Here is a 461373-nt window from a genome sequence, read left to right as displayed (position 1 = left end):
AAATTACCTGATGTCTTATGCGTCCGATACGTCGTTTTCAATACACTTTCGACCATATCTTTTGTCGATGTCTTACCATTGGACCCCGTAATCGCCACTACCTTTGGTGAGACGAGTTTCAAGTAACGTGTTGCAATATGTTGCAACGCGGCTAACGGGTCTTCGACTTCGAGTACGACGATGTCTGCGTCCGGAAGCGGGATTCCTTTTTTCCATAACGTCGCGATGGCTCCTTGGTCGATTGCTCCATCGATGAACGAATGTCCGTCGACGCGCGCGCCTTGTATCGGAACGTACAATCCTTCTGTCAGTTCACTTCTCGAATCCGTCGCAAAGTGGCGAAGCGATCTTTTGTCTGTCACATCTAATCCGAGCCAACTTGCGATTTCTGTTATCGTCACCATTTCATTTCCTCCACTCATTTACAGAAAAAGAGGACGAATTCAAAAGTCAACGAATGACTCCTGTTCGTCCTCGTTCTCCTGCAGAAAATTAGGGACCGCTTTTACCTTAATCGTTTGGTTCAGCGAGTTCAACCGTCAACTTTCCATTTTCTTTCACTAGTGTACCAGTTCGGGCTGATTGTTTGGTTACAAAACCTTTACCAATCACATCTAACTTCAAATCATACAAACTGACGAGCTTTTTGACATCTCGTTGCGACCAGCCAGTCAAATCAGGCATCTTGAACGTATCATCCGTTTTAAGAAGGACACGTTCACCACTGACGAATTCCTGACCACGCGACGGGATTTGCGAGACGACTTGTGCCCCGTCACCTAAAATAATCGGAACGGCACCTTGTTCCTTCGCTAAAGCCTTCGCTTCGGCAGCGGTTTTTGTAATATAGCTCGGTGTTATTTTTGCTTTGACATCGACTGACTCTTTTTGTGTTTCGGGCTGGATGCTCCGATACTGGAGTGCTGTATTCATGACGCTTTTGAAAACTGGACTCATGATACTTGGACCCGAGACCGATGATTCATTTTTCGATGGACGATCGACTGCAATGTACATGATGAGTTCAGGATCATCCTTCGGGGCCATTCCGATGAAGGAATGGATGAACTTTCCTTGGATATACTTCCCGTTCTCTGAAATTTGCGCTGTCCCTGTTTTACCGATGACGCGGTAATCATCCAACTTATACATTTGTCCCGTTCCAAGCTTACTGTTGACGACGCCATCGAGTGCTTCCCGCGTCGCCTTCGCCGCTTCAGCCGAAATCGGTTTGCCGACCACTTCCGTTTTTGCTTTGTAAGGAGCCTGATCGACGTGATCTGCCTTTTGGATGATGTGTGGTTTGACCATTTCACCATTTCCAGCGATTGCCGTCGCTCCCTGCAACAATTGCATCGGAGTCACGGCGGTCGATTGTCCCCACGACGTGATGACCGTATTTAACGGTTTTGATAAATCGGACTGACTGTTTACTTCTCCCGAGATGTCTATACCCGTCTTTTGATCAAAATGAAACTTCTTAAAGTATTCTTTATACCGCTCGATGCCTAGCTTTTCAGCTGTCAAAATCGAGAACATGACATTCGACGAGTGATAGACTCCTTCAATCATTGGAATCGTCCCCCAACCAACATCATTGTAATCCTTGATGACTGTGCCTTTATAGTTGTAGTTACCTGACTTATACGGTTCATTCGGCCGAAAGACACCGGCATCAATCGCAGCCGCCAGCGTAAAGATCTTCATCGTCGAACCCGGTTCGAACCGGGAGGAAACGGCAAAGTTCGTGAAATCTGTCATATCCCGCAAGTTCGGATTGAATGATGGTCGATCCGTCATCGCGAGTATTTCACCCGTTTTTGCATCCATGACGACACCTGTCGCATTTTTAGGTTTGTATTCGTCATACATTTTCTGCATTTGTTTTTCGAGCGCTTGTTGAATCCGGTGATCAATCGTCAAGTATAAGTTCGAGCCATCTTTCGGCTCATTTGAAATACGCGATCCACCTTGAATCAATTCACCGCCACTTCGATCTTTTTCAAAGACACGGGACCCAATTGACTCCCGTAACGCATCATCATATTGTTTTTCGATCCCCATCTGTCCTTTTAAGACGACGCGTCCGTTATCCTCCGTCATCTTTTGAACGAATCCGAGCGTATCGGATAGAAAAACACCGTTTGGATAATATCGTTTTGGTTCTTCAATCAGTCGGATTCCGGGAAGGTCGAGCTTATCAATTTTTTCTTTTTGATCAAGCGTCAAATCACTCCCTTTTTTTCCGAACTCGATTTGCGAGCGGTCTTTATTTTCAATCAAATACGTCTCAAGCTCTTTGACCGTCATACCAAGAATCGGCGCGAGCCCTGTCGCCGTCTTCTTATAGTCAACGACTGTCGCATCCGGATCTTGAACGCCGCCTAACCGGTAGACTGCGACAAGGTGGTAAGAGGGTACATTGATCGCAATCGGTGAACCAAGACGGTCAAAAATTTCCCCTCGCTCTGCCGAGAGCGTCGACTCGGCTTCCCAGCGTTTCTTTTCCGCGTAGGCAATCATATCTTCTCCGTGAAACTTTTTAGTTGTCGACAAATAAAGAAACCGGCCAATAAACACAAAAAAGAGAGCAGCAAATATCATCATGATGATGGCTACTCTCACACGGGACTTTTTAAGTGGATTCATTTAGGAATCACCTTGATGTTCCCTTTTCGCATATCAAGACCTTGTTCTTTCGCAATCTTGTAGATCCGTTCTGGAGAGCTTAAATTCGTAACTTCAAGTTGAAGACGTTCATTTTCCTTCTTCATCTCTTGCGTCACTTGATTTTCCTTCGCAAGATCTCGACTGACGTTATAAGCATCATTGTGTGCCCCAATCGTCGCGCTACCGAATAAGACGAGACCACCAATCATTGCACTGTATAAGAATTTTTCAAAGGGATACAGGCGATACTTCGGACGGACGGCGACGCGACGATTAATGTCTTCCGTTTTCGTCGGTTCTTGAACTGGGCGCTGACGAACAGGTTCTAGCGATTGGACTGGTTTACGAAGTGGTTCTGCCATCTGAATGCTCCTCTCAACTTTCCTTCATTTTTTCAACAATCCGTAACTTAGCAGAACGTGAACGACGGTTATCATCAAGCTCATCATTTCCTGCTGTAATCGGCTTACGTGTGACGAGGCGAAGTTCTGGTTCAAACTCTTTTGGAATCATCGGCAATCCTTGTGGAAGCTCAGGTAACGATGATTTTTCTTTAAATGCTAGTTTACACATGCGGTCTTCAAGTGAATGGAACGTGATGACACAAAGACGACCACCAACAGCCAGCAAATCAATCGCCTGATACACCGCTCGATCGAAGACATTCAATTCATCATTGACAGCAATCCGAATCGCTTGGAACGTCCGCTTTGCCGGATGCCCACCCTTTCGACGGGCAGGCGCTGGAATCGCGTCCTTGATGAGTTCGACCAGTTCGAACGTCGTCGTGATTGGACCTTCTTCACGTGCCTTTTCAATTTTCCGTGCAATCTGCTTCGAAAATTTTTCTTCTCCGTATGTAAAGAAAATCCGAACGAGATCATTATATGGCCAGTCGTTGACGACTTCATATGCCGATAACGATGACGTTTGATCCATTCGCATATCGAGACGCGCATCAAAGTTATAACTAAAACCACGTTCCCCTTCATCCAGCTGGGGGGAGGATACACCGAGATCAAACAAAATACCATCTACTTTAGTTACACCTAACTCATTTAGCTTTTCTTGCAAGTGAACGAAGTTACTCTTAATCAGCGTAAAGCGACCGGCATACGCTGCGAGACGTTCTTCCGCATGGGCAAGCGCGACGTCATCTTGATCAAATGCATAGAGATGACCTGTCGTCAATTGCTTCACGATTTCTTCACTGTGTCCTGCTCCACCTAATGTACAATCTACATATACTCCATCAGGTTTAATATCTAGCCCTTTAATGGACTCCCATTTTAATACCGTTTCATGTTCAAACATGCCCTGCCTCACCTTTCAGTGTCCAAGATGGACGTTACTCTTTTTCAATGTATCACATTCCTTATTTAAAACGTTACGAAAATGAGACAGTTTTCTTGATTTATTTCACTTTTAGGTATCTTTCGCTAAAAAAACAAAAAAACCTGCTCATTTCAGCAGGTTTAAAGCAAAATTTCCAATTGTTCAGCATCTGTCTGCTCATATTGTACACGCAGGTTTTGAATTAAATCTAAACCGTAGCGATTGAGCCATGGCAAGATGGAGTGCATGCGCTCTTGAGGCGCTCCATTCGGAAGAAGTTGATACTGGAGTGAGCGTTTTGTTCGCATGAGGCGATCGTAATTCCGCCGCTCTTGCGTAACGAGCGTATCGATTGCGAGTTGAATTTGTTTATTCAGCTTTTTCGTCGCTGATAAATTTTTAGAAGTTGCCCGCTCGACCTGTTCAATTTCTTGAATGAGTGCAGTACCTAAAATATGCGACGAATGCAGCTGACTATTTATCTTCGTCGCATCGAACGGTTCAATCGCTACACCATGCGATAATACTTGTTCTAGCGACAAGTCATACCGGCGAAGCAGCTTTTCGTCCCGCGCCCGTAACATGACGGCGCCCATTCGTGGAATGAGCAGCGGCATCGTCCAATCAAAGTGATGGAACAATGGCCGAAGACGTGTCCAGTAGGCAATCTCACCAGGTCCTCCGATATAGGCGAGGGTCGGGAACAGATAATCCTGCATCAACGGTCGTGTGACGACACTATTCGAAAAACGCTCAGGACTTGCATACAGCAACGCCAGTAACTCAAGTTCCGTGTAAGTCTTCCCCTGCTTCGTTACAAAGTCTTCTCCCGGGTACAATAAATCCCGTCCGATGTCCTCGACGAACAGATGCGCTGCTTCTTCATTCAAGAAGGTATCCGGTAAGTCCGTCGTTTGCTGAATCCCGATCGACAACGCTTGACGAATTTCTTTGTTGTCTTGAATCAACTGCTCAAAGAATGGAATTTCGAGTTCGCGTACTGCTTTTGCATCGGCATCAAAAAAGATGACATCATGATTCACTAATTCTCCGAGTAGCGCTGAGAAAAAACCGCCATATGTCGTTTCTTGATCAATCAACCGCTCCACCAGCAAAACAAGTTCCTTTGTATTTTGTGTTTCTTGGTCGACGCTCAAGGCTTGGCGTAAGACTTGTTTGACCGCTTTTTGATCGAGCGTCATCCGACTAACGGAACGCTGAATCGTATCTTGCGGTGAAACCGTCAATTTTCGCGGTTGATATTCTGCCGTCGGTGCATAGATATGATTGATTTCATCAAAATCATGATCTTCGGTCGCGAGCCAAAAAATCGGAACAACCGGTAACCCCAATTGATTTTCCGCTTGCTTCGCGACCTTTAGACAGGTTAACAGTTTGTAAATTGCATATAAAGGCCCCCCGAAGATACCGGTTTGCTGCCCAGTAATGACGACTTGTGCCTCACCCGTCCGTAAACGTTCGAGACGCTGTCGAATCATTCCAGTCATCTGCGGATTTTGACGAATCAACTCATCGACGAGTGGACTGAGATGAGGATACTGACGCTCTCGAAGACGTTGGCTCCGCGCTTGCATCCCTTCTTCTCCGATGTGGTCTACATATTTAGAAAAGTCTTCACCCGTCGCTCTATGCATCAACGAGTTGTCTTCATATAAGGCGTGAAATGATTGTACCTTCAAACAAAATCCCTTCTTTCTAACTTGATCAACCAATCATTAGTTGACGAATTCCAATTCCAAACAGTATGAGATGTACAGGAAGGGCAATCAAGACGATGATTCGCCAACTATGTCGAATCATTTGGACATAATCGATGTCGACTTGTCGAATCCGTTGCCATAACGCATTTAATGCAAACACTGACAATACCGCAATCAACAACCAACCCATGTAGTTATGCCCCGTCAATGCGATTAACGAAACATGAATCGCATACAATACGATGAACGTCCCGAGATCAAGCGCGACCCGGACGGCCTTGGCATGCGTCCGAAACAACAACAGGAATAATAAGTAAAGGACAATTAAACTGAACAGTGGAAAGATGATAAAAACCGTCACAACGAATCCCCCTCTTGTTCTCGATGCTTAATTTCCTGAAAGTAATAAGCTAACAACGGTGTCGGTTGCGTCGCCTGCTTTAGCACATACCCAACGATTGGATCGATTTCCGTCATTCGTCCTTGCTCCACATCCCGTAACATCGACGAGCGATTGAGACGCGTACGCTTTAAAATCTGTTCGATTTCATCATACGTAATCGGGTGGTTCGGGAAGACACTACGCACTTCTGCAAAGACGGCACGTGCTTTCGATGCATACGGTTCATCGAGTAATCGCCCATTTTCAACCCCATAATAAGCTGTCAATGGATTGATGACAGCATTCATGAATAATTTCGTCACCATGACTGCTTCAATATTCGTTACGTGCTCAAACTGCAACGCATCTCGCTTCAGCATCGACAGGACATGATTCCCATATCGAATGCGCCCTTTTCCCGTATGACAAATTTCGTAAGGACCTGTTTTCATCGCGCCATGCTCAACGACCCCGAAAATTGCTTGCGGCAGAGCACGTGCTGCATCAAGATGTCCCATTCCATTTTGTAAAAAAACGACTGGATTTTTCTCGTGTTCTAGATAAGGAATCACACTTTTTATATCATACGACTTTGTCGTAACGAACACCAAGTCTTGTGACTCGAAATGCGCAATCGGTCGAACCTTTACGGTCGGACTCCATTGATTGTCTCGTAGGATTCGCTTTGTCCCGTCATCTAACTGTCTCGTATATAACGTAATTTGATGGTGCTCTGCTAAGTAGGAAGCAAGTAATAACCCAACAGCACCGGCTCCGATGATTCCTATTCTGCTCATCGTCGAATCACTCCTTTATATATCAAAAAAACGACCTGTAAAACCGATTTTCTCGATTTTACAGGTCGTCTTTATACCGATCATTCAGCTTACTTGCTGACGATTTCTTTACCTTTGTACGAGCCACATGCTTTACAAACACGGTGTGAAAGTTTCATTTCACCACAGTTTGGGCACTCGACCATACCTGGTACACGGAGTTTGAAATGAGTACGGCGAAGACGTTTGCGTGTTTTCGACGTTCTGCGGAATGGTACTGCCATCGTTGTCCACCTCCTTGAAAAAATACACTCGTCTTTATCAAAAAATTAGGAATCCTGATCTTTTTTAAAGAACTGAGCGAGACCCGCAAGTCGCGGATCAATTTTTGGTTCAGCTTCTTCTGGAGATTCTTCTGAAAGAACCGTCCAACCTTCCCCTTGAACCAACTGATTTTCTTCATCATCCCCATGCACTTGCACTGGCACATGAAGTAAAATCAATTCTTGCACGAGTGGTCGAAGATCGACCGTATTCCCGTTCGGTAAATTGATATCGTCCGAATCAACCGGAGCAGCATCAACTTCGAGCAGGAACGACTCGATGGATTCAATCTCGAACGGGTACGCGACGTCATTTAGCGTCCGGGCATCCGGAAGCGTCATTTCGCCAGTAATCCGGAGATTGAATATTAATTGATTCGATGTAAACGATGCATTTGCACGAATGTGCACAGGTTGCACCGCCCGGATATCCGGATGGAGGGCGATGAGCTCAGGAAGCTCGATCGTCTCGTTAACCTGAAGTTGACCCAGATTGCGCAATTTATTCAATTGCATCAGGGACCATTTCATCCGAATCACCTCAATTGCAACAATATGAATTATAGAGAGGACATCTTGTTTTGTCAATGTTTTTTCTTTACACTGAAATCGCTAGAGAACGAACACTTTCGGACGTCTTCATCCATATTACCGCACTTAATTCCGTTTGCAAAGGAGAAAGTTTCATGAAGATGACAGCAATTATTTCAGAGTACAATCCGTTTCATAACGGACACCTCTATCAAGCCAAAATCGCACGCGAGGAAACCGATGCCGATTTGATCGTCGCCATCATGAGCGGAACGTTCATGCAGCGCGGGGAACCTGCTTTTAGTGACAAGTGGACACGTGCACGAGCGGCCGTCGCAAGCGGCGAAATCGACCTTGTCTTAGAACTTCCGTTTTATTTTTCCGTCCAACGCGCCGACCGTTTTGCGCAAGGAGGCGTCACGATCGCCGAAATGATCGGCGCTACGTCTTTGTCATTCGGGAGTGAATGTGGAGACATCACCCCTTTCCTTTTAGCAGCATCTGAAAAAAATGAAGAGACTCCTGCGTACCAGCGACTCGTCAAAGAAGGCTTATCAAACGGATTATCTTCCGCGATGGCAGCGAGCCAGGCATTCCGCGCATTGACGACGACGCTCGACTTGACGACGCCGAATAACACACTCGGTTATTATTATGCCCGTGCTGCATCAAACATCTTCTTACATACGACAAAGCGTATCGGAAGTGGCTACCACGACCTGTCAGTCGGCGATATCATGAGCGCGACAGCAATCCGTGCCCACTACGATGAAACGCACCAATTGACAGGACTTCCAAAAGAAAGCGCTAGCGTACTCCAAGGGGCGACTTTTGCTTCGTTTGATCTCTACTATCCCTTTATCCGGAACCGGCTTCTATCGACGCCTCTAGGCGTTCTCATGCAATTTAACGGCATTGATACGTCACTGGCACCTCGTCTCGTCGAAGGCGCCCGCTACAGCTCTACTTTCGACGACTTCATGAATTTCATCAAAACACGCCGCTATACGCGGACAAGTTTACAGCGCACACTCATTTATTTACTGACCTCGACGATGACGGAAGAAATCGATTCGGTTGCATTTGACCAAATCGATTACGTGCGACCACTTGCCTTTAATGACAAAGGACGACAAGCGCTACGGCAAATCAAGCAACACATTCGAGTCATCAGCACATTCGAGGCGCACCCTTGGCTCATAAAAGAGAGCCAAGTTACGGCAGCGTATGCCGTTCCCTTGGCTCGGTATGACCAACTAGAGGAACATCGTCGGTTTGCTCATTTTTCTGGTAACTCTTCTAAATAATCGAGTGCATCCTCAACTGTTTTGATCGGGACGAGTTTCATTTTCGTCCCGAGTTTTTTGATGGATGGTTTTGCTTCTTCATAATTCGAACCGGCTGGGACGAACATGATTTCCGCTTCCGCTTCGTCTGCTGCGACGACTTTTTGCCAAGCTCCACCAATCGGTCCTACTTTTCCACCCTCTTCAATCGTTCCAGTACCAGCAATCGTATATCCCTTCGCTAAATCACCATCTGTCAATTGATCATAAATCTCAAGCGTGAACATCATCCCGGCCGATGGTCCACCAACATTTTCTAAGTTAAACTCGACTTTCGGATCCGTCTGCACGTCTGACATCGGAAGCGGTTCATAGATACCGAGCCCGACCTGCTCTGAGTTCTTCGCTAGTTTCCCGACCTTGATCGTCGTTGTTTTCGTTTTTTTGTCCCGTTCGAATGTCACTTTCACATCTGTCCCTGCTTTTTTCGAACTAATTGTCTGCATAAAGCTGCTCATTGATTTTAACGGTGCTCCATCAACGGCAACAATCTGGTCCCCGGCACGTAACTTCCCGTCAGCAGGACCGCCAGAAATAATGCCAGAGACATAAACGCCTTCAAAGTCGACCTCGACTTCTTTATCAGCCAGTTCATATCCTTCAATCATTGCATTATGTTGCGCTTCTTCCATGTAAAGTTGTTGTCTGTTCTCGTATTGTGCGTCAGATTCACCGTCATATAAATAGTCACTTACATCCGATGTTTCAGAAAAAGGTAAAAATAAACTCTCGACTAGAAAATACGGTGTCGCCCGCCGTTGCGCAACGGTCAACATCATTAGATCGCCCGGTTCTTTTTCCGCACCCGATACGTCAATGATTTGTTCTGTCGATGTTGCGTCTCCAGGATACGAGATGAAATAGGGCAATGGAACAAAGAAGACGATCATCGCCGCGACGATGGCAGCGAGCGCAGGTTTCCATGCTTTCATTTCAATTCTCCTTTCGCATACTTTTGACGTAACGCTTCTTCGACGGGCGGTGGTACAAGCCCGGCAACGGAAGCACCATACTTTGCAGCTTCTTTGACGATTGAGGAACTGAGGAACGAATATTGGTTACTCGTCATCATGAACAAGGTTTCAATCTGGTCATTCATCTTCTTATTGATTGAGGCCACCTGCATCTCATATTCAAAGTCGGATACAGCACGTAGCCCGCGTACGATTGCCGTCGCCCCTACTTCTGCTGCATAGTCGACAAGCAGACCGTTAAAAGAATCCACTTTGATATGCGGTAAGTGCTCCGTCACCTCAGAAATCAATTCCATACGTTCTTTAACCGAAAATAAAGGTTGCTTCGACGAGTTATTTAATACCGCGACGATGATTTCGTCGAAGATGGGTGCAGCACGCTCGATGATATCAAGATGACCGTTCGTGATCGGGTCAAAGCTCCCCGGACAGATGGCGATACGTTTCATACTTCTTCCTCCAGTTCGATAATTTCATATAATGTGATTGAGATGACCGTTGAGTACCGCATCCTTTTCACAACTTCAAGGCGACCAATCCGATCAGGTAAGTCAATCTCTGACCCATGCTCACAGACGATGACGCCATTGTCCGTCAACATGTCGTGTTGCTCTATGTACGTGACGTGTTCGACGAGTCGTTCCTTGGCATAGGGTGGATCGAGAAAGATTAGTTTAAATGGCGTTTCTGATGCGAGTTCCGTCAAAGCAACGGAGACATCTTTTTTTAGGACACGACTTCTCTCAGCCAATCGAGTCGTCATCAAGTTCTCTTTAATTGTCTGAACCGCTTTAAAGTGCTGATCGACGAATACCGCTTCTTCACATCCACGTGACAATGCCTCGATTCCAAGGCCACCGCTCCCCGCGAAGAGATCAAGTGCACGTCCCCCGTTAAAATAAGGTCCGATGACATTAAATAATGATTCTTTGACCTTATCGGTCGTCGGTCGTGTATTATCCCCCGGCACCGCTTTAATTTTAGTACCTTTTCGTTCCCCAGAAATGACTCGCATGATTTTTCCTTCCCTTCAAAAAAGAGCGACGAGGATGTCCTCATCGCTCCAACGTTTATACTTCTTCTTGCAGTTTACCTTTTTTATTTGCGTATGTTTCGGTAATGAATGGTCGCTCCGAACGAAGAACGGAATCGACGAAAGGCAATGCAGCAATCGTTTCGACCGAGCGTTCATACTGTTCCAAATCAACATATAAAAAAACATATTTTTCTCGCTTCGATGTAAAATAGACGTTTCCAAATCGGCGCAATTGACGCGATGCTTTCATCGCGTTGACATAGACGATCAGTCCAATTCGATCCTTAATCACAACACCGTTCCTCCCTTGTTCGGCATTAGCCGCTACAGCTACAACTACCTCCGGTCGAACATCCACCTGCACATCCTTGATCGAAGAATGGATTACCCGTCGGAACCTTAATTTGAGGTGACACTTCCCCGGCAAGTTTCAGACTAATTTGTCCGAGTAACGCCTCTAATTGTTTTTCTGCTTTTTTAAACGTCGCGACCTCTTCTTGCAGATCGAGCGCCCGCTTGACTTCATGTACTTTTTTCGTGATCGTTTGGTAATCTGGATGATATCGACCAAAACGTTGAACAAGCTCGTACTCTTCCTTGATTCGATTAAAATCCCGAATGACGTCTTGTGCTTGTGCTGAATTTGCGCGTGCTTGTTTGGCACTTATATATGCTTGACCTGTTTCGCTATGCAAAAGAGCGGATGTCAGTTCTTCCGCAGCGTTGATGAGGTCTATCGTTTTATCAGAATAAATCACAACGAATCTCCTCCTTGACTTCACCATCATATCATAACATTTATCTCGCTCCTAGCACGCTGAATTGTGTATACTTTGTTCAGAAGGAAGGAATGAATTGTATGCAATTTTTATCATTTAATATGTTTCGGACGATCGGGATTAAAACCGATCACGCGAAGTCAGACTACCATTTTGATTCGCTCGATAAAATCGCCAAAGCGGACGTCGTCTTGTTCCCTGAATATTGGCAGATCCACTCCATCATCTACGGAATGAAAAAACCGATTTTCCCGTCCGCCGCGACATTCCATCTCGGGCACGATAAAATCGAGATGACGCGTATTTTTAAAACCGTGATTCCGGACAATATTCCTCGGACCGGTATTTACGGAAAAAATGAATTCACCGTGAAGCGTGTTTTAGATGAATTTTCGTTCCCATTCGTCGCGAAGACTGTCCGCAGTTCGATGGGCCAAGGGGTTCACCTGATTAAGGATGAAATCGACTGGAAGAAGTATACCGATCACCATGAGACGTTTTACGTCCAAGAATATATCCCGAACGAAAAAGACCTTCGTGTCGTCGTCATCGGTGATCAAGTTCTCGCTGCCTACTGGCGTGTCGGCGGTGCGCAATTTTTAAACAATGTCGCCCAGGGTGGGGTCCTTGATTTCGAGAACATCCCACAAGAAGCACTCGATTTTGTTCTCGCACTCGCGAAACGACTCGATATCGATCATGCCGGTTTTGATTTGATTTTCCGCGACGGAAAAATTTATATACTCGAGTTCAACGTCTTCTTTGGTGGAGAAGGCCTGAACCATCTAGGAATTCATGCACCGGATACGATTTTAGAATATGTCGAACGAAAATATAAGAATTCATGAATTCTTCAAATTGACTTCACAACTTTTACTTTATCGAATCATTCATTATGGTATGATAGTTTGGAAAGACTAGTATCTACTAGCAAACTGGGGTATAGGGGGATTCAAACATGAAGTTTGAGAAATACGGCATCGAAGGCAAAGAAATTAAGTTTGGTTTACTTGAGACAATCATGGACCACCACCGTTTCGTCCGTGAAGGACAATGGGATTACGAACGTGCGATGTATGACATGAAGTACGAAAAACAATCAACAGGAGAGGTCTTCTATCTCCGGATTCCAGTTTATGCAATTCAAGGTGAAATTGAAGATCGCCACGCGATCGTTCGCATGATGACACCACTTCTCGGAAAACACTACTATCCACATGGTGTTGAGTATGATGAAGAGTTCCCACCTGAAATCGTTAAAGATTGTGAGCGTCGCTTGACAGGGTTACTCGAAACACTCGAAAAATAAGTTCTATCCGACCGTTCCTGTTAAAAGGAGCGGTTTTTTTCATCTAAAAATTTTCTTCAGGCGATTCTTTGCGCTGCCGAGTCCGTGTCTGATTGCTTTTTCAAGTCGACGTGTCACGAGAGACTTCAAGGCATTCTTCACGGAACAGTCGCTAAAAAGTCTGTTACCAAAAAAATCGTGTGTTGTGTGCTGGTCCCCCTACTCCTTGTCCAGGCCTAAAAGTAAAGGCCCCTTCCGCCAGACGTGGAAGGGGCCTTTATATGTCTCATTTTGTGACCAGTTGGAGGTAGTCGACTACCCCGTCTCCGAGTTGTAAGCGGACTTGTTCTCGCAAACCCATATAGAGGGCAGGTAACTGTTGCACCGTTGCGGTAACCTTCAAGCTAAACGAAATCCCTTCCGTCGGCAAACGTTTAATCCGTGTACAAACGACACCAAATTCGATGACGGCACACAACAATAACTCTTCAATTGCTTGTACTGATACCGTCACTTCACCTTTATTCTGATATTCTTCAACCAAAATGATCACTCCTTCGCAAGTTGTTTGACGGATGTCATGACTTCCTCGAGATCGACCGGCTCGTCAGGTGTCTTCGCCATTGAAGATATCGCACGCACCTTATTGTCGCGATCGAGAATGAACATTTGTGTCCCGTGTGTGACAAGACCACTTTCTGCTTTTGAATAATAGAAGTTCAACTGGCGTGTCAGACGATCAATGACGACCTCATCCCCCGTTAAAACCTTCCAGCCTTCAGGATTCGCCTCGAAATTAGACGCATACTTCTTCAAGACCTTCGGCGTATCAACTTTAGGGTCGACCGTCACGGCGACAAGTTCGACATCGGATCCATATAGATTTTCCGCCCGTAATTTTTTCTCGAGTTTCCGGTAGTCATTTAACGTCAAAGGACAAATGTCTGGACAATTCGAGTAGAAAAACGTCAATACTTTTACTTTACCATCTTCTGAATCAAATGTTTTCCCGTTGACGGCATTCGTTAATTCAAATGGTGTCGGTTCAGCAATCACAGGTAGCTTTTCTTTCATAAAGAAATAATAATACCCCCCTGCAGCGGCGACTAAAATCAAAACGACGGCGGCTACCGTCAAATAACTATTTTTTTTCAAAGCGAACCCCCCTTAATGATTCCAAATCGCACGAAATACATTTGTTGTTTCGCCCGGCTCATACACAACGTATAACAGGCAATAGACAAGGACTCCCGTGATTGCCGTCAAAAACCAAATGACCGATGCTTTTGGACCAATTTTACGGTGACGGGCAAAGTTTTGTTTATAAGCGTAGAACAAAGCGATTAAGCCTAAGATACCACCCGATGTGGCGAGTAAAATATGAAAGATTAAAAATCCTGTGTAGTACGGTTTAACCGCATCCGGTCCCCCGAAAGCAGTATTCCCGAGTAAGATCGTCCGAAGCGCGTACATGATGAAGAACAGTAACGCGAGCGCTGCCGCAATGTTCATCACGACTTTATGCGCCCCCATATTCCGGCGTGTCTGCGCGATCAAAAACCAACCGATTGCTACAAATATTGCACTGAGAACAATCAAAGAAACACAAATCAACGGCAAATAACTCATTTTCAGACTTCCTCCATTTACTTAATCCGCTTTTGGCGTGAAGGACATGCCTTCATCGACAGCAGTACTTTTTGATCGTCTCACCCACGTGAAGAAGGTCAAACCGAAGAAGATCCCGTAGACGAGTTCTTGTCCAAGTTTCATCAAGACGCCTCCGAACCGTTGATCTTCGAGTAAATCTTTTGTTGTCCCAAATAGGCGTTCCATGTTCAAGCCGCTCACATCATTATTCGGCAGACAGTAAGCCAAGACTTTCGCGAATGTCGCTGGGTCTTGATACGCATCGTATTGGAAGCTCTGACTGAAGATCATGAACGCACAAGCTGGTGTCAACAGCACGCCGTTCGCAACGATATAGACCATCTTTTTCAAATCGGATAGACTATCCTCCTCATTGACAGGTGCGATGATTGGATACCACATCGTCATGCTGAGGAAGATTAATGTCCCGTGGAACAAACGGTGGACCGTATAGTTCGTCAAGACGTAATCAAAGATGAACGGCATATGGTAAAACGTAAACAAGGAATTGAACACGACGAGCGCAATCAATGGCAATGTGAAGAAGCGTAATGCCTTCCCTAAATACGGGACGCCGAACAATCGCTTAAATGCCCAACCCGGAATTGCTAGCATCAACAGTGGCGGCGCCACCATATAGACGAAAACCATCTGGAGCATGTGCGCAGAGAACGTAATATGCGCTAACACATCAAGCGGACTACCAAAGCCAATATAGTAGACGAATAAAGCCGCTAGCATCATGAACTTTTGAGCTAACGTCGTTTCTGCCTCGTCTGGTCGTCTGATTTTTTCAGTAATGAATGCATACAATACGTAAAGACCGATCAAGAGTAACGCGTAATACGGGCTCCACAAGACAGTCCAATCGAATTGCGATAAAGCACCCCTTAAATTGCCTAACATATTTCTCACCCCGTTCCTGTTTCCTACAAACTAAGATTACCGTTCCCCTATTTCATTGTAAAGGTTTCTCATAAAACGATTCCAAAATAAAAGACCATCCTGCTAAACGTTAGCAGAATGGTCACAATTTTTTACCAAATTAAAAGGCGAAGTGTCGCGACGATTGTTAAGGCAACGAAGATACCGAGTCCCATCATGACTTTAATCCATGTGTTCCCTTTGTTATTCATATGCATGAACATATATAACTGAAGGTAGACTTGGACGATTGCCATGATGACGAGGAATCCACCTGCAGCCCAGTGTGGCATAAGCTCTGCCATCACTGCGCCGAAAGCGATCAACGTCAAGAAAATCATCAGTCCAAAACTGATCAATTGTAGCTGCATTTCGCGGCTACGATCAGCTTTCATTTCTAATTCTAACTGGTTACGTGTAACTTGTGGTTCGTGTTTTTCCATCTTATTTCACCATCCCCATGAGGTAGACGACTGAGAAGATAAAGACCCAGACGACATCAATGAAGTGCCAGTAAAGACTTGAAACATAGTACTTCGGTGCATTGACGACTGTGATGCCGCGTTTCCAGTTACGGATGAGCAATGTCGAAATCCAGAGAAGACCGAACAAGACGTGCGCTCCATGGAACCCGACGAGTGTGTAGAACGCCGAACCGAATGCGCTTGACGTAAACGTATGACCGATGTGGTAATAGTGATTAAACTCATAAATCTCACCAGCGAGGAATGCTAGACCGAGAGCGAGCGTAATAATGAGCCACATCTTCATTTTCGCAACGTCATTCCGTTTCATCGCCATCATCCCAAGAACACTTGTCAATGAACTCGTCAGAAGAAGCATCGTCATGATGAAGACGAGTTCCATCTCAAAGATGTCGTAACTCCGTAATCCTTCTTTTGCGCCTGAGTTGTGCAATCCGATGTATGTTCCGAAGAGAGAGGCGAACAATGTCGTCTCTCCTCCAAGGAAGAACCAGAAAGCTACATATTTATTCTTACCCTCAAGTGTTGCTTTTTCAACATGATCTGGAATACCAGTCACTGGGTTATTTGGTACTGAATGATGACCCATCTTACTTCGCCTCCTTTTCAGCTTCAAGGCGTAGATCTTCTTCGATGACCGATTTCGGGATGTAGTATCCTTCATCGTCAATCCAAGAACGTAGGAACATCGCGAAGAGTGTCGTTGCAAGACCAATCAAGGCGATGACAAGACCGACAGTTCCGTAGTCAAGACGAAGAATGAATCCAAGACCTGCAAGGAACAAGCCGACTGACATGACGAATGGCAAAATCGTGTTATTCGGCATGTGGATATCGCCGACTTCTTCCGATACGGAAACTGTTTTATTTCCAGCCATTTTTTCGAGCCAGTACGTGTCGAGTCCTTTGACGAGTGGTGTTTGTGCAAAGTTGTACTCTGGAGTCGGAACAGGAAGCGTCCACTCAAGGGTACGACCGTCACCCCAAACATCGCGTTTCACATATTCTTTCGACATCAGTGCCGCTGCAATTGAAACAACAAGAACGATTGTTGATACACCCATGAAGCCTGCACCAATCGATGATAGTAAGTTCATTGTTTCCCAGCCTTGGTTTGGTAAGTACGTGAAGACACGACGTGGCATACCTGTAAGACCAAGGATGTGTTGCGGGAAAAACGTCAAGTGGAAGCCGATGAAGAACAACCAGAATTGAATCTTGCCCCAGAATTCGTTGAGCTGTTTTCCGAACATCAATGGGAACCAATAGTAAAGACCCGCAAAGAGACCGAAGACGACCCCACCAACGATAACGTAGTGGAAGTGGGCAACAACGAAGTAGCTGTCGTGATACTGATAATCGGCAGGAGCAACTGAAAGCATGACCCCTGTCATACCACCAACAAGGAATGATGGGATGAATGCGACCGAATACAGCATCGCAACCGGGAACGTCAATTTACCGCCCCAAAGTGTGAACAGCCAGTTGAAGATCTTAACACCGGTCGGAACGGCAATCGCCATCGTCGCAACAGCGAAGATTGCGTTTGCGACTGGCCCGAGACCCACTGTAAACATGTGGTGAACCCAAACCATGAAGCCGAGGAAACCGATCAACATTGTCGCAAAGACCATCGTCGTGTAACCGAAGAGACGTTTACGTGCAAATGTAGGAATGATTTCAGAGAAAATACCGAATGCCGGTAAAATCAAGATATATACTTCCGGGTGACCGAAGATCCAGAAGAGGTGTTCCCAAATAACGATGTTACCGCCGGCTGCCGGGTCGAAGAAGTGAGCTCCGAAAAGACGTTCAAACGTCAAGAGGAACAAACCGACCGTGAGCGGAGGGAATGCGAAGACGATCAAAGCTGATGCAACGAACGCCGTCCATGTGAACAAAGGCATCCGCATCAGTTTCATACCTGGTGCGCGCATGTTCAAGATCGTAACGAGGAAGTTAATCCCCCCCATAAGTGTACCGAAACCAGAAATCTGTAACCCGAGTGCATAAAAATCAACACCAAGTGATTCCGGGACTGTCGATAGTGGTGCGTAAGCTGTCCATCCTGCGTTCGGTGCTGCGCCGAAGAACCATGATAAGTTCAAGAGCACGCCACCGAAGAAGAACAACCAAAAACCAAGTGCGTTCAAAAACGGGAACGCAACGTCACGTGCTCCGATTTGAAGCGGCACAGCAGCGTTCATATAACCGATCAACATCGGCATCGCTGCCAGGAAGATCATCGTCGTACCGTGCATCGTGATCAACTGGTTAAATAACTCACCGCTGACGAAATCGTTCATCGGTTTAATCAATTGAAAACGAATCATTAAGGCTTCTACGCCACCGACCAGAAGGAAGAACAATCCGGACATGATGTAGAGAATCCCAATTTTTTTATGGTCGACTGTCGTTAGCCAGTCCATGATGCCGCTTTTTTTCTTCGGCATACCCATAGTATGTGTCCCCACTATGATTCCCCCTTAATTTTATTGGAGCTTTTTGTCCAATAGGTAGTCTGCAAGTTCACTCAATTCTTCATCGCTAATCTGATCTTCAGAGAAACCAGGCATTTTTGTCCCTTGTTTTTCTTTTTGCGGATCGCGAATCCAGTTCTCGAGGTTTTCTTTGTCGTGATCGAGGTATCCTGCGATACGTTGACGGTCACCAAAGTTCGTTAAGCTTGGCGCGACTTTCCCGCCACCGTGACAGCTGAGGCAGTTTTGAGCGTAAACTTGTTCGCCCGTCGTCCAATTTTTTTCATTTTTAGCATCGAGTTGTTTTGTTTCTGCTTCTTTTGCAGTTTTCATGTCTTTTAACCATGCATCATAATCATCTTGCTCGAGTGCGATGACTTTAAAGTCCATCAATGCGTGAGAAGGTCCGCAAAGCTCCGCACACTTACCGTAGTATGTGCCCGCTTCTTGTGCTTGTAACCACATCTCGTTATCGAGCCCTGGGTTTGTATCTGTTTTACCAGAAAGTGCCGGCACCCAGAATGAGTGAATGACGTCTTTAGAAGTCAAGTTGACAGCAACACGTTTTCCGACCGGGATGACAAGTTCTTGTCCTGTCGAAACACCTTTGTCTGGATATTCGAACTCCCACCAGTACAAGTTTGCCGTAACGTTGATTTGTTCGTTTTTCTTCGCTTCTTTCGCATCGGCTAATTCAACCGTCGTTTTGATTGTCGGTACAGCGAGAACAACCAAGAGAAGGATTGGAATAACTGTCCAAATGATTTCAAGCGTATGATTTCCTTCGACTTGTTTCGGAACTGTGTTATCTCCCGATTTACGACGGAATTTCATAAGTACGTAAACATAGATGACCGCTACAATCGCAAGGACGAACAACATCACCCATAAGCTGAGCTTGATGATCTCAAGTTGCATTTCTGCGCCTTCCCCGCGAGGCTGAAGCGCGGACAATTCCGGAATTCCACAACCTGATAACAATAATGCCATCAAACCGATCGGAAGAAGCCGGAAGAGCATTTTTCCTGATTTTTTCACAACCATCCCCACTTTCTTTTCCCCAATTTTTTTCTTGTAATGGTGTACGTGAATATGTCAAATCGTTTTAGAGAGAAACGAGTACGACCGTCACGATCCAAGCTGTGAAGTAAAAGAGCGAGAAGAAGAACATTTTCGATGCCCATTTAATTTCAGCTTGTTTTTCTTTGATTTTGAGACCTTTCAGTCCCATGTAAAGCCAGTAACCGCTTAACGCCGCCATGACAATCGTGTAGACGATACCATAGTGTGCCAAGAGTAGTGATGATGGGACTAAGACTGCAATCCACCACACAATTTGTCGTTTCGTGATGGCAAAACCATTAACGACCGGTAACATCGGAATACCTGCAGCACGGTATTCTTCCGTCCGTCTCATTGCGAGTGCAAGGAAGTGAGGCGGCTGCCAGACGAACATGATGAGGAATAAAATCCAGGCATCGATATGAAGTGCTGGAGTGACTGCCGCAAATCCAATGATCGGTGGCACTGCTCCTGAAATACCCCCTACGACCGTATTGATCGTATGCGTCCGTTTGAGCCACATCGTATAGATGACGACGTAGACGAATGATCCAATCAATCCGAACACTGCCGCGACATGGTTAACGATCAAGAGAAGCACCGTTCCCGTCGCAAGTATTCCAAGTCCTAATGCCAATATGCGCTGTCCATCCATCTTGCCGGTCACACTCGGTCTCCCCATCGTCCGTTCCATCTTGTAATCGATGTCTCGGTCAATGTAGTTGTTGAGGTAACAACTTCCGGCAATGACCAGGCCACTTCCAAGAAGTGTCCACAATAATGTCAACTTCGTCTGCCACAGGTATAACAAGACATCATCGGTTAAATACGATGCTGCCACGACATATCCTGCGAAGACGGTGATGAGATTCGCGCGAACGATTCCCATCTTTGCTAGGGTGACATAGTCCTTGAACGTCGGTTGATCCGTTTGCTCGATCATGATGTCAAGCGTCTCCCCATTTACTTTCGCCATGTTGTTTCCTCCTTCTAACCGCCTGTATCCTCTCTGCACGCATGAGACACGTATTTTCTTCACAGAAATAACACAGACACGCCACGAAACGTCCTTTTCTCTATAAAAGATACCACATATTCAGGGTCGTGACGCATGAAAATACTTTCGACATAATGAACAAAATGTGAAATCTATGTGATTAACCTCACAGTTCACCATATTTACCTAATATTAGAATAGCGTTCTTCTAAAAGATTGCAAGCGTTTCGATATTTTTTATGCGATACTATTGCTATGCGCATGACTGTATATTGTATATTTTAGAAAGGTGGTGTCCGTGTCTTGAATCGAAAGCTTTCGATTTTTTCGGCATTCGTCACATTCACGATGATGATCGTATTGTTGATGGGGGGCACAGTCACAAAGACTGATTCAGGGAACGGCTGTGGAACAGACTGGCCACTCTGTCACGGAGAGCTCATTCCGACTAACCCTAGTGTAGAAACGATGATTGAATACAGCCACCGCGCCGTAACCGGTGTCGTCGGACTATTAATCATCGCATTATGTTTATGGACACTCGTCGCTTTCAAAGAGCGTCTCGATACGAAGATTTTTGCCTTTCTTGCTTTTATCTTCATGTTGATTCAATCCATCGTTGGAGCAGGCGCTGTTGTTTGGCAACAGTCTGACCTCGTCATGGCGCTCCATTTCGGGATTTCGCTTATCTCCTTCGCTTCTTTGCTCATTTTGACGCTATTAATCATGGAACGTCCAGGACGAGAATTCAGGGAAACGGTCCCAGCATTCTTACGTAAACTCCTGTACGGCCTGCTGATTTACACGCTGATCGTCGTCTATACGGGCGCATATGTCCGTCACGTCGGCGCAACGTATGCCTGTGTCGGTTGGCCCGTCTGTTCGCAACCAACGATGACATACGAGTCATGGGTCCAGATGATTCATCGCATTATGGCTGGCTTATTATTCTTCTATACGTTATATGTGCACTTCGTCGCGATTCGCTTAAAGCATCGGACGACACAAAAAGGGATGGCGTTTGCTACGTTCTTCATCAGTTGCCAAGTTGCGACAGGTGCCTGGATCGTTTTAGGCGGACACGCGACTTACGTTCCACTTTTACACGCGTTCTTGATTACATGTTACTTTGGTGTACTGTCTTACATGACGTATCACGCGTTCCGGACAAGGCAAGATCGTTAAGCATATTAGACAAGTCAAAAAAAGATGGAGCATCATTTCACTGTGATGCTCCATCTTTTTTATGTCGGTACCGCGTTCGTAGTTTATTACTTTTTAAAGCGAGCAATCGCCCGTTTACGTGCCATATCATGCTCAACGATTGGTTTTGGGTAATCATAGTCTTCACGTTGCTGGTCTGTTGGTTCATGAATGAATTTATTCGGCAAGTCCTTAATCTCTGGTACATATCGACGAATGAAGTCACCAGACGCATCAAATTTTTTCGATTGGGTCGTCGGATTGAAGACACGGAAGTATGGTACGGCGTCTGTTCCGACAGATGCTGCCCACTGCCATCCCCCGATGTTCGAAGCCGCTTCATAGTCGACTAACTTCTTCTGAAAATATTGTTCACCCTTTTGCCAATCGACTAACAAATCTTTTGTTAAAAAGGAGGCAACAATCATCCGGAGCCGGTTATGCATCCAGCCCGTTGTGTTCAGCTGACGCATCGCCGCATCGACGATGGGATAACCTGTCTCACCTTTTTTCCACGCGTCAAACCCCGTCTCGTCGTCTTCCCATTGAATGTCATTATACTGCTCGTTTACCGGTAGACGTTTTGACTCTGGATGGTGCATCAAAATTGTATAGTAAAATTCACGCCAAATTAATTCCGTCAAATAGGTTTGTTTTCCTTTTGAAGCAGCTGCTTGCTCAACCTGCGTATAAATGGTCCGAATGCTGATTTCTCCCGTCCGCAGGTAACGTGACATCAGACTCGTTCCGTCGATTGACGGGATATCCCGATTTTCTTCGTACTGTTCGAGTCCGCTCGAGATGAACTGATGTAAACGGTTCTGCGCATTTTCTTCACCCACTTGAAAATCAACCTCGGATTGAGCCTGTTTAAAGTACTCTTCGATGAACGAGTTGTCATTTTGGTGTTTTTTATACTGGGCTTGCAGACGATCGAGATTCACTTGGACTGGTTCTGGAAGATCTTTTTTTAAGAACGCATTTTTATATGGTGTGAACACTTTATAATAGCCACCATCATTTTTCTTGACTGCATGCGGATGCAACAAGTGACGATCGAGTACACGATCCGTCTGTTGACGCTGACGCTTTTTAATAATCGCATCATCGCGCGTTTTAAACGGTTCGACGTATTCGGCGTTAAAAATTAAATGGTCTGCCATAGCTGTTTCCTCTAAGAACTTCGCTTCGTCCCCTTTAATAAAACGAATCGGCAAGCCCTTTGTTTTACAGTTATCCGAAAAGTGCTCCAGCGCTTGAAAGAAATACTGTTGTCTCGCTTCGTAAGAACCGATATAGTCCGGGTTAAGCCAAAAAACAAATTCCACGGTCGCTTGATCGTCCTGCTCGAGGTATTCTACCGCTTTCGCCAACATTTGATTATCCTGAAGTCGAAAGTCACTTCTAATCCAACAGATGATATTCATTCCTAGCTCCTCCTCCGATAATGCTGCTTAAAAAGAAAAACAGGCTAGCCGCCATGCGTCTGCCTGTTTTTCATCGATTCTATTTTAAAGTTATCGAATCACCACGCCACGAATCAGATGAATTCAATTAATAAATCTTGGCTTGCGATTGCTTCGCCTTCGTTGACATGGACAGCTTTAATTTCTCCGTCTTCCGGTGCTTGAATCGTCGTTTCCATTTTCATCGCCTCCGTGACGAGCAATTGCTCCCCTTTACGGACACGTGCTCCTGGTTCGACAAGAACTTTCAGGACACTTCCCGGCATCGATGCACCAATCTGTTTCGGGTTCGATCGGTCCGCCTTTGGACGACTGGACGAACTTTCCTTGACGCTAATGTCCTTGACTTCGACTTCACGCGGAACACCATTCATTTCGTAGTAAACGATTCGCACACCGTGATCATTCGGCTGTCCGACTTGAATCAACTTGAGGTACAACGTTTTACCACGTTCGATTTCGACTTCGATCGTTTCACCGAGTCGCATGCCGTGGAAGAATGTACTCGTATCAAGGACCGAGACGTCTCCATAACGTGCGACATATGAACTATAATCCATGAATACTTTCGGATAAAGCGCGTACGCAAGCGCATCAAATTCAGTAATCGGTCGTTCGAGCTTTTCAAACAATTCATGTTTGATGGCATCAAAGTTAAGCGGCTCCATCATTTTCCCTGGACGTTCTGTTAATGGTGCGACACCTTTGAGGATCGCATCTTGCACTTGTTTCGGGAACCCATCCGGAGGTGTGCCAAGCTCACCTTTCATCAGTTCGACGACTGAATCCGGGAAATCGAGCCCACTCGCACGATGTAAGACGTCTTCTTCTGTCAAGTGATGTTGGACCATGAACAAGGCCATATCTCCTACTACTTTAGACGACGGTGTTACTTTGACGATGTCACCAAACAACATGTTGACGCGGGCGTACATACTCTTGACTTCCGACCAACGATCTCCGAGTCCTACTGCTTTTGCCTGTTGTTGAAGATTCGAATATTGACCGCCCGGCATTTCATGGTCGTAAACGGTTGGATTCGGTGCTAACATATCGAGTTCGAACGCTTTATACAAGTGACGAACATCTTGCCAATAATCTGAAATTTGTTCGAATTTCTGTGCTGAAACAAGTGGCTGACGTGGGTGTCCACTCAGCGCATGGATTAAACTTCCTCCTGCTGGTTGACTCGTTAAGCCGGCCATACTCGAAGCAGCGACATCGACGACGTCAACACCGGCATCGACTGCACGGGCATACGTGTAGATTCCGTTCCCACTCGCATCATGTGTATGGAGGTGGATCGGTAAATCGACAGCATCTTTTAAAGCAGAGACTAACGCATACGCTGCTTCCGGCTTTAACAGCCCCGCCATATCTTTGATTGCGATGATGTGCGCGCCACTTGCTTCCAATTGTTTCGCTAACTTGACGTAATACGGTAAGTGATACTTCGGACGATTCGCATCGAACAGATCGCCTGTATAACAGACGGCTGCTTCTGCAATCTTCCCTGTCGGTAAGACCGCGTCAATTGCTAATTGGATTGATTCCGGATTGTTCAAGCTATCAAAGATTCGGAAGACATCAACGCCTGCTTGGGCCGCTTCCTTGACGAAAGCATGAATGACGTTGTCCGGATAGTTTTTATAACCGACTGCATTCGCACCACGTAATAGCATTTGAATCAAGACGTTTGGCATTTGTTCACGTAATTTCATTAAACGAGTCCAAGGATCTTCTGACAAGAAACGATATGCTACATCGAACGTCGCGCCACCCCACGCCTCGACCGAGAACAATTCCGGCAAGAGTTTTGCTTCTGCTTCTGCAATCGCTACTAAATCTTTCGTCCGCATCCGCGTCGCAAGTAACGACTGGTGTGCATCCCGGAACGTCGTGTCTGTCAATAAGACCTGTTCTTGTGCTTTCAACCAATTCGCAACACCAACCGGCCCTTCTGCATCAAGTAACGCTTTCGTGCCCGCTTGATACGTCGTTGGTAAATCTTTCGGAATCCGAACGTCACGTGCTAACGGTTTGTCGATTTTTCCGATACCAGGGAATCCATTGACAGAAACTTCGCCGATATACGTTAATAACTTTGTTCCACGGTCTTGCCGTTTCGGGAAGATGAATAATTCTTGCGTATCATCGATGAAGGACGTGTTGTAGTCACCACTGATGAATGCATGGTGTTTCAAGACGTTGCTTAGGAACGGAATGTTTGTTTTGATTCCACGGATCCGGAACTCACTTAAGTTTCGGCTCATCTTCGCGACAGCTTGATCGTACGTCAGGCCGTGCGTTGAGATTTTAACGAGCAGTGAATCATAGTATGGTGAGATTTCTGCACCGACGTATGCATTCCCTCCGTCAAGACGGACTCCGAAACCGCCGGGTGAGCGGTAAGCTTTAATTTTTCCCGTATCGGGTAAAAAGCCGTTTTCTGGATCTTCCGATGTAATCCGGCTTTGAATCGCGAAACCAAGCATCTGAATCTCTTCTTGCACCGGAATTCCAACGAGCTCACTATGAAGCGACTCACCTTCTGCCACCCGGATTTGCGTTTGTACGATGTCGACGCCTGTAATCATCTCCGTGATTGTGTGCTCGACCTGGACACGCGGGTTAACTTCGATAAAGTAGAACGATTCATCTTGCGTCACTAGGAACTCGACTGTTCCTGCATTCTCGTACCCGACGTGTTTCATTAGCGTTACTGCCGCGTCACAAATTTTCTTCCGTCCTGCATCGGAAAGCGTGACACATGGTGCCACTTCGACAACCTTTTGATGTCGACGCTGAACAGAGCAATCACGTTCGAACAAGTGAATGATATTACCATGGGCATCGCCAATGATTTGGACTTCGATATGTTTCGGTCGTTCAATTAATTTCTCAATGTATATTTCGTCTGATCCGAAAGCCTTTAATGCTTCTGATTTCGCACGCTCAATCATTTCCGGCAGCTCTTCCTCTGTCCGGACAACGCGCATACCGCGTCCCCCTCCACCAAGAGAAGCTTTAACCATCAATGGATAACCTGTTTTTTCAGCAAAAGCATAGGCTTCTTCCATCGTTGAAATCGGACCGTCCGTTCCCGGAATGACTGGTAAGCCGGCTTCGATTGCTGTCGTACGCGCTCGTACCTTGTCACCGAATTTATAAAGATGTTCTTCTTGTGGACCGATGAAGATGATGCCTTCTTCACGGCAACGTTTTGCGAGTTCAATGTTTTCAGACAGAAAACCATACCCTGGGTGAATCGCGTCACACTCTGCTTTTTTAGCAGTTGCGATGATACCTTCAATGTCTAGGTACGCTTCGATTGGTTTCTTCCCCTCACCAATCCGATATGCTTCGTCTGCTTTATAACGGTGAAGCGATCCCATGTCTTCTCTCGAATAAATCGCAACTGTCCGAATGCCTAATTCGGTTGCTGCCCGAAATACTCGGATTGCGATTTCACCACGGTTTGCTACAAGAATCTTTTTAATTTTTGTCAACTGATGCTCCCCCTTTTGTTAATGAACTCGTTGCGCTCATCGTCCGTGCATCTTGCACTTCTTTATGATACGCTATTCGATGTTTATTTTGCATGGAAATATTCGCCAGCACACCGAGCATCGTACTCATGACGAGTAACGAAGACCCCCCGTAACTGATGAATGGTAACGTGACCCCGGTTCCCGGGAACAAGCCTGACATGGCACCGATATTGATCGTTGTCTGGATGAATATGATGGAAGAAATACCAATCGCCATCATGCTTGAATACAGCGAAACACATTTTTGGGCGATTCTCGCACCTTGAAACATTAAGAAAAACAGTAATCCAAGGACGACAAGTACGCCGACAAATCCAAGTTCTTCCGAAATGATTGACATGATGTAATCGGTCTCTGGTTCAGGTAGATACCCATATTTCTGAAAACTGTTCCCTAACCCGACGCCGAACACGCCTCCATGGGCAATTGAAATGACCGAATTGATCAATTGATAGCCTTTTCCCTCCGCATCGAGGAACGGGTTAAAGATGACATGAATTCGTTTCAGCTGATTCTCTGAAAAATTATTATACGCATAGAAACCAACTAACGGTACTGCGATGAACCCTAATGTGATGTAACCACTCGGTAATCCGACAGCAAACCAAATCATTGCCGTAATCAACAACAAGATGAACAATCCCCCATCATCGGGTTGCATCCGGATGATGATTGCATAAGGTGCCAGCAAGACGAGCATCGGAATTAAAATCCAATCAGACAAACTAAGTAACATCCGCTTGCCCGCGGAAGAGGGAGAGATTTGACGGTGGATGAAGTGATGAACGATTCCGATTACGCCATTCAACGTCCCTTTTTGTTTTTGATCAAAGTAATTCGCTAACCCGACGACTAAGACGAATTTACAGAGCTCGATCGGTTGAATCAAAAAAACACCAAAGTTCAACCACGCTCGTGCCCCGTTCAACGGTTCAGAAAACAACGTCGCCATCAACATCACCCATGTGATGAGATACAAGACTAAACGAAAAATCGGACCTCGAAGCACTTCATGATTGAGATGCGCAACAAATAAAAATGCCACGATTGCCAAGCCGTCAAACATCAGTTGTTTCTCGAAAAACGAAGTGTTCGCATAATCACCACCGTTCCAAACACTAGCGCTATAAACCATCACCGTACTGATTGCCATCAGAATCAACATCGTAAAGAACAAGCGAAAGTCAAAAAATGCTCGTCTTTCTTTAAACTTCGATTGCATATGTACACGTCCCTTTTCTAGTTCTAAAAAAAAAATACCCAAACGCCGCATTTCACGTTTGAGTAGAAAATCAGCACGTCTCCGCATCATGTAAGTCAGATAGTTGCTGTTCAAGTGATTCGAGTAATTGTTTCCCTTCACTCGCATCAATCAGTTCAAGACGAACGGCAAAATCAATTTGGCGTGACAATCCGAACATTTGTGTATCCAATACTTCCTCATAAAGAGGACATTGTGGCATCGTTAAATTCGCAAGCTGGACCTCGATCAACCGGCGGATTTTATGGGCATCCGCTTCTAGTAGCTCAAGAGCGCGCTGGCGATGAACTGTCCCGATTTCAGTTGACAATCCAATCCCTCCTCATCAAATGACGCGTTCCTGTTATAGATAAACTTTACCTTACTTTCGCTAACAATTCAACGTTTCGGTATAATGGATTTGTAGCATTCACACATTTAGGGGGAATAGAGATGATTTTTCCAATCACAGGTAAGGTACGGTACACATTAACGATTGATCCAACCGTCTGGATCTTTGACGATCGTAAGATTGCGGTCGAACAAATCGGACAAGAGACAGAGCATAATGCCGCTGAAGCATACTATGCGAAAATGGGGGCTGCTTGGGACAAGGGGATTACGGAAGGGAGTCGGACCGATCACAATAAACCGATGACGCGCGAAGAAAAAGATGACGCACTCCGCGGGACGTTCGCGATGCCACTCCTTCCATTCATCACAAATGCCGAAGTACTAAACGATGCCTCACAATTACGTTTTGAAGGAATCGATACCGTCGAACTCCCACTCGAGGTACTGCCTCAACTCTACTTACAATTTTCAAAAGACGGGAAAGTCTTAACCGATGGTCCCGTTCATTTACTTTATCAAGATCAAGTCGTCCGTTCGGTCAATCGGATCACTGTCATCTAATAGCAAACTGCCCTCTTTTCCTTCTAACGTTAACGACTGAAGGAAAAGAGGGCAGTTTTATTTTTTAAAGCAAGTCGGCCGCAAGACGCGCGAGGTTCGACCGTTCCCCTTTGACGAGTTTGACGTGCCCTGTCATTTGTTCACCTTTTAACCGTTCAACTGCATAGGATAGACCATTTGAATATTCATCGAGATACGGATGGTCAATTTGTTGCGGATCCCCGACGAGAACAATTTTCGAGTTTTCCCCGACACGAGTCAAAATCGTTTTCACTTCATGTTTCGTTAAGTTTTGTGCTTCATCGATGATGATGAACTGTCCCGGCATACTCCGCCCGCGGATATAAGTTAATGCCTCAAGCTGAATCGATTTCATGCCCGCTAGGATATTTCCAAGTTCATCACCCGAACCCGTATTGAACAAATGCTCCAAATTATCATAAATCGGTTGCATCCATGGTCGAAGCTTCTCTTCCATCTCACCCGGTAAATAGCCGATGTCATTTCCCATCGGAACGACAGGACGCGCGACGACTAGTTTTTTATAACGATGTTCATCTTCGACTTGCAACAACCCGGCCGCAAGTGCGAGCAATGTTTTCCCCGTTCCTGCCTTGCCGACGAGTGTAACGAGCGGAACATCATCCCGAAGTAACAATTCGAACGCCATGCGCTGTTGAACGTTACGGGGGACGACACCCCATACTTGATTGATATCAAGCGAAAGTGCCCGGATGATAGGCAATTCCTGATCGACGACAGCGAAAGCTGAAGCTTTCGATACATTGCTTTTTAAAATGACGAATTGATTCGGATAAACTTTTTCATTCAAGATATCCACTGAGAGTCGTTTGTCTTCGTAAAAGGCATCGATGTATTCCTGGTCGACGACTGCTTCAATGAAACCCGTATATAACCCTGTCAAATCCGCAATATGATCCGTCAAGTAATCTTCTGCGACAAGTCCGTACGCATCTGCCTTTACACGAACGAGAATATCTTTTGAGACGAGAATGACGTCACGTCCACTCTGTAGTTCCTGCTGTTCCCGATGAATCGACCACGCCAACTCGAGAATCTTATTGTCATTCGATTCATGTGTGAACGGTGAGACGTCACTGATCGTGTCACCGATGTCGACACGGAGGATGCCGCCATTTCCGAGCGGTACTCCTGCATGAAGATGACCCGCTTCCCTTAATTGATCCAAAATCCGCGCGGTCTCTCGAGCATTTCGCCCGACTTCATCCATGTTTCGTTTTTTTCCGTCCAGCTCTTCTAAGACGATTGCCGGTATGACGACATCATGTTCTTGGAATTGAAATAAAGATAATGGATCGTGGAGCATGACATTAGTATCGAGCACGTATATTTTTTTCATTCCATCGTTCGCCCCTTTAGAGTCGAGTTTTGATGAATGTTACGCTTTTAGAATCGCATGCATTTGTTGATCTAGACGTAACGCTGCCGTTTCGTCATACGTTTTCTCGATACGAGGACGATTGGATACAGCGGCTCCGTAAAATAAAATATCGCGTACTTCTTCTACCATTCCTTCGTAAAATGCAAGCTTTAATGGCACTTCGGCTGCCGGATCCCAGCGCTTCACCTCCGTACACGTCAAGCTATAGGCAGATTGATCGGCAAAGAAAATCAATGTGAAAACAGGATGCTCTGCCAACGTCTTGACGATATGCGAATCGGCTTCAATCGCAAATCGGACCGTTTGTTCATCTTTTGCATAAACCCAACTGATTGCATGGGTGATGGGCCAACTTTTCGATTGATCGTGCGTGATTAAAAAAACGAGTGGTAAATCGGATAACGCTTCGAGTTGCTTTAGATTCAGACGATGTTCCATTTTATTTGCCATGGTGTCACCCCCCTATTTATCTTACTGACTTAGTTTCGAGTCATGTCATTCAATTCCCTTTTTTACATCTGAATAATCTTTTAATATGGTATACTAGTAAAAAAAGAGGAGGACCTCGAAATGCGTGTAAAATGTACTATCTGCGATAAACGCGAAACGATCGACGACTGGTCCTTCGCAGCAAAACGCTTACGTAACAAACCGGTTCGCATCTATTTGTGCGATGAATGCAATGAGCGTATCGAGCAACGGACGATTGCGCGCGAAGCAACTGGGAACTTTAACTTATATCCGACGTGGGCGTCTACTAAAAAAAGATGGTGACGGCTTACTTTCTATGCTGAAGTAACTTTGAGCTCCTGTGACATCCGGATGATGTCGAAGGAGCTTTTCATATCTTTACGGGTCGAAGCGGACAAAAACATCATCATTCTTCTCAGGATTTCCACGGCCGTCCGTATTGTTCGTAAGGAAATATAGTGCAGTTCCATCTGTCATGACGTCACGAATGCGTCCACGATCCGTTACGACTTGTTCGACTTGCTTCGTGCTCTCTTCAATCGAGCGAAGGCTCTGCCCGACCAACGTACCGAAATACAACTTCCCATCAAGTTCCGTCACCCCGCTTGGTGCAACGGAGCGATTTCCTACTTCATACCACGGTGTGACTAATCCTTGTTGTTTTTCCATCCCTTCAATCAACGGCCATCCATAATTTTTCTGTTCAATTTTATTGATTTCATCATGTCCGCTTTGACCATGTTCGGTCGCAAAAAGCTGATTTCCGACAAAAACAAGACCTTGTGGATTACGATGACCATAACTATAGACGTAACCCTCCAGATTCCCTTCAACCGGCTCTCCCGTTAAGTCCATCCGTAAAATTTTTCCGGCCAAAGAGGATAGCTTCTGTGCATTCTCGGGAACTGCAGCATCTCCTGCTGTGACGTACAGGTAACCATCCGGCCCAATCTCGATTCGACCGCCATTATGAATCGAGGACCCAGGAATGCCATCCAGTAAAATGCTTTTCTCCGTCCAGTCCCCATCCTTCCGTTCGATTGAAATGACACGATTCCGTAGCTCACCTGCTTGTTCATACGTATGGTATACATAAGCGAGCTGATTCTCTTCAAAGTCGGGATCAAGGGCCATTCCAAGTAGTCCACCTTCCCCTTCCGCCACGACTTCTTCCGTCAGACGTGGGGCTGTTCGCGAATAATCCCCTTGCGTTCCTTCGACGATTTTTCCATCTCGTTCTGTAATATAAAATGTATCCCCTGACATCTCGACATTCCAAGGTGCCTGCAGGGACTCGAAAATGATGTCGGCTCCCTCTTCAGTCTCTTGTTTAGCATCTGTTTGACTCGACTCCTCCGTCTTTGAATCAGTCGCGCAACCGACTAATAACATCGTAAGACTCAGCGGGGCGAGCCAGCTCCATTTATTCATTTTCATCACTCCTTAAAGGTTTTTCCCCTGACTTTCTCGTTTCTATTCCTTTATTTACCGATTGAACGATAAAACAAAAAGTCCGCCTTCACAAGGAAGACGGACTTTTAAACGAATCAAATGAATTTAAGATGCAGTCTGTTCTCGATCGCGTTTGACACGCCACATCCGGAAACGATAAATCCCGAGGATGGCGACCATCGCAAGCAATACTTCAGGAATCGGCCACGTCCAAAAGACGAGTGTTAAAGCCGCTGAAAAGACAGCTAATAAAAGATAGACGATCAGCGATTTCCACCAAGCTAATTCCTTTGCAAAACCTAGCTTAAACACGACGAGCGTCAAAATGACGACCGTAATCATCAATGCATTGAAACCCGCACTTAAGTTATTCGGATCACTCCCGACGCCAAGAAACCTGGCGACGGCAGGAATATCGAATTTCGAGAAATCAGAAGCAACGGCAGGTTGTGCAGACATTGCCAGTCCCCCTTACATTGTTAAGAACTCAGTCTTTTCCAAGACGACGACGTTTGTCTTGTTTTTCACGTTCGTTCTTGTTCAACACTTGTTTACGAAGACGAACTGATTCCGGTGTAATTTCACAGTACTCATCTTCATTCAAGAATGTTAATGATTCTTCAAGTGAGAAGACACGTGGACGTTTAAGAACGTTTGTCGTATCTTTCGCAGATGCACGCATGTTCGTCAATTGTTTCGCTTTAACAACGTTAACAGCGAGATCGACGTCACGGTTACATTCCCCGATAATCATTCCTTCATATACTTCAAGGCCTGGCTCGATGAAGATCGTTCCACGGTCTTCAAGAGCAGAGATTGCGTAAGCAGTCGCTTTTCCTGTTTCAATCGAAACCATAACACCACTACGACGACCACCGATGTCTGCGTTGATGAACGGACGGTACTCTTCGAATGTGTGGTTCATGATGCCGTATCCGCGTGTTGCAGATAAGAATTCGTTACGGTAACCAATCAAACCGCGTGAAGGAACGATGAATTCCATTTTCGTTTGACCGTTATCCATTGTTTGCATGTTCGTCAATTCACCTTTACGGAGACCGATCGATTCCATGACTCCACCAGTATACTCTTCAGGAGTATCGATGACGACGCGCTCAAAAGGCTCGACTTTAACGCCATCTTCAACTTTGATGATTACCTGTGGTTTCGAAACTTGAATTTCGTAACCTTCACGACGCATGTTTTCGATCAAGATACCAAGGTGAAGCTCACCACGACCTGAAACAATCCAGCGGTCAGGAGAATCTGTGTTTTCGATACGAAGCGAAACATCTGTTTCAAGTTCTTTTTCAAGACGCTCTTCGATTTTACGTGAAGTAACGAGATCCCCTTCACGACCAGCGAATGGCGAGTTGTTGACGATGAACGTCATTTGAAGTGTTGGCTCATCAATCCGAAGCAATGGAAGTGGATCGACGTGTGACGTTGGACACACTGTTTCACCGACGTTGATATCTTCCATACCTGCGATTGCGATCAAGTCTCCAGCTTTCGCCGCTTCGATCTCAACGCGTTTAAGGCCGAAGTATCCGAATAATTTCGTTACACGGAAGTTTTTGATTGATCCATCAAGTTTAGAAAGCGAAACGCTATCGCCGACTTTGATTTCTCCACGGAAAACACGACCAACTCCGATACGACCAAGGTAGTTGTCATAATCAAGCATCGTAACTTGGAACTGAAGTGGATCCATGCTGTTATCGACAGGTGCTGGTGTGTGCTCAAGAATCAAATCAAGAACGTTCGTAATTGTATCTTCTTGTTTATCAAGTTCAGGTTCAAATGAACTTGAGCCGTTGACTGCCGATGCATAAACGACTGGGAATTCGAGTTGATCTTCGTCTGCGCCAAGATCGATTAAAAGATCGACGACTTCATCGACGACTTCGAGTGGACGAACCATCGGCTTATCGATTTTGTTGACGACGACGATTGGTTGTAATCCTTGCTCGAGTGCTTTTTTCAATACGAAACGTGTTTGTGGCATACAGCCTTCACGTGCATCGACGACGAGGATAACGCCATCTACCATACGCATGATACGTTCAACTTCTCCACCGAAATCGGCGTGACCTGGTGTATCAACGATGTTGATGCGGGTATTTTTATAATCGATTGCTGTGTTTTTCGCGAGGATTGTGATTCCGCGTTCACGCTCGATATCATTTGAGTCCATTGCGCGTTCTTCAACTAGTTCATTCGCACGGAATGTCCCAGATTGTTTTAAAAGCTCATCGACGAGTGTCGTTTTACCATGGTCAACGTGGGCGATGATCGCGACGTTGCGTAAATCAGTTCTTACTAAAGTTGTCATAAGTGTGTACCTCTTTCTATTCATTTAAATAATCCAACATTACTTTCGGTCAACTTTAAGAGTATAGCACAGGTTGAGTGGCAGTTGGCAATGACTATGATTCAAGCTTATAGCGAAAGCCTTTTCATTGACCCCGTTTCACGCTAAACTAAATACGTACTCACGTAAAACGAGGGGGAAATGATATGCGGTTCGTCTTTTTATTGTTGGCAGTATTAGCAGTAGGTTCGATGGCAGCGATCGGGATTTTCATCGCTGAACAAAACATGCTGATGGTCTTCATCTCGCTACTTCTAGTATTTGTTTCGATGGGCGTCGGTTTTGTTTTGAAAGCCCGCCTTCGGAGACAGTCTTAAACGTCCTTTATGGGCGTTTCAGCGTGTAGACAAACTTATGAAGCATGAGCATGCGATATCGAGAAGCAATCCGTTCGCGCTTCCCTGTCTCGTCTCGTCTTCAAAGCGGCAATCTTCCGCGCCGCTACAGCAAAGCTGCAGGGTCACGACCGATTGCTTTTCGCTTTAAAAGCGATTCAAGACGGATTGCGCTCTAAACCGTCTGCAGGTCTGGATTTCCTTCACGGCATTACCTAAAAAAGCGTCGCGTTTGGTGACTCATACGGGAAAAAGTTCGTGTTTAACGCACTTTCAGAGGCAGGCAAGACCCTGTTTGTAGTCCGTGAAGATCAAGGAGTAACGGCTTGCGCCTCGCCCGAGGAAAGCAACGAAAAAAGACGCTGTATCTCCCGATAGCACTTTGTCTACAGTCTAAAACGTCCTTTATCAAAATCAGGCGAGAATATGCCCACTTCTAAACGATCAGGGTGAAGCCCTAGTGAAAGTGGGAGATGAATCGCCACCCTCTCTTTCAGGTATATCCGTTGTAAGGAGGTGAACATCATGTTGACTCACAAGGCCTACAAATTCAGAATCTATCCGACAAAAGAGCAGGAAATCCTGATCGCGAAGACGATCGGTTGTTCGCGCTTCGTCTTCAACCACTTCTTAGCGAAGTGGGATGAGACGTATAAAGCGACAGGGAAAGGACTGTCCTTCGGGTCTTGTTCGAAAGAACTCCCGTCGTTGAAGCAGGCGTTCGACTGGCTGAAGGAAGTCGATAGCACGTCTATGCAGACGAGCGTCAAACATCTTGCTGATGCCTTTGACCGCTTCTTCAAGAAACAGAACGAATGGCCTCGCTTCAAGTCGAAGAGCAATCCCGTTCAATCGTACAAGACGAACATTCAAGGTAAGTCTCAACTTCCTGATGTCTCGATCGTCGGCAACAAGTTAAAACTCCCGAAGTTGAAATGGGTGCGTTTCGCTAACTCGAGGCAGGTCGTCGGACGCATCTTGAACGCGACCATCCGGCGTAACGCTTCAGGAAAATACTTCGTCTCCCTGCTCGTCGAGCAGGAGAGCAACGAAATGCCGAAGACGGGCTCATCCGTCGGCGTCGATGTCGGATTGAAGCACTTCGCCGTCCTGTCGGACGGCACGGTATACAAGGTATACAAGAACGACCGTTACTTCCGTTCGCTTGAGCAAAAGCTGGCGCGCGAGCAACGCAAGCTTTCTCGTCGTCAACGGTTGGCCTTGGACAAGAAAGTAACACTTTCCGAGGCGAAGAACTACCAGAAGCAGAAGCGAAAGGTCGCCCGCATCCACGAGAAGATCGCCAACAAGCGAACCGATTTCCTGCACAAGGTGTCGACCGAGATCGTCAAAAACCACGACGTCATCGGCATCGAGACCTTGCAAGTGAAGAACATGCAGAAGAATCGCAAGTTGAGCAAGTCCATCTCTGAGGTCAGTTGGTCGGAGTTCTTCCGCATGCTCGGATACAAGGCGGCATGGTACGGAAAGACCGTCGTGAAAGTCGGCAAGACCTTCGCCTCTAGTCAACTGTGTTCCAGTTGCGGACATCAACACAAAGACGTGAAACATCTTGGCTTGCGTGAATGGACATGCCCGAGTTGCGGCATCCACCACGACCGTGATGTGAACGCAGGACTGAACCTCAAACAAGAAGCTGAACGCCTCTTAGCTTCTTCAACCGTCGGGACGACGGGGTTAGCCTGATCAGGTTTCGACCGTCAGGTCGGATCACTCAGGAATCCTCCACCTCTAAGCGAAGCGTAGGTGGAGGTAGTTCAAGGGCGTTTTATTTGTTTACATACGTCAATACGTCTGCGACAAATGTCCGACTCCCTGCAAGAACACTCGTTTGTTCTTGGAAAGTCATCGCGTCGCCTTCAATCGTCCCGACGCGCCCTCCAAGCTCCTCAATCAACAGTTGTCCAGCTGCGTAATCCCATGGCATGTTTCGCATCGTAATGTAGCCGTCAACACGCCCCGCGGCGACCCAGGCGAGTTCAAGCGAGGCGGCACCGACTGCCCGAACCCCAACAGCGTCTTTTACGAGTGGTGCTAGCAATGCTGCATCAATTCTTCGATTGGCAGTCACCCACGTTGCATTCATACAGATGATCGCATCACTAACCGGCTTCTCTTCAATTGGCGCTAATCGAATTCCATTTTCGAATGCGCCCTGTCCTTTAATGCAATGAAACATCTCATCCGCCATGACGTCATACACAAATCCATACTGAAGTTCGCCCTCTACCATGATGGCAATCGAAATCGCAAATAAGCGTTTTTGGCGAATGAAATTCATCGTGCCGTCAATCGGATCGACGAACCAAATCGTGCCACCCAATGTTTCAGGTCGCGCCGCACGCCCTTCTTCTCCATATATATGATGATCTGGATACTGATTCAGGATACCTTCAATTAATAAATCTTCGACATTTTTGTCAATCTCCGTCACTAAGTCACTTTTATTCGTTTTTTCTTCGATATGATACGCATGGTCTATCATCTGACGGATATATTTACCCGCTCGTTTCATTAAATCGATAGCATGTAACTCTATGCCTTGCATGCGCCTCACTCCTTTTATATGATTCCTGTCTTTTCCATAGTAACAAAAAAAGAAAACCAGCGAAAATTTTCGCTGGTTGATTGATTTAATTTATTTGATTTTTAGTTTATCGTTTACTGAATCATGCCTCTAATAACACCATTTCTTGGCGGTATTTTTCGAGACGCTCTTTACTGGCACCAACCGCTTCTGCATCACTTTCTACGATTGCATCGTGCAATGTTGCGAGCTCATAATCAATTTCGAGACGCAATACCGGAATGCGTTTTTCTGCATCTTTTCTCTTGTATGCTTCTATTACTTGTTTCACAGTAACCACACTCCTTCGCGAGATAAATGAACGTTTTAATTATCAGACAATTGCGACTAATTAGTGGATTGAATCTATAATAGTACGATTCAACTTAGATGTAAAGCATCTATTTTTAAAAATTACAGTTTAACGATATCGTCTTGTATGTAATATATAACCCATTTTTCTTTATTCTAAACAACTAATCGGTTTCCCTTTCAGGATATATGTAGGATGCACACTAAAAAAAGACAAGGAATTCCGAATGAAATCCTCGCCTTTCTCTCTTAATCATTCTTCATTTTTTCATTCGTAAAATCGGTTCGTCTTGTTTGATTGCTTGTTGGACCGCACGGTAACTGGAGCAACCTGTTTCTTCGAAATAGAATTGATCGAGTTGTTTTTCTTCCGACTTCGCATTCACGATTTTCTTGAAGGCTTTATATGTCCGCATAAATTCTTCACGTGACACACCTTTTTCGTAAGCTTCTTCGACGATGTTAAAAAAATCAATGACGGTGACGATTTCCTTCGTCGACCAGTCTGGGTTGATGGGATAATTAAGAGCCATCCTGACACATCCTTTCTTCACGATTCTTATTTTACAATGAAATCGAAGATAAAACAGTTGCAACGTTATGAAAACTTGTTATAGTTAGCTTGTTTGATTGTTTTTTTATTCGGTTTTAAGGGGGGAAATCTGGTGCAAACAAAAAGCTTAACACAGCTCGATACACCTTTATTCGATGCGCTACTCGCGCATGCGAAACGTCAACCAATTCAATTTCATATTCCTGGTCATAAGAATGGGCAAGGAATGGATCCTGCATTTCGATCGTTCATCGGTCAAAATGCACTCGATATCGATTTAATCAACATCGCTCCACTCGATGATTTACATCATCCGAAAACGATTATCAAAGATGCCCATCAATTGGCGGCACAAGCATTCCATGCAGATGAAACGTTTTTCTCTGTCCAAGGAACGTCAACGGCAATCATGGCAATGATCATGAGCGTCGTCGGTCCGGACGATAAAATCCTCGTTCCGCGAAATGTCCATAAATCGATCATGTCGGCTATCGTTCTTTCTGGAGCGCACCCGATTTTCATTCACCCTGAATTTGATGAAATGTTTGGAATTGCTCACGGTATCACACCAAGTGCCGTCGAACGTGCCCTCAGTCTTCATCCTGATACGAAGGCGATCCTCGTCATCAACCCGACGTACTTCGGTGTCGCAGGCGACCTTGAGAGCATCGTCAAGCTTGCTCATGGGAAAGGGATCCCTGTCCTCGTTGACGAAGCACACGGCGTCCATATCGGCTTCCACGATGATATGCCGCTATCAGCAATGCAAGCAGGGGCTGACTTAGCCGCTACGAGTGTGCACAAACTGGGTGGATCACTCACAGGAAGTTCTGTCTTGAACGTCCGCCGAGGTCTGGTCTCGCCCGATAAAGTCCAGACTGTCCTCTCGATGTTGACGACGACTTCAACATCGTATCTGTTACTCGCTTCACTCGATTGCGCACGGCGCCACCTCGCGATCAATGGTGAGGCAATGAACCGACGCGCACTTGAACTATCGACACGGATGCGGATGGGTCTCGCTAAGTTGCCTTACCTCGCCGTCTTCGGTGAATCGGACTTACATTCAAGTGCGACATTCGCGTTCGACCCGACTAAAGTATTGATTTCGGTCAAAGGACTCGGTATTTCGGGTCACCTCGTCGAAGAGTTCTTACGCGAAGAGCACCGGATTGAAGTCGAACTATCAGATTTGAATAACATCCTCTTAATTATCACTTCAGGCGACTCTGAGGAAACGATTGACGCCTTACTGACTGGAATGACTGAGCTTGTTGAGCGGTACCGTGATACAGGTGCGAAAACAACTTCACATTCTATCATGTTGCCTGACATACCTGCACTCGCATTAAGTCCACGTGATGCCTTCTACGAAGAAACGGAAACGATTCCGCTCGCGCAAGCCGTAGGACGGATTTCTGCAGAATTCATGATGGTCTATCCGCCGGGCATCCCGATCTTCATTCCTGGTGAGATGATTACGACGGATAACTTAGCGTATATTAAAGAAAATATCGAAGCGGGTCTTCCTGTCCAAGGGCTTGAGGATCATTCACTCGAAACAATTAAAGTCATTCAACAATCGAATGCCATTCGATGATTCAAACGAAAGCAGACGTTACAGCTTCTCAAAAAAGTACGGGCGCAGGATATCAAATCCTCCGCCCGTACTTTTTATTTTACCAAGACCACACCTTAGCCTCTTGCATATGATAATGAAAAAAAGCCCTTAAGCGGTCGGCTCCCCGCTTAAGGGCTTAAAGCTTATTTCATGATGTGGATTGGGCTACCGATTGCAACTTCAGCAGTTTCCATCGCGATTTCACCAAGTGAAGGGTGTGCGTGGATTGTGAGTGCGATATCTTCAGCAGTCATTCCAGACTCGATTGCGAGTCCCATCTCTGCGATCATGTCAGATGCGCCTGTACCAGCGATTTGAGCACCAATCAAGAGACCGTCTGATTTGCGTGTGATCATTTTCAAGAAGCCGTCTGGCTCGTTGAGTGCAAGGGCACGACCGTTTGCAGCATAAGGGAATTTAGAAGCGAGGTAATCAAGACCTTCTTCTTTCGCTTGTGCTTCTGTATAACCGACTGTTGCGAGTTCTGGGTCTGTGAAGACAACCGCAGGAATCGCGCTATAGTCGAGGTATGCCGGGTGTCCAGCAGCAGCTTCAGCAGCGATTTTCGCTTCAAAAGATGCTTTGTGCGCAAGTGGTGGTCCAGGAACGATGTCCCCGATTGCGTAGATGTTTTCGTTAGACGTACGGCACTGATCGTCGATTTCGACAAGTCCGCGCTCGCTAAGTTTAACTTCAGCCATCTCAAGACCGAGATCAGAAGTGTTCGGGCGACGACCGACAGTGACGAGGACGTAGTCCGCTTCAACTGTTTGTGTTTCACCTTTCACTTCGAACGTTACTTTAACGCCGTCTTCTGTCTCTTCCACACTTTGTGCAAGTGCTTCGTTGTGGATTGTGATGTTCCCTTTTTGTTTGAGCTTTTTCTTGACGACTTGTGTCATTGCCGGCTCAAAACCAGAAAGGATGTCTTTTGTTCCTTCTAAGATGACAACTTCAGTATCGAAGTTAGCATACGCTGTACCAAGCTCCATTCCGATGTATCCGCCACCGATGACGATGAGTTTTTTCGGAAGTTCAGGAAGGTTCAATGCGCCTGTAGAAGAAAGGACACGTTTAGACCATTTGAACGCTGGAAGTTCGATTGGAGTCGAACCTGTTGCAATGATACATTTTTTGAATTTGTAAGGTGTTGAAGAATCTTCGTTGATGATGCGAACTGTATCTTCAGATTGGAAGTATGCTTCCCCTACGACTGTTTCGATGTTGTTACCTTTAAGAAGGCCGCCAACACCACCCGTTAATTTGTTAACGACTGATTGTTTCCAAGATTGAACTTTCGAGAAATCGACTGCAACGTTCTCAGACGTGATCCCCATTGAGTCCGAACCTTTTGCATGTTGGAAGTTGTGTCCAGCTGTAATTAACGCTTTTGACGGGATACATCCAACGTTCAAGCAAACACCACCGACGTTTTCACGTTCGACGACTGTTACTTTAAGTCCGAGTTGTGCGCCACGGATTGCAGCGACATAACCACCAGGGCCGGCCCCGATTACGAGTAAATCTGTTTCTTGTGCGAATTCACCTACTACCATTGCTTATCCCTCCATAATGAGAAGTTGTGGGTCGTTCAACAAGCGTTTAACTAGGTTAAGCGCGTTTTGTGCTGTTGCACCATCAATGAGACGGTGGTCAAAGCTGAATGAAAGTGCAAGTACTGGTGCTGCAACGATTTCACCGTTTTTAACGACTGCTTTTTCAGCAATACGGCCGATACCGAGGATTGCAACTTCCGGGTGGTTGATGACAGGTGTGAACCATTGTCCGCCAGCAGAACCGATGTTTGTGATTGTGATCGATCCGCCTTTCATCTCTTCACCAGAAAGTTTACCATCACGTGCTTTACCAGCTAAATCATTGATATCATCAGCGAGCGAGAAGATTGATTTGCGATCTGCGTCTTTGACGACAGGTACGACAAGTCCGTTATCTGTATCCGCTGCGATACCGATGTTGAAGTAGTTTTTGTAGACGATTTCTTCGTTAGCATCATCGATTGAAGCGTTGATAGTCGGGTACTTTTTAGCAGCCGCAGTCAATGCTTTAACGACGAACGGAAGGTAAGTCAATTTCGTACCTTGTGCTGCAGCAACTTCTTTGAAGTTTTTGCGGAGTGCCACGAGGTTCGTTACATCGACTTCGTCCATAAGTGTTACGTGTGGTGCCGTATGTTTCGAGTTGACCATTGCTTTCGAAATCGCTTTACGGATACCTTTGATTTTTTCGCGTGTTTCAAGCTCAGGTTGAGCAGCAACATACGGTTTCACTTCAGCTTTAGGAGCAGATGCTTGTGCAGATGCTTTTTCTTCTGAAGCTGGTGCAGTAGAAGATTGACCACCGTTTGCAAATGCATCGATGTCTTCTTTAACGACGCGACCGTTGTCTCCAGAACCTTGAACTTCACGGATGTCGACGCCTTTTTCACGTGCATATTTACGGACAGAAGGCATCGCGATGACACGTTCTGATTTGTGGATTTGAACTTCAGTCGGCTTGTCTTCGACTTTTTGATCCGTGTCTTGGACATCTTTTGCGTTTTCTTCTGCTTTAGGTTGTTCAGGAGCTGCTTCTTCAGAAGGAGCTGAACCTTCACCTTCGACGTCGAATGAGATTAATACGTCACCAACAACAGCAACGACACCTTCGTCTACTTTTACTTCTTTGACTGTACCATCAACTGGTGACGGGATTTCAACGACCGCTTTATCGTTTTGAACTTCAAGAAGAACGTCGTCCTCTTTTACTGTGTCGCCCGCTTTTACGAACCACTTTACGATTTCGCCTTCGTGAATACCCTCACCGATATCCGGCAATTTGAATTCAAATAAACCCATTTGAATATGCCTCCTTTTATTTCACTCTTCTAGTCAATTGTTATCTTTAAAACGGAAGCAAGGAGAGAATTTCCCCTCTCCTTTTTCCGAATCACGCTTAGAAATTGTAAACTGTTTTTACTTTTTCAACGATATCTTTGTGGTCTGGAATCCAGACGTCTTCCCCTTGTGCGAATGGGAAGATTGTATCTGGAGCCGTTACACGAAGAATCGGTGCTTCAAGATCAAGAATTGCACGCTCTTGAATTTCAGTTGCGACCATTGCAGCCACACCTGCTTGTTTTTGAGCTTCTTGAACGACAACGACACGGTTCGTTTTCTTAACTGACGCAACGATTGTATCGATATCGATTGGGCTGATTGTCATCAAGTCGATGATTTCGACGCTGATGTTTTCTTTTTCAAGTTCCTCAGCTGCTTTAAGTGAAGCGTGGACCATCGCGCCGTACGTGACGATTGTAACGTCTGTACCTTCACGTTTGATGTCTGCTTTACCGAGTTCGACCGTGTAGTCCCCTTCAGGAACCTCGCCACGGAATGAACGGTAGAGTTTCATGTGCTCAAGGAAAACGACTGGGTCGTTATCGCGGATTGACGCGATCAAAAGACCTTTTGCATCGTACGGAGTTGACGGGATGACGACTTTAAGTCCTGGTGACTGAGCCATCAATCCTTCTAAGTTATCCGCGTGAAGTTCTGGTGTCTTAACGCCACCACCGAATGGTGAACGGATTGTAACTGGTGCACTGTACGTACCACCTGAACGGTAACGTAGACGCGCGAGCTGAGCTGCTACTGAATCGAACACTTCGAAAACGAAACCGAAGAATTGGATTTCCATGATTGGGCGGAAACCAGTCAAGCTGAACCCGACTGCAAGACCACCAATACCTGACTCGGCGAGTGGTGTATCGAAGACGCGGTCTTCGCCTAATTCATCTTGAAGACCTTCTGTCGCACGGAATACCCCACCGTTTTTACCGACGTCTTCACCGAACAAGAGAACTTGCTCGTCGCGTTTCATCTCGACGCGCATTGCGTCAGTGATCGCTTGGATCATCGTCATTTGTGCCATGGGTTATTTCGACTCCTTTGCTGTATACTCATCAAGCTGCTCTTGCAGGTTTTGTGGTAACTTTTCAGCCATCACGTTGATGAAGTCAGTAACTTTTTGTTTTGGTTCTTTGTCAGCTTGTGCAAGTGCTTCTTTCACATCAGCTTTTGCTTGCTCGATGACTTCGTTTTCTTTGTCTTCGTTCCAAAGACCTTTTGTTTCCATGAACGCACGGAAACGAACGAGTGGATCTTGAGCTTGATACTCATCATCCATATCTTTTGTACGGTAACGTGTCGGATCATCACCAGCGAGTGTGTGTGGTCCGTAACGGTACGTGAGTGTTTCGATCAATGTCGGTACACCGTTGAGTGCTTCGACACGTGCTTGTTTCGTTGCAGCGTAAACTGCGAGAACGTCCATACCGTCAACTTGAATACCGTTGATGCCGGCAGCGACCGCTTTTTGTGCAATTGTTTTTGCCATTGATTGTTTTTCAACCGGCGTCGAAATTGCGAAACGGTTGTTTTGAACGACGAAGATTGCAGGGGCTTTGAATGCTCCAGCAAAGTTCATTCCTTCGTAGAAATCACCTTGTGAAGAACCGCCATCACCTGTATATGTGATTGCTACTTGCTCTTTACCACTTTTCTTAAGACCGAGTGCAACACCGGCAGCTTGAACGATTTGTGCGCCGATGATGATTTGTGGCATTAAGACGTTCACACCTTCAGGAATCTTACCGCCTGTGATGTGTCCACGTGAGAACAAGAATGCTTTGTAGAGTGGGAAGCCATGGAAGACCATCTGTGGAATATCACGGTATCCAGGAAGAATCCAGTCATCCTTATCGAGTGCGAATTGTGTTCCGATCATTGACGCTTCTTGTCCTGCTACTGGAGCATAGAAACCAAGACGTCCTTGACGGTTGAGTGAGATTGCACGTTGGTCCCAGATACGTGTGTATACGAGACGACGCATTAATTCCGTTAATTCTTCATCTGAGAGATCCGGCATAGCGTCTTTGTTGACGACTTCACCTTTCTCGTCAAGAATGCGGAACGTTTCAAAGTTTTCTTCCACGTTTTTAAACATGTTTAAGTTCATCTTTTCACCTCATCCTTTCACTGTGCTCAGCGAAATATTCCTCTGACTGATTTGCCCACATACCAATAGTGTTCAAAAATCGAAGTCCCGTGTGACCTTTCTTGAACATATATCTGTGTACCTATTCAGTTGAGTAAACTGTATTAACATGACTCGACACGATTTGATGTCTTGTTCATTACGTTACAAGTATAAAACTGTAACGCCTATAAAATCAAAGGAAATGTTTTATTTTTTTTTACGACCGTCATTTGTGACACCTTTCACAAAAACCTTCTGTTTCTCCTTCTGTACTATTCAACTATTTGTAACTGTGTTAGTTATGAATTTCCCCTTTCGCTTGTGCTATAATTTTTATAGATGAAAGGGGTGTTGTTCATGATCACCATGAATGAAATCGTACGCGAAGAAGTTCCGACGCTTCACGAACGATCGGTGGAAGTTACTTTCCCACTCAGTGAGGAAGATAAAGAAACGATGCGCTTGATGCGCGAGTTTCTTGCTAACAGTCAAGATGATGAAATAGCTGAAAAGTACGATTTGCGTAGCGGGATAGGTCTTGCTGCTCCTCAAATCGGTGTCAATAAGCGGATGTTCGCGATTCGACTTCCAGACGGCGACGATCTTTTAGAGTTCGGAATCTATAATCCGAAAATCATCAGCCACTCTGTCGAACAGACGTTTTTAACTGGTGGTGAAGGCTGCCTATCCGTCGACCGTGAAGTCGAAGGTCACGTGCCACGCTATATGCGTATTACCCTTACTGGCATCGATCATAACGGAATTCCTGTAAAATTAAGATTAAAAGGTATGAAAGCCATCGTTTGCCAGCATGAATATGACCATTTAGACGGCATCATGTTTTACGATCGAATCGATAAAAAAGAACCATTCAAGGAATATGGACCTGCCACATGAGCTCTTCCACGCCTTGAAACAAAAAAGCCATTTCCTGATTCAGGAAATGGCTTTTTTCGTTAAACTTCCATAATGATCGGCATGACCATCGGATGACGTTGTGTTTTTTCAGTCAAATAAGGTGTTAATGTATCGTTGATGACTTGTTTGATATCTGTCCACTTCGTGTTTCGGTTCGTTAATGATTGTTCTAACGAACGTTTCAACAAGCGCTCGGCATCTTTAATTAAGTTGCCTGATTCACGCATGTAGACGAATCCACGAGAAATGATGTCCGGTCCAGAAACAAGACGGTTTGTTTTCGAGTCGAGTGTGACGACGACGACGACAAGTCCTTCTTCCGAAAGAATACGACGATCGCGTAACACGATGTTTCCAATATCTCCAATCCCTTTTCCATCGACGTATACCGCATTCGCCTGGATTTTACCAGTGATCGCTGCTGCATTGGCATCGAGTGCTAAGACTTCACCGTTATCCATGACGAAACAGTTCTCTTCCGGAACACCCGCATCCATCGCAAGCGACATGTGTTTTTTCAACATGCGGTATTCACCATGAATCGGCATGAAGTACTTCGGCTTAAGTAGGCGCAGCATCAAGAGTTGCTCTTGCTGACTACCGTGACCTGACGTATGGATATCGTTGAGCTTACCATACATCACGTCTGCCCCTGCTTTATACAGCTGGTTGATTGTTTTTCCGACCGAAACAACGTTTCCTGGGATCGGTGAAGATGAGAAGATGACCAAATCATCGGGAATGATTGAAATCTGACGGTGTGTCCCATTCGCGATTCGGCTTAACGCTGCCATCGGCTCTCCTTGCGAACCTGTACAAAGAATCGTAATTTCATTCGATTTATACCGTTTCATTTCATTCGGTTCGATGATTGTTCCTTTAGGTGCCTTGATGAAATCAAGCTCTTGTCCAATCATCATGACCTTGTCCATGCTTCGACCGAAGACGACGATTTTCCGTCCTGCTTCGACTGAGGCATTGACGACTTGTTGGAGACGATAAATGTTCGAGGCGAACGTCGCAAAGATGATTCGTCCATCCGCTTTCCGGAAAACATCCGAAATCGTTTCACCGACAACCCGTTCACTCATTGTAAATCCTTCAACTTCAGCATTCGTCGAGTCAGATAAGAGACAAAGTACGCCTTCTTTCCCGAGTTCTGCCATCTTCGCTAAGTCAGCAGGCTCCCCAACTGGTGTGAAGTCGAACTTAAAGTCCCCCGTATGGACGATATTGCCTTGTGGCGTTTTTACGACGACACCGAACGAATTTGGAATCGAGTGTGTCGTCCGGAAGAATGAAATACTTGTCTTCCGGAACTTGATGATCGAGTCCTCATCAATTTCATGAAGTTCCGCCGTCCGTAATAAACCATGCTCTTCTAATTTGACCTTGATTAAACCAAGGGCAATTTTCCCCGCATAAATCGGTAAGTTCACTTGTTTTAATAAGAAAGGAAGTCCGCCGATATGATCTTCGTGTCCGTGTGTAATGAACACACCTTTGACTTTATCTTTATTTTTGATTAAATACGTGTAATCTGGAATAACATAATCGATTCCGAGCAATTCATCTTCTGGGAACATGACCCCTGCATCAATGACGATGATTTCATCTTGGAATTGAACCACATATGTGTTCTTCCCGATTTCTCCTAAACCGCCGAGTGCGAATACGGCTGCTTGGTGGTTTTTGACGAACTTCATGCGAACGTCGCTACCTTGTAGTCAACACTTTGTTTTTCGTACTCAAGGAATTCTCCACTTACTTCGCGGATGAATTCAACATTAATGTCTTTGATGAGATGATCAATCGATGTTCGCACGTCACGAATGCTCTCTCCTTCAACATACATAACCTCTGTCCGTTCTCTTACTGGTGCTTCCGAACGAAGCGGTTGATAAAATACTTTAAAAATCATACTTAGCAACTCCTTATCAGTCCATTGTTTTTTGTCCTTAGATTAGTATACACGAAAACGGTTCATTTTTTCATCCTTATTCAACAACTGATATCTGCTTGAACCTAGGCGCTATGCTATACTTTCATTTGTAAACGGCTATTCAGCCAATTAAATAGAGAAGGTGAAACCATGGCAAATCAAAAAGTCGTCTTTTTCGATATCGATGGAACCTTGCTTCACGATGGTCATTTCATACCGGAATCGACAAAACAGGCAATCAAACAACTACAGGAAAACGGCGTTTACGTCGCCATCGCGACCGGGCGTGGTCCTGCAATGCTGTCAGGCGTCCGTGAGCAACTCGGCATCGATACGGTCATTGGCTACAACGGTCAAATCGTCGTTCATCAAAATGAAGTCATCTATAAACGTCCGCAACCCGTCGATGATTTGAAACATTTAACATCACGTGCAAAAGAGAATGGGCACACACTTGTTTATCTCGGCGAGAAACAAGGCTTCACGACGCGTCAAACAGACGAGACCGTCGCGACGTCACTCGGCGCGCTCGATATTCCCCTCCCTGCTTATAATGAAGAAGCTTACGAGACGCACGATATCTTCCAAACCCTCGTCTATTGCCAGGCAAAAGAAGAATCGATTTATACGCAAAACCATCAAGCATTCGATTTCATTCGCTGGCACCCACAAGCGATGGACGTCATCAATGCCGGATCGTCGAAAGCCGATGGAATTAAACAATTCCTCCGTTTAACGGATATCAAACGTGAAGATACGTTTGCTTTCGGTGACGCGCTGAACGATCTCGAGATGCTCCGCTACGTCGGAACAGGCATCGCGATGGGCAATGGATTAGACGAAACAAAAGCCGCCGCCGACTTCGTCACGAAACACATTCTTGAAGACGGCATCGCGCACGGTTTAAAAAAATTCCAATTAATTTAAAAGGGATACAAAAAAAGCTGAGGAGATCCCTCAGCTTTTTACTTTATGGATGGCTCGTTCGAGACGATCCAAATCTTCGTTTTCTCCAATAACGACAAGGTAGTCGCCCTTTTCAATGACTTCATCAGCTTGTAACGAAATCATGACATTTTCTCCCCGTTTGATGGCGACGACGTTCGCGCCGTACTTACTTCGTAAATCAAGATCAATCAATGTTTTGTTTGCCATGCGATCGCTGACCTTGATTTCAACGATTGAGAATTCTTGAGACAGGTCAAGATAATCCAAAATATTCGAACTCATCAGGCCGTTCGCAATCCTAACCCCCATGTCACGTTCCGGGTGGACAATGAAGTCAGCACCGATTTTCCGCAATACTTTTTCATGGTAATCGTTCGTCGCTTTGACAGTGATTGATTTAACACCGAGTTCCTTTAAAATCAACGTTGTCAAAATCGAAGCTTGAATGTTTTCCCCAATCGCAACGATGACGTGATCAAAGTTTCGAATTCCAAGACTTTTCAATACGTTCTCATCCGTCGTATCGGCGATGACGGAATGTGTCGCAATGCCCATGTATTCATTGACACGTTCTTCATCGGAATCAATCGCTAGAACGTCATACCCATTCTTCGATAATTCACGGACGATCGAACCACCAAAACGCCCCAAACCAATTACTGCAAACTCTCCATTCATGTTCAACTCTCCTTCAGATTTCGCTTCGTCAGTAGTAGTGTACCCGATTCCTTCTTAAAATACTATAAACGCCTTCACAGTGCGTGAAGGCGTTTAAGATCTCGCTATTTTTTTACTTTTTCGCCTCTGACATAATCGTTATCAAACAGGAACAATCGTAAAATCAGATAGAGTGCCGGAATCAATAATAATAGTCCGAAGATAAAGACTACGACAAGCGACGTCGCCATTGTTTCGTTAACGACCGCTTTATTGATATCGATGTACGGATATAAGATATACGGTAAATGAGTATAGCCGTATCCGAACCATGCAACTCCGTATTGAGCCATGACAGCGATAAAGGCAATTCCATAATTCCGCTTCAGGTAGACGAGTGCGACTGCAACACAGAAAAACACAAAACTTGCTGCGAACCACCACCAGTTACCATTCAAAATGTTTTCATAATGCCATGCAGCTTGATTCTTTAAACCAAAGAAAACAAGTCCACAGACGATGATCGTTGGAATGCTCCAAAAGAGCGCCCATTTCCGAATCAAGTCACTCGCCCCTACGTCTCGCGCCTTATCTGCGTAGAACAACAGGAACATCGCACTAATATAAAGGACAGAGACAATCGCAAGTGCTACGACTGACCAGGAATAAAAGTTCGTAAACAATTTCGTCCCTAAAAACTCAACCGTTTCATTCGTTTTACGAATAAAGCCACCTTGACTAATCGTCAACGTCGTCGACATCGCAGCCGGAATCAAGAGCCCCGTCGCACCATAGAGAAACGTATAGAACATACTATCGTTCGAACCGTAGTTCGCAAAGGCATAAAAGCTACCGCGAATCGCAATCAGAACGAGTACGATTGATGCAGGCACGAGAAGTGCCGTTCCATAGTAATAAGCTGTGTCCGGGAAAAACCCGACGAGACCAACAAAGAAGAAAACGAAGAAAACGTTCGTCACTTCCCAAACGGGCGAAAGGTAACGTAAAATCAATCGATTCGTCAAATGATCTCGTTTTGTATATTTCGAGTAAAATGCGTAAAATCCAGCACCGAAGTCAATTGAGGCAACGATGAGATATCCATAGAGGAACGTCCAAAGTACGGTTATTCCTAGTGTTTGAATGTCCAACTCGTTCCCTCCTTATTCTTTATCGTCCGCAAACATCGCTTCACCGCGAGTATGGTGATCGTCTGCGAGTTCTTTACCGACAGGATTATTCTTAAACATACGGAGCAATACGACTGTACAAATCGTACCAAGTAAGAGGTACAACATGCTGAATAGAATCAGCATCGGTCCGACTGCAGTAGATGTCGTCGCTGCGTCAGCCGTTCTCATAATACCATATAGCGTCCATGGTTGACGCCCGATTTCCGCGTACATCCAACCTGCTTCAATCGAAACGATGGCAAGTGGTCCACCAATGAAAATACCGCGCAGTAACCATTTATTATACGGGTTCAACTTCTTCAGTCGGAATGCGAGTATGAACAAGGCGGAAATCGCTGCTAAATACATCCCGATCGATACCATGATATCGAAGAAATAGTGGACGAATAACGGCGCTTGGTCTTCTTTCGCAAATTCATTTAGACCGATGACTTCTGTATCTGGTGCTCCACCTGCAAGAATTGACAAGGCGTATGGAATCTTAACCGCACCTTTGATGTCATAACTACCATCTTCTTGTTCATCCAAAATCCCACCGAAAATCAATTCTGCTTCATTTGTCGTTTCAAAATGCCACTCCGCTGCTGCTAATTTTTCAGGTTGATATTTCGCAAGATACTTTCCTGAAAAATCACCGACGAGCGCTGTCGAGAAGGCGAAAATCAATCCAGCCATGACTGTCAGACGAAGTGCCTTTTTGTGATACGCCGTCTCGGCTGCGGACAGTGTTTTCTTGCGCAATAGATGGAACGCAGCAATTGCTGCTAAGATGAACGCAACCGTCAAGTAAGCAGATACAATAACGTGTGTCGCTTTTGTTGGCGTTGCCGTATTGAACATCGCTTTTAACGGTTCGATTTGTGTTAACGTTCCGTTGACAATTTTAAAACCTTCCGGAGAATTCATGAACGAGTTAACTGTCGTGATGAAGAAGGCTGACGCCGTTGCCCCGATGACGACCGGAATCCCGATTAACCAGTGTAACCATGGATTTTTAAAGCGATCCCATGTGTACAAGTAAATCCCAAGGAAGATCGCTTCAAAGAAGAAGGCGAACGTTTCCATGAAGAGCGGCAAAGCAATCGTCTGTCCGGCTACTTGCATTAATGAAGGCCATAAGAGCGATAATTGTAATCCGATTGCCGTCCCCGTAACGACTCCGACCGCTACCGTTACGATATAACCGCGCGTCCAACGTCGTGCTAAAAGAATATAATCTGGATCTTTTCGTTTAATTCCAATGTACTCGGCTGCGAGTACCATCAACGGAACTCCTACACCAATCGTTGCAAAAATGATGTGAAATGCTAATGTGAGCCCTGTCAATAATCGACTGAGCATAACTGGATCATTGAACATGTGTGTGCCCCCCTCTTCCTAAACGTACTTCTATATATGTTTATATCCGTATCATAGAGAACATAATCATTTGTGTCTGTTCTAAATGTTTGATGTAACAAATTGTTCACATCTATTCGTGATTTTCTTCACAAAACGTTCGAAAACTAGATGATCTCGCTAAATGAAAACCCTTTACTTCGATTTGAGGCGAAGTAAAGGGCATTTCTACAGTCTTTTTACGATTCATTCAGTTTACACATATTCACGGAAGTAATGATCCAGTAAATTAATCACAAATGGGATCGCCTCTTCATCCGGATTCAACGTCGGCTGATGTAAACCGGACGTTGGATTATCGATTCCAAGCCAAAACATCATGCCTGGGACTTCTTTTAACATGAATCCAAAGTCTTCACCCGTCATCGCAGCGTCGCATTCAACATAATTTGCATTCATCTTAACGAATGAAGAAAATTTATCGACGACGTTTTGATCATTCACGACTTCGTAATAGCGGTTTCCAAATTGCAAATCAATTTTCACGCCAAATGACGCTTCAATTCCACGAACGATGTCACGTACCCGTTCTTCTAATTTTTCCATATCAGTACCGTTCAACGCACGCATCGTTCCATCTAGCACAGCTCGACCGGCAATAACATTTTCACGAATCCCCGCATCGACCTTGCCAATCGTGATGACACTACAATTCATCGGATTGATTGATCGACTGACGATTGTTTGCAACTGCATGATGAGTGCAGCCTGAGCAACGACCGTATCGACCGTCAAGTGTGGAAATGCAGCATGACCACTTTGACCATAAATCGTGATGTGAACTTCCCGCGCACTGGCAAATAATACGCCAGGACGACTCGCAATTGTCCCGACCGGATATTCAGGTGCCACATGGAGACCATACATTTCACTCGGACGATATTTTTCGAATAATGGACTTTTAATCATCGGTTCCGCTCCACCCGGACCTTCTTCTGCCGGTTGGAATAAGAAGACGACGTCATCCATGATCGGTAACTCGACAAGACGACGAAGCAGACCTAACGCAATTGACGCATGGACGTCATGCCCACAGGCGTGCATCATTCCCGGATGCTCCGAACCAAAAGGAAGACCCGTCGCTTCTTCGATCGGCAAACCATCGATATCTGCGCGGTAACCGATTGTTCGATTTCCGGTCAACCCTTTAACACGAACGAAAACACCTGTTTCAAACGTATCGTAGCTGACGCGGTCTTCAGGATAAGAGCGAATCTGATTTAAAATAAAGGCTTGCGTCTTGAACTCCTTGAATCCTAATTCAGGTATTTTATGAAGTTCTCTTCGCATTTCAATCGCGTATTCCATCTGACTGACTTCCCCCTTCTTCTTTTACGATGTCCCAAAAGGCTTGGACTTGTTTTAACTCAAGCATGGATTCCGTCGATAAAATCCATGTATCGCGTTTCAGTACTTTACCCGAAGACGTCTTCAACGGAATCTGCATCACTTCGCTCGATTCTTGAATCGTTGACTCTGGTAAAATCGCGAATCCAATGCCGTGTAACGCCATTTGTTTACAAGTTTCGATTTGGTCGACGACGAGCGTCCGCGCAGGCGGACTTGAAAAACGATCCTGCCACCACTCGAGTATTTCTTGATAGTACGTCGAATCACTTTTGAACTGAATGAATGGTCGGTCCGTCTTACGCAACTGTTCAAGCGTCGTCAACTCACTATCAACAAGATAGAGCGGGTCTGAGAACAACCGTTCCTTGACGCCCTTCCAGTCCGGATTACCTCGAATGATGCCGATATGAAAATGTTCTTCGAGCATATGCCGCATCATTTCACTCGACCACCCTGTTACGAGTTGGACGCGTACATGCGGGTAACGTTCCACGAAACGTTTCAACACGCGTGGCAACCAATATTGACCCATGATGGAGGCGACAGCAATCCGAAGGGTCCCGTAGACTGCCCCTTCTTCGGCAGTCAGTTCACTTTTCAGTTCTAATTCTTTTCGATTCATTTCTTTTGCGAGCCCAATGACTTTTTCTCCTTGGGGCGTAATGCTTAATCCACGGGAAGAACGAATGAACAACTTCGTCGCCCACCTGCGCTCAATCGCAACCAATCGTTGACTGAGTGCCGGCTGCGAGACGAAAAGACGTTCGGCTGCTCTTCGCATATTCAGCTCTTCCGATAAAGTTATCAACATTTCCATTTCCGACACTTGCAATGTAAGATTCGACTCCTCATGATATAAGATGGCATTAGTTTAACACGTTAGGAAGGAAGGTACATATGTCACGCTATCATTTTATGTTAATCGTCTCAACGATTGCGACCTTAGGAAGTCTGTACTTCAGTGAAGTTCGCGGTTTCATCCCTTGTCCACTTTGTTGGTGGCAACGCTTGTTCATGTATACGACGGCATTTTATTTAATCATTACACTCTTTCGGAATCGCCCCGTCGATGCTCTTTTCGTTCGACTATATGTTGGAATCGGTTGGGCAGTTGCTGCCTATCACGTTGTTCTCGAACGCCTCCCGGATGGCGAGGCACTCTGTACGAATGGTTGCCTGATTCAATGGGTCAACTACTTCGGTTTTTTGACAATCCCAATGATGAGTTTAATCGCCTTCACCCTCTTATTGATCCTTGCCTTTTACCCGAATAAACAAAGTGCATAAGTTGCAGATATCTGTTCAAACAAATGCGTCACGTAGAACTCACTACAAAAATTAACGCACAGGAAACCCGAGCGATTCCATTTCGATAACAGGAATGCTCGGGTTTTTCATTTCCTTCCGATGCCGATACTATGCTTGACCGTTTCACTGCCACTCCCTCGACACCGCGTAGGCACTTGAAAAAGATAATTCCGATAACTGACCTTCTCCTTCACACCAATCACCTACGAAAGCAATCGACGTATCCGCTTCCAAAAAGCAAGGCAACGGCCTTTGTCCCATCTTCCATTTGATTTCTTGAACGATTGCGCGTTTCATCGTCCGCTCTGTCACAAGGCGATCTCGCCACCCTGGATAGTGGTGATCTAATAAGTCATGGGCGTGCTGTACTTTTTCTTCAATATATGTCGCTTGACTGACCTGTTTATGATCAAGATATGCGACGACTTGTAAGACTTGTCCCTCTTTCGGAGAAATGCTTGCATCATAGTGTGACAAATCCGTGACGAAGACTTGATGGTCTCGATCGAATACATAAGAAAAAGGAGTATCAATGTAAGGACTGATTCCGACATCATAGACTAGGGCTTCGGCTGGTTCAAACTGCGCGTATGGTTCAATAAAGTGCTGGATCGATAATGGTAATGCAACTTTACGCATCTCGCGAGGAGGTATCGCGAGAATTACACGCTTAGCCGACCATTCATTTTTTTGGCGATCGCGTAATCGATAACCTCCCCTACTTTGTTCAATCGCTGTAATCTTGGTTTTCCGATGGATTTCTCCCCCGTAGTCCGTCAAAACGCGTTCGAGTTCATCAATTAAGGTTTGCCAACCTCCAGCAATATATGAAACCGGTTTGCGCGTACGAAATAGTTTCCGGTAATACGCAAAATAGACAGATGACGGAATATTTTCGGGTTCGGAAGTGAAAAAATTACTCGAAGCTAAATCGAGCATTAACCTTGAGACATCGTCTTCGACCTTTTCTTGGACCAACCAGTCCCCAATTGAAACTTCCGACTCTCCACGTTCGAGTGACAGTAGTGTTTTAACGACCGCCCATGTGAAACGCACCTTATCGGTTCCTTCCACTAGTTCTGTCTTCAACAGGCCGAGTGCATTCGCAGGAGCCGCAGTCAAATGTCCAGCAAACTCATATTTCGCCTTAGAAGAAGAAAAATCGAGCCATGTCACATTAAGCTTCAATTGTTTAATTAATGAACGGAGTGCTGATTGGTCACGCCCATAAACAGCATGCGCTCCATAATTGAACGTAAATCCTTTAAGCACTTGCGAAGTTGCCCTCCCCCCCAGTAAACCGGCATCGTACAGATGAATTTCCTTTCCTTGATCCGCGAGAAGTGCTGCCACTGATAAACCAGCTAACCCACCACCGACGACTGCAATCTTTTCCACTCGACGCACCTCCTTTTAAGCATCAATTCCCTTTTCTTGATTCTTTTCCCGATTCCAAACAAAAAAAACGACACCCCTAAAGGATGTCGTTTCAGCGTGTAGACAAACTATTAAAAAGCGTAAACATACGGTATCGAGATGCAATCCGTTCGCGCTTCCCTGTCTCGCCTCGTCTTCAAAGCGATTCGAGACGGATTGCGCTCTAAACCGTCTCCACGCCTGGCTTTTTGGTCACGGTATTAGCTAAAAAGCGTCATGTTTCGTTGACTCCTACGGGAAAAAGTGCGTTTTTAACGCACTTTCAGAGGCAGACAAGACCCTGCTCGTTGTCCGTAAGGACCAAGGAGCAACGGCTTGCGCCTCGCCCGAGGAAAGCAACGAATAAAGACGCTTTTTCTCCTGATAGCACTTTGTCTACAGTCTGAAACGAAACCCCTAAAGGATGTCGTTTTAAAAAGATACTTTGCCTCGGAGAGCAAGCATCGTCATATCATTTCCACCAGTCATCTAATGGAGAAACCGGCATATGATGTTTATGACCTACACGTTTATACTGTGTCTCTAGTTTCGTTTGACTTGCAGTTGAAATGCTTTTTCCTTCTAGATAGTCGTCAATCTCATCATACGTCATCCCTAATGCGAGTTCGTCAGGTAAACCAGGTCGGTCATCCTCTAGATCAGCTGTCGGTACTTTATCAATCAATCCGACAGGTGCATCTAAATAACGTAACAATTGTTTTCCTTGTCGTTTGTTTAAGCCAGTCAACGGTGTTAAATCACAAGCCCCGTCACCATGCTTCGTGTAGAAACCTGTGACGAATTCAGCTGCATGATCCGTTCCGACGACGAGACAACCAAAGTGCGCTCCAAGATCATATTGTACTTTCATCCGTTCACGTGCCTTCGTATTACCTTTACTGAAATCAGATAGGACTTCTCCTGTCGCGACTTCAAATGAAGCCATTGCCGCTTCTACTGCCGGCTTGATATCAACGCGTAACGAGTGATCTGGTCGAATGAATGATAAGGCAAGTTGTGCGTCCGATTCATCCTGTTGCTGTCCATAAGGAAGGCGAACCGCATAAAAATGAAAATCTCGTCCTGTTTCTGCTCTCAGTTCTTCTACAGCGAGTTGACAGAGCCGTCCGGCAAGAGACGAGTCTTGACCACCTGAAATACCAAGGATAAATCCTTTAGCACCCGTGTGTAGTAAGTATTCTTTTAAGAAACGAATCCGGTTCGCCACCTCTTCATGGGCCTCGATGACTGGCTTGACTCCTGTCGCTTGAATGATGTCTTGTTGCATTGTCACATCACACTCCTCATTCTCTATTTTTTACGAAATTTAGACGAGAATACTCCCCCCTTCTAAACGTTCAGGGTGAAGCCCTAGTCCAAGTGGGGGATGAAACGTCTTCGGACAAGGCGTGTCTTCCGACACGTCAATTGTCCGACGCGCTTCGTTTGAAGACAATTAAAATCAGGAATAATTAAAATGTCACGTTCTTTGGAAACTGAAGATATAGGGTTGTGACAGAAAGTTCGTCTGTCACGTAAAATCTTCAACGTCCACCTTGCGGATGACCGAAGTAGCGAAACCAAGCACAGTAGGCATCCGCTCAAAAGAAACGGGCAAGATTAACGTTCAACCGTCGGGACGACGGGGTTAGCCTGATAAAGTTTCGAGCATTAGATTGAATAACTCAGGAATCCTCCACCTCTTAGCGAAGCGTAAGTGGAGGTAGTTCAATAGTTTCAGTTTAGCATCATAGCTTCCCTTTAGAAATAACGGATGTCACCTTCGATGTCGAGTCACGCGCTCCCTCGAATTGTTGAACAGTCATTCCGTCGATTTCTTTTACATCGCTAGTATCTGATAATTCAATCGTCACTTCATATTCCTTTTCCTCATACGGTTTAAACTGTTCTTCTTCAATCGCTTGTGTAAAAAGATGTTCTTTCGAAAACGTGTAAATCACGTGATTTCGTCCATCACGCACCATTAATTCAAAGCGTTGTGATGAAGGATACGCAATTTTCACGTTTTGGTCATTTGGATTGTGCAACCGTACGATTGCCTCTATTGTATTCGATCCAACAGCCTGTCCTGACACGGCAATTTCAATCGGTTGATTCGACACTTTTGTTGCAAGGTCCGCTTTTTTAGTTTCTTGACTACATCCGACTAACATGAGCGCTAATCCAAGTAACAGCAACCGTGTTCGAGACCATTTCATGACGTTTCCTCCCTCTTTTCATCCATTTTATCATACAAAAAAGGAGACAAGGTTTCCCTCATCTCCCTTTCATAGTTGCTGATTAAGCAACAGGCATTTCTGTTACATCGGTTGAACCTGAGAATAATTGTTCCATCCCCGTTACGAATAACTCATCACAGATCGCATCTGTCGCTGTGACCGGTGCGACGAGTGTGATGGTCCGACTATCACCTGTCTCGATTGTAACGTACACACCAGAATCCGTTCGTTCTTTATACCCCACTGCTAAGTCTGTTTCTGCAAAAAGTATCATGTCCCCGCATCTCCTTTGTTATGTTAGATTTCAGTTAAACCAACTCACTCGGTTAATCTCGAATCCGTTATGTTGATTTCACTTTACCAAACGTCCAAAAGAGCAGGTGAATTGTCATTCGACAATTCATGTCAAAACTTTATGCCAGTTTCCTAACCCATAAAATGGATGATATAAAAAACAAATCATTTCTTTTGAAACATGCAGATTATCATCAGATTTCAAAGACATTTCAAAATCATTACAGTCTTTTCTTCTTTTTTTTGCCAGGACATAAGTCTTATAGGTAAAATATGACTAGACAAAACATGCGCGATTTTGTCGAATGATTGTGCCAAGCATGGTTTTTTCAAGTTCTTATGAACTTTCATCAATCAAACGGTTCATTTGTTGCCAGACTGTCCCTAGTGCTTCTTCCCCACTCTCGATTCGTGCTAAGGCGAGCTCGGCTTGGAGTGCGACTTCATATTCTTTATCTTGCGCTGCTTCTTTTAAGCGAGATACTGCCCGTTCCGTTCCAACATCGAATAGAAAGCGCGCGGCACGCCAACGAACAAGTTTGTTTTTATCGGTCAACGCTTCAATCATCATCGGCTCCGCTTCCGGAAGTGCCCAATCAGATACTGTATCCCCTGCGGTCCGACGAACGATTCCTGAAGGGTCATGTAAAGCATTCGTGATATATTCGAGCAATTCTTGACGATTCTCCTCAAACATGCCGAGCTTGACGATTGCTTGTCGTCTGATTTGCATTTTTTCATCCTGAAGCATCTTCGCATAAGCCGAGACCCAGCTTAAATCAATCGGTAATTCATCCAGTGCTGCAAACCGCTCTTTCCAGTCGCTCGAGCTAAGGGCTTGTCCATCAAACGTAACGTCTTCACCCGAAGCGAGTACTTTCAATCGTTCAACCCGCTCTTGAGGATAGGCGATTTCGAGCTCTTGCGCCACTTCCTCTAGACTATCGTCCAGTTCCCCATACCGTGGGGCTTGTTCAACCCAGCGTCGATCACTAATGACATTTTGGACAAAAGGTTGGACGAATAGTGCAGCATCCCGAAACCTTTCCGGTAACCCTTGTCGTTTTTCTTCTAATCCTTTGACGCCTTTGATTTGCATCGGGACACCGAGGATGAATTGAACAAAGAGATGCACAGGTTCGAATGCGGCATCTGTTTCATGATTTTCGACATCACTTAAATTCTCACCAAAAGCTCGGCGAATTTCGATGACGAGTGTTCGCCAATCGTATTTTGGAAAACGTTCGACGGCAAGAAAGTCACTCACTTGATAGACTGATTTAATTCCAGGAATGTCTAAAAGTTTCGTTACGTGCTCCGGCGCACCAAAAGCATGTTCAAAGGTCTGTCCCTTTTCAGAAAATGTTTCATCAACGATGACTTTCATGTTGTTTGGACTTGGTGTTGGTTCAATTGCTACAATTTTCATATCGATCCCTCCCCCTCCATCATTCAGAAACTTTAAAGAAATTGCAACGCAAAAGCTCTACGATTCGAACCGTAGAGCTTTGATGTTGTTTAAGCAAATACACGCTCGATAATCTCACAGAACGCATCCGGTGTTTCAAGCATCCCCATGTGACCACTGTCCGTCGATTCAAAGCTGATCCGTGAGTTATTCGGGCTAAATGCACTCTCTTTAGAGATAAGGGCATCTTTTTCACCATGAACAATCACACCAGGAACTGAAGTTTGATTCAATGCGCTCGTGACATCTCTCCGGTCGCGCATCGCACTTAGAGCGCGTATTGCACCTTCGACTGTCATCATGTAACCAATCTCTTTTGCTTCAGAAATTAGCATCGGATCTGCCCCTTCAGCAAATAAGCCGGGAATCATGCCGTCAACGAATGCCCGAACTCCAATTTCCTCGACACGACTAATGTTTTGATTCCGTTTTTGTTTCGCTTCAGTAGCGTCTGGTTTCGCCGTTGAATAGACGAGACCGAAACCAGCAATTTTATCTGCATAAGCTTCGACGATCGCAGCCGTAATATATCCGCCGAAAGAGTGACCAATGATAATCGGATTTTCGATTTCCCGGCGTTCCAAGTCCTTCATGACCCACTCTGCAAATCCTTCCACTGTGTCAGGTCCTACGTCCTCTCCTTCATGACCGGGTAGTCGCAGCGGCAAGACATCAAACGATAAGCGAAGCTTTGCTTCCACCCGATTAAAATAATCTGTTCCTCCAGCAAATCCGTGTAGCAATACGAGTGTTTGTTTCGACATTGACTAACTCATCCCTTCCATTCCGATGCAAGCATCCGGTAAATTGTCAAATCCATAAAACGTCCATGACTGTAGGCATAATCCTCAAGCAATCCTTCCGATTGAAAACCTAATTTTTGGACGAGTGCATTCGAAGCAAGATTTTCAGGTGCAACAAGGGCACTGATGCGATGGAGGGCGAAGTCTTCGAATCCATGTGTTAAAACAGCACGCGCCGCCTCAGAAGCGACACCTTGCTTCCAGTAGTCTTGACTGACCTCAAAACCGATTTCAGCACGGTGGTACTGCGCTAACCAATTATGGAAGCCGATTGTCCCGATTAATTGGTTCGTTTGCAAATCAGCGATTGCCCACCGAATCGCCTTCCCTTGTGTAAACTGTTCTTTGAAATAACTAATGACGTTTTTTGCTTCATACACAGTCGCTAACGGATCCGATCCGTAATAGTACATGACGTCCTCATCTGAAAGAATCTTAAATAAATCACGTGCATCTTTATTTTCAAGTTCCCTTAGAACAAATCGTTCCGTCGTCAACTCTGGAAATGGTTTTCGTAACCCCCACATCGTTTGATCACCTCTTTTTATGCTTCTATTCTTTATTATGCCCGTTTTCAAAAGGAATTATTCTTTTCGCTCGATTGAAGTTTTGCTACTATTGAAATAGTAAGTATTGATGAGTCAAGAAAGGAAGCAGATGGCTATGTCAAGTACAATGCTTTATTTTTATGAAGATGCAGAAAACCATCGTTTAACGATGTCTGGTGTGACATTTTCTGATTTCATGATTGCGCTAGATTTAAAACGTCCATTACTTGTCTCAGGTGCAGACTTTAAAGCCGTCAAACAATCGTTTCGTACTTCGCTCAATTACGTTGAAGCACATGAAATCGAGCAATTTTCCGCGTCGAATGATGTCGTTCGTCATCCATTGAACGCGATCGACATCCGCTCTTCACATTCCTTAGATACATTAACTGATCCTGAAGTTGCGGAGCTGTTATTCCTCATGCATATGAAGCGTGGTATGCCGAGCCCGTTCGCGTCATCGGTCGAGAACGAGTTCGCCTATTTCAGTGAACACGACGGATTTCAGGCAACAGTATATTTAAAAGATTGGTCCCGAATCGAGCAAATTCTCTCAGTCTTAATCCAGCGAAAGATTCGTCACGAGCTTCGTGGGTTATCTCCCCGTCCTTTGACGGCTGAAATCCTGATCCATATTCGTCAATTGCTCAGCGAAGGTGTGTTAATTGATTTCGCGAATATAAAACGCTCTGTTTTTACGAGACAACTCAGCATTCCTCTTTATATTGCGGGTCGTTACGAAGACATGGCCGTGCTAAAGGAAGACTTTGAGTCTGAAAAAGAGTCCATCATCGCACGTGGTGAATTCGTCCACCGCAAAAAAGCCTGGGATTTTGAGGTACGATGATCTTCAGCATCTCTATCATCAAATGATAGGATGCTTTTTTTGTATCTTATTTTTTTCTACTTTCATGTATTATTTCAAGAAATCTAATATCATACAATACCTCTCTTGAATTAATTGAATTTTCACATAAAATAATGCTAGCTTCTTTTAGAGACTTCGTTATAATGAGATTAACCTTTTGGATAAGTTAGAAGTTGCAGTTGTTTTTTTTCGTTACACGTATGATGATTGTTCGTGTTAGCTAACAAAGGAGGAACTAGTTATGGACCAGTTAAAAGTGAACGGAATCGGATCATTCGCTAAATTCGCGACGAACGGACATATCCTGAAACTGAAGGATGCGTCAATTGGCGAACTTAAATTATCACTGAATGATGCGAGCTCAATGGCAATCTCACCGATTGATGAAGAGACCGGAGTATTCACCATCCGAGGGCAGCAACAGGAACCGCTCGTCGAGCTAACGTTGCCCCGTCAATCTTGTGAAGTCGTTCACGCCTGGCTCCTCCACAAAATGAGACGACAAAAAAAGGGGCGCTTCATGGCTTCTAGTTAAACTTATGTCGCTCGTTATATCTATATTAACCATCCGGTCACTTCTTCAATGAAGGACCGGATTTTTTGTTATAATATGGTTCTTTTCGCATCTTTTTTAGTAATAATATGCATGATAACGTTCTCAATATTTTTTCTTTTGGAACAATTGTCAGAAAATATTGATTAATCATGTATCCCGTGATAATCTGAGACAAATTCAACGAGAGGAGCACCATATTATGAGCACTTTAGTTTTAACTTTGAATCACCGACTGATTATTCTGTACGCGTGGGACTGAAAACATTTCATGTGACGATGAAATAGTTTTTGGGCCCTCCTTTCGATGGATCGAATGAGGCGTCCAGTGAAACAGATGGCGCCTATCCAATCTAACGGATAGGTTTTTTAATTCCACATTGCGGTTGATCTTCTTTTACAAGTGTAGAGGTTAAAACGCGTTTGCTTCGACTCCTCGATTCTTGAATAACGAATGTTTTAAAATTTATTTATAACAGCTAATTTCTAATGGTATAGTGAGTAAGATTATGAGGAATCAGGAGGCATAATATATGTTGAACCGTAAAGATTTATTCGCTTTAGGATTTATGATTTTCGCTTTGTTTTTTGGTGCCGGTAACTTAATTTTCCCACCCGAACTCGGTGCTCTTGCCGGAACACAATTCTTACCTGCCATGCTAGGCTTCATCGTAACAGGCGTCGGTCTCCCGTTAGCGGGCTTAATCGCAGTCGCTTGGGTTGGCGGCGGAATTAGTACGCTGGCAAATCCATTGCCGAAAGCTGTTGGTGCTTTCTTGACATTCGCACTTTACGTCGCGATTGGTCCATTCTTCGGCATCCCGAGAACATCCGTCGTCACGTATGAACTTGGTATCGTTCCTTTTTTAGGAGAACCCAGCCAAACGACGTTAATCATTTCATCATTACTCTTTTTCTTGGCAACCGTGTTTCTCGTTTTAAGACCGGGTAAGTTACTTGATATCATCGGTCGCTTCATCACACCGTTATTACTGACGGCACTTATGATTCTCAGTATAAGTAGTATCGTCAATCCACTTTCTGCCGTCGAGGCACCAGCTCCTGCATACAACAGTTTTACGAACTCGTTTGTTCAAGGATTTCTTCAAGGCTATTTGACCCTCGACGCACTCGGTGCACTCGTCTTCGGGGTTATCGTCTTACACACGCTTCACACACGTGGAATTAAAGATCGTACATCACAATTAAAAAACGTGACAAAAGCCGGTTTAATTGCCGCAGTCTCATTGACTGTCGTCTATACAGGACTTGGTTTCATTGGACGAAACAGCTTCGGTGCTGTCGGTTCAGTCAGCGGTCCTGATTTGTTGCAACAATATGCTGATAGTACGTTCGGTACGGTTGGTTTAGTCATTTTAGGAACAGCGATTTTGCTTGCTTGTTTAACAACTTCCGTCGGTCTTGTGACAGCATTTTCAGAATATTTGATTTCATTGTTTAAACGATTGTCTTTCCCGGTCGCAAGTATCACGACAGCCGTATTAGGGTTCGCAATCTCGATTTTCGGATTGCAGACACTACTGTCGATTGCTGTACCTGTATTGATGTTCCTTTATCCGATTGTCATCGTCTTAATCGTCTTGACGTTCATTCGTTCAGCTATCAAGAAGCCAGCCATCGTCTATGGTGCGACATTGTTCGTAACGGCGCTTCTCTCTTTACTCAGCTCACTCATGTCGTTAAAAGTTTTACCTGCATTCGCCAGCAGTATGTATAAAGCTTTCCCGTTAGTCGACCAAAACATGGCATGGTTATTACCTGCAATCGTGACATTCATCATCAGTTCATGGATTGGACACGTTTCTCATAATTCCATCAGCCAAAAACAAGCAGGCTGATGATTCCGCTTTCATGCCTGTGGTATAATGAGAAAAATGGAATTCTACTGGAGGCGTCGTTTTAATGGATAAGATTGCTTGGATCACCGATAGTATGGCTTTTTTCCGAGAGGGAGAAGCAGAACAGATCGGAGTCCATGTGGTGCCGACCCAACTCATCATTAACGGTGAATCGTACCGTGAGTATGTCGACATTTCAATTGAACAACTAGATGAAAAAATGAAACAACATTCTTCTGCCGTCCCTACGACTTCTCAGCCTTCCTTTGGAGAGTTAGTCGAGTTGTATGAGCGTCTAAAGAGCGAAGGATATGATTACGGGTATGCCATTCATATCACGAGTGGCTTAAGCGGAACATATGCAAGCTCAGTCGCAGCTGCAGAGGCTGTTGGCTTCCCCTTGTATGCCATTGATTCTTATACAGGGGCGACCAATCAGCAAGAAATGATTAAGATTGCGATCGAGCTCGCAACTTCTGGAATGCGTCCTGAAAACGTGATGACTGTTCTCGAAAAGTTCAAACACGGTTCTCACTTTTATTTGATCATCGGGAATATGGAAACGATGCGGCGTGGGGGTCGCGTTTCAAGTAGTCAATTTTTACTTGCGAACATGCTGAATATCAAGCCGATTGTTACGTTCAATGAACTTGGGAAACTCGTTCCCTTTAAGAAGGTTCGCTCCTTGAAGAAAGCTTTTCAGGAAATGGCTACGGAGGTCGTGGCAAAAGTCCAGGCTTCTGGTCTACACCAGCAAAGACTCTACGTCGGACATACATTGGCGTTAGAAGAAGCTGAACAACTTCGTGGTCTCATTCAATCTAAACTATCTGACGTTTCCATCGAAATCACTCAATTCGGCCCATCTATTTTGTCACATGCAGGTGCCGCTACTATCGGTGTCTATTGGTTCGACCAAATTGAATACCCGTAAAAGTAAAAGAAAAAGCATCCGACGTCACTACGTCGGATGCTTTTTCTTTTACTTTAATGATTCACGTTTGATAACGATGAAATAGTTCTTCCAATAACGCTGATTCATCCTCTACGGAAGAGATTCCTTCATGGGGACGAGTCAGACGTTCCGATAAGGTCATCGCCGGATAAGCTTGCCAGTTCGTCACTTCTACTTCTTCGAGATAGATTAAAATCGACGACATCGTGGCAGGTTGCTGATGTTGTCGCAGCCAATTTTCATATCGCTTATCTGATTTCCCTTCTTTTAGCAGGGTTTTCCCGCTCTCAAGAATTGCCCACTTTGGTTTTGCGTCGATTTGAAATAATTCAAGATGTTTAAACTGATCTACCGTTCGGCTCGTCACTGGAATCACTTGATTGATTTCAACTAGACGCTTCAGGCGCAGATGCGCCCGCATCGTCATGAACTGTTTGTTTCCATCCATTCGCTCGACGAGCAATGTCGGTTTGTTCATCGTCCGCATCGTTGCTTCATCGAACAAAATGCTATTGTCAATATCAAGTAACAACATTAATTGTAAATCTCCTTTTTTCGTCTCGGTGATACGAATGCATATGATAAGCTGAGGACGAAGGCCGCGAATAAAAATCCTCCGAGGACATCAGAAAAATAATGAACGTTCAAAATAATCCGTGAAGATCCCATTGCGAGAAACATCAACGTACAAATCGTGCTGACGACAATCCGCCCCGTCCGACTTAAAAAGCGCCAAGCAAGTACGATGAATCCTCCATAAACGGCAAATGCCATCGATGAATGTCCACTTGGAAAGCTATATCCTACGCCCCCTACCAAGTCATTTAATGATGGACGTTCTCTGACGAAAATCAATTTAACGACTTGATTTAACGCCCCGACGGAGAGACAAGCAATGAAATACCAAATGCTACCGACTTTATCACGCCAAATCAGGTAACTGACGATTGCAAGAATGCTCGTAATCGTCACAGCTCCGACACCTGATCCAATCCGCGTGAACCACGAGACATAGCTACCTGGAACACGTTCTGCCATTTCATTCGATAATTGGGCATCAAACAAAAAATAACCTGTCAGGCGAATCGATAACGCAATCGTTAAAAACAATACGAGTACGATTCCTGAGACGATTAACGCCCGATGATTGGTTTTCATTAGTACGTTCCCTTTCGTTGTTCAAGTTCTTCCGCTGAATAGTCTTCTTTATCACGTAAACGGTGTGCAAGGCGTCCGGATGCGTTCGCTGCAATCGCCGCGACGATGTCATCCATGAATGTATTGACACGTCCATCATCGACTTTCGTATCGAGCTCCTTGATAATACCGATTTTGGCTTTATCTAAGTAACCGAACGTCGTGACCGCGATTGAACCATACGTATTGACCGCACCAATCGCAATCGTTTCATCGACGCCAAACAATCCTTCATCACTTCGAATGATGGATAATAATGGTTCAGACAACAGACCCTTTTCCGCAAGAATATCAAGTTCTGCCCCAACTAAAATCGCATGTTGGAGTTCCCGTTTTTCGAGTACACGTTCGACTGAGCTGAGACATGTCTCGAGTGTCAACTCCTCCGTATAAGGTGCCTGCATCTGATACACGATTTCAGAAATGGCATGAATCGTTACTCCACGTTCGTGAAGCTTTTCAATCGCTGCTTGTTTGACCTCTTTTGAATGTGCTTTTTCTTTCATGACTAAATCCACCTCTCTGACAAAGTTCTTCACAAGTATACACAGATTCCCTGACTCTTCTCAAACATCTTTGACATAGCGCCCATAATCCGTCATGATTATTTTGTAAAGCGTTATCATTTTAGGGGAAAGTAGGGGATTTTCGATGAACATCGGGGTAGTTCTGTTTCCATCGAAGCGCATACAAGATTTCGCGAATTCGTATCGAAAACGATATGATTCAAAGTATGCTTTAATCACGCCACATATTACGATGCGTGAACGCGTGAGTGTTGATGAAAGTGAGTTAGAATCGATTGTTTCTGAATTAAACAAAGTGGCTGAACAAACGAAACCACTCGCACTACATCTTCAAGGGGCACGCTCTTTCCACCCGACAAACAATGTCTTGTTCTTAAAAGTCATGCCGACGGACGAAATGGAGCAGTTGCATCGTGCTCTACATTCAAATGGACTCGAACATACACCCAAGTACGACTTTTTGCCACATATTACGATTGGCCAAGATCTTTCTGATGTCGAACTGTTCGACGTTCTAGAACGACTAAAGATGGAAGATATTCGCTTTCAAGAAGACGTCACGAAAATGGCACTTCTCTATGAATTAGAAAATGGTGCCTGGAGCGTTTATGAAACATTCCGCTTCAAACAACACTAACATTAAACTTCCCGGTCGAACTTACGGCCGGGAAGTTTTAATTCCGGTAAAACTCCATATGCATTCGCTTGTTCTTCTAATTCATAATCATGTGACTGAATCCGCTCAATCGGATTGACTCGGGCAATCGGTTCTGTTTTTCGTTCCGGTTCAACACGAACCTGCCGATTGACGTATTGAACGACTGTAAAATCAATTTGATACATATCTCTTCCCTCCTATTTCTGTAGCCGTTATTTTCCTCATCTACTTTTCTTATTCCCAAAATAGCTTTTTAGAAAACAAAAAAACCAGGGTTGCCCCCGGTTTAGAACTACAGCAAATAGGTTGAGCACTTAAAGAATGTGGAAACCACTGTCGACGTGGAGAATTTCACCTGTCACGCCACTCGACATTTGTGACAACAGGAACAAGCCACTTTGACCGATTTGTTCCGTCGAAACGTTTCGGTGCAGTGGTGCACGCTCTTCAATGCTGTCGAGAATCGAGTTGAAGTCGCCGACACCTTTTGCCGAGACCGTACGCACTGGACCAGCTGAGATTGCATTGACACGAACACCTTGTTTTCCGTATTCAGCCGCAAGGTAACGAACGCTAGCGTCGAGCGCAGCTTTCGCGACACCCATGACGTTATAGTTCGGGACCATCTTCTCACCACCGAGATATGTCAACGTGATGACTGAAGCATCTTCTGTGAAAAAGTCTTTCGCTGCTTTGACGACTGCCGTTAAGCTGAATGCAGAAATATCGAGCGCTTGCGCGAACTGTTCACGCGTTACGCCTGAAAACTCGCCGCGTAATGCTTCTTTATCGGCAAAGGCGATCGAATGGGCAATCCCCGAAATCTTTCCGTGATCCGCATGGATGCTTTGGAACACTTGCTCGATTTCTTTATCACTCGTTACGTCACATGTATAGTAAGTAGCTGGTCGCGATAATTCTTTCCCTAACTTTTCGAGTGGTGCTTTAAATCGTTCGCCTACATACGTAAACGCGAGGCTTGCACCTGCCGCGTCAAGCGCTCGGGCAATTCCCCATGCGATCGAGCGTTGATTGATGACACCCATTACGACATACGTCTTTCCCTCAAGTGAAGGATAAATATTCATTTGAACTCCCCCTAAAATTAGTACCTGGTAATAACACCTATATCTAGGTTACAAAAACGTAACGCTTCTGTCAACCACCCCTCTTGATATTGCGATTTTGATAAATTACGTTAATATAGAAAGAGATAGAAAGTAGGGATGAAATGAACCGTTTTAAATCATTTACACAACGATATGATAACACGTTACTTTTTTTACTCGGTTGCCTGATGATCATCAGTATCATCGCAATCTATACGGCGCAACCTTTTTTGCAAGGCGCGATTAGTGAAATCAATTTCATGGCGAAACAGATTCAGTGGTATATCATCGGATTTATCGCACTATCTGTCGTCATTCTCATCGATTATGAGCAACTCAAACGTTTTCATTGGTATTTATATGGAGCAGGAATCGTCTCCTTGATTGGTCTTGTCGTCTTACGTAATACACCGCTTGTTGCGAACATTAAAGGGGCGTATGGCTGGTATCAGCTTCCGGTCATCGGAACGGTCCAACCGGCAGAGTTCATGAAGTTCTTTTTGATTGTCACGTTAGCTGCCGTCATCTCTGAACATAATGCACGGTACGTTCAACACGAACGTGATTTTTTACTTCTGCTCAAAATGGTTGTTGTAACATTACTTCCACTCGCTTTAATCATCATCCAACCCGATTTAGGAATCGGCTTAATTTTATGTGTTATTCTTGCCTGTGCGATGCTCTTATCCGGCCTCAACTGGAAGTGGCTCCTGAGCATGGTGATTTTATTTACAATTTCAATCGTCGGTTTCTTTTATCTCTTTTATTTCCAGAATGATTTACTTGCGACCTTCTTCCCAGGACACGCGATGAACCGAATCATGGCGTGGTTACAACCATTTGAGTATGCCGACGATTTATCTTATCAATTGGTCCAATCGATTAATGCGATCGGCTCCGGGCAAATGTTTGGTGTCGGCTATGGAAAACTCCAGGTTTCCGTCCCGGAATTGCATACTGATTTCATTTTCACTGCGATTTCTGCCCATTACGGATTTATTGGGGCTGCCGTCGTCTTAGTCATCCTGTTTTTGTTCATCTACCGCCTGATTCAAATCGCACTTGAAACAGCCGATCCGTTTGGAACCTATATCGTGACAGGTTACGTCGCAATGTTTACGTTCCAAATCTTTCAAAACATCGGGATGACGATGGGTGTTTTACCGATCACCGGTCTCCCACTGCCTTTCATCAGCTATGGAGGTTCGACGATGATCGTCAACTTAGTAGGTCTTGGCCTTATTATGGCGATCGCTTCCCAATCACGTGTCTCGATGTTTGATGAAGATTAAAAAAAGAGTTGATTCCCTGTTGCAGGAATCAACTCTTTTTTATTGTTCTATGAACAAGTCACTCGGTAACGGCGCTTCGAACATGACCATTTCTCCCGTCCCCGGGTGAGGAAACCGTGCGCTTGCACTATGAAGCGCCTGGCGCGGAATGAGCGGTGTCCCGCGATACATCGTATCTCCGACTAACGGATGACCGAGTGCTGCGAGATGAACACGAATCTGATGTGTCCGTCCTGTTTCCAGCTTGATTTCTAACTGCGAAATCGTTCGCATGAATGCTTCAATTGCCGTACTCTTCAAGATATGGGTAACCGCCCGTTGACCATCTTTACGGACCATCCGTTCCATGAACGAATGGTCCGTCTGACCAATCGGTAAATCGATTGTTTGTGGACCGAGTTCTCCTTCGATCAATGCAATATAACGCCGGTCGAGCAGTCCATTTTGTTGCATTTTACTCAATTGATGATGAGCTAGCGCATGTTTGGCAAAAATCACAAGCCCACTTGTATCCCGGTCCAATCGATTGACGATATGAATCGCATACGGAATCTGTCGTTGTTTATAGTAACCCAACACGAAATTCGCCAAAGAACGTTCCGGGTGAAGACGCGAGGGAATCGAAGCCATCCCCGGTGGTTTATTGACAATCAACAACCACTCGTCTTCAAACAAGATATCAAGCTCTCCTTGTGTCGCAATCATGTCTTCTGCTGGGTGCTCCTCAGGGAAAGAGACATGGATTTCGTCGTCGAGATCGACACTCTCGTTAACGTTAACATGTTGTCCGTTTCGCAAAATGTCACCATGATGCTTTATCGACACGAGCATTTTTCGGGAAATTCGGAGGCGCGTCGTACAAAAATGTCCGACACTCCAGCCGACCTGTTCATGTGTCACTGTTTCTTTCAATTCAAATACCATCATCACTTACCTCTTTTACTTAACTTCTTTCTTCTGCTAAAAATGATTCTCTGACCCGCTCCCAAAACGGGAAGGAACGAAAACGGGCAAATTTTACTTTCTTATCGGAGACACGACAGCGAATCGATTTTACGTTTTGATGAACAATAGAAGCATAATGATCGTAAGTCAATTGAAAATCAATCGGATTGACCGGTCGTATTTCGACATCATGATGCTTCGGCAACAACATCGGGGAACCGATTGTTCGATATACACGATTGTTGATGGAAGCCATTTCAGTAATTTGAATCGCTTCGAGGGCCGGGTGGACAATTGCACCACCTAACGCCTTGTTGTAGGCTGTCGAACCGGATGGGGTCGAGATACATAACCCATCACCACGAAACGTCTCAAAGTAGTCTCCACGTATCGACAAGTCACATACAAGTGTCTGATTAAAACTTTTAATCGTACATTCGTTTAGCGCCAACAACTTATTATGTGAACCGTCCGCATAATCAATCGACAGCTCAAGCAATGGGTATTCGACCGTCGCCAAATTTTCATCTGCGATATGACGAATCAACTCGTCCATTTCTTCCGGGCGCCAATCTGCATAAAAACCAAGATGTCCCGTATGAATCCCAACGAGTGTGATGTCTTCGACTTGACTCAAATAAGAATGAAATGCCTGGAGCATCGTTCCATCTCCACCAATTGAAATGATGATTTCCGGAGTCGCTGCATCAAGAACACTCCCCCGAGCAATCAACTCTTGTTCCAATTGATCGCGTAGCATTCGCGAGCGTTCATCATCTCGTGCTGTAATCGCAAAGCGCATGGTCATCCTCCTACTCGCTTACTGGATTATTAGTTTGTTTTCCGTCTCGTTCATGTAGGACGAGCTGTGCGTCTTGAATCTCTACTTTCAGTTGACTCATTTCCGCATCCAATAAAAAGGCGGCTTCCGCGGCACGTCGCAGTCGTTCGCGTGTTTCCTCCGGAATGTTTCCTTGGTATTTATAATTGAGTGAGTGCTCAATCGTCGCCCAAAAGTTCATCGCAAGTGTCCGAATCTGAATCTCAACGAGCGTCGGAATCTCACCTTCAATCGTTTGGACAGGATAGGCAATAATAATATGATAGGAACGATATCCGCTCTCTTTTTTTTGTGTGATATAATTTCGCTCTTCGACCACCTTAAAGTCTCCACGTGATCGTAACAGTTCTAGTACGTGGATGATGTCGTCGACAAATTGACACATAATGCGTAAGCCGGCGATGTCTTGCATCTCTTGTTCTAACGAACTGATCGCAATCGATTTCCGCTCCGCTTTTTGGATAATACTCTTCACAGGTTTTACCCGTCCCGTGACAAATTCAATCGGTGAATGTTCCCCACGTTGTTGAAATTGTTTTCGAATGGCCTTTAGCTTTACCTTCAGTTCATCAACCGCGATTTGATACGGCGCGAGAAATAAATCCCAATTTTCTTTTGTCATCGTTTTCGTCACCACTTTTAATCTAAATTGTTGGTTCAATTCGTTCCACTACTTCATTCATGTTATCATATTTTCAAGCATTCAACTAGAAAGGCGTGAACCGGAATGAGACAAGAAATGGAAATTGAATTTAAAAACTTGTTAACAGCAGATGAATACAAGCAACTGATGCAAATTTACGGCAAACAAGACGAAACGATTTGGCAAGCAAATGATTATTTTGATACACCTACGTTTGAATTGCGTCAGCATGGCGCTGCTCTACGCATCCGTCAGAAAAAAGAGGGTCTCGTATTGACCTTAAAAGAACCGAAAGATGATGGTTTACTTGAAACACATGTTTCTCTATCGGAAGCAGAGGCAGAGGAATTATTCAAATATGGTCTGATTCAATCTGATGCGATGAATGAACAATTGAGTCGCTTCAACTTAACAGCATCGCTTGAACACTTAGGACGTTTAGAAACAACTCGTTTTGAAACAAAATTGAAAGACGGATTGCTCGTACTGGATCAAAGTCACTATTTAGGCGTAACCGACTACGAATTAGAATTCGAAGTGCAAGCCTTCGAACAAGGTCAACTTGCTTTCACGCAACTGCTCGAGAAACATCAAATTCCACGTCGTGAAACGAAAAATAAAATTGTCCGTTTCATGGAGCGTAAAGCGGTTTCACGCTAATCGTGTACAAATGTACAAGCAAAACCTTTGCTCTTTCATTTTTTTCGTTGCTAAAATAGGGTAACGATAACAACAGAAGGGGGTGAACGGATGGAACACGATCAATGTAACGGTTCTTATTGTTCATTGGACGAACCATCAATTCAACAACCGACGAAACCCCTAGAAATTTATCATTTTCTAGATGTGACGCAAACAGATGGTTTACGGTTGATACCCGTTCTCAAGAAATTAGAGTTAGAGTATGGTCATCTCTTCCGACTCAGAACGATTGCGACAATTCCTTGTGCTCCATCACGCTCTGCGTGTGATATGTCGCCATTGTTGATTTTAAAAGCAATCGAACTACAAGGTAAGACATTCGGAATGCGCTTCATGAGACGTCTCCGGATGTTGCATAATGTAGAAGGCGAAAGTGCCTATACACGTTCTTCTTTAATCCGCTTAGCCGAAGCCTTAACTGAATTCGGTCTCGACTTGGAGGAATTTCATCGCGATGTTGAATCAAATACGATTCAGCTCATGCTCGAAAAAGAAACGCAGCTCGTGACAGAATGGGACGTACGCGTCCTCCCTACCCTCGCTTTCATTGGAGATGAAGAAGCCATTAAAGCTGAAGGTGCTTATGAATACCTCATTTATGTCTCCATTTTAAATGAGTTATTGGATCAACCTGTTGAGAAGCAACCAAAGCCACCGCTCGAACATTTCTTGAAACGGTATGAAACAGCAACAACTTCAGAAATCGCTTTTATTTACGATGTATCTGAAGCGCAAATTGAACATGAGTTGAAAAAACTTGCACTTCAACAAAAATGTGTCTCACTTTCTTATTGTGACGGTAAAGTATGGCGTCACCTTAAAGACTCAGCACATGCTTAAGTTAAAAGAAAAAGGTGTTTCCGCAATTGCGGAAACACCTTTTTTGTCATTCACATGACCATTGGATGGGGGAAAAGAGAATCATCAGGGGAATGTGACCCTCTTCACATTCTTAGTATATAAGAGCCCCGGATTTTTTTCTATAACTTTGTGCAAAAATTCACAGAGTTGTCACTCTCCGAGTAATGCTTCGAATTCATCCAACACACGTTCAAATTGACGTAATGCTGCTTCCACTGGTGCTTTTGTCGTCATATCGACACCTGCTGCCTTTAAGACTTCAATCGGATAATCACTTGATCCTGCTTTAAGGAAATTATTAATGTAACGATCAACAGCAGGTTGTCCTTCTTCTAAAATTTGCGTCGTCAATGCGGCAGCGGCTGAAATACCTGTCGCATACTGGTAGACATAATAATTGTAGTAGAAGTGAGGAATCCGTGCCCACTCAAGACCGATTTCTTCATCCAATACGATTCCGTCGCCAAAATATTTTTGGTTCAACGCATAATACGTTTTCGTCAGGAATTCTGGTGTCAACGATTGACCGAGTCGAGCCGCCTCGTGAATTTCATGTTCAAATTCTGCGAACATCGTCTGGCGGAACAACGTACCACGGAATGTTTCTAATTGATTGTTTAACAAATAAAGTTTCTCTTTTTTATCTGTAACACGTTTCAGTAAGAAATCATTTAACAAAGCCTCATTTGTCGTCGAAGCTACTTCCGCTACAAAAATCGAATAATCACCATAAGCATATGGTTGTGATTGACGTGTATAGTAACTATGAACAGAATGGCCGAATTCATGTGCCAATGTAAAGAGGTTGTTGACGTTATCTTGCCAATTCATCAAGATAAACGGTTGTGTATCATATGCGCCAGAAGAATAGGCACCACTGCGCTTACCACGTGTCTCGCGAACATCGACCCATCGATCTGTCAAACCTTCTTCTAAGATATGCTTGTACTCATCTCCAAGTGGTGCCAATCCATCGACCATCAATTGTTTCGCTTCATCGTAAGAGACTTTCATTTCGACTTCGCTAACGAGCGGTGTATACATGTCATACATATGAAGCTCTTCTAATCCGAGTACACGTTTACGAAGTTCAACGTAACGATGTAACAATGGGAGATGTTCATGGACCGCTTCTACTAATCCATCATACACTTGCTCCGGAATGGCATTTCCATGTAATGCAGACTCACGCGCCGACTTGAACTGTCGCACTTCCGCATAAAAATTATCTTTTTTGACTGATCCTGCAAGTGTCGACGCGAGCGTGTTTGTATAGTTGCCGTATGTTTCGTACATCGCCTTGAACGCTGCCTCGCGGACTGAACGGTCTTTCGACTCCATGAATGTAATGAATCGACCATGTGTCAATTCCGCCTCTTGCCCGTCTTCCCCTTTGATTTTAGGGAATTTCAAGTCAGCATTATTCAACATACCGAACGTCGTTCCAGATTGCCCTAATACTTCCCCTGCTTTAGCAAGAATTGCTTCTTCAGCTTCAGTTAATACATGGTCGCGTTCTCGATTAAGTTCATCAAACGCATGACGATACATCGCAAGATCCGGATTGCGATCTAAAAATCCCGTAATCGTTTCAACTGGAATCGTCAACAGTTCTGGTGTCATGAAAGCTAGTGCAGCTCCAATCTGCGAAGCGAGCGTCCGCGCACGGTCATTCATCGCTTGATAGAAGCTATCAGCCGTATTTTCGTCATAACGCATATGCGCGTATGTATAAAGCTTATGCAGACGTCGTGAAATTTCATCACGTAACTGTAAACCTTCAAAAAGCGTTGTATCATCTTTTCCAAGTCGCCCTTTGTAATCAATCATCAAAGGTAACATCGCTTTGACAGATTCAAAATCCTCTTCCCATGCTTCATTCGTTTCATAAATTGATTCTAAGTTCCACGTTTCTTCTACCGTGACATCTTTTCGTGTCAATAGTTCTGCCATTTCAATCACTCCCTTACTTCATTTATACCTGTTTCTTTTTCGACAAACAACTGAATTGCTCCTGCTAAAACAGCGTCTTCTTTAAAACGGTTTACAGTTGTAGCAATACTAGATTGCTGACATATGCGTGCGACAGCTAGTAAATTCATCCAATCCTCTACCACACGTCGAAGCAGATTCGGCTCATGAGAAATCCGGCATGCGTCGAGACAGGAGACTAACGCATGTTCAAGTCGGATTTTCGAGTAGTTTCCTTGTAAGGATAAATAAAGTGTCATTTGAAGTTCAAAAGGATGGAGTGGAAAGGCGAGAAGTGTTTCGATGGGTAAAAAACAGTGGGCTGGAAGGTATAAAACATGCAGACCTGCTTGATAGAGTGGATTTTTGAGTAGATGATTTGGCATCGTCGAGAAGAAAGGACGTAGTCGGTATTTCCGCACAAGTTGAATCCATTTTTTCGCAGAAAATTTCCGGGGAAATGCTTGGGGGGTAGGTCTAATAAATTGTGTGAAAGAAGTTTCTAGTCGTTGACAAATCACTAAGTGTTTCGTAAAAGGGACAGCAAAACCATAGCGGTTAATTTTTCCCTGTTCGATTAAATCGAGATAACCATCCGTCAATAATGCTTGTTTCATCCACCCGTCTAACTTAATGATGCATCCGCCTGTTGGATGAAAGCCAATCCAGCGCACAGCATATGCTTTTTGTTGATCAATCGTTCGTCGTCGATTCCACTCCAACGCGGTCATCTTCGATCGTTGGATTTCTACCGCTATCCGGAGTGCAGGGATCCACAAGTCAAATCGACGTTGCCCTTGAACTTGTTCTAAAGCGACGTCATAACCTAAGCTACGAAAGTATTCCGCTAAAGTCGTTTTCCAACCTTGATGTGCACTCGACTCTCCCGTACATGCTGAGACATGAACAAAATGCGTTCGCTTTCGTCCCTGCCTGACCCGTAATCGGTTCAGGCAATAAGGACAATACAACGTCATTTGCTTTAATTGTTCGACTTGTACGAGATGGATATTGATTCGGCGACCTGTTTCATCAACGGCTTCAAACATGACAGCACCCCTTTAGAGTAAAGGTGAGAATAGACGTGAAACTGACTCAATCAAGCGTTGCGAAAAACTGCGCTGACTGAAGTAATGGCGATCAACTTGAGTCGAATGCGAAAAATCATCATAAAAATCCCGGGTCAGTTCGTGAACGGAATTTGTACCATACAAGAAGGCATTGACTTCAAAGTTTAGATGAAAACTTCTTAAATCCATATTCGCCGTTCCGATGGTTGCAATCGCATCATCGACGACAATGACTTTGGAATGCATGAATCCTTTATTGTATTCGTAGATTTTAACGCCTGCTTGGAGTAAATCGTCGAAATACGAGCGACTCGCATAAAAAACAACTTTATGATCCGGAAAACTCGGCAAGAGAATTCGAACATCGATTCCGGACATCGCTGCTGTTTTTAATGCTGTCATCAAGTCCTCGTCCGGAATCAAGTACGGTGAAGCAATGTAGACCGAACTTCGTGCTTCCGTAATCAATGCGAAGTAAAGCGACTTCATGGTCTCTTGCGGTTCGTCCGGTCCACTGGCGATGATTTGAACGCCCCCTGTTGCATCCGTGACCACTTCGAGCGGCTCCATGTAGAAAGGTGTGAACAGACGCTCTCCTGTCATGTAGTACCAATCCTGTAAAAATATCAATTGGAGCTCTGACACAGCCTCTCCACGAACGACAAGATGCGTATCTCGCCAAAATCCGAATGCTTTATCTTTCCCGATGTATTCATTTCCGACATTGATTCCGCCTGTAAATGCGACCGTTCCATCAATAACAACGATTTTACGGTGGTTTCGATAATTGGATTTGCTGGAGATGAAGGGAAGGACGACAGGGAAAAAGGCATGCACTTCAATGCCAGCCTGAATCATCTTTTTAAAGTAACTTTTGTCAGTAGAGAAACAACCGACTGCGTCATATAAGAAACGAACCTCGACCCCAGCCTCAGCACGTTCAATCAAAGCGGCTTGTAACTCGAGGGCTAACGCATCATCGCGGACAATATAGTACTCTAAGTGAATATGGTGCTCCGCTTGACGGATTTCAGCGAGCAAGAGCGGAAATTTCTCCTCTCCGTTAGTCAATATCTTCGTATGTGTATTATACGATATTGGAAGCCGGCTGATGGAATCGATAAGTTTGACAACCTTTGCATAATATCCATGTTTGAACACTCGATTGTGTATACCATGATCAAATTGGGTACGATATTTAATGTATGACTCTTCATCAAGCATCGCTTTTAAGCGAAACATTTTTTTACGGCGATAGTTCTGACCGAACGTGAAATAGACGAACACGCCTACGACGGGCAGCGCCATCATGACAAGCGCCCAGACTAAAGTCCGTTCGGGATTTCGATTTTCAAGTAAGATGATGATGAAGACACTTAAAACGATTAAGATGATGACGATTGATAACCAACCGACCATGTAGACACTCCAGTAGTAAGACAAAAACGCCAGTAAGCTACAGGTCAACAGTAACGTCATCAGCAGTTGAACACGTCGTAACATGAAATCCCCTCCTCTTTCTTTTTACTATGTATCAAGTTTTTCGACTCTATTATCAGAAGGGAAGTATTCGAATGAAAACTTACATCGTAACGGGCGCGACTGGTGGAATCGGGGAAGCGACCACCCTCCAACTTGCAAAAGAAGGACATACCGTTCTTGCCTTAGGGAGAAATACCGAAAAAGGAACGGTACTCGAACAACATGGACAAGGCAACATTCATTTCTTCCAGGTCGATCTTGCTAAACCACCAGAGATTCAGCAGTTCTTCGATGACACCGCGACTGACTTTCCAACCATCGATGGCATTTTTAACAATGCCGGAACTTTTGGAAAACCTGTCGCACCTGAACGCGTAACAGATGCCCAACAAGAAGTATTCCAAGTCAATTATCATGCACCTGAACAAATCATTCAACTCGCTGTCAAACGATTTTCCAAAGGGGCTTCAATCGTTAACAATAGCGCAATCGTCGGACATGTCAAATTCCCGGCGATGCTCTTACCTTATGCGTCTTCAAAAAGTGCTCTTATCACCCTTACGAAAACTTACGCGGCCCGGTTTCATGGAAAGTATCGTTTTAATGCGATCTGCCCCGGCCCCGTCGATACAGCATTAAGCCATTCCTTATACGGTGGGAAAGACAAGTTTGACTTGGCAATGAAACATCACCTTCGCGGGAACGCAGCACAGCCGGCTGAAATTGCAGAAGTCGTTTGTTTTTTATTGTCGGATAAAGCTAGTTATATCAATGGCCAATCATTAATCGTCGATGGTGGATATACATTGACGTGATGCTAACAAAAAAAGGACTGCTCCCTTTTTGTATAGGAGCAGTCCTTTTAACGTGACATTTGTATTTAGTTCGTAAAGTGCTTACGGACGACAGCAAAAACATCGTCGGCAATGATGGTTTTACCATACTCTGCGACCGGATGAATCGTTTGTTCGCTAAATTGCAAGTACTCGGCAATCAAACTCATCACGTTTTCTTGTTCTTCCACTTCCACTTCGTCTTTAAAATGGACGTGGAGCAAGTAGGCACCATCTTTTTGATAGAGCGCTGTTTTCAAATCTTTGAAGACCGGTGCTTCTGCATATTGGCTAAGAGCAATAACATGCTCAAAATCCGTCGTTTCAAATAATACGTCTTGGCTGAGTTCTGTTTCTTTATCTTCTGCCTCAGACATTGCTGAACGGAGTAATGAATCCAACTCTTCTTCATCCACTTGTTCGCCATCAACTGTTGTTTTAGCGATTGTAACCGTCACTTCAAGACCTTTTTCAAATGCTTGAACTTGTATCCATAGTGGACCTTCGAAGGAGATGGACTCTTTTTCATTCGCTTCATCCATCATCTGCCAGAATAACTGTTCTCCACGCTCACGGTTATACCAAATCTCGTCTCGGGCAAAGCCGCGGCGTTCGATATCCGTATACGTAATGAAGAACTTGACCGTGTTGTCATTGACGCGTTCGATTTTCAATATGTCCACTCCTTTCATCTCGCTCTTATCTAGTATACGAACGAGCACATAACATGGATTCAAAAAGAACCCCTTTTTAACCATATAGGGTATATTCCTTTGTTATCTTTATTTTAACCTTTTTTGACGGTAACAAAAAGCACACTGCTCACGGAAGCAGCGCGCTGGTTAAAATTTATTCGTTTACCAAGCGTTGCGCTTCCATCAATTGGAAAGTGCGAACTTTACGTGGTAAGAAACGGCGAATTTCATCCTCATTATATCCAACTTGGAGTCGTTTTTCGTCAATCAAAATCGGACGACGTAACAATCCAGGATATTCTTGAATTAAATCATAAAGATGTTGCAGCGACAAGTTCTCGACTGAAACGTCTAATTTAGAAAAGACTTTTGAACGTGTCGAGATAATCTCATCTGTTCCATCTTCCGTCATACGAAGAATTTGTTTGATTTCATCAAGCGACAATGGTTCCGAAAAAATATTTCGTTCCACAAATGGGATTTCATGTTCTTCAAGCCACGCGCGCGCTTTACGACAAGAAGTACAGCTTGGTGAAGTATAGAGTGTTACCATTGAAAAACATCCTCCCCCTGATTTACATCATGTCTGAACTATAAAAAGGAACGTATCCTTTTCCTAATTATTAATGATGATTCTATTACTTGACAGTTTACATTGAATTTCAAATAAAACCTAGCTATTTTTTAAGATGAAAGAACTTTTTCGTAAAAAAACTCGCTGGAGCCACGAGATGGCTTCAGCAAGCTGGCGTGTGATCAAAAGGTTGAGAAATCGTTTCTTTTGCTTTCGGGAGTTTCATTTCTTTTAATTTCTTTTCGAAAATATCCCGCAAAAGTCGTTTTTTCAACTTTTTCTTCTTATCACGTTCTTTCATAACTCCGACACCTCACTCGGTCCGAAAAAAGAACAAGCAACCAACGAAAGCTGAATTATCATCTTCTACATTAATTAGTATACCACGTTTGCCTAAATTCTATTCCTACTTCGGTTAATTAAATGTGTGAGATTGTTGCGTTCATTTAAGCAGAGAGTTGCAATTACTTGCAAATTCACGTAGAGTATATAGAAATACTTACTCGTTGAAAGGAGCATTTCAGTTATGCCAGTTACTTTAGTTACAATTATCGAACACCCGATTGCCCAAAAATATTTAGAGCGTTCTGGGCTCAATCATGCGATTTCCGTTGCGGAACGGGCATTGACGCTTGCGACACAGCGTGGTCTTGATGCTGATTCGGCGACAAAAGCAGCACTGCTTCATGACATCGGCCATTATGAATGGTATACGGATGGAACATGGAATTATGATCTTTACCGTCAAAATGATATTCATGCGATTAAAGGAGCAGAACGTGCCCATAAGTTATTAATTCGTTTAGGGGAAGAGCCGGCACGCGCAAAAGAAATCTCGCTTGCCGTCCTCTTACACACGGATTCATATCTCCCACCAGGTACAATTAACCGGACCCCACTCCAACAACTCGTCCACGATGCCGATACGTTAGAAGAGCAACCGGGTGGTTTGCATCATTATGAGAAAATCCCCTTTGATGAAGCCGTCAAACGTCTTGATGCATTAGATTCAGTTGTCCATCGCTTTAGTAACCTTCCACGAATCGCTTCCGAAAACTAAAAAAAGGCATTCCTGAACGATTCAGGAATGCTTTTTTTATTAGACGAGTTGTGCTTGATACGCTTCAAGCTCAGCATCCGTCATCGAGACGTAATGTCCCGGCTCGATTTCACGAAGTGCAGGGATACTCGAATCTTCACTCGATTTACCAACGGCTCCGCCTGTCGGGCGATCATAGACAATCCGTTTACGTGTCCGTTCGTGCTCTGGATCCGGTAGCGGGATTGCAGATAAGAGCGACTTCGTATACGCATGAACTGGGTTCTCGTACAAACGATCCGCATCACATAACTCAACAAGGTGACCTTGATACATAACACCAATCCGGTCCGAAATATATTTAACCATCGAAAGATCGTGGGCGATGAATAAATACGTCAAACTGCGATCACGTTGTAATTGTTTCATCAAGTTGACGACCTGTGCTTGGATGGAAACGTCAAGTGCCGAGATCGGCTCATCGGCAATGATGAAGTCCGGTTCTACTGCTAGTGCACGTGCGATTCCAATCCGTTGACGCTGACCACCAGAGAATTCGTGGGGGTAACGACTCGCGTGTTCTTTCGTCAAACCTACTGTTTCTAACAAGTCGTAGACACGGTTATCTCGCTCTTCTTTTGATTTCGCAAGTCCGTGGATATCAATTCCTTCTGCGATGATATCTCCGACTGTCATCCGTGGATTTAGAGATGCGTAAGGATCTTGGAAAATCATTTGCATCGCACGGTTGAACTTCAATTTTTCTTTACGTGATTTCTTCGCATGGACATTCTCACCTTTGAACAAGACTTCCCCGTCTGTCGCATCGTAAAGTCCGATAATCGAACGACCCGTCGTCGATTTGCCGCAACCTGACTCTCCAACAAGACCAAGTACTTCTCCTTCATAAATATCAAATGAAAGTCCGTCTACTGCTTTGACGACACGTCCTCGTCCAATATTGAAATGTTGCTTTAGATTTTTTACTTCAAGTAATTTATTACGGTTTTCCATTACTTAAGACCGCCTTTCAAAAGCGACTTCGCAAATGTACTATCTGGACGATATTTCAGTGCGAGGTCACGGATGGCTGCTGGTGGTTCTACGTAAGGAGCTTGTGGATGTAACAACCACGTTGCTGCTTCGTGTGTATCAGTGATACGGAAGAACGGAGGTTCTTTCTCGAAATCAATTTTCATCGCATATTGATTACGTGGTGCGAATGCATCACCTGTAGGCGGATGAAGCAAGTTCGGTGGCGTACCCGGAATCGCCGGTAAGTCCTGCGAACGGTCATCTGAAGGGCGTGGCATCGATCCGAGAAGTCCCCATGTGTACGGGTGGCGTGGTTCATAGAAAATCTCATCAACCGTACCTTTTTCAATCAATTTCCCAGCATACATAACAGCTACGCGGTCGGCCATGTTCGCCACGACACCGAGATCATGCGTGATGAAGATGATTGCTGTACCTGTTTTTTGTTGAATGTCTTTTAAGAGCTCTAAAATCTGAGCTTGAATCGTAACGTCGAGTGCTGTCGTCGGCTCATCGGCAATCAAAACTTTCGGGTTACATGCTAACGCAATCGCGATAACGATCCGTTGACGCATCCCACCTGATAATTGGTGTGGATATTGTTTTAAACGTGCTTCCGGATTCGGAATCCCTACGAGCGTCAATAATTCGAGCGTCCGTTTTTTTGCGGCATCCCCTGTCAAGCCTTGGTGACGTTTCAAACCTTCTGCAATCTGTTTGTAAATTGTCATCGTCGGGTTGAGTGATGTCATCGGATCCTGGAAGATCATTGCGATGTCACGACCACGAACTTTTTGCATTTCCTTGTCCGACAACTTGACTAAGTCACGGTCTTCGAAAATAATCTCACCATTCGTGATCTCACCAGGAGGATTCGGAATCAGTCGCATGATTGCTTTTGATGTAACCGACTTTCCTGAACCAGATTCACCAACGATTGCAAGTGTTTCACCTTTTTTTAAATCAAACGATACGCCACGGACGGCTTGTACCGTCCCGGCATACGTATGGAAAGCGACGGTTAGGTCGCGTACAGATAAAATAGTTTCCATTGTGGATGAACTCCTCTCTAATTTCCGTTAGCGGCGTAGACGTGGGTCAAACGCATCCCGTAATCCATCGGCCAACATGTTAAAGCTGATCATTAGGAGTACGATGACCGTCGATGGCACGACAAGCAAGTAAGGGAACGTCTTCAATTCTTTGTACCCTTCGTTGATCAATGTACCAAGGGACGGTTTCGGTGGAGCGAGACCAAGTCCAATGAAGCTAAGGAACGCTTCGAAGAAAATCGCACTAGGAATCGTGAACATAAGTGAGATGATAATAATTCCAAGAGTATTTGGAATCAAATGCTTAAAGATTAAACGTGAGCTAGAAGCCCCAAGCGTACGTGCTGCGAGTACAAATTCCTGATTCTTAAGTTTCAGGATTTGTCCTCGAACGAGTCGACTCATCCCAATCCATCCGGTGATGGTCATCGCCAAGATAATCGTCGTGATCCCCGGTTCAAGAATCAAGATGAACAGAATGATTAAGATTAAGTTCGGAATCCCGGTCAGGATTTCTGTAATACGTTGCATGATGTTATCAACACGACCGCCATAGTAAGCAGAAAGTCCACCATATGTGACACCGATGATGACATCGATGATTGCAGCCATGACACCAATAAAGAGTGAAACGCGTGTACCTTCCCAGACACGTGACCAAGAGTCACGTCCGAGATGATCCGTTCCGAACCAGTAGTTTTCTGTTACTTGTTTTTGCTCGTAAAAATCAATTTCTTTATCACCTAATGTTGCCATACCATCAAATCCGGCCCACTCAAGCCCTGTTACTTTTGGTGGTAGCTTCGCTTGCGTGATCGTTTGCGTGTAAGCATCGCGCCCAGAAATCATCGGTCCGAAGATTGAAAGTAACGCAATGATAAGAATGATGATGAGCGAAAGAATCGCTGCTTTATTTCGAATAAGACGCGTCCAGGCATCTTGCCAGAAATTTAAACTTTTTCCGGCGATACGCTCTCCGGCTTGTTCGTTGAACTCAACCGTTTGAAACAGTGACGAATCGAATTGTTCCGTTTTTGCATTTGAATTTTGCTCTGCCATTATTCATTACCCCCCAAACGAATCCGTGGATCAACGACACCGTACAGTAAGTCGACGATCAAAATCATAAGGATGAAGACCGCTGAGAAGAACAGTGTTGTTCCCATGATGACTGTATAGTCATTTAGCGTGATTGATGATACGAACAACTCACCAAGACCCGGTACAGCAAAGATTCTTTCAATGACGAGTGTTCCTGTGATTAAGGCAGCAGTCATCGGTCCAAGAATCGTAATTGCTGGAATCAAGGCATTACGCACCATGTGTTTCCACGTGATCGATTGTCCATCTAGTCCTTTTGCCTTAGCAAGCGTGACATAATCCTGTCCTGTTACCTCGAGCATCTCCGTTCGAACAAAACGAGCGATGGAGGCAGTAACTCCTAAGGACAAGGAAATTGTAGGCAAAATCGTATGTGCTGGGCTTTCCCAGAAGGCGACCGGCAAAATGCCCCATTTCACTCCTACGTAGTATTGAAGAAGCGAAGCAAATACGAACGACGGTATTGAAATACCGAGTACTGATGCAAACATCGCACCGTAATCAATCGCTGTGTTATGACGTAGTGCCGCAACGACACCAAGTAAAAGACCTGCAAAGACACCGAGTATAAGTGCTTGTGCTCCTAATTGAGCTGACGGTCCGATCCGTTCCATGATTAAATCTGTAACAGGACGGCTATCATATTTAAATGATACTCCTAAGTCACCTTGGAACAAGTTAACCATGTACGCTGCGTAGCGTTGTGGAAGTGGATCATTCAAGTTGTACTTATCCCGAAGGATATTCAATTGCTCAGGAGAAAGCTTTTCCTGGTTTTGGAACGGTGAACCTGGTAACAGATCCATCAAGAAGAACGTGAATGAAGCGATGAGTAAAAACGTCAGTACGCCGTAAGTAAGGCGTTGAGCTAAATAACGGCCCATAGATGGCACCCCCTATAAAGATTTTTCTGTTTTTTTCGAAAACATCAATAAAACCAGTATGACGTAAAATTGTCGGAACATTCAAGAATTTTGTTGTAAAATTTTAAATTCTTTTTTGTCCCAACCTGATATGATGCCCCCCCATGATCACTGTTTTTTCACAGTTAACCAATATTTCAGAATTTTTCGTTTGATTCCATTATACTTTGCTAACAAAGTAATTAGAACATCTTTTTTACAAATAGTTCACATTTCGTTTAGAAATGATTACACATTCAGAAAAAGTAGTATAAAACAGGAGCGTTCCCTGAACCTAATTCGGGACGCTCCAGTTTTTTTACTTCATATCAACATATTTGTATTGGAAATCCGCACCAAACAATTGGCGTTTGAAGTTTTCAACTGTCGGACGGCTCAAGTAAGCTGCACCTGCTTGATACAATGGCGCAATTGCTTGATCTTTCTCGATCAATTGGGCTTCCGCTTGCTTGAACAAGTCGAGACGTTTCGTAACATCTGCTTCTTTATTGGCAGCATTCAACAACTTATCATATGCTGATGAGTCGTAATTAACATCGTTTTGACTATTTGTTGATTCAAAGATCGACAAATTCGACATTGGATCTTGGTAATCAGGACCCCAAAGTGAATACGACATTTGGTAGTCACCTTTAGACTCTAAATCGAGTTTGTTCTTGAATGGCTGTTGTTTGATTGAAACTGTCACGTTCGGCAAGTTTCTTTCAATTTGACCTTTCATGTACTCACTTGTCTTTTTAGAGTCTTCGCTGTCGAACGATAATAGTTCAATCGTTGTTTTCTTATCGCCATTTGCTTTTTTCCAAAGATCAGCTGCTTCGTTCCCATCACGATCGAACCAGTTAATGTCACTCGTATAGTCTTTTCCAGCTTCATCTTTAATGAAGTCTTTTGGAATGAAGCTTGTTGTTGGAATCGAACCATTCGCAAGTAACGTTTCCGTGATGCCTTTAGGATCAATTGCGCGAGCGATCGCTTTGCGGGCATTGACATCTTTCATCGTCGCATCTTCGTTATTGAACTTCAAATAAGCGATCGTAGAACGTAATGCCGTATTGAATTCAGGTTTCGATTCATAAACAGCAACTTGTTCAGATGTTAAGCCAGCATAATCGATGTCATTCGATTCATACAGGTTAGTGACCGTTGACGAATCTTTAACGACACGAATCGTTACTTCGTCAAGACTGACGGCATCTTTATCCCAGTAGTTTTCATTCTTAGTCAAGACACGTTTTGAATCTGTTTTCCAAGATGTCCAAACGAATGGTCCGTTGTATAACAATTTATCCGGTTGAAGTGAAAAGTCTTTTTCGTTCTTTTTATAAAAATCTTCACTAATCGGTGTATATGTTCCAAATGACGTCAGTGACAAGAAGTACGGCGATGGACGCTCAAGTGTTACTTCAAGCGTTTTATCATCAAGTGCTTTGACTCCTAATTCATCAACTGGTTTTTTCCCTTGTGAGACAGCTGCACCATTTTTGACAGTATCAAAGATATAGGCATATCCTGAACCTGTTTCTGGATCAACTGCACGTTTCCAAGCAAATTCAAAATCTTGTGCTTTGACTGGAGAACCATCAGACCATTTCGATTCACGAAGTGTAAACGTGTACGTGAGGTTATCACTCGAGATATCTGTTTTTTCGGCTAGTGCAGGAATCGCCTTACCTTCTTTGTCTAACCGGTAGAGTCCTTCCATCGTGTTCCCAATCATATCAAATGCGACTGAATCCGTTGCTTTAGCCGGGTCGACCGTCGTAATATCGGACGTACTCGTTAAGCGCAAGTTTTTCTTGTCTGAAGAACCTGAATCTTTATCTCCGCTCGTCGAACATCCTGCAAGGACTACACTCCCTGCTAGCATGACTGATAACGCGAGACCGACAGTTTTTTTCTTCATCGGTGAGTCATCTCCTTTTCAATTTTCAAGTTGCCATAAACAGTTATGACATCAATAACGTTGGATCGAATCCACATGCATTCCCCAAAATGCATTGACCTGGTTTCGAAAATTCAAACGAAGTGATAAGTTGATTTTATGTGAGAATAACAATAACGTCAAGTGAATAGTCACACTATTTGCTGTTTTAAGATATATAACCGTAATAAATTCGTAACTTTCGGGAGCATTGCGTATAATGAATTCATAATCCATATTAAGGGGGACTACTATGCGTTTTCACTTGTTTCGTCCGATTTTAATCGCTTTAATTTTATCGATTATTTACACCATTTGGGCGAGTTTCACGGATTCAACCCATTCTTTTTTTTATCACTTTTCGGGTGGGTTATTTATCTCAGGATTCATCTTAATGGCAATCGGATTATTTTCTAACATGTCTGCAAATGGATTTTTTAGAGGACTGACTGCCGGGTTCAAAAAACAACGTGAGGCAAGATTACGAGAAATCGATGGTGAGTATCACGAGGACGAGGATGAAGAGCACGAAGTGTATGAAGAAAAGCGGAAACGTTCTTTAAACCGGACAGGGCCATACTTGTCTAGCGGCTTATTGTGCATTGTTTTCTCATTGCTTTTATCATTCGTTTAAACGAATTTTTCGTGACGCTAGACAATGGTCTATGGTAAAATCTTGTTAAGTTACATGTATAATAACACGGTGAAGAAGAGTAGTACATCGAGTCGTCACTTTAAGAGAGTCCATGGTTGGTGTGAATGGATAGTGGATGCAGATGGAATGGACTTCGGAGTGGCTGACTTGAACAGTGAAGTAGAGTCAGACGGGATTGCCCGTTACAGCAGTTTAGAGCGGCTATTATCATAGCAACTTGGGTGGCAACGCGATGACTCGTCCCTTGATTATTCAAGGGACGAGTCATCTTTTTTTATTCTATTTTCGGAGGGAAACGATTATGAAAACGATTTTTTCAGGTATTAAACCAACCGGTACAGTCACGCTAGGAAACTACATTGGGGCGATGAAGCATTTTGTCAACTTACAAGATGAGCATGATGCCTATTATTGTATCGTCGATCTCCATTCGATCACAGTCGAGATTGACCGTGTCGAGTTGATGAACAATACACGTGCCCTCGCTGCACTGTATATTGCAAGTGGTCTCGACCCAGAAAAAGCGACGATTTTCGTCCAATCAGAAGTCAAAGCACACGCGCAGCTCGGATGGATGTTAACGTGCCTAGCAGGTATGGGTGAACTTGAACGCATGACGCAATATAAAGATAAATCACAAGGAAAAGAGCGGATTGGCGCAGGTCTCTTCGTCTATCCGACGTTAATGGCCTCTGACATCCTTTTATATGATGCGGAACTCGTCCCTGTCGGTGAAGATCAAAAACAACACATCGAGTTGACACGCGACTTAGCACAACGATTCAATAGCCGGTACTATGAGACCTTTAAAATGCCTGAGCCAGTCATCGCAGAAACAGGTGCTCGTATCATGAGTTTGACGACACCAGAGAAAAAAATGTCTAAAACAGATACGAATCCAAAAGGCTACATCACGATGCTCGATGAACCAGCTAGTATCCGTAAAAAAATTAAGTCGGCCGTGACGGATTCGGAAGGAATTGTTAAGTTCGATCGGGAAAACAAACCGGGTGTCTCAAACTTACTCGAAATCTATTCACTACTCGCTAATATCTCCATCGCCGAGCTCGAAGCGAAATACGAAGGTTCAAATTATGGCGTGTTCAAAGCAGATGTTGCTGAAGCAATCATTGCCGAGCTCGAGCCGATTCAAAAGCGCTATTATGAGTTAATCGATTCAGAAGAACTCGATGTCATTTTAGATCAAGGCCGTGAAAAAGCTGACCTCGTCGCTTCTCGTAAACTTGCTAAAGTAGAAAAAGCCATGGGGCTCCAACGTAAACGTGCTAAAGTCAAAAAATAATCAATTCTTTCATTAAAAAAGGTCCCGTGCTCTTTGTGTAAAGAGTACGGGACCTTTTGTCAAAAAAGAGAGCATCTCTACACTAGAGACGCCCTCTTGACATTTTATTTACCTTCGATCGAAGCCCATTTGTAAGAGAAGTCTGCGCCGAAGTTATGCTCGACAACACCTTTTACGTATGGTTTAACGAGGAACGCACGTCCACGTTGATAAACAGGTGAGATTCCCGCAGAATCAAGAAGGATTTTCTCTGCTTCTTGAAGCTCAGACCAACGTTTTGCTGCATCCGTTTGTGTTTGTGCATCTTTGATGAGTTTGTCGTACTCTGGATCTGACCAGTCACCACGGTTATATGGTCCATCAGTCAAGAAGAGATCGAGGAACGTCATTGGATCTTGATAGTCAGGACCCCAGCCTGCGAATGAGAATTCGAAGTCGCCTTTGTTTTCAAGATCAAGTTTGTTTTTGAACGGTTGTTGCTTGATTGTGACTTTCATACCTGGAAGGTTCTTTTCAAGCTCGCCTTTCAAGAACTCACCGATTTTCTTCGCATCATCACTATCATAGTTAAGAAGCTCAAGTTCGACTGAATCTTTGCCGATTTCTTTTAAGCCCTCTTCCCAAAGTTTTTTCGCTTCATCCGCATTGAACTCGTTGAATGTTGGATACTTTTCACGGAAGTCTTTTCCGTCAGCATCTTTCGCGAAGTCTTTTGGTACAAGATAGTTTGCTGGAAGTGATCCGTTTGCAAGGATGACATCCGTGATTCCTTTTTTGTTATATCCCATGTCGATCGCACGGCGAATTTTTTCATTTTCGAGTGCTTCAACTTTCGTATTCAAGTAAAGGTAGAAGATTGTTGATTCACCTTTAGTTTCAAATTCTTTATTATCTTGATACTGAGCTACGAATTCAGATGAAAGACCTGTACGGTCGATCGTCCCTTTTTCGTAAAGGTTAACAGCAGTCGAAATTTCTTTTACGACCTTAACATTGATCGTGTCTAATTTGACGCTATCTTTATCCCAGTAGTTATCGTTTTTAACCATTTTCCAGCCTTGTTCACGTGTCCATTCTGTTAACTTGAATGGTCCATTGTAAAGTGATTTGTCAGCTGTCGTACCGAAGCCCTTACCGATTTCTTTCGAAAGTTCTTCCGATTTCGGCATGAATGGACCGAATCCAGTCAATCCGAGGAAGTAATCTGCAGGTGATTTTAATTTTACTTCGAACGTTTTATCATCAACTGCTTTAACGCCTACCGCGTCACGCTCGCCTTTTTTCGTGTTGTATTCTTCAGCACCTTCGATGTTGTAGAATACGTACGCATATTGCGATGCGTTTTCTGGGTTAAGCACTTCTTTCCAAGCGTACTCGAAGTCTTTTGCAGTGATTGGTGTACCATCAGACCAGTTAGCATCACGTAGCTTGAACGTGTACGTCAATTTGTCGTCAGAAACCGTATGGCTTTCTGCAATACCTGGTGTTGGCTGTTGCTTGTCATCCAAACGGTAAAGACCTTCCATCGTGTTGTTCAAGACGTTGAAAGAAACAGCGTCCGTAGAAGTTGTTGGGTTAAGCGTCGGGATATCCGCGCTTTCGATCAGGTTAAGCGTCTGCTCACTTGATTTTTTGTCCGAACCGTTATCGCCCGATGAATCATTTGAATCAGTCGTCGAACAAGCAGCAAGGAATGCGCTTGATACGAGCGCTACCGAGGTAGCGAGTGCAAAACTTTTCTTTTTCATGATACGATGACCCCCCTAAAATTTCCAAAGCTAGTAATCTAAAGTTTTTGTCCGAAAAAAAGTAGTACTTTTTGGCCGAACAAAACTCTCCGTTACAAATAGTTTACAATGTTCTGATAATTTTGCAAAGCTTTTATCCGATTTTTCTAAATATTTTTTCAAAAAAATAAGAAGGACATGGGTGCATCCCATGTCCTTCCTTAGTTGATTAATTCGATTTCTTTACTGTTCGAAGCAAATATTCAGGTCCATAAATTGGCACCGTCAAGCCGTTTATCCCTTCTTTTACCAACATATTTTCCGTTGTCTGATAAAGTGGAATAATGACCGCATCTTTTTCAATCAATTTTTTTTCAGCAGTTCGATAACCTACAGTTTTTTCTTTTATTGTCTTTACATTTCTTGTTTCTTTAATCAATTTGTCATATTCTTTTGAATTGTAATTTACTTTATTCAAAGGATTATCGGATACGAATTGATTTAAATATGCGAGAGGACCTGGGTAGTCAGGCATCCAGCCTGTCAGCGTCATGGAAAAATCACCAGATTGTTCAAGGCGTATTTTATCTTCGATATCTACATTTTTAGTAACAATATCGATTCCAGGCAGCTGCTTTTCAAGAATTTTTTCAATTGTTTTCCCTAGCTCCAATGCTTTTTGATCATCAAAATTCAACAATTCAACCTTCACTTTTTTCTTAGTTGCCTGTTTCCACTTTGTCGTTGTTTGCTCTTGAGGTGGAGAAATCCAGTCACTCGCCGTTACTACAAAACGATTCGTCGGTTTCCCTGATAATCCGAGCGGCAAGTTCAGTGTTTGTTGATTCATCAGTGTAGAAGAGATGGCTTGACGGGCATTTCGACTTTTAAATAATGGGTCGTTCATATTAAAGGCCAGATAAAAGACTCCGCTCCGACTTTTTTGATAAGTAGGCTCGTCCCCCATCAAAAGATTTGTATCAAATCCTTCAATTAATGGCAACATGTCTGCCTGATCATTTCGATATGCTGTCACCTGATCTGACATACTTTTAGCGGTGATACTTTTGACGGTATCGAGCTGAACCACAGTCGCTTGATGATAATGATCATTTTTTTCAAGCATGTAGGATGCCTTTTTCATCTCACGCATTTTAAATGGACCATTTTCATTCAAATCCGACCATTCGCTTACTTCAGGTTGTGGATAAAAGACAGACATGGCCAGTAATTGTGATAAATCCGAAACCGGCTGATTTAATTCAATGATTAGCGTTGATTTTCCTTCTGCTCTAACACCAAGTTTATTCGGTGGGAGTTCGCCATCATTGACTTGTCGTCCATTTTTAAAAACTTCAAATAAAAAACCATATGGTGAATTTGTCTCATTTGAAGCAACACGTTGAAAACTATCAACAAAATCTTGCGCTTCGACTGGCGTACCGTCAACGAACTTTGTTTCTTTTAGTTCAATCGTGTACGTCAAGCCGTTATCCGAAACAGTCATCGTTCGGGCGAGACCTTTTCGGACAGATGGACCGCCAGTAAACACAAATAGTCCTTCATATAATTGTGCAAGCAACGTTTGTGAACGATTATCTGTTGCCTGTGCAATATCCGGTACTCGTGGCATCGATGACTCAATGATTGTCATATGCTGTTGTTGCTTTTTTGTAGAGGCTTCCTCTGTTGTGTTTTGTTGAAACACAACGAATCCACTAATGATTACTCCGATTACTAAAAACATTAAAACAAACAGTTTAAATTGCTTAGACATATTTTTCCCCTTTTATTTTTAAAGTGACTCTATTATTCAAACAGAATTCAACCAAAAAAGCGACCTTACTGTCTTATTGACAGTAGGTCGCTCCAGGCTGTAGACAAAGTGTTATCAAGAGATAAAGCATTTTTTTCGTTGCTTTCCTCGGGCGTTGCGCAAGCTGTTGCTCCTTGGTCCTAGCGGCCAACGAGCAAGGTCTTGCCTGCCTCTGACAATGCGTTAAACACGCACTTTTCCCGTAGGAGTCAACGAAATATGACACTTTTTAGGTAATACCGTGACGGAAAACCGGGCATGCAGGCGGTTTAGAGCGCAATCCTTCAAGAATTATGCTTGCTGGTACCGCTTAAAGACGAGTGATGCATTGTGCCCACCAAAACCGAGCGAATTGCTTACTGCATACTCGACGTCCCATGCTCTGCTACCTTCACGAACGTAATCTAAATTACAGCCTTCGCTTGGTTGTTCGAGATGAATCGTCGGGTGAACCGTTTGTTCTTGCAACGACTTGATTGTTGCAATCGCCTCGACGCCACCTGCACCACCGAGTAAATGACCGATCATTGATTTCGTCGAGTTCACAGCGAGTTTCGCTGCATGTTCTCCGAAGACCGTATGAATGGCTTTCGTTTCCAGAACATCATTCATTGGCGTACTCGTACCATGCGCATTGATATATTGAACAGCAGTTGGCTCGATGTTCGCATCTTGAATCGCCATCGCCATCGCACGTGCGCCTCCATCACCATCCGGATCTGGAGCAGTAATATGATACGCATCTGCAGTCAGACCGTATCCACTGACCTCTGCGTAGATTTTTGCTCCACGAGCAATCGCGTGATCGTATTCTTCAAGGACGAGAATGCCTGCCCCTTCTCCCATGACAAATCCATCGCGTCCCTCATCGAATGGACGGCTCGCTGTATTCGGGTCATGATTTGTCGACATCGCTTTGTTCGCACAAAAACCGGCGAACGCTAAGTTCGTGATTGGTGCTTCCGCCCCACCGGCAATCATGACATCCGCATCACCACGTTCGATTACGCGTAACGCTTCACCGATTGCATTCGTACCTGAAGCACAGGCAGTGACAGAACAGTTATTTGGACCTTTCGCTCCTGTATAAATCGAAACTTGACCACTAGCCATATTCGGAATCATCATTGGAATGAAGAACGGGCTGACACGACGATGTCCGCGCTCAAAGTAGATTTTCGCTTGTTTTTCAATCGTCTCCACGCCACCAATCCCTGAACCAATCCATACGCCTGTACGTTCAGCATTCGACTTGACATCAAGTCCTGCATCTTTGACAGCTTCCATGCTTGCGACCAGTGAATAGTGAACAAATCGATCCATCTTGCGTGCTTCTTTTGCTTCGATGAATTCTGTAATATCAAACCCTTGTAACTCACCCGTCACTTTTGTTGGATACTCATCGATATCAAGTCGCTCCATCGGACGAATCCCGTTTTCACCTGCTTTTAATGCATTCCAAAATGTATCCACATCATTTCCAATCGGTGTTAGTGCACCCATACCAGTAACTACTACTCGTTTTCTCGTCATCTTATATGTTCTCCCCTTTAGTCCAAGTAATGTAAGAAGCTCCCCAAGTCAATCCGGCACCAAAGCCTGCGAGAACGAGTGTCGTTCCCGGCTGTAGTCGCCCTTGACGCCGCGCTTCTTCTAAAGCCAACGGAATCGAAGCCGCTGATGTATTTGCATGTTCATCAATCGTGACGATGACTTTCTTTTCATCGATGCCTAATCGTTCGCGTGCCGCGTCGATAATCCGTAAGTTTGCTTGGTGCGGAATCAATAAGTCAAGTGATTCCAACGATCCGTTCGCTTTTTGAATGACTTTATCGACAATCTCTGGTAATTTTCGAACGGCAAATTTAAACACTTCTCGTCCGTTCATTTCAATTGGCCCATCCAACTCTTTAAACAACAGATGCGCTCCTCGCCCATCCGTTCCGAGTTCAAACGCATTCAACCCTTGCTGTTCTGTTGGTCCGAGGACGACTGCACCCGCACCATCTCCAAATAAAATTGCTGTCGACCGGTCTGACCAGTCGACGATGCTCGACATTTTTTCTGCCCCAATGACAAGCGCATATTTAGAGTTCGTCGTCTCCATCATGCTTGATGCTGTTTGAAGAGCGAAAATGAAGCCGCTGCAGGCAGCACTAACATCAAATGCCGTCGCGCCTAGCGCCCCTAACCGTTCCTGAACGATACAGGCTGTTGAAGGAAAGGCACGTCCCGTCGCTGTTCCGACGACAATCAATCCGATATCGTCTGCTGTTAGGTCCGCATCGATCAATGCTTGTTTAGCGGCCTCTGTCGCTAAATCCGTTACATCGACTTCGTCTGTTGCAATCCGTCTTGCACCGATTCCCGTTCGTGTCCGAATCCATTCATCGCTCGTATCAAGCGTTTTCGCTAAATCATCATTTGTAATTCGACGTTCTGGTAATGACGTCCCTAGTCCTACAATCCCGATATTCATGTGGTCGCTCCTTTAGTATTAGTATCTGGTACTAATATAAAGCGTTAATCCTTTTTTGTCAAAGAAAAAAGAAGGGTCCCTTCAATCAGGGCCCTCCTCCGTCTACCTTACGCTTCAGAATCTGCTAGCGTTCGTACAACTTCCATGACCATCTTCGCAGAGTTAATCGACGCAATTTCTAAAAATTCATCAAATGAGAGTGAAGCTTCCTCATCTGCACTATCCGAGATCGAACGTGTTACGACGAAAGGAACATCGAATTGATGACAGACTTGTGCGATCGGTGCTGCTTCCATTTCAACTGCTGCGACGTCCGGGAAGTTCTTTTTAATAAGTGTCGAGCGCTCTGTATCATGAATGAAGGAATCTCCTGTCACGATTAGACCGTGAACGACATTAATCGACTCCATCCGTTCGATGACGGCTTCAGCTGTCGCGACAAGTTTTTCGTCTGCCACGTAAGCAGCTGGCATACCCGGTACTTGTCCATATTCATATCCGAATGCTGTCACGTCGACATCATGATGACGGACTTCTGTCGAGACGACGACGTCACCGACAGTCAGCCCTGCCTTAAATCCACCAGCAGAACCCGTATTGATGACGGCACTGGGTTTAAAATGATCCAGTAACAATGTCGTTCCAATCGCAGCATTCACTTTCCCGATGCCTGATTTCAAGATGACGACTGGCACACTGTTCAACAAACCTTCATAAAAATGATAGTTAGCAATCATCGTGTCTTTTCGTTCAGAAAGTTCATTCCGAAGTAAGTTGACCTCTTCTTCCATTGCTCCAATGATAGCGATTGGCATACTCATTCCTCCATCATACAGAAAGCCGGATTGCTCCGGCTTCATCGTTTTATTTATTTAATCGATGTAATTTTTACAGCGAAATCTCCACCTGGAGCCTGTACCGATACTTTCTCACCTACACTATGTCCGAGTAAGCTTTTAGCGATTGGTGATTCGTTCGAGATTTTACCTGTGAACGGATCCGCTTCTGCACTTCCGACAATCGTGTACGTTTCTTCTTCATCATCTTCAAGAATCAAGAATGTGACCGTCGTTCCGATACTAACGACCGAAATATCCTTTTCTTCTTCAGAAATAATTGCTACGTTACGTAGCATTTCCTCAAGTTGTGCAATTCGTCCTTCGACCATCGCTTGTTCTTCTTTCGCTGAATCATATTCTGCGTTCTCAGACAAGTCTCCGAAAGATCGTGCAATCTTAATATTTTCAACTACTTCTTTACGGCGGACTGACTTCAGTTCGTTTAACTCGTTCTCAATTTTCGCTTTACCGTCAAGCGTCATATAATACTGTTTTTCTGCCATTTTTGTCACGCTCCTTTTTATTCCACTAGTATAGTATATTCACATCTTTTTTGGAATCAATATCCTCTTTCATCAAGTGCTGTTCGATAATCGAGTATGGCACGAATCTTCGTTACGAGGAGATCAATCGCGACATGATTCTCTCCACCTTCCGGAACGATGATATCTGCATAGCGTTTTGTCGGCTCACAAAACTGAAGATGCATCGGACGGACGACATTCGTATACTGCTCGACGACCGAGTCGATTGATCGACCACGTTCGTTGATATCACGTTGCATCCGTCGTAAAATCCGTACGTCCGCATCTGTATCGACAAACACTTTAATATCCATCAATTCCCGTAAACGCTCATCTTCAAGCGCTAAGATTCCTTCGACGATGATAACATCACGTGGATCGAGTTTGATCGTCTCCTCCGCTCGCGTATGCGCAACGTAATCATAAACAGGTTTTTCGACCGCAATGTTTTCACGTAACGATTTGATGTGGTTAATCAGCAAATCATTATCGAATGCAAACGGATGGTCATAATTTGTTTGATATCTTTCTTCCATCGAGAGTGTACTTTGATCTTTATAGTAAGCATCTTGCTCGATCATGACGATCGATTCGCTCGGGAAAGCTGCGACGAGTGAGCGTGCGACTGTCGTCTTTCCTGATCCCGTACCTCCAGCAACGCCAATTACAACCGGTTTTTGCATTGATTTTGTTCCTCCATCATTCCGACTTGATTTTTCGACTTACGGAAACACCGTCTCCGAGTGGAAAAATCGTCGTATCGTATTGTTCTTGTTCCATCATCCAGACTGTGAATTCCTTGACGAGACGGACGAGTCGTCGTCTTCTTCGATCAAACGTTTTTGGATCTGTTTCTAAAACATCACCATGTAAAAACAGATTATCCGTGTATAAAATCCCGCCTATTGGCACAAGCCGCCCATAACCGTTGAAGAATTTTTTATACTGCCCTTTCGCCGCATCGATGAAGATTGCATCGAACTCTTGGTCAAGGGTTTCGGCTAATTCTACTGCATCTGCAAAAACGATGTCAATTCGGTCCGCGACATCTGACCGGGCGATGAATGCTTTTGCCTCTTCATACCGTTTTGCATTTCGTTCGACTGTCGTGATGCGTGCGTTCGGCAATGCACGTGCCATTCGAATCGCGCTATATCCAATTGCCGTCCCGAGTTCGAGTATCCGCTTTGGTTGTTGTAGCGTCAGCAAGGATAATAACACTTCTGACCCCGTCAATTCAATGATTGGGATGTGATGTTCCTTAGCATATGCTTCCATCTCTTCGAGTAGCGAATCACGTGGCTTAATCATTGCTTCAACATACGCTGTAAACTCATTCATTCGAACTACTCCTTCTCCGCATAAACAGGTTGACCTGGAACGAAAATACTCGTCCCAAACCAACCCGATGCTCATTGCTCTTTACTTGCTTCGTATTCAACCCATTCCGGTTTATACTTTACGACATTACGTTGATGTTCTTCATACGTCTCTTCGTAAAGAATCTGTCCTTTTGGATTTTTTTCACTCGGTGGCCGAGCAAAGAAATAAACATACTTTGTTTTATTCGGATTGAGTACGGCGAGTACGGAATCTTTACTGACTGTTGAAATCGGACCGATTGGAATCCCCTCATATTTATACGTATTGTATTTCGAGTTATTCTCTAGATCTTTCAATGTCGTTAATGCCGTGTTTTCCCCCGTACCATACCAGACTGTTGGATCCGACTGAAGTTTCATACCATCATCAAGACGATTTTTGAAAACGCCAGCGATTTCACGGCGGTCTTTCGCTGTTGCCGCTTCACGTTCAACCATCGATCCAAGACTGAGGACTTCATGGAATGTCATTCCTGATTCTTTAATCGCATCTGCATTTGCATCATAAATTTTTTCCATCTCGTCAAGCATCGTTTCAGCAATTTGATTGATGTTTTTCCCTTTATCAAATTCATACGTCGCCGGGAACAAGTAACCTTCAAGGGAGTAGAGTACTCCTTTTTGTTTCACTTCATCCGTTAACATCGGATACTTTTCAATCAAACTGTTGATGTACGTTTGATCCGTCAGTGCTTTACGAACAGCCTCTTGCTTAAAGCCCGTTGCTTTTGCAATCACGGCGATTTGCCGATCCATCGTAATCCCTTCAGGAATCGTCATCTTGACATCTGCTGCTTTCATGACTTTACCGGTTTTCAACTTATTGATGATTTCGTCCGGTGTCATCGCTTGCGTCAGCGTGTACGTTCCCGCTTGGAATGACGATTCATTCTTATAGCGAACGTAATAGCGAAAAATCGTTTCATTTGCAATCAATTCTTTGTCCTTTAGGATATTTGAAATCGTACTTGTTCCAGCACCTAACGGAATTTCGACTTTCACGGATTTTGTTGCGTCCGCGTTGACGGGTTCGAGTGAATTTTTTAAAAAGATATAGATTGCCGCACCTGCTACTAAGAAAATCGTGAATAACACTGAAAGGATGATGAGCGTAATCCGGCGTGATGTCCGGCGGCGCTTGTTTTCGATTTCAGCATTGTGCTTCCATTCGTTCTCCATCGGTTCCTCCTTTTTCTCTTAAAACAAGGTGACCTCGAAAGAGCATTGCTCCTTCGACATCACCTTATACACGAGTCGGTTATTCAAGCTCGTCTTCTAATGTATTGAAGACTTCTTCGATTTCATCCCACGTTTCCGTGTCATCTTCTTCGATCGGAACAAGATTGAAGTCATTGTCTCCGTCGCCATACTCGTCTAGTTCGTAAACGAAGATGTCGACTTCTTCCGCGTTGTCGTAGTCAGCACCGACTGGCTCGAGGAAGATATACGTTTTGTTTGAGCGTGGGCTCTCATAACGTAACCGCTCCATAAATTCGAAATCATTACCTTCACCATCTGGAATTACGTAACGTGTTGGTTCATTCTGTTGCATCATTCATCCGCTCCTTTAATGCAGTCTCGAGTTCATCCCAAGTCTGCTCATCATTTTCATCGATCAGGCTCAATTCAAAATCATCGTCGCCTTCTCCATACTCATCAATCTCACAGATGATTAAATCATCTGCGCCATCTTCTGGATTCCCTATCATTTCGAGGAACAGATACGTTTTCCCTGTTCGCTCGCTGACATAACGGTACCATTCTTCGAAAAGATGTTCGCCACCGTCTTCATCCGGAAAGAGATACTGGCGCTTTTCTTCAGACATCTCATTTCCTCCTTTACCGGTTCGCCCGATCCAAATACGATTGTAGGATCATGACTGCCGCCATCTTATCGATGACTTGTTTTCGTTTTTTTCGACTGACATCTGCGTCGATCAACATACGCTCTGCCTGCATCGTCGTGAGACGCTCATCGACGAGAACTGTTGAAAGTCCTGTCGCTGATTCGATTTCACGCGCGAACGCTTCACTTGCTTCTGCTCGCGGACCAATCGAACCGTTCATGTTTTTCGGATGTCCGATGACGATGATTTCGACACCGTACTCTTTAATGATTGCCTCTAGTCGCTTGAAGGCGACAGGATAATCGGGTTCTGTCCATTTGACGGTCTCGACGCCTTGCGCCGTCCAGCCCATCAAATCACTCACCGCGACTCCAATCGTCTTCGAACCGACATCGAGTCCGATCGCACGCTTCATTTTTTGTCTCCACTCTCCGACAGATAGGATTTGACGAGTTCTTCAAGCAATTCATCTCGTTCAATCTTACGGATTAGATTACGTGCATCATTATGACGAGGAATGTAAGCAGGATCCCCAGATAGAAGGTATCCGACGATCTGATTAATTGGATGATATCCTTTCTCTTCCAAAGCGTGATAGACCGTCAACAACACTTCCCGTGTCGCTGCTTTACTATCGTCTTCCGGAAAATTAAATTTCATCGTTTGATCCATCTGACTCACGTTAATCACCTCTTTCATTTACACTACTTTTCTATTATGCCAGTGATTGCGCATAATGTGAAGCATACGCCAACGCTTCATTTAATTTCGAAGCATCTTTCCCGCCTGCTTGGGCCATATCCGGGCGTCCACCGCCACCGCCGCCGCAACGTGTCGCAACTTCTTTAATCAATTTCCCAGCATGATAACCTTGGTCGATTAAGTCTTTCGAGACACTTGCGACGAGGTTCACTTTGTCGCCTTGCGCACTGCCGAGGACGATGATTGCTGACTCGAGTGAACCTTTCAATTCATCCATCATCCCACGTAATGCATCCATATCAGACACATCGACACGTTTCGAAAGGACTTGGACACCATTGATCAGTTCAACGTCATCTTTAAGTGATGCTGCTTCGATATTCGAAAGTTTTGCTTGGAGTGATTCGTTTGCGCGTTCTGTCTCACGTAATTGAACTTGTAACGCTTCAATTCGACTCGGAACTTCCGTCGTTTTCGTCTTCAGGACACGTGCTGCTTGTTCGAGCGTCTCAAGATGCGCATTCATGACACGATATGCACCAGCTCCTGTGACCGCTTCAATCCGACGTGTACCAGCACCGATACCTGATTCAGAAACAATTTTGAAAAGACCGATTTCCGCCGTGTTCTTGACGTGGATCCCGCCACATAATTCGATTGAATACGTTCCTGCCGATACGACGCGGACCGTTTCACCATATTTTTCACCGAACAGTGCCATTGCCCCTTTTGCTTTTGCATCGGCGATGTTCATTTCTTCGATATCGACAGCCAGCGATGCCCAGATTGCCTGATTGACATCCTGTTCAATCGTTTTCAGTTCATCTGCCGTGACTGCACCAAAGTGAGAGAAGTCAAAGCGGAGACGATCTGCTGACACGAGTGATCCTGCTTGATTGACGTGCGTGCCGAGTGTATCTTTTAGTGCTTTATGCAACAAGTGTGTTGCTGTATGGTTTTTCGTAATGGCTTTACGTGCTGCGCCTTCGACTTCTGCGATGACTGAAGCGTCCGCGAGTGCAATCCCCGTCCGAACGATGACCGTATGCAAGTTTTGACCGTTCGGTGCTTTTTGTACGTCTTTGACGTCTAAGACGAAATCTTTTCCTTCAATCGTTCCTGTATCCGCGACTTCACCACCGCTCTCAGCATAAAACGGCGTGATGTCTAAAATGACTTGTGCCTGTTCGCCTGCTGCGACTTCCGTGACATGTTCTCCATCATGAAGCAATGCGACGATCGTTGCATCCGTCTTCACATCCGTATAACCGACGAACCGGCTTGGTACCGTCAATGTCGCAAGAACTTCAGATTGCTGTTGCATCGATCCGCCATCTTCACGTGCCGCACGGGCCCGCTTACGTTGCTCATCCATCGCCCGTTTAAAGCCTTCTTCGTCAACTGCCATTTGATGATCTTCTGCATATTCGACTGTCAATTCGAGGGGGAAACCGTACGTGTCGTAAAGACGGAATGCATCTTCCCCACTAATCGTATGCTCTCCATTATTTTTAGCCGTCTGAGCGACCGTATTTAAAATCGCGAGACCATCTTGTAATGTTTCATGGAAACGTTCTTCTTCATTCTTGATGACACGTTTGATGAAGTCCGCCTTCTCTGGAACTTGTGGGTAAAAGTCAACCATGACGCCACCGACCGTATCCACGAGCTCGTACATGAACGGACGTTCGATTCCAAGCATCTTCGCATAGCGGACTGCCCGGCGAAGTAAACGACGGAGGACATACCCGCGTCCTTCGTTCGATGGCAATGCGCCGTCGCCAATCGCAAACGAAACTGTTCGGATATGATCAGCGATGACTTTGAATGCTACATCCAGCTTCGCGTCATCACGGTATTTTTTACCACTCATTTCTTCCGTCTTATGGATGATCGGCATGAACAAGTCCGTATCGAAGTTCGTCGGCACGTTTTGTAAGACACTAGCCATCCGTTCGAGACCCATTCCTGTATCAATGTTTTTGCGTGGAAGTTCTGTGTAGTTCCCGTTTCCATCATGGTTATACTGACTGAAAACGATGTTCCAGATTTCAAGATAACGTTCATTTTCGCCACCCGGGTAGAGTTCTGAATCGTTCGGGTCGTCACCGAAGTCTGGACCACGATCAAAGAAAATTTCCGTGTTCGGACCAGATGGACCTTCACCGATTTCCCAGAAGTTATCTTCGAGCGGAATGATCCGTTCAGCCGGAACACCGAGCTCAAGCCAGATTTGGCGTGCCGCATCGTCTTCCGGATGGATCGTAACAGACAAGTACTCTGGATCTAGACCGTACCACTCGTCACTCGTTAAGAGTTCCCAGCCCCATTTGATCGCATCTTCACGGAAGTAATCACCGACTGAAAAGTTACCGAGCATTTCAAAAAACGTATGGTGCCGTGCCGTTTTACCGACGTTTTCGATATCGTTCGTCCGGATCGATTTTTGTGCATTGACGATTCGTGGATTGTCTGGGATGACACGTCCATCAAAATATTTTTTTAATGTCGCGACACCTGAGTTAATCCAAAGCAATGTTGGATCTTCCACTGGTACGAGAGAAGCACTCGGTTCCACAGCGTGACCTTTCGATTGGAAAAAGTCGAGATACATCTGACGGATTTGTGCGCCAGTCAACGGTTTTAATGGTTTCATCGAAAATACCCCCAATTAATTAATAAGTTCATCCTGAACGCAAAAAAAAACGATGCATCATCCCCTAGGAAAGGGACGAAAGCATCGCTCTCGTGGTACCACCCTCGTTCGCAACATCCTCTGTTACGGATGTTACCTCGAAAAATCCAATAACGGGGATTAACCGCAAGTGTTTTCACTCGACTCAAGAAGGAGCTTCAAATGATTCATCATGGAGATGGTTGCAGCAAATCCATCTCTCTCTTCGTCATGATTGCATCACTCTACTTATCTTCTATCAACGTTTTGCGTCCATTCATCTAACGTGATTATTACCTATCCAACGTATTCCGTCAAGTCTTTGTCGCACCACCCAGACGTTCAATCAACCGCGTCCGTCGACGAGGTTCTTCTTCTTGTGATGCCTTGTGAAAGGCGCGTGGATCTCCGAACAACAACAAACTTGTTTTCGCACGGGTCACGGCCGTATAAATTAAGTTTCTCGAATGCTTAAAGGCGCCCGTAAAGAAGACCGGCATCAGAACGATCGGAAACTCCGACCCTTGGGCTTTATGGATCGTGATCGCATAGGCATGTGTGAATTGGTCCCAGTCACTGCGATTGTATTCGACTTCCGTCTGGTCGAACCGCGCGATAATTTTATCGACTTTATCGACGTTTTCTTTCGCAAAAAAGATGTTGACGATTTCGCCGATATCACCATTGTAGACATTTTCTTCCGCATTGTTGACGAGCTGAAGAATCTTATCTCCACTCCGGTACAGCCGATTCCCTTGCTTCACTTCCCGTTTTTTCGGTGCTTCCGGATTGTAGACATTTTGCAGCGCGAGATTGAGTTCATCAATCCCGACTTGTCCGCGATATGTCGGGGCGAGGACTTGGACGTCGAACTTCGAGTAACCTTTTGCTAACGCTTTTTCAGCGAAGGCGGCAATCCCGCGTAATGATTCCTGCGGAGCAAGTGAATAAAAACGACGGTCCGATAACGGTGCCAATAAATCAGCTGATGTGACCCGATTTTTCAAATCATGAGCCAATCGTAAAATCGACGAATCCTCCGCTTGACGGTGTACGACATTGAGTCGTACGACCGGAATCCCGTCCGTATCCATTAAATCAGCCAAAACTTGTCCCGGACCGACCGACGGCAGTTGATCCCGGTCACCAACGAACAAGATTTTCATCCCGTTCGGTACGGCGCGAAGGAGACTCGACAAGAGGTAGATATCAATCATCGATGATTCATCGATGATCAACACTTTTCCGGTGATTGGTTGATCTTCATTCAATTGAAAATTTGAGCCGTCGTATTTCAACAGCCGATGAATTGTCATCGCCGGAACATCGGTCGCTTCCGACAATCGTTTTGCAGCACGCCCGGTCGGTGCGACGAGAACGTACGGATACACATCACCTGATTTGACTTGACTTTTTTCGAGCGGCCAATCATGGATTTCTTGTAAGGCATGTAAGATTCCTTTGATGACCGTCGTTTTACCGGTTCCCGGTCCACCGGTCAAGACCATCAATGGTGCTTTGACGGCCAGTTCAATCGCTTCTCGTTGTTGCGTCGCATATTCCATTCCGAAACGTTCTTCGAGCTGACCGATTGCCGTTAAGATCGTCGCGACATCGACTTCTTGCTCTGCTCCATTCGCCATGACGCGTGCCAGCTCTTTTGCCGCCCTGACTTCCGCATAATAAATCGTCGGCAGATACAGACAGCCTTCTTCGAGTTTTACTTTATCTTCTGTCAACAACAACTCGATTGCCTGTTCGAGTCGTTCTCCTGGGTCTTCGCCTAGCAGGCGGGGTGCCCGCTGCAACAATGAATCAATTGTCGCAAAAGCATGTCCTTCCCCTGCCTCTTGCTCAAGTATGTACATGACGGACGCTGCAACGCGTTCCGGGTGAAGACCAATCAAGCCGAGATGGGAGGCAATTTGATCGGCCGTCTTAAAACCGATCCCGCTCACTTCGTACATCAAGGAATACGGGTTTTCACGAATCCGCGCCATCGCATCCCCTTCGTACGCCGCATAAATTTTAGCTGCAAGTTTCGGCGTGACGTCGAACGGTGCCAAAAACAACATCAATTGATCAACGCCATAGAGCGTTGCCAGTCGACTGAAGATGACGTCAGCTTGTTTTTGTTTAAGTCCAGGCACACGATCGAGGGCACGGCTATCTTTTAAGATGACATCAATCGCATCCTCGCCAAGTGCCTCGACGATATTTTTCGCTGTTTTCGGACCAATGCCGGTAAACGATCCATTCGTCAAAAAGCGGACAGCGGCATGCTTCGTCATCGGGACAGAACGGCGAATTAATTCTGCCTTTAATTGTTTACCAAACCGTGGATGGTCCACTAAACGGCCAAACGCCTGATACGTACCGCCAAGTTCAATCCCGACTCCCGTTCCCGTCACGACGAGTTCAGTTTCTTTCAATTCAAAGTTTTTTTCCTTAACAGCCACCAATACGATGGAATGCGCTTCTTCTTCGGAGGAGAAGAGCACACGTTTAACACGACCGACGACTTGATGAGGGTGCTCCATCACTCCACCTACTTTCTAAAAGACTACGATTTACTACGCTCTCATCATCATAGCACTCGTTTAATCGATTTAAAATCAGGGAAAGTGAACTTGAACTAAAAATTGAATTGGAGGAGAAGCATGTGGGACGATTACCAATTGCTGGTTTATGTGAATTAGTACTTGAAGTAGAGGATATGGAACGCGCTGTCAACTTTTGGCATGGGACGCTCGGAATACCGATTGTCGAGCAATGGGCTCCAGATGACGCGGAACCAAGTAAAGAACAAGCGACGCAAGACGGCGTTTGGGCGACATGGCTCTATATTGGCGGAAACACGCGACTTGGACTCTGGCTCAAACGAGATTTCACACTCGAGGAACGGACTGTGAAAAATCTACCGGTCACGAAGTGGGATTCGCTTTATGATGAAGGAGGGACTCACGTCCACTGCGCCTTTTACATTGAAAAAAACCGATTCGAGGACGCTCTGAACGTCTTACGGGAAGCAGATATTGCCGTTAAGATTCGAGAATGGGATGAACAAGAAACTTCGAATGATAAAGAATACTCCGCTTATTTTAAAGATACTGAACAAAATGTGATTGAGCTCTATACAAAAAATATGGACGAGGCGTACGAAGACTTTTCTGGTCCGCCGCAACGCGTCGTACGTGAAGTCGGAAACTAACGCAATCTTCAAAACGATCAGAGACGGAATGCGCTTTAAAGCGGTCGCATGACACAGGCAAGGATTAAACCCTCTTGAACAATAAGAAATTGCACAAAAATGGCCGATGGTCCCTTGAAAAGTGGGATCATCGGCCATTTGATTGTTGAAGGACGGAAACATCCGTCACACGGCTTGATGCTGGTCTGACTTATGAGTCAGACCCATTCATTGACCTTATTTCAACAAAGAATCCATTTTCGCTTTCGCATCTTGCGCAAGCGTATGATTCGGTTGATATTCAAGAACCGTCTCGAGCTCCGTATAACACGCTTCTTGCTGACCAAGAAATGCAAGGGCAATCGCATAGTTATAGCGTGCGTCCGTGTGCGTTTCTTCTAACAACAGGACTTGCTCGAAAATTTCTGCCGCTTCTTCGATCTGTTCGTTTTGTGCGAGCGCAAGGCCGTATTGGAAAGCAATTTCGACGTCCACCCCGTTCAATTCCGTCGCTTGTTTCAAGCGAGGAATTCCCCGGACAGGATCGCCGAGCTTTTGATACGTCAGACCAAGCATGAAGTGTAGATCGGCGTCATCAAGTCCATGGAGTAAGGCGAGCCGCAAGGCATCTTCTGCCTCGACCAGTTGCTCTGCCGCAAAGAACAATGCCCCTTTTGCATAGTGGGCACTGGCGAACGTCGGGTCAATTGTCAGCGCCTTTTCATAAAAGCGTAATGCCCGGTCTGCATCATCCATCGATTGAAGCAACGTTCCCAAGTTGACATATGCCGTCGGATCATTCGGGTTTTCTTCAATCGCATCGTTGAAGGCTTGCGCAGCCAGTTCGTAATTTCCCGCTTCTAAATGTCTGAATCCTACTTCGTTATAATTCATCGTGTTCTCTCCCTTATGCAAGATACGTAAGACGTTCGCCCGCTTTGTACGCTTCGTCAATCGTTGCGCCACCTAAGCAGACATCACCATCATAAAATACGACGGCTTGTCCTGGTGTAATTGCCCGTTGGCGTTCGTCAAAGGCAACATCAAGACGTCCATTTTCAAGCAAGCGGACAGTCACGCCTGAGTCTTCTTGACGGTAGCGGAACTTCGCCGTACACCGGAATGTATCGCCGACTTTAAGTGGTGCCGTCCAGCTGATGTCCGACGCATATAATCCTTCCGAGTAGAGCAGTTCATTATGGAAGCCTTGATCAACGAACAAGACGTTATCCGCAAGATTTTTTCCAACAACGAACCAAGGCTCTCCGTCTCCGCCAATCCCTAACCCATGACGCTGTCCCATCGTGTAATACATCAAACCATCGTGACGTCCCATGACTTTTCCGTCGAGTGTCCGCATTTCGCCTGGTTGTGCCGGGAGATATTGGCTGAGGAATTGTTTAAAGTTCCGTTCCCCGATAAAACAGATACCGGTCGAATCTTTTTTCTTCGCCGTCGCCAAGTTCGCTTCTTCCGCGATTTTCCGGACTTCTGACTTTTCCATGTGACCGATCGGGAACATCGCTTTCGCAATTTGGTCTTGTGAGAGTTGGTTCAAGAAGTACGTTTGGTCTTTATTCGTATCGATCCCACGGAGTAACTTGTGTTCCCCGTCTTCATAGACCGCACGCGCGTAATGACCTGTCGCGACAAAATCCGCCCCGAGACGCATGGCGTGATCAAGAAACGCTTTGAACTTGATCTCCTTGTTACACATGACATCCGGATTCGGTGTCCGACCCAGTTTATATTCATTCAAGAAATACGTGAAGACTTTGTCCCAGTATTCTTTTTCGAAGTTGACTGCATAGTACGGAATGCCGATTTGATTGGCGACCGCGATTACATCTTCATAGTCTTCCGTCGCTGTACAAAAACCGTCTTCATCCGTATCATCCCAGTTTTTCATGAAGATTCCGATGACGTTGTACCCTTGTTCTTTCAGCAAGTGTGCTGTGACGGACGAGTCGACGCCGCCAGACATTCCGACGACGACTGTCGTCTCACTTGGCGCTTTTGCTCTTGTATTCATTGCTTTCACCTCTTATTTGTTCTGAAACGATTTTACGACATCTATCAGTCCTTGTGCGAGTAGTTCGACTTGCCCGGCATCATTTCCACGGCCGAAACTAATTCGGACCGATTGCCGCGTTCGGTCATTTTCACCGTACATCGCGGACAACACGTGAGATGGTTCAATGGAACCTGCCGTACAGGCACTCCCGCTCGAGACGGCAATTCCGCGCATATCGAGCATGATTAAAAACGGTTCAATCTCGACACGCGGGAAATAGAGATTGACGATATGCGGCAGTCCTGGATGCCCATTTTGTTCATAGGAAATCGAACTAGCCTCGAGACGATTGAGTAACAGGCGACGCAAGTCTTCCGACTGGGCTTTCAGTATGTCACGTTCTGCTACGATCAATTGAACGGCTTTTGCGAAACCGACGATTCCAGCGACGTTTTCTGTTCCCGCGCGACGCTTCCGTTCTTGTTCGCCACCGTACGACTGCACTTCTAACTGGACGCCTGTTCGGACGTAGAGCATCCCGACACCTTTTGGTCCATTGATTTTATGACTTGATGCCGATAATAGGTCAATATGACATGCTTCGACGTCGAGACTCAGCTTGCCAAAGACTTGGACCGCATCCGTATGAAAGAGAATGTTTTGTTTGTTTAATAACTGGCCCATTTCCTTGATTGGTTGCAGTGTCCCGACTTCATTGTTTCCGAACATGACCGAAACAAGAATCGTATCCGGGCGAAGCGCTGCCGCGAGTGCATCGACCGTGACGATGCCCGACTCCGGCACTTCTAAATACGTCACGTCAAACCCACGTTTTTCGAGTTCTTCGAACGCACGCAGGACGGCATGGTGTTCGAAGCGTGTCGTGATGACATGCTGTCCCTTGTCTTGATGTTTCATCGCGGCACCCAAAATCGCATAGTTATCCGACTCCGTCCCCCCCGCCGTGAAGATGATTTCATTCGGTTTGGCATTCAGTTCACTCGCGATTGTCCGACGTGCCGCGTCAATCGCCGCCCGGCCGGAACGACCGAACGCATGAACGCTCGACGGATTCCCGAATTGCTCGAGCATATATGGAGTCATTGTTTGGAGTACATCAGGGTGCATCGGCGTTGTCGCCGCATGATCAAAATACATCATTTCGTCTCACCTTTCATATATAGAACATATATCCAGTATCATCGTCTTCCGCTAAATCCTTTAATGTCGTCGAATCCAGTACTTGATCGACTGCACTTTGGATTTTATCCCATAATTTTCGTTTCGTCACTTCATCAGAATTGTCCCCTTCGACAACGACGAGTGGTCCCTCAAGCAAACGAATGATATCGCCGGCCGTGATTTCTTCCGCTTTACGCCCTAACTTATAACCGCCGTAAGCGCCACGGACACTTTTGACCAGCCCGCCATTTCGGAGCGGGGCAATCAATTGTTCCAAATAATGCTCCGACAGATTATACATTTGCGCAATTTTCTTTAAGGATAACGGCTTTTGTTCGCCTCCTTTAGCGAGTGCGATCATGATTGTCAGACCATACCGGCCTTTCGTCGAGATTTTCATCATGCGAAATAACATCCTTTCTAGTATAGTAGGAGCTGAATCCACGTGGAAAGAAGGAACGCTACCTATGGCTAATTTATTTGAATCAAAATATCCTGCTGGACCGCTCGCCAACCGGATGCGTCCTCAGTCACTGGACGAAATCGTTGGCCAACGGCATTTAATTGGAGAGACGACCCTCTTACGTCGCGCTATCCTTGCCGATCGGCTCGGGACGGTCATTTTTTATGGTCCACCGGGAACAGGGAAAACGACACTCGCACGCGTCATCTCGAGTTACACGAAGTCGGCTTTTGAACAGTTGAATGCCGTCACCGCAAAACTCGATCAATTACGCGACGTCTTAAAGGCGGCGGAGTCTCGTTTACAGTTTGATGATCAAAAAACAATTCTCTTTTTAGATGAAATCCATCGTTTTAATAAAATGCAGCAAGACGCGTTGCTCCCCGCTCTTGAAGCAGGTACGATCACTTTAATCGGGGCGACGACGGAAAATCCAAGCTTCGAGGTCAACGCCGCTTTACTCTCTCGGGCGACCGTCTTTCGGTTCGAACCACCGACGGCAGACGATTTACGTGTCGTGCTTAACCGAACGTTAGCTGATAAAGACCGCGGTCTCGGAAAATATCCGATTTCGATTACAGAAGAAGCGATTGATCATTACGTTAAACTATCCGACGGCGACTATCGCGCCTTGCTAAATGCACTCGAGCTCGCCGTCTTGACGACTCCGGAAGTCGACGGTGAAATCACGATTGACCTCGCCGTCGCGGAAGAATCGATTCAGCAAAAAGCATTGAAATACGATAAAGACGGCGACCGCCATTATGATGTCATCTCGGCTTTCATTAAATCAATCCGTGGATCCGATCCCGACGCAGCATTATATTGGCTCGCCGTCATGATTGAAGCGGGCGAAAGTCCTCGCTTCATCGTCAGACGATTGTACGTCCATGCCGCAGAAGACATCGGGCTATCGGATCCACAAGCCCTGTTGATTGTCGACGCTTGTGCTCGCGCGTGTGAATACGTTGGTTTTCCGGAAGCACGGATTCCGCTCGCTGAAACCGTATTGTATTTGGCGACGGCACCTAAATCAAATACCGTCATCACAGCAATCGACAAGGCGCTCGCTCTCGTACGACGTTCGGACGGTGGACCGGTCCCACCGCATCTTCGTGACGCCCATCATCCCGGTGCAGAAGCACTCGGAAATGGTGTCGCTTATCAATACCCGCACCAGTTTCCTCATGCTTACGTGAAACAAAGCTATTGGCCGGAAAACTTAGCGCGGACGAAACCGGTCTTTTACGAGCCGAGTCCACGCGGTTTTGAGAAACAACTCCAAGCCCGACTCGAGTTTTGGAAAAAACAGCCGTAACCATTCAAGATGCGAAAAAGCGACCGAAGTGGTCGCTTTTTTTAACGGACGCGTTCAATCGTAACGCCTGCTTCGCGAACGATCTCATTGATGACGTGACTTGCTGCAATCAAACCACCGACTGACGGAACGAATGCGTTCGAACTTGGGGGCATCTTCGCTTTTCGAATAACCGCTTCGTCATTTCCGACGACTTGACGCACTTCTTCGATGATTTTGACAGGTGGTTCATCCGAGAAGACGACAGGAACCCCTTTATGGATCCCTTCCTTGCGTAAACGTGTCCGGATGACTTTCGCTAACGGATCATATGTCGTGTCTTTGATGTCAACGATCTTAATCCGTGTCGGATCCATTTTATTTGCCATCCCCATACTCGAGATGATTGGAATGTTTCGTCGTTTACACTCTTTAATTAAATGAATCTTGAACGAGACAGTATCTGATGCATCGATGACATAGTCCGGTTGTTGTTCAAAAAAGGATTCGTACGTTTCTTCATTGTAAAACATCTTCAGACGGACGATCTCAATGTCGGGATTAATCAACATCAAACGATCTGCCATCGCATCGACTTTCGGCTGTCCGACGGTCGGGAGCAAGGCATGGATTTGCCGGTTGACGTTCGTGATATCGATGTCATCTTTATCGACGAGAATCAATCGTCCGACACCACTCCGTGCCAGTGCTTCTGCTGAAAACGATCCGACGCCGCCAATTCCTAAGATAGCGACAGACTTTGATGCCAATGCTTCAAGTCCCGTCTTACCGATTGCTAATTCATTACGTGAAAATTGATGCAACATTTCTCTAACCTCACAATTCTCATACTGTTTTACTCGGAATTATATCATAAAAAAAAACGTCATGCGACGTGTCTTTTTTAAAACGTTTTTTAATTTTAATAAAAAGACGATGGGACCCGAAGTGCCGTGTCGATACCTTATTTTTGAACCTGCTGTGCAGGTGGGTGTCTTATCCGATTCCTATTCGTACGTCCTCCTGCTGTGTTACGAGGCATGTACTACTAGTTGGAACGTCAAACTCCCTATCAAAAAAGAGTGGCTCAAAGATAAAAGGCGGCTCTCGTACATCTCAGGAACCCCATCTGTTGCATTTAATATAGCATTCCCCTAACCGAATTGCAACTCAATCTGCTTCTAAAAAAATGATATTTTTTTAACGGCTCAGCGTGATGTCCAACGCTTCGTGAAGGCGCCTGTCGGATCATACATTTGCTGCTGAAAAGTAGGATTGAAGCGTGGAATTCGAGTCGCGTTTCCGACACCTGCGATATAAGCCCAGTTACCGTAATTTGAAGCGACGTCATAATCGATCAGTTGGCTTTCAAAGTATGACGCCCCGACGCGCCAGTCCTGTCCAAGCTCATGAGTCAAATAACTCGCAGTAATTTGCCGCCCACGATTCGACATCCATCCTGTTTCTCGAAATTCATGCATGAAGGCATCTACGAACGGTTGCCCGGTTCGTCCTTCGATCCACATCGAAATGATTGACTCGTCCGTCGACCAGACTTTACTCCCTTCTCCTAATCCGTGTGCAAGAAATAATCGGTTCTTTGTCTCACGCATCGTGAAATGAAAAAAGTCGCGCCAAAGTAACTCGAAATACAACCAGTATGTCGATTCATTAGCACCATGGCGTCTTTCCGCGTTTTGAAGTTCTGCCATGACCCGGCGTGGGGATAAGGAACCGTTCGCTAACCAGGCCGATAATTTGGAGGAATCATCCCGACCGAAACCATTCCGTGTTTCCTTATACGTAAAAACGGGTCCTTCCAAATACGCTTTTAATCTTGCTTTCCCCGTCATCTCGCCTCCTTCAAAGGGAAACGCAGCATCTGAGTCATAAGCGGGTAACGTAATAGCAGCCGTAGGGTATTCAAGCGCGATTGGTTGTTCAAAATGACCCGACCGCTCGACTTTCTTTCGAAAGGCCGAAAAGACATGCGCCAATTTATCGCTACCGATTTGTTCACGGCGGTACAACGTCTGTGTTTCATAGATGCGTGCCGTGAATTGTGCAAGCACTGCCTGCTCATCAATTAACTCGTAATACCCTGTCATTCGATGAAAATAAACGACGTCTCCCGGCTTCATAAACCGTCCCAACTGTTCGCTGACGTCCCCGGTTAAAATCGTTAACTCGATTCCGAGTCGTCCTAACTCTTTCTGAAGCGTCTGTAATGTTTCACGCTCAAATTTCAGTTGCGCATGTCCCCGTTCAAATCGTCTCGTATTTAACGGTTGTTGAACAAAAACAGCTTTGACCGTCGAATGTGCCTGCCGTGCCTGTGCTAAGGCTTCGTGATCATCGACACGTAAATCAGCACGGTACCATACGATTCCACTCATCATCTCGTCTCCTCTCACACTCGTCTAGTTTCATCATCTCAAGGATTTCGTGATTCGCCTACTCTGCAATATGCCGAAAAGGTTTCAGCTTTTTGTTTTCGTGGAATATAATTAATACAAAACGGTGTAAGGAGTGACAGGCAGATGGCTAAAAAAGGAAAATTAAGAACGTTAATCACGCTCGCGACGACAGTTGGACCAATCGTCTATAAGTTTTATAAACAACAACAATCTAAAAAAACGACGAACACCCCTAAATAAAACGTCAAGACGCGACGGACTTCATCGTCCCTCGCGTCTTTTTTGTTGTCATTTTTTACTGACACCAAGACTTTCCTCTTCATAAAACCGCCACGGATAGTGTGTCGCTTCACCGGCATTCGGAATCCCGACTCGTGTCGTCTCGATGATTTGTCCGGCTTGACCCGCAACGAGCCGGAACCGTTCTTGATACAAATCTTCTCCCGACTCTGCAGTCGTTAACCCGAAGGCCTGACAAAGCTTCGCCGGTCCGTTGACTAAGTTTTTGAGTTGGGCTTTTGTCAGTTCGTGATACGATCTATTAAATCGACGGTAGGCGATGATCTCATGACCTGAGATGATTTCCGCCCCACGCAGTAAAACGGCATACCCTTGTCCGACGTCTCCACAGACGAAATTTAAGCAATGATGCATGCCATAGGTGAAGTAGACATAGAGATGCCCCGCTTCACCGAACATCGGTGCCGTCCGTTTCGTCGGGCGGCCACTGTAAGAATGTGCAGCTTGATCGTACGGTCCGAGATACGCTTCGACCTCGACGATTCGCATCGTGACGTCATCAACCGTCAGCACACTTCCAATCAAGTCTTTGCCGACCTCAAGCGGCGATCGTTCAAAAAAACTCCGTTCCATTGCTGTCCCCTCCTATTCTTCCAATCACTCTTACGGAAATCAGAATCTTGAATTAGTCAAAACCAATTCAACTAAAAGAAACAGACTCCCTTCCAAAAGAGGAAGAAAGTCTGTTGTGATGATTATTGTTTGACAGCCGTCCGGATTGACAACTCATTTAATTGTGCGTCCGAGACCGGGCTCGGTGCTGCAGTCAATAAGTCGCTCGCCGACGCCGTTTTCGGGAAAGCGATCGTATCGCGTAAGTTTGTCCGTCCCGCGAGTAACATGATCAAGCGGTCAAGTCCGAGTGCAATTCCAGCATGCGGTGGTGTGCCGTATTCAAATGCTTCCATCAAGAAACCGAACTGTTCGTTCGCCTCTTCTTCCGTGAAACCAAGTAATTTGAACATCCGCTCTTGGATATCGCGCTCATAAATCCGTTGCGATCCGCCACCTAACTCATATCCGTTCAAGACAAGGTCATAGGCGACGGCAAGGACGCTGCCCGGGTCCGTTTCGAGTTTATCAAGATCTTCGCGGCGTGGCATCGTGAATGGATGGTGGTTCGCATAGAAACGACCGTCTTCTTCTTCGAATGTCACGAGCGGGAAGTCCGTCACCCACAGGAAGTTAAAGACCGTTTCGTCAATCAAACCAAGTTCTTTCGCCAGTTTTTGACGCAGTGCGCCGAGGCTGTCGGCAACGATTGACGCTTTTGCTGCGACGAAGACGAGTAAGTCGCCTGTTTCTGCTTCCGTCGCAGCGATAAGACGGGCAGCCGCTACTTCATCAAAGAATTTGGCAATTGGTCCGTTTAAGCCGTCCGGAGTCACTTTGACCCAGGCGAGACCTTTCGCGCCGTAAATGGCCGTGAACTCTTGTAATTTATCGATGTCTTTCCGCGAGAAGTTGTCTGCCGCCCCTTTGACGTTCAATGCTTTGACTTCGCCACCGGCTTCAAGTGCCATGTCGAAGACTTTAAAGCCCGCCCCTTTGACGGCTTCCGCAACATCGATCAGTTCGAGACCGAAGCGTGTATCCGGCTTGTCCGAACCGAACCGGCTCATCGCTTCTGCGTATGGCATCCGTGGGAATGGTGTCACGATGTCTTTTCCGAGTGTCTCTTTCATGACACGTGTCATCATCGACTCCATCATCGCATACAAGTCTTCCACGTCCATGAAGCTCGTTTCGATATCGACTTGTGTGAACTCCGGCTGACGGTCTGCCCGTAAGTCTTCGTCACGGAAACAACGTGCGATTTGGAAGTAGCGCTCAAAACCAGATACCATCAGTAACTGTTTAAACAACTGTGGTGATTGTGGCAAAGCATAGAATTCACCTGGGTGGACACGGCTTGGTACGAGATAGTCACGCGCGCCTTCCGGTGTCGACTTCGTCAAAATCGGTGTTTCGACTTCGAGGAAGTCCTGTTCGTCGAGGAAGTTCCGCATGATGTTCGACGCTTTCGAACGGAGGCGGAATGTCTCTTGGAGCGACGGACGACGTAAATCAAGGTAGCGATACTTCAAACGAAGATCTTCTGACGTTTGCTCTGCTTCTTCACTGATTGGGAATGGCGTCATTTTTGAAGCGTTCAAAATGACGACTTCATCCGCAACGACTTCAACGAGCCCCGTCGGCATGTTCGGGTTCGGATTTTCGCGTTGGACGACTTTCCCTTTAATATCAAGCACGTACTCGGAACGAATCGATTCTGCTAAGCGGTGTGCCTGTTCGTTTTCCGGTTGGAAGACGACTTGGACGATTCCTGTCCGGTCGCGAAGATCGAGGAAAATCAAGCCCCCGAGGTCACGTCGTTTTTGAACCCATCCTTTTAGCTGGACGGATTGTCCGATGACATCTTCCGTCACGTGTCCATTCATATGTGTGCGTCCGATCATTGTGTTGCCTCCTTTAATTTTGCGACGATCGTATCTGCGACCGCCGACAAGGGAACATCTGTCTGTTCGCCTGTCTCCATATTTTTTAACGCTGCGGCACCACGTTCAACTTCTTCATCACCGAGTATGACCGTATACCGCGCCTTCATCCGGTCTGCTGCCTTGAATTGCCCCTTAAATTTACGACCAAGATAATCACGATCTGCCGTGAGTCCTTCGAGACGCATCAATTGGAGAAGACGTGTCGCCGTTTTTTCGACTTCTTCGTTGCCTTGGGCGACGATGAAGACATCGATTGCCTCGTCGATTTCCGGCAGGACTTGTTCATTCTCAAGTGCCATCAAGAGACGCTCGATTCCGATTCCGAACCCAATCCCCGGTGTCGCAGGTCCACCGATTTGTTCGACGAGACCGTTATACCGTCCACCGCCGCAAAGCGTCGTAATCGCACCGAAACCTTCTGCCTCGGACATGATTTCAAACGACGTGTGATTGTAATAGTCAAGACCACGGACGAGTGTTGGATCGATGACATATTCAATCCCTAACGCATCGAGGTGTGACAAGACTTGATCGAAGTAATCTTTCGATGACGTGTTCAAGAAATCGAGAATCGATGGTGCCGTCGCCATACTCGGGTGGTTCCGGTCGACTTTACAGTCAAGGACACGCAACGGGTTCGCTTCTAAACGGTTTTGACAATCTTGACACAGCTCGTGTGCGACCGGCTTGAAGTGATTGACGAGTGCTTCGCGGTGCGCGGCACGACTTTCGCTATCACCAAGCGAGTTGATGACGAGTTTTAATTGTTTCAGACCGAATGACCGGTAGATGCTCATTGCGAGACTGATGACTTCTGCATCGATTGCCGGTTCTTCACTGCCGAGTGCTTCGACGCCGTACTGGTGGAGCTGACGGAAACGTCCTGCTTGCGGACGTTCATAACGGAACATCGGTCCGATGTAGAACAATTTCGTCGGCTGGTTCGGTGCTCCGTACAGTTTGTTCGTCACGAATGAACGCACGACCGCTGCCGTCCCTTCCGGACGAAGCGTAAATTGATCTTTTCCGCGTTTTTCGAGCATGAACATTTCTTTTTGAACGATGTCGGTCGTTTCTCCGACACCCCGTTTGAAGAGTTCTGTTTCTTCAAAGATTGGTGTCCGAATTTCTTTATAGTTGTATCGTTTACTGATCTCACGTAATTGATTTTCGATATACTGCCAGCGTTCAACCGTCCCTGGAAGGATATCAAACGTACCGCGTGGTAATTTCATCCTAATTCCTCCTTAAAAATGAATACAAAAAAGTCCTCGTCCGCAAAGGGACGAGAACTTGAAGATCCCGTGGTACCACCCTGGTTGCTGAAAAAATTCAGCCACTCGGTGCAGTTAACGCCTGCTTACGATTTTCCCTACTGCAGTGTTCAGGAAAATACCTCGGAAGGGTCTTTCACCCAATTCATCTGATCACCCTTTCAGCCAAGGGGCGACTCTCTAAGCAGACGAGGTCTTGGACTACTCCTCTTCGTCATCGGTTCTATAATCGTTCTATTACCATTTATATTGCATCGTTCCCGAAGTCCTGTCAAGACTTTGGTCACTTTTCTAAAATTAACGTGACCGGTCCGTCATTGATGAGGGCAATATCCATCATCGCACCGAACTGTCCCGTTTCGACCGTTACACCGTTCGAGCGAAGTCGTGTATTGAAAGCTTCATAAAGTTCATTTGCAAGATCCGGCTTCGCGGCTTCGGTAAATGCCGGACGCCGCCCTTTTTTGACGTCTCCGTATAACGTGAACTGGGAGACGGATAAAATCTTCCCGTCGACATCATCGAGTGAACGATTCATCCGTTCTTCCTCATCCTCGAACACGCGTAGCCCGGCAATTTTATCTGCTAACCAATTGACTTGATCGAGCGTGTCCTCATGCGTGACACCGACGAGCAATAAAAATCCCCGATCGATTTGACCGATGATTGATTCGTCGACCGTCACGCTCGCTTCTTTGACGCGTTGTAAAACGACTCTCATCCTATCCGCTCCTTACGTCATCATGACGCGATGGACTGCATACACGTCTGAGATTTGTTTAATCCGGTCAACGACCTTTTGTAAGTGATTGACGTTATTGATCGCGATCGTCATCGAAATCTTCGCTTGTTTGCTGTCATCGCCTTTACCGCTGACGGCAACGATGTTCGTGTTTGTTGCTGAAACAGACTGCAATACTTCATTGAGTAGACCCGCACGGTCGTACCCCGAGATTTCGATTTCGACGTTATAACTCTTGACCGTTTTTCCTTCATGCTCCCACTCGACTTCGAGCAAGCGTTCCGGATTTTGTTCATTCAAAACATTCAGGCAATCCGAACGGTGAATCGACACCCCGCGTCCACGCGTAATATAACCGACGATGTCGTCCCCGGGAACCGGGCTACAACAGCGACTCATCCGGACGAGCATATTGTCGATGCCTTTGACACGCACACCTTCTGGATTTTGTTTTTTCGGACGGTCAAATGTTTTCATCTCACTGATGGCGTCATTCAACTCAAGATTTTTAGATTCTTTATCTTTGCGTAACTTTTCCGTCAATTTGTGAGCGACTTGGGCAGCCGTCAAGCCATGGTAACCGACTGCGGCGTACATGTCTTCTTCTTGACCGAAGTTGAACTTCCGCGTGACGTCTTCGAGTGTTTTATCCGTGATGACTTCCTTCGGTTCAAAACCAAGTTTTTTAACTTCTGCTTCAATCAATTCGCGCCCTTTAAGGACATTTTCTTCGCGCTGTTGCCGTTTGAACCATTGACGGATTTTATTTTTCGCTTGACTCGAGACACAGATTTTTAACCAGTCCTTACTTGGACCGTAACTATGCTTCGACGTAACGATTTCAATGATATCGCCCGTTTTCAATTTATAATCGATTGGAACCATCCGTCCGTTGACCTTCGCACCAATCGTCCGGTGTCCGATCTCTGTATGAATACGGTAAGCATAATCGATCGGGACAGAGCCCTTCGGTAGCTCGATGACGTCGCCCTTTGGTGTAAAGACGTACAACATATCACTAAAGAAATCGACTTTGACGGATTCCATGAACTCTTCCGCGTCCGCTGTATCTTTTTGTAACTCCAGGATTTCACGGAAATGAGCAATCTTGTCTTCGAAGCCCGATTTCGCCTCTTGCTCTTTTCCTTCCTTGTACGCCCAGTGTGCGGCGATTCCGTACTCGGCGATGAAGTGCATGTCCCGTGTCCGAATTTGAACTTCGAGCGGCTCCCCTTTCGGTCCGATGACGGTCGTATGCAGCGACTGGTACATGTTCGGTTTCGGCATCGCGATGTAATCTTTGAATCGACCCGGCATCGGTTTGTATTGCGTATGAATGATACCAAGGACCGCGTAACAATCTTTGATTGAATCCACGATGATTCGGACTGCCATTAAATCATAAATTTCACTGAACTCTTTTTTCGAGTTTTGCATTTTATTATAGATCGAGTAAATGTGTTTTGGACGACCGTCGACCTCAGCAGCAATCTGTACTTCATCCAACACTTCATTGACCTCTCCGATGACGGAATTAACGAGCGCTTCACGTTCCGTTCGTTTTTGTTTCATCATCGAGACGATCCGGTAATATTGCTGTGGATTGATGTATCGGAGGCTGATGTCTTCAAGCTCCCATTTAATCGTCGAAATCCCGAGACGGTGTGCAAGCGGCGCGAAAATTTCGAGTGTTTCTTCCGCTTTTTGAACTTGCTTTTCTTTGACCATGTGTTGCAAGGTCCGCATGTTATGCAGACGGTCAGCAAGCTTAATCAAGATGACACGAATGTCTTCTGCCATCGCAATGAACATCTTCCGGTGATTCTCTGCTAACTCTTCACGTTTGGATTTATATTTAATTTTCCCGAGTTTCGTCACACCATCAACGAGCATCGCGACGTCCGGTCCAAAGCGTTCCGTCAACTCTTCAAGCGTAATGTCTGTATCTTCTACGACGTCATGAAGAAGCGCTGCGACAATCGTCGTGGCATCGAGTCCGATGTCGACAAGAATCCCGGCAACTTGTACCGGGTGAATGATATAAGGTTCACCCGATCGACGAAATTGTCCATCATGCTCGTCTTTTGCGAATTGGTAGGCACGTTCAATATCGTTCACTTCTGCCTCTGTCATGTATTCCGCACATCGAGCGAGAAGGTCTTCTACGTTTACGATTTGTTTATTTGTCATCCCTTTTCCTCACCCAGTCCCCGGGATTGCTTCCGCCTAAATCCCTAATATATACCTTCTATTATCGTGAAATCTTTATAAGATGTCAAAATAAAAAGAAATACCCCCCCGACAAGTTCGTCGGGAGAGTATTCCTGTCATTAGTCTTCGTAGCGAATCAATGACAAAATATCGTAACCTGCTAATTTTTCACGTCCACCAAGTCCATCCAATTCAATCAAGAACCCGATTCCGGCAACCGTACCACCAAGTTGTTCAATCATTTTGATCGTTGCTTCAATCGTCCCGCCTGTCGCAAGCAAATCATCCAGGATGACAACACGTTGCCCTGGTTTGATTGCATCATGGTGCATCGTCAAGACATCTTTGCCGTACTCAAGACCATACTCGACACGGACTGTCTCACGAGGGAGCTTGCCTTCTTTACGAACGGGCACAAAACCGATTTCCATCGCGTATGCCGCAGGGCAACCGACGACGAATCCACGTGCTTCCGGTCCTGCGATAACGTCTGCCCCTTGCTTGCGTGCGTAATCGACGAGTGCATCGACCGATTGTTTGTAAGCCGGACCATTTTCCATCAATGATGTGATGTCTTTAAAGCTGATTCCTTCTTTCGGCCAGTTCTCGACCTCTTTTATATGCTGTTTGAACTCCATGTCATTTCCTCCTGCTTCGCCGCTTCCACTAAAGTATCAAAACGCTCTTTCAACTGAGCGAGTGACGAATAAATGTATTGTTGCTCGAGACGTTGACGTTCTTCATGACGCTTGTACGTCGCGGCCTCCGTCAAATCTCGTTTTTCAGCGTCAGGGTTCACACCCGGTAGCCCGTCCTCCATTGTAACAAGAAAATCGAGTTCCGAAAACACTGAATGCATAAAGTTAATCGAACGTTTCGACCATTTTCTTGTTTTCGACAAACGTACGAGTCCGATTCGCAACTCTTCGCGTGGACATTTTGCGAAGTAATTAAAGTAATGCTTGAAGTCTTCACGCGACGGAATCGCCTCGAAGTAGTACCCTTCATCCTTAAACGCACAATAAATCCGCTCCGCCTGTTTCAAGTACGGTAAGAATGCTTCTTCCGTCTCCGGTAAGTCGAGGAACACAACATTTTCATGAATCGCTCCATTCAGCGGACGCTCGGCATATTTTTGTTTTGTCTCGTCCGAAAATGCAACGAGCGTCGTCTGTTCTTGGGGCAACTCAAAAATGTCCGTTAATGGTTTTTTCCCACCGCGGTAATCAAATAATTGATAATCGGCGACAGCCAAATCTTGAATCATCAATTGCGGCTTCCGAAAACCATTCCACTCATTGATGTTCAGACTCCCCATCAAGGAGACTTCAGCGAGTAGTGAAATTTCGTCTACCGCGTCACCGAAACCGAAACCAATCCCGTCTAACTCTGACGTTCCATCCGATAAGAGCGCCTTCAAATGGGTCAAATCACGGCCGATCCGTTTCATGTCCCGAATTTTAGCGTCTTCGATGACGATCCGTGGTGCCGGATTCCCCATACCGAACGGAGCTAAGCGACCAATTTCCTCAATCAATCCGATTGAAACGTCAGAGACGCATAGCCGCAAGTCGATCTCAATCGTCGCGATGAAGGCTTCATCCGGTAGTTTGGCAGCCTGTGCATTCAAGCGTTCACGTAACGTGACGACGTCATCCGACGAGAGTGTCATGCCGGCAGCTGCCGGGTGTCCACCGAAATGCGGTAAGATGTCTTCACATAGCGTCAACTCGGCAAATAAATCGAAGGCTGCAATCGAGCGACCAGACCCTTTCGCCGTCCCCTTCTCCGCATCATGACAAAGCATGATGACCGGACGGTGATATTTCTCGACGAGTCGTGAGGCGACGATGCCGACGACACCCGGGTTCCAGTTGTCCGCGTCAACAACAAGCACACGGTCTTCTAGATATTTTTCTTCGACAAGTGCTGTCGCTTCTTCCGCGATTTGTTTGACGATGTCTTGCCGTTGTTTATTTTGTTGGTCGAGCTGGTTCGCAAGTACGACGGCTTCCTCGAGTGTCTCAGCAAGTAACATCTCAAGTGCCGGCATCGCGGAATCGAGTCGACCGGCCGCATTGATCCGGGGACCGAATGCGAACCCGACCGATTCTTCCGTCAGTTCGTCTTCCGTCAAACTACAGACTTGGCGTAGTGCCAAGATGCCGGGACGCTCACTTCCATTCAACGCTTCAATTCCTTTTGTCGCAAGCAACCGGTTCTCATCGACGAGCGGTACTAAGTCGGCAATCGTTCCGAGCACGGCGAGGTCAAGCAACTCCGTCGGGACACGTTCGAGCAGTGCGTGTGCGACTTTAAAGGCAACACCTGCCCCAGCGAGTTTTGAGAACGGATAGTTGCGATCGACACCCGGGTGAATCATCGCATAGGCGTCCGGGAGAACTTCTTTCGCCTCATGGTGATCGGTGATGATGAGGTCGACACCTAACTCTTTTAAGACGGCTGCTTCCTTGATACCTGAAATCCCGCAGTCGACCGTGATGATTAATCCGAATCCTTCTTCGACCGCCCAGCGGAAGGCCGCTTCATTCGGTCCGTAGCCTTCCGTGAACCGGTTCGGGATATAACATTCTGCCATTGCCCCGATTTCAGTTAACGCATGCCACAAAATCGCAGCCGAACTGACACCATCGACATCATAATCCCCATAAATTAAAATCATTTCACCTTGATCGGCAGCTTCTTTAATCCGTGCGACGACTTTTTCCATATCCTGAAACAGGAATGGATCGTGGAACGGCATTTGTCCTGCTTCTAAAAAGGCCGTTGCCTGAGCCGGCGTCTCGAGACCACGCTGGACTAGCAGACGGGCTACGTTCGGTGAGACGGACGCTTGCGCGACCAGCTCGTCTATTTTTAGCGGATCGACTGCTTTGTCGAGCCATGTTTTTTTTGAATGATACATCCAATCCCTCCAATCAACTTCCCCATTATAAGACAAAACCCGCGTCAGGGATACCCAACGCGGATTGTCTTCATGAAGCTTGTTTTGGTTGTTTTAATGTGCGTTTTTTCATGACGAGCCAAAGTTGCGCAGCGATGAAGATCGATGAATACATCCCCATGAACAAACCGACAAGCAAGGCAAGACTGAAACCACGAATCGCTTCACTTCCGAAAATATAGAGGGCGGCAGCCGTCATGATGACGGTCACGACCGTATTGATTGAACGGATGATCGTTTGCTGAATCGATTCGTTGACGACGTCGCATAATTCATCAAACGAAACGGTTCTGCCGCCTTTTTCAGCACGCCCTAAATTTTCACGCACCCTGTCGAACGTCACGATCGTATCATTGACCGAGTACCCGATAATCGTCAGGACGGCGGCGATGAAGTACAGGTTGACTTCGATTTGGAAGAGTGAGAAGAACGCGATGATCATCAAGGCATCATGGAGCAAAGCAAGCACTGTCGCGATTCCATACGTCGGTTGGAAACGGAACGAGACATAGATGACAATTCCGATTGAAGCGAGCAAGACAGCGTACATCGCATTTCGGGCGATCTCACGACCCACTTGTGGGGAGACCGTTGAAATACTTGGTGCTTTATCATATTTCGCTTCAATCGTTTTGTTCATTTCCGCGACTTGTTCTTGACTGAACTCACCGACGAACGTGACGTTCGCGAGCGTACCGCCTTGCGCGAACTGAATCCCGTCGATTTCTTTTGCGTCGATTCCCGCTTCTTCAATGACGGACCGGACTTCACTTTCCTCGATTTGATTTTCCGAAGAAATTTCGACACGTGTCCCTTCCGTGAAGTCAATCCCGAGATTCAAGCCTCGGAATGAAAGCAACAGAACCGACAGGAGAACTAAAGCGATTGTGATCGTGAAGTAGACTTTGCGATGTTTTACATAATCGAATTTCGTAGGATTAAAGTTCACGAATTTCACTCTCCTTTACGCCAAACCATGATTTTTTCTTATCAAACCAACGGCTACTGACAAGAAGTTGCATCAAGTAACGAGAGATGAAGACGTTCGTGATGAACGTGACGGCAATCGAAACCATCAACATGATCGCAAACCCTTTGACGGTACTCGTTCCGAAGTAATAGAGGACACCTGCTGAAATCAGCGTCGTTAAGTTCGCATCTAAAATCGTTCCGAATGAACGGCGATTCCCGGCTTTGAATGCCGACAAAACAGATTTCCCACTACGTAGCTCATCTTTAATCCGCTCTGCAGTGATGATGTTCGCATCGACCGCCATCCCGACTCCAAGGACGAGTGCCGCGATACCCGGTAAGGTCAAGACGGCATTGATTCCGTTGAAGAAGATCATGACGAGGTAAATATAGAACAACAACGTGATGATTGAGACGAAACCAGATACACGGTAGAACAGCAACATGAATAAGAAGACTGCCGCAACACCGATCATTGATGCAAATAATGTTTGATCAAGCGCATCTTTCCCGAATGCCGCCGACACTGATGTCGAGTAGATTTCATCAAGCTTAACCGGTAATGCCCCAGCATTTAAAATGGATGACAATTGTTTTCCGTACTCGGCGTCGATATCGCCACCCGAGATGATTGCTTTATCCGAGTTGATTGGCTGATTGACTGACGCATCAGATACAATTTTCGAATTTTCTTTTTGAATCTCTTTTTCGTACGTGTCACCTTTCGCATAATCAAGCCAAATAACGAGACGATTATCCGGCGCTTGTTTTTGCGAAATCTGTTGTGTCACTTCATAGAACTTCTCTTTTGATTTCAATGTTAATTCGACGAGTGGTTCGTTCGTATTCGGATCATATCCGACTTTCGCACCCTTCGCCTTTAAATCCGATCCGTCAAGCAACAGCTTATCGTCGATATCACGGAATGATAACTCGGCTGTCGAAGATAGAATCTGACGTGCTTCGCTTTGGTTTTTGACACCCGCGAGTTGTACACGAATCCGGTCTTTCCCTTCGATTCGGATGTCCGGCTCCGATACACCGAGAACGTTGACACGGTTTTCGATTGCCGTCAACGTCGCGCTCATCGCTGTATCATCGATGACATCCCCCTCTTTTAAGGGTTGAACTTCATACAACACTTCGAACCCGCCCTTTAAATCAAGACCGAGTTTCGTGTCTTTCAAGAGCCATGTCGACGTCGTGCCGATCAAGATGAGTAATGCGGCGACGATAATGAAGAACGTGGCTAGTTTTCCTTTCTTAACCATGCTACATTGTCCTTTCTCTAAAACCCCAGTATATTTTCAGACAACTTTCGTATCCTATCCTAGCTTACATAAGAATTGGTAATCATAGCAATCGTTTTTCTCATATAAAGACAGAAAAGACGCTCCGAAATTCGGAAAGCGTCTTTTTCTTGCCTTATTCGACGGTTTCGTCGTCCATGACAGTCGTTGATTTTTTTGTAACTTCCGCGACTGCACTACGATTGAACGTCAATTGGGAATTCCCTGATTTTAATGTAACTGTCGTTTCATCAACCTTTTGTACGACTCCGTGGAGTCCACCGATTGTAACGACCGTGTCGCCGCGTGATAATTGCGTTTGCATTTCACGGACTTGCTTCTGGCGTTTGTTCTGTGGACGAATCAACAAGAAATAGAACACCACGAAGATCAAAATCATCGGGAGGAATGTGATTAGTTGTTGCATCTGACTCAGCTCCTTTTCATTCAAATCACGTTCATTATACCTTGAAACGATTGATTTGTCAGATGATAACTCAGAAATTCTTTGCGTTTGGTAAATTATAACCGTATTCTTCGAAGAACTCATCCTTGAAATCAAGTAAACGGTCCTCTCGAATCGCTTGGCGAACGCCCTCCATCAATTTGACGAGGAAGTGAAGGTTATGTGTCGAACAGAGATGTAAACCGAACGTTTCCTGGGCACGAATCAAGTGGTGGATGTAGGCACGTGAGTAATTTTTACATGCATAGCAATCACACTTTTCGTCGAGCGGACGGAAATCGCGTGCATATTTCGCATTACGGACGACAAGCCGGCCGCTTGATGTCATCAACGTTCCGTTACGCGCAATCCGCGTCGGTAAGACACAGTCGAACATATCGATACCGCGAATCGCCCCTTCAATCAAGGCATCCGGTGATCCGACACCCATCAAGTAACGTGGTTTATCTTCCGGCATGAGTGGCGTCGTGAATTCGAGCGCCCGGTACATGACATCTTTCGGTTCTCCGACAGACAAACCACCGACGGCATAGCCTGGGAAGTCGAGTGATGCAAGGTCACGTGCGCTTTGACGACGTAAGTCTTCGTACTCGCCCCCTTGGATGATCCCGAACAAGGCTTGATCTTGCGGCCGTTCATGCGCCGTCAAGCAACGTTCTGCCCAGCGACTTGTCCGTTCGACCGATGCTTTCATGTATTCGTGTGACGCCGGGAACGGCGGACATTCGTCAAACGCCATCATGATGTCTGAACCGAGTGCGTTTTGAATCTCCATCGCTTTTTCCGGTGAGAGGAACAGCTTGTCCCCGTTCAAGTGATTCCGGAAGTGGACGCCTTCTTCCGTGATGTTCCGGAGGTCAGCGAGTGAGAAGACCTGGAAACCACCAGAATCCGTTAAAATCGCGCCATCCCAGTTCATGAACTTGTGTAGACCGCCTGCTTCTTTGATGACGTCGTGCCCCGGACGAACCCAGAGATGATAGGTGTTCGAGAGAATGATGTTTGCGTTCATGTCCTTGATTTGTTCCGGTGCCATCGTCTTGACCGTCGCTTGCGTTCCGACTGGCATGAAGACAGGTGTTTCGAAGCTACCGTGCGGCGTGTGGACGATTCCTAACCGCGCACCTGATTGTTTACATGTCTTAATGTGTTCGTATGTTACTGCGTGTTTTGTCATCGGTTTAATTCCTCTCTTGTTAAGAACATCGCGTCACCGAAACTAAAGAATCGGTATCCGTTTGCGACGGCTTCTTCGTATGCGTGTAAAATGTGTTCGCGGGTCGACAGTGCGGAGACAAGCATGATTAACGTCGACTTCGGCAAATGGAAATTCGTAATCAAACCATCGATCGCCTTCACTTCCTGCCCCGGGTAAATAAAGATGTCCGTCCAGCCCGTCGCTTCGACGAAGTCACCATGATCACGGATAACTGTCTCAAGTGTCCGCGTCGACGTCGTTCCGACCGCGATGATCCGTCCGCCGCGCGCTCGTGTCTCACGTAAAATTGCTGCTGAACTTTCCGGCAGTTCATAATATTCACTATGCATCTTATGACTGTCGACGTCATCGACCGAAACCGGACGGAACGTACCGAGACCGACATGTAACGTGAGCGGTGCTAGTGTAACGCCTTTATCCGTCAATGCTTTCAGCAATTCCGGTGTGAAGTGGAGTCCAGCAGTCGGTGCCGCAGCACTCCCGCGTTCGCGCGCATACACCGTCTGGTAACGATCTTGATCGTCGAGTTGCTCGTGAATATAAGGTGGAAGCGGCATCGTCCCGAGCTCGTCGAGGACTTCATAAAAGATACCGTCATACGAGAACTTCAAAATTCGTCCGCCATCGTCGAGCGCTTCGACGCATTCAGCTTTAAGTAAGCCGTCACCAAACGTAATCACCGTTCCCGGCTTCACACGTTTCGCTGGTTTTGCGAGCGTCTCCCAGACATCATCACTCGTCTGCTTCAATAACAACAGCTCGATTTTTCCACCGGTTTCTTCTTTGACACCAAACAAACGGGCTGGTAAGACTTTTGTATCATTGATGACGAGCGTGTCGCCCGCATTGAAATGCGAGACGATATCATGGAACCGTTCGTGACGTAACGCTCCCGTCTCACGATCAATCACCATCAGCTTCGAGCTCGTCCGGTCGAGTAAGGGAACTTGGGCAATCTGTTCTTCCGGCAAATGAAAATCAAATAAGTTTACATCCATGAGTCAATTTCCTTCTTTCAATCCTAAATGTTGCCGCGCGAACGGTGTCAAAACCCGGCCGCGTGGGGTTCGTTGTAAAAATCCTTGTTGTAACAGGTACGGTTCGTAGACGTCTTCAATCGTCTGTGCGTCCTCCCCGATCGTTGCGGCAATCGTTTCGAGTCCGACGGGTCCGCCAGCAAACCGTTCAGCGAGTGAACGGAGTAACCGGTGATCGACATCATCCAGTCCGAGCGCATCGACATGGAGCCGGTCGAGTGCACTCGTCGCGAGTGTCGCATCGATTTCTGTTTGATGGGCGACCTGGGCAAAATCACGCACCCGGCGTAATAAGCGATTGGCGACCCGTGGCGTTCCACGCGAGCGGAGCGCGATGGCTTCCGCCGCCATCCGGTCTGCTTCAAATCCGAATAGACGTGACGTCCGGGTAACAATCGCTGAGAGCTCCGGCATCGTGTAATACTCAAGTTTCAGTGTCACACCGAAGCGGTCACGGAGCGGGGCAGACAGCATCCCGGCCCGCGTCGTCGCACCGACGAGCGTAAACGGTGGCAAGTCAATCCGGACACTGCGGGCCAGTTCGCCTTGTCCGATCACGATATCAAGGCAATAATCTTCCATCGCCGGATACAGAATTTCTTCGATTGAACGACTGAGCCGATGAATTTCATCGATGAATAAGACATCTCCCGGTTCGAGTGACGAGAGGATTGCTGCTAAGTCACCCGGTCGCTCGATTGCCGGTCCTGCTGTCGTCTTGACACCGACGCCCATCTCATTGGCGATGATCGTCGCAAGTGTCGTCTTTCCGAGACCAGGAGGGCCATAAAGCAGAACGTGATCGAGCGTCTCTTGACGAATCTTCGCCGCTTCGATGAAGACACTTAAGTTTCCTTTTGCCTTCTCTTGACCGATGTACTGATCAAGTGTTTGCGGACGTAGACTCCACTCTTCTTGATCTTCTGCATGGGCTGATTCTGATAAAATCCGCTCTTCCATTTTGTCCTCACCTCACATTCAATAACAACTGAAGGGCCCGCTTGACATATTGATCCGTTGAGAGCACTTCGGCTTGAAGCGCCTTCTTGACTTTTTCGACTTCACGGTCACTGTACCCGAGAGCCGTCAAGGCTTCACATGCTTCGTTCAACTCGGCATTACTTTGGGCGAACAGCCCTTCGCTCGGTACATAATCCGGAGCGAGCTCGGCTAATTTTCCTTTTAAATCAAGTGTCATCTGTTTCGCCGTCTTTTTACCGACGCCCGGGAACTTGATGAGGTAACTTTCTTTTTCCTGTTCAATCGCTTCTACAAGCGCGTCAACATTTCCTGATGCGACGATTGCGAGTGCCCCTTTTGGACCAATTCCTGTCACACCAAGCAATTTCGTGAACAATGCGCGTTCGCGTCGTGAACGGAATCCGAACAATACTTCTTGATCTTCTCTCACATAATGATACGTATATACGATAACCTGTTCGTCTCCGGTCCGATAAAAAAACGGGTTCGGTGCTACGATTTTGTAGCCAATCCCCCCGACTTCGATCGTCACGAATTCCGCACAGACATAAGCGACCTCGCCGCGTACGAATTCTATCAATTTAGAACGCTCCCATCCAATTACAAACTCTCGTGCTATTGTAGCATATAACTCTGATTTGCTTCAAAATGTTCTTCCGACAAAAAACGCCTCACCGATGAGTTTAATCGGCAAGGCGCCGTCTGATTTATGATCGGTCGAGCATCCGCTCCAGTGCCAAGACGGCATATTCCGTCGTCTCGGCATCGACGCTGATGATGTTGACAGGTGTGCCACGCTCGACTTGTTCGAGTGACCAGGCGAGGTGTGGTAAATCAATCCGGTTCATCGTCAAGCAGGGACACATGAATGGATTGAGGGATACGATATCTTGCTCCGGGAAATCCTTCGCCAACCGGTTGACGAGATTCATCTCTGTTCCGATCGCCCATTTCGTGCCGGCTGCCGCCTGCTTCACCTGATTGATGATATAGGCTGTCGAACCGTTTAAATCTGCTGCTTCGACGACCTCAAACGAGCATTCTGGATGGACGAGAATCCGGCGTGCCGGATCCGTCAGCCGGAACTGTTCAATTTGACCGACCGTGAACTTTTCGTGGACCGAACAATGTCCTTTCCACAAAATGACGCGGATGTCCGAATCCTCCCCGTCAAACACCAACTCATCGTTAATCGGATCCCAGACCGCCATCTGTTCGAGCGGAATCCCGAGCGCATGCGCCGTGTTTCGTCCTAAATGTTGATCCGGCAGGAAAAACAGGATATTTCGTTCCGCAAGCGCCCATTCGACCATCTTGACAGCATTCGATGAAGTCACCGTCGCTCCCCCATGGCGTCCGACGAACGCTTTGATTTCTGCTGTCGAGTTGACGTAGGTCAAAGGTAAAATCGAGTCACCGAGCCGATTGACGAGATAGGCATAGGCGCGTTCCGTTTGATAGCCGTTCGCCATGTCCGCCATCGAACAGCCGGCACGCATGTCGGGCAAGACGACCGTATGTTCAGGCTGTGTTAACATATCAGCGGTTTCTGCCATGAAATGGACACCACAAAAAACGGTATACTCGGCCTCCGTCATCTGTTTCGCGATTTGCGCCAGTTGAAGCGAGTCCCCTGTCGCGTCAGCAAACTGGACGACTTCATCCTTTTGATAATGGTGCGCCGGCAAAAACAACCGACTGCCCATCCGGTGTTTGACCCCTTCAATGATTGCTATTAATTCTGCCTCTGTTTTTTCTAAGTACTGTCCGGGAATCCCTTGATTCGCCAATAAATCAAAGCTCATCTTTTTTTCCTCCTTGAATTTTCATACTGATATCGAGTGCCGGCGCTGAATGTGTCAACGCCCCGACTGAGATGACATTTGCTCCGCTATCCGCGTAGTCTGGCAACGTATCAACTGTAATACCGCCGGAAATTTCCACCGTGATATGCGATGGGATCAGTTGCCGGAGCTGTTTGATTTCTGCAGGTGTTCGGTTGTCGAGCATGATGATGTCGACACCGGCTTTGACCGCTTCGTCGACTTCCGATTCTGTCTCGACTTCGACTTCGATCGGCGTCGTATGCCCGACGGCACGTTTTGCCCGTTTGACTGCCTCCGTGATCGACCCTGCTGCCGTGATGTGATTATCTTTAATCATCACGGCGTCATCTAGGCGCCCCCGGTGATTGAAGCCACCACCGACGCGAACAGCATGTTTTTCAAGCATCCGTAGACCTGGTGTCGTCTTGCGTGTATCCGCGATGCGAATTCGTCCATCTGCCCGGTCAACAGCACTGCGTGTCAATGTCGCAATACCTGACGTCCGTTGAATCAAATTAAGCGCTACCCGTTCTCCGCTTAAAATCGAACGCAAGTCGCCCGTCCATTCCGCAAGAACTTGTCCCCGCTTGATTGCTTGCCCATCTTCAACCTGTTGAATGAATGTCACCTCTAGCAATCGTGCAAGCTCACGCAACACGGCGACGCCGCAAAAGATGCCATCCTCTTTCGCAAGGAATCGTCCCGTCCCTTGCTCGTGTCCAGTCAGACAAAGTTCACTCGTGATGTCTTGATGTCCGATATCCTCGATTAAAAATCCTTCAAGTTGTTGCTGCAGGTGCCATCTGTTCATTCGTTTGTCGCTCCTCTTTTAATCGACGTAATGCTCCTTCGAGGAGGAGACGTCCCGTCATGATGTGTAATCGATTTTGTTCCGCCTGCCGCCCCGTTTGCTGAACCGACTCGCTCATTAATTGCTCAAGGGTGGCTTGAAGACGGTCTTCTTTAAGTTCAACCGTTAAGACTTCACTCAACTTCTCCTGTAAAACATCATCCTCACATCCAAAGACCGGTCGGAATGCAGGTAGTGCCCTCCGAGGTGCGAGCTGCAACTGCCGTGCCACGGCTTTTCCCATCACAAAACATTCGAGCAACGAGTTCGAAGCGAGACGATTCGTGCCGTGTAATCCGATTGATGCCGTCTCGCCGACTGCGTACAAACCAGCGACGGACGTTTGTCCTGCAAGATCCGTTTTAATCCCACCCATCAAAAAGTGGACACCGGTCGTCACCTCGACAAGCTTTGGATTTATGTTCAATTTTTCACATTTTTGGACGAATGTCGGGAAGCGTTCCGCTAATTGCACGACCGGTGTCGTGTTGAGGTAAACCGATTCCTGTTTTCGGACTGCCGTGATCATAGCCGCCACTTCGTCCCGTGCCGCTAAGTCCCCTTCCGGATGATTGTCCATCACACGGTGACCATCGCGCGTCATTAAGTATGCTCCCGCACCTCTCAACGCCTCTGTGATTAAGCCAACGGATTTTCCATGGTGGACTAAAATCGTTGGATGGTGTTGGACGTACCCTAAATCAGACAAGTTTGCCCCGACGGCAGCAGCAAGTGCTAATCCGTCTCCGGTGATCGTAGTATCATTCGTCGAAGTCGACAAAAGGCCGCCGATTCCTCCTGTCGCCAGGACGACGGCACGTGCTGAAATTTCAATCCGCTCTTCGCCGCGATATCCTGCTGCTCCGACGACACGTCCGCCAGACGTTAACAATTGTGTGATGACGGTCTGCTCAAGGACTGGATGCGTGATTTTTTCAGATAGTGTTTCCATCATCCGGCACCCAGTCTGGTCACCCCCGCTATGGAATATCCGCGGAAGACCGTGCGCTCCCTCGCGCCCAACCGCGTACTCACCATTCTCTTGACGGTCGAAGATGACACCCAGTGCTTCGAGTTCAGAAATCACTGTCCTTCCTTCGCGTGTTACGAACTCCACGGCTTCAGGGTTCACCCATCCTTTTGCAGCGCGGACTGTATCTGCGCGATGTGCCTCGTGATCATCCTCGAGCGCCGAAGAAGCAATCCCCCCTTGTGCCCGCATCGAGTTCGTCTCACTTCTAGTTCCTTTCGTGACGAGTAATGCGCGCAGATTGTCCGGTAAGTGGAGTGCGACCGTGATTGCTGCAAGCCCTGTCCCGACAATCAAGACATCGGTCACGAAATGTTTATGTAAAGACATTTGTTTTACACCTCTGTTTTTTTAGTTTACTATTGTCTTGACAATAAGTTTGGCATATTTTTAGTCGAGTGACAAGACGAAAGGATCCGGTTCATTTATGATTTATTTAGATTACGCGGCAACGACACCGATGTACCCTGGTGCAATTGAACAGTATCGATTGGCGGCTGAACAAGCTTACGGCAACAGTTCTTCACTTCATGACATAGGAAATCGAGCAGCACAAATTCTCGAACGAGCACGTACACAGCTCTTAGCTCTACTCGGTCAAACTGATGGAAATATCGTTTTTACCGGTAGTGGCTCGGAAGCGAGTTACATTGCGATACAGCACCTCCTTCGTCAAAGTCAAAAGACAACTGTCTTGACACTTGCTTGCGAACACGATTCCGTTCTCCTGCCACTGGAGCGGCTCGCCTCAAATACGATTCTCTTACCACTTCTTCCAAATGGTTCATTTGACTGGACGTACTTCAAGACCGTCTGCACGGATGAAGTCGGTGTTGTCTCGATTCAACACGTCAACTCGGACACAGGCTTCATTTTTCCAGTTGAAGAAATCGCTCAATTTTGTCAGGCGAGAGGCATCTTATTTCACTGTGACGGTGTGCAAGGATTTCTCAAACACCCCCTCTCAATCGACTCGTTTGATGCCTATACATGCAGCAGTCATAAAGTCTACGGACCAAAAGGACTTGGTGCCGTCTATTTACGCCGTCCGCTCTTTAGCCCTTACTACGCTGCCCACCACGAGCTTGGAATTCGCCCCGGAACGGTCGACATCCCGGGAATCGTCGCTTTCCTGACTGCTTGTGAGCACTATCAATCTGAAAATCCTCGCTTCCAAGCCGCAAGTCAGAAATTTCGTGGTATGCTACAAAAAAGACTTCCTCATGCGAGTTATCACATCGTCGAATCTCCACATCAACTGGCATCGATTTGTGCCATTCATACGAAACGGATGGATGGACAATTCGTTTTACTTGCCCTGAACCGGGCTGGAATCGCTGTTTCAGCCGGAAGCGCTTGCCGGGCAGGCGAAAATGGACCGAATTCTACGCTTCGTGCCATCCAGTATGATGAAACGGCAGCACACGGCCTGATTCGTCTTAGTTTTGGACTTCATACGACAAAAGAGGAAGTCGAGCGGTGTATCGATTTCTTATGTACACTTGATATATGATTTTTTTGAAGAAGGGCAGGAGTGGCAATGGGAAGAAGACAATCTGGAGAAGAACGTCGAAACTTACTCCTACAGATTATCGAGGATAGTGATCATCCGATCACCGGTACGGCACTTGCGAAACAGGCGGGTGTAAGCCGACAAGTCATCGTTCAGGATTTATCGTTATTAAAAGCCAAAGGTCATCCAGTCGTAGCTACGGCTCGCGGGTATTTACTCAACGAACTAGAAAACGATTCTTCACGAAAACGGCGAAAAATCGTCTGCCGTCATGGATACGATCAACTTAAAGAAGAATGTGACGCCATCGTCGACGAAGGCGTCACCGTTCTTGACGTCATCGTCGAACATCCGGTCTACGGTTTCATCACGGGCGAGTTGATGCTGAAAAGTCGGCGTGATGTCCGTGTTTTAATAGAACGCCTTGAAGAAACACAGGCGACCCCATTATCGAGTCTGACAGATGGTGTCCACATCCATACGTTAGAAGCTGACAGTGATGAGGCGCTTGAAGCAGCAATTGAAAAGTTAGATCATCTCGGCATCCTAGTTTCCGAGTTGGACGTCTAACCAAAATGCATGCACCTGACCGTCATGAACGAAAAAAGTATGTACAGAAAACGCCGATGGCTCCGCATAAAAGCGGGAACATCGGCGTTTCTTACGCACAGGGCAGAATCGTCTTTCATTACGTTTGATTTTTAAGCGATGATTGCATATGCCTCTTCGACTTTTAGACTGTAGACAAACTCTTATGAAACGTAAAAATGTGATATCGAGAAGCAACAGTTCGCGCCTCGCCCGAGGAAAGCAACGAAAAAAGACACTTTTATTTTCAGATATCACTTTGTCTACACGCTGAAAGAAGGGATTGCACATCCATGATAGATGGCAATCCCTTCTTTTTTTTATCATCGGCTTTTAATCAACGTGTTGTGTTCAGACCTCTTCCAAGTCGATCAAGATCGTTCTTCGACCGTTTCAGCAACTTCAGACGCGAATGTTGCTAATATTTTTCGGACACGGCGGTTTTCAACATGAAGTACCGTGAACGTGACACGCTCATATGTCATCGTTGTACCAACTTCAGGAATTTGACCGACACGTTCCATAATCCAGCCGCCCAGCGACTGGGCTTCTGTTTCCGGCATCGTCAACTCGAATTGGTCACAAAAATCTTCAATATCATACTCTGCGAGACATTCGAAACGGTTTACACCAATCTGTTTCGTATATTCAAGTGATTCATCATGCTCATCCCAAATTTCACCGACTAATTCTTCTAAAATATCTTCAAGCGTAATTAATCCGGCCGTTCCACCAAACTCGTCAAGTACGACAGCCATATGTGACTGTTTCACTTTCAGTTCAGGTAACAAATCCATCAAATGGGTTTGCGGGACGACGAAGGATACCGGTCGAATCCACTCACGGATGTCGACGGTTCCATTTTTGACGAACTCGCGTAAGAAATCACGTTCGGATAGAACACCGATGATATGGTCAATCGAGTCCTTATAAACCGGCAGACGGGAAAAACCGCCTTTTTGTACCTCACGTAAAATTTCTTCGAAGCTGTCATCGATATCAATCGCTTGAATATCTGTTCGTGGTGTCAACGCTTCTTCGACAGTAATGTTCTTAAAATCGACGGCACGGTGGACAAGCTCAGCCCCTGCTTCATCCATGACGCCTTCTTCTTCGCTAATGTCTACGAGTGCACGAAGTTCTTGTTCCGTTACGAGCGGTCCTTTCGGATCAGCACCAATCAGGACGAGTGCAACGTGGCGCAACTTTAAGAATAAGAAGACTCCCGGTTTGAAGAGACTCAGGCACATGCGCAGTGGACGACTAATCCAGAGGACGTACTTTTCAGCATGTTCCCGTGCGTAAGATTTCGGAATCAATTCACCGAATAACAAAATCAGTAAGAACGTTCCGAAAATGATGCCGACGCGTGGTAACGGCTCCGGTGACATCGTCATCGCAAGCCATCCCCCAATCATCGCAACACCGAGGTTCGAAATCGTATTGCCAATCAAAATTGCGGTCAGCGTTTCTTCATAGCGTTGGAACAAGCGCAGTGCTTGTGAGGCACGACGGTCGCCTTCTTCTGATTGATGCAAAATCCGTAAGCGGTTTGCGCTAGATAAAGCAGTTTCAGAAGAAGAGAAGAACGCTGAGATGACCAATAACACGAGCAGCCAGATAAACGGAATCGCGGGAAGTGGGTCCACGATGATTTCACACTCCATTTCCTAAATGAATGATTTACGTGATCTTTAGAACGAAGACTCGATGAATTCGAATTCGAAGTCACGGATCCGAACGACGTCCCCATCAATCGCACCTAACTTACGGAGCTCATCATCGACGCCCATTTGACGTAATGTCCGAGCGAATCGTTTAATCGACTCTTCCCGCATGAAGTTCGTCATCGTGAAGAGTTTCTCGATCCGTGGTCCTTGGATAACGAAGCAATCATCTTCATCTTTCGAAATCGTAAAGCCAGCTTCTGGTGCTTCGTAACCATAGACAACACGTGGTGTCGCTGCTTTTTCTTCAAGCTCTTCAAGACCAAATTCTGGTGTCGCATCGACGAGATCGGCGATCCGGAACAAGAGGTCACGCAATCCTTGACGCGTCGCTGCAGAAATTGCAAAGACTTCGAGGTCCGGGAAAGCTTCTTTGAACGCTTCGAGGTTCGCTTCTGCATCCGGCATATCCATCTTGTTTGCGACGACGACTTGCGGACGATCCGTCAGACGTAAGTTGTAGTCTGCCAGTTCTTTGTTGATGATGTTGTAATCCTCAACCGGGTCGCGCCCTTCCATTCCACTCATGTCGATGACGTGGACGATGACTTTCGTCCGCTCGACGTGACGGAGGAATTGGTGACCGAGTCCGACACCTTCACTTGCTCCTTCGATGAGTCCCGGTAAGTCGGCCATGATGAAGCTACGGCTGTCTTCCGTTTCAACGACACCGATGTTCGGTGTGATTGTCGTGAAGTGATATGCTCCAATTTTCGGACGTGCTGCTGAGACGATTGATAACATCGTTGATTTCCCGACACTCGGGAATCCGACAAGTCCAACATCAGCGAGCATCTTGAGTTCAAGTTTCAAGTACTTCTCTTCGCCCGGCTCCCCGTTTTCCGCATGTTCCGGAGCTGGGTTCGCAGGTGTCGCGAAACGCGAGTTTCCGCGTCCACCACGTCCACCTTTAGCGACGACGGCTTGTTGCCCGTGATGAACGAGATCGGCAATGACTGCATCCGTATCATCATCGTAGACGACCGTGCCTGGTGGTACTTTAACGACGAGGTGCTCCGACTTACGTCCGTGCATCCCCTTCGACATTCCATTTTCACCTTGAACGGCTTTAAAGTGACGTTTGTAACGGAAGTCCATTAACGTACGAAGTCCTTCATCCACTTCAAGAACGACGTGAGCACCGTGCCCACCATCTCCTCCGGCTGGACCACCGTCTGGAACATATTTTTCGCGACGGAACGCAACTTGCCCGCGTCCACCATCTCCTGCTTTTACATAAATATTTACCTGATCGACGAACATGTCAGATCCCTCCTATTACTTCTCTTCCCCTACAGGAAGACTTTCAATTTCGATCACACACTCATTGGCTGTCTGTGACTCGATTTCCATCGGCGTCACTAGATTCTTAAGGCGCGACATATCTAGTAGATCCCGATAGACCTCGATGGTCACGCCCTCATGGAAGGTCACGGATACTTCTCCATCTCCCACTTCAATCATATCAATCGCAGCCTCGATGATTTTCGCTAGCCGTACGTCATCAATCTGCTTCGGTTTCTCGATCACATCATATTCGACAGTCAAGCCTGTCCAATCCGCTCTTTGAAGTGTGAGCGCTGTTTTCGGTAGTTCAATCAACGTCAGGCGTCCTTCTCGTGACGCTTGCTCGCGATAGACTGAACAAATCGATTCAACCGCCGCCTCGTCACCCATCGCGCTATACGAACGAACGAGTTGTAATCGATTCAACCATTCGTGACGAAGTGTCTTTAAAAGATCAAGTACCTGCTCATCCTTCATCGGTCGTTCCCTCCTAAAAAAAACAGACCCTAACCCCCGAAAGTGGCTAGAGTCTGCTTCATCGATCACTTATGCTGGGTAAACGCTGACTTGTTTTTTGTCGCGTCCAAGACGTTCGAAACGAACGACACCAGTTGCAGTTGCGAAAAGTGTATCATCGCCACCACGTCCGACGTTCATACCTGGGTGAATCTTCGTACCGCGTTGGCGGTAGAGGATTGAACCAGCAGAAACAGTTTGACCGTCTGCACGTTTCGCCCCAAGGCGTTTCGATTGCGAGTCACGACCGTTCTTTGTCGAACCTACCCCTTTTTTCGATGCGAAGAACTGAAGATTAAGTTTCAACATGTGGAATCCACCTCCTATATTTGTTCAAGTTGGATATACTCACCGTAACTTTCAGCGATGGTTCCGAGTTGGACCAATGTCGCTTCCAGTAACAATTGGGTGCGTTCACTGACATCCGGTGCTAAGTCAGCGTACGGCTCTACATAAAAGTAGCCACCCTCTTGTTGTTCTGCCATTTCAAGGAGCAGGACCTGCCCGAGTAGTGACTCGATTGCATTGTATGCTCCGAAAATCACGCTTGAAGTGCCGGCACAGACTAAATCTAGACCAGGCTCAGCAAACTCGGCATGTCCTGTCACTTCGATGGAACGGATCAAATCCGCTTCATCTCGTCGAATCTTAACACGTATCATGGCTTACGCTTCGATTTTCTCGATGCGGACCTTCGTGTAAGGTTGACGGTGACCTTGCTTACGACGGTAGTTCTTTTTAGCTTTCATTTTGAAGACTGTGATCTTTTTCGCGCGAGCGTGTTTGATGACCGTTGCTACGACCTTCGCACCTTCTACGAGTGGAGCGCCGACTTTAACATCGTCACCACCAAGGATCAAGACTTCGCCGAATTCTACTGTGCTGTCGACGTCTGCGTTTAATTTCTCAACGTAGATCTCTTGGCCAGCTTCGACTTTAACTTGTTTACCACCAGTTTTAATAATTGCGTACATTACGTGCACCTCCTCTTAGGAACTCAGACTCGCCATCACGGGCAGCGGATGCTTTAAAACCCGGTCTGTGCGGTTGTAGTCATTTGGTGCTTCCAAACGAACTAACGTTATTCAGAATACCAAATGAAGTTGACTATTGTCAATAACGTTCTTATTGTTTTTGCTGACGACCGATAAATTCTTCACATTCCTGCTTCGTTCCCGTAAATAAGATACCGGTTTCGCCTTCGACAATCAACAGCTCGACCGGTGCATCTTGTAGCAACAACGGACTTAATCCGCCAGTCGGCACGCGGACGACTGCTGCTTCCGCATAGGTCGCAATTTCAATCAACTTCGGTTCGAGTTGTCGGTGAATCGCAATCCGTGACGGCTTCCCTTGTACGATGGAACGCTCGAGTAACGATTTTCCATGCCGTTGCCGCGTCAATTCGCAAAGGCCCATCTTCGTAAAGCCGTAGACTTCGATTTGCTTCGTTTCTTGGGCGGCGCGTTCCTTTAGCAATTGCGTCACACGCGTCTGCCCTTTACTTGAGCCCCGCAGGAAATCGACGGCAATCATGCCACTGATGTTGCGCAGGCGTAATTGCCGCATGATTTCACCGGCTGCCGCTTCATTGATTTGGTCAAACGTCCGTTTTTGCTCTTTGACGGAAATCATCTTTCCACTATTGACGTCAATCACTGTCATCGTCTCGACTTCTTCAATCAATAAATAGGCGCCTCCATCGAGCCAAACGACTTTTTCGAGCGCTTTCTCGATGACGCGGTCGACATGCTCCATCTCCGGGAGCCGTCCTTTCAATACAGGACGATCGACGCGTAATCCGAGTTGCTCCAATCGTTCTTTTTCCATTCGATTCGATACACAGGCTTCTTCGATGAACGGGAGCCGTTTCGCTTCCTGGACAATCAATGATTCATCCTGTTCTAAGTTATCCTGCTTTAGCATTTGTTCGTGACGGGCACGTAACTGGAACAGTTCTTTCTCAAGTACACCGACTTCTGCTTGCGATGCTTCCGTCCGGTACAAGATGCCTTCCATCTCACTTGTTTGAATCAGCTCCGCTAATTGTTGCTGCGTGACGAGATCGAGTTTCCGGCTGAAGCGGACACGCCGACCATACGGGAAATAGACGAGATAGCGTCCGCCATAGGTGATGTTTTGCGTCACTTTATGCTGTTTCGGTGCCGTGCCTTCCTTGACGACCTGAACGAGAACGGTCTGACCGACTTGGACAGCCTGACCGATTGTCGGGACATCCGGGTAACGGCGTAACGTTTCCAGTGTTTCGTTAATCGGTAAGTAAAGCGGTGTTCCATCGGTCGCAATCAAAAAGGCAGCCTCAAGCGTCGGATGCAGCCGATCGACTTTCGCGTAGAGCAGCGTACCGACACGAATCTCATCTCGCATCCGCTCATGGTACTCGACGACCCGTCCGCCTTCAACTAACGCAACACGCTCAAGCGACGGGGTTTGTTCACTAATCCATTTCATACGAATTCCTCCAAAAAAAATAGACCAGAAGCAACATAGCTCTTCTCGTCTATTTTCCCTAACTTATTTCATACCAAGCATTTTTTTCAATTTCACGAAGAACCCTTTTTGCGGTTGTTCGTTTAAGTCGAGTAATGGAACTGACTCTCCTAGAATCCGCCGCGTGATGTTCCGGTAACCGAGTCCGGCCCGATTATCCGGATTCATCGTCACCGGGACGCCACGGTGCGAGGCCGCGATGACTTCTTCGTCGTCGACGATCAAGCCGAGCAGGTCGATCGACAAGATACGCATGATTTCATCGATGTCGAGCATGTCCCCTGATGCCATCATGTGTGAACGGACACGGTTGATGACGAGACGCGGGACGATTTCACGCTCCGACCGTTCGAGCATGCCGATGATTCGGTCTGCATCCTGAACAGCGGCTTTTTCCGGTGTCGTGACGATGACGGCTTCATCCGCTCCCGCAATCGCGTTCATGAATCCTTGCTCGATTCCAGCAGGGCAATCGATTAAAACGAACTCATATTCAAGTTTCAACGTGTCAATGATCGCTTTCACCTGTTCCGGCGTGACGGACGATTTGTCCTTAGACTGGGCAGCAGGCAACAGATACATCTCTTCAAAACGTTTATCACGCACGAGTGCTTGGTGCAACTTACATTGCCCCGTCACGACGTCGACGATGTTATAGATACTCCGATTATCGAGACCAAGTACGATATCGAGATTACGTAATCCAATATCCGTATCGACGAGACAAACAGAATGGCCCATCAATGCGAGCGCAGTTCCGATGTTCGCAGTCGTCGTCGTTTTCCCGACGCCACCTTTACCAGACGTGACGACAATCGCCCGCCCGACGTTCGTTTTGGCATCTCTATGTACCTGTTCTTTCACTTGTTCCATGTCTGTCACCCTCTTTCACTATCGATCGCAAACTGATCCATCCGCGCAAGCGGAACGGTTTGGAGTCGAGAAAATTCAATTCCCGCTTCCCCTATAAACGCACAACCCATTTCTAAGGCCGGTACCGGTGCATCATCCGGTTCATCATGGACGATGTCGGAAATCGAAATCCACTTCGGTTGTAGCATACTTGCAGCGACGACTGCTTCATCATTGCCACCTTTACCGGCGTGAACCGTTCCTCTTAATGCTCCGAGACAATAGATACTTCCAGTCGCATGTACGACAGCACCAGGGTTGATGTCACCGATGACGACGATGGACCCTTCAATATCAAGGACATGACCGCTCCTAGCAGTTCCACCAAAATAGTGGAAGGTCCGTTCCCCGTATAATGCTTTTGCTTCATCTTTCGTCAGGCACTCACTGTCATACCCGTTAAATGAAAAGGAATCATGTCGTCCGACAATCGATTCGACCGCTGTCACGACACCTTCGTCGACGTAACGTCGCCCAAAGAAGAACGTAATCGGTACGGCGCGTCCGTTCTCGACGGATTTATCGGCAAGCGTCAATTCTAAGTCGTCAAGAAATTCATCCACACTGCACCGTTCGTTTACATAAACGGCAAGGCCACCACGATGACCTTTCATCGTTACATAACGCTTACGTTCAATCATGACTCATCCTCTTTTCTCGTCAAGTGTGGATTGCACGAGTCGGGTCATCGGATAATACAGAATGATAATCCCGATCAGCTGTGCAATGAGACTCTTCGGAATGATTTGTGTCGCCAGTTCTTTAAACGGAACATCGACACCTAAGACCGAAGCCGTAAAGAAATAAATATCAAATTCGAATAATAAGGCACTGAACGTAAAGGTGACGATAATCGTCAATACGTTCTCCTTTACATATTTTAGCACGAAGCTACTAAAAAGCGGAATGGCAGATAACGCAAATAAGTAAATACCGATGATATCGGAATAGACGAAGTCATATAACAGACCGAATACTAAGCCGAAACCAAGTGCCTGTTCGATTTTGCCGTAGCGTCCGAGAAACATCAAGGCAATCAAAGTCAGGTGGACCGCATACGGTGACCCGTCACCGAGCGGACCTGCAAAAATCGTTCCTTCCAAGATAAAAAGAAGGAACACGGCGAAAAACAACTTGACGTTATTCACTAGTGTCCCCTCCCTTATCGGTCTCAGCGAAAGGTTCCTCCGCCTCTCGTTCAATCACGAAGACGTGACCAAACTGTTCGAAGTCTGCTGCCGGTTTGACGTATGCGATTTTCGAAGCACCGTATTTATCCGACTTCACTTCCTCGATTTTGCCGATGACAACACCGCTTGGATATTTTCCTCCGAGACCGGATGTCGCGACAATCTGCCCTTTTTTTAACTTCGCGTCATTCGGAATTTTCGTGAATTTCAACAAGTTTGTTTCCTCATCGAACCCTTCAATCGTTCCGAAGACCCCTTTTCCTTTTGTATCGTCCGCAACAGCTGAGACATTGTTCGTACGACTCGTGTCAGATAACAACTGAACGAGCGAAGTGTAGGCACTCGTCTGAATGACACGTCCAATCAATCCATCTGCCGTCACGACGGCCATATTGGACTTGACCCCTTTTTGTTCGCCGATGTTCACGGTCACGAAACGTTGCCACTCGGACGGTGTGCGACCAATCATTTCAGCTGGAAGTAACGTATATTCGCGAATCGAGCCACCCAGGTCGAGCATATCTTTTAACTCTTTATTCTCACGTTCTAAATCACGAACTTTGACGGAATTTTCCGCATAGTCATTTAAACGTGATTTTAAATACTCATTTTCCTTATACACGTCACGCACTTCTGTAATCGAAGTGACCGTATCATCAATCCAGCCAATCGGTGTCGCGAAAAGACGTTGACCGACCCCGACGGTATCACGGACAAAACTTTGATACCAGTGGGATTGGTTACGCCCTTGCAACGAAATACCGATCAATATCACCAAAAGGAGAAAACTAAGGAGTGTGATGAGCAGTTTTCGATTATTTAAAAATCGCTTCATCGCTCATCCCGTCCTTATCTTTTTTGTGAGATGCCTGATTTCGAACGAAGGACATTCATCATCTCAAGTGATTTTCCTGTACCGATTGCGACACAATCGAGTGCGTTTTCAGCAACAAGCGTCAAGATGCGTGTTTCGTCTTCGATGACAGAATCAAGGTTTTTAAGGAGCGCACCGCCGCCTGTCAAGACGATTCCGCGGTCCATGACATCAGCCGAAAGTTCCGGCGGTGTCTGCTCAAGCGTGTGCTTGACACCTGCTAAAATCGCATCGACCGTATCGGATAACGCGTCGCAAATTTCTGCACTCGTTACTTCGATTTGTTTCGGAAGACCTGTGACGAGGTCGCGACCACGAATTTCCATCGTTTCGTTTTCTGACTCTTCGTCGATTCGTGCATAACCGATCGTCATCTTGAGTGTCTCGGCTGTCCGTTCACCGATCATCAAGTTATATTTCGATTTGATGTAACGAATGATTGACTCATCCATTTCATCTCCACCGACACGAATTGATTGACTCGTTACGATGCCGCCAAGCGAGATGACTGCGACTTCCGTCGTTCCGCCACCAATATCGACGACCATCGATCCTGTTGGTTCAGATACCGGGAGTCCAGCTCCGATTGCCGCTGCGAATGGTTCTTCAATCGTATAGGCTTCACGCGCGCCGGCAAGTTTTGCTGCATCTTCAACGGCACGTTTTTCGACTGATGTGATGCCGCTTGGCACACAAATCATGACGTTCGTCTTCGAAGAGAACAATCCTTTTTTCTTCGACGCTTGATCCATGAAGTACTTGATCATCGTCGCAGTTGTTTCATAATCAGCGATTACGCCATCTTTCATCGGCCGTCGTGCCGTCACGTTGCCCGGTGTCCGTCCAATCATGTTTTTCGCTGCGTTCCCGACTGCTTCAATCTTACCTGTATCGGTACGGAAAGCGACAACAGAAGGTTCGCGTACAACGATTCCTTGCCCCTTTACATAAACGAGCGTGTTTGCCGTACCTAAGTCAATGCCGATTTCACGGCTAAATGATCCAAACATTATTCAAAAAACCCCTCTCTGAAAATACAACTCCACTAATTATAACGGAAAAGCACTCTTAGAAAAGCGCTAAAACGTTACAGCTTGTTTACAGTTCACCTATTTTTCAAAACATAAAAACGCCTGAGGTCAGGAAGTCCACTTCCCCCTCAGACGTTATTCTTACATAAATCCGCGTTGTTTCATACTAATAAATTGTCCGTGACCGATGACGAGGTGATCGATACAACTGATTCCAATCAATCTGCCCGCCTCGACCATCCGTTCCGACACCTCGATATCTTCCCGGCTTGGCGTCGGATCGCCAGACGGATGATTATGGACAGCGATGAAGCTGGCCGCCGAACAGCGGATGGCTTCCCGAAATATGTCGCGCGGGTGAACAATCGACGTATTGAGACCGCCGATAAACAGCGTCTTTTTGGAAATGACTTCGTTTTTCGTGTTCAAATACAGACAGATGAAATGTTCCTGTTGATACAGGCGCATCTCTTCTAACAACAGCTCCGCTGCATCCTCCGGTGAACGAACGACCGGTCGGACCCACTTCGGTTCTGTGACGAGCCGGCGGCCGAGCTCGAGTCCCGCCATGATTTGGAGCGCCTTCGCCTTGCCGACGCCGGGTGACTTCTCCAGTCCTCCGACTCCCGCTGCCTCAAGCTCAATCAACGAGGGATGACGATCAAGTAATTCTTCCGCGATTTCAAGCGGCGATTGATTTCTCGTTCCACTTCGGACGAGACATGCTAGCAATTCGACTGTCGTCGCACGGGTCAGCCCTTTTAGTTGAATCATATCCTTCGGCAATTCAATCACTGCATCCGACCTCTCTTTAATAGGCGTTACGCAAATTCCGGCTTGATTCCGAATGCTTCGAGTCGTTTCGCAATCGGATGAATCGGTAATCCGACGACATTATAATAATCGCCTGAAATCGCTTCGACGAATAATCCTCCGACCGCCTGGATGCCGTATCCACCGGCTTTATCATACGGCTCATCCGTCTCCGTGTAGCGCATAATCCAGTCCTGCGACAATTTGGCAAAACGGACTTCTGTCGTCACGGTAAATGTTTCGACATGATCATTCATCACAATCGTCACGCCCGTCAAGACATGGTGGGTCCGACCAGATAATTGAAGCAACATCTGCTTTGCGGCTAAGCGATTGAGCGGTTTTTCCAAAATCAAACCGTCAATCGACACGACGGTATCTGCCGCCAGAATGATTTCATCCGCCTTAGCTACAGCACGTGCTTTTTTGTCGGATAAGTAGGCGACGTATTCGGCAGGCGCCATCGGATAGGGCGCTTCTTCGACGACGTCAGCAGGACGAACCTCATGCTGTATCCCGATTTGGTCCAAAAGCTGTGTCCGGCGCGGAGACGCCGAAGCAAGAATCAAGGGTGGTTGCGTTACCATTAGTATCACGCTCTTTCTGATAGATTTCGAACTAGCTTAATTCACTCAACGGGTAGTATAACGAAAAACAAGTGCCTCTCCCGTGAAGGGAAGCACTTGTTTCCAAACTAATTTCCTGTGACATCAACAAAGGGATCTGATTTCGGGGTCGTCTCCTTGAGTGGTGTCTTCTTATCTGGAACGAGTTGTGTTAGATCAGGTCGATAATACGTCTCGATTTCAATCGTAAACGCCATCATCTCATCGTCAAGAAGAATCGTCTCACTTCCGGCACCCGGTTCATCCGGCCCCGTCAATTGAATCTGACGCAAGATCGTAATCCGATCCGTCCGTTCGATTTGTTTAAGGAATGCCATCAGTTCGAGATAGGATGGTGCTTCGACGGATAACGATGCCGGAAGCGGTGTCGCGGCCGTCGTCGCGACGGGTGCTTCTGCTCCATCCGCATCGATGTCAGACTCTGTCGCCATCGCTCCGTCGACGACCGGTGTCGACTCGACAACCGGAGCAGGTGCAACATCCGTTTGGCTGAACGTAATCGACTGGACTTTGACTCCTGCGATTTGACTCGAGGCATTGATGGCGTCGATGACGTCATCATTCGCCGGGAGGACAGGCACTTTTTTCTGTAAGAAGCTTGATTCGGCGACATCGACTTTTTGCTCATTCGCTTTTGCGATTTCGAGGGCCATCTGTTCCCGGTCAAGCGTCGCTTCCGTTTCATTCAATTCTTCGTACGTCGTATAGGTCGTATAACCGAAATAGGCGACTCCTCCAATTACGAGCAGGAGCGTCAATCCGAGGAGAAGGTAACTACTATAACGCTTCAATTATCCTCCACCTCCTCAATCTCGGTCGAGACGACTTCGCCTGTTCCGTCTTCCGGTGTCACTTCACCGTCTGGCGTTGCCGACTCCGTCTCGCCATCTTCTTTTGGTACATCCGGATTCGCTTCATTCGTTTCACCTTTGACGACCTCCGCCGGTAAGACTGACAACGTGAATTGACCGATGTAACGCGGTTCTTCCGTTTTTTCATCAGCCGATGGTGTAATCGTCGTCGTCGGAATTTCTTCCCCTGTTGCCGGGTCGATCGTCGTCGACGTGACGACATCTGCCTCTTCGTTCATCGTCTTCGTTGTGATACCTGTCAATGAAACTCCTGTAAAGACGTCATCCGTCAAGAGTTGACGATAAAAACCATTCAACTCTTCCAGTGTTTCGAATTGTGCATTCATCGTCACGAGATGATCGGCACCATAGGCGAACTGTAAGATGTAGCCGCGTTCCGGTAAGTAGCGGGTAATCCGTTCAAGCGTCGGGACTGCCGGGCGCGGCGTCTCCTCTAATCCGTCGACGGTCTGCTTCAATTGGGCAATTTCTTGTTTTGCTGATTGTGCCGATTCCGCTTGAAGGGCACGAACGATTTGCACTTGATTGTTTGCCGTCTCGATTCGGTCCGCGAACTGGTCCGTTTGCCAGAACAAGTAGCCGCCAATCATTCCGCCAAATAACAACAGGACGAGCGACGCGACGAGCGGAAACTTCGGCATGACGTCGTTCTCTGGTAACAGATTGATTCGAGTTTTTTGTGGAATCGCGAGTCCGATCAGCGGTAAATACGCACGCGGAATCGGTTGTGGCGCGACTTCGAGCTGCTCCGGAAGCTGTTCGAGTCGGAGATCAAAATTCGCTTCGAACCGTTTGACGAGCTCCTCCTGGAACGGGAAGTCTCCCGCTAGAATGACACGGCTGATTTCCCGTTGGTCGCGTGCGAGCGAAAACCGGTAGAAATCGAGCACACGTGAAAATTCGAGCAGCATTTCGTCAAGCGTCATCTCGACTTGTGCGTCATCTAAGCGATACCGGTAATGGAGACGATCCTCCATCACTTCAACTTCCCAGACGTTCGAACTGAACGTATCGACGGAACGGATTAAGCGCGGCACTTTGTCTTCGATGATGATCAGTTGATGATTCGTCGCATTGACGTTCCAAATCAAGACGCTGCTACTGTCTTCGACTTCATAGAGCGACTCGATTCCGAAAAACGTAGCGAGCGGTTGCGGTTCAGCTGCGACAAGCCGCAGGTGCTTTTGCTTAAACAATTGCATGTATTGTTGAATCGCTTCGTTCGGTGCCGCATACAGCATGATTTCTCGTTTGCCGTCTTCTTCGAGCAGTGTGTAATCGAAGTACGGTTCTTCAAACGGCAGGACGATACTGTGACCAAGCTCCATGAACAAGTACCCGCGGATTTGATTCGTCTCGACCGACTCCGGAATTTCAAGTTTTCGGGCAAGGACGAGTGAACCATCGAGGGCAAGGACAGCTTGCGAACCTCGCGGAACCTTCAATTTCGTCAACAGGCTGTCAAAAATCAAATCAAGTGACGCTTCCGGTTGCAACCATCCACCTTGGAGTGTCCCGGCAGGCAGGGACGCAACAGCGCGTCGTTTGATGACACCGTTCTTGACGACGGCGCCGAAGACGGCGACATCCGTGAAGTTGAAATAAATATATGTACCTCTACGCCTAGCTTGCGCCATATGTAGGTTCGTCCTTTCTCATAGGAACAGATCGAGGTATAACGTCACCCAATCGTCCGCGAAATAATAAGTGAGTAATGTCCCGATCGCAATCGACGGGACGAAGGGAATCGGTTGCTTGCGTTCGACGCGCTTCAATCCGAGCAATGTCAGCCCAATGACGGAACCGACAAGTGCCGAGACGAATAAGGCAATCACGACGTCGAGTGGTCCGAGAAAAATACCGAGTAAACCAAACAGTTTGACGTCCCCTGCGCCCATCCCTTGACGTGATGCGAGAAAAATTGCAAACAATAAACTAAAACCGACGATTCCGCCAATAATTGGATTATACCAGTTCTCGTATGGAGAAAGGTAGCGAACTATCAGACTAATCGGTAAAAAGAAGAGTAATATTTTATTCGGGACGAGCATGTAAGCAAGATCCGACATGACGAGGATGAATAACAGGCTCGTCAGGACAAGTGTCAACACGAATTGCATCGACCATCCGAATTGATAGAACGCATAGGCGTAAAGTACGCCACCAAGCAGTTCCAGCGCCGGATACTTCGCGGAGATCGGCAGTTGGCAGACACGGCATTTTCCGCGTAAAGCGAGATAGCCGATGACCGGTGTCAGTTCGAGCGCACCGAGGACGTGACCACAATTCGGGCAATGCGAGCGCGGTCGCACAATCGATTCCCCCACCGGAATCCGGAGTCCGACGACATTTGTAAACGACGTGATCAACATGCCAATAATGAAAAAATAGACTGTAAAAACGATTGTCATGTTAGGCTCCTTTCTTAAAAAACTTCAGAAAAAAACCCCCGAGTTGGGGGTAGCATCAATATTAACTAAACTTAGTTGACCACGATTGCTGAGCGTTTCAATTCACCCGGTGTTTTATTAGTAAAGTAAGCGTTCGCTGATTTTTCACTTAGTAGCGTAACAGAGTAAGTGTATTTACCTTTTGTCTCAGTAACTACTACATAAGAAGATTTATAATCATTGTCAGAGTTTAATGGATCTTTCATATCATCAATATATTTACCAAGTGAATCTTCTCTAGGAGCTCCAGTACCAGTCGTAACTGCATCCTTAGTTGTGATAGGGTTCCCACCATCATTTATCCCTAATTTAACCTTTTCACCAGGTTGAATTGGATTTGAAGATGTATACAACTTCGCTGCCGCTACTAATTGTTTCGCATCGGATACAACTGCATCCTTACGTGAGTTTTCAATCAATCCGCCAATCGCTACTACCGCGATTGCGGCAATAATTCCGAGGATAACGACAACGACGAGTAACTCGATCAACGTCAAGCCCCGCTCATCGCGCATTTGTTTTGCATCTAACCAAATTTCTTTGAACCGTTCTAACATTTTAGTATTCCTCCCTAGTGCTTTTTTCTGAGTTCGATGTATAGGTAATACTATCCATATGAATACTATTATAGTAGCACCATAATTTTAGTTAATTATGTCTTTTTTAGACAACAGGTAAATGATTTCGCAGTTGTTATTCGCCCTGGATATCCGAATAGATTTTGAACATCGGGACGACGACGGCGATGACGATGACACCAACGATTGCGGCGAGGACGACAATCAACAGCGGCTCGATGATTGACTTCAAGCGATCCGTCGTTGTTTCAACTTCCGTCTCATAAAAGTCTGCGACCTCTGTCAGCATGGAGTCCAGGCGCCCGGACTCCTCCCCGATGGCAATCATCTGTGTCACGAGAGGTGGGAAATATTTGTTTTTTTCTAATGGTTCGTGCATCGGAATCCCGCGCGACATCGCTTCATTCGCACCGGCGATTCCTTTACGGATGATTCGGTTCGTGACGATTCGCTCCGTAATGTCGAGCGAAGCAAGAATCGGGACCGATGCATTCAGTAATACAGCGAGTCCCCGCGTCATCAAAGCAATCTGTGACTTTTGAATCAATGGTCCGAAGACCGGCAACATTAACAGTAAGCTGTCGAAGATGACCCGTTGCCGCTCATTTTTTAAATTAAAATACAGCAGACCGAGCAATCCGAAGGCGACAAGCAACAAGACCCACCAGTAAGCGACAAAAAAGTCCGATACGGCAACAACAAGTTTCGTAATTAATGGAAGTTCGCTTCCGAGTTGATCGAAAATCGACGCGAACGTCGGGACGACGTTCAACATCAGGAAGACGACGACACCAATCGCGACGATTGAAACGACGGCCGGATAAATCAATGCCGAAATGACTTTCCGTTTAATCTCGTACTGTTTTTGAAGCTGGGTGACGATGTTATCGAGGGCTTCTTCTAAATTCCCGCTCGCCTCACCCGCCATCGCCATACTGACGAAGAATGTATCAAAGACGCGCGGATGTTTCTCAATCGCTTGCGAAAATTGAATCCCGCTCCGTAAATCATCTTCGACTTCGACGAGTGCCCGCTCGAGCGGCTTCGATTCTGTCTGTTTCCGTAAAATTTCGGTCGCTTTAACGATTGAGACACCGGACCGGACGAGCGTCGCAAATTGACGTGCGTACATGACTAAATGTTCGATTTTCGGTTTTGCCGTTAAGAATGTGATCTCGGTATTTAAGCCTTTTGATTCTTGTTTCTCAAGTGACGTGACGGCGATTTGTTCTGTCCGGAGACGTTCTGCCGCCTCCCGTTTCGTTAATGCTGTAATCTTACCTTTTTTCCGTTTACCGGCCATCGTCCGACCTTCATACATGAATACTGCCATCTGCTCACCCCGATATGTAAGGTGTCGCGGCTGATGCTGGGATCAGTCCCCGACTAACTAAGTCTTGTAAGGCCATTTGCATCGTCTGCATCCCATACTGTTTTCCGGTCTGCAAAACGGATTGAATCTGATATTCCTTACCTGTGCGAATCAAGTTTGAGACGGCTGGTGTCTCGACCATGATTTCAAGCGCCGCGACCCTGCCTGTACCATCGGACCGGGGCATCAAGCGTTGCGAGACGACACCCGCCAGGACATTTGCAAGTTGGGCGCGAATTTGATCCTGTTGCTCCGATGGAAAAACATCGATGATCCGACTGACTGTCGAGGCAGCGGTCGACGTATGGACGGTCGCGAAGACGAGATGTCCCGTCTCTGCAGCTGTGACTGCCGTCGAAATCGTCTCTAAGTCGCGCATCTCACCAAGCAAAATCACATCCGGATCCTGACGGAGTGCAGAACGTAAGCCACTCGCGAATCGCGGGGCATCAATGCCGATTTCACGTTGGTCAATCAAACTTTTATGATGACTATGTAAGTATTCAATCGGATCCTCGAGCGTAATGATGCGTTTATACATCGTCTGATTGATTTCGTTGATCATCGCAGCGAGCGTCGTCGACTTCCCTGACCCGGTCGGTCCCGTGACGAGAATCAAGCCATGCGGTTTCGTTAAAAACCGTTTGAGGACAGGAGGTAACGCCAATTGTTCGAGTGTCGGCACTTCAGTCGGAATCGTTCGAAAAGCCATTGAGAGTGCACCACGTTGATAAAAACAATTGACGCGGTAACGGGCGACACCCGTCACACCAAAGGAAAAGTCGATGTCACGATCTTGTTTGAGCTGAAGGTACATTTCCTCGGTAATCAGCGACTGAACGAACCCGTCGATGATGACCGGTTTGAGTTTATCCGTCCCGTAAGCAATCAATGTTCCATTGACGCGAAAGACGGGGGGAGATCCTGCCGTCAAATGGACGTCAGAAGCCCCTTTTTCTTTTGACGATCTGAGAATGTCTTCGATTTGTGCGCGTTCCATCGTACTCATTCTGATATCACCGTCCGTAAGATTTCTTCCGTCGTCGTAATTCCTTGGGCGACTTTTGTCAGTCCATCCGCTAACAGGAACCGTTGACCTTGCGACTTGACGTACATCGTGATTTCGCTTTCCGTCGATTGGTTCATAATCATCCGTCGCAATACTTCATCGATCATGACGACTTCCTGGATCGCGAGTCGCCCCCGGTACCCCGTCATGTTACAAGACGAACAGCCGCGTCCACGCATGACGGTCGTCGCTTCGATCCCTTCTTGCGCAAACAACTCTTGTTCGCGTTTTGAAAGGGGTTGGACTTCCCCGCAATCACGACAGACGCGACGGACGAGACGCTGCGCAATCAATCCGGTAACCGACGCCGCGACAAGGAATGGTTCAACTCCCATGTCAATCAGACGGGTGATCGAACTGATGGCCGAGTTCGTGTGCAACGTCGACAGGACAAGGTGTCCCGTCAATGAGGCACGAATCGAAATTTCCGCCGTTTCAATATCGCGGATCTCTCCGACCATGACGACGTTCGGATCTTGTCGCAGAATCGAGCGTAACCCACTCGCGAACGTCAAGCCGATCTTACTGTTCACTTGAACTTGATTGATGCCGTCGACTTGGTACTCGACCGGATCTTCGACCGTAATGATGTTACGGCTCTCATCATTCAATTCGTTTAGAGCCGCATACAATGTCGAGGACTTACCAGACCCTGTCGGTCCAGTAATCAAGATGATGCCGTTCGGTCGTTTCAGCATCTCCCGGAACTGGGATTCATTGCGTTCACTAAATCCGATTTTCGAAATCGAGATATTCGAGTTCGAGCTGTCGAGAATCCGGATGACGACTTTCTCACCATAGACCGTCGGAAGCGTCGAGACACGGAAATCGTAGGCGAGACCATTATAGATGTACTTGATCCGTCCGTCTTGCGGCAAGCGTGATTCCGTAATGTCAAGCTCACTCATGACCTTGATCCGGGTCGTCAAGATGTTCTGAATTTGTTTCGGGTAGTTGTTCTCCGTCCGCAACTCCCCGTCAATCCGAATCCGAATCGATAAGGAGGCTTCCTGCGGATCCATGTGGACGTCGGATGCCCGTTGCGAAATCCCATTCTCGAGAATTTGATTAACGAGACGAATGATTGGCGCATCTTCTCGTGTCACGACATCCCGCGTCGCATCAGACTCCATCATTTCATCGGATTCGAGTAACTCCCGGAGTGATGAATCGATATCGTAATACTTTAAAATCGTCCGTCGGATTTCATCGCGTGTCGCGATGCCGACTTCAATCATCAACCCCGTCTGAAGCCGCAGGTCATCAATCGCAATCAAATCGAGCGGATCCGCCATCGCAATGAATAAACGGTTGCCTTCCCGGTAGACCGGGACGAGCGTATGGCGCTGAGCAAGATCTTTTGAAATCAGCTTCGTGACTGCCACGTCGACCGGATAGTTATACAGTTGAATGATTGGTATCTTCAATTGATGATGGAGCGCTTCGAGTAGTTGTTGCTCCGTCAAATGCCCTAATCGTAAGAGCGCATCCCCTAATTTTTCAGTCGCCCGTTTGACCGTCAAGGCTTCTTCAATCTGAGTTTCCGTGACGAGACTTTCTTCAAGCAGCATCTCGCCGAGACGTTTCCGTTTCATTGCCATTTAGTTCGTCACCCTTCCGCGTGCCATGTTTCTTCTTCATCAAGTACTGTCGGTCGCTGTTGTTGTTTTTCGTCAATCGTACTCGTGATCGCTGTAACGATTAGGAGTGTGACGATATATCCCGCAATGACAAACGGATTCGCCATCCAATCGAATTTGACGAGCATGTAAAGTGCTAACACTAGTACAAGTGCCATCACCGAGAGAATAACTTTCGCACGTGACGTCACGATGAATGGGATTTGAACCGCAAACATCAAGCCACAAATAATCGTCGCCAGACCAATAATGATTCCGAGCTCAATTGCTAAATCTGTCCAGTTCATAGGATCCCTCATTTTCTATTGATTTTTAGCCAACTGCTGGTTCCGCTGGATCACTTTCGGCGGGAGAAGCTGGATCGCCTTCTGTCGGAGCATCTGGTGTATCCGGTGACGTCGGTGTATCGGGAGTTGCCGGTGCGTCTGGACTTGTCACATCTGACTCTGGGTCCGTTTGATCCGTCGTATCGGACTCAGCATCGGTTTGATCCGTCGTCCCGTCCTGTGGATCTTCAGCAGGTGGTGTGACGACCGGCGCTTGCTCCGCTTGACTGCTCTTCGTGATGATTGCCGGTGTCGCGGCATAAAAATCAAGTGCGACCAGCATTTTCTCTTCGCCTTTGTTCGACTTGATGATGCGGTACAGTTCAATCGATGTCCCTTCCGACCCGGACTGTGTATCACTTGTCGTTCCAGCAGATAGTGTCGCTGAATAGCGGGTGATCGTCCGGTACGGAATTGATTTTTCACCTTCAAGCACTGCTGTGACCGTTTCTTTGAACGGCATTCCCCGTAGTTCAAGCGTCACGTCACTACCATTTTTCGTTGCGACAAGCTGGTAGTTCACTGCTTGTGTGTTCCGTACGGCAAAATCTGTTTTTTCATCAATTCGGACATCGTAGCCGAGTGTGATTCCCTCAGGCAATTGATCATGCGGCATCCGCTCGACGATTTCAAACGGTGTTTTTGCGAAGAGTTCATATAGTTTACTGCCGATATATGAAGCCGCCACACCGTCCATTCCGTATGTCTTCGTATTCATCAACTGTCCGGCTTTTAAATCGACTTGCGTCATCGCCTCAACCATCTGTTCTTCGGCGACTGAACGTGTTGTAAAGGACACCGAGGAAACGACTTCTTCCGTTGATGGAGATGTTGTCGAGACAGCCGGATCATAGTTGCCCTCTTCGAGTTGTTGTCCCATGTTCGTCAGCCATGCTTTAAATGCCGTCGTTTGTTCCGGCGTGTATACGACCGGTTGCGTCGAGAGGAATGCTTCAACGCCCGGTTCGTCAAGCGTGATGTCCAAGTCGCCTCCCTTTTTTAAAGCAGCTGCTTCGACGGCCTCATCCACTTTAAACGTCACGAGCGTCGTCGGAACAGGAACAAGTTCTTCTCCCGTCCCAATCGTCAATGGCGTTTTGTTCGACCAGGTCGTGATGGCTTTTTGAACTTTCGGTTTTGCTTCTTCCCGTGTCATACCACTAACCGGAACAGAGGCAATCCGCGCACTTTCAGAAAACTTTTCACTGACGCTTGCTTGTCCCGTAAACGAAATCAGCGCAAACGAAGGAACATAGATCAAGGCAATCAAGAGGACTAAAAGAAGCGTATGTACTGCAAAACGTTTAGGATTTATCATCATCTGTTTCCTTTCCTTATGAAATAACCATTTCAGGTGTCTAGTATTTCCATTATAATGAATATTATGATGAAACATAAGTCCTATCCTGACAATAACTTTCATCATGTGTGAATACATACCGTTTTTCATTTTTGAATAGATAATTCATATTGAGTCAGATACGAGGTGAATCCATGCAAAACAAGCAACAAGGCTTTTCATTAATCGAAGTATTAGTCAGTATCACGATTCTTTCAATCATTTCAGTTTCACTCATCAGCATTTTTTCCCAATCCTTATCCGCTTCTCGTGATAGCACGGAATTGACGTTTGCGAATTACCTGGCGAAAAATGCCGCTTCTTATATCGAACGGGAAGCCGTCGAAGCGGAGAACGGACCCTTCGTATTCGATACACTTCTTGAACAGACGAAAGGCACCCCATATCAGAATGGTAGCTATACAATACCGACGCCGAACACGCCGTCATGTGGTGTATCGGCTATTTGTGACTCAATCTTCAATGATGCGGAAATAAATAATATGCCATTCGATGTAAAAATCAGTGTTACCCCGCATAAAATCGAAGGAATCGAAAATCCGAACCTCCTCGATTTATACGTCTATGTCTATCTCGACGGTCAACCTGACCCGATTACATCATTGAAAGGATCGATTACGAATGCGACGCTCAACCAAAGTTTTCCCGCAACAAAATGACGGATTTTCCCTCGTCGAATTGCTCGTTGCCATCGTCATCGCTGCTATTTTTAGCGGAGTCATCCTGACCGTCTTCATCTCCGGTACAAAGAGTTTTCAGGCGACGGGAATCATCAGTGAGCTCAGAAGCGAAGCCGATAGTTCGGTCGGACTCATTTTAAATGAAATCACCGGCTTCGATGCCATTCGCATCACAACAGCGAATGAGCTGTCTTTCTATAAAAAGACATTGCCTAGCCTTAACCTGGATTCCGGTCTACTCGAGCGAACGGACGGCTTCATTCCGTTCAACGCCAATGTCGAACAACAAAATGAAGTCACATCAACTCCAATCACCTATACATTCGCAACACAACGACTTGACGAAAACATACTCATCTACGAAGGTGCACTCGAAAACATCAATGATCAAACAGAAATCAAAAAGACCTTTACGATTTCAAGTCCCGAGTACGTCGACATCACGACCGGTGACTACCCGGGCAGATACGTCGTCCATGGCATTTTGACGATGACGCTCCGAATTCAGTCGACGGATAATGAAGAAACACAGACCTTGAATAGTACGATTGGATTTTAGTTCAGAAAGGACGACCCATGAAAAAATCTGAAGAAGGTTATACGCTATTGTTCGTACTCGTGACATTGACCGTCCTATCGGTCTTAGCAATCGCGACGATTGGTGTCAGCCTGCAATCGACACGATTGACGGAAATACGCGGGACAAACATTGAAGTCGATACAGCGACGCAAAATCAACTCGATCAAGCGATCGCAGCACTCCAACAACTCGTCGCAAAAACCAGTCAAGAGAATCCAACCAGTTCCTCAAAAGAGCTATTTGCAGATATCCCGAATGAAATCATACTCCCCTTGAAGACGTCGGCTCCTCTTGTTGAAGTTCAGTTAAATGAAGCCGCCTCGAACGTCCGCGTTAAAGCGTTCGATTTGACCGCTCACGTCGAAGAGACGAAAGGTGATCAACCGACGGTCAAAAAGACCTATACTCAACGGGTCTATTTATCAGCGATTCCTAGTTTTCTATACTATACGCTCGGGTCCGACAATCAAGTCATCTTAAATGGAGCACCACGAATCGAAGGGAACGTCTTCTCGCGGGAAGCACTCAAAGTTTCTGCGACGCCAAACTTCATCTATAACGGTCAGATAGGCCACTATACAGATAAGCTGGCCCATCCATACATCGATGGACAAGTTCGTGTTTTCCAGCCGCAAACTCAACCGCTTCTAACATGTACAGACTTTTTACCATGTGATGCGACCGTCTTTGATCCGACCACCAAAACGGATCTTGTTTCAACGAAAGACACGCTCGTTCCGTTCGATTTTGAATTTGCCCTGAATGATTTCTTAACGATTCCAAGTAACACACCACTCGCCTCCGTTCCGACCTACTTAAAGAGTCAATCAATTGAAAAATCGGTGCTGACAGGACCATTCTTGAATGAATTGAGTACAAAGAAACAAATCATCATCCCAGCTCCGACTGAGCAAAATACAGTGACGATTACCGATGATATCGTTAAAGAATCGCTCGAACCGTTAATCATCGATGGGAACTTGACGATTTCTTCTTTAAATCCGATTGATCAACCGCTTGAGATTAAACGCCCAATCGTCGTCCTCGGTGATTTATTGATTCGGGGTAACGTCAGTTTTGCGACAACCATCTTCTCGACCGGTTCAAGCCGGTTAGATGATGCCAACATTCAAGGCATCACGAGTTCAACGAATCAAAACACTCTGATTTTACTCAGCAAAGGAACGTTAACGATCAATCGTGTCAATAAGTTTTCCGCACCTAAAACAACCGCACCGGACATGAATGCCTTTCTTTACAGTGATTCGCCTACCTTGAATCGCATTTATTCAGTCGGGTCGACGATGAACTTACAAGGCGGTATCTTCACAAAAGGACAGCTTGAGGTTAATGCGTATCGCGGGACGCTGGACTTACCGGAAGCGAACTACCCGGCAGACGTCACCGCGTTGACCACTTTGATGAACACGAAAAAATCTGCTGACGCGGTACAATCTCGTCTCCGCCTGAAATATGATGCGAGTGTCCTGAAAAATCCGACGTCGATGCTTCCACTCAGTCGGGCTGTCAAAATGTATGTCGAGACTCCGAAACGAACAACTCCTTGACGCAAAAAACCCCTCGACATTGATGGATGTCGAGGGGTTTTTCATTGAAATGTTGTCGCACCATACGCTCGTGCCACCTTTTTGACTTTGGTCTTTTTGACTTCTGCACCTTGCTTTATCAACAACTGATAAATATCCTGTCGGTCTTGTTTGACTGCTTCATAAATCGGCTGATGCGTTCCGACGTTCGGATTTGCTCCTGCTGTCAGTAATTGCTTAATCACAGTCTCATTTTGATCGACCGTCGCATAATAGAGAGGCGAATTTCCAGCTTTATCGAGCGCATTGATATTTTTTCGTGTAGCTTCTTTAATCAGTAAAGCATAAGCATCCGCAGATTGGTTCACGCTCGTCGCAACATGCAGGACTGTCTGTTGTTGCTCATTCGTTTGCTCGACGGAAGCCCCCTTAGCAAGCCATTGCTTAACTACAGAAGCTGGTCCGAACCGGGCGACATAAAACCAGTTAACTTGATTTTTAACACTCGTGTCGTCCAGCAAAACGAGTGCTTTGTCATAGTCGAGTGCTTCTTGGAACTGCTGAATGTACTGATTCCGGTCTTTCGTCGATAAAGAAACGTGTTCGACTGCTGACGCAAATGCGTTAACATCTGACGTATCGATACTCTTTTCAAACGCTTGCTGGTTTCGCTGTTCGATCAACAAGTAGGTCGTTGCTCCAATTCCGATTAGAAACAGGAGAACGACGCTAATGATTTGCTTTTTCTTCACGTCATTTCCCCCATCACTTAATAGACATCCGTATCTGGTGAAGTGTTCGAACCTTCAGAAGAAATCGTCACTTTAAAGGTCGCCGTCAACGGTTGTTTCTCCGTCGCACCGGTTTTGATGACTTCAAGGACCGATTGATCTGCTTTTAATGCCGTCACTTTGACACGTGCGACACCTGGGCGAATCGGTTTTAAGGCTTGTGCCGATGAATCAATCTTCACATACTCTTTTCCCTGAAGCACTTCCAACCGATAAAAACGCTCTGTCGCCGTCACGGGTAACCAGTTCAAGACAGGCTGCTTTTGAACATCCTGCATGGAAAGTGTTAAATCGTTCGCCGTCAAATCATTTGGATTTTCACGTACCATGATTTTCGTGATGGCTTGTGTCGCTGTAAAATCTCGAAGTTTCAGTAAGGCGTCGACTGGACCAGCCGGTGTCCCCGTTATTCCCTTGACTGTGTAACCAGCCGCCGTTTGAATGAGTTCGATTGCCGGACTAGACGTCGAAACGGTGAACGGTAATCGAATACTCGGTGTAAAGGTCGCCGTGACATCTTGTGTCGTGTTGACCCATAACTCTAGGTTATTCGGTGTTACGGCTAGTTCCGGTAATTTAACTTCAATCGTATAGACTTGCGACTGGGCTAAATAGGTCGTGCTGCCGCTCGATGCCGGAACAACGGCTTGAACGGTCATTGTGCCTGGTTTTTTTCCTGTTAGCGATAACTCATCTGTTGTCAGACCGGTAGCCTCGACTAAATCGTTGTTCGTGACAAGCCATTTAATCGGTGCATCCGTCCCGGACAACATGGCTGCTTCGCCCGTCATCGCTTTCGTCTGTCCGACGTATAACTCGCTTGGTACACCACGGACGATCAATCCACCAAAGACATCGTTAATCGTCAACTTCGAAATCGCGACTAATTCACGTCCATTCGCGACGGGGACAATCAATTTAATTTCCGTCGTTCCGATTTTCTTCGGTTCGATGATGCCTTGATCGTTAATCTTCGCAATGCTCGTATCTTCAATCGACCATCTCAATGTGCCGTACTGACTACCTGCCGGATTGATTTCTGGCAATACCTTATAAGACGGCGTGTTGATATCCATCCGGACAGCTGGAATTTTAGCTTCCGTCGCAAAGCGGGTCGATAAGGCATATCCTAGTCTCGGGAACGACTGGACATCGTTCGCAAGTGAAGTCGATTTATCGACGCCATTTTTCTTATCACGGTAAATGGTCTTCGTTGAAACAATTGTATTCTCTTTTTCATCGAAGACATGAACACCTGCCGCATCCTTCGCTCGTACTTTTACGGTAAAAATCAGTTCCGACGGCTTTGCAATCCATAATCCTTTGTGGAGCCCTTCAATCGCTTCATCATATTCGATGTCCGGTACATTCCCCGTCAATGTTTGATTGACGATTTTCGCACCGTTAAGACCTGTTGCTGAGACGACTTCGATATTACTCGGGAAGTTTTCTGTAAACAAAATATCTTCCATCGTTACTGAAAATTGTCCCATGATGTAGCCGTTGTTACCGATGGCATCTTTTTGAAGCATCGGGCTTGTTTTGACCGTATACGTAATCGTTGCTGTTTCCCCTTGCGGAATCGTTGCCGGATCGATTGACCGTGATAATGTGAACGGAGATGAAGCGGATGGCTGAACGATTTGGACGGTACGTGTCTCAATCGTTTTCGCCCCCCGTTGATCCTCTGCTTCGATCCGGATTGTCGCGGTTGTTTTCCCTGTCAACTTAGCATCAAAGCTTTGGCTGACAAACGAATTGTTTTTTAGTTTATTATTTTCATACACTTTTTCATTGTCGATGTAGATTCGTGTCTTCAATTCCCGATCGCGTAAGTCATAGTCATTAACCTTATAAGATACCGTGATTGGTTCATTGTCTAAATAACTCGCTTGATTGGCTGGCAGGATATTTTTAATGAGCGGTTTATGATTCGCCCCGATAAAGGCGCGGTACATCGTGTTCGAGAACAGTTCTTTTTCCTGTTGTTGGTTGAACGTCGAGGTATGACCTGCACCGGAGTAGGTGACATTGCCTTTTGTATACATATAGTAATGGTTACGGGCATCGCCGATGGTACGACCCGCGTTTTGAGTCGTCGTATCGACGTCCAGTTTGTTTTCTCGAATGTTGTACCACGGAATTAAATCGGGTTGTTCTAAATCAAGACCAAAGTATTGGTCATGGGTTGTTGCGATTGAGACTTCATCCGCTAACGTAAACGGATACGACGTCATGACACCGTCATTTTGTTTGACCGCCTTCCCTGACGTCCGCTGTGCTCCGTACCCCATGTTCGTGAAGTTCTTTTGTCCGGCAAGTCCGGCAAATTTCTTTTCCCAGAACAGTTCCGGATTCGCTGACTGACTTGGACGGAAAATCGTATCGTGGGACAACATCAGTCCTTGCCCGGTGTTCGTGAAATCAAGGATTGCATTCGAGGCCGCATCATTCAGCGACGCCGCTCCGTACGAATCTTGAAATCCAAAGATTAACATGTCGTACGTCGTATTTAAGTTTCGTGATGCGTACGTACTGTTAAATGTATCTGCCGTAATGACTTCGACGTTAAAATCATAGTACCCGGTTTCTTTCAATAACGTACCGGTGTTCATGAAGCCATTGATTGAACCCGTCGATCCACTGCGCGTCACCTGTAAGATTTTTGCTTCTGCGACTTGGTCCTTCATTAAGAAACTACCTGTTTTGTAGTCGGTCAGTCCGTCGCTACTCGACACACGGATCATCCAGTTCCGAGGTCCCGTGTAACTCGGGGCATCGAAATTATAGCTCAATGCCCCCGTTTTGGTAGCCGGCTTCTCATCAACCTTTTCCGACTCTTCAAATTGGTCATTGCTATCAAAGTCGATATACAGTTGCGCTAACTGATTCGTGTTCTCGAGCGTCGTCGTGTACATGAAGTCGATTGGAACGTTCGGAACAGCTGACTTCCCTTTATCGATTCCTGTTAATGACACACCGTTTTGTTTGACGGAAACACCTTCTAGCCGCGGACGGATGACCTTTTGAGTCTTTAACTTCGTCATGACTGTCTGAATATCCGTATATCGAATCAATGCATTTGATTTAAGATCTTTAAAGATGGCATTAAAATTGCTTGACGTATGTGTCAAGACATCTTGATGTAGAAAAACCGGCAGCCCTTTATTGACGAAGGCACTGACGATTTCATTTCCTTTTAACTTCGTGATGTCGTTCTCAATCTTACTCGTATTATGTGCTTTCTTCGTATCCGAGATTGTCATTGAATAACGGTCGGTTCCTGTGAAGACGGATGGATCAAAGACAACAGCATCAAACGCACCATCTAACGGAAAACGAGAGGCGTTCAACTCTTTGACCGTCATCATTTCAATCTCATAGCGGGTCGAATCGAGCCCGTTGAGCAATGAGGTGATTATCGTATTTGGATCAATCCGGTTCGTCATCGACCATGCATCCCGGATTTCAAGAATTTTCAACTTATCTGCCGCAGCAGCCTTCGTATGTGGTTCTTGTATATAATTAAAACTCGTAAAGATCAGTACACTGACTAAAAACAGACGTAACCACCGTTTCATCTTCCATCGTCTCCTCGTCGTAAGATCATAAAATATAGGACTATATTACCCCAATCTTAGTATACAAGGACTTTTAGCGTTTTCCCTTTTTTGTAAAACGTTGTCGCAGTATTTTTTCACGAACGACACTGATGAAGTAAAGAGACCCTGTTACGATGAGTGTTTGATTAGTCCCTTCGTATTCAGCAAGAAACGAATCGAGTTCTATGACGTTTGCCCCATCCGCAGTCAGTTCTTCTAGCGACCGGGCTCGCGGAAAATCAAACGTCGTCTCCACAATCATCGGTGTCACTTCTTGAAATTGTTTAATCATCGCAAGGCGATCCTTATCCCGCAGGATGGAGCAAAGGATGACGATTGGCATTGTTTCCTGTTTTAGACGGTCGACGAGCACTTTAACACCTTCCGGATTATGAGCCCCGTCTAAGATGATGCGCGGCTCGCGCGAGATTGTCTCAAACCGTCCCGGATGTTTGGCGTTGCGGAGACCCCGACGAATCGCCGTCTTTGACCAACCGAGCTTCTTTGCGAAGATGACGGCGTTCGCTGCATTTTCGACTTGATGGTGCCCTTCGAGTCCAAGTCGTGTTTCCGGAATTCCTTCATACGTCGCCCATGTTCCGGTCGCATTCAGTCGGTACGAGACGATGGCTTCCTGACTCCACTTCAACGTTGCCGCCCGGTCGCCACAATAGGCCATCAACGGGACCGTCAATTCCTCTTGCAGTTTCCCGGCAATGACCGATGTTCCCCGTTTGATGATGCCGAACTTTTGAAGGGCAATCTCTTGGAGCGTATCTCCGAGAATCGCTTGATGATCGTGACCAATTGAGGTGATGATGGCCGCTTTCGGTTGCTTCAGTACGTTTGTCGAGTCATAAAGCCCTCCGAGTCCGACCTCGTAAATGACGAAGTCTGGACGAACTTGATTGAAATGATAGAAAGCAAGTGCCGTCAACGCTTCAAATTCCGTGACTGTACCAATCGTCGGCTCAAGCTCGGTCATTGCTTGCTTCACTGCAGTAGCTGCCTTAACGAGATCCGCTTCAGCAATCGGCACTCCGTTCAGCATGATCCGTTCCTCGAACTGAATGATGTATGGGGATGTAAACGTCCCGATGTGTAACCCTTCCGCCATTCCCATCTCCCGTAAGAAGGCGACGGTCGACCCTTTCCCGTTCGTCCCCGCGACATGGATCGTCGGAACAGCATCCGGATCAATCTTTAGTTCTTCCAGTAACGCTTCCATCCGACTTAATCCCGGTTTGATACCGAATGCCAGTAACCGTGACAACCACTCTAATACGTCTTCTCTCGTCTCCACTCTGTCTCCGCTCCTTTAAAAAAAGTGGCTCAAGGAAACTTGAGCCACTGTTGAAATTATTGAGATAGTTCGTTGATCCGTGCTTCGACTGCCGCACGTTTTTCGTTATAATCCTGTGCTTTTGCTTGTTCTTCTTCGATGACATGTGCCGGTGCTTTTCCGACGAAACCTGGGTTGTTGAGTTTTTTCTCGACCCGTTCGACTTCCTTCGTATACTTGACGAGTTCTTTGTTCAAGCGGGCGATTTCTTCTTCGATGTTGATTAAATCAGCCAACGGAATGAACAATTCTGCGCCGGTCACGATGGCACTGAGTGCTTTTTCCGGTGCTGCCATGCTGCGTTCGACAAGTAATTCGGAAGCATTCGTGAACTTTTTCAAGTATGAGACGTTCGTCTCTAAGTCATGCTGTACTTGGTCGTCACTCGTCGAAATCATCAACTGGATTTGTTTTGACATCGGTGCGTTCACTTCGGCACGAATGTTGCGGACCGACCGGATGACGTTTTGGACAGCTTCAAACGCAGGAACTGCTTGCGGGAAGTCGAGTGTCTCATTACGTGTCGGCCAAGCCGCACGCGTGATCGTTTCCCCTTGATGCGGCAAGTGCTGCCAAATCTCTTCCGTGATGAACGGCATGAACGGGTGCATCAGACGCATGATTTGGTCGAGCGTGTACGCAAGAATCGAACGCGTCGTCAATTTAGCGACCTCATCTTCACCGTTCAGCGGTAACTTCGCCATCTCGATGTACCAGTTACAGAAATCTTCCCAGATGAAGTGGTAGAGGACTCGACCGGCTTCACCGAACTCATACTTATCGGATAATCGTGTCACATCAGCAATCGTCGTGTTCAGACGTGTCAAAATCCACTGATCGGCTAATGATTTTTCGCCCGTCAGATCGATTTCTTCATACGTCAGACCATCCATGTTCATCAGTGCGAAACGGCTTGCGTTCCACAATTTATTCGAGAAGTTCCATGTCGCTTCGATTTTTTCCCAATAGAAACGTAGGTCGTTTCCTGGCGTCGAACCTGTCGTTAAGAACCAACGGAGTGAATCGGCACCATATTTTTCGATGACGTCCATTGGATCGATTCCGTTCCCGAGTGATTTCGACATCTTCCGTCCGTCCGAGTCACGAATCAGACCGTGAATCAACACATCGTTGAATGGACGTTCGCCTGTGAATTCATACGATTGGAAAATCATCCGCGATACCCAGAAGGCGATGATGTCGTACCCCGTTACGAGTGTCGACGTCGGGAAGTATTTTTGGTAGTCCGCAGCATCCGTATTCGGCCAACCCATCGTCGAGAACGGCCAGAGCGCTGACGAGAACCACGTATCGAGGACATCGTTGTCCTGCTCCCAGTTTTCGATGTCGGCAGGTGCTTCTTTCCCAACGAACACTTCACCTGTTTCTTTATGATACCAGGCTGGAATACGGTGTCCCCACCAGAGTTGACGGCTGACACACCAGTCACGGATATTCTCCATCCAGCGGACGTAGGTGTTTTCGAACCGTTGTGGGACGAAGTTGATTTTATCCTCGCCCTGTTGTTCAGCAAGTGCTTTTTCAGCGAGTGGCTCCATCTTGACGAACCATTGCAGCGACAAGTACGGTTCAACGACTGCATCCGACCGTTCCGAGTGACCAACCGAGTGCAGGTGCGGCTCGACTTTAATCAAGACGCCCGAGGCTTTCAAATCTTCGACAATTTGTTTGCGGCACTCGAAGCGATCCATACCCTCGTATTTACCGGCGTTTTCGTTCATCGTTCCGTCTTCGTTCATGACGAGGACACGTGGTAAGTCATGACGGTTCCCCACTTCAAAGTCATTCGGGTCATGGGCAGGCGTGATTTTAACGACACCTGTTCCGAATTCCATATCGACATATTCGTCAGCGACGATCGGAATTTCTCGTTCGACGATCGGGAGCATGATCGTTTTACCGACGAGGTGAGCGTAACGCTCATCTTTCGGATTGACGGCGATTGCCGTATCCCCAAGCATCGTCTCCGGGCGCGTCGTCGCGAGTTTAACGTGACCTGTTCCGTCCGTCAACGGATAGCTGAGGTGGTAGAACGCACCTTCGATATCTTTATAGATGACTTCGATATCGGAAATCGCAGTTTTCGTCGCCGGGTCCCAGTTGACGATGTATTCGCCACGATAGATCAAACCTTTTTCATACAGCTTAACGAATACTTCCTGGACCGCTTCAGATAAACCCTCGTCGAGCGTAAAGCGCTCGCGTGAGTAATCCAGACCAAGTCCGAGTTTCGCCCATTGCGCACGAATCGTTGACGCATATTCTTCTTTCCATGCCCATGATTGTTCGAGGAATTTCTCACGTCCCATTTCTAAGCGCGATTGTCCTTCTGCCCGCAATTTTTGTTCAACTTTTGCTTGCGTCGCGATTCCCGCGTGGTCCATTCCCGGTAAGTACAGGACGTCGAACCCTTGCATCCGTTTCATCCGTGTCAGCATGTCTTGTAACGTCGTATCCCAAGCATGACCGAGGTGTAGTTTCCCTGTCACGTTCGGTGGCGGGATGACGATCGTGTACGGTGCTTTCTCCGGATCTTGATCGGCTTTGAAATATTCCCCTTCCAACCAAAAATCGTACCATTTTTCTTCCGTCGCCTGCGGATCATATTTCGTCGGCATTGATAATTCCTGCATCTAAATCGCTCCTTTTATCCATAATAAAAACGGCTACTCTCGTCCTCATCTAAGGACGAAAGAAGCCGTTGCTCTTCCGCGGTACCACCTTAGTTCACCCCGAAAACGGGAGTGCCCTCTAGCCCGCGTAACGTGCGGAATCCGGATATCGCTCGCTCGCGCTTACGATACCAGCTCGTGGGGTGACCTTCGTCGGGACACACTGTCACATCTCTCAGCCGGTGGATGTGTTCTCTCTTACAGTCTGTTGTCTGACTACTCTTCCCGTCAACGCTGTTTCCAAATTATTCTTTCCTTATTTTATCCGAGACGTCCATCACCCGTCAAGAACTCCTTAACGGTTAAATTCGACCTGGAGTTCTTTGAACGTCAGTTCGACGGCTTCAATCGTCCGTTCGATATCATCATCCGAGTGGACGGTCGATAAGAAGAGTCCCTCGAATTGTGACGGTGGGAGGAAGATTCCGCGCGCCGCCATCTTTTGATAGTACGAACGGAACATCTCGAGGTTCGATGTTTTCGCTTGTTCGAAATTCGTCACGGGTTGATTAGTGAAGAAGACACCGAACATTGCGCCGGCCCGGTTCGTCGTCAACGGAATGTTATATTTCGCAGCAGCCTGTAAATAGCCTTCTGCTAGACGATTTGCTTTTTGGTCAAACACTTCGTAGTGCTCCGGTTTTAATTGCGTTAAGGTCGCAAGCCCCGCTGCCATCGCAAGCGGATTCCCCGACAGGGTACCTGCCTGATAGATTGGACCTTGCGGCGCGATTTGCTCCATGATGTCACGGCGTCCACCGTAGGCACCGACGGGCATACCACCACCGATGACTTTACCGAGACATGTGATGTCTGGCGTGACACCGAAGTATCCTTGGGCACAGTTGAAGCCGACACGGAAACCGGTCATGACTTCGTCGAAAATTAACAACGTACCGTGTGCTTCCGTGATTTCACGAAGCCCTTCGAGGAATCCGGCTGCCGGCGGGACGAAGCCCATGTTACCTGCTGCCGGTTCAACGATGACACCTGCGATATCGTCGCCATGTTTTTCAAAGGCAGTCCGGACAGCGTCCATATCGTTATACGGAACCGTCAGCGTCATGCTGGCGATTTGTGCCGGAACTCCCGGTGAATCGGGAAGACCGAGCGTCGCGACGCCTGAACCGGCTTTAATCAACAACGAATCGCCGTGTCCGTGGTAACATCCTTCAAATTTCAGGATTTTCGTTTTGCCTGTAAACCCACGCGCGAGACGTAATGCCGCCATCGTTGCTTCGGTCCCCGAGTTGACCATCCGGACGACCTCGACGGACGGGACACGACTGATGACGAGTTCTGCCATCGCTGACTCGATTTCAGTTGGTGTCCCGTAACTCCAACCGCGTGTTGCCTGTTCTTGAATCGCCGCCGTGACGATCGGATCGGCGTGACCTAAAATCATCGGTCCCCATGATAAAACGTAATCGATGTATTCTTTCCCATCGATATCGTATAATTTTGAACCACTTGCCCGTTCGGCAAAGATTGGTGTCATACCAACTGATTTATAGGCACGGACTGGACTGTTCACGCCACCCGGCATGAGTGGTAATGCCCGCTCAAAGGCAGCTTTTGATTTTGAGTTCTGATTGGTTAAGCTCATTTCGATTCCTCCAAGTAACGACAGATGTCTTTCGCGAAATACGTGATGATTAAATCTGCTCCAGCACGTTTAAAGCCAAGCATCGTCTCCATGACGATTCGTTCTTCATCAATCCAACCGTTGAGTGCCGCTGCTTTGACCATGGCATATTCCCCTGAGACGTTATAGGCGACGATTGGTAAATCAATCCGCTCGCGCACGTCCCGAATGATGTCCATGAAGGCAAGCGCTGGTTTGACAATCATGAAGTCTGCCCCTTGTTCTACGTCAGACGTTGCTTCCCGGAATGCTTCACGGCGGTTCGCCGGATCCATTTGATATCCTTTACGATCACCTTCACCCGGTGCTGAATTGGCTGCGTCACGGAATGGCCCATAATAGGCAGAAGCGTACTTAACGCCATAACTCATGACTGGAATATGGCTGAACCCATTCTCATCAAGCCCTTGACGGATTGCAGCGACAAAACCGTCCATCATCGAGGATGGGGCAATGATGTCTGCACCGGCACGCGCTTGTGAGACGGCCGTTTGGACGTGCAGTGGGAGTGAGGCGTCATTATCGACTGTACCGTCCGCAACTATGCCGCAATGTCCTGTCGATGTATATTCACAGAGACATGTATCCGCGATGACCGTCAATTGCGGTGCGAGTTTCTTGACGAGACGCGTTGCTTCTTGAACGATCCCGTGATCATGGAATGCCCCTGTGCCTTGTTCATCTTTTAAATGATCATGTGGGACACCAAATAAAATCACCGACTCGATACCGAGTTTTACGATTTCGTTGATTTCTGCTTCGAGATGATCAAGCGATAGGTTGAACACACCAGGCATCGAACTAACTTCCCGCTTAATGTCTTCTCCTTCTGCGATAAACAGTGGATAAATCAAATCTGATTTATGCAAATGATTTTCTCGTACGAGTGAGCGAAGTGAAGCCGTATTTCGCAAACGGCGGTGACGTGCGAATTCTAATGTGTTCATAACAGTTCCTCCTCTAAAATACAGTCAATCAATCCGTCGAGCGTAAACGTCTTCGCGATGCGCAGAGGATACAGTCCTGCTGCTCGCGCTGCTTGTTCCGTGACCGGTCCAATCGCGACATACGTCGCAGACGTTTGAAGTGCTAACGAAGCGAGTGCTTCGACGGCCGATGGACTTTGTAATCCGATAAAATTTGCGTCTGACAAACGTTCTCGTGGAATCCGTCGGATGTTCGTTTCATATGTCACGACTTCGAGGACGTCAGCTGAGACGAATTGTTTTAAGTGTTCGAGTGGTTCTTGGCGCGACCGATTCCCACGGGCAAAACAAATCCGTTGGTTCGGCAATAGTTGGTGCTGTAACTCGGCGACGAGAACATCACCCGTAAAGGCAGATGGGATGAAGTCCGCGGTTCGCCCCGCTCGTTCGAGGGCTTGCGCTGTTTTTGTCCCAACAACTGCAATTTTCGTTTTTTGTAATCGTGGTAAATCGGCCTCGATTCGTTCGACGCCTGTCGGGCTCGTCACGACCAACCAATCAAGTGCCGGTGGCAATTCGAATGCAACCGGTACCGTCTCGATACTTGGTTCGTGAATGACTTCAATCTGCCGTTCCGCTAAACGCTGCACTTGCTGCGAGTTCGGTGGCCGACTCCCGGTCAGGACAAGCCGTTTATAAGTCATCCGGCAACGATGCGAGAATTTCGCGACCGCCGGCATCGAGTAACCGATCCGCGACGAGTTGACCGAGTTGCATCGGGTCAAGCGAAGTTTCGCGTTCGAGCAAGATTTGTGTCCCATCGACTGAACCGATGAAACCAACGAGTGTCGTCGATAAATCTTCGTTGATCGTCGCAAAACCACCAACCGGGACGTGACAGCTTCCTTCGATCGCGGATAAGAATGACCGCTCGGCAAAGGCCACTTTTTCAGTCATTTGATCATGAATTAAATTTAAAAGATCACGGATTTCCTGGTCTTGTTCACGGCATTCGATTGCCAAGATACCTTGACCGACAGCAGGAATCATCTCGTCCGTCGAAATGTATTCCGAGACGATTTCATCTGACCACCCCATCCGTTGCAGACCAGCTGCCGCAAGTAAAATCCCGTCGAATGGTCCTGTCTTCAACTTTTCGAGACGTGTATCAATGTTTCCGCGAATCGATTCAATCTTCAAATCCGGACGAAGTTTAAGCAATTGTGAGCCGCGGCGTAAACTGCTCGTCCCGACCGTAGCACCTTCAGGCAGGGTCGCAAGTCCGCCGCCTGTTGTTGTGATGAGCGCATCCCGTGCATCGACACGTGCAGGTGTTGATCCGATGATAAGACCTGCTGGAAGTTCTGACGGAAGATCTTTCATGCTATGGACAGCGAAGTCGATTTCTTCATCCAGCATCTGTTGTTCGATTTCCTTGACGAACAATCCTTTCCCGCCGACTTTAGACAATGTCACATCAAGGATTCGGTCCCCTTTAGTGATGATGTTCTTGATTTCGAATTCATATGGAGCACCCGCTTGTTTCAATTGCTCGATGACCCATTTCGTCTGTGTCATCGCTAGTTTCGAACTGCGTGAACCTACTATGATTTTTCGCATGCTAAAATCCCCCTGTACAATAATAAAGGGGCGGCACAAGTCCGCCCCATGCTTTTCTATTGTAACACAATTACAGCTTTGTTCACCGATTCACAGCTTTGCGTGGTTCAGAAGTTTCGTCTTGTAACACGACGTCTTCGACCGAGGAATCAAACAGTTCTTCATCGAGTGCAAAGGTGTCCATGAACTGTGCAATGCGTTGTTCTGCATCTGGTTTTGCCGCGGCATCTTTAATGTATGAGAGCGGTTCACGTAATAATTGATTGATAATTGATTTCATGTGTTTTCCAATGACGGCTTTTTCACGGGCCGACATGTCCGGCAGTTTCCGTTCGAGGCTTTGCATCGTCTCTTGCTGAATTTTAAGCGATTGATCGCGCAGTTCCGTAATGATTGGAACGACACCAAGCGTCGTCATCCATCCTTCAAACTCAGCGATGGCAGCTTCAATCCGTAACTCGATTTTAGCCGCTTCTTTCATCCGTTCCGCCATGTTCTGTTGGACGATTGATGTTAAATCATCGACGTCATATAAATGAACACCAGGTAAGTCACCCGCTGTCGGTTCGATATCACGTGGTACCGCGATGTCGATCAACAGGAAGGGACGGTCACTGCGGAACAGTTGAGCAGCGGCGATATCTTCCCGCTTGATGATCGCCCGTTTGGCACCGGTAGAAGAAATGACGATATCAGCGCGAAGAAGACCACATTGCATTTCGTTAATCGAATGTGCAGACCCTTCGAAACGATTCGCAACTTCTTCTGCTTTCGCAAGCGTTCGGTTAAAGACCGTGATATCTCGCGCACCGGCCTCATACAAGTTCAACGTCGTCAATTCACCTGTCTCACCGGCACCGATGACGACAATTGATTTATCTTCAAGAGAACCGAGCAATTGTTCTGCAAGTGTCACGGCAGCAGCACTGACAGAAACGGCACTCTCCCCGATTCCTGTTTCAGCATGGGCACGTTTCGCAAGCGTTACCGCTTCCTTAAATAGTTTGTTGAAGACCGTTCCCGTCGTTTCTAATTTTTGCGCTGTAAAGAAACTTGTCTTCACTTGACCTAAAATTTGCGTTTCCCCGACGATCATCGAATCGAGACCACTCGTCACTCGGAACAAGTGCTTCATCGCATCAAACCCTTCATGGATGAATAAATACGGTTCAAGTTCTTCCATCGTCAAACCGAACCAGTTCGCAAGAAAACGTTTTGTATAGTAGCGTCCTGTGTGTGGTTGATCCGTCACGACATATAATTCGGTCCGGTTACAAGTCGACACGATGACGCTCTCGAAAATACTCTTTTCATCTCGTAACGCCACGACCGCTCCCTTCATCTCATGTTCCCCAAATGAGACTTGTTCGCGTATTGATACAGGCGCCGTCTTATTATTTAAACCGACAACTACGATATGCATGCGCTCTACCCCTTACGTCTAAAGATTTCATTCTCCTCTATCTTTTGTTCTCTACTCTACATTATAACCATTATAAAAAAGATTCCAATCAATTTATAAACTAAAATGAGTCAAAGTTGTGAAAAGTATTCTTTCATCCTATCCCTCTCTCGAATAAATCACAAACCCTCTGCTCGAATGTTTCAGCAGAGGGCTTATCGTTAGGATTTGGAAGAATCGGTAATGATTGTCGAGCTCTCGGTCTGCAAGTCGAACTGTTGCTGACGTAAACGATAAATACGAGCAATGTTCTGGATGACGACTTTGGAGACAGCATATGTCGGAACAGCCAAAATGACGCCGATGATACCGGCGATTTTACCGGCGACGAGCAAGACGATGATGATCGTCAACGGATGCACTTTTAACGTTTTCCCTTGAACATACGGAGAAATCAAATTCGATTCAATCTGTTGTGCGATAACGATCGTGATGATTGCATAAAGCGCCTTGATCGGATCATCGATGAATCCGACGATGACGGCAGGAACAGCACCGATATATGGTCCAAGATACGGAATGATGTTCGTCACCGTACAAAATAATGCGAGTAACAAAGCGTATTGAATATCTGAGATGAAGAAACCGATTAACGACATCAATCCGACGCAGAGTGAGACGATGACTTGACCATTGACGTAGTGCTTAACCGTCACGTGCATGTCATGTAAGATGTTACGTGTTTCTGCCTCATAGCCTTTCGGTAAAAGTTTAACGACCGAGTCAGGAAACTTGTACCCGTCAAGCAGCATATAGACGAGAATGAACGGAACGAGCACGACGATTAGAACCGTCGAAGAGATGACACCGAAAATGGTTCCGACAGATGCCGAAACGGACTTGAAGAGCGTTCCGATATATGACGTCGCTTCATTCGTCCACTCGTCAAACAATTCCGTATTGTGTTGAACCCAGTTCGAAATAAAACGATTGTCCATCAATTGATCGCGTAGATTCAACGTTTGATCACGTAGTTCTACGACAAGATTCGGGATGCTCGTGACAAACTCCGTCACCTGTTTGACGAGGATTGGACCGATCAACGTAATGATGAGCGTCAAAATCCCGACAAAAGCGAGTAAAACAATCAGAACGGCAAGTCCACGTCTTTTGACACGTTTTTGTAAGGTGTCAACGATTCCAAGTGTAAAGTAATAAAAAATTCCTGCAATGATAAGTGGTGGGAAAATTAACGCAAGCATCACTTTAATCGGTTGGAATAAAAACGAGATTTTCGTCCCGACCCAGATGACTAAGAAAATCGTTAGTATCCAAAGTAATGCTTTAAACCATTTGTTTCGAAGTAAGTCCACGAATAAGCCTCCTACAGTTTTCAATTCCGGTATAGCATATTTTTTAAAGCTGCTATTCCATTAATTTGTTATTATTTCATCTTTTTCATCAAGATTTACGCTGGATGAAAGCTATGTCCAAAAGAGAACTGGAAATAATCTTTATCTTTTTACAATATTAAGTATAGATACATCGCTATTTTTTATCTATATTATTTTCGAAATAATAAATTAAAAGGCAATGTTCATCTTGTGAACATTGCCTTTTACCTTCAATCAGTTGTACCTCTTACAAATGAGCATAAATCGCTTCCCATGCCGCATCGACACCTTCGCCCGTTTCTGAAGAAAACGGAATGAATGTATCTTGACCATCAAATTGCAGTTTCCGCTTGATGGCTGCGATTTGTTTATCCCGCTGACCACGCTTGATTTTATCAAGTTTTGTCGCGACGACGATGACGGATAAATCATAGTACTTTAAGAAGTCGTACATGATGACATCATCTGCCGATGGTTCATGACGAATGTCAACGAGTAAGACGACACCTTTTAGTATTTCACGTGTCGTGAAATACTTCTCCATCATTTTTCCCCAGGCTTCCCGTTCCGTTTTCGAAACTTTCGCGTAGCCGTATCCGGGTACATCGACAAACATGAGCTCATCATTGATATTGAAGAAGTTCAACGTTTGTGTTTTCCCTGGTTTTGATGAAGTACGCGCGAGCGCCTTCCGCTGTACGAGCTTATTGATGAACGACGACTTTCCGACGTTCGACCGTCCCGCAAGTGCAACTTCCGGAAGAAGTGGTTCCGGATAATGCTCCGGATTGACACCACTTGTAATAAAATCTGCTTTATAAATTTTCATGTTACTCTCCTTTTAATGCATGTTCGAGTACTTGGTCCATCGTAGCGACCGGAATGAATCGAATCCCATCTCGAACGGTTTCTGGAATCTCATCGATATCGCGCGTATTGTCTTGTGGCATTAAAATCGTCGTCAATCCTGCACGATGTGCCGCGAGCGATTTCTCTTTTAGACCACCGATTGGTAAGACACGACCACGTAACGTGATTTCGCCTGTCATTCCGACGTCGCGCCGGACTGGACGTTTCGTCAGAGCAGAAATCAAGGCTGTCGCAATCGTAATCCCAGCTGACGGGCCATCTTTCGGTACGGCGCCTTCCGGTACGTGGATATGAATATCCTGTGTTTCATAGAAATTCGGGTCAATTCCAACTGTTTCAGCGTTCGCTCGTACGAAGCTGTATGCTGTCTGAGCCGACTCTTGCATGACATCACCAAGTTTACCCGTTAATTGCAATTTTCCTTTACCTGGCGCAAGACTGACTTCAATCGTCAGTGTGTCGCCCCCAAATGCAGTATACGCTAAACCGGTCACCGCGCCAATCGTATCTTCTAATTCTCCTTGACCATACCGGTAGATCGGTTTCCCTAAGAAGTCTGGTAAGTTCCGTTTCGTCACCGTGACACGTTTCTTTTCACCCATCGCGATTTGTTTCGCCGCCTTACGACAAAGCGACCCTAACACACGTTCCAAGTTCCGGACACCGGCTTCTCGTGTATACCGTCGGACGACTTCCTCGAGCGCGTCCGGTTTGACTGTTAATTGACTCTTTTTCAAGCCGTGTTCTTTGATTTGTTTCGATAGCAAGTGACGGACCGCAATTTGTGCTTTCTCTTGCTCCGTATAACCACCGATTTGAATCAATTCCATCCGGTCAAGTAAAGGTCCTGGAATGTTCGAGACATCATTCGCCGTTGCGATGAATAACACGTTCGATAAATCGAACGGCTCTTCGATATAGTGATCAGAAAAGCTATTGTTTTGCTCAGGATCGAGCACTTCAAGCATCGCAGACGATGGATCCCCACGGAAATCATTCGACATCTTATCGATTTCGTCGAGTAGGAAGACCGGATTGTTCGTACCTGCTTGTTTCAGTCCACGAATGATTCGTCCCGGCATCGCTCCGATATACGTCCGGCGATGGCCGCGGATCTCTGCTTCATCTCGTACACCACCAAGCGATACACGGACGAACTTCCGTTCAAGAGCGGTAGCGATGGAACGTGCAAGTGAAGTCTTCCCGACCCCCGGAGGACCTGCGAGACATAGAATCGGTCCACGTAACGAATCCGTCAATTGACGGACAGCTAAATACTCGAGAATCCGTTCTTTTACTTTTTCGAGACCGTAGTGATCTTCATCGAGTTGTTCCGACGCCGCTTCGACGTTCAAGAAATCATCCGTCGCCTCATTCCATGGAAGCGAGAAGAACCATTCCAAGTAATTTCGAATGACACCATGTTCCGGACTCGTCGCCGGTACGACGGCTAACCGATTGATTTCTTTTTCAACGTTTGCAACGGCTGTGTCTGATAAATCGAGCATCGCTAGCTGTTCTTTATACTTCACAGCATCACTTTCAGCAGAAACTGCTTCCCCTCCGAGTTCTTGTTGAATCGTTTTCAACTGTTCCCGAAGGTAATAGTCACGTTGGGATTGTTCAATCGTTTTTTTCGTCCGTTCCCGCATTTCTCGCTCTAGCTCAACGACTTCGTACTCATGCTTCATGACATCGAGCAACATCAAGCCCCGCTCGACCGGATCATTTTCTTCTAGGAATTCTTGTTTTTTTGCAAGTTCAATCGGCAATTTCGACGTGATGTAATCCGTCAAAGAATCCAGGCGTTCATACGTTTCAAAACGACGTCGTTCGTCTGTCCCGATGCCTTTGATACGGGAGACGAGTTGACCGAATTGTTCTTTAATCAAGCGGACGAGCGCCTCTTGTTTTGCACCTTTGATATCGATTTTCTCAATCGGTTCGATGGCTGCTTGATACCCTTCATCCGTTTCACTGACTTGTTCAATCCGAACACGTTCCTTACCGATGACGCGAACGCGGACCGTATCATTGCCAAGCTCACTCATCTTCGCGATTTGGACAAGTGTTCCGATTGTATGCAGTCCGTCAACCGATGGTTCTGCTTCTGGGTCGCGTTGCGTCACGACGACCAAATCAATTTCATGTTCCTTTGAAGCGAGTAATGCTTTTAGTGAAACTGGTCGACCAACATCAATCGTCAAGCCGATTAATGGATAGGCGACGACGCCACGAAGTGGTAAAAGTGGATATTGTTTTGTCTTCATCAAATTCCTCCTAAACAAAAAAGGCTCGGAAAGGCGTACAAGTAGCCTCCGAGCCGATTTGTCACGGTGTTACGCCGTTTCTTTTTCTTTACCTTGTTCAATTGTACCATCTTTCAACTCAAGCGTCGGACCACGCTTACCAGTCAACGTTTCAGCTGTAATGATGACTTTTGCGATATCTTCACGTGATGGTATTTCGAACATGATTTCAAGCATCGTTTCCTCAATGATCGAACGTAAACCACGTGCACCGGTTTTCCGTTTGATTGCGAGTTTCGCGATTTCAATTAGTCCTTCATCTGTGAAGTCGAGTTCGACATCATCAAGTTGAAGCATTTTTTTATATTGTTTGACTAACGCATTTTTAGGTTTCGTCAAGATTTGGACGAGTGCATCCTCATCGAGTGGTTCGAGTGTCGCCATGACTGGCAGACGACCGATGAACTCGGGGATTAGTCCGAATTTTTGGAGATCCTCTGGTAATGCGGCAGCAAGAATTTCTTTTTGCGTAAAGTTACGGTTTTCAGAATCATTTCCGAATCCGATGACTTTTTTACCAAGACGACGTTTAATCGATTGATCGATTCCATCAAATGCTCCACCGACGATGAAAAGAATATTCGTCGTATCGATTTGAATGAATTCTTGATGTGGATGTTTACGTCCACCTTGTGGCGGTACGCTCGCAACTGTTCCTTCTAGGATTTTAAGAAGTGCTTGTTGCACCCCTTCTCCTGATACATCACGTGTGATGGAAGGATTTTCAGATTTACGGGCAATTTTATCAATCTCATCAATATAGATGATTCCTTTTTCTGCTTTCTCGACATCGTAATCAGCAGCTTGAATGAGTTTCAAGAGGATGTTTTCAACATCTTCCCCAACATATCCAGCTTCCGTTAAACTTGTCGCATCCGCAATCGCGAAAGGAACATTTAAGATACGTGCCATTGTTTGTGCAAGAAGTGTCTTACCACTACCTGTTGGTCCAATCATGACGATGTTAGATTTAGAAAGCTCGACATCATCTGCCCGACCACCGGCGTTGATTCGTTTGTAATGATTGTACATTGCGACAGACAAAGACTTTTTCGCTTTCTCTTGACCAATGACATAATCATTTAATGTCTCACGAATTTCATGCGGTTTTGGTACGTTCTTTAGTTCGACTTCTTCTTCTGTACCAAGTTCCTCTTCAACGATTTCATTGCAGAGTTCGATACATTCATCGCAAATGTAAACGCCAGGTCCAGCAACAAGTTTGCGCACTTGCTCTTGTGTCTTTCCGCAGAAAGAACATTTTAGCTGACCTTTCTCTTCGTTAAATTTAAACATAAAGGTCCACCCCTTTAACGTGGAAGTTGTATAGATACGTTTCGCATCCAATCTCACGTTTTACTATTAATGATTGTAGCACGAACAAGGAAAGTCTTTCAAATCTTGGACGAGCGTTTTACAGTTTGATTTGAAGATTTTGATAATGTTTGTCCTTGTTTGACCTATCGTACAAAAAAAACGACTTCAAGACCAGAAATAGGTCTTGAAATCGTTTAGTTCAGTTAAAAAACTTATTTCGTTTTAGCATTATCAACGAGAACGTCGATTGCTTTACGGAACTGGAGATCACCTTTAAGCGTGTCGAGACCACCTTGTGGCGCGAGCATCGTTTCAAGTTGATCAGCAGGGATGTTGTAGAGTTCAGACATCGATTGAAGTTCAGCTTGCGCTTCTTCTTCGTTCACTTCGATGTTTTCATCTGCAACAATTTGTTTCAGAACGAGACGTGCTTTAACACGTTCTTCTGCTTGTTCTTTCATTTCAGTACGCATCGCTTCTTCTGTCGTTCCAGTTAACTGGAAGTACATGTCGAGTTCGATACCTTGTGATTGAATGCGTTGTGTGAATTCTTGGACCATACGCTCAACTTCGTTGTCGACCATAACTGCAGGAAGATCAACTGTCGCGTTTTTAGTCGCTGCTTCAACCAACTCATCACGCATTGAAGCATCAGCTTCTTGTTTACGTGTGTTTTCAAGACGTGTACGAATTTTTGTTTTCAACTCATCAAGAGAAGAAACTTCTTCGTCCATTTCTTTAGCAAACTCATCTGTCAATTCAGGGAGTTCTTGTGCTTTCACTTCGTGGATTGTTACTTTGAATACGACTGGTTTACCAGCGAGTGATGCTTCATGGTACTCTTCTGGGAAAGTAACGTCGATATCTTTTTGCTCACCAGTTTTCAGACCGACCATTTGCTCTTCGAATCCTGGAATGAAGTTTCCTGAACCGATGACGAGTGAATAGTTTTCAGCAGTTCCGCCGTCGAATTGGTTGTCCCCATCAAAACCTGCGAAGTCGAATACGACCGTGTCGCCATTTTCGATGACGCCGTCTTCTTTTACGACGAGCTCTGCTCCACGCTCTTGCATTGTTTTGAGTTCAGCATCGACATCTTCGTCAGTAACGTCAGTTTCGACAGCTGTGTACTCAAGACCTTTGTACTCACCAAGAGTTGCTTCAGGTTCGATGACGAACGTGATTTTAAACTCAACCGGTTTTCCTTTTTCGAGTGTTTCAACGTCGATGTTTTCAAGCGCGATTGGCTCGATACCTGATTCGACGACAGCACCTTCGATTGTATCTTGATACAAGATATCAAGAGCATCTTGATAAAGTGCTTCTTCACCGTACATTTTGTTAAACATTGTGCGTGGCATTTTTCCTTTACGGAAACCAGGTGTGTTCAAAGTCTTAACGACTTTCTTGAACGCTTGGTCTACCGCTTTATCAAATGCTTCAGCAGGCGCTTCATACGTGAGAACGCCGAGGCTACCTGATTGTTTTTCCCATTTTGCAGTCATGCTGAGTCCCTCCAAAATTGTCAATTAGCGTACATGTGTGTACAACAAGTCACATTATAGCACATCCATTCCGAGCATTACCACTGTTGAACGAATGGATTCCTCGCATTTCCTATATCGCCGTCTTCTCGTACGCTTTTCCCTCTTCTAACATCTGGTGAGCACTATCGTATAAGTCACGCGCAAGTGCCCCGAGTTCTTTTTCGGGCACATCACGTTCGAACGTCATTCCAGCGAGTGCATCAAGCGTTTCAATCATCTCGACCGGATTCATATCGAATAAATCGACTTCCTGATTGAGGTGGAGCATTTGATGCCAGGACAACATTAGTAGCGCTCGAAAAGGATCGAGCCGTCTCAAGCTAAATAAAACTTCTTGCACTCCGAGCAGTTGCGCCTGCTGTTGTTCCAACCGTCTACGTAGCTGCTCGGCGGAATCGAATGTCACGTCAAGCTGCAAACGTTCGATTCGAAGCGTTAAAGGAAAACATGAGTCGTCCGTCATTAATTGCAATAATAACGTATGAAGGACGATTAAACTTTGTTGTCTTACGTCCTCGCCGATTGCATAAGAGGTGCAAAGATACCGTCTCAATTCAGGCGCCTTTTCAAGCGTCAGTCCACGTAACTGCTCGAATTGTTGTTCGTACGTTCCTGTTTGAAAAACGTTTATCCATTCCGCTTCCGACTTCCCGAGCGATTTCCGCGTTAAAAACGATTCGTCCGAACGTGCTTCCCTGTCTGGTTCCGTTTGCCGTCCAAGCATTGATGCCGCTTCCTCCAACTTAACTGCTAGACCGTATGGTAAGTATGGTGAGGATGTCCGAAGCGCGACACGAAGCGGGTATGCCTGTCCATGCTCAAAGAGGAAGAGCGCAAGCACTTGCTCAACTCCTTCGACTGTCAAAAACGATTCCGCTATTTTGATGAAGCGTTCTCGTTCTTCTTTACTTTCAGAAAAAGCATCTTGCATCGTATATACCCTATACAAAATGTCGTCATCACTCATCGCCACGTCATCGAGTCGCTTCATCCGTTCATCTCGCTCGGCCCTCGTCATCCGTGCGAGTCGCATCCGTTCCTGTTCCAGCGGTCGTTCCATCCAACGGGATTCACTCATGCGCTCTCCTCCTCTACCAATCATTCTTATTTTGTGAAGGGATCGAGTCGTTCCGTCCAACTAGATATTGCGTCTTGCAGTCGTTGTCCTTGTTCGACTCCAAGCTGATTCAACGTATCAAGCGAGACGTCCGTCTCAAGAAGACGTGTCATCGACTCTGATTGATCGACATACTGCTTTAACTTATCACTCAAACTCTTTAGTTCGGCCGGCGGACTGTCGAGACTAGACAGACGTTCGTCGATTTGATCGAGCTCTTTCTCTAACTTTTGAACCGTCTCATCATTTTTCAGCTTTTCCATTTGTTGATCCAGTGTTTGTTCTGGATTTGCCGATTCGCGTGCCTTCTCCGCTGCTTGATCGAGCTTAGCCGAGAGCTCTGACGTGACACGTGATGTATCTTTCGCAATTGTTTGTAGTTCCGCTGCATAATCAACATTATTTTTCACTTCGACGACTTGTTGTTTTGCGTCGTCGACCGTATTCGTTATTTCGCTACAACCAGCTAGAGCAACTGTCAGAAGGAGGATTCCACCGATTCGTTTCCTCATTGTCCACATCCCCTTTTTAAGTTCATGATACCTTGATTATAATCGAAAATCATAATAAAAAAAAGAGACCGCCCTCGTAAGGGCAGTCTCTATTTTAATTATAGCGTCCCAAGAGGGATTCGAACCCCCGACCGACGCCTTAGAAGGGCGTTGCTCTATCCAGCTGAGCTATTGGGACGTGTCAACACGAATAAACTATACTAAAACAATTCTTTCGTGTCAATCACATTACAAAAAATCTTTTCTTAAAGCGTGCCTTCTAAATGTAAAGCATTAATCTGTTCACCTGTCAGATCGTAAAAATCAACGGAATACGCATCTTCTTCAAGCGTCAAAATCGCATACGTTTTTTCAGGACGGTGTCGCGGCATACGAATCGAACCCGGATTGATGAAGAGTTTACCATCCTTTTGTTCCGCTTTCGCCACGTGCGAATGACCATACAACACGACCTGTGCTGCTTTTTGATCCGCATGATGGACTAATTGATCGAGGCTGTATTTCACGTCTTGACGATGACCATGGACACATAATAGATTGACTGTGCCAAAAGGCTCAAGTACCTCATCGGCAAAGTCGTTACCATAATCACAATTCCCTTTAACGACACGATAGGGATATAATGATTCGTCCATCCGTGTCAACTGTGAGTCTCCACAATGATACGCAACCTCTGCTTCCGGATGCCGTTCGACGATTGTCAGAAGTTCCGATTCGAGACCATGGCTATCACTAACGATTAACGCTTTCATCGTTGATCACTCTCCTAAAAAAGTAGTCAGTGCTAATTCAAGTTTTTTCAACGCATTCCCGCGATGACTAATCGCCGCTTTCTCATCTTTTGTTAACTCGGCGGCCGTTTGATTTCGAGATGGGACGATGAACAAAGGATCATAACCGAAACCATGCTCACCTTTCGCTTCGAATCCGATGAGACCTTCCATCGTACCGCGTACAGTCAACGTCTCCCCAGAAGGTTTTGCAAGTGACAATGCACAGACGAAGCGCGCTGTCCGCTCTTCGATTGATCGATTGCCCAATTTCTCGAGCAACAATGCATTATTCGCTGCATCTGATTTTTCTAGACCTGCAAAACGCGCTGAGTAGACACCAGGCGCCCCGTCGAGCGCGTCGACTTCGAGTCCCGAGTCGTCGGCAAGAACCGCGTGACCGAAGTAAGCAGCTGCTTCTTTCGCTTTCAGTTCAGCATTTTCTTCAAAAGTTACACCCGTTTCATCCGTCTCAGGTGCAGCTTCGTAATCCAGTAAAGAAGATACGTCATAACCTAGTTTCCCGAGCATCGCTTCGAGTTCTTTCACTTTCCCAGCATTGCGGGTCGCGACGATGATTTTCATCGGTGTTCCCCCACTTCTTCTCCAACATACCACCACGAAGCACCTAATGCGTCTTGACCGGCACGCAGGAGTTCTTCAATACCCTTTTCCCCAAGTTCGAGCATATCGAGCATTTCACGTTTCGAAAATGTCGCCTCTTCACCTGTCGCCTGCATCTCGACGATTTTCCCGGAAGAGGTCATGACTAAGTTCAAATCAACATCGGCTGCAGCATCCTCTTCATAACAGAGATCAAGGAGCAGCTCTTGACCGACCTTTCCAATCGAGACGGCTGCGATTCCTTCTTTGATTGGTGTATCCGTCAGTTTCCCGCTTTGAATCAGACCGTCTACTGCGAGGACGAGGGCAAGAAAACCGCCTGTGATCGCAGCCGTTCTCGTTCCGCCATCCGCCTGAATGACATCACAATCAATCCAGACCGTTCGTTCACCTAGTTTTTCTAAGTCGACGACAGCACGTAACGCCCGACTGATCAAACGCTGGATTTCCATCGTCCGACCTGTCTGTTTACCACGGACCGACTCGCGCGCTGTCCGTTGCGCCGTCGCACGTGGTAACATCGCATATTCCGCATTGATCCAGCCATGACGTTTCCCCCGTAAAAAGGGTGGGACTTTCTCTTCGACCGTTGCCGTACACAAGACCCGCGTGTCTCCGACTGCGATCATAATGGAACCTTCCGCATGTTTATTCACGTTCGTCTCAAACGCAATCGCTCGCATCATCGTAGATTCTCGTTGATCGATTCTCATGTCGTTTCCTCCGTTCCGAGTACTAATCGTTTTGCTTGGATTGGTTGACTCAACCAATCGGTCGCGATCCGTTCAAAGGAACGCGTGTCACCTGTCGCATGATACACATGTTCCGGTATAAAATCATTTCCTGCTGCAATTCCATTGTAGTCGAGGAGAGCCGCGACTTCGAGCGCCGTCTCGTCTCCTGAAGAAATCAATTGGACGTCTGGTCCGATGACTCGTCCAATGACATCTGCGAGCAGCGGATAATGGGTACACCCTAAAATCAACGTGTCCATGTCGTACGAAAGCAATGGACGTAATGTATTGGCGACGACACGTTCGACGTAAGCACCTGTCGTCTGTGAGGACTCGACGAGCGGGACGAACGGCGGACATGCAAGTGATTCGACAACAACTTGCCCTTCGACATGTCGTAATGCCTTTTCATAAGAATTGCTCTCGACCGTCATCTTCGTCCCGATGACACCGATTCGTTTCGATCGCGTTACCTTGACTGCCGCCCGTGCTCCTGGGTCGATGACGCCAATGACTGGAATCGTCAATTTTTCCCGTGCTTCTTTCAGGACGACTGCCGTCGCTGTATTACAGGCGATGACAATCAGTTTGACATCCTGCGCGACAAGATAATCAATCATCTCCCATGTAAATTGCCGGATTTCTTCTTCCGGTCGTGGTCCATAGGGACAGCGTAATGTATCCCCGACATATATGATTTGTTCATGAGGAAGCTGCCGCATCAGCTCACGCGCGACCGTCAAGCCGCCGACCCCAGAATCTAATACTCCAATTGGTTTGTTCACGTCATATCTCACCTTCCTATCCTCTATGGTAACAAAAAAGGACGACGGTGCAAGACCGGCGTCCGAGAATGTAGATAAAAGGATTACTGAGCAAGACCTTCGCTTGTCAGCATGTCTGAAAGAGTCGTGATTGCTTCAGAAGCATCGTCACCGTTTGCAACGATTTTGATGTCTGAATCTTTAGCGATACCGAGTGAAAGTACACCCATGATCGACTTAAGGTTAACAGTCTTTCCGTTGTACTCCAAGTTGATATCTGATTGGAATTTTGAAGCTGTGTTGACAAGTTGTGTTGCAGGACGAGCATGAATGCCTGAATCTGCGATGACTTTGAATGTTTTTTCCATGATTAAGAAATCTCCCTCCACTAATAACGTACTAGTGAGTCGTTTTCGAATATGTGAACTCATTATCAAATGATAACGGATTCGAATCGATTCTGCAAGGAATTTTTATAGGCTTTATCCCATGGAAAAGCATTCCCAGCACGATCGATTTGTACCATCGACGTTCGTCCCGTAAACATCAGTTGCTCTTCGTCATCGAATGCCGCGTAATGGACGTCACACGAGGCTTTTCCGACTTGAACAGGATAGGCGTAGACTGCAAGCCGCGTCCGTGGATAAACTTGGCGGATGTAGTTACACTGCGCATCCGCGACGACGACGATTCCGTCATCTGCTAACGAGTAGCCTGTCTCTTCAAGCATCAACGTCCGGACATCCTCAAAATAGACGAACGGGACTCGATTGTTCATATGACCGTAGGCATCCGTCTCAGCGAAGCGAACCGCAACATCGAGTCTCGTCCCGTGTTTCATTTGACTTAACCACCCATCTAAATCTTCGATATAACTAGGTACACGCACGTAAATTCCCTCCTGAATATAAAAAGAAGGAGCAGCGCCCCTTCTTTTTTATGAATTAATTGCTAACCGCTTCTCCTGTACGACCTTCGTCGCTACCGAAGAATTTTTTGAACGAGTGTAATGTCGTCTGACGGTTCATTGCCGCAATCGATGTCGTAAGCGGAATCCCTTTCGGGCAGACCTCAACACAGTTTTGTGCATTACCGCATTGCATGATACCGCCATCTTCCATCAATGCTTCCAGGCGCTCTTCTTTATGATAGGCACCTGTCGGGTGTGAGTTGAAGAGACGAACCTGTGAGATCGACGCCGGTCCGATGAAGTTTGAACGGTCATTGACGTTCGGACATGCTTCAAGACAAACGCCACACGTCATACATTTTGAAAGTTCATACGCCCATTGCCGTTTGTTCTCTGGCATCCGTGGTCCTGGACCAAGGTCATACGTCCCATCGATCGGAACCCATGCTTTTACTTTTTTGAGTGCGTCAAACATCCGTTGACGGTCAACTTGTAAGTCGCGCACAATCGGGAACGTCTGCATCGGTTGCAAACGAATCGGTTGTTCGAGCTTATCGACGAGCGCTGTACAGGATTGACGTGGTGTCCCGTTGATGACCATCGAGCACGCCCCGCATACTTCTTCAAGACAACCCATGTCCCAGTTGATCGGTGTCGTTTTTTCGCCTGCCGCATTGACGGGATTCCGGCGAATCTCCATCAATGCTGAAATGACGTTCATGTTCGGACGATACGGGACTTCGAAAGCTTCATCATAGGCTTTTCCGTCTGGTCCATCCTGACGTTGCACGATGAACTGAACCGGTTTTTGTTTTGTTTCTTGTTCGAGTGGTGTCGCCATTATGCTTTCACCTCTTTCTTCGACTTCTTGCTGTAGTCGCGTTTGCGTGGTGGAATCAGTGATGTATCGACTTCTTCGTAATAGATTTCAGGATGACCGTTTGTATAACGTGCCATCGTCGTTTTTAAGAACCGCTCATCATCACGCTCTGGGAAGTCTGGCTTATAGTGGGCGCCACGACTCTCGTCACGTTGAAGGGCACCGAGTGTGATTGCTTCCGCTAAATCAAGCATGTGATCTAGCTGACGGATGAAGGATGCGCCCTGGTTACTCCAGCGTGCCGTATCCGTCGCCGAGATCCGCGTGAAACGTTCCCGTAATTCTTTAATCTTCGTCAACGTCTGTTCGAGCTTATCGTTATAACGAACAACGGTTACGTTATCCGTCATGACTTCACCGAGCTCACGGTGGATTTGATACGCATTTTCTGTCCCTTCCATCGCCAAGATATCATTGAATCGATCGATTTCAGCGATTTTATGCGCTTCAACGACCTCTTCCGGCATATCATGGACAGAAGTTTCAAGTTCGTTCATATAGGCAATCGCTGCTGGACCCGCAACCATTCCGCCATAAACGGCAGAGAGAAGTGAGTTCGCACCGAGACGGTTTCCACCGTGCATCGAGTAATCACACTCACCAGACGCGAACAATCCTGGGATGTTCGTCATTTGATCGTAATCGACCCATAATCCACCCATCGAGTAATGGACGGCCGGGAAGATTTTCATCGGTACTTTCCGTGGATCGTCACCAACGAACTTCTCATAAATTTCTAAGATACCGCCGAGTTTGACATCAAGCTCTTTTGCGTCTTTGTGTGAGAGATCGAGATACACCATGTTCTCCCCGTTGACACCGAGCTTTTGATTGACACAGACATCAAAGATTTCACGTGTCGCGATATCACGCGGGACGAGGTTCCCGTATGCCGGATATTTTTCTTCGAGGAAGTACCACGGTTTCCCGTCTTTATACGTCCAGACACGTCCGCCTTCACCACGTGCCGATTCGCTCATCAGACGGAGCTTATCGTCACCAGGAATCGCTGTCGGGTGAATCTGGATGAACTCACCGTTCGCATAAATCGCACCTTGCCGGTAAACAGCCGCTGCCGCTTGTCCCGTATTAATGACCGAGTTCGTTGATTTACCGAAGATGACACCGGGTCCACCCGTCGCTAAGATGACCGAATCCGCTGCGAATGCTTCGATTTCCATTGAACGTAGATTTTGACACACCGCACCACGACAAATCCCTTCTTCATCAATGACTGCGCGAAGGAATTCCCATCCTTCATATTTTTCTACCAAACCTTGCGCTTCAAACTTACGTACTTGCTCATCAAGTGCGTACAGTAATTGTTGTCCTGTCGTCGCTCCCGCATAAGCCGTCCGGTGATGGAGTGTTCCTCCGAAACGCCGGAAGTCGAGTAAGCCTTCCGGTGTCCGGTTAAACATGACGCCCATCCGGTCGAACATATGAATGATTTTCGGAGCCGCTTCTGTCATTTTTTGAACAGGCGGTTGGTTCGCGAGGAAGTCGCCACCATATACCGTATCATCTAAATGCTGGTAGGGTGAGTCACCCTCCCCTTTTGTATTGACCGCACCGTTGATGCCGCCTTGGGCACATACGGAGTGTGATCGTTTAACGGGTACGAGTGAGAATAACTTTACTGGTACTCCTTGTTCTGCTGCTTTTATCGTAGCCATCAACCCGGCAAGCCCTCCACCGATGATGACAAGATTTTTGTTCGCCATGTTGTCAGTTCCCCTTTCCTTACAACACGCCTGCAAACGTTAAAATCGAGCGTACGCCTACAAACGATAAACCGATGAATACGAGGGCCGCCACATAAGACATCGCGCGTTGAGACGCTGGTGACTGTGTGATTCCCCATGTGATGCAGAACGTCCAAAGTCCGTTCGCAAGGTGGAATGTCGTCGCTAAAATCCCGACGATATAAAACGTGAGCATGAATCCGTTATCGACGATGTTTTGCATCATGCTTGCATTAACTTCCGTCCCCATTGCTGCCGCAATCCGCGTTTCCCAGACATGCCATGTAATGAACACGACGAGGAAGACACCTGTGAAGCGTTGTAAGACATACATCCAGTTCCGGAAGTATGTATAACGTCCTGTGTTCGCGGAACCTGTGAATGCGATGTAAACACCGTAGACACCATGTAAAATGATGGGTATGAAGATGACAAACACTTCTAGAAACAGTCGATACGGAACGTTCCCCACGAATTCCGCAGCCTTATTGAAGTCTTCCTCCCCTCTAACGATGAAATAGTTCGTCGTAAGATGAGAAAGTAAAAATAACCCGATTGGAATGACGCCGAGCAGTGAGTGTATTTTACGACTCACGAAATCACGATTGTTCGCCATCCAAATCCCCCCTTTTGTTTGCCAATCAAACGTTGGCGCATTTTGGTAGAAAAGCGCTTTCATAAGGAAATTCGTCTTTTCATCACTTATTCTACTCCTGTCCTTTTTATAAGACAACCCGAGCCGTTGCATTTAACTGCAAATAACTGCAAATTTTTTTAGGAAAACAATGACCATCGAGAATTAGCTCGCTATAATAGTTTCAGAGATAGGAGTGAATCATCATGGAATCAACACCAAACACTGCGCCAACATTCGGCATCGAACTGATCCGCGATTACGTGTTAAGCGATCTACTCGGTAACGATTATCGTCAAGTCATCTACTGGGCAGGTAAGCGACTTGCCCGGCAATTCCCCGTGTTGAACGAGGACGAATTAATTCCTTTTTTCGTAGAGGCCGGTTGGGGTACCCTCTCCCTTACGAAAAAAAAGGGGACGACTTTTTCTTTTGAACTTTTACCACCGGAATCAACTAAAGCCGAGCGACCGACCGGCTATTTTCAACTTGAGGCAGGCTTTTTAGCCGAACAGGTTGCCAAGTTGAACGGATTTGTCGCTGAAGGATATGCTGAGATGGGGAAAGAGTGCGTACATATTACCATCCAATTCGATCCGAAAGATCCTCTTGATCGTTCGAACTGATACGTGTTTCTCTAAGACGATTCGTGTTAGCATGAAACTTTTTTCGTCACGTAATCGTATAAAGTAGTCGATCATATATTCGAGGAGGAATTACGATGTTCAAGAAATTAGCAGCAGACTTAACAGGATTCAGCGATATCGGTCAAGTCATTCATCCGGACGATTTTGATAAAGCCGCCGCCGACGATTACGTGCTCCATGAGGACGGCGAAAAAATTTATTTTTTAATCAAATCCAAAAGTGATGAGTACTGCTTTACGAATTTAGCATTGATTCACCTCGACGGGGAAAGCGCAGTCAGTTCAAAGCGTGTCCTCTACCGTTATCCGTACGCCCATTATCCGATTCGTCATGTCATGTTCGAAACAGCAGGAACGGTCGACTTGGATGTCGAGATCAAATTCGAAATCGGCGGAAAGCATTACTCGATCGACGTTGATAAAAAACAGCTCGAACATGTCAAAGACCTTTATAAAGCACTTCTTGCGATTGCTGAAAAGCAATATGAAGGACAAAAGATGATTGAGTTCGCAAACAGTTCACTCAATCATTCCGTGACGATTCTCGGCGGTATCCGTCAAGCTGAAATGGATGTCCCGCAAGCGTTCAAGGACTTGTCGCAAGAGTCATTCGACTGGTTACAAGGCCATTATTACAGATGGAATCAAAAAGACTTCGGGGCGTTTTACGAAAAATATATTAACAATTAAATGCAGATCATCATACACACGGGATACTTCGTGTGTCTGATTTTGTATACGGAATGGAGGGGAAACATGAGCTTTTGGGCGTGGTTGGCAATCGCAATTGTCTTAGTCACAAGCATCACTGTAGCAAATTCCCAGAAAAAATCCGATAAAAAACAGTACGCTGTTCTCGTGATTTTTTTAATCGCCGTCGCCTTGTTCTTAACCTGGTGGTTCACAAAGTAACAACATACACTTTTTCCAGATTGAATCCTGACGCCAAAAAATGCGAACCCGCTGCTTGTCTAAAAAGCGGGTTCGCATTTTTCATCCAATGATTTAAGAAATCAAAATCTATTCCTCATTCGCCTGACTGAGATATTCCGCAACCGTTTCCGCTAATTTGACGGGTAACCCCGCTTCCGTCAGCTGTTCAATGTTCGCTTTCTTTAAGCTGCGCATCGAACCGAAATGGCGAATCAACTGCTGACGGCGTTTTGGGCCGACACCCGGTATGTCATCGAGTACCGAGCGGGTCATCCCTTTCGAACGTAATGATCGGTGGAAGGTGATTGCAAAACGGTGAACTTCATCTTGCATGCGCTGGAGAAGATAAAAGGCACTCGAGCGCGGATGGAGTTCAATCAGTTGCCCACCTTCACCAAATAATAGTTGGCTCGTCCGGTGTTTATCATCTTTTTTGAGCGAACCGACGGGTAAATCCAAACCGAGCTCGTCTTGAATGACTTCCAGCGCTGCATTCAATTGTCCGAGACCCCCATCAATCAACACTAAATCGGGAAGACGTGCCCCTTCTAGCAATAAGCGACGATAACGACGACGGACGATTTCGCGCATCGATTCATAATCATCCGGTCCCTTGACCGTCTTAATCTTAAATTTACGATACTCTTTTTTAAGCGGTTTTCCGTCTTCGAACACAACGAGCGCCGAAACGGCGTCCGCCCCTTGGATATTGGCATTATCGATGATTTCAATTCGCGATAACGGATGAACATCAATCGCGTCAGCCAGTTCCTGGACTGCCTGGACCGTTTTCTTTTCATCACGCGCAATCAATTCAAACCGTTCTCCAATTGCGTTTTCGGCATTCTTCGTCGCTAGATCGAGTAACTTCCGCTTCGATCCACGGACCGGTACATGAACGCGAATTCCAATCGCCTCTTTCAATAACAGTTGGTTGACGAGTGGCGGAACATACATCTCGCTCGGTTTGATATTCTTTTCGTAGAACTGAACGATGAAACTTTCTAATTCTTCCGCGGGTGTCCCGTAAATCGGAAACAGAGACACGTCTCGTTCAATCATTTTCCCTCCCCGTAAGAAGAAGACCTGGACACACATCCACCCTTTGTCGACGTAAATTCCAAAAACGTCACGGGACGTCAAATCTGCCGTAATCATGTTCTGTTTGTTCATGATGGAGTCGATGGCGCGGATTTGATCACGTAGTTCGCCTGCCCGTTCAAATTCCATCGCTTCTGCCGCTTCGCCCATCTTCGTCTGTAAAGATGCGACGAGCTCTTTTGTTTCTCCCGATAAAAAACGACGGATTTCTGAGACGAGTTCTTTCTGTTCCGTCTCTAAACCCTGAATTTCGCACGGTCCAAGACATTGTCCGATGTGGTAATAGAGACAAAGTTTCTTCGGCATCGGCTGACACTTACGTAGCGGATAAAGGCGATCAAGCAGACGCTTCGTCTCGTTAGCGGCATACGCATTCGGATAAGGTCCGAAATAATGTCCTCCATCTTTTTTTAACTTCCGGGTCGTAATCAGCCGCGGATACGTTTCATTCGTAATTTTTAGGTACGGATAGGACTTATCATCTTTTAACATGATGTTGTATTTCGGATCATGTTTTTTAATCAGCGTCATCTCGAGGAGTAACGCTTCGAGTTCGCTCCCTGTGATGATATATTCAAAATCACGGATATCCGCGACAAGTCGTTCTGTTTTCAAATCATGCGCTCCTGTAAAATAGGACCGGACCCGATTCTTTAGATTTTTGGCTTTTCCGACATAAATGACTTCTCCAAATTCATTTTTATGCAAATAACAACCTGGTTCGTCAGGTAAGAGGGATAGTTTCGCCTTGATATGTTCTTGATGGCTCACAAAAATGTCTCCTTCCACCGTTTTTAGTTTTGCCTTATAGGGTAAAGATCTTACAACGATTATGACACATGGAGGATAAAATATGCGTACATATGATTGCATTATAATTGGAACAGGCTCTGCTGGGAATCAAGCAGCTTATAAATTCGTCGAGAAAGGACTTCGCGTCGCGATAATCGAAAATTTCACTCCAGGTGGAACATGCGCTCAACGTGGGTGTGATGCAAAAAAAATTCTTTTGACTGGCAGTGAAACGAAAGATGCTGTCGAGAGATTGCTCGGTTATGGTCTTAAAGGACTCATCTCCATCGATTGGCGTCAATTGATGGAACGAAAAAATGAATATACACGTGCCATCCCGGAACAAACACGTGCGCGTTATGACGAGATCGGAATCGACTATTTCCACGGTGAACCCCGATTTCTCTCGAAGGAACGGATCGTAGTCGATGACACTGAACTCGAAGCGAAACACTTTTTGATTGCCACTGGCTTACGACCACGCGAATTGTCGATTCCAGGAAGCGAACGCTTCTTGACGAGCAATGAATTTTTAGAATTACGAGATGTCCCGCGGCGCCTTGTCTGCATCGGCGGCGGATATATTTCATTTGAGTTCGCTCACCTCGCCCGCATCGCCGGGGCAGAAGTCACGATCGTGTTACGGTCCCGTCCTTTAAAACAGTTTGAACAGGAACTTGTCGAAGTGTTGCTCGAAGCGACTCAAGCACTCGGGATTAAAATCGTGCATAGTGCAGAAGCTGTCTCCTATCATGGCACGACGCTTCAACTATCAAATGATACGACGGTCGAAACCGATGTCGTCTTAAATGCTACCGGTCGCGTCGCGAGCGTCGACCAGCTCGACCTAGAAAAAGCAGGTGTCGAATACGAAGAAAAAGGCATCCATGTCAATGAATACCTCCAGTCGTCTACTTCAAACATCTTTGCTGCAGGTGATGTCGCGCTCAGTGGCAATCCTGCCTTAACCCCGTTTGCAGGAACCGAAGGGAGTCTTGCGGCACATAACATGATTAAAGGACCTTCTCGAAAACTGGAGTTATTACCGGTGCCGAGCGTCGTCTTTACTGCACCGAACGTCACGCAAGTCGGGCAAACGGAAGCGGCTTTGAAAAAAGCCAACATATCTTATCGCGGTCACTTGATCGATACCTCTTCCTGGCAGACGAATGTCCGCATCAAAGATCCCTTCGCGCGTGCTAAAGTACTGATTGGTGACGATGATCAAATTCTCGGCGCTCATTTCATCGGGGTTCACGCCGCTGAACTTGCGAACTATTTTTCATTCGCAATGCAACACCGAATCCCAAGTTCCGCCTTGCAACAAACGAGTTTCGCTTATCCGACACCCGCTTCCGATATTTCTTCGTTACTCGTTGATTAAATTTTTGTCAGGAGGTTCCGATGATTCGTTACGGCTATACGATCCTTTACATTGATGACCCCAAACAGACATTGATGTTTTATCATGAATTATTAGGTCTACCAATCAAAGCGCAGCATGGAAGTTATGTCGAATTTGACACGGGCACGACGACACTCGCCTTTAATACGAAAGAAGATGTACGAACGCTGATTGCGTACGACATCCCGGACAAGACCGGACCGCAGTCCCTCGAAATCGGATTCGTTACTGATGATGTTAAGGGTGTATACGAACGAATCATCGCAGCAGGACATACTTCCGTTCTCCCCCCGACTACCAAGCCATGGGGGCAAACCGTCGCTTATGTACTTGACCCGGACGGTCACCTCGTCGAGCTTTGTTCACCGATGTCTTGACAATGCGCCGTTAGACAATCGTCAGCGACATCTTTCGGCGGGATCGTCCCACTCGATTAAACGAACGACCAAAAGAGTGCCTCCGTAGTTCAGGAGGCACTCTCTTTGCGGCGTATGGACAAACTCTTATGAAGAAGCTACAGCAAAGCTGCAGGGTCGCGACAGCTTGCAATCTAAAGCGTCTGTAAGCATGAGTTTCCTTCACGGTATGACCTAAAAAGCGTCACGTTTCGTTGACTCCTACGGGAAAACGTGCGTTTTCAACGCACGTTCAGAGGCAGGCAAGACCCTGCTCGTTGTCCGTGAGGACCAAGGAGCAACGGCTTGCGCCTCGCCCGAGGAAAGCAACGAAAAAAGACGCTGGATCTTCCAATATCACGTTGTTTACAGTCTGAAAAAAGAGTGCCTCCGTATTTCAGGAGACACTCTCTTCTTTATGAAACATTCAACGAATTAGTTTGATTCAACGAATTCTTTTAATGCATCTTTAGGCATGAAGCCCATTGTTTTATTAACCGGCTCACCGTCTTTGAAGAGAACGAGTGTCGGGATACTTTGTACTTGGAACGCGCCAGCGATTTCTGGGTTAGCGTCGACATCAACTTTAACGATTGTTACGTCTTGCATGTCCGCATCGAGTTCTTCGAGAACTGGAGCGAGCATACGACAAGGTCCGCACCAAGTTGCCCAAAAGTCAACGAGGACGAGTCCTTTTTGTGTATCTTCTTTAAATGATTGGCTAGTTGCGTGTACGATTGCCATAAAATATTACCCCCTAAATTTTAGATTCATTTCATGTTTGCTACAGCAAAAGTGAAATCAACCTGTTTACTGATTTGAGTATAGCACAGCGATGTCGTTCGATAAAAGAAACTGCTCACGACGATTTTTACGCCGCCCACCGTGCAGAAAAAGAGGAGCAGAGGATGATTCCTCCGCCCCACTTTTTAAATTAATGAACGAGCATTTTCTTGAATTCTGCTGTCAATAATGGCACAACATCAAACAAATCTCCGACGATGCCATAATCTGCGACCGAGAAGATATTCGCTTCCGGATCTTTGTTGATGGCGACGATGACTTTCGCATTCGACATGCCTGCCAAATGTTGAATCGCTCCGGAAATGCCACAGGCGATGTAGAGATCCGGTGTAACGACTTTCCCCGTCTGGCCAATCTGTAACGCATAGTCACAGTAATCAGCGTCACAGGCGCCACGAGAAGCACCGACTGCCCCGCCAAGTAAATCCGCTAATTCCTGTAACGGTGCAAACCCATCGGCACTCTTGACACCACGTCCACCCGCAACGATGATTTTCGCCTCTGATAAGTCGACCCCGCCCGTTGCTTTACGAATGACTTCAGAAACGATGGTCCGTAAATCTTTTAGTTCGACCGTTACTGCTTCAATCGATCCGTCCGAACTGCCTTCCGCTAACGGTTCGATGTTATTTGGTCGGACCGTAAACAGTGTTTTACCTTCTGTGACTTTTACCTTTTCAAAGGCTTTCCCTGAGTAAATCGGTCGGATGAACAACGCATCCGCTCCGCTTCCCTCGATTGATGTGACATCACTGATTAAACCGGCTTCGAGCTTCGCTGCGATTTTGGGTGACAAATCTTTTCCGAGCGACGTATGACCGAAGACAAGTACGTCCGGTGACACACGGTCAATCAGTTGCATGAAGACTTGTCCATAACCGTCCGGTGTATAGTGAAGAAGACGTGCGTCCTCTACGACGAGAACCTGGTTCGCCCCACGCGTCGCGAGTTGTGCCGCATCTTTTGCTACGTTTTCCCCAATCAAGGCAACGACGACTTCATCTGCTACAAGTTTCGCGGCCGCAATCGCTTCAAACGAAACATTTCGTAAATTACCATCACGTGATTCTGCAAGTACAAGTGCTTTTGACATATCGTTCATTCCCCCTTAGACTACTTTTGCTTCGTTTCGTAATAGCGCAGCGAGTTCTTCGACTTGTGTCGAGATCTCTCCTTCGAGCACTTTACCAGCGGCTTTGTTCGGTGGTAAAAAGCGTTCGACTGTCTCGAGACGTGGTGCTAGTTCATCTTCGTCCAGTTCAAGATCTGAGAGATCTAATTCTTCGAGTGGTTTCTTTTTCGCTTTCATGATTCCAGGAAGACTAGGGTAACGCGGTTCGTTTAACCCTTGTTGTGCCGTGACGAGTAACGGTAACGACGTTTTGATGACTTCCGTGTCCCCTTCCGAGTCACGTGTGACGACAGCATCCGTTCCGTCGATCTCTAACTTCGTGATCGTCGTGACATATGGTATGTCAAGCAACTGTGCGACACGTGGTGCGACTTGTCCGCTTCCCCCATCAACCGCTACGTTCCCGGCGATGATTAAGTCAACGTCTTGTTCCTTCAGATAACCTGCAAGGACTTCAGAAACCGAGAAATGATCCGCTTCTTCTACATCGTCCTCAATCGAAATACGAACCGCTTTGTCAGCCCCCATTGCAAGTGCTGTTCGTAATTCTTTATCCGCATCTTCCGGTCCTACTGTTAAGACGGTTACGACTCCCCCTTGTGCATCCCGCACCCGAATCGCTTCCTCGACCGCATACTCATCATATGGATTGATGATGAACTCTGCTCCGTCTTCCTCAATCTTACCGTTTTCGAGCTGGATTGCTTCTTCCGTATCAAACGTCCGTTTTAATAACACATAGATTTCCATCACTAGCTCCCCCTTGTCAACTTCTATTCACCATCACCCGTTGTATCCGCTTACAAAAAGCTTGTCTTGAAAAGGGCTTAACTCAGCCCTTTGATCAGCATTCGATGAATACCATGTTGCGTTTCCAATAAATCATATTTAAAGCCACTCGCCATCCAACTCGTGACGACTTCATCAATCGTCCCGAAGACCATTTGTCTCGCCAACCGATAATCCAGTTCGGCTGAGAACTCGCCTGATGCGATCCCATTGTGAATGACACGGTCAATTAAATGAAGATATGGTTTGAGGACGGTCGCAATCTTTTGCCGCATCTCTTGATTTGACTGCCGTAACTCGATTTGTGTGACGACGGCCAAATCATAATCGACGGATAGTTGCTCCAAATGTGCCTCAATCAATGCAGCGAGTTGTTTCGTCGCTGATTGATGATTCGCGATTTGAGCTTCTGAATACTCGATGAAACTCCCCATCTTCGCTTCGAACAAAGAGATCAACAGGTGTTCTTTGTTTTTAAAGTAAAGATAAATCGTCCCGTCTGCGACACCTGCTTCTTTCGCGATGGCTGTTACTTTCGCGCCATGATAACCGTTCTTTGCAATCACTTTGACTGCTGCATCAATGATGCGATCACTCTTAGACATTGTTCTTTTCATAAAAGATATCTCCTAACAAATAAAATGAATGATGGTTCATTCATATTTATTCTACCATGTCTTTCTTTACTGTCAACTGCTTTCTTCCAGCTGTTTTGCCCGTTCTTCTTCGACTAGGACACGGCGGAGAATCTTCCCGACAAATGTTTTCGGCAACTCTTGTCTAAATTCGTAGCGTTTTGGTACTTTGAACGATGCTAAGTTTTTTCGACAGAACTGATCAAGTTCTTCCTCCGTCACGCTCATTTCATCTTTAAGGACGATAAAGGCCTTCACCGTCTCACCTCTATACGCATCAGGTACACCGATCACGACAGCCTCTTTGACTGCAGGATGTTCATATAAAATTTCTTCGACTTCACGTGGATAGATATTAAATCCTGAAGCGATGATTAAATCTTTTTTACGGTCGACAATCCGGAAATAATGGTCTTCCCCCACATATCCTAAGTCCCCCGTGTGCAACCACCCATCACGCAAGACTGCCTGCGTATCTTCCGGACGTTTCCAATATCCCTTCATGACTTGCGGACCTCGGACAAGAATCTCACCAATCTCACCTGGTGCTGCTAGCGTCTCACCATCGGCTTGAACGATTTTTGCGATCGTGTCTGGAACCGGAATGCCAACTGATCCTGAAACGCGTTTATCCCAAATGCAGTTCGTATGTGTGACAGGGCTCGTCTCTGACAAACCATATCCTTCGACGATCCGTCCACCCGTCACACTTTCAAATTTCTCCTGGACTTCGACCGGAAGTGGTGCCGAACCGGAAATACAAGCCTCGATGGACGAAAGATCATATTTTTTCAGTTTCGGATGATTTAATAAACCGACGTACATCGTCGGTGCACCCGGGAACAAGTTCGGTTTTTCTTTATCAATCGTTTTCAGCACTTGTTCAATATCAAACTTTGGTAAGATGATTTGCTCATACGCATTAAAAATCCCAAAGTTTAAGTTGCAGGTCATGCCATACACGTGGAAATAAGGAACGACCGCTAATAATTTACGCCCATCACCGCGTGAATATTTATAGAACCAGTGCCCAATTTGTTCGACGTTCGCGCTTAAATTGAAATGCGTCAACATGACGCCTTTCGGTGCTCCTGTCGTGCCACCGGTATATTGTAAAACAGCAATATCTTCTTTTGGATCAATCTCGACCGGTTCAATCGGAGGGTGCTCTCGGTGTGCCAAAAAAGGAATGGATCCCGTCGTATCGACGATGATGTTGTTGTCCTTGCGTGATTTGATTGGATATAGTTTGTTTTTTGGAAATGACAGATAGTCTGCGATGCTCGTCGTCACGACCGTCGTCAAGGGCGTCGATGACTTGACTCGTGTCGCCTTCGGGTAGAGAAGATCGAGGGTGATGAGCATTTTCGCAGAAGAATCGACTAGAATTTGCTCGAGCTCACGGTCCGTATAGAGCGGGTTTACTTGGACGACTGTTCCACCGGCGTATAATACCGCATAATAACTCAGCATATACTGCGGGCAGTTCGGCAACATTAAACCGACACGGTCCCCTTTTTCGAGCCCAGCTTCTTGTAAAACGTGTGCTAGACTTCTTGCTTCTTGTCGTACTTCCTTGAAAGTCATTCGTTTCCCAAGAAAACTCAGTGCCCGTCGTTCCGGAAAATCATCTGCCGCTTCATCTAAAGCTTGGTACAACGGAATCTCACGATAGTCGATTGATGCGGGTACTTGCTCTGGATAATCCTTTAACCATACTGAATCCATTCAAATCCCTCCCTGTGACTGAATTACTATTCATTTTTATTATACGTGTTATTTCCCCTTTACGGCTACTATTGGCTAAAAAAAGTTAAAAAATTCCTCTTTTCATGAAAACGGGTTTTCTTATGATTAAGGACTTCATCAAAAAAAGCCTACCGTTCACAACATATGAACAATAGGCTTGAAACATAACATTTAATTTTAGCCTGACCTCGCTTCATCTTATCGTGAAGGATACGTAAATCCTTCTCCGATGACTTCACGTACTTTATGAATGACGACGAAAGCTCGTGGGTCTGCTGCTTCGACGATTTGTTTTAGTGGCGCGAGTTGGCGTTTATCGACAATCATATAGAGCATGTCATTTTTTTGTTTCGTAAAATGACCATGACTATGGATGACAGTCGCACTTCTTCCGAGTGTTTCCGTCAGCACAGTCGCAATCTCTTCTTGACGGTGACTAATGATTGTGACCGCTTCTCGAACATTCAGGCCTTCGCTGACGAGATCAATCAAATAAGAGCCGATGATGATTGCAATCAATGTATACAGCATCGTTTCTTCACCGAATAAGAACCCGGACGCTCCGACAACGATGACATCGATGATAAACATCGAGACTGCAATCCCGAGGTTCAAATATTTATTCATCAGACGGGCGATGATGACACCACCACCTGTCGTCCCCCCTGCGCGGATAACAAGACCGATTCCGACCCCGATCAAAATTCCTGCGTAAACCGTCCCGATCAGACGATTATCTGACGAAGTCGTGAATGATGCCGTCGTCGAGAGGACGAAGGATGTCACCGCAACCGAGATGACCGAGTAAATCATCGTTTTCCGACTTAAGAAACGGTAGCCGATGATGAAGAGAATAGCGTTCGCAAGGAGCGAAACAAGTCCCGGATCCCAGCCATACAGGTAATAGAAGATGACCGTAATCCCAATTAATCCACCTTCAGATAAATCATTCGGTATCGTAAAGTAATTGACGCCAAATGATAAAATGGCGGAACCAACGATAATCCAAAAAATATCCTTCCACGAGATGGCTTGCATGGCTTCGAATGCACGTCGTCTCGTTTCATTTGTTGTTGTTTTTCTGACATTCATTCAATGTTCCTCCTTCATATGAAAAGTAGTCCTCACTCCATAAAAATTCCGCACTGAATGAAGTTCAGTACGGAATGATCACTTAGCAAAGCCAGTTCTTTTAATTCATAAAGATCCATAACAATCCGACGACTAAAAAAGCAATCGAGACACCAAACATAATTTTTGCTAACCGTTCTAACACAAGTTCACCCCACTAACGCAGAACCGATGACGAATGACATCCCAATCGAGAGAGCACACGCAATGATACCGACTGCGATGTTTCCTTTTTCGATTTCTCGGTCTACTGGGAGATTAGGTGTCAAGAACTCAAAAATCCAATAGGTCGAGATTAACAATAAAAATCCAAAGGCACTCTCTAAAAAAATTGCCCCGACACGTTCTTCACTTTGGACAGCGAAATGAACGATGTTTGCGAGTCCGATGATTTTTCCGCCTGTCGCTAGAGCAACAGCGATGTTTCCACTCTTGATATGTTCCCAGTTCCGATACCGTGTTGTCAACTCAAACAGTGCAAGACCCATGATAATTAAGAGACCCGCAACTGAATAGAGCGCCGTCGTATAGACGTAGACGTTTTCAAAGATGTTCATTCGCGTTTCCTCATTTCAATTCGATGATTGTCACGCCATGTCCACCTTCACCTTGACCACCGAGTCGAGACGTCTTCACGTGACGATTGCCACGCAAGTATTCCTGCACACCTTGACGCATCGCACCCGTCCCGAGTCCATGAATGACACGGATATGATCATAGTTCGACAATAACGCCTGATCCATGAAACGTTCCAGTTTCGATAGACCTTCTTCTACCCGTACACCGCGTAAATCGAGTTCGGCTGACGGAGACGATTGTTTTGTGATACTTGAACTTCCTGACCGTTTCGTTGTCTTCTGGGTTGGTTTGGCTGCTCCGATTTTAGCGAGATCACCGGGCTTGACGTTGACTTTCATGATACCGACTTGAACCGTGTAGTCGCCGTTTGAGTTTTGATTGATGATGTAGCCTTTTTGATTGAAGGTCGTCACTTTGACTTCTTCACCTTTAGCAAACGTCGGCGTTTTATCATGTTTCGCTTTTACTTTCGCAATCCGCTGATCTTGTAAGGTCGGTTTTGCTTGTTCGAGCTGCTTGCGGGCTTCAATCAATTCATGTTCCTTGACGGCACCTGCATCACGGAGTTCTTTCAGGCGTTTGATAACAGCCTCCGCCTCTTTTTGAGCGCGTTCGACGGCTCGTGTCGCTTTTTCTTCTGCTTTCGCTAAAATTTCATTTTTCTCCTCAAAAATTTCAGCTTGTTCCTGTTCGAACTGTTCGCGCTCTAATGTCAGTCGCTCTTTTTCTTGTTGTAGTTCTTGCTCGAGTGATTCGGCACGTTGTTTCGCTTCCTCGAGTCGACCAATCATCGTTTCGACAGACTGAGCATCGCTTCCGACTTGACCACGCGCTGCCTCAATCACCATGTCCGATAAGCCAAGTCGTTTCGAAATTTCAAAGGCATTCGAGCGACCCGGGACACCAATCAGTAAACGATAGGTCGGGCTGAGTGATTCGACATCAAATTCCATCGAGGCATTGACGACACCTTCACGATTATAACCATAAGCTTTCAGTTCCGAATAGTGAGTCGTCGCGGCGACACGTGCTCCGCGACGCTTGACTTCATCGAGAATCGCAATCGCGAGTGCCGCCCCTTCCGTCGGATCAGTTCCTGCTCCGAGCTCATCAAATAGGACGAGGCTCATGAAGTCAATCTTCTCCATCATCGAGACGATGTTCGTCATGTGTGAACTAAACGTCGAGAGATTTTGTTCAATCGATTGTTCGTCACCGATATCTGCATAAATCGCATCAAAGACACTCAGTTCCGTTTCGTCGGCTGCCGGCACGTATAATCCGGACTGGACCATCAGTTGCAGAAGACCAATCGTCTTCAACGTGACGGTTTTCCCACCGGTGTTTGGTCCAGTGATGACGAGTGATGTAAATTCGCCACCTAAGGAAACGGTGATCGGGACGACATCTTCATCCGCAATGAACGGATGGCGCGCTTCTTTTAAGACGATTCGCCGTTCTTCATTCAAGCGTGGCTCGACGGCACGGATTTGATGACCATACAACGCTTTCGCCATGATGAAATCGAGTTCTGCCAACACATCGAGATTAATCCGTAATGAATCTCCGACGGCACCGACAAGTGCCGATAACTGGGCTAAAATGCGTTCGATTTCGGCACGTTCTTTGAGACGCGCTTCTTGGATTTCGTTATTTGCGGCAACGACGGCTTGTGGTTCGATGAACAGTGTTGCACCAGACGCTGATTGATCGTGGACAATCCCGCCAAATGCTTGACGGTATTCTTGTTTGACCGGGACACAATAACGGTCGTTTCGCATCGTGACGATGGCATCCGACAACATCTTCGATTTACTGCGTAAGACACCGTCGATTTTCGAACGGACTTGTCCTTCGAGTGAGCGCAGCTGACTTCTTAACGACCGTAGTTTGTCACTCGCAGAGTCTTGGACGACGCCTTGGTCATCAATCGCATGACGAATCCCTTGTTCGATTTCGACGAGCTTTGTAATTTGCTCGATTCGGCTGTCGAGTGCCGGCAATCGTAAGTCGGGATTGTCCTCGTGCAGCCGTTCTTGAAAAGCTTTCACTTGGCGTCCGGAGTAAACGACGTCTGCTACAGCCAACAATTCACTCGTCGAGAGGATTGAACCAATCTCAGACCGTTTGACTTCACTACGCACATCCGTTAAACCGCCGAACGGATAACGGTCGCGTAGACGATAGACCGTCGTCGCTTCCGTCGTCACGGCTAAGAGTGCTTTGACTTGTTCATAATCTTCTGACGGTTGCATATTTTTGACGAACTGTGCTCCGAGCGAGCTAGCCGTTTGTTTGATGAGTAAGTCTTTCAATTTATCATATTCTAAGACGCGTAATGCGTTAGCATTCATTTAATCCACTCCTAAACGTTTTCGATCAAAGAAGGCACGCGCCTCCTGCGCCGTCCACGTATTGATGACATCTGTTGGTTCCAAGTATGCTTTACGTGCATGGAGGACTCCAAGTTTCATGTCTTCTAACATTTCTGGACGGTGTGTGTCCGTATTAATCATGATTTTAACACCCGCTGCCTTTGCTTTCGCGAGCGAAGCCGCCGTTAAATCAAAACGTGCCGGGTTCGCATTCAGTTCAAGCGCTGTCCCTGTCTCTGCCGCCAGTTCAATCAGGCGATCAACATTGACGGCATAACCTTCGCGCCGACCGATGATTCGTCCTGTCGGATGGGCAATGAGTGAGACATAAGGATTACGACAAGCATTTTCTAACCGTTGCATGATTTCAGTTTCCGTCTGATCAAACTTCGAATGAATCGAGGCGATGACGTAGTCCATTTCCTGCAAGAACTCATCCTCATAATCAAGTGATCCATCCGGCAAGATATCCATCTCGACACCACATAAGATTGTCATGTCGGGATGTTTCTTACGCGCGGCTTCAATCTCAACACGTTGTTTGCGTAAGCGATCTATCGTCAATCCGTTGACGAACTTCATGTATTGGCTGTGATCCGTGATGGCCATCCACGAGTAACCGCGCGCAGCACAAGCATCGACGAGTTCTTCGACTGATAAGGTTCCGTCCGACCACGTCGTATGCATATGGACATCCGCTTGGATATCTTTTTCCGTAATCAGTCGCGTCAAATCTTGTTCAAACTCGTGGCGCCCGCTACGTAACTCTGGTGGGATGAACGGCAAGTCATACCGCGCGAATAATTCATCCTCTGTTTGTGGTTGGAACAAACCGTCTTTCGTCTCGACACCGTATTCCGAAATACTCTCACCACGTTCTTTTGCGAGTTGCCGCATCCGAACATTATGATCTTTCGACCCTGTGAAGTGATGTAACGTCGAGGCGAATGCTGCGTCGTCGACTAAGCGGAAGTCGACTGCGATATAGTTCGTATCGCGTTTTAAGACGACCGATACTTTCGTCTCACCTGCCGCGATGATTTCATCGATTTGCTCAAGCTCGAGTAATTGTCCTTTGACGACTTCTGCTTGATCTGTCGACAAAATAAAATCAAGATCCTTGCACGTCTCTTCCGCGCGACGGAAACTTCCGCCAACTGCGAATCGGATGATTCCTTCAAATGCCGTTAGTGTCTGTTCGAGTTCACTTACGATTTTTCGCATGACACCGTACGGTAATCGTTCCGGTCGTGTTTCAAAGGTTTCGAGTGCCTTCACGTATTTTTCGACTGTCTTTTTCCCGAATCCCGGCATCGCTTCGACTGTACCATCCTCCAGTTTTTCGGCAAAGGAATCTGCATCGATGACACCGACATCATGTAATTTTGCGAGTTTCTTACCTCCGAGACCTGGAATCTTCAGTAGCGCAATCAGACCTTCTGGCACTTCTTGTTCCAGTTCCGAGAGTGCCGTACTCGTGCCTGTCGTCCGGAATTCTTCAAGGACCGCCGCTGTTCCTTTGCCAATCCCTTTCATCGCTGTGAAATCTTCAATGTCCATGAAATCGTGTTCTGCCGCTTCTAATATACTTGCCGCCTTACGAAAGGCATTGATTTTAAATGGGTTTTCACCTTTTACTTCGAGATAAACGGAAATCCGTTCTAAATGTCGAATCGCATCTTGAGTCGTTCGCATCGTCAATTCTCCCCTCAAAAAAAGCCCCCAGTTAACGGGAGCGCGTTATTTTATCAAACCGACTTTCGTCATGAGCCATTCCGCTAATAACGGTGTATGTTGAATCATGAATGTCGCCAAGCTCGAATTCGCAATGGCATCTTGAATCGATTGGACTGGCGCAAAGGCTGCCAAAAATAGAATCAAGAACACGAAAATATACATCTCGATGAATCCAAATATACCGCCGAGTAAACCTTTCACTTGTTTTAACACTGGAATGTTCGTCAAGGAATCAAACATCGATAAAATCATTGATAAAATGATTTTTGTCCCGAAAAACAGAACGATGAACCAAAATGCTTTATAAAATACTTCATCTAACCCAATTGAGCTCGGAATTGAAAACATCGTTAAATCAATTCCAGCATCGTCGAGTGTTGATGGATATGGAACCCATAATTTAAATTTTGCAGCTAACTCATCATAAAACGAGAGTGCCACGATGAACGAGATCAACAGACTCAGTAAATGTCCTGCTTGCAAGACAACGCCTCGACGGACACCTGTCATCGTTCCTAATGCGAGAAATAATAAAATAACAAAGGTAATCATAGTTTAAAGTTCACCCAAATTCTTTTTGATTTTTACGTAATCACTACCAATATTGAGAGCCGCTAAAACGGCAATTTGACGAACGTCGAGTTGTGGTGCTTGGTCTCGAATTTCCCGAATTTTTGTATCGACGAGGAGACCCACTTCACGTACGTGTTCTGGCGACTCCGTCCCGACAATCGTATAATCATTACCTGCGATATGAATCGTCGTCCGGTTCAGCCCTTCTGAATCAGCCATTATTCTGTCCTCCTCATACTTTGCTTCTTTCATATAGTACCATCATTTTTGAAATAGGAAAAGAAGTCCACCATCGGTCTAGAGGATGGTATGCTTGTTGTCTGAAAGGATGATCTATTTATGGGAACCGTCGTTTTAAAATTACCAAAGGATAAACAAGAAGTCGTTATTTCTGATTTTCAAGCTTCTCGTATCACATCGCCACCATATGCCCGCTTTGCTGCACGCACGAAAACCTGTGTCGTCACCATCTATAATTCAGGAAAAGTAATGTTCCAAGGCACAGAAGCTGAGGCGATTTCTGCCCGTTACGGAGCCCCGCTCTTAAAGAAAGCCCCTTCTACTGCGAGTGGACTGCTTCCGAGAGACTTCTCGACTTGGTCAGTCATCGGTAGTGATGAAGTCGGGAAAGGAGACTTCTTTGGTCCGCTCGTCGTCGTTGCCGCCTATGTAGATGCACAACAAATCGAGCTCGTCCAAGAACTTGGTGTGCGTGATTCCAAAAATGTCTCGGACATCGAAATCCGAAAGATTGCCCGCGACCTTCATGCCGTCATTCCGTACGAATTCCGAATCCTTCATAATCCAGACTACAATCGGATGCAGCGTACGATGACACAAGGAAAGATGACGGCACTTCTACACAATTCAGCGCTAGGTGGTCTGCTCGAAAAGCTCGAAGCCACTCCAAAAGCGATTCTAATCGATCAGTTCGCAGAAAAAGCGACCTATTATAAACACTTGTCTGGTGAAGTAAACCAAGTCAAAGAGAACGTTTATTTTTCGACGAAAGCAGAAGGACTTCATGTCGCTGTCGCAGCAGCATCCATCCTCGCCCGCGCGATCTTTTTGAAAGAGATGGATGTACTCAGTCAACAAGCGGGTACAGAAATTCCGAAAGGTGCAGGTGCAAAGGTCGATCAAGTCGCTGCATCACTTTTATTGAAACACGGTCCAGATCAATTAAAGAACTGGACAAAATTTCATTTTGCTAATACAAAAAAAGCGACACAATTAGCTGAAAAACGAAACCGACCATCATCCTAAGGAGTGGTCGGTTTTTAAATGGCTGACTCTTTTCCTTTCAAACGCCCTAACTCCGCGAGAAGAATTTTCGTTTCATTGAACGGGACACCTTCAGTCCCGATTCGCTCGATTTCTTCGTGTCCTTTTCCGACAATTACAACGCGTTTTCCTTCGAGCGCAATTTCAGCTGCCGCGAGCAAGGCATTTTTTCGATCTACGTGACAAGAAATGATTTTATCAGACGAAATATCCACGCTCAGTTCATCAATAATTTGTCTTGGATCTTCTCGTCTCGTATCGTGAACCGTGACTATAATTCCTGCACAATATTGTGCTGCAATTCGTCCCATTTCCTGACGTTTCGTCCGGTCACGTTCACCCGCTGCACTTAATACGACGTATAATGCCTCATTCGAAACGGATAGCGCTTCCAAACATTTTCTTAACCCGTCTGGAGTGTGCGCATAATCGATATAAATTTCCGTTCCTTCAAACGATAGCCGCTCGAGTCGCCCTTTGGGTAAACGAAGCGACGGGATATGTCGAATTAATTCATACATGTTGACCTCGCCTGTTTTCATCAATCCGATCGCGGCTGCTAAATTGGCCGCATTAAAGTTTCCGAGTAGCGCGATCGGGACTTCAGTAGTCGTTCCGTCAATTCGAACATTTACCGATTCCTCTCGCCATTCGACTACAATTGATGCTTCCGATTCTATCTTTGTCGAATACCACGTGACAGGAACATTTGCCCCGGCCCGCTCCATGACGTGACTCGCCGCGTCTTCCTCATTTAAGACGAGTCCCTTCCCGTCATTCCTCGCTACTTGTTGAAACAACATGCCTTTCGCTTCCGCATACTCTTCCATCGATTGATGATAATCCAAGTGGTCATGTGAAAGGTTCGTGAACGCCGCTGCGTGGAAGGATACACCTTCTACACGTCCCTCAACTAACGCATGTGACGATACTTCGAGCATGCAGTCCGTTACGCCATTGTTGACCATTTCGTGTAATAAACGATGTAAGATGACAGCTTCCGGTGTCGTATTTGGTGTCTCAAAACGTTGCCCATCAATCAGAGCACCTACCGTACTGATCATTCCCGTTCGTCTTCCGGCAGCTCGAAACAAGTCGTAAGAAAGTTGCGTCGTCGTCGTTTTCCCATTTGTTCCAGTAATACCGTAGACTCTCATCTTTTGACTCGGATGGTCATAAAAAAAATCAGCAATCTTTCCTGCTGCTTGTTTCGTATCCGGTAAGAGAATCGTTGGAATCCCTACTACCCCGACTTGTTTTTCAGCAAGAATCGCAACCGCTCCGTTATCTTTTGCTTCTTGTACATATTGATGCCCATCTACCGTATAACCACGAATGCAGATGAACAGGCTCCCCGGCTTCACTTTGCGTGAGTCCGTTTCAATGCTTGTAATCACTGGGTTTTCTTCAGTCGTTAACTGGAAAGGCGAAAGCAAGTCTGACAGTAATTTGTGTTGATGATTCATGGTGTTCGCTTCCCTTCTATGTTCAAAATCCGAATTTGATTTTGATCCATTCTAGCATTTTCTAAACAGTCTTCCAGTAATCTTCAGTTAAACTTCAGGTAAGTATGCTACAACTAAAGTTGAGGTGAAAACTATGACACATATATTAATAGCAGAAGATGAATTCGATATTCGTGAACTGCTTACGGAATTACTTGAATCAAGTGGATATAACGTTTCCTGTGCCACAAATGGGATGGAGGCATTAAAGTTATATCAGTCCGATTCATTCGATTTAATCATTTTAGATATCATGATGCCCTATTTTGATGGTTTTGAAGTCGCACGCAACATTCGAAAGCAATCACAAACACCAATTATTTTTTTGACAGCCTTGCAGGATGAGGAAAATCAAGTGAAGGGATTTGACCTTGGAATCGATGATTACATCGCCAAACCCTTCTCACTTCGGATTTTACTACGAAGAATTGAAGCGATCATCAGACGAATCCAAACGAACTCTGAAGAACAACTCTCTTTTCGAGAGATTACCCTATTTCCGTCAAGCTATAACGTTTTAATTTCAGGAATTCAAACGACGTTGACCCTCAAGGAATTTCAAATCCTTCATTTATTACTTGAAAATCCTGGACGAGTCTTAGAGCGCGAACAGTTGATTCAACAACTTTGGGGATTCGATGCATTAGGAGATACACGTTTTTTAGATACACATATTAAAAATTTACGTAAAAAAATTGATTTACCTTACATTCAAACCGTGAAAGGGGTCGGCTATAAACTTGAAGCGACTAATTAAACGTCCACGCATCACGGGAAAACTTTTTTTCCTGACGATGAGTTTGTTGATTGTGGCAGTTCTTTCGACGATTGGTTTTTTATATGCGACATTACCTTCTTATTATCAAAGTTATCGGGAAGAGCAATTTCACGCGACGATGGCTTCTCTTCAAGAAGAGAGCACGCATCTCTCGAGCGAAAATCTCCTTCCGCTGCTCGATCAGTTAACGGCAAAAGGGATTCGTTTTTCCTTATGGACGGAAGAAGATCAATTGTTATACGCACCTGGTTTTGGACGTGGACCGGTTCGACGAACTGCCAATACTTCTCCTGCTGGAATAATTCAAGATTCAATTCCGCTTCAATTAGTAGACCAAACTGTCATTTTAGATGTCGATCAGATGATTCAGCCAATCGATGAAGTGAAAAGCGTTATTTTAAAATTAGCGCCCTATATCGTCTTACCCTTGCTTCTGCTAGCAGGTCTTGCCGCCTATCTGTATTCGCGCATCATCTCACGCCCACTCTTAACAATTAATCAAGCAACAAAAGAACTGGCGAACTTGAATTTTTCCGTCCGAACCCATCATACTTCTGCCGATGAACTGGGTGATTTGTCACGAAACATTAACCAATTGGCGACTAAACTTGAAGTCACGATGGAGTCGCTTCAAACATCCAACGAACAATTGCGGTTCGAGTCCGAAAAAGACCGTAAGCGCGATGCGGAACGTCGTCAATTATTCCTCGCCATCTCACATGAACTCAAAACACCCGTCACCATTGTGAAAGGTCAAATTGAAGGAATGCTGTTAAACCTCGGTGCCTATCGTGACCGGGATCATTATCTAGCTCGGGCGGGGCACGTCATTGAAGATATGGAGCGACTCATTGCCGAATTGTTAGAAGTCGCTCGTGTTGAGCAAATGAATCTTCAACTCACACCAATTAACCCACTCACATTAATCAAGCATCAATTGCAACAGTTCGATCAGTTAATTGTCGATCGCAACCTCGACATCGTCCTCATAGAAAACGAGTTGACTGTTCAAACCGATGCCCAGTTACTTGAACGGGCACTCCATAATCTCTTGATGAATGCGATTTCCTATACCGCTGTTAATGGAACGATTCATATCGAGTTCGAACAAGGAGACGAGTTGACGTTGCGCATTACAAATTTCCCGACGACCCAAGATTCGAGTGAGACCGCTGCCTGGTTTAATCCTCTCGAACGCTCTGAGCAATCCCGAAATCGTATGCATGGTGGCAGCGGGCTCGGACTTTATCTCGTTCATCAAATCATGGAACGACTAGACATCGATGCTACTCTTCAAGGAAGTCCCAATCAGGTTCAATTTGCAGCACGGTTCAAATCAATCGTTTAAGATTTCCTCCTTGCCAAACACTAACTTCATTCGTTATACTCCTTTAAGTTAACTAGTTAACTTAAAGGAGGTTTTTTAATGTCATCCCAACAAGAAGATATTCTTGGTCAACTTTCAAAAGTGGCACGGCTCGTCAAACGAGATATCGACGCCGTCCTTGCCCAACATTCTTTGCACACTGGTCAATGGGCATTGTTAAAAGCAGTCTCCTTACTTGAACCGGTGTCGCAAATCACCCTCTCGAAATACTTAATCATCGAAAAACCAGCTGTCACGAAAACGGTCGTTCGCTTAGAAGAACTAGGCTTCATCTCTCGGAAATCCGTCGGACGACAACGCCTTGTTGAATTGACACCACAGGCAAGAGCTGCTTTCAATGGTATCGATGAAGCAGTCCAGGCAGCACATCGCTTGTTCCTAGGTGAACTATCAAAAGAAGAACAACATTCTTTAGAGATTTTGATGACCCGTCTGCTGGCGACCCACCGTCCTGTCGAACAGGAGGAATCTTCTTGAATCGTTTATTCCACCGTCACTATGTAACGACACTCGTCGTCAATCTACTGTTGTTCATCACCTTTTATTTACTGAATGCTTCCTTACCTTTACTGGCCGCACAACAGTTCAATGTTTCTCAAAGTTCGCTCGGTTGGGTCGTAACGGCATTCATTTTAGCAACGGTTTGTTCACGTCCTTTAATCGGACATTGGCTCGATCGTTATGAGCTCAAACGAATGTTACTGTTGTCCGCTACATTTTTCATGATTGTCAGTTGCTTATATCTCATCGTCTTACCGCTCGAATCATTCAGTCTGTTATTGATCATTCGTGTCTTACACGGGTTTAGTTTCGGAATGATTTCTTCTTCACTAAGCCTAAGCGTAACCACGCTGATTCCAACACCTCGTCAAGGGGAAGGAATGGGCTATTTCGTCCTCTCGATGAACCTTGCTTCCGTTCTCGGGCCGGTCATCGGATTGACGTTGATTGCACACGATGCGCTCGTCTGGTACTTCGTAACGATTGCCCTGCTTGCGATTTGTTCGTTTAGTTTCATCTGGCGTTTACCATTAACGAGTAGTCACGTTACAAGTTCCGCACCATTTCGTTTACGGCAGTCGTTATTCTTATCAAGTCCTGTCTTGCTTCTTGCAACTGTTCTTGCTGGTATTGCGATTTCAAGTACATCCGCGTTCATTTCGCTGTATGCAGATGCGATGGACCATGTCACTTATGCCTCTTACTTTTATGGCCTTGCTGCACTCGGCATGGTTGCCATTCGTCCTTTTGCCGGTAAGCGGTTTGATCGACGCGGACCAGCCTCTGTATTGGTGCCATCGTATGTTTTATACGCCGTCGGTTTTTTAGTACTCGGACTGTTCCCGACACTTCCCGGATTATTGTCCGCCGCCCTCATCATCGGAATTGGTTCCGCTTCGATTTTTCCAGGGATACAAACCGTCATGTTGACCTATGCGGCTCCCGCACAAAAAGGCAAGGCGATTTCGACATTCTTTCTCGCTTACGATAGCGGGTTCGGAATCGGTGCTTTTCTTTTGTCAGGCATCGCCGCGAAAGTGGGTTACTCGAACATGTTTTTGATGTGTAGCCTCATCGTCGTCAGTAGTGGACTCTTATATGGTTATTTCCGTCGATCAACGTTGCTTTCAACTAAACAAAATATTGCTTCTTAAAGCGCTCAAGGAAAAACTCTCCCGTCTAAAGACGCGAGAGCTTTTTCGGATCAACGTGCAGGAACGACCTCGCCTTCCGTAACACGTTTCTTCTCTATAAAACGCTGTTTCTTCAATTCAATGATATGATCGGCAGCACGAGCGACTTCCGCAGAGTGCGTCACCGCGATGATGCAACGGTTAGAACGGTGAGCAAGTTCTTGAAATAGCCGAATGATGTCCGTCGCAGTTTTTTCATCGAGCGCTCCCGTCGGCTCATCCGCAAGAATGATTGGGGCTTCCGTCGCAAGGGCACGTGCGATGGCGACACGTTGCTGTTGACCACCACTCAACTGCAGTACATTTTTTGTCGCATGGGCTTCGTCGATTCCGACCTGTTCAAGGAGATTTTGGGCATGTTTCTTTTTTCCTTTTATGCGTTGTCCACTCAATTCGAGTGCGACAATCACGTTATCCAATGCGTTCATATACGTCAATAAATTAAACGATTGAAAAACGGTCGCAGCATGTCGTGAACGATACGTCGTCAATCCGATTTTTCGAATATCGCGACCTTGATACGTAATCTGTCCTTCTGTCGGTGAATCAAGTCCACTCAACAGACTGAGAGCCGTCGTTTTCCCGGAACCTGATTCACCGAGAATTGCATAAAACCGTCCAGCCTCGAACTGCATCGAGACATCGTTCAAGATCCGTTGTTGCTTGCTTCCTGATGTATAGGCATAGGTGACGTTCGTCATTTCTAAAGTCGTCATAGTATTAATCCTCCCGTAATAGAATTTCTTTTGGATTCATCCGTAGTAAGGCAAGTGAAGGTAACAAGACAGATAAAAAGACGATTAGACTTCCAATTTCGATGACTTGAAGTAACGTCGTCCAATCAATCTTCGTTGTCATCTCTGTAATTTGTGGAATGCTATCTAACACTTGTTGTCCGCCGCGTCCACCCGGACCGCCAAAACCAGTCTGCGTTGCGACCGAACTAGCCGCTTCCGTCACCTCGCGGTTCAAAAGCTGATCTGTCATGAATTGTGATGTCATGCCACCTGTCGCATACGTGACAAGGAAAGCAATTGCCGCAATCGCAAACGTTTCAATTAGTAATTGCCCCATTAATTTCGAGCGTTTTTCACCCATCGCCAGTAAAATACCCATTTCTTTTCGACGTTCCCGGACGGATAATAAAATCAACAGCGCTAAAATCAAACCACCTGCGATACTAACAAGATAGACGACAGATTTTGAGAAGGACGCGACTTGTTCAATCGGTCCAACCATTTTTTGATAAGCAGCATCATTCGCATCCAGTGTGAACGTATCCCAGTCGAGTGGTGAGACCGCCATCGCTTCTTTTTTGAACGTATTGATTTCAGATGGATCTTCTAGCGCGTAGACGACACTCGATACACTGACCGTTCCTTCTTCAGTCGAGAAGCTCGCGAGTGTATCATTTGCAATGTACATCTGGTTCATCGGGTCCATGAAGCCTGCCGCTCGGAAATTCGCATCGGATGTCGCTTCCGTCGATGCCGATAACCCAATGATCGTCACTGTTACGGAATTTTCGGTCGTTGTCGATGTCAGCTTAAACGTATCCCCGACTTTGAGATCATTTTCAGTCGCTAAGTTTTCATCGATGACAACACTTTTTTCTTTAGCATCGGTAGTCAATGCTTCTCCATCCACGATTTTCAATGTACCGTTCGTGTATGTATCAAGTAGTTCCATGTTCGTCACACCATTTAAAGAGAAATCTGGCATCGTCATCCCTTCAGGCATCTCTCCCCCTCGCCCACCACCTGAGTTCGTTGATTCACTCTCAATCGGTGTGAGATCACTTGATGTCGCTGTCGTTTGTGCCAGGTAGTTGACGGACTTGACTTCATCTAGTTGTTCGATTGCTTCAACATCCGTCGTATCAATCGCTACTTCTTCTGGTCGTCCACGTTCACCTGACGCTTGTCGTTCCTGCATTTGCTTTTGTCGATCGACTTGTAGTGTCACTGTCGCCCCTAACTCTTTTCTCGCCTCTTCTCCCGCCGATTTAGCAGCATTCTGAATCGCGAATCCTGACAGTACGAGTGATCCGATTATCGTCAAAATAATCAACATGATCATCGTCTTTCCCTTTCGCGCTACAATACTTTTTCCTGCCCGCTTCAAAAAATTCATTTTTCGTGTTCCTCCTTTAATCTTCTAAGCTCATCTTATGCAACGTATCTGTAGTCTAGCTGTAGTTCGACTGTATCTTGAACGAAGAAACGGCCGAAACGCAAAAAAAACGAGAATGACAGTGACGTCATCCTCGTTTTAACTCATGTGATTCGATTGACCGGTTACGCACGAAGTTCTGCGTCGAACGCTTTTGTTAAAGCCGATACGACATGTTCGTGTGCTGCTGTGACTTCTTCATCGACCAAAGTCCGTTCCTCATTTTGATAACGGAGCGAGAAGGCGAATGATTTTTTGTTTTCACCGACGTTATCGCCCGTGTAGACATCAAATAATATGACATGTTGTAAAAGCGGACCTGCTGCTTGCATGATCACTTGCTCCACTTCGCTTGCTGTGACCGATTGATTGAGGACAATCGCGATGTCGCGCGTCATCGATGGGAAACGGGACATCTCTTGATAGACGACCGGCTCTTTCGAGTGAAGTTTCATGGCATCGAGTTCAAAGACGTAGACTTCTTTTAAGCCATACTGCTCTTTCGAGAGTGCTGGATGCACTTGTCCGACGAACCCAATCGCTTCACCGTCCATCAGTACACGTGCCGTCCGACCTGGATGCATCGAATCGATGACCGCCGCTTCGTATGTCAACGTGACATTGAATGCCTCTGCTAACGTTTCGACGATTCCCTTGACAACGAAGAAATCCGTTTTGACCATTGTGCCATGCGCACGGTGTTGTTCCGCTAGTCCGACAGCGACTCCGGCGACCAGTTCTTGTTCGATCGGCAACGTCTCAAGTGACGCATCACGCTGGAGGTAAACGCTCCCCAGTTCGTAGTAAGCGAGGTCGGCATGTTGACGTGCGACATTGTGTTGCGCGACTTCGAGTAACCCTGGAATCAATGATGTCCGAAGTGTCGAACGTGCTTCGCTGATCGGCATCGCCAACTTAACGGGGTGGAGATCTGTTTGTTCATTGAATTGCATCGCACGTTGTTCACTCGTCAGTGAGTACGTGATGGCTTGCGATAAACCGGCACCTTGTAAGAGACGACGGATTTGACGGCGATGTTGATTCCGTTTCGGCAAGAAACCGCGGCTCGCTTCTTGCGGTAAGCTCGATGTCAATGCATCATACCCATAGAGTCGTGCGACTTCTTCCGCGATATCAGCCGGAATCATCAAGTCTTGGCGACGTGTCGGTACACTGACCGTTAGTGCATCTCCTGATAACTCAACTTCGAGTCCAAGGCGTTCTAATAACTCTTTCATGACCGTACCTTCGATTTCCATTCCGAGACGATGATTGATATACGAGACACTCGCTTCGATTAAGTGATCATCGAGTTGAAGTGTACCTGCTTGGACCGTTCCAGCAAGGACTGTTCCACCAGCAAGTTCAGCAATCAATGCGGCTGCCCGGTCGAGTGCTAACAAGACACGACGTGGGTCGACCCCTTTTTCAAAACGTGAACTGGAGTCCGAACGTAGTCCAAGGACACGACTCGTCTTCCGGACAGATGTCGGTGCGAAATAAGCCGATTCGAGGATGATTGACGTCGTTGTTGCGTCGACTTCTGTATTTGCACCACCCATGACACCTGCAAGTGCGACGGGCTTTTCGCCATCTGTGATGACGAGCATCGAAGGATCGAGTGTCCGTTCGACTTCGTCAAGTGTTTGGAAGGACTCTCCCGTTTTCGCTTGACGAACGACGATTTGCTGCCCCAGTTTTTCAGCATCGAATGAATGAAGCGGTTGTCCTGTTTCAAGTAAGACGAAGTTCGTCACGTCGACGACATTGTTGATTGGACGAATCCCGTTCGCAATCAAGCGGTTTTTGAGCCAAAGTGGCGACTCACCGATGACGACATGTTGGATTTCACGCGCCGCATAAAACGGACATTCCTCCGACTCAAGTGTGACAGCAAGTTTCGTTTTTTCTTCATCTTCCGTCACGTCGATTGCCGGGAAAACAGCCGTCGTATTTAAGATACCTGCTACTTCATGTGCAACTCCGTACATGCTCAAGCAATCAGAACGGTTCGGTGTCAAACCGAGTTCTAATACTTCGTCATGCAGACCAAGTAGTTCTAAGACGTCTTGCCCTGGTGTGACCGGCTCACGGAATGTATGAATTCCAGCTTGCTCATCTTCACGAATATACTTTTTCTCAAAGCCAAGTTCTTCAAGTGAACAAATCATGCCTTCAGAAACGACTCCACGCAGTTTAGCTCGCTTAATTTTAATGCCCGGAAGGCGTGCTCCGACACGGGCAACGATGACATCTTGTCCTGCTTCAATGTTTGGTGCACCACACACGATTTGGACCGGTTCTTCTTGTCCGATATCAACCGTCGTGACGTTTAGCTTATCCGCTTCCGGATGCTTTTCTTTTGTTAATACATGACCGACGACGATATTGTTCAAATCGGCGTCACGGACTTCGACACCCTCGACTTCGATCCCACTCTTCGTAATTAAATCCGCCAGTTCCTCACCGGTTTTCTGACTGACGTCAACGAACTGCTGTAACCATTGTTTTGAGACTAACATCTGTTTTCCCCCTTAAAACTGTTCGCTGAAGCGAACGTCATTCGTATAGAAGTGGCGAATATCATCGACCCCATATTTCAACATGGCGATTCGCTCAATCCCCATCCCGAAGGCAAATCCAGACATTTTCGTACTATCATATTCTGCCATCTCAAGGACGTGCGGATGAACCATACCGGCACCTAAAATTTCAATCCAGCCTGTTTGTTTACAGATATTGCACCCTTTTCCACCACATTTAAAACACGAGACGTCGACTTCGACGGATGGTTCTGTGAACGGGAAGAAGCTAGGGCGTAACCGGATTTCACGTGCCTCCCCAAACATTTGCTTCACGAATGCTTCGAGCGTGCCTTTTAAGTCTGCTATTGAAATCGACTCTCCAACGACGAGTCCTTCCACTTGCATGAATTGGTGTGAGTGCGTCGCATCGTCTTCATCGCGACGATAGACTTTCCCTGGGCAAAGAATCCGAATCGGTTCACCTTTCGAAGCGAGCATCGTCCGCGCTTGGACAGGTGACGTATGGGTCCGCATCAGAATTTCATCCGTGATATAAAATGAATCTTGCATATCACGTGCCGGATGATCTTTCGGCAGATTCAACATTTCGAAGTTGAACAAATCTTGTTCGACTTCAGGTCCTTCTGCAATCGTATAACCGAGTCCAACAAAGATGTCCTCGATCTCGTCCGTGACTTGTTGAAGCAAATGCGCTTGTCCGACTTTTTTCGATCGACCCGGAAGTGTCACGTCAATCGCTTCAAGCGCTAGTTTTGCGTCCATTTCTTGTTGCTTGACGTCTACTAAACGTTGCTCGAGTTCTGTTTGGATGACACCACGAACCGCATTTGCGATTTCACCGACAACCGGACGTTCTTCTGCTGATAATTTTCCCATTCCACGTAATACTTCTGTGATCGGACCTTTTTTTCCGAGATATTTGATACGGACATCATTTAATTCTTTTTGTGTACTGGCTTGATTCACGAGTTGTAACGCTTCGTCGCGAAGTGCCTCTAATTGTTCCCGCATGCTCGTCACTCCTTTTTTTCAAATAAAAAACGCCCCTTCAGCAAATGCCGAAGGGACGATTTAATTAAATCGTGGTACCACCCTTGTTCGACTTGAATCCATCAAGTCCTCAAGTAGCGCGATAACGGGCGCTTCCCGTCACGATCTCTCGTGCGACTCCGGAGTGAATTCAGCTAGCGGATTCGTAAAGAAGCTTGCAGTCTAAGGCTTCTTCTCCCTAATCGAATCGTTCTCTAACCTACTCTGTTCCATCAACGTCTAATTAAATGTTCTACTGTAACTCACTTTAGCATGAACGCTTCAGTGATTCAATCGACCGGAGCAAAATGATACAGTAAAATTCCTGCTGCAACGGCTGCATTGAGTGATTCCGCTTTTCCGCGAATCGGAATGTAAGCACGTCCATCACATTGGTCGAGCAATTCCGGTGATACACCTTGTGCTTCATTCCCGATGATGAGTCCGATTGCACCAAGATTTTCGACTTCTGTATACGGATTGGCATTGCGTAGTGCCGTTCCAAGAACGAACACTCCCAATTCATGCAAGTCTTGAATCGCTTCATCAAGCGACATCATGATGACCGGCAAGTGGAAAATCGAACCTTGTGTTGCGCGGAGGACTTTGCTGTTATAGACATCAACTGTCCCGTGACCAATGATGACACCATCGAATCCAGCAGCATCGGCTGTCCGAATCATCGTTCCGACATTACCCGGGTCTTGCAGACGATCGAGTAACAGGTAACGGCCACGCTCTAAGCGCTCTGTTTGCTCTTTCATCTCACAAACTGCGAAAATCCCTTGTGTCGTTTCTGTTTCTGACAAGACTTTGGCAACTGATTCGTCAATTGTGATCAAGTCAGCCGCATTTTTCTTCCAAGAACCCGGAACTTGAACATCCTCACGGACAATCAATTCTTTGATGATTCCAGCACGAACAGCCTCTTCAACTAAGTGTTCCCCTTCAATAAGGAAACGTTTCGTTTGCAGACGTCCTTTTTTTGTTAAAAGCTTTTTCCATTGTTTGACGATCTCATTCTTCGTAGAAGAAATATGTTTCATGGTTTACCCCTCGTAAATCGCTTGGACTGCTTGCGTATCTAAACGTTTCGTAACGGCAACGATTAAATCGACTGCTGCTTCGAAATCTGCTTTATGCATAATGGAAACGTTCGTATGCAAGTAACGGATTGGTACTGTCAATGCGAGCGAAGGAACTCCTGTGTTCGATAAATGGAATTTCGCAGCATCCGTCCCACCACCCGGTGTTAGGTCCAATTGATATTTAATGTTTTCTTCTTTTGCGACACCTGTGACGAAATCGATTAATCCACGGTGTGCGATCATCGTCGCATCAAACATGATGACTTGTACACCTTCTCCAAGTTTTGACAATGCTTCGCGATCCGTCATTCCTGGTGTATCACCAGGGATTCCTGTGTCAACAGCAAATGCAATCGATGGATGAATTAAGTTCGCAGCCGTTTGCGCGCCACGAAGCCCAACTTCTTCTTGCACCGTTGCTCCTGCAAAAATCGTGTTCGGATGTCCTTCTTCTTTTAAACGTTTGATGGCTTCAATCGCAATCGCGCAGCCAATCCGATTGTCCCAAGCTTTTGCCATCAAGAAATTCTCATTTTTCATCACAGTAAATTCGCAATGTGGAACGACCGTATCTCCTGGTCGGATTCCCCAACCTTCGACTTCTTCTTTTGAAGTAGCACCGATATCAATAAACATTTCTTTGATATCGACTGGTTTATTGCGCGCTTCCGGTGGTAAAACATGAGGTGGTTTCGCACCGATTACGCCTGGAATGACTTCTCCAGATGATGTCACAATGTTCATACGCTGTGCCAGAAGCACTTGTCCCCACCAACCACCGAGTGGTTGGAAGCGAAGAAACCCTTTTTCATCGATCTTCGTTACCATGAATCCAACTTCATCCATGTGACCGGCAATTAAAATACGAGGCGCATCATCTTCTGCCCCTTTGTGTTCCGCGAATAAGCTACCTAACCCATCTTGATGGAATGCTTCAGCGTGAGGTTCTAGATACTCCCGCATGAGCTGGCGTACTTCTTTCTCGTTCCCGGGTACTCCTGTTGCATCCGTTAGACGCTTCAACATATGTAATTGTTCATTCATCTGATTTCCTCCTCAGTAACCGTTGTCTTGGCGAACATGATTCGCCTCGTTTTTTGAAACATAAGCCTTGAAAATCATTTCTTGTGTAAAACCAAGTGTAGCACCTAATGCTAGGTATGCACCAATTAAAACATCGTAACTTTGTTCTGTTCTTGAAATCGCGAACACATTTGTTTTATTGTAAACATCTAAAAACGCGTCTGTCGCAGTCAAGTAATAATCCCCTTCAACGAATCGATCTTTCTTATAATCAAGAGCTAGACCGAGCGATAGGAGGAAATGGACGCCGTCGACATATTCCTCAAGAATCGTAACTTGTGCTGATGGTCCCTTTGTCGACCAGAATTTAAAGCAACGTGTTTCATTCGCCAGTTCGCCTAACTCTACTAATAGGGCAAGCAACCGCTCATCAAACTGATTCCCGGTCAAATTATGTTCTGACTGGATTCGTTTATCTAACTGTTCCTGCATCTCAAAAAGTGTCAACCAGTCCATCTTAATTCTCCTTCTATCCAAAAAAATAAAACGTAGACATAAACTTCTGCCTATCACCTATTTTAGCATTCCTCAAAAAAAACGCCGGAGAATTAAATTCCCCGACGAATTGTAGAACTTAAGCGTTCAATTTTGCTTTTGCTGAGTCAGCAAGTGAAGCAAATGCAGCTGAATCTGTAACTGCGAGGTCAGCAAGCATCTTACGGTTGATGTCGATACCCGCAAGTTTGAGACCATGCATCATGCGGCTATAAGAAAGACCGTTGATACGTGCAGCCGCATTGATCCGAGTGATCCAAAGGCGACGGAAGTCACGTTTCTTTTGACGACGGTCACGGTAAGCATACATGAGAGATTTCATGACTTGCTGTTTCGCTACCTTGAAGAGTGTATGTTTCGAGCCGTAATAGCCCTTAGCTAATTTGAGTTGTTTTTTACGACGTTGACGAGTCGTATATCCGCCTTTTACGCGTGGCATATAAATTCCCTCCTAAATCTGTGTACGATTGAATAAATTACTTCGCGATCATGTGACGGATGCGTTTGAAGTCACCCGATGATACCATGCTAGCTTTACGTAATTTACGTTTCGCTTTAGTTGATTTGTTACCGAATAAGTGGCTTGTGTAAGCACGACCACGTTTCAATTTGCCAGAAGCAGTACGTTTGAAACGCTTAGAAGCACCGCGGTGCGATTTCATTTTAGGCATGAGAGATTCCCTCCTACTTCGATTCGATTAGTCTTCTTTCTTTGGAGCAAGCACTAAGAACATGCTGCGTCCTTCCATCTTCGGTCTCTGTTCAACTACACCGAACTCGCTTAAATCCGTAGCGAGACGTTCAAGGACACGTCTACCGATTTCCGAGTGAGTGATGGCACGTCCGCGGAAGCGAATACTCGCTTTCACTTTGTTACCATTCTCCAAGAATTTCTTCGCATTACGGAATTTCGTTTGGAAGTCATTCTCCTCGATTGTTGGGCTGAGACGGACTTCTTTCATCTGAATCACTTTCTGATTCTTCCGAGTTTCTTTGTCCTTCTTTTGCAACTCGAAACGGTATTTACCGTAGTCCATGATTTTACATACAGGCGGCGTTGCTTGTGGTGCGACCATGACGAGGTCAAGGTCAGCTTCCTCAGCGAGACGCAATGCCTCAGTGCGTGATTGGACTCCAAGTTGTGCACCATCCGCTCCGATAAGACGAACTTCTCGAGCGCGGATGCCTTCATTGATTAACAGATCTTTGCTAATGGTTAGCACCTCCATCGTGCAGAGCACGAAAAATGAATGATATAAAACGCTATAAAAAAAGCGTCGGCAGTTTTTCCCGCCCACACTCATAAAGAATACAATAGTCAGAGAACACTCTACTATCACATATCATCATGATGGACCAGCACAGCAACCTGTACATGGTGAGAAGCGGGATGCTTCTGCTTTGTTGTCATTTCACTTTGCTATCATAGCACTTACTTTCCCGTGATGTCAAGCCGCTTTATCAGTTCAATTAGAACGTTGCTCACATACTTGATTATAATAGCAATCCTAAGTTCGTTTAGCAAGAAGTTTCTGATTAGAAATGAATGGGTAAATTTATCTTGTGCTAAAAATTATTTATTTGAATAGTGCTTATTTCTTTATTTAGAATGATTATTGTTTTATAATTATTTTAATCTTACATAAGGGGGAGTTAAAATAATGAATGAAAACGAAAAGAAATTAACGACGAATCAGGGTGTGCCGATTGGGGACAACCAAAACTCACGTACAGCTGGACGTCGCGGACCTACTTTATTAGAAGACTATCAATTAATCGAAAAAATTGCTCACTTTGACCGTGAGCGCGTACCGGAACGCGTTGTACACGCACGTGGCTTCGGCGCACACGGTGTCTTTAAAGTAAAAAATTCGATGAAAAAATATACAAAAGCGGCTTTCCTACAAGAAGAAGGAACGGAAGTCCCTGTCTTTGCCCGCTTCTCTACCGTCATTCATGGTACACACTCTCCTGAAACACTCCGTGATCCACGCGGCTTCTCTGTTAAATTCTATACAGAAGAAGGAAACTGGGATTTCGTCGGTAACAACTTACCGGTCTTCTTCATTCGAGATGCAATGAAGTTCCCGGACATGGTTCATTCATTAAAACCGGATCCACGGACAAACATCCAAGATCCTGATCGTTACTGGGATTTCATGACACTTCGCCCTGAATCAACGAATATGTTGATGCACCTCTTCACAGATGAAGGAATTCCAGCGAGCTACCGTAAAATGCGTGGTTCTTCTGTTCACTCATTCAAATGGGTAAACGCACACGGTAACACGGTCTACATCAAGTTACGTTGGGTACCAAAAGAAGGCGTTCATAATTTATCTGCCGACGAAGCAACCGAAGTACAAGGAAAAGATTTTAATCATGCGTCTAACGATACATTCCAAGCTATCGAAAATGGCGATTTCCCAGAATGGGACCTTTTCGTCCAAGTACTCGATCCTGCTGATGTCGAAAACTTCGACTTCGACCCACTTGACGCTACAAAAGACTGGTTCGAAGATGTCATTCCATTCCAACACGTCGGAACGATGACATTAAACAAAAACGTCGACAACTACTTTGCTGAAACGGAATCAGTCGGTTTCAACCCAGGTGTCCTTGTACCGGGTATGTTACCATCTGAAGATAAACTACTTCAAGGCCGTTTATTCTCTTACTCCGATACACAGCGTCACCGGATTGGACCGAACTATCAACAGCTTCCAATCAACTGCCCGTTCGCTCAAGTCAACAACTACCAGCGTGATGGTGCAATGCCGTTTAAGCAGCAAACAAGTTCAGTCAACTACGAACCAAACCGTTACCAAGATGAACCGAAACAAACACCTGAGTATACGGAAGACACACAACCACTCCATGATGACATTCATGGCCGTCTCGAAATCGAGAAAACGAATAACTTCGGCCAAGCTGGTGAAGTCTACCGTCGTATGACGGAAGAAGAACAGATGGCTCTTCTCAATAACCTTGTGAATGACCTTCAACAAGTACGTCACGAAAACACAGTCTTACTTGCAATCTGTAACTTCTACCGTGCCGATGCGTCACTCGGTGAAAAGTTATCGGAAGCATTGAACGTCGACATCAAACCGTTCTTGCAACAAATGCAAAAATAATAAGCCATATAAACGAACAGCCTACTCCTGAATCGGGAGTGGGCTGTTTTTAATTATAGAAACACTACTGACAGAAGACTTTTACATAGGATGACCAGTTCTTCTTTTTGCAGCAATCACTTGTCACGTTTCGCTTCAATATGGAATTTATATGCTTCATGGGACAAAATTGAACCGTTCTGATGTCTCTACTGAAAAATTATTCAACTTTGAATAAAGTACGACTTGCCCTACTTTGACTTCTTTGATTTTATTTTTACGAAGATTCAGCTTTTCAGCATCCGTAAATCGATTATAGACGGGTTTAAATCCATTACTTTGATGTGGTTGCATCTGGATCGCACGATCTGTATTTTCAATCTTATTACCTTTGATGATTCCACCAACGACACCACGTCCGAGAATCGCGATTGCCTTTCCATCTGCTCGATGGACGTTTCGGATTGTATTCATTTGAACGATCGGCTTCTCCCAATTCATCATCGAAATCGCGTGATCTTTCGTACCATCAATCGTATTGTATTCAATTCGAATATTCTGATGCGGACGGTCTTGCGAGTACTGGTGGGTACCGATTGCGACATTTATGTTTTTGAACGTATTGTTTCGAATCACAATATTTTGATTCGGTGTCCGATCCTGCGCAGACCACTTCCATCGAAATCCTTGTGTTACCGGATCAGGTGTATCTAAATTAATTGATTCATTGGGTCCCGTATTTTTAATCATCGTCGCATTGATGAATGCCATATTTTCTATCACAGCATGATTCGTTGCATCTAACTCAATCGCGTGTGAACCGTTTTGGTTACGAATCGTCAGTCCACCGATGTAAAGATTCGCGTTATGGGCAATCGCAAAGGCTGCGCCTCTAGCGAGATGACTTAAATCGATTTGTGCATTGCCCTGACCTTCAATCGTCACATAATTCGAACCGTTATATTTTCCGACCGTTGTCTTCAGACGCAAAACGGATGGTGGAACGAGGTCGAAGACACTTGTTGTTGCTGCGATTTTCGTCGTCCCGGTATCGAATGTCTTTTTAATGATGACACCATCCTCTAAACGAATCGTCGTATTCGACGGAACCCCCACACGAATCGGCGACAGATACGTTCCTTTCGCTAAGATCAGTGTCCCACCGCCTTCCGCCTCGATTTTTTCTAAATAAGATCGTAACGTATAATAGTTTTTTGTTTTTTCATTATATGTCGAATACTTTCGTAAAACAGAATCAATCGGCTCCGTCCGAGGTGTAATCCGGTATGTTTTCATACTTTCGACTCGTTCGATGTCCGGCGCAATGAAGGTAAACGACATCGCACAAAGACACACTATAATTAATTTCTTCAACCGTTCCACTCCTCTCATCCATGTATCGGCCGATTCTCAAAAACTATGTAGATACAAAACGGGTGGACTCGAAAATTTCTCCAAAATCCATCGGGGTAAGCTACGATTCCTCCCGGATGCAAGAAAAAGCCAGCTTTCCCGTGCCCGCGACGGACAGGAAAGCTGGCTTGTGTCGTGCTAACCGATTCAGCTTATTATTGATTACTTCGAACGGTTGGCGATTTCTGCTTCTAAATCAGCAACGAATTGCTCAAGCGAGGCATTGCTCGAATCTTTTGAGCCATAACGACGGATGTTAACTTCCCGTGACTCCACCTCTTTATCCCCGAGTACGAGCATGACCGGGATTTTGTTCATCTGTGCTTCACGGATGCGGTAACCGAGCTTCTCATCGCGGAAGTCCGTTTCAATCCGGATCCCTTTTTTCAAGAGCATCGCTTTAATTTCACGTGCATAGTCTTCCTGTGCCCGTGAGACCGGAATCAATTTGACTTGGACCGGTGCGAGCCATGTCGGGAATGCCCCTTTGTATTCTTCGATCAAGTACGCAACGAAACGTTCCATTGTCGAAACGACACCACGGTGCAAGACGACCGGACGATGGTCTTGTCCGTCATTTCCTTTATACGTCAATTCGAACCGCTCCGGTAACAAGAAGTCGAGCTGAACTGTCGACAGTGTCTCATCCTTACCGAGTGCTGTCCGGACTTGAACATCGAGTTTTGGACCATAAAACGCGGCTTCACCTTCTGCTTCGAAATACTCAAGTTCAAGTTCATCCATCGTTTCTTTCAACTCACGTTGCGCCATTTCCCAAATCGCATCGTTGTCGAAATACTTTTCCTTATCTGCCGGGTCACGGTAAGACAGACGGAATTTATAATCAGTAATCCCGAAGTCCGCGTAGACTTCTTGAATCAAGTGAACGATGGCTTTAAACTCATCTTTCATTTGATCCGGACGGACGAATGTATGCCCGTCGTTTAGGACCATATAACGCACGCGTTGTAGCCCAGTCAGTGCACCTGACATTTCATAACGGTGCATGCCACCAAGTTCTGCGACACGGAGTGGTAAGTCACGGTATGACCGTGGTTCATTTTTATAAATCATCATGTGGTGCGGACAGTTCATCGGCCGAAGAACGAGTTCTTCATTATCCATCTCCATTTTCGGGAACATGTCATCTTGATAGTGATCCCAGTGACCTGACGTCTTATACAACTCAACTGAACCGAGCACAGGTGTGTAGACATGTTCATAACCCAGTTCGAGCTCTTTATCGACGATGTACCGTTCGACAGTACGACGGATGGCCGCCCCTTTTGGTAACCACATTGGTAACCCTTGACCGACGTCTTGCGATGTAAAGAACAAATCAAGTTCTTTTCCGAGTTTCCGGTGATCACGTTCTTTTGCTTCTGCCAAGAAGTGTAAGTGTTGTTTCAGTTGGTCTTTTGTTGCCCAGGCTGTCCCGTAAATCCGTTGCAGCATTTTATTTTTTGAATCACCACGCCAGTAAGCACCTGCGATGCTCATCAATTTGAAGACTTGTAGCTTCGCTGTCGCCGGGACGTGTGGACCACGGCATAAGTCGAAGAACTCGCCTTGGCGATACAGTGTCAAATCTTGATCGGCTGGAATCGACTCAATCAATTCGATTTTAAGCGGGTCATTCAGTTCCTTATAGATGTTTAAAGCTTCGTCACGCGAAACGACTTCCCGTTCAATGGACAAGTTTTCTCCCGCAATTTTATTCATCATCTTTTCGATGACCGGAAGATCTTCTTCTGTCAAACGACGTTCCATATCGATGTCATAATAAAAGCCGTTTTCAATTGTCGGTCCGATTCCAAGGTGAATCGTTTCATCCGGGAAAAGACGTTTGATCGCTTGCGCCATCAAGTGCGCAGACGAGTGACGAATCAAATCGAGTCCTTCTTCTGAGTCTGGCATGACGAGTTCGATGACACCGTCTTTTTCAATCGGACGTCGGTAGTCGATGACTTCACCGTCTAGTTTTGCGGCAAATGCCTTTTTACGGAGTCCTGGACTGATGGAAGCCGCGACTTCTTCAGCAGTTGTACCGGCTGCGAATTCTTTGACCGCGCCGTCTGGAAATGTAAGAGCAATAGTTGACATGACTGTTTCCCCCTTAAATTAAATAAAAAAAAGACCCATCCCTCTAAAAAGGGACGAGTCTTCATCTCGTGGTACCACCCTCGTTCCCGAACATGTTTCCATGTACCGGCTCGAACACGCGATAACGGGCGTGAGACGCAAACGGATTAGCCCCGTCTGTGCTATGAGGGAGTAAAGAAAACGAATAGAGTCCATGAGAAGCTTTCACCATCCTTCTCTCGCTTGTTTGGTCCAGTTCGTCCTTCGTATCCTCAATCTTTGCAATTCACTATACTGATTGTGCACTAAGTATAGCGAAAGATGAAGTTCTTTGACAAGGAAAATTAATAACGCCGGCGATTTTCACCTAAAAATTCAACTGGATTCGTCGTCGTCCGGATGCGTTCCATCAATCGCATCGCTTTCAATTTATCTCCTTGATCATTCGTAATCCCGAAATGAAGCTCGAGTTCATCATAGGATAAATTCGAACTGAACAATGTCGGCAAGCGATGCATCATCCGGTACTGCAAGATGATCCCGAACAGTTCGTCCCGGACCCACGGGCTGATCGACTCCGCCCCGATGTCGTCAATCAATAAAACGGGCACCGTCTGAAAACTCTCGAGGAACGTATCAAAACTATCAGACCGGATTCGGCGTTTCGCTTCCGAGACAAATCCCGGCGCATGGACAAGAATTGTCGCAACACGCTCTTTTTTGAGCGCATTCCCGATTGCTGCGAGCAGGTACGTTTTCCCGACACCGAAACTCCCGTGCAGATACAGTCCTTTGACCTGCTCTTTCGAACGAATCGTATTCAAAAATTGTGATGCTGCCCGCAAGGCAAGTTTTCGATCCGTCGTCGTCAAATCAAAGTCACTGAAGTTCGCGTCCCGTACTTCATCCGGTAAAAACAAACTTTTGAATTTTTTCTCGAGCGCCCGTTCATTTTCACGATCTTTGAGTGCTTGCGTTTTTTCATAAGCGACCATGATTTGACCTTTTTCTAAATGCAGCACGGGCTGATAGCCTTCGATAACGGCTTTTTTTTCAATCACTTGATGACCGTCCATCTGCTCGGCATATTCATTGAGCTTTAACATCCCTCGCTCAATCGTCCGTTGATCAATTTCAGGATGTGTCCTTAAAAAGACGATGACACCTGGATGCGATAGGACTCGCTCATGAATGGCGCGCACGGATGCTGCGACACCTGGACGATTCAAGATTTTTTCAATCGATGATTGGATATGTTCCATCTCACTACTCCTTTACTTCCCCTTTAGTTCACGCAGAATCCGTTCCATCTCTGCATCATCCGGTACTTCGGATTCAAAACTCGCTTTTTTAGTCGCTTCATATTTTTGTTGTTTCTCTTTTTCTTCTTGTAGCCATTTCGGATTCGGTCCAGTCGAACTCGGACGCCCTCTTCTGCCGCCAACCGTTTGGCGTGACCGTTCTTGCTTTTGATCCTGTTTCTTTGCGATTAATTCGTCTTGGTCTTTTGTTTTCGCTAATGCTTCTGCTGCTGTCGCGTAACCTTTCTGTTTCCAATCGTCGACAATCGACAGCAAAAAGTTTTTACTGAAGCGATTGTCCTTTTTCATGACAAGTGCGTAATAATAGGCAGCATTGACGATTCCCGACGACATTTCATAATCGATGATCAATTGCTGAATCAATTCTTCATCCCGTTCAGAAAGTGACTTCACCTTACGTAACTTCGCGACATAGTGCTTCGGATGAGTCCCTTCCATCGTCTCACTTTCACTTAAATCACCGACTTCGACTTCTTCGAGGACAGCGACCTTCGCTTTTTTATCACGACTGAGCTTTTGTTTCGCCGATAACATCATCTGTTTACAGCGCTCTTGCTTCTCACTGTCCGTCATTGGTAGGTACGCTTCATGCCGGAAGCGGGCATTCAACAGTTCCGCCATCAAGGTTTCATTCGACTGTGTGACGTAAGCTAGCTTCAGCAACAATTGGTCAATCGATTTCGTATAAAAGCTTCTCGGGAGAAAACGATCGGTCTGACGCTTCATTTCTTCTAAGTCGAATGAATAATCAAATTCATAGGCGGCACGTTCTTGTTTCGCATACGATTTTGGTTGATGGGCAGAAGCAAGTCCTGCTTTGACATCAAACACTTGATCAAAACGAACCGTCCGGTCAACGACATTTTTCGGTAGCTGCTCCGTCCGAAAACGATTTTGAAGTGCTCGAAAGCGGATTTCTCCGACACGATAAAACAGTAAGCTTGATAAGACACCATCATTCAAGAACGTATTCGGTGCTAACGGGACGCGAATTTGATAAACATAACGATAGGCAGCTTGTTTCGCCTCAAATGTTCGAATCAATCCAATTCCTTCGAGCTTAAAAAGCTCCTCTTTAAATTCATCAACAGAAAATCCTAACAATGTTCCTAGTTCTGCATGTGAGATATATTGTGATTTCGTTTTACCAGGAATCATCTCACTCCAAAACGTTTGGTACAGACCAAGAGCTTTTACACCGATGATCGGCTGATATAAATAATAGAGGGATTGATAAGCTTCACGATCGACGACACCATTACTCATGATTAAACATAAGTCCGTTCCCGATACATCACGTTCCAACATCTGTTTCGTCCCTTCTTTCGTGAGAAAAAGAGAGGTGCGTTCTGACCTACAGACGACCTCTCCTCGATTACGTTAAATTTTCACGTTCATTTTCTTGATGGCGTTCCATTAGTTCAGATAACTCTTGGAAAAAGACATTGATGTCTTTGAATTGTTTATAGACACTCGCAAAACGGACGTAAGCCACTTCATCAACAGAAGCGAGTTCATTCAAGACGAGCCGGCCGACCTGTTCACTCGGAATTTCATGTTGTGCCGTTGCCCGTAAGGCTTTTTCGACACGACTGACGACCGTTTCGAGTTGCTCAATTGAAATCGGACGTTTTTCACATGCACGGACGAGTCCACGTAAAATTTTATCACGATTGAATTCGTCACGGGTCCCATCCTTTTTCACGATGATGAGTGGTGTTTGTTCAATCATCTCGAATGTTGTAAAACGATAACCACATGATTCACATTCACGACGGCGCCGAATCGAGCCAAAATCTTGCACAGGTCTCGAATCGAGAACCTTCGTCCCGTTATAATTACAGGCTGGACAACGCATGCCGCACCTCCGTTCACGTAAATTCTTTTGTTCCAATCATTTTCAATCGGTATGTCGCATCTAATTCTTGATAGATTGTTTCAATCCATTGCTCGAGGTCCGGACCAAGTAATCCTTCGCGATGCAAAAATAGATCAACAGCTGTTCTACCAGAACCGACCATGATGACTGTCGCTAGTCCATCTAACCCAGTTCCTTGAAAAGATAATTCTCCTCGTTCAACATCAATTCGTTTAACGGTTCCGTGTTGCTTCGCCACGACAGTCTCAAGACCTGTAAACAACATCTCGGGAGTCGCAGCATAATAGTGCGTTCGTAATTTTTCGTTTTTATGCGTATCAGACGTTTCAAGTTGTTTTTGCAAACGTTCTTTAAATCCCATCCGCCATCACCTTTTCTGTTTTCTTCTACTATTAAGAATAACAGACGTCAGACATATTAAAAAGCCCTCGCCATAAAGACGAGGGCTGGTAGTTCGTGTTTTTGTCAGTTAACGTGCTGAATCGTAGCTGCCGGAACTTTAACTGGTCCCATGCCACGCGGAATTTCGACATTTTCACGGATTTTTGCATCTAATGCGTCAGCGATATAATTCGCTGCGATTGCTGGATCGATGCGATCCCCACACGTAAAGACATCAACTGATGCATATCCGTGTTCTGGGAAGCTATGAATCGTCAAATGCGATTCAGAAATGATGACGACGCCGCTTACTCCGTGTGGAGCAAACTTATGGAATGCGACTTCGCGTACCTCTGCACCTGCTTGAAGTGCTGCGTCAACGAAGAGTCGTTCGACAAACTCCATGTCGTTTAATTTTTCAGGATTGCAATCCCAAAGTTCTGCAATAATGTGTCTTCCCATAGTATCCATTAGTGGATCCCCCCTACATTCAATGGTCTTCAAAGTATAGTCATGATCACTTACTTTGCGCCTGAGTCTTTCGCACCCACGGGGGAAAGTTAGTCCAGAGAGGTCCTAACCCTTTAAGCTGCGATTGCCAGACCGATTGAAGTTCACGATTTGAATTATAGCGAGTATCAAAAAGATACACAAGGATAAATTTTAAATTTCAGCGCCTATTTATTAAAAAACCGCTCTATCTGTTGGTATAGAGCGGTTTAAAAAATATAAATTATTTTAATTCTAATTCCTTTTCAACCGTTGTCGCCTCAATATGTGCTCCAATCATCTGAACGAGATCGACGACACGACATGAATATCCCCATTCATTGTCGTACCAAGCAAGCACCTTCACTTGGCGTCCACCCATGACCATCGTCGATAGGCCATCGACGACCGTCGAACGGACTTCCCCGTTAAAATCAATCGAAACGAGCGGTTCCATCGTCAACCCTAGAATCCCGTCTAACGCACCATCAGCTGCTTTCACGAACGCTTCATTTACTTCTGCGACCGTCGTATCACGACTCACTTCGACGACGAGGTCAACGAGCGACACGTTCGGTGTCGGAATACGGAGCGCAAGCCCGTTCAACTTCCCTTCGAGATGCGGTAAAACGAGCGAAATGGCACGTGCCGCACCAGTGGATGTCGGAATAATCGATGATCCACAAGCCCGTGCCCGACGTAAATCCTTATGTGGATTATCAATATTATTTTGATCATTCGTAAAAGCATGAATCGTCGTGACGAGTCCCGTCTCGATTCCGAATGCCCGATCGATGACTTGAACGACAGGCGCAAGACAATTCGTCGTACAGGATGCATTCGAGACGACATGATCGTTCTCATGATCGTACATCGCATCGTTGACCCCCATTACGATTGTCCGAATGTCCCCTTTCGCCGGTGCCGTGATGACGACTTTTTTTGCTCCCGCCAACACATGTTTACTTGCGCCGTCTTTCGAATTGAACTTTCCTGTTGCTTCGACGACGACATCAATCTCAAGTTCCCCCCACGGTAATAACTCAGGATTACGTTCGCTGACGATTCTCACGAGTTGTTCATTAATCATCAAACCACCCTCGACAATCTCGACCGGGTATTCAAACTTTCCATGGACCGTATCGTACTTAATTAAGTGCGCGAGTGTTTCCGGTGGATAACTTGCATTAATTGCGACGACCTGACTTTTCCCCTCAGCGATTAATCGACGGAACACCATTCGACCAATACGCCCAAACCCGTTAACTGCCACCTTGACTCCCATGTGCGGATCCCCCTTCAATGTGACGGATAATGCTCCGTTTACAGATAGAACTATATCATGAAATGTAAGCGATTTCATTATGTAACCAAAAAAAAGTTGAGAGAAGTCATCAACTTCTCCCAAAACGATACTTCTGCTTCTTTAATTTTGTTTCGCTCCAAACCTCAACGCGTGACAGGTAACGTTTTTAACCACTGATCGATTTGTCGGTATAACGCTTCGACCGTTCCTTCGTTGACCAACACATAGTCGGCGAGGAGACGTTTCTGTTCAATATCGAGTTGAGATTGCACACGTGATTGCGCTTCCTCCCGTGACATTTGATTGCGTTCCATCAAGCGATCCAATTGTAGAGAAGCGTTACAATAGACGACCACGACTTGATCGACAAGCTGTTTCCAATCTCCTTCTAATAAAAGCGGGATATCAAAAACCACTAAAGATTCTTCTTGCTGTTCCAATTCGTCTGCCCGGGCGAGCATCTGTTGTCGAATCTTCGGATGCATCAACTCATTCAGTAAATTCCGTTTTTCACTATCGTGAAAAATAATTTCACCAAGCTTGGCTCTGATTAATATCCCCTCTTCAAATGCTTCCGGAAAGGCCGCTTTCACATCTTGATAAGCCAGTCCATCCGGTTCCATGACTTCCCGCGCGATCAAATCAGCATCGATGACCGGAATCCCATTCGTTTGTAGATACGTCGCGACGGTACTCTTTCCCGTCGCGATTCCTCCCGTCAAACCGATTCTCATAACGCGACCTGCTGACAGTTCGGGCAGAAGTGTGTCCCACGTCCACCAACCTTGATTTTTTCAATCGCTGTCCCGCAACGCGGACACGGGACACCTGTTTGACCATACACAGCAAGTTGCAGTTGAAACTCCCCTTTTCCGGATGGCGAGACATAACTCCGAATCGTACTGCCGCCACTTTCGACGGCTTTTTGTAAGACATCAACACCTGCGACGTGAATCCGCGAAATATCGTCAAGCGTCAAGGCCCCTGCTTTCGTTAACGGATGAATCCGTGCCGCGAACAACGTCTCATCGACATAGATATTCCCAAGTCCTAAAAAGATCGATTGATCGAGCAATGCTGTCTTGATCGGGCTGCGTTTTTTACGAATTAGATTTTCGGCTAAGACTTCCGCCGTGAACGTCGGATCAAACGGTTCCCGCTCGAGTTGGGCAAGTGGTGGGACCTGCATCACGGTCGCTTTTTCCCGCAGCTCCATCGTCCCGAACTTTCGGACGTCGTTATAATGCAACTCTGAGCCGTCTGTGAATCGAAAGATGACATGAGTATGCTTATCTTTTTCAATCGCTTGGGGATACGGAAAATACTTCCCTTCCATTCGTAAATGACTGACGAGATAAAACTGTTCAAATGCAAATAAAAGAAATTTCCCACGCCGTTCGACCCGTTCGATCCGCTCTTGCTTCAAAGCGTCGACAAACGGTGCAACTTCCATTCCCCGGATCATCTTCGGATGGAAGACCTTCACAGAAGAAATCGTTTTTCCAGAGACCGTCCGCTCCAGATTGCGTCTGACGGTCTCGACTTCAGGTAATTCAGGCAAACTAGCTCCTCCTCTAACAGATTATTTCGTTTCGTACCATGAATGCCCCGCATCCCCGTCAACGCGTAACGGCACTGACAATTCGACCGTCTGCTCCATCGCTTGTTTGACGAGTGCTTTTAAAGCGTCCAGTTCTTCGTCTGGTGCTTCAAATATCAATTCATCATGTACTTGAAGCAATAAACGCGCCTTGAGTGGTGACGCTTCAAGCGCAGCATGGACATCGAGCATCGCTTTTTTGATGATATCTGCCGCCGATCCTTGAATCGGTGTATTGATTGCCGTCCGTTCTGCAAAACCACGTAAGTTAAAGTTCTTCGAATTGATGTCCGGAATATTACGACGCCGGTTCATCAATGTCTCGACGAATCCATTCGCGCGTGCTTTCTCGATTGCAGCATCCATGAATAACTTGATTTGCGGGAACAACTCAAAATAACGATCGATGAAGTCTTGTGCTTCTTTTCGACTGATGTTCAAATTTTGTGAGAGTCCGTAATCACTGATACCGTAAATGATTCCGAAGTTGACAGCTTTCGCTTGGCGACGCATGTTTCCTGTCACATCACCCGGATCGACCGAAAAAACACTACTCGCTGTTTGCGTATGAATGTCAGCGTCGTGCAGGAATGCATCGACCAGCGTTTTATCTTCCGACATATGCGCCATGACACGCAACTCAATTTGTGAATAGTCGGCAGCGTACAGTGACCATCCGGCTTGACTCGGAACAAACGCTTTACGAATCTTACGTCCCTCTTCAATCCGGACAGGAATATTTTGCAGGTTCGGGTTAACGGAACTGAGTCGTCCTGTTTGGGCGATCGTCTGAGCGAACCGGGTATGGATTTTCCCATCTTCTTTGATGACTTTTTGTAAACCTTCGACGTACGTCGATTGGAGTTTTTGCAGTTCACGATATAGCATGATGTGATTGATGACCGGATGGAGTGGTCTTAACTTCTCTAAGACATCTGCTGCCGTCGAATAACCCGTCTTCGTTTTCTTAAAGGCAGGAAGTTCGAGTTTTTCGAACAGGATGACCCCAAGTTGTTTCGGTGAGTTGATATTGAACGCTTCACCCGCTTGACCATAAATCAATTCCTCAAGATCCGTTAAGCGTCCTGCAAGATCATGTTGCATCTCTTGTAACGTCGCGACATCAACACGGATGCCGGTCCACTCCATTTCAGCAAGCACACCTGACAAAGGACGTTCGAGCGTTTCATACAATTCGAATTGTTGGTTCGCTTTGAGCTCTTCTTGTACTTTCGGGAACAACCGCTCAATCATCCGTGCTTTTTCTGCCAAATAAGGATGCAACAGTTCGTCTGTCGGCACGCTACGCTTTGCACCTTTTCCAAGGACTGCTTCTTCACTCGGCGCCATCATCGCATAATGACCGGCAATCGACGCAAGTGTCGTCCCACCGCTTAAGTTCAATAAGTATCCAGCGAGTAACAAGTCATCGAAGGCTTGCAGTTTTAAACCATGTTTCCGTAACGCAAAAGCAGCTTGTTTCGCATCGAGACAGATTTTTTGATGGTCCGACTCAATCCATTCGCGAAAAGCAGGATCCTCGACCAATTCACGAGAAGCGACATAAATTTGATTCGGTGTCGCGATACTAAAACCGATGATGTCTTCTTCCATATAGTCTTCGCGCAACTGCTCGACGACGAGGACAGCATCCTGCACGTCTGAAGGAAGTGTCGTAATCGTCTCGACGTTCAATTGTTCCTTGTCCTCTTCCTTGATGACAGGAGCAAAACGATTCGTTAACGATTTAAACCCGAGCGATTGGAATAACGAATACGGTACTTGTGTATCGACATCACTGATTTGTAAATCAGGCAACGTGACGTCGAGCGGGACATCGAGTTTGATTGTCGCAAGTTCTTTCGACAACCGGGCAAGGTCTTCGTTCGCGATGACCTTCTCTTTTTGTTTTCCTTTTAAGTCTTCGACATGCTCATACAGTCCTTCGACTGAACCATACGCAGAAATTAATTTAATCGCTGTTTTTTCGCCGATGCCAGGAATCCCGGGAATGTTATCCGATTTATCACCCATCAGCCCTTTTAAATCAATCATTTGAATCGGCTTCAGTCCACCGTACGTCTCGGCAAACAAGTCTTCCGTCATACACTGAACGTCCGTGATACCGCGCTTCGTGATCAATACCTCGACTTGATCGGTGACGAGTTGAAGTAAATCTTTATCACCCGTGACAATCCGTGTCCGGTCTGCCGGCATCGTCCGCGCTAGGGTTCCAATCAAATCATCTGCTTCATAACGATGAAGCTCCATCATTTGAATACCGAGCGCTTCACAGATATCACGTACAATCGGGAACTGCTCCCGTAGTTCAGACGGCGTCTTTTCCCGACTTCCCTTGTATTCTTGGTACACATCGTGGCGGAACGTTTCGCTCGAAGCATCAAACGCGACTAACATATGCGTCGGTTGCTCCTCTTCAAGTAATTTAAGTAACATCATCGTAAAGCCGTAAGCGGCGTTCGTGTTACGTCCTTGTGCGTCCGTCATCGGCGGCAAGGCAAAAAAGGCACGATACGTTAGTGAGTTTCCGTCAATCAATAAAAGTTTGTTTTCCATCGTCTCCGCTCCTTTGGAAGAATTTCTGTTCTTATTGTATCACTCTACACACATTTGTTCGCTAAAAACGCCATAAAAAAAGACGATTGGCTGTGAAGCCAATCGCCTTGTGGTGTACGACATGGGAGCTGAACCAGTCGTTCCACAGATGATGAAGAAGGTATCTTTAGCATACAATCGCTCTGTAAAGAGAATATGAACTCACGGTGAAGTTCAGCCTTTTTTCGGTAAACGTATCGTAAAGGTCGTTCCTTGTTGCTCCTCCGACTCGACATCAATCGTTCCATGATGCAAATCGATGATGTGTTTAACGATGGCAAGACCTAACCCTGTCCCACCTGAATTACGACTTCTCGCTTTGTCAATCCGATAGAAACGTTCGAAAATCCGTTGCGTTTCTTTCGGATGTATTCCGATCCCGTCATCCTTGATTTGGAGCGTGACCATCTCTTCCCCGTCTTCTAAGCTGACCCAGACATTCCCACCATTCGGCGTATAATTCAAAGCATTGGCAACTAGGTTGACGACGACTTGTTTCAACCGATTCAAGTCTGCCCGGATGAAGACTTCCTCTTCCGTCTCGATATGGATCGTCATCTCTTTTTCTTGCGCCTTATGATGCAGCAACGCCTCTGTCTCGTTAATCAGACTCGTCACATCGACAATCGTCGTCTCAAGTTGATAGTTATCTTGTTCAAGACGCGATAACTCCAACAAGTCCTCTACTAATGTCTGCATCCGCTCAGACTCATCGTGAATGATATTCAAAAATTGTTCGCGGATTTCCGGTACGTCTTGCGCACCATCAAGCAAGGTTTCCGCAAATCCTTTAATCGATGTTAATGGTGTCTTTAACTCGTGGCTAACATTTGCGACGAAGTCTTTCCGCATCTGCTCCAGCTTCTTGATTTCCGTGATGTCATTGAAAACGACGGTCGTACCTTGGACACGGCCATTCTTACCGAAGATTGGTGCCGCACTGACCATGAACGTCCGACTATTGATTCCAAAGCGGACACTCGATTGTTTCCGGTTCGGTTTTTCCGTCAAGTAAACATCTTCAATGACTTGACTCATTTTCTCATTTGGCAACACACGATAATACAGTTGACCATTTGATTTACCATGAATGTTGAACATTTCCCGATACGTCCGATTGACGAGGAGAACGTAGCCTTTTTCATCAATCAACATCAGACCGGCACCCATGTATTCAATCAACGACTCAAGTCGCGCGCGTTGCATCGCTTCACCGGACGAAGCATTTTCTAAGTTGCGTGCGAGTAAATTGATCGACTTCCCTAAGTCCCTTGATTCATCTGGTGAATTTAACTCATAGACACGGGATTTATAGTTTCCGTGCGATAGTTCACGCAAAACTTCCGTCGCTTCCGCTACAGGACGTAAGAACCGTTTCGTCGAGCTGTAGACGGTAAAGAAAATCATAAACAAGGAGACGATGAGCGAAAGAACGATCACCGTCCAAATGCGTGAGTAGATGACATCTAAGTCTTTCGTATAACGAATCAAGCTGAGGTACACTTCATTTCCACTAGCTGTCTGGACAGGTTTCGTAAACTGGAGACTCGTATCATCGGTCTTCGATTCGAACGTACCATCCACCGGAATCGCTGAGAAATTGATTGCCCGCACATTTAATTTCGTAACATCAACGGGTGTCCCAGCAATGATTTCTCCCCGTGAGTTAAATAAAATCATATCGAAATGCGATTCTGCGTACAATTGGTCGACATACGCAGCCATCTCTTCTAACGATCGACCTTGTAAAATCGTTTCAACGAGTGATGTTTCATCCATCAACTTTTCTTTTTCGTTATTCACATAAAACTCTTTAAACGATTGTCCTAACAAAAAACCAAGCGCAATCAGCACAAGACTGATGAAGGACAACATTTTTAGTATGAATCGTTTTCGGTATTTGCTCATTCCACTTTCGGCTCCTCCATCTTATATCCGAGCCCACGGATTGTTTTAATATAGATCGGTTTTTTCGTATTCGGTTCAATCTTTTCACGTACGTGACTGATATGCACATCGACAATTCGCGTATCTCCGACAAAATCATAGTTCCAAATCGCAGATAGGAGTTGATCACGTGTCAAAACCCGACCTTTATTTTTAGCGAGGTAAACGAGCAACTCGAACTCTTTTGGTGTGAGCTCTAGGCGTTCCTCTGCTTTGAACGCTTCATAGTTATCCGGAACGATTTTGACGTCCCCGATTAAGATCGTTCCATCCGTCGTTTCTTCCGTCGCGACTTGCTGATTCATTCGGCGAAGAATCGCCTTGACACGGGCTACGACTTCGCGCGGACTAAACGGTTTCGTCAAATAATCGTCTGCTCCGAGCTCAAGTCCCAGCACTTTATCAAATTCGTCATCTTTTGCCGTCAACATCAAGATTGGCGTGTTGATTTTTTGTTGGCGAAGTCGTTTACAGACTTCAAGTCCATCCAGTTCCGGTAGCATTAAATCGAGTACAATCAATGCGGCATCTTGCTTTTCCGCTAATTTTAAACCGGACATGCCATCGTGGGCAGTCTCTACAATAAAGCCAGCTTGTTCTAGATTGAATTTCAAAAGTGTAGCGATCGAGAGTTCGTCATCAACAACAATTATTTTATCTTTCAAAACAGTCGGCCTCCTCGGCAAATCTCATCTTCGAATGCGGAATTCATTGGAATCCACTTCTTCTGTCTTCATCTTAACGACTTTTCCTACTGAATCACAAATCTTTCTTACCTTTCTTTACACAATCTTTAAGGTCAAGCTACGTCGAAAGTCAGATTTCCGTGTAAAAGCCCATCAATTCGGGAAACAATACTGTATCGTCAATGAATCTGGAGGAATAGACATGGAATGGAATAGCCCTTTACTCGCTGCATTTACCGCATGGTTTATCGCACAAGCCGCAAAACTCGTCACAGGTGTCATCAAGAATAAAACTTTTGATCTTGAAATCATGTTCGCGTCAGGCGGCATGCCAAGTTCACATAGTTCGACCGTCGTCGCCCTCGCCGTCGTCATCGGCTTCCAAGAAGGCTTCGGTTCGTCGCTGTTCGCTCTCGCGACCATCTTTGCAGTCATCATCATGTATGACGCGACAGGCGTCAGGCAGGCTGTTGGGTTACAGGCAAAACTACTGAATGACTACTTCAAGGGAATCCGTCATGACACGCCACTATTAAACGAATTAGTCGGACACACGGAATTCCAAGTATTCGTCGGCATGTTGCTTGGTTTAGCAGTCGGTTTCCTATGGCCCGTCCTTTTCTTTTAATTCAAAGTACAGGAATGTTGGAGAATTCTTCAAAAATTGAATACCAAACTCAACATTAAAACAAAAACTGAGCACTCCTTCTTTCTGAAGGAGTGCTCAGTTTTTAGATAAAACGGAAAGACAATCTTCCATAGAAAATTCTCCATCTTCGTAACAAATTTTCTATAACCTAAATAGCTGACTAAAAGCGAGGATATCTCTCACAAAAAAATGATTGTTGGAAATGCCCATCAAAATGGGTACTTATGGTTTTAGTATCACCTTAATGCAACCGTCTTCGTGATTATTAAAGGTTTTATAAGCTTGTGCGGCGTCTTCTATACCAACCTTGTGTGTAATAATATCAGTCGGGTCGAACTCCCGATTAATAATTTTTTGAAATAACCCCGGCATCAAATGGACAACCGGTGCCTGTCCCATCTTCAACGTAATATTTCGCGTGAAAAAATCGCCAAGCGGGAACTGATTGTATTTTTCTGCATACACACCTGTTAATTGAACGGTTCCGAACTTACGAACTGCATCTTTTGCAATATTGATGGCACTCAACGTTCCGCCCTGCAATCCAATTTTTTGTTCAACCTTTTCAAGCGAAGACATTTTTCCATCCAGTCCAACACAATCAATGACAACATCTGCTCCACCTTGCGTCAACTCTTTTATATACTGTCCAGTTTCTTGATGATCTTGTAGATTTACAGTCTCGACATGGTTTGTCATCTTCGCATGATTTAAGCGATACACTTGTTGATCAACAGCGATCACTCGCTTCGCACCCTGCAACCACGCAAATTTTTGAGTCATTAATCCGACCGGACCGGATCCGAGAATTACGACGGTATCACCTTTTTTCACTCCACTATTCACAACACTCCAATATGCAGTTGGAATAACATCGGATAAAAAGAGTAGAGCCTCATCTTCTAACTCACATGATTCAGGAATAACGAGTGGCATGAAGTTTCCGTAAGGCACTTTTAAATATTCCGCCTGACCACCGGGATGGTCACCAAACGTTTCCGTAAATCCAAAGTATCCACCTGTATCAACGTGAGGATTCCCATTCGAATTATCACATTGACTTTCCATATCATGCTCGCAAAAGAAACAATGACCACAAGCAACGTTAAATGGTAAAACGACTCTGTCTCCTCGTTTTACCTTTGTTACTTCAGGACCTACTTCTTCAACAATTCCCATTGGCTCATGACCGATGACATAGTCTTTTTTTGCCGGCATCGTTCCTTGGTAAATGTGTAAATCCGAACCGCATATTGCTGTCGATGTAATTTTAACAATAATGTCATCATTCTTTTCAATCGATGGATCTGCTACATTTTTTACTTCAATATTCTTTGCCCCTTGATAGGTTACAGCCCGCATGTTGTTTCCTCCCTTTACTGAGAAATAATATGCAATGAACGTACCTTCCATTTATACCCTACTAAAAAAATATTAATACACATTCCTTGTATTCGTTTGATATGTTCCTTAAAATTTCTAATGCCTGATTGTACATATACTCAATATATGCGAACGATTTATAAAGTCTGAAATTATTCTGATTGAGGAACGATATGACATCCTCCGTTCAAAATTTTACGTTCCTACTAAGGCAGCTACATTCCTTTTAACGCAAACACCACGCCTTCCCGAAACAGTCAAGACTGTCTAGAAAGGCGTGGTGTTGTAATTTCACATTCATAAAATCGTCAGGACAGATCGAACGGTCTCCGCCGAACGGTCAAGCGATTTTTGTTCGTCTTCTGTCAATTCAAGCTCGATAATCTGTTCAAGACCATTCCCACCGATGATCGTCGGAACCCCAAAGTATAGATCGTGATAGCCATACTCTCCTTCAAGATACGCGATGGATGGTAAAATCCGTCGCTGATCTTTTAGGATTGCCTCTACCATCTCAACGATGGCTGCTGCTGGCGCATAGTAGGCAGAACCGTTACCAAGTAACTGGACGATTTCTCCGCCCCCTTTACGTGTCCGTTCAACGATTGCCGCGAGGCGGTCGGCAGAAATGAGTTTCTCGACCGGAATACCACCGGCTTGTGAATAGCGAAGTAACGGTACCATGTCGTCTCCGTGTCCGCCGAGGACAAATCCTGAGACGTCCTTGACGGAAACATTCAACTCCATGGCGATGAACGTCCGGAACCGTGCCGTATCGAGCACACCCGATTGACCGATGACCCGCTCTTTCGGAAATCCTGACTCCTGAAAGACTGTATACGTCATCGCATCAACCGGATTCGTCAACACGATAATGATCGATTCCGGTGCATGGCGAACGATTTCTTTTGTCACCGATTTCATGACAGTTGCATTCGTGCTGACTAAGTCTTCCCGACTCATTCCCGGTTTCCGCGCGATACCTGCCGTAATGACGACGATATCTGAGTCACTGATGTCCTTGTAGTCAGACGTTCCTTGAATCCATGAATCAAATCCTTGAATCGGAGCCGTTTCCTGTAAATCAAGTGCTTTGCCTTTTGTCGGATCTTCCAGTTGCGGCATATCGACGAGTACGATATCTCCAAGCTCTTTTTGAGCAAGATAAAGTGCCGTCGTCGCTCCCGTAAATCCACTACCGATGATTGAAATTTTCTTCCGCTTGTTCATCTTCCCATACCCCCTCTAATCCGAGATTACATGTTTTTGATGAGTTCATCCGCGAATTCAGAACATTTCACTTCTGTCGCGCCATCCATGAGACGTGCGAAGTCATATGTGACCACTTTTTCTTCGATTGATGTTTCCATCGACTTGATGATTAAATCAGCCGCTTCGTTCCAGCCAAGGTGACGGAACATCATTTCTCCTGAAAGAATGACAGAAGATGGGTTTACTTTATCAAGACCAGCATACTTCGGTGCAGTACCGTGCGTTGCTTCAAAGATTGCATGTCCAGTCAAGTAGTTAATGTTTGCTCCAGGAGCAATCCCGATTCCACCGACTTGCGCTGCAAGTGCATCTGAAATGTAGTCTCCGTTTAAGTTCATTGTCGCAACGACATCAAACTCTTTTGGACGCGTGAGAATCTGTTGGAGGAAGATATCTGCAATTGAATCTTTGACGATCAATTTGCCAGCAGCTTCAGCTTCAGATTGTGCTTTGTTTGCTGCGTCAGCACCTTCTTCTTCTTTGATGCGGTCATACTGGTTCCATGTGAAGACATGCTCTGCGTATTCACGCTCAGCAAGCTCGTATCCCCAGTTTTTGAAAGCACCTTCTGTGAACTTCATGATGTTTCCTTTATGAACGAGCGTCAATGAAGCACGTTTGTTTTCGAGTGCATATTCGATTGCAGCACGGACGAGGCGTTCTGTACCTTCTTTTGAAATCGGTTTAATTCCGAGACCCGATGTTTCTGGGAAGCGAATTTTGTTGACACCCATTTCTGTTTGGAGGAAGTTAAGTAATTTTTGTGCACCTTCGCTACCTTCTGCATATTCGATTCCTGCGTAGATGTCTTCTGTGTTTTCACGGAAGATGACCATATCAGTATCTTCAGGACGTTTAACAGGTGACGGAACACCAGTGAAATAACGTACCGGACGGAGACATGTGTACAAGTCGAGTTCTTGACGAAGGGCAACGTTCAGTGAACGAATTCCACCACCGACTGGTGTCGTGAGTGGTCCTTTGATTGCGATGATGTGCTCACGGATTAGGTCAAGCGTTTCTTCCGGAAGCCAGCTACCTGTTTTATTGAATGCTTTTTCGCCTGCATAGACTTCTTTCCATTCAATTTTCTTTTCGCCGTTGTATGCTTTTTCGACTGCAGCGTCAAATACGCGAACTGCGGCATTCCAGATATCAGGTCCAGTGCCATCACCGATGATGAAAGGAATGATTGGAGCGTTAGGTACGTGCAATGTCCCGTTTGTTACCGTGATGTTTTCGCCTTGAATTGTAGCCATGTGTAAAATCCCCCTTGAATAATAGTTAACGTCAAAAAGCAGGAGAGGATTGCTCCTCTCCGTCGCTTAACGTTCGTTCATAGACACGTATGTCCGGTGCGTTTCACCAATATAATCTGCGCGTGGGCGAATGAGGCGATTGTCACTATATTGCTCTAAAATGTGCGCTAACCAACCTGACATCCGACTAACAGCAAAGATTGGTGTAAACAATTCTGTTTCAAGACCAAGTGCATGGTACGTAGAAGCAGAATAGAAATCAACATTTGGTTTCAATCCTTTTTCCGACTGGACGATTTCGTCAACCTTAACTGACATCTCATACCATTTCGGCTCCCCGATTTGAGCAGTCAATTGACGGCTCATCTCTTGAAGGTGCTTCGCGCGTGGATCACCATCTTTATAAACACGGTGACCGAAGCCCATGATTTTTTCCTTGTTCTTAAGTTTATTATGAACATACTCGTCAACCTTTTCAACCGAATCAATTTCAGTCAACATTTTCATGACCGCTTCGTTCGCTCCACCATGAAGTGGACCTTTGAGTGCACCCATTGCTGCCGTCACACCTGAATAGACATCAGAAAGTGTCGCGACACAAACACGTGCTGTGAACGTCGAGGCGTTCAACTCATGATCGGCGTGAAGCACAAGCGCTTGGTTGAATGCTTTTTCAGCAACTTCCGTCGGCTCTTCACCTGTCAACATATACAGGAAGTTCGCAGCGTACGAAAGACCGGATTTTGGTGCAATCGGATCGTACCCCTTCTTGATACGCGCGTACGCCGTTACGAGCGTCGCGATTTGTGCTTGGAGTTTGATGGCTTTAGCGTAGTTCGCCTCTGTCGACATATCTTCAGCAGACTCATCATACAATGCAAGCTGTGATAAAGCAGTTCGGATGGCTGCCATCGCATTCGCTGTTTTCGGAGCTACTTTTAACGTCTCAAGTACAGCCGGTGCAACTTCTGCTTCAGTAATTAAAGCTTCTGAAAGTTGCTTTAACTCATCTTCTTTTGGCAAACGATCGTTCCAAAGTAAGAAGACGACTTCTTCAAATGAGGCGTGCTCCGCCAAATCATCAATTGTATAACCACCATACGTCAACTGACCATCGATAATCGAACTAATCTTCGATGCTGTCGCGACGATTCCTTCTAACCCTTTTGTTTGAGTCATGTAAAAATCCCCCTTTTTTTCCCCCAGAAATTTAAAACGCTTTCATTTCCGTATTGAAAAAAAGACGTCTACTCAAGAAATCCCCTTGCTGAATCGCTTGTTCTTGAATAGACCATCTTGTTTCTGTCCTTAGTATAAACAAAATTAACCAAAAAGTGAACGAACTTGCATACTATTATCAAAAAATTAATTCGTTTGCGTTCATTTAAGTCACTTAGCCACTAAATGCTTTTGATATAACATCCCACATTCCAATGACGAGTGCAGCGATTCCTGCTCCTATCAATGGACCTACGGGAATACCTCTGAATAAACCGACCGCAAGAATTGTTCCGGCAAGCAGTGCCGTTGTGACGAGTGGATCTTCCTTCATCAAACCGACCCCGTGGGCAGCAACGATTGCGACGAATATTCCCGCTAAAAATGAAATGATTCCGATATGACCCCGGATGCTGTTTAACAATTCCTTAAACCCGATGTCCCCTGCCGCAATCGGCACGAGAATAGCAGCCGTGATCAATGTCACGCCCCAGGTGATTCCCTTCGCCTGCAACGATGGGAAGAGGCGACTATCTAATCCAATCGCTTTGACGATTAACAAGAAGGCAGCTGCGATGATGAGTGACTTATTTTGCGCAATGACTCCGATTAAAACGAGACCAATTAAAAAGAGATAGGCTTCCATGACGACCCCCATGTTTCGAAAAAACGGACATGGCTTTCGCCATATCCGTTTCATTGATTATGCGTTGTACAATTTCCCTGTCAATGGATCGATTGAAATCATTTGACCATCTGTAAAGATTGTCAAAGCATTTTCAACACCGACGATGACTGGTTTGCCGAGTGAAGGACCTACGATCCCAGCATGGCTTGTCAATCCGCCATCTACTGTGATCATTGCAGCTGCTAACTCGATTGCAGGCATCATGTCACGATCGGTTGAGTTCGTAACAAGAATCATACCTTTTTTTGCTTTCGCGTTTGCTTCTTCAGCTGTGTGCGCGATGACGACTTCGCCAACGACACCACGTTCGCCGATTCCGCGACCGTTCGCGATTTCTTTACCAACGATATGAATTTTCAACATGTTCGTTGTACCGGCAGTCAGAGCAGGGATCCCAGCAGAGATGACGACGAGGTCACCATCTGTGACGAATCCAGCATCTTTTGCTGTATCGGCAGCAAGTGTCAACATATCATCCGTGTTGTCCGAGAGATGATCAACGACGATTGGGTACACACCCCAGACGATATTCAACTGACGCGCAACACGCGCGCTTGGTGTGACCGCAACGATGTTCGCCTCTGGACGGTATTTTGAAATCCGTGATGCCGTGTAGCCTGATTGTGTCGGCGTCAAGATTGCTTTTGCGTCCAAGTTGATTGATGTATGCGTAACCGCTTGAGCGATTGCATCCGTCACCGTGTGCTCACTACGCGTTTGACGATCTTTCAATAATTTTTTGTAGTCAAGCATTTTTTCTGTCCGCTTCGCAATCGTATGCATCATTTGAACAGACTCGATCGGGTAATCCCCTGCTGCTGTTTCGCCTGAAAGCATGATTGCATCCGTTCCATCAAGAATCGCATTCGCGACGTCTGATGCTTCGGCACGTGTCGGACGTGGGAAACGTTGCATCGAATCAAGCATCTGTGTTGCTGTGATGACTGGTTTACCATAGTGATTACAAATTTTGATGAGGTCTTTTTGAGCTGGTGTTACTTCTTCAGTCGGAATCTCGATTCCAAGATCACCACGTGCAACCATCAAACCGTCTGAAATCGCGATGATTTCTTCGATGTTGTCGAAACCTTCTTGATTTTCGATTTTCGGGAAGATTTTGATGTGGCTCGCGTTGTGTTTTTCAAGTAATTGACGAATCGCCACAACGTCAGACGCACGACGGACGAATGAAGCAGCGATTAAATCGATGTCACTCTTGATTCCGAACTCGATGTCTGCGATATCTTTATCTGTCAAAGCAGGTAGGTTAACTTTTACGTTCGGTAAGTTAACACCTTTTTTCGTTTTGATGATACCTTCGTTTTCGATGTCACAAAGAAGTTCACGGTTCGCAAGTTTCTCCGCAACACGAAGTCCGATTAATCCATCGTCTAACATAATCATCGAACCGACTTCGACATCATCATACAAACCGTCATATGTCACAGAGAATTTATCTGCTGTACCGACGATTTCATTTGCATCACCGCTGACGACGATGACTTGTTTGCCACGGACGAGAAGCGCTTTTCCTTCTTCAAACGTATGCGTCCGGATTTCAGGACCTTTTGTATCTAAAAGGATTGTTACTAATTTGTTTGCTTCTTCAGCTGCGCGACGGATATCCGTGATTCGTGCGCCGTGTTCTTCATAGTCACCGTGTGAGAAGTTCAAACGAGCGACGTTCATTCCTGCTTCAATCATTTCTGGAAGACGTTTTTCTGACGCCGGTCCAATCGTACATACAATTTTAGTTCTGCGCATATTCCATAAACCTCCTACAATGTTTGGCCGTTTGTCAACAGTGCCAATAAACCTAACCAAAATGACCTCGAGTATTAAAGATATATTAGATTGAAAGTTGTTTCGACAATTCTAAGATATCAAGATCGAGTACATGTTTGTTTTCATCTAATGCTTCGTCAATATCAAGATCCATCATTTTACCACCCCGAACGCCAACAACACGTCCCTGTTTACCTTCAAGTAAAATGTCGATTGCGTAAGCGCCCATCCGGCTCGCAAGTACGCGGTCAGCAGCTGTTGGCGCTCCTCCACGTTGAACATGACCTAACACGGTAACGCGTGTATCAAGCCCTGTTTCTTTCGCGATTTGATCCCCAACATCTTGCGCCCGACCTGCACCTTCAGCGACGATGACGATCGAATGTTTTTTACCACGATTGACACCACTTTGAATACGATCGAGGACTTCTTTTAAATCTTCTGGACGCTCTGGAACAAGAATCGACTCCGCCCCACCTGCTAATCCAGCATAGAGTGCGATATCTCCAGCATCACGACCCATGACTTCGATGACATATGTCCGTTCATGCGAAGATGCCGTATCCCGGATTTTATCGATTGCTTCGAGCGCTGTATTGAGCGCTGTATCAAATCCAATCGTATAATCCGTTCCTGGAATATCATTATCAATCGTTCCCGGAAGACCGATTGTCGGGAAACCAAGTCCCGTCAGTTTTTGAGCACCACGGTACGACCCGTCGCCACCTACGACGACAAGTGCGTCAATTTCGAACTTCTTCAAGTTGACGACTGCTTTCGCACGTCCTTCTTCTGTGCGGAACTCAGGACAGCGAGCTGAACGAAGGAATGTTCCTCCACGCTGAATAATGTCCCCAACTGACCCAAGGTTCAATTGGACGAGATCTCCATTGATTAAACCTTGATATCCATTGTAGACACCAAATACTTCTAGGCCATGAAAAATTGCTTTACGTGTAACAGCACGCACCGCAGCATTCATCCCGGGTGCATCTCCACCACTTGTTAAGACAGCAATCCGTTTTAAACTCACGTTAATCACCTCTCTATTAATCTGAATCTAAAATAGCACGTTGTTTTCTTGTTTTACAACAGGGCAGATTGCATAAACTTGAACAGACAGTTTGTTCAGCCTATCACGAAATAAGGAATCCCAACCATGATAGCGATTACATGCCCCTTATGTGCCAATCCGGTGATATTTTTCTGTGCGCTTCTCAATCAGCTGTTCTGATGTTAACTGTGTAAGATACGCAAGCTTCTGTTCTAGTACAACTTTTAATTTGTCCGCCTGTAATGAAACATCTAAGTGTGCTCCACCAATGACTTCAGGAATGATTGCATCCGCAATCCCTAGACGCAATAAATCGGGTGCAGTAATTCGCATTGATTCCGCCGCTTGTTCTGCAAGACTTGCATCTTTCCAAAGCAAAGCAGCTGCACCTTCAGGTGATATGACAGAGTACGTTGAGTTTTCGAGCATCAACAGTTCATCACATACACCGATACCAAGCGCTCCACCAGAACCGCCTTCGCCAATGACGATCGAGATGATCGGCACTTCCATGCCAGCCATTTCAAAGAGATTTTTCGCGATCGCCTCGCTTTGGCCGCGCTCTTCCGCTGCACGACCCGGGTAAGCCCCTTTCGTATCGATGAACGTAATGATTGGACGGTTGAACTTCACGGCTTGTTGCATGAGTCGTAGTGCTTTTCGATATCCTTCCGGATGAGGCATTCCAAAGTTTCGGCGGATGTTTTCCTTCGTATCCTTACCACGCTGATGGCCGATGATTGTTACAGGTCGACCGTTCAGCATCGCGATTCCACCAACGATTGCAGCATCATCATATCCATGCCGGTCGCCATGAAGTTCGATGAAGTCGTCACAAATCCGCTCGACATAATCAAGCGTCGTCGGTCGTTCAGGATGACGTGCCAACTGCACACGGTTCCACGCTTTCATATTCCCATAAATATCGAGTTCTAATCGACGTAATCGTTCTTCGAGCAAATTCAGCTCTTCTTTAAAATCGAGACCTTGCGTTTCCGCCATGTCGTGAAGTTCTAATATTTTCTCGCGTAACGCGATGACTGGTTGATCAAATGGTTGCATGATTTGTTCCCTCCGCGTGCATCATCAGAATTCGTTTATAGTAGGTCTTCAAATCGTGTCGTGATACGACATCATCGAGTTGACCCGCTTGTAGTAGAAATTCCGACGTCTGAAAATCTTCCGGCAATTTTTCTCGAATCGTTTGTTCGATGATCCGTCGTCCTGCAAATCCAATCAACGCACCCGGCTCTGCAATGTTGTAGTCTCCAAGCATCGCAAAACTAGCTGAGACACCACCTGTCGTCGGATGAGTCATGCATGAGATGTAGAGGAGTCCGGCATCCGAATGTTGCTTCAGGAATAAACTCGACTTCGCCATCTGCATTAAACTGACCATGCCTTCTTGCATCCGTGCCCCACCTGAAGCAGAGAAAATCGTTACAGGCAATCGGTGTTTCGTTGCATACCGGACTGCTTCTGCAATCGCTGCTCCAACTGCCGCCCCCATCGAACCCATCCGAAAGCGTGCATCCATCACACACGCAACGAGTGGATAACCATCCACCGTCCCGACACCACAGACGATGGCTTCTTCAAGACCTGTCCGCACTTGATCCCCCTTCAATTTTTCTGGATAATCTTGAAATTGAAGCGGGTCTGCTTTTACGTTCGGAAGATCAAAATATGTGATGCTACCGTCATCAAATAGTTGCGAAAACCGTTCCTGCGCCGTCAAAGGATGGTGATATCCACATGTACAGACACGCAAGTTGGCTTCAAGTTGTTTCGTATATTGGATTAATTTACATTTTGGACATTTCGTCATCAGTCCGACTGGGACGTCGACCCGTTGCTCTTTCGTCGTCAACGTCACGAACTTTTTAGGTTTTCGAAAAAATGCTTGCACGTTAGTTCCCCCTTGTAGTTCCTAAGAGCGTTTCAGGAGTGCTTCCCGTTCCGCTCGCGTATAGAGTTCCCCTTGACCAAAACTTTGATAAAATGCATTCACTTGTCTCCAAATCCGCTCGAACAAATCATTTTTCACCGTATTGATCAACGTTTCTCGAAACGCAGTATCTGAATCGAGATGTTCTTCCAGAAACGTATGATCGTCCAACTGGGCAATAGCAGATTGTTCAAGTAAGCGAAGTGTTCCTGCTAAATCTTCAAATTTCGAGTCGCCGGTCACTAAAAATTGGGCAATGATTTGAATATAGGTATGGTCGTCACGATTTAAAAGAAAGCTTCCTCCACCATGTCTCGTCTCGATGATTCCGAGATAAGCAAGCGTTCGCAATGCTTCCCTGACGGACGGTCGGCTGATTGCTAGTCGATCAGCCAACTCACGTTCAGATGGGATCCGATCTCCCGGAACTAATCCATCCTGCTCAATCATCAATTTAATTGCCGCGATGTTCATTTCAAAAGCGTTTCGCTTTTTCTCCATTTTTACGGCACCACCTTTCTGACGTACCCGTCATTACATAAAATTAGGTGGCATTGGTCAGACCAATTACCCCTTATTATAACAAATCTTATTACCTACTACTAGTTTGATCGGGGGACATTTTTTAAGATGATGTTCGCTTCACCAAATTGAATCCGTAATTGCGCGAACAGCTCTTCTTCATGACGAATCGCATATAAACCCGGCAACGTCTTTGTTTCGTTCGTGTCAGCATAGCGGACGACGACCGGAATGTCACCCGGTGCGATTTCAAGTACACGTTCAAGAGGAGCCAGCTCATTTTTAGAAGGTAACTTGATGAACAAGACATCTTGACCAAGCGGACGTAACCGCTCTAACACGAACTGCCGTTCACCTGCCCGGTCTTGCACCTTCACTTCGATCAACAACACGTTTCCGACATACAACGATCGTTTATACATGTCGTACTGTTTCGGGAAAATGACGACCTCTTCGTTCGAATACCCATCAACGGCTTGCATGACGCCCATTGATTGTGCACGCTTCGTCTTAAATTCCCGCAGCTGCTCGATGTAACACACAAGATAGACGGATTCTTCCATCTCGCTTGAAACATCATGAAAGTGCGTCGTCTCGACTTGGGGTGTCATCGCTGTCATCAAAGGTGAGTAGGTTAACCAGAATCCAAGTGCTTCACGTTCGAGCCGCGCCCAGTCCGTCGCAGTACGTGTGACGGCTTTTGTCGTTGCCCGCTTACCGAGGCTTGCTAATTCGTCCGGTAACAACGTATTCGAAGCCATCGTAAAGTAATCAAGGACTTCTTGTTCCGCTAATCCCCGGTCGCCATGTGTCGCACGGTCGAATGCTCCACCATAGAGTAACAATTCGATTTTAGCGCGTTCTTTTTTTCCCCAGCCGACGGTCGTCAGTAACGTCGTGATTGTCTGCGATGATTTCGCTGCTTCTTTCAAAGCTTTGAAATCGCGTTCCGATATTCCACGTAACACTTGAATCCCGAGTCGGATGCCTTTTCCTTCCAGAGTCGAACGATAGTCTGAAATCCAAATATCAGGTGGTAAAGCTGGCAAACGCTTGTCCCGCATCGCCCGGACAAGTCGTTCCGGTTGATCGATCGACACAAGGGAAAAAACTTGTGGATAGTGAGCTTTCATATAACCTAACGCATAACTAATCTTCGTATAGGCGACTGCGTGACTCCGGTTAAAGCCATAGCCCGCGAAACGTTCGATTTGATCATACAGTGTCTCAGCAGTCGTTTGCGCAAGACCATTCTGAACGGCACCTTCTAAAAAACGCACTTTCTCTGATTCGACCGACGCACTATTTTTTTTCGATATCGCCCGACGTAATAAATCTGCTTGCGCCAGTGTAAATCCGGCGACCCGACGCGTGATTTCCATGATTTGCTCTTGATAGACGATGACACCGTATGTCGTCTCTAGTACTTCCGCTAAAATCGGATGAACCGTTTGATAAGGTTGTCCCGCCTTTCGTTTCGCATATAGATCGATGAATTTCATCGGCCCCGGCCGAAAGAGTGACATCGTCGCGACTAAATCTTCAAAACGGGTCGGTTTGACTTCACGTAACGTCTGCTTCATCCCGTTCGATTCAAACTGGAAGATATAATCCGTATCCCCTCGTGCAAATAAACGCAGGGTTGCCGAATCTTCTTCCGGAAGCTCTTCCATCGAAAAATCGGGACGTTCCCGCCGAATCAACTGTTCCATTTGTCGAAGACGCGTCAAATTCCTGAGTCCTAGTAAATCGATTTTCAAGAGACCTTGTTGTTCGAGTGCTTTCATCAAATATTGGGTGACGAACCGGTCGCTCGATCCTGTATCGAGCGGCGTCGTCTCAATCAAGTCTTCCGAGCCGATGACGACACCGGCTGCATGAATCGACCGCTGTCTTGGCAATCCTTCGATTTCTTGGGCGAGGTGTAACAATTGGCGCCGCTTCTCACTTCCGGAGAACCAGCGGTAGATGGTTTGCTTTTGTTCGATTCCTTGTAAGGTCGTTTCTTTAGCGATTTGCTTCGCCGCAGCATCCGTCTCATCTTTTGAAAACTCGAGGACACGGGCGACATCTCGAAGTGATGCTTTTGCACCAAGGGTCGACAACGTCCCGATTTGACCGACGTGACTTCGACCATATCGGTCAACGAGATAATCCAGTAGCTCCTCGCGGCGTTCGTCCTCAATATCGATATCGATATCCGGCATCGTGATGCGTTCCGGATTTAAGAAACGTTCGAACAGCAACCCATATTTCAACGGATCAACCGTCGTAATGCCTAATGTATAACTGACGAGCGACCCGGCAGCCGACCCACGCCCGGGACCGACACGAATGCCGACCGCTTTCGCATGCCGTACTAAATCCTCGACGATTAAAAAGTAGTCAGCAAATCCAGTTGTTTCGATGACGTCGAGCTCGTAACGGAGTCTCGCCTCCGCAGTCTCATCAACTAGACCGTGTGCCAGTAATCCGTCGCGTGCAAGCTGACGTAGTTTCCCCATTGAGTCATCCGCGACACGTGGCAACGGTCTCGACTGTTTCGGTAATGTAAGTGTTTCTTGCGTCTGCGCCCACTGTTTCAAGAGACGTTGTTCGTGCTCGGTAAAATGTTCGCGTAATTCTTCATCCGACTTGAGATGTGCTTGTCGATTCACTTTTTGTTCTTGAAACGGTGTCCCTTCGTCAATCGCTCGGAGTGCCTGGTAGGCATCTGCGTCGTCACGACGCAAGTAGCGGACAGGATCGATCGGGATGGTTTCCAGTCCTAACTCTTGGGCAACTACCCGGTAACGCTCCCTGCTGTCCCGTTCGACAGTCGAGCGCGCCATTTTCACACCTAAATAGACCGTCGCATTTTTGGCATACCCCATCCAATTCACGACTTGACGCCGAAGTCGCGTTTCATCTTCTGTCGCTTGACGTTTCGGCTCAAGGATTGCGATTAATTCGCTGCACTCCTCTGTTTCCTGTCCACTGGCTAATCGGTATAACATCTGTAATCCCCGACCTGTTTTGGCGTACCATAAAATATTGAATTCATCGATTTCCTTCATGTCTTGTTCATAACCGACGACCGGAAGCAAATCCCGTTTTTGACATTCAGAAACGAACGCCGGAACCCCCGTTAGTGTCGTCTCGCAAATCGCCGCAGTTGAGGCTCCCCTTCGCTTCAACTCGTCGAGATACGGTGATAGACGAATCATACTCTGCAATGGGCTGTAGGCCGTTCGTACGTTCAATTGCATCATATTTCCTCCCTCCTTTTCTACTTCTTTCATCCATTATAAGTTTTTGCATGGTAAAAGTTTTCAGAACATTCATATCTAGCGACTCCTGACTATCGCCTTCTTACTCAATATTCGATACAATAAGTATAGAAATATCATGACGCGGAAGGAAGGAGTGTTTCTGATGATTTTAAATCGTAGCCAGATTGCCCGTGAAAAAGTCGAGCAACTCAAACTCGGTGTCACTGCCTTTACTGAAACAGAAGAAATCGCCGAACGCATTCGGAAGTCTGTTAAAGAGTTAGAACTCAATGTCATCGAAGACCATACAGAACGCGGAATTTGGTTTATTCCGCAAGAAGAGACAACGACGCACTGAGACCACAAAAGGCTGTCCGCTATGTATCCGAATTTGGATGATAGCGAGCAGCCTCTTTTCATTCGAAGCGGAAGTCTCGTGCGACTGCGTCGAGACGGGCGACGACTTGATCCACTTCTGACAAGTGATCGATTGTCGCGCCGGACGCCAACGGATGTCCACCGCCCCGGAACTCCTTCGCTACTTCGTTGATGACGGGTCCTTTTGAACGAATACGCACGCGGACCTCTTTTTCCGTCTCGAGGAATAACGCCCAACTCTTCATTCCTTTAAGGCCGGCAAAACTATTGACGAGCAACGAAGCTTGTTCGACCGTCGCATCGAAACGTTTTAACGTCTCTTGCGTCAAGACGACATAACCGACGCCTGCATCCGTCAACTGGATATGTTGCAGGACATATCCTTGCAAATGAAGTGCAACGAGTTCCGTTTGATACATGTTGCGATAGAGCCAATCTGTATCGATTTCGAGATCAAGCAGTTGTGCTGCGACGGCAAACGTTTTGCTCGTCGTCCCTCTAAATTGGAAGCGTCCTGTATCCCCGACGATTCCTGCATAAAATTGAATCGCCGCTGCCGCTGGGATAGGATATCCCCAGTCATTCAACAGATGGACAAGTAATTCCGATGTCGAACTGACGGTCGGATCGACGAGTTGGACTTTTGCATAAGCATCTTCGTCCGGGTGATGATCAATCTTAATGACGTGACGCCCTGTCATCGCAACATGACCGTCGATTCGTGCTTCATTCGCCGTATCTAAAATGACGACGAGTGCTTCTTCATACATTTTCGGTTCCACTGCGTCGAGCTTCCCCATGAACGATAGGGAGTCTGCCATCTCACCGACGGCGTAGATTTTTTTCTCCGGAAATTGTTGCTGCAAAACTTCACGTAACCCGAACTGGCTTCCAAGCGCATCCGGATCCGGTCGTTCATGCCGATGAATAATAATCGTCGATGCGTCTTCAATCAATTGTCTGATTTGTTCTTTCACAGTGCACAGCTCCTCTAAATATTGATATGATACAAACAGATACGAAAAAGAAAGGAAGGTCATCCCCATGCAATTCGTTCTAATCTTGTTAATCGTCTTGTCGCTAGGAGGCTATTTACTCGCTAAGCGTCGTGCATTCCATACGAAGAGTACGAATCGGAAATTTTTATTTAACACCCAAGCAAGCATTTGGCTCAGCCTATTCGTCATCTTGTTCGCAGCCAATCAATTTCTGTCTGGCGACGGATTGACGACGTTGACGGGTAAAATCGTCTGCTCGATTTTAATCGCAGTTGGTCTCGCCTCATTCATCGCTGGTTTCATTCGTTATCGAAAAATTTACCCTTATGTTGTTCGCGAAATGGAACAATCGTAAAAAAGACGGATTCTCCGTCTTTTTTATTTGGTCATTTATCGGTCGATCAATTGTGAGGTCACAAGTGCCTTCGCAACAATTTGGGTTCCTTGGTACATCTCGACGTCGACTTTACCGAACTTCCGGCCAACATCAAATACATTTGCCCGAATCGTAATCGTACTTTCAATCTGGACCGGCTTGATGAAGTAGATGCTGACATTTTCGATGACGAGGTCACCCTTCTTCATATGCCGCAACATCCGTGTCGCACCCTCGACGAGCAGCGTCGTCAAGACGCCACTCGACGCCGTCCCCATGAAATTCGTCATCTGCGGTGAGACTTCAAGCGACAAATACTGTCCTCGGTCATCTTCGGCCGTCTTGATTTGCCCTGTAATCAAATCATCAAACGTTTCGCCGACTTGCGGCTGACGATTTGCGAGTTGGAGCGCCTTCAAGACATCTTGCCGACTGATGATGCCTAGCAACCTGCCGTACTGGTCGATGACCGGCAACATTTCGATCCCTTCCCAAACCATCTGGTGCGCCGAGTTCGTCACGCTCGTCCGAATACCGACCGTGATCGGATGACGGGTCATGACTTTTTCAACCGGCCAATCATGCGGTCGGTCAATGATGTCTTTCGCCGTGACAACGCCGACGACCTTCATCTGTTCATCGATGACAGGATACCGATTGTGTTTCGTCTGTTCGTTCAATTCATGCCATCTGGAAATCGGGTCGTTCGTCTGTAAATAAAAGGTATCATGCAACGGAATCAAAATATCGGAAACGAGCAAAATCTCCTTTTTGATCAGGCGATCGTAAATCGCCCGGTTAATCATCGTCGCAACCGTAAACGTATCGTACGACGTCGAAATGATCGGAAGTTCCATTTCATCTGCCAAGCGCTTCGCATCTTCCGTCGTATCGAAACCGCCTGTGATTAAGACTGCCGCTCCCGCCTCGAGAACCAGTTCATGCGCCTTTTCTCGGTTACCGATGATAACGAGACTATCGACGTCGATGTATCGCATCATCGCCTCTAACTTCATCGCACCGATAACGAATTTTGTTAACGTCTTGTGTAGACCGTTCCGTCCGCCGAGAACTTGTCCATCAACGATGTTGACAACTTCTGCAAACGTCAGTTTTTCAATATTTTCTTTCTGTTTTTTCTTAATGCGGATCGTCCCGACCCGTTCAATCGTCGAAACAAAGCCTAGATTTTCGGCTTCTTTAATCGCACGGTATGCCGTACCTTCCGATACCGTTAAATCTTTCGCAATCTGTCGGACGGATATTTTTGCGCCAACATCGAGATCTTCAATGTGTCGGATGATCTGTTCGTGTTTCGTAGGCATGCTGTATCCCTTCTTTTTCCTATATTCTACTCTTCTGTCATTATACTGTACTACTCGAAAGAATGAAAAGTGTACTAGTCCGATTTGCGAGAAATGTTTTCCAAAAGCAAGGATGTTATACTGAAAAGTGACTATTAGAGAGGTGGGAATAAGATGTTAGAACGTACGAATCAAATCAGCCAAGTATTAAAAGAATCAGGCATCGATGTCGCCTTGATTACTTCAAAAGCCGGTGTATTCTATTTTTCTGGTGTCTACGCTGAACCACACGAGCGTGTCATGGCCGTCATCGTTGACGCGAATGGAAAACGAGCACTCTTCTGCCCAGCACTCGAAGCAAGTATCGTAGCAGCAAGTCCATGGGATGGTGAAGTCGTCACTTATGCCGATCATGAAAATCCATTCGACAAAATCGCGCAATTGCTCGGCTCGTTCGCCGTCTCAAACAACCGACTCGGGATTGAAGGGGAACACATGACGTTCAGCCGTTTCAAAGAGCTTGAGTCTCGTTTGGAAAATGCGGCAATTCTCGATATCGGAGATAAGCTCCAAGCATTACGCCTCCAAAAAGATTCAGAAGAAATCACGATTTTGCGCGAAGCCGCTCAACTCGCAGACGAAGCAATCGAAATCGGGAAAAATGCAATTCGCCCCGGCGTTACTGAAATCGAAGTCATCGCACAAATCGAATTCGAGATGAAGAAAAAAGGCGTCCGCGAAATGTCTTTTGATACACTCGTCTTATTCGGTGCAAACAGCGCTGATCCGCACGGTGTCCCTGGCGACCGCGTCATTAAAGAGGGCGATTTCGTTTTGTTCGACCTCGGTGTCGTTTGGAAAGGATACTGCTCTGATATTACACGGACGTTCGTTTATGGAACTCCGAGTGCGGAACAGGAAAAAATGTATCAAACTGTTTTAACTGCGCTTGAAGCAGCGACAGATGCGAGTCGTGTCGGCATCACACTCGGTACACTCGACGAAGCGGCACGGAACGTCATCGACCAGGCTGGTTATGGCGAATACTTCACGCACCGCGTTGGTCACGGTCTTGGAATCGACGTCCATGAATTCCCGTCACTTGCATCGAATAATCTTCTGACAGCTGAGCCTGGTATCGTCTATACACTTGAGCCTGGCATCTACGTCCCTGACGTTGGTGGCGTTCGAATCGAAGACGACATTCATTTAACAGCAGACGGTCCAGAAGCATTGACGCGCTATCCGAAACACTTACAATCAATCGAAGCCAACTAAACATCTACTAAAAAAGGTTATCTCAACCGACTGAATTCTTCGGATGAGATAACCTTTTTTATTTTCGCGACTGATGAACGACGTTGACGCCACCTGTCACATCGAGAATCGCACCCGTAATCAGACTCGCATCTTCTGCAAGTAAAAATGAAATGGCGCGGGCGATATCGCCCCCGACACCGGTCCGGCCGACAGGCGTTTGATCGTCTGCGACTGCTTCATCAATCCACTTCGTCTTGTTGTCTCCGACGATGTTTCCGGGATTGACCATATTCGCCGTAATCCCGTACTCCGCCTCTTCTAACGCAACACTTTTCGTTAAGCTGACCATCCCACTCTTCGCAGCAGCGAAAGCAGCTCGATAAATCCATCCTGGTGCTGTCGCACTTTCCGGAAAACCATATGTGATGACACGTCCATAGCGTTGCTCCCGCATGATTGGAATCACTTTCCGTAGTAACCAAAAGCTCGCCGTCAAATTCCCTGCGACGACTTCGTCCCACTCTTCGTCTGAATAATCGACGAGTGATTTCCGTTCAAAAATATACGGTCCCGCATTAAGTATCAATGCATCAATCCGCCCATGCTTTTCCATCGCTTCATCTACTGCTTTAAGCAATTCGGTTTGTTTCGTCACATCTGCTTGAATTGGATAAAGACGTTCATGTTCAAACTCCGGCTTCGATCGGTGCAATGCTGTCACATACCATCCTTCGTCTAACAGACGGCGTGTCACCATTTCTCCAAGCCCTTTCGTTCCTGCTGTAATCAACGCGTGCCTCATCTTGGCATCGCCCCCTTTCACCTTGTTCTATCTTACGATGTTCACGTTTGAAGAACAATTTTTAGAACTCTAACAATGTTCAACACTTTCCATTTGTGGGAATGGTATAATAAGGACGTAGTATCAGCCGAATACGAAGGGATGGATTCATCATGGCAATCGTATATCATAACGTACTAGTAGCAGTTGACGGATCAAAAGAAGCAGAACGTGCATTTGAGACCGCAATCGACGTCTCACTTCGAAATGACGCCAAGTTAGTCATCGCCCATGTCATCGATACACGGACGTTCGCGACTGTCGAAGCATATGACCGCACAATCACAGAGCGTGCCGAGTCTTATGCAAAAGAATTATTAGACGAATATGTCAAAACGGCGCAAGAACGTGGAGTCAAAGATGTGGAAGTCGCAATCGAGTACGGTTCACCGAAAGTCACGATCGCGAAGAAACTCGCTCCAAATCATGATGTCGATTTAATCATTTGTGGTGCGACCGGTCTGAATGCCGTCGAACGTTTCTTCATCGGTAGTGTCTCTGAAAGCATCACACGTTACGCCAAATGTGATGTTTTGATCGTCCGTCTGTAATTGAATTCATTATTTTCTCCGCACCTTCTCACGAGGGTGCTTTTTTTCGTAAAAAAATCCATCGAGCCGATGCCCGATGGATAGATGTGCTTATTTAAATTTAACGGTGACGTTACGACGTCCCCAGCTGAATGCTTCTGAGCGCGAGTAGTACAAGATATCAAGTTTTTTCCCCTTGATGGCTCCACCTGTATCCGCTGCCGTGTACGTACCTTTTAATTTCCCTTTATAATACACTTTGACCGTCGAACGAAGCGGGATGACACGCGGGTCGACCGCTACGACTTTTTTCTTCGAACTCTTGATGTTCCAACCAATCGCTGTCAAGTTGCCGCTGCCTGGATCGTACGGCGTGTAAGCTGTCGCACTGACGTTTGTTAGTGTTTTCCAACCGCTTGACGATTGTTTTTTAGAAGACGAGCTCTTGACGACCTTTGAATAACGTGCGCTTAAGTATGCTGTTTTTCCTTTGTAGCTTACTTTGTACCAGTTACCTGTTTTTGCTTTGTACGGTAAAGTTTGATTTTTATAAAGAAGACCTAATTTTTTCGATGACGTGGTTGCTTTTTGACGAACAACTAGGCTATTGACCGACGATTTAACATTCTTTTTAGTAGCAGCTTCTGCTTGAAGACCTGCAAACGAACTGAGTGCTAACAACATTGCTAAAACACTAGCGAGTATTCGTTTCATCATGTAATCTCTCCTCCATAATTGTTCCCGATTTGTTAACTGAGATTAATATACATGACAAAAAGGGGCAGTGCCGTTACATATAGACCACAAAAAAATGTCGTTACTATTACTATTATGTTACAAAAGGCTCATATTTATGTTTTCAAACCTTATTTACGACTTATTTTTGAAATGAAGACAGATTTCAGAACGTTATATGACAAGGACTGTAACATAACTAAAAAACGAGAACAAAAGTTCTCGTTAAAAAAAATCATTGTTTTAGCTTTATCAATACAAAAAAAGACCGGACATGATGTCCGGTCTTCGTGTAGATAAACTCTTATGAAACGTGAACATACGATATCGAGGCGGATTGCGCTCTAAAGTGTCTGCATGACTGGATTTCCGTCATGGTATTCCCTAAAAAGCGTCATGTTTCGTTGACTCCTACGGGGAAAAGTGCGTGTTTAACGCACGTTCAGAGGCAGGCAAGACCCTGCTCGTTGTCCGCTAGGATCCAAGGAGCAACGGCTTGCGCCTCGCCCGAGGAAAGCAACGAAAAAAGACGCTTGATCTCCCGATAGCACGTTGTCTACAGTCAGAAGACCGGACATGACGTCCGGCCTTCTGCATGTTAGTACTTATGCATTTTGTTCAATCAATCCACCGACACGAACTGTGTCACGTGCGATCATCAATTCTTCATTCGTTGGAATGATGATGACTTTGACTGGTGAGTGCGGGTAGTTGATGAAGAGTTCTTCTCCACGCGCTCCGTTGTTAAGCGATGGATCCCAGTAGACGCCCATGAACTCGAGTCCACGGAGAACACGCTCACGAATCGAGTCAGAGTTTTCACCGACACCTGCCGTGAAGATGATGGCATCGACGCCGTTCATCTCTGCAGCATATTGTCCGATGTATCCATGAATCCGGTTAGCGAAAATACGAAGTGCCATTTCAGAACGATGGTTTCCTTCCGTTGCTGCTGATTCAACATCACGTAAGTCACTTGAAAGACCAGATAATCCGTAGATTCCTGATTCTTTGTTCATGACGTTCAAGACGTCTTCTGCCGACTTCCCTGTTTTCTCCATCAGGAACGGAATCAAGGCCGGGTCAAGCGAACCAGAACGTGTTCCCATCGTAATTCCTTCAAGTGGCGTGAAGCCCATCGTCGTATCGAGTGACTCACCGCCAGCAACTGCTGCAATCGATGCCCCACTACCGAGGTGACAAGAAATCAAACGAAGGTCTTTAAGCGGACGTCCGAGCAACTCAGATGCACGTTCCGTAACATATTTGTGGCTCGTACCGTGGAAGCCATATTTCCGAATGCCGTATTCCGTATAGTATTCGTACGGAAGGCTGTAAAGGAAGTTTTCTTCTGGCATCGTTTGGTGGAAGGCCGTATCGAAGACAGCCACTTGCTCGACTTCCGGCAAGATTGCTTGGAACGCACGAATCCCGATCAAGTTTGGTGGGATGTGGAGTGGACCGAGCTCTGTATAGGAATCGATATCTTTAATGACATCTTCCGTAATCACGACAGAATCCGCATACTTTTCTTTACCATGAAGGACACGGTGTCCAACACCTTTGATTTCATCGTAAGAAGAAATGATGCCAAACTCCATCAACTTTTCAAGTGAGAGTTCTACTGCTTCTTTATGTGTTGCAAGCGGAAGGACGTCTGTATACTTTTGCCCTTCACCATATTTAATTGTAAAGATTGCATCGTCTTTCCCGACACGCTCTACTAAACCGATTGCTACTAACGTTTCACTCGGCATCTCAAGTAGTTGGAACTTAAGCGACGAACTACCAGCATTTACCGCCATAATTTTTGCCATGATCTATTTTCCCCTTTTCCATTCAAAATCAGTAGACATTCACATCTGTGTGGGTGTTCTATTTTTTCTGTCTTACATTAGGATAGTCAAATTAACAATAGAATTCAATTACTTTTCACTTTTCATTTTAATTCTGTATTAATCCATTCATCAATCTGTTTCACCATTCCACCAAATGCACGTGCATCGGTGAATGACGGGAGTTCAGCAAGTAATGCTTGTTTTGGCATCGTCATTCCCGCTAGGTGATTTCGGACGATTAAATAACTTTTTGCTGCCTGTTCTTGCTTGAACATGGTTAATGGCAGTTGCAAGATGCCGACGACATGTGCCTTCGTCTCAAAATACTGCTTCAATTTCCCTTCCGTATCGTGCTCAAATAATCCATTCGGGATGACAAAGACACCGAATCCGCCTGGTTTAACATAATTCATCGCCTGTTCAATCAAAAGAAAGTGGCTGTAACTCATTCCTTCTTCTCGTTTTAACACATACTCTTTTGATACTTCTTCGTCCGGATAGTAACCAATCGGCAAGTCTGCCATCGCGAGATCGACTGGATCTAACAGTAGAGGACGGAGTGCATCTTGATGCGTGTAAGTGACGGGATAATTGAGTAATTCCGTGATTGAAGCCGATAACCGGACTAACGTTTCATCGACTTCGACTGCTTCTGCTGCCGTCCCCGTCGGAAGTTGACTGATGACGGCATGAAGCATCCCACCTGTTCCACTACCAAGATCAAGTAACCGAGCGTCGTCCTTCTTGATTAGTTTCCCGATTAAATAACCTGCAAACAATGCAACGCTGTCCGGTGTTGGCAAATGATTCGGTTGTGCCTGTTTCATTCCTTCGAGAACAGCAAGCGAAACAGATTTCCGAATGACTTCTGGATCGACTTTTTCAGTATGGCGGTCATTTAAGCGATCAATGACCTCCGTCAGCGCCTCTAAATAGGGCATATCAAGGTCGCGTTCTAATTTTCTCGTTTGTTGCGTTAGTTCCTTATATAATTTTTCTAATGCTTCCATCGTCAGTTCATCCTTTCAAAACGAAACGGCCCCCCATATTTCCTGGGAGCCGTTCTTCTCATTACATCCATTGTATCTGTTTTACGTCGTTTGTAAACTATTCTTACTTCGCAGCTTTTGCTGCGGCGATCGCCGCATCAAAATTCACTTCGTCTGTCGATTCTGGCATATATTCGACATAGACGACTTGATTTGCTGAATCAATAACGAATACCGAACGAGCTAGCAAACGAAGTTCTTCAATCGCGACGCCATAGCTATGCCCAAACGATAAATCACGGTGATCCGATAATGTTACGACATTATCAAGCCCGCTTGCGGCACACCAGCGACGTTGTGCGAACGGAAGGTCGTTTGAGATTGTCAACACTGTCACGCCATCGATTTGTGCTGCTTCTTCATTGAACTTACGTGTTTGAGCGTCACAGACGCCCGTATCGATCGATGGAACGACGCTAATCATACGAATTCCTTTGTATGTATCGCGCGAAACCGGCGAAAGATCGTTAGCGAGTACCTCGAAGTCTGGTGCTTGTTGTCCGACTTCAACTTGTGTACCAAGTAATGTAATATCATTTCCTTTAAACGTTGCCATGTGTATTCCCCATTTCCCCATGTTGTCTTTCAAATGCATTTCCAATCTTACTATAGGAATGTTCGCCTTATAACGCAAGCTTTCTGACGAACTTCCTAGCTATCGGTTCCCGATTTCTGAAAAAACAGTTATAATGAAAGAGTACATGAAACGCTTTCAAGGGGGAATTGACCATGGCTCGAAACAATGTCTACCTGTATTACCGAAATAAACAAAGACACGAGACGCAGGTACGTAAATTAGTTGAAGTCGGCAAGCGATACGGATTGAATGTCGTCCAGGATCATAAACAAGCAAATATCATCGTTTCAATCGGTGGTGACGGCGCGTTTCTTCAAGCAGCTCGCTTTACAGGCTTCCGTGACGATGCCATCTATGTCGGTTTCGCAGAAGGTCCAAATTCCTTTTACTGTGACTTCGACATTAATGACCTGTCCTCCGTCGAAGCCATTTTCAAAGAAACAGGCGATCGCGTCTCGAATGGCGAAATTGAAGTCCGACGTTATCCATTGCTTGAAGCATCGATCAATGGCGGGCCAGGTATGCTTTGCCTCAATGAATGTTCCGTTAAATCGAGCATCATTAAATCACTCGCAATTGAAGTCTACATTGATGGATTCTTATTTGAAACGTTCCGTGGCGATGGTATGGTCATTTCGACGCCGACCGGATCGACCGCTTATAACAAGTCCTTGTCTGGTGCAATCGTCGATCCATTGATTCACTGCCTCCAAGTCAGCGAAATCGCATCCGTCAACAATAACCGCTACCGGACGCTCGGATCGGCTTTCCTCTTGAACCGCGGTCGTAAATTATCGCTTCGCATCATCGAAGACGGAAACGACTATCCGATCATCGGGATGGACAATGAAGCGTTAAGCTTAAAACGAACGGACTCCGTCGACATCCAATTGTCCGATAAAGAATTAAAAACCGTCAAATTAACGAACAATACATTTTGGCACAAAATCCAACGGTCATTCTTATAAAACAAACAAAAACTTCCCTGTCCACCAAGGACAAGGAAGTTTTTTTATCACCTAAGGAACGTACAGAAAAGAACGTCTTGAATCGCTTTAAACCGCGAAAAGCGGATCATCGGTCATTTGATTGATAGAGGACGGAAACGTTCATCCTCGACTCCGAGGGGAAAGGAAGCGCGTCCGTCACAAAGGGTGGTGTTCATCTGACTATGAGTCATCCCCTTTTGAGGATTTACGGAACGAACGCAACCTCTTAAGTCGTTGTCAAAGATGCTTCCTGGCGATAGACCGTTTTTCCTTGTTGTACCGTTTCGACTAGTCGATTCGTAAGAATCTGTTCATCTGCAAGACGATAAAAATCTTCTTCGAAGATGACGAAGTCTGCATTATATCCAGGCAATAACATTCCTTTTCGTCCATGTGTCTCTGTTGCGACATGTGGATTTTTTGTGAATAATAACAATGCTTCGTACATTGAAAGAACTTCGTTCGATTTATTAATCCGCCCTGCTTTCCCCACGGTCGCTGCATAGAGCGCTCGGCGAACATCGGGACTTGAAATCGGCGCGTCAGAGCCGCCACACATTAAGGCTCCTGTGCCCGCTAGCGACTTCAAGCGATAGGCCGAGTCGAGACGCTTCAAACCGAGACGTGCTTCAGCAAAATCAGCATCATCTAACAAGAAGACCGGTTGCACATCAATTAAGACAGGCAACTTCCGAATCCGTGCCAATAATTCAGGTCGTACGACCGTTGCGTGAATAATACGATCGCGCGTCCCTTTCGGAGCCGGATACTTTTCAAGCACATCCACGAAACGTTCGATTGCAAGATCTCCGATGACGTGCGCCGCGACAGTGAAACCGTAGCTTCGTGCTCGTTTCACGAGTTGTTCAAGTTGGTCCTGCGAGTGAACTTCAATGCCACGCGTCGTCGGGTCGTCCGAATAGCCACGATGCAATAATGCCGTTCTTCCACCGAGCGCACCATCGACAAATAATTTCATCGCTCCAATTGAGAGCGTGTCAGGGAGAACAGGGTTTGCTTGAATGAATTCATCAAGGACGAGATGATGCACGAGAAGATGGGCATGAAAACCCGTTTCTTCCGTCACTTCTTTATAAGCTGATAAGACTTCGTTTAATGCACCGTGATAAGATAAATCCTCTGTATGTGCCGCCACGATCCCATGACGATATAAGTCTTTGATTGCCGCGCGCAACGATGATTTGTTTCGTTCCGTCGATCCTGCTTGCAACGCATAGAGCGGTTCCATTGCTGCATCATAAAGAAAACCATCTGCTTCCCCTGAATCGAGCAAACCGATTTTCCCACCCTCGATGACCGTTGATGCTTTATATCCCAATTGTTCAAACAATACGTCATTGACGAGTACCGTATGCCGATCCGTCCGCTTTAGTAAAGCTGGTTCTGTCGGGAACAGTTGATTCAACCAAGTTTTTGTTGGCGCTTGATCTAGCTTGGTCTCGTCGTAGCCTTCTGCCACATGAATTCCATTGATCGCTTCCGCTTTTAAAAAGGCCTGTCCGAGTTCTTCTAGCGTCATGTAACGCGAAGCATCGACACGACCTATCGCTTCGCCATATCCAATGAGGTGGATGTGCGCATCGGTAAAGGCAGGATAGACGGCTTTGCCATTCAGATTCTCAATCGACTCGACGCGTTTACCGAAACGTCGCCGTAACTTCCCCTCATCCCCCATGGCTATAATCCGACCTGCTTCGATAAACATCGCCGGATGAACATCATGTTCATGCGCCATCGTTCGAATGATTCCGTTTACATAAAGTATTCCCATCTTAATCGCTCCTTTTTTTTACGAAAACAGGGTGACCGCGGCGGCCACCCTGAGTTGTCAGTGATGATTACATATGAATCGTTTCTTGCTTGGCACATGCTTGTTTGATTCGTTCAATTGATTGTGGATCAAATTGTTCGAGGACACGTTCCCCTAGTAAAATCGCACGTTCGTAATCGCCAGCGAGGAACTTCGTCTCAGCAATCGTCAACGACATATGTATCTCATTATCATTGCGACGGAAACGATTCGCGTACTGGACAAGTCGTTCTGCATAAGTGACTTCGAACACTAATGTATCTATCCGTTCTTGCAATTGTTTAAACGTCAACTTGACATCTTCGCTTTGCGAAACGATGTAACCGACATTAAACGGAATCTCCTCAAAACGTGCCTCGAGCGTCTGTAACGAACGACTCGCTGTTTGAAGCGCTTCTTCGACATCTTGCGGCATCTTCGGTAACCCGAGCCGTTTCAATCGTAACCGGGCACTAGAGAATGCATGACGCCATTCATTGATGCGTTCGCGTACTTCCAGCTCTTCTTTGCGTAGTGCTTGGAGTTCGATACTGAACCGTTCGTATTGAATCGTTAATTGTTCTTCCAGCCGAATGGCATCACGCATCTGATCTTCTAACATGCTGAACGGAATGATTCGGCTAGCGATGGATTCGTCCAAATCCTTTGCTGCCCCAAACAACATCTCTTCATCGCGCTGAATCGACTCGTAATGCTCTCCTAAGTCAGCTGAAATCTCATACTGTTCACGGAGCGAACTAAATTCTTGTGCCAATTGATGGACTTTTTCACGCATCCGCAGTGCTTTTTGTTTCAAGACTTGATTTTCTTTTTTTACATGATGACGCGCGTCGACTTCACGACGGAACGTATCATACATCTGGTCGACATCAGCCGAAAGTTGCTGGACGCGTTCTTCTAAATCGTCCATTTCTAGAAATTCAAGTTTTTTAACTAGGTTGAGGCGTGTTTCCTCAAATCGTTTAATATCCGACTGCATGCCAAGCGGCTCAAGCGGATAACCATCCAGCGTCATTTCATTATATCCGGCGCTCAATTGGTCGATTCGTTGACGTAACTCATGTGCCAGGACTTTCCAATGATTCGGAATCACTTCGACTAATTGACGCGTCTGTGCGACTCGTTCTTCAAGCTGAAGGCTTGTTTCATACGCTTTCGTCACTTCACCTGCTTCCTCAAAAGCAGACATTTCTGTACGCAACTGATCGATTTCTTCACTGCGTTCTTCAAGTTTCGCTAATGCCGGACCAAACGACGTCGCTTGTAGGAGCAACGATTTACGGACTTGACCTGAATCTGTCTCACCTTGCGCTTTCAATGAAGTCAATGCAGATTGATTATTTTTAAACGTCTCCATCTCACGCAGCATCTCATCGATTAACCCTTCAAGCTCACCGATTAATTGTTCCGTTACTTCTAAATCATTCTTGACGGCAAGGAAATGATATTTATCGAGCCCTTCTTCCGCTCGATACAATGTTTCATCGATTTGCGCGACGTGGACTGTCAACAGTTCCTCCCAAGCCTGATGCCAGGAAGTGAATTTCGTCTCCGTCTCGCCCGCCATCGGAAGCTGCTTTAATTCTTGTAGCTCCTTCGGAATTGATGCGCTAATAATCCCCTGTTTGCGCATATCTAGCTCGTCAATTTTTGTATAATATTTTTTTCGACTAATCATGCTAAATAACATGACGAGTAATACGATGACGATGACACCAATCACCCATGCCCACATTTGTCACGACCTCCACCCTATCAAGCGATTCCATTTATCAACAATTTCGCTTTTTATCTTATCCTTATAATAGTATAGCGCAACCGATTTGCATAGATTTACTAAGGCTTTTCCTGATTTCTTCGACAGATTACAGCGTCTCGCCGAGAAATCAATTGTTTGTCAGCATCTTTAAAACTCGGGTAAGATAGATTAAATATGATTTTTCAGGAGGAATCTTAATGATGTTTGAGACAACGACGTATGATGGTGACCGAACAAAACAATATGACATGCTGAATAAGCAACTTAATGCTTTACTGACTGGAGAAACGAATCAAATTGCCAATCTTTCAAATGCGAGTGCGTTACTTGGTCAATTTCTCGATCGAACGAACTGGGTCGGCTTCTATTTAACGGACGCAGAACAAAATCAACTCGTTCTCGGACCATTCCAAGGCTTACCTGCTTGTGTCCGGATTCCATTCGGTCGTGGTGTCTGTGGTACAGCGGCAGAAGATCAAACGACACAACTCGTCATGGATGTCCATGCTTTCCCAGGACATATCGCGTGTGATGCGGCAACGAATTCCGAAATCGTCATTCCATTAATTAAAGATGGAAAAACGATTGGTGTCCTCGATATCGACAGTCCTGAACTGAATCGTTTTGACGAAACCGATCAAGCCGGCCTTGAAGCCTTTAGCGAAATTCTTCTTCGTCATATTTGATTGACAGCAGGAATAAGCAGACGTATACTTGTAAAAGTGCAGAAATGATAACGATAGCGGTCAAATCGCTTGCGTATCACATTTCATGACTCGGCTTTGCCGGAGGGGCATCGTGTAACTTTGCTATCAAGCGAGGGTGCCACACCATGAAATGGGCGTAACGTGGGTTTGATGGCGTTATTATTTTTATGCAAATAATAACGAACACTAAGGAGGAGTCTTATTATGGCTCGCTATACAGGTCCAGCTTGGAAACTTTCACGTCGTCTCGGTATCTCTCTTACTGAAACAGGAAAAGAAATCGCAAAACGTCCGTACGCTCCAGGACAACACGGTAACAGCCGTCGCAAAATGTCTGAGTACGGTCTTCAACTTCAAGCGAAGCAAACGCTTCGTCACATGTACGGAGTAAACGAACGCCAATTCAACCGTATCTTCAACGATGCTGGCAAAATGCCTGGTATCCACGGTGAGAACTTCATGTTCTTACTTGAAGCACGTCTTGACAACGTCGTTTACCGTATGGGTATGGCTCGTACACGTCGTGCTGCTCGTCAGCTCGTCAACCACGGTCACATCCAAGTTGAAGGCGCTCGCGTCGACATCCCTTCATTCCGCGTGAAACCAGGTCAAACGATCTCAGTTCGCGAAAAATCGAAGAACTTTGTCGTTATCAAAGAAGCACTCGAAGTTGCACCAGCAACTAAAGACTTCGTTACTTTTGATGCTGAAAAGCTCGAAGGAACGTTCGTCCGTCTTCCAGAGCGTTCTGAATTGAACGATCAAATCCAAGAACAACTCGTCGTTGAGTACTACTCACGTTAATCTGTTGTTTTTAGCACTCACTTCGGTGGGTGCTTTTTTTGTGTCCTTTTAACATTTTTTAAAAATAGTAGTTGCATCATTTTCTTTTTGTGTTAACCTTTTATTTATATTTGTTAACACAAAAAAAGAAAAGAGGCACTCATCCATCATGAAAACAAAAGATCTTACATTTACTGCACTCGGTGCTGCAATCATCTCAGCCATTAGTTTACTACCACAACTTCAACTCGTCGGACCTGTACCGATCACACTCCAGATGCTCGCCATCATGACGGTCAGTGCCATTCTCGGTGCGAAGCGCGGCGGGCTTGCCGTCTTGATTTTTTTGCTGCTCGCTGCTGCCGGATTACCACTTCTCGGAGGCAAAGGTGGTCTTGCGCCGTTCGTCGGACCGACTGTAGGGTATTTAGTCGCCTTCCCGATTGCCGGCTTCTTCATCGGCTATGTCGCCGAACGAACGACTCGCTTCATCCCATTGTTTTTTGGAATGGTCGTTTTCGGACTCGGTCTCGTTTACTTACTCGGAACATTCGGTTTAATGCTCGTCTTACATTTATCATTCATGGATGCCCTCGTCATTAATGTCCCGTTCATCATCGGTGATACGCTAAAAGCGTTACTTGCCACGACGATCGCCGTTCGTTTATTACCACTCCGTATTTTTAGAACAGCCTAAACAAAAAGAACGCTGACGAGCATTCGTCAGCGTTCTTTTTGTTATATCACTTACGCATGTTCAAGTACGAAGTATTTCTTTTTCCCACGACGGATGATCGTGAAGTCACCAATCGCATCTTGCTTCGTGATCTCTTTCGTCAACTCTTGTTCACGGTCTCCATTGATGTAGATTGCGCCATTCGTCACGTCTTCTCGCGCTTGACGCTTCGACGGACTGATTTTCGCTTCGACGAGTACGTCGACGAGATTCGTTGCTTCACCAAGCGTAAAGCGTGGCATCCCTTTAAAGGCATCTGCGATATCAGCCGCCTGCAATGTTTTGATGTCACCACTGAAGAGTGCTTTCGTAATTCGCTCCGCTTGTTCAAGCGCTTCGCTGCCATGGACAAGTTTCGTCATCTCTTCTGCCAGACGGCGCTGGGCAATCCGTTTTTCAGGTGCCGTTTCCACTTCCGTTTGCAATCCTTCCAGTTCTTCGTGTGTCAAGAACGTAAAGTATTTCAGGAATTTGACGACATCAAGGTCATCGACGTTGAACCAAAACTGGTAAAACTCGTACGGTGTCGTTTTTTCGGCATCGAGCCACACTGCCCCGCCTGCTGTTTTCCCGAATTTTTGCCCGTCTGATTTCGTGACGAGTGGTACAGTGATGCCGAATGCTTTCTCTTCATGACCAACGCGTCGGATCAGTTCCATCCCTGCTGTAATGTTTCCCCACTGATCACTTCCGCCGACCTGGAGTCGGCACCCTTCGTTTTCATAGAGCTTTAAGAAATCAAATGATTGCAATAGCATGTACGAAAACTCTGTGAAAGAAATCCCGTTCTGAAGGCGTGAATCAACAGAGTCTTTCGCTAGCATGTAGCTGATCGGGAAGTGTTTTCCGATATCGCGTAAGAAATCGATGATCGTTAAATCTTTTGTCCAATCCAGGTTGTTCGCAATCGTCACAGGGTTTTCGCCATCCAGCGGTAAAAAGCGTGATAATTGCCCTTTGATGCGGTTCGCAAATTCTTCGACGATATCCGACGTGTTCAGTGATCGTTCTGTCGACCGCCCACTTGGATCTCCAATCATCCCGGTTGCGCCACCGACGAGACCGACCACGTGGTGCCCCGCTTCTTGGAAACGGCGTAGAACGAGAATTGGTAACAGGTGTCCGATATGCAATGAATCTGCTGTCGGGTCGAATCCCGTGTACAGTGTTGTCGGACTTGCCAGGAGTTCTTTAATACCTTCTTCATCTGTCATTTGGCTGATTAGGCCGCGAAACTCTAAATCCTCAAGTAACGTCATCTGTTTTCCCCCTAAAAAAATTGTATAAAAAAACCGCCCCTCCGACTGAACGAAGGGACGGAATATTCCGTGGTACCACCCTAATTGCATGCAACACATGCCACTTAGATCGTCGATAACGGGACGGTCCGCCTGATTTCTCAAGAAGCTCCTGGAGACGTAATTCATGAACACGCTATGTCCTAGTTCGCAGCACCACTAGGTCTCTGATACAGGGAGCGTTCCATTACTAATTCCAATCACAGCTGATTTTTTCGTATATTTTTCATAAGATGTTTTCATGATACGTCGAAGTAGAATCGACTGTCAAGAGACATTGTCACGTTTCAGTTGTGGTATAATACGTCTATCTGTGATTTAATGTTAATTTACACCCAAGTTTAAGATGTAAAGGAGATCATTTATGCGCGAGAACTGGTCCAAGTTTTGGAATCATCCCCGAACGAAAGCCGTTCGGCACTGGTCGAATATCACATATGACGTATCTTGGAATATCATTTTATTCCTCATCATTGCTGTCCTACTGATTGGGAGTTTTTCTGTCGGTGCAGCAGGCGGCTATTTCGCTTCGCTCGTCAAAGATACAAAAGCACCAGAATTAACGGAAATGAAGCAACAAGTTAATAGTTATGCCATTACGAGTGAAATTTACTGGGGCAGTGGCGAAAAGTTGACGAACATTTCAACAGATGAAGAACGTCAACCGGTCAACATCAAAGAAATTTCACCTTACCTGCTAGACGCTGTTCTTTCGACGGAAGATGTCGATTTTTATGAACATGATGGCGTCGTACCGAAAGCAACACTCCGGGCAGTCTTACAGGAGTTAACGAACTCGTCTTCTCGGACGGGTGGCAGTACGTTGACACAACAATTGATTAAAAACCAAATTTTAACGAATGAAGTTTCATTCGAACGGAAAGCAAAAGAAATCATCTTAGCACTTCGTCTCGAAAATGCGATGACGAAGGATGAAATTCTACAAGCCTATTTAAACGTTGTCTCATTCGGTCGAAACTCTCTCGGACGAAATATTGCCGGAATCGAAGCCGCCTCTCGTGGTGTCTTCAATAAATCCGCGAAAAAACTGACATTACCACAAGCAGCCTTCTTAGCAGGGATTCCGAAAAACCCGTATTATTACACACCCTACCTTCAAGGTGGTGTCGTCAAAGAAGATTTGACAGCAAGTACGAACCGGATGAAAACTGTTCTAAAACGGATGTATGTCGCAAAAAACATTACGAAAAAGCAATATGAAAAAGCCGTCAAATACGATATCACAAAAGACTTCGCCAAAACGTCAACACGTTCGCGTGATACGTACCCGTACGTTTACGATCTTGCTGAAAAAGAAGCCTTGAAAATCATGACGAGCTATTTCATGAAAAAGGATGGCGTCAAAGAAGATGAAGTAAAACCATCCGAACTCGCAGAAGTCAAAGCGAACTATCAGGAACAGGCTTTAGTTGCCATGCGTCAAGGCGGATACAAGATTCACTTGACACTTGATAAGAAAATTCACGAGGCGATGCAGGCACCAGCTAAAAATGCTGCCAACTTCCCTGCTTCTCCACAATACACGCAAGTCGTTGATCCAAAAACGAAAAAGACGGTCTCGAAAAAAGATCCAGAAGAAACGGCTGCTGTCATGATTCAAAATGAGACAGGTCGTATCTTAGGCTTCGTCGGTGGACGTTACACGGATGGAACGGCGGATGATTTCAACCGCGCGTTCCAGGCAAAACGTCAAATCGGTTCGACAGCCAAACCAATTCTTGTTTATTCGAACGGTATCGAAAACGGCTTGATTACACCGGCTTCGACCGTTAATGATGAAAAGTATTATTATCAAACGGTTCCACGTCAACCAGGTGACAACCCAATCAACAATGAAGGCGGGCGTTACCGAGGTAATGTGACGGTCCGTGAGGCATTGGAACTTTCACTCAACGTTCCAGCCGTGAAGATTTACGAAAAAATGAATATGTCGAACTCGATTCAAAAACTAGTCGACATGGGTATTAAAGTTCCTGACAGCATCCGGTACGCACCATCTGCTGCTCTTGGAACGATGGAAATCACACCGGTTGAGCTTGCTGGTGCTTATGCGATGCTCGCGAACTACGGTGAATACGTCGAACCGTATATCATCTCGAAGATTACGAAAGACGGGAAAAGCATCTATAAAGCTAAATCGAAAAAAGAAAAAATCTACGAAGAGCGTACGGCTTATTTAACGCTTGATATGATGCGTGGTGTCTTTGATAACGGGACAGCTCGTTATGCGAACTCGTTATTAAAAGTACCTGGCGATTGGGCCGGTAAGACCGGAACGACGAACGAAATTAAGGACTCTTACCTCGTTGCTTCAACACCAGGGGTTACACTGGCGGTTTGGACGGGGCATGATCAAAACAACTCATTGATGGGTGCAACGACATATTACCAACGTACCCAGAACCTGTGGGCACAGATGGCAAATGCAACGTATGCTGCGAACAACAGTTACTTCAAGTCAGGTGCACGCTTCAATCAACCGGCTTCAGTAGACGCAGATGACTTCAAGAACTCAGGTTCATTCAAAGAAGAAGATAAAAAGAAAAAAGAAGCGGAAGCGAAGAAAAAAGCCGCTGAAGAAAAGAAAAAAGAGGCCGAGGCAAAAGAAAAAGAAGCAGACGCGAAGAAGAAAGACGACGCTGAAGCGCAAGCAAAAGCTGACGCTGAAAAGAAAGCTGCTGAAGATAAAGCAGCCGATGCGGACGCGAAAAAAGCGGCCGATGCCAAAGCGAAAGCTGATGCAGAGGCTAAGAAAAAAGCGGCTGACGACAAGGCGAAAGCCGATGCGGAGGCTAAGAAGAAAGAAGCAGAGGCGAAGGCTGATGCTGAAAAGAAAGCAAAAGAAGACGACAAAAAAACTGAATGAAGCCATTCAAAAAAAAACGGAGTTCACGTAACAGTGAACTTCGTTTTTTTGTTCATATTAAAAAACTACCAACGAAGCATCGTTGGTAGTTCAAGAACAGTCAATCCTATATGTCACTTACTCTGACATCATTCTTCCATCGTCGAGAGGTCACCCGCTTCAAGATTTAGTTCCCACGCCTTCAAGACACGGCGCATGATTTTACCACTCCGGGTTTTCGGTAGCTTGTCTCGGAAGTCAATCTCACGTGGCGCCGCATGTGCTGCCAGTCCTTCTTTGACGAACGCCTGAATTTCTTGTTTCAATTCTTCAGTCGGTTCATAGCCGTCTCGTAACGAAATGAAGGCTTTGATGATTTCACCACGTACTGGATCCGGTTTCCCGATGACACCGGCTTCTGCAACTGCCGGGTGCTCGACAAGACGACTTTCAACTTCGAACGGTCCCACCCGTTCTCCTGCCGTCATGATGACATCATCGACGCGTCCTTGGAACCAGAAGTATCCTTCATCATCCATATATGCAGAATCTCCTGAAACGTACCATCCTTTGAAGAAGTATGATTCATACTTTTGTGGATTATTCCAGATTTGCCGCATCATGGATGGCCACGGTGTTTTCAAAGCTAAATTGCCCATTCTAAACGGAGGTAACTCATTCCCTTGATCATCGATGATTGCAGCTTTTGTCCCAGGAATCGGTTTCCCCATCGACCCTGGTTTGATGTCCATCGATTTGTAGTTGCAAATCATCATTGCCCCTGTTTCCGTCATCCACCACGTATCATGGATGCGTTGGTCGAATGCTTCTTTTCCCCAACGAACGACTTCTGGGTTGAGCGGTTCTCCGACGGATAACACGTGCCGTAAGCTCGACAAGTCATGTGTTTGTGCGACGTCTGCGCCGGCCCCCATCAGCATCCGGAATGCGGTCGGTGCACTATACCAAACCGTTACCTTGTATTTTTCAATGACACTGTACCAAAACTCTGGATTGAACCGACCACCGACGATGACATTCGTCGCACCATTTAAGAACGGGGCAAAAATCCCATAACTCGTCCCCGTCACCCAGCCTGGATCTGCTGTACACCAATAGATATCATCTTCCTGAAGGTCAAGAACCCAACGTCCGGTCATCATGTGTTGAATCATAGCATTTTGAGCGTGTAAGACCCCTTTTGGTTTTCCCGTCGACCCAGACGTATAATGTAAGATGAGACCGTCTTCCCGGTCGAGCCAAACCGGTTCGAACACATCTGACGCGGACTCGAACGCTGCCCGGAAGTCCAGTAGCCGATCTGTCGTCTCGATGTCTTCATCGACTAAAAAGACGGATTCGAGTGTCGATAACTCTTCAAGCGGAACACGTGGTAATAATGCTTTCGTCGTAATCAACATCTTTGCTTCAGAATCAAGCAAGCGGTCGCGTACAGCTTGTTCCATGAAGGCTTCAAACAACGGACCGACGATTGCTCCGACTTTCAAGGCACCGAGCAACGCAAAATAAAGTTCTGGCGAACGTGGCATGAAGATAAAAATTCGGTCTCCTGCTTTGATTCCAGCATCCGTCAAAACGTTTGCCGCTTTGTTCGTCAAACGTTTCATGTCAGCATACGTAAAAGTTTGCTCCGTCGTTCCATCAAAGTAAATCAGAGCTTTTTTATTCGCTCGTTCACCTTCAGCATGACGGTCAATTGCTTCATGGGCCATATTGACTTTCCCCGTCGTTGCCCATGAAAAATATTGTTCCGCTTCTTGCCAATCGTATGACGCCGATTCATTATAGTCGGATAACCAATGCTTACCCGGAAGCGCTTTCAAAACTTTCATCTCTCGTTCCTCCCCTTCTCTATACTCCTCTCCATTATAAGCTAGTTATGGTGTAGTTCAATCGATTGCCGTTAATTTGTTAAAAAATCCCTCTCTTTCCGCAACTCGCTTCGGCTATAATAAAGAGAAAGGTGGTGACGCTTACATGTTTGAAAAACAATTCAATCATCGTACTCATGAAACATCGCTCGGTCCAGTTGAAATCGAAGGACCTGTCGCGAGTAAACAACTCGCCACTTACCTCCTCGATGATGGTTTAACTGCCTTCAGGCAACCGAAAGAGCAGCATCAAGCGCTCCTTGAAATCGCAGATTTAGATGAAGGACGGATCATTATCGCCAGGCAAAACCAAGAAATCATCGGCTATGTCACATTCCTTTACCCTGATCCTTATGAGACATGGAGCGAAGGAAATAATCCATATATTTTAGAGCTAGGTGCGATTGAAGTGTCTGCTCGTTTTCGCGGTCAACAGATTGGTAAAAAGCTTCTCGAAGTATCGATGCTCGATCCGGCCATGGAAAACTACTTAATCTTGACGACCGAGTATTACTGGCATTGGGATTTAAAAGGCAGTGGACTATCTGTTTGGGACTATCGAAAAATCATGGAAAAGATGATGAACCACGGGGGCCTCGTCTTTTTCCCGACCGATGATCCAGAGATTGCATCGCATCCGGCTAATTGTTTAATGGCACGTATCGGGAAACATGTCGCACCAGAAGTCGTCGCTCATTTCGATGCTTTACGGCTCCGCCGTCGCTTCATGTACGATTAAAGGAGGAATAGCATGTTAATCGAACAAATCATGAAGACGAATTGTATTACGATTCAACCAACAAATTCTATTGCGCATGCCGCAGAATTGATGCAACGTCATGAGATTCGCCATATTCCCGTGACAAACGCCCGTCATGAACTTGTCGGTCTCATCGGTCTAAAAGAGCTCCAAAGTGCAAGCAGTGTCTTTCATCCAGATACCCTTCACGTTGATCAACAAAATTCCGTTTCCAGTATTATGCAACAAACTCCTATCACGGCACACCCGCTTGATTTCATTGAAGACGCCGCGATTGTATTTTATGAACATCGCTTATCTTGCTTACCGATTGTTCGGGGACGGCGTCTCGTCGGCTTAATGACAGAAACCGATTTGCTTCGGACATTCGTTCAATTAACAGGAGCGCTCGAGCCGAGCTCACAAATCGAAGTGCGTGTTGAAAATACAGCGGGTACATTAGCAAAGATTGCGAATCTACTCGCCAAAACGAATATCAATATCTTAAATGTCCTCGTGTATCCTACGCCTGATCCGTATGTCCGCATCGTCGCTTTTCGTGTCCAGACGATGAATCCGATTCGAATCATCGAAAAGTTACGGAAGGAAGGATTCGATGTACTCGGTCCCGACGTCAGCCGATGAAAGAGTTTGCTTATATTTACAGTGAGGAAGAAACGAATTATCGTTTTTCCGATACACATCCTTTCAACCCAATTCGACTGGACTTGACCGTCTCTCTCTTAGAGACGATGGGGGCACTCAAGGACGTCGACTGTATCGCACCACGTCGCGCAACGGATGAGGAGTTACGACTCGTACATGATGCCGATTATATTCAAGCCGTCAAGCTGGCGGGTCAAGGTGAACTGACGCCAATGAAGGCACAGATGTATGGGCTAGCAACAGAAGATACACCCGTCTTCCCTGACATGCATGAAGGTGCCGCACTACTCGTCGGTGGAACAATTGAGGCTTGCGAACTCGTCTTGTCCGGACGATATAAACGGACATTTCATATCGCGGGTGGTCTGCACCATGGTTTTCGTGGTCGTGCTTCAGGATTTTGTATCTACAACGATACAGCAGTCGCCATGGCGGCGATGATTGAAAAATATGCGTGTCGTATTCTTTATGTCGATACCGATGCGCACCATGGCGATGGTGTCCAGTGGGCTTTTTATAATCGTTCCGATGCCATGACGCTGTCACTGCATGAAACAGGACGTTATCTCTTCCCGGGGACAGGTATGGTGACAGAGCGCGGATCTGAAGAGGGTTATGGCTTCAGTTGGAACATTCCATTTGATGCTTTTACGGAAGACGCTTCGTTTTTACTCGCCTATCGGACTGCCTTGTTCGAAGCCTGTGAGTTGTTCCAACCTGACTTGATCATTACGCAAAATGGTGCCGATGCCCACGCGCTTGATCCATTGACTCACTTGTCGCTCACGATGAAAAGTTATGAACAAATTCCGCAAATCGCCGTCGAAGCAGCAAACCGTTATACGAAAGGCCGGATTGTCGCTTTAGGCGGAGGAGGATACGATTGGTACCGTGTCGTTCCCCGCGCCTGGAGTCAAGTCTTCGCAGCTTTGACAAATCGTGCACCATTTAGTGGGGACCTCCCGAAAGACTGGATTGAGCGATGGACAAAACAGAGCACGACGGTTCCGACTACGTGGGCAGATCAATTGCCAGTGTATCCTTCGATTCCCCGTCGACCTGAAATCGAGGAAAAAAACTGGGAAACCGTTAAACGACTCCTATGGCCATTTATCGATGACGCGAAAAAAGACCGTTTATCAGAAGCTTCACCCTACTCGAGTGATTAAAAATTGTCCTGTACTTTTCACATATACTTCGTTCGGATTTCACAAGTTATTGGTATACTAAATAAGGTTTCAATACTTTACATAGTAAATGAATAATTGGGGGACTGAACATGAAGAAAATGATGGGGATGAGTGTTGCCGTACTTGCAACTGGTCTATTTCTTGCAGGATGCAACAATAGCGAAGAAAAAGCGATGGACCACGACGCGATGCAAGGTAGTGGGAAACCGGCAGTCGACGTCAAAGTAGAGGTTCCAGCAAAAACGATGGCTGATGAAAAGGTCATATTTAAAGCAACTGCTGTCGAAGATAAAAAAGCAGTCAATGTAGAAGATGTGACGTTCGAGATTTGGAAAGCAGATGAAAAAGATACTGCTCATAAAAAAATTAAAGCTTCTTTGAAAAAAACGGGTTCTTACCAAGCAGAAGCAACACTAGCTGAAGGCGAATACGAAGGACTCTATCATATCAATGATAAAAAGGGTCTACATCACATGGATAAAATTTCTTTTACTGTGATGGATCATTCGCATGAAGAAGCTTCACATACTGATGCTGAGCACGATCATGCTTCGAGCGAAAACCTTGCAGTCCACTATATGGGGGCAACGAAAGTCACGGCAGGTGCGACGCTCCCCGTTTCGTTTCATATTTTTGAAAAGGGTGAAGTCTTAAAAGCAGATGTCCAAGTCGAAGTCATCGAAGAAGGTGTCGAAAAACATACGTACATTCCACTAACGTTGAAAGACGATATGTACGTCGGTCAAGTCAAATTAGCACAAGCCGGTCAAACGACGGTCCGGCTTCATGTTGAAAATGATCAGTTGCATCACCATCAAGATCAACTTATTACCGTGACACCTTAAATAATTTAGAACAAAACAAAAATCGTCTTTTTTCCTAGACTCGACTAGGAAAGAGGACGATTTTTGTTTGAACATCATGAACGTGTAGAGTCCCGGTGCTCAATCCGGTGCGGTAACGTTACATCATTTGTTTCAATTTCTTCTTGATTCAAGATTTTAGTCAACAGACGCATCGAAACTGCTCCGATATCATACATCGGTTGCACGACAGTCGTCAGCTTCGGACGAATCATCGTCGCGAGACGTGTATTATCGTGTCCGATGACTTCGAAGTCTTCAGGAACACGGTGACCTGCGTCCTGTAAGGCATGAATGACACCGAGAGCCATTTCATCCGTCCCAGCGAAGATTGCACGTGGGCACTCCTCACCGAGTTCAAGCAGTTGGTTCATTGCCTTCATTCCTGAATCATACGTGTAGTTTCCTAAAACGACATTTTGTTCGTCAAACGGAAGATTGGCTTCTTCCAGGGCATTACGGTACCCGGCAAATTTCTTCTCACCGTTAATCTGTTGCTCGAGTGGACCCGTGATGAACCCGATCCGTTTATGTCCATGATCGATCAATGATTTGACGGCGTCATATGCCGCACTCTCGTAATCGATGTTGACAGCAGGAAGATCATAGTCTTGATTGAGCGTCGCTGCTAATACGATCGGCACAGGGGATGTTTTGAATTCGCGGACTAAATCTTCATGAAGGCGTCCACCCATGAAAATGATGCCATCGACTTGTTTTCCGAGCAACGTATTCAAGAGATGGATTTCTTTTTCACGATTTTGATCGGAATTACATAAAATGATGTTGTATTTGTACATCGTCGCGACATCTTCAATCCCACGCGCTAAATCGGCAAAGAAAATATTTGAGATATCCGGTACGATGACTCCGACCGTTGTCGTTTTTTTACTTGCGAGTCCACGTGCGACGGCATTTGGGCGATACCCGAGTTGATCGATTGCATCCTGGACTTTCTTGCGCGTGGATGGCTTGACGTTCGGATTTCCGTTAACTACCCGGGAGACAGTCGCCATCGAAACAGCGGCTTCGCGTGCTACATCATAAATTGTAATATTACTGTTCAAAGCAAATTCCTCCTTATTTAAACAATCATTTCGTTTTCATTCTCATTTTCATTTTTAGACAACACGAAAGGAAGACAGGAAAAGATATCTTTCTTTTCCCATTCTTCCTTCATTGTAAAACGTTTTCATTCGCTATAGGTTACCCTTTTTACAAAATCATTGAACGTTTAGTGCCGGAAAAGTTGACGTTAAGTTTTCGACGAACGCATCGAATTCTTTAAAATCAAGTTGTTGGTTCGCATCAGACAGTGCCAATGCAGGGAATGGATGCACTTCGACCATGACGGCATCCGCCCCAACAGCATATGCAGCTTTCGCCGTCGGTAAAAGAATATCTTTTCGTCCTGTCGAGTGTGTGACATCGACCATGACAGGAAGATGCGTTTCTTGCTTCAGGATAGGAACGGCAGAAATATCAAGTGTATTCCGTGTCGCGCGTTCGTAAGTACGAATACCGCGCTCGCATAGGATGACTTGATCGTTCCCGCTCGCCATGATGTATTCAGCTGCGTACATGAATTCTTCGAGTGTTGCTGAAAGACCACGTTTTAAAAGAACGGGTTTGTTCGTACGCCCGACTTCCTTTAACAAATCGAAGTTTTGCATGTTACGTGCACCGACTTGAATGATATCAACATATGGTAAAGCAGATTCAACGGCACTCGGTGTCATAATTTCGGTAATGACATGTAAGTTATGCGCATCTGCTGCTTTTTTTAACATCTTCAATCCTTCTAAACCGAGCCCTTGGAAATCGTAAGGCGATGTCCGTGGTTTGTATGCCCCGCCACGCATGAAGCGAACACCATGCTTTGCAAGCTGTGCGGCTACTTCAAAAACTTGTTCCTCACTTTCAACGGCACAAGGTCCAGCAATCAGTTGTTGGGATCCGTCACCGATGACATCATCTCCAACACGGATAATCGTATTCGTTGGTTTTTGTTTACGTGACACGAGCAATTTACGTGTCCGGTCTTCCCCTTGTAGTTCAAGTGACGCTTTAAAAATCTCTTTGAACATATGCTGAAGGCGCCCATTTTCAAAAGGACCATGATTATTTTCGGCTATCGACTCAAGCATCTGACGTTCACGTACCGGGTCGTAACGGTCAAGCCCTTGCGCACGTTTTACTTTACCGATTTCGACGGCGATTTCGCCCCGCTTGTTGATTAATTCTAGTAAATCAGCGTTTACTAAATCAAGTTCATCGCGTAAACGCTTTAGTTCTGCTTGTTGATCCATCTGTCTACCACTCCCTAATCAGCATATAGCTCGTAATAGCAACTAATTATAGCCGACTTCATGCCGATTGTACATGATAGAACTACTCGAACCCATTCTTTTTTTGATGTGCTCTTATCAAATCAAATTATACAAAAAAATAAAACGTATTAGCTACTAAAAGCAGCTAATACGTTCAGTAAATTACTTCTTCGGCTTTTTCTCGTTTGCCATGTCTGCTTGCGGATCGTTTTCCTCAGCCTCATCTTCTTGATCTTCTTCTAAACCTTCACGCAGTTCTGAAAGATCAGCGACAGTCTCTGTATCGAGTTGTTCCGCAACAGCTGCACCGTTCATTTCCTCACCGATTTCACGTTCGATGTCTCGTACGAGTTGTTCTGCTTCTGCGAGTGCTGCGTCAATGCTTGCCTGATCTTTTTCAAAACCAGCGTATTGTGCCGCTTCTTGAACAGTTGAATTTTTTTTCGCTTTTTCGATGACCGGTGCTGCTTTATCTTTTGCCAGTTGAATCCATTCGCCGACGAGCGGCTCCGCTTTTTCACGGACCACTTGCGTCTGTTCATTCAAGCGTTGACGTGCAGGAGCTGTACGCTCATCGAGCATGCCACGCATCTCGCTTCCTGACTTCGGACTTGAAAGTAACGCAGCGGCTGCACCAATCAATCCTCCAACGATGATACCTGCTAAGAAGCCGCCACCTTTTGAAGTATTTTGGTCCTGGGCTTGGTATGGGTGTTGTTTTGTCATGATTTACGATCTCCCTTCAATTCATCTGGAATACTTTCAACATCCGGCACTGACACGACTTCCGGTGTCACCGGTGTATCTGCCTGTTTACGGAAACGGCGGCGTTGTTTTTTCTCCACCGTTGTCGTAGCCGTACTAGAAGATGAAACAGGTTGACCTGATTCCGGTTTATTCTTTTTAAAGAGTTCAACAGCGACTGAACCCCAACGAACCGCTTGAGCAATCTGTTCTTTGTTCGTATCTGCTGCCCCTGCTACTGTATCAGAAACAGTTCGAACAGAATCCGTCACTTTGTTTAGCGATGTGCCTAACTCTTCAATCGAATTCGCAACCGGCGCAAGGAGCTCTGTTTTTTCTTCGATTGTATCGACAAGACGATTCGTTTTATGTAGCAACGCCGTCGTCTCCATCATAATTCCGTCCAGCTGGCGTTCAAGCCCTGCTGTCGTGTCTGCGACATTATTTAGTGTCTTGCTTGCTGCACCAAGTACGCGCGCAAGGAAGATAACGAGCACTACGAATGCGATCGCAGCGACTAGTCCGGCGATACCGCCTAATGTGATTTCCATGATTCATGCCTCCAATTTCTTTTGCTAGTGTCTTGTTGGTAGTTCGACGTATCTCGAGTCGTTCCTGCTACTCCAATTGGTTTATTTCCGTTACAATGATAGATGAAACCTACATACGCAAATTAGAGGGGGAACTATTCATGCGCGATCCACGTCTTACACAACTTGCAACGAACTTAATTAATTATTCTGTTGCACTCGCTCCTGGTGAAAAAGTTTTAATTGAAAATTTCGGAATTGAGCGCGAATTAGTCGAAGCACTCGTTGATGCTGCCTATGAAGCAGGCGGACTTCCATTCGTCCTGTTGAAAGATAATCGTATTCTACGAAAATTATACCGAAATGCATCAGAAGAGCAACTTCAATTGATGGCTGACATCGAGCAAAAGCAGATGCAAGCGATGGACGCTTATATCGGCTTACGTGCCGGGGATAACATCAATGAATTATCTGACGTGCCATCGGACAAAATGAAGTTATACGGACAAACATTAGGGAAAATGCATACCCAAGATCGTGTTAAAGGAACGAAATGGGTCGTCCTCCGTTTCCCGACAGCTTCGATGGCTCAACTTGCCAACCAATCGACAGAAGCGTTTGAAGACTTCTACTTTGATGTCTGTACGCTGGATTACGAGAAAATGGGCAAGGCGATGGAACCACTCGTCGAGCTGATGAACAAGACCGATCGTGTCCGCCTCGTCGGGGACGGGACAGATTTAACGTTCTCGATTAAAGATATCGCCGCAATCAAGTGTGCCGGTAATGCCAACATTCCGGACGGTGAAGTCTTTACGGCCCCTGTCAAAGATTCCGTCAACGGCGTCATTTCCTATAATACACCGTCACCTTATCAAGGATTTACGTTCGAAAACGTAAAATTGACGTTCGAAAACGGAAAAATTGTTGAAGCAACGGCGAACGATACGGAGCGCATCAATCAAGTGTTTGATACAGATGCCGGCGCCCGTTTCGTCGGTGAGTTTGCGATTGGTGTCAATCCATTCATCCAACATCCGATGAAAGATATTTTATTTGACGAAAAAATTGATGGCAGTTTCCACTTTACGCCGGGTCAAGCTTACGCTGAAGCCTATAACGGAAACGATTCTTCGGTCCATTGGGACTTGGTCAACATTCAACGCCCGGATTATGGCGGCGGTGAAATTTGGTTTGACGATGTCTTGATTCGTAAAGATGGACGATTCGTCCTTCCTGAACTCGACGTCTTGAACCCGGAAAATCTAAAATAAGTAGAAAACGGATGGCCGAATCCTCTAAGGATGCAGTCATCCGTTTTTGTTCACTTATTTTTTTAGTGTCGCACGCAACATCCAAATTTGTTTTTCGATTTCTTTTGCTTGAGCCAGTAAATCATCTTCGACCGTCACGTCTTGCGCCTCTAAATGTTCAATCGCTTCAAGCATTTCTTTACGTACTTGTTGGAAGTCGCTGATGACGGATTCAACCATCTGATCGGCAGATAAGCCAGATTTTGCTTCTTCAAGCGTCGTCTGCTCCAAATATTCTTTCATTGTCGCTGAAGGATTTCCATTGTTCATCAACAGTCGTTCTGCGACAACATCATATTGCTCAGATACCCACGTGTACAATTCCTCTAGTTTAACGTGTAACGTCAAAAATTCTGGTCCTTTAATGTACCAATGATAATTATGGAGTTTTACGAATAAAACACCATAGTTTGCAACTTGTTGGTTTAGTGCTGTTTTTGCGTGATTACTAATCATCTTCGATTACCCCTCTCACGAATTGTAATTTGTTCTATATCATCTTTATCCTTAAATAACATAGAGTAAACATCTTTTTGTGGAGAATCCCGTGATGTTCTTCAAAAGTTTTCATTACTTTTGACGTTTTAACCCCTTCAGCATGTATCCCCCTTTGAAGTCGACCGAATCGAAAGCAACGAGGAATGCTTTTGGCTCATATTCTTCGACTAAACCACGCAATACTTTCATCCGCGTCCGTGCAGCAAGTACATCGAGCCGGTACCGGACACCGTCTCGTCCTTGTCCTTGGTAATGGGTGACACCAAATCCGTTATCGCGGATGACTTGAATCAGTTCAGCCGGAAATTCTTGTGTATGGACTTGAATCATATTGTAGCCAATCGCAAGTTTTCTTTCGACGAAGCCACCAATTAAAATACCGAGCCCGAATCCGAGTGCGTAGACGACCATTCCGAGCGTCGTCAAGTCACGGAACACGACGCCTAAAGCAAAGATATAGATTAACGTTTCGACCGTCCCGAAGACACCAGCGATGACAGTCCGCCCTTTGACGAGCATGATTGTCCGGAGTGTCAGGACAGGCACGTAAATGAGCTGCAATAATAAAATCAAGAAAATTTGTCCCATGTGATTGATTCCTTCCTAAATTAACATACCCCCACTATTCCAAAATTCAATTCAAGATGCAATAAAAAAATGGTTCGGCGTACGTCATCTTTTCTTAACTTCACGAAACCGACAAAAAAGGCATGGATGCCTGAATGCACCCATGCCTTTTACTGATGAAACATTTTATTTTGTTCCTTCATACTGCTGTTGGTACGTTTGGATATCCCCCGCACCCATGAACAATAGAACAGCATTGTCATGTTTACTTAAAATCGAAACATTATCTCGCGTCAAGATGTCAGAATTCGGAATCTTCTCTTGGAGATCCTCAATCCGAACTTGCCCTTCTTGCTCTCGCGCCGATCCGAAAATCTCACAGAGATACGTAGCGTCCGCTTCCCGAAGCGATGTCGCAAAATCATCCATGAATGACTTTAGGCGTGTGTACGTATGCGGTTGGAAAATCGCGATGACTTCCCGGTCCGGATATTTCTTACGTGCCGATTCAATCGTCGCACTAATTTCTTTCGGATGGTGTGCATAATCATCGACTAAAATCTGTGATCCGAAATCTGATTCACTAAAGCGACGTTTGACTCCTCCGAATGAAGCGAGACGTTCCGCGACATCCTCTTTGTTCAACCCTTCATACTGACAGATTGCGATGACCGATAAAGCATTCAAGACATGATGTTGACCGAATCCCGGAATCAGGAACGTGCCATAAAAATCATCCCGTAAATAGACATCGAATGATGTGCCGTCTGGTGTTGATGCGACATTTTCAGCGCGGAAATCATTGTTCTGTCCAAAACCATAGTAGAGGACAGGCACATTCGCTTGAATGTTTTGAAGATGCTCGTCGTCCCCACAAGCAACGATCGCTTGCTTGACTTGCATCGCCATTTCTTGGAACGCCGAAACGACGTCATCAATGCCTGTAAAATAATCCGAGTGATCAAAATCGATGTTCGTCATGATTGCATAATCTGGCTTGTAGTATAAAAAGTGACGTTTGTATTCACATGCTTCAAACACAAATGCTTTTGCCTCTTCGACACCTGCACCTGTACCGTCACCAATCAGAAATGCGGTTGGCGTGATTCCGCTTAAGACATGTGACAACAGACCTGTCGTCGATGTTTTACCGTGTGACCCTGTGATTGCGACTGAACGATATTCGTCTGCTAGGTGACCTAAAAAATCGTAGTAATGATAAATTGTTAAACCAAGTTCATTTGCCCGCGCGATTTCTGGATGTTCATCACCAAACGCATTTCCTTGAATGATGATTTGATCTTCTTTGATGTTGTCGGCGTTGAACGGGAAAAACGGAATACCTTTCGCCCGTAAAGCGTCCTCAGTAAAGATGTGTTTTTCGATATCAGAACCTTGTACTTGATGGTTCATCTCATGTAATACTTGGGCAAGTGCACTCATTCCAGTCCCTTTAATCCCAACAAAATGATACTTTGTCATATAAAAGCCCTCCAATTCACGTTCCGGTTCGTACCATCGGGCTTGGGTACAAAACCTGTACCATTATAGCAAACCGACTTATTTTTTACCATGTAAATTATTTTGTTCACGTCGTGCACGATACATCGCCATTAAGTCTTTAGTTGTCATCACAACGTTGACAGGCGGTCCAACAGGTTTCTTGACTGCACTTGACTGTACTTGTGTTTTTTCTTCAGCGCGCTTTTCCGTGAAGACATGTTGTTCTTGCACGGTTTCCGTCTCAAGGACATGTTCGACGGTGTTTTCCGAAGAAATCTCATCTCCGTTTTCGACGGGAGGTTGTTCCGTGTCTTCACTTAAAGATGTCACTTCTAATGATTCATCTTGTTGTTTTAGTTCAGTAACCGGTTCTTCTTCAACTGGCTCTTGTTCCGTTAGAGCTGAATCAAAAGATTCTACAGCAAATGCTTCAGTTGATGACTCGATTGATGGGTCAGGGTTGAGTAGTTCAGAATCCGTCACTGGAACAAGACCTGCGTCTACTTCGGTTAAGTCCGTCTGTTCCATCGTCTCGATCCCTGACGCTTCAATTGTTTCATCTGTCATGTTCTCAAGCGCCTCATCGGTTTTTCCCTCTTCTGATTCACTTGAAACGTCCATTTCCGATTCAATCGAAGTTACATCTTCTTGGATCGACCGTTGCTTTTTAGGCCGTTGGAATCCGTAAATAGGCGATGGAACATCCGTCAACACGAAGCGATCTTCTCGCTCTTCTTTTTTCGGTCGTTCGACTGGAGTCGTCTCTTTTTCGCCCGCTAATTCCCGTCGAATCCGTGCCGCTTGTTCCTTCAATGACTGTTCGTAACGATTGCTCATTCCTTCACCCCTCCATCTTGTTAAAAAATCGGCCGAATCAACGGCCGATTAAGAATGCCTCTCCAGTATGTGCTGAATCCTCTAATACAAGAATTCCTTTTTCTTGTGGTGCGTCTGGTAATGCGAGTTCACGGGCAGAACACAGCATCCCGCTTGACGGTATACCTCGAAGTGCAGAAGGTCGAATGATTAAACCGGATGGCATGACCGCCCCTGGTTTAGCAACGACAACTTTTTGTCCTTCTGCGACGTTCGGCGCGCCACAAACAATTTGAAGTGTGTCTCCGTCCACCTCGACTTGGCAAATCGATAGTTTATCCGCATCCGGATGTTTTTCACAAGAGCTAACGTATCCAACAACGAATTTTGGTGAGTAATCGATGTCATCGATTACAAGCGCTACGCCGTTGTCCGCTAAAACGCTTTGAATTTTTTTGACGAGTTCGGGTGTCAGTTCAACTGGTCCGACTGCATTCAATTCAAATTGCTGTGACGCTTCAAAAATATTGTATCCAATCACGCGCTCATGATGGAAAATCGTCGCGACAGCACCTGCACGTTCAGCCGTAACTTCCGCTCGTGGTGCATCTGATAAGATGACCATCAAGACGTCTCCGACACCTTCTTTATTATAAAACACATTCATTCAATCCATGACTCCCTTCAGACTTTCTCACAATGCTTATTGTATCAGATTATTCAAGGTTTCGGATGCTTGTTTTTCGCAAGGACGAAGACCGGTTCAAGATTTCCGTCTTCATATAGGAATGGGAGTGCCGTAACCGGTACACGTCCATTTGTGAAGAAGTCAAACATTAGCTGTTGCAAGACATCATAGCCCGCGTCATTTCGGATATCCGCAAAAATTAAGACGTCCTGATGAGGAATCCCAATCGAAAATTCACCTGTCACTTTGTCTGCATGATCTGCTAACAATTGTTTGTTGAGGACGCGGCTAGCCTCATAGCCATCTCCTGTACTCAAGAAATAAAAGACATTTCCTGCGACTTCATCGACCTTGAATGGTGCTTCGAGCGACTTCAAGTTGAAGCGTGCTGCTTCAGACAAGTGTTCAGTCGTCCACCCCGCCTGTTCAACTAAATCTTCATCAATTAGGCGATAGGTCGCTCCTAAGTCAAGAGCGTACATGATTTTTGTTTCACCCGTATGTGGCGTACTGATGATTCGCTTGCCATCTTTCGTTTCGTCAGCGAACGACTTCGCTCGAATGACTGGTAATACTTTTTGTTCATTTCCGACTAATGAGATAGGCTCCGTTTGTTCTAGAACCGCTTTGATGTACTCAATCGTCTCTTCAACAGCAATGACACCTCGCCGCTTTGCCTTTGCGACGAGCGGGTTTAATCCAAGGTCAACGCCCGTCCGGTCTTGTTTTCGTTCAATCCGAAGGACCGATTTTTCACGATCAAAGTACGTCGTATAACGTTCTTCTTCAAATGCTTCCGTCACCATACGGCGAATTTGTTGCAGTTCCATGGGTCATTTCCATCCTTTCTTAATGAAAAAAAGCGAGACAGCGCTCGCTTTCGTGTCAGACTGTTTCTAAAAATTCGGTCACTTGTTCAGGTGTTTTACGTTCTTTTCCGACGTAACGTCCTGTTTCTTCGTTTCCACGATAGGCAACGAAACTCGGAATGCCGAAGATGTCCATTTCCTGGGCAATTTCCATATGTTCATCACGGTCGACGTAATAAAATTCAAACTCACTGAATTTACTTTCGATTTCTGGCATGAACGGATCGAGAAAGCGGCAGTCCGGGCACCAGTTTGCTGAAAAGAGAAAAACAGCATTTCCTTGCTTCGCTGTTTCAAATAGTTGTTGAGAATCAAGTTTTTTCATGGTAGTTCCTCCTTTGATTACTTCTTAATTTCATTGGGTACATCATAGCATATTCGAATGTTTCTGTGCGTTTTCACGCTCTGTTTGCTATACTTCAACTAGAAAACGCCTTGAAAGGAAATCACTATGACGGACCAACCTATTAAACATCCATTCGAACGTTTCGTCGGCTTCGTCGGAATGACGAGTTGCCTTCGCTACGGTTACTCTTTTATCGATTCTGAACGAGGATTACCTGAGATTTTAACATTCTTAGTTATCGGGTTTGCGATTATCCTTGTCCTTGAAGCACTCGGGAAACGTGTCGCCCGAAAGTTACCAGTTGTCCGGATGCGTTACTTGACCCCCCTCTATTTAATTTATCTCTACGTATTTCTGACGAGTTTCTACTCGAGTTCGTTCGGTTTTTCTTTATAATGACAAAAGGGATTGACTTAAAAGCGTGAACGACTCTCAATTAATTAGAAATGGCCGACGATCCCGTGAAAAGTGGGATCATCGGCCTTTTGATTGATGGAGGACGGAAACGTCCGCCACAAGGATTATTTTTTTTGACTTATGAGTCAGCCCTTTTTTTAGATTCAATAGTCGATTTTTAAATCGCCGTCCTTAATACGTCCATACCGGTACAATACCCGATAAATTAGATAACTGATGATTGCCGGAGCGACGAAACATAGGATGCCGACAGCAAGATAATATTCTGTCGTGAAGCCCATTGTCTTCAGTACCATCAATGGACCAACTAATCCGCTCGTCCCCATTCCAGAACCCGCCGGATTACTCTCGAGACTGAACAAGACTGTCGCGAATGGTGCCAACAACGCACCGGCAAGCGTTGGGGGAATAATCGTCCACGGATTACGGATGATATTTCCGACTTGAAGCATCGATGTCCCGACCCCTTGTGCAATCAATCCACCAATCCCGTTATCACGATAACTGATGACACCAAATCCAATCATTTGGGCTGCACAACCGATCGTCGCTGCCCCTGCGGCTAATCCATCCAGTCCTAACATGATGCCTAAAGCAGCACTTGAAATGGGCGCTGTCAATGCGAGTCCCATGACCGTCGCAACAAAAATCCCCATCAGCAGTGGTTCGCGTTCCGTTCCCCAGCGAATGACTTCTCCGAGATCCGTCATCAACGTTCCAATCCAAGAACCGATATACTTCCCACTTAAAAAGCCGATCACTAACGTAAGTAAAGGTGTCACGATAATATCGAGACGCGTCGTTTTTGAAAACAGTTTTCCGGACTCCGTCGCAATCAACGCCGCGATATAGCTCCCGGCAGGTCCGCCTGCTTCATAACCGAACGCTCCGACAACGACTGCTGAAAATAAAATCAACGGCGGTGCCTCTAAAGCGAACGCGACAGCAACACCAATCGCTGGTCCGGTCAACGCAATCGCTTGATCCCCAATCGTGACGAGAATCGATGCATCGACTCCGCGTGTCACCAACCCGTCGCCAATCGTTTTTAGAATCAATCCCATAATCAACGAGCTAAATAAACCGAGCGCCATATAACTGAGCACTGTAATGAAATAAATCCGAGGGCTTAATGATATTCCTTTATCTTTTAACAAGTCGCCACGTCCTTTTCGTCAAATCAACGTTATTATAACAAATTTCCCACAAAAGAAAACACAAATGTTATTTCATCTGACAAGACATGTGTTTCGCGAAAAAGAAGGTGAATTTGTCCATAGAGACAAATCCACCTTCCGGATTGCTTACTTCACTTGTAGTGTCGCGAGCGTTGTCGCATCCAATTGCGTGACGAGTTTTTTCAACAACTCTTTCGCCGCATCGTAGTCATCCGTATGCATGATTGAAGCATGCGTATGGATATAACGAGCCGGTAAGCCGACGACCGTCGTCGGAATCCCATTGTTCGAACGATGAATGACACCGCCATCCGTCCCGCCCGCTCCAACATAATACTGATACGGAATCTGATTCGATTCTGCCGTATCAAGTACATAATCCGTCATTTCCTTCGATAGAATCATGACGCTATCCTTGATGCGTAACAAAGGACCTTGACCAAGTTGACCAAACTCCGTTTTATCGCCTGAAGCATCGTTCGCTGGTGAAGCGTCGACAACAAATGCGACATCCGGATCAATCATGTTCGTCGCCGTCTGTGCTCCGCGTAATCCTACTTCTTCTTGGACAGTTGCACCAGAGAATAAGACATTCGGATGATCGGCTGCCTTCGTCTCTTCAAGCAACTCAATCGCCATACCGACCCCGTACCGATTGTCCCAGGCTTTCGCCATGATTTTTTTCGGATTCGCCATCGGTGTGAACGGGAAGAATGGAACAGCCGGAATTCCTGGTCGAACGCCAAACGATTCCGCTTCTTCTTTTGAATCCGCCCCGATATCGATAAACATGTCTTTGATCGCCATTGGTTTATTCCGCACTTCCTCTGTTAAGAGATGTGGCGGTGTCGATGCGATGATTCCCGGAATGATTCCATGATCGCCGCAAATCGAAAAGCGTTGTGCAAGTAGAACTTGACTCCACCAACCACCTAGCGGCTGAATCCGAAGCATCCCGTTCTTCGTGATTTGTGTGACCATGAAGGCAACTTCGTCCATGTGACCTGCGACCATCACTTTCGGACCATCGGCCTGACCCGTCCGTTTACCGAAAATCGATCCGATACCATCTGTAACGATTTCATCCGTCACCGGTGTAATCCGCTCTCGGACGAACTGTCTGACTTCATGCTCAAACCCCGGAGCCCCGTTCAATTCCGTCAATGTTTTAAATAGATCTTTTGTCTTTTCATTCACTATGTATCGCCTCCTATTTTTCTATTATACAAAAAAATGCTTCAATCACTTAAGCTTTTGTTTCTATCTTGACGAATTATTTGGTACAGTAGGTATAGAAACCTGTAAGGAGGGGAAATTTTAATGAAAAAACGCTATTGGATTATCGGTTTGGCAGCAGCTGTCGTTGCAACTTTCGCAGTTAAGAAGGCTGTCGACAACAAACAACTATCTGCCGAGGAAGCTCTCGAAATCACGAAACGCACATTTTCAGCAAAAGGACGTGTCCAAGGTGCATGGATCTCTGCAACACCAGAGGCGTACGCATATGAGTCACGTGACTACCAAAGCTACAAAGGTGGCATCTCGGTCCTTGAAGGTGACGATGAAAAAACGTATCAATTCACAGTTGATGCAGAAACAGGCGCTTTACTCGAATACGCATAATATCGGGACCATACTTCGTCAGTCGAAGTATGGTCTTTTTTTAAGGAGCGAACTTTCATGAACCTACTCGGAACGATTCTTGTTTTACTTGTTGCCCTTGAACATTTCTATATTTTAGCTCTTGAAATGTTTTTCTTATCTTCAAAACCAGCGCTTCGTACGTTTGGACTGACGAAGGAAATCGCAGCAGATCCACGCATCAAAACATTGTTTGCCAATCAAGGATTATACAATGGTTTTCTTGCTGCCGGATTGATTCTCGGTCTTGTCCTTGATTCATCTGTCATTCAACTGTTTTTCTTAAGTTGTGTCATCATCGCCGCCCTGTACGGTGCAGCGACAGCAAATGTCTCGATTCTCTACAAACAAGGACTGCCTGCCATTTTGGCATTTCTCGTCGTATTATTTTTTTAGTTCAAAAAAAACCCACCTCTTCGGAATCTTACTTCCTCTTAGGCGGGTGTTTCGTTTTGTCCGACAACGATTAACGTGGGTTATCGTTACGTTCGTAGATCGGGTTCATGTATTCACTTGTCGAATAAAGACGTGGTACGACGACATAAAGTACAATTGCTGGTACGGCAATCAACAAGATCATCAATAACATCGGTAACCAGTAGACTACTTTCTGCTGTAAGTTGTTCGAGTTTTTGTCGATGTATTCTTTGACGCCATCTACTTTCGCAGCATCTGCGTTCGTCAACATCTCTTTACTCTCCGTGTTATAGAAGTGGATTTCACGTTTGATTGTGATAAAGATGCCATCACGGACTGTCTCGATGACAGCGATTCCGCCGATGATTTCTTCACCTTTTTCACCAGTGAATGTTTTCGGGTCCTCGATTTCTACAGAACCTTTTTTATAATCGTAATGCGAACTCTTTAATTCCTCGTCGAGAGCCTTTTCCATTGCTGACGTATCAATCGCAGCGAATACCGATTGACCGATACTCAGCGCGAGAAAGAGTGCTGTTACGAAGGCTAAGCTTTTTTGCCACATCCCCAAATTCCCCCTTTACCTGTAAGTACAAGTTCTTCAGTCAACAACATTGTACCAATTAATAAGAAAAAAGTGTGAAAGAAATACCAGGAAAATAAGAAAACTTTTTGTCTAAATCATTTTCCGTACGTTGCTTCCATCCGATAAATCGGTTGACCAAGTGCTGAAAAACGTTCTTCGTACTCCGTTCTGACGTTATTTTCCGGCTCATTAACGTGTAAATCAAGCGACATCCAGTCGAATGTCATACCGTAAGCTGACATCGTCATCAGGCTCGATTCAAATAGTTTACGGTTATCCGTCTTAAAGTGAATCTGACCTTGCTCCGGCAAAATGTCTTCGTACGTCGCGAGGAACGTCTTATATGTGAGACGTCGTTTCGCATGACGCGACTTCGGCCAAGGATCAGAGAAGTTTAAGTAGACACGAGTGACTTCTCCCTTTTCAAAGAAGTCACGTAAGTCTTTTGCATCGACCGTCAAGACACGGACGTTAGGTAGTGGCTCTTCGACCAATTTTTGAACGATTGCAACCGCAACACTTTCAAATAATTCAATCGCGATGAAGTTGATATCCGGGTGTTGCTTTGCCATGCCCGTGATGAATGCCCCTTTTCCGGAACCTACCTCAATGTATAGTGGATGTTCATTTTTAAATTCTTCTGACCAGTTTCCTTTTAAGGTCGCCGGGTCCGCGATATAGATCGATGCCTGTTCTTTCATATAATCCAGCGCCCAAGGCTTGTGGCGTAAACGCATATTGTTCATCCTTTCAATTCTTAAATTATCCGCAGATAAGTTTATCATGATTTGGGTAATTATATAAGATGTTATTCGTTTAGCAGAGTCGAATGTTCAGCAGATCGTCACTTGAGAATTACTGAGCAATCTACTACACTTACTATACGGACTATCCCTAAAGGAGGTTTTGACATTGGAAAATTTCTTAATCATGTGGGCATCACCGATCGTTCTCGTCATGGGCGTGACTGCTCTTTTCGTTTGGGCGACATTCGGTAAAGTTGACGCTAAATAATCGCGATTCAGTAGGCATCTTGTGTTCTGTCACAAGATGCCTTTTTTACTTTCTAAAGGATTATGGTTGGTTTCTGACTAAAACAGATGTATAATTTCGATGAAACAGTTTTTATATTACAGCTATCAATCGACAAAATACGTTGATAAAGAAGGAGAATTGTAATGAACAAAAACGAAAACAGAGAAAATGAAAATTTAGTACAGAAAAAAACAGGAGCTGATTTGGTCGTTGATACGTTAATCGAGCAAGGGGTCGAATACATCTTCGGAATTCCCGGAGCAAAAATCGATTCTGTTTTCAACGTCTTACAAGATCGTGGTCCTGAATTAATCGTCGCACGTCACGAACAAAATGCCGCTTTCATGGCCCAAGCAATCGGACGTTTGACGGATAAACCAGGGGTCGTCCTCGTTACGTCTGGTCCGGGCGCATCAAATCTCGCAACAGGTCTCGTGACAGCTAACTCGGAAGGCGATCCGGTCGTCGCGATTGCCGGTGCCGTCTCACGTGCCGATCGACTCAAACGGACGCATCAATCGATGGACAACCAAGCACTCTTTACGCCAATCACGAACTTCAGCGCGGAAGTTCAAGATGCGGATAATATCCCAGAAGTCCTCTCGAATGCTTTCCGGACTGCCGAAACGACGTCCGGTGCTGCTTTCGTCAGTATTCCGCAAGATGTCGGTTTGAACGAATCAAACGTCACGTCCTTTAAAGCCGTACCGACACCAAAACTCGGGATTGCTCCAGAAGAATGGGTCGAAGAGACGGCCACACTGATCGAACAAGCGAAACTCCCTGTTCTCCTGCTCGGTATGCGTTCCAGTCAACCGGACGTCGTCAAAGCGATTCGCACTTTATTGAACCGTGTTTCGATTCCCGTCGTCCAAACGTTCCAAGCTGCGGGGACTTTGTCACGTGACTTAGAATCTAATTTTTATGGTCGTGTCGGTCTATTCCGCAACCAACCAGGTGACGCGTTGCTCGCTGAAGCGGATCTCGTCTTATCCATTGGTTATGACCCGATCGGCTACGATCCGAAGTTTTGGAACAAACCAACGAATGAACGGACATTAATTCATATCGACCAAATGCGGGCTGAAATTGATCACTTCTATCGTCCTGATCGCGAGCTTGTAGGTGACGTCGCGAAAACGATTGATGCGTTATCCGATCGTCTGAAGCCACTCGCCTTGTCAACAAGCACGGATACATTCTTGAACGGTCTTCAACAACGGCTCGTCGAGCGGGACGTCCCGCCGGTTGTCGAAGACTCGCTATTGACGCATCCACTTTATTTCATGAAGACATTACGCGAACAGATTGCAGATGACGTTACCGTAACGGTTGATGTCGGTTCACATTATATCTGGATGGCGCGTCACTTCCGTTCATACGAACCACGTCACCTCTTGTTCAGTAACGGGATGCAGACACTTGGTGTTGCATTACCTTGGGCTATCGCAGCGACACTCGTCCGTCCTGGTAAAAAAGCCGTCTCGATTTCAGGTGACGGCGGGTTCCTTTTCTCTGCAATGGAACTTGAGACAGCCGTCCGCTTGAATGCTCCGATCGTCCATTTCGTTTGGCGTGACAGCGGCTTTGATATGGTCGCGTTCCAACAAGAAATGAAATATAAACGGAAATCAGGCACATCATTCGGCGATGTCGATCTTGTGAAGTATGCGGAAAGTTTTGGTGCAAAAGGCTTACGCGTCAATCATCCGTCTGAACTCGTCGCTGTCATGGAAGAAGCTTGGAAAACAGAAGGACCTGTCATCATTGATGTTCCGATCGATTACAGCGATAATGCTGCGCTCGGAAAAGAAGTACACTTGGATCAATTAAACTGATAAGGAGATGAGCAGATGACGAACGATGATACGTTACTTCAAATCTCGACGATGATGGCGTTACTCGACGGCGTCTTCGAAAGCGAGGTCAGTTATGCGTCCGTTCTTGACGGGCGCGACTTCGGCATCGGAACCTTCGACCATCTCGACGGAGAAATGATTGGTTTTGATAATACCTTTTATCAATTGCGTTCTGACGGGAGCGCCCGCCCGCTCGACCCCGAAACGACGACACCGTTTTGTACGTTGACTCGATTTACTCCGACACAGTCGATTCAAATCGATCAAGAAATGACGAAACAAGACTTCGAGCATTGGCTAAGCACGCAACTCGCGACAATCAACAGCTTTTATGCCGTGCGAATCGATGGAGAGTTCACGGAAGTCAAGACACGGACGGTCGCACGCCAAGAACAACCATTCGTCCCGATCACGGAAGCCGTTGCGACACAAAGTGCACGGACGTTCGAACAGACGGAAGGGACACTTGCCGGCTACTATACACCACGCTTCGGTCACGGGATTGCCGTCGCCGGATATCATCTACACTTCATCGATCAAGCCCGCGAAGGTGGCGGGCACGTCTTCGATTACACGGTCAAGAACGTCACCGTCTCATTCGAAGAAAAACCACGCCTTGATTTACGTCTACCGACGACAGCTGCTTACCGAGAAGCAGATCTTGAAAGTCATGACATCGAACAAGAAATAAAAATAGCAGAAGGTTAATGTTCAGGCTGTAGACAAAGTTCTATCAGGAGATAAAGTGTCACGTTTCGTTGCTTTCCTCGGGCGAGGCGAGACAGGGCAACGCGAATTGTTTGCATCTCGATATAGCATGTTCACTCTTTATAAGAGTTTGTCTACAATCTGTGGTTAATTTTTTCGCTTCAACTAAAACCGCCAAAGCGCTTATTGCACTTTGGCGGTTTTTTAGTTATTTTCATTTTCTGTGACTCCTGCGGGAAACGAATGTTTTAACGGTATCACAGAAAAAAGATGGTCGATCACCCGCAAGTGATGCCCACCTTTTTTCACTGGTCCAACCGCCCCTGCCGATTACATTTCATTTTCGAGCAACTGCGCGAGAAAAACATAACTTTCTGGTGCATCCGGATGTTGTGCATCTTCATACCAGTAAATCGACAAAATCGCTTGCGCCACCACGTACCAATGCATGCGCTGTTTTAATTCAAGGGTCAACGGATGACCGTAACTCGCAAACCATTCCGGCCAGTATTCCTCGTCAACATAACTATAGAGCATCATCCCTAAATCATAGGCACGATCGGCGATGATCGCATCATCCCAATCATTTAAATAGAGATGACCATCCGCCCCCGTCAACCAATTGTTGTGATTTAAATCTGAATGACAAACGACTTGCTCATCCGTTCGGACAAGCGCTAAATGCGTCTCTAGATAACCAATTGCCTGTTCAATCAAGTTTGCTTCACGTAGTTCTGCCGGTTGAAAATAGAGCCGGCATTGACGCAATAGCTCATCTGGTTCAATTGGTCGTTGATCAAGTTGTTGTAACATGAACAACAACTCTTTTGAATCATGTATTTTCCCTAGTAATCGGGCCACCTCTGGACGCTCCATCATTTCCGGTTCGAGTTCGTTTCCTTCAATGAATTGTTGCGCACTGATGACATCCCCACTGTAAATTCGTTTAGTCCAAAGCAACTTCGGAACGATTCCATCCGCCGATAAAATGGCTAAGAACGGAGAAGAGTTCCGCTTCAAAAATAATTTTGACTGTCCAGTCGAAGCGACGTACGCTTCACCTGTAATGCCGCCTGCTGGCGTAAGCGTCCAGCCTTCGCCAAGCGCATCTAAAATATCTAATTCCATCATAATCCGCTCAACTTTTTAATAGATTTGCCATAAGGCACAATGAATATCTTAACATGTCGCAATCGTCGTTGACAACGGAAGCACTTTAATCTTGGCGACGCCTTTTTCGATTGGGGTGACGGATGCTTCATCACCTTGAACATGAAGATTCCACATCGGGTGATCGAGCGCAATCTCGATTGTTTCATCCGTCACATTATGCACGACGAGTGTTCGCTGCCAGGCATCATAAGAGTGAATCGCATCCACTTCGTAAGCGATGACACCCGGTCGCATCGGTAAAAAATGAAGCGATTCTTGAATCTGATTCGCCCAGTGCAAGCGGAAACCACCGTGCATCCGTCTAATCTGTAAGATATTTTTAATATAGTCGACCATCTCAAAATGACGATCCCGCAATGTCCAATCCAATCGATTAATGGCATCGGGTGCATTATAACTGTTTTCGACACCTTGTTTCGTCCGACCAAATTCTTGCCCGGCATGAAGAAATGGAATTCCCTCTGCTAAAATCACAATCGTTTGTGCAAGACGACTCATTCGTAGAAGTTGGTTTTCATCGAGATCCGGTCTAGCAAGGCTCAATTTATCAAACAGCGTATGATTGTCATGTGCTTCGACGTAGTTAATCGAGTAGGTCGGCTCTGGGAAACGACCGTACGTTTGATTCTCAAGCGTCACACTTCCGGCTATTCCGTTTCGAACCTCTCCTTCTTTCCAAAGATCGCCCGACACAAATCCACGGTCATGTTCATTAAACGTTGATCCCTTCAGTGCATCCCGAAAGACATCATTAAAATGACCAATCCCAGGCATCCGTGCAGCAGAGGAGCTAATCGCTTTTCGCCGTGCGGCTAACGGTGTCGCAAGATCCCATCCTTCCCCGTAGATGAGGATTGTCGGATCAATCGCATCAAGCGCCGTCCGAAGGCTGTTCATCGTCTCCACGTCGTGAATTCCCATCAAATCAAATCGGAAGGCATCAATTTGGAGTACCTCCGCGAAATAGGTCACGCAGTCAACAATCAATCGTTTCATCATAAAACGTTCTGATGCTGTATCATTTCCGACGCCCGTTCCATTCGCTAGCGTCCCGTCGAGTTCATAACGGAAGTAGTAACCAGGAACAAGATGTTCGAGTGCTGCCTGCTCACGAATATAGACATGATTCATGACGACATCAAACGTGACCCGGATACCGGCAGCATGCAGCTGATCAATCATCTCGACGTACTCGAAAATCCGCGTTCGCGGATTTGTCGCATCACTCGCATAGCTACCCGCCAGTGCGAACCAGTTTACGGGGTCGTATCCCCAATTGTATGGTGAGCGTGTAATTTCATCCGTCGAACCGAACAAATGTACCGGTAGAAGTTGAACGTGTGTTACGCCCAAGTCAAGCAAATAATCGAGTCCCGTCTTCTTCCCAGCCGGAGAACGCGTCCCCCGCTCGGACACACCCAGGTATTGTCCCGGGTGCGTCGATCCTGATGTCGCATCAATCGTGAAGTCCCGGATATGCGCTTCATAAATTACTGCATCCGTCGGTTTCACAAGAATCGGACGTTTTTTCCGCTTCGGAAATCGCTGCCTGATTTCTTGATCGACATCTGACAGGACGCCGAACCGTCCGTTCGCCGTCACTGCTTTTGCATATGGATCGACGACTTCGGTCGTCCCTAAGTACGTCGTCACGCGATAACGGTATCGGGCGTGTTCATATTCGCGAGCTAACGTAATTTGGTAAACACCACGATCGCCCCGTTTCATCTCGCTCGTTTTCAGAACTGTTTCTGTTGTATCGTAGATGACACACTCGATACGTTCCGCAATCGGTGACCAGACAAAAAGTGATAACATCCCATCATCCATCATGACGCCAAGCGGTCCTTCGTAACTATATTTACGATCGAACAACGATGTTTGAACAACACGCCCCGGAAAGATTCGAATCCGTCCCTGTGTCGCACTCACTAATTCATACACACTCCCTAACTCAATCGCTCCCTCTACTTCCAAAATGAGACGTGCGACTCCTCCGTCTTGTTGTTGCGAAATGACAGCATAATCGATGATTGCCTGATTTGAAACTAACTGCACGTCTTCTTTAGTGAATGACTGTTTCGATTCGACCAAAATCGATTGAAACGTCAAAAATTCCGCTGAAATTAATTGTGGGTGCATCAGCGCTAGTTCGCTACTTTTCATTTTCGTCATATGTGCGCGACAACATCAAAATTTTTGCCGCTCCCTCCTCACGTCTGAATCCGTTCATTCTCTTGATCATTGACCGCCATTTGAAATGTGATCGATGACGTTTCTTTTAGTATCTTTTCACAAACTCGCATTTGAAAAGCTTTTGTATAGGGGGCGGATGTATTCATTTTGTGTAACCAGTGTGCAAAATCGACTTTACTTACATAAGTAGTTTTCGACTCTTTCGGCAGTTGATCAAAATAACCTTTCGACGCAATGACGACTCGTTCGATTGGTAGTTCAAGTTCACTTCCTAAAACAAGCCGTAAAATATCTTCTGTCCGTTTCAAACTGATCAACGGATTCAGAATGTTTTTCGTCGGTGCCTTAAACGGCTGCTCACGCCATAATTTCTCTCGTTTAATATGATAGATGCTCTCTTCTCCATCCAACCAATCGAGTAAATAAATCGCGGATGGGCCGACGGCAAAGGAACTTAACTCGACTTCTCCTTGTTGATAATGAATGACAGCACGATAAAACAAACCGTATTGATCATTTAACAGATGGACCATCTGATAAAAGTCGAGGTGTCGCCGAAGCGGCAATTTCCATATCTCATCTTTAGTTGCCCCGCCCGCTACATAGAGCAACTTTTGAATCTCGACTCGTTTTTTATACCATTTATCAAACGCTGGCTTTGAGATCTGTTTCCCTGGTAACTGGACGACGACAGGAGATTTGAAAAATTGCCACCATTTCTTAGGACGGACGATCGTCTCGCCCGGAAACAAGTCTCCAGCTTCCCACTTATGGAATAGATTCTCGTAGTCTAACTGCCGTTGCTCTTTGTAGCGTTTTGAGACTTCGAGCGGGTTCTTCTCATACTTACTCTCTAAATCATATAACTTCATCAATAACGCCATGAGATCACCTCACTGTTCTTTCCCGCATCTAGCTAAGGTATTGATTCGATATCTCGGACGATTAGCTGGATGGATTTCATATAAAATAAGTTCCGTGACATTAATTTTCGCTTGTAGCGTCATGTCTGGCAATGGTTCTTCACAGTCTGCATTCCAGCGTTTCGCAAGTGTGATATGAGGAACGAACGGTTTATGTCGTTCCGGAGCCAGTTGATTCGCGAGTCGTAATAAAGAAGTCGTCTCTTCCACCCCCGCAGCGAAAACACGTGGACGGTCCTCATTGCCGAACGTAACGAGATGATTGATTATCAAAGTGAACGGCTGAACAGTAGCTGCAATTTCTTTAAGACGACATTGCCATTCATTCAATTCGCGCTCCGTCAATCCACCTAAGAAATGTAATGTCAGATGAAAGTCTTCCTGGCCGTAGACCTGTTGATAGTAATGACCAAGATTAACCGCTTCAGATAACTGCTTCAACTCGAGGAGCGGTACAGGAATCGCGATAAAATAATGTCGGTCCAATTTAATCACTCCTTGATCCTTCCACTTATCAGATAGAGCACTGCCCCAAGCAAGCTACTACTTGTATATACCCAAAAGACACTATAAATTGTCCATTGTTCGAGGACAACGCCACTCATCAAATTGAAAATCGCGGTCGCAAGTCCCGTCGTAGTAGCCATATATGTACTGACAGCCGTAGCTACCATTGATGATGGGACAAGCGAACGCACATAGTCCAGCGCAACGGGAATCAGTAATCCAACAATCATCCCTTGTAGTGCCGCAAGGATCCATAACGAGAAGACCGGTGGTTCTAAAGCAAGCAATCCCGTCCGAACAGCAGATAAAATTGAGACAAACGCGAGGACAGGAATCGCGCCAAATCGCATTAAGACACGTGTCGCAATTCGCATGAACGGAATTTCGCAGAGGACAGCTACAAAAAATAAGGTCCCGACGAGTGCCGTCGATTCGCCTCGAATCGTAACATAACTTCCGAAATAATAGTTGTTCGCAAAAATCGGACCAAAGACGAGACTTCCACCTGCTAAAAATAACAGGAAGCGCTTATTTGAAAATAGTCGTGAAACGGGCATCCGTTCACTGACCGTCAACTGGACTGGAGCTGCTTCGATACCAATCAATACTAAGAACGCTAAAATCAGCGCTGCTCCACTTGCATAAAAAATCGCTCCGAGCGTCCCCCCTTCTGTCACCTGCCCAAGTACGAAGACAGCAAGCGCAAAACCAGCTGAACCGAATAAACGAAGTGCGCCATAATCGACTGATTTCCGCTTCGAAAATTCAATGGCGAGTGTATCGACTAACGGAATATGTGCACATTGGAATAAGGCCCATAAACATGCAATCAATAAGAGCAGGATGTAGACCGATGTCAGTAAATAACTGACAGTAAATCCTGCTGCTGCGAGGAGCGCAACGAGCAACAGACGTTTCGGTCGACCAAAACGATCAGCCGCGAGTCCCCATAGTGGTTGCAACAAAATCGATAAAATCGGACCGATCGCAACAATCGTCCCGATTTCTGAACCAGATAACTGAAACGCATCATTCGAAAAATAAAGCGTTAAGTACGGAATGAGTGCACCTTGCCCGAAGAAGATAAAAAAGTAGAGTGCCTGAAAGTGATATTTTTGACGATTGATCACGCGGTGTACTTCCTTTCAAGAATCAATCCCCCGTCATCGGTGTGCCGGGGGATTCATGTCCATATTATTTGGCTAGTTCATAAATCGCTTCTGCATAAATCGCGACCGCTAACAATAACTCTTCAAAATCAACGTATTCATCGACTTGGTGCGCGACTTCCGGACCACCCGGGAAAACTGGACCGAATGCAACACCTGCTGTTAACGAACGCGCGTACGTGCCTCCACCAATTGCAATCAAGTCCGCTTTTTGATTCGTGTGACGTTCATAGACAGCACTGAGCGTCTGAATCAATTCATGTTCTGGATCAACATGGTGCGGTGGCATGTGCGTCCGCGTCTGAAGGTCGAAACCATAGGCCGAAGCCGCTTCCTTGATCAACTGTAGACGCTCCGTGAAATCAGCGCTGTGCGGATAACGAATATTGAGTGACGCCGTTCCTTGTCCCTCTTCATAGCGGAAGACACCACCATTGATCGTTAAATCCCCCGTTTCATCTGATGCCGCGACACCCAATGCGACACCGCGTGAATCACGGAACATATGCATGACGAGTTCGATGTAACGCCGTCCATTGTAGTCGAGGTGAAGCGTACTTAAGAAACGAGCAAGGTGTAATGCCGCGTTTTTACCATTATCCGGCTCCATCGCATGCGCTGCTACTCCGAAGACGTCAAAGACAAGACCTTCTGCCGTTTGCTTCACTGTCCCTGTCAATCCTTGCTCTTCCAGGTAGGCATGGAATGAAGATTCAATCGATCCGTGTTCAGCTACATGGACCGTCGCTGTCGCATGACCCGGTACCATGTTCGGACGTTCTCCGCCTACGAACGTTACGAGATGATAACCTGTGTCTGCAGTTTGTGCTGGTTTCCCTTGGATCAAAAGGCCATCATATAATCCTTTTTCAGCATTGATGATTGGAAAATCAGCGTCTGGTGCAAATCCAATCGTCGGCATCTCTTCATGCTTGAAGTAGTGATTGACACAACGCCATTCGCTCTCTTCATCTCCACCAGCAATTAAACGAATCCGTTTCGATAACGGTAACCCTAACTCTTTGACGATTTTTAACGCATAGTATGCCGCAATCGTCGGTCCTTTATCATCAATCGCACCACGTGCATATAGTTTTCCGTCCGCTAGCGTCGGATTGAACGGTCCATACGTCCAGCTGTCCCCTCCAGCAGGAACAACGTCGAGATGGCAAAGAATCCCGAGCAGTTCTTCACCTTCACCATATTCAAGGTGCCCTGCATAACCGTCGACATTTTTTGTTTTGAACCCATCGCGCTCCCCAGTCGCTAACATCCAATCAAGTGCACGTTTGACTTCTAGACCAAACGGCGCCCCTTCTTGAATTGTTGTTTCATCGAGTATACTCGGTATGCGTAACAACTCTTTTAAGTCTGTCAAAAGTGCTTCGCGTCGCGTTAAAACTTCTTCTTTCCAATTTACCATATGACACCTCTCCCTTATCCGTTAATACGTTCACCTTTTCAGTATAGCGAATGTTCGGCGATTACGAACATCCAAAATCTTAATTCTTCCATTTCTCTTATTAAGACGAACATTAAAAAATAATAAAACGATTACATTCGTTAATCAATGTTCAATTTGTATGTTTTTTTCAATAACGTTCGGTTAAATTACTTGCATTCTATACTGAAAGAGTTATACTAAAGACGAAACAACTTGATATATCACCGTCTATTGTCACCCGAAGTTTTAGAACACTATTCTATCCATTGGGGGAGTGGTTATACCAATGAAAGATTCTACAGACCGTATGTTGACCCGAATTAAGTCGATCTATCTCTTTATCAACGAGAACGGAGCTACTACGACAGCAGAGTTGGTTGAAGAGTTTGGCATCACATCAAGGACCGTTCAACGGGATTTGAATGTGCTCGAATACAACAATCTCATTGTGAGCCCAAGACGTGGTACTTGGACATCAAGTAAAAAGCAACGCCAAGCCGGTTAATCAAGCAGTTTCAACACTATTTTTCTTTTACGACGCGAATCCTTCGCGTCTTTTTTTGTTTTTATTTTTAACAGACGGGTATACCTAGTCTAGAGAAGGAGATGATTTGAATGAATATCATTATTATTGGAGCAAACGGAACAACAGGTCGAAAAATGGTTGAATTGATTGCAAAACAAGGACAACATCAAGCGATTGCTGTGGTCCGAGAAGAAAATCAAATAAACGATTTAATCGCTCTTGGTGCATCTGAAGTACGAATCGGTGATTTAACAGAAGACATGTCGAATGTCGTTAAAGATGCTGACGTTACGATTTTCGCAGCAGGTGCCGGTGGAGCATCGGACGAATTGACTCGCGCTGTCGATAAAGATGGAGCCATCAAAGTCATCGATGCATCAAAAGCAAACGGAATTGAACGCTTCATCATGCTCAGCTCTGTCGGTACGGATAATCCGCGTGGCGAACTAAAAGTTTATCTCGAATCAAAGGCCGCTGCCGACGAACACTTAAGAGCGAGTGGACTTGATTACACAATCGTCCGCCCTGGTCCATTGAGTGATGAGGACGCAAGTGGTACAGTCGAAATCAAAGAACACTTTGAATCGTACGAAGATCGTAAAGTCCCACGTGCCGATGTCGCCACACTGCTCGTGACATTAGTCGACCACAAAACACAATCACGTCAATTCGAAGTATTAAGCGGTCCTTTCCCAATCGCGGAAGCACTCCGGAACGTTTAATCTGCTCTTCAATTGATGGAATCCAAATAAAAAAACGCTTCTGCCAAGTGCAGGAGCGTTTTTTGACACGACACTTATTCCGGTGTCCAGTCGAACAGCGCTAACTCGCCACGCGTCAGTTCACGGTACTCACCTGGTTCGAGTGTCGAATCAAGTGGCAATTCACCAATCGATAGACGTTTTAAATACGTCACTTCTTTTCCTAACGCCAGCATCATCCGTTTGACTTGATGGAACTTGCCTTCTGTAATCGTCAGTTCCAGAGTCGATGTCTCATCCGTTGCCTCTAAGATCACGAGTTTCCCCGGTTTCGTTTTATATCCATCCTCCAACGTGACACCTTCTTGTACTTCAATCACGTCTTCTTCCGTCAACGTACCGATGACTTCTGCATAGTACGTTTTCGCAACATGTTTTTTCGGTGACATCAACGCATGATTAAATGAACCGTCGTTCGTCAACAGTAATAAACCTTCCGTGTCTTTATCCAGTCGTCCGACCGGGAATGGTTTGAAGTACGTCACGTCCTCGAACAATAACTCAATCACTGTTTGGTCCCGCTTGTCTTCCGTCGCACTGATTACACCAGGCGGTTTGTTCATCATCAAGTAGATATACTTTTGGTAAACGACAGGTTCACCATACATGAGAATATCTTGTGTCTCGACATCGACATGCTGTTTCGGGTCGAGTACAATCTCACCATCTACTTGAATCGCACCGGATTTTAAGAGTTGTTTGACTTCTTTACGGGAGCCTGCCCCCATATTGGATAACAATTTATCTAGCCGCATTGCCACGTCCTCGTTTCATTGAAAATTTTCTTCCTAATACTGCTTCTGCCAGTCCCGTCCAAATGGCTAATCCGGCAAAAATTACGATGCCAAGTCCCGCACCGACGATTAAAATCGCGAGTGACGCAAGTGTCGTTTCTGGCAAGAATGCAACCATTCCCCATTTCACGAGTGCAACACCGATGCCCATGATGGCACTGATGATCATGATTAACGATGTCCGGCGCAAGACACTACTGAACGGAAAATCGACCGTTTGAGTGATGCGGAAGAACATTAACCCTGTCGCGACGAGGTACCCGAGAATCGTTGCATACCCGGCACCCGTTCCGTCACCTGTCAAATGAATCAACGGTGCGTTTAGTAAATACTTCGTCACTAGTCCGGCAAGTGTCGCAATGATTGTAAAGTATTGGCGATTGATTCCTTGTAAGACGGCCGCTGTTACAGAGTAAAGCGCTAGGAACAGCGCACTTGGAGCATAACTTAAAAGATACACCCATGCCTCCTGGTCTTTCGGGAAGAGGACATGGAATGTCTCTTGACTCAATAAAATCATCCCGACGACGGCTGGAATCGTGACGAAAAATGCCAATTGATAAATTTGTGAAATTTGTTTTTTAACTTTTTTCATGTTGCCTTGCGTGAATGATGCTGTCAACAACGGCGTTGCCGACAACGACAATCCGGTTGCGACCGAAACAGGAATCAAGACGATTTTATGACTGTCGGCAATTAAATACGCTGTCGCGTTACCCGCTGCCTCAAGTGTATACCCGATACTTTGTAAGGCTGCGTTCATCGTATTTTGATCGATGACTTGATAAAGTGGCGTCGATAACCCGACCATGACGATCGGAATCGCATATGTCAAAAGTTCTTTGTAGAGATCTGTTAACGGCCGTTCCGGTGATTGAACCGTTTGACTGTCACGTAACTCTTGTAATCCGGGAGCACGCTTCCGGAAATAGTAAACGAGGATTGCCACACTGCCGATTGCTCCAATGAATGCACTGAAGGTTGCAATCGTTGCGGCCCATGCTGCATCCGCATCGAAGATATAAATCGCAATGCTAACACCTGCCAGTAAAAAAACAATTCGAACGATTTGTTCAAGAATTTGCGAAATTGCTGTGGGTCCCATCGATTGGTGACCTTGAAAATACCCGCGCGTCATGCTCATCGGTGGGATGAGTAATAACGCGAAGCTGACCCCGCGAATCGTCATCGTCACGGCATCGATGTAAGAAGCCGAATTGACGTCACCGCCAGGAATTGCCCGATGTGCAAGATAGGGGGCAAGTAAGAATAAGGCGATGAACGAAACGATCCCGGTCAAAGACATGATCTTTAATCCAGAACGATACAGACGTTCACTCGTATCGTATTCGCCAAGTGCATTATATTTAGCGACGAATTTAGAGACAGCGACTGGAATACCCGCTGTCGCCAGCCCAATCATGATTGCATAGTAGTTATACGCATACGTATAAAACATGATGCCGGTCGCACCGACCATAAACTGAAAAGGAAACAGGTAAATCAGACCAAGGGCTCGTGAAATAAGTGATGCTCCAGACAAGAGCATCGTTCCACGAACGAATCCCGAGTTGCCGGATGAAGTCGATTGCTTTTTGTTAACAGTGGCCATGATAACTTCCCTCACGCTTTCTTTTTTTATTAAAATTAGACGAGAATACTCCCACTTTTAAACGTTCAGCGCGTAGTCCTAGTGTGAGTGGGAGATGAATCGTCTTCGGGCAAGACGTGTCTTCCGACACGTCAATTGTCCGACACTCTTAGTTTGAAAACAACCAAGATCAGGAATCCTCTACCTCTAAGCGAAGCGTAGGTGGAGGTAGTTCAACGCTTGACAACCTATAATATATTGTCTCAATTAACAAGTTCTATGATGCACAATTGCAAATCATTATACCGCTCCCCTCTCATAAAAGAAAGAGACGGTTTGTTTACAGACCGAACTTCTGCTAAAGTGGAACAAGCAGAAAACTATTCAATGAGGTGACAGCATGTACGATGTAATCGTAATCGGAGGCGGACCGAGCGGCTTGATGGCAACGCTCGCCTCTTTACAAGCAGGCGCGAAAACACTCCTGCTCGATAAAGGAAATAAATTGGGAAGAAAACTTGCGATTTCCGGTGGCGGGCGTTGTAACGTCACGAATCGTAAACCGCTCGACGAACTCGTCCAGTCGATCCCAGGAAACGGACGTTTTTTATACAGCGCCTTTTCACAATTCAGTAACGAGTCGATCATCGACCTGTTCGAAGGGTTTGGTGTGGCGTTAAAAGAAGAAGATAACGGGCGGATGTTCCCTGTCTCGGATAAAGCAGCTGACGTCGTCCGTGTCTTGATTGATCAAATCCGAGCGCACGGTGCCGAGATTCAAACGAATGCAGAAGTCGCGTCGCTCGAGTTTCACACAGACGGTTCATTTGCAGCCGTTCTCATGCAAGACGGCACACGCCTTGAAGCGAACAGTTGTGTCGTTGCAGTCGGTGGACAATCCGTGCCCCATACGGGTTCGACCGGTGACGGGTACCCATGGGCTGAAAAAGCCGGTCATACGATTACCGAACTTTTCCCGACCGAAGTCCCGATCTTACTGAACGATGCTTCTATTCAAGCGAAATCACTTCAAGGGCTCTCGCTCCGCGACGTCGCTTTGACGGTTCACGGAAAAAAAGATAAAGCCATTAAAACACACACGGGTGATTTGCTCTTTACGCATTTCGGGCTGAGTGGTCCGATCGCACTACGTTGCAGCCAATATACAATCAAGGAACGCAAACGCTCCGGCGAACGAATCGTTCATTTATCGGTCGACTTATTCCCAGAAGAATCAATCGGAGCATTGACGGAACGTTTTCAGGCTGCGCTTGCAGCCAATCCGAAAAAAACCGTCCGAAACGCCTTAAAGGGATTCGTACCGGAACGTTTGCTTGAATTACTCTTCACACAAATCGGTTTTGGTGACGAAGTTTGTACGCAAGTGAAGAAACAAGATTTCACGCAACTGCTGACAACATTAAAACGTTTCCCACTTCATGCGACCGGGACACTTGATTTTGATAAAGCCTTCGTCACGGGCGGAGGGGTCTCAATCAAAGAAATCCATCCAAAAACGATGATGTCGAAAAAAGCAGACGGTCTATTCTTTGCCGGAGAAATTTTAGACATTCATGGTTATACCGGCGGCTACAACATTACAGCTGCTTTTGTAACAGGACACTGTGCCGGAACGAATGCTGCTCTACTCAATCAAACGACGTAATTAAAAAAAGGTGTTCGTTCGTGATTTTTTTCACGAACGGACACCTTTTTAATTTTTTGATCAATCGATCGGGGTAAACGAACGGCTCGAAAATTTGTCTGTTTCGACCAAAGCAAACAGTTCATTGTCTTGAACAAAGATTCCTTCTGCTCCGTATACTTTCGGACTTGCAGATTCTCCCGTGATCGTCTTATCCTTCGCATCAATCGAATAAAGATACAAGGAATCGGAGTCCAACGTATAGATGCGCCCTTGTCGTTCTGCGAGTCCAATCGGACGGAAATTTTCTTCAAATGCTTTTTTTGCATCTGCTCGCATACCATCTGTAGCATCGATTCGATCTCGCGTAACAACCGTCAAATACGGAGGTTTCTGCTTTTTCTTGAGTTTCTTTTTCTCTTTTGCTGTCGCATCAGGACCAATTTTAATTTCATCTTGCTTCATTTTAAAATACGTCAATTCGATGCGCCCTAACGACCGGATGTTATTGATCGTGTAAAATTCTTTTTCTTCAGCATCGTACCCAAGCCCATGAAAATTATCTCGAATGGTCGTGCCTTTGATTTTTTCACGCGTTTCTTCCGACCATGCACCGTCTTTTCGCGTAATCGTCACAAGAATTTGATTTGATGTCAGTAATGCAACCGTTTCACCATCAACGAGTGCCATTCCATCAAGCCCTGCGAGTAACAGTTTGCCATCATTCTTCAATTGGAAGGAAGCATTGATTCGCTCGCCCGTCCCACTGACTTCAAAGAAATGATAATCTTCCGTCACAACAAGATAGGAACCAATCGAATCATCATATAACATCTGTTGAACATCCTTGATTAATGGTTCTTCCGGATTCGGAATCGAAGAAGGAAGGCTTGGCGGCACTTGTTTGACAGCCGCTTGGTGTTTTGATTGCGTCTCGATTTTTGTGAAGGTCTCTTGAATTTGCACTAACGTCTCTGGTTTTGAGAAGACGAGTAGAATACAAAGGATCAGACCGGAGACGACGGCAAAAATCGTTGTATAGACTATATAGGATCGTTTCATTTACACAGATCGCCTTTCTCTCTCGGTTTCTGATTCAGTGTAGCAGAAGGCGCACTAAAAAAAAAGCGGACGCGAGACTGAATTCAAAAACAATCCCCTTCCCCCATGACTACATGGGCAAGGGGATTCGTATTAGTTTGCTACGATATTGATGAGCTTTTTCGGTACGACGATGACTTTACGAACCGTCTTGTCGCCAATCCACTCTTTTGTTTTTTCATCTGCAAAAGCGAGTGCTTCGATTTCTTCTTTTGTTGCGTCGATACTGATTGTCAATTTTGAACGGACTTTTCCGTTGACTTGAATGACGAACTCTATCGTATCACTGACGAGTTTCGTTTCATCATATGTCGGCCATGCCGCATACGTTAATGTCTCTTCAAACCCTAGTTGCTCCCATAACTCTTCCCCGAGGTGAGGTGCGACTGGTGTCAACAACTGAATGAATCCACGAAGGAAGTGACGCGGTAACACTTGCTGTTTGTTCGCTTCGTTGACGAAGACCATCAACTGCGAAATCCCTGTGTTGAATTGAATGTTCGAGAAGTCTTCCGTCACTTTCTTGACGGTCTGGTGATAGACACGTTCAAAGTCGGCATCAACCGTCTCGACATCTTGAATGTCTGCAGTCCGTTCGAACAAACGCCAGACGCGGTCAAGGAAGCGACGTGCACCGTCGAGCCCATTTTCCGACCAAGATACGGACGCATCGAGTGGTCCCATGAACATTTCGTACAGACGAAGCGTATCTGCTCCGTGTGATTTGACGATTTCATCCGGATTGATGACGTTCCCGCGTGATTTCGACATTTTTTCGTTGTTTTCGCCAAGAATCATCCCTTGGTTATACAGCTTTTGGAATGGCTCTTTTGTCGGAACAACGCCGATGTCGTATAACACTTTGTGCCAGAAACGTGCGTACAGTAAGTGAAGGACCGCATGTTCTGCCCCACCGATATAAATATCGACCGGAAGCCAGTATTTTAATTTCTCCGGATCCGCGAGTGCCTCTTCATTATGCGGATCGATGAAACGAAGGTAGTACCAGCAGCTACCGCCCCATTGTGGCATCGTGTTCGTTTCGCGGCGTCCTTTCATCCCTGTCACAGGATCCGTATAGTCGAGCCACTCTTCTGCAAGAGCAAGCGGCGACTCTCCTGTTCCCGACGGTTTGATTTCAGGAATCATCGGAAGTTCAAGCGGCAACTCTTCTTTATCCAGCGTCTTCATCGTTCCATCTTCCATATGGACGACTGGAATCGGCTCGCCCCAATAGCGTTGACGGCTAAAGAGCCAGTCACGCAGACGATACGTAATTTTCTTCCGTCCGACTTGGTTCGTTTCGAGTTCCGCGATGATGGTTTCGATTGCGTCCGCCTTCGAGAGACCGTCGAGCATTTGTGAATTGACATGCTCCCCTTCTCCCGTATACGCTGCTTCGTCGACATTTCCGCCTTTTACGACTTCGATGATTGGAAGGTCAAACTGTTTCGCAAACTCATGATCGCGTTCGTCATGTGCCGGAACGGCCATGATGGCACCTGTTCCATACGTCGCAAGAACATAGTCGGCAATCCAGATCGGAAGACGTTCGCCAGAAATCGGGTTGACGGCGAACGCACCCGTGAAGACACCTGTCTTCTCTTTTGCAAGATCCGTCCGTTCAAGATCCGATTTCGTCTGAACAGACGCGATATAACGTTCGACTGCTGCCTGATGTTCTGCTGTCATGATGTCCGCGACGAATGGATGCTCCGGTGCTAAGACGAGGTACGTTGCGCCGAAGACTGTATCCGGACGTGTCGTGAAGACCGTGACTTGTTTTTTGTGGCCGTCAATCGTAAAGTCGATTTCCGCACCTTCCGATTTACCAATCCAGTTCCGCTGCATTTCTTTCACCGACTCCGGCCAATCGAGTTCATCTAAATCGTCGAGGAGACGGTCCGCGTATTCCGTAATCTTAAGGACCCACTGGCGCATCGGGACACGGACGACGGGATGATTTCCACGTTCAGACAATCCATCGATGACTTCTTCATTCGCAAGGACCGTTCCAAGTGCCGGGCACCAGTTGACTGCCACTTCATCGACGAACGCAAGTCCTTTTTCGTACAGTTGTGTAAAGATCCACTGTGTCCATTTGTAGTATTTCGGATCCGTCGTATTGATTTCACGGTCCCAATCATATGAAAAACCGAGGTCTTTCAACTGACGTTTGAACGTTTCAATATTTTGTGCCGTGAACTCACGCGGGTCATTCCCCGTATCGAGTGCATACTGTTCTGCCGGGAGTCCGAACGCATCCCATCCCATTGGGTGAAGGACGTTATACCCTTGCATCCGTTTCATGCGAGCGAGGATATCCGTTGCCGTGTATCCTTCCGGGTGTCCGACATGCAGTCCTGCTCCCGATGGATAAGGAAACATGTCGAGGGCATAAAAGCCTTCCTTACTTGGGTCTTCCGTCGTTACGAACGCGTTATCCTGTTCCCAGCGCGCTTGCCATTTTGGTTCAATCTCACGATGATTATACGACATCTATTCTTCCTCCTCTGATTAAAAAAACCGGTCCTCCGCCCCTAAGAATAGGGACGAAAGACCGGTTTGGCTTCCGCGGTACCACCCACGTTGTCTGTCAATGACAGACCGCTTGACTCACAGATAACGGTGTGAAGGACCGGATTCGCTACTCGTTGTTCACGAATCATGCTCCCTGACGAGTTCATGGACAGTTCCGACTGGTTTGCACCACCCACCAGTTCTCTAAACGGAATGTCTCCACTACTACTTCAGTTCGTTGCATCTGACTATCTATTAGTTAGTTTAATCTGAATCTTAATCAACCGTCAACGTTTCCGTAAAATTTCTCCAATCGCAGCATGTGTTGAAACCTGATGATCCGCGTGATGTAACATCTGCCCCGGCATCCGGTCGTCGAGTAACGCGATGACTTCCATCCCAGCTTTTTTCGCCCCCATCATGCCGTTCGCCGCGTCCTCAATGACGATACATGACTCTGGGGCGAGACCCATCCGTTTTGCTGTCAGCTCGAAGATAGCTGGGTCCGGTTTAGAGCGCGGGACTTCAAAACCGCTCGTGTAGGCGTCGACTGTCAACCCATAAAATGCGATGACGCGTTCAATTTTTTCAAGCGAACTCGATGATGCAATTGCAATCCCGTAACCTTCGCTTCGAGCGATACTCATCAACTCATGAACTCCTTCCTTTAATCCACAGTCTTCCGGCTTGGCGTGTTGTTGAAATAAGTCATGTTCCTGTGCAAGTAACACATCCGTTTGATGCGGTAAGCGATGTTGTTCAATTAATTCCTGCCACATCTCGTCGCCCGTCTTACCCATGAAGGTCGCATATTGAACTAAATCAAGTGGAATCCCGAGTTGATGAAACATTTTTTTATGTACCCCAAAGTAGCGAATTTCACTATCTAAAATGACGCCATCCATATCGAAGATTAAACCCCTCGTTTGCATCCCATTCACTCCTTTTTTTGATTTTAACAAAAAAAACGACAGTGATGGACTGTCGTTTTTATCATTTCGAAATCAGTGTTGGTTGCGAACGATATCCCGGAAAATAATGTTCCAACTCTCCGTCTCCATAGAGCTGGCACAGTTGTTCATATTGAGCAGGCAGTAGAACATTTTTTCCTAAATGATATTCAAATAAACGATAGCCCGTATAGCGACACTTACTCTCGAACAGGCTATCACGCTCTTTATACCCGCCACCTAAATGCTGTTCGACCAACCCGGCATCTTTCGCACATAAAATAGCCTCAAATTCTAACCGTTGATTTGGATAGACCTTATGTTCATCCCGCTTACAGCCAATCAAATGACCATGTGCAAATTCTCGGCCAAGTAAAACGAAGTAACCTCCGATGATTTCCTCGTTAAGTTCTGCAATCAAGAGGAGCGGCGTACAGAGGCTCGTCGACTCAAATAACTGTTCGAAGTAGTCTCGAGAAAAGTAGTAATGGCTCGAGGCATCCTTTCGGTCCATCGTCTGATAATACAACTGAATGAATGATTGTAAATCTTCGTGTGTCCCTCGTCGGACAACTAAGTCAGAAGCCAATGATTTCCGAACCATACTCCGCGTCTTTTTATGAAATGTCTGTGTAATTTCTTCTACGGATGGTCGTAAGTCGATACTCGTAGTATGTCGAATAAATTCTTTTTGCGTCCAGTGGTGCGCAAACCGCTGATTTTCAGTCAACGGATTGTATCGGATCAACTCTGTGACAATCTTTTTCTGCAACGCCCAGTCATAAAAGGAAGTTCGAGCCTCTGCCCACTCTTTTTCAGTCAAATCACCCACCACTTCAGGGCCGCCATATCCGTATGGAGTAATCAAATCCCAATACTCCGTATCAAAAATAGCTCGTTTTAAGAAAGGATAAAACAGTTTCCCGGCCTCTCCTTGAAAATAAATCAACCCGGGATGTTCCCCTTCTCGTGCATTTAACATAACGTATTCATAACTGTAAAAGATGTCTAGCGGCTGATTGCAAATAAGTGCTGTCCAAGTTGCTTGATCGTCGATGAAAACGCACTTTGCCATTCTGGTACACCTCCTGTTAAAAAAAAGACCATAAAAATAAAATTAAATTTCTTTAATTTGGTTAATTAATTAAATTTTACCTCTTTAAATTATTACCCTATTTGATTTTTTTTATTCCGTCCAGCAAAAAAAAGACCAACTATTTCATTTTCGAAACAGTTGGTCTAAGATATCTTAATTGATTTTAGGAATTGCTCGAACAAATACGATACCTGCAAGTAAAATTAATCCGATTAGCGTCAAGAAGACTGCGTTCATTCCAGATAAATCGTAAATCAATCCACCGACCGTCGGACTAATCATCCGTCCAGCGGAAGCCGCAATGTTGACGTACCCTTGGAATTCCCCTTCTTTACCGATCGGTGCAAGTCGTGCCGCCATCGCAGGGACAGCTGGCCAGATGAACATCTCTCCAACCGTTAAAATGACCATCGCAACAAGAAACATTTCAAAACCTTCAGCAAACGGTACGATGAGATAGGATAATAAGAAGATGCCCGTTCCCGTCAATAATTGACGTTTTAAATCATCTCCGAACCATCTTAAAATCGGCGTCAAGAGCGGTTGTGCGAAGACGATTAATGCTCCATTGATTGTCCATAAAATCGAGTACTCGGAAATCGTCACACCAAGTGATTTCGTGTGGACGGCAAACGTTCCTTGCCATTGTACGTAAACGAACCAAAGCAACGCATACCCGACTGAAACGTAGAGCATCGTCCGAACCGACTCCTTCGATAACGGCTCACGGACTTCTTCCGTCGTAAACTCTTTTTGTCGTTTAACCTGCGGCGCCTGAATCCAGTTCAAACCTATGAACAGAACAATCGCAAACACTACATAGAGCAATAAGTTCGCGATGAAGATAAATTGAATATCAATCGCAGCAATTTGACCACTGACTGCCGTACCGAGCGCAACTCCAACGTTTTGTGCTACATAGATTGCATTAAAGGCACGTCGTCCGCCTTTTGGCCAAATCAGACCGGTTAATGCGTAAATCGTCGGGAACACCATCCCCCCGACGAAACCGATCAATCCAAGCATCGTCACATAACCAATGAATGTCTGATGGAACAACAGCAGACCAATCGAAGCAATCACGAGTCCGATGACACTGATGATGAGCGTCCGCTTCCCACCTAAACGATCAAACGCTTTTCCACCCATGTAATTTCCGACGATTGCGAGCGCAGAGTTGACGAACAAGGCCATTCCTGCCTTGGTCATGGATTCGCCTAAGTATTCATGAATATATAATGTATTAAACGGCCATAAAAAAGAGGCTCCTGTCGTATTGATCGCCATCGCCAACACGAGGATCCAGACCGCACGAGGTAATTTCGGCATAATAGGTGTCCTCCAATATAGTTCTCACCCTTGCCACTTTACGAAATTGTTCTGTGCTCTGTCAAGAAACTTCATTTTGAATGAATTATCGGAATAATGGTATAATCAGGAACAAAAGAATACGTGATGAACGAACAAAGAATAATCTTACTTGAACAGGAGTCTGAACCCATGTCACTAGCCCGCGTCTTACCTTATGCCAAAGAACTCTTAGAATCTGTCATCCACGAAGGAGATTGTGTCGTCGATATGACTGCCGGAAATGGTCACGATACCTTGTTTCTTGCGGAACAAGTCGGACCAGACGGTCGTGTCATCGCCTTCGATGTACAAGAACAAGCGATTGAAGAAACGAAACGTCGTCTAGAAACCGCTCACGTCAAAGAGTGGGTCGATCTTTACCACGAAAGTCATATTCATGTTGGCGCACGCCTCGTTAATGAAGCCCGTCCGATTCGAGCGGGCGTTTTCAATCTTGGTTATTTACCAGGAAGTGACAAGTCCGTCACGACGACCGGTGAAGATACGTTAGAAGCGCTAGGTGCTTTGTTACCCGTCCTCGTACCCGGCGGTTTAATCGTCCTCGTCATCTATCATGGACATGTAGAAGGAAGACGTGAACGGGATGCTGTTCTCGATTATGTCGAAAGTCTTTCGCAGCAAGACTACGCCGTCTTACAGTATCGTTTTCTCAATCAACAAAACAATCCACCTTTCATCATCGCCATCGAAAAAAAATTAAAAAAGCAAACACTCGATTAATAGCAAAAGACGCTGTCAGCACGACAGCGTCTTTTTTGTCATTCCTCAACCATCTTCAAAAAAAGCAATAATTTTTCAGCGAACCGCGTATTGAGACGTTCAAAGCTGAAATGCGGAAATCCATGGAGCCGTTGAAGATAGATTTGATCGCCACCCATTTTCCGGCAAATCTCTAACGTATATTTTACGTCCGCGAATTGATCGTCCGGTGCATAAAAACAAGCGAGGTTGACTCGCGGTAGTTTCTTCCGCTCTTCATCATGTAAGACGATTTCTTCTTCAATCTCCCGGTACTGTGCATATGTCAACTCACCGAGACGTGCCGTATCTTCACTATTTTGACCAAACGGCAACATCCCGAGTGGCGCATCCGGTCGAAAACGATCGAATGCACTTGCAAATACTTGTTTGACGCCACCGAGTTGTTTTGAATTATGCCAATCAAATAACGGCGAAATATACGACAAACTCGCAATCGGCAATTCATATTCCTGCAGTAGCCGGTTGACGACGAGTGCGCCCATGCTGCAGGCGATGATATGAATCGGTAACTTTCGTTTTCCGGCTTCTCGTAAAGCATCCTTCAGCAGTTGTTGATGTTCCTCAAGCGATATCCGGCGCGGAGCATCTACACGTAACACTTCATAATCCTTTTCAAGGACTCGAATTAACGCATCGCTCGGCGTCGCTCGCAGTTGAAGGGGATAGACAAGTACGATAATTCCTGTTGCTTGATCTTCCACAAACTCACCTCTTCATACAAGTATCTCTGTATTATAACGTTTACATCTTGATGTCAAAACCATCTTAAGTTGGATTTTCATTCATATATACGCTTTAAGCGTGTCACAGGTTCCACTTGACCGAAAATTTCTTCAGTCGTTTCACTTTCTTCTTTAAAACCGAAAGAGACTAGAAACTGGCGCGCTTTATAATTTCTTGATTCAACGTAGACTTCAATTGGGGAAGCACCTTGGTGTTCAAGTTCACGAATCAACTTTCGCCCAATCCCATTTTGTTGATATTTCGGTAGTACGTACAAGCGAACGATTTCCCACGTGCCGTCAACATCGATTGCATGGATGAAACCGACGATTTCTTCCTCGATAATGGCGACATTGAAATATTCTCCCCGCGCTTCCTCCGCCGTCCGAATTGCTCGAACGACTTCTTCTTGCGGATACGCCTCTTGTACGAAATGGGCTTTCGAGCTTTCCGAGTAAATCTCTTCATACGTATCCATCCAAGAGGTGATGGCAATATCATGAATGCGTGCCGCATCAGTAGGAATTGCTTCGCGTATCTCCATATCGGACTCCCCCTTTTTTCCGTTTACCGGTACATGTTCTTTTACCCTGTTCTAGAAAAATCATTCGTTTCCCTCCAAAATTCGAGACAAACAAAAAAAGTTCAGAAACAAACTCGTGCGAGTCTGCTTCTGAACTGAAAATTAAGCGAATCGTTTCGCTTGTTCTTCAAGAATTGCTGCTTTATCAGTTTGCTCCCATGGTAATTCGATATCTGTACGACCGAAATGACCATAAGCTGCTGTCTGACGATAAATCGGACGGCGAAGATCAAGCATCTTGATGATCCCTGCTGGGCGAAGATCGAAATTTTCGGCAACGAGTTCGACGAGTTGTGCTTCTGGAAGTTTACCTGTTCCAAACGTATCAACTGCAATCGATACTGGGTGCGCGACACCAATCGCATACGCAAGTTGAACTTCTGCTTTATCTGCAAGACCAGAAGCTACGAGGTTTTTCGCGACGTAACGTGCTGCATATGCTGCAGAACGGTCAACTTTTGTTGGATCTTTACCAGAGAATGCGCCGCCGCCATGACGTGCATAGCCACCATACGTATCAACGATGATTTTACGTCCAGTTAATCCTGCATCACCTTGTGGTCCACCGATGACGAAGCGACCTGTCGGGTTAATGAAGAACTTTGTTTCCGCATCGATGTATTCTGATGGAATCACAGGTGCGATGACATGCTCTTTCAGGTCTGCTTGGATTTGCTCAAGCGTCACTTCTTCTGCATGTTGTGTTGAGATGACGATTGTATCGACACGAACCGGTTCGTTGTTCTCATTGTATTCTACAGTTACTTGCGTCTTACCATCCGGACGGAGGTAGTCAAGTTGTCCAGTTTTACGGACTTCTGCGAGACGACGAGCAAGTTTGTGTGAAAGTGAGATCGGAAGTGGCATCAATTCAGGCGTTTCTTTCGTTGCATAACCGAACATGAGACCTTGGTCCCCTGCACCGATTGCATCGATTTCTTCATCTGACATGTTACCTTCGCGTGCTTCAAGCGCTTGGTCAACACCGAGAGCGATATCTGCTGATTGCTCATCGATTGAAGTCAATACAGCACAAGTGTCTGCATCGAAACCATATTTAGCGCGTGTATAGCCAATCTCACGAATTGTTTCGCGAACGACTTTCGGGATATCGACATAAGTCGATGTCGTGATTTCACCTGCGACGAGGACAAGTCCTGTCGTGACAGATGTTTCAGCAGCGACACGAGCATTCGGATCGGCTGCGAGGATTGCATCTAAGATAGAATCCGAGATTTGGTCACAGATTTTATCCGGGTGACCTTCAGTAACTGACTCCGACGTAAATAGTCGGCGATTAAGGTTTGTCATGTTTGACCCTCCCAAAAAAGAATTTGACGGTGTACTCATTTCCCCTAGTTGAGTGGGACGGTAAAATGAAAAAAAACCTCTCCATGTCCAAAAAATGGTCAGGGAAAGGTTGTGCGTTCTTCCTTTACCCTCTTATCGTTCGAAGTGTTTACTTCGCTTCAGGAGAGCACCTTTTCCTTCATTAATAGAATTCTTAATGTAGGACGGTTGCCGGGTTTCTTCGGGCCTTGTTCCCTCCACCTGCTCAGAATAAGAGTATCCGTTACGAATTACATGATATAAAGTTGTGACCACTCTGTCAAGCTACGTTTTAATTTCTAGTCGAAACTTTCCCGAAGAGATGTTAAACTGTTAATGCTGAAAGCGTTTCCAAATAAATAGAAATCAGCGCTAAAAAAGGATTGCTCATCCTTTAGTATGTCATATATAATAAATGTGTCATACTAAATGTCAGAGCTAAACCAACGTAGGGGAAAGGTGGGGTCAGGATGCCGATGACGGTCCTGAATATCGAAGAGCTACTCAAGAAGGAGCATGTGTTCAAACAACTATCTGTTGCTGAGCTAGTCGAACATGCAATTCGTAACGAAGAAGGGGTTCTTGCTGAAAATGGCGCTCTGTCTGTAGAAACGGGGAAATTTACAGGTCGTTCACCTAAAGACAAGTTCATTGTTCGCGATCAGTCATGCGAGTCACATATCGATTGGGGCCATGTCAATCAACCGATGGAAGCAGACAACTTCGAGCAACTTTTACAAAAAGTTCTTCGCTACATGAATGAAGCAGATCAGCTCTACTACACAGAAGCTGCTGCTGGTGCAGACACTCATTTTACCCTTCCGGTTCGGATCGTGACACAATATGCTTGGCATAATTTGTTTGCAAAACAACTATTTTTGCGTGAATATCCGACAGAAGCTGCTTTTGAGCCTTTCACGGTTATTTATGCGCCTCACTTCAAAGCAGATCCGAAAGTCGATGGAACGAATTCCGAAACGTTCATCGCCATGTCATTCGAACATCGGATTGTCTTAATCGGTGGAACAGAATATGCGGGCGAAATCAAAAAATCGATTTTCTCTGTCATGAACTACCTTTTACCTCAACGAGACGTCTTATCGATGCATTGCTCGGCTAACGTCGGTCATGAGGGTGACGTCGCCTTATTCTTCGGATTATCCGGTACTGGTAAGACCACACTGTCTGCTGACGACAGTCGTCAATTGATTGGTGACGATGAGCACGGGTGGTCCAACGACGGCGTCTTCAATATCGAAGGTGGCTGTTACGCAAAAACGGTCAACCTATCGCGTGAAAAAGAACCACAAATCTTTGATGCGATTCGGTTTGGCACTGTCCTTGAAAACGTCGTCCTCGATGATGCACGAATTCCTGACTATGATGATACGTCAAAAACGGAAAACACACGGGCCGCTTATCCGATTACAGCGATTGATAATATTGCAGTACCATCACGCGCCGGACATCCGAAAACAATTGTCTTTTTAACAGCTGATGCTTACGGCGTCCTGCCGCCAATCAGTAAGTTGACGAAGGAGCAAGCGATGTATCACTTCTTATCCGGGTATACATCGAAGTTAGCCGGGACAGAGCGTGGCGTAACAGAACCGGAAGCGACATTCTCGACATGCTTCGGTTCACCCTTCTTACCGCTCATTCCTGAAAAATATGCAACGATGCTCGGTGAGCTCATCGACCGGCACGGTGTCACGGTTTACCTCGTCAATACAGGCTGGACGGGTGGCGCATATGGGACGGGAAGTCGGATGAAGCTTGCATATACACGGACGATGGTCAATGCAGCTGTCAACGGCACACTCGCTGATATCCCGACGGAAGAGCATCCGATTTTCGGGCTACACATGCCGCTCGAAGTCCCTGGTGTCCCAAGCGACTTGCTCAACCCTGTCAAAGTTTGGTCGGATGCTGATGCGTATGAACAACAAGCACGGGCTTTGGCGACTAAATTCAAACAAAATTTCACACGGTTCGACAGTGCAACTACTGAAATCAAATCAGCAGGGCCACGTGTTTAATTAAATTAAGATAATTAAAAGGCACCAGACACTGTATGTTCAGTGAGCTGGTGCCTTTTAACGTCCATCAGACGATTGAATCTTCTTCATCCGGTTGCAAATGAAGTTCTTTTTTAGTCAACCAATCTTGACTCTCTTTTAATAGTGCATAGGCACGCTGTTTTGAAATACCAAAACGATGGGTTAGTTTTTCAAACTGTTCAAATTCACCACGGTCGGCACTAATCGCGAGCAATAAACAATCACGAAACGGATGATCTTTTCCTTGTAACACGATTTTCAACGTCGACTCGATTGGTAATTGATCAATGATTTCATCAATATCGACTGACAGTAATGCATCGATATGCGAGAGTAAGCCAATCATGTAGGCACTTTCCGGACGTAACGTCTTTGTTTCAAGTGCAAATAACTCGCATAACTTGGCACAATGCAGTGAAGAACGCAACAACTCGTCTGACCACTTGTACGGACTCGCAAGTCGCATCTCTCGTAAAACGATTAACGAAATCCAACTTTTAAGTTGTGAAAACCCGAGTAGTGAAATCGCTTGACGAACGGATTCGACGGTATTTCGAAGACCAATCCCGGGAGAATTGATGAGCTGGAGGACTTGCACACTAATGTATGGATTTCCTTCGATTTCATCGACGACTTGGTCATAATACTCATCTGATTCGAGCCACTTCAACATCTTTAACAATACAGGCAATTGTGGCGGAACAGCCTTCCCTTTCATCAACATCGGTTTTGCATAAAAATAGCCTTGGAACCAGTCGTACCCCATGCTCAAACTACGAAGATGATCTTCATGCGTTTCGACACGCTCTGCCAACAAACGGATATGCGGATAGTTTCGTTTAACGATATGTAAAATCGCACTTTGTTCACGTGGGTTGATTGCTTCGATATCAATTTTTATTAAATCAATTAAATCAAACAACTCTGGACCATGATTTCGTAATAAATCCGTCACGAAATCATCCAAGGCCAATTGAAATCCAGCCTCTTTCCATTTTTTCAAAACCGACAGCATATGTGAATCGATGACGACGGTCTCAAGCACCTCGATGACAAATCGTTCCGGATCTAAGTGATCAATCAGCTCACCTTGTAATAAATCACCGGTGAAATTGATGAATAAACGTTTTCCTTCTGCCACTCGATCGACACCTAAATGGACGAGCGTATTCGTCAACACGTCCATCGTCGCTAATTCACCATCAAAAATAGCAGGCGCTTCCACTGAACGATATAATAATTCAAATGCATCGATGGCACCGGATCGATTCACGATTGGTTGTCGTGCCAGCAAGATTTCCATCCCGTTCTCCCCTTTTGTCTTCCACCCTATTGTTCACTTCATATTTTCTAGTATACCAAATATTGTTTTTTGTTTAAAAAATGCTTTTTTAAAACATATCAATGTTACTGATTTCCTAAAAAAAGTCACCCCGGCTGTTCGAGGTGACTACATCCTATGTTCCATCAGCGCAACATCCAATCGATGATTTCCTTCGTCACAGCAAATTTTTCGTGCAACGGAAATTGATGGGCCTGCTCGTAAATACGAAGCCGCGTCTGACTCGGATAGCGCGCAGCATAATTCGTTGCATGACGTAAGCGAACCTTTTGATCGTACCGTCCGTGAATCAGCAAGACTTGCCCTTGTGGAGCGGCGTAGAGCGGCGAACGGATTTGATACGCTTGTTGTTGCGTCTCTGGCAATCCACCCGTGAAACGGCGTAACATTTTTTGCATCGTTCTCTGTTCTTCATATGTCCAGACGAGATTCGTCACCCCTGCCCATGAGACCGTGCGCGCGACCGGGCGATGATGTGCCAACAACAAGGCCATCTGCCCACCACGAGAGAAGCCAAACACCGAGACGCGTTCCGCGTGACGGGTTAACCAATCATATGCCCCTGTTGCATCACGAATATCATGATGACCAAAATCTTCCTTCCCTGTGCCTCCTAAGTTCCCTCGGTAAAAAGGGGCCATGACTAAAAATCCGGCTTGAGCAAACTGCATCAGTCGCGTCGGTCGAACCATTCCGATATTACGTGTCCCGCCACGTAAATACAGCATCCCTTGCCCATTCGGACGTGTCGGTAAAACGACATAGGCACCGACCCGTTCGTGATCAGATGTTTCATAGTATATACGAAACGTCCGGAAGGGACCTTGCTTCGGCAATTCAAACCAATCGGCGTTCGGCGAGTACACGAAGTGTCTCCGGAAGGACACGGTCCTTCATCATAAAGCTGTATTTTCGATTCGCGTCAAGACGCTGCGGGAGGTCGTCCAACAAAAAGGCTCCGTCTGTCTCATCGACAGCGAGATGCGGAACGAGTGATTCGATTTCGGCGAAGTAGATATTCTTAATGATTGTATCGCCTCGTCCTTCGACACGATATTGACCAATGTAGGCGAGGCTTGCGATGCTACCGCCTGTCTCCTCCATCACTTCCCGGCGTGCCGCTTCTTCCGCTGTTTCACCCGGTTCGACTTTTCCCCCAGGAAACTCGTACCCGCGCTGCTTATGATGCGTCAATAGCCATTTCCCCTCGTACACGGCAATGACCCAGACATGGAGAGGTTTTGTCGAGAAAGGATGATCATCGAAACTCAACTCAACTTGATTTTGATAGTAATCTAAAAATCTAATCACGTACGTGCACCTCATTTCTTCTTCTACCTTCACTTTACCTGTTTCGAAAGCATTCTAAAAGTGAAAGTGCGTAGGAATCGAGGAGAATGACAAAAAAAGGCATCCCCTGTCATCCAGGAGATGCCTTTCCAACTTATTTCAAGCGTGCTTCGAGCTCTGCTTTTTCTGCTTCAAAACCAGGTTTTCCGAGAAGTGCGAACATATTTTTCTTATATGCCTCAACACCCGGTTGGTCGAATGGGTTAACTCCAAGAAGATAACCGCTCATCGCGCAAGCTTTTTCGAAGAAGTAGAACAAGAATCCGAGATGGTACGGCGTCATCTCTGGTAATTCGACTGTTAAGTTCGGAACTTGACCATCTGTATGAGCAAGTAACGTCCCTTCTGCCGCTTTATCGTTGACGAATTGGATTGATTTCCCTTCGAGGAAGTTCAAGCCGTCAAGATCTTGTGCATCTTTTTCAATCGTCAATTCATGACGCGCTTGACCGACTTTAATGACCGTCTCAAACAAATCACGACGCCCCTCTTGCACGTATTGACCCATCGAGTGTAAATCTGTCGAGAAGTCGACCGCTGCCGGGAAGATCCCTTTGAAGTCTTTTCCTTCTGATTCTCCGTACAACTGTTTCCACCATTCTGATACATAATGTAACGCTGGTTCGTAGTTAACGAGAAGCTCGATCGTTTTTCCTTTTGCATATAATGCATTTCGGACGACAGCATATTGATATGCTTCATTTTCAGCCAGGTTTTCGTTCGCAAATTTCTCTTGTGCGTCACGCGCGCCAGCCATCAATTCTTCGATTGAAATACCAGCAGCAGCGATTGGCAAAAGACCGACCGGTGTCAAGACAGAGAAACGTCCACCGACATCATCCGGAATGACGAACGTCTGGTATCCTTCTGAGTCAGCAAGTGTTTTTAACGCCCCACGTGCTTTGTCCGTCGTTGCATAAATTCGGTTTTTCGCTTCAGCCTGACCGTATTTCTCTTCCATGAACGATTTCAACAATCGGAATGAAATTGCCGGCTCCGTCGTCGTCCCTGATTTAGAGATGATGTTGACCGAGACGTCTTTTCCTTCAAGCACTTCAAATAAATCGTGCAGATACGTCGATGAAATGTTATGACCCGCATAAATGATTTGTGGCGCCTTCCGCTCGTCTTTTGATAACAGGTTGTGGAAGGAATGACCTAACATCTCGATTGCGGCACGCGCTCCGAGGTAAGATCCACCGATTCCGACGACGAGCAAGACGTCTGAATCTGATTTGATTTTTTCAGCTGATTCTTGAATGCGAGCGAACTCCGCTTTGTCATAGTTCGTCGGTAAGTCGACCCATCCGAGGAAGTCGCTGCCGGCACCTGTGCCATTATGAATCGCTCCATGTAATGTCTTAACCGTGTCTGCCATGTAATCTACTTCATGTTGCCCTACGAATTGTAATGCTTTCGAATAATCAAAACGTACCGTTGTCATTCCATCGTCCTCCTTATTCATTCGCAAACAAATGCGACCTTCCTTCTCATTAAAACGCAAGAAGGAAGGTCGTTCAAGTCTTTTGTGAAAAGATTAGCAAATGTTAGAGAAACTTATAACGCTGCCGTTACGATTTCACGAACATCTTCATTACCAAGTGATTTGAAGTTACCGAAATCACCGCGTGTCATTGCTGACTTGACGATTGAATCGACTGTATCTTCTTTAATGTCGTAGTCCGCGAGACGGTTTGGTGCACCGAGTGATGTCCAGAATGCACTGATTGCATCGATCGTCGCATGAGCTGCTTCGATTTCTGATTTACCTTCTGTGTCGACGTTAAAGACGTTTTCACCGAGTGTGACGAAACGATGTGCGTTTGACTCGTCTAACACGTGGCGCATCCAGTTCGGGAAGAGGATTGCAAGACCACCTGCGTGTGGGATGTCATGAACCGCTGAGACGGCATGCTCGATATTATGTGAAGCCCAGTCACCGCGTGCTCCCATTTGAAGTACGCCGTTAAGTGCCATCGTACCTGCGAAGAGAATCGTTCCGCGAAGTTCAATGTTTTCAAGATCGTTGACGAGTTTTGGTGCTGCTTCGATGACAGCTTTCATGACGCCTTCTGTCATCCGTTCTTGGACAGGTGCGTGTGCTGTGTGGAAGTACTGCTCAAGACAGTGACTCATCATGTCGACAATCCCGTAAATCGTTTGGTCTTTTGGAACACTGACCGTGTATTTTGGATCAAGGATTGAGAACGTCGGGAATGTAAGCGGGCTACCCCAACCGTATTTCTCTTGCGTTTTCCAGTTCGTGATGACAGAACCAGAGTTCATTTCTGAACCGGTTGCTGCAAGTGTCAAGACGGTACCGAATGGAATGACTGTTTCCGGAGTCGCTTTCCCGATGACGAGATCCCATGCTTCACCTTCATACGGAATACCTGCTGCGATCAGTTTTGTACAGTCGATGACAGAACCGCCACCTAGTGCGAGCAATGCATCAACACCTGCTTCACGTGCGATCTTAATGCCGCGCTCTGCTGTTTCGATGCGTGGGTTTGGTTCAACGCCATCACATTCGACGTATTCGATTCCTGCTTCGTTCAGTTCGCGTGTAACGTCGTCATAGACGCCGTTGCGTTTAATACTTCCGCCACCAAAGACGAGCATGACTTTCTTAGCATTTAGTGTTTTAAGTTCTTCTTTGATTTGGCTGACTTGACCGTCACCAAAAATTAATTTCGTTGGATTGCGATATTGAAAGTTTTCCATTGTGTGTTGCCCCCTCGATAAGTAATGAACATCTTACATTATCCACACATTCCCCTTTCGCATCTATTTTAATGCTTATAACGTAAAAAAAAAGAGAACCGACCGATGTCGATTCTCTTAAAGATTCTTATTTTTGGAAGTTTGATTTTTCAATCCATTCTTCCAATTTGCCTTTTAACACGTTGAAGCCAGGAGCTTCTTCTTGTTTGAAAGCAGGACCTGCATCGCGGCGTCCAGCGTTTTTGCGTGGGCCTTTAGCGCGTGCTTCGCGTTTTGGAGCTTCCTGAGTTGCTTTGATCGAAAGCTTCATTTTTTTGTTAGCTTCGTCGATGTCGAGAACTTTAACAGTTACTTCATCGCCAACTTTTACGTAATCGTTGATGTCTTTTACGTAATCGTGTGAGATTTCTGAGATGTGGACGAGACCTTGTGTTTGCTCGTCAAGTGCTACGAAAGCACCGAAGTTTTGAATACCAGTTACTTTACCAGTAACGACTTGGTCTTTTTCAAAGTTTGCCATAGTTTATACACTCCCTAACTAAATTCATCAACTTATAATAACATACTTTTTACGGATGGTAAAAAATATTTTTTAAATTGTTTATTTTTTATTTTCCGAGGGAACATTTTAGTAGCAAGACTTCAAGTATTCCCCCTGATTCTGCCGGACTTTTCGAGTCCGGCCCTTTTTTTTGCTTTCTTGCTTTTTTATTAAAGGAAAAGAGAAAAATATGTAAAAAAGACAGCAACGTGTAGACAAACGATTAAGAAGCGTAAACATGCGATAACAAGAGGCAATCCGTTCGCGCTTCCCTGTCTCGCCTCGTCTTTAAAGCGTCTGCATGGCTGGATCTTCCTCATGGTATTCCTTAAAAAGCGTCACGTTTCGTTGACTCCTACGGGAAAAGTGCGTTTTCAACGCACTTTCAGAGGCAGGCAAGACCCTGCTCATTGTCCGTTAGGATTAAGGAGCAACGGCTTGCGCCTCGCCCGAGGAAAGCAACGAAAGAAGACGCTTGATCTCCCGATAACACGTTGTCTACAGTCTGAAAAGGACACGTCCGGTCTGCTCGCTTTCCGCGGACAAGTCATCATGCCGCTTCAGATGCGTTGCATCTTCCAGGGTCATGATTAACTTGTTTTTCCGCAGGAGTCGAGCATGACCTCACCTGTCCTAGATTATATGAAATTTCACAGTGAAGCAACCATAATTTAATTCAGATTGATTACTCAATTAAAAGTCGAAACGTAATTGGCAATGGCCATTTACGAATGAACCTGAACGAAAGTGTGCGTCAATCCAATTGTTTCCACGGTAATGACCGCAGACCCAATGGGAATTTCTATAATGCGGAATAATTTTACACATGAGAGTTCCACTCCTTCCCTATTAAGCAGGGAAGATTCACTATTCAACTTTAATTAAATAATAAAGAGATTTACCTAAAAACGCATATGTAGTATTGTTTAATACAACACAATAATACTATTCTTGTTCGAAAAGGCACGCCAATGCTTTTTCGAACGCAACGCGCAGTTGAAGGCTCATTCTTTCCTGCCGTATTAAAGCAGTTGCGCTTTAGCAGCTGCTTTTTTTTGTTCTTTTCGAACCACCCCCTTAAAAATCAAAATTTTCGGTTTTTTTCGGCGTTAGAAAAAGAACTAACTGATTTTGTAGATAAATTTACATCAGTTAGTTCTTTCTGCTTACATTTTATTCGGCTTACAAATCGTCAAATCCGTTCGCATCCGTCACTTTTGCATACGAACGTGATTTTTGTTCGAAGAAATCGGATTTCGTCGCATTCATCGAGTCATCCGAATACGCACGAATCCACGGCATGACGTCCTCGTCATGTCCTTCATAGAGATGGGAGAGACCAATGACACGAAGGCGCTTGTTCGCGAGATATTTGACGTAATCACGCATTTCACTGACATCTAGTCCATCTAAGTCACGCAGGACATACTCACTCCACTCGATTTCGAGATCGACGGCACGCTCGAATGTGGCATACACGAACTTCGTGAATGAACCATCGGCATCGATTTCCGAGTGTTCCGTCAAGACGGCACGCAACAATTGACTGATGAAGTACGAGTGTTGCAGTTCGTCTCGCTGGATGTAACTGATCATCGTCGACGTTCCGACCATTTTTTGATGACGCGCTAAGTTATAGAAGAAGGCAAAACCAGAATAGAAGTTGATTCCTTCAAGAACGATTGATGCGACGAGTGATTTCGCAAAGTTTTCCGGTGTCCGGTCGTTTTGGAAATCTTCATATAAATCAAGAATAAAGGCATTCCGCTTCATGACCATATCGTCATCTTTTGCGATATCGAAAATCCGGTTTTGTTCCGAAAGTGGAACGAGACTCGATAAGACATAGCTGTACGACTGGTTATGGACGACTTCCTGTTGCGCGATGATCGCAAGAATTGCATGAATCGATGCATCTGACGTGAACATCGCCGACTCTAGGATGTAACGCGTTTGGACCGAGTCTAAGATTGATAGCAGACCGATGATCCGTTCAAACGCATCTTGTTCTCGCTCACTCAACTGGTTCCACTGTTGCATGTCTTTTGACATCGAAATCTCATCCGGAATCCAAAAGTTCGACAAAAGCTGTTTATAGATTGAATAAAACTGCGGATAGGCGATATCGTTCCAGTTGACGATTGAACTCGTCTCCCCACCGATAATCGCTGTCGCACGATTCGGATGGCGGGCATCAAGCAGTTTGATCTTTTGTAACTGTTCCATGTTGTTCGACTCCTTCTTGCTGTAATTGCAGGATCGTTCGTTTCGTCCATTCTTTGACGGTATGCGGACGATTCCGTGGTGACTGTTCGATTTTTAACAGTTCACCGGCGAGCGGCACACCAAATTTCGCGAGATGGTAGGCCATTTCATCAACGGCGCGGCAGTACTTGACGAACATCTTATCGCCCGTACCGAAGACGGCAGCTTGCGGAATTTTGTGCGGACTTTCCTTTAAGACAAGCTTCAGGCAGTCACGCATTTCATCCGGTAATTGACCGTCGCCCCATGTGTAAGAACCAAAATAGACGATATCATAAGGTGCTAATTGATATGTCGTCACATCATCAGCGAACATCATCGTTGGTTCGACGTGCATGTCGGAACAGGCTTTCGCAATCAGTTCCGCAACCTCCTCTGTGTTACCGCTCATTGACGCATATACGATTGCTGCCTTCATGATATCGTCTCCTCTCTTATGACGAACACGACTCACATTCATCGATTTCGACGGTTGTCGAACGTGTATAATAAATCGTCTTCATCCCGAGTTGCCATGCTTCCATGTGCATCTCGAGTAATTCAGTCGCTTTGACGTTGTTTTTGACATAGAGATTAAAACTGATCGCTTGGTCGATATGACGTTGACGTGATGCATTTTGACGAATGCTCCACAGTTGATCAATCTCAAATGCTGATTTATAGAACCAGTTCGTATCCGGCGTCAAATCCGGAACCGTCACAGGAATCTTGTAGTTTTTCTTTTCTTCTGCGTAGACTTTTTTATAGATTGGATCAATCGATGCCGTACTACCGGCGATGATTGCTGTCGACGAGTTCGGTGCGACTGCCATCAGGTAGGCGTTTCGCATACCATGCTCTGTGATATCTGCTTGGAGACGATCCCAGTTCAGCGCGGCAGTTGATTTATAGTGACGACGTTTGATGTATTCACCTGTTTGCCATTCTGATCCTTCGAATAAACGGTATGCCCCTTTTTCTTTCGCAAGTTGCATCGATGCATCAATCGTCAAATAAGCGATTTTTTCGTAAAGACGATCCGCATACTGGACGGCTTCGACCGATTCCCAGCGAATCCCTTCGAGTGCAAGCAGATGGTGCCAACCGAACGTCCCGAGACCGACGGCACGGTATTTTTGGTTCGTGATTTGTGCTTGCGGGACGTCAATCGTATTCAAATCGATGACGTTGTCGAGCATCCGCATCTGAATCGGAATCAACCGTTCGAGGACATCCGAACGAACGGCGCGCGCGAGGGCGATCGAAGATAAATTACAGACGACGAAATCACCCGGTGTTTTCGTAATGATGATTTTTCCATCTTCCGTGTATTCTTCCGTCACCGTCGTCGGACTCATGTTTTGCATGATTTCCGAGCAGAGGTTTGACGAATAGATCATGCCGGCATGCTTGTTCGGATTGGCACGGTTTACCGCGTCACGGAAGAACATGTACGGTGTTCCGGTCTCGAGTTGCGAACGCATGTAGCGTTTGACGAGATCGATCGCCGAAACTTTCGTCCGGCTGAGACGCGGTTCGTTGACACAGGCTTCATACTTTTCAGTGAAGCTGCCCCCTTGTTCCGTCTCATCGAAATGATCTTCAAGACTAAAGCCCATCACCGTCCGGATTTCGTGTGGATCGAATAAATACCAATCGCCACGCGCTTCAACCGTACGCATGAAGTGGTCCGGCAAACTCACGCCCGTAAAGAGATCATGTGTCCGCAATCGCTCGTCCCCGTTGTTGAGTTTCGCATCGAGGAACTCGAGGATATCTTTATGCCAAATGTCGAGATAGACCGCAATTGAACCTTGACGCATACCGAGCTGATCGACACTGACTGCTGTGTTGTTCAACTGTTTCATCCAGGGAATGACACCACTCGAAACACCTTTGAATCCTTTAATGTCTGATCCGCGCGAACGAATTTTACCCATGTAGACGCCGATTCCGCCGCCGCCTTTTGAGAGTGTCGCAACGTCCGTATTCGAGTCGTAAATCCCCCGGAGTGAATCATCTACCGTATCGATGAAACAAGACGATAACTGTCCGTATGATTTCCCGGCATTCGAAAGCGTTGGCGTCGCAACCGTCATGTAGAGGTTCGACAAAGCCCAGTACGATTCTTTGACGAGCTCGACCCGGCGTTCTTTCGGTTCTGTCTGCATCAACGTCATCGCGATAATCATGAAGCGTTCTTGCGGTAGTTCATATAATTTTTTCACGTGATCCCGGGCAAGATAACGATCCGCTAACGTCCGGAGACCAATGTATGTGAAGAGTTGGTCGCGTGAAGGATCGATTGTCGCAGCGAGTTCTTCGATTTCATCCTTCGTGTAGGCTGAAAGTAAATGTGGTGTGAAAATACCAATTTCAGTGAGCTTTTCAATCAACGTGTAAAGCGATCCATAACGTTCATCTGCTACATATCCACGATTTTCACTTGCCTCGAGATAAAGACGATTTAAGTACGTTGCCGTCGCGACGAACGTCCAGTTCGGTTCCTCTGCTTTTAACATGTCGAGCGCATGCATCGTCAAAAGTTCGTAAACTTGATCGGCCTGGAGCGTTTTCCCTTCGAGCGCCCGAATCGCGCGTTCTGTATAACGTTCGATGTCGAGTTCTGGATAAGACGCTGTCACTTGTCGAATCACGAGATATACATCTTCTATTGTCATTGCACCCTTATAGATGCGTGCTGTATTCAGTGGAGATGCCACTATGAACCACTCCCATTCTCTATCGTTAAACAGGTTCGCATTACAGTAAAAAATGCGCTAAACTAAAAAAAGACGTCCTACATATAGAAAGAACTATTAAAGTGTCACTCTATATATAGACGTTTTAAGCGTTTTTAAACCTATTTATGTACAAGATATAGGTTATCACTGAATCAGTAAAAAATAACCCCTTGCATTAAAAATCAGGTCAAACAAATTTAAAAACGCAGACCACCGCCTTTTGAGATATATTGAGATAAGGAGTTGAACGCGTTTTGAGTTCAGAAGAACTTTTAAATAAATATGATCCTTTTCTCCTAGGGTCAGGAAATTATCCAACGGAAATGTCTGCTATACTAGTGCTATTAACGATTCACGATCAAGTAAGCCCACTTGCACTAGCAATTGGTGAAATATTTGAAGAATCGTTTGGGGAACAACCCGATCAGCAGGAACTAACAACACTCGCAACGAATTTACTTTTGTGCGAAGATTCGTGTGAACTTTGAAAGGAGACTTATTATGCAAGTAGACTACACACCAAACCCGAACTCAGTAAAAATCACGCTCGACGGAGACCGTTTCGGCTCAAAAAGTACGAGTGTCAAAAAAGACGATACACCAGAGGACGCATTACTCGCAGCATTGATTACGATCGATGGCATCGATAACCTCTTCGCTTACGGTGATTTTGTCACAGTAACGAAAGAACCAGCCGCTGAATGGAATGAATTACTTCCAGTTATCGAAGAACAGATGTAAGGAATACATGAAGACACCTGGATGTTGCAGGTGTCTTTGTTGAAGGAGCCGATTCTCATGCCAATGGTATCTGTCATCATCCCGACGTACAATCGCCCACGTGAGTTATCTGAGGCGCTCGAAGCATTGACCCGTCAATACTATCAAGATTTCGAAGTGATTCTTTTGAACAACAACGGCGACTCGATTATTCCCGTCGTACGTGCTTTTGAAGACCGCTTAACACTTATCCATGTCGACTTACCTGAAAATCATCACGTCCGGGCTCGCAACCACGGCGTGACAATCGCGAACGGTCAATTCATCTTGCTCCATGATGATGATGATTTATTGTTGCCTTCTCATATCGAGGAATCGCTCGGCGATTTAGAAGCCGGGGCAGACTTGACGTATGCAGATGCCGAACTCTTTACGTATCGCTGGGAGAATGGACGCCGGACCGTCATCGATACGGAGCCATTCGCCTATCCATATGACCGTGACGCGATGAAGCAAGACTCGACGTTCATCCCATCCGGATCAATGTATCGCAAATCACTTCACCAAACACTTGGTACGTTTGATGAAGACGTCTTCAACTACTGGGACTGGGACTGGATTCTCCGTGTCGGGAAGGACCACCTCGTGCTTCATCCAGCACGCGCGACGGTCCTCTATGCCTTTAATCCGTCCGGTAATCATCAATCCGCTCAGCAAGATGCGGCACGAAAAGTCTACTTCGACCGTCTCGTCGCTAAACACGAGTTGCCAACGACCGAAATGAAAAATTTTCATATTGTTCAGTCTGAACGCCGTGCCCGGTTACGTGAGACACGCCGGACGTTTGACGGACAATTGACAGAAAGCGAGTGAATCCCGTGTATACAGAAAAACAATTAGAACTCTTAGAGTTACTATCACAAAGTGGTCCTGTCGATTCGACACTCGCTGCTCAAATGCTCGACCTGCCAGTCGACGAAGTCATCGACTCGATTGCCCGTTTTAAACAAGATGGTGTCTTGTTAGGTTATACGGCAGTCATCGATTGGCAAAAAATCAATTCCCACCATGGCGTCACGGCATTCATCGATGTCAAAGTTACACCGAAACGGGGCCGCGGCTTTGATGAAGTCGCAGAACGGATTCATCGTTTCCCGGAAGTCACGTCGCTCTACTTGATGTCAGGTGCTTACGACTTACAAGTCGTCCTTGACGGAAAGTCGCTTCAGGAAGTCTCGCAATTCGTCTCGGAAAAACTATCGACACTCGATTCCGTCATTTCGACGACGACCCATTTCCGTTTGAAGACATACAAACACGATGGTGTCCTCTTCAGTCAGGATGACGGCGATAAACGATTGAAGGTGTCTCCATGAAGTCACTTTCTGAACGCGTCGAACAATTAGCACCATCCGGCATCCGTCGCTTCTTCGACTTAGCCGGTTCAATGGAAGATGTCATCTCGCTCGGCGTCGGCGAACCCGACTTCGTCACCCCGTGGAACGTCCGGGAAGCAAGCTTCGCAGCACTCGAGCAAGGGTATACGGCATATAGCGCCAATGCCGGTTTAGTCGAGTTACGGCAAGAAATCCGAAACTATATGCACGAAAAATTTGCAATCGAGTATCAAGTCGAAGACGAAATCATCGTCACGACCGGTGCATCCGAAGGACTTGACTTAGCTTTTCGGACGCTGATTAATCCTGGTGACGAGGTCATCGTCGTCGAACCGGCATTTGTCTCGTACGCGCCTTTAATTGAGCTCGCAGGCGGAATTCCTGTTGCTGCTGCCTGTCGCCCGGAAGACGGCTTCGCCATTCTTCCTGAGACGATTGAAGCCAAGATCACGGCACGGACGAAGGCCATCATTTTTTGTTTTCCGTCCAACCCGACCGGTTCTGTCATGACGTGCGATCAACTCGCAGATCTCGCCCTCCTCGCAAACAAACATGATTTATATGTCATCAGTGACGAAATCTATGCAGAGTTGTCGTATGAGGAAGAGGCGACGTGCTTCGCGACGTTACCTGGAATGCGGGAGCGCACGATTGTCATCAATGGTTTCTCAAAAGCCTTTGCGATGACAGGTTGGCGTCTCGGTTTTACCTGTGCGCCAAAAGAAATCACGGCGTGTATGCTGAAAGTCCATCAGTACGGCATGATGTGTGCACCGACGCTCGTCCAATTCGCTGGGATCGAAGCACTCCGTTCACGCCACAAGACGGTTCCTGACATGGTCCGTAGTTATCGCCAACGTCGTAACTACTTCGTCAAAGCTTTGAATGAAGCCGGTCTCCCGACTCATTCACCCGGGGGCGCCTTCTATGCCTTTCCATACATCGGAGATACGGGTTTGACGAGTGAAGCCTTTGCAGAACAACTGTTACTAGCAGAACGTGTTGCCGTCGTTCCTGGTTCCGTCTTCGGGGCGAGTGGTGAAGGTTATGTTCGCGCAAGCTATGCCAGTTCAATCGAACAACTGCAAGAAGCCATCCATCGTATTTCTCACTTCATGCAACAACTTGAACAACGAACGGCAGTTGCTGATCGTCTGACATGATTTTCCCGACCGTTTTCTTTCAACACACAAAAAGCGAACCACCTTACGAGGCGGTTCGCTTTTTAGCGTCATTTTCTAATTACGCATCAATATAAAGCAACAAAAACATCCGGTGTTCGTCCTCTGAGTGAAACGGTGACACCGGCCCTAACTGTGAAGCATATACATCGATTCGGTACGGGGCTTCTTTAAAGGACAAAGGGGTTTGTTCCTTGATGATCCGTCCGATTTCTTCTGCTTGTTCTTTGACAGCGACCAATTGATCACTTCGCTCAATCGGTGCTTCCAGAACAAATGCCTCGATTCCCTCATTACGAGCACACCGTAAAAAGCGTCGCAACGACGGTAGTGCCTGTTGGATGTTCTCTTCTAAGGAACGTTCCGCTTCATACACCGGCGCACCCCAGAGTCGCTCCTCACTGCCGGTCGCACTCCGGTAATGATCAATCGTCGCCTCCGTAATGGGGTCTCGTGTCAGTGCGAAACGCTTACTGTCACGCACGAGGTTCTTTTCATTCGTCCGATCGATTTCTTTTAACAAATCAAGACCTAATGGACGGGCAAACCGGAACAACTCGCGCTGCAGACGGGCGAGTGACGTACCGACCGTAAGCGTTGCATCTGTCTTTTTCGGTGGCTTGTCTCCTTCGTAGCCGTTCATGACCCGGGCGACCTGACCTGCTTCATGAACGAGTCGGTAAAACGAGGCATCCGCTTCGTCCCGTTCTGTTTTCAACTGCTGATGCTCCGAGGCTAAATCGGTCACGTATTGGTTTGACAGACATGTTGAAATCATTAACACGTCGACGAGTTCGGCACAAAGTAACGTCGTGTCCTCTTTTTCTAACGCTTCTCCCACTTCCCCGACTTCTTCAATCAAGCGCGCGAGGCCAGAGAGCGGACGAAAATAACCACCTAACGCTCGAATCGTCTCATCGACTTTTTGTTGAAGTAGAATCATCTCCTGCATCCGTCTCGACCTCCATCATTTCTTTAATCAACTGCTGCTGCGTTTGTCGTTGATACTGCTCAGTAAATTTTCGGTTTTTACGCCATTCACGGACGGCTACACCACTTGCGATCGCCAAGGAAACCATTAGTCCCACTTCTTTTCGTTTCATCGAAATTCCTCCTCTGTTTGAACTACGTTCTCGTTCCTTAACATGCTATGATGATGGTATTACATATATATAAGAGGTGTTGCTCGTGTCGACTGAACGTCTTTGGCAATTGGCTCGTTTCATCGGTGTCATACTCGCCTTGTTTCTCACAGGTTTTATCATCATCCGCCTGTCTTCGTTGATGTATCCGTTCGTCTTCGCATTTTTATTAGCCCTACTCAGTCGTCCGCTTGTCGACTTTTTCCAAAAACGTCTTCGACTCAACCGTGGTTGGGGTGCGTTATTGTCCATCATCTTAATGAGCGGTCTTTTGATTGGTTCACTCGTCTTGATTGTCATGCAACTGATTCGAGGACTCGTCTTCGTCGCCAATCAACTCCCGGACCAAATTCAGGAACTCAGTCTCTACTTCCAAAAGCTCTACAATGACAAATTGGCCCCGATGTGGAACGACGCTTCGGAAGCGCTCCGGTCACTCGGTCCGTCACAACAGAATACGGTTCAAAACAGTATCGAATCACTCGGAAGCTCACTTGCAAGCTTCATCGGCGAGGGATCTAAAAGTATCGCCACGATGTTGCAAAGTGTGTTAGCGACCTTACCTTCAATCGCCTTGATTCTCGTCATCGTTCTGCTCGCCTGGTTTTTCCTCGCGAAAGACTGGCACAAATATGAAATCAGGATGAAACAGTATGAGATGTTCCCCTGGTTCGCACGTGCAGAAACGGTCGTTTCGAGTCTTCGGTCCGCCCTGTTCGGCTACATCAAAGCCCAATTGACATTGATTACGATTACATTTTTCATCGTCTTAATCGGTCTTTTGGTTCTCGGTGTCGATCATCCGTTTGCGATTGCTTTTATTGCCGCTTTCTTTGACATCTTGCCGTATCTAGGTACAGGGTCTGTCTTTTTACCGTGGATTGCTTACTCGATCATCACAGGAGATACGGGACTTGCGATCGGACTTGGTATTCTGTATGCAGTCGTCATTTTGCAGCGTAATATCATGGAACCGAAAATCGTCGGTGACAATATCGGCATCCAGCCGATTACGGCACTGATTGCCTTGTTCGTCGGGATTAAATTTTTCGGGGTCTTTGGTCTGATTCTCGGACCGCTCGTCGCCGTCATCATCAAAGCGTTATATAATGCACAAATCTTTCATTATTTATGGGACTTTATTAAAGGATCACCCACACCATTCCGGTGAGGGTGATTTTTTAGGTGCTGCCGCATATAAGGGATGACCCGTCGCATCAACCGGTCGATGGTTCGGGAGATATTCCACCGGACAAGTCGCCGCGACGGCAAGCAGACAGGCATCAATCCAGTCGTCAGTCGCAACCCCTTTGACGGATTGTTCCCAAAAAGCAGGACATGCGAACTGTCGTAACAATTCTGTCCGCTCCTTTATCCCCTGGACCGTCTTTTTGTTATGGCGGGCCGGGTGACCGGTCAAGCGAGCAAAACAAACTTCCGGATGCGACTCGTACATCCCGTCCCGGTAATAACTACGCGCTTCCTGAATCTTCGGTAACAAGTACCAGGCTTGTTTTGATAAGCCAAGTCCTGCCGCTTGTTTTGACTGCGCGTTCGCGGTGGCATAGTCACATGCATCAAGCGCCGACACTAATGGTGCATTGAAGACGCTGCTCGTCCGCCCCGGCTTCAGCTCATTTCGTAACAGCTGATCGACGGTTCGTCTTGTGTCTGTTTCAAGCCCGATCGGCATGTCGATGTAGAGCACGTCGCTATTTTCGAGTTGATTGAGGTGTTCGACGATTTGATAGGAAAACTGACCCTCTTCAATCGAGACAGCGACCCAGCCGGCTTTTGCCGCGTCAATCCCGGTGACGCGCATTCGTTTTCTCCCGTAGCACCTTCAGTAATGACAAGACCGTGAAGACTCCTAAAAACGTAGCCCACGCTAGCGAAACGCGTGAACCCGACTCTACATACCAGACGATGCTGAGCACCGTCATGATGAGTAAGAGGACGTTCAGCCATCTCATCCTTCTTGTTCAGCGAACCGGTAAAGACTTCGCACCATGACACCTGTCGCACCTTTCGGACCAAGCTCCGATGCTGATTTTTGCTCTGATGTTCCGGCGATATCAAGATGGAGCCATGGCGTTTTCCCGACGAATTCACCAACGAACGCTCCGCCAAAGATCATGTGTCCCATCCGTCCCGGTGAGTTATTTAAATCAGCGACTTCCGACCGGCGCACTTGTTTAATGAATTGATCGACGTACGGCATCTGCCAAATCATCTCGTTCGTCTCTTTTGTGATGGTTTCAAAACGGCTGTACAAAGCTTGGTCGTTCGTTAAGGCACCCGTGATTTCTGTCCCGAGCGCAACGAGCACTCCACCCGTCAATGTCGCGAGATCAATAATCATTTTCGGATTGTATTCTTTTGCATAGGTGACAGCGTCCGCTAAGACGAGACGCCCTTCCGCATCCGTATTCAAGACTTCAATCGTTTTTCCAGCCATCGATGTAATGACATCATCCGGCTTGAAGGCATCACCTGAAATCATATTGTCCGTTGCCGGAATCACTCCAAGGATGTTGACGTTCGGCTTGAGTTGACCGAGGGCTTCGAATAAGCCGAGGACGGCTGCTGCACCACCCATGTCCCCCTTCATGCCGACGATACCGTCTTTTGGTTTAATCGAGTAACCACCTGTATCGAACGTGACACCTTTTCCGACGACGGCGATTGGTGCTGCATCACCCGCCCCTTTATATTCGAGGACGATCATTTTCGGCGGGATTGTCGAGCCTTGATTGACGGCAAGCATCGCCCCCATGCCGAGTGCTTCCATTTCTTCTTTTTCAATGACTTTTAACGCATGTCCATGACGTTCCGCAATGAAACGAGCTTCGTCAGCGAGTGCCGGCGCCGTCAGGATGTTCCCAGGCATCGTGACGAGACGACGGGCTAAGTTCGTTGCTTCAGCGAGGGCATGCCCGCGTACTGCTTCTTGTTCCCCTTCATCGGACCAAATCGTCAAATCGAGTTCGTACGAAACGCTTGGACCTGTTTTGTAGTGTTTGACGTCATATGTAGCAAGTGCAAACGTCTCAGCGATCAACTCGACAGGTTTCCCCGGGAATGTCGCAGCATCAACCGTGACGTTCGATAGCTTCCGGACTTTTAAAAATTGGGCGGCTTTTCCTAACAGTCGACGTAACTCATCTTGAGATAGACGGTCCGCTTTACCAAGACCGACAAATAACACACGGGCAATCGTCCCCGTCAACGTCGGCAATAACCGGAGTTCGCCTTGTTTCGTCGAAATATCTCCACCGCGGACCCACTCATCAAACCGCTCCGGATAAAGTGCCTGAATCCGTTCTTCCATTTGTGCATTTCCTGAGATACCGACGACGAGTACTTCGATGTCTGCTTGCTGATCTACTTGTTTTAATCGCATCTTAAAAATCCCCCTTTAGTGTTACTAATAAGTATGAAGTGTTTTGCGCCATTTTCCAACTGATAGCCATCACGCAGCTTGAAAACGCTCTCATTTTTGACGTTCGGTAATTTGTCGAAATGCACGGCTCCAAACAATTGTTGCCCGTTTCACAATGTGATAGGATTAACAGGTGAAAAGTACAGGCACTTCATAGAAACGTTCATTTTGGTAACGACAGAAATGTCTACGTTTTCATTCAAAGGGAGAGTTCGCAGTCGACCCGTTAAGAGAGATGCGTTTATGGGTATCTATAGATAGCAGAGAAACGACGTCGTTGCGGCGAAAAAAACTTACTGAAAAGAGGGTAATGCACATGGCACAACATATCAAGGGAATTGGCGCTTCTGCAGGGATCGCGATTGCAAAGGCATTCGTGATGGAAACACCTGTCTTTGACATTCCAAACAATAAAATCGAGGATTCAGCGGCTGAAAAAGAACGGTTCCAGGCAGCGATCGCTCAATCAAAAGGTGAACTCGAAATCATCCGTGAGAACACATTAAAAGAACTCGGTGCAGACAAAGCAGAAATCTTCTCAGCTCACTTGTTGATCCTCGAAGATCCTGAAATCGTCAGCCAAGTCAACGCAAAAATCGACGAGGACAAAACGAACGCAGCGCAAGCACTCGACGAAGTCTCACAAATGATGGTGACAATCTTTGAATCGATGGACAACGAGTACATGCGCGAACGTGCAGCTGATGTCCGTGACGTAACAAAACGGACAATGGCACATCTTCTCGGTATTACATTCGTCACACCTGCACAAATCAACGAAGAAGTCATTATCATTGCAGAAGACTTAACACCATCAGACACTGCCCAACTCAACCGGAAGTACGCAAAAGGTTTTGCGACGAACATCGGTGGACGGACTTCGCACTCGGCGATCATGTCACGTTCTCTTGAAATTCCAGCAGTCGTCGGGACAAAAGTCGTCTTGACTGAAGTCAAACACGGTGATTTCTTGATTCTTGACGGAGCGGAAGGCGATGTCATCGTCAACCCTTCAAGCGAACAAATCGCAGAGTACGAAGAAAAACGCTCAGCATATATCGCTCAAAAAGAAGAATGGAAAAAACTCAAAAACGAAAAAACAGTTACAGCAGACGGTCATCACGTCGAGCTTGCAGCAAACATCGGAACACCAAACGATGTCAAAGGTGTACTTGAAAACGGTGCGGAAGCAGTCGGTCTCTACCGGACTGAGTTCCTCTACATGGATGCGGAAACGTTCCCGACGGAAGATGAGCAATTCACAGCATACAAAACAGTTCTCGAGTCGATGGGCGATAAAAAAGTTGTCATCCGGACACTTGATATCGGTGGGGATAAAGAACTTTCATACCTTGACCTTCCACACGAAATGAACCCGTTCCTTGGTTACCGTGCAATTCGTCTTTGCCTGGACCAAACTGACTTGTTCCGGACACAACTTCGTGCGTTGCTTCGTGCAAGTGCATACGGCAAACTTGCTGTCATGTTCCCGATGATTGCAACACTCGAAGAATTCCGTGCAGCAAAAGCGTTACTTCTTGAAGAAAAAGCGAACCTTCAAGGTGAAGGTGTAACGGTTTCTGACGACATCGAAGTCGGAATGATGGTCGAAATTCCGGCGACAGCAGTCATGGCGAAACAATTCGCGAAAGAAGTCGACTTCTTCTCTGTCGGAACAAACGACTTGATTCAATACACAATGGCGGCAGACCGGATGAACGAAAAAGTTTCGTATCTCTACCAACCGTTCAATCCTGCCATCTTGAACCTCTTGAACAACGTCATCACAGAAGCACACAAAGCCGGTAAATGGGTCGGCATGTGTGGTGAGATGGCGGGAGAAGAACTCGCACTCCCAATCCTCCTCGGACTCGGACTCGACGAATTCTCAATGTCTGCTTCTTCTGTCCTTCGCGCACGCAGCTTGATGACGCGCCTGAACAAAACAGAGTGTGAAGCAATCGTTGAGCAAGTCCTCGACATGGATACAGCCGAAGACGTCGTCAACTTCCTCAGCACGACATTCGATATTAAAAAATAATTTTTTCGGACACGTCCCATCTCGGGGCGTGTTTTTTTGTCGCGTCAAAAGGAACTGTTATTTATACAGACTGTAGACTAACCCTTATGAAGATTAAAAAGTTTTTATAGGTATGGCCTGCCCTGACCGCGCTTCCCCATCTCGACTCGTCTACATAAAACATGTTGCCCAATGTCGCTTTTCCTACACCCTAGTTCAAAAGCTAATATTCATCTGTGCGCTTCCTGTAGAAGCCTCGATTTCTTGAATACAAAAAAAGGGCTGACTCCAAAGTTACTCTAACATCAGTCTTAGTGACGGACGGTTCCGACATCCTCGCTTTCCACGGGCGGAATGTAAGCCGCAGCAACCCGCGTTTCATGCGGTCATGCCGGGTCTTCCCTATTCCTGACGGAAGCGCTGATCGCGCTTCCTTTTCCCATAGGAGTCGAGGATGAACGTTCCGCCCTGTACGCAAAAAAACGCCGATGATTCCGTCTTTCACATACGGACTCATTGGCGTTTTCGATATCTATTCTTCTCGGTCCTGACTGATGTGTATCTAAGCCGCACATCGAAAAGGAAAAGTATGCACTCGTTTTATTCGACTCCCACAGGAGAGCGTATCCTGTTTCCTGTTGGAGAAAAACACGCGTGTGAAAGAGTGATTCCTTTTACGTCAGTCTCTTTCCTATCAAAAATGACTTGAATTATGCTTGTTTCGTTTGTGGTCGATCGCCTTGTTCTTCTTTTAAGATTGGTCGTTCATTACCCATGAAGAACACGAAGATGACACCCAGTATCGCTGGAATCAACGCCCACATATAAACAGAGGAAATCGAATCTGCAAGTGCTGTTTTAATCGCTGTCGCCACTTCCGGTGGCATCTTCGCAAATGCTGCTGCTGTCGGGAACTGTCCACCGTCCGGTGCGCTGCCGCCAGGTAATTGCTCACTAACAGATGACGTAAACGTCCGTGATTGAACGATTCCGAGAATCGTTACACCAAGTGTCATCCCGATTGTCCGGAACGTCGAGCCCATCGATGTCGCCGCACCACGACGTTTCATCTCGATGCCATTGATGCTTGCAAGATTCAATAAAGAGAAACTGAAGCCGACACCAAAACCTAAGATGATCATATAAATCGTAACGGCAGTCCGTGTCGTCTCAAGTGACATCGTACTTAATAAATAAACACCAAGAACAAAGAACACGGCCGAGAGCATCATGACATTTCGGAACCCGTATTTATTCGGGAGACGTCCTCCGAGTTGCGCCGAAACTACTGAAGCAATCAACATCGGCATCAAGATCAGACCTGAGTTCGTCGCACTGCCGCCAAAGACACCTTGGACGAAAATCGGAATGAAGACACTTGCTGAGATGAAGACGAATCCATAAAAGAATGCGACCCCTTGCGTCGCTGCGAACAGGCGGCGACTGAACAGACTGAACGTAATGACCGGATCAGCCGCCCGGCGTTCAATCAGACCGAAGAGAATGAACAACGCGAGTGATGCGCCAAATAATCCAAGAATTTGTGGTGAACTCCACGCGTACTCTTTCCCACCGAGTTCAAGCCCGAGCAGGAACGTGACTAATCCAGCGACCAATGTCGCGGCACCCGCATAATCAATTTTTTGAGTCCGGTGAATCGGTGATTCTTTATAGAAAAATGAAACGAGCGCCAATGCAATTAAACCAAGTGGAATGTTGATATAAAACACCCAGCGCCAGTTAATTGCGTCCGTCAAAACGGCTCCAAGCAATGGTCCGAAAATACTTGAAATCCCGAAGACTGCTCCGAACAAGCCACTGACTTTCCCTCGTTTTTCTGGTGGGAAAATATCAAAAATGATCGTAAAAGCAATCGGCATCAAGGCACCGCCACCTAGTCCTTGAACGGCACGATAAATCGATAACTCTGTAATCGAATCTGCGACACCACACAGGATACTCCCTGCGATGAAGAGCAACATACCGAATAAGAAAAATCGTTTCCGCCCATACATGTCACTTAACTTACCGAAAATTGGCATCCCCGCGACCGTCGCGATCATGTAAGCGGACGTGACCCAGGCATATTGATCAAAACCATTCAGTTCACTGACAATCGTCGGCATTGCTGTTGCAACGATTGTATTGTCCATCGCCGCTACTAAAATCCCGATCAATAATCCAAGAACGACATAATTCGTCTTTGTCTTTGTTTCTGTTGTAGTCGAAGCCATCGACTCACCTCTTTCTTAAAATATAGCTAATCTTCATAATAGCTTACTCATTGTATCATCATATGTGCAAATTCTCATTACTGAATGTTTTGGACTACAAAAAAATCGTATCCGACAATTTCGTCGAATACGATTTCGAGGTCCCATTATTTTTTAAATGACGTCATTTAATCTCATACGTGACTTTCTCTCCTGCTTCAACCGTCCGGCCAATATCAACCGTTACTTTCCGGTCACCACTGTTCGTGACAATGATCGGCGTTAAGAGTGACGGCACAAGCGGTCGAATTTGTTCGAGATCGACGTTCAGCAGTGGTGTTCCTGGCTCAACACGATCTCCCGCTTTCGCGAGTGCTTCAAAACCTTTTCCTTCGAGTGAAACCGTATCGATTCCGATGTGAATTAAAATCTCATCACCATTATCGGCCAGGATTCCAATCGCGTGTTTCGTTGGGAAGAAGGTCGTGATTTCACCGGACACTGGAGAAACAACATAACCTTCAGTTGGTTCGATTGCATACCCGTCCCCCATCATCCGGCCAGAGAAGACTTGATCTGGTACATCATCAAGCGAACGAATCGTTCCGCTCAGCGGTGAGACGTATCCGTCACTTGGTACATACTCTCCACCTGATCCTGCTAAGTCTTCCCGTTCTTCCCCACGTGACTCAGCTCCAGTCGGAACTTGCGGAATCGGGTCAGCTTCTGGTTTTTCAGGTGGTTGATAATTTGGATCGTTCATGATTTCTGCCATTTCCGTCTTGATGCCATCTGATTTCGGACCGAAGATGGCTTGGACATTATCGCCAACTTCTAATACACCAGCTGCGCCAAGTTCTTTCAGACGATCCTTGTTGACACCCGATTTATCATTAACGGTAATCCGCAGACGTGTGATACACGCATCGAGATGTTTGATATTCGATGGTCCACCAAACGCTTGCAGAATCTCATATGGGAGCTCACCAGCCGTCGCACCAGCTGTTGCCGCCCCTTCCTTAATTGCTTCACGTCCTGGAATTTTTAAATCAAACTTCGTGATCACAAAACGGAATCCGAAGTAATAAATGACGGCGAAGACTAAACCAACCGGTATAACGAGCCACCAGGCGGTCCTGTTCGGTAAGATTCCGAATAAGGTGTAGTCAATTAATCCACCTGAGAAGGTCATCCCGATTTTAACGTTCAAGATGTCCATGATCATAAATGACAATCCTGCAAAAACAGCGTGGACTGCAAACAATAACGGTGCCACGAACACGAATGAAAACTCGACTGGTTCCGTAATCCCTGTCAGGAACGATGTTAAAGCAGCAGAGAAGTAGAGTCCTTCAACTGCTTTACGACGATCTTTCGCAACCGTATGATACATCGCGAGACAAGCTGCCGGAAGTCCGAACATCATGAACGGATATTTCCCGGTCATATACGTCCCGGCCGTGAACGGAACACCATCTTTTAACTGAGCGAAGAAAATTCGCTGGTCCCCGTTGATAACCGTGCCTGCTTTATCCGTATACTCACCAAATTGGAACCAAAAACTTGAATACCAAATATGGTGAAGACCGAATGGAATGAGTGACCGTTCGACTAATCCAAAGATGAAGGCTGATAACGTTTCATTTGACTCGATGATTGTTTTCGAAAACGTGTTAATCCCACTCCCGATCGGCGGCCAGATGAAGGACAGTGCAAAACCAGCGACTAAACTGAATAGCGCTGTTGCAATCGGTACGAACCGTTTACCGGCGAAGAATCCAAGAAAGTCCGGTAGTTTGATTTTAAAGAATTTATTATAGCTATATGCGGCAATTAACCCCGCTATGATCCCTCCGAATACCCCCATTTGTAAGGTCGGTATCCCTAATACAGTTGCGTACGATAAGTCACTTGATTGTTGCGCTTCCGAAACTTTTTCCGGTGTGATTTGTAGGAATGAACTGATAACCTTGTTCATGATCAAGAATCCGACGATTGCAGCAAGCCCTGCGACCCCTTCCCCATTCGCAAGACCAATCGCAACCCCGACGGCAAACAGTAATCCTAAGTTCGCAAAGATGATATCCCCTGCGTCTTGCATGACACGCCAGATGACGACGAGCGAATCATTTTCGAGAAAAGGCAGATACTGCGTCAGGTTCGGGTTTTGAAACGCCGTACCAAACGCCAGTAGAAGCCCTGCTGCCGGCAAGATGGCAACTGGTAACATCAATGCTTTACCAATCCGTTGCAACACTCCGAATACATTTTTCCACATCAGTGATTTCCCTCCTTTTTTTGACCAGACTATTTAGTTCATACCCTGAATCTTTCTCCCGCAAAACTAATCACAACAATTCTTTGAAACACAAAAAAATGAGCCTCCCGATTTCGGAAGACTCACTTTACTTAAAGACTTAAACTGATTTTTCTTGTTTACGTGAATTGATGACGGCTTGGATCTCAGATTTGATGTTATCTGATTTTGGTCCGTAGATCGCTTGAACGTTGTTACCCACTTCAAGGACACCAGCGGCTCCAAGTTTTTTCAATTCGTTTTTGTCGACTTTCGACTTGTCGAGAACTTCAACACGAAGACGTGTGATACATGCGTCAAGGTGTTTGATGTTTGATTCAGAACCGAGTGCGTCAAGGATACCCGCTGCGAGCTCAGAACCTTGAGCCAATGAAGTTTCTTGTACTTCATCTTCACGACCTGGTGTTTTCAGGTTGAACTTGCGGATTGCGAAACGGAATCCAACGTAGTAAACGACTGCAAGAACAAGACCGACGACGATGACGAGCCACCACTGCGTACGTCCTGGAAGGACACCGAAGAGAAGGAAGTCAATCAATCCACCAGAGAATGTCATCCCGATTTTAACGTTCAAGAGTTGCATTGTCATGAATGAAAGACCAGCGAAAACTGCGTGTACTGCGAACAAGATTGGAGCAACGAATAAGAATGCGAATTCGATTGGCTCTGTGATACCTGTTAAGAAAGCTGTAAGTGCTGCTGACCCAAGAAGACCACCAACGACTGCGCGACGCTCTGGGCGTGCTTCATGGTACATTGCAAGTGCTGCTGCTGGAAGACCGAACATCATGAACGGGAATTTACCAGTCATGAACGTACCAGCTGTTAATTCAACGTTGTCTTTTAACTGTGCGAAGAAGATTGCTTGGTCACCGCGGACAACATCTCCTGCTGCGTTCGTGTACGAACCGAATTCGAACCAGAACGGTGCGTAGAAGATATGGTGAAGACCAAACGGAATCAATGAACGCTCAATGAGACCGAAGACGAAAGCTGCAAGCGTCGGGTTTTTCTCCATCATGAAGTGAGAGAATGAGTTCAACCCGTCTTGAGCGAATGGCCATACGAAGACAAGTACAAGACCTGCGAACAATGAAACGACTGCTGTAACGATTGGAACGAAACGTTTACCTGCGAAGAATCCGAGGAACTGCGGCAATTCAAGATTATGATACTTACCGTAAGCCCAGGCTGCGAGTAAACCGATGATGATACCACCGAAGACACCTGTTTGAAGTGTCGGAATACCAAGTACGTTTGCGTACCCTTGACCGTTTGCGACCATTTCTGGTGTAACGCCGAGCCAAACACTCATCGTTTTGTTCATGATCAAGAATCCGACGATTGCTGCAAGTCCGGCTGCGCCGTCCCCTGCTAAACCAATCGCGACACCGACCGCGAATAAGAGTGCTAAGTTACCGAAGATGATATCCCCGGCTGCTTCCATCAATTTTGCAACCTTGATGATCGCATCATTTTTTAAGAACTCGAGTTTTGACGTCAAGTTCGGATTTTGCATCGCGTTACCGAATCCAAGTAAGATCCCGGCAGCTGGCAAAATCGCAACAGGAAGCATTAACGCTTTACCGACACGTTGAAGAACAGCGAAAATCTGTTTGAACATGTGTGTTTCCTCCTCTTAATCTAAAATCTAGGAATAATGAATAATACCAATGACAGGTTGAAAAAAGTCAGACATCCGACCGATTTTTACAGAAAAAAATCAGGCACGAGCGGATTGTAGAACAAAATACACTTATTCCGCGAAATGAATCTAACGGAAATAAACCATTTTGTCCGACTTCCCACTCATGCCTGATCGTATCAGTAACACGTAGTCCGTGCGGTCATTTACCTAAATCGTACTGCACTAAGCGTTGCAGATGCATCGTAAGATACGTCGCCTCACCGCGCGGTACCGCTTTCTTCAACTGACGTTCCATGATGGACATCAGCTCCCAAGCAGTATCATAGCACAGGGGATATTCTTCACGCAATAGCTTTTCTACTTTTTCTGGCGCCTCTAGGTACTCCCCATTGGAAACCCTTTCAATCGCCGAGCGGAGATGGCGAATTAAACGCTTATAATCCAACGATTTTCGATCGATTTTAATTTCTAGCCGTTGCTCGATATGACTCGCAATTAATCCGACGAGTTGATGATGACGATTGACTTCGAGCACATCTTTAAAGTTCGTCGCCGAATGAATATGGAGTGCGATGAATCCTGTTTCTGCCGGCGGAAGATAAAAATTCATCTCGGCACTGATGAATTCAACGATTTCCTCAGCAAGCGCATATTCTTCCGGATACAAAGCTTCCGTTTCCGCTAAAAAGGGATTCGTGACCTCCATCCCTTGTTCGAGCCGCTTGAACGTAAACGTCAAATGATCCGTCAGTCCGATATGGATATGTTCATCAACGCGCTTACCGAACCGCGTTTCAATCATCGAGACGATATCATTCATCAAGGCGACGAAATTTTCATCTAAATGCCCGACGAGTGCTTTATATTGGTCTTGCTCTTCTTTATCCTTCAAGGTATAGACTTTTTCTAATTTTTCAAGATCCGTCAGTTGATCGCCTGGCTTCCGTCCGAAGCCAATCCCTTTTGCGAGGATAATGACTTCCTGATTTGCACCAGTCGAACAAATGACGACATTATTATTCAAGACTTTGATAACGTGGTACATTTGTTTATCCATTCGCTCTCAACCCTATCTGCTCTTACACATTTTTTAAAGACACTGTTTTTATTATAACGTGTTTCCACGCACTAAAAAAGCCTACTTACTCAAGTAGGCTTTAAAACATTTGGTAACCACTTTTACGCAGGAAACGAATCGACATTCCGGCAATGATGATACCGGCAAGTCCTGCCGCAAACATCGTAACGTCCGCTGTCTGCAAACCCATGATTCGATCACCTAACGCTGGAATTGCTTTTTTCGCATTCGTAAAATATTCAAGCGTCGACTGATTATCAATCATCATGATGATGATGACCGGATATAAGACGAGCATAATCCATGTGCTACGTAACAACATGTTTAAGATAAAACCAATACTAAAGAACATGACGAGATAAAGTACACTCCCGATCACGGCTTGGATAATATGCATAATGTTCCCCCTTTAAATCTCTTCGTCTAGTATAACCGACAAAAAAGGCAAATGCACGAGTGTACATTTGCCTAAAAGGTGAACTTAGAATTTACCTTTTTTGATCGCAAGACCAATTTTCTTCAGTTCAAGGAAATGTTTGTTGTCGATGACTTTTTTCATGAATGATGCGTTACGACCATAAATCTTCTTACCGAAGACCATACCGATCCCATCTTTATGACCAAGTGATGCGACTGTTCCTTTATTTTCATATGTGAACGTAGATGTTTCACGTCCACCGATGAGTGCTGAAATGTTTTCAGCGACTTTATGCGCTTGTTGTGTCGCGATTTGTGCTGTTGGCGGGTATGGACGGTTTGAACTTGGGTCCATGACTGCTGAACAGTCACCAATCATGAAGACATTGTCATGTCCAGGGACACGAAGATCTTCCTCAACGACAACACGGTTACGCATTGCTTCGAAACCTGATGCCGCAACGACCGGGTTCCCACTGACGCCACCTGTCCAAATGATTGTGTTCGCTTCAATCGTTTCTGTTGTATCACCTTGGAGTGGACCAAACGTAACCGTTCCAGGACCACATTCCTTGATGCCGTTACCGAGTTTGAACTCGATCCCTTGGCGCTCAAGCCATTTGTGTGCGTAGTTGACGAGATCAGCATCAAATCCAGGAAGGACAGTCGGAGCTGCCTCGATGTTGACGACACGCACGAGTTCGCGTGGGATATCGTATTGTTTACAAAGCTCTGGAATCCGGTTGACGAGCTCACCCATGAACTCGATTCCTGTAAATCCAGCTCCACCGACGACGATCGTCAGAAGTGAACGATCCGTTGAACCAGTCGTTTTGTATTCTGCAAATGAATAGTCGATGTGTTCTTTGATTTTCCGGACACTGTTCAATGAGCTGATCGTTAGAGCGTTCTCTTTCAATCCTTTGATTCCGAAAGTCTCTGGAACGCCACCGAGTGCAACGACGACGTAATCGTAAGGAACAGCTCCACCGTCTTGAAGTTTCACTGTGTTGCTTGCCGTATCGACTTTTTCAACAATCCCTTTAACGAGTTTGACGCGTGAAGGATTGATGACATCATTGATATAGATGCGCGCTTGTTCTGCTGACATCGTACCTGCCGCAGGTTCATGTAACCAAGTAGTTTGGTAATGATAGTCATGTTTGTTGATCAATGTGATGTTGGCTTGATCGACGCCAAGTTTCTTTTGAAGGTTGACTGCTGTGATCAATCCACCGTAGCCGGCTCCAAGAATAACAATGTTAGGTGTGTTCATGTTCTGATACTCCTTACGAATGGTAGTTTTGTTGTGATTTTCTTCACATTCAATTACAAATAAATGCTCAAAAACTTTGTTCAAATAATGTTCACATGTCTATAAGCTTATTGAAACACTTTTTCTGACGGATTGCAAAAGAAAATTCTAGAAATGCTGAAAAAAATGTAAGATTTCCCGTACTTGCAACACCCGCCCCTCCTACCTATATAATAGGAGTATCCAACTATAGGAGGGAATCAGATGTACCAACCATATGATGTCACGATTATCGGGGGCGGTCCAGTCGGATTGTTCACCGCGTTTTATTCAGGGATGCGTCAGATGAAGACGAAAGTCATCGAAAGTCTCCCCCAACTCGGTGGGCAACTGGCGACGCTTTATCCTGAGAAATATATATATGATATTGCCGGCTTCCCGAAAGTCAAAGCTCAGGATTTAGTCGATCGTTTGCTTGAACAAGCAAATGAATTCGACCCGACGTATGTCCTCGGAGAAACGGTCGTCGCCTACGAGCGCCTCGAAGACGGAATCATCCGCCTCGTGACGAACAAAGGAGAACACTTCACGAAGACCGTCATCTTGACGGCAGGTAACGGCTCGTTCGCCGCCCGTCCACTTGGTGTTGCCGATGCCGAACGGTTCGAAACGAGTAACTTGCACTATTTCGTCAATGAAATGGATCGCTTCAAAGATCGTCAAGTCGTCTTACTCGGTGGTGGCGATTCCGCTGTCGACTGGTCATTGATGCTTGAGCCGATCGCGAAATCCGTCACGCTCGTTCACCGTCGCGATAAGTTCCGTGCACATGAACATTCAGTCGAACTGCTCCACAACTCATCCGTCAATGTCATGACACCGTATACGCTCGAATCCGTTACCGGTGAAGAGAGTATCGAAACTTTGACGTTCAAACATGCGGAAACGGAAGAAGTCATCGTCGTCGGGGCAGATGACGTCGTCTGTAACTTCGGTTTCGTTTCGTCGCTCGGCCCGTTAAAAGAATGGGAAGTCGAGTTTGAACGCAATTCGATTCGCGTCAATTCGAAAATGGAGACGGCGATCCCCGGCATCTTTGCCTGTGGTGACATCGCGACGTACGACGGTCGTGTCAAATTGATTGCGACCGGCTTCGGTGAAGCACCGATTGCTGTCAATCAAGCGAAACTACTCGTCGATCCGTCCGCCCGTCATCCACAACACTCGACAAGCCTGTTCGAAAAAGTAAAAAATCATTAATGGACATGAAGAAGAAGCGTTTCCTCGGTGTAAATCGAAGGAACGCTTCTTTTTTCGTAGTTTTCCCAAACGAAACCCGACTGATTTCCGCTTCCTTCGTTACGAAAAGGAGAGGGGTAAATCAATCCGGTAAAGGTGTTCCTCCAGTTCTTTCCCACCCCGTTCGATCACACACCCGGAAACACGGATACCTCCGAGTCGTTCATAAAAGTGGCAGGCCGGATTATCCGCGAGCACGGCAATGATGAGTGACGTAACACCATGTTCCTCCAACTGACGGACGACACGGTTGACTAAGGCGCGACCGATTCCGCGCCCTTGATACGAACGCAACAAATAGATCGCTGACAGTTCCCCTTCTGTCGATTCTGTTTGATTTTGCTTGCCGTGGGCAAAACCAATCAAACCTTTTGCGTCGACAGCAACAAAAACAAGTCCATCAACTAACAATTCCCGCCATGCAGCGGCACGCTTTTCTGTCGACAACTGATCGAGGTAGTCGTCAGGAATGATACCGCGGTATGTCTCTTGCCACGCTGAAACGTGGACGGTGGCGATTGCTTCAGCGTCGTCTAACGTCGCTCGCCGTATCTGCATCTCGAAACCCCCTCCCTCAAATTAAAAATCATCCTAATCAAAGTAGGATGATTAGAATGATGTTAAGACAGCGGAACGTTGAATCGTCGTACACGTGACCCGTCTTCTTTCATAAATGACTCCAGTTCTTCTCCGCCGTTCGCTTCGATGACACGTCCTGACGCGATGTTGTCTGCACTGCACGTAATCAAGACCGATTCTAGTCCACGTTCTTTTGCGACTTCAAGTGCTTGACGCAGACCTTCCGTCGCGTAACCGCGCTTCCGGGCGCTCGGCCGAATCCCGTATCCGATATGACCCCCGATTTGTTTTAAACCATCGTTTAAGTCATGACGGAAGTTCACAGCACCGACGATTTGTTTCCCGTCGTAAAACCAATAGGTCGAGTGCGTCACCCAGTTCTCTGGAGCCGTCAATGCCTCTTGTTCCTGCTCCTCTAAAAAGTCAGCGAGGGGTAAAAACGTTTTGCTGACGACACTCGGGACAATCGGTTCCCCGGATTGTTCCCATTCTGCCAAAAAGTCTAAATACTCCGTTTCGAGATGGACGGACGGTTTTACTAACGTAATCATTTGTGATTTCGTACCTCCTCTTCAATGAGTCGATCGAGCCACTCGTCGACGTGTTGGAATAAATAGCCGGCTTTTTTCGCTGCTGACGTATCCATGTAGAAATCACGTTCTGGCGCCAGTGGTGATTCATCGTCGCCCGTCGTCGCGAACGTTGATTCCGTTCCTGCGACACGGTCAATCTTATCCATCAAATCTTGAATCGATAACACCCCGTCACTCGCTGCATTGATTGGTCCTGTCATCGTCGAACGACCACACCATTCAAGGAACGAGGCCGCTTCATAGCTTGAGATATATCCCATTTTCGCATAGAGGTTTTCAGCCACCACAGGAGTCCCTGCGAGCGCACGTTTCACATGGAAGACGAGACGTTCCGTGTAATCATCCGGTCCTAAGACGACCGGGAAGCGAACGGCGATAACAGGAAATGTCGCCCGTTGAAAGAAATAACTTTCTGCTTGGCGCTTTCCTTCCCCGTAATCATGTTCCTGTTCCAAGTCATATTTCCCGAGAAACGGATTGAAATCCCGCTCTGAAAGATTTGCTCCTCCCCCGTCATAGACGGACATCGTCGACGTTAAGATGTAGCGTCCGACCTTTCCTTCGAATGCATCGACGGCAAGTTTTGCTTGATATGGATTAAAACAAATATTGTCGTAGATGATATCCCAGTTTTGACTCCCTAAATCTTTCATCGTACTGCTTGACGTCCGGTCCCCTTTAAAGAATGTCAAGCCCTTCGCGACAGGTGGCGTATGTTCCCCCCGTGTGACGAGCGTCACATCATCGCCGGCGTCAGCGAGTCGTAATGCCAGGCGTCTTCCAAAATAACGTGTCCCACCAAAAATCAACACTTTTCGCATCGATAGTCCTCCTTAATGATGACGTACTCATTCCGTTGCCCTACTGTCTTCTCTACCCGATTCTTAAAATCCTGTATCTCACGAAAAAACAAAAAAACGCGGACTCTGAGGTCCACGTTGTGAGTTAGCAACCACCGGGTGTCCCGGCGTTCGTCGCTGTTCTGAATGATGTCCCGCAGCCGCATGTCGCGATTGCATTCGGATTCGTGATTGTGAATCCGCCACCAAGCATCGATTGTTTATAGTCAATTTCTAATCCTTTGACGACCGGATAGTCTTTTTCATTGACGATGACATTGACGCCATGTTGCTCAAATGTCAGGTCCGTCTCCTTTTGGCTATCGAAACCCATTCCGTAGGAGAGACCACTGCATCCGCCACCTTGAACGAGCATGCGGAGATTTCTTTCATCGTCCGGCGCTTGTTGCATCATCTCTTTGACTTGAAGAGCAGCTGCTTCTGTTAATTGGATCATGTAATCACCTTCCCTTTTTCTATAGTATACGCAACTTTACGTAGATTCGAAACCTAGTTGCTTGAAACTATCTTGAATTCGTTGTATAAATGAATTGTATCAAAAAAATTAAATCGTTCCATCTTCAGGGCAGGGTGAAATTCCCGACCGGCGGTAAACAGACTTTTGTCTGAAGCCCGCGAGCGAATAGGGCGCTATTTGCTGATTCTGTGTGACTCAGGAGCCGACAGTATAGTCTGGATGGGAGAAGATGGCGGCATGTATATAGACTTATTCCGATTTTGCACATTTCGGATAGGCTTATTTTATTGCGGACTTCTCCCCTGTTGAATCTTATTCAACGGGGGTTTATTTTGGACGCAGTCATGCCAATACTTCATCGAGAGGAACGAAAAAAAGGAGATTTTACTCGTATGAAACGCACTCAAAAAATGGTCACACTCTCAATGTTAGGTTCAATTTCATTTGTTCTTATGTTACTCAACTTCCCACTACCCTTTTTACCGAACTATTTAAAAATCGACTTCAGTGATGTCCCGGCGTTGATTGCTGCTATCATGTTCTCACCGGTAGCGGGTGTAATCGTCGAAGCATTGAAGAACGTTCTCTATTATATTTTCCGCGGAAGCGGTGTTCCGGTCGGCGAACTTGCAAACTTTGCAGCGGGTGTTGCTTTCATTCTTCCTGTCAGCTGGTTCTACCATAAAAAGAAATCAACGCAAGGTCTTGCAACCGGCTTAGTCGCAGGAACCATTACCATGGCACTTGGACTTGCGATTCTCAACTATGTTTTGATCCTCCCGGCATATGCTTGGTTCTTCGGGATGGACTACATGCTTGATCCGGCTGTCAAATGGACAACGATCATCGCTGGTATCTTGCCGTTCAACATCATCAAGGCCCTCTTCATCTCAGCACTCTTCATTCCGCTGTTCTTAAAATTAAAACCTTGGATCAACCGTCGTCAACAAGCTGCATAAGTCCTAGGCGCGCCCGCCGACCGACAAAATCCCCCACTTCATTTGAGGTGGGGGATTTTTTTAGAGTTCATTTTCTTCGATTTTAGCGTAGATGTTTTCTAACAGTTCTTCCGGTGTCTCTCCGATGACGGTCTGGCCGTCAACAAGACAAAAATGGTCAAGCGAGCAGATGCCGCAGTAGCCAAGACAACCATACTCGACGACATCGACATTCGGGTCGCGTTCGAGTTGTGACATGACGACTTGGGTCCCTGCCGCTAAGTTACTGATACAAAATTCAATAATGGGATTCACTTTTTTTCCTCCTTTAAGCAGGAATTTACCTTCCTCTTGTCGTATTATACAAGGTCAGACTGATTTAGGGGAACTAAGGGGGATTTTAAGTTATGAAGCAACTAGTCGTTTTAGGTGGCGGATATGGCGGAATGCGAATTTGTGAACGCTTCAAGGATGAAGAGGTCGCCGTGACGCTTGTCGATCGATTGCCGTATCACGCACTAAAGACCGAGTATTACGCTCTTGCAGCAGGTACATTATCCGATCGTGATGTCCGGATTGAATTTCCGGAGGGGAAACATCTCACATATAAATATGGGCATGTCGTTAACATCTCGCCAGAGACGAATTCTGTGTTCTTGCAAGACGGGACAGAACTTTTTTATGACGATCTCATCATCGCATTAGGTTGCGAAGATAAATACCATAACATACCGGGTGCTCAAGAGTTTACTTATAGCATTCAGACACTCGAAGAGTCACGCAAAACGCATCAAGCGATTTGTGGACTGTCGCCCGGCGCGACGGTCTCGATTGTCGGTGCCGGTCTCTCGGGTGTTGAACTGGCAAGTGAACTCCACGAAAGTCGCAAGGACTTGAAGATTCGTTTATTCGATCGTGGTCCATCTGTCCTATCGTTCTTATCTGATAAAGTATCCTCTTACGTTCAGGAATGGTTCGAGGAGCATGACGTCGATGTCATCAACAATTCGAACGTCACCCTCGTCACAGCAGATGATGTCCGCAACGGTGAGGACGTCTATCCGACGAACTTAACGATTTGGACAGCCGGAACGCAACCCGTCAAAGTTGTCCGTGACCTCGGATTTGAAGCAGATAGCGGCGGACGGATTAAACTAGCGGAGCATCATCACGTTCCGGAATACGATAACTTGTTCGTCATCGGTGATTGCGCGAGCCTCCCGTATGCACCAAGCGGACAGCTCGCAGAGCATCAAGCGGATCAAGTCGTTGATGTCCTTGAAGCGAAATGGGCCGGAAAAAAACTTCCGAAATTACCGGAAATCAAATTACGCGGCATGCTCGGGTCACTCGGAAAATCAGATGGATTCGGAATCGTCATGGGTAAACAGGCCCTGACGGGAAAAGTGCCACGCCTTCTAAAATCAGGTGTCTTATGGAAACATAAAAAGATTAAATAAACGCAAAATCCCCAAAGTCCATTTAGGCGCTTTGGGGATTTTAGGCTGTATACACCACTTATGTAGAGTAAAGAGGCTTACATGCCTCTGCTTTCTCCTCACCTTTTCTTACACCGGCCTAAAAAGCTTTTCATTTCGTTGACTCCTGCGGGAAAAAGCGCGTTTTTTCGCGCTGCCGAGAGGCAGGCAAGACCCTGCTCGTTGTCCGCCAGGATCAAGGGGCTTGCGCCTCGCCCGAGGAAAGCAACGAAGAAGAAACAATCTTTGATCACCCCATACTACTTTGTCTACACGCTGAAACCCCCAAAGTCCGCTTAGGTACTTTGGGGATTTTTAAACGTCAATGAAGTTTACTGCGCAGCCTGATTCAATTTCAGATCAATCGCACGCGTGACTTTTTTCAGTTGAACATACCCTTCGTCAATCATTTCGCCATCGAGTAAGACGAGTGGGTAAAAATATTCGTCGTCTTTTAAAGCATCCACCCAACTGTCACGTGTCGTCGCCTGTTCAAAATCGACGTAAACAAATGTTAACTCCGTTTCATATTTCCGTCCAAGTACAGCCTGTAACCAGCTGAACGTCTCTTCCGAACTCGGTGCCCCGACACAGCTCGGACACGTCACAGCTGCCCCATATACCTTGATTTCCATCAGATATCCCCCTTCTTCCGTTTACTCTTTCTCAGTATACAAGTTTTCCAGATTGAGAACATTTTTCAACCCTGTTACAATGAATTTATAAGAAAGGATGTGTTTACGCATGGAAATGTTTGATCAAGTGAATGAAGTCCTCGAAAAATTGCGTCCGTTCCTTCTTCGTGATGGAGGAGACGTTGAGCTCGTAGATGTTGAAGATGGTATCGTTAAACTTCGTTTGATGGGAGCTTGCGGCAGTTGCCCAAGTTCGACAATCACATTGAAGGCTGGTATCGAACGTGCCCTGCTTGAAGAAGTAGCTGGCGTCGTTGAAGTAGAACAAGTCTTCTAATTCGAAAAAACCCCCGATGACATCCGTCGTCGGGGGTTTTTATGGTTATAAAATCCACTCGGCAAGCGAATCGACCATGTACGTCGGCTGAACATCCTGCCCTTGAATAAAGACAGGCGTATGAACACCCGAGTTGACATGCATCGTCCGAATCCCACCATTGATTCCGAATAAGATATCCGTATGGTAGTTGTCACCAACCATGATGACATCTTCCTTCGCAAGACCAATCATTTCAGCAGCGATGTTGACCATGACCGGTTCCGGTTTCCCGATGTAGAACGGCTCTTTTTCTGTCGTCACGCGTAAAACCGACGTCAAGGCACCGTTTCCTGGTAAGAAGCCGCGTTCTGTCGGAATTGCGATATCGCCGTTCGTCGAGATGAATCGTGCTCCTGCCCGAATCGCCAGTGCACCGATCGCTAACTTCTCATACGTGATTTGACGATCGAGTCCGATGACGACGTAATCCGCATGCTCATCGGCAACGACTTGAAGTCCTTGTTGTTCTAAGGCATCGAGCAACCCGTGTTCACCGATCGCATAGACATTTGCACCTGGGTCGAGTTCTGCGATGTAGCGACCTGTCGCCATCGCACTCGTTAAGACATGTCCTGCATCGGAATGAACGCCCATGCCGCGTAGTTTTTCAGCGACGGCTTCTGCTGTCATCGATGCATTGTTCGTCACGAACAGGTACGGCACGCCTTCTGCTTGCAAGCGATTGACAAAATCAACGGCTTCTTGAACAGGTTCTGTTCCGTTATACATCGTGCCGTCTAAATCGAATAAATAACCTTTCGCTTTCATCCTGACTCACTCCTCGTTTGGTAAAAATGCCGAGACGGGTCCGAGTTCTGTCTCTAAGTATTGACGGACCGCGGACGGAAATCGACGAAGCTCTATTTCTTCTTCGCTCAAGACCGTCCGGACTTCTGCTGTACTCGACTTCGTAAACTCACGGACGATCGGTGTCCGCAGTGCGACGATTCGTTTTAAGCTCGTCGCGAGTTCTGCGTCAATCACCCGCTCGTCTTCTAAAATCAATACGATATCTTCATAACTTCCCGGATCACGCATGATGAAACCATCAATCATACTATTTCCGATATCAATGATACTTTCGATGACTAAAAACCCGATCCGTTCCAGCGCTAAAGCTGTCGTCACCGCATCCCCCGTTAACTCTTTGCTTTGACGAAGCGCTGTCTCGAAACAAATCACCGTTTGTTCAATCTTTTCCCGATTCACGAAATACATCTAGCATTCCCCCTTACATCTTCCATTTTAGACCTATCGGCGGTCCATGAAAAGTAGAAACGCCATTTGCATCACATTCCTCAATGTGTTATCCTCAATTTAGATTTTTACCCAAAATAGTATGTCACATTAAGTGACTTGGAGGTTATTTATACATGGAACGGGAACTTGCATTAGAAATCGTCCGCGCAACAGAGGCTGCTGCCCTCGCATCTGCAAAATGGATTGGTCGTGGGAAAAAGAACGAGGCAGATGATGCCGCAACGACAGCGATGCGTGAAGTCTTGAATACGGTCAATATGACAGGAACAGTCGTCATCGGAGAAGGTGAACTCGATGAAGCACCGATGCTGTTCATCGGCGAACAACTCGGCACGACAAATGGTCCGATCGTCGACATCGCAGTCGATCCGCTCGAAGGCACGAACATCGTCGCAAAAGGACTCGGTAACGCCATGGTCGTCATCGCTGTCGCAGACCAAGGCGCACTCTTGCATGCTCCTGATATGTACATGGATAAATTAACGGTTGGTCCGAACTTAAAAGGACATGTCTCGCTCGACGATCCACTCGAAGTCATCATTGAAAAGGCAGCTGAACTGAACAATAAACGGATTGAAGACGTGACGGTCATCATGCAAGACCGCCCCCGTCACGACCACTTCCGTGAAGCCGCTATGCGGATGGGCGCCCGCGTCCGGTTATTCGAGGACGGCGATGTTTCTGCCGGAATCGCCCCCCTTTCACCGGCAACAGGCATCGACATCTTCATCGGAACGGGCGGTGCACCGGAAGGCGTCATTACCGCTGCTGCTGTCAAAGCAATGGGTGGCGACATGCAGGCACGCTTACACCCGATGGATGACGAAGAGACAGCCCGTGTCATTCGGATGGGACTTGCTGATCCGTTACAATTGTTGACGCTCGACGACTTAATCAAGAGCGACGATTGTATCTTCGCGGCGACAGGTGTCACGACCGGTGAAATGCTCGACGGGGTCAAGTTCATCACGGACGATATCGTAGAGACGACGTCGCTCGTCATGCGCTCAAAAACACGGACCATCCGTAAAGTCATCGCGGAACACAGTCTGTCGCGCAAACCGTACTTGCAAAATGTTCCCCAAACCCTTTAATCTGAAAAGAGACTAGGAAATGAGGGACTTTACACGTCATGATGGAAGAACGCGATTTTTTATATGATGATGTCGAACAAACGAAAACACGGTTTATTTGCTGGATTGGTGAAACGAGCCGGTTCGATTTAGCAATCACGCACTCGGAACATTTTTTCGGAAAGATTTTAGTGCTGAATTTACTCTCGAACCGCTTCGCAATCATCGGTGCCGATGATTTTGACGAACCGGGTTATATCGCTCATGCCTTCGACCTCAAGGAAGACGCAGCTGATGAACTCGAACGGTATTTAAGTGAATACATTGGTCTCACATGAAAAAAAGCAGCTCCATCCGTGAAGGATGGAGCTGCTTTTTAAGCATTTTAGATGAGACGATCATTGCGTTCATTCAGTGTATTCGGTCCACTGAACACATTCGTATTGTCTGAATCATCATGAGCTTTACGCTCTGAATGCTGATCTGCCTCGTCCCCGACGAGCAAGACGAATTGATGGTCTTCGACTGCTTTGTTTGCACGGTCGACATCTTCTTTACTTAAGCCACTCGCTTGCAACACATCTGTATGCGTCGTCGAAGCAGCTTCTTTCTTTTTGAAGATCCCTTTGATCTCATGCCATAGGTTCATATGCTCTTCTTGCGACAGCTTCGTTGACGTCTGGTGATTATGCAAATCTGCCATGTCTTCGATTTGATCTAAGTCATAGCGGTCATGGGCAACGACTTTTAAGTCCGTTGAAATGACTCCGGCGACACGCAAATCATGAACAGCACTAACGATTTCTGGCACAGTTTTATAAATCCCGACGATTCTCATGGATGGTTCCCCCTATAGGTACGTGATACTTATAGTAATAGCCGAAATCAGCCCATCAGAAACGTTTTTAAATATGTCTTTTTGATTACTGTGCTTCTTCAGTCGGAGAAAATTTACGTTTAAGCTTCAACGTATTGGCCGAAGATCCGTCGAAGCGAGGTGGTGCTTCTTCTCCTTCTACCGGCTCCATCCGCTTGACGATGAAATAAGCACAGCCGAAATTACAGTATTCATATAAATAATCCGCAACATGCGAAATCTTCGTATCAAACGTCGCCTTGATGTGATCGTCATTATAGAAGCCACGTAGTCGAAGTTGACCGTGCCCCCAATCTCCGACGATGTAATCATATTTTTCGAGGACATCACTGAATCGTCCGATGAAAGCTTCCTCATTGAAACCTTCACGCTTTTCTTCGACGATTTCATATCGTTCGCGATTGACTTGTATCATTTTTCCACCCCCTGCTTCTATTATCATAGCATATTCATTTCTGAAAACGAATCTCCGCGCAGACGAAAAACCGTCCCAGTCGGCTACTGAGACGGTTTCATTTACTCAATCGATTGGTAAAGCAGCTTTATTCTTTTTCGCTGCGTTGACTTGTTCATCCGCATGATAAGAAGAGCGGACGAGTGGACCGGCTTCACAGTGTGAGAAGCCTTTGCCAAGCGCAATTTGTTTTAGTTCAGCAAATTCTTGTGGTGTATAGTATTTGATGACATCCAGGTGTTTTTTCGTCGGTTGAAGATACTGACCGATTGTCATGATATCGACGTCGTTCGCACGAAGATCATCCATCGTCTGTAAAATCTCTTCCCACGTTTCACCAAGTCCTAACATCAAACTTGATTTCGTCGGGATTTCGGGAGCAAGCTCTTTTGAACGGCGAAGGAATTCGAGTGTCCGGTCATACGTTGCTTTTGCACGGACCGTCGGTGTCAAGCGTCGAACCGTCTCGATGTTATGGTTCATGATGTCCGGTTTCGCTTCAATCAAGGTTTGGAGCGCATCAAAGTTTCCACCCATATCAGATGGCAAGACTTCAATCGATGTCTCCGGGTTCATCCGTCGTACTTCACGGACCGTTTCGGCGTAAACTCCTGCCCCGAAGTCATTCAGGTCGTCACGTGCTACTGCCGTGATGACTGCATGTTTCAAGTTCATCAGACGAACCGATTCTGCGACACGTGTCGGCTCTTCTAAATCGAGTTCATTCGGACGTCCTGTCGTCACAGCACAAAAACGGCATGCCCGTGTACAGATACTCCCAAGAATCATAAACGTCGCTGTCCGGCGAACGGCCCAACACTCATGGATGTTCGGACACTTCGCTTCCTCACAGACAGTATGTAGCTTTTTTTCTCGCATCATACTCTTAAGCTCTGTGTAGGTCTCGTTCGTATTCAACTTGATTTTTAGCCATTCTGGTTTCCGTTGAATCTCTCCTCTAGCCATAAATACACTTCCCCCTTCATCCCCCAAAAAAGTCATTTATTTTCTGTTTCAGTATACCAAACAATTATCGTTTAGGGGCATGCAATTCAGTGAATTCTGACTTCTCCGATAGCCGGTTAAATAGCAAATCTCGTAAAAGCTCCGGCATGAAATACTGTTTCGGCATGTCTTTGATTGCTGGGAAGAGAGGTCCAAACGTAAACATGTCTGGCATCGCGACCGTGTAGTGCGCCGACTCGTCCAGTGTGGCTAAAACGGAGTCACGTCCTGCGTAATGCATTTTCCCCATCAATTTCCCGCGAAAACCGAGTCCACGGACTTTTAACTGTTCAAACTGATTCGTTTCGACTTCTTCCATGAACGTCATCAGTTGCCGTCCTGTCATCGTGACGTTACACGGATTGATGGGATGCGGACATAACCGGTGCAGGTCGAAGGAAGAGACGGGACCCGGAGAGAGCGAACCGAGCAACATACCAGCCGGGACACAAGCGATATCGGCTTTACACCAGTCCTGCATCGTGTCTGCTAACAGTTGGGAGAACGGTGACGGACTAAACCAGTCATTCGCTAGACCTGATGTCCTGCCAATCGGTTGTTTCATCACTTTTTCAGCCGCATATTGTTCACGGTCGAGTAATCCGGAACTCGCTTCATCCGCCGCATAGTCGTGGAGCGGGTGCAAGACGGCTTCTTTTTCACCAGTATCCGTGTTGAGATAAATCTCACCTGCGTATTGACCGTGCTTACCGGCTTGGGCAATCAAGACACCATTCTTGACGACACCATCGTCTAAGACATGATGCGTATGGGCTCCGATGATTAAATCAAGCTCCGGGAACCGTTCTGCCAGTTCCTCATCCTGATAAAACCCAAGATGACTCAAACAAATCAGGACGTCGACCTGTCCGCGAAGCGACTCGATTTCACGCGCTGCTGCTTCGAACGGGTCTTCGATTGTCCACCCGAGCAACTCATACAATTCATAGTAAGGAGCCGTCAGACCAAAGACTCCGACGTTACCGGTCGGAAGTTCCTGAATCATGCCAGACTTCGCGAACGGTGCTGTCATATTCGAGACGAGTACAGGGAACGTCGCTTCTGTATAGAGTGCCGCAAGCCAGTCATGGGGAAACGTGATTCCTTCATTGTTTCCGATCGTCACGGCAGTCGGTGCTAACTCATTTAAGAGATGGGTATTGATTTTTCCTTGCGTCGCTTCCGTCGCCGGTGCGACACGGTCTGCATGATCCCCTAAATCAAAGACAAGGGAGTCGTACGTCCGGTGTTCCTTGATGAACGACATATAGCGAGGCCACATATCAAAGTGTGAATGAAGATCATTATAATGGATGACGTGTAACTTCACGCTCAAAGCCTCCTCTAAAATTAAAACAACGAGATTTGCCGGGGAGCGAGTTCATAATCGAGATTAAGGATCTCAATCAGACGTTTCGCATTCGGCGCGGCATCGCCTGCTGAATTGTTATTAAAGAAAACATACACGTCTTTCGCTTGTCCTGCAAGCGTCCGGACATGTTCTGCTAATTCTTGTAATTCTTCTTCCGAGTACCGGTATAAACAACGGACCTTCCGCCAGTCGTCACTGCTTTGCCCCGGCTTTTTCAGCCAGCCGTTTTTGTTCCGACCATGCAAGCGGACGAACGCTGTTTCTTGCGTGACGACAGGAACAAACGGGACGGAACCGTCTTCCGTCTGCGGCTCATCACAAATCGTATGAATGAACTGATGCTCTGCTAAAAAACGAAGTGTCCGTTCCCGATATTCGTCGGAGTACCAGGACGGATTTCTGAATTCGATCGCAACCGGGAGTCCCGCAAGCGATTTACGAACAGTTTGCAAGTATTCAAGGTGAACTTTACTAACGTCGAACCAAGGTGGCAGTTGGACGAGGATCGCCGCAATCTTCCCGCTCTTTCGCATCGGCTCAATTGACGCAATATATTGTTCGAAAATCGGACCGAGTGGATCTTTATTGTCCCGGTCATGCCCGCTCATCGCCCGGTGTACTTTGACGATGAAGCGAAAGGCGTCCGGTGTTTCTGCGACCCATTTTTGATAGTTTCGTTCCGGTTGAATCGCATAAAACGTCGAATCGATTTCGACTGCCGGAAAATGTCCCGCGTAGGCAGCCAGTTTTTCTTTTCGGTCTTGCGGTGTCGGATAGAGGCTATCATGATCCCCCCAACCGGTCACGCCGACATAAATCATCCGCTTATCCCTCCTTACGACAAAAAAGACCTATCGCTTTTTTTGACGCAGGCTTTTTTGCACTGTCTATTTTCTTATCATATCACAGCTAAATCGAAAACTTCTTCTCGAAGATTGTCGTCAGCGTGTTCGTTCGTATCGAAGGACAACACAGCCGGAAGAAGCAAAGTGCCGTTGTTCGACAAGCCGTAAAGCAAGTGATTGGTCGAGTCGTCCAAACATCCGTTTTCCGCCTCCGAGCAGGACAGGATAGACGACAACATGGTATTCATCAATCAAGTCACGTTGCATGAATTGTGCAGCAAGATTTGCGCCACCGACGGATATCCGTTTGCCGGGCATCCCCCGTAAACGTTCGACTTCTTCTTCAATCGTCCCTGTTGCAAGCCGGGCATGCCCATCGACCTGCGTCAATGTCCGGGAGAAGACAATCTTCTCGATTCCTGTCCAAATCAGTGCATAGTCACGAATTTCTGCGACTTCTTCCGTATCGCTTACGTTCGACCAAAACGGATGCATCATTTCATATAATTTCCGTCCATAGAAATGTGTATCAAACTGTTTTTCGTAGTCATTGAAGTAACGATGGAGTTCCTTGTCAGGTGTAAAGGGGAGTAAGCCTTGCCCATCTTCGAGATAGCCGTCAAGCGATGCTTGAAATGAGTAGACAATCGGTCGCATCGGTCATCCTTCCTTTCGAGAGAACTGTTTCTTACTCTCTACCCGTTGTCGGAAAGAACAATCAACAATACCCCAGTAAAATAAGACCGTATGCCAGACGGATAGTTCGTGTTATCCGACACGCTTTCCCTTCTCGAATCACATCTTGAAAACACGTTGATTCTCGTGACTCCTACTGGAAAAAGCGTTCAGCGGTAATCGCTTTAGCAACCAATCTGACTTTCGTTAAAGTCAGCTACTGGAGACAAATGCTGTCTTATGAAGATTGAAGAGCCGACATCACCATACTGCCGCGTCGCGCTTCCATGTCTCGACTCGCCTTACTCTGCGGCACAACCTAAACAAAGCTTCTCTTTTTCGTTGACTCCTACGGGAAAAAGCGCAAGGCAACTTGCGCTGTCAGAGGCAGGCAAGACCCTGCTCATTGCCCGATAGGTCAAGGGGCAACGGCTTGCCCCTCGCCCGAGGAAAGCAACAGAAAAGGAAGAAGCTTATTCTTGTCTAATCCGGCTTCGCCTAAAAAAGTACGAGAGCAGATTTTAATCTAAACGAAATCACGCGCCTCACCCGATTCCTAAAGGAAAACGGATAAAGCGCGTGAGGAGTGTAAAATTCTTTTTCGGAGTTAGATTATCCGATTGAACCTTCCATCTCGAACTTGATGAGACGGTTCATTTCGACCGCATATTCCATCGGCAATTCTTTTGTGAATGGCTCGATGAAGCCCATGACGATCATTTCTGTTGCTTCTTCTTGTGAAATCCCACGGCTCATGAGGTAGAACAATTGTTCTTCCGAGACTTTCGATACTTTCGCTTCGTGTTCAAGCGAGATGTTATCGTTGAGGATTTCATTGTACGGAATCGTATCCGACGTCGATTGGTTATCCATGATGAGTGTGTCACATTCGATGTTCGAACGCGCTCCGGTCGCTTTACGGCCGAAGTGGACGATTCCGCGATACGTAACTTTCCCACCGTGTTTAGAAATCGATTTCGAGACGATCGTTGACGACGTGTTTGGCGCAAGGTGGATCATTTTCGCACCCGCATCCTGGTGTTGCCCTTTACCCGCGATGGCAATTGATAATGTCATCCCACGTGATCCTTCACCTTTTAAGATGACGGCTGGGTATTTCATCGTCAATTTCGAACCGATGTTACCATCGACCCATTCCATCGTCGCGCCGGCTTCACAGATCGCACGTTTCGTCACGAGGTTGTAGACGTTGTTTGCCCAGTTTTGGATCGTCGTGTAACGGCAATACGCGTTTTTGTTGATGAAGATCTCAACGACCGCCGAGTGAAGCGAGTTCGTTGTGTAGACCGGTGCCGTACATCCTTCGACGTAGTGCACAGATGCTTCTTCGTCAACGATGATGAGCGTCCGCTCAAATTGACCCATGTTTTCCGAGTTGATGCGGAAGTAGGCTTGAAGCGGCGTATCCATCTTGACGCCTTTTGGTACATAAATGAACGATCCACCCGACCAAACCGCTGTGTTAAGGGCAGCGAATTTGTTATCTGTCGGCGGAATCAATTTACCGAAGTACTCACGGAACAAGTCTTCGTTCTCTTTGAGTGCTGTATCTGTATCTTTGAAGACGATCCCTTGATCTTCAAGTTCACTCTTCATGTTGTGGTAAACGACTTCTGATTCGTACTGTGCCGAAACACCTGCCAAGTACTTTTGTTCTGCTTCCGGGATACCGAGTTTGTCAAACGTACGTTTGATTTCTTCCGGTACTTCATCCCATGATTTTTCAGCACGTTCCGACGGTTTCACGTAATACGTGATGTCGTCAAAACGAAGATCTGATAAATCGCCACCCCAAGCTGGCATCGCTTGTTCGTTGAAAATCTTAAGCGATTTCAAACGGAAGTCGAGCATCCATTGTGGTTCTTCTTTCATTTTCGAGATCGTTTCGACGACTTCTGTCGTCAAGCCACGTCCAGAACGGAAGATCGAGATATCGCGATCGTGGAAACCATATTTATAATCGCCAATTTCAGGCATGTTCTTAGCCATGTTCATTTCCTCCTCTTACTTACTGACCGAAGTTACTTGCCTTCTTCCACGCCACGTTCGAGCGCTTTCCAAGCAAGTGTCGCACACTTGATACGTGCTGGGAATTTTGTCACACCGGAAAGTGCTTCTGCGTCCCCAAGATCAAACTTCTCATCATCATAGTCTTTCCCTTGAACCATCTCAGAAAAGATTTCTGCGAGTTGTAATGCTTCTTCGACCGTTTTTCCTTTGACGATCTGTGTCATCATCGACGCGGACGCCATACTGATGGAACACCCTTCGCCGTCAAACTTCGCATCTTGGACGATATCGTCTTCGATCGCGAGCTGTAAACGAATCGTGTCTCCACACGTCGGGTTGTTCATATCGATCGTCACGCCTCCCTCGATCGCACCGCGATTACGAGGAGTTTTATAATGATCCATGATCACTTGACGGTACAAGTGATCGAGATTGTTAAAATCCATGACTGAAATACTCCTTCGTTTGACGAAGTCCTGTCACTAAGGCATCGACTTCTTCTTGCGTGTTATACAAGTAGAAGCTTGCTCGTGCCGTTGAACTGGCACCGAGCCAACGCATCAGTGGTTGTGCACAGTGATGACCGGCGCGGACTGCGACGCCTTGCATGTCGAGTACCGTCGCGACATCATGTGCATGGACATCGCCGAGATTGAATGTGACGAGACCGACACGTTCTTCTGGACCATAAATCGTTAATCCATCGATTTCACGCATCTGTGCCATCGCATACCGGGCGAGTTCGCGTTCATGGGCTTCGATGTTCTCTAGACCGATTTCTTCTAGAAAATCAATCGCTGCCGACAGACCGACTGCCCCCGCAATGATGGGTGTACCGGCTTCAAAACGGTACGGTGATGGTTTGAACGTCGATTCTTCAAGTCCGACGTAATCAATCATCTCGCCTCCGAATTCGACCGGTTCCATCGCATTCAGTAATGCTTTTTTACCATATAAGACGCCGATTCCTGTTGGTCCACACATTTTATGGGCAGAGAACGCCAGGAAATCACAGTCGAGATCGACGACGTCAATTTTTTGATGCGGTGCACTTTGCGCTGCATCGACGACCATGACGGCACCGACGGCATGCGCGAGTTGCGCCACTTCTTTGATTGGATTGATCGTACCGAGGACGTTCGAGACATGTGCCATCGCAACGACTTTCGTCCGATCGGAAATTTGTGCTTTGACGGCTTCAATCGTCACGCGACCATCAGCTGTCAAATCAACATATTTCAATTTTGCTTTTTTCTTTTTCGCGACTTGTTGCCACGGAATGAGATTCGCATGGTGCTCAAGATAGGTGACGACGATCTCGTCGCCTTCTTGCACATGCTCCATTCCGTAACTGGACGCGACGATATTAATCGCCGTCGTCGTCCCACGGGTAAAGATAATTTCTTCATGGTGTTGCGCCTTGATGAAACGACGTACGTTCTCACGCGCACCTTCGTACGCATCCGTCGCTCGTGTTCCGAGCGTATGGACGCCACGGTGCACATTCGAATGAACCGTCTTGTAGTAGTTGTCGATCGCTTCGATGACGACGAGCGGCTTTTGTGACGAAGCCGCACTATCTAAATAGACGAGTTTCCGGTCATTAACCTGTTGGTCAAGAATCGGAAACTGATTGCGGATGGATGCATCGATTCCCATATTAGTTTACTTTCCCTTCAATCACTTGAACGAGACGTTCCTTGACGGAGTCAATCGCAAGCTCAGAGACGACAGGTTGTAAGAAACCGTGAACGACAAGGCGTTCTGCTTCTTTACGTGACAACCCACGGCTCATCAAGTAGTAAAGTTGAAGTTCGTCGACACGGCCGACAGATGCCGCGTGTCCTGCCATGACATCATCTTCATCGATCAAGAGGATCGGGTTCGCGTCACCACGTGCCTTTTCAGACAACATGAGCACACGTTCCGTTTGGACTCCGTTTGATTTCGACGCACCATGGTGAATCATTGACGTTCCGTTGAAGATCGACGTCGCCGAATCTTTTTGAACACCGTGAATCAAGATGAATCCTTCCGATCCTTTACCGAAATGATCTGTCCGGACGTTGAAGTTTTGTTTTTGATCGCCACGACCGACAGTAACGGCTTTCGTATCTGAGAACGAATCGTTCCCGACGAGATGCGTTTTCGTTTCTGTGATCGTATGTCCGTCATTCATGTGACCGAGTGCCCATTCGAGCTTCGCGCCTTGTTTGACGACACCACGGCGGTTCATATACGTGACAGCACCTTTCGCAAGCGTATCAACGCCTCCGAAAAGAACTTTTGCGTTCGCTTCGACGAACACTTCCGTCACGACGTTGACGTTATGTGCTTCTTCACCGTAAGAGACGAAGCTTTCGATATACGTCAATTCGCTGTCTTGATCGGCAACGATGATTGCGTGGTGGTAAAGTGCGCCGCCTGCTTGTTCGAGCGTATAAATCGCTTGCATCGGTACCGTCAGCTTAACGCCTTTAGGTACGTACAAGAATGTTCCGCCGTTCATGAGCGCTGCGTTGAGTGCTGCGAGACGGTCTTCATTGACGTTGACGCCTTCTGTCATGAAATACTTCTCAACGAGTTCCGGATGATGCTTCATCGCATCCTCAAGCGTTGTGAAGATGACACCGTTCGTTGCTTCACTGTTTTGCGCATGGACAAGTTGTCCGTTACGCGTGATCAACATATGGTCACGGTTTTCACCGATTAATGTTTCGATATCCGGCGTGAGACCTGTTGCTGTCTCAAGATCTGCTGTGCCTTCTGTGAAGTTCCAGCCACCGATTTTAATTTTTTCTACTTTTGGCAATGCGAGCGTTGGGGCAAGATCAAGTGCATCTTGGCGCTTAGAAATCATCCAAGCGGGCTCCCCTAAGCGAGTCGCACGTTCTGCCACTGCCTCGCGATTTACGGCAAGATTCAGTTCTACAGTCATCATGCTTCCTCCCTCGTCTTACGCTTTTGTTTCGATTTCGACTTCTTCGATGCCGAGTTCTTTTTTAACCCAGTCATATCCTTCTGCTTCAAGACGGTGTGCAAGTTCTTTTCCGCCAGACATGACGATTTTTCCACCCATCATGATGTGGATGAAATCAGGCTCGATGTAGTTCAAGAGACGCTGATAGTGCGTGATGATGAGGCAACCGAACTCAGGTGAACGCATTTCGTTAACACCTTTTGCAACGACTTTAAGTGCATCGATATCAAGACCTGAATCGATTTCGTCGAGGATTGCGATTGCTGGTTTCAGCATCGTCATTTGAAGAATTTCGTTCCGTTTTTTCTCTCCGCCTGAGAAACCTTCGTTGAGGTAACGGTGTGCCATTTCGCCTGGCATTTCAAGAAGTCCCATTTGCGCGTCAAGTTGACGGATGAACTTCATGAGTGAAATTTCATCGCCTTCTTCACGACGTGAGTTGATTGCTGAACGAAGGAAGTCAGAGTTTGTAACACCACTGATTTCGCTTGGGTATTGCATGGCGAGGAACATTCCTGCTTGCGCACGTTCGTTAACTTCCATCTCAAGAACATCTTCTCCGTCGAGTGTGACTGATCCAGATGTTACTTCATACGTTGGGTGACCCATCAATGCAGACGCGAGTGTTGATTTACCTGTCCCGTTTGGTCCCATGACCGCGTGGATTTCGCCGCCTTTGATTTCTAAGTTAACGCCTTTCAAGATTTCTTTGCCGTCGATTGCGACGTGTAGATCTTCAATCTTCAAGTGTGAAGCCTTCATGTAGAATCCCTCCATCTATTCATTTCGTGTCTGACGATTCAGTTCACGAGAGTTACTAATTTAGTATCATTCTAATCTTAATGAATCATACCACATTATTCAAGCGTCATCGCTCATGGTTTTTTCTCAAAATGAAGCCTTTTAGTGAGAATGACTTTAAAGTGATACGACTTCTTTCTCTTCTTCCACCTTCGTTCGTCTGTGAACCCGCTGTGACAGTAAGAGCAGTGGTATTCCGAGTAATGTCAAGAGGGCTAAGCAACCAAAAATCGGCAACGGACGATCGGCGCCAAAATAAAAAAGTAATTGTCCGCCGATGACCGGTCCGATTGACTGACCAATCGATGTTAAGCCCATCGCTCCGAAATAACTGCCCCGTAATTCCGGTTTCGCAAAACTATCGGTCAAAATATCCGTCATCGTGAACATCATCACTTCCCCGCACGTGAAGATGAACATCGCACCGATCATCAACCAGACCGTTCCGGCATTCCCCATGACGAATAAACCGAACGCGACGGTCGCAATCCCGACCGTAATCGAGACGAGCGGCGACGTCTTCATCCCGAACTTCATGATCGGGTACTGGACGATTAATACGGTCACGGCATTAATCGTGATCAATAAAGCAAACAAACTAGTCCCACCGGACAGTAACGTCGTCGTCGTCAAAAATTGCGGCAACGTCGAGTTGAACTGACTGTAGCCGAGAATCCCGAAAATGATACCGGCGAGGGCAAACGTGAAAGCGACGTCCGTTTTCAACAGTTGAACCGTTGCGCCGAACGAAACTTTTTTCCCGCCGTGACTCTCTGTGATCGGATACCGCTGAAACAGGATAAAAATCGCAATCCCGTACGCGAGATAAACAAAGGCTGTTATATAGAAGGTAATCGCTGTATTGCCGGCACTGAGCAATAACGCAATCCCCGGCCCGATCGCAGCCGCGACATTGATCATGGCGTAACGGATGTTGAAGACGAACAGTCGATTTTTTTCATCCGTCGTGTCACTGATCAGGGCGCGGGCGGATGGTTCGAAGATGGAGCGAAACACGCCGTTCAAGGCACTCAAGGTAAAGAACGCCCAAAACGTCTCGACCTGTGCCAAGGCGATGAAGACGAAAACGAAGCCGAGTGTTCCGGTCAGCATCATCGTCCGGCGCCCGTAACGGTCAGACAAGGTCCCGCCGATGAAACTCATGACAAGACTCGAGACGGCTGAAATACTGAGGACCCAGCCGACATCGACCGGGCTGAACTTCAGCACCGTCGATAAATAAATCGCAAAGAATGGCATCGTGATGAACGTCCCGAGCCGTGAGAAAAATGTTCCGAGCAGGACGCCGATCGTCAGCGGATGTAACTGTCGTAAACGGTGCACCTAGAATCCCCCTTCAACTAAAAAAATAATGCATCCTTCCATTATATAGGAAGAATGCATCATTCGAGTGAATTATTTGCTGACCGGAACGACGGCCCCTTTATATTCTTTCGTAATCCAATCCTGTGTCTTTTTCTCGTGTAAGATATCGAGCAATGCCGTCACACGCTCGTCTTTTTCATCACCTTCACGCGTGACGATGATGTTGACGTATGGTGAAGACTCATCTTCAAGGGCAATCGTGTCTTCTAACGGGTTCAAACCGTTATCAATCGCGTAGTTCGTGTTGATGAGGACAGCATCGCCTTCATTGTTTTTGTACGCTTGCGGCAAGAGTGACGCTTCGATATTCGTTTTGAACTCAATGTTCTTCGGGTTTTCCGCGATATCGCTAAGCTGAGCATCTGTCGTCTTACCGTCTTTCAACTTAATTAAGCCTTCGTTTTGGAGGAACGTCAAGACACGTCCACGCTCCGCGACGTTTGAGCTCGTCAAGATCGTTGCACCTTTCGGTAACTCGTCGAGCGACTTATATTTTTTTGAGTAAACGCCGAGCGGTTCAACGTGGACGCCGCCTGCATTTTCAAATTTATAAGATTTGTTCTCTTTTTCCTGTTGCTCAAGGTACGGAACGTGTTGGAAATAGTTCGCATCGATTTCTTTTGCAGCGAGTGCCTTGTTCGGCAACACATAATCTTGGAACTTTTTGATTTCGAGTTTGTAGCCTTTTGCTTCATACTCTTTTTGAACGTGCTCTAGGATTTCAGCATGGGGAACGTTTGAAGCACCGATGACAAGTGTCTTCGCGTCGTCTCCTGACGATTCCTCTCCGCATGCTGCAAGGCTGACGGCTAAGACGGATACGGCTGCTGTACCTACGAATTTTTTCCAAAGTTTCATGAATAATTCCTCCCAAGTTAACTAAAATAGTATTATCGTTTATCGATGGCTTTTACGAGCAGGTCACCAATAATTTGAATGATGAAGACGATGACGAGAATCAACAATGTCGCGATAGCGATGACATCGTTTTGAGAACGCTGGAATCCTTCGATATATGCCATATCCCCGAGTCCTCCACCACCGATTGCCCCGGCCATTGCCGTGTAACCGACGAGCGCGACGAGCGTAACGGTGATACCCGAGACGATTGCCGGAAGAGCTTCCGGAATCAACACTTTATAGATGATTTGGAACTTCGTCGCTCCCATTGATTCCGCTGCTTCGATGACACCTTTGTCGACTTCACGGAGTGCGAGTTCGACCATCCGCCCGTAAAACGGTGCCGCCCCAAGAATCAGTGCCGGAAGTGCTGCTGTCGGCCCTAAGAACGACCCGACGATGATGAGTGTAATCGGAATTAATAAAATCAACAAAATGATAAACGGAATTGAGCGGAAGACATTGACTAAAAAGCTGAGCACGGAATACACTGCCCGGTTCTTAAACAACAAGTCTTCATTCGTCGCGTATAACAACAGACCGATGACCAGTCCGAGAACAAATGTCGCGATTCCGGCAACAACTGTCATATAGACGGTACTGCCAGTCGCCGTCCAGACCATTTCCCAATCAAGGTCGTTAAAAAATGTACTCATCGGTGATCCACCTCCACTTCCACGTCACTCGCTTGAAGCTTCGCGATGACCGCTTGTGTTTCATGTGCCGCACCAATCAGTTGGATGAACAACGTTCCGAGTGCACCGTCTTGCGTCTGTCCGACGTTCCCGCCAATGATATTAAATAATAAGGTCGAATCTTTCATGACTTCTGCGAGGATCGGACTTTCTGCTGTCGAACCGACGAATGTCAGCTGGACGATTTTCCCTGTCGGATAGCGCTCACGAAGTTTCGCGAACGTCAACTCGTTTTCTGTAGACGACGTCAGTTGTTTGACGAATTCTTTTGTCATCGCTTGTTTCGGATGCCGGAAGACTTCTGAAACAAGACCCTGTTCGACGATTTTTCCGGCCTCCATGACGGCGACCCGGTGACAGATTTTTTGAATGACGTGCATCTCGTGTGTGATCAAGACGATCGTCAGTTTTAGTTTTTTATTGATGTCGACGAGTAACTCTAAGATCGAGTCCGTCGTTTTCGGATCAAGGGCGCTTGTCGCCTCGTCACATAATAAGACGTCCGGGTTTGATGCCAGTGCGCGGGCAATCCCGACGCGTTGTTTTTGTCCACCGGATAGTTGTGACGGATAAGCGCCTTCGCGACCGTCGAGTCCAACGAGTTGAATCAGCTCGGAGACCCGTTCTTTCCGGCGTGCTTTCGGATATCCGCCGAGTTCGAGCGGGAACATAATGTTTTCTTCGACCGTTCGTGACCAAAGCAAGTTGAAGTGCTGAAAGACCATCGAGACATTTTTCCGGACGCCGCGTAATTCTTTCGGTCGTAACGTCGTCATCTCGACACCGTCAATTTGAATCGAACCGCTTGTCGGTGCTTCTAACATGTTCAGCAGGCGAATCAAGGTTGACTTCCCTGCACCGGAATAACCAATTATTCCGAAAATTCCGCCGCGCTCAATCGTGAGATCGACGTTTGCGACAGCTTCGACTTCGCCGCGCTTCGAGCGATAAATCTTTCCTACATCCTGTAAACGAATCACTACTGTCCCTCCTAAACATAAAAAAAGTGCGCACGTTTTAGAGCAAACGCGCGCACTTTCAGTACACAAAACCATTTGCTCTCATCTTGCAGACGTTCGTCTGCTGGAATTAGCACCACTTCGGAAATAAATTCCGCGGTTGCCGGGTTTCATCGGGCCAGTCCCTCCACCACTCTTGATAAGAGTTATCGGTATTTAGTTGTTTTTAATATATTTTGAATATTAGCAGGGGTTATTTTGCTTGTCAAACAGTTTTTTCAGAAACTTTTTCGAGCAAACTGAAAGCATGCGTTAAATCTTCTTTCAAATCCTCTGCATCTTCAAGTCCGACCGAGATTCGGACGAGACCATCCGTGATGCCGAGTTCCGCCCGACGTTCTGCTGGAATCGATGCATGTGTCATCCGTGCCGGAACGGAAATCAAACTTTCGACCGCCCCTAAGCTTTCAGCAAGCGTGAAGAAGTGTGATGCTTCCACAAGTTTCTCTGCATTTGCAGCTGAACCGACATCAAAGCTGATCATCCCGCCGAAACCAGTCGCTTGTTTTTGCTGGATCGCATGACCGGGATGCGATGCAAGTCCCGGGTAGAAGATGTTCGAGACGACGTCTTGCGCTTGCAGGAAGCTGACAAGTTCATGTGCTGTCTCTTCAATCGCTTCCATCCGGATACCGAGCGTCCGTAATCCACGGACAAGCAGGAAGCTGTCTTGCGGTCCGAGAATTCCACCCGTCGAGTTTTGGATGAAGTGAAGTTCTTCGCCGAGCGTATCATCGTTGACGACGACAAGCCCTGCGACGACGTCCGAGTGTCCGCCGATGTATTTCGTTGCACTATGCAGCACGATATCTGCCCCAAGCGCGATTGGTTGTTGCAAGTATGGTGTCGCGAACGTGTTGTCGACGACGAGCTTCAAGTCGTGACGACGCGTGATGGCTGCGATCGCTTCGATGTCCGTCACTTTTAATAACGGGTTCGTCGGTGTCTCGACGTAGAGCATCTTCGTGTTGTCCTGAATCGCCGCTTCCGTCGCGCTGAGATCCGTCGTATCGACGAATGTCACTTCGATGTTGAACTTCGGTAGGACACGTTGCATCAAGCGGAACGTTCCGCCGTAGACGTCGTCCGTCATGACGATGTGGTCGCCAGACTGAAGCAGATTGAAGACAGCATGGATCGCCGCCATTCCTGATCCGAACGCGAATCCACGGACGCCTCCTTCAAGATCAGCAATCAATCGTTCGATGCTCGTCCGCGTCGGGTTTGCTGTGCGCGAGTACTCATACCCGTCTTTTAATTGACCGATTTTTTCTTGCTTATATGTGCTCGTTTGATAGATTGGCGGTGTAACGGCACCCGTTGCCTTGTCTACACCCGTTCCTCCGTGAATCAACGCTGTTTTTTTACGCATGTGTCTCGTCCACCTTTTCAAAGATTTGTTGGCTCAAATACCGTTCTGCACTGTCTGCGAAGACGGTGACAATCGTACTTCCAGGATGGCGCTGGGCGATATCGAGCGCCGCGGCGAGTGCCGCTCCTGCTGAACTGCCGACGAGTAACCCTTCACGTGCCGCCAGTTCATGGACCTTCGTAAAAGCATCCGAATCAGAAATCGTATGAATTTCATCGACCAGGTCGCGAGAAACGAGACTTGGCCATTTAGCTGTCCCGATTCCTTCTGTTTTATGCGGTCCGGCTGACCCTCCGTTGAGGACGGAGCCTTCCGGTTCGACGATTGCCCCTTTTGTCCCGAAGCGTTCTTTTAAGAAAGCCGTCGTTCCGGCAAACGTTCCACCTGATCCGCATCCGGCGACGAACCAGTCGATGTGACCGAGTTCCGCCACAAGCTCCGGACCAAGTGTCCGCTGATAAGTGACCGAATTTTCTTCGTTTTCGAATTGGAGTGGCACATAACTGTTCGGAATCGTTTGTCCGAGTTCTTTTGCCTTATCGATTGCGCCTTGCATATCGAGTTCAGTCGGCGTGTTGACGACAGTCGCGCCGAGTGCCCGCATCAACGTCTGTTTCTCTTGACTGAACTTTTCCGGGACGACACAAATGACTTGTAAGTCATATTTTTTAGCGGCGAGCGCCAAACCGATGCCGGTGTTGCCGGCAGTCGGTTCGATGATCGTTCCGCCTGGAGTCACGTACCCCTGTTCGATTGCGGCATCAACGAGTTGGATACCGAGGCGGTCTTTGACGCTGCCCCCAGGGTTCATCCATTCGAGCTTCGCCAAAATCCGCGTACCAGCAGGCAAATCGAACGAAGTAATCTCGTACAGTGGCGTATTTCCGACGAGGTCTCGGACTGACTTCGCGATCATCCGAAGACGATGTCCCATTCGTCGCGACCGGCAAGCATTTTCTCGGCATAGTGCTTCGCTCCTTTAAGGTCATGTGCGCTCGCAAACCCACATTGCGTTTCGTTTTGTGCCGGAATCACTTCAGCCGCTAAGACGTCGTTCAGTGTCTTCTCGACCAGTTCACTCATTTTTTCGACTGAGTCAAAGTTCATCATCGCCATGTAGAAACCAGTTTGGCAGCCCATTGGCGAAACATCGATGACGTCGTCCGAATAGTTGCGGATGTTTTCAGCAAGTAAATGTTCGAGTGTGTGCATCGCACGCATCGGCATTTGCTCGACGTTCGGTTGTGTGAAACGAATATCATATTTGACGACTTGGTCGACTTTACCTTCTTTATAGCCTGCTACACGAATATATGGTGCTTTGACTTTCGTATGGTCCAAGTTAAAGCTTTCTACGTTCATTTTTTTGATTGTCATGATTTATTCCCCCATTTTCTCGGCTTCTACGAGCCAGACGAAGTGATTGTATTGTGTGAATGTCACGTCAAATCCGCGTGACGTAAAAATCTGTTCCATGACTGGAATCAGTGGATAAAATTCGCGTTCTAAATCTTCTGCAAGGTTGTCAAACCCTTGAGTTTTTGCTTCTGCAATCGTTTCTAGACGTGCTGCCTCAGAAACGAACATCGTATCGGCATAGACGATTTTTCCGTCTGCCGGTAAAATCGCTGCCATCAAATCGACGGCCTGTCCTTTTTCTTCATCCGTCAAATGATGAAACGCATAAGTCGAGACAAAACTTTTTGCCTCTGCTGCTTCAAACGATAAGAAATGACCATCTTGAACAGCCAGCGCCGGAATTTTATTGATTAAGATGTCGCGCATTTCCGGACTTGGTTCAATCGCCAGCACCTGCTCATGACGCGCAAGCAAACGTTGCGTCAAGTTGCCTGTTCCTGCGCCAAATTCGGCAACAGGTGACATCGCTTTTTCAGCGACCGTCTCTAATATTTCGTCATAACGGCGAAAGACTTCTTTGTACTCCGGATCTTGCCCCGTTACTGTGTCGTCGTAAGATGACGCCCACTCTGTAAATACATCCATGAAACGTACTGTCATGCCTTTTCGTCCTCCGCATCCCGCTTTTAATTCCGACTAATCGGATATGAATTAAAGTATTTTTCCTTAATCGCATTGTAGCAGGGACAATTCTGATTAGCAAGGCGACAGCTTCAAAATCTTTCGGAAACAAAAAAAAGGCGTTGCCGGAGAACCGACAACACGAATAATGTGGTTAGAAATGCAACGAAGGAAAACCCAGCTCTGATGCGAACTTCTTCGTTCGTCACATCAGAGGACGGCGCCCTTTCGAACTATAAAAGCAAGATGTCACAGTAGTCAGATCGACCATTCGAATCCACCACCTCTTTTTTGAACCGCTTCGTCTTTGGGGGACGACTTAAGGGGAAACAGAAAAAAAGATTTAGGATGTCATTGAATGGTTCTAAATACGAGAAACATCAGGTTCTATACCTCTGCCAGACTTCCTATAAAAGCATTTCTAGAAGTTGATATGAATATACCATTCATAAATTGTCATTGTCAATGAATTATTGTAAATATTCCGACAATTTAACATAAAGAAAAATCATCCTATGATTTTTCTTGTTATTCTGCACAAAACGCAAAGACATTTTGGACGTTTTGGAACGCATATAACCGCTCTACGACTTGATGATCCTTTACTTTGAGCAATGCCGGCACACTCATGACTTGCGCCTGCTCTAGAAATTCAGGAATGAAATTTCCATTCGCTTTTTGGATCCATTCCTCGTCTTTCGTCGCTTCGACGATGTCGAGCATCCGACTGGCGATGGCACATGTGCCGCACATCGGTGCATAGACATACAACAACCCGTTTGCCGGTACTTCTGTTACTTCCTTCATCTTGACCCCTCCTGTTATCCCGTGCTTCTGAAGCCAGTATACAAAAAAAAGGACAGCGATGAAACGAAATCGTTTCACCCCTGTCCGTCTTACCTTAAGTATTACTCGTTAATCATTGATTTGTATGCCGCAGCATCCATCAATGCTTCAACTTGTGACTCATCTTCTAGCTCGATATCAACCATCCATGCACCTTCAAATGGTGATTCGTTAACGAGTTCTGGGGAATCCGAGAGTGATTCATTGATTGCAACGACTTTCCCTGAAATCGGTGCGTACAACTCTGAAACCGTCTTGACCGATTCAACCGAACCGAATGGCTCGTTGATTGAGATCGTATCTCCGACTTCTGGAAGCTCAACGAACACGATATCACCGAGTTCGTGCTGTGCGAAATCCGTGATTCCGATTCGTGCTTTGTTGCCTGTTACTTCGACCCATTCATGCTCTTCCGAATACCGTAGATTGTCTTTGACTTGACTCATTTGCGATTCCCCCTGTGTTCTATAGTGGACTAACGGTTTTAGTATACCAAATTCAATCGGCTTCTTAATACCATTTTCCTTGATACATCTCTTCTTTAAATCCAAGTGTGACATCTGTCCCGTCCGTGACGATTGGACGTTTCAACAGCATGCCGTCACTTGCGAGCAAAGCATACTGCTCTTCTTCCGACAAGTCGGGTAAACGATCTTTCAGACCAGCCGCACGATAGGATTGACCACTCGTGTTAAAGAATTTTTTCAGCGGTTCGCCACTTTTTTGATGGAGTTCGCGAATCGTCGCGGCACTTGGTGTCTCGTTGACGATGTGTTTGTAATCGACTTCGACGCCGTTGTTTTCAAGCGCCTTCTTCGCTTTGACACATGTACTGCACTTTGGATAGCCATACATCGTTACCATATTTCATCACCTCACCTTTAAGACTAGCAGATGGATCAGTGTTCCTTCAAGCGCGCGAGTGCCGCATCAATTTGATCTTGATGATGGTGATCGTGGGCGATGAACGACGCGACGAACTCACGGGGACAAAAGCGCCCTTCATACGTCTGTTCATACTGCGCGTCCGTCAACCGTCCGAGTTGCGTCACGAGTTCGCTTCGAACCGCGATTGCTTTTTTCAGTAACGTCAGTGCGTCGACATGATGCGCATATTCGACCGCTAACCGGTTGAACTCATCAAAGTCCGTCTCGACTAACGTCAGTCGATCGTCAGGGAGCTTCGCGACAGCATGATCGAGGTAATACCGGTCCCACAGGAACAAATGGCCGACACACTCCTGTACCGTCCATTTATCGATCGCGAGCGGCGACTGCCACTCTTCATCCGATAAACGCTCGAGCGATTTGTAGTAGTCGACTGCAAACTGAAGTTCTTTTACATCTTTACGCATCGCTATTCCCTCCTCAAAAAAATTCGCCTTTACAGAGATTTTCCCTGCAAAGGCGAACTCGTAAACCTGACTTAGACGAGATATTTGTTAGCTTCAATCAAACGTTTCGCAATCGCACGTTTCGTGCCGATTGAGTTGATTGGTTGGTAACGGCTGAATTTCTTCAGTGCCGACAGCAACATCCGTAACTCGTCTCCACTTGCTGCTGCGTAGAGTGTTTCTTTCGCGTCACGTTCAACACCTTCGAATGCCTGTTGGGCGAAGACTTCCGTATAACGGATTTTGAGTTCGCTCTTCTCAGCGCCTTTTGAAGCGATCGCTTTTTCCGTCCGGACGATGGCTGACTCGAGCGCATAGATTGCACTCATGATATCGGCCGTGTTCGCGAGAATTTCCTGTTCGCCTTGTAACTTATCTTGATATTTCTGAACAGCCGTTCCAGCCGTCAATAAGAAGATCTTTTTCATCATCGCGAGCAGGTGACGTTCCCGGTCGAGCGGTTCTGTTCCGACTTCTGTCGGCATGAAGCTCATGACTTCCTGTTGGAGGCGCTGCGCTTCCGCTAAGAGTGGTAACTCGCCTTTCATCGCTTTCTTCAAGAGCGTACCTGGTACAAGCAGACGGTTGATTTCGTTTGTTCCTTCGAAGATCCGGTTGATCCGTGAATCACGGTACATGTTTTCGACTTCATATTCCGCCATGAAACCATATCCGCCGTGGATTTGAACCGCCTCATCGATGACATAATCAAATGTCTCGGACGCAAAGACTTTGTTCATCGAACATTCAATCGCGTACTCGGCAATCGAATCAGCGACGCGTTTGCCATCTTTGCTTTCTTCTTCCGACAGCTGATCGAGACTATCTTGGAAGAGACCGCCTGTCCGGTAAACTGAGCTTTCCATCGCATACGTTTGGGCTGACATCGTCGCCAGTTTCTCTTGAATCAATGGGAATGAGCTGATCGGTGTTTTGAATTGTTTCCGTTCGTTCGCATACTGAACGGCGAGATCAATCGCGCGTTTTGATGAACCGACGGCACCGACAGCGAGTTTGTAACGCCCGACGTTCAAGATGTTAAAGGCGATGACGTGCCCGCGGCCGATTTCACCGAGGACGTTTTCGACCGGTACTTCCGCATCTTCTAAAATCAATGTCCGTGTCGATGACCCTTTGATGCCCATTTTTTGCTCTTCCAGACCTGTCGAGACGCCCGGGTACTCACCCTCGACGAGGAATGCCGTGAATTTATCGCCATCGATTTTCGCATAGACGACGAACAGACTGGCGAAACCGGCATTCGTGATCCATTGTTTTTCACCGTTCAAGATGTAGTGTGTCCCGGCTTCGTTCAAGACAGCTGTCGTCTTCGCACCGAGTGCATCTGACCCCGAGCCCGGTTCTGTCAATGCGTATGACGCGATCCACTCACCTGACGAGAGTTTTGGCAAGTATTTTTGTTTTTGCTCTTCGTTTCCGAAGAAGACGATTGGCAGTGAACCGATTCCGACGTGTGCCCCGTAGCTGAGGGCGAATGAACGACCACGTGCGAATTTTTCTGTGATGATCGAAGACGAGATTTTATCCATTTGGTAACCGCCATATTCTTCCGGAACGTCTGCCCCGAGAAGACCGAGCTCGCCTGCTTCACGCAAGAGACCGACTGAAAGTTCGAACTCATGTTTTTCGATCCGGTCAAGCACCGGAACGACACGATCTTCGACGAATTTCGCCGTCATGTCACCGACCATTTTATGTTCTTCTGAAAAATCCTCCGGTGTAAAGAGACGCTCTGCTTTTAATTCATCCAGTACAAAACTTCCACCTTTAATCAATTCGTTTGTCGTTTGGCTCATTGTCCTGTTCCTCCTTCAACTAATTCGAATACACCGGCAGCACCCATGCCGCCGCCAATACACATCGAGACGACACCATATTTCGCGTTGCGGCGTTTCATTTCATGCAAGAGTGATAATGTCAGTTTTGTTCCCGTACAGCCGAGTGGATGACCGAGTGCGATTGCTCCCCCGTTGACGTTGACGATGTCTTCGTTGAGACCGAGCTCACGGATGACACCAAGGGATTGAGAAGCGAATGCTTCATTCAATTCAATCAAGCCGACCTCTTCGAGTGTGATTCCTGCGAGTTCAAGGGCTTTCGGAATCGCGACGACGGGTCCGATTCCCATGACTTCCGGACGGACACCGCCGACGGCAAACGACTTGAACTTCCCGAGAATCGGCAGCCCTTGACGCTCTGCTTCCTCACGCTCCATCACGAGTACGGCTGCTGCCCCGTCTGATGTTTGTGACGAGTTCCCGGCCGTGACACTGCCACCAAGCCGGAAGACCGGACGGAGTTTTGCCAAGCCTTCTTTTGAAGAATCTGCCCGAACCCCTTCGTCATGCTGGACGACCCAGGATTTTTCTTCGACCTTCATGTCATCGTTGACGACGTATTCCGTCACCGTGACGGGGACGATTTCATCCGTGAACTTACCGGCTGCGATCGCGGCTGCCGCTTTTTGATGACTGCGTAAGGCAAAGGCATCTTGATCTTCACGTGAGACGTGATACGTCGCTGCGACTTGCTCTGCCGTATGCCCCATGCTCATATAATATTCAGGTTCCGATTCGATGATTGACGGGTTCGGACGAACGACGTGTCCCGGCATCGGGATTTGACTCATCGACTCGAGACCGCCGGCGATGACTGCCTTCGCTTGACCGGTCATGATTTTCATCGACGCATCGGCGATCGATTGCAGACCTGACGAGCAGTAGCGGTTGATTGTGATGGCCGGTACTTCGTGTGACAAGCCGCCAAGGACGGACGCGTAGCGGGCGATGTTCATCCCTTGCTCTGCTTCCGGAAGAGCACAACCGAGAATGACATCATCGATTGTTCCCTCATATTTCGAACGCTTCAACGTTTCCTTAATCGCGATTCCTGCGAGTTCATCAGAACGCATCGCTTTAAATGACCCTTTTTTTGCTTTACCGACTGGTGTCCGCGCACCAGCGACGATTACTGCTTCTTTCATTCGAATCCCCCCAGTCAGTTACGAAGCGGCTTGCCTTTGACAAGCATATGCTGCATCCGTTGTTGTGTTTTCATCTCACCGATCAAGCTCAAGAACGCTTCCCGTTCAAGGTCGAGCATGTATTGCTCATCGACGTGTGTGCCGAACGCAACGTTTCCGCCCGCGATGACATGCGCTAACTTGTTCGCGATTTTCAAGTCATGCTCCGAGACATAACCGCCATAGAACATTTCCCGCGTTGCCAGCTCAAGCGTCGCTTTCCCTGTCCGTCCGACGACAGGAATCAAGGATTTAGCAGGTGGTGTATAGCCTGTCCGGTCGAGCTCGAGGACAAGTTGTTTCGCATCATACGTCAAGTGATCCCGGTTCATCGAAATCTGGTCGACAGAGCGGATATAGCCGAGTTCGCGTGCTTCGAACGCTGATTTCGAGACTTTTGCCATCGCGACGTTTTCAAATGTCTTTTGCGCTGCTTTTTCGATATTGACTAAACCATCCGGCGTATTTTCAAGTAAACGACGGTACGTGTTGACGTTTCCGCCACCACCTGGAATCAAGCCGACACCAACTTCGACGAGCCCCATGTAAGTCTCGAGTCCTGCTTGCAGGCGAGCTGCCGGAAGTGAAATCTCCGTTCCGCCACCGAGCGTCATCCCTTGTGGTGCTGCGACGACCGGGCGTGACGCGTAACGAATCTTTTGAATCGATTGCTGGAATTTATTGATGATCCAGTCTAGCTCGAACCAGTTTTCATCTTCTGCTTCCATCAGCATCATCGCGAGGTTCGCACCGACACAGAAGTTTTTACCATCGTTCGCGATGACGAGTCCACGGTGATTTTTTTCGACTAAGTCAATCGATTGTTCAATCATCTGCATGATGTCGACGCCGATTGCATTACTCTTCGACGTAAACTCAAGAACTGCTACGTCATCTCCGACATCGAGTAAACGGGCCCCGTTGTTCTCAAGCAAGACGCCGTTCGACTTGCGGACGTCACGTAAGCGGATTTCTTTCGGGTTCTGTTCACTGCCGACATACGTTTTGCTCGTCGCATCATAATGCTGACCATTTTCGTTGTAGAAACTTGTGTTGCCTGACGCAAGCATCTCGTCGACCCATGCCGGGACGTCGTAACCATCCTGCTTCATTTTCGCGACGGTCTTTTCGACACCGAGTGCGTCCCATGTCTCGAATGGTCCCATCTTCCAACCGAAGCCCCATTTCATCGCTTCATCGATTGCTTTGATGTCATCCGCGATTTCATGTGTCAGTTGTGCCGAGTAGAGCAGTGTCTTCGCATGGATCGGCCAGAGGAGTGCACCGACACGGTCTTTTGCAAAAACAACGGCTTTCAATTTATTTTTGGCGCCAGGAAGAGCTTTCGCCTGACCGATCGACGGTTCAGTAAGCGCTTTCTTTTCAACGTATTCAAATGAGTTCACATCGAGTTCAAGGATTTGTTTCCCGACTTTCTTATAGAAACCTTGTCCTGATTTAGCACCGAGCGAACCTTCTGCGACGAGTCGCTTCATTTCCGCCGGTACTTCAAACGTATCTTTTTCAGGACCTTCCGGTAACAGGTCATAGACGTTGTTCGCTACATGGACGAACGTATCGATTCCGACGACGTCAAGCGTCCGGAATGTCGCTGAGCTCGGACGACCGAGTAACGGTCCCGTCACGGAGTCGACTTCTCCGATCGTATAGCCGCCTTTTTTCATCTCTTCCATCGTCACGAGCAGACCATATGTCCCGATCCGGTTGCCGATGAAGTTCGGTGTGTCCTTCGCGATGACGACACCTTTTCCAAGACGCTCTTCCGCGAATTGTTTCATGAAGCGGACGACTTCCGGATGCGTGTCCGTCGTCGGAATCAATTCGAGTAGCTTGAGGTAACGTGGTGGGTTAAAGAAGTGTGTGCCAAGGAAACGTGAATTAAATGATGCCGATCGTCCTTCACGCATCGCTTCGATCGAAATCCCTGACGTATTCGAGCTGACGATCGCATCTTCACGGAGGAACGGTTCAATCGTCGCGAACAATTGTTGTTTAACATCCAAACGTTCAACGATGACTTCGACGATCCAGTCCGCTTCCTTCAAGCGTTCGAGGTCGTCTTCGAGATTACCGACTTCGATTAAGTCGATCAACGACTTTGAAGCGAGCGGTGCCGGATTTTGTTTCAGCAACTTTTGACGGTTTTCCCGTGCGATCCGGTTTCGGACGGCTCTGTCCGATAACGTAAGTCCTTGTTTTTCTTCCTGTGCCGTAAGTTCTTTTGGTACGATATCAAGCATCAATGTCCGAATTCCCGCATTCGCGAGGTGTGCCGCGATTCCTGCACCCATGACCCCTGAACCGATGATGACGGCGAATTGAATATGTTTCGTCAATTTAAGTGTGGTCGGCTGACCGATCTGACTCGCCATGATATACCCCCTGATTCGTAATTGAATGAACAACCATTCATTATTCTGACAAAAAAAGAAGCCCATCAATCTTTCCCCTGCTTCTTCTACCTCTCCATCATAAATGAATAATGATTCAGTAGCAATAAAAAAACACGTTTTGGTCAAATTTTCCTGTTAGACTAAAAGAAACAAGGGGGAGATGTCATGAAACAGACGGAACAGCTGTGGGATCAGAAGGCAACGGACTGGGCGGAACGCTCGGAAATGATGTGGACACAAGGGAGTCGTAAAACGATTATTCCTTTCCTAAAGTCGGTCATCACCGCTGGCAAGATGCTTGATTTAGGCTGTGGCGACGGAGCGGCCTGCCGCTTGCTTACTGACTCTTTTCAAATGACAGGACTTGATTTATCGGAAGAAATGATTCGGATTGCCCGCGACAAATCACCGACCCTCGACTTTGTCGTCGGCACCGGTGAAGCGTTACCGTTTGTAGATGATGCATTTGACGCCGTCCTCGCCGTCAACTCACTCGAGTGGTCGACGCGTCCGCTCGCAGTCCTTCAGGAAATCGAGCGGGTTGCACCAATTGTCGTCATCAGTCTGCTCGGACCGACAGCAGCACCACGGGCTTTAGCCTATCGTCGGCTGTACGGGGAAGATGCACCGATGGGCAATACGATGATGCCGTGGGAACTCGTCCAACTGGCAGAAGAACGTGGTTGGACATTGCTCGACGAAGCAGTCATTCAAAAAGAAGGGGCTGTGTTGACCGGTCACCGGTTACTCGATCAAGCGCATGCGTTTTCGTGTTTGTTTGCGTTTCGGACACGAAATTAAAGAAAATCGGGTCTCTATAACAGACGTATGTCCACCCGCTTTTCTCGGGCGGGACGCAAGCCGCGCCCATCTAACGATGATCGGGTCTTGCCTGTCCCTGACGGAAGCTACGCTTCCTTTTCCCGTAGAAGTCGAGTGGACACGTCTGTTTGCTGATAACCCATTCAACATAATCGTTCATCTGCTGACACGTATCAAGTAGAAAAAATCACTCGATTCATGCAACTCCTACAGGAAAAAGCGCATTTTTTTGCGCTGACAGAGACAAACAAGACCCGACTTGCGAATAGCAAAGTCTGGCTTGTGTCTCGCCTGAGGAAAGTGCATGAATAACGAGTGATTTCTTTTGAGTCTCCCAGCCAGATTAGCTACGAAAAGCACAGGGATAGAAAAAAATTCAAACAATAAAACAAAAAGATGAAGCCATGACAGCTCCATCCCTATTTTTCGATTACCCTTTGACCATTCCTTTAAGGACGAACGCGACGTTTGCCGGACGTTCTGCTAAACGGCGCATGAAGTAACCGTACCAGTCACGGCCATACGGGACGTAGACACGGACTTTATAACCGAGCTTCACGAGCTCAAGCTGACGTTCGACGCGGATGCCGTACAGCATCTGGAATTCGAACTTATCATTTCCGATTCCATTTTCCTTCGCGTAGCGAATGATTTGTTCAATCATCGCGTCGTCATGCGTCGCGACCGCAGCATAATTTCCGAGTGACAATTGAAGTTTTACGAGTTTGATGTAGTTGTGGTCGACATCTTCTTTTTCCGGGAAGGCGACCGTCGCCGGCTCCTTGTATGCCCCTTTGACGATGCGGAGGTTCGTTTCAAACCGTCCGACCCGTTTGATGTCGTCTTCTGAACGATAGAGGTAAGACTGAATGACGGTACCAATGTTATCAAACGACTGACGCAACTCTTCAAACAATTGAATCGTTTTTTCACAACGTGGTTCATCTTCCATGTCGATGGTCACGAATACGCCAAGCTCTTTCGCCCGTGTCAGAATCCGTTCCATGTTCGATCGAATTAATTGATCTGAAATATCAAGGCCAAGTGACGTTAACTTTAGTGAAAGTTGCGAGTCTAATTTCTCTTCCGCAATCATTTCGACGGCGCGGATACACTCTTGCGTCATCATCTCCGCTTCGGCTCCAGTCGAGATGAACTCACCGAGGTGATCCATCGTCACACATAATCCTTTTGCATTCAAATCTTGAATCGCCCGTTTCGATGCTTCGAGTGAATCCCCCGCCACGAAGCGACCAGCCCCAAACTTCAGACCATATCGTTTCGCTAATCCATTCAATGTCTTATTCTGCGATAAGAAGATAAAACCATCCCGTAGTACTCGTTCCATCACTCATTATTCCCCCTAAATAAATGCTAGGCTGTTTTACCGTATCGGTTCACATCACTGCACTCATATTATGACATAAAGCGCTTACATATGCTCTCTCTTTTGTTTTTTTCGTAAAGATCGTTGTGCAAAAAAACCAACTGCAAAAAACAATACGTATAAAAAGACAGCTAAGAAAAATTGCCACGAAAATGGATCGCGCAGACTCGCCCCGATGTTGTTGTAAACGAACGCCCCAGGAATGATACCGAGATAACTTGCAAGTGCAAACTGCTTAAATTTAATTTTCGATAGTCCGGACGCATAACTGATTGCATCAAATGGAAACAATGGAATCAAGCGGACGAGCAACACGACTGTAAAACCATTCGAAGCAATCCGGTCGTCGAATACCGTCAGCTTACCGGTCCCAATGATTTTCTCGACAGCGCGCCGTCCGAGCAGGCGGGCAATCCAAAAACTGAGTAAACTGCCTGTCCCGGCGCCGATGACGTCAAGCAACGTGCCGAGCCACGGACCATAGGTATAACCGCCGAACATCGTCAGTAAGCTCGCCGGGAAAAAGACGAGTGGACGGATTGTATAAGCGAGGACATAGAGCAGCATGCCGGGAAAGCCTTGCGCGAGAATCCAGTTCGACAACGCCTCTAAATCAAATTGCTCCATCATCCCCGACAAGCGGAAATAAAGGAGCAATCCGAGTCCGAACAATAAATAAAGTGAAAAGGGAAGCCAGTCCCGCAAGCGAAGTTTCTTCATGACATCGGTGCCGGTGCCACGTAATAGAAAATCGACAGGAAAATCAAGACACTTCCTGCGAGAACAAACAGATGCCAAATCGCATGATTGTACGGCAAACGAGCCCAAACGTAAAAGATGACGCCGAGTGAGTACGCGAGTCCACCGCCGAGTAGTAACAAGAACCCTTGTAAACCAAGTGCTTCATAAATCGGTTTAATGGCGAAGAGACAACACCAGCCGAGCACCAAATAAGAAACGTTCGAAATCCAGACGTGTTTCCCCGTCGAATAGAGTTTCCAAATCATCCCGAGCGTCCCGACGCCCCAGACGATGCCGAGCAACGTCCAACCAAGTGGTCCGCGTAACGTAATCAACGCGAACGGTGTGTAACTCCCTGCAATCAAGAGATAGATGCCTGCGTGATCGAGAATTTGCAGGACTTTGTTCGCTTTCGTATGCATCAGCGAATGCATCAATGTCGAGAACAGATAAAGTAAAATCATCGTCGCGCCAAAGATACTGACCGCCGTGATGTTCCATGCACTACCGGATTTCGTCGCCTGTAACACAAGCAACACGAGTGCCACGATACTGAAGATGACACCGAGCCCGTGCGTAACCGCACTGGCGATTTCTTCTTTCAAGGAATCCCCTTTTGCGAGTAACTCTTCGAGCGTTTCTTTGGACTGTTCCTTAATCGTTTTCGTAATTTCTTTTTTTGTGATCAAACAAACACCTACTTTCTAAACAAGACAGACTATGCCCTTGATTATACGCCCGAACAGCAAGACTGCCTATTAAAACATTCTGTCAATTTGATGACGTCCTGGGCACTGTAACCTATTCCCGATTTTTCATCAAAAAAATCCACTTCCCGCAAAGGAATGTGGATTTCGGATTTACCACCGTTCGATATCCGGACGATCTTTGAACGTCGATTTCGTACCGTGCCGTTCGTTCAGCACCGCTTCGACTTCTTTATACGAGACACCGCGGTCAGCAAGCAAGACCGTCAAGTGGTACAGCAAGTCTGCCGTTTCTTCCGCTAATGTGTCGTCGCCTGCGAGGACGACCTCGAATGCTTCTTCCCCGAACTTCTTCGCGATTTTCTCGCGTCCGGACTGGACGAGATAGTTCGTGTACGAAGAGTCCTCATTCGCTGCGATTTTTTCTTTTACTGTCTGTTCCAATTCATGTAGCATGGGGCACCTCCACTTCTGTATAGAAACATGTCCGGTTGCCGGTGTGGCACGTCGGACCATTCGCTTTGACCGTAATCAACAGACTGTCCTGGTCACAATCAATCCACATGCGACGGAGCTCAAGCGTATGTCCGCTCGTCTCTCCTTTCGTCCAGAGCCGGTTTTTCGTCCGCGAGAAAAACGTGACGAGTCCGGTCGCAAGCGTTTTGTCGTAAGCGGCCTGATCCATGAACCCGACCATCAGGACATCGTTTGTTGTTTCGTCTAAAATCACCGCCGCAACGAGTCCTTTTGAAAAATTCAATTCGATCATCGGACGTCGACTCCTCTCGCCTTCAAGTAATCCTTCGTCTCCGGCATCGAATACGTCGCTTCGTGGAAAATCGAAGCGGCAAGTGCAGCGTCGGCACCTGCTTCGAGACCCTCGGCTAAATGTTCAAGTGTCCCGACACCGCCGGACGCAATGATCGGCACGTTAACGACGTCGCGTAACCGTTGAATCAGTTCCAGGTCATAGCCGTCCTTCGTCCCGTCCGCGTCCATCGACGTGACGAGTAACTCGCCGGCGCCGAGCGCAACGACTTCCTGCGCCCACTCGATGACGTCCCGACCGACAGCTTGTGTCCCGCCGTGTGAGAAGACCCCCCACGAGTCGCCCGTCCGTTTGGCATCAATCGCAACGACCGTCGCCTGGACACCAAACAACTGACTGACGTCATGGACAAGTTGCGGATTCTGCAGAGCTGACGAATTGAGGGAGACCTTATCGGCACCAGCTCGTATCAGGCGTTTCGCGTCCTCGAGTGTCTTGATCCCGCCGCCGACCGTAAACGGCATGTAGATGACTTCAGCGACCCGCTCGACGATATCGAGCATCGTCTCCCGTCCTTCTTGTGTCGCCGAGATATCAAGCAAGACGAGTTCGTCCGCCCCTTGTTCATAGTAGTACTTCGCGACGGCGACGGGATCGCCGAGGTCACGTAAGTTTTGGAACTTGACACCTTTGACGACACGCCCTTCCTTGACGTCGAGGCAGGGAATGATTCGCTTCATCAACATACGGTCAGCACCTCTTTCAACGAGAGCGACCCGTCGAGTAAGGCACGGCCGATGACGGCGCCGTCCATCCCGATTTCTTTCAGGCGGGCGACATCTTCGACCGTCGTCACGCCACCGGAGGCAATCAGTTCAACGCCGTCCCGTTTCAAGCGATCGAGTCCGTCGACATCCGGTCCCTGCATCATCCCGTCGCGCGAGATGTCAGTATATAAAAACGTCTTGATGCCTTTTTGAATCAAGTGTTCGATTGCCCGTTCGAGCGTCCAATCACTTGCTTCGAGCCAGCCGCGAGTCTGGACGATGCCATTTTTCGCATCCAGGGCAACTGCTAACTTGTCGCCGGCTTTCTCAATCATCTGTTCGAGCAAGGCTTCGTCCTCGAGGGCGACCGTCCCGATCAAAATTCGATCGATACCGGCACCGACGTAGGCTTCGACCGTCTCGATGTTGCGGACACCGCCGCCTGCTTCCACGAACAACCCCGTCTCTTTTTTTATGTCGGCGATCAGGCTCAAGTGCAATGGTTCGCCGGCTTTCGCGCCATCTAAGTCAATCAGGTGAATCGCTGTCGCGCCGTCGTCCTTAAAGCGTTTCGCGATCGTCAGTGCATCACCGAAAAACGTTTGTTGCTGAAAATCACCTTGCTTGAGCCGGACGGCTTGTCCGCTCATTAAATCGATTGCTGGGTAGAGTTGCATGTCGTCTCTCTCCATTCTTTAAGTAATTTCAGTCCGACTTCGCCACTCTTCTCCGGGTGGAATTGCATCCCCGTCACCAAGTCCTTTTGGACGATTGCCGGGACGAGTCGACCGTATTCGACGGAATCGATGATCCAGTCCGGTTCGCAGACGGCACCGTACGAGTGGACGAAATAGACAGCTTCGCCGTGATTCGTCAGTTCGTGCCAGCCCATATGGGGTAAGCGGACCGTTTCCGGTAACTTCTCGATCGTCCCCGGTAAAATGCCCAGACCCTGCGTCCGACCGTTTTCGTCACTCGATTCAAACAATAACTGCATCCCGAGACAAATCCCGAGGAACGGTTTTTTGGTCGCTTGGTCCCGCAAGAAGTCAATCAAGCCGGTCTCTTTTAACCGGGCCATCGCCGGGGCATAGGCACCGACGCCGGGCAGGACGAGTGCTTCCGCCTGTCCGAGCAGTTCGATGTCACTCGTGACGATGACGGCTTCACCGAGTTCTTTTAACGCCCGTTCGATGTTCGCGATATTCCCGACGCCATAATCTACGATTGCGATCATTGATCAATCAGTCCTTTCGTCGAGGGCACGCCTTCACTCGTCACGGCGATCGCTTGGCGAATTGCCCGTCCGAGTGCTTTGAACAAGCCTTCAATCATGTGGTGCGTGTTCGATCCGTAGAGGACCTCGGCATGAATCGTCATCCGCGCGCTCCGCGACATACCTTGGAAAAATTCTTCCGCGAGCTCCGTATCGAAATCACCGAGCTTCGGATTTTTGAATTCAGCGCGGAAGACCGTATAGGGACGTCCACTGAAGTCGAGAACGACGGACGCGAGTGTCTCATCCATCGGCACACGGGATTCACCGTAGCGTTCAATCCCGGCCTTGTCACCGAGTGCTTCCGTCAAGGCAGCCCCGAGGACGATCGCTGTATCTTCGACCGTATGGTGGGCATCGATCCAAAGATCGCCCTTCGCTTCGATGATGAGTCCGATCCGCGCTTGAAAAGCGAATAACGTCAACATGTGATCAAAGAAGCCGACGCCTGTTTTGATCTCGACCGGGCCTCCCGCGAGATCGACCGCGACCTTGATTTCTGATTCTGAACTTACTCGTTCGCTTGTCCCACGACGCATTGCATTTCCTCCTCTACACATCTTTCTAGTACGTTCATTGATTCAACCGAACCACAACTGATCCGGAACGCTCCGTCAAACAAGCGGATCCGCAGTCCGGCGCTCGCACACCGTTCAGTAAAACGTTCCGCTTCATCGTATTCGACATAAACGAAATTCGCGGCACTCGGATAGGTTGTTCCGAGCGGCTCGACGAGACGGGCAATCGTGTCCCGGCTCGCATACGTTTCCGCTAAGACAAGATCAAGTTCCGGTTCGGCCATGATGGCAATCCCGACCGCTGCCGAAAGGCCGGATACATTATACGGCGACTTGATTTGTTCGACTTCCGCAACGATCGCTTCACTGGCGATCAGAAAGCCAAGGCGCAGGGACGCAAGTCCGAACGCTTTTGATAAGGTCCGGAGGATGATGGCGTTCGGATACTCCTCGAGTAAGCCGACCATCGACTGCTCGAGCGCGAAGTCGATATACGCTTCATCGATGACAACGTATTTGCCGCTGTCGAGTAACCGGCGCACGTCGGCTTCTTTTCGTAAGATACCAGACGGATTGTGCGGGTGACTGATGAAGATGATGTTCCCCGGTGCAGCAATCAAGCCGTCGACGTCGAGTGCCATCCCGTCGAGGAGCGGGACTTTGCTGAAGTCAGCCCGTGCCCGGTCGGCATAAAACTGATACATGACGAAGTCCGGTTGCGAGGCGATGACCGGTGACTCTGGACCGGCGTAGCGGGCACAGAGGTAACCGATCATTTCATCGGAGCCATTCCCGGTCACGAGTTGTGTCGGGCGGACACCGGCATAGGTGCTGTAAGACGTTTTGACTTGGTCGATGATTTCGACCGGATATTCATTTAACGGAAACGTCTCGACGAGTTGTTTAATCGTCTCGATTCCGATTGTACTATGGGCAGTAAAGCGTTCATTTTGGTGGAGTCGCATCAGTTTTCCCTCACTTCTATCGCTTGTGCGTGTGCTTCGAGTCCTTCGACCCGGGCAACTGTTTTTGCGGCATTGGCAAGACGCTGGACACCTTCCCGTGTCGCTTCGAGCATCGTCTGGTGACGCAGGAACGTCCGGGCCGATAAACCGGACGCGAAGCGCGCCGTCCCGGACGTCGGTAAGACGTGGTTCGTTCCGGCGACGTAATCCCCGAGCGTCTCCGGCGTTTCGTGACCGAGGAAAATCATCCCGGCGTGACGGATCGATTTGACGACGTCCTGCGGATTAGCGACGGCGAGCTCTAAGTGTTCGGCTGCTAGGCGGTTCGCTTCCTCGATCGCTTGCTCGAGCGAGGCGACGAAGACTCCGCCGTTTTCCATCGCACGGCGTGCAATTTCTTGACGCGGCAGTTGTTGCAGGCGTGTTTCGATGTTGGCATCGACGTCTGCTTTCATCGCTTCCGTCGGGACGAAGGCAATCGCGACCGCGTCCCGGTCGTGTTCCGCCTGGGCAAGTAAATCAGCAGCAATCCGGTCCGGGTGCGCCGTCTCATCCGCGATGACGACGACTTCTGATGGTCCGGCAACGGAATCAATCCCGACGATCCCGTAGACTTGGCGTTTTGCTTCGGCGACAAACCGGTTCCCCGGTCCAACGATCAAGTCGACGGCACCAATCGTTTCCGTACCGAACGTCAATGCGGCGACGGCTTGCGCGCCACCGATCGTATAGATTTCCGTCACACCGGCGATTTGAGCCGCGACCAAGACTTCATCCGTCAGTCCTGTCACGGGTGTCACCATGACGATCCGTTCGACACCGGCAACTTTTGCCGGGATTGCATTCATCAAAACGGTCGACGGATAACTTGCCGCACCACCCGGGACGTAAATCCCGACCGAATCGACGGGAAGAAACCGTTGGCGCCGTGTGATGTCGGCTTCGACGAGTTCGATGTCGGACGGTAACTCTTGTTCGTGCCACTCGACGAGGCGTGTCGCCATCAATTTGAGCGAGTCGATTAAATTCGTGTCCGCTTGCTCGAATGCTTGTTGAATCCGTGTTTCGTCTAATCGCAAATCCGTCAGCTCGATGTTGTCGAACTGTGCCGTATAGCGACGGACTGCTGCGTCGCCATCGTTTGCGACCGTTTCAAGGATCGCCCGGACGGCTTGTTCCGTCTCACGGTCGACGCTGAAGTTTTTTGTCGTTGCCATTACCGTGTCACTCCTTCTGTCAGCTGTTCCAGTAGTTGAATCACTTCGACCCGCTTGCGTTTGAGTGTCCATTCACTCGTAAAGAACCGGGCACTGATGTCGATGATTTTTTCGTATTCGTTCAGTCCGTTCGCCCGTAACGTCTCGCCCGTCTCGACGATATCGACGATTGCATCGGCGAGTCCGAGGAGCGGTGCCAATTCGACCGATCCGTTCAGCGGGACGATATCGACGTCGACGCCGAGTTCACTGAAGTAGCGTTTTGCGATGACCGGATACTTCGTTGCGATCCGGACCCGGCGTCCGCCTTCGAACTGGAGCGGCTCTTTCGCACAGACCGACATCCGGCAGACGCCGAACGGTAACTCCGTCAGTTCCGATAACTCTTGATCCGACTCAAGTAAGATGTCACTCCCGGTGATGGCGACGTCGAGGACGCCCTGGGCGACGTACGGGATTAAGTCCGATCCTTTCATGAAGACGAATTCATGCTCGCCCCGTTTGACGATCAATTCACGTTCAATCGCGCCCCATGTCTCGACGCCCGCTTCTTTTAAGTAACGCTCGGTCGCTTTCGACAGGCGTCCTTTCGTGATTCCGATTCGCATTTACAGCACCTCCGCAAGCCGTTCGACCGAAAATCCGATGCCGAACGCCTGTTGTTGTTGACCAAACTGTTCATATAACCGGTCGTAACGACCGCCGACTAAGACCGGCTCCGTCACACCATCGATGAAGCCGTGGATCGTCACGCCGTCATAATAGGTCTGTAAACCCATCTGTCCGAAGTCGAGATCGGCATTGACGGCGTCCGCTAAATCAAGGACGGCGTTCAACCGTGTTTCATCGACGAACGGTAAGATTTTTTCTGCGCCTTCACGTCCGAATAACAGTGGGAGTTTTGCCAACAATTCATCATCGAGTTCCCGGGCGATTTGTTTCAGTTCAATCACGTTCCGCAAGCGTAGCATTTGCGTCACCTGGTCACGCAAGTGGTGATCACCGACCCGTGTCTCGATCAAATGTTCAATCAGTCCGGCGTCGCCGATCGATAACGTGACTGCTTTGCCCGTCAACTCTTCAATCAGGCGGACAGCCAGCTGAATCGCTTCGACGGCTGCGATCTCGCCCCGTTCCTCAAACCCGACTTGGAACTTCTCTTCCGGCTGAAAGACCGAACCGCTGTAAAAGACACGCTTATATTGTTCACGGCCACGCTCACTGAGGGCGCGGGCGACACTTGTCGTAAAGTCCATCCGAATTTGTTCCCGTCCACCAATTTCTTCAATTAAAGGTGTGATTAATCGGGTATAGTTAGATTGTTCGAGTCCATCCTCAAGCTGACGGATGACCCGTTGCAGACGTTCTGCTGACGGTCCGACATAGTCTGTCGCCCCGTCCTTGAGTCGAATCGTAGAAAATGATTGCATGTCGCCACTCCTTTATCTTATTATCACTGTACCACGCTAAATTATTTAACGATAAGATACCTTTTTTGCGGTCCGCTTGTCAATCCTTTTGCCTGTTTTACTACCTAAAAAAACATATCGGAGGTTTTGTCATGCATTTAATGAAATGGGACGGTCACGTCCACAGCCCGTATTGTCCGCACGGAACGAAGGATCCGCTCGAAGCGTATATCGAACGCGCCCTGTTACAAGGTCTCGAACGGATCAGCTTCACCGAGCACGCCCCGTTGCCGGAAGGACTCACCGATCCGGCACCCGATAACGACTCCGGGATGTCGTTTGCGACGGCAGAACGCTACATCGAAGAACTGAAAACGTTACGCGAGACATATAAAAACGATATCGAGATCCGAATCGGGATGGAGTTTGACTACTGGGAGCATGACGTCGACGGGACACGTGACATCATCGCCCGCTACGGCCCCGAGCTGACGGACGGCATTCTGTCGCTACATTACCTCTGGATCGAGGACCGTTATTACATGGTCGACTTCAGTAAAGAAAGTTTTGGTGAGATCGTCACGAAACTCGGCAGCGTCACAGCCGCCCACGAGCGCTACTACGAAGGCATCCAGGCACTCGTCATGACGGACTTAGGGAAACACCAACCGAAGCGTCTCGGTCACCTGACGTTGCCGACGAAGTTCATCCAAGCCTATCCGCTTGAGTCAAACCCGGCGAACCTTGACGATACGTTACGGAAAATCCGTCAGGCGGACTTCACGCTCGACGTCAACACAGCAGGACTCCGTAAGCCGTTATGTGGTCTTTCCTATCCTTACCCGGAACTCCTGCAAGTCACGCAGTCTTTATCGATTCCGCTCGTTTACGGATCGGATGCCCACCTCGCGAAAGATGTCGGGGCTGATTTTGATATGAAATGGTGACGACGATGATTGTCTGATACAAAGAAACGCTCATTTTTCACTTGCTTTCCTCAGGCGAGACACAAGCCGCGGCTCCTCCGTCCAACTATGGACGGGGAACCGGGTCTTGTTTGTCTCTGACAGCGCAGACGCGCTTTTTCCTGTAGGAGTCGCGTGAAACGAGCGTTTCTTTTTTTCATTTATCAGCATATTCATGAATGGACATACAAAAAAGACCGGCAAACGTATCCCTCACGTCTACCGGTCTTATAACTTCTTTTATTCCAAATTAGCATGCTTGCCGTACATCGTTTTTGAATCAAGCTGTTTCGCCGCCATGATGTGGAGAATCAACGCGTCGTAGAACAGCAACATCGTTTGTTCAAACAACGATCCCATCGGCTGAACCGTTTCGTCTGCGGTGGCTGTCCGCTCTTTCGGCACGCCCGGCAGCTTGACGGTTAAGTCCGCTAACTTCGCCAGTGTCGATGTCGGCTCAATCGTAACGACCGCGACGGTTCCACCGATCTGTTTCGCTTTCTCGACGATCGGGACGAGTGTTTTTGTCTCACCGGATCCTGATCCGATGATCAACAAGTCTCCTTCACGCAAGTTCGCTGTGACCGTCTCACCGACGACATAAGCATCGAAGTTCATGTGCATCAGACGCATGACAAACGCTTTTCCCATCAAGCCGGAGCGACCGGCTCCAGCAAGAAAGATCCGGTCTGCCTTTAGAACGGCTTCCGCGAGTTGCATTGTCTCGGCTTGATCAATCGCTTCGACCGTCGACGTCAGCTCGTGTAAAATCGTTTGAATAGGTGTCATTTACGCCTCTTGCAGCATCCGACGCATCGTTGACGCTGTTCCTTGTTTGTCGTCTTGTCCGGTGATTCCGCCACCGACGATGATGAGGTCTGGGCGTGCTGCGATGACTTCCGATAATGTCTCCATCTTGATGCCGCCCGCAACTGCTGTTTTGGCGTTTTTAACAACGGACTTGATTGTCGCGAGATCCTCGAACGAGTTTTGACCGACGGCTTGAAGATCGTAACCGGTGTGGACACAGATGTAGTCAACACCGAGTTCATCAAGTTCTTTCGCACGTGTCGCGATATCTTTGACAGCGATCATATCCACCAAAATCTTCTTGCCTGATTTTTTCGCTTCTTCCACGGCACCTTGGATCGACATATCTTCGGCTGCTCCAAGAATCGTCACAATGTCGGCACCGTGTGCGACAGCTTGGCTGACTTCATAGCCGGCAGCATCCATGATTTTTAAGTCGGCGAGAACCGTTAAGTTCGGGAATGCCGCTTTCATTTCTTTGACGGCGCGAAGCCCTTCGTTGATGACGACCGGTGTTCCAATCTCAACGATATCTAAGTTTTCTTCACCAATTTCTTTGACTAAAGCGATGGCACCTGCTGTATCGACTAAATCGATCGCGAGTTGTAATTTCATCATTGATCTCTCCCATTCTTCTCTCTATTTGTGAATCCTGGCACTTCCTTCTGACGTTCGTGAAGGAACATGACTAAATATAATCCTCATAGACGAACTTGGGAAGTACGCACTTTTAATTTACATAGTGCGGTTTTTCATACATAGTGCGGAAAAGTATACTGTCGATGACAAGAGGGCTATACTAAAAAAGGAGGTGGATTGATGCCACATTTTGAAGACCGGCAGTTTAATTGTGAAAAGGAATTGACCCTCTCGATCATCGGGGGGAAATGGAAGATGCTGATTCTTTGGCACCTCGGGAAAGAAGGGACCAAACGTTTCGGAGAGCTGAAAAGTCTGATGCCCGGCATTACGCAACGGATGCTCGTCAATCAGTTACGGGAGCTGGAAGACCACCACATCATTCACCGGGAAGTCTATCCGGTCGTTCCGCCGAAGGTCGAATATTCATTGACGTCACACGGCCACAGTCTGATGCCGATTCTGGACGCGATGTACGACTGGGGTAAGGATTATGCCAAAAACGTCCTCGAAGTCGACTTTGAACAACAAAAATTATCACAATAAAAAAGATGCTCGTCTGTCCCGTCTCAATCTGAGAGGAGGCAATCGAGCATCTTTTTTTAGACTTCTTCCGTTGTAAAAATCTTCGACATCGCCAGTTCATCGACGTACTCGCCGTCAATCAGCAGCGAGGCAATCCGCGTGCCTTCGATGTTGAAACCGAACTTATGATAAAGCTCGATTGCCCGCAGGTTATCTTTGCGAACCGTCAGTTCCAGCCGGACGAGTCCCGCTTCAACGGCAAAGGCATCGACTGCTTCGAGTAATCCGGCACCAAGACCTTGACCGGTATAGGCGTCGAGCAAGCCGATGACGAGGTTCGCCCGATGACGGATTCGGCTTGGTTTGCCACCAACGACCAACACATAACCGACAAGTTGCTCATCGACATCGACGACGAAAATATCCGAGTTCGCCGCCTGACCAAACCGTTCGATGAACGCTTCCGCCTGCTCCGTCGACATGCTGCGTTCTTCCGGTTCGTACAACATATATTTCGTTTCCCGATCAATCCGTCGCATCAAGTCCGATAATGCCTTTCCGTCCATCAAGGTGGCACGTCGTATCATAGATGTCAGCTCCATTTCGATAAAACATAATATGAAAAAATTCGTTCTTTTAGTGTACTTGATTAAAACGTAACACGTAACCCTTTTTAAAATCTTAGATTGAATTGCACTGCACTACATTTCCAATCAACAAAGATGTCGTTTAGGTAGTATACGCGTAATCCGGTACATTCCCCTCTTTATGAACAGGGTGATTCATTGATTTGATGAAGAATCAAGTCTACGATGTCTTGTTGACTCATATCGATGGTGAGCATCATTTCTCCGTTTATTCCTAACTGATCATGCGGGATCCACCAGGTATTTAAACGTGCTTCCCCAAACTCTTTTGCAGAAGAACGTAATTTATGTCGCTCGACCGTTTCTGTAAAAGGTAAATCAAAGTAATAGACATAGACGTGATGATCAAAGTAGTCAACGAGATCAAGTAGTAATTCTTTATAAACTTGTTTTTTCAATATCCCCTCTAAAATAACCACTTTGCATGTACCTTTACCAAACTCCGTAATTCTTTTGATTAGCTCGATTGACATATTCCCTTGCAAGTCTGGTACCATCAACATCTCGCGGCGCACAATATCCTGTGAAACCAGCAGTGTTTCTTCTCCTAAACTTTTTTGAAGCATTTTTGCAATTGTTGTTTTCCCGCTTCCAGAATTACCACGTAAAATAATCAATTTCGTTTTGATTTTTATCAGACCTTTCAAAATTAAATTCCGAAATGAATCATATGCTTTTCTTCTTCTATCGCTCTTATGATAATCAAAACCAGTTCTTGAAGATCAGCAGATTTTTTTAAACAACTTGAAGAAATTACAATATCACAAAATAACGATAGCGACTCAGGTGGAATAATTGTAGTACCATGGTACGCCAAGCCACTAGCTGGTCGATTAAATGTCTGGAAATATGTTTTCATGATTAACAGTTGCTCCATTAAATCGCTAACAACATTGTCACCAACACTAATGCAATTAAATTTCTTTGGTTCATAATCAATGTACCTCGGTAGATTTTTATGATTATCAATAATTCCAAATTCGTGATTAAGCGCTATATTTTTCACCTTCTTATAATTAATTGATTATGCTAAGACCATTAATCTAAGTACACTTTTTAGCAATACTATAACTTTCTCTTCTTAAATTCAGTAAAAATCCTATAAAAAAAACCCTTGATTTACAAGGGTTTTGACAATCTTTGAAATCTTAACGATTTCAGGGTATGGAGACGGTGGGAGTCGAACCCACGTCCGAAGGCATCGTATACTTAAGCTTCTACGTGTGTAGTCAATTTATTGGGATCTCGTCGTCAGGCTGCCAATTGACAGGCGTCCGTCCGACCAGTCTGATTCCATCTCTTCTCTTTCCCTCCAGACGGAAGGGTCCAAGCGTAGCCTGTTTAAAGTGAGACCCTAGAAATCAGCCGACCAGGCGACGGCTGCTAGGATCCGTAGCTGCTATTAAGCTGCTGCGAGTTGTGTGTTAGTTTTGCCAGTTATGGCTGATGCGTTTTAACGAGGCCGACCCCTCGACACGCCACAGAAGACCGAACTACCCCCGTCGAATCCGTAACGTCCCCAAGATATAAAATTGGGGCTTTCCGAATACTATTATAATAGCAGAAAAGTGTTACGGGTTCAATACTTTTGCTTGTCGCGTAACGCACGGTCGATATCCCGCTTCGCATCCTTCTTCTTCAGGTCGTCGCGTTTGTCGAATTTCTTCTTCCCGCGACCGAGTCCAATCAGACATTTCGCGTAGCCGTTCTTGATGTAGACCTTCAACGGCACGATCGTATAGCCGTCGCGCGAGACCGATCCCATCAAGGTTGCGATCTGTTTTTTGTGCAGCAACAGTTTCCGCGGACGGAGCTGTTCGTGGTTGTACCGGTTCCCCTGTTCGAAGTGGGCGATGTTCGAGTTCCAGAGAATCGCTTCCCCGCCGTCGAACCGGACGAACGCGTCACCGATACTGATTTTTCCTTTACGGACCGATTTGATTTCGGTTCCCGTCAAGACGAGACCCGCTTCGATCGTATCTTCAATCGCATAATCAAACGACGCCCGTTTGTTGTTGGCTAATACTTTTGAACTTGTCCCTTTTGGCATCTCTCTTCCACCACATTTCTAAACAGAAGCGCTTATTTGCGCTTCCGTTTTTTATTCGAGACCGCTTTATGGAACGGCGGTTTATCCTTCTTGTCTTTCCCGGCAAAGCCTTTCCCTTTTGACTGTTCGTTCGGTTTCCCTGGACGTTTCGACTTGCCGCGACGGTCGTCTTTCTTGTCGTCGCGTTTTTGTCCCGGACGGCCGCCAGATGAACGAATCGTCTTCGACTCAAACCGTTTTTTCGGTTGGCGTTCCGGCATCCCGACGACCGCAAAGTCAATCGTCTTCTCATCGATGTTGACACCGGTGACTTTAATCTCGACGACGTCACCGATCCGGAACTGTTGTTTCGTCCGTTCGCCGATCAACTGGTAGTTCGCTTCGTCGTACCGGTAGAAGTCATCCGTCATCGCCTGGATGTGGACGAGTCCTTCAATCGTGTTCGGTAACTCAACGAACATACCGAAGTTCGTCACGCCACTGACGACACCTTCAAACGTCTCGCCGATGTGTTGCTCCATGTACTCGGCTTTCTTCAGGGCATTCGTTTCGCGTTCCGCGTCGACGGCACGGCGTTCCCGTTTTGAGGCGTGATCGGCGATTTCCGGCAGCATTTCGGCATAACGGTCCTGTGTCTTTTGCGATTTATCATTAAAGATGATGTACTCGCGCAGGAGACGGTGGACCATCAAGTCGGGGTACCGGCGGATCGGTGACGTGAAGTGCGTGTAGAAATCGGTCGACAGACCAAAGTGACCGATCGGCTCGACGTCATATTTCGCCTGTTGGAGCGACCGTAACATGACCGTACTGACGACGGCTTCTTCCGGCTCGCCTTCGACGGCGTTCAGAATCGTCTGCAACGTCTTCGGTGTGACTGACTCGCCTTTGCGTTCAACATTGATGCCGAAGTTGGCGATGAACTTGAAGAACGTATCGAGACGTTCAGCTTTCGGCTCATCGTGGATCCGGTACATGAACGGCAGTTTTTGATGTTGGACGTGCTCGGCGACTGTTTCGTTCGCTGCAAGCATGAACTCTTCAATCAACTTCTCAGCGACGGACCGTTCCCGTAACAGGATATCGCTCGTCTTGCCTTCTTCGTTGACGAGGACTTTCGCTTCCGGGAAGTCGAAGTTGATCGCCCCGCGGCGCGAGCGGCGTTCGCGGAGGATCGCTGCCAGTTCCGCCATCTGATCGAAGTTATCGACGAGATCGTGATATTTCGCGATCACTTCTTCGTCTTCGCGTTCGATGATTTTCCGGACATCGGTATACGTCATCCGCTCCGTCGTCTTGATGACACTCTGTAAAATCTCATGATTGACGACAGCACCGTTCTTGTCGATTTCCATGATACAGCTTAGCGTCAACCGATCGACGTGCGGGTTGAGTGAACAAATCCCGTTCGACAGGCGGTGCGGAATCATCGGAATGACTCGGTCGACGAGATAGACACTCGTCCCGCGTTCGCGTGCTTCTTCGTCAAGCGGTGAATCTTCCTTGACATAGTGTGAGACGTCAGCGATATGGACACCGAGCTCATAGTTGCCGTTCGCAAGTCTTTTGACGTGGACGGCATCATCCAAGTCCTTCGCGTCAGCACCGTCAATCGTCACTGTGACTTCGTTCCGTAAGTCAACGCGACCGACGAGGTCCTTCTCATCGATTTGATCGGGAATGTTGTTCGCTTCCGCAATCGCTGCGTCCGAGAAGTCGACGTTGATGCCGTGCTTGTGGACGATTGATAAGATATCGACACCTGGGTCATTTTTATGACCGATGATTTGTAAGACTTTTGCGGTCCCGGCGTAACGTCCGTCCGGGTACTTTGTGATCCGGGCGAGGACTTTATGTCCGTCGACGGCACCGAGCGTATCTTCGTCCGCGACGACCGGTAAGAACGTCAGCTTCGAGTCATCCGGTTCGATGTAGGCGATCGATTCAATCCGTCCTTTAGGACTGACGAACGTCCCGACGAAATCAGCCGGTCCGCGTGAAAGAATCTTGAGCAACTTCCCTTCGCGGCGGTCGCCGCCGTTTGATTCGGCGAAGACTTTGACGAGGACACGGTCGCCGTTATAGACGTTACCGAGTTCCGGGGCCGGCAGGAAGATATCGCCTGCTGAACCGTCTTCCGGTGAAACGAATCCGAATCCGCGTTGATGGACGGAGATTTTCCCGGCGACTTGCCCGATTTGCGCGAGCGTGCCGTATTTGTTCGAGCGGGTCCGGGCGACGAGTGCCTCTTCTTCGAGTGCGTTCAACGTCCGGATCAATTCTTTGAATTCTGTTGTATCCGATAGTTCTAGTTTTTTCGTTAATTGATCGATCGACAGCGGACGTTCTTCCGCCGTGATGACCTCGAGTATTCGTTCACGTAATTCCAACGTGACACCTCCAGTTAATTGCTCCAGTTCAACGATTCTAAAAAGTCATGAATGTCCGCGTGGAGCTTATCTTTTTCTTTGTCGAGCGTAATGACATGACCTGAGTTCTCATACCAGATCAGCTCTTTTTGGAAGGCACTGACACCATCATGAATGATGTTGGCCGAGTCCGTATTGATCATATGATCATTGCGGGCCTGGACGACGAGTGTCGGTGCGTAGACATCTTCGAGTGAATCGCGTGTGTCTTTTAGCAACGCTTGTAAATCTTTTAAGGTCGGCATCGGTTCGAACGCTGCCATTTCCTGTTCGATTTGTTCCGGTGACTTTCCTTCTCGTTTCTTAAATTCGATAGCGTACTCGGTAACGCCTGCATACATGACGTCTTCACTTTTAATATAAGCGGGTGCGCACATCGGAATGACCGCTTTGACGGGACGGTTCATCGACAGTTTCAGTGACATGACGCCACCAAGCGATAACCCGCAGACGGCGATTTCGTCGTACCCTTTCGCGACGAGATCTTCGTACCCGTCGAGGACGTCCTGCCACCAGTCGGCTGGCCCAGTCTTCGTCAGCTCTTCGGGTGGGACGGCGTGCCCTTTATATTGTGGGGCGAGTGATGTATAGCCCTGTTTTTGCAGGTAACGACCGAGGATCCGGACATCGGCACTCGAACCCGTGAAGCCATGTAACAGTAAGACGGCCCGTTTGCCGGCTTCAAAAAAGAATGGTTTTGGTAATGTAATTTTCATAAAATGATTCCCCCTCTAACTCTATACCCCAAAATGAAAATTTAGAAATCGAGAAAACAAGAAAAAACGACAGCGCAAACGTACGGCTGTCGTTTCAATACTCACTTATAAAAAGCGACGAGTAACGCCAAAATAAAGAATAAAGCTCCTAGAACAGATGCCACACGATTCAGGACCGCATCCAAGCCACGAGCTTTTTGGCGACCAAATAATTGTTCTGCCCCACCAGTTAATGCTCCGAGTCCAGCCGTACGGCCTGACATCAAGAGAACGACGATGATGAGAAGAACGGAAACGACGATGAGGCCGACAAGAGCCACGTTATGAATGATCATCGATGATCCTCCTTCAATAATATACGCTTCTTTCATTATAGAGAAAAACAGGTACGGGAACAAGGAATAGATTTATCGGATTCCAGTTCCTGCAAAAAAACATCAGTCGCTAAAGGATTGCTCCAGTGCGACTGATGATAGAAGACTTATTGCTTGATGAGATCGAGTTCGACTGGAATGTTCTTGTCGACTGTCTCGCCTTTCAAGTGTTTGATCGCTGTATCGATGCCCATCTTCCCGATTTCTGTCGGTTTTTGCGCAACTGTTCCTGCCATCTTGCCATCTTTAACAGCTTTGACGGCATCGTCTGTCGCGTCAAATCCGATGACTTTGACATCTTCCATGCCGGCTGCTTTCAATGCTTCGACCGCACCGAGTGCCATTTCGTCATTGTGGGCGAAGACTGCTTTGATGTCTTTGTTGTTTTGAAGAATGTTTTCCATGACAGACAGACCTTTTGCCCGGTCGAAGTTGGCGGATTGTTTTGCAACGACGTCCAGTTTCCCGTCGACGGCCGCGTGGAAGCCTTCGCCGCGGTCACGCGTTGCTGATGCACCTGGAATTCCTTCGAGTTCAACGACTTTTGCTTTGTCACCGACGAGTTCGATCATGTATTCACCGGCTTGTTTTCCACCTGCGACGTTATCCGACGCGATGTGGGCGATGACGTCACCGGCTTCAGCGTTCCGGTCGACTGTGATGACTGGAATATCGGCATCGTTTGCTGTTTGGACGGCCGCACCGACTGCTGCTGAGTCCGTTGGATTGATCAAGATGAGATCGACTTTCTTTTGAATCATGTCTTCGATGTCGCTTGCTTGTTTTGCCGCATCATCTTGTGCATCTGCGACTTGCAGTGTTGCGCCTTGTGCTTTTGCTTCTTCTTCGGCTCCTTCTTTGAGTGAAACGAAGAACGGGTTGTTCAGTGTCGAGATCGAGAGACCAATCTTAAAGTCCTTTGTCTTCGTCTCTTTTTCTGTGTCACTGCCTGGCTGCTCTGTCGAACACGCGGCTGCGAATACCATCAAGGCCATCATGACGAGTGCAAGTAATTTTTTCATCTGTAATTTCCTCCTTTAAAATGTGTGTGATTACGTCGTTTGTTTCCGGTCTGCGAGGACGGCGAACAGGATGACGAGTCCTTTGACGACAAGTTGGAAGAACGATGACACACCGAGTAAGTTCAAGCCATTGTTGAGTGTCCCGATGATCAAGGCTCCAATCAATGTTCCGACGATCCAACCGCGACCACCGGATAGACTTGTCCCGCCGAGGACGACGGCTGCGATTGCGTCGAGCTCATACGATGTTCCTGCTGTCGGTTGTGCCGAGTTGAGGCGTGACGTCAGGATGATGCCGGCGAGTGCTGCCATCAAGCCGGATAGCGAGTAAATCATGATTTTGACTTTGTTGACTTGAATCCCCATCAATTTTGCCGCTTCTTCATTTCCACCAATGGCATATGTGTAACGCCCGAACGTCGTTTTCTTCAAGATGAAGTAAAGGACCGCGAAGGCGATTAACATCGTCACGACCGGTACAGGGAAGATCCAGAAGTAACCCCGACCGAATAATTCAAACCATCCACCTTGCCCGAGTCCCGTGATGGGTCGTCCGTCCGTATAGACGAGCGTCAGGCCACGGAAGATTGTCATCGTCGCCAGTGTCGCGATGAACGGTGCGACTTTCCCGAGTGAGATGACCATGCCGTTTAACGCACCCATGATAGCGCCGACGATCAGTCCGGCGAGAACAGCGATAATGGCTGATGTTCCGTCCGTCATCAGTCCGGCGACGAACGCCGACGATAAGGCGAGAATCGAACCGACCGATAAATCAATCCCACCCGTCAAGATGACGAACGTCATGCCGAAGGCGATCAAGGCGTTGATCGACACTTGGCGTAAAATGTTGAATAAGTTATTGAGTGTTAAAAAGTCCGGTTCCATAATCGATACGACGAGCACGATCGCGAACAGTCCGGCGAGCGGACCGAGCTTCTGCCCGATTCCGAGCCGACGTGGTTTCTTTTCCGTCAGTTTCCCTTGCATCAATTCCATCTCATTGTCCTCCTGTCGCAAGTGTCATGATACTTTCTTGCGTCGCCTCTTGTTGTTCGAGCATTCCGCTCACTTGCCCTTCCCGCATCACGTAGACGCGGTCACTCATCCCGAGAATCTCCGGGAGGTCGGAACTGATCATGATGATTGCGACACCAGACGCGGCGAGCTCATTCATAATCAGGTAAATTTCTTTTTTTGCCCCGACGTCGACACCACGTGTCGGTTCGTCGAGGATCAAGACATCCGGTTTCGTCCCGAGCCACTTCGCGAGGACGACCTTTTGCTGATTTCCGCCGGAGAGTGACTTCGCCGGTTGATCCATCGAACTGTGACGGACCGACAACGACTTGAGATAGCCTTCCGCGAACTGGCGCTCCGACTGATCGGAGATGACACCCGACTTCGCTAACGACTGGATTGTCGGTAAGGAGATGTTCTCCCGGAGTGAGAAGTCGAGGAACAAACCCTCGCCTTTTCGGTCTTCCGTCAAGAAACCAAGTCCTTGTTTGATTGCATCATATGGGGATTTGATGTTGATGACGTTGCCATTCAGCTTGATTGTTCCTGCCTTCAGGCGATCGACACCGAACAGACCACGCATGACTTCCGTCCGTCCCGCTCCCATCAAACCGGAGAAGCCGACGATTTCACCGGCCCGGACGGAAAACGAAACGTCTTCGAACCGTTTCCCCGTCGCTCCCGTCACTTCTAAGACCGTGTCACCGTATGTGACCTTGCGTTCCGGGTAGCGTTCACCCATCTCGCGTCCGACCATTTCCCGAACGATTTGTTCAAATGATGTCTCAGCGATCCGGTGGGTCGAGACGGAGACCCCGTCCCGCAAGACGGTGATCCGGTCACACAGTTCGAAGATTTCTTCCATCCGGTGCGAGATGTAGACGATCGAGACGCCTTGCTCGCGTAACGCCGTCGCGACACTGAACAGGGCGCGAATCTCACGTTCCGTCAAGGCAGCTGTCGGTTCATCCATGATGATGACCTTTGCGTGCGTCATCAGTGCTTTTGCGATCTCAATCATCTGTTGTTGCCCGACCGATAACGTCCGCGCCAGTTGATTGACATCCATGAAGACGTTTAGTTCCGCCAGTTCCCGTTCCGCGAGCCGTTTCATTTCCGCCTGTTTCAACACACCGAAGCGTGAATTCAACTCACGACCGAGGAAAAGATTTTCCGTCACAGTCAAATCAGGCAGAATGTTTAACTCCTGGTGAATGAAGGCAATCCCCGCTTCTTCCGCCAGTTTCGGATTTTTATAGTGTTGTTCGACACCATCGACTTGAATCGTTCCTTCGTCCGCTTTATGGACACCTGTCAAAATCTTCATCAGCGTTGACTTACCGGCTCCATTTTCCCCCATCAAGGCATGAATTTCACCTGTCGCAAGTTCGAAGTCGACACCCTTTAAGACGGGCACGGGACCAAACGCTTTTGTGATTCCTGTCATCTCAATGTGCATCGTGCTTCCCCCTTAAAAAATGACACCGGCGTGTAAAATTACATTGGCGTAAGGTGTCGCTTCACCTGTCCGGATGATGACTTTCGCCTGCTTCGTTAGCTCTTTAAACGCTTCGTGCGAGACGTATTCCGTCGTCACGTTTAATTGACTGACCGTAGTGAGTGCCGCTTCGTTCGCATCCTTGATTTCGGTTGCCAGTGTCACCTGTTCGACCGCCATATCGTCCGCGACGACGCGCAAGACGTCGGCAAACGCCGGTGTCCCGAGTTCGAGCGCTAAATCAATCCGCGCAACGCCCGTCGGAATCGGTAAGCCGCAATCAGCGATGACGATCATATCGGTATGACCGAGATCTGCTAAGACTTTACTGATTTGACTGTTCAAAATGCCGTGTCGTTTCATACTTCGACCTCCATCTGTTCCCGCGATGGCATGCCGCCTTGAGCACCGAGCGCCCGGACGGACATACCGGCTGCCTTGTTCGCAAAGCGAATCGCTTCCGTCAGTGACTTTCCTTCCGTCAACGCGACAGCGAGTGCCCCGTTGAACGTATCGCCGGCACCGGTCGTATCGACGACGTCCGTCTTAATCGCCGGCACCGTCACGATGGCGTCGCCGTCATAGAAGCGGGCACCACGACTGCCTTCCGTTACAATCAATTTATTCGGATACTGGCTTAACCAATGTTCAAGAGATTGTTGTTGTCCGAAAATCAAGCCGCATTCATGTTCGTTTGGTGTTAAGTACGTCACGTCTTCGAGCAACTCGTCGTCAAGGACGATGGCTGGCGCCGGATTCAAGATAACGGGAATACCGTGCTCTTTTCCGTAACGCGCCACCTGTTTGACCGTTTCCAGTGGAATTTCGAGCTGTAATAAAATCATGTCCGTCTGACCGAGCAAGCTGTCGAGCTGGCTCTCGTCATAGACGACGGCGAGGTTCGCCGACTGGACGACGACGATCGAGTTGTCGCCTTCCGCGAGCGTGATGTGGGCCGTTCCCGTCCGTTCGTTCGCGATCGTTCGGAGGTGTGTCGTCCCGACGTGTTCCGCTTCGAAGTTTTGGCGGATCGCTGTACCGCTCGCATCGTCACCGATGCATCCGACCATCTCGACGCTCCCGCCGAGCCGGGCGACGGCAACTGCTTGATTTGCCCCCTTACCACCCGGGACGGTATGAAACGCTGAGCCGATGACTGTTTCACCCGCTGACGGACGACGATCGCTTTCGACGACCAGGTCCATCGAGATACTCCCTACTACACTGATTTGTTTCATATTTGTTCATCCTTCCGCTTCGTCGTTTCCCGTTCGATGACTTCGACCGTCAACTCATGATGGACGGCCGCGATTTCTTTTCCTTCAATTCGTTGAATCAGCAATTTCGCCGCCAGTTCCCCCATCTGATAAATCGGCTGGGCGATCGTCGTCAGTGGCGGTGAAATCATTTGCCCGAGCTCGATTCCGTCATACCCGATGACTTGCAGTTGCTCAGGAATCGCAATCCCGCGTTCTGCCGCGACTTGAATCGTTGCCGCTGCAATGACATCGTTCGCTGCAAAAATTCCGTTACAGGTATAGTGGTCGAACAAATAGTTCGCCGCGTCGAGTGCGCCTTGAAAATGAAACGGGGACTCGATGCTTGCGACGAGATGTTTTCCTGCGACTTCTTCAAAACCATCCCGGCGTTTTTTGATCGTCGGTAACTTTGACGGCCCACTGATGACGACGAGTTCATCCGCTCCGTGATCGAGCAAAAATTGGGCTGCCTTCTTCCCGCCGTCGTACCCGTTTGATGTGACGGTCGGGATTGCTCCTTGTAACACCCGGTCGAGTGCGACGATCGGCACTTCGATGGTTTCATAGTTCGGGTTGTTCGAGTAGTTCGTCGTAATGATCAATCCATCGACATGCATCGCTTCGAGAGACTGGATATATTCATGTTCTTTCTGAAACTGTTCATCCGTGTTACACAAAATCACTTGATATCCATGCTTATGTGCCATATCCTCGACGGCACGTGCCAGTTGGGGAAAATAAGGGTTTGTGATGTCCGGTACGATCAATCCAATCAATCCTGATCGTTTTTGAAACAAGGAACGGGCGACACGATTCGGTCGATAATCAAGCTGTTTAACCGCTTGAAGCACCGCCACACGCGCTTTTTCGCTGACATATCCTTTTTCATTCATGACGCGTGATACCGTTGCGACTGATACATTTGCCACTTTCGCTACTTCCCGGATGGTCGACATGATTTCGCCACCTCTTTCTTTTGATAACGCTTACAATATGTATCATATTGTGTAACCGGTTACACATCAACCGTTTTCCGTAAAATATATTTTATTTATTTTATTCCGCTTACTTTCTAAAACTCCATACATAGCAAAAAAGTACGAAAAAACGTTTCATACGAACGTTTTCCGTACTTTTCAAGAGTGTTGGTGTCGTTTTTTGAAAGCTCTTCGAAGGATCGCAATGACGAACGCGAGGATCGCGAGCGGTTCGAATAAGTAGATCAGCAAAAATGTAACATCGATGATGGCATCTTGCGGATTGTACCGTAAGATATAAATCGCACCCGGTAGTAAGGCAATCAATCCCCCGACACCCAGGATGGTTCCGATGATTAAACTTTGTCGTGAGAAACGACTCGTGATTTGATAAAGTCCGATGAATAGAATCAATTCCGTGAAATAGATGATACGTAACGGAATATCGTCAATCGATGTCTCCATTCCTAGAAATAAATAACGAAACAACATGATTCTTCCCTCCCCGTTCTTTCTTCTGTACCCGGTTATTGATTCGATTAATGCAACAACTGCGACTTGACTGCATATCCTAGCTTAATTTAGGGAACTAAACTAGAGGATAGAGGTTAAATCAAGGATATAAGAGAAAGTTGGGGGTTTCGGTGAAAGAAGAATATTCAATGAAAGTCGTCAGCTGTTTAAATGATTTTTTTAAAAACAACAAAGAACCACTCGAAGTCGATTTACTGCGTGGACTTCCACCCGTCGTCTTGTTGCTAAAAGATGGAGCAAAACGATCATTTCCTGTTGAAACCAATCTTCATGATGAATTGCTGAGTGATATCAAGCGACTTGTGCAAGAATGCCTGGATCCGGAGACCTTGCGCAATCTTGACATCGACACAGATTTACCTGAATTTTTTGTCACGAAAGCACCACTGTATTCACCGTATCATTACCTCGTTACGTTTATTGAGGATTGATTTCAAAGCGTAAAATTTCATTTTAATATTACGGGATTCGACATTGAGTCGGATCTCGTTTTTTTACATTTACCAAAAAAATCATTCATTCGCTCGCTTTTCTAGGGCGGGACGCAAGCCGCGGAGCTCTTTTCAGATCTCCGGGTCTCGCCTGTCCCTGACGGAAGCGTCGCTTCCTTCTCCCTTAGAAGTCGAGCTATGAATGACTTTCCTTATTTCCTATAAACCGGGGTCACTTATTTCATGCGACTCCTACAGGAAAAAGTGCAAGCCTGCTTGCGCTGTCAGAGACAAACAAGACCCGATTTCCTGCCTACAAGAGGCAGGGAAACTGGCTTGTGTCTCGCCTGAGGAAAGTGCGTGAAATAAGTGTGATCCCGTCTCCCCCCTTAGGAAAGCTAGTGAATCGGTTTTGTTTTTAAACTACAGGACAAAAAAACAGCCCCTCGCTAAGCGAGAGACTGTCGACTCAATCCGTAAATTACTTCTTGAGGTTGTAGAATGATTTGATACCATCGTAGACAGCAACATCTGAAAGCATGTCTTCGATGCGGAGAAGTTGGTTGTATTTCGCGATACGGTCTGTACGTGAAAGTGAACCCGTTTTGATTTGACCAGCGTTTGTCGCAACAGCGATGTCAGCGATTGTTGAATCTTCTGTTTCACCAGAACGGTGAGAAACGACAGCTGTGTAACCAGCTTTTTTCGCCATTTCGATTGCGTCGAATGTTTCAGTCAACGTACCGATTTGGTTAACTTTGATGAGGATCGAGTTAGCGATGCCTTTTTCGATACCTTCAGCAAGTTTTTCTGTGTTTGTTACGAACAAGTCATCCCCAACGAGTTGAACTTTGTGTCCGATACGATCTGTGAGAAGTTTGTGGCCATCCCAGTCGTTTTCGTCACAGCCATCTTCGATTGAGATGATTGGGTATTTGTCGACGAGTTGTGCGTAGAATTCAACAAGCTCTTCTGTAGAAAGGACTTTGCCTTCGCCAGCGAGGTTGTATGTTCCAGCTGCTTTGTCGTAGAACTCAGAAGAAGCGACGTCCATTGCAAGGTAAACATCTTCGCCTGCTTTGTAGCCAGCTTTTTCGATTGCTTCAAGGATAACTGTGATTGCTTCTTCGTTTGATTTCAAGTTTGGAGCGAATCCACCCTCGTCACCAACTGCTGTGTTAAGACCCATTCCGCTAAGAACTGATTTCAACGCGTGGAAGATTTCAGCACCCATACGAAGTGCTTCTTTGAATGTTGGAGCTCCAACAGGCATGATCATGAACTCTTGGAAGTCAACGTTGTTGTCAGCGTGTGATCCACCGTTGATGATGTTCATCATTGGAGTTGGAAGTGTTTTCGCATTGAATCCACCGAGGTACGTGTAAAGTGGAAGTCCAAGCTCATCTGCAGCAGCACGAGCAGCAGCCATCGAAACACCGAGGATTGCGTTAGCGCCGAAGTTACCTTTGTTTTTTGTTCCGTCGAGATCGATCATTTTTTTGTCGATTCCAGCTTGGTCGAAAACATCGTAACCGATGATTTCAGGTGCGATTTTTTCGTTGACGTTGTCAACTGCTTTCAAGACACCTTTACCGAGGTAACGTGCTTTGTCGCCGTCACGAAGTTCTACTGCTTCGTGCTCACCAGTTGATGCGCCTGATGGGACGAGTGCGCGACCAAAGCCGCCGTCTTCTGTATATACTTCTACTTCTACTGTTGGGTTACCGCGTGAGTCAAGAATCTCGCGTGCATAAATCTCTGTAATCATTGACATTTAAATTCGCTCCTTTTAGTTGAAAAAAAATAGTGTGTGTTGCTTTGTTAGACGTTTATTCCATCGACGGGATTATTTCTTTAATACGATGGATTTACCCGTCATTTCTGACGGCTGATCTGCGCCAAGTAGATCAAGTAATGTTGGTGCTAAATCCGCTAATGCGCCTGTAAGTGGCTCGAGAAGCTCGACGTCTTCGACTGTCACGATACATGGTACCGGTTCTGTCGTATGGGCCGTCATCTTGCTGCCATCTTTATTGAGCACTTTATCGGCATTTCCGTGGTCAGCAGTCACGATTGCTGCGCCACCTTTGCTGACGATCAAGTCAACGACTTTACCGAGACATTCATCAACTGCTTCGATTGCCTTGATTGTCGGTTCGAGCATACCCGAGTGACCAACCATGTCCGGGTTCGCGAAGTTCAGGATGATGGCATCATGTTTGTCGGAATTGATCGCTTCAACAAGCGCATCCGTTACTTCATAAATGCTCATCTCTGGTTGTAAGTCGTATGTTGCGACTTTTGGCGACGGGATTAAGATACGATCTTCGCCTTCATACGGTTCTTCACGTTGTCCGTTGAAGAAGAACGTGACGTGTGGATACTTTTCAGTTTCCGCAATCCGTAATTGTTTTAAGCCTTGCTTCGAGAGTGTTTCCCCAAGCGTGTTTTTGATATCTTCTGGCGGGAAGACGATATCCGTATCAATCGCATCCGAGTACTTCGTCATGGAGACGAGCAGCAGGTTCTTCGGTGCATTGTCCGGAAGTTCGAATCCTGTGAAGCCAGCTTTTTCTTTGTAGACCTTCGCCAGTTGAATCGCACGGTCAGGGCGGTAGTTAAAGAACATGATTGCATCGTTGTCGTGGATCGGTGCGACTGGCGTACCGTCTTCCTGCACGACGACGGTTGGTTCGATGAACTCGTCCGTAACGTCCTTCGTATATGATTCTTCTACCATGCCGATTGGGTCTTTTGTTGTCGGGCCTTCACCGTATGTGATGACGTCATAGACTTTCTTGACGCGCTCCCAACGGTTGTCGCGGTCCATTGCATAATAGCGTCCAGAGACACTTGCGAATTGACCGACTTGTAACTCATCCATCTTCGCTTGCGCGTCACGAAGGAAACCAGCACCCGATTGCGGATCACAATCGCGGCCGTCCGTGAAGGCATGCAGGTAAACTTTTTCGATTTCGTGAAGTTTCGCGAATTCAAGAACAGCATACAAGTGGTTGATGTGACTGTGGATTCCACCGTCAGATACTAAACCAAAGATATGGAGTGCTGAATCATGTTTCTTCACGTGACCTGCCGCATCGTTCATCGCTTGACGCGAGAAGAACGAGCGATCTTTGACGGCGTTGTTGATTCGGGATAGCGATTGGTAGACGACGCGACCTGCCCCGATGTTGAGGTGACCCACTTCTGAGTTCCCCATCTGACCTTCAGGCAAACCAACGTATTCCCCTTTCGCATTCAACAACGTATGCGGATATTTGTTCCAAAAGCGATCGAAGTTCGGTTTGTTTGCCGCTGTCACAGCATTCCCGAATTCTTCATCACGCATACCGAAACCATCAAGGATGATAAGTGCGACTGGACGTTTTTTCATTTAAATCGCCTCCAACAGTTTGAGGAACGATCCTGTCTCAAGACTTGCTCCACCAACGAGTGCTCCGTCGATGTCAGGTTGAGCCATATATTCTTTGACGTTCTCCGGCTTGACGCTGCCACCGTACTGGATACGAACTGCTTCTGCAGCTTCTGTACCGAATTCAGCAGCGACGACGTCGCGAACGAATTTACAAGAATCTTGTGCATCTTGTTCTGTCGCTGATTTACCTGTTCCGATTGCCCAGACAGGCTCATATGCGACGACAAGATTTTTCACTTGGTCGACAGTCAAGCCTTTAAGGCTGTTTGCCGTTTGTTCACGAATGACGTCTTCGAACTTGCCGCCTTCGCGCTCTTCAAGTGTTTCACCTACACAAACGATTGGAACGAGACCGTGCTCGAACGCTTTTTTCGCTTTGCTGTTGATGAATGCATCTGTTTCACCAAAGTACTCACGACGTTCAGAGTGACCGAGGATGACGTATGTCACGTCAAGCTCTTTTAGCATGACAGGACTGATTTCGCCTGTGAATGCGCCACTTTCTTGATCGTACATGTTTTGAGCACCGATTTTAAGATCAGTTCCAGCTGCTGCTTCCGTTAAATGAGCAAGGAATACAGCTGGTGCACAGACAGCAGCATCGACAGTCGATGCAGCTGGTACTTTGCCTTTTACTTCTTCTGCGAATGCGACTGCATCCTTCAGAGTTAGATTCATCTTCCAGTTACCTGCGATGATTGGTTTACGCATTGAGAAACACTCCCTTGTGAACTATTGGATTACTTGTCGTTAAGCGCTTCGACACCAGGAAGGGCTTTACCTTCCATGAACTCGAGGCTCGCTCCGCCACCAGTCGAGATATGGCTCATCTTGTCTGCAAGACCGAATTTCTCAGCTGCTGCAGCAGAATCCCCACCACCGATGATTGAGTATGCGTCGCTATCAGCAAGTGCTTGAGCGACACCTTTCGTTCCGTTTGCGTATTTATCAAGTTCGAATACGCCCATCGGTCCATTCCAGACGACGAGTTTCGAGTTCTTGATTGCTTCCGCATACAGTTCGACTGTTTTTGGTCCGATATCAAGTGACATGTGATCCGCTGGGATACTGTCGATATCGCGTGGTCCTACATATGTTTCTTCGCCGAATTCCTTCGTGATGACACAGTCGACCGGCATTAAGAACTTGACGCCTTTGTCTTCTGCTTTTTTCATGAATTCTTTCGCTTGGTCGATTTTGTCTACTTCGAGAAGTGACGTTCCGACTTCATAACCTTGAGCTTTGAGGAATGTATAAGATAATCCCCCACCAATGATCAACGTATCGACGATATCAAGCAAGTGATCGATGACACCGATTTTGTCGGCTACTTTCGATCCCCCGATGATTGCAGTGAACGGACGATCCGGGTTCGAGATCGCTTTCCCGAGAACTTGAAGTTCTTTTTCAATCAACAATCCCGCTACAGCAGTATCGACATGGTGCGCGATTCCTTCTGTAGAAGCATGTGCACGGTGAGCTGCACCGAATGCATCGTTGACGAAGATATCTGCGAGTTTCGCAAATCCTTCAGCGAGTTCAGCATCATTTTTTGTTTCTCCAGGGTAGAAACGAACGTTTTCAAGAACGAGAACGTCTCCTGCTTCAAGCTTGCTGACCGCTTCTTCAGCGACCGGGCCATACGCTTCTTCAACGAGCTTGATGTCTTTACCAAGCAATTCGCTGAGGCGTGCTACGACTGGTGCAAGTGAGAACTCAGGATTTTTTTCGCCTTTAGGACGTCCCATGTGGCTTGCGAGAATGACTTTCGCTCCGCCATCCATCAAATGTTTGATTGTTGGAAGTGCCGCACGAATCCGTGTGTCGTCCGTAATTTTACCGTCTTCTAGTGGTACGTTGAAGTCGACACGTGTAAACACGCGTTGACCTTGTACATCGATGTCGCGAATTGATTTCTTATTCATACATTCGTCCTCCGTCTCATACGTATAGTGAGGGGCTGTGACGCCCCTCCAGACTTTTTTTCGCAATAAGAGCGGAGACTGGTAGTTTCCGCTCTTATTCAATTGCTATTTAATTGCTCGAATTACTTAGCGATTTCTGCGAAGTGTTTGAGTGTACGAACGAGTTGGCTAGTGTAAGACATTTCGTTGTCATACCAAGCAACTGTTTTAACGAGTTGCTTGTCGCCGACAGTAACAACTTTAGTTTGTGTTGCATCGAAGAGTGATCCGTAAGAGATACCAACGATGTCAGAAGAAACGATTTCGTCTTCAGTGTAACCGTAAGACTCGTTCGCTGCTGCTTTCATAGCTGCGTTAACTTCTTCCACTGTAACTTTTTTCTCAAGAACTGTTGTGAGCTCAGTGAGTGAACCTGTAGCGACTGGTACACGTTGTGCAGATCCGTCAAGTTTACCTTGAAGTTCTGGAAGAACGAGGCCGATTGCTTTAGCAGCACCAGTTGAGTTAGGAACGATGTTAGCAGCTGCTGCACGTGCACGACGGAAGTCACCTTTAGGGTGTGGAGCGTCGAGTGTATTTTGGTCGCCAGTGTAAGCGTGGATAGTTGTCATAAGACCTTCAACGATTCCGTACTGATCTTGAAGAACTTTCGCCATTGGAGCGAGACAGTTCGTAGTACATGAAGCACCAGAGATAACTGTTTCAGTTCCGTCAAGAATTTCGTGGTTCGTGTTGTAAACGACAGTTTTCATGTCGCCAGTAGCAGGTGCTGAGATAACAACTTTTTTAGCTCCAGCTTTCAAGTGAAGTTCAGCTTTTTCTTTGTCTGTGAAGAAACCAGTACATTCGAGAACGATGTCAACACCGAGCTCGCCCCATGGAAGTTCTTCTGGGTTGCGGTTAGCAAGTGTTTTGATTTCTTTACCGTTTACGAGGAAGTATCCGTCGTGTACTTCAACTTCTCCGTCGAAACGACCTTGAGTCGTATCATATTTTAAAAGGTGTGCAAGCATTTTAGTGTCTGTGAGGTCGTTGATTGCGACTACTTCGATTCCTTCAAATTGAAGAATTTGACGAAGTGCCAAACGCCCGATACGTCCAAATCCGTTAATACCAACTTTTACTACTGCCATGATAATTTTCCTCCTTTTAGTGTAAAGCGAGTTATCTATTATTCAAAAGGGGGCTACCCTTTCAAAATCGTTGTTGCGGCTCCTTCATCCGTAATGAGGATGATGTTTGGAGACTGTTTGACGTAGGCATTGATCGCTTCTGCTTTCGAATGACCACCGGCGACAACCACGACGTGTTCGACTTTTTTCAAGTCGTCGAGTTGTAGTCCGACCGTTTTGACACGGTGGACGATGTTTCCGTCCCGATCAAAATAATATCCGAATGCTTCTGCGACGGCTTGCTCGTCTTCGAGCTGTTCCAAAAGAGCTGTCGAAGCACGACGACGTTTTGCCATCGTTTTTGCCTCACCAATTCCATGTACCACGATTGAAGCATCTTTAATCATCTGTAAGACATTTTTAATGCTCGGCTCCTCGACCATCTTGACGAATGTCTCGGTGCTGACCATGTCTGGAATGTGAAGCAGATGATAGTCGCTTTGGGCACGTGAAGCCATGCGTGAGCAGACCGTATTCGCTTGAAGTTCAAGCGTTTCGCCAAGACCGCCTCGTGCGGGTACAAACGTCATCGGACGATTTTCCTTATCGGGCGACATCATCGCCGCGACCGAAGCCATCGTCGTCCCACCTGTAACTGCGATCGTATTGTGGTCTTTTGAAAGTTCACGTTTTAAGCGGGCAACTGTTGCCCGTCCCATATCGCGTTGCACCCAGAAGGTTTGATCCGAATCACCCGGTACGATGACGACGTCTTTTACACCAAGCTTCTCTTTTAAGGCTTTCGCCATATCGGAGATCCCGGCGAGTTCCGCCATCACACTGTGCATGCTTCGTAATACCGTCCGCCCTTCATCCGTCAAGGACATGCCTTGCGTCGCAACTTCCAGTAAGTCTTGTTCTTTTAAGAAGTCGACCTCCCGGCGTAGAACGCGTTCCGTCAAGCCAAGGCTCGTCGCAAGTGTTCGTCGTCCGATCGGTTGCATCAGGCGTACATAATGAAGAATGTCGTAACGTGTCTGCATTTCTTCAATCAGATCAGGCACGATTCGCTTTTGGATCTGTACTAACTGCCGAATCATGTAACTCCCGCTCCTCTCAAATTGCTGGACACTTTACGTCCCGCGTGTCATATCTTGTCCCACTTGGTACATTGCTATCATAACAGTACCTTCGTTTTGTTTCAAGTCTCGACCGTCATCTTTTTTCAAGTAAACGATTTCTGACCGCCTCTGTCTCAAATTTTCCATGACTTAAGATTTCGTTTTGATGTGCGAGAACCGGTATTTCGTAGAGGTACTTCAGACTGAGCGCCGCATCGTTGTCAATGTTGATTTCTTCGAATGTCCATTCGGGAAATTCATCTAATACAAAATCGAGCAAGATGGCGGCTTCCTCACATAGTGTACAACCCGGACGTGAATAGAGTGTTAAGTGCATGTTTTCTTTTGTTCGCATCATGAATTTTCCTCTCGTCTCTCGAAGTCCGCTTGGGTCAAACCAAGGGCTGCCCGATATTTTGCGACCGTTCGTCTCGCGACCGTAATCTCCTCCGCTGTGAGACGGTCCGTCAATTGTTGATCACTCATCGGAACAGGTGCGGCTTCGAGCAGTTGAGCGATCCGGACCTTAACTAAGAAACTCGACGTCCCGGTCGTCGTCCGTGAGACGAAAAAATCTTCGAGTAACATCGTGCCCTGAATCGTCTTGACCGTTTTGTTCGCAATCGCCCGTCCAACCGTCGACGGATGATGCCCCGTCACTTCCGCCACTTCTTTTTTAGTCAGTGGCGCGAGCTCGAGCTTTCCTTTAAACCAATTGAGCTGTCGCTCGATGATGACGTCCAGAATCGCCCGAAGCGTCGTCCGTCTCCGTTCATATGCACTCAAGAACGGTTTTGCTTCATCGAGGTCCGCCCAGCTCCGGTCGATTTCGAGATCGGACCAGTTGATCGTCAACTCGCCGTCACGGAATTCGATGTCTGCTTCCGGAATCGTCAGAACGGTCGTCTCCGGAAGGACCGGTGCTTTTGGTAACCGATCGAGCGCCGCTTTGATCCGTATCCGGTCTGTTGCATCATCAATGTCTTGAAGTACTTGTTTGACAGCAATCCCTTCATTCAAATCCGTCGCGACATCAATCAATAACGCGTCATCTAGTTCGAGTGCGTGCAACAACCGGCATTCATTCGCGGAACGTGCCGCAATTCCCGTCGGTTCACACCGTTGTAAAACGTGTCGTGCTTGTTTTACGAGACTGACGTCCGCCTCTAACAATGTTGCCAGTTGCGCATCCGTCGTCCGCAATAATCCATCCGTATCTAAGTACGTCATGAGTTGTTCCGCCATATATCCTATTTCCTGTCTGACCGATTCTAAACGTATTTGCTGAAGAAGCGTCGCTTCAAATGAAGCGACACGGTCTGCGACGCGGCCAAAATCAACGTCGATTGTTTTACTGAGATTATTCCGATAAGCGCTTGTCCGGCGTATGATTCGGTATACATGTTCTTCGAGTTCAGCAAATGATTCTTCAAGAATCGTCAACTGAAACAATTGGGACGTCGATAACGTCATCCGTTGCGTCTGTTCCTGGCGCTGTTCCATCGTCGGATCTCCCTTCATTCCATTGCATCTTTAACTCTTCTATATAGTATAGAGGAAAAAAATCTTCCGACCGTCTAGAAAGTCCTCCTTAAGCATCTTTCGCCCGAAAAAAAATGTTGAATTTATCAATCGAGTATTGCTTTCCTGAAAAAATGTCGGTATACTATTAATTGTTCAGTAAAAAACATGCACCCGTAGCTCAGGGGATAGAGCACTGGTTTCCGGTACCAGGTGTCGGGAGTTCAAATCTCTCCGGGTGTACCATCTTTGAATCTACAGGCAATGCCGTTCGCGGTATTGCCTTTTTTTCTATATTGATATGTTTAATTCAATGCCATTCAGGAAAAATACATAAAAGTCGCATCGTATCTTTTGACCAATATTGACCAAAGGATTATGATAGGAATAAGTCGAATATGAGCTACATACCATCATAAGGAGGCAAAGACTATGTTAATTCCAACAGTCATCGAACAAACCAACCGCGGGGAACGTGCTTACGATATCTATTCACGTTTGCTCAAGGATCGTATCATTCTTCTCGGGAGCGCGATTGACGATAACGTCGCCAACTCAGTCGTTGCCCAATTGCTCTTCTTAGCAGCAGAGGATCCAGATAAAGAAATTTCGCTCTACATCAACAGCCCGGGCGGTTCAATCACGGCGGGTATGGCGATTTACGATACGATGAACTTCATCAAACCACAAGTTTCAACAATTTGTATTGGAATGGCCGCTTCAATGGGTGCGTTCCTCTTACAAGCAGGCGCAAAAGGAAAACGTTTTGCCCTTCCAAACGCTGAGATTATGATTCACCAACCGCTCGGCGGCACACAAGGACAAGCGTCAGACATTAAAATTCATGCAGAACGTATCATCAAAATGCGTGAACACTTAAACAAAATCATGGCAGAAAACACAGGACAACCCCTTGAAGTCATCGAACGCGATACAGAGCGTGATAACTTCATGTCTGCTCAAGCAGCAGCTGACTACGGTCTCATCGACCGCGTCATGGAGCGCGCTTAATCTGTTAACCCGACCGACCGTTGATGTTTTTACATCAGCGGTCATTTTTTTGTTGTCTTCAAAAAAAAATCCTCTCCACGCCGGGCATGAACTTCATTAAATCATGAAAGTTCGTCCCGAACCTGAAAAGGATCGTTTGTGTTAGTCGATGAGATCTGTAATATCAGACACGATGTCGTGGTTTTCACGAATCAATGTGTAAATCCCGTTCGCATGTGGTGAAAGCTCTTCTTCTGCTTGCAATTGCTTAAGGAAGAGTGATGTTGCGAATGTCACGAGTGTACTTTTCGGTACACCGATTGATTTTGCTTTTTTCGTCAAGACTTCATCAAATTTCGCATCGACTGTCAGCGAAATACGTTTTTTTTCGTTAGCCATTTCAAAAACTCCTTAATTCGAACATTTAGTTGCATCGACTATATATTATAGTAGACTATGGTTCATCTCGCAAGTTTCCCCTTTAGAGCGCACCTGTCAACGACTCACCATTCCGGAGTTTATCCGCGATTTGATCAATTTTCCGCAATCGATGATTGATCCCTGATTTTGAGATGGAGCCGCTCTCAACCATCTCGCCGAGCTCTTGCAGCGTCACGTCTTGATGCGTCACGCGTAAAATCGCGATTTCCCGTAACTTGTCCGGTAAGACATCGAGTCCGACCGTCCGTTCGAGAAATTTGATGTTCTCCACTTGGCGGAGCGCTGCCCCGACCGTTTTGTTGAGGTTCGCTGTCTCACAGTTGACGAGACGATTGACCGAATTCCGCATATCTTTTAAAATCCGGACATCTTCAAAACGAAGCATCGAATGGGTCGCTCCGACTACCTTGAGGAAATCAGAGATTTTTTCACTCTCCTTGATGTAAAGGATGTGCCCTTTCTTACGCTCGATTGCTTTTGCATTCAAATCGAATTGGTTCGTCAAACTCCGAAGCGCCGCATTGTGATCCTCATAGAGACTGAAGATTTCTAAATGGTACGACGACGTCGCCGGATTGTTCAGTGACCCTCCGGCTAAGAACGCCCCCCGTAAATAGGCACGTGCCCGCCGTTCATCTTTTAAAATCGTATCGCTGATTGAACGAATCATCGTGAATCCTTCGCCGAGGATGCCTAAATCCTGCAGAATCTTATCGGCTTGTTGCTTCACTCGAACGATGTAGACGTTATTTTTTTTGAGGCGCATTTTCTTTCGGACGAGTAGATCCAGATGGACCCCGTATGCCCGTTTTAATAATGAATAAATCCGTCGCGCGATCGACGCATTTTCAGTCGAAATATCAAGTGTCAATCCGCGGCCGAGTCCGAACGAAATCGCACCGTTCATCCGTGCGAGCGCCGCTAATTCCGCCTTCATCTCGTGATCCGTGATGGCAATCTGTGTTAATTCTTTTTTAACTTCTGAAGCAAAACTCACGTCAATTCCTCCTTCCCTTCGAGTTGACGCACCCGTCGAATCGATAATACTTTCCGCATGACGAGGCTCGCGACCGCGTCCGCGTCATGACGGATGAAATGATGGTTATAGTCGACGATATCGTCCGCGAGCACTTCAATTCCCGCCTCGACGAAACGTTCATCATCGTAAGTGACGATATCGGCATGATCTTTTTGGTATTTTCGCAAATAGCTTGCATCGATTGATTCATTATTGACGATGATTGTATCGACGACACCTTGACCAAGAAAACGTTCGAGCGCAGTCAAGTGATCATTTGCCGTGAAGGCCGTCGTCTCACCCGGTTGCGTCATGACGTTACAAATATAGACGACAGGTGCAAGCGATTGTTTAATCGCTTCCCGGATTTCATCAATCAAGACGTTCGGGATGATACTCGTATAGAGACTCCCTGGTCCGAGGACGATGACATCGGCCTCAAGGATTGCTTGAATCGCTTCCGGTACCGGACGGACATCTTCTTCTTCCAAATAAATCCGTTCGATGACCTTTCCGACTTTCGGAATCAACGACTCGCCTTTGACAATCGTCCCGTCTTCGAACTCGGCACATAACGTAATCGTCCGCTCCGTCGCCGGATAGACTTTCCCTTCCGCATTCAACAGTTGTCCCATGACGCCAATCGCCTCGACGAACGAGCCGTTACAGAGCTGCGTCGCAGCCGTCAGCATCAAGTTTCCGAGCGAGTGACCGTGAAGTCCTTCTCCCGTTTCAAAACGGTACTGCATGATCCGGTCCATCAATGTCTCGGACTTCGATAGCGAGACGATGACGTTTCGAATGTCACCCGGCGGCAACATGTTGAACTCTGTCCGTAAGCGCCCCGAGCTCCCCCCATCATCCGCGACCGTGACGATGGCCGTGATGTCGAGCGGATAATGCTTCAGTCCACGCAAAAGAGTCGACAAGCCCGTTCCACCGCCAATCGCGACGACTTTCCGTTCCCATTTCATTACTTTTCCTCCTTCGCGTGAACATAATCCCGGTGATTCGTGACGACGTGATACTGGTTTTCAAATTCTTTACTGATTGCTTCCGCAAACGTAATCGAGCGGTGTTTACCACCTGTACAGCCGAGGGCGATGACGAGTTGTGATTTTCCTTCCCGTTCGTACTGGGGAATCAGGAACTCGAGCAAGTCGACAAGCTTTTTATAGAACAATTTTGCTTCCGGCCACTTCATGACGTATGACGATACTTCGAGATCGAGTCCCGTTTTCGGACGTAACTCCGGGATGTAAAACGGATTCGGCAGAAAACGAAGGTCAAAGACGAGATCGGCATCGAGCGGCAGTCCGTGCTTGAAACCAAATGACATCACATTGACGGTAAAGGGAATCCGTTCCCCTTCCGTAAATTCTTTGAGCAAGCGTTCTTTCAGTGCAAGCGGTTTGATGTCACTCGTATCAATCAGCATCTGTGCCTTGTCACGGAATCCTTCGAGCAACGTCCGCTCTCGCTCGATACCGATCAGTGGTGACGCAGTCGGCGCCAGTGGATGCGAACGCCGCGACTCTTTATAGCGGCGCACGAGGACGTCATTGCGTGCGTCTAAGTACAACATCCGAATCTGCAGGTTCGTTTTTTTCAAATCTTCGTAAACGACAAAGAAACTATCAATAAAATCACGAGCACGTGTATCGATGGCGACGGCAATTTTCGGACGGACTTGCCCAATCATTTCAATCAATTGCGGCAGTAACGTCGGTGGGAGATTGTCGACACAGAAGTAGCCTAAGTCCTCAAAGCTATTCATGGCGACACTCTTTCCAGCTCCACTCATTCCCGTGATGATGACCAATTGCGGTTGATTCTCTTCCATCTTTTCGCCCTCCAGACAACAGTTCCGCGTGTATTTTTTATTCCAAATTCAGTATAGCATAAAAAAAGAGCCAGCCTCATTGAAGTCCCCTCCAACAAAGCTGGTTCCTGTCTTACACCTGTGATGATTCCTGTAATTCCTCGAGTAACGCTTCGATATAATGCTGTGCATTTTGAGCAGCAATCGAACCATCATTCGTTGCCGTAACGACTTGACGGAGCGTTTTCTCACGGACGTCTCCAGCTGCGAAGATTCCTTTGATGTTTGACTCCATGCCTTCGTTCGTCACAACATATCCTTGATCGTTCAAGATACCAAGATCTTGGACGTAACCTGTGATCGGGTTCATTCCGATGTAGATGAAGACACCATCGATCGGATGTGTCGTCACATCTGCCGTTTTCGTATTGATTAAATCAATCGAACCGACTTTACCGTCTTGTTCGTTGATTTGTTTGACGGTATGATTCCAGATGAAATCGATTTTCGGGTTATCGAACGCACGTTTTTGAAGAATTTTTTGTGCACGTAATTCTTCACGACGGTGGACGATTGTGACTTTTTTCGCGAAACGTGTCAAGTAGACACCTTCCTCGACCGCTGAATCCCCACCACCGATGACGAACAATTCTTTTTCTTTAAAGAAAGCTCCGTCACAAACGGCACAATACGAGACACCACGGCCGCCGAGCTCTTCTTCGCCCGGTACACCGATTTTCTTATATTGTGCGCCCGATGCGATGATGATCGCCCGCGCATGATAATCCTTGTTGTGTGCATGGACCGTTTTAAAAGCACGTCCATCCTCGATGCTACGGACGTCACCGTACGCATATTCTGCGCCGAATGCTTTCGAGTGATCGAACATTTTTTGTGAAAGGTCCGGTCCGAGGATGCTATCGTATCCCGGATAGTTTTCGATATCTTCCGTGTTGGCCATTTGACCGCCTGGAATACCACGTTCAATCATCAGTGTTGAAAGGTTTGCGCGTGATGCGTAAAGTGCTGCCGTCATTCCGGCAGGACCTGCACCGATGATGATGACATCATAAATTTTTTCAGCAGTTTCTGTCATGTTTCCACCCCATCTTAAGTTTCGTTGTAATTTGAGTATAGGTGAGAATATGGCAAACGTCTAACATTTTGCCCGAGCAGGTGTCAGGTGTTGTTTGTAGGCACGAATCGTCATCGCCACCTCGTCAAAGGAGACATCAACCAGTTCGGCACACTCTTCAATCAACATCCCTTCCCGTAACTCGTGAAACAGATGGATTAGTGCAGCGGCTGAACGTTCGACCGAGTCGAACGTTTCGCCACTGAGGACGAGTCGGGCAAACCGTTCATAAAAATCGCCTTCAAGGCTCATCCGCTCTTCGTCAGATACGTAATGTTCTGCGAGACGAATCGTCTGTAAGGCACGATGAATCCTTTCATCGACGATATCGCTCCGTCCATTCATCTCATGCAAAATTTGTTCTGTCAGCTGCAGGACATCTTCGTGATCCGTCACTTCCGGCATCATCGAAAGGGCTAACCGTGCTTCCTCGTCATTTAGTTTCCCGAGTAACAAAGCCGTGAAAATGCGTGAGACATCATCTTCCGTTTTCAACGCTTGAATCAAGGCTGAACGAAACTGAAGGTTATGACGAATGTCGTATGCCTCTTGTTCTTCCCGTAAGCTCGCGGCTTCTTTTGATTGTAAGAAGGCTGCGGCTTCTTCGATATGTCCCGTTTTGAATGCAGAAATCGATAACCAGTGACCGAATAGTGGGTCGCCTCGATAGCCACGGCGTTCGAGCAATTTCAATTCTTCGTACGCTAAGTCATGACGACCGATGATCGCAAGAGTCGATGCGACTTTATAACGTGTTTCAAGATTGACGGAACGAACGTGTTCGAGCTTCCGTGACAGACGGTGCGCTTCTTCATCCTGCCCCATCTCATGTAAGAGAACGAGCGTATTACAAAGCGCGTGGAGGTTTCCCGGATTTCCTTCTAAGACGCGTTCAAGCGAATGGAAAGCCCGGTCATTTTCACCGAGATAAAATTCGACGATTGCCAAGTTATTGTAGGCTGGCCAAAATGTCGGGTATGTCGCGATCAAGGACTCGAGTGTGTCCTGTGCTGCAAACAACATCCCTTTATCGATTTGGCGCTGGGCTTGTGCATGGAGACGAATCAACTCATCTTCATCGTCATCCTCAAGCTCTTGCTCAAGATCAATCAATTCCACGAGTGCGGCCGATGCCTCTGCGTGTTTGCCTGCCGGCGCATGTTTTAAATATTCGAGCGCATATTCTTTTGCTTCTTCATATAAAGAAACGTGCGCATAGTTGTTCGCTAAATAAAAGAGTGATTCGGTATTTGACTCATCGAGTGCACGGACACGTTTCAATACGTCGTTCGCATGATTGATTTCTCCTGTTTCGAACAGGACACGTGCGTAACGTAGTAGGTAACGGACATCTTCTGGTTGAAGCGTCGTCGCTTCGTCAAGATGATAGACCGCCTCTTCGAGTCTCCCTTCCCGATGCGCCTTCCGTCCGCGAAAATAAAAAAGTTCCGCTTGGCGCGTTGTAATCGCAAAGGGGTCTGCTTTGTATTCCGTTAATTCCATAGTGATTCAAGCCCCCATAATATAAATCTAGTTTCGTAGTTGCAGAGACAAGAATAACCTATCTCGGATAGCGTTGCAACAGAAAAAAACGCCGGGGTTTACGCCCAGCGTTTCGCATAAATGGTTTCGAGTTCCTTGTAGTTCTCTAAGCATTTTCGTACAAAAGCATCTTCTTGCGGATTCTTGTTTTGCAGACGCTCAACATCTTTTTCGAATGCTTGGCGTAAGCTGTCGGAATACGCTTGAATCTCTCCGTCATATGCATAGACGACGCTTGGAGAAACCGTGATTTTTTCGTGTTGATGTAAGGCGGTACGGATATGGAAGAGCGGTACGTCAACTTGGTTCGGTTGATGCAGATCACCTTGCGTCGGATGTTTCTCGACCGCGAGGACTTCAACGACGAGACCTTGTGGACGTTCTGCGAATAATCTTCCGAAATACTTTCCGGTCTTATAGGTGAAGCGAATATAATTCATTGCGAATCGACCTCCTTCTCACAGTTTCGTCACATTTCATGCCGGCGAAGCGGCTGACTCGAGACACGTTCGTTCGGTAAGATGTCCCGGTGAACGACGGAACCGGCACCGATGACAGCACCGTCCCCGATCGTCACCCCTGGTAAAATCGTCACGTTCGCGCCGATTAAGACGTCACTACCGATCGTCACGTTGCCGATCCGGTACTCGGTCGTCAAATACTCATGACAGAGAATCGTCGTGTTGAAGCCGATGATCGTATTCGAGCCAATCGAGATCCGTTCCGGGAACATCGTGTCCGGCATCACCATCAAGGCAAGCGCCGTCCGGTCGCCGATCTTCATCCGGAGACACGTCCGGTACAAGCCATTCTTAAAGCGGAGCGACGGTGAAAAGCGTCCGATTGTAATGATGAGGAAACACCACATGACCTTGAAGAACGAAACCGTCCGGTACATGTGCCATAACGGATTCGTCGCCCCGACGTGATAGCGATCAGTCCGCCGTGCCATTTTGCGCCTCGATCCAGTCACTCAAGTGTTCCATCGAGTCGATGATGACGCTTGGCTCTAATGCTTCGAGATACGGACGTCCTTTAATCGCCCAGCCGACCGCAACGGTTTTCAACCCGGCATTTTTCCCGCCGTTGATATCCGTGTCGTTATCCCCGACCATGATTGTCTCGTCTGTTGTCGAACCGAGGAGTGCCATCGCTTTTTCAAATGGTTCGACGGCTGGTTTTTCTTCCGTCACATCGTCTGCTGCGATGATTGTCTCAAACAGTGACGTCAGTCCGAACAGCTCAATCCCTTTTAAGGCGACGCGACGACTTTTTGACGTCACGATCGCCATCTTGTAGCCCTGTTCCTTCAAGCGGCGTAAACCGTCGAGGACACCCGGATATTCAAGGACGAGTGCGTCATGCATCGCGATGTTATAGCTGCGGTAAAAGGCGACCATCTCTTTCCACTGCTTGGCGTTGAGCTCTGAAAATGATTTTTCCAGTGTTGGACCGATGAACGGAAGCAATTCTGCCTCCGTAAACGTCCGTTCCGGATAGTAGTAACTGAGCGTATGTTCAAAACTTTTTAGAATCAACGGGTTCGTATCAATCAACGTACCGTCTAAATCAAATAGAATCGTATTAATCATCGTTTCACTTCGCCTCCCGTGTCGTTCCATCCAAGTAGCGGACAGCATTTTTCCGGATGACCATCATGACGAGTCCGAAGACGATTAAACAAATCGAGACGATTTGTGCCGTCCGCAGTCCGTCCCCCATCAACAGACTATCTGTCCGGAGCCCTTCAATATAGTAACGTCCAATCGAGTACCAGACGAGGTAACCGAGGAAGACGTAGCCGCGACGCGGATTGAACTTCATCCGCCAGACAATCAACAAGATGACGCCGATGATGTTCCAAATGCTCTCATAGAGGAACGTTGGCACGTAATAGACGCCGTCGATATACATCTGATTGACGATCCAGTTCGGCAAGTGCAACGTATCTTGCAGGAACGACCATGTCGTCTCTCCCCCGTGCGCTTCTTGGTTGAAAAAGTTGCCCCAACGTCCAACCGCTTGGCCAAACAGGAGTGACGGCGCCAGGATATCGGCGATTTGCCAAAACGAAATGTTTTTCTTTCGCGTATACAGGATGACTGTCAAAATCGCCCCGATGATGGCACCGTGAATCGCGATTCCGCCTTGGCGGATGTTGATGATTTGATCGAGATGTTGACCGTAATACTGCCACTCGAAAGCCACATAGTAAATCCGGGCACAGATGATGCTGATCGGAATCGACCAGATGACGACATCGACCGCGTATTCTTCGTTGAAACCGATTCGCTTCGATTCGAAGATCGCGATCATCAAGCCGACGATTGCGCCCAAGGCGATGACGACACCATACCAATAGATTGGAATCGGACCGAGCTCAATCGCGACGCGGTCGAATGTCGGTTGTACCGTTGCGAGTGTCCCCATCATAGACCACCGTTCCCGTCTTCAATCGCTTGCGCGAGACGTCCGGCGAATTCTTCTGCTGTGTTGATGCCCATATTTTTCAGACGATAGTTCATCGCCGCGACTTCGATGATGACGGCAAGGTTACGACCGGGACGAACCGGAATCGTCAAAAACGGAATTTCCGTATCGATAATTTGTAACGTCTCTTGATCAAGACCGACGCGGTCATAGACTTTCGTTTGATCCCAAATTTCCAGATTACAGACGAGGCTGATTTTTTTATGCGACCGTACAGCACCTGCACCGAACAACGTCATGACGTCGATGATGCCGATTCCGCGAATCTCAAGGAGATGCTGAATCAATTTCGGCGCTGTCCCGACTAAGATGCCGTCACCCGTCTGACGAATTTCAACGGAGTCGTCCGCGACAAGGCGGTGTCCCCGTTTGACGAGTTCGAGTGCCGTTTCGGATTTACCGACACCACTTGCCCCTTTGATGAAGACGCCGACTCCGTAAATATCAACGAGGACGCCGTGCATCGCTGTCGTCGGGGCGAGTTCCGCTTCGAGGAAGTTCGTGATTTGAGATTCGACCGATGTCGTATGTCCCTTCGTCGTCAAGAGCGGTACGTTCGTTTCGTCAGCTGCTTTGATGATCGCTTCCGGTACCTCAAACCCGCGCGTCACTAAAATCCCTGGTGTTTCATCTGTACAGAGGACGTTTGCTCGTTCGAGCTGTTCCTCATACGTCAGGTTGTTGAAAAACGTCAATTCTGTTTTCCCGAGGACTTGCAGACGTTCTGCCGGATAATACGCATAATAACCAGCGAGGACGAGGCCCGGTCGACAGAGATCAGCCGTCAAAATCGGACGATGTAGTCCTTCTTCTCCGGTGACAATTTTTAAATTGAATTGCTTTACGATTTCAGCTGTTCGCACTTTTGCTTGCACGCTCAATCAGCCCCTTTCACTTGAAGTATTGTACCATATTTTTGCTAAAATCAATGAATTCGATTAGAAGCTGATAATCTTGGGAAAGGAATAACGTTAGAGAAAACAAGAAAGGAGGTTTTGATAATGATGAATATGTCAGGTAGTGGTATCGGAATGATTATCATTATGATTTTATGCGGGATCCTTGCAATCCTCGGACTCGTCTACATCATCATCTCGTTAATCGATATGTGGAAGGCTTATTCGCGTGATCAAAATCAAACGGCACTCTTATTTTTCATCATCTCACTGGTCGGAATCGTGCTAAGTGGTCCATTTATTTCACTCATTCTCGCAATCGTCTTTTATTGGAACCGGGCGCGCAGCAAAAGTTGGATGGGAATCGGCTTAATTATTGCCGCAATCATCCTCGCTATCGTCGGTGTCATCACATTCATTTCATTCGGGTACGACATGAACAACTTCGACAATATGAACTGGGACGAACCAATGATGGATGAAGACTATAACTACTAATCAAAAAGAAGGGGATGCGCATCATTTAGATGGCATCCCCTCCTTTTTGACTGTAGACAAACGCACATCATTTTTTGATTGCGATGCTTAATCATACATTTTCATCAAGAAGCGATAAAAAAATCCCGCCGGCTCCGGTTTTGAACTGAACCCTGAATGGTGGACACTTGATAAAAGACCCCATTCGGGGTTTTTTGTGTTTAAAGATATCGATATACTGTATCTATTCAATTTAGACGGGAGAATTATTCATGAACAGACGTACCTTCAATCCAGATCAAATCAGACAACTTGAAGCGAATCTTCACGTAGCCTCGGTATCAGATCGTACGATTCAATATAAAGGAGAATTTAAGATTCACGCTGTACGTGAGAATTTAGCTGGTAAGCGACCGATACAAATCTTTGAAGAAAGCGGCTTTGACCTGGACATGATCGGTAAGCGAACAACGAATGAAGCGTTGAAACGATGGCGGAAGACCTATCGCATTTATGGAGAAGAAGGACTCTTGAATGAGAGACGTGGAAAATCAAATCTTGGAGGTCGACCGAAAAAAGATGATTCCGTCGAACGACGCCTTGCGAAAGCTGAAGCACGAATCAAGTACCTCACAGCGGAGAACGAATTACTAAAAAAGCTCGACGCTCTCGAAAGAGAGGCGAAGTATCGAAACTAACCGCATCTGAGCGCTATCAGGCAATCAATATTGTCTTACGGAAGCAATCATCGGGCCGATTCGTGACGTATCTATGTACGCTCGCTGAAGTGAGCCGCAGTGGTTATTACGCCTGGCTCGCACGTACGGATAGTGTTTCCCTTCGGGAAGAACGCGACTATGCGGACTACCTACTTCTAAAACGTGTTCATGATCGTCACAAGGGAAAAATCGGCTATCGTGGTCTTTACATGGAGATGCTTGATCTTATTGGTGGACCGATGAATCATAAACGTATTTTGCGTATCATGAGGAAGTTTGGAATCGTGACGAAAATCCGTAGGCAGAACGCTTATCGTAAAATCGCTAAATCGACATATGAACATAAGACTGTACCGAACCACTTGAACCGTCGGTTCGATCAAGATGAGCCTGGTAAGGTATTCGTCACAGACATCACTTATCTCCGTATTGGATCTGGTCAAACTGTTTATCTCTCTTGTGTGAAGGATGTCGCTACACGTGAAATTATGGCACATCATCTATCTACAAGCCTCCATATGGAACTAGTCCTTCATACAACGAATAAACTCGCAGAACGACTTCAAGGGAATATACACCCGGAAGCCATGATACATTCCGATCAAGGATTCCATTATACGCATCCTGCTTATCAAACACGCATCCGTGAGATGGGAATGCTTCAATCCATGTCCCGTAGAGGAAACTGCCTGGATAATGCCCCGATGGAATCGTTCTTTGGGCACTTGAAAGATTATGTCGATTATAAATTAGCATCTGACCTCGATGAGGTCTGTGCCATGGTCGATGCTTACATTGATTATTACAATAGCGAACGAAGACAATGGAAACTACAAAAGATGACTCCGGTACAATACCGAAGCCATCTCATAGCAGCTTAATACGTTAAGGGTGCTTTTATTAAACTGTCCAAACTCTAGGGCTCAGTTCATTTCAGGAAGCAGGCGGGATTTTTGATTAGAACGCTTGCGGACTTAAGTGAACACCGTGCGTCACGGAAATCGTTCCCGTTTTCGTATCGGCTTCGACTTCAATCTTCGGCGTCCGATCACGACCGGAGACGAAATGAAGTTTACGGTTCACGACATCTTTTTGGTCGCGAATCACTTCCATCTCATCGAGGTTACAATTCAACCCACCAAAGTTTGTTTCCAGCTCACCATATACTTCAGCACCATGCGGCAACATCAAAGCAATGCTTCCCGCGAGTGACGACGCTTGAATCTTCGCGTCATGGGCTGTTTTGAGTTCACAACGGACATTGCCGTTCGCGGTTTTCAGCTCAGAACGTTCAAAAACCCCGTTCGCGATGATTTGACCATTCGCCGTCTTCGCTTTTAACATTTTGACTTCTGACTCTTCGACTTCAATCGAACCGTTCGCCGTCGAAGCTTTCAAATCCTCACTATAAAGATCGCGGACATGGATCCGTCCGTTCGCTGTCATCAGTTGAACGCTCGTCGCGTCAAGCGACGACAACGTAATCTCGCCATTCAACGTCTGTAACACGAACGCCTCGTAGTGACGACGCGGAACTTTTAAGTGGATCGTCGCCCGGACGCGTTTATCTTTCAAGCGAATCGATAGCGTGTTAGCGGAGACGGAATGTTGAAGCGACGCTTGAAGTTGTTCGAGCGCTTGCTCCTCATTGACTTGGCGAAGCGGACGCCCCGTCACCGTCAACTCACACTCCTCTAAATCACTTGGTTCGACGACAGCATTGGCATTAAATAAATCCAAATGAATCGTCTCTCCACTGAATGGGAATTGTTTGACGTACGTGACGTTCGGACCGGACGTCTGATTTAATGAGAGATCACTCTCTTTAATCCGGTTGACGAGACCATCAAAAGCAGACATCACTTTCGACGTCAGTGAATCAACCGTGTAATGATCGACGCGGTCGTACTGTTCCGGTTCATCGACATACTTATGATTACTTGCTGTCGTCGATTGTTGCTGATCGAGTGCTTCAAGGCGTTCGAGCTTATCGAGTGCCTCATCGATCGTCAACTTTCCTTCTTTTACCTGTTCAAGTATCAACTGACGCATATCTTGTTTCATGAACATTCCCCTCCTATTTTCTGAACACGCTATGACGCAGGAAAACTTATTCACTCTTTCGTTCTACTTCCCTTACTTCCCTTTTACGAATCCTCCGTCAAAAAAGTTTCATGATTCGATTCGGGCTGCGTCCCGTTCCAAAACAGGTGCCAAGTAATGTCCTGTATACGATTCCTTGACTTGCACGATGTCTTCCGGTGTTCCTGTTGCAACAATCATACCTCCACCATCGCCACCTTCCGGACCAAGATCAATCAAGTAATCCGCCGTCTTAATGACGTCGAGGTTATGCTCGATGACGAGGACCGTATCGCCGTTGTCGACGAGGCGTTGCAAGACTTTCAACAGGCGGGCGATATCATGGACATGCAGTCCCGTCGTCGGTTCATCGAGAATGTAAATCGTTTTCCCAGTCGACCGCTTATGCAGTTCCGAAGCAAGCTTCACGCGTTGTGCTTCACCGCCCGACAGTTCCGTCGCCGGCTGTCCGAGACGCATGTACGTCAATCCGACGTCAGCAATCGTTTGCAGCTTCCGGCTGATTTTCGGAATTTTTTCGAAGAACTCGAGTCCCTCTTCGACTGTCATCGCAAGAACGTCCGAAATCGTTTTACCTTTATATTTTACTTCGAGCGTCTCGCGGTTATACCGTTTCCCGTGACAGACTTCACACGGAACGTAAACGTCCGGCAAGAAATGCATCTCGATTTTAATGATCCCGTCTCCGCGACACGCTTCACACCGGCCACCTTTGATGTTGAAACTGAAGCGTCCTTTTTTATAGCCGCGTAACTTCGCTTCGTTCGTCGAAGCGAAAACATCACGAATGTCGTCAAAGACACCGGTATATGTCGCCGGGTTCGAACGTGGCGTCCGACCGATCGGGGATTGGTCGATGTCGATGACTTTATCGATTTGGTCGAGTCCTGTGATGCCTTTATGCGCTCCCGGCTTTTCTTTTGCCCGGTTCATCTCATGTGCAATCGTCTTATAGAGAATTTCATTAATCAATGTCGACTTCCCGGAACCTGATACTCCGGTCACGGCAACAAACAAGCCGAGCGGGATGTCGACGTCGACATTTTTTAAGTTATTTTCTGACGCTTTTTTAATTCGTAACGCCCGTCCGTCCGGTTGTTTCCGTTCAGTCGGCACAGGAATGAACTTCTTCCCCGACAAATATTGTCCGGTCAGTGAATTCGCGTCGTTCATTAATTCTTCCGGTCGACCGGCCGCTGTGACGAAGCCGCCGTGATCACCGGCACCGGGTCCGATATCAATCAAATAATCCGCTGCCATCATCGTGTCTTCATCATGTTCGACGACGATCAACGTATTTCCGAGATCGCGCATTGTTTTCAGCGTACTGATCAATCGGTCGTTATCACGTTGGTGTAAGCCGATTGACGGTTCGTCAAGGACATAGAGGACACCTGTCAGACGGGAGCCGATTTGTGTCGCGAGACGAATCCGTTGCGCTTCCCCACCGGACAATGTGCCGGCAGCACGGGAAATCGTCAAATAATCGAGACCGACGTTTTCTAAGAACGACGACCGTTCATGAATCTCGCGGACGATCATCCGCGAAATCGTTTGATCTTTTTCCGATAGTTTCGCCGGTAACTCTTCAAACCAGATGACGGCTTGCTTGACTGACATCTTCGTCACTTCTCCGATGTGGATACCGGATACTTTGACAGCAAGCGATTCGCGTTTCAGACGATGCCCTTTACAAGTCGGACATGCTTTTTTCGCCATATATCCTTCCATCTGTTCGCGGATGTAATCCGACGACGTCTCCTTGTAGCGACGTTGCAAGTTATTCAAGACACCTTCAAAGAACAGATCCGTGTTGCGGACCATGCCAAAGTCATTTTCATAACGGAAGTGAATTTCTTCTTTCGAGCTGCCGTTTAAAATGATGTCGCGTTGTTCGTCTGACAACTGTTCGAACGGCGTATCCATGTCGATTTTAAAGTGCTCACAGACTGCTTTGAGCAATTGCGGATAATATTGTGAGCTCGTTGGTTCCCACGCGACGATTGCCCCTTCGTTGAGTGACTTGTCTGCATGCGGTACGACAAGATCGACATCGACTTCAAGTTTCGTCCCGAGTCCGTCACATGAGGCACAGGCCCCGAATGGCGAATTGAACGAGAACATCCGCGGTTCGAGTTCTCCGATTGAGAAACCACAAATGGGACACGCATGATGCTCACTGAAAAGGAGCTCATTGCCATCCATCGTATCGACGATGACACGTCCCTCCGCGAGGCGAAGTGCTGTTTCGAGTGAGTCGGCGAGCCGTGATTCGACGTCCGGTCGGACGACGACACGGTCGACGACGACTTCAATCGAGTGTTTCTTGTTTTTTTCGAGTGCGATGTCATCCGTTAAATCAATCGTATCGCCATTGACACGGACACGAACGAAGCCCTCTTTTTTCAAATCTTCAAAGACTTTGACATGCGCCCCTTTTCGTCCGGAAACAATCGGTGCCAAAATCTGCAACCGCGACCGCTCAGGTAACTCCATCACTTGGTCGACCATCTGACTGATCGTTTGACTCGAGATCTCAATCCCGTGGTTCGGACAGATCGGTTTGCCGATTCGCGCATACAGCAGACGGAGGTAATCATAAATCTCCGTCACCGTCCCGACAGTCGAGCGGGGGTTTTTACTCGTCGTTTTTTGATCGATCGAAATTGCCGGACTAAGTCCCTCAATCGCATCGACGTCCGGTTTATCCATCTGCCCTAAAAACTGGCGTGCATAAGCGGAGAGGCTTTCGACATAACGTCGTTGCCCTTCCGCATAAATCGTATCGAACGCGAGTGATGACTTACCGGATCCCGATAAGCCCGTCAAGACGACGAGCTGATCGCGCGGGATTTCGACATCGATGTTTTGGAGGTTATTGACGCGAGCGCCTTTGATGATAATCTTGTTTTTCTTGTCTCCCAACTTAGGCACCTGCTTTCAATTCTAATATAAGATCTCGAAGCTCTGCTGCGCGCTCGAATTGCATGTCTTTCGCTGCTTGTCGCATCTCTTGATCCAACTGTTCGAGTAGCGTTTCGCGCTCCGGTTTTTTCAGTTTATTGAATTTCTCCAGTTTTTCGACCGTATCATCACTTTCAATCGTCGTACTGATGACACCGCGAACGTCTTTTTGAATCGTTTTCGGCGTAATGCCGTGTTCTTTATTGAACGCGAGCTGAATGTTGCGCCGACGTTCCGTCTCATCCATTGCCCGTTGCATCGAATCCGTAATCTTGTCTGCAAACAGGACGACGTGCCCTTCCGAGTTCCGGGCCGCCCGTCCGATCGTCTGAATCAATGATCGCTCGGACCGTAAGAAACCTTCTTTATCCGCATCGAGAATCGTCACGAGCGACACTTCCGGAATATCGAGTCCTTCACGAAGCAGATTGATCCCGACGAGTACGTCATACTTACCAAGCCGCAGATCGCGAATGATTTCAATCCGTTCGAGCGTCTTGATTTCCGAGTGCATGTAGTTGACCTTGACACCGTTCTCTTTTAAATAATCGGTCAAGTCTTCCGACATTTTTTTCGTCAATGTCGTCACGAGAACCCGTTCATTTTTCGCAACGCGGTCCCGGATGTTGTCCATCAAGTAATCGATTTGACCCGTGATCGGATGAATCTCGATCGTCGGATCGACGAGTCCTGTCGGACGAATGATTTGTTCGACCATCTCTTTTGAGTGCTCAAGCTCATAAGGTCCCGGCGTCGCTGAGATATAAATTGCTTGACTGACCTTCTCTTCAAACTCTTCAAAACGAAGCGGCCGGTTATCTTTCGCTGACGGCAAACGGAAACCATGCTCGACGAGGACTTGTTTCCGCGCCTGGTCACCGTTATACATCCCGCGGATTTGCGGTAACGTGACGTGCGACTCATCGGCGACGAGCAAGAAGTCTTTCGGGAAGTAATCGATGAGCGTATACGGCGTTGATCCTTCCGGCATCAGGTTTAAATGACGGGAGTAGTTTTCGATTCCTGAGCAGTAACCCATTTCACGCATCATCTCGAGATCGTAGTTCGTCCGCTGCTCAAGACGTTGTGCCTCGAGTAACATCCCGTCTTCACGCATCTTCGCGAGTTGCGTCTCAAGTTCGACTTCGATGTTCGCGATTGCTTTTTGAAGACGTGTGTCCCCCGTCACGAAGTGGGACGCCGGGAAGATTGAGATATGTTCACGGTCGGCGATGATTTCACCTGTCAACGGATCCATGTCGCGAATCCGTTCGATTTCGTCACCAAAAAATTCGACACGGACACATTGTTCGTCTCGTGACGCCGGGAAAATCTCGACGACATCACCACGGACACGAAACCGCCCGCGCTGGAAGTCGATGTCATTTCGTTCATATTGAATGTCAATCAAACGACGGAGCATCTCGTTACGCCCCATCTCATTGCCGACACGAAGCGATAACACATGATTATTGTACTCTTCCGGGTTACCGAGACCGTAGATACACGAGACGGACGCAACGATCAAGACGTCATCTCGCTCAAACAAGGAAGATGTCGCCGAGTGACGGAGTTTATCAATCTCATCGTTGATGGACGAGTCTTTTTCGATGAACGTGTCCGTCGACGGGACATACGCTTCCGGTTGATAGTAATCATAAAAGCTGACGAAGTACTCGACCGCGTTGTTCGGGAAAAATTCTTTGAACTCCGAGTACAGTTGCCCGGCCAGTGTTTTATTATGCGCCAGGACTAACGTCGGCTTTTTAATCTCTTTGATGACGTTCGAGACGGTGAACGTCTTACCGGTTCCGGTCGCTCCGAGCAACGTTTGATGCCGCTCGCCGTTCTTGACGCCGGTGACCAATTGTTTAATGGCAGCCGGCTGATCGCCGCCTGGTTCAAATGGTGACACTAACTCAAAATCCATCGCTAACTTCCCCCTCATTCCGTAAAAAATCTATCTTTATTGTATCACTTTACGAACAAACATTCGATTATGAAGTGCTCCTTCTAGGAAGTTACCCGTTTTTCCAAAAAAGAAAAAGTCCCAGTACGGATTATCTCTGAAAAAGATAAAGTTCACTCAAGAAACAACAACATCCCCTACCACTCACGTGATAGAGGATGTTCATTATTGAAGCGTTCGAATTTTCGTCCGGCGATTCCCCGGCTCACTGACGAACATGATGCCGAGTTCATGATGATCTTGTTCATAAAAAGCCCGTTGTGCAAACCGAACATCTCCATTATGATTCATCACTTCGAGACGTAAGTATGGTTTATGCTTTTGAATCGCTTCATAGAAGCTCGTCTCGGAATCAACAAAATCACCGTTGACCTTATAGATGGCTTCTCCGGGTACGAGCCCCATTTCTGATGCCGGTAATCCAGGGAACGTCCCCAGGATGACGACACCCCGTTTTCCATTGAGGAAAATCGGCGTCGCTGAACGATTCAAACGTTTGACCCGTTGGTGCAAGATGATGTGCAAGACGAGCAGGAGCGGTAGACCGAATAACCATTCTTCCCGGTTCGTCACGTACGCACCAAGTGTCAACAAGACCGCGAGTAACAATGTGATGACGCGACCCCGAATCAATGGACGCATCAACTCAGCCGGCAATTTTCCTGTGAACAGAAAACTGAAACCGAGCGGGAAAAAGAGCACGAGCGGGACGTACTCCGGAAAAGCGAACCGCGGAAACCATTCCTCGAGACTACTGCCTGGAACAATGACGAGCAACGGAATCAACCACAGTTTGTTCGCGGACAACCCACCGATGAAACGCCCCCGCTTCGATAAGACGAGTGATGGGGACAACTGCTTTTGACCGCGCCACGCGACGAGCGCCAATTCTGCCAGCAGCGTCAAGCTCGCAAGCAACAGCAACGTCGTCGCGTCGACCTCTTTAATCCCGTCCATCCGTTCATCCGTCACGAACCACCCGATAAGTGCCAAAACGCTGAGCGGCCAAAGCGGCAAGTTAAACCGGACGACGCCAATCACTAATGTCACGGCAGCGAGCGCCGTAAAGGCGACAATGAAGACCGGGCTGACGGTCACCTGTAAACTCAAACTGATTGCAGATAAGACAATCCCGACGAGCAGACCGGGCAGTAATGTCTCAAAAATGTCGGTCCGTTGATCGCGTGATTTCGAGCGGAACAAGTTCCGTTCTCGCCTGACGCGACGAATACCGATTACAACACTGACTAGAATGGCTAACCACAGGATTGGACTAGCGATAAGACTAATCACTGTCCAACCGATTCCATCGAATAATTCCACGCCCATTCAGACCTCTTTCCGTGATTTATTCAGCAGCAACTTCAAGTGCCTTGATGCGTTGTACATCATTTTTCGAGTCTTCTAACTTTTTCAAGAGACGTGTCTCCATCTCGGAAGCCGTCACCGGGTCAATCTTACCCGTGACTTCGAGCTTGGCATCTTTTTGAAGTTGTTCGACTGCTTGTTTCATCGTGTCGCCATAATACCCATCCTGCCCTTTCGGATCGTAACCGATCGCTTCGAGCACGAGATGTGCATTTTCGACAGTTTTTCCATAGTCCCCGACATTGAGCGCTTTGTCATCCGTCAATATTTTCGTGACATTGAAATACGCGGGTTGTTTGACTTCAACGGTCGGTTTAACTCCTTTTTTGTGAATCCAGTTCCCATCTGGCGTCAACCATTTGTTCGTTGTCAGCTTCAGGTCACTGCCATCTTTTAAGTCATACGCACTTTGGACGATCCCTTTACCGAATGACTTTGTACCGACGACTTCTGCACCGGCGCCTTCTTTCAGACCGGCGGCTAAAATTTCTGACGCTGACGCGGAACCGCTATCTTCCAACACGACGATGTTATAAGGTTTCTTCGCGTCCGCCTTCCCGAATTCCTGCGTCCGGTCGCCTTTATTGTCTTCGACCTGGAAAATCGATGTATCTTTCGGAATGAATGGCGCAATCATTTTCGAAACTGCCGTCAACAGTCCGCCCGGGTTTCCCCGGACGTCAATGACGAGTCCATCGATATTCTTCGCTTCGAGAGCAGCGAGTTGCTTTTCGAACTCTTCTGCAGTCGGGTCAGAGAACTGAGTCACTTGGAGTACACCAATCGTTTTCCCGTTCACTTGTTCTGTTTCCGAATAAACGGTCTCAATCGGAATCGTATCGCGTTCAATCGTGATTTTCATCGGGTCTTGTCCCCCGCGTTGAATCGTCAAGACGACTTCCGTCCCTTTTTCACCACGAATCTTTTTGACAGCTTGATCCGTCTTTTGACCTTTCGTCGACTTGCCATCGATTTCTATAATGACGTCACCCGGCTTGATTCCTGCTTTTTCAGCGGGTGCCCCTTTAATCGGAGCGACGATGACAATTGCCTCACCCTTTTGCTCCAGTGTCGCGCCAATTCCTTCAAACGATGAAGACAGATTCGTGTTGAACGACGCCGTTTCCGATTCATCCATGTAGACCGAGTAGGGATCGTCAAGCACTTCCGTCATCCCACTGAGTGCTCCTTCAAGCAATTCTTGATCCGTGACATCTTCTAGGTAATACTGTGAAATCATCTGGCGGACTTGATCAACCTTTTTCCAGTCCCCCGATTCGCCCGATGAACTGGTCGTCACCGTGTCGGTACCACCTGTTGCTAACATACCGACTGCGCCTGCCCCTAGGCCAAGTCCGAATGTACTGACTGCTATGACTGCCGTTGTAGATTTTTTCACGCTTGATTCCTCGTTTCCGGTGTAAACCTGCTATTTTTTTCAGTATAGCAAAAAAAGATAGGTTACCCTATCTTTTCAACGTGTAGACAAATTCTTATAGAGAGTGAACAGGAGATATCGAGAGACAATCCGTTCGGGCTTTCCGTCACGATATTACCTAAAAAGCGTCACGTTTCGTTGACTCCTACGGGAGAAGTGCGTTGTTAACGCACTATCAGAGACAGGCAAGACCCTGCTCGTTGTCCGCTAGGATCCAAGGAGCAACGGCTTGCGCCTCGCCCGAGGAAAGCAACGAAAAAGACGCTTGATCTCCCGATAGCACGTTGTCTACAGTCTGAAAAAAATAGGTTACCCTATCTTTTCGCTAAAGAGCTATAGGTCAATCAAAAGATGTACGGGGCTGGATCGACCGCGTTCGGTTGTCCGACCGCCCACTCCCCTTGATGAATCTCAAAGTGAAGATGAGGACCAGTCGACCAGCCTGTCGAACCTAACTTTCCGATGACCGTCCCCGGCATGATCGTTTGCCCTGCCTCCACGGCGACGGAATCAAGATGTCCGTAAACCGTCGTCCAGACTTTCCCGTCGATCAGATGGGTGATCATCACGACATTCCCGTATCCTGTCGCACTTCCGGCGCGCAGGACGATACCACCTGCCGCCGCCTGAATCGGTGTTCCTTTAGCATTGACGAGATCGATGCCTGTATGAATCTCCGACTTGCCGGTCAACGGATTGTTCCGTGGACCGAACGGGCTGGACACGTAACCGGAGACAGGTAATTGAAATGGCTTTGCATGATCCGTCGCAGATGGTACCGGCTGCGTTTTCGTCGTTGGCGATGCCGCGCGGTCCGCCGCCTGCGTGTCGTCCGCTTCCGCTTGCTCACGTTTCGCTGCCTCGATACGGGCGAGACGTTCTGCTTCCGCCTTTATCTTTGCTTGTTCAGCGGCACGCGCTGCTTCTTCGAGTTCCGTCAGTTGCGTGCTAATCAATTGTTGCTGATCCGCTAAGATTTGGGCTTCTTCCGCCTTCGTGAACTGCTCCTGCTTCAATTGTTTGACCTGATCGTTCAATTGGACGACCAGTTTTCGTTTCAACTCAGATTCCGCAATGATCCGCGTCTGAAGAATCAACAGTTTCCGTTGGTCTTTTTTAAGCTGACCGAGGATGAGTTCTTGACTTGCGCGTTGCTCCGTCAATTCCGTGACATTTGCTTTATAGGCATTCAAAACACCGTCATCTTGTTTAATGATTTCACTGACAGTACTAAAACGCGAGATTAAATCGCCGAAATCTTTTGAGTCGAGCAACACTTCGATGTATTTGATGTCGCCATCCCGCTGAACGGCACGAAGCCGGTTCCCAAGTAAATCTTCCTGCGCCCGTAACTCGGACAATGTTTGTTTAATCGCTTCTTCGATCGCTTGCAACTCTTCTTTTGATGCAGAAACAGCCGCTTGTTGATCTGCAATTTCACTCGCTAAATCATCCAAACGGCTGTTGACTTCATCCAAACGCTCCTCTGCGAGGCGGCGTTCTTTTTTCGTCAAGATTAACTTCTCAGATGTCTGATTCTGTGATCGTTCCGTCTCTTGCAGACGGGACTCGACCTCCTGTTGTTCCTTCAACAATTCTTCTTTAGACACGGCGTGAACGGATACACTTGAACCAACCAGGGCCAAGCTGAGCACAGCTGAACAGAATCGAACCTTCATGAGAAGCATCTCTCCTCTATATTTTGTTTTTGCGTAACTTATACTTTTAAGAAACGTCCGAGTGACGTCGTTGATCCCCATACTCCGATGAAGGCACCGAGCGCAAGTAAAATCAATGCGACTTGAACGGATAGTTCACCTGGTGGAATCAAATTAAAGATTGATGCATTTAAAGATACGAGTTGTGGTTGAAGGGCATTGTATGTCACTTCATAACCAAAATAGACGACAGCGATTGGAATCAATGCTCCGAGTACACCCATCAAGAGTCCCTCGACGAAGAACGGTGCACGGATGAAGCCGTTTTTCGCTCCAACGAGACGCATGATTTCGATTTCCCGACGACGCGAGAAAATCGTTACTTTGATCGTATTCGAGATGAGGAACATCGCCATGAAGGTCAGACCGACAATTAAGATGATTCCACCGACGCGTACCCCTTCAAGGAAGTTGAACATCTTCTCGACGTAATCTTCGCCATACTCGACACTATCTATATTTTCCATTTTTTTGACTGTATTTGCAATAGTTTCTGTCTCATTTGGTGAAGTTGCTTTGACGATGTAGCGATCGTGAAGCGGGTTATCCTTCTCGACCGACTGGTACGCCTGCGATCCTTCTCCTAACTGTTCTTTAAAACGATTCAGTTCATCTTCTTTTGAACTGTACCGGACAGACGCGACACCCGGCATCTGTTCTAATTTTGAACCAACGGCGTCGATTTTTGCTTGATCGGCCTCGCGTTCGACGAACACTTGAATTTCGACGTCTTTTTCGACGTTGTCTGAAATCTTGTTGACGTTGAACATGACCATCGCGAAAATTCCGACGAGTAATAATGTCACGGTTACGGCACTGACAGAGGCGAATGTCATCCAGCCGTTTCGGACAAGACCTTTCGACCCTTCCCGTAAATGACGGAATCCATTAAACTTCATAGCCGTACATTCCTTTCTCTTCGTCACGGACGATTTTTCCACCGTCGATCGCCAGTACGCGATGACGCATTTTGTTAACGATGTCTCGATTGTGTGTCGCCATTACGACCGTTGTCCCACGGCGATAAATCTCTTCGAAGACCTCCATGATTTCCCATGCCGTATCCGGGTCAAGGTTTCCTGTCGGCTCATCAGCGATGACGAGTGACGGACGGTTGACGATGGCTCGGGCAATCGAAATCCGTTGTTGTTCCCCACCCGATAACTCATCCGGATAGTTCCGCGCTTTATGTTTGAGTTTGACGAGATCGAGGACCTCGTTTACTTTTTTACGGATTTGCGCTTTGTCGTCTCCGACAACTTCGAGTGCGAATGCGACATTTTCATAAACCGTCAATGACGGGAGGAGTTTAAAGTCTTGGAAGATGACGCCGATTTGGCGACGGAGTTCTGGAATTTGACGGTTTTTCAATTTACCGACTTCGATTCCTTTAAACAAAAATGAACCGCTCGTCGGTTTCTCTTCGCGGTACATCATCTTCATGAATGTTGATTTGCCGGCTCCAGAAGGACCAACGATATAGACGAACTCACCTTGATTGATCGTCAAATTGACCTCACGAAGTGCAGTGACTCCGTTCGGGTATATTTTACTAACTTGTTGCATCTTGATCACTTACTTCACATCCTTATTTGATTACTGGGGTGATCAGCTAGGTCTTAAAACCTACCGATTCCCATTATAACAGGCATGAAAAAAAACCACATTACAATCAAATGTCAATTCCGGCTGTTTTTCATAAAAAAAGGGATAAGAAATGACGAACACGTGTCGTGTCTGTCATCTCTTATCCCATACTATCACATAGTTATGCTTATTTCTTTTCTGCTAACCAATCAGCAACAGCAACGATTTCTTCGTCTTCTTTCAGGATTCCGGCAGGCATTTGCCCTTTACCGTTCTTGATGATGTCCTGAATCTCTTCAGACGAATACTTTGAACCGACTTTTGTTAAGTTTGGTCCAACATTTCCTTCTAAATTGTTCCCGTGACATGAGGCACAGTTATTCGCGAAGATTTTTTCCGCATCAACTGCTGATTCTGTTTTTGAAGAATCATCATTCATCGACGTGTCTTCTTTCGTTGTATCCGAAGAACTGGAATCATCACTGCCGCAAGCGCCGAGTACGAGTGTCGCGCCAAGTCCTGCCGCGAGTAAAAGATTTTTTAACTTCATCCGTATACCCCCCCTTAAAAAATACCAATCAACGTTCTTACCTATTAGAGTATAACCGTTCTTGATGTTTTCTAAGCGTGATTTCACAAAAACTTCACGTTTTCGATGTGTTTACGGAACATTGTGATACCGTTTGTCATCCGTGAAGCCAAGCCCGAGTACTTCATGGGCCTCACTGACGACAAGGAACGCTTCCGGGTCAATGTGTTTGACGATTTCTTTCAACGTCGTGATTTCACCTTGACGGACGACGACCATCAGCATCGGCTTCCGCTTCCGTGTATAGGCACCCGCTGCCTCGATTTCCGTTGCGCCGCGATCAAGTGTCTGGAAGATCTCTTTAACAAGGGCTTCCCGTTGATCAGAAATGATGTAGGCCAGCTTATCGTTCGTGATTCCGAGCTGGACGATATCAATCATCTTAATCGTGATGAACAAGGCGACGAGCGCATACAGACCAATTTCGAGCGAGAAGATAATCCCGGCACTGATGACGATTGTCCCGTCAAGCAAGGCGATGCACAAATGAATCGGTAACTTCGTAAACCGGTGTAGAATCTGGGCGATTAAATCCATCCCGCCGGTCGACGCCCGACCTTTAAAAATCAGACCGAGTCCGATTCCGACGCCGGCCCCGCCAAAAATCGCAGCGAGCATCGGATTCATCGTCGCTGCCGGGACCTCGAACCGTTCATAAATCAAGATGACGACGGGCAAAAAAATCGATCCGACGAGTGACTTGACGCCGAACCCCATCCCGAGAATCATCCAACCGATCGCGAGTAATAGGACGTTCGCAACGAGCTGGAACAGTCCGGGTGAAATCCCGAATAAATCATTCAAGACAATCGATAGCCCACTGACGCCTCCTGAGGCGAGTTGATTCGGTGCGAGAAACAGACTGAACGCACTGGCGACGAATAATGAACCTAATAATAAATAAACATAGTCGCGAACGACTTCCTGACGCGTTGATGTCATGGCGTTGCATTTCCCCTTACCTTAAAATCTAGAACCCGTTTTTTATTTTAGCGCAAAAAGGGAAGTGACGACTAGCCCGTCCGACCAACTCGCAGTGGTTCTCTTATACCGCACTAAAGGGTTTCGGATAACGGACCGTCCCTTTGACGCCCGTTAAGCCATTTCGGACGAGCGGCATGACGAGAAATACTTCAGCCGGGACCGGGAATGGTGCTTCAATCCCGTAATCGATCGCCCGTTCGAATCCGAACTGCGGATAATAACTGTCGTGACCGAGCACGACGATGTGGTGTTCCCCCGCTTCCCGGGCGTCCTCGATGACTTGGCGGATCAACTCTGACCCGATGCCTTTGCGTTGCCAGACCGGCATGACGCCGACCGGCGCCAAGGCGAGCGACGGGACGTCCTCGATGTAAATCCGGCTCATCAAGACGTGCCCGACGATTTCTCCCCGGTCAGCGACGGCGACCCGGCTGAAACGTGGTGCCGCCTCGTCATCTTCCCGTAAGGCGTCGACTAAATCCGCTTCAGCCGCCTGTTCGAACGCCGCTTCATGCACGCGGCGAATCGCGGCTGCATCCTTAAATTTTTCCTGACGAATGATCATCTCATGTCCTCCCTTTTGAAAAAAACCGCCGACTTGACCGTCGACGGCAGGTGCTTCTTACATATTGAGTAAACGAAGGTAGGCATCGATGAAGCCCATGATGTCTCCATCCATTGCCCCTTGCGTATTCCCGACTTCATAGTTCGTCCGGTGATCCTTGACCATGCTGTATGGATGGAAGACGTATGAACGAATTTGGCTACCCCACGCGATATCCGATTTTTCGCCACGGATTTCATCGAGTTTCTTTTGTTTCTCCTCGATTTCACGTTGGTAGAGTTTCGCTTTCAACATCTTCATCGCCGCTTCACGGTTCTTGATTTGCGAACGCTCTTGTTGACACGAGACGACGACGCCCGTCGGCACGTGCGTGATCCGGACGGCTGAGTCGGTCGTATTGATGTGCTGTCCACCGGCACCTGACGCCCGGTACGTATCGACACGAAGGTCTTCCGTCCGAATGTCGATATCGATGTCATCGTTGAACTCCGGCATGACGTCACATGAAACGAACGATGTATGACGGCGGCCTGACGAATCAAACGGTGAAATCCGGACGAGACGGTGGATTCCTTTTTCCGCCTTCAAGTATCCATAGGCATTGTGCCCTTGAATACGGAGCGTGACCGATTTAACACCGGCTTCGTCACCTGGTTGGTAGTCCATCGTCTCGACTTTCCAGCCCTGTTTGTCGCAAAAACGTTGGTACATCCGGAGTAACATCGAAGCCCAGTCTTGCGACTCGGTCCCACCCGCACCCGGGTGCAGCTCAAGAATTGCGTTGTTCGCGTCATATTCTCCGTTCAACAAGATTTGTAATTCAAACTCGTCGAACTTCTGTTTGATGTCACCGAGTTCCGACTCGAGTTCTTCTTGTAACTCGACGTCCGGCTCTTCTTTAATCAATTCATACGTCAGGACGATGTTTTCGTGTCCATCGGCGAGGTGTTGGTACTTATCTACCATCGCCTTCAAACCGTTCGACTCGTCGATGACTTTTTGCGCTTCTTCTTGATTGTTCCAGAAGTCCGGGAACGTCATCTCGTTTTCGAGCTCTTCGATCCGGGAAATCTTCGTTTCTAAATCAAGCGATGCCTTATATTCTCCGAGTTTCTTCTCCATCCACTCGGCGGTGTTGCGTATTTCTGCTAATTCCATTGTGTTCCACCTTCTCTTTCCGTCAAAAGAGGCAGGAATCTCCCGCCTCTTTCAGTCGATTCATCACTTATGCCTGACGGCCGTGACAGTTCTTGTATTTTTTACCGGATCCGCACCAACATGGGTCGTTGCGTCCGATTTGGTCGTTCGGATTTTTGCGGACAGGCGCTTTTTTGACGACCTTGTCCTCTTTGCCTGAGACGGCGACTTCATCCTTGACGACTTTTTCGCGTTTCAAGTTCGGGTCAAGATCAGCACGAAGGACGAATTGTGTCACTTCTTCCGCGATCGCCGCGTTCATCGTATCGAACATCATTGAACCTTCCGACTGGTATTCCCGCAGCGGATCGTTTTGACCGTAAGCACGAAGGTGAATCCCTTCACGCAACTGATCCATCTGATCGATGTGGTTCATCCAGTGTTGGTCGACGGCACGTAAGACGATGACTTTTTCAAACTCGTCAAACGCTTCAGCCGGTACTTCCGACCGTTTGTGTTCGTAGTGTGCGAACGTCCGCTCTTTGAGCAGTTCGATGATTTCTTCGCGTTCTTTGCCGAACAACTCTTGTTCCGTCACTTTTTCTTCGACGGCAAGCGTCTGGTTCGACCAATCCGCGAGTGCACCGATGCTCCACTCTTCCGGTACGAACTCGATTGGCGTGTACTGATGGACACCTGATTCAATCGTTTGTTCCATCATCGGACGAACGATGTCTGAGACAGACTGGGCGTCAAGAATCGCTGCCCGGTCCGCGTACATGACTTTCCGTTGATCAGCCATGACGTTATCGTAACCGAGGACTTGTTTCCGTGCGTCGAAGTTATTTCCTTCGACCCGTTTTTGAGCGGACTCGACGGCACGTGAGACCATCCGGCTTTCAATCGGTTGCGAATCGTCCATTCCGAGACGATCCATCATCGATTGCAGGGAATCGGAACCGAAACGGCGCATCAATTCATCTTCGAGTGAAAGATAGAACTGGGATGCCCCCGGGTCACCTTGACGACCGGCCCGGCCACGTAACTGGTTATCGATCCGGCGTGATTCGTGACGCTCTGTCCCGAGAATGTAGAGACCGCCTTTTTCGATGACACCTGCACCGAGCTTGATGTCGGTACCGCGTCCGGCCATGTTCGTCGCGATCGTGACCGAGTTCGCTTGTCCCGCGTTCTCGATGATTTCTGCTTCCCGTGCATGGTTTTTCGCGTTCAAGACTTCGTGGCGGATGCCGCGTTTCTTGAGAATCCCGCTGAGGAGCTCAGACGTTTCGACGGCGACCGTACCGACGAGGACCGGTTGTCCTTCGCGGTTGGCACGTTCGATTTCGTCTGCAACAGCAGCGAATTTCCCGTTCATCGTCTTGAAAATCAAATCAGGCTGATCGTTACGGATGACGGGCTTATTCGTCGGAACGGGAACGACATGCATGTTGTAAATGTTCCGGAACTCTTCTTCCTCCGTCTTCGCCGTACCGGTCATACCGGCAAGTTTCGTGTACATCCGGAAGAAGTTTTGGTACGTGATCGTTGCAAGCGTCATCGATTCACGTTGAATCTCGACGCCTTCCTTCGCTTCAATCGCTTGGTGCAGTCCTTCTGAGTAACGACGTCCTTCCATGACACGACCCGTGAATTGGTCGATGATCATGACCTCATCTTCCCGAATCATATAGTCGACGTCGCGGTGCATGACGGAGTTCGCACGGAGTGCGAGACTCAAGTGATGGTTGAGGGCGACGTGCTCGAGACCAAACAGGTTGTCGATGCCAAAGTATTTTTCAGCGCGGTCGATGCCTTGCTCCGTCAAGAGGACACTTTTCGTTTTGATGTCGACCGTATAGTCTTCATCTGCCTTCATCATCTTCGCGAACGTATCTGCTTGTGAGTAGAGGGCCGTCGATTTCTCAGCAGAACCTGAAATGATCAACGGTGTCCGTGCTTCATCGACGAGGATCGAGTCGACTTCATCGACGACAGCATAAGAAAGCGGACGTTGAACACGGTCTTCTTTATACAGGACCATGTTGTCACGCAAGTAGTCGAAACCGAACTCATTGTTCGTTCCGTACGTGATATCACAGCTATAGGCTGCTTGTTTTTCTTGACGCGACATGCTTGACAGGTTCAAACCGACCGATAGACCGAGCGCCGCATAGAGCGGCTCCATGATGTCACGGTCACGTTTCGCCAAGTATTCGTTGACGGTGATGACGTGGACGCCATTGCCGGCGAGTGCGTTTAAATAGACAGGAAGCGTCGCGACAAGCGTTTTCCCTTCCCCTGTCTTCATTTCAGCAATATCACCGTTGTGAAGGACATATCCCCCAATTAATTGGACACGATAATGGCGCATGCCTAAGACACGCGTCGATACTTCACGACAGACGGCGAATGCTTCCGGTAAGATATCATCTAAATCTTCTCCGCCCGCAAGACGCGTCCGGAACTCCACCACTTTACCTTCTAATTCTTGATCTGATAAAGCACCCATTTGTTCCTCGAATGCTTCGACGGCGTCTGCCACTTTTTCTGCTTTTTTCAGGACACGTTTCGTCGGTGCGAATAACTCTTTTAGAAAATTAGCCATGCCATACAGTCCCCTTACTTCGAACGATTCTTTATATGAACAGAATTCCGAGATTTTTCCTTTATTCAGTGTACCGAATACAGCGTCAAATTTCAACAAGCGGACGACGTGACGTCTCGTCCTGTTCGATCTATGTAGCATACGCATCGACTTAAGATATAGTTTTCTAACATATCAAAAAGGGACCCACTCCTAAGAGCGAGTCCCTTGTACATTCATTATTCTGGTTCAATCAAGCCGTAACGACCATCTTTTCGACGGTAAACGACGTTCGTGTTACCCGTTTCAGCGTCTGAGAAGACGAAGAACGTGTGACCGAGCATGTCCATTTGAAGAATCGCTTCTTCCGTATCCATCGGCTTGAGTGTGAAACGTTTTGTTCGAACGAGTTCGAGTTCCGCTTCATCCTCTTCGTAGACAGGTGCTTCTGCCTCCGGTCCTTCAAGCGTTTTGAAGTATTCGCCAATGCCGCCTTCTTTGGCGCGTCCTCTCCGGTTGATTTTCGTTTTATGTTTCCGGATTTGACGTTCGAGCTTATCGACGACGAGGTCGATTGCTGCGTACATGTCGCCATTTACATCCTCTGCACGAAGCAAAAGATTTGGCATTGGAATCGTCACTTCGACTTTCTGTTTCTCATTGTTGACTTTGAGATTGACATAAGCCGTCTGCGCTTCCGTAGGAGTTGTAAAATAACGAGTTAACTTTTCAAGCTTTTTCTCGACGTAATCCTTGAGAGCATCTGTGACGTCCAAGTTTTCACCGCGAATGTTGTAGATCATGTAAACTCCTCCTTAAGTAACCGGTTGAACCTATGAATTCGCTAAACTTCAGTCGTTTCCTTCTGAAGATTCAAAATTCTTTTGGTTCGTATTTATTATACCACGATAAATGATACAAGGAAATGAAAACGATGACATTCTATTGAACATCCCCCTCAATCTTTAGCGTACTATAATAGTTTTGTGTGGTGATATTAGCGTATATACCCTTACGAAACTAAATCGAAACAAAAAAACCGCCTTTAGACAATGCCTAAAGACGGTGGCGGCTGCTATTCGGATTAAAGTTTTGTAACGTTCGCAGCTTGTGGGCCACGATCGCCGTCAACGACTTCAAACTCAACTTCTTCGCCTTCTTCAAGTGACTTATAGCCGTCTGCTTGAATTGCTGAGAAGTGGACGAAAATGTCTTTTGCGTCCGATGTCTCAATGAAGCCGTAACCCTTTTCAGCATTAAACCATTTTACTTTACCTTGTTCCATTCGAATTCACGTTCCCTTCGCAAACCAGAGTTCGAGAGCAAGCTCTCTACCGCTTAGTCTATCAAAAGAAGGAATTATTGACAATTGAAAATTCTGATTAATGCGAATTCATTGATGTTTTTAAATAAATAGCGCGATCTATTGCTGTTCTTTTCAAAAAATTACATTGTCATTACAGGTGTAGTATTGTATTATATCGTTAGTAATTACCTATTTTATCCATTGTCCTAATTGAGGAGGATGTAGTCGAATGCGACCATTCCATAATGACGAAAAATACCGAATCACGAAACGGACCGTCGCGATCCTGCCGTGCTATGACATGATGAAACAATCCATCATCGTACTAGAAGACGGCTCAACGATCATGACCCCGCTTCGTCCGTATCAACTCCTGCAACTATCTTGCAGGCAGTACAACAGTTCCATCGAGGAACGGATCGTCACGGCAAAACGTGTCGCTTCCGTCAAAGGAAAAGTTCCAGTCGTCATCGAACCGACGCTCGGTCTTGTCTTTTTCCCTACCAAATCACCAAAACGTGATGATTGCGAGTGGTACGCCTGGAGCCACATGTCCGACGTCATCGAGGAAGACGGACAAACGAAACTCCAAACTCGTAATGGCATGATCCTTCCTGTAAACGCCTCTCCTTACATCGTCCGTAACCAAATGAAAGCAACTGGCGAGCTGATGGCTCGTTATCAACAATTGAACGCGATGACACTAGAGGAACGCTTTAATTCAATTAAACATTAAAAAAAACGGGTTGGGCGATAATTTCGCTCAATCCTTTTTTGTTTATGCCGATATATAATAAGATGAAGAAATTATGAAACAGGAGGTGCCTCGATGAACATCCAGTTGCAACCAAATAGTCCGGCCGTTCCGTCGCCACCGACGACATTGTCCGACAAAAAGACGTATAGTGGGACCGTCCTTGAAAAAACGGGTCCACATACAGCGCTCGTCCAAGTCGGACGCGACCAAATCGAGATGACGTTCACAGGTGACGTCCCAACAGGAGACTTCCAGTTTAAGGTAAAGGGAGCGACAGCAGAAGGCTATTTGATTGAACAGTTGACGGATACCCCGGACACAGCGCCGACAGGCTCCGTCAAGACCGATGCAACTGGCATCGATCCGACCTTACTCGACGAATTGCCACAAGAGTTAAAACAAGCTGTCGCCCGACTGCTTGCGACAGGACAATTGCCGCAAACGAAGGAAACCGTCGCCCGGCTCGTCGCCGCTCTTCAGGGAACGTACAAAGATCTCGTCGTCGCTCTCGTCTCACGCCCTTCCGACAGTGCCTTGCCGACGGGCGTCGATGCGTTGATCAGCAGCCTGCTGACTGAAACGGATTCACTCGTCGACCTGTTACCGGAACGTCAAGCCGTCGTCGATAAACCGACACTCGGCACGGCCATCGCACTCGACGTTGCTCGAACGACCTTGCCGACACAAGCAGACATCGAGCAAGCGAATGCGCCAAGACTTCGGCAAATCGTGAACCACCTGCCCCTGAACGAGCAAGCCGCGATTGTCGAAACGATCGAACGCGGTGCGTTGACACAGGCACGGGAGCAACTGCGCCCGCACTTCCCCGTCACGCTCGAAGCGCCGGAACCGACGAAGCTCGAGCAGTTAACGGCACTGACCGCTGCGCGCCAGACGACGGAACCCGTCCGGTCGGCGTTGACGGTCGTCCGCGAAGTCACGCCACGACTGGCTGAGATGACGAACGACTTCCGGAGTAATCAGCGAACGATCGTCTCGCAACTCAAACAGATTGAACCGCTCGTTGAAGGGCGTCCGGCACAGATGGCACAAGTCATCGAGAGTACGGCGAACCGGCTTCGTCAAACGTTCCAACAGACGGATGCGATGTTACATACATCGATGCGGGACGAAAAACAATTGATTCAGTGGCTCTCAAAACTGGAGCGCGGTGCGGATCTTGCCGCGACTGGTCGCGGAACAGAAGCAAAAGCACTTCTCCAGGAAGTAAGGCTCGGTTTCGAAGCGTTCCGCTTCACACCAGCGAACGTCCGGACGGCGTACTTACCGGAGCTCAATCAACCGGTTCGTCCTGTCAGCGGACAAACACAGACCTCACAAACATCGAGCCGCCCGTTGCCATATGAACCAAGCCAAAACAGCCCGCGCGTCTTACAGGAGACGGTCCAAAAAACACTCCAACTGCAGACGGCCGAGTTGAAGCTCGCGACACCAGCCGCGAACCCGGAGGCAGCGAAACTGCAAACGTTCCTGGCGACACAACAACAAGTCAATAAACCGGATACCAGTCAACAACTCCAACAATTGTTGCTCGCCCTGCCCGTCCAACTCGTCGAAGGGACAGCCGGGTTGCACGTCCATCTGCAAAATAAACGCCCGGACGAAGTGATTGACTGGGAAAACAACACACTCT

The 461373-nt window shown here is 46.7% G+C and carries 449 protein-coding genes, 2 tRNA genes, 2 other RNA genes, 3 pseudogenes, 3 riboswitches and 6 other annotated features (2 of these 465 only partly in view); of the genes and pseudogenes, 92 read left to right on the top strand and 364 right to left on the bottom strand.

The features are described from left to right. From KNQ02_RS03345 to KNQ02_RS03305, 9 genes are all read right to left on the bottom strand, one after another. Positions 1–404: the beginning of a UDP-N-acetylmuramoyl-tripeptide--D-alanyl-D-alanine ligase gene (locus tag KNQ02_RS03345; protein ID WP_088837434.1), read on the bottom strand. It extends 916 nt beyond the left edge of the window; 404 of the gene's 1320 nt are visible here — the first part of the coding sequence; its start codon is at positions 402–404; the stop codon falls past the left edge of the window. Between the two features lie 106 nt (positions 405–510). Continuing rightward, complete coding sequence (locus tag KNQ02_RS03340; RefSeq protein WP_088837435.1) at positions 511–2649, bottom strand: penicillin-binding transpeptidase domain-containing protein; 2139 nt, start codon at positions 2647–2649, stop codon at positions 511–513. Continuing rightward, a complete protein-coding gene (gene ftsL, locus KNQ02_RS03335) occupies positions 2646–3032 on the bottom strand; it encodes a cell division protein FtsL (protein ID WP_088837436.1) in 387 nt (128 codons plus the stop codon). Before ftsL ends, KNQ02_RS03340 begins: the two co-directional genes overlap by 4 nt. Before the next feature lie 13 nt (positions 3033–3045). After that, the gene (gene rsmH / locus KNQ02_RS03330) at positions 3046–3984 is read right to left on the bottom strand and encodes a 16S rRNA (cytosine(1402)-N(4))-methyltransferase RsmH (RefSeq protein ID WP_029330916.1); all 939 of its coding nucleotides are present in this window, start codon (positions 3982–3984) and stop codon (positions 3046–3048) included. Positions 3985–4145: 161 nt separating this feature from the next. Then, complete coding sequence (bshC, locus tag KNQ02_RS03325; protein WP_214807291.1) at positions 4146–5705, bottom strand: bacillithiol biosynthesis cysteine-adding enzyme BshC; 1560 nt, start codon at positions 5703–5705, stop codon at positions 4146–4148. Positions 5706–5730: 25 nt separating this feature from the next. Then, entirely contained in the window at positions 5731–6087 is a 357-nt protein-coding gene (locus tag KNQ02_RS03320) for a DUF3397 family protein (RefSeq protein ID WP_214765228.1), read from the bottom strand. Beyond that, entirely contained in the window at positions 6084–6905 is an 822-nt protein-coding gene (locus KNQ02_RS03315) for a ketopantoate reductase family protein (RefSeq protein ID WP_214765230.1), read from the bottom strand. Before KNQ02_RS03315 ends, KNQ02_RS03320 begins: the two co-directional genes overlap by 4 nt. Positions 6906–6994: 89 nt before the next feature. After that, positions 6995–7168, bottom strand: coding sequence for a 50S ribosomal protein L32 (gene rpmF / locus KNQ02_RS03310; protein WP_012370841.1), 174 nt, complete (start codon positions 7166–7168; stop codon positions 6995–6997). A 45-nt stretch (positions 7169–7213) separates the two neighbouring features. After that, complete coding sequence (locus tag KNQ02_RS03305) at positions 7214–7738, bottom strand: YceD family protein (protein ID WP_088837440.1); 525 nt, start codon at positions 7736–7738, stop codon at positions 7214–7216. Between the two features lie 155 nt (positions 7739–7893). On the opposite strand from KNQ02_RS03305, the gene KNQ02_RS03300 reads away from it, so the two are divergent. Further along, positions 7894–9045 carry a tRNA(Met) cytidine acetate ligase gene (locus KNQ02_RS03300; RefSeq protein ID WP_214807289.1) on the top strand — a complete coding sequence of 384 codons (1152 nt, stop codon included), beginning with the start codon at positions 7894–7896 and terminating at the stop codon, positions 9043–9045. Here KNQ02_RS03300 and KNQ02_RS03295 read toward each other — a convergent pair. The 5 genes from KNQ02_RS03295 to KNQ02_RS03275 are packed head-to-tail and all read right to left on the bottom strand — an operon-like array spanning position 9018 to position 11852. Continuing rightward, positions 9018–10016 carry a SepM family pheromone-processing serine protease gene (locus KNQ02_RS03295; RefSeq protein WP_088837442.1) on the bottom strand — a complete coding sequence of 333 codons (999 nt, stop codon included), beginning with the start codon at positions 10014–10016 and terminating at the stop codon, positions 9018–9020. The two genes, KNQ02_RS03300 and KNQ02_RS03295, sit on opposite strands and share 28 nt — an antisense overlap. Next, positions 10013–10507, bottom strand: coding sequence for a pantetheine-phosphate adenylyltransferase (coaD, locus tag KNQ02_RS03290; RefSeq protein WP_088837443.1), 495 nt, complete (start codon positions 10505–10507; stop codon positions 10013–10015). The genes KNQ02_RS03295 and coaD overlap by 4 nt, the downstream gene beginning before the upstream one ends. Continuing rightward, entirely contained in the window at positions 10504–11073 is a 570-nt protein-coding gene (rsmD, locus tag KNQ02_RS03285; protein WP_214807287.1) for a 16S rRNA (guanine(966)-N(2))-methyltransferase RsmD, read from the bottom strand. The genes coaD and rsmD overlap by 4 nt, the downstream gene beginning before the upstream one ends. A gap of 55 nt (positions 11074–11128) precedes the next feature. Next, complete coding sequence (locus KNQ02_RS03280) at positions 11129–11386, bottom strand: YlbG family protein (RefSeq protein WP_088837445.1); 258 nt, start codon at positions 11384–11386, stop codon at positions 11129–11131. Positions 11387–11411: 25 nt separating this feature from the next. Further along, positions 11412–11852 carry a YlbF/YmcA family competence regulator gene (locus tag KNQ02_RS03275; protein WP_214765238.1) on the bottom strand — a complete coding sequence of 147 codons (441 nt, stop codon included), beginning with the start codon at positions 11850–11852 and terminating at the stop codon, positions 11412–11414. Positions 11853–11953: 101 nt separating this feature from the next. On the opposite strand from KNQ02_RS03275, the gene KNQ02_RS03270 reads away from it, so the two are divergent. Continuing rightward, positions 11954–12721 carry an ATP-grasp domain-containing protein gene (locus KNQ02_RS03270; protein WP_239456734.1) on the top strand — a complete coding sequence of 256 codons (768 nt, stop codon included), beginning with the start codon at positions 11954–11956 and terminating at the stop codon, positions 12719–12721. A 110-nt stretch (positions 12722–12831) separates the two neighbouring features. Beyond that, positions 12832–13182 (top strand): YugN family protein, encoded by a 351-nt coding sequence (locus tag KNQ02_RS03265; protein WP_029330928.1) that lies wholly within the window; start codon positions 12832–12834, stop codon positions 13180–13182. Between the two features lie 265 nt (positions 13183–13447). Here the strand turns inward: KNQ02_RS03265 and KNQ02_RS03260 are convergent, their stop codons facing one another. From KNQ02_RS03260 to cyoE, 9 genes are all read right to left on the bottom strand, one after another. After that, positions 13448–13714 (bottom strand): hypothetical protein, encoded by a 267-nt coding sequence (locus tag KNQ02_RS03260; protein WP_353048584.1) that lies wholly within the window; start codon positions 13712–13714, stop codon positions 13448–13450. After that, entirely contained in the window at positions 13711–14316 is a 606-nt protein-coding gene (locus KNQ02_RS03255) for an SCO family protein (protein ID WP_088837448.1), read from the bottom strand. Before KNQ02_RS03255 ends, KNQ02_RS03260 begins: the two co-directional genes overlap by 4 nt. A 12-nt stretch (positions 14317–14328) precedes the next feature. After that, positions 14329–14790: a DUF420 domain-containing protein gene (locus KNQ02_RS03250; protein WP_214807285.1), complete on the bottom strand. Its 462-nt coding sequence runs from the start codon at positions 14788–14790 to the stop codon at positions 14329–14331. Between the two features lie 21 nt (positions 14791–14811). Beyond that, positions 14812–15717, bottom strand: a complete 906-nt coding sequence (gene ctaG / locus KNQ02_RS03245) for a cytochrome c oxidase assembly factor CtaG (protein WP_088837449.1) — start codon at positions 15715–15717, stop codon at positions 14812–14814. Positions 15718–15848: 131 nt separating this feature from the next. Beyond that, positions 15849–16178, bottom strand: coding sequence for a cytochrome C oxidase subunit IV family protein (locus KNQ02_RS03240; RefSeq protein WP_088837450.1), 330 nt, complete (start codon positions 16176–16178; stop codon positions 15849–15851). A gap of 1 nt (position 16179) precedes the next feature. After that, a complete protein-coding gene (locus KNQ02_RS03235) occupies positions 16180–16809 on the bottom strand; it encodes a cytochrome (ubi)quinol oxidase subunit III (RefSeq protein WP_088837451.1) in 630 nt (209 codons plus the stop codon). A 1-nt stretch (position 16810) separates the two neighbouring features. Next, positions 16811–18679, bottom strand: coding sequence for a cytochrome c oxidase subunit I (gene ctaD / locus KNQ02_RS03230; protein WP_201302332.1), 1869 nt, complete (start codon positions 18677–18679; stop codon positions 16811–16813). Between the two features lie 33 nt (positions 18680–18712). Further along, positions 18713–19744 carry a cytochrome c oxidase subunit II gene (gene coxB / locus KNQ02_RS03225; protein ID WP_088837453.1) on the bottom strand — a complete coding sequence of 344 codons (1032 nt, stop codon included), beginning with the start codon at positions 19742–19744 and terminating at the stop codon, positions 18713–18715. 61 nt (positions 19745–19805) lie between these two features. Then, a complete protein-coding gene (gene cyoE, locus KNQ02_RS03220; protein ID WP_088837454.1) occupies positions 19806–20738 on the bottom strand; it encodes a heme o synthase in 933 nt (310 codons plus the stop codon). Between the two features lie 324 nt (positions 20739–21062). On the opposite strand from cyoE, the gene KNQ02_RS03215 reads away from it, so the two are divergent. After that, complete coding sequence (locus tag KNQ02_RS03215; protein WP_029330938.1) at positions 21063–21944, top strand: COX15/CtaA family protein; 882 nt, start codon at positions 21063–21065, stop codon at positions 21942–21944. A gap of 86 nt (positions 21945–22030) precedes the next feature. On the opposite strand, the gene KNQ02_RS03210 is transcribed toward KNQ02_RS03215, so the two are convergent. The 4 genes from KNQ02_RS03210 to KNQ02_RS03195 all read right to left on the bottom strand — a co-directional run bounded on the left by KNQ02_RS03210 (position 22031) and on the right by KNQ02_RS03195 (position 28550). Continuing rightward, positions 22031–23389, bottom strand: coding sequence for a cryptochrome/photolyase family protein (locus KNQ02_RS03210; RefSeq protein ID WP_214807283.1), 1359 nt, complete (start codon positions 23387–23389; stop codon positions 22031–22033). 113 nt (positions 23390–23502) lie between these two features. Continuing rightward, the gene (locus tag KNQ02_RS03205; RefSeq protein WP_214765242.1) at positions 23503–26937 is read right to left on the bottom strand and encodes a pyruvate carboxylase; all 3435 of its coding nucleotides are present in this window, start codon (positions 26935–26937) and stop codon (positions 23503–23505) included. After that, complete coding sequence (locus tag KNQ02_RS03200; RefSeq protein ID WP_214768642.1) at positions 26924–28201, bottom strand: FtsW/RodA/SpoVE family cell cycle protein; 1278 nt, start codon at positions 28199–28201, stop codon at positions 26924–26926. Before KNQ02_RS03200 ends, KNQ02_RS03205 begins: the two co-directional genes overlap by 14 nt. Positions 28202–28271: 70 nt before the next feature. Next, on the bottom strand, positions 28272–28550 hold the full coding sequence (locus KNQ02_RS03195) for an Fpa/YlaN family protein (RefSeq protein ID WP_029330942.1): 279 nt from the start codon (positions 28548–28550) through the stop codon (positions 28272–28274). Between the two features lie 122 nt (positions 28551–28672). On the opposite strand from KNQ02_RS03195, the gene KNQ02_RS03190 reads away from it, so the two are divergent. Next, positions 28673–29134, top strand: coding sequence for a hypothetical protein (locus KNQ02_RS03190; RefSeq protein ID WP_214765245.1), 462 nt, complete (start codon positions 28673–28675; stop codon positions 29132–29134). A gap of 64 nt (positions 29135–29198) precedes the next feature. On the opposite strand, the gene KNQ02_RS03185 is transcribed toward KNQ02_RS03190, so the two are convergent. Both KNQ02_RS03185 and KNQ02_RS03180 read right to left on the bottom strand, forming a co-directional pair. Continuing rightward, positions 29199–30515, bottom strand: coding sequence for a PhoH family protein (locus KNQ02_RS03185; protein WP_088837459.1), 1317 nt, complete (start codon positions 30513–30515; stop codon positions 29199–29201). 39 nt (positions 30516–30554) lie between these two features. Continuing rightward, the gene (locus KNQ02_RS03180; protein ID WP_088837460.1) at positions 30555–31007 is read right to left on the bottom strand and encodes a PNPOx family protein; all 453 of its coding nucleotides are present in this window, start codon (positions 31005–31007) and stop codon (positions 30555–30557) included. Between the two features lie 120 nt (positions 31008–31127). On the opposite strand from KNQ02_RS03180, the gene KNQ02_RS03175 reads away from it, so the two are divergent. Further along, positions 31128–31331, top strand: a complete 204-nt coding sequence (locus tag KNQ02_RS03175; RefSeq protein WP_214765247.1) for a YlaI family protein — start codon at positions 31128–31130, stop codon at positions 31329–31331. A 75-nt stretch (positions 31332–31406) separates the two neighbouring features. Here KNQ02_RS03175 and KNQ02_RS03170 read toward each other — a convergent pair whose 3' ends face one another. From KNQ02_RS03170 to typA, 3 genes are all read right to left on the bottom strand, one after another. Continuing rightward, complete coding sequence (locus KNQ02_RS03170) at positions 31407–32459, bottom strand: PQQ-dependent sugar dehydrogenase (protein ID WP_214768643.1); 1053 nt, start codon at positions 32457–32459, stop codon at positions 31407–31409. A gap of 126 nt (positions 32460–32585) precedes the next feature. Further along, entirely contained in the window at positions 32586–32939 is a 354-nt protein-coding gene (locus KNQ02_RS03165; RefSeq protein WP_088837463.1) for a YlaH-like family protein, read from the bottom strand. 28 nt (positions 32940–32967) lie between these two features. Continuing rightward, positions 32968–34815: a translational GTPase TypA gene (typA, locus tag KNQ02_RS03160; RefSeq protein WP_029330949.1), complete on the bottom strand. Its 1848-nt coding sequence runs from the start codon at positions 34813–34815 to the stop codon at positions 32968–32970. A gap of 185 nt (positions 34816–35000) precedes the next feature. On the opposite strand from typA, the gene KNQ02_RS03155 reads away from it, so the two are divergent. The 3 genes from KNQ02_RS03155 to tnpB all read left to right on the top strand — a co-directional run bounded on the left by KNQ02_RS03155 (position 35001) and on the right by tnpB (position 36896). Beyond that, on the top strand, positions 35001–35171 hold the full coding sequence (locus KNQ02_RS03155) for a DUF5325 family protein (RefSeq protein WP_157898488.1): 171 nt from the start codon (positions 35001–35003) through the stop codon (positions 35169–35171). Between the two features lie 50 nt (positions 35172–35221). Beyond that, a complete protein-coding gene (locus tag KNQ02_RS03150; protein ID WP_214765251.1) occupies positions 35222–35368 on the top strand; it encodes a hypothetical protein in 147 nt (48 codons plus the stop codon). A 346-nt stretch (positions 35369–35714) separates the two neighbouring features. Then, a complete protein-coding gene (tnpB, locus tag KNQ02_RS03145; RefSeq protein ID WP_214807281.1) occupies positions 35715–36896 on the top strand; it encodes an IS200/IS605 family element RNA-guided endonuclease TnpB in 1182 nt (393 codons plus the stop codon). 82 nt (positions 36897–36978) lie between these two features. Here tnpB and KNQ02_RS03140 read toward each other — a convergent pair whose 3' ends face one another. The 3 genes from KNQ02_RS03140 to KNQ02_RS03130 form a co-directional block, all read right to left on the bottom strand. After that, positions 36979–37758, bottom strand: coding sequence for an inositol monophosphatase family protein (locus tag KNQ02_RS03140; RefSeq protein ID WP_088837464.1), 780 nt, complete (start codon positions 37756–37758; stop codon positions 36979–36981). A gap of 121 nt (positions 37759–37879) precedes the next feature. Beyond that, positions 37880–38068, bottom strand: a complete 189-nt coding sequence (locus KNQ02_RS03135) for a hypothetical protein (protein ID WP_029330952.1) — start codon at positions 38066–38068, stop codon at positions 37880–37882. A 280-nt stretch (positions 38069–38348) separates the two neighbouring features. Next, on the bottom strand, positions 38349–38621 hold the full coding sequence (locus KNQ02_RS03130; protein WP_029330953.1) for a UPF0223 family protein: 273 nt from the start codon (positions 38619–38621) through the stop codon (positions 38349–38351). Between the two features lie 132 nt (positions 38622–38753). Between KNQ02_RS03130 and KNQ02_RS03125 the strand changes: the two genes are divergently transcribed. Continuing rightward, positions 38754–40241, top strand: coding sequence for an aminotransferase class I/II-fold pyridoxal phosphate-dependent enzyme (locus tag KNQ02_RS03125; protein WP_088837465.1), 1488 nt, complete (start codon positions 38754–38756; stop codon positions 40239–40241). Positions 40242–40405: 164 nt separating this feature from the next. Here the strand turns inward: KNQ02_RS03125 and lpdA are convergent, their stop codons facing one another. The 4 genes from lpdA to pdhA form a co-directional block, all read right to left on the bottom strand. Beyond that, positions 40406–41818, bottom strand: a complete 1413-nt coding sequence (lpdA, locus tag KNQ02_RS03120) for a dihydrolipoyl dehydrogenase (RefSeq protein WP_088837466.1) — start codon at positions 41816–41818, stop codon at positions 40406–40408. A gap of 3 nt (positions 41819–41821) precedes the next feature. Then, positions 41822–43117 carry a dihydrolipoamide acetyltransferase family protein gene (locus KNQ02_RS03115; protein WP_029330956.1) on the bottom strand — a complete coding sequence of 432 codons (1296 nt, stop codon included), beginning with the start codon at positions 43115–43117 and terminating at the stop codon, positions 41822–41824. A 97-nt stretch (positions 43118–43214) separates the two neighbouring features. Then, positions 43215–44192, bottom strand: a complete 978-nt coding sequence (locus tag KNQ02_RS03110; protein WP_088837467.1) for an alpha-ketoacid dehydrogenase subunit beta — start codon at positions 44190–44192, stop codon at positions 43215–43217. Positions 44193–44195: 3 nt separating this feature from the next. Beyond that, the gene (pdhA, locus tag KNQ02_RS03105; protein ID WP_026827895.1) at positions 44196–45278 is read right to left on the bottom strand and encodes a pyruvate dehydrogenase (acetyl-transferring) E1 component subunit alpha; all 1083 of its coding nucleotides are present in this window, start codon (positions 45276–45278) and stop codon (positions 44196–44198) included. A gap of 378 nt (positions 45279–45656) precedes the next feature. On the opposite strand from pdhA, the gene def reads away from it, so the two are divergent. Then, a complete protein-coding gene (gene def / locus KNQ02_RS03100) occupies positions 45657–46196 on the top strand; it encodes a peptide deformylase (RefSeq protein ID WP_029330958.1) in 540 nt (179 codons plus the stop codon). 59 nt (positions 46197–46255) lie between these two features. On the opposite strand, the gene rnjA is transcribed toward def, so the two are convergent. Beyond that, positions 46256–47923 carry a ribonuclease J1 gene (gene rnjA / locus KNQ02_RS03095; protein ID WP_088837468.1) on the bottom strand — a complete coding sequence of 556 codons (1668 nt, stop codon included), beginning with the start codon at positions 47921–47923 and terminating at the stop codon, positions 46256–46258. Beyond that, entirely contained in the window at positions 47920–48138 is a 219-nt protein-coding gene (locus KNQ02_RS03090; protein WP_088837469.1) for a DNA-dependent RNA polymerase subunit epsilon, read from the bottom strand. The genes rnjA and KNQ02_RS03090 overlap by 4 nt, the downstream gene beginning before the upstream one ends. Positions 48139–48309: 171 nt before the next feature. Between KNQ02_RS03090 and KNQ02_RS03085 the strand changes: the two genes are divergently transcribed. Continuing rightward, on the top strand, positions 48310–49086 hold the full coding sequence (locus tag KNQ02_RS03085) for a Cof-type HAD-IIB family hydrolase (protein WP_214807279.1): 777 nt from the start codon (positions 48310–48312) through the stop codon (positions 49084–49086). Positions 49087–49116: 30 nt separating this feature from the next. On the opposite strand, the gene KNQ02_RS03080 is transcribed toward KNQ02_RS03085, so the two are convergent. The 5 genes from KNQ02_RS03080 to KNQ02_RS03060 all read right to left on the bottom strand — a co-directional run bounded on the left by KNQ02_RS03080 (position 49117) and on the right by KNQ02_RS03060 (position 54537). Next, a complete protein-coding gene (locus tag KNQ02_RS03080) occupies positions 49117–49785 on the bottom strand; it encodes a potassium channel family protein (RefSeq protein ID WP_029330962.1) in 669 nt (222 codons plus the stop codon). A gap of 104 nt (positions 49786–49889) precedes the next feature. Further along, on the bottom strand, positions 49890–50915 hold the full coding sequence (locus KNQ02_RS03075) for a cytochrome d ubiquinol oxidase subunit II (protein ID WP_088837471.1): 1026 nt from the start codon (positions 50913–50915) through the stop codon (positions 49890–49892). Between the two features lie 12 nt (positions 50916–50927). After that, a complete protein-coding gene (locus KNQ02_RS03070) occupies positions 50928–52316 on the bottom strand; it encodes a cytochrome ubiquinol oxidase subunit I (protein ID WP_029330964.1) in 1389 nt (462 codons plus the stop codon). Positions 52317–52550: 234 nt separating this feature from the next. After that, positions 52551–53663 carry an N-acetyldiaminopimelate deacetylase gene (locus tag KNQ02_RS03065; protein ID WP_088837472.1) on the bottom strand — a complete coding sequence of 371 codons (1113 nt, stop codon included), beginning with the start codon at positions 53661–53663 and terminating at the stop codon, positions 52551–52553. After that, a complete protein-coding gene (locus KNQ02_RS03060; protein ID WP_029330966.1) occupies positions 53647–54537 on the bottom strand; it encodes a transcriptional regulator CcpC in 891 nt (296 codons plus the stop codon). Before KNQ02_RS03060 ends, KNQ02_RS03065 begins: the two co-directional genes overlap by 17 nt. Positions 54538–54602: 65 nt before the next feature. Here KNQ02_RS03060 and KNQ02_RS03055 point away from each other — a divergent pair, with 65 nt between their 5' ends. Further along, positions 54603–54992 (top strand): disulfide bond formation protein B, encoded by a 390-nt coding sequence (locus tag KNQ02_RS03055; protein ID WP_214765263.1) that lies wholly within the window; start codon positions 54603–54605, stop codon positions 54990–54992. 144 nt (positions 54993–55136) lie between these two features. Here KNQ02_RS03055 and KNQ02_RS03050 read toward each other — a convergent pair whose 3' ends face one another. The 7 genes from KNQ02_RS03050 to KNQ02_RS03020 form a co-directional block, all read right to left on the bottom strand. Continuing rightward, a complete protein-coding gene (locus tag KNQ02_RS03050; protein ID WP_157898489.1) occupies positions 55137–56411 on the bottom strand; it encodes an FAD-dependent oxidoreductase in 1275 nt (424 codons plus the stop codon). A 490-nt stretch (positions 56412–56901) separates the two neighbouring features. Beyond that, on the bottom strand, positions 56902–57717 hold the full coding sequence (nadE, locus tag KNQ02_RS03045; protein WP_088837475.1) for an ammonia-dependent NAD(+) synthetase: 816 nt from the start codon (positions 57715–57717) through the stop codon (positions 56902–56904). A 460-nt stretch (positions 57718–58177) separates the two neighbouring features. Further along, a complete protein-coding gene (locus KNQ02_RS03040) occupies positions 58178–58648 on the bottom strand; it encodes a BsuPI-related putative proteinase inhibitor (protein WP_214807278.1) in 471 nt (156 codons plus the stop codon). Between the two features lie 82 nt (positions 58649–58730). Beyond that, entirely contained in the window at positions 58731–58943 is a 213-nt protein-coding gene (locus KNQ02_RS03035) for a hypothetical protein (RefSeq protein WP_214807277.1), read from the bottom strand. Between the two features lie 357 nt (positions 58944–59300). Then, positions 59301–60392: a virulence factor gene (locus KNQ02_RS03030; RefSeq protein WP_214804400.1), complete on the bottom strand. Its 1092-nt coding sequence runs from the start codon at positions 60390–60392 to the stop codon at positions 59301–59303. Positions 60393–60481: 89 nt separating this feature from the next. Then, entirely contained in the window at positions 60482–61195 is a 714-nt protein-coding gene (locus KNQ02_RS03025) for an alpha/beta fold hydrolase (protein WP_088837478.1), read from the bottom strand. A gap of 8 nt (positions 61196–61203) precedes the next feature. Then, positions 61204–61761: a GNAT family N-acetyltransferase gene (locus KNQ02_RS03020; RefSeq protein ID WP_029330974.1), complete on the bottom strand. Its 558-nt coding sequence runs from the start codon at positions 61759–61761 to the stop codon at positions 61204–61206. 136 nt (positions 61762–61897) lie between these two features. Here KNQ02_RS03020 and KNQ02_RS03015 point away from each other — a divergent pair, with 136 nt between their 5' ends. The 4 genes from KNQ02_RS03015 (at position 61898) to KNQ02_RS03000 (ending at position 65996) form a co-directional block, all read left to right on the top strand. After that, positions 61898–62629 (top strand): hypothetical protein, encoded by a 732-nt coding sequence (locus KNQ02_RS03015; protein ID WP_088837479.1) that lies wholly within the window; start codon positions 61898–61900, stop codon positions 62627–62629. Positions 62630–62891: 262 nt separating this feature from the next. Next, positions 62892–63185 carry a hypothetical protein gene (locus tag KNQ02_RS03010; RefSeq protein ID WP_029330976.1) on the top strand — a complete coding sequence of 98 codons (294 nt, stop codon included), beginning with the start codon at positions 62892–62894 and terminating at the stop codon, positions 63183–63185. Between the two features lie 551 nt (positions 63186–63736). Further along, positions 63737–65062, top strand: coding sequence for a branched-chain amino acid transport system II carrier protein (gene brnQ, locus KNQ02_RS03005; RefSeq protein WP_088837480.1), 1326 nt, complete (start codon positions 63737–63739; stop codon positions 65060–65062). A gap of 64 nt (positions 65063–65126) precedes the next feature. Beyond that, positions 65127–65996 carry a DegV family protein gene (locus KNQ02_RS03000; protein ID WP_088837481.1) on the top strand — a complete coding sequence of 290 codons (870 nt, stop codon included), beginning with the start codon at positions 65127–65129 and terminating at the stop codon, positions 65994–65996. Positions 65997–66057: 61 nt separating this feature from the next. On the opposite strand, the gene KNQ02_RS02995 is transcribed toward KNQ02_RS03000, so the two are convergent. From KNQ02_RS02995 to KNQ02_RS02985, 3 genes are read right to left on the bottom strand one after another with little or no spacing between them, the layout of a single operon-like run. Next, the gene (locus tag KNQ02_RS02995; protein ID WP_088837482.1) at positions 66058–66552 is read right to left on the bottom strand and encodes a hypothetical protein; all 495 of its coding nucleotides are present in this window, start codon (positions 66550–66552) and stop codon (positions 66058–66060) included. After that, on the bottom strand, positions 66552–67175 hold the full coding sequence (locus KNQ02_RS02990) for a phosphatase PAP2 family protein (protein WP_088837483.1): 624 nt from the start codon (positions 67173–67175) through the stop codon (positions 66552–66554). The genes KNQ02_RS02995 and KNQ02_RS02990 overlap by 1 nt, the downstream gene beginning before the upstream one ends. Next, positions 67175–67720 carry a phosphatidylglycerophosphatase A family protein gene (locus KNQ02_RS02985; RefSeq protein WP_088837484.1) on the bottom strand — a complete coding sequence of 182 codons (546 nt, stop codon included), beginning with the start codon at positions 67718–67720 and terminating at the stop codon, positions 67175–67177. The genes KNQ02_RS02990 and KNQ02_RS02985 overlap by 1 nt, the downstream gene beginning before the upstream one ends. Positions 67721–67865: 145 nt before the next feature. Between KNQ02_RS02985 and KNQ02_RS02980 the strand changes: the two genes are divergently transcribed. Further along, positions 67866–68378 (top strand): YjcG family protein, encoded by a 513-nt coding sequence (locus tag KNQ02_RS02980; RefSeq protein WP_029330982.1) that lies wholly within the window; start codon positions 67866–67868, stop codon positions 68376–68378. A 2-nt stretch (positions 68379–68380) separates the two neighbouring features. Here the strand turns inward: KNQ02_RS02980 and KNQ02_RS02975 are convergent, their stop codons facing one another. After that, a complete protein-coding gene (locus tag KNQ02_RS02975) occupies positions 68381–68584 on the bottom strand; it encodes a hypothetical protein (protein WP_214807276.1) in 204 nt (67 codons plus the stop codon). A gap of 129 nt (positions 68585–68713) precedes the next feature. Next, positions 68714–69487 (bottom strand): enoyl-ACP reductase FabI, encoded by a 774-nt coding sequence (gene fabI / locus KNQ02_RS02970; protein ID WP_214807275.1) that lies wholly within the window; start codon positions 69485–69487, stop codon positions 68714–68716. Positions 69488–69630: 143 nt separating this feature from the next. Between fabI and KNQ02_RS02965 the strand changes: the two genes are divergently transcribed. Beyond that, the gene (locus KNQ02_RS02965; protein WP_214766454.1) at positions 69631–70800 is read left to right on the top strand and encodes an FtsW/RodA/SpoVE family cell cycle protein; all 1170 of its coding nucleotides are present in this window, start codon (positions 69631–69633) and stop codon (positions 70798–70800) included. Between the two features lie 39 nt (positions 70801–70839). Here KNQ02_RS02965 and KNQ02_RS02960 read toward each other — a convergent pair whose 3' ends face one another. The 3 genes from KNQ02_RS02960 to yjbM are packed head-to-tail and all read right to left on the bottom strand — an operon-like array spanning position 70840 to position 73208. Then, positions 70840–71727, bottom strand: a complete 888-nt coding sequence (locus KNQ02_RS02960) for an RluA family pseudouridine synthase (RefSeq protein WP_251132000.1) — start codon at positions 71725–71727, stop codon at positions 70840–70842. A 16-nt stretch (positions 71728–71743) separates the two neighbouring features. Beyond that, the gene (locus KNQ02_RS02955; RefSeq protein ID WP_088837488.1) at positions 71744–72547 is read right to left on the bottom strand and encodes an NAD kinase; all 804 of its coding nucleotides are present in this window, start codon (positions 72545–72547) and stop codon (positions 71744–71746) included. A 10-nt stretch (positions 72548–72557) separates the two neighbouring features. Further along, positions 72558–73208, bottom strand: coding sequence for a GTP diphosphokinase (yjbM, locus tag KNQ02_RS02950; protein ID WP_029330988.1), 651 nt, complete (start codon positions 73206–73208; stop codon positions 72558–72560). 105 nt (positions 73209–73313) lie between these two features. Between yjbM and KNQ02_RS02945 the strand changes: the two genes are divergently transcribed. Further along, positions 73314–73889, top strand: coding sequence for a CYTH domain-containing protein (locus KNQ02_RS02945; RefSeq protein ID WP_214807274.1), 576 nt, complete (start codon positions 73314–73316; stop codon positions 73887–73889). A gap of 90 nt (positions 73890–73979) precedes the next feature. Beyond that, entirely contained in the window at positions 73980–74771 is a 792-nt protein-coding gene (locus KNQ02_RS02940) for a DsbA family protein (protein WP_088837489.1), read from the top strand. Between the two features lie 171 nt (positions 74772–74942). Here the strand turns inward: KNQ02_RS02940 and pepF are convergent, their stop codons facing one another. From pepF to cls, 3 genes are read right to left on the bottom strand one after another with little or no spacing between them, the layout of a single operon-like run. Beyond that, entirely contained in the window at positions 74943–76745 is a 1803-nt protein-coding gene (gene pepF, locus KNQ02_RS02935; RefSeq protein ID WP_088837490.1) for an oligoendopeptidase F, read from the bottom strand. A 5-nt stretch (positions 76746–76750) separates the two neighbouring features. Continuing rightward, the gene (locus KNQ02_RS02930; protein WP_088837491.1) at positions 76751–77812 is read right to left on the bottom strand and encodes a competence protein CoiA family protein; all 1062 of its coding nucleotides are present in this window, start codon (positions 77810–77812) and stop codon (positions 76751–76753) included. 12 nt (positions 77813–77824) lie between these two features. Then, positions 77825–79336: a cardiolipin synthase gene (gene cls / locus KNQ02_RS02925; RefSeq protein ID WP_088837492.1), complete on the bottom strand. Its 1512-nt coding sequence runs from the start codon at positions 79334–79336 to the stop codon at positions 77825–77827. Positions 79337–79407: 71 nt separating this feature from the next. On the opposite strand from cls, the gene KNQ02_RS02920 reads away from it, so the two are divergent. Further along, entirely contained in the window at positions 79408–80130 is a 723-nt protein-coding gene (locus KNQ02_RS02920) for an SDR family NAD(P)-dependent oxidoreductase (protein WP_214766456.1), read from the top strand. Positions 80131–80195: 65 nt separating this feature from the next. Here KNQ02_RS02920 and mecA read toward each other — a convergent pair whose 3' ends face one another. From mecA to KNQ02_RS02905, 3 genes are all read right to left on the bottom strand, one after another. Then, positions 80196–80822: an adaptor protein MecA gene (mecA, locus tag KNQ02_RS02915; protein WP_088837494.1), complete on the bottom strand. Its 627-nt coding sequence runs from the start codon at positions 80820–80822 to the stop codon at positions 80196–80198. A gap of 175 nt (positions 80823–80997) precedes the next feature. Continuing rightward, positions 80998–81396 carry a transcriptional regulator SpxA gene (spxA, locus tag KNQ02_RS02910; protein WP_029330996.1) on the bottom strand — a complete coding sequence of 133 codons (399 nt, stop codon included), beginning with the start codon at positions 81394–81396 and terminating at the stop codon, positions 80998–81000. A gap of 184 nt (positions 81397–81580) precedes the next feature. Further along, complete coding sequence (locus KNQ02_RS02905; protein WP_167331086.1) at positions 81581–81718, bottom strand: hypothetical protein; 138 nt, start codon at positions 81716–81718, stop codon at positions 81581–81583. Between the two features lie 225 nt (positions 81719–81943). Between KNQ02_RS02905 and KNQ02_RS02900 the strand changes: the two genes are divergently transcribed. After that, positions 81944–82477, top strand: a complete 534-nt coding sequence (locus KNQ02_RS02900; RefSeq protein ID WP_029330997.1) for an HD domain-containing protein — start codon at positions 81944–81946, stop codon at positions 82475–82477. A gap of 39 nt (positions 82478–82516) precedes the next feature. Here the strand turns inward: KNQ02_RS02900 and KNQ02_RS02895 are convergent, their stop codons facing one another. The 5 genes from KNQ02_RS02895 to KNQ02_RS02875 form a co-directional block, all read right to left on the bottom strand. Continuing rightward, positions 82517–83470 carry an ABC transporter ATP-binding protein gene (locus KNQ02_RS02895; protein ID WP_029330998.1) on the bottom strand — a complete coding sequence of 318 codons (954 nt, stop codon included), beginning with the start codon at positions 83468–83470 and terminating at the stop codon, positions 82517–82519. Next, positions 83470–84543 (bottom strand): ABC transporter ATP-binding protein, encoded by a 1074-nt coding sequence (locus KNQ02_RS02890; RefSeq protein WP_159173523.1) that lies wholly within the window; start codon positions 84541–84543, stop codon positions 83470–83472. The genes KNQ02_RS02895 and KNQ02_RS02890 overlap by 1 nt, the downstream gene beginning before the upstream one ends. Before the next feature lie 27 nt (positions 84544–84570). Beyond that, positions 84571–85602 (bottom strand): oligopeptide ABC transporter permease, encoded by a 1032-nt coding sequence (gene opp3C / locus KNQ02_RS02885; RefSeq protein WP_088837496.1) that lies wholly within the window; start codon positions 85600–85602, stop codon positions 84571–84573. After that, positions 85602–86528, bottom strand: coding sequence for an oligopeptide ABC transporter permease (opp3b, locus tag KNQ02_RS02880; RefSeq protein ID WP_088837497.1), 927 nt, complete (start codon positions 86526–86528; stop codon positions 85602–85604). Before opp3b ends, opp3C begins: the two co-directional genes overlap by 1 nt. A 337-nt stretch (positions 86529–86865) precedes the next feature. After that, positions 86866–88473 carry a peptide ABC transporter substrate-binding protein gene (locus KNQ02_RS02875; RefSeq protein WP_088837498.1) on the bottom strand — a complete coding sequence of 536 codons (1608 nt, stop codon included), beginning with the start codon at positions 88471–88473 and terminating at the stop codon, positions 86866–86868. A 271-nt stretch (positions 88474–88744) separates the two neighbouring features. Between KNQ02_RS02875 and KNQ02_RS02870 the strand changes: the two genes are divergently transcribed. Continuing rightward, complete coding sequence (locus tag KNQ02_RS02870) at positions 88745–89125, top strand: DUF3899 domain-containing protein (protein ID WP_088837499.1); 381 nt, start codon at positions 88745–88747, stop codon at positions 89123–89125. 60 nt (positions 89126–89185) lie between these two features. After that, positions 89186–89394: a binding site (T-box leader), on the top strand. Between the two features lie 50 nt (positions 89395–89444). Then, complete coding sequence (gene trpS, locus KNQ02_RS02865; RefSeq protein WP_239456910.1) at positions 89445–90449, top strand: tryptophan--tRNA ligase; 1005 nt, start codon at positions 89445–89447, stop codon at positions 90447–90449. A 104-nt stretch (positions 90450–90553) separates the two neighbouring features. Here trpS and KNQ02_RS02860 read toward each other — a convergent pair whose 3' ends face one another. From KNQ02_RS02860 to recD2, 15 genes are all read right to left on the bottom strand, one after another. Next, positions 90554–92197, bottom strand: a complete 1644-nt coding sequence (locus KNQ02_RS02860) for a peptide ABC transporter substrate-binding protein (protein ID WP_088837501.1) — start codon at positions 92195–92197, stop codon at positions 90554–90556. A gap of 208 nt (positions 92198–92405) precedes the next feature. Beyond that, the gene (locus KNQ02_RS02855; RefSeq protein WP_088837502.1) at positions 92406–93953 is read right to left on the bottom strand and encodes a peptide ABC transporter substrate-binding protein; all 1548 of its coding nucleotides are present in this window, start codon (positions 93951–93953) and stop codon (positions 92406–92408) included. A gap of 330 nt (positions 93954–94283) precedes the next feature. Continuing rightward, positions 94284–95525 (bottom strand): beta-ketoacyl-ACP synthase II, encoded by a 1242-nt coding sequence (gene fabF, locus KNQ02_RS02850; RefSeq protein ID WP_088837503.1) that lies wholly within the window; start codon positions 95523–95525, stop codon positions 94284–94286. A 1-nt stretch (position 95526) separates the two neighbouring features. Continuing rightward, positions 95527–96471: a beta-ketoacyl-ACP synthase III gene (locus tag KNQ02_RS02845; protein ID WP_088837504.1), complete on the bottom strand. Its 945-nt coding sequence runs from the start codon at positions 96469–96471 to the stop codon at positions 95527–95529. Between the two features lie 107 nt (positions 96472–96578). Further along, positions 96579–97286 carry a 5'-methylthioadenosine/S-adenosylhomocysteine nucleosidase gene (gene mtnN, locus KNQ02_RS02840; protein WP_029331009.1) on the bottom strand — a complete coding sequence of 236 codons (708 nt, stop codon included), beginning with the start codon at positions 97284–97286 and terminating at the stop codon, positions 96579–96581. Between the two features lie 53 nt (positions 97287–97339). Continuing rightward, complete coding sequence (gene greA, locus KNQ02_RS02835; RefSeq protein ID WP_088837506.1) at positions 97340–97813, bottom strand: transcription elongation factor GreA; 474 nt, start codon at positions 97811–97813, stop codon at positions 97340–97342. Between the two features lie 56 nt (positions 97814–97869). After that, positions 97870–98517 (bottom strand): uridine kinase, encoded by a 648-nt coding sequence (gene udk, locus KNQ02_RS02830; RefSeq protein WP_214766460.1) that lies wholly within the window; start codon positions 98515–98517, stop codon positions 97870–97872. Positions 98518–98533: 16 nt separating this feature from the next. Next, positions 98534–99175: an O-methyltransferase gene (locus KNQ02_RS02825; RefSeq protein WP_029331012.1), complete on the bottom strand. Its 642-nt coding sequence runs from the start codon at positions 99173–99175 to the stop codon at positions 98534–98536. A 71-nt stretch (positions 99176–99246) separates the two neighbouring features. Continuing rightward, positions 99247–100395 (bottom strand): endolytic transglycosylase MltG, encoded by a 1149-nt coding sequence (gene mltG, locus KNQ02_RS02820; RefSeq protein WP_088837508.1) that lies wholly within the window; start codon positions 100393–100395, stop codon positions 99247–99249. Between the two features lie 79 nt (positions 100396–100474). Beyond that, on the bottom strand, positions 100475–100771 hold the full coding sequence (locus KNQ02_RS02815; RefSeq protein ID WP_235195162.1) for a DUF1292 domain-containing protein: 297 nt from the start codon (positions 100769–100771) through the stop codon (positions 100475–100477). Then, positions 100755–101042: a DUF1292 domain-containing protein gene (locus KNQ02_RS02810; protein WP_029331015.1), complete on the bottom strand. Its 288-nt coding sequence runs from the start codon at positions 101040–101042 to the stop codon at positions 100755–100757. The genes KNQ02_RS02815 and KNQ02_RS02810 overlap by 17 nt, the downstream gene beginning before the upstream one ends. A gap of 13 nt (positions 101043–101055) precedes the next feature. Next, positions 101056–101478, bottom strand: coding sequence for a Holliday junction resolvase RuvX (ruvX, locus tag KNQ02_RS02805; protein ID WP_029331016.1), 423 nt, complete (start codon positions 101476–101478; stop codon positions 101056–101058). Then, positions 101475–101744 carry an IreB family regulatory phosphoprotein gene (locus KNQ02_RS02800; RefSeq protein ID WP_029331017.1) on the bottom strand — a complete coding sequence of 90 codons (270 nt, stop codon included), beginning with the start codon at positions 101742–101744 and terminating at the stop codon, positions 101475–101477. The genes ruvX and KNQ02_RS02800 overlap by 4 nt, the downstream gene beginning before the upstream one ends. A gap of 34 nt (positions 101745–101778) precedes the next feature. Then, positions 101779–104421, bottom strand: coding sequence for an alanine--tRNA ligase (gene alaS / locus KNQ02_RS02795; protein WP_214766464.1), 2643 nt, complete (start codon positions 104419–104421; stop codon positions 101779–101781). A gap of 332 nt (positions 104422–104753) precedes the next feature. Then, a complete protein-coding gene (gene recD2, locus KNQ02_RS02790; RefSeq protein WP_214807272.1) occupies positions 104754–106979 on the bottom strand; it encodes an SF1B family DNA helicase RecD2 in 2226 nt (741 codons plus the stop codon). Positions 106980–107101: 122 nt separating this feature from the next. Here recD2 and KNQ02_RS02785 point away from each other — a divergent pair, with 122 nt between their 5' ends. Further along, positions 107102–107650 (top strand): VOC family protein, encoded by a 549-nt coding sequence (locus KNQ02_RS02785; protein ID WP_088837511.1) that lies wholly within the window; start codon positions 107102–107104, stop codon positions 107648–107650. A 216-nt stretch (positions 107651–107866) separates the two neighbouring features. Here KNQ02_RS02785 and KNQ02_RS02780 read toward each other — a convergent pair whose 3' ends face one another. Genes KNQ02_RS02780 through cymR form a run of 4 tightly spaced genes read right to left on the bottom strand, consistent with a single transcriptional unit; the run spans position 107867 to position 111225 of the window. Beyond that, entirely contained in the window at positions 107867–108583 is a 717-nt protein-coding gene (locus KNQ02_RS02780) for a tetratricopeptide repeat protein (protein WP_235195163.1), read from the bottom strand. Further along, positions 108537–109661 carry a tRNA 2-thiouridine(34) synthase MnmA gene (gene mnmA / locus KNQ02_RS02775; protein ID WP_214768675.1) on the bottom strand — a complete coding sequence of 375 codons (1125 nt, stop codon included), beginning with the start codon at positions 109659–109661 and terminating at the stop codon, positions 108537–108539. Before mnmA ends, KNQ02_RS02780 begins: the two co-directional genes overlap by 47 nt. 12 nt (positions 109662–109673) lie before the next feature. Beyond that, positions 109674–110804, bottom strand: coding sequence for a cysteine desulfurase family protein (locus KNQ02_RS02770; RefSeq protein ID WP_088837512.1), 1131 nt, complete (start codon positions 110802–110804; stop codon positions 109674–109676). 13 nt (positions 110805–110817) lie between these two features. Continuing rightward, positions 110818–111225, bottom strand: coding sequence for a cysteine metabolism transcriptional regulator CymR (gene cymR, locus KNQ02_RS02765; RefSeq protein ID WP_088838504.1), 408 nt, complete (start codon positions 111223–111225; stop codon positions 110818–110820). Between the two features lie 67 nt (positions 111226–111292). On the opposite strand from cymR, the gene KNQ02_RS02760 reads away from it, so the two are divergent. Further along, positions 111293–112606: a replication-associated recombination protein A gene (locus tag KNQ02_RS02760; RefSeq protein WP_214807270.1), complete on the top strand. Its 1314-nt coding sequence runs from the start codon at positions 111293–111295 to the stop codon at positions 112604–112606. A gap of 41 nt (positions 112607–112647) precedes the next feature. Here the strand turns inward: KNQ02_RS02760 and KNQ02_RS02755 are convergent, their stop codons facing one another. The 19 genes and pseudogenes from KNQ02_RS02755 to KNQ02_RS02660 all read right to left on the bottom strand — a co-directional run bounded on the left by KNQ02_RS02755 (position 112648) and on the right by KNQ02_RS02660 (position 134995). Next, positions 112648–113412: a tRNA threonylcarbamoyladenosine dehydratase gene (locus KNQ02_RS02755; protein ID WP_088837514.1), complete on the bottom strand. Its 765-nt coding sequence runs from the start codon at positions 113410–113412 to the stop codon at positions 112648–112650. A gap of 109 nt (positions 113413–113521) precedes the next feature. Then, positions 113522–113711, bottom strand: a non-coding RNA gene (gene ssrS / locus KNQ02_RS02750) — 6S RNA. An 82-nt stretch (positions 113712–113793) separates the two neighbouring features. Then, on the bottom strand, positions 113794–114981 hold the full coding sequence (locus KNQ02_RS02745; RefSeq protein WP_214807268.1) for a DASH family cryptochrome: 1188 nt from the start codon (positions 114979–114981) through the stop codon (positions 113794–113796). 309 nt (positions 114982–115290) lie between these two features. Then, on the bottom strand, positions 115291–115875 hold the full coding sequence (locus tag KNQ02_RS02740; RefSeq protein WP_214804392.1) for a DNA-3-methyladenine glycosylase: 585 nt from the start codon (positions 115873–115875) through the stop codon (positions 115291–115293). 122 nt (positions 115876–115997) lie between these two features. After that, positions 115998–117761: an aspartate--tRNA ligase gene (aspS, locus tag KNQ02_RS02735; RefSeq protein WP_088837517.1), complete on the bottom strand. Its 1764-nt coding sequence runs from the start codon at positions 117759–117761 to the stop codon at positions 115998–116000. Continuing rightward, positions 117758–119038, bottom strand: coding sequence for a histidine--tRNA ligase (gene hisS / locus KNQ02_RS02730; protein ID WP_088837518.1), 1281 nt, complete (start codon positions 119036–119038; stop codon positions 117758–117760). The genes aspS and hisS overlap by 4 nt, the downstream gene beginning before the upstream one ends. 43 nt (positions 119039–119081) lie before the next feature. Continuing rightward, positions 119082–119304: a binding site (T-box leader), on the bottom strand. A gap of 56 nt (positions 119305–119360) precedes the next feature. Continuing rightward, positions 119361–119798 carry a D-aminoacyl-tRNA deacylase gene (gene dtd, locus KNQ02_RS02725; RefSeq protein WP_088837519.1) on the bottom strand — a complete coding sequence of 146 codons (438 nt, stop codon included), beginning with the start codon at positions 119796–119798 and terminating at the stop codon, positions 119361–119363. Positions 119799–119810: 12 nt separating this feature from the next. Beyond that, complete coding sequence (locus tag KNQ02_RS02720; protein WP_214807267.1) at positions 119811–122009, bottom strand: RelA/SpoT family protein; 2199 nt, start codon at positions 122007–122009, stop codon at positions 119811–119813. 140 nt (positions 122010–122149) lie between these two features. Further along, positions 122150–122668 (bottom strand): adenine phosphoribosyltransferase, encoded by a 519-nt coding sequence (locus KNQ02_RS02715; RefSeq protein WP_029331033.1) that lies wholly within the window; start codon positions 122666–122668, stop codon positions 122150–122152. Continuing rightward, positions 122647–124956, bottom strand: a complete 2310-nt coding sequence (gene recJ / locus KNQ02_RS02710) for a single-stranded-DNA-specific exonuclease RecJ (RefSeq protein WP_088837521.1) — start codon at positions 124954–124956, stop codon at positions 122647–122649. Before recJ ends, KNQ02_RS02715 begins: the two co-directional genes overlap by 22 nt. Positions 124957–125026: 70 nt before the next feature. Next, positions 125027–127238: pseudogene (secD, locus tag KNQ02_RS15605) on the bottom strand (protein translocase subunit SecD). Positions 127239–127392: 154 nt separating this feature from the next. Further along, positions 127393–127683, bottom strand: a complete 291-nt coding sequence (yajC, locus tag KNQ02_RS02695) for a preprotein translocase subunit YajC (protein WP_029331035.1) — start codon at positions 127681–127683, stop codon at positions 127393–127395. 70 nt (positions 127684–127753) lie between these two features. Then, complete coding sequence (gene tgt / locus KNQ02_RS02690) at positions 127754–128899, bottom strand: tRNA guanosine(34) transglycosylase Tgt (RefSeq protein ID WP_088837522.1); 1146 nt, start codon at positions 128897–128899, stop codon at positions 127754–127756. Next, positions 128896–129939 (bottom strand): tRNA preQ1(34) S-adenosylmethionine ribosyltransferase-isomerase QueA, encoded by a 1044-nt coding sequence (queA, locus tag KNQ02_RS02685; RefSeq protein WP_088837523.1) that lies wholly within the window; start codon positions 129937–129939, stop codon positions 128896–128898. Before queA ends, tgt begins: the two co-directional genes overlap by 4 nt. A gap of 3 nt (positions 129940–129942) precedes the next feature. Next, entirely contained in the window at positions 129943–130938 is a 996-nt protein-coding gene (gene ruvB / locus KNQ02_RS02680; protein WP_088837524.1) for a Holliday junction branch migration DNA helicase RuvB, read from the bottom strand. 7 nt (positions 130939–130945) lie between these two features. Beyond that, a complete protein-coding gene (gene ruvA, locus KNQ02_RS02675) occupies positions 130946–131539 on the bottom strand; it encodes a Holliday junction branch migration protein RuvA (RefSeq protein WP_029331039.1) in 594 nt (197 codons plus the stop codon). A 127-nt stretch (positions 131540–131666) separates the two neighbouring features. Then, positions 131667–132764, bottom strand: coding sequence for a quinolinate synthase NadA (nadA, locus tag KNQ02_RS02670; protein WP_088837525.1), 1098 nt, complete (start codon positions 132762–132764; stop codon positions 131667–131669). Next, complete coding sequence (gene nadC / locus KNQ02_RS02665; protein ID WP_214768680.1) at positions 132754–133596, bottom strand: carboxylating nicotinate-nucleotide diphosphorylase; 843 nt, start codon at positions 133594–133596, stop codon at positions 132754–132756. The genes nadA and nadC overlap by 11 nt, the downstream gene beginning before the upstream one ends. Beyond that, positions 133565–134995 carry an L-aspartate oxidase gene (locus KNQ02_RS02660; protein WP_214804390.1) on the bottom strand — a complete coding sequence of 477 codons (1431 nt, stop codon included), beginning with the start codon at positions 134993–134995 and terminating at the stop codon, positions 133565–133567. The genes nadC and KNQ02_RS02660 overlap by 32 nt, the downstream gene beginning before the upstream one ends. A gap of 97 nt (positions 134996–135092) precedes the next feature. On the opposite strand from KNQ02_RS02660, the gene KNQ02_RS02655 reads away from it, so the two are divergent. Both KNQ02_RS02655 and KNQ02_RS02650 read left to right on the top strand, forming a co-directional pair. Beyond that, on the top strand, positions 135093–136178 hold the full coding sequence (locus tag KNQ02_RS02655) for a cysteine desulfurase family protein (protein WP_214807266.1): 1086 nt from the start codon (positions 135093–135095) through the stop codon (positions 136176–136178). A 27-nt stretch (positions 136179–136205) separates the two neighbouring features. Beyond that, the gene (locus tag KNQ02_RS02650; protein WP_088837529.1) at positions 136206–136748 is read left to right on the top strand and encodes a transcription repressor NadR; all 543 of its coding nucleotides are present in this window, start codon (positions 136206–136208) and stop codon (positions 136746–136748) included. A 389-nt stretch (positions 136749–137137) separates the two neighbouring features. Here KNQ02_RS02650 and KNQ02_RS02645 read toward each other — a convergent pair whose 3' ends face one another. The 23 genes from KNQ02_RS02645 to KNQ02_RS02535 form a co-directional block, all read right to left on the bottom strand. Beyond that, the gene (locus tag KNQ02_RS02645) at positions 137138–138415 is read right to left on the bottom strand and encodes a hemolysin family protein (protein ID WP_088837530.1); all 1278 of its coding nucleotides are present in this window, start codon (positions 138413–138415) and stop codon (positions 137138–137140) included. A gap of 45 nt (positions 138416–138460) precedes the next feature. Then, on the bottom strand, positions 138461–139756 hold the full coding sequence (obgE, locus tag KNQ02_RS02640; RefSeq protein WP_029331046.1) for a GTPase ObgE: 1296 nt from the start codon (positions 139754–139756) through the stop codon (positions 138461–138463). A gap of 15 nt (positions 139757–139771) precedes the next feature. After that, on the bottom strand, positions 139772–140257 hold the full coding sequence (locus tag KNQ02_RS02635; RefSeq protein ID WP_029331047.1) for a Spo0B domain-containing protein: 486 nt from the start codon (positions 140255–140257) through the stop codon (positions 139772–139774). 69 nt (positions 140258–140326) lie between these two features. Further along, entirely contained in the window at positions 140327–140605 is a 279-nt protein-coding gene (gene rpmA, locus KNQ02_RS02630) for a 50S ribosomal protein L27 (RefSeq protein WP_012370976.1), read from the bottom strand. Positions 140606–140619: 14 nt separating this feature from the next. Further along, on the bottom strand, positions 140620–140958 hold the full coding sequence (locus tag KNQ02_RS02625; protein WP_029331048.1) for a ribosomal-processing cysteine protease Prp: 339 nt from the start codon (positions 140956–140958) through the stop codon (positions 140620–140622). A gap of 3 nt (positions 140959–140961) precedes the next feature. Further along, positions 140962–141270 (bottom strand): 50S ribosomal protein L21, encoded by a 309-nt coding sequence (gene rplU / locus KNQ02_RS02620; RefSeq protein WP_012370978.1) that lies wholly within the window; start codon positions 141268–141270, stop codon positions 140962–140964. Between the two features lie 15 nt (positions 141271–141285). Beyond that, positions 141286–141355 (bottom strand) — a sequence feature (ribosomal protein L21 leader region). Positions 141356–141421: 66 nt separating this feature from the next. Then, positions 141422–142768 (bottom strand): ribonuclease E/G, encoded by a 1347-nt coding sequence (locus KNQ02_RS02615; protein WP_214807265.1) that lies wholly within the window; start codon positions 142766–142768, stop codon positions 141422–141424. A gap of 63 nt (positions 142769–142831) precedes the next feature. Then, positions 142832–143680: a septum site-determining protein MinD gene (gene minD / locus KNQ02_RS02610; protein WP_051667297.1), complete on the bottom strand. Its 849-nt coding sequence runs from the start codon at positions 143678–143680 to the stop codon at positions 142832–142834. Between the two features lie 5 nt (positions 143681–143685). Then, positions 143686–144360, bottom strand: coding sequence for a septum site-determining protein MinC (locus KNQ02_RS02605; protein ID WP_159173494.1), 675 nt, complete (start codon positions 144358–144360; stop codon positions 143686–143688). 3 nt (positions 144361–144363) lie between these two features. Next, positions 144364–144867, bottom strand: coding sequence for a rod shape-determining protein MreD (mreD, locus tag KNQ02_RS02600; RefSeq protein ID WP_088837533.1), 504 nt, complete (start codon positions 144865–144867; stop codon positions 144364–144366). Then, positions 144860–145744, bottom strand: coding sequence for a rod shape-determining protein MreC (gene mreC, locus KNQ02_RS02595; RefSeq protein WP_214807264.1), 885 nt, complete (start codon positions 145742–145744; stop codon positions 144860–144862). The genes mreD and mreC overlap by 8 nt, the downstream gene beginning before the upstream one ends. Positions 145745–145758: 14 nt before the next feature. After that, positions 145759–146793, bottom strand: a complete 1035-nt coding sequence (locus KNQ02_RS02590; protein ID WP_029331054.1) for a rod shape-determining protein — start codon at positions 146791–146793, stop codon at positions 145759–145761. Between the two features lie 162 nt (positions 146794–146955). After that, positions 146956–147588, bottom strand: a complete 633-nt coding sequence (radC, locus tag KNQ02_RS02585) for a RadC family protein (RefSeq protein WP_204251439.1) — start codon at positions 147586–147588, stop codon at positions 146956–146958. Positions 147589–147635: 47 nt separating this feature from the next. Beyond that, positions 147636–148214, bottom strand: coding sequence for a Maf family protein (locus KNQ02_RS02580; protein WP_088837536.1), 579 nt, complete (start codon positions 148212–148214; stop codon positions 147636–147638). A gap of 107 nt (positions 148215–148321) precedes the next feature. Continuing rightward, positions 148322–149044 (bottom strand): hypothetical protein, encoded by a 723-nt coding sequence (locus KNQ02_RS02575; RefSeq protein WP_214766489.1) that lies wholly within the window; start codon positions 149042–149044, stop codon positions 148322–148324. Next, the gene (locus KNQ02_RS02570) at positions 149041–150762 is read right to left on the bottom strand and encodes a type IV pilus biogenesis protein PilM (RefSeq protein WP_214807262.1); all 1722 of its coding nucleotides are present in this window, start codon (positions 150760–150762) and stop codon (positions 149041–149043) included. Before KNQ02_RS02570 ends, KNQ02_RS02575 begins: the two co-directional genes overlap by 4 nt. An 18-nt stretch (positions 150763–150780) precedes the next feature. Next, a complete protein-coding gene (locus tag KNQ02_RS02565; RefSeq protein WP_088837539.1) occupies positions 150781–151536 on the bottom strand; it encodes a prepilin peptidase in 756 nt (251 codons plus the stop codon). Between the two features lie 71 nt (positions 151537–151607). Continuing rightward, positions 151608–152132, bottom strand: a complete 525-nt coding sequence (locus tag KNQ02_RS02560) for a type II secretion system protein (protein WP_214807260.1) — start codon at positions 152130–152132, stop codon at positions 151608–151610. 136 nt (positions 152133–152268) lie between these two features. Then, positions 152269–153486 (bottom strand): type II secretion system F family protein, encoded by a 1218-nt coding sequence (locus KNQ02_RS02555; RefSeq protein ID WP_088837541.1) that lies wholly within the window; start codon positions 153484–153486, stop codon positions 152269–152271. A 4-nt stretch (positions 153487–153490) separates the two neighbouring features. After that, complete coding sequence (locus KNQ02_RS02550; protein WP_088837542.1) at positions 153491–154534, bottom strand: type IV pilus twitching motility protein PilT; 1044 nt, start codon at positions 154532–154534, stop codon at positions 153491–153493. Beyond that, a complete protein-coding gene (locus KNQ02_RS02545; protein ID WP_088837543.1) occupies positions 154531–156195 on the bottom strand; it encodes a GspE/PulE family protein in 1665 nt (554 codons plus the stop codon). The genes KNQ02_RS02550 and KNQ02_RS02545 overlap by 4 nt, the downstream gene beginning before the upstream one ends. Before the next feature lie 8 nt (positions 156196–156203). Next, entirely contained in the window at positions 156204–156521 is a 318-nt protein-coding gene (locus tag KNQ02_RS02540) for a hypothetical protein (protein ID WP_088837544.1), read from the bottom strand. A gap of 25 nt (positions 156522–156546) precedes the next feature. Further along, entirely contained in the window at positions 156547–157881 is a 1335-nt protein-coding gene (locus tag KNQ02_RS02535) for a VanW family protein (protein WP_239456736.1), read from the bottom strand. Between the two features lie 173 nt (positions 157882–158054). Between KNQ02_RS02535 and KNQ02_RS02530 the strand changes: the two genes are divergently transcribed. From KNQ02_RS02530 to KNQ02_RS02520, 3 genes are read left to right on the top strand one after another with little or no spacing between them, the layout of a single operon-like run. After that, on the top strand, positions 158055–158579 hold the full coding sequence (locus tag KNQ02_RS02530; RefSeq protein WP_214807258.1) for a type IV pilus modification PilV family protein: 525 nt from the start codon (positions 158055–158057) through the stop codon (positions 158577–158579). Then, positions 158542–159159, top strand: coding sequence for a PilW family protein (locus KNQ02_RS02525; RefSeq protein ID WP_088837546.1), 618 nt, complete (start codon positions 158542–158544; stop codon positions 159157–159159). Before KNQ02_RS02530 ends, KNQ02_RS02525 begins: the two co-directional genes overlap by 38 nt. A gap of 17 nt (positions 159160–159176) precedes the next feature. Further along, on the top strand, positions 159177–160748 hold the full coding sequence (locus tag KNQ02_RS02520) for a type II secretion system protein (protein ID WP_214807255.1): 1572 nt from the start codon (positions 159177–159179) through the stop codon (positions 160746–160748). A gap of 41 nt (positions 160749–160789) precedes the next feature. Here the strand turns inward: KNQ02_RS02520 and KNQ02_RS02515 are convergent, their stop codons facing one another. The 26 genes from KNQ02_RS02515 to KNQ02_RS02390 all read right to left on the bottom strand — a co-directional run bounded on the left by KNQ02_RS02515 (position 160790) and on the right by KNQ02_RS02390 (position 190857). Further along, a complete protein-coding gene (locus tag KNQ02_RS02515; protein ID WP_214807254.1) occupies positions 160790–161479 on the bottom strand; it encodes an ankyrin repeat domain-containing protein in 690 nt (229 codons plus the stop codon). Positions 161480–161496: 17 nt separating this feature from the next. Next, complete coding sequence (locus KNQ02_RS02510) at positions 161497–165099, bottom strand: DUF5057 domain-containing protein (RefSeq protein ID WP_214807253.1); 3603 nt, start codon at positions 165097–165099, stop codon at positions 161497–161499. Between the two features lie 73 nt (positions 165100–165172). Further along, on the bottom strand, positions 165173–166423 hold the full coding sequence (locus KNQ02_RS02505; RefSeq protein WP_214807252.1) for a bifunctional folylpolyglutamate synthase/dihydrofolate synthase: 1251 nt from the start codon (positions 166421–166423) through the stop codon (positions 165173–165175). 56 nt (positions 166424–166479) lie between these two features. Continuing rightward, entirely contained in the window at positions 166480–169116 is a 2637-nt protein-coding gene (locus KNQ02_RS02500) for a valine--tRNA ligase (protein ID WP_214807251.1), read from the bottom strand. A gap of 334 nt (positions 169117–169450) precedes the next feature. Then, positions 169451–170761 (bottom strand): glutamate-1-semialdehyde 2,1-aminomutase, encoded by a 1311-nt coding sequence (gene hemL, locus KNQ02_RS02495; protein WP_214768696.1) that lies wholly within the window; start codon positions 170759–170761, stop codon positions 169451–169453. After that, a complete protein-coding gene (gene hemB / locus KNQ02_RS02490) occupies positions 170758–171747 on the bottom strand; it encodes a porphobilinogen synthase (RefSeq protein WP_214768698.1) in 990 nt (329 codons plus the stop codon). Before hemB ends, hemL begins: the two co-directional genes overlap by 4 nt. Beyond that, positions 171744–172430, bottom strand: a complete 687-nt coding sequence (locus KNQ02_RS02485) for a uroporphyrinogen-III synthase (RefSeq protein ID WP_214768699.1) — start codon at positions 172428–172430, stop codon at positions 171744–171746. Before KNQ02_RS02485 ends, hemB begins: the two co-directional genes overlap by 4 nt. Continuing rightward, on the bottom strand, positions 172420–173346 hold the full coding sequence (hemC, locus tag KNQ02_RS02480) for a hydroxymethylbilane synthase (protein ID WP_088837553.1): 927 nt from the start codon (positions 173344–173346) through the stop codon (positions 172420–172422). Before hemC ends, KNQ02_RS02485 begins: the two co-directional genes overlap by 11 nt. An 82-nt stretch (positions 173347–173428) precedes the next feature. Then, positions 173429–174769: a glutamyl-tRNA reductase gene (gene hemA, locus KNQ02_RS02475; RefSeq protein ID WP_088837554.1), complete on the bottom strand. Its 1341-nt coding sequence runs from the start codon at positions 174767–174769 to the stop codon at positions 173429–173431. Positions 174770–174969: 200 nt separating this feature from the next. Next, positions 174970–176121 (bottom strand): AI-2E family transporter, encoded by a 1152-nt coding sequence (locus KNQ02_RS02470; protein WP_214768700.1) that lies wholly within the window; start codon positions 176119–176121, stop codon positions 174970–174972. A 268-nt stretch (positions 176122–176389) separates the two neighbouring features. After that, entirely contained in the window at positions 176390–176971 is a 582-nt protein-coding gene (gene yihA, locus KNQ02_RS02465) for a ribosome biogenesis GTP-binding protein YihA/YsxC (RefSeq protein ID WP_088837556.1), read from the bottom strand. Position 176972: 1 nt separating this feature from the next. Further along, the gene (lon, locus tag KNQ02_RS02460) at positions 176973–179282 is read right to left on the bottom strand and encodes an endopeptidase La (RefSeq protein ID WP_088837557.1); all 2310 of its coding nucleotides are present in this window, start codon (positions 179280–179282) and stop codon (positions 176973–176975) included. Positions 179283–179351: 69 nt separating this feature from the next. Next, a complete protein-coding gene (gene clpX / locus KNQ02_RS02455) occupies positions 179352–180617 on the bottom strand; it encodes an ATP-dependent protease ATP-binding subunit ClpX (protein WP_088837558.1) in 1266 nt (421 codons plus the stop codon). A gap of 233 nt (positions 180618–180850) precedes the next feature. Continuing rightward, complete coding sequence (gene tig / locus KNQ02_RS02450; RefSeq protein WP_088837559.1) at positions 180851–182143, bottom strand: trigger factor; 1293 nt, start codon at positions 182141–182143, stop codon at positions 180851–180853. A 112-nt stretch (positions 182144–182255) separates the two neighbouring features. Beyond that, positions 182256–183263 carry a hypothetical protein gene (locus tag KNQ02_RS02445; protein ID WP_214768701.1) on the bottom strand — a complete coding sequence of 336 codons (1008 nt, stop codon included), beginning with the start codon at positions 183261–183263 and terminating at the stop codon, positions 182256–182258. Between the two features lie 26 nt (positions 183264–183289). Next, positions 183290–183814: a hypothetical protein gene (locus KNQ02_RS02440; protein WP_235195165.1), complete on the bottom strand. Its 525-nt coding sequence runs from the start codon at positions 183812–183814 to the stop codon at positions 183290–183292. Between the two features lie 104 nt (positions 183815–183918). Then, a tRNA-Arg gene (locus KNQ02_RS02435) sits at positions 183919–183992 on the bottom strand. 67 nt (positions 183993–184059) lie between these two features. Continuing rightward, entirely contained in the window at positions 184060–184566 is a 507-nt protein-coding gene (locus tag KNQ02_RS02430) for a metallophosphoesterase family protein (RefSeq protein WP_214766516.1), read from the bottom strand. A 6-nt stretch (positions 184567–184572) separates the two neighbouring features. Next, positions 184573–185169, bottom strand: a complete 597-nt coding sequence (locus KNQ02_RS02425; protein ID WP_214766518.1) for an XTP/dITP diphosphatase — start codon at positions 185167–185169, stop codon at positions 184573–184575. Next, a complete protein-coding gene (gene rph / locus KNQ02_RS02420) occupies positions 185166–185921 on the bottom strand; it encodes a ribonuclease PH (protein WP_214766520.1) in 756 nt (251 codons plus the stop codon). The genes KNQ02_RS02425 and rph overlap by 4 nt, the downstream gene beginning before the upstream one ends. Further along, the gene (gene racE, locus KNQ02_RS02415; protein WP_214766522.1) at positions 185918–186727 is read right to left on the bottom strand and encodes a glutamate racemase; all 810 of its coding nucleotides are present in this window, start codon (positions 186725–186727) and stop codon (positions 185918–185920) included. The genes rph and racE overlap by 4 nt, the downstream gene beginning before the upstream one ends. An 83-nt stretch (positions 186728–186810) precedes the next feature. Then, positions 186811–187074, bottom strand: coding sequence for a phosphocarrier protein HPr (locus tag KNQ02_RS02410; protein WP_012371023.1), 264 nt, complete (start codon positions 187072–187074; stop codon positions 186811–186813). A gap of 65 nt (positions 187075–187139) precedes the next feature. Continuing rightward, positions 187140–187595 (bottom strand): acyl-CoA thioesterase, encoded by a 456-nt coding sequence (locus KNQ02_RS02405; RefSeq protein WP_088837566.1) that lies wholly within the window; start codon positions 187593–187595, stop codon positions 187140–187142. A gap of 55 nt (positions 187596–187650) precedes the next feature. Beyond that, positions 187651–188457 (bottom strand): succinate dehydrogenase iron-sulfur subunit, encoded by an 807-nt coding sequence (gene sdhB / locus KNQ02_RS02400; protein ID WP_088837567.1) that lies wholly within the window; start codon positions 188455–188457, stop codon positions 187651–187653. After that, the gene (sdhA, locus tag KNQ02_RS02395; protein WP_159173051.1) at positions 188457–190220 is read right to left on the bottom strand and encodes a succinate dehydrogenase flavoprotein subunit; all 1764 of its coding nucleotides are present in this window, start codon (positions 190218–190220) and stop codon (positions 188457–188459) included. The genes sdhB and sdhA overlap by 1 nt, the downstream gene beginning before the upstream one ends. A 19-nt stretch (positions 190221–190239) precedes the next feature. Next, positions 190240–190857: a succinate dehydrogenase cytochrome b558 subunit gene (locus tag KNQ02_RS02390; RefSeq protein ID WP_088838509.1), complete on the bottom strand. Its 618-nt coding sequence runs from the start codon at positions 190855–190857 to the stop codon at positions 190240–190242. A 224-nt stretch (positions 190858–191081) separates the two neighbouring features. Between KNQ02_RS02390 and KNQ02_RS02385 the strand changes: the two genes are divergently transcribed. The 3 genes from KNQ02_RS02385 (at position 191082) to KNQ02_RS02375 (ending at position 192433) form a co-directional block, all read left to right on the top strand. After that, positions 191082–191501, top strand: a complete 420-nt coding sequence (locus KNQ02_RS02385) for a YslB family protein (protein WP_214766528.1) — start codon at positions 191082–191084, stop codon at positions 191499–191501. 95 nt (positions 191502–191596) lie between these two features. After that, entirely contained in the window at positions 191597–192211 is a 615-nt protein-coding gene (locus tag KNQ02_RS02380) for a PH domain-containing protein (protein WP_214768702.1), read from the top strand. A gap of 66 nt (positions 192212–192277) precedes the next feature. After that, complete coding sequence (locus KNQ02_RS02375; RefSeq protein ID WP_214768704.1) at positions 192278–192433, top strand: hypothetical protein; 156 nt, start codon at positions 192278–192280, stop codon at positions 192431–192433. A gap of 108 nt (positions 192434–192541) precedes the next feature. Here the strand turns inward: KNQ02_RS02375 and uvrC are convergent, their stop codons facing one another. Then, complete coding sequence (gene uvrC, locus KNQ02_RS02370; protein ID WP_214768706.1) at positions 192542–194326, bottom strand: excinuclease ABC subunit UvrC; 1785 nt, start codon at positions 194324–194326, stop codon at positions 192542–192544. Positions 194327–194408: 82 nt separating this feature from the next. On the opposite strand from uvrC, the gene KNQ02_RS02365 reads away from it, so the two are divergent. Further along, positions 194409–195731, top strand: coding sequence for a dihydrolipoyl dehydrogenase family protein (locus KNQ02_RS02365; protein WP_214768708.1), 1323 nt, complete (start codon positions 194409–194411; stop codon positions 195729–195731). Between the two features lie 20 nt (positions 195732–195751). After that, positions 195752–196129 (top strand): VOC family protein, encoded by a 378-nt coding sequence (locus KNQ02_RS02360; protein WP_214768710.1) that lies wholly within the window; start codon positions 195752–195754, stop codon positions 196127–196129. Positions 196130–196582: 453 nt separating this feature from the next. Here the strand turns inward: KNQ02_RS02360 and trxA are convergent, their stop codons facing one another. The 11 genes from trxA to zapA form a co-directional block, all read right to left on the bottom strand. Then, entirely contained in the window at positions 196583–196891 is a 309-nt protein-coding gene (trxA, locus tag KNQ02_RS02355; protein WP_029331102.1) for a thioredoxin, read from the bottom strand. Positions 196892–197081: 190 nt separating this feature from the next. Then, entirely contained in the window at positions 197082–198044 is a 963-nt protein-coding gene (locus KNQ02_RS02350; RefSeq protein ID WP_214766536.1) for an electron transfer flavoprotein subunit alpha/FixB family protein, read from the bottom strand. Between the two features lie 15 nt (positions 198045–198059). After that, complete coding sequence (locus KNQ02_RS02345; RefSeq protein WP_214766538.1) at positions 198060–198833, bottom strand: electron transfer flavoprotein subunit beta/FixA family protein; 774 nt, start codon at positions 198831–198833, stop codon at positions 198060–198062. A 77-nt stretch (positions 198834–198910) separates the two neighbouring features. Then, positions 198911–199489, bottom strand: coding sequence for a fatty acid metabolism transcriptional regulator FadR (locus KNQ02_RS02340; RefSeq protein ID WP_051667299.1), 579 nt, complete (start codon positions 199487–199489; stop codon positions 198911–198913). 72 nt (positions 199490–199561) lie between these two features. Next, the gene (locus tag KNQ02_RS02335) at positions 199562–201235 is read right to left on the bottom strand and encodes an AMP-binding protein (protein WP_214807250.1); all 1674 of its coding nucleotides are present in this window, start codon (positions 201233–201235) and stop codon (positions 199562–199564) included. Between the two features lie 219 nt (positions 201236–201454). Continuing rightward, positions 201455–202348 (bottom strand): YitT family protein, encoded by an 894-nt coding sequence (locus KNQ02_RS02330; protein ID WP_034800851.1) that lies wholly within the window; start codon positions 202346–202348, stop codon positions 201455–201457. A gap of 188 nt (positions 202349–202536) precedes the next feature. Continuing rightward, positions 202537–202944 (bottom strand): DUF350 domain-containing protein, encoded by a 408-nt coding sequence (locus KNQ02_RS02325; protein ID WP_029331108.1) that lies wholly within the window; start codon positions 202942–202944, stop codon positions 202537–202539. Between the two features lie 10 nt (positions 202945–202954). After that, positions 202955–205321 carry an endonuclease MutS2 gene (locus KNQ02_RS02320; protein ID WP_214768714.1) on the bottom strand — a complete coding sequence of 789 codons (2367 nt, stop codon included), beginning with the start codon at positions 205319–205321 and terminating at the stop codon, positions 202955–202957. Next, the gene (gene polX, locus KNQ02_RS02315) at positions 205322–207037 is read right to left on the bottom strand and encodes a DNA polymerase/3'-5' exonuclease PolX (protein ID WP_088837578.1); all 1716 of its coding nucleotides are present in this window, start codon (positions 207035–207037) and stop codon (positions 205322–205324) included. It lies immediately after the preceding gene. A 45-nt stretch (positions 207038–207082) separates the two neighbouring features. Continuing rightward, positions 207083–207631 (bottom strand): CvpA family protein, encoded by a 549-nt coding sequence (locus KNQ02_RS02310; RefSeq protein ID WP_088837579.1) that lies wholly within the window; start codon positions 207629–207631, stop codon positions 207083–207085. Between the two features lie 3 nt (positions 207632–207634). Beyond that, positions 207635–207871: a cell division protein ZapA gene (gene zapA, locus KNQ02_RS02305; protein ID WP_012371043.1), complete on the bottom strand. Its 237-nt coding sequence runs from the start codon at positions 207869–207871 to the stop codon at positions 207635–207637. A 120-nt stretch (positions 207872–207991) separates the two neighbouring features. On the opposite strand from zapA, the gene rnhC reads away from it, so the two are divergent. Beyond that, positions 207992–208918 (top strand): ribonuclease HIII, encoded by a 927-nt coding sequence (rnhC, locus tag KNQ02_RS02300; protein ID WP_088837580.1) that lies wholly within the window; start codon positions 207992–207994, stop codon positions 208916–208918. A gap of 14 nt (positions 208919–208932) precedes the next feature. Here the strand turns inward: rnhC and KNQ02_RS02295 are convergent, their stop codons facing one another. Further along, positions 208933–210402 carry a UDP-N-acetylmuramoyl-L-alanyl-D-glutamate--2,6-diaminopimelate ligase gene (locus tag KNQ02_RS02295; RefSeq protein WP_088837581.1) on the bottom strand — a complete coding sequence of 490 codons (1470 nt, stop codon included), beginning with the start codon at positions 210400–210402 and terminating at the stop codon, positions 208933–208935. Positions 210403–210535: 133 nt separating this feature from the next. Between KNQ02_RS02295 and KNQ02_RS02290 the strand changes: the two genes are divergently transcribed. The 4 genes from KNQ02_RS02290 (at position 210536) to KNQ02_RS02275 (ending at position 214261) form a co-directional block, all read left to right on the top strand. Beyond that, on the top strand, positions 210536–211198 hold the full coding sequence (locus tag KNQ02_RS02290; RefSeq protein WP_088837582.1) for a response regulator transcription factor: 663 nt from the start codon (positions 210536–210538) through the stop codon (positions 211196–211198). After that, entirely contained in the window at positions 211182–212567 is a 1386-nt protein-coding gene (locus KNQ02_RS02285) for a sensor histidine kinase (protein WP_214766544.1), read from the top strand. The genes KNQ02_RS02290 and KNQ02_RS02285 overlap by 17 nt, the downstream gene beginning before the upstream one ends. Positions 212568–212645: 78 nt before the next feature. Continuing rightward, positions 212646–213083, top strand: a complete 438-nt coding sequence (locus KNQ02_RS02280) for a MarR family winged helix-turn-helix transcriptional regulator (protein WP_214766546.1) — start codon at positions 212646–212648, stop codon at positions 213081–213083. Further along, positions 213080–214261: an MFS transporter gene (locus tag KNQ02_RS02275; RefSeq protein ID WP_214807248.1), complete on the top strand. Its 1182-nt coding sequence runs from the start codon at positions 213080–213082 to the stop codon at positions 214259–214261. The genes KNQ02_RS02280 and KNQ02_RS02275 overlap by 4 nt, the downstream gene beginning before the upstream one ends. 50 nt (positions 214262–214311) lie before the next feature. Here the strand turns inward: KNQ02_RS02275 and KNQ02_RS02270 are convergent, their stop codons facing one another. The 10 genes from KNQ02_RS02270 to infC form a co-directional block, all read right to left on the bottom strand. After that, the gene (locus tag KNQ02_RS02270; protein ID WP_088837586.1) at positions 214312–215016 is read right to left on the bottom strand and encodes an ABC transporter ATP-binding protein; all 705 of its coding nucleotides are present in this window, start codon (positions 215014–215016) and stop codon (positions 214312–214314) included. A gap of 4 nt (positions 215017–215020) precedes the next feature. Then, the gene (locus KNQ02_RS02265; protein ID WP_214807246.1) at positions 215021–216433 is read right to left on the bottom strand and encodes an ABC transporter permease; all 1413 of its coding nucleotides are present in this window, start codon (positions 216431–216433) and stop codon (positions 215021–215023) included. A 164-nt stretch (positions 216434–216597) separates the two neighbouring features. Next, positions 216598–218994 carry a phenylalanine--tRNA ligase subunit beta gene (gene pheT, locus KNQ02_RS02260; RefSeq protein ID WP_214807244.1) on the bottom strand — a complete coding sequence of 799 codons (2397 nt, stop codon included), beginning with the start codon at positions 218992–218994 and terminating at the stop codon, positions 216598–216600. Between the two features lie 12 nt (positions 218995–219006). Next, positions 219007–220029, bottom strand: a complete 1023-nt coding sequence (gene pheS / locus KNQ02_RS02255) for a phenylalanine--tRNA ligase subunit alpha (RefSeq protein ID WP_214807242.1) — start codon at positions 220027–220029, stop codon at positions 219007–219009. A gap of 48 nt (positions 220030–220077) precedes the next feature. Next, positions 220078–220293 (bottom strand) — a binding site (T-box leader). A gap of 44 nt (positions 220294–220337) precedes the next feature. Continuing rightward, positions 220338–221093, bottom strand: coding sequence for a TrmH family RNA methyltransferase (locus KNQ02_RS02250; protein WP_214766552.1), 756 nt, complete (start codon positions 221091–221093; stop codon positions 220338–220340). 3 nt (positions 221094–221096) lie between these two features. Continuing rightward, entirely contained in the window at positions 221097–222179 is a 1083-nt protein-coding gene (locus KNQ02_RS02245; protein ID WP_088837589.1) for a M42 family metallopeptidase, read from the bottom strand. Between the two features lie 12 nt (positions 222180–222191). Beyond that, positions 222192–222674, bottom strand: coding sequence for a dUTP diphosphatase (locus KNQ02_RS02240; protein WP_214766554.1), 483 nt, complete (start codon positions 222672–222674; stop codon positions 222192–222194). A 118-nt stretch (positions 222675–222792) separates the two neighbouring features. Further along, positions 222793–223152: a 50S ribosomal protein L20 gene (rplT, locus tag KNQ02_RS02235; protein ID WP_088837591.1), complete on the bottom strand. Its 360-nt coding sequence runs from the start codon at positions 223150–223152 to the stop codon at positions 222793–222795. Between the two features lie 37 nt (positions 223153–223189). After that, complete coding sequence (rpmI, locus tag KNQ02_RS02230; RefSeq protein ID WP_012371058.1) at positions 223190–223384, bottom strand: 50S ribosomal protein L35; 195 nt, start codon at positions 223382–223384, stop codon at positions 223190–223192. Between the two features lie 27 nt (positions 223385–223411). Continuing rightward, positions 223412–223942, bottom strand: coding sequence for a translation initiation factor IF-3 (gene infC, locus KNQ02_RS02225; RefSeq protein WP_029331126.1), 531 nt, complete (start codon positions 223940–223942; stop codon positions 223412–223414). 432 nt (positions 223943–224374) lie between these two features. Between infC and KNQ02_RS02220 the strand changes: the two genes are divergently transcribed. Continuing rightward, positions 224375–225850: a catalase gene (locus tag KNQ02_RS02220; protein ID WP_159173490.1), complete on the top strand. Its 1476-nt coding sequence runs from the start codon at positions 224375–224377 to the stop codon at positions 225848–225850. Positions 225851–226006: 156 nt separating this feature from the next. Here the strand turns inward: KNQ02_RS02220 and KNQ02_RS02215 are convergent, their stop codons facing one another. The 13 genes from KNQ02_RS02215 to KNQ02_RS02155 all read right to left on the bottom strand — a co-directional run bounded on the left by KNQ02_RS02215 (position 226007) and on the right by KNQ02_RS02155 (position 241529). Further along, on the bottom strand, positions 226007–227203 hold the full coding sequence (locus tag KNQ02_RS02215; protein ID WP_251135018.1) for a glycoside hydrolase family protein: 1197 nt from the start codon (positions 227201–227203) through the stop codon (positions 226007–226009). Positions 227204–227404: 201 nt separating this feature from the next. Further along, on the bottom strand, positions 227405–229345 hold the full coding sequence (gene thrS / locus KNQ02_RS02210; RefSeq protein ID WP_088837593.1) for a threonine--tRNA ligase: 1941 nt from the start codon (positions 229343–229345) through the stop codon (positions 227405–227407). A 323-nt stretch (positions 229346–229668) separates the two neighbouring features. Then, the gene (dnaI, locus tag KNQ02_RS02205; protein WP_214766556.1) at positions 229669–230586 is read right to left on the bottom strand and encodes a primosomal protein DnaI; all 918 of its coding nucleotides are present in this window, start codon (positions 230584–230586) and stop codon (positions 229669–229671) included. Between the two features lie 12 nt (positions 230587–230598). After that, complete coding sequence (locus tag KNQ02_RS02200) at positions 230599–231954, bottom strand: replication initiation and membrane attachment family protein (protein ID WP_088837595.1); 1356 nt, start codon at positions 231952–231954, stop codon at positions 230599–230601. 67 nt (positions 231955–232021) lie between these two features. Further along, complete coding sequence (gene nrdR, locus KNQ02_RS02195) at positions 232022–232504, bottom strand: transcriptional regulator NrdR (RefSeq protein ID WP_088837596.1); 483 nt, start codon at positions 232502–232504, stop codon at positions 232022–232024. Between the two features lie 13 nt (positions 232505–232517). Continuing rightward, entirely contained in the window at positions 232518–232886 is a 369-nt protein-coding gene (locus KNQ02_RS02190) for a hypothetical protein (RefSeq protein ID WP_088837597.1), read from the bottom strand. Between the two features lie 104 nt (positions 232887–232990). After that, positions 232991–233377, bottom strand: a complete 387-nt coding sequence (gene speD / locus KNQ02_RS02185; protein ID WP_029331133.1) for an adenosylmethionine decarboxylase — start codon at positions 233375–233377, stop codon at positions 232991–232993. A gap of 262 nt (positions 233378–233639) precedes the next feature. Continuing rightward, positions 233640–234680 carry a glyceraldehyde-3-phosphate dehydrogenase gene (locus KNQ02_RS02180; protein WP_088837598.1) on the bottom strand — a complete coding sequence of 347 codons (1041 nt, stop codon included), beginning with the start codon at positions 234678–234680 and terminating at the stop codon, positions 233640–233642. A gap of 164 nt (positions 234681–234844) precedes the next feature. Next, the gene (gene coaE / locus KNQ02_RS02175) at positions 234845–235435 is read right to left on the bottom strand and encodes a dephospho-CoA kinase (RefSeq protein WP_214807240.1); all 591 of its coding nucleotides are present in this window, start codon (positions 235433–235435) and stop codon (positions 234845–234847) included. Next, entirely contained in the window at positions 235432–236262 is an 831-nt protein-coding gene (gene mutM, locus KNQ02_RS02170) for a DNA-formamidopyrimidine glycosylase (protein ID WP_088837600.1), read from the bottom strand. Before mutM ends, coaE begins: the two co-directional genes overlap by 4 nt. Before the next feature lie 21 nt (positions 236263–236283). Continuing rightward, positions 236284–238878 (bottom strand): DNA polymerase I, encoded by a 2595-nt coding sequence (gene polA / locus KNQ02_RS02165; protein ID WP_214807238.1) that lies wholly within the window; start codon positions 238876–238878, stop codon positions 236284–236286. A 213-nt stretch (positions 238879–239091) separates the two neighbouring features. Next, complete coding sequence (gene pnpS, locus KNQ02_RS02160; protein WP_088837602.1) at positions 239092–240825, bottom strand: two-component system histidine kinase PnpS; 1734 nt, start codon at positions 240823–240825, stop codon at positions 239092–239094. Next, positions 240822–241529 (bottom strand): response regulator transcription factor, encoded by a 708-nt coding sequence (locus KNQ02_RS02155; protein WP_029331139.1) that lies wholly within the window; start codon positions 241527–241529, stop codon positions 240822–240824. The genes pnpS and KNQ02_RS02155 overlap by 4 nt, the downstream gene beginning before the upstream one ends. 223 nt (positions 241530–241752) lie before the next feature. On the opposite strand from KNQ02_RS02155, the gene KNQ02_RS02150 reads away from it, so the two are divergent. Then, positions 241753–242178: a divergent PAP2 family protein gene (locus KNQ02_RS02150; protein ID WP_088837603.1), complete on the top strand. Its 426-nt coding sequence runs from the start codon at positions 241753–241755 to the stop codon at positions 242176–242178. A 243-nt stretch (positions 242179–242421) separates the two neighbouring features. Here KNQ02_RS02150 and KNQ02_RS02145 read toward each other — a convergent pair whose 3' ends face one another. The 11 genes from KNQ02_RS02145 to dnaE all read right to left on the bottom strand — a co-directional run bounded on the left by KNQ02_RS02145 (position 242422) and on the right by dnaE (position 256579). Then, positions 242422–243561: a zinc-dependent alcohol dehydrogenase gene (locus KNQ02_RS02145; RefSeq protein WP_214766562.1), complete on the bottom strand. Its 1140-nt coding sequence runs from the start codon at positions 243559–243561 to the stop codon at positions 242422–242424. Positions 243562–243879: 318 nt separating this feature from the next. Then, the gene (gene mdh / locus KNQ02_RS02140) at positions 243880–244812 is read right to left on the bottom strand and encodes a malate dehydrogenase (RefSeq protein WP_214807236.1); all 933 of its coding nucleotides are present in this window, start codon (positions 244810–244812) and stop codon (positions 243880–243882) included. A gap of 26 nt (positions 244813–244838) precedes the next feature. Further along, positions 244839–246113, bottom strand: coding sequence for an NADP-dependent isocitrate dehydrogenase (gene icd / locus KNQ02_RS02135; protein WP_214807234.1), 1275 nt, complete (start codon positions 246111–246113; stop codon positions 244839–244841). 66 nt (positions 246114–246179) lie between these two features. After that, positions 246180–247292, bottom strand: a complete 1113-nt coding sequence (gene citZ / locus KNQ02_RS02130) for a citrate synthase (RefSeq protein WP_214768725.1) — start codon at positions 247290–247292, stop codon at positions 246180–246182. 214 nt (positions 247293–247506) lie between these two features. Continuing rightward, a complete protein-coding gene (locus KNQ02_RS02125; protein WP_214766568.1) occupies positions 247507–247977 on the bottom strand; it encodes a DUF441 domain-containing protein in 471 nt (156 codons plus the stop codon). Between the two features lie 57 nt (positions 247978–248034). Beyond that, complete coding sequence (gene pyk, locus KNQ02_RS02120) at positions 248035–249783, bottom strand: pyruvate kinase (protein WP_088837607.1); 1749 nt, start codon at positions 249781–249783, stop codon at positions 248035–248037. Between the two features lie 85 nt (positions 249784–249868). After that, positions 249869–250837 (bottom strand): 6-phosphofructokinase, encoded by a 969-nt coding sequence (gene pfkA, locus KNQ02_RS02115; RefSeq protein ID WP_088837608.1) that lies wholly within the window; start codon positions 250835–250837, stop codon positions 249869–249871. 147 nt (positions 250838–250984) lie between these two features. After that, positions 250985–251920 (bottom strand): acetyl-CoA carboxylase carboxyl transferase subunit alpha, encoded by a 936-nt coding sequence (gene accA / locus KNQ02_RS02110; protein WP_029331147.1) that lies wholly within the window; start codon positions 251918–251920, stop codon positions 250985–250987. Continuing rightward, positions 251907–252767, bottom strand: coding sequence for an acetyl-CoA carboxylase, carboxyltransferase subunit beta (accD, locus tag KNQ02_RS02105; protein WP_088837609.1), 861 nt, complete (start codon positions 252765–252767; stop codon positions 251907–251909). The genes accA and accD overlap by 14 nt, the downstream gene beginning before the upstream one ends. A 21-nt stretch (positions 252768–252788) precedes the next feature. Next, the gene (locus tag KNQ02_RS02100; RefSeq protein WP_214768727.1) at positions 252789–253307 is read right to left on the bottom strand and encodes a FadR/GntR family transcriptional regulator; all 519 of its coding nucleotides are present in this window, start codon (positions 253305–253307) and stop codon (positions 252789–252791) included. Positions 253308–253408: 101 nt separating this feature from the next. Further along, the gene (gene dnaE / locus KNQ02_RS02095; protein ID WP_214807232.1) at positions 253409–256579 is read right to left on the bottom strand and encodes a DNA polymerase III subunit alpha; all 3171 of its coding nucleotides are present in this window, start codon (positions 256577–256579) and stop codon (positions 253409–253411) included. Positions 256580–256742: 163 nt separating this feature from the next. Between dnaE and KNQ02_RS02090 the strand changes: the two genes are divergently transcribed. Beyond that, complete coding sequence (locus KNQ02_RS02090) at positions 256743–256937, top strand: YtzJ family protein (RefSeq protein WP_088837612.1); 195 nt, start codon at positions 256743–256745, stop codon at positions 256935–256937. Positions 256938–256995: 58 nt separating this feature from the next. Here KNQ02_RS02090 and KNQ02_RS02085 read toward each other — a convergent pair whose 3' ends face one another. Beyond that, positions 256996–257934, bottom strand: a complete 939-nt coding sequence (locus KNQ02_RS02085; protein WP_214807231.1) for a DHH family phosphoesterase — start codon at positions 257932–257934, stop codon at positions 256996–256998. Between the two features lie 67 nt (positions 257935–258001). Here KNQ02_RS02085 and KNQ02_RS02080 point away from each other — a divergent pair, with 67 nt between their 5' ends. Continuing rightward, on the top strand, positions 258002–258310 hold the full coding sequence (locus tag KNQ02_RS02080) for a YtpI family protein (RefSeq protein ID WP_088837614.1): 309 nt from the start codon (positions 258002–258004) through the stop codon (positions 258308–258310). Positions 258311–258345: 35 nt separating this feature from the next. Here the strand turns inward: KNQ02_RS02080 and KNQ02_RS02075 are convergent, their stop codons facing one another. Next, positions 258346–259656, bottom strand: a complete 1311-nt coding sequence (locus KNQ02_RS02075) for a DRTGG domain-containing protein (RefSeq protein WP_029331154.1) — start codon at positions 259654–259656, stop codon at positions 258346–258348. A 153-nt stretch (positions 259657–259809) separates the two neighbouring features. On the opposite strand from KNQ02_RS02075, the gene KNQ02_RS02070 reads away from it, so the two are divergent. Next, positions 259810–260913: a M24 family metallopeptidase gene (locus tag KNQ02_RS02070; RefSeq protein WP_088837616.1), complete on the top strand. Its 1104-nt coding sequence runs from the start codon at positions 259810–259812 to the stop codon at positions 260911–260913. Positions 260914–260971: 58 nt separating this feature from the next. Here KNQ02_RS02070 and KNQ02_RS02065 read toward each other — a convergent pair whose 3' ends face one another. Then, positions 260972–261697, bottom strand: a complete 726-nt coding sequence (locus tag KNQ02_RS02065; protein ID WP_088837617.1) for an SDR family oxidoreductase — start codon at positions 261695–261697, stop codon at positions 260972–260974. Positions 261698–261849: 152 nt separating this feature from the next. Between KNQ02_RS02065 and KNQ02_RS02060 the strand changes: the two genes are divergently transcribed. Next, entirely contained in the window at positions 261850–262287 is a 438-nt protein-coding gene (locus tag KNQ02_RS02060) for a universal stress protein (protein ID WP_088837618.1), read from the top strand. A gap of 90 nt (positions 262288–262377) precedes the next feature. On the opposite strand, the gene KNQ02_RS02055 is transcribed toward KNQ02_RS02060, so the two are convergent. The 4 genes from KNQ02_RS02055 to tpx form a co-directional block, all read right to left on the bottom strand. Beyond that, entirely contained in the window at positions 262378–262983 is a 606-nt protein-coding gene (locus KNQ02_RS02055; protein ID WP_029331158.1) for a 3D domain-containing protein, read from the bottom strand. Between the two features lie 623 nt (positions 262984–263606). Continuing rightward, positions 263607–264818, bottom strand: a complete 1212-nt coding sequence (locus KNQ02_RS02050; protein WP_088837619.1) for an acetate kinase — start codon at positions 264816–264818, stop codon at positions 263607–263609. A 122-nt stretch (positions 264819–264940) separates the two neighbouring features. Beyond that, positions 264941–265849 carry a class I SAM-dependent methyltransferase gene (locus KNQ02_RS02045; RefSeq protein WP_214807230.1) on the bottom strand — a complete coding sequence of 303 codons (909 nt, stop codon included), beginning with the start codon at positions 265847–265849 and terminating at the stop codon, positions 264941–264943. Positions 265850–265952: 103 nt separating this feature from the next. Continuing rightward, the gene (tpx, locus tag KNQ02_RS02040) at positions 265953–266450 is read right to left on the bottom strand and encodes a thiol peroxidase (protein WP_157898524.1); all 498 of its coding nucleotides are present in this window, start codon (positions 266448–266450) and stop codon (positions 265953–265955) included. Between the two features lie 167 nt (positions 266451–266617). Here tpx and KNQ02_RS02035 point away from each other — a divergent pair, with 167 nt between their 5' ends. Then, positions 266618–267433: an NAD kinase gene (locus KNQ02_RS02035; protein ID WP_029331162.1), complete on the top strand. Its 816-nt coding sequence runs from the start codon at positions 266618–266620 to the stop codon at positions 267431–267433. 247 nt (positions 267434–267680) lie between these two features. Here KNQ02_RS02035 and KNQ02_RS02030 read toward each other — a convergent pair whose 3' ends face one another. Further along, positions 267681–269246, bottom strand: coding sequence for an amidohydrolase (locus tag KNQ02_RS02030; RefSeq protein ID WP_214807229.1), 1566 nt, complete (start codon positions 269244–269246; stop codon positions 267681–267683). Between the two features lie 67 nt (positions 269247–269313). Then, positions 269314–271020 carry a septation ring formation regulator EzrA gene (gene ezrA, locus KNQ02_RS02025; protein ID WP_088837623.1) on the bottom strand — a complete coding sequence of 569 codons (1707 nt, stop codon included), beginning with the start codon at positions 271018–271020 and terminating at the stop codon, positions 269314–269316. Between the two features lie 224 nt (positions 271021–271244). On the opposite strand from ezrA, the gene KNQ02_RS02020 reads away from it, so the two are divergent. The 3 genes from KNQ02_RS02020 to KNQ02_RS02010 all read left to right on the top strand — a co-directional run bounded on the left by KNQ02_RS02020 (position 271245) and on the right by KNQ02_RS02010 (position 273231). Beyond that, entirely contained in the window at positions 271245–271730 is a 486-nt protein-coding gene (locus KNQ02_RS02020) for a GAF domain-containing protein (protein WP_214769053.1), read from the top strand. A 225-nt stretch (positions 271731–271955) separates the two neighbouring features. Further along, positions 271956–272555, top strand: coding sequence for a 30S ribosomal protein S4 (gene rpsD / locus KNQ02_RS02015; RefSeq protein ID WP_026827721.1), 600 nt, complete (start codon positions 271956–271958; stop codon positions 272553–272555). A 148-nt stretch (positions 272556–272703) separates the two neighbouring features. Further along, the gene (locus KNQ02_RS02010) at positions 272704–273231 is read left to right on the top strand and encodes a biotin transporter BioY (protein ID WP_088837624.1); all 528 of its coding nucleotides are present in this window, start codon (positions 272704–272706) and stop codon (positions 273229–273231) included. Positions 273232–273281: 50 nt separating this feature from the next. On the opposite strand, the gene tyrS is transcribed toward KNQ02_RS02010, so the two are convergent. Then, on the bottom strand, positions 273282–274529 hold the full coding sequence (gene tyrS / locus KNQ02_RS02005; protein ID WP_214766580.1) for a tyrosine--tRNA ligase: 1248 nt from the start codon (positions 274527–274529) through the stop codon (positions 273282–273284). 50 nt (positions 274530–274579) lie between these two features. Then, positions 274580–274781 (bottom strand) — a binding site (T-box leader). A 151-nt stretch (positions 274782–274932) separates the two neighbouring features. Here tyrS and KNQ02_RS02000 point away from each other — a divergent pair. Further along, positions 274933–277455, top strand: a complete 2523-nt coding sequence (locus KNQ02_RS02000; RefSeq protein ID WP_214766582.1) for a transglycosylase domain-containing protein — start codon at positions 274933–274935, stop codon at positions 277453–277455. Between the two features lie 128 nt (positions 277456–277583). Here the strand turns inward: KNQ02_RS02000 and acsA are convergent, their stop codons facing one another. Next, a complete protein-coding gene (acsA, locus tag KNQ02_RS01995; RefSeq protein WP_214807228.1) occupies positions 277584–279287 on the bottom strand; it encodes an acetate--CoA ligase in 1704 nt (567 codons plus the stop codon). Positions 279288–279432: 145 nt separating this feature from the next. On the opposite strand from acsA, the gene KNQ02_RS01990 reads away from it, so the two are divergent. The 4 genes from KNQ02_RS01990 to KNQ02_RS01975 all read left to right on the top strand — a co-directional run bounded on the left by KNQ02_RS01990 (position 279433) and on the right by KNQ02_RS01975 (position 282766). Continuing rightward, positions 279433–280065, top strand: a complete 633-nt coding sequence (locus KNQ02_RS01990; RefSeq protein ID WP_214766586.1) for a GNAT family N-acetyltransferase — start codon at positions 279433–279435, stop codon at positions 280063–280065. A gap of 12 nt (positions 280066–280077) precedes the next feature. Further along, a complete protein-coding gene (locus tag KNQ02_RS01985; protein WP_214768754.1) occupies positions 280078–280710 on the top strand; it encodes an acetoin utilization AcuB family protein in 633 nt (210 codons plus the stop codon). Beyond that, a complete protein-coding gene (locus KNQ02_RS01980) occupies positions 280707–281900 on the top strand; it encodes an acetoin utilization protein AcuC (RefSeq protein WP_088837630.1) in 1194 nt (397 codons plus the stop codon). The genes KNQ02_RS01985 and KNQ02_RS01980 overlap by 4 nt, the downstream gene beginning before the upstream one ends. A 110-nt stretch (positions 281901–282010) precedes the next feature. After that, positions 282011–282766 carry a FixH family protein gene (locus KNQ02_RS01975; protein ID WP_214768756.1) on the top strand — a complete coding sequence of 252 codons (756 nt, stop codon included), beginning with the start codon at positions 282011–282013 and terminating at the stop codon, positions 282764–282766. A gap of 74 nt (positions 282767–282840) precedes the next feature. Here the strand turns inward: KNQ02_RS01975 and ccpA are convergent, their stop codons facing one another. The 4 genes from ccpA to KNQ02_RS01955 form a co-directional block, all read right to left on the bottom strand. Continuing rightward, on the bottom strand, positions 282841–283851 hold the full coding sequence (gene ccpA / locus KNQ02_RS01970; RefSeq protein ID WP_088837632.1) for a catabolite control protein A: 1011 nt from the start codon (positions 283849–283851) through the stop codon (positions 282841–282843). A 156-nt stretch (positions 283852–284007) separates the two neighbouring features. Then, a complete protein-coding gene (locus KNQ02_RS01965; protein ID WP_088837633.1) occupies positions 284008–285093 on the bottom strand; it encodes a bifunctional 3-deoxy-7-phosphoheptulonate synthase/chorismate mutase in 1086 nt (361 codons plus the stop codon). Between the two features lie 183 nt (positions 285094–285276). Further along, entirely contained in the window at positions 285277–285840 is a 564-nt protein-coding gene (locus tag KNQ02_RS01960) for a YtxH domain-containing protein (RefSeq protein ID WP_214768758.1), read from the bottom strand. Then, a complete protein-coding gene (locus KNQ02_RS01955; protein WP_029331178.1) occupies positions 285837–286409 on the bottom strand; it encodes a DUF948 domain-containing protein in 573 nt (190 codons plus the stop codon). The genes KNQ02_RS01960 and KNQ02_RS01955 overlap by 4 nt, the downstream gene beginning before the upstream one ends. 140 nt (positions 286410–286549) lie before the next feature. On the opposite strand from KNQ02_RS01955, the gene KNQ02_RS01950 reads away from it, so the two are divergent. Further along, positions 286550–287662, top strand: a complete 1113-nt coding sequence (locus KNQ02_RS01950; protein WP_088837635.1) for an aminopeptidase — start codon at positions 286550–286552, stop codon at positions 287660–287662. A 54-nt stretch (positions 287663–287716) separates the two neighbouring features. On the opposite strand, the gene KNQ02_RS01945 is transcribed toward KNQ02_RS01950, so the two are convergent. The 7 genes from KNQ02_RS01945 to KNQ02_RS01915 all read right to left on the bottom strand — a co-directional run bounded on the left by KNQ02_RS01945 (position 287717) and on the right by KNQ02_RS01915 (position 292967). Then, complete coding sequence (locus KNQ02_RS01945; protein ID WP_029331180.1) at positions 287717–288157, bottom strand: Dps family protein; 441 nt, start codon at positions 288155–288157, stop codon at positions 287717–287719. A 114-nt stretch (positions 288158–288271) separates the two neighbouring features. Next, positions 288272–288787, bottom strand: a complete 516-nt coding sequence (locus tag KNQ02_RS01940) for a DUF5698 domain-containing protein (protein ID WP_088837636.1) — start codon at positions 288785–288787, stop codon at positions 288272–288274. A 165-nt stretch (positions 288788–288952) separates the two neighbouring features. Next, positions 288953–290248 carry a UDP-N-acetylmuramate--L-alanine ligase gene (gene murC / locus KNQ02_RS01935; protein ID WP_214766592.1) on the bottom strand — a complete coding sequence of 432 codons (1296 nt, stop codon included), beginning with the start codon at positions 290246–290248 and terminating at the stop codon, positions 288953–288955. Positions 290249–290326: 78 nt separating this feature from the next. Beyond that, a complete protein-coding gene (locus KNQ02_RS01930) occupies positions 290327–291106 on the bottom strand; it encodes a hypothetical protein (protein WP_088837638.1) in 780 nt (259 codons plus the stop codon). 37 nt (positions 291107–291143) lie between these two features. After that, the gene (ytpR, locus tag KNQ02_RS01925; protein ID WP_214766594.1) at positions 291144–291752 is read right to left on the bottom strand and encodes a YtpR family tRNA-binding protein; all 609 of its coding nucleotides are present in this window, start codon (positions 291750–291752) and stop codon (positions 291144–291146) included. 53 nt (positions 291753–291805) lie between these two features. Beyond that, complete coding sequence (locus KNQ02_RS01920) at positions 291806–292603, bottom strand: DUF1444 domain-containing protein (protein ID WP_214807227.1); 798 nt, start codon at positions 292601–292603, stop codon at positions 291806–291808. Positions 292604–292658: 55 nt separating this feature from the next. Then, positions 292659–292967: a thioredoxin family protein gene (locus KNQ02_RS01915; RefSeq protein WP_029331186.1), complete on the bottom strand. Its 309-nt coding sequence runs from the start codon at positions 292965–292967 to the stop codon at positions 292659–292661. 126 nt (positions 292968–293093) lie between these two features. Between KNQ02_RS01915 and KNQ02_RS01910 the strand changes: the two genes are divergently transcribed. Beyond that, a complete protein-coding gene (locus KNQ02_RS01910; protein ID WP_214768760.1) occupies positions 293094–293384 on the top strand; it encodes a hypothetical protein in 291 nt (96 codons plus the stop codon). Between the two features lie 164 nt (positions 293385–293548). Here KNQ02_RS01910 and KNQ02_RS01905 read toward each other — a convergent pair whose 3' ends face one another. Further along, positions 293549–294562 carry a PTS sugar transporter subunit IIC gene (locus tag KNQ02_RS01905; RefSeq protein WP_214768762.1) on the bottom strand — a complete coding sequence of 338 codons (1014 nt, stop codon included), beginning with the start codon at positions 294560–294562 and terminating at the stop codon, positions 293549–293551. Positions 294563–294709: 147 nt separating this feature from the next. After that, a complete protein-coding gene (locus tag KNQ02_RS01900) occupies positions 294710–295780 on the bottom strand; it encodes a M42 family metallopeptidase (protein WP_088837642.1) in 1071 nt (356 codons plus the stop codon). 123 nt (positions 295781–295903) lie between these two features. On the opposite strand from KNQ02_RS01900, the gene KNQ02_RS01895 reads away from it, so the two are divergent. Further along, entirely contained in the window at positions 295904–296206 is a 303-nt protein-coding gene (locus KNQ02_RS01895; RefSeq protein ID WP_029331190.1) for a PepSY domain-containing protein, read from the top strand. 57 nt (positions 296207–296263) lie between these two features. Continuing rightward, a complete protein-coding gene (locus KNQ02_RS01890) occupies positions 296264–296620 on the top strand; it encodes a DUF1304 domain-containing protein (RefSeq protein ID WP_214768764.1) in 357 nt (118 codons plus the stop codon). A gap of 70 nt (positions 296621–296690) precedes the next feature. Here the strand turns inward: KNQ02_RS01890 and KNQ02_RS01885 are convergent, their stop codons facing one another. Beyond that, complete coding sequence (locus KNQ02_RS01885) at positions 296691–297206, bottom strand: hypothetical protein (RefSeq protein ID WP_029331192.1); 516 nt, start codon at positions 297204–297206, stop codon at positions 296691–296693. A gap of 116 nt (positions 297207–297322) precedes the next feature. Then, entirely contained in the window at positions 297323–297964 is a 642-nt protein-coding gene (gene trmB, locus KNQ02_RS01880) for a tRNA (guanosine(46)-N7)-methyltransferase TrmB (RefSeq protein WP_214807225.1), read from the bottom strand. Positions 297965–298139: 175 nt separating this feature from the next. On the opposite strand from trmB, the gene cydS reads away from it, so the two are divergent. The 3 genes from cydS to budA all read left to right on the top strand — a co-directional run bounded on the left by cydS (position 298140) and on the right by budA (position 300829). Then, on the top strand, positions 298140–298241 hold the full coding sequence (gene cydS, locus KNQ02_RS15785; protein WP_371816015.1) for a cytochrome bd oxidase small subunit CydS family protein: 102 nt from the start codon (positions 298140–298142) through the stop codon (positions 298239–298241). A gap of 164 nt (positions 298242–298405) precedes the next feature. Continuing rightward, positions 298406–300100, top strand: coding sequence for an acetolactate synthase AlsS (gene alsS / locus KNQ02_RS01875; RefSeq protein WP_214767953.1), 1695 nt, complete (start codon positions 298406–298408; stop codon positions 300098–300100). A gap of 15 nt (positions 300101–300115) precedes the next feature. Further along, positions 300116–300829, top strand: a complete 714-nt coding sequence (gene budA / locus KNQ02_RS01870) for an acetolactate decarboxylase (protein ID WP_029331195.1) — start codon at positions 300116–300118, stop codon at positions 300827–300829. Between the two features lie 330 nt (positions 300830–301159). Here budA and KNQ02_RS01865 read toward each other — a convergent pair whose 3' ends face one another. The 6 genes from KNQ02_RS01865 to pepV all read right to left on the bottom strand — a co-directional run bounded on the left by KNQ02_RS01865 (position 301160) and on the right by pepV (position 308220). Then, positions 301160–301957 (bottom strand): phosphotransferase, encoded by a 798-nt coding sequence (locus KNQ02_RS01865; RefSeq protein WP_214769055.1) that lies wholly within the window; start codon positions 301955–301957, stop codon positions 301160–301162. Between the two features lie 51 nt (positions 301958–302008). Continuing rightward, a complete protein-coding gene (gene pulA / locus KNQ02_RS01860; RefSeq protein ID WP_239456740.1) occupies positions 302009–304177 on the bottom strand; it encodes a type I pullulanase in 2169 nt (722 codons plus the stop codon). Positions 304178–304215: 38 nt separating this feature from the next. Further along, positions 304216–305082, bottom strand: coding sequence for a hypothetical protein (locus KNQ02_RS01855; protein WP_214807224.1), 867 nt, complete (start codon positions 305080–305082; stop codon positions 304216–304218). A gap of 9 nt (positions 305083–305091) precedes the next feature. Then, complete coding sequence (gene thpR, locus KNQ02_RS01850; RefSeq protein WP_214768766.1) at positions 305092–305607, bottom strand: RNA 2',3'-cyclic phosphodiesterase; 516 nt, start codon at positions 305605–305607, stop codon at positions 305092–305094. Between the two features lie 5 nt (positions 305608–305612). Beyond that, positions 305613–306758: an MFS transporter gene (locus KNQ02_RS01845; RefSeq protein WP_088837648.1), complete on the bottom strand. Its 1146-nt coding sequence runs from the start codon at positions 306756–306758 to the stop codon at positions 305613–305615. 64 nt (positions 306759–306822) lie between these two features. Continuing rightward, positions 306823–308220 (bottom strand): dipeptidase PepV, encoded by a 1398-nt coding sequence (gene pepV / locus KNQ02_RS01840; protein ID WP_088837649.1) that lies wholly within the window; start codon positions 308218–308220, stop codon positions 306823–306825. 307 nt (positions 308221–308527) lie between these two features. Between pepV and KNQ02_RS01835 the strand changes: the two genes are divergently transcribed. Together KNQ02_RS01835 and KNQ02_RS01830 are read left to right on the top strand one after the other, a co-directional pair. Continuing rightward, on the top strand, positions 308528–308746 hold the full coding sequence (locus tag KNQ02_RS01835; RefSeq protein ID WP_029331202.1) for a DeoR family transcriptional regulator: 219 nt from the start codon (positions 308528–308530) through the stop codon (positions 308744–308746). A gap of 110 nt (positions 308747–308856) precedes the next feature. Next, the gene (locus KNQ02_RS01830) at positions 308857–309489 is read left to right on the top strand and encodes an SDR family oxidoreductase (RefSeq protein WP_088837650.1); all 633 of its coding nucleotides are present in this window, start codon (positions 308857–308859) and stop codon (positions 309487–309489) included. A gap of 74 nt (positions 309490–309563) precedes the next feature. On the opposite strand, the gene KNQ02_RS01825 is transcribed toward KNQ02_RS01830, so the two are convergent. Beyond that, positions 309564–310283: a pseudouridine synthase gene (locus KNQ02_RS01825; RefSeq protein WP_029331204.1), complete on the bottom strand. Its 720-nt coding sequence runs from the start codon at positions 310281–310283 to the stop codon at positions 309564–309566. Further along, complete coding sequence (locus KNQ02_RS01820) at positions 310270–311934, bottom strand: putative polysaccharide biosynthesis protein (protein ID WP_214768768.1); 1665 nt, start codon at positions 311932–311934, stop codon at positions 310270–310272. Before KNQ02_RS01820 ends, KNQ02_RS01825 begins: the two co-directional genes overlap by 14 nt. A 379-nt stretch (positions 311935–312313) precedes the next feature. Between KNQ02_RS01820 and KNQ02_RS01815 the strand changes: the two genes are divergently transcribed. Continuing rightward, the gene (locus KNQ02_RS01815; RefSeq protein WP_214768770.1) at positions 312314–313579 is read left to right on the top strand and encodes a BaiN/RdsA family NAD(P)/FAD-dependent oxidoreductase; all 1266 of its coding nucleotides are present in this window, start codon (positions 312314–312316) and stop codon (positions 313577–313579) included. 60 nt (positions 313580–313639) lie between these two features. On the opposite strand, the gene KNQ02_RS01810 is transcribed toward KNQ02_RS01815, so the two are convergent. The 5 genes from KNQ02_RS01810 to KNQ02_RS01790 form a co-directional block, all read right to left on the bottom strand. Further along, complete coding sequence (locus KNQ02_RS01810; RefSeq protein ID WP_214768772.1) at positions 313640–314620, bottom strand: hypothetical protein; 981 nt, start codon at positions 314618–314620, stop codon at positions 313640–313642. A gap of 132 nt (positions 314621–314752) precedes the next feature. Continuing rightward, positions 314753–317158 (bottom strand): leucine--tRNA ligase, encoded by a 2406-nt coding sequence (gene leuS, locus KNQ02_RS01805; RefSeq protein ID WP_214767963.1) that lies wholly within the window; start codon positions 317156–317158, stop codon positions 314753–314755. A 46-nt stretch (positions 317159–317204) separates the two neighbouring features. Then, positions 317205–317427: a binding site (T-box leader), on the bottom strand. 39 nt (positions 317428–317466) lie between these two features. Next, positions 317467–318111, bottom strand: coding sequence for an HAD family hydrolase (locus tag KNQ02_RS01800; protein ID WP_088837655.1), 645 nt, complete (start codon positions 318109–318111; stop codon positions 317467–317469). A 61-nt stretch (positions 318112–318172) separates the two neighbouring features. Further along, entirely contained in the window at positions 318173–319204 is a 1032-nt protein-coding gene (locus KNQ02_RS01795) for a peptidoglycan bridge formation glycyltransferase FemA/FemB family protein (RefSeq protein WP_214768774.1), read from the bottom strand. 174 nt (positions 319205–319378) lie between these two features. After that, positions 319379–320554, bottom strand: a complete 1176-nt coding sequence (locus KNQ02_RS01790; RefSeq protein ID WP_088837658.1) for an MDR family MFS transporter — start codon at positions 320552–320554, stop codon at positions 319379–319381. A gap of 126 nt (positions 320555–320680) precedes the next feature. On the opposite strand from KNQ02_RS01790, the gene mnmM reads away from it, so the two are divergent. Then, positions 320681–321316 (top strand): tRNA 5-(aminomethyl)-2-thiouridylate-methyltransferase MnmM, encoded by a 636-nt coding sequence (mnmM, locus tag KNQ02_RS01785; RefSeq protein ID WP_157898525.1) that lies wholly within the window; start codon positions 320681–320683, stop codon positions 321314–321316. Between the two features lie 38 nt (positions 321317–321354). Here mnmM and KNQ02_RS01780 read toward each other — a convergent pair whose 3' ends face one another. From KNQ02_RS01780 to metK, 3 genes are all read right to left on the bottom strand, one after another. Then, the gene (locus tag KNQ02_RS01780) at positions 321355–322059 is read right to left on the bottom strand and encodes an alpha/beta fold hydrolase (protein ID WP_088837660.1); all 705 of its coding nucleotides are present in this window, start codon (positions 322057–322059) and stop codon (positions 321355–321357) included. A gap of 77 nt (positions 322060–322136) precedes the next feature. After that, complete coding sequence (locus KNQ02_RS01775; RefSeq protein WP_088837661.1) at positions 322137–322625, bottom strand: GNAT family N-acetyltransferase; 489 nt, start codon at positions 322623–322625, stop codon at positions 322137–322139. A 141-nt stretch (positions 322626–322766) separates the two neighbouring features. After that, positions 322767–323975 (bottom strand): methionine adenosyltransferase, encoded by a 1209-nt coding sequence (metK, locus tag KNQ02_RS01770; RefSeq protein WP_088837662.1) that lies wholly within the window; start codon positions 323973–323975, stop codon positions 322767–322769. A gap of 129 nt (positions 323976–324104) precedes the next feature. Beyond that, a riboswitch (SAM riboswitch) is annotated at positions 324105–324231 on the bottom strand. A gap of 232 nt (positions 324232–324463) precedes the next feature. On the opposite strand from metK, the gene pckA reads away from it, so the two are divergent. Then, on the top strand, positions 324464–326032 hold the full coding sequence (gene pckA / locus KNQ02_RS01765; protein ID WP_214768776.1) for a phosphoenolpyruvate carboxykinase (ATP): 1569 nt from the start codon (positions 324464–324466) through the stop codon (positions 326030–326032). Between the two features lie 67 nt (positions 326033–326099). Here pckA and KNQ02_RS01760 read toward each other — a convergent pair whose 3' ends face one another. The 9 genes from KNQ02_RS01760 to KNQ02_RS01720 form a co-directional block, all read right to left on the bottom strand. Beyond that, positions 326100–327356 (bottom strand): EAL and HDOD domain-containing protein, encoded by a 1257-nt coding sequence (locus tag KNQ02_RS01760; RefSeq protein ID WP_088837664.1) that lies wholly within the window; start codon positions 327354–327356, stop codon positions 326100–326102. Positions 327357–327520: 164 nt separating this feature from the next. Continuing rightward, positions 327521–328261, bottom strand: a complete 741-nt coding sequence (locus KNQ02_RS01755; protein WP_239456741.1) for an alpha/beta hydrolase family protein — start codon at positions 328259–328261, stop codon at positions 327521–327523. Continuing rightward, the gene (ytkD, locus tag KNQ02_RS01750; RefSeq protein WP_029331221.1) at positions 328233–328706 is read right to left on the bottom strand and encodes an RNA deprotection pyrophosphohydrolase; all 474 of its coding nucleotides are present in this window, start codon (positions 328704–328706) and stop codon (positions 328233–328235) included. Before ytkD ends, KNQ02_RS01755 begins: the two co-directional genes overlap by 29 nt. Before the next feature lie 133 nt (positions 328707–328839). Beyond that, a complete protein-coding gene (locus KNQ02_RS01745; RefSeq protein ID WP_029331222.1) occupies positions 328840–330189 on the bottom strand; it encodes a glucose-6-phosphate isomerase in 1350 nt (449 codons plus the stop codon). 113 nt (positions 330190–330302) lie between these two features. Then, positions 330303–331469: an iron-containing alcohol dehydrogenase gene (locus tag KNQ02_RS01740; RefSeq protein WP_214768778.1), complete on the bottom strand. Its 1167-nt coding sequence runs from the start codon at positions 331467–331469 to the stop codon at positions 330303–330305. Between the two features lie 127 nt (positions 331470–331596). Beyond that, positions 331597–331989 carry a S1 domain-containing post-transcriptional regulator GSP13 gene (gene yugI, locus KNQ02_RS01735; protein WP_012371159.1) on the bottom strand — a complete coding sequence of 131 codons (393 nt, stop codon included), beginning with the start codon at positions 331987–331989 and terminating at the stop codon, positions 331597–331599. A gap of 1203 nt (positions 331990–333192) precedes the next feature. After that, entirely contained in the window at positions 333193–334236 is a 1044-nt protein-coding gene (locus KNQ02_RS01730) for a ribonucleotide-diphosphate reductase subunit beta (RefSeq protein WP_214768780.1), read from the bottom strand. Further along, entirely contained in the window at positions 334205–334693 is a 489-nt protein-coding gene (locus tag KNQ02_RS01725; protein WP_029331225.1) for a flavodoxin domain-containing protein, read from the bottom strand. Before KNQ02_RS01725 ends, KNQ02_RS01730 begins: the two co-directional genes overlap by 32 nt. 16 nt (positions 334694–334709) lie before the next feature. Next, positions 334710–336935 carry a ribonucleoside-diphosphate reductase subunit alpha gene (locus KNQ02_RS01720; protein WP_251135025.1) on the bottom strand — a complete coding sequence of 742 codons (2226 nt, stop codon included), beginning with the start codon at positions 336933–336935 and terminating at the stop codon, positions 334710–334712. 317 nt (positions 336936–337252) lie between these two features. On the opposite strand from KNQ02_RS01720, the gene KNQ02_RS01715 reads away from it, so the two are divergent. Genes KNQ02_RS01715 through KNQ02_RS01695 form a run of 5 tightly spaced genes read left to right on the top strand, consistent with a single transcriptional unit; the run spans position 337253 to position 340278 of the window. After that, positions 337253–337486 (top strand): DUF1871 family protein, encoded by a 234-nt coding sequence (locus tag KNQ02_RS01715; RefSeq protein WP_214766927.1) that lies wholly within the window; start codon positions 337253–337255, stop codon positions 337484–337486. 13 nt (positions 337487–337499) lie between these two features. Then, on the top strand, positions 337500–337739 hold the full coding sequence (locus KNQ02_RS01710) for a NifU N-terminal domain-containing protein (RefSeq protein WP_088837669.1): 240 nt from the start codon (positions 337500–337502) through the stop codon (positions 337737–337739). Between the two features lie 57 nt (positions 337740–337796). Next, positions 337797–338591 (top strand): glycosyltransferase family 2 protein, encoded by a 795-nt coding sequence (locus tag KNQ02_RS01705; protein WP_214768784.1) that lies wholly within the window; start codon positions 337797–337799, stop codon positions 338589–338591. Between the two features lie 5 nt (positions 338592–338596). After that, positions 338597–339094, top strand: coding sequence for an Lrp/AsnC family transcriptional regulator (locus KNQ02_RS01700; RefSeq protein WP_051667304.1), 498 nt, complete (start codon positions 338597–338599; stop codon positions 339092–339094). Beyond that, complete coding sequence (locus tag KNQ02_RS01695; RefSeq protein WP_214807221.1) at positions 339091–340278, top strand: aminotransferase; 1188 nt, start codon at positions 339091–339093, stop codon at positions 340276–340278. The genes KNQ02_RS01700 and KNQ02_RS01695 overlap by 4 nt, the downstream gene beginning before the upstream one ends. 79 nt (positions 340279–340357) lie before the next feature. Here the strand turns inward: KNQ02_RS01695 and KNQ02_RS01690 are convergent, their stop codons facing one another. Both KNQ02_RS01690 and KNQ02_RS01685 read right to left on the bottom strand, forming a co-directional pair. Further along, the gene (locus KNQ02_RS01690; protein ID WP_251132453.1) at positions 340358–341248 is read right to left on the bottom strand and encodes a MazG nucleotide pyrophosphohydrolase domain-containing protein; all 891 of its coding nucleotides are present in this window, start codon (positions 341246–341248) and stop codon (positions 340358–340360) included. After that, entirely contained in the window at positions 341211–341399 is a 189-nt protein-coding gene (locus tag KNQ02_RS01685; RefSeq protein ID WP_214766923.1) for a hypothetical protein, read from the bottom strand. Before KNQ02_RS01685 ends, KNQ02_RS01690 begins: the two co-directional genes overlap by 38 nt. A gap of 85 nt (positions 341400–341484) precedes the next feature. On the opposite strand from KNQ02_RS01685, the gene ytvI reads away from it, so the two are divergent. Then, on the top strand, positions 341485–342609 hold the full coding sequence (ytvI, locus tag KNQ02_RS01680; RefSeq protein ID WP_159173454.1) for a sporulation integral membrane protein YtvI: 1125 nt from the start codon (positions 341485–341487) through the stop codon (positions 342607–342609). On the opposite strand, the gene KNQ02_RS01675 is transcribed toward ytvI, so the two are convergent. From KNQ02_RS01675 to KNQ02_RS01665, 3 genes are read right to left on the bottom strand one after another with little or no spacing between them, the layout of a single operon-like run. After that, positions 342589–343260, bottom strand: a complete 672-nt coding sequence (locus tag KNQ02_RS01675) for a DUF429 domain-containing protein (RefSeq protein WP_088837673.1) — start codon at positions 343258–343260, stop codon at positions 342589–342591. The genes ytvI and KNQ02_RS01675 overlap by 21 nt on opposite strands. After that, positions 343241–343411 carry a hypothetical protein gene (locus tag KNQ02_RS01670; protein ID WP_157898492.1) on the bottom strand — a complete coding sequence of 57 codons (171 nt, stop codon included), beginning with the start codon at positions 343409–343411 and terminating at the stop codon, positions 343241–343243. The genes KNQ02_RS01675 and KNQ02_RS01670 overlap by 20 nt, the downstream gene beginning before the upstream one ends. After that, positions 343408–344841, bottom strand: coding sequence for a leucyl aminopeptidase (locus KNQ02_RS01665; protein WP_214766919.1), 1434 nt, complete (start codon positions 344839–344841; stop codon positions 343408–343410). Before KNQ02_RS01665 ends, KNQ02_RS01670 begins: the two co-directional genes overlap by 4 nt. Positions 344842–345196: 355 nt before the next feature. Between KNQ02_RS01665 and ptsP the strand changes: the two genes are divergently transcribed. Then, positions 345197–346921 carry a phosphoenolpyruvate--protein phosphotransferase gene (gene ptsP, locus KNQ02_RS01660; RefSeq protein ID WP_214766917.1) on the top strand — a complete coding sequence of 575 codons (1725 nt, stop codon included), beginning with the start codon at positions 345197–345199 and terminating at the stop codon, positions 346919–346921. A gap of 689 nt (positions 346922–347610) precedes the next feature. Here ptsP and KNQ02_RS01655 read toward each other — a convergent pair. From KNQ02_RS01655 to KNQ02_RS01630, 6 genes are all read right to left on the bottom strand, one after another. Then, positions 347611–349134, bottom strand: a complete 1524-nt coding sequence (locus tag KNQ02_RS01655) for an MDR family MFS transporter (protein WP_214768786.1) — start codon at positions 349132–349134, stop codon at positions 347611–347613. A 163-nt stretch (positions 349135–349297) separates the two neighbouring features. Next, positions 349298–351391 (bottom strand): glucose-specific PTS transporter subunit IIBC, encoded by a 2094-nt coding sequence (gene ptsG, locus KNQ02_RS01650; RefSeq protein ID WP_214766915.1) that lies wholly within the window; start codon positions 351389–351391, stop codon positions 349298–349300. A 139-nt stretch (positions 351392–351530) separates the two neighbouring features. After that, a complete protein-coding gene (ptsG, locus tag KNQ02_RS01645; protein WP_088837677.1) occupies positions 351531–353054 on the bottom strand; it encodes a glucose-specific PTS transporter subunit IIBC in 1524 nt (507 codons plus the stop codon). A gap of 223 nt (positions 353055–353277) precedes the next feature. Further along, positions 353278–354135 (bottom strand): glucose PTS transporter transcription antiterminator GlcT, encoded by an 858-nt coding sequence (gene glcT, locus KNQ02_RS01640; protein WP_029331241.1) that lies wholly within the window; start codon positions 354133–354135, stop codon positions 353278–353280. Between the two features lie 100 nt (positions 354136–354235). Then, positions 354236–354553 (bottom strand): YuiB family protein, encoded by a 318-nt coding sequence (locus tag KNQ02_RS01635; RefSeq protein WP_029331243.1) that lies wholly within the window; start codon positions 354551–354553, stop codon positions 354236–354238. An 84-nt stretch (positions 354554–354637) separates the two neighbouring features. Continuing rightward, a complete protein-coding gene (locus tag KNQ02_RS01630) occupies positions 354638–355849 on the bottom strand; it encodes an NAD(P)/FAD-dependent oxidoreductase (protein ID WP_088837678.1) in 1212 nt (403 codons plus the stop codon). 243 nt (positions 355850–356092) lie between these two features. On the opposite strand from KNQ02_RS01630, the gene KNQ02_RS01625 reads away from it, so the two are divergent. Then, a complete protein-coding gene (locus KNQ02_RS01625) occupies positions 356093–357088 on the top strand; it encodes an NAD(P)/FAD-dependent oxidoreductase (protein WP_088837679.1) in 996 nt (331 codons plus the stop codon). A gap of 99 nt (positions 357089–357187) precedes the next feature. Here KNQ02_RS01625 and KNQ02_RS01620 read toward each other — a convergent pair whose 3' ends face one another. From KNQ02_RS01620 to KNQ02_RS01605, 4 genes are all read right to left on the bottom strand, one after another. Continuing rightward, a complete protein-coding gene (locus KNQ02_RS01620; RefSeq protein WP_214768789.1) occupies positions 357188–357685 on the bottom strand; it encodes a GNAT family N-acetyltransferase in 498 nt (165 codons plus the stop codon). A 62-nt stretch (positions 357686–357747) separates the two neighbouring features. Beyond that, complete coding sequence (locus KNQ02_RS01615) at positions 357748–358257, bottom strand: GNAT family N-acetyltransferase (RefSeq protein ID WP_088837681.1); 510 nt, start codon at positions 358255–358257, stop codon at positions 357748–357750. Continuing rightward, complete coding sequence (locus tag KNQ02_RS01610) at positions 358254–359120, bottom strand: NAD-dependent epimerase/dehydratase family protein (protein ID WP_214768791.1); 867 nt, start codon at positions 359118–359120, stop codon at positions 358254–358256. The genes KNQ02_RS01615 and KNQ02_RS01610 overlap by 4 nt, the downstream gene beginning before the upstream one ends. Before the next feature lie 124 nt (positions 359121–359244). After that, complete coding sequence (locus KNQ02_RS01605) at positions 359245–359595, bottom strand: HesB/IscA family protein (RefSeq protein ID WP_029331252.1); 351 nt, start codon at positions 359593–359595, stop codon at positions 359245–359247. A gap of 116 nt (positions 359596–359711) precedes the next feature. Further along, positions 359712–359851: riboswitch (FMN riboswitch) on the top strand. Positions 359852–360008: 157 nt separating this feature from the next. Between KNQ02_RS01605 and KNQ02_RS01600 the strand changes: the two genes are divergently transcribed. Next, complete coding sequence (locus KNQ02_RS01600) at positions 360009–360575, top strand: ECF transporter S component (RefSeq protein ID WP_088837683.1); 567 nt, start codon at positions 360009–360011, stop codon at positions 360573–360575. 60 nt (positions 360576–360635) lie between these two features. On the opposite strand, the gene KNQ02_RS01595 is transcribed toward KNQ02_RS01600, so the two are convergent. Next, positions 360636–360869: a YuzB family protein gene (locus KNQ02_RS01595; protein WP_088837684.1), complete on the bottom strand. Its 234-nt coding sequence runs from the start codon at positions 360867–360869 to the stop codon at positions 360636–360638. Between the two features lie 92 nt (positions 360870–360961). Here KNQ02_RS01595 and KNQ02_RS01590 point away from each other — a divergent pair, with 92 nt between their 5' ends. Then, positions 360962–362014, top strand: coding sequence for an NAD(P)/FAD-dependent oxidoreductase (locus KNQ02_RS01590; protein WP_088837685.1), 1053 nt, complete (start codon positions 360962–360964; stop codon positions 362012–362014). A 350-nt stretch (positions 362015–362364) separates the two neighbouring features. Here KNQ02_RS01590 and KNQ02_RS01585 read toward each other — a convergent pair whose 3' ends face one another. Beyond that, positions 362365–362667 carry a DUF1462 family protein gene (locus KNQ02_RS01585; protein ID WP_088837687.1) on the bottom strand — a complete coding sequence of 101 codons (303 nt, stop codon included), beginning with the start codon at positions 362665–362667 and terminating at the stop codon, positions 362365–362367. A gap of 109 nt (positions 362668–362776) precedes the next feature. Between KNQ02_RS01585 and KNQ02_RS01580 the strand changes: the two genes are divergently transcribed. Next, positions 362777–363004 carry a NifU family protein gene (locus KNQ02_RS01580; RefSeq protein WP_012371190.1) on the top strand — a complete coding sequence of 76 codons (228 nt, stop codon included), beginning with the start codon at positions 362777–362779 and terminating at the stop codon, positions 363002–363004. A gap of 45 nt (positions 363005–363049) precedes the next feature. Here KNQ02_RS01580 and KNQ02_RS01575 read toward each other — a convergent pair whose 3' ends face one another. Together KNQ02_RS01575 and KNQ02_RS01570 are read right to left on the bottom strand one after the other, a co-directional pair. Beyond that, positions 363050–363814: a TIGR01457 family HAD-type hydrolase gene (locus tag KNQ02_RS01575; protein ID WP_088837688.1), complete on the bottom strand. Its 765-nt coding sequence runs from the start codon at positions 363812–363814 to the stop codon at positions 363050–363052. Positions 363815–363820: 6 nt separating this feature from the next. Further along, the gene (locus KNQ02_RS01570; RefSeq protein WP_088837689.1) at positions 363821–364264 is read right to left on the bottom strand and encodes a DUF86 domain-containing protein; all 444 of its coding nucleotides are present in this window, start codon (positions 364262–364264) and stop codon (positions 363821–363823) included. Positions 364265–364419: 155 nt separating this feature from the next. Here KNQ02_RS01570 and glpX point away from each other — a divergent pair, with 155 nt between their 5' ends. Both glpX and KNQ02_RS01560 read left to right on the top strand, forming a co-directional pair. Further along, entirely contained in the window at positions 364420–365400 is a 981-nt protein-coding gene (gene glpX / locus KNQ02_RS01565) for a class II fructose-bisphosphatase (RefSeq protein WP_088837690.1), read from the top strand. 38 nt (positions 365401–365438) lie between these two features. Beyond that, the gene (locus KNQ02_RS01560; protein ID WP_214768793.1) at positions 365439–365717 is read left to right on the top strand and encodes a DUF3055 domain-containing protein; all 279 of its coding nucleotides are present in this window, start codon (positions 365439–365441) and stop codon (positions 365715–365717) included. 47 nt (positions 365718–365764) lie between these two features. Here the strand turns inward: KNQ02_RS01560 and KNQ02_RS01555 are convergent, their stop codons facing one another. The 26 genes from KNQ02_RS01555 to KNQ02_RS01430 form a co-directional block, all read right to left on the bottom strand. After that, positions 365765–366217 carry a general stress protein gene (locus tag KNQ02_RS01555; RefSeq protein ID WP_214768795.1) on the bottom strand — a complete coding sequence of 151 codons (453 nt, stop codon included), beginning with the start codon at positions 366215–366217 and terminating at the stop codon, positions 365765–365767. Between the two features lie 85 nt (positions 366218–366302). After that, the gene (locus KNQ02_RS01550) at positions 366303–366671 is read right to left on the bottom strand and encodes a YutD family protein (RefSeq protein WP_029331264.1); all 369 of its coding nucleotides are present in this window, start codon (positions 366669–366671) and stop codon (positions 366303–366305) included. 105 nt (positions 366672–366776) lie between these two features. After that, the gene (gene lipA, locus KNQ02_RS01545; protein ID WP_088837694.1) at positions 366777–367676 is read right to left on the bottom strand and encodes a lipoyl synthase; all 900 of its coding nucleotides are present in this window, start codon (positions 367674–367676) and stop codon (positions 366777–366779) included. 64 nt (positions 367677–367740) lie between these two features. Next, on the bottom strand, positions 367741–369045 hold the full coding sequence (locus KNQ02_RS01540; RefSeq protein ID WP_214768797.1) for a bifunctional metallophosphatase/5'-nucleotidase: 1305 nt from the start codon (positions 369043–369045) through the stop codon (positions 367741–367743). 20 nt (positions 369046–369065) lie between these two features. Beyond that, positions 369066–369908, bottom strand: a complete 843-nt coding sequence (locus KNQ02_RS01535; RefSeq protein WP_214768799.1) for a DUF72 domain-containing protein — start codon at positions 369906–369908, stop codon at positions 369066–369068. Between the two features lie 120 nt (positions 369909–370028). Beyond that, positions 370029–370589 carry a dihydrofolate reductase family protein gene (locus tag KNQ02_RS01530; protein ID WP_214768801.1) on the bottom strand — a complete coding sequence of 187 codons (561 nt, stop codon included), beginning with the start codon at positions 370587–370589 and terminating at the stop codon, positions 370029–370031. A gap of 630 nt (positions 370590–371219) precedes the next feature. Further along, positions 371220–372617 (bottom strand): Fe-S cluster assembly protein SufB, encoded by a 1398-nt coding sequence (sufB, locus tag KNQ02_RS01525; protein WP_028105809.1) that lies wholly within the window; start codon positions 372615–372617, stop codon positions 371220–371222. A 32-nt stretch (positions 372618–372649) separates the two neighbouring features. Then, complete coding sequence (gene sufU, locus KNQ02_RS01520) at positions 372650–373084, bottom strand: Fe-S cluster assembly sulfur transfer protein SufU (protein ID WP_029331275.1); 435 nt, start codon at positions 373082–373084, stop codon at positions 372650–372652. Next, positions 373074–374297, bottom strand: a complete 1224-nt coding sequence (locus KNQ02_RS01515) for a cysteine desulfurase (RefSeq protein ID WP_029331277.1) — start codon at positions 374295–374297, stop codon at positions 373074–373076. Before KNQ02_RS01515 ends, sufU begins: the two co-directional genes overlap by 11 nt. Before the next feature lies 1 nt (position 374298). Further along, a complete protein-coding gene (sufD, locus tag KNQ02_RS01510; protein WP_088837698.1) occupies positions 374299–375576 on the bottom strand; it encodes a Fe-S cluster assembly protein SufD in 1278 nt (425 codons plus the stop codon). A gap of 18 nt (positions 375577–375594) precedes the next feature. After that, positions 375595–376380, bottom strand: coding sequence for a Fe-S cluster assembly ATPase SufC (gene sufC / locus KNQ02_RS01505; RefSeq protein WP_012371204.1), 786 nt, complete (start codon positions 376378–376380; stop codon positions 375595–375597). A gap of 156 nt (positions 376381–376536) precedes the next feature. Continuing rightward, positions 376537–377763 carry an MDR family MFS transporter gene (locus KNQ02_RS01500; protein WP_214768802.1) on the bottom strand — a complete coding sequence of 409 codons (1227 nt, stop codon included), beginning with the start codon at positions 377761–377763 and terminating at the stop codon, positions 376537–376539. Between the two features lie 72 nt (positions 377764–377835). Continuing rightward, positions 377836–378663, bottom strand: a complete 828-nt coding sequence (locus tag KNQ02_RS01495; protein WP_214768803.1) for a MetQ/NlpA family ABC transporter substrate-binding protein — start codon at positions 378661–378663, stop codon at positions 377836–377838. 32 nt (positions 378664–378695) lie between these two features. Further along, the gene (locus KNQ02_RS01490) at positions 378696–379361 is read right to left on the bottom strand and encodes a methionine ABC transporter permease (protein ID WP_214768804.1); all 666 of its coding nucleotides are present in this window, start codon (positions 379359–379361) and stop codon (positions 378696–378698) included. Further along, positions 379358–380380, bottom strand: a complete 1023-nt coding sequence (locus tag KNQ02_RS01485) for a methionine ABC transporter ATP-binding protein (RefSeq protein ID WP_214768805.1) — start codon at positions 380378–380380, stop codon at positions 379358–379360. The genes KNQ02_RS01490 and KNQ02_RS01485 overlap by 4 nt, the downstream gene beginning before the upstream one ends. Positions 380381–380458: 78 nt before the next feature. Then, positions 380459–380565: riboswitch (SAM riboswitch) on the bottom strand. 59 nt (positions 380566–380624) lie between these two features. Then, complete coding sequence (locus tag KNQ02_RS01480) at positions 380625–381791, bottom strand: bifunctional cystathionine gamma-lyase/homocysteine desulfhydrase (RefSeq protein ID WP_088837703.1); 1167 nt, start codon at positions 381789–381791, stop codon at positions 380625–380627. After that, positions 381784–382707 carry a PLP-dependent cysteine synthase family protein gene (locus KNQ02_RS01475; RefSeq protein ID WP_214769062.1) on the bottom strand — a complete coding sequence of 308 codons (924 nt, stop codon included), beginning with the start codon at positions 382705–382707 and terminating at the stop codon, positions 381784–381786. Before KNQ02_RS01475 ends, KNQ02_RS01480 begins: the two co-directional genes overlap by 8 nt. After that, the gene (locus KNQ02_RS01470) at positions 382704–383168 is read right to left on the bottom strand and encodes an S-ribosylhomocysteine lyase (protein WP_088837705.1); all 465 of its coding nucleotides are present in this window, start codon (positions 383166–383168) and stop codon (positions 382704–382706) included. Before KNQ02_RS01470 ends, KNQ02_RS01475 begins: the two co-directional genes overlap by 4 nt. Positions 383169–383171: 3 nt before the next feature. Further along, positions 383172–383810: a class I SAM-dependent methyltransferase gene (locus KNQ02_RS01465; protein ID WP_214768806.1), complete on the bottom strand. Its 639-nt coding sequence runs from the start codon at positions 383808–383810 to the stop codon at positions 383172–383174. A 549-nt stretch (positions 383811–384359) separates the two neighbouring features. Further along, entirely contained in the window at positions 384360–384638 is a 279-nt protein-coding gene (locus KNQ02_RS01460; protein ID WP_029331290.1) for a thioredoxin family protein, read from the bottom strand. A 101-nt stretch (positions 384639–384739) separates the two neighbouring features. Next, on the bottom strand, positions 384740–385123 hold the full coding sequence (gcvH, locus tag KNQ02_RS01455) for a glycine cleavage system protein GcvH (RefSeq protein ID WP_029331292.1): 384 nt from the start codon (positions 385121–385123) through the stop codon (positions 384740–384742). Positions 385124–385187: 64 nt separating this feature from the next. Further along, positions 385188–385541 carry an arsenate reductase family protein gene (locus KNQ02_RS01450; protein WP_214768808.1) on the bottom strand — a complete coding sequence of 118 codons (354 nt, stop codon included), beginning with the start codon at positions 385539–385541 and terminating at the stop codon, positions 385188–385190. A gap of 35 nt (positions 385542–385576) precedes the next feature. Then, positions 385577–386032 carry a DinB family protein gene (locus tag KNQ02_RS01445; RefSeq protein ID WP_214768810.1) on the bottom strand — a complete coding sequence of 152 codons (456 nt, stop codon included), beginning with the start codon at positions 386030–386032 and terminating at the stop codon, positions 385577–385579. 71 nt (positions 386033–386103) lie between these two features. Beyond that, the gene (locus tag KNQ02_RS01440; RefSeq protein ID WP_088837709.1) at positions 386104–387888 is read right to left on the bottom strand and encodes an acyl-CoA dehydrogenase family protein; all 1785 of its coding nucleotides are present in this window, start codon (positions 387886–387888) and stop codon (positions 386104–386106) included. Continuing rightward, complete coding sequence (locus KNQ02_RS01435) at positions 387885–389075, bottom strand: acetyl-CoA C-acetyltransferase (protein WP_214768811.1); 1191 nt, start codon at positions 389073–389075, stop codon at positions 387885–387887. Before KNQ02_RS01435 ends, KNQ02_RS01440 begins: the two co-directional genes overlap by 4 nt. 14 nt (positions 389076–389089) lie before the next feature. Further along, the gene (locus tag KNQ02_RS01430; protein ID WP_214768812.1) at positions 389090–391507 is read right to left on the bottom strand and encodes a 3-hydroxyacyl-CoA dehydrogenase/enoyl-CoA hydratase family protein; all 2418 of its coding nucleotides are present in this window, start codon (positions 391505–391507) and stop codon (positions 389090–389092) included. Positions 391508–391693: 186 nt separating this feature from the next. Between KNQ02_RS01430 and KNQ02_RS01425 the strand changes: the two genes are divergently transcribed. Then, complete coding sequence (locus tag KNQ02_RS01425; protein WP_214768813.1) at positions 391694–392329, top strand: class I SAM-dependent methyltransferase; 636 nt, start codon at positions 391694–391696, stop codon at positions 392327–392329. Between the two features lie 451 nt (positions 392330–392780). Here the strand turns inward: KNQ02_RS01425 and KNQ02_RS01420 are convergent, their stop codons facing one another. From KNQ02_RS01420 to KNQ02_RS01365, 12 genes and pseudogenes are all read right to left on the bottom strand, one after another. Continuing rightward, on the bottom strand, positions 392781–393698 hold the full coding sequence (locus KNQ02_RS01420; RefSeq protein ID WP_029331301.1) for a proline dehydrogenase family protein: 918 nt from the start codon (positions 393696–393698) through the stop codon (positions 392781–392783). An 84-nt stretch (positions 393699–393782) separates the two neighbouring features. Continuing rightward, complete coding sequence (locus tag KNQ02_RS01415) at positions 393783–394457, bottom strand: TVP38/TMEM64 family protein (protein ID WP_088837713.1); 675 nt, start codon at positions 394455–394457, stop codon at positions 393783–393785. Next, complete coding sequence (gene trhA, locus KNQ02_RS01410; RefSeq protein ID WP_201302359.1) at positions 394454–395137, bottom strand: PAQR family membrane homeostasis protein TrhA; 684 nt, start codon at positions 395135–395137, stop codon at positions 394454–394456. Before trhA ends, KNQ02_RS01415 begins: the two co-directional genes overlap by 4 nt. Before the next feature lie 201 nt (positions 395138–395338). Beyond that, positions 395339–395954: pseudogene (gene hisIE, locus KNQ02_RS01405) on the bottom strand (bifunctional phosphoribosyl-AMP cyclohydrolase/phosphoribosyl-ATP diphosphatase HisIE). Next, complete coding sequence (gene hisF, locus KNQ02_RS01400; RefSeq protein ID WP_029331307.1) at positions 395951–396700, bottom strand: imidazole glycerol phosphate synthase subunit HisF; 750 nt, start codon at positions 396698–396700, stop codon at positions 395951–395953. The pseudogene hisIE and the gene hisF overlap by 4 nt, the downstream one beginning before the upstream one ends. Then, positions 396694–397398 carry a 1-(5-phosphoribosyl)-5-[(5-phosphoribosylamino)methylideneamino]imidazole-4-carboxamide isomerase gene (hisA, locus tag KNQ02_RS01395; protein ID WP_029331308.1) on the bottom strand — a complete coding sequence of 235 codons (705 nt, stop codon included), beginning with the start codon at positions 397396–397398 and terminating at the stop codon, positions 396694–396696. The genes hisF and hisA overlap by 7 nt, the downstream gene beginning before the upstream one ends. Then, complete coding sequence (gene hisH, locus KNQ02_RS01390) at positions 397371–397958, bottom strand: imidazole glycerol phosphate synthase subunit HisH (RefSeq protein WP_214768814.1); 588 nt, start codon at positions 397956–397958, stop codon at positions 397371–397373. Before hisH ends, hisA begins: the two co-directional genes overlap by 28 nt. Continuing rightward, the gene (gene hisB, locus KNQ02_RS01385; RefSeq protein ID WP_214768815.1) at positions 397955–398536 is read right to left on the bottom strand and encodes an imidazoleglycerol-phosphate dehydratase HisB; all 582 of its coding nucleotides are present in this window, start codon (positions 398534–398536) and stop codon (positions 397955–397957) included. The genes hisH and hisB overlap by 4 nt, the downstream gene beginning before the upstream one ends. Further along, positions 398509–399480, bottom strand: coding sequence for a pyridoxal phosphate-dependent aminotransferase (locus KNQ02_RS01380; RefSeq protein ID WP_214768817.1), 972 nt, complete (start codon positions 399478–399480; stop codon positions 398509–398511). The genes hisB and KNQ02_RS01380 overlap by 28 nt, the downstream gene beginning before the upstream one ends. Then, the gene (gene hisD / locus KNQ02_RS01375) at positions 399480–400697 is read right to left on the bottom strand and encodes a histidinol dehydrogenase (protein ID WP_214768819.1); all 1218 of its coding nucleotides are present in this window, start codon (positions 400695–400697) and stop codon (positions 399480–399482) included. Before hisD ends, KNQ02_RS01380 begins: the two co-directional genes overlap by 1 nt. After that, positions 400697–401305 (bottom strand): ATP phosphoribosyltransferase, encoded by a 609-nt coding sequence (gene hisG / locus KNQ02_RS01370; protein ID WP_029331313.1) that lies wholly within the window; start codon positions 401303–401305, stop codon positions 400697–400699. Before hisG ends, hisD begins: the two co-directional genes overlap by 1 nt. Then, positions 401306–402127 (bottom strand): ATP phosphoribosyltransferase regulatory subunit, encoded by an 822-nt coding sequence (locus KNQ02_RS01365; RefSeq protein ID WP_214768821.1) that lies wholly within the window; start codon positions 402125–402127, stop codon positions 401306–401308. Positions 402128–402258: 131 nt separating this feature from the next. Here KNQ02_RS01365 and hisJ point away from each other — a divergent pair, with 131 nt between their 5' ends. Further along, entirely contained in the window at positions 402259–403053 is a 795-nt protein-coding gene (gene hisJ / locus KNQ02_RS01360; RefSeq protein WP_214768823.1) for a histidinol-phosphatase HisJ, read from the top strand. Between the two features lie 258 nt (positions 403054–403311). Here the strand turns inward: hisJ and hxlB are convergent, their stop codons facing one another. Together hxlB and hxlA are read right to left on the bottom strand one after the other, a co-directional pair. After that, positions 403312–403860 (bottom strand): 6-phospho-3-hexuloisomerase, encoded by a 549-nt coding sequence (gene hxlB / locus KNQ02_RS01355; protein ID WP_214768825.1) that lies wholly within the window; start codon positions 403858–403860, stop codon positions 403312–403314. After that, positions 403861–404496 carry a 3-hexulose-6-phosphate synthase gene (hxlA, locus tag KNQ02_RS01350; RefSeq protein WP_214768826.1) on the bottom strand — a complete coding sequence of 212 codons (636 nt, stop codon included), beginning with the start codon at positions 404494–404496 and terminating at the stop codon, positions 403861–403863. 204 nt (positions 404497–404700) lie between these two features. Between hxlA and hxlR the strand changes: the two genes are divergently transcribed. After that, a complete protein-coding gene (gene hxlR, locus KNQ02_RS01345; protein ID WP_214768827.1) occupies positions 404701–405066 on the top strand; it encodes a transcriptional activator HxlR in 366 nt (121 codons plus the stop codon). A gap of 56 nt (positions 405067–405122) precedes the next feature. Here hxlR and KNQ02_RS01340 read toward each other — a convergent pair whose 3' ends face one another. The 14 genes from KNQ02_RS01340 to KNQ02_RS01275 all read right to left on the bottom strand — a co-directional run bounded on the left by KNQ02_RS01340 (position 405123) and on the right by KNQ02_RS01275 (position 417529). After that, complete coding sequence (locus KNQ02_RS01340) at positions 405123–405632, bottom strand: GNAT family N-acetyltransferase (protein ID WP_214768828.1); 510 nt, start codon at positions 405630–405632, stop codon at positions 405123–405125. A 179-nt stretch (positions 405633–405811) separates the two neighbouring features. Continuing rightward, the gene (locus KNQ02_RS01335) at positions 405812–406321 is read right to left on the bottom strand and encodes an AAA family ATPase (RefSeq protein ID WP_214769065.1); all 510 of its coding nucleotides are present in this window, start codon (positions 406319–406321) and stop codon (positions 405812–405814) included. Positions 406322–406854: 533 nt separating this feature from the next. After that, positions 406855–407213: a transfer-messenger RNA gene (ssrA, locus tag KNQ02_RS01330) on the bottom strand. Positions 407214–407271: 58 nt separating this feature from the next. Then, positions 407272–407742, bottom strand: a complete 471-nt coding sequence (gene smpB, locus KNQ02_RS01325; RefSeq protein WP_088837732.1) for an SsrA-binding protein SmpB — start codon at positions 407740–407742, stop codon at positions 407272–407274. 32 nt (positions 407743–407774) lie between these two features. Further along, positions 407775–410132, bottom strand: coding sequence for a ribonuclease R (gene rnr, locus KNQ02_RS01320; protein WP_214807219.1), 2358 nt, complete (start codon positions 410130–410132; stop codon positions 407775–407777). 14 nt (positions 410133–410146) lie between these two features. Then, on the bottom strand, positions 410147–410887 hold the full coding sequence (locus KNQ02_RS01315) for an alpha/beta hydrolase (protein WP_214807217.1): 741 nt from the start codon (positions 410885–410887) through the stop codon (positions 410147–410149). A 101-nt stretch (positions 410888–410988) separates the two neighbouring features. After that, on the bottom strand, positions 410989–411222 hold the full coding sequence (gene secG / locus KNQ02_RS01310; protein WP_029331335.1) for a preprotein translocase subunit SecG: 234 nt from the start codon (positions 411220–411222) through the stop codon (positions 410989–410991). 146 nt (positions 411223–411368) lie between these two features. Next, the gene (rbsB, locus tag KNQ02_RS01305) at positions 411369–412283 is read right to left on the bottom strand and encodes a ribose ABC transporter substrate-binding protein RbsB (RefSeq protein WP_214766857.1); all 915 of its coding nucleotides are present in this window, start codon (positions 412281–412283) and stop codon (positions 411369–411371) included. Between the two features lie 30 nt (positions 412284–412313). After that, on the bottom strand, positions 412314–413273 hold the full coding sequence (gene rbsC, locus KNQ02_RS01300) for a ribose ABC transporter permease (RefSeq protein ID WP_029331338.1): 960 nt from the start codon (positions 413271–413273) through the stop codon (positions 412314–412316). Between the two features lie 10 nt (positions 413274–413283). Continuing rightward, positions 413284–414762, bottom strand: a complete 1479-nt coding sequence (locus KNQ02_RS01295) for a sugar ABC transporter ATP-binding protein (protein ID WP_214807216.1) — start codon at positions 414760–414762, stop codon at positions 413284–413286. Between the two features lie 12 nt (positions 414763–414774). Further along, complete coding sequence (gene rbsD / locus KNQ02_RS01290; RefSeq protein ID WP_214807215.1) at positions 414775–415164, bottom strand: D-ribose pyranase; 390 nt, start codon at positions 415162–415164, stop codon at positions 414775–414777. Continuing rightward, the gene (gene rbsK / locus KNQ02_RS01285) at positions 415161–416039 is read right to left on the bottom strand and encodes a ribokinase (RefSeq protein WP_214807214.1); all 879 of its coding nucleotides are present in this window, start codon (positions 416037–416039) and stop codon (positions 415161–415163) included. The genes rbsD and rbsK overlap by 4 nt, the downstream gene beginning before the upstream one ends. Next, positions 416036–417016 (bottom strand): LacI family DNA-binding transcriptional regulator, encoded by a 981-nt coding sequence (locus KNQ02_RS01280; RefSeq protein ID WP_088837739.1) that lies wholly within the window; start codon positions 417014–417016, stop codon positions 416036–416038. The genes rbsK and KNQ02_RS01280 overlap by 4 nt, the downstream gene beginning before the upstream one ends. 180 nt (positions 417017–417196) lie before the next feature. Then, positions 417197–417529, bottom strand: a complete 333-nt coding sequence (locus KNQ02_RS01275; RefSeq protein ID WP_029331344.1) for a hypothetical protein — start codon at positions 417527–417529, stop codon at positions 417197–417199. A gap of 152 nt (positions 417530–417681) precedes the next feature. Here KNQ02_RS01275 and KNQ02_RS01270 point away from each other — a divergent pair, with 152 nt between their 5' ends. Further along, positions 417682–418002: a hypothetical protein gene (locus tag KNQ02_RS01270; RefSeq protein WP_088837740.1), complete on the top strand. Its 321-nt coding sequence runs from the start codon at positions 417682–417684 to the stop codon at positions 418000–418002. 481 nt (positions 418003–418483) lie between these two features. Here KNQ02_RS01270 and eno read toward each other — a convergent pair whose 3' ends face one another. The 8 genes from eno to KNQ02_RS01230 form a co-directional block, all read right to left on the bottom strand. After that, on the bottom strand, positions 418484–419776 hold the full coding sequence (eno, locus tag KNQ02_RS01265; RefSeq protein ID WP_023469213.1) for a phosphopyruvate hydratase: 1293 nt from the start codon (positions 419774–419776) through the stop codon (positions 418484–418486). A gap of 72 nt (positions 419777–419848) precedes the next feature. Beyond that, positions 419849–421396 (bottom strand): 2,3-bisphosphoglycerate-independent phosphoglycerate mutase, encoded by a 1548-nt coding sequence (gene gpmI, locus KNQ02_RS01260; protein ID WP_214807213.1) that lies wholly within the window; start codon positions 421394–421396, stop codon positions 419849–419851. Further along, positions 421397–422149 (bottom strand): triose-phosphate isomerase, encoded by a 753-nt coding sequence (gene tpiA / locus KNQ02_RS01255; RefSeq protein WP_159173411.1) that lies wholly within the window; start codon positions 422147–422149, stop codon positions 421397–421399. 29 nt (positions 422150–422178) lie between these two features. Beyond that, positions 422179–423363: a phosphoglycerate kinase gene (locus KNQ02_RS01250; protein WP_088837743.1), complete on the bottom strand. Its 1185-nt coding sequence runs from the start codon at positions 423361–423363 to the stop codon at positions 422179–422181. Positions 423364–423485: 122 nt separating this feature from the next. Then, positions 423486–424496, bottom strand: coding sequence for a type I glyceraldehyde-3-phosphate dehydrogenase (gene gap / locus KNQ02_RS01245; RefSeq protein WP_088837744.1), 1011 nt, complete (start codon positions 424494–424496; stop codon positions 423486–423488). Positions 424497–424549: 53 nt separating this feature from the next. After that, positions 424550–425572, bottom strand: a complete 1023-nt coding sequence (locus tag KNQ02_RS01240) for a sugar-binding transcriptional regulator (RefSeq protein ID WP_029331355.1) — start codon at positions 425570–425572, stop codon at positions 424550–424552. A gap of 118 nt (positions 425573–425690) precedes the next feature. Then, positions 425691–425954: a glutaredoxin family protein gene (locus KNQ02_RS01235; RefSeq protein ID WP_214807212.1), complete on the bottom strand. Its 264-nt coding sequence runs from the start codon at positions 425952–425954 to the stop codon at positions 425691–425693. Beyond that, positions 425951–427099 (bottom strand): RNA polymerase factor sigma-54, encoded by a 1149-nt coding sequence (locus KNQ02_RS01230; RefSeq protein WP_214807210.1) that lies wholly within the window; start codon positions 427097–427099, stop codon positions 425951–425953. The genes KNQ02_RS01235 and KNQ02_RS01230 overlap by 4 nt, the downstream gene beginning before the upstream one ends. Positions 427100–427287: 188 nt before the next feature. Between KNQ02_RS01230 and KNQ02_RS01225 the strand changes: the two genes are divergently transcribed. Beyond that, positions 427288–427363, top strand: a tRNA-Arg gene (locus tag KNQ02_RS01225). Between the two features lie 180 nt (positions 427364–427543). Next, positions 427544–428128, top strand: a pseudogene (gene clpP, locus KNQ02_RS01220) (ATP-dependent Clp endopeptidase proteolytic subunit ClpP); the annotation flags it as partial. A 141-nt stretch (positions 428129–428269) separates the two neighbouring features. On the opposite strand, the gene KNQ02_RS01215 reads toward clpP, so the two are convergent. The 11 genes from KNQ02_RS01215 to hprK all read right to left on the bottom strand — a co-directional run bounded on the left by KNQ02_RS01215 (position 428270) and on the right by hprK (position 437430). Then, positions 428270–428506 (bottom strand): hypothetical protein, encoded by a 237-nt coding sequence (locus tag KNQ02_RS01215; RefSeq protein WP_029331360.1) that lies wholly within the window; start codon positions 428504–428506, stop codon positions 428270–428272. An 82-nt stretch (positions 428507–428588) separates the two neighbouring features. Beyond that, on the bottom strand, positions 428589–429545 hold the full coding sequence (gene whiA / locus KNQ02_RS01210; RefSeq protein ID WP_088837747.1) for a DNA-binding protein WhiA: 957 nt from the start codon (positions 429543–429545) through the stop codon (positions 428589–428591). Next, entirely contained in the window at positions 429542–430540 is a 999-nt protein-coding gene (locus KNQ02_RS01205; protein ID WP_029331362.1) for a gluconeogenesis factor YvcK family protein, read from the bottom strand. Before KNQ02_RS01205 ends, whiA begins: the two co-directional genes overlap by 4 nt. Further along, complete coding sequence (rapZ, locus tag KNQ02_RS01200) at positions 430540–431409, bottom strand: RNase adapter RapZ (protein WP_214807208.1); 870 nt, start codon at positions 431407–431409, stop codon at positions 430540–430542. The genes KNQ02_RS01205 and rapZ overlap by 1 nt, the downstream gene beginning before the upstream one ends. A 112-nt stretch (positions 431410–431521) precedes the next feature. Beyond that, positions 431522–432484: a thioredoxin-disulfide reductase gene (gene trxB, locus KNQ02_RS01195; RefSeq protein ID WP_029331364.1), complete on the bottom strand. Its 963-nt coding sequence runs from the start codon at positions 432482–432484 to the stop codon at positions 431522–431524. Positions 432485–432544: 60 nt separating this feature from the next. Continuing rightward, positions 432545–434026: a tetratricopeptide repeat protein gene (locus tag KNQ02_RS01190; protein WP_214807206.1), complete on the bottom strand. Its 1482-nt coding sequence runs from the start codon at positions 434024–434026 to the stop codon at positions 432545–432547. Between the two features lie 98 nt (positions 434027–434124). Then, positions 434125–434505: a kinase-associated lipoprotein B gene (gene kapB / locus KNQ02_RS01185; protein WP_214807205.1), complete on the bottom strand. Its 381-nt coding sequence runs from the start codon at positions 434503–434505 to the stop codon at positions 434125–434127. Between the two features lie 29 nt (positions 434506–434534). Beyond that, positions 434535–435017: an acyltransferase gene (locus KNQ02_RS01180; protein ID WP_214766843.1), complete on the bottom strand. Its 483-nt coding sequence runs from the start codon at positions 435015–435017 to the stop codon at positions 434535–434537. Then, positions 435001–435657: a pyrophosphatase PpaX gene (gene ppaX / locus KNQ02_RS01175; RefSeq protein WP_088837752.1), complete on the bottom strand. Its 657-nt coding sequence runs from the start codon at positions 435655–435657 to the stop codon at positions 435001–435003. Before ppaX ends, KNQ02_RS01180 begins: the two co-directional genes overlap by 17 nt. Before the next feature lie 4 nt (positions 435658–435661). After that, positions 435662–436495 (bottom strand): prolipoprotein diacylglyceryl transferase, encoded by an 834-nt coding sequence (lgt, locus tag KNQ02_RS01170; RefSeq protein ID WP_088837753.1) that lies wholly within the window; start codon positions 436493–436495, stop codon positions 435662–435664. Continuing rightward, positions 436495–437430: an HPr(Ser) kinase/phosphatase gene (gene hprK / locus KNQ02_RS01165; RefSeq protein ID WP_029331373.1), complete on the bottom strand. Its 936-nt coding sequence runs from the start codon at positions 437428–437430 to the stop codon at positions 436495–436497. The genes lgt and hprK overlap by 1 nt, the downstream gene beginning before the upstream one ends. Before the next feature lie 126 nt (positions 437431–437556). Here hprK and KNQ02_RS01160 point away from each other — a divergent pair, with 126 nt between their 5' ends. After that, positions 437557–437949, top strand: coding sequence for a hypothetical protein (locus tag KNQ02_RS01160; protein WP_214807204.1), 393 nt, complete (start codon positions 437557–437559; stop codon positions 437947–437949). A 251-nt stretch (positions 437950–438200) separates the two neighbouring features. After that, a protein-coding gene (locus KNQ02_RS01155) for an IS3 family transposase (protein WP_214807203.1) occupies positions 438201–439528 on the top strand; the annotation gives its coding sequence in 2 pieces (ribosomal slippage) (positions 438201–438570 and positions 438570–439528; 1329 coding nt in all). Between the two features lie 76 nt (positions 439529–439604). Here KNQ02_RS01155 and KNQ02_RS01150 read toward each other — a convergent pair. The 15 genes from KNQ02_RS01150 to KNQ02_RS01080 form a co-directional block, all read right to left on the bottom strand. Next, positions 439605–440711: a DUF4097 family beta strand repeat-containing protein gene (locus KNQ02_RS01150; protein ID WP_029331375.1), complete on the bottom strand. Its 1107-nt coding sequence runs from the start codon at positions 440709–440711 to the stop codon at positions 439605–439607. 108 nt (positions 440712–440819) lie between these two features. Continuing rightward, positions 440820–443675, bottom strand: a complete 2856-nt coding sequence (gene uvrA / locus KNQ02_RS01145) for an excinuclease ABC subunit UvrA (RefSeq protein ID WP_214766837.1) — start codon at positions 443673–443675, stop codon at positions 440820–440822. A gap of 1 nt (position 443676) precedes the next feature. Continuing rightward, on the bottom strand, positions 443677–445644 hold the full coding sequence (uvrB, locus tag KNQ02_RS01140) for an excinuclease ABC subunit UvrB (protein WP_371816394.1): 1968 nt from the start codon (positions 445642–445644) through the stop codon (positions 443677–443679). 204 nt (positions 445645–445848) lie between these two features. Then, positions 445849–447012 (bottom strand): PDZ domain-containing protein, encoded by a 1164-nt coding sequence (locus KNQ02_RS01135; protein ID WP_088837757.1) that lies wholly within the window; start codon positions 447010–447012, stop codon positions 445849–445851. A gap of 19 nt (positions 447013–447031) precedes the next feature. Continuing rightward, entirely contained in the window at positions 447032–448450 is a 1419-nt protein-coding gene (locus tag KNQ02_RS01130) for a S41 family peptidase (protein ID WP_214807202.1), read from the bottom strand. Between the two features lie 383 nt (positions 448451–448833). Then, complete coding sequence (locus KNQ02_RS01125; protein ID WP_214807201.1) at positions 448834–450168, bottom strand: murein hydrolase activator EnvC family protein; 1335 nt, start codon at positions 450166–450168, stop codon at positions 448834–448836. A 38-nt stretch (positions 450169–450206) separates the two neighbouring features. After that, entirely contained in the window at positions 450207–451106 is a 900-nt protein-coding gene (gene ftsX / locus KNQ02_RS01120) for a permease-like cell division protein FtsX (RefSeq protein ID WP_029331384.1), read from the bottom strand. Beyond that, a complete protein-coding gene (ftsE, locus tag KNQ02_RS01115) occupies positions 451096–451782 on the bottom strand; it encodes a cell division ATP-binding protein FtsE (RefSeq protein WP_088837760.1) in 687 nt (228 codons plus the stop codon). The genes ftsX and ftsE overlap by 11 nt, the downstream gene beginning before the upstream one ends. A gap of 199 nt (positions 451783–451981) precedes the next feature. Continuing rightward, positions 451982–452344, bottom strand: a complete 363-nt coding sequence (cccB, locus tag KNQ02_RS01110) for a cytochrome c551 (protein WP_088837761.1) — start codon at positions 452342–452344, stop codon at positions 451982–451984. Positions 452345–452455: 111 nt separating this feature from the next. After that, the gene (locus tag KNQ02_RS01105; RefSeq protein WP_214807200.1) at positions 452456–453325 is read right to left on the bottom strand and encodes a YitT family protein; all 870 of its coding nucleotides are present in this window, start codon (positions 453323–453325) and stop codon (positions 452456–452458) included. Between the two features lie 103 nt (positions 453326–453428). Next, a complete protein-coding gene (locus KNQ02_RS01100) occupies positions 453429–453932 on the bottom strand; it encodes a GNAT family N-acetyltransferase (RefSeq protein ID WP_214807198.1) in 504 nt (167 codons plus the stop codon). Positions 453933–453989: 57 nt separating this feature from the next. Then, positions 453990–455090 carry a peptide chain release factor 2 gene (gene prfB, locus KNQ02_RS01095; RefSeq protein WP_034800913.1) on the bottom strand — a complete coding sequence of 367 codons (1101 nt, stop codon included), beginning with the start codon at positions 455088–455090 and terminating at the stop codon, positions 453990–453992. Between the two features lie 67 nt (positions 455091–455157). After that, entirely contained in the window at positions 455158–457677 is a 2520-nt protein-coding gene (gene secA, locus KNQ02_RS01090) for a preprotein translocase subunit SecA (RefSeq protein ID WP_088837764.1), read from the bottom strand. Positions 457678–457895: 218 nt separating this feature from the next. Further along, on the bottom strand, positions 457896–458459 hold the full coding sequence (gene hpf, locus KNQ02_RS01085; RefSeq protein ID WP_026827559.1) for a ribosome hibernation-promoting factor, HPF/YfiA family: 564 nt from the start codon (positions 458457–458459) through the stop codon (positions 457896–457898). 281 nt (positions 458460–458740) lie between these two features. Continuing rightward, entirely contained in the window at positions 458741–458941 is a 201-nt protein-coding gene (locus KNQ02_RS01080; protein WP_088837765.1) for a cold shock domain-containing protein, read from the bottom strand. A gap of 250 nt (positions 458942–459191) precedes the next feature. Between KNQ02_RS01080 and KNQ02_RS01075 the strand changes: the two genes are divergently transcribed. Further along, the gene (locus tag KNQ02_RS01075; RefSeq protein ID WP_088837766.1) at positions 459192–459698 is read left to right on the top strand and encodes a competence protein ComK; all 507 of its coding nucleotides are present in this window, start codon (positions 459192–459194) and stop codon (positions 459696–459698) included. A gap of 93 nt (positions 459699–459791) precedes the next feature. Beyond that, positions 459792–461373, top strand: partial view of a hypothetical protein gene (locus tag KNQ02_RS01070; protein WP_214807197.1) — the 5' portion only. It continues 263 nt past the right edge of the window; 1582 of the gene's 1845 nt are visible here — the first part of the coding sequence; its start codon is at positions 459792–459794; the stop codon falls past the right edge of the window.

Origin of the sequence: Exiguobacterium sp. s102, from assembly GCF_018618635.1 — a bacterium.
GTDB classification, from domain to species: domain Bacteria; phylum Bacillota; class Bacilli; order Exiguobacteriales; family Exiguobacteriaceae; genus Exiguobacterium_A; species Exiguobacterium_A oxidotolerans.
Note: the sequence above shows the minus strand (reverse complement) of the source record. Positions and strands in the feature narration are given on the sequence as shown.

What these genes read in the sequence shown, in the direction of transcription:
- KNQ02_RS01965 (WP_088837633.1), bottom strand. Translation starts at nt 285,093, where the DNA reads ATGGATCAACAAGCAGAACTAAAGCGTTTACGCGATGAACTTGATTTA.
- alsS (WP_214767953.1), top strand. Translation starts at nt 298,406, where the DNA reads ATGAACAAAAACGAAAACAGAGAAAATGAAAATTTAGTACAGAAAAAA.
- gcvH (WP_029331292.1), bottom strand. Translation starts at nt 385,123, where the DNA reads ATGAGTCAAGTCAAAGACAATCTACGGTATTCGGAAGAGCATGAATGG.
- opp3b (WP_088837497.1), bottom strand. Translation starts at nt 86,528, where the DNA reads ATGGGCCGTTATTTAGCTCAACGCCTTACTTACGGCGTACTGACGTTT.
- KNQ02_RS03235 (WP_088837451.1), bottom strand. Translation starts at nt 16,809, where the DNA reads ATGGGTCATCATTCAGTACCAAATAACCCAGTGACTGGTATTCCAGAT.
- KNQ02_RS01470 (WP_088837705.1), bottom strand. Translation starts at nt 383,168, where the DNA reads ATGACAATCAAAAAAATGAACGTAGAAAGCTTTAACTTGGACCATACG.
- KNQ02_RS02550 (WP_088837542.1), bottom strand. Translation starts at nt 154,534, where the DNA reads ATGAGTACGATGGAACGCGCACAAATCGAAGACATTCTCAGATCGTCA.
- KNQ02_RS01675 (WP_088837673.1), bottom strand. Translation starts at nt 343,260, where the DNA reads ATGCGCGTCACCGGGATTGACGCGGCAAAAGCCGGCTGGGTCGCTGTC.
- secA (WP_088837764.1), bottom strand. Translation starts at nt 457,677, where the DNA reads ATGGCTAATTTTCTAAAAGAGTTATTCGCACCGACGAAACGTGTCCTG.
- KNQ02_RS01445 (WP_214768810.1), bottom strand. Translation starts at nt 386,032, where the DNA reads ATGCGTAAAGATGTAAAAGAACTTCAGTTTGCAGTCGACTACTACAAA.
- ftsX (WP_029331384.1), bottom strand. Translation starts at nt 451,106, where the DNA reads ATGAAGTTTAATGGATTCCGTCATTTACGGGAAGGGTCGAAAGGTCTT.
- KNQ02_RS03155 (WP_157898488.1), top strand. Translation starts at nt 35,001, where the DNA reads ATGCGGTTCGTCTTTTTATTGTTGGCAGTATTAGCAGTAGGTTCGATG.
- KNQ02_RS01160 (WP_214807204.1), top strand. Translation starts at nt 437,557, where the DNA reads ATGATGAATATGTCAGGTAGTGGTATCGGAATGATTATCATTATGATT.
- KNQ02_RS02995 (WP_088837482.1), bottom strand. Translation starts at nt 66,552, where the DNA reads ATGTTGTTACTTGATATTGACAATAGCATTTTGTTCGATGAAGCAACG.
- KNQ02_RS02430 (WP_214766516.1), bottom strand. Translation starts at nt 184,566, where the DNA reads ATGAAAGCGTTAATCGTTAGTGATAGCCATGGTCTCGAATCGGAACTT.
- sufU (WP_029331275.1), bottom strand. Translation starts at nt 373,084, where the DNA reads ATGGATTTTAACAATCTCGATCACTTGTACCGTCAAGTGATCATGGAT.
- KNQ02_RS03010 (WP_029330976.1), top strand. Translation starts at nt 62,892, where the DNA reads ATGGACCAGTTAAAAGTGAACGGAATCGGATCATTCGCTAAATTCGCG.
- KNQ02_RS01720 (WP_251135025.1), bottom strand. Translation starts at nt 336,935, where the DNA reads ATGACAATAGAAGATGTATATCTCGTGATTCGACAAGTGACAGCGTCT.
- rbsB (WP_214766857.1), bottom strand. Translation starts at nt 412,283, where the DNA reads ATGAAAAAATTACTTGCACTCGTCATGATGGCCTTGATGGTATTCGCA.
- KNQ02_RS03185 (WP_088837459.1), bottom strand. Translation starts at nt 30,515, where the DNA reads ATGAAAAAAATATACGTGCTCGATACTAATGTCATGCTCCACGATCCA.
- KNQ02_RS02635 (WP_029331047.1), bottom strand. Translation starts at nt 140,257, where the DNA reads ATGAAGGATGAGCAGGTACTTGATCTTTTAAAGACACTTCGTCACGAA.
- KNQ02_RS02985 (WP_088837484.1), bottom strand. Translation starts at nt 67,720, where the DNA reads ATGAAAGAAAAAGCACATTCAAAAGAGGTCAAACAAGCAGCGATTGAA.
- KNQ02_RS02540 (WP_088837544.1), bottom strand. Translation starts at nt 156,521, where the DNA reads ATGAACTGGACAGATTTAGCAATTGAGCTCGGAATCATTATTGGTCTG.
- KNQ02_RS03115 (WP_029330956.1), bottom strand. Translation starts at nt 43,117, where the DNA reads ATGGGTTTATTTGAATTCAAATTGCCGGATATCGGTGAGGGTATTCAC.
- KNQ02_RS02755 (WP_088837514.1), bottom strand. Translation starts at nt 113,412, where the DNA reads ATGTTGCATCAATTTTCACGTAATGAATTAGCAATCGGTAAGACGGGA.
- obgE (WP_029331046.1), bottom strand. Translation starts at nt 139,756, where the DNA reads ATGTTCGTCGATCAGGTAAATATTTATGTAAAAGCAGGAGATGGTGGA.
- KNQ02_RS01580 (WP_012371190.1), top strand. Translation starts at nt 362,777, where the DNA reads ATGGAAATGTTTGATCAAGTGAATGAAGTCCTCGAAAAATTGCGTCCG.
- KNQ02_RS01950 (WP_088837635.1), top strand. Translation starts at nt 286,550, where the DNA reads ATGCGCGATCCACGTCTTACACAACTTGCAACGAACTTAATTAATTAT.
- ptsG (WP_214766915.1), bottom strand. Translation starts at nt 351,391, where the DNA reads ATGTGGAAAAATGTATTCGGAGTGTTGCAACGGATTGGTAAAGCATTG.
- ytpR (WP_214766594.1), bottom strand. Translation starts at nt 291,752, where the DNA reads ATGAATGTGTTTTATAATAAAGAAGGTGTCGGAGACGTCTTGATGGTC.
- pnpS (WP_088837602.1), bottom strand. Translation starts at nt 240,825, where the DNA reads ATGAGCAAATACCGAAAACGATTCATACTAAAAATGTTGTCCTTCATC.
- KNQ02_RS01420 (WP_029331301.1), bottom strand. Translation starts at nt 393,698, where the DNA reads ATGGAACGAGTACTACGGGATGGTTTTATCTTCTTATCGCAGAATAAG.
- KNQ02_RS01280 (WP_088837739.1), bottom strand. Translation starts at nt 417,016, where the DNA reads ATGTCGACCATCCGGGAAGTAGCGAAAGTGGCAAATGTATCAGTCGCA.
- KNQ02_RS03130 (WP_029330953.1), bottom strand. Translation starts at nt 38,621, where the DNA reads ATGGCTCTTAATTATCCCATCAACCCAGACTGGTCGACGAAGGAAATC.
- KNQ02_RS01705 (WP_214768784.1), top strand. Translation starts at nt 337,797, where the DNA reads ATGCCAATGGTATCTGTCATCATCCCGACGTACAATCGCCCACGTGAG.
- KNQ02_RS02895 (WP_029330998.1), bottom strand. Translation starts at nt 83,470, where the DNA reads ATGGAAAACCGTAATAAATTACTTGAAGTAAAAAATCTAAAGCAACAT.
- lipA (WP_088837694.1), bottom strand. Translation starts at nt 367,676, where the DNA reads ATGGCTAGAGGAGAGATTCAACGGAAACCAGAATGGCTAAAAATCAAG.
- hemA (WP_088837554.1), bottom strand. Translation starts at nt 174,769, where the DNA reads ATGCATATCGTAGTTGTCGGTTTAAATAATAAGACGGCGCCTGTATCA.
- yugI (WP_012371159.1), bottom strand. Translation starts at nt 331,989, where the DNA reads ATGGCAAACTTTGAAAAAGACCAAGTCGTTACTGGTAAAGTAACTGGT.
- def (WP_029330958.1), top strand. Translation starts at nt 45,657, where the DNA reads ATGATCACCATGAATGAAATCGTACGCGAAGAAGTTCCGACGCTTCAC.
- rpmA (WP_012370976.1), bottom strand. Translation starts at nt 140,605, where the DNA reads ATGTTGAAACTTAATCTTCAGTTCTTCGCATCGAAAAAAGGGGTAGGT.
- sdhB (WP_088837567.1), bottom strand. Translation starts at nt 188,457, where the DNA reads ATGGCGACACCACTCGAACAAGAAACAAAACAAAAACCGGTTCAGTTC.
- accA (WP_029331147.1), bottom strand. Translation starts at nt 251,920, where the DNA reads ATGCAACCATTTGATCAACCAGTCATCGCGTTACGCGAGAAAATATTA.
- KNQ02_RS02050 (WP_088837619.1), bottom strand. Translation starts at nt 264,818, where the DNA reads ATGGCAAAAATTATGGCGGTAAATGCTGGTAGTTCGTCGCTTAAGTTC.
- KNQ02_RS02975 (WP_214807276.1), bottom strand. Translation starts at nt 68,584, where the DNA reads ATGTATCAAATTGATTTTACAGTCGTTCAATACGTCAATCGGCAGGTT.
- KNQ02_RS02965 (WP_214766454.1), top strand. Translation starts at nt 69,631, where the DNA reads ATGAACCGTTTTAAATCATTTACACAACGATATGATAACACGTTACTT.
- ctaG (WP_088837449.1), bottom strand. Translation starts at nt 15,717, where the DNA reads ATGTTAGGCAATTTAAGGGGTGCTTTATCGCAATTCGATTGGACTGTC.
- rpsD (WP_026827721.1), top strand. Translation starts at nt 271,956, where the DNA reads ATGGCTCGCTATACAGGTCCAGCTTGGAAACTTTCACGTCGTCTCGGT.
- KNQ02_RS01820 (WP_214768768.1), bottom strand. Translation starts at nt 311,934, where the DNA reads ATGGCCACTGTTAACAAAAAGCAATCGACTTCATCCGGCAACTCGGGA.
- KNQ02_RS01835 (WP_029331202.1), top strand. Translation starts at nt 308,528, where the DNA reads ATGAAAGATTCTACAGACCGTATGTTGACCCGAATTAAGTCGATCTAT.
- KNQ02_RS01915 (WP_029331186.1), bottom strand. Translation starts at nt 292,967, where the DNA reads ATGAAAAAACTTGATTCTCAACAACTATTTGAAACAGCGAAGCAAGGA.
- KNQ02_RS01460 (WP_029331290.1), bottom strand. Translation starts at nt 384,638, where the DNA reads ATGAAGGAAGTAACAGAAGTACCGGCAAACGGGTTGTTGTATGTCTAT.
- coxB (WP_088837453.1), bottom strand. Translation starts at nt 19,744, where the DNA reads ATGGTTGTGAAAAAATCAGGAAAAATGCTCTTCCGGCTTCTTCCGATC.
- KNQ02_RS01605 (WP_029331252.1), bottom strand. Translation starts at nt 359,595, where the DNA reads ATGATCCAATTAACAGAAGCAGCTGCTCTTCAAGTCAAAGAGATGATG.
- KNQ02_RS01955 (WP_029331178.1), bottom strand. Translation starts at nt 286,409, where the DNA reads ATGGAAATCACATTAGGCGGTATCGCCGGACTAGTCGCTGCGATCGCA.
- pepV (WP_088837649.1), bottom strand. Translation starts at nt 308,220, where the DNA reads ATGGTAAATTGGAAAGAAGAAGTTTTAACGCGACGCGAAGCACTTTTG.
- KNQ02_RS03065 (WP_088837472.1), bottom strand. Translation starts at nt 53,663, where the DNA reads ATGGAATACGCGATTGAAATGCGAAGAGAACTTCATAAAATACCTGAA.
- fabF (WP_088837503.1), bottom strand. Translation starts at nt 95,525, where the DNA reads ATGACGAGAAAACGAGTAGTAGTTACTGGTATGGGTGCACTAACACCG.
- KNQ02_RS02325 (WP_029331108.1), bottom strand. Translation starts at nt 202,944, where the DNA reads ATGAACATCTTTGAAAACGTCTACGTCTATACGACGGCGCTCTATTCA.
- hisS (WP_088837518.1), bottom strand. Translation starts at nt 119,038, where the DNA reads ATGAAATTACCACGCGGTACGTTTGATATCCTTCCAGGGACGGTTGAA.
- KNQ02_RS01450 (WP_214768808.1), bottom strand. Translation starts at nt 385,541, where the DNA reads ATGGTAACGATGTATGGCTATCCAAAGTGCAGTACATGTGTCAAAGCG.
- KNQ02_RS01075 (WP_088837766.1), top strand. Translation starts at nt 459,192, where the DNA reads ATGCGACCATTCCATAATGACGAAAAATACCGAATCACGAAACGGACC.
- hisG (WP_029331313.1), bottom strand. Translation starts at nt 401,305, where the DNA reads ATGCGAATCGGAATCACGAAAGGACGCCTGTCGAAAGCGACCGAGCGT.
- KNQ02_RS02565 (WP_088837539.1), bottom strand. Translation starts at nt 151,536, where the DNA reads ATGACAATCGTTTTTACAGTCTATTTTTTCATTATTGGCATGTTGATC.
- KNQ02_RS03055 (WP_214765263.1), top strand. Translation starts at nt 54,603, where the DNA reads ATGTCACGCTATCATTTTATGTTAATCGTCTCAACGATTGCGACCTTA.
- KNQ02_RS02520 (WP_214807255.1), top strand. Translation starts at nt 159,177, where the DNA reads ATGAAAAAATCTGAAGAAGGTTATACGCTATTGTTCGTACTCGTGACA.
- KNQ02_RS01885 (WP_029331192.1), bottom strand. Translation starts at nt 297,206, where the DNA reads ATGTGGCAAAAAAGCTTAGCCTTCGTAACAGCACTCTTTCTCGCGCTG.
- KNQ02_RS02220 (WP_159173490.1), top strand. Translation starts at nt 224,375, where the DNA reads ATGAATGAAAACGAAAAGAAATTAACGACGAATCAGGGTGTGCCGATT.
- KNQ02_RS02900 (WP_029330997.1), top strand. Translation starts at nt 81,944, where the DNA reads ATGCCAGTTACTTTAGTTACAATTATCGAACACCCGATTGCCCAAAAA.
- KNQ02_RS03090 (WP_088837469.1), bottom strand. Translation starts at nt 48,138, where the DNA reads ATGATTTTTAAAGTATTTTATCAACCGCTTCGTTCGGAAGCACCAGTA.
- KNQ02_RS02020 (WP_214769053.1), top strand. Translation starts at nt 271,245, where the DNA reads ATGTTTGAGACAACGACGTATGATGGTGACCGAACAAAACAATATGAC.
- KNQ02_RS03200 (WP_214768642.1), bottom strand. Translation starts at nt 28,201, where the DNA reads ATGCAATCGAAGTTTAAAGAAAGACGAGCATTTTTTGACTTTCGCTTG.
- hisH (WP_214768814.1), bottom strand. Translation starts at nt 397,958, where the DNA reads ATGATCGCAATCGTAGATTATGGCGTCGGGAATATCGCGAACATCGAA.
- KNQ02_RS01465 (WP_214768806.1), bottom strand. Translation starts at nt 383,810, where the DNA reads ATGACAGTACGTTTCATGGATGTATTTACAGAGTGGGCGTCATCTTAC.
- coaD (WP_088837443.1), bottom strand. Translation starts at nt 10,507, where the DNA reads ATGAAACGTATCGCCATCTGTCCGGGGAGCTTTGACCCGATCACGAAC.
- KNQ02_RS03070 (WP_029330964.1), bottom strand. Translation starts at nt 52,316, where the DNA reads ATGTTCAATGATCCAGTTATGCTCAGTCGATTATTGACAGGGCTCACA.
- KNQ02_RS01895 (WP_029331190.1), top strand. Translation starts at nt 295,904, where the DNA reads ATGAAAAAACGCTATTGGATTATCGGTTTGGCAGCAGCTGTCGTTGCA.
- KNQ02_RS02920 (WP_214766456.1), top strand. Translation starts at nt 79,408, where the DNA reads ATGAAAACTTACATCGTAACGGGCGCGACTGGTGGAATCGGGGAAGCG.
- thrS (WP_088837593.1), bottom strand. Translation starts at nt 229,345, where the DNA reads ATGTCAACTATTGCTCTTACATTTCCAGACGGCGCGGTCAAAGAATTC.
- hxlB (WP_214768825.1), bottom strand. Translation starts at nt 403,860, where the DNA reads ATGACACCTATTCAAACGATTTTACACGAGCTGACGTCGACGGTCGAA.
- leuS (WP_214767963.1), bottom strand. Translation starts at nt 317,158, where the DNA reads ATGTCGTATAATCATCGTGAGATTGAACCAAAATGGCAAGCGCGCTGG.
- KNQ02_RS02440 (WP_235195165.1), bottom strand. Translation starts at nt 183,814, where the DNA reads ATGAGGAAACGAATCGGTGGAATCCTCCTTCTGACAGTTGCTCTAGCT.
- KNQ02_RS03025 (WP_088837478.1), bottom strand. Translation starts at nt 61,195, where the DNA reads ATGTCGAAACAAACACTCGTATTGCTACACGGATTTGCTGGAGGAACA.
- KNQ02_RS02545 (WP_088837543.1), bottom strand. Translation starts at nt 156,195, where the DNA reads ATGGCAATGAAACGGAAACGTCTCGGCGAGATGCTGCTTGAAGAAAGT.
- icd (WP_214807234.1), bottom strand. Translation starts at nt 246,113, where the DNA reads ATGGCTACAATTCAAGGCGAAAACATCACGGTAACAAACGGGACATTG.
- ctaD (WP_201302332.1), bottom strand. Translation starts at nt 18,679, where the DNA reads ATGGGTATGCCGAAGAAAAAAAGCGGCATCATGGACTGGCTAACGACA.
- KNQ02_RS02385 (WP_214766528.1), top strand. Translation starts at nt 191,082, where the DNA reads ATGGAATCAACACCAAACACTGCGCCAACATTCGGCATCGAACTGATC.
- KNQ02_RS02345 (WP_214766538.1), bottom strand. Translation starts at nt 198,833, where the DNA reads ATGGAAATCTATGTGTTATTAAAACGGACGTTTGATACGGAAGAAGCA.
- KNQ02_RS01890 (WP_214768764.1), top strand. Translation starts at nt 296,264, where the DNA reads ATGAACCTACTCGGAACGATTCTTGTTTTACTTGTTGCCCTTGAACAT.
- KNQ02_RS02590 (WP_029331054.1), bottom strand. Translation starts at nt 146,793, where the DNA reads ATGTTTGGATCATTTAGCCGTGAAATCGGCATTGACTTAGGTACGGCA.
- brnQ (WP_088837480.1), top strand. Translation starts at nt 63,737, where the DNA reads ATGTTGAACCGTAAAGATTTATTCGCTTTAGGATTTATGATTTTCGCT.
- smpB (WP_088837732.1), bottom strand. Translation starts at nt 407,742, where the DNA reads ATGCCAAAAGGGACAAGTTCAAAAGTATTAGCCAACAACAAACGGGCG.
- KNQ02_RS02760 (WP_214807270.1), top strand. Translation starts at nt 111,293, where the DNA reads ATGGCTAATTTATTTGAATCAAAATATCCTGCTGGACCGCTCGCCAAC.
- KNQ02_RS02365 (WP_214768708.1), top strand. Translation starts at nt 194,409, where the DNA reads ATGCGTACATATGATTGCATTATAATTGGAACAGGCTCTGCTGGGAAT.
- KNQ02_RS02360 (WP_214768710.1), top strand. Translation starts at nt 195,752, where the DNA reads ATGATTCGTTACGGCTATACGATCCTTTACATTGATGACCCCAAACAG.
- acsA (WP_214807228.1), bottom strand. Translation starts at nt 279,287, where the DNA reads ATGAAAGTTTTGAAAGCGCTTCCGGGTAAGCATTGGTTATCCGACTAT.
- KNQ02_RS01295 (WP_214807216.1), bottom strand. Translation starts at nt 414,762, where the DNA reads ATGCACATTGAGATGACAGGAATCACAAAAGCGTTTGGTCCCGTGCCC.
- ptsP (WP_214766917.1), top strand. Translation starts at nt 345,197, where the DNA reads ATGGCACAACATATCAAGGGAATTGGCGCTTCTGCAGGGATCGCGATT.
- KNQ02_RS02510 (WP_214807253.1), bottom strand. Translation starts at nt 165,099, where the DNA reads ATGAAACGGTGGTTACGTCTGTTTTTAGTCAGTGTACTGATCTTTACG.
- KNQ02_RS03270 (WP_239456734.1), top strand. Translation starts at nt 11,954, where the DNA reads ATGCAATTTTTATCATTTAATATGTTTCGGACGATCGGGATTAAAACC.
- KNQ02_RS01630 (WP_088837678.1), bottom strand. Translation starts at nt 355,849, where the DNA reads ATGAACACACCTAACATTGTTATTCTTGGAGCCGGCTACGGTGGATTG.
- KNQ02_RS02845 (WP_088837504.1), bottom strand. Translation starts at nt 96,471, where the DNA reads ATGAATATCGGGATTGTAGGACTAGGGACGTCATTACCAGAACGTCGA.
- KNQ02_RS01415 (WP_088837713.1), bottom strand. Translation starts at nt 394,457, where the DNA reads ATGAAGAAACTTCGCTTGCGGGACTGGCTTCCCTTTTCACTTTATTTA.
- KNQ02_RS02500 (WP_214807251.1), bottom strand. Translation starts at nt 169,116, where the DNA reads ATGCAGGAATTATCAATGCCGACGAAATATGATCCGCAGGCGACGGAA.
- rph (WP_214766520.1), bottom strand. Translation starts at nt 185,921, where the DNA reads ATGAGAATCGATCAACGAGAATCTACGATGATGCGAGCGATTGCGTTT.
- KNQ02_RS03150 (WP_214765251.1), top strand. Translation starts at nt 35,222, where the DNA reads ATGCGATATCGAGAAGCAATCCGTTCGCGCTTCCCTGTCTCGTCTCGT.
- KNQ02_RS01690 (WP_251132453.1), bottom strand. Translation starts at nt 341,248, where the DNA reads ATGCAGGAGATGATTCTACTTCAACAAAAAGTCGATGAGACGATTCGA.
- KNQ02_RS02340 (WP_051667299.1), bottom strand. Translation starts at nt 199,489, where the DNA reads ATGAAAAGAACAATGTCTAAGAGTGATCGCATCATTGATGCAGCAGTC.
- rnhC (WP_088837580.1), top strand. Translation starts at nt 207,992, where the DNA reads ATGGGAACCGTCGTTTTAAAATTACCAAAGGATAAACAAGAAGTCGTT.
- KNQ02_RS03030 (WP_214804400.1), bottom strand. Translation starts at nt 60,392, where the DNA reads ATGAAAATTGTAGCAATTGAACCAACACCAAGTCCAAACAACATGAAA.
- KNQ02_RS02295 (WP_088837581.1), bottom strand. Translation starts at nt 210,402, where the DNA reads ATGAATCATCAACACAAATTACTGTCAGACTTGCTTTCGCCTTTCCAG.
- tyrS (WP_214766580.1), bottom strand. Translation starts at nt 274,529, where the DNA reads ATGACGTTACTTGAGGATTTAGAGTTTCGCGGCCTAATCAGCCAAATG.
- KNQ02_RS02330 (WP_034800851.1), bottom strand. Translation starts at nt 202,348, where the DNA reads ATGAATGTCAGAAAAACAACAACAAATGAAACGAGACGACGTGCATTC.
- KNQ02_RS02265 (WP_214807246.1), bottom strand. Translation starts at nt 216,433, where the DNA reads ATGAATTTTTTGAAGCGGGCAGGAAAAAGTATTGTAGCGCGAAAGGGA.
- KNQ02_RS01590 (WP_088837685.1), top strand. Translation starts at nt 360,962, where the DNA reads ATGAAGCAACTAGTCGTTTTAGGTGGCGGATATGGCGGAATGCGAATT.
- sufD (WP_088837698.1), bottom strand. Translation starts at nt 375,576, where the DNA reads ATGACTGTAGAACTGAATCTTGCCGTAAATCGCGAGGCAGTGGCAGAA.
- hpf (WP_026827559.1), bottom strand. Translation starts at nt 458,459, where the DNA reads ATGATCTACAACATTCGCGGTGAAAACTTGGACGTCACAGATGCTCTC.
- KNQ02_RS01100 (WP_214807198.1), bottom strand. Translation starts at nt 453,932, where the DNA reads ATGATCATTCGTCAGGAAAAATTTAAGGATGCAGCCGCGATTCGCCGC.
- KNQ02_RS02740 (WP_214804392.1), bottom strand. Translation starts at nt 115,875, where the DNA reads ATGGAACGGAGTTTTTTTGAACGATCGCCGCTTGAGGTCGGCAAAGAC.
- uvrB (WP_371816394.1), bottom strand. Translation starts at nt 445,644, where the DNA reads ATGGATTTTGAGTTAGTGTCACCATTTGAACCAGGCGGCGATCAGCCG.
- KNQ02_RS01940 (WP_088837636.1), bottom strand. Translation starts at nt 288,787, where the DNA reads ATGGGACAAATTTTCTTGATTTTATTATTGCAGCTCATTTACGTGCCT.
- KNQ02_RS01340 (WP_214768828.1), bottom strand. Translation starts at nt 405,632, where the DNA reads ATGATACGACGTGCCACCTTGATGGACGGAAAGGCATTATCGGACTTG.
- ftsL (WP_088837436.1), bottom strand. Translation starts at nt 3,032, where the DNA reads ATGGCAGAACCACTTCGTAAACCAGTCCAATCGCTAGAACCTGTTCGT.
- KNQ02_RS03295 (WP_088837442.1), bottom strand. Translation starts at nt 10,016, where the DNA reads ATGAAAGCATGGAAACCTGCGCTCGCTGCCATCGTCGCGGCGATGATC.
- hisB (WP_214768815.1), bottom strand. Translation starts at nt 398,536, where the DNA reads ATGCGTCGTGGGACAAGCGAACGAGTAAGTTCAGAATCAGAAATCAAG.
- KNQ02_RS02190 (WP_088837597.1), bottom strand. Translation starts at nt 232,886, where the DNA reads ATGGGATTTAAAGAACGTTTGCAAAAACAACTTGAAACGTCTGATACG.
- KNQ02_RS01570 (WP_088837689.1), bottom strand. Translation starts at nt 364,264, where the DNA reads ATGTATTTCGTGAATCGGGAAAAGATTGAACAAACGGTGATTTGTTTC.
- greA (WP_088837506.1), bottom strand. Translation starts at nt 97,813, where the DNA reads ATGGCAGAAAAACAGTATTATATGACGCTTGACGGTAAAGCGAAAATT.
- pepF (WP_088837490.1), bottom strand. Translation starts at nt 76,745, where the DNA reads ATGGCAGAACTATTGACACGAAAAGATGTCACGGTAGAAGAAACGTGG.
- hemC (WP_088837553.1), bottom strand. Translation starts at nt 173,346, where the DNA reads ATGCGAAAAATCATAGTAGGTTCACGCAGTTCGAAACTAGCGATGACA.
- KNQ02_RS01135 (WP_088837757.1), bottom strand. Translation starts at nt 447,012, where the DNA reads ATGGGCGTGGAATTATTCGATGGAATCGGTTGGACAGTGATTAGTCTT.
- rsmH (WP_029330916.1), bottom strand. Translation starts at nt 3,984, where the DNA reads ATGTTTGAACATGAAACGGTATTAAAATGGGAGTCCATTAAAGGGCTA.
- mnmA (WP_214768675.1), bottom strand. Translation starts at nt 109,661, where the DNA reads ATGAATACAAGAGCAAAAGCGCCAAGTGAGACGACAGTCGTCGTCGGA.
- KNQ02_RS01710 (WP_088837669.1), top strand. Translation starts at nt 337,500, where the DNA reads ATGCAAGTAGACTACACACCAAACCCGAACTCAGTAAAAATCACGCTC.
- KNQ02_RS02280 (WP_214766546.1), top strand. Translation starts at nt 212,646, where the DNA reads ATGTCATCCCAACAAGAAGATATTCTTGGTCAACTTTCAAAAGTGGCA.
- KNQ02_RS01205 (WP_029331362.1), bottom strand. Translation starts at nt 430,540, where the DNA reads ATGAAATGGGAACGGAAAGTCGTCGCGATTGGCGGTGGAACGGGCTTG.
- KNQ02_RS02310 (WP_088837579.1), bottom strand. Translation starts at nt 207,631, where the DNA reads ATGATTACCTTTGTTATTTTATTATTTCTCGCATTAGGAACGATGACA.
- yihA (WP_088837556.1), bottom strand. Translation starts at nt 176,971, where the DNA reads ATGAAAATTTATAAAGCAGATTTTATTACAAGTGGTGTCAATCCGGAG.
- KNQ02_RS02960 (WP_251132000.1), bottom strand. Translation starts at nt 71,727, where the DNA reads ATGATGGTATTTGAATTGAAAGAAACAGTGACACATGAACAGGTCGGC.
- KNQ02_RS01920 (WP_214807227.1), bottom strand. Translation starts at nt 292,603, where the DNA reads ATGGAACTGCAACAAATTCGCCGTATGGTGACGGAAGCATTTGAAGAA.
- typA (WP_029330949.1), bottom strand. Translation starts at nt 34,815, where the DNA reads ATGACAACTTTAGTAAGAACTGATTTACGCAACGTCGCGATCATCGCC.
- KNQ02_RS01810 (WP_214768772.1), bottom strand. Translation starts at nt 314,620, where the DNA reads ATGAAACGATCCTATATAGTCTATACAACGATTTTTGCCGTCGTCTCC.
- KNQ02_RS03015 (WP_088837479.1), top strand. Translation starts at nt 61,898, where the DNA reads ATGTCAAGTACAATGCTTTATTTTTATGAAGATGCAGAAAACCATCGT.
- KNQ02_RS02625 (WP_029331048.1), bottom strand. Translation starts at nt 140,958, where the DNA reads ATGATACGTGTTAAGATTCGACGAGATGAAGCGGATTTGATCCGTTCC.
- tnpB (WP_214807281.1), top strand. Translation starts at nt 35,715, where the DNA reads ATGTTGACTCACAAGGCCTACAAATTCAGAATCTATCCGACAAAAGAG.
- trmB (WP_214807225.1), bottom strand. Translation starts at nt 297,964, where the DNA reads ATGCGTTTACGCCACAAGCCTTGGGCGCTGGATTATATGAAAGAACAG.
- ptsG (WP_088837677.1), bottom strand. Translation starts at nt 353,054, where the DNA reads ATGTTCAAACAGATTTTCGCTGTTCTTCAACGTGTCGGTAAAGCGTTA.
- yjbM (WP_029330988.1), bottom strand. Translation starts at nt 73,208, where the DNA reads ATGACAAAAGAAAATTGGGATTTATTTCTCGCGCCGTATCAAATCGCG.
- sufC (WP_012371204.1), bottom strand. Translation starts at nt 376,380, where the DNA reads ATGAAGGCTTCACACTTGAAGATTGAAGATCTACACGTCGCAATCGAC.
- KNQ02_RS02770 (WP_088837512.1), bottom strand. Translation starts at nt 110,804, where the DNA reads ATGATGTATTTTGATCATGCGGCGACAACGCCGATGCACCCTGATGTA.
- trxB (WP_029331364.1), bottom strand. Translation starts at nt 432,484, where the DNA reads ATGACAGAAACTGCTGAAAAAATTTATGATGTCATCATCATCGGTGCA.
- KNQ02_RS03000 (WP_088837481.1), top strand. Translation starts at nt 65,127, where the DNA reads ATGGATAAGATTGCTTGGATCACCGATAGTATGGCTTTTTTCCGAGAG.
- KNQ02_RS02930 (WP_088837491.1), bottom strand. Translation starts at nt 77,812, where the DNA reads ATGTTTGAAGCCGTTGATGAAACAGGTCGCCGAATCAATATCCATCTC.
- KNQ02_RS01610 (WP_214768791.1), bottom strand. Translation starts at nt 359,120, where the DNA reads ATGCGAAAAGTGTTGATTTTTGGTGGGACACGTTATTTTGGAAGACGC.
- KNQ02_RS01495 (WP_214768803.1), bottom strand. Translation starts at nt 378,663, where the DNA reads ATGAAACTTTGGAAAAAATTCGTAGGTACAGCAGCCGTATCCGTCTTA.
- yajC (WP_029331035.1), bottom strand. Translation starts at nt 127,683, where the DNA reads ATGCAACAACTAATCACATTCCTCCCGATGATTTTGATCTTCGTGGTG.
- KNQ02_RS02955 (WP_088837488.1), bottom strand. Translation starts at nt 72,547, where the DNA reads ATGCGCTTTGCGATTACAGCACGAGATGATGAACGCTCGCGAATGCTA.
- rpmI (WP_012371058.1), bottom strand. Translation starts at nt 223,384, where the DNA reads ATGCCTAAAATGAAATCGCACCGCGGTGCTTCTAAGCGTTTCAAACGT.
- KNQ02_RS01725 (WP_029331225.1), bottom strand. Translation starts at nt 334,693, where the DNA reads ATGAAGGCAGCAATCGTATATGCGTCAATGAGCGGTAACACAGAGGAG.
- KNQ02_RS02180 (WP_088837598.1), bottom strand. Translation starts at nt 234,680, where the DNA reads ATGGGAGTCAAGGTGGCAGTTAACGGGTTTGGGCGTATTGGTCGAATG.
- nadE (WP_088837475.1), bottom strand. Translation starts at nt 57,717, where the DNA reads ATGCAACAAGACATCATTCAAGCGACAGGAGTCAAGCCAGTCATCGAG.
- recD2 (WP_214807272.1), bottom strand. Translation starts at nt 106,979, where the DNA reads ATGGAGCACCCTCATCAAGTCGTCGGTCGTGTTAAACGTGTGCTCTTC.
- KNQ02_RS01985 (WP_214768754.1), top strand. Translation starts at nt 280,078, where the DNA reads ATGTTAATCGAACAAATCATGAAGACGAATTGTATTACGATTCAACCA.
- KNQ02_RS03020 (WP_029330974.1), bottom strand. Translation starts at nt 61,761, where the DNA reads ATGTGGGGGTTACGAAAACCATTTCCAGAGTTGACGACGGAACGATTT.
- KNQ02_RS02100 (WP_214768727.1), bottom strand. Translation starts at nt 253,307, where the DNA reads ATGGAGAAAAAGCGAAACGCTTTTGAAATGAACATCGCGGCAATTAAA.
- kapB (WP_214807205.1), bottom strand. Translation starts at nt 434,505, where the DNA reads ATGAATTATATTCGCTTCACCTATAAGACCGGAAAGTATTTCGGAAGA.
- KNQ02_RS02535 (WP_239456736.1), bottom strand. Translation starts at nt 157,881, where the DNA reads ATGATGATAAATCCTAAACGTTTTGCAGTACATACGCTTCTTTTAGTC.
- KNQ02_RS01180 (WP_214766843.1), bottom strand. Translation starts at nt 435,017, where the DNA reads ATGGCACGGCGGACTGATCGCTATCACGTCGGGGCGACGAATCCGTTA.
- rplT (WP_088837591.1), bottom strand. Translation starts at nt 223,152, where the DNA reads ATGCCACGCGTAAAAGGCGGATATACGACTCGTCAACGTCGTAAAAAA.
- KNQ02_RS02200 (WP_088837595.1), bottom strand. Translation starts at nt 231,954, where the DNA reads ATGTTGGAACGTGATGTATCGGGAACGGACTTATGTTTAATCATGAGT.
- KNQ02_RS01980 (WP_088837630.1), top strand. Translation starts at nt 280,707, where the DNA reads ATGAAAGAGTTTGCTTATATTTACAGTGAGGAAGAAACGAATTATCGT.
- pulA (WP_239456740.1), bottom strand. Translation starts at nt 304,177, where the DNA reads ATGACGAAAATGAAAAGTAGCGAACTAGCGCTGATGCACCCACAATTA.
- KNQ02_RS02615 (WP_214807265.1), bottom strand. Translation starts at nt 142,768, where the DNA reads ATGAAATGGATTAGTGAACAAACCCCGTCGCTTGAGCGTGTTGCGTTA.
- KNQ02_RS02875 (WP_088837498.1), bottom strand. Translation starts at nt 88,473, where the DNA reads ATGAAGAAAAAAACTGTCGGTCTCGCGTTATCAGTCATGCTAGCAGGG.
- citZ (WP_214768725.1), bottom strand. Translation starts at nt 247,292, where the DNA reads ATGACTCAAACAAAAGGGTTAGAAGGAATCGTCGCGACAGCATCGAAG.
- pdhA (WP_026827895.1), bottom strand. Translation starts at nt 45,278, where the DNA reads ATGAACTTAAACATGTTTAAAAACGTGGAAGAAAACTTTGAAACGTTC.
- cyoE (WP_088837454.1), bottom strand. Translation starts at nt 20,738, where the DNA reads ATGGCGAAAGTAAATGGGGAGACGCTTGACATCATGATCGAGCAAACG.
- KNQ02_RS03165 (WP_088837463.1), bottom strand. Translation starts at nt 32,939, where the DNA reads ATGTCTGCACAACCTGCCGTTGCTTCTGATTTCTCGAAATTCGATATT.
- KNQ02_RS03340 (WP_088837435.1), bottom strand. Translation starts at nt 2,649, where the DNA reads ATGAATCCACTTAAAAAGTCCCGTGTGAGAGTAGCCATCATCATGATG.
- hxlA (WP_214768826.1), bottom strand. Translation starts at nt 404,496, where the DNA reads ATGAAATTACAACTCGCGATCGATTTAGTCGATACAGCAGGTGCCATC.
- speD (WP_029331133.1), bottom strand. Translation starts at nt 233,377, where the DNA reads ATGGATACTATGGGAAGACACATTATTGCAGAACTTTGGGATTGCAAT.
- rapZ (WP_214807208.1), bottom strand. Translation starts at nt 431,409, where the DNA reads ATGGAAGAGAATCAACCGCAATTGGTCATCATCACGGGAATGAGTGGA.
- mreC (WP_214807264.1), bottom strand. Translation starts at nt 145,744, where the DNA reads ATGAAGCGATTTTTAAATAATCGAAAACTGCTCATCACACTCCTTAGT.
- rbsD (WP_214807215.1), bottom strand. Translation starts at nt 415,164, where the DNA reads ATGAAACGACACGGCATTTTGAACAGTCAAATCAGTAAAGTCTTAGCA.
- cccB (WP_088837761.1), bottom strand. Translation starts at nt 452,344, where the DNA reads ATGAAGTTAAAAAATCTTTTACTCGCGGCAGGACTTGGCGCGACACTC.
- KNQ02_RS01635 (WP_029331243.1), bottom strand. Translation starts at nt 354,553, where the DNA reads ATGCATATTATCCAAGCCGTGATCGGGAGTGTACTTTATCTCGTCATG.
- rpmF (WP_012370841.1), bottom strand. Translation starts at nt 7,168, where the DNA reads ATGGCAGTACCATTCCGCAGAACGTCGAAAACACGCAAACGTCTTCGC.
- KNQ02_RS01790 (WP_088837658.1), bottom strand. Translation starts at nt 320,554, where the DNA reads ATGCCGAAATTACCTCGTGCGGTCTGGATCCTCGTGTTGGCGATGGCG.
- KNQ02_RS02980 (WP_029330982.1), top strand. Translation starts at nt 67,866, where the DNA reads ATGAACATCGGGGTAGTTCTGTTTCCATCGAAGCGCATACAAGATTTC.
- cymR (WP_088838504.1), bottom strand. Translation starts at nt 111,225, where the DNA reads ATGAAAATCTCGACGAAAGGCCGGTATGGTCTGACAATCATGATCGCA.
- KNQ02_RS01515 (WP_029331277.1), bottom strand. Translation starts at nt 374,297, where the DNA reads ATGGGAATCGATGCATCCATCCGCAATCAGTTTCCGATTCTTGACCAA.
- KNQ02_RS02080 (WP_088837614.1), top strand. Translation starts at nt 258,002, where the DNA reads ATGCAATTCGTTCTAATCTTGTTAATCGTCTTGTCGCTAGGAGGCTAT.
- KNQ02_RS02145 (WP_214766562.1), bottom strand. Translation starts at nt 243,561, where the DNA reads ATGCGGGCTGTAACCTATCAAGGGGCAAAGAATATTGAAGTAAAAAAT.
- KNQ02_RS01275 (WP_029331344.1), bottom strand. Translation starts at nt 417,529, where the DNA reads ATGTTGTTTCGTTATTTATTTCTAGGAATGGAGACATCGATTGACGAT.
- hxlR (WP_214768827.1), top strand. Translation starts at nt 404,701, where the DNA reads ATGCCACATTTTGAAGACCGGCAGTTTAATTGTGAAAAGGAATTGACC.
- KNQ02_RS01945 (WP_029331180.1), bottom strand. Translation starts at nt 288,157, where the DNA reads ATGATTAGTAATCACGCAAAAACAGCACTAAACCAACAAGTTGCAAAC.
- gap (WP_088837744.1), bottom strand. Translation starts at nt 424,496, where the DNA reads ATGGCAGTAGTAAAAGTTGGTATTAACGGATTTGGACGTATCGGGCGT.
- spxA (WP_029330996.1), bottom strand. Translation starts at nt 81,396, where the DNA reads ATGGTAACACTCTATACTTCACCAAGCTGTACTTCTTGTCGTAAAGCG.
- KNQ02_RS02525 (WP_088837546.1), top strand. Translation starts at nt 158,542, where the DNA reads ATGCGACGCTCAACCAAAGTTTTCCCGCAACAAAATGACGGATTTTCC.
- KNQ02_RS02065 (WP_088837617.1), bottom strand. Translation starts at nt 261,697, where the DNA reads ATGAGGCACGCGTTGATTACAGCAGGAACGAAAGGGCTTGGAGAAATG.
- glcT (WP_029331241.1), bottom strand. Translation starts at nt 354,135, where the DNA reads ATGGATAAACAAATGTACCACGTTATCAAAGTCTTGAATAATAATGTC.
- sdhA (WP_159173051.1), bottom strand. Translation starts at nt 190,220, where the DNA reads ATGGCGAACAAAAATCTTGTCATCATCGGTGGAGGGCTTGCCGGGTTG.
- KNQ02_RS02940 (WP_088837489.1), top strand. Translation starts at nt 73,980, where the DNA reads ATGGAACACGATCAATGTAACGGTTCTTATTGTTCATTGGACGAACCA.
- metK (WP_088837662.1), bottom strand. Translation starts at nt 323,975, where the DNA reads ATGACAAACCTTAATCGCCGACTATTTACGTCGGAGTCAGTTACTGAA.
- KNQ02_RS01475 (WP_214769062.1), bottom strand. Translation starts at nt 382,707, where the DNA reads ATGATCGCGAAGTCAGTCCGAGACCTCGTCGGAAATACGCCACTGTAC.
- hisF (WP_029331307.1), bottom strand. Translation starts at nt 396,700, where the DNA reads ATGTTGATGAAGCGAATCATTCCCTGCCTCGACGTCAAGGAAGGGCGT.
- KNQ02_RS01625 (WP_088837679.1), top strand. Translation starts at nt 356,093, where the DNA reads ATGTACCAACCATATGATGTCACGATTATCGGGGGCGGTCCAGTCGGA.
- KNQ02_RS03315 (WP_214765230.1), bottom strand. Translation starts at nt 6,905, where the DNA reads ATGAGCAGAATAGGAATCATCGGAGCCGGTGCTGTTGGGTTATTACTT.
- KNQ02_RS02810 (WP_029331015.1), bottom strand. Translation starts at nt 101,042, where the DNA reads ATGTCTGAAGAAAAGCGCCAGTATCTCTTTCCGGATGAAGACGGTGGC.
- KNQ02_RS01530 (WP_214768801.1), bottom strand. Translation starts at nt 370,589, where the DNA reads ATGCGACCGATTGTCTACTCATTTCAAGCATCGCTTGACGGCTATCTC.
- KNQ02_RS03175 (WP_214765247.1), top strand. Translation starts at nt 31,128, where the DNA reads ATGCGTGTAAAATGTACTATCTGCGATAAACGCGAAACGATCGACGAC.
- KNQ02_RS02075 (WP_029331154.1), bottom strand. Translation starts at nt 259,656, where the DNA reads ATGCCTACGAAACACGAACAGATCATCCGACACATTGAAGATCTCGAT.
- KNQ02_RS02860 (WP_088837501.1), bottom strand. Translation starts at nt 92,197, where the DNA reads ATGAAAAAGAAAAGTTTTGCACTCGCTACCTCGGTAGCGCTCGTATCA.
- KNQ02_RS03250 (WP_214807285.1), bottom strand. Translation starts at nt 14,790, where the DNA reads ATGAGTTATTTGCCGTTGATTTGTGTTTCTTTGATTGTTCTCAGTGCA.
- KNQ02_RS02655 (WP_214807266.1), top strand. Translation starts at nt 135,093, where the DNA reads ATGATTTATTTAGATTACGCGGCAACGACACCGATGTACCCTGGTGCA.
- KNQ02_RS03240 (WP_088837450.1), bottom strand. Translation starts at nt 16,178, where the DNA reads ATGGAAAAACACGAACCACAAGTTACACGTAACCAGTTAGAATTAGAA.
- KNQ02_RS02150 (WP_088837603.1), top strand. Translation starts at nt 241,753, where the DNA reads ATGGAATGGAATAGCCCTTTACTCGCTGCATTTACCGCATGGTTTATC.
- KNQ02_RS02030 (WP_214807229.1), bottom strand. Translation starts at nt 269,246, where the DNA reads ATGGGAATACTTTATGTAAACGGAATCATTCGAACGATGGCGCATGAA.
- murC (WP_214766592.1), bottom strand. Translation starts at nt 290,248, where the DNA reads ATGACAAAGTATCATTTTGTTGGGATTAAAGGGACTGGAATGAGTGCA.
- KNQ02_RS02815 (WP_235195162.1), bottom strand. Translation starts at nt 100,771, where the DNA reads ATGATGCAACAGAATGAACCAACACGTTACGTAATTCCAGATGGTGAA.
- hisJ (WP_214768823.1), top strand. Translation starts at nt 402,259, where the DNA reads ATGCATTTAATGAAATGGGACGGTCACGTCCACAGCCCGTATTGTCCG.
- KNQ02_RS03210 (WP_214807283.1), bottom strand. Translation starts at nt 23,389, where the DNA reads ATGAATATCATCTGTTGGATTAGAAGTGACTTTCGACTTCAGGATAAT.
- KNQ02_RS02250 (WP_214766552.1), bottom strand. Translation starts at nt 221,093, where the DNA reads ATGAAACATATTTCTTCTACGAAGAATGAGATCGTCAAACAATGGAAA.
- KNQ02_RS02745 (WP_214807268.1), bottom strand. Translation starts at nt 114,981, where the DNA reads ATGAGTGGAATCGTATGGTACCGTGCTGATTTACGTGTCGATGATCAC.
- KNQ02_RS01230 (WP_214807210.1), bottom strand. Translation starts at nt 427,099, where the DNA reads ATGGAACAGCGCCAGGAACAGACGCAACGGATGACGTTATCGACGTCC.
- KNQ02_RS02375 (WP_214768704.1), top strand. Translation starts at nt 192,278, where the DNA reads ATGAGCTTTTGGGCGTGGTTGGCAATCGCAATTGTCTTAGTCACAAGC.
- KNQ02_RS02045 (WP_214807230.1), bottom strand. Translation starts at nt 265,849, where the DNA reads ATGGAAGCATTAGAAAAATTATATAAGGAACTAACGCAACAAACGAGA.
- KNQ02_RS02890 (WP_159173523.1), bottom strand. Translation starts at nt 84,543, where the DNA reads ATGGAAACTATTTTATCTGTACGCGACCTAACCGTCGCTTTCCATACG.
- KNQ02_RS01560 (WP_214768793.1), top strand. Translation starts at nt 365,439, where the DNA reads ATGATGGAAGAACGCGATTTTTTATATGATGATGTCGAACAAACGAAA.
- KNQ02_RS01555 (WP_214768795.1), bottom strand. Translation starts at nt 366,217, where the DNA reads ATGAGAATCGTCGGGATTTATAAAACTGTGCCAGAAATCGTTAGTGCT.
- ruvX (WP_029331016.1), bottom strand. Translation starts at nt 101,478, where the DNA reads ATGAAGCGTGCGATCGGACTCGATGTCGGTTCGAAGACGATTGGAGTC.
- pheT (WP_214807244.1), bottom strand. Translation starts at nt 218,994, where the DNA reads ATGTTAGTCTCAAAACAATGGTTACAGCAGTTCGTTGACGTCAGTCAG.
- KNQ02_RS02825 (WP_029331012.1), bottom strand. Translation starts at nt 99,175, where the DNA reads ATGAATGAGTTTACAGCGTATGTTGAAGCAATGATTAAGCCACGTGAT.
- pyk (WP_088837607.1), bottom strand. Translation starts at nt 249,783, where the DNA reads ATGCGCAGAACTAAAATTGTATGTACGATTGGACCGGCGTCAGAAAAA.
- KNQ02_RS02290 (WP_088837582.1), top strand. Translation starts at nt 210,536, where the DNA reads ATGACACATATATTAATAGCAGAAGATGAATTCGATATTCGTGAACTG.
- tgt (WP_088837522.1), bottom strand. Translation starts at nt 128,899, where the DNA reads ATGACAAAACACGCAGTAACATACGAACACATTAAGACATGTAAACAA.
- KNQ02_RS02905 (WP_167331086.1), bottom strand. Translation starts at nt 81,718, where the DNA reads ATGAAAGAACGTGATAAGAAGAAAAAGTTGAAAAAACGACTTTTGCGG.
- KNQ02_RS01825 (WP_029331204.1), bottom strand. Translation starts at nt 310,283, where the DNA reads ATGCGGCTAGATAAATTGTTATCCAATATGGGGGCAGGCTCCCGTAAA.
- KNQ02_RS02090 (WP_088837612.1), top strand. Translation starts at nt 256,743, where the DNA reads ATGATTTTAAATCGTAGCCAGATTGCCCGTGAAAAAGTCGAGCAACTC.
- KNQ02_RS03140 (WP_088837464.1), bottom strand. Translation starts at nt 37,758, where the DNA reads ATGCAAGGCATAGAGTTACATGCTATCGATTTAATGAAACGAGCGGGT.
- KNQ02_RS01600 (WP_088837683.1), top strand. Translation starts at nt 360,009, where the DNA reads ATGAAACGCACTCAAAAAATGGTCACACTCTCAATGTTAGGTTCAATT.
- gpmI (WP_214807213.1), bottom strand. Translation starts at nt 421,396, where the DNA reads ATGAAAAAACGTCCAGTCGCACTTATCATCCTTGATGGTTTCGGTATG.
- KNQ02_RS01125 (WP_214807201.1), bottom strand. Translation starts at nt 450,168, where the DNA reads ATGAAGGTTCGATTCTGTTCAGCTGTGCTCAGCTTGGCCCTGGTTGGT.
- udk (WP_214766460.1), bottom strand. Translation starts at nt 98,517, where the DNA reads ATGCAAAAACCGGTTGTAATTGGCGTTGCTGGAGGTACGGGATCAGGA.
- KNQ02_RS01550 (WP_029331264.1), bottom strand. Translation starts at nt 366,671, where the DNA reads ATGATACAAGTCAATCGCGAACGATATGAAATCGTCGAAGAAAAGCGT.
- KNQ02_RS03080 (WP_029330962.1), bottom strand. Translation starts at nt 49,785, where the DNA reads ATGAATGGAGAGTTTGCAGTAATTGGTTTGGGGCGTTTTGGTGGTTCG.
- hemB (WP_214768698.1), bottom strand. Translation starts at nt 171,747, where the DNA reads ATGAACACATTAGAATTCGCACGTCACCGCCGTTTGCGAAATACGGCT.
- opp3C (WP_088837496.1), bottom strand. Translation starts at nt 85,602, where the DNA reads ATGGCAGAGCAAAATTCAAATGCAAAAACGGAACAATTCGATTCGTCA.
- mnmM (WP_157898525.1), top strand. Translation starts at nt 320,681, where the DNA reads ATGAACGAACAAAGAATAATCTTACTTGAACAGGAGTCTGAACCCATG.
- KNQ02_RS02010 (WP_088837624.1), top strand. Translation starts at nt 272,704, where the DNA reads ATGAAAACAAAAGATCTTACATTTACTGCACTCGGTGCTGCAATCATC.
- KNQ02_RS02035 (WP_029331162.1), top strand. Translation starts at nt 266,618, where the DNA reads ATGGCTCGAAACAATGTCTACCTGTATTACCGAAATAAACAAAGACAC.
- KNQ02_RS02555 (WP_088837541.1), bottom strand. Translation starts at nt 153,486, where the DNA reads ATGGCAGTATTCATGTATGAAGGTCGGACGATGGCCGGTAAACGGAAA.
- KNQ02_RS02350 (WP_214766536.1), bottom strand. Translation starts at nt 198,044, where the DNA reads ATGTCAAAAGCACTTGTACTTGCAGAATCACGTGATGGTAATTTACGA.
- KNQ02_RS02390 (WP_088838509.1), bottom strand. Translation starts at nt 190,857, where the DNA reads ATGGCGAACAATCGTGATTTCGTGAGTCGTAAAATACACTCACTGCTC.
- lon (WP_088837557.1), bottom strand. Translation starts at nt 179,282, where the DNA reads ATGAAGACAAAACAATATCCACTTTTACCACTTCGTGGCGTCGTCGCC.
- KNQ02_RS03110 (WP_088837467.1), bottom strand. Translation starts at nt 44,192, where the DNA reads ATGGCACAAATGACGATGATCCAAGCGATCACTGACGCAATGCGCGTC.
- mtnN (WP_029331009.1), bottom strand. Translation starts at nt 97,286, where the DNA reads ATGCCAATCGCTATCATTGGAGCAATGGAAGAAGAGGTCAACTTACTT.
- KNQ02_RS02125 (WP_214766568.1), bottom strand. Translation starts at nt 247,977, where the DNA reads ATGGAAGCCTATCTCTTTTTAATTGGTCTCGTTTTAATCGGAGTCATT.
- KNQ02_RS01930 (WP_088837638.1), bottom strand. Translation starts at nt 291,106, where the DNA reads ATGAGCAATCGTTACGAACAGTCATTGAAGGAACAAGCGGCACGGATT.
- fabI (WP_214807275.1), bottom strand. Translation starts at nt 69,487, where the DNA reads ATGAATATTTATCCTTCACTTGAGGGAAAGACGTATGTCGTAATGGGT.
- KNQ02_RS02060 (WP_088837618.1), top strand. Translation starts at nt 261,850, where the DNA reads ATGGCAATCGTATATCATAACGTACTAGTAGCAGTTGACGGATCAAAA.
- KNQ02_RS01620 (WP_214768789.1), bottom strand. Translation starts at nt 357,685, where the DNA reads ATGCAGATACGGCGAGCGACGTTAGACGACGCTGAAGCAATCGCCACC.
- KNQ02_RS01585 (WP_088837687.1), bottom strand. Translation starts at nt 362,667, where the DNA reads ATGGAAATCAAGGTATATGGGGCAGCTGTGACGTGTCCGAGCTGTGTC.
- KNQ02_RS01655 (WP_214768786.1), bottom strand. Translation starts at nt 349,134, where the DNA reads ATGGCTTCGACTACAACAGAAACAAAGACAAAGACGAATTATGTCGTT.
- rplU (WP_012370978.1), bottom strand. Translation starts at nt 141,270, where the DNA reads ATGTACGCAATTATTAAAACTGGTGGTAAACAAGTTAAAGTCGAAGCT.
- KNQ02_RS02270 (WP_088837586.1), bottom strand. Translation starts at nt 215,016, where the DNA reads ATGACGACTTTAGAAATGACGAACGTCACCTATGCCTATACATCAGGA.
- KNQ02_RS01855 (WP_214807224.1), bottom strand. Translation starts at nt 305,082, where the DNA reads ATGGCGTTATTGATGAAGTTATATGATTTAGAGAGTAAGTATGAGAAG.
- KNQ02_RS02445 (WP_214768701.1), bottom strand. Translation starts at nt 183,263, where the DNA reads ATGAGTGAATCCCGTTGGATGGAACGACCGCTGGAACAGGAACGGATG.
- KNQ02_RS02570 (WP_214807262.1), bottom strand. Translation starts at nt 150,762, where the DNA reads ATGGCGCAAGCTAGGCGTAGAGGTACATATATTTATTTCAACTTCACG.
- rbsK (WP_214807214.1), bottom strand. Translation starts at nt 416,039, where the DNA reads ATGAAACAAATCAGTGTAGTAGGGAGTATCTCGATGGACCTGGTCGTC.
- KNQ02_RS02000 (WP_214766582.1), top strand. Translation starts at nt 274,933, where the DNA reads ATGCGCGAGAACTGGTCCAAGTTTTGGAATCATCCCCGAACGAAAGCC.
- KNQ02_RS02410 (WP_012371023.1), bottom strand. Translation starts at nt 187,074, where the DNA reads ATGGAAAAAACATTCAAAGTCATCGCAGATTCAGGCATTCATGCTCGT.
- KNQ02_RS01685 (WP_214766923.1), bottom strand. Translation starts at nt 341,399, where the DNA reads ATGAAACGAAAAGAAGTGGGACTAATGGTTTCCTTGGCGATCGCAAGT.
- KNQ02_RS01670 (WP_157898492.1), bottom strand. Translation starts at nt 343,411, where the DNA reads ATGAGATGGCTGAACGTCCTCTTACTCATCATGACGGTGCTCAGCATC.
- cls (WP_088837492.1), bottom strand. Translation starts at nt 79,336, where the DNA reads ATGTTACGACGTGTTCAACTGCTGATGACGTTACTGTTGACCTGTAGC.
- trxA (WP_029331102.1), bottom strand. Translation starts at nt 196,891, where the DNA reads ATGGCAATCGTACACGCAACTAGCCAATCATTTAAAGAAGATACACAA.
- KNQ02_RS01910 (WP_214768760.1), top strand. Translation starts at nt 293,094, where the DNA reads ATGACGGACCAACCTATTAAACATCCATTCGAACGTTTCGTCGGCTTC.
- KNQ02_RS02320 (WP_214768714.1), bottom strand. Translation starts at nt 205,321, where the DNA reads ATGAATGCTAACGCATTACGCGTCTTAGAATATGATAAATTGAAAGAC.
- KNQ02_RS01745 (WP_029331222.1), bottom strand. Translation starts at nt 330,189, where the DNA reads ATGACAACGGTACGTTTTGATTATTCGAAAGCATTACAATTCGTAGGG.
- lpdA (WP_088837466.1), bottom strand. Translation starts at nt 41,818, where the DNA reads ATGGTAGTAGGTGAATTCGCACAAGAAACAGATTTACTCGTAATCGGG.
- hisA (WP_029331308.1), bottom strand. Translation starts at nt 397,398, where the DNA reads ATGCAACTCTACCCAGCAATCGATTTAATGAGCGGACAAGCCGTCCGG.
- KNQ02_RS01695 (WP_214807221.1), top strand. Translation starts at nt 339,091, where the DNA reads ATGAAGTCACTTTCTGAACGCGTCGAACAATTAGCACCATCCGGCATC.
- dnaE (WP_214807232.1), bottom strand. Translation starts at nt 256,579, where the DNA reads ATGATGCAATTGAACGTACGAACGGCCTACAGCCCATTGCAGAGTATG.
- KNQ02_RS03265 (WP_029330928.1), top strand. Translation starts at nt 12,832, where the DNA reads ATGAAGTTTGAGAAATACGGCATCGAAGGCAAAGAAATTAAGTTTGGT.
- KNQ02_RS01425 (WP_214768813.1), top strand. Translation starts at nt 391,694, where the DNA reads ATGAAACAGACGGAACAGCTGTGGGATCAGAAGGCAACGGACTGGGCG.
- nadC (WP_214768680.1), bottom strand. Translation starts at nt 133,596, where the DNA reads ATGAACAGATGGCACCTGCAGCAACAACTTGAAGGATTTTTAATCGAG.
- KNQ02_RS01190 (WP_214807206.1), bottom strand. Translation starts at nt 434,026, where the DNA reads ATGGAATTAACGGAATACAAAGCAGACCCCTTTGCGATTACAACGCGC.
- KNQ02_RS01215 (WP_029331360.1), bottom strand. Translation starts at nt 428,506, where the DNA reads ATGGCTAACGAAAAAAAACGTATTTCGCTGACAGTCGATGCGAAATTT.
- rsmD (WP_214807287.1), bottom strand. Translation starts at nt 11,073, where the DNA reads ATGCGAGTCATTTCTGGGGAACGAAAAGGTACTAAAATTAAAGCGGTG.
- ezrA (WP_088837623.1), bottom strand. Translation starts at nt 271,020, where the DNA reads ATGTGGGCATGGGTGATTGGTGTCATCGTCATCGTATTACTCGTCATG.
- budA (WP_029331195.1), top strand. Translation starts at nt 300,116, where the DNA reads ATGACGAACGATGATACGTTACTTCAAATCTCGACGATGATGGCGTTA.
- KNQ02_RS02715 (WP_029331033.1), bottom strand. Translation starts at nt 122,668, where the DNA reads ATGGAGTTCAAACAGCATATAAAAGAGGTCGAGAACTGGCCGAAAGAA.
- glpX (WP_088837690.1), top strand. Translation starts at nt 364,420, where the DNA reads ATGGAACGGGAACTTGCATTAGAAATCGTCCGCGCAACAGAGGCTGCT.
- KNQ02_RS01865 (WP_214769055.1), bottom strand. Translation starts at nt 301,957, where the DNA reads ATGGAATTAGATATTTTAGATGCGCTTGGCGAAGGCTGGACGCTTACG.
- minD (WP_051667297.1), bottom strand. Translation starts at nt 143,680, where the DNA reads ATGGAACAAGTGAAAGAACAGGTACATAGAGATGCCAAAACGAACGTC.
- ruvB (WP_088837524.1), bottom strand. Translation starts at nt 130,938, where the DNA reads ATGGAAGAGCGGATTTTATCAGAATCAGCCCATGCAGAAGATCAAGAA.
- KNQ02_RS03170 (WP_214768643.1), bottom strand. Translation starts at nt 32,459, where the DNA reads ATGAATAAATGGAGCTGGCTCGCCCCGCTGAGTCTTACGATGTTATTA.
- tpiA (WP_159173411.1), bottom strand. Translation starts at nt 422,149, where the DNA reads ATGCGTAAACCAATCATCGCAGGTAACTGGAAGATGAATCTAACTCTG.
- polA (WP_214807238.1), bottom strand. Translation starts at nt 238,878, where the DNA reads ATGGAAAACAAACTTTTATTGATTGACGGAAACTCACTAACGTATCGT.
- radC (WP_204251439.1), bottom strand. Translation starts at nt 147,588, where the DNA reads ATGATTCAACTAAAAGGGCTGACCCGTGCGACGACAGTCGAATTGCTA.
- KNQ02_RS01615 (WP_088837681.1), bottom strand. Translation starts at nt 358,257, where the DNA reads ATGATTACGTTAGTAAAACCGTCCGTCCATCTCGAAACGGAGTATTTA.
- KNQ02_RS01080 (WP_088837765.1), bottom strand. Translation starts at nt 458,941, where the DNA reads ATGGAACAAGGTAAAGTAAAATGGTTTAATGCTGAAAAGGGTTACGGC.
- KNQ02_RS02240 (WP_214766554.1), bottom strand. Translation starts at nt 222,674, where the DNA reads ATGGACTGGTTGACACTTTTTGAGATGCAGGAACAGTTAGATAAACGA.
- KNQ02_RS02945 (WP_214807274.1), top strand. Translation starts at nt 73,314, where the DNA reads ATGAGACAAGAAATGGAAATTGAATTTAAAAACTTGTTAACAGCAGAT.
- KNQ02_RS02485 (WP_214768699.1), bottom strand. Translation starts at nt 172,430, where the DNA reads ATGACTTATAAACGGCTTGTCCTGACCGGGAGTCGGCCACCGAACTCG.
- recJ (WP_088837521.1), bottom strand. Translation starts at nt 124,956, where the DNA reads ATGTATCATTCAAAAAAAACATGGCTCGACAAAGCAGTCGATCCGCTA.
- KNQ02_RS02650 (WP_088837529.1), top strand. Translation starts at nt 136,206, where the DNA reads ATGGGAAGAAGACAATCTGGAGAAGAACGTCGAAACTTACTCCTACAG.
- KNQ02_RS01830 (WP_088837650.1), top strand. Translation starts at nt 308,857, where the DNA reads ATGAATATCATTATTATTGGAGCAAACGGAACAACAGGTCGAAAAATG.
- KNQ02_RS03300 (WP_214807289.1), top strand. Translation starts at nt 7,894, where the DNA reads ATGAAGATGACAGCAATTATTTCAGAGTACAATCCGTTTCATAACGGA.
- KNQ02_RS01740 (WP_214768778.1), bottom strand. Translation starts at nt 331,469, where the DNA reads ATGGAAAACTTTCAATATCGCAATCCAACGAAATTAATTTTTGGTGAC.
- KNQ02_RS01730 (WP_214768780.1), bottom strand. Translation starts at nt 334,236, where the DNA reads ATGGAACAGTTACAAAAGATCAAACTGCTTGATGCCCGCCATCCGAAT.
- nadA (WP_088837525.1), bottom strand. Translation starts at nt 132,764, where the DNA reads ATGAGCTTTGATTTATTGGCGAATCAAGGGATTCCCGGACAGTACTTA.
- KNQ02_RS01990 (WP_214766586.1), top strand. Translation starts at nt 279,433, where the DNA reads ATGTTTGAAAAACAATTCAATCATCGTACTCATGAAACATCGCTCGGT.
- KNQ02_RS01795 (WP_214768774.1), bottom strand. Translation starts at nt 319,204, where the DNA reads ATGGCAAAGTGCGTTTTCATCGACGATCAAGCAACTTGGACAGCACTT.
- KNQ02_RS01440 (WP_088837709.1), bottom strand. Translation starts at nt 387,888, where the DNA reads ATGAGCCAAACGACAAACGAATTGATTAAAGGTGGAAGTTTTGTACTG.
- sufB (WP_028105809.1), bottom strand. Translation starts at nt 372,617, where the DNA reads ATGGCTAAGAACATGCCTGAAATTGGCGATTATAAATATGGTTTCCAC.
- pckA (WP_214768776.1), top strand. Translation starts at nt 324,464, where the DNA reads ATGCCGATGACGGTCCTGAATATCGAAGAGCTACTCAAGAAGGAGCAT.
- KNQ02_RS01800 (WP_088837655.1), bottom strand. Translation starts at nt 318,111, where the DNA reads ATGCAAACGAGGGGTTTAATCTTCGATATGGATGGCGTCATTTTAGAT.
- KNQ02_RS03085 (WP_214807279.1), top strand. Translation starts at nt 48,310, where the DNA reads ATGGCAAATCAAAAAGTCGTCTTTTTCGATATCGATGGAACCTTGCTT.
- clpX (WP_088837558.1), bottom strand. Translation starts at nt 180,617, where the DNA reads ATGTTTAAATTTAACGAAGAGAAAGGTCAGCTAAAATGTTCTTTCTGC.
- KNQ02_RS01250 (WP_088837743.1), bottom strand. Translation starts at nt 423,363, where the DNA reads ATGAATAAGAAATCAATTCGCGACATCGATGTACAAGGTCAACGCGTG.
- KNQ02_RS01235 (WP_214807212.1), bottom strand. Translation starts at nt 425,954, where the DNA reads ATGATGCGAACAAAAGAAAACATGCACTTAACACTCTATTCACGTCCG.
- KNQ02_RS02055 (WP_029331158.1), bottom strand. Translation starts at nt 262,983, where the DNA reads ATGATGAAACGAATACTCGCTAGTGTTTTAGCAATGTTGTTAGCACTC.
- KNQ02_RS01760 (WP_088837664.1), bottom strand. Translation starts at nt 327,356, where the DNA reads ATGGAAATCTTGCTGGCACGACAACCAATCGTGAATCGATCCGGTGCC.
- KNQ02_RS02070 (WP_088837616.1), top strand. Translation starts at nt 259,810, where the DNA reads ATGTTAGAACGTACGAATCAAATCAGCCAAGTATTAAAAGAATCAGGC.
- pheS (WP_214807242.1), bottom strand. Translation starts at nt 220,029, where the DNA reads ATGCGGGAACAATTAGAGGCACTTCGCGACGAAGCGTTACAACTCGTG.
- KNQ02_RS01315 (WP_214807217.1), bottom strand. Translation starts at nt 410,887, where the DNA reads ATGAAAATTACATTACCAAAACCATTCTTTTTTGAAGCCGGCAAACGG.
- KNQ02_RS01365 (WP_214768821.1), bottom strand. Translation starts at nt 402,127, where the DNA reads ATGCAATCATTTTCTACGATTCGACTCAAGGACGGGGCGACAGACTAT.
- KNQ02_RS01150 (WP_029331375.1), bottom strand. Translation starts at nt 440,711, where the DNA reads ATGAAACAAGATATGCGTCAGTTGATACTTGAACAGGTAAAAGAAGGA.
- zapA (WP_012371043.1), bottom strand. Translation starts at nt 207,871, where the DNA reads ATGGCTGATTCAGAAGGGCTGAACCGGACGACGATTCATATCGCAGGT.
- rbsC (WP_029331338.1), bottom strand. Translation starts at nt 413,273, where the DNA reads ATGCAAGGGAAACTGACGGAAAAGAAACCACGTCGGCTCGGAATCGGG.
- ppaX (WP_088837752.1), bottom strand. Translation starts at nt 435,657, where the DNA reads ATGATTAATACGATTCTATTTGATTTAGACGGTACGTTGATTGATACG.
- KNQ02_RS01480 (WP_088837703.1), bottom strand. Translation starts at nt 381,791, where the DNA reads ATGCGTAAAAAAACAGCGTTGATTCACGGAGGAACGGGTGTAGACAAG.
- KNQ02_RS03190 (WP_214765245.1), top strand. Translation starts at nt 28,673, where the DNA reads ATGATTTTTCCAATCACAGGTAAGGTACGGTACACATTAACGATTGAT.
- mdh (WP_214807236.1), bottom strand. Translation starts at nt 244,812, where the DNA reads ATGAACAAGCGGAAGAAAATTTCAATCATCGGTAGTGGATTTACGGGA.
- prfB (WP_034800913.1), bottom strand. Translation starts at nt 455,090, where the DNA reads ATGGAATTAGCAGAAATACGCAACACCGCCGAGTGGATGGAGAAGAAA.
- dtd (WP_088837519.1), bottom strand. Translation starts at nt 119,798, where the DNA reads ATGAGAGTCGTTTTACAACGCGTCAAAGAAGCGAGCGTGACGGTCGAC.
- KNQ02_RS01430 (WP_214768812.1), bottom strand. Translation starts at nt 391,507, where the DNA reads ATGGCGAGTCAGATCGGTCAGCCGACCACACTTAAATTGACGAAACAT.
- KNQ02_RS02870 (WP_088837499.1), top strand. Translation starts at nt 88,745, where the DNA reads ATGCGTTTTCACTTGTTTCGTCCGATTTTAATCGCTTTAATTTTATCG.
- KNQ02_RS02660 (WP_214804390.1), bottom strand. Translation starts at nt 134,995, where the DNA reads ATGTCTTTACATAAACATTTCGTGACCGATGTCTTGATTGTCGGGACA.
- KNQ02_RS02855 (WP_088837502.1), bottom strand. Translation starts at nt 93,953, where the DNA reads ATGTCTAAGCAATTTAAACTGTTTGTTTTAATGTTTTTAGTAATCGGA.
- KNQ02_RS01960 (WP_214768758.1), bottom strand. Translation starts at nt 285,840, where the DNA reads ATGACAAAACAACACCCATACCAAGCCCAGGACCAAAATACTTCAAAA.
- KNQ02_RS01380 (WP_214768817.1), bottom strand. Translation starts at nt 399,480, where the DNA reads ATGCGACTCCACCAAAATGAACGCTTTACTGCCCATAGTACAATCGGA.
- KNQ02_RS01105 (WP_214807200.1), bottom strand. Translation starts at nt 453,325, where the DNA reads ATGACATCAACGCGTCAGGAAGTCGTTCGCGACTATGTTTATTTATTA.
- lgt (WP_088837753.1), bottom strand. Translation starts at nt 436,495, where the DNA reads ATGGGGACACTCGCAACGGTACAACCGACATTCGACCGCGTCGCGATT.
- tig (WP_088837559.1), bottom strand. Translation starts at nt 182,143, where the DNA reads ATGACTGCAAAATGGGAAAAACAATCAGGTAGCCTCGGCGTTCTCACG.
- rnjA (WP_088837468.1), bottom strand. Translation starts at nt 47,923, where the DNA reads ATGAAGTTCGTCAAAAACCACCAAGCAGCCGTATTCGCACTCGGCGGT.
- KNQ02_RS03035 (WP_214807277.1), bottom strand. Translation starts at nt 58,943, where the DNA reads ATGATACTTTTTGCAGAAACAGACTTAGCAGTGGGGTATAAAGAACGA.
- KNQ02_RS02560 (WP_214807260.1), bottom strand. Translation starts at nt 152,132, where the DNA reads ATGTTAGAACGGTTCAAAGAAATTTGGTTAGATGCAAAACAAATGCGC.
- KNQ02_RS02580 (WP_088837536.1), bottom strand. Translation starts at nt 148,214, where the DNA reads ATGGTAACGCAACCACCCTTGATTCTTGCTTCGGCGTCTCCGCGCCGG.
- eno (WP_023469213.1), bottom strand. Translation starts at nt 419,776, where the DNA reads ATGTCAATGATTACAGAGATTTATGCACGCGAGATTCTTGACTCACGC.
- KNQ02_RS03040 (WP_214807278.1), bottom strand. Translation starts at nt 58,648, where the DNA reads ATGAAATGGTCTCGAACACGGTTGCTGTTACTTGGATTAGCGCTCATG.
- KNQ02_RS01665 (WP_214766919.1), bottom strand. Translation starts at nt 344,841, where the DNA reads ATGCGATTAAAACAAGTAGATCAGCAAGCAGACATCGAAGTACTCGTC.
- aspS (WP_088837517.1), bottom strand. Translation starts at nt 117,761, where the DNA reads ATGATCGGACGCACACATATGAATGGACACGTGACGGAAGATGTCATC.
- hisD (WP_214768819.1), bottom strand. Translation starts at nt 400,697, where the DNA reads ATGGCAACGACAAAAAACTTCAGCGTCGACCGTGAGACGGAACAAGCC.
- secG (WP_029331335.1), bottom strand. Translation starts at nt 411,222, where the DNA reads ATGATCATTCATAACGTGGCTCTTGTCGGCCTCATCGTCGTTTCCGTT.
- KNQ02_RS02990 (WP_088837483.1), bottom strand. Translation starts at nt 67,175, where the DNA reads ATGAAAACCAATCATCGGGCGTTAATCGTCTCAGGAATCGTACTCGTA.
- KNQ02_RS01575 (WP_088837688.1), bottom strand. Translation starts at nt 363,814, where the DNA reads ATGAAAGCGAAAGGTTATTTATTCGATTTAGACGGCACGATGTATAAC.
- mltG (WP_088837508.1), bottom strand. Translation starts at nt 100,395, where the DNA reads ATGGAGAACGAATGGAAGCACAATGCTGAAATCGAAAACAAGCGCCGC.
- KNQ02_RS02425 (WP_214766518.1), bottom strand. Translation starts at nt 185,169, where the DNA reads ATGAAAATCATCGTCGCGACCCGCAATGCTGGGAAAGTGAAAGAACTC.
- KNQ02_RS02605 (WP_159173494.1), bottom strand. Translation starts at nt 144,360, where the DNA reads ATGATTGAACGTAAGCGTTATGTAACGATGAAAGGTCATCGTGGTGGC.
- KNQ02_RS02245 (WP_088837589.1), bottom strand. Translation starts at nt 222,179, where the DNA reads ATGAATGAACAATTACATATGTTGAAGCGTCTAACGGATGCAACAGGA.
- dnaI (WP_214766556.1), bottom strand. Translation starts at nt 230,586, where the DNA reads ATGGAACATATCCAATCATCGATTGAAAAAATCTTGAATCGTCCAGGT.
- coaE (WP_214807240.1), bottom strand. Translation starts at nt 235,435, where the DNA reads ATGAGAATCGGTTTGACGGGAGGAATCGCGACGGGAAAGAGTACCGTC.
- infC (WP_029331126.1), bottom strand. Translation starts at nt 223,942, where the DNA reads ATGGAGGTGCTAACCATTAGCAAAGATCTGTTAATCAATGAAGGCATC.
- KNQ02_RS01490 (WP_214768804.1), bottom strand. Translation starts at nt 379,361, where the DNA reads ATGAGTACATTTTTTAACGACCTTGATTGGGAAATGGTCTGGACGGCG.
- KNQ02_RS01435 (WP_214768811.1), bottom strand. Translation starts at nt 389,075, where the DNA reads ATGAAAGAAGCAGTAATCGTCGCTGGTGCGCGGACACCAGTCGGTAAA.
- alaS (WP_214766464.1), bottom strand. Translation starts at nt 104,421, where the DNA reads ATGAAACCATTAAAACCGTTGACTGGCGCACAAATCCGTCAGATGTAT.
- KNQ02_RS02530 (WP_214807258.1), top strand. Translation starts at nt 158,055, where the DNA reads ATGCAAAACAAGCAACAAGGCTTTTCATTAATCGAAGTATTAGTCAGT.
- hemL (WP_214768696.1), bottom strand. Translation starts at nt 170,761, where the DNA reads ATGAGCTTAACCAATCAGAACTCAAAATCAAAAGCTGCCTTTGAGCGG.
- KNQ02_RS02335 (WP_214807250.1), bottom strand. Translation starts at nt 201,235, where the DNA reads ATGGATTCAGTATGGTTAAAGGATTATCCAGAGCAAGTACCCGCATCA.
- KNQ02_RS01815 (WP_214768770.1), top strand. Translation starts at nt 312,314, where the DNA reads ATGTACGATGTAATCGTAATCGGAGGCGGACCGAGCGGCTTGATGGCA.
- KNQ02_RS01535 (WP_214768799.1), bottom strand. Translation starts at nt 369,908, where the DNA reads ATGATTTATGTCGGCGTGACCGGTTGGGGGGATCATGATAGCCTCTAT.
- KNQ02_RS02720 (WP_214807267.1), bottom strand. Translation starts at nt 122,009, where the DNA reads ATGACAAATAAACAAATCGTAAACGTAGAAGACCTTCTCGCTCGATGT.
- KNQ02_RS03305 (WP_088837440.1), bottom strand. Translation starts at nt 7,738, where the DNA reads ATGAAATGGTCCCTGATGCAATTGAATAAATTGCGCAATCTGGGTCAA.
- nrdR (WP_088837596.1), bottom strand. Translation starts at nt 232,504, where the DNA reads ATGCGTTGTCCAGCCTGTAATTATAACGGGACGAAGGTTCTCGATTCG.
- KNQ02_RS01975 (WP_214768756.1), top strand. Translation starts at nt 282,011, where the DNA reads ATGAAGAAAATGATGGGGATGAGTGTTGCCGTACTTGCAACTGGTCTA.
- polX (WP_088837578.1), bottom strand. Translation starts at nt 207,037, where the DNA reads ATGCGAACGACTCAAGATGCGATTCGACATTTAGAACGGATTTCCGTT.
- KNQ02_RS02380 (WP_214768702.1), top strand. Translation starts at nt 191,597, where the DNA reads ATGTTCAAGAAATTAGCAGCAGACTTAACAGGATTCAGCGATATCGGT.
- KNQ02_RS01775 (WP_088837661.1), bottom strand. Translation starts at nt 322,625, where the DNA reads ATGGAGATACGCGAAGCAATTCCTACTGATGCGGCACGCATTCATGAT.
- queA (WP_088837523.1), bottom strand. Translation starts at nt 129,939, where the DNA reads ATGGATGTAAACTTATTTGATTTTCATTTGCCGGAAGAACAGATTGCC.
- KNQ02_RS03180 (WP_088837460.1), bottom strand. Translation starts at nt 31,007, where the DNA reads ATGGCAAATAAAATGGAACATCGTCTGAATCTAAAGCAACTCGAAGCG.